Source organism: Pararoseomonas sp. SCSIO 73927, assembly GCF_037040815.1.
Taxonomy (GTDB): Bacteria; Pseudomonadota; Alphaproteobacteria; order Acetobacterales; family Acetobacteraceae; genus Roseomonas.
The window spans coordinates 2,367,689-2,821,071 of the sequence record NZ_CP146232.1 but is presented as its reverse complement, the minus strand read 5'-3'; the positions used below and the strand labels follow the sequence as shown (position 1 = coordinate 2,821,071).

The window sequence follows — 453,383 nt, the reverse complement described above, 5'->3', positions numbered from 1 at the left end:
AACTGGCCTCTCTTCGCCGAGAAGGCGCGCGAACTCCTGGCCGTCTCCAAGTGCGACGTTGTCTTCGGCTGCTGGACCTCGGTCTCCCGCAAGTCCGTGCTGCCCGTGTTCGAGGAGCTGAACGGCCTTCTCTTCTACCCCGTGCAGTACGAGGGCGAGGAGCAGTCCAAGAACGTCTTCTACACCGGCGCCGCCCCGAACCAGCAGGCGATCCCGGCCGTTGAGTACCTGATGGGCAGGGATGGTGGCGAGGCCAAGCGCATCGCGCTGCTGGGCACGGACTACGTCTATCCCCGCACTACGAACCGCATCCTCCGGGCCTACCTCAACAGCAAGGGCATTGCGGATGCCGACATCATGGAGGAGTACACGCCCTTCGGTCACTCCGACTGGCAGGGCATTGTCTCCCGCGTGAAGCGCTTCGCAGGCGAGGGCAAGAAGACCGCCATCGTCTCCACCATCAACGGCGACGCCAACGTCCCCTTCTACCGCGAGCTCGGCAACCAGGGCATCAAGGCCGAGGACATCCCCTGCGTCGCCTTCTCCGTGGGTGAGGAGGAGCTGGCGGGCATCGACACCAAGCCGCTGGTCGGCCACCTGGCCGCCTGGAACTACTTCATGTCGGTGGAGGGCGCGCCGAACACCGCCTTCAAGAGGATGTGGGCGGACTACATCAAGAACGACAAGCGCGTGACCAACGACCCGATGGAGGCCACCTACACCGGCTTCCGCATGTGGACCCAGGCCGTGGAGAAGGCCAAGTCCACGGGCGTGGATGCGGTGCGCGAGGCGATGTACGGCCAGAAGGTGATGGCGCCCTGCGGCTACGAGGAGGTGATGGGCACCAACCACCACCTCTCCAAGCCCGTGATGATCGGTGAGGTGATGGAGAACGGCCAGTTCAACATCGTCCACAAGACGGCGAACGCCATCCCCGCCGAGAACTGGTCCCCCTTCATCCCCGAGAACCGGAACCGCCGGGGCTGACAGGAAAGGAGGGTGGCGGGGCAACCTGCCGCCCGCACGATCATGAGGCGCATCCTCCCCCTTCTCCTGGTCCTGCTGTTCGCTCTTCCGGCGGCCGCGCAGGACGCCTTCCTCGACGCGCTCCCCGGCCTCGCCGGCGGCTTCGGGACCCAGGCGGAGGCGGTGGAGCGCCTGGGCGCCGGGGGCGACCCCCGCGCCCTGCCCGTGCTGCGCGCCCTCTCGGAGAGCACCCTCCGCAAGAGCGGCAGCACGATCATCCTGCCGGACGGCCGGGACGCCGCCACCGGGCAACCGGCCGACACGGCGGGCGCCGAGACGGTCCGCATCAACAACCGCGTCCGCTCCGCCCTGCGCGGCGCCCTGGGGCGCCTGCAGCTCGTCTCCGCCAGCGCGGATGAGCGCTTCGCCGCCGCGGATTCCGTCTTCCGCAGCCGCAGCGCCGACAACATCGCGCCGCTGGAGGCCGCGATCGCGCGGGAATCCGTGCCGCGCGTGAAGGAGCGGCAGGAACTCGCCCTCGCCGCCTCCCGCCTCGTCGCCGCCGATGCCGCCGTGAAGCGCCAGGGCATCGCCACCCTCGGCGAGGCCTCCTCGGAGGACGCCCGTGCCCTGCTGCTGGAGGCCCGCGCCACCAACCCCGACATGACCGCCGAGATCGACAGGGCCGTCGCCGCCATTGACAGCCGCTTGACCTTCAAGCGCGCCGCCGAGACCCTGTTCCAGGGCCTCTCCCTCGGCTCCGTCCTGCTCCTCGCCGCGCTCGGCCTCGCCATTACCTTCGGCGTGATGGGCGTGATCAACATGGCGCATGGCGAGTTCGTCATGCTCGGCGCCTACACCACCTTCGTGGTGCAGGAGGCCTGCCGCGGCATTCCCTGGCTGCTGCCCTGGTCCCTCCCCCTCTCCGTCCCCGCCGCCTTCCTCGTCGCCGGCCTCGCGGGCGCGGCGCTGGAGCGCGGGCTGATCCGCCATCTCTACGGCCGCCCGCTGGAGACCCTGCTGATGACCTTCGGCGTCGGCATGATCCTGCAGCAGGCCGTGCGCCTGGCCTTCGGCGCCCAGAACCGGGAAGTGCTCTCCCCCGCCTGGATGCAGGGCATCCTCTCCCTGCCCGGCGGCATCAACATCACGCAGAACCGCCTCTGGGTGATCGTCTTCTCCCTCCTCGTGCTCGGCGTCACCCTCGCCGCCATCCGCCTCACCCGCTTCGGGCTGGAGATGCGCGCGGTGGTGCAGAACCGCCGCACCGCCGCCACCATGGGCATCCGCACCGGCCGGGTGGACGCCCTCACCTTCGCCTTCGGCTCCGGCCTCGCCGGCATGGCGGGCGTCGCGCTCTCCCAGATCGACAACGTCTCCCCCAACCTCGGCACGGGCTACATCATCGACAGCTTCATGGTCGTGGTCTTCGGCGGCGTCGGCAGCCTCATCGGCACTCTCGTCGGCGCCATGGGGCTGGGCGTGCTGAACAAGGTCATCGAGCCATGGGCCGGCGCCGTGCTGGCCAAGGTGGCCGTGCTGGTGATCATCATGCTCTTCATCCAGCGCCGCCCGCGCGGCCTTTTCGCCCTCAAGGGCCGGGCGGCCGAGGCATGAGCGCCACCACCGCCCCCGCCGGGACCACGCGCGGCATCCCCGCCCGACAGATCCTGCGCGGCGCGATCCTGATCGCGATCCTGCTCCTCGCGCTCCTGCCGCTCCTCAACCACCTGCCCGCCGACAGCGCCTTCCGCGTCTCCGACTTCACGGTCGCCGTCACGGGCAAGTGGATCTGCTACGCCGTGCTGGCGCTGGCGATCGACCTGGCCTGGGGCTACGCCGGCATCCTCTCCCTCGGCCACGGCGCCTTCTTCGCCCTCGGCGGCTACGCCATGGGCATGCACCTGATGCGCCTGATCGGCCCGCGCGGCGTCTACGGCCACCCCGTGCTGCCGGACTTCATGGTCTTCCTCGGCTACCGGGAGCTGCCCTGGTACTGGCTGGGCTTCGACCACTTCCCCTACGCCATCCTCATGGCGATGATGATCCCCGGCCTGCTGGCCTTCGTCGTCGGCTATCTCTCCTTCCGCAGCCGCATCACCGGCGTGTACTTCTCCATCATCACCCAGGCGATGACCTATGCCTTGATGCTCGCCTTCTTCCGCAACGACATGGGCTTCGGCGGCAACAACGGCTTCACCGACTTCAAGGAGTTGCTGGGCGTCCCGCTCAACACGCAGGGCGCGCGCGCCGGCCTCTTCTATGCCGCCCTCGCGCTGCTGGCCGGCTCCCTCCTCCTCTGCCGCCACCTCGTCGGCACGAAGCTCGGCCGCGTCCTCGTCGCGGTGCGGGATGCCGAGAGCCGGGTGCGCTTCCTCGGCTACTCCGTCACCGCCTTCAAGCTCACCGTCTTCGTCCTCTCCGCCGTGCTGGCGGGCCTCGCCGGCGCCCTCTACGTCCCGCTCGTCGGCATCATCAACCCCGGCGAGTTCGCCCCCGGCAACTCGATCGAGGCGGTGATCTGGGTCGCCGTCGGCGGCCGCGGCACCCTCATCGGCGCCCTCCTCGGAGCCTTCTCCGTCAACGCGCTGAAGACCTGGCTCACCTCCGTCGCGCCGGACCTCTGGCTCTTCGTCCTCGGCGGGCTCTTCGTCGCCGTCACGGTCTTCCTCCCCCGCGGCCTCATCGGCCTGTTCCGGAGGCAGGCGAAGTGAGCAGGCCCGGCCTCTACATGGACGGCGTCTCCGTCGTCTTCGACGGCTTCCGAGCCCTCAACAACCTTTCCCTCATCGTCGATCCTGGCGAGCTGCGCGCGATCATCGGCCCCAACGGCGCGGGCAAGACGACGATGATGGACGTCATCACCGGCAAGACCCGCCCCACCGCCGGCACGGTGCGCTTCGGCGACGCCGACCTAACGCGGATGGACGAGGCCCGCATCGCCAATCTCGGCATCGGCCGCAAGTTCCAGAAGCCCACCGTCTTCGACGCGCTGACCGTGTTCGAGAACCTGGAACTGGCGCTCAAGGCCCCGCGCGATCCCTGGTCCTGTCTCCGCTGGGCGCTGGGCGGCGAGGCGCGCAAGCGGATCGAGACCATCGCGGAGGAGATCGGCCTGTCCGCCCGCGCTGGGGATCCCGCCGCCATCCTCTCCCACGGGCAGCGCCAGTGGCTGGAGATCGGCATGCTGCTGATCCAGGACCCCGACCTGCTGCTGGTGGACGAGCCTGTGGCGGGCATGACCGATCAGGAGACGGAGCACACCGCCGCCCTGCTCCGCCGCATCGCGGGCCAGCGCAGCGTCGTGGTGGTGGAGCACGACCTGGAATTCGTCCGCGCCCTGAACAGCAGGGTGACGGTGCTGCACGAGGGGACGCTGCTTTCCGAAGGCAGCATCGACACCGTGCAGAACGACCCGCGCGTGATCGAGGTGTACCTGGGACGATGACCCTGCGCGCGACCGACATCCGCCTCTCCTACGGTGCCAGCCTCTGCCTGCGCGGCGTGGACCTCTCCGCTGATCCCGGCAGGATCACCTGCGTCCTCGGCCGCAACGGCGTCGGCAAGTCCTCCCTCATGCGCTCCATCATGGGAGTGGAGCGCATCGGCGGCGGCCGCATCGAGTGGGAGGGCCGCGACATCGCCGGCCTGTCCCCCGCCGACCGCGCCCGCGCCGGCATCGGCTACGTGCCCCAGGGACGGGAGATCTTCCCCTTCCTCACCGTGCAGGAGAACCTGGAGACGGCGCTCGCCGCCGCCCCGCGCGGCAGCAATGTCTCGACCGAGGTTTTCGACCTCTTTCCCATCCTCCGCCAGTTCCTGCGCCGCCGCGGCGGCGACCTCTCGGGCGGCCAGCAACAGCAGCTCGCCATCGCCCGCGCCCTCACCGCCCGCCCGCGCCTGCTGATCCTCGACGAGCCGACCGAGGGCATCCAGCCCAGCGTCATCAAGGACATCGCCCGCGTCATCCGCCACCTGGCGAAGGACCGCGGCATGGCCGTGGTGCTGGTGGAGCAGTACTTCGAGTTCGCCCGCGACCTGGCCGACCGCATTACCGTCATGGTCCGCGGCGAGGTGGCGCTGGAGGGCGAGGCGGGCGCGCTGGAGGAGGACTCCGTCCGCCGCCTGCTGACGGTGTGATTCAGGAAGGCTTGAGGGTTCCTGGCGCAGCATGGGGGCGCCCGCGGCAATCCCGCCACCGGCGCGGCCTGGACACCCCTCATGCCCCTCCCGCTCAACCGGTTGCGCATCCGCGGCCGCATCCTGCTCTCGATCGGCCTCCTCCTCGCCGTGCTGACCGGCCTGGGCGGCTTCGCCCTGCACCGGATCGACGGGATGAACCGCCTCTCCGCCGATCTCGCGGACAACTGGCTGCCCAGCGCCCAGGCCCTCGGCGACGTGGCGCTGGAATTCGAGAAGCTGCGCGCGCGGGAGACGCAGATGATCCTGCGGGCCGATGACCGGCGCGGCCACTCCATCGGCCTCTCGGTCGAGAGCCACAGGCTGATGGACGATTCGTTGGCCCGCTACCGCGCCCTCGTGAGCGGCGCGGAGGAAGGGGCCCTGCTGCGCGCCATGGAGGCCGCCTGGGCCGGCTACCGGCCGCACAGCGAGGGCATGGTTGCCGCCGCCCGGGCGAACGACAACGCGCGCGCCTCCGAGATCCTCTTCCGCGCCACCACGGAACCCCTGGCCGCGGTGCGGCAATCCATCGGCGCCGCGCGGCGTTTCCAGACCGATGGCGGCAACGGCGTGGCCACCGCCTCGAAGGCCATGGGGGGTTCCGCCTTCGCCTGGATCATCGGCGTCCTCGCCGCCGGCATCCTCGTCAGCCTTGTCGTCGGTCTGGGGCTCGTGCGCGGCATCTCCGGCCCCATCACGGGCATGACGGCCGCGATGCGCCGGCTGGCGGACCACGATCTCGGCGTGGACATCCCCGGCGCCGGCCGCCGGGACGAGATCGGCGAGATGGCCTCCGCCGTCACGGTCTTCCGCGACAACATGAGGGAGGCCGACCGCCTCGCCGCCGAGGCCGAGGCTGCCCGCGCCTTGCGGGAGGCGCGGGCAGCGGGGCTGGAGGCGCTGGTGCGCGGCTTCGAGGGGCGCGCGGGGGAGATGGTCCGCACCCTCTCGGCCGCGAGCACGGAGCTGGAGGCGACGGCGCGCGGCATGACCGGCACGGCCGAGGGCACGAGCGAGCGGGCGGACCGCGTGGTGGCCGCGGCCGGCGAGGCGAGCGGGGGCGTGCAGACCGTGGCCGCCGCCGCCGAGCAGCTGACGGCCTCGATCGGCGAGATCAGCCGGCAGGTGGCCCAGGCCACCGCTGCCGCCGGGCGCGCCGTGGAGGATGCGCGGCGCACCGACGGCACGGTGCAGGCCCTGGCCGAGGGCGCGGCGCGCATCGGCGACGTGGTGCGGCTGATCACCGACATCGCCGGCCAGACGAACCTGCTGGCGCTGAACGCGACGATCGAGGCGGCGCGCGCCGGCGAGGCCGGGCGCGGCTTCGCGGTGGTGGCGAGCGAGGTGAAGACCCTAGCCGCCCAGACCGCGAAGGCCACGGAGGAGATCGGGGCGCAGATCGCCGGGATCCAGGCCGCGACGGACCAGGCGGTGGTGGCGATCGGCGGCATCGGCCGGACGATCGAGGAGGTGAGCGGCATCGCCGTGGCGATCGCCGCGGCGGTGGAGGAGCAGACAGCGGCCACGGGCGAGATCGCGCGCACGGTGCAGGAGACGGCGCGCGCGACCGAGGCGGTGACGCTGAACATCGCCGATGTCAGCCGCGGCTCGACCGAGACGGGGGCGGCAGCCGGCCAGGTGCTCTCGGCCGCCTCCGACCTCGCCGGGCAGGCCGAGCGCCTGAACGGCACCGTCGCCGAGTTCGTGGCCGAGGTCCGCTCGGCATGAACCCGCCCCCGCCCTCCGCGTTGCCCCACGGAAATGGCGGAGGGCGGGTGATGGCGGAAGGGAAGCGCGTCGCGCTGGTCACGGGCGGTTCCAGGGGCATCGGCGAGGGCATTGCGCGGCGCCTCGCTGCCGATGGCTGGCACGTCGTCACCGCCGACACGGAGGCCGGGGGGCCGGACACGGCCGCCCGCCACGTTCAGGCCGACATCTCCGACGAGGCGGCGGTGAACGCGCTGGTGCAAGGGATCGCGGAGGCGGAGGGGCGGCTGGACGGCCTCGTCTGCAACGCCGGCATCATGATCCGCAAGCCGATCCGCGAACTGACGCTGGAGGAGTGGTCCCGTGTCCTCGCCACCAACCTCACCAGCACCTTCCTGCTGGCCCGCGCGGCGGAATCCCTGCTGCGGCAGGCGAAGGGGGCGATCGTGACCGTCGCCTCCACCCGCGCCCACCAGTCGGAACCGGATACGGAGAGCTATTCCGCCACCAAGGGTGGCCTCCTCGCCCTCACCCACGCCCTGGCGGTGAGCCTAGGCCCGGACGTGCGCGCGAACGTCGTCTCCCCCGGCTGGATCAACGTGCGGGACGAGAAGCTGAGCGAGCGCGACCACGCCCAGCACCCCGCCGGCCGGGTTGGCACCCCGGCCGATATTGCGTCGCTCGTCGCCTGGTTGCTGAGCCCGGAGAGCGGTTTCGTCACCGGCGCCGAGTTCGTCAGCGACGGCGGGATGACACGGAAGATGATCTACGAGGACTGATCCGCCAGCCAGGCCGGCGCCCGGCGGGCCTTGAAGGCGGCGATCCCCTCATCCGCCTCGCCGCTCGCGGCGCAGCGGGCGAAGGACTGCGCGCCGGCCTCGGCGTAGCCCTCCGGCACGGCGCTGCCGAGTGCGGCCAGCATGCCCTTCGTCTCGGCCAGCGCCCCGGGCGCGCCCTGCAGGACGTCGGCCACCGTCGCCTCCACCAGCGCGTCCAGCGCCGCCGCATCGGCGGCCACCTGGTGCACCAGCCCGATCCGCCCCGCCTCCGCCGCGTCCAGGACGTGGCCCTGCAGCACCATCCGGGCGGCCTGGCTGCGCCCGGTGCGCCGGACGATCCAGGGCAGGATTTGGGCCGCCACCAGCCCGCGCCGCGCTTCCGGCGCCGCGAAGCGCGCATCCCCGCTGGCAAACGCGATGTCGGCCGCGCAGACGAAGCCCAGGCCACCGGCAAAGGCCGATCCCTGCACGGAAGCGATCACCACCTGGGGCAGCGCCGCGATGGCCGCGAAGCGCGCGCCGATGGACCGGTTCCGCTCCAGCTGCGCGGCCATGCGCTGCTCCGGCGTGCCGGTCTCGCCGCCCACCTCGCCCAGGTCCAGCCCGGCGCAGAAATGCCCGCCCGCGCCGGAGAGCACGAGCACCCGCGCCGCCCGGTCCCCCTTCAGCTCCGACAGCAGCGCATCCAGCGCGGCGGAGAGCGCCCCGTTCAGCGCGTTGCGCCGCGCCGGCCGGTTCAGCACCGCCCGCACCACGCCGCCCTGCCGCGTCACCAGAAGCGGGGTCTCGTCGCTCATCGGCGCCTCTCCTTGCCCGGAACCCGTCTTGCCGCGCAGCCCTCGCCCCCGCAAGCTGCGGCCGCCCTCTCCTGCCCCGCCAGGGAATGGTTCGATATCAAACGATCGTCCAGGTCAGAAGCAACAGGTCCGGAATGTCCCAGCGGAACAACCCACCGAACCCCGCGCGCACCCAGGTCGGCATCGTCGGCTGCGGCCCCGCCGGCCTCTTCCTGGCCCATCTCCTCCACCGCGCGGGCATCGAGAGCGTCATTGTCGAGAACCGGGCGCGGGAGGCGGTGGAGGGCACGATCCGCGCCGGCCTGCTGGAGCACTGGGTGACGGAGCTGATGCGCGAGATGGGCCTGGGCGAGCGCATGGCGCGGGAGGGCCACGCGCATGACGGCATCACCCTGCAGTACGGCGCCACCCGCTTCCACCTGCCGCTGGACGAGCTGACGGGCGGCAAGCGCGTCACCCTCTATCCCCAGCACGAGGTGCTGATCGACCTCATCGCCGCGCGCCTGGCCGATGGCGGCACGATCCATTTCGGCGTCTCCGACACCGCCTTCCACGACGTGAGGACCGACCGCCCCCGCATCACGTTCCGCCACCCGGACGGCACGCCGGGCGAGCTGGCCTGCGACTACGTCGTCGGCGCCGACGGCTTCCACGGCCCCGGGCGCCGCGCCATCCCCGCCGCCGGGCGCCGGGAGTACGACCGCACCTACCCCTTCGGCTGGCTCGGAATCCTCGCCCACGCCCCCCTCTCCTGGCACGAGCTGATCTACGCCCGGCACGAGGAGGGCTTCGCGCTCCTCACCACCCGCACGCCGGAGATCCAGCGCCTCTACATCCAGTGCGACCCGCGCGACGACATCGCCAACTGGCCGGATGACCGCATCTGGGCCGCCCTCCACCGCCGGCTGGAGACGGCCGGGGACTGGAAATTGGCGAATGGCACCATCTTCCAGAAGGGCATCATCCCGCTCCGCAGCTTCGTCTGCGAGACGATGCGCCACGGCCGCCTCTTCCTCGCCGGGGATGCCGCCCACATCGTGCCGCCCACCGGCGCCAAGGGGCTGAATCTGGCGGTGGCCGACGTCCTCGTCCTCTCCCGCGCACTGGAGGTTGCCATCCGCCGCGGCGACGAATCCGGGCTGGACGCCTACCCCGCCACCGCGCTCCGCCGCATCTGGAAGGCCGAGCGGTTCAGCTGGATGATGACCACCATGCTGCACGTGGACGCGGCGGAGAGCCCCTTCGAGCACCGCATCCGCATGGCCGACCTGGACTTCCTCGCCGGCTCCCGGAACGCCCAGGCCGCGCTGGCGGAGAACTACGTGGGCCTGCCCCTGTAGGGCCGGCCCCGGGAGGCCGGATCAGATCACCACCCCGCCGCTGACGTGCAGCGCCTGGCCGGTCATGTAGGCGCCCCCCGGCCCGGCCAGGAAGGCGATCGCCGCGGCCACGTCGGCCGGCTGGCCCAGCCGCCGCAGCGGGATCCGGGCCAGGATCGCCTCCCAGGCCGGGGCCTCCAGCGCCACGTGCGCGCCCGGGTCCTTCTGGGTGAAGCCCGGCACCACCGCGTTCACCGTGACATGAGGTGCCCACTCGATCGCGAGGGAGCGGACCAGCACCTCAACCCCCGCCTTCGCCGCCGCGCTGGCGGGGAAGGTCGCGGCATCGGTGCGGAACAGGTGCGCCACGAAGGAGGAGACGGCGACCAGCCGCGCCGCGCCCCCTGCCTCCCCGGCGCGCAGCAGGTGCGGCCCCGCCGCCCGCGCCAGCCGCAGGAAGCCCCACAGGATCGTGTCGGCGCTGCGGGCGAAGCCCTCATCCGTCATCGCCCCCACCTGCGTCCGGTCGGCGAAGCCGGCATTGGCCACCAGCACCTCCAGCCCGCCGAGGCCAGCCACCGCCTCCTGCACCAGCCGCGCGGGTGTCTCCGGCTCGGTCAGGTCGCCCACCAGCACCAGGGCCTCTGCCCCGGCAGCGCGCAGATCGGCCGCCACGGCCTCCGCGCCGTTCCGGTTTCCCCGGCAGTGCACGGCGATGGCGGTGCCGGGCCCCGCCAGGGCCCGCGCGGTCGCCGCCCCGATCCCACTGGACGCCCCGGTGATGAGGATCCGCCGCATCGTCATTCCCATCCCCTTCCTGGGCCCGCTTTTCGGTGCCCAGTGGTAGGGCCCAGTTGCAGGATGATCCGGGAAGCCCGCCGCGGCCAGGGCTGCCCCGCCACCGGGGCCGCAAGCATTCCGTTCAGCCGGCAAAATGATCACTGAGAAGTGACTTAGGCCACAGAAAGGATCACGGACCGCGGCCTGAATTCTGCCTTCGTCCAGCGTAAGACCCCGGCATGGCCTTTCCCGCGCACTGCTTCGGCATGCGCTTAACGAGAATGGCTGTGGATTTTCGCGCAAAAGTTGCAGTAAGAACATCAACGCACTCTCACAGGACATGCGGTGCCCTACGGCGAGGAAATCTCAGGACCCGAGGTCCGGCCGGCGGGCCAACCGCCCCAGGGAATCTCCCATGGGGTGCCGCACACCGTGCTCGACATCTCCCGCCTGCTCGCCTGCAGCGGAAAGGTCGCGCCCTCCGGGATCGACCGGGTGGAGATGGCCTATGCCCGCCGCTGGGCGGCCATGCCGGAGGGCAGTTGCACCTTCGTCGCCCAGGCCCTGGCAGGGGACTACGTGGCCCTGCCCTGGCGCGCCGTGGTGGGCTATGTCGGCATGCTCGCCCGGGCCTGGGGGAACAGCGATCCGGGCGGGCGTGACGCTGCCCGCGCCCGCCGCCTCGCCGCCAGCCTCCGCTGGCGGGTCATGGGCGGGCTCGGCCAGCGCCAGCTGAACCGGCGCCTGAAGGAGCCGGACCCGAAGGTCTTTCTCCTCGTCTCCCACCGCGCCCTGGAGCGGGACCGCCCGATCCGGCAGATGCGCCAGGCCGGCTGCGCCTTCGTGCCCCTGATCCATGACCTGATCCCGGCCACCCACCCGGAATACGCCCGGCCCGGCCAGGCAGAACGCCACCTGCGGCGGATCGCCACCACCGCGGCGCTCGCGGACGCGATCATCGTCAACTCGGCCGACACCGAGGCGGCGCTGCGCCCGCACCTCGGCGTGCGGGACATCCCGCCGCCCGTCATGGTCGCCCCGCTGGGGATCGAGCCGCCGGCAGCGCCCGTCCCCGCCCTGCCGGCGGAGCCCTACTTCGTCGTGCTAGGCACCATCGAGCCGCGGAAGAACCACCTCCTCCTGCTCCACCTCTGGCGCGACCTGGCCCGGCGCATGGGCCAGCGCACGCCCCACCTCCTCGTCGTCGGCCGCCGCGGCTGGGAGAACGAGAACGTGGTGGACATCCTGGAGCGCTGCGACGCGCTCCGCGGCACGGTGCGGGAGGTCGGGCAGGTGCCGGACCGCGAGGTGTGGGAGATCTTGCGCGGCGCCCGCGCCCTCCTCTTCCCCTCCTTTGCGGAGGGCTACGGCCTGCCGCTCGCCGAGGCGCTGGCCCTCGGCGTGCCCGCCATCTGCTCCGACCTGCCGGCCCTGCGGGAGGTCGGCGGCGCGGTGCCGGACTACCTGGACCCGCTGGACGGCATCGCCTGGCGCGCCGCCATCCTCGACTACATGAGGACCGACAGCCCGGCCCGGGAGGCGCAGCTCGCCCGCCTCGCCGGCTGGCAGGCGCCGCGCTGGGACGAGCACTTCGCCCGGGTGGACGAGGTGCTGGTCCGGTTGGCCCGCCGCTCCGAGCGCACGCGGTTCCTGCGCGCCACCCTGCCATCCTGGCTGCGCCCCCGTGCCCTGCGCGGCCGCATCGGGGAGGGCGGGGCCGCCCTGAACCGCACCAGCACCACGGGCCGCTCGTGACTGCCCGCCCGCCACGCGCCCGGACCGGGACCGGGCCTGGGACCGGCGTGCGCGCGCGGCCGGCCCGCGCGGAGCCGATCGCGGTGGTTGGCGCGGCCTGCCGCTTCCCCGGCGGGCCGGACCTGGATTCGTTCTGGACCCTGCTCGCGGAAGGGCGGGACGCCGTCTCCACCCTGCCGGGGGACCGCTTCAGCCAGGACTGGTTCCACCACCCCAACCGCAGCGAGCCCGGCCGCTCCTACACCTTCGCCGCCGGCCATCTCGGCGACATCGCGGGCTTCGACGCCGCCCATTTCGGCCTTTCCCCGCGCGAGGTGTCGGAGGCGGACCCGCAGCAGCGCGTCCTGCTGGAAGTCGTCTCCGAGGCGCTGGAGGATGCGGGCTGGCCCGCCGCCTCCGTCGCGGGGCGGGAGATCGGCGTCTTCGTCGGCGGCTCCTCCACGGATTACGCAGAGCTCCGCCTCTCGGACCCGGCGAGCCTCGACCGCTACTTCATGACCGGCAACACCCTCTCCATCCTGGGGAACCGGATCACCAACGTCTTCGACCTGCGCGGCGGGGCGCAGACGGTCGACACCGCCTGCTCCTCCTCCCTCGTCGCCCTCTCCCACGCCGTGGACGCGATCCGCGCCGGACGGGTGGAGGCGGCGCTGGTGGGCGGCGTGCAGCTCCTCCTCTCGCCCTATCCCTTCACCGGCTTCTCCCGCGCCTCCATGCTCTCCCCCACGGGGCGCTGCCACGTCTTCTCGGCGGACGCCGACGGCTACGTGCGCGGCGAGGGCGCGGGCGCCGTCGTGCTCAAGCCCCTCGCCGCCGCGCTGGCGGACGGCGATTCCATTCGCGGCGTGATCCTGGCCGCCGGGGTGAACTCGGTCGGCCGCTCCATCGGCCTCTCCCTGCCCGACCCCCAGGCCCAGGCCGCCCTGATCCGCCGGGTCCTGGACGAGGCCGGGCTGGCGCCCTCCCGCGTGGCCTATTTCGAGGCGCACGGCACCGGCACCCAGGCCGGCGACCCGGTGGAGGCCACCGCGATCGGCAGCGTGCTCTCGGCGGGGCCGGAGAGCGGCCGCGCGGCGCCGCTGCCCGTCGGCTCGGTGAAGTCCAACATCGGCCATCTGGAAACCGCCTCCGGCATGGCCGGCCTCATCAAGGCCCTGCTGATGCTGGAGCGGCGGGAGATCCCGCCCAACCTGCATCTCGGCGCCCCGAACCCGCGGATCGACTTCGAGGCGCTGAACATTCGCGTGCCCCTGGCGCGGGAGGCGCTGCCCGGCCGCGCGCCCGTGATCGGGGTGAACTCCTTCGGCTTCGGCGGCACCAACGCCTCCCTCTTCCTCGCCGCGCCGCCGGCCGTGGCCGCAAGGCCCGCCGTGCCTCGGGATGCGCCCGAGACCTCTCCGGAGGCGGCGCTGCCGCCTCTCGTCATCTCCGCCCGCTCCTCCGAGGCGCTGCCCCTGGCGGCGCGCTCCTGGTCCGCCGCCCTGCGCGCCCGGCCGGAGGACGCGCCCGCGATGCTGCGCGGCCTGGCCCGCCACCGCGACCTGCACCCGCACCGCCTCGTCATGCGCGGGGATGCCGCCTCCCTGGCGGCCCAGCTGGACTCCTACGCGGAGGGCGAGCCCGCCGGGGTCCAGGGCGTCGGCCCCACCGTCGCGGGATCGGCCGGCGGCCCGGCCTTCGCCTTCTCCGGCAACGGATCGCAGTTCCCAGGCATGGCGCGGGAGGCGATGGCGAGGTCCCGCCCCTTCCGCGAGGCGGTGGAGGCCGCGGATGCCGAGCTGGCGCCGCGCCTCGGCTGGTCCGTGGCCGGCGCCCTCGCCGACGGCATCACCGCCGAGGCCCTGGCCGCGACGGAGGTCGCCCAGCCCGCCCTCTTCGCCGTGCAGCACGGCCTCGTCACCGCACTCGCCGGGGAGGGGATCACCCCCGCCCTCGTGCTCGGCCACTCGGTCGGCGAGGTGGCCGCGGCGCTGGCCGCCGGCATCCTCGACCTGCCCGGGGCCGCCCGCCTCATCGTCGCCCGCTCGGCCGCCCAGGCGCGCACGCGGGGCAAGGGACGGATGGCCGCCCTCAACACCTGCGAGGAGGAGGCGCTGCCCCTGCTGGCCGAGTGCGGCCCGGGGCTGGAGATCGCCGCCCGCAACGCGCCGCGCGCCCTCACGATCGCCGGCCCGGCGGAGGCGGTGGCCCGCCTCGTTGCCGCCGCGAAGCGGGACCGGCACACGGTCATCCCGCTGGACCTCGATTACGCCTTCCACTCCGCCGCCATGGACGAGGTGGAGGGGGTGCTGCGCGAGTCCCTCGCCGGGCTGCGCCCCGCCGCCCCGCGCCTGCCCTTCCTCTCCACCGTCACCGGCGGGCTCCTGGAGGAGCCGGCGGAGGCCGCCTATTGGTGGCGCAACCTGCGCGCCCCCGTGCGCTTCGCCGACGCCGCGGCCGAGGCCGGGCGGCGCGGCGCGCGGCCGGTGATCGAGATCGGCCCCCACCCCATCCTGCAGTCCTACCTGCGGGAGGCCCTGCGCGCCGCGAAGGCCGAGGCGCCGGTCCTTGCCACCCTCTCCAAGCGCGACGCGCCGGGCGACCCGATCCCCGGCATCGCCGACCGCGCGATCGCCGTGGGCGCCGATCCGCGCGGGGCGCCCGCCTTCGCCGGCCCCGCCCTGCGGCGCGGCCTGCCCCGCACCCCTTACCTCCGCCGGCGGCACTGGTACCCGGATACGCCCGAGGCCTACCGCCTGCACGACCCCGTGCTGGACCACCCGCTGCTGGGCTTCCGGCGCGAGAGCGACCCGGCCGAGGGCTTCGCCCACTGGACGCGGAACGTGGATTCCGCCCTGCTGCCCTGGCTGGCCGACCACCGCCTGGGCGAGGAGGCGGTGATGCCCGCCGCCGGCATGGCGGAGATGGCGCTGGCCGCCGCCGCGCTGCGCTTCCCGGAGGCGGAGGCGCTGGAGCTCTCCGCCTTCCAGATCCTACGCCCCCTGCCCGTCCCGGCCGGGGACAGGGAGGGCGGCAGCCAGGAGGTCCGCTTCCGCCTGGCCGATGACGGCACCTTCCGCCTGGAATCCCGCCGCCGCATGAGCGGCGAGGCCTGGTCCCTGCACGCGCGCGGCCTGCTGCGCCCGGCGACCGCCGAGGCCCTGCCGGAGCTTCCCCCGGCGCCCGAGGGCGGCCGGGGCGTGTCCGAGCCCGCCCTGCACGCCGTGGCCGCCCGCTGCGGCCTGGATTACGGCCCGGCCTTCCGCCCGGTCCAGCACGTCGCGATCGACCCGGCCGGTCGGTCGGCGGAGGTGGCGCTGGACCTGCCGGCGACGGCACCGGGCGACGAGGGCTTCCTCCTCCACCCCGTGCGGCTGGACGGCGCCATGCAGGGCCTGATCGGCCTGCTGACCGACCGTGGCGGCGCGGAGCGCCCCGCCATGGAGCGCCCCGCCATGGAGCGCCTGGGCGAGATCCCGGGCGACGCGCTGGTGCCCGTGCGGTTCGAACGGCTGGTGCTGCGGCGCGGCGCGGCACCCGCCACCCGCGCTGCCCTAGCGCTGACCCATGCCGGCAGCCGCGCGGCGGAGGCCCGGCTCGTCCTTGGCGACGCCGCGGGCCGCGCCGTGGCGCTGGCCGAGGGCGTCTGGTTCCAGCGCGCCCGGCTCGGGCGCACGGAGGCGGCGGAGGCCTCCGCCTTCCGGCTGGAGGACCAGCCCGCCCTGGACCCTTTCCTGCCCGCCCCGGATTCCGGGCGCGCGCTGGACCTCGCCCTGGCCGCCGCCGGGGCGCGGGACGAATCGCTGGACCTTTCCGAGTACGCGCTGCTGCTGGAGGGCTACGTCGCCGCCGCGATGGCCCGCGGCTTCGCGGCCGGCGGGGACGGCCCCATCCAGCCCGCCACCCCCTACGCCGTCTCCATGCTGCGCGCGCTGGAGGAGGACGGCCTTGCCGCCCCCGAGGGCGCGGGCTGGCGCCTGCTGCCCGCCGAGGACCTGCCCTCGCCGGAGGACATCTGGCGCTCCGTCCTCATCGAGCGGCCCGCCCTGGCGCAGGACCTCGCCCTGATCGCCCAGGCGACGGAGCGGCTGCCGGAGGCCCTGGCGGGCCACCTGCCGCCCGATTCCGCCCGCCTCCGGATTCCCGAGGAATCGGGCGCCTTCGACCGTCTGGGTCAGGTGCTGGCCGATGCCGCCGCGGCGGTGGCGGCCGCCTGGCCGGCCGACCGGCCGCTCCGCGTGCTCGACCTCGGCCCCGCCGCCCTCACCCGGCACCTCTCGGCCGGCCTCGCCCGCTCCGGCCGCCGGGTCCTCCACGTCCTGGCCGGCGAGACGCGCCCCGCGCCCCCCGCCCAGCCCATGGCGGAGGTGGTGACGGTGGATTGGAACCCCACCGGCAGCGCCCCGCCGCCCGTGGTCGCGGACCTCGTCGTCGGGCTGCACCCCGGCGCGCGCGGGGGGGTCGCCACCGGCATCCTGCCCGGCCTTGCCGCCGCCCTGGCGGAGGGCGGGACCCTGCTGGCGGTGGAGCCGGTGCCGGGCCGCCTGGTGGATTTCGTGCGCGGGCAGGACCCGCAGAGCTGGTCCCTGCCCACTCCTCCCGGCGCCGCGGCCTGGCGCGACGCCCTGGAGGCGGAGGGCTGGACGGCGCCGCGGGCCGAGCCGCTCCGCTGCACGCCCTGGGCCGCTCTTCTCGTCGCCGCCCAGCGCCCGGCCCCGTCCCCCGCGGTTCCCGCCGCTGCGCCGGGGCGGCGCTTCGTCCTCCTCGCCGATGCGGGCGCGGCTCCTCTGGGCGAGGCGCTGGCCGTCGCCCTCTCGAAGTCCGGCGTCCTGGTGGAGTCCCACCGGCTGGAGGACGCCTCCGCCCTGCCGCCCCGCGCGCTGCGGGGCGCGACGGTGGTGGCGGTTGCCAACCCGGCCGGCCCGGCGGAGGTGGCGCCGCTCGCCACCAGCCTCGCCGGCATCACCAAGATTGCCGCCGCCGCGTCGGGGACCTGCGCGGGCTTCACCCTTGTCGCCCAGGGCGGCGCGATGACGGCGGCGGCCGAGGCCGTGCGCGCCCTCGGCCGGGTGCTGGCGAACGAGATGCCGGAGCTGTCGCCGCGGCGGGTCCTGGTGGACGGCGCCCTCGCCCCCGCTGCGGCCGCCCGCCGGCTGGTGCCGGAGCTGCTGCAGCCCGGGGCGGAGCCGGAGGTTCTGCTGGGCCTTTCCAGCCGCCGCGTGCCCCGCGTCGCGCAGGAGACCCTGTTCCACGGGGCGGCGCACGGACAGCAGCGGGGCCAGCAGCCCGGCCCGGCCGCGCGGCTGGCGGTACGCCAGCCCAGCGCCCTCGCCTCCCTCGCCTGGGAGCCGATGGAGCCGCTGCCCACTCCGGGGCCCGGCGAGGTGCGGCTGCGCGTGGAGGCCGCGGGGCTGAACTTCCGCGACCTGATGTGGGCGCAAGGGCTGCTGCCTGAGGAGACGCTGAAGGACGGCTTCGCGGGCGCGGGCCTGGGCATGGAGTGCGCCGGCGTGGTGGTGGAGGCCGGGCCCGGCGCGCCCTTCCACACCGGCACGCGCGTCTTCGGCTTCGCCCCGCGCGCGCTTGCGGGCCAAGTGCTCACCCGGGCAGATGCCCTGGCGCCGATCCCGGAGGGGCTGACCTCCACCGCAGCCGCCACCATCCCCGTCGCCTTCCTCACGGCCGTCTACGCGCTGGAGACCTGCGCGGGAATCGCGCCCGGGGAGCGCGTGCTGATCCATGGCGGCGCCGGCGCGGTGGGGCTGGCCGCCCTGCAGGTGGCCCAGGCCGCGGGCGCGCAGGTGGCGATGACGGCGGGCACGGAGGCCAAGCGCGCCTTCCTGCGCGCCGCCGGCGCCGACCTCGTGCTGGACAGCCGCGCGGCCGGCTTCGACGACGCGCTCCGCCGGCACTGGGCGGACGGGGTGGACGTGGTGCTGAACTCGCTCGCCGGGGAGGCAATGGAGCGCTCCATCGCCCTGGTGAAGCCCTTCGGCCGCTTCATCGAGCTCGGAAAGCGCGACTACGCGGAGGACCGGCGCATCGCCGTGCGCCCCTTCCGCCGCAACGTCACCTATTTCGGCGTGGACGTGGACCAGCTGCCGAAGGCCCGCCCGGCCGAGGCGGCGCGGCTGCTGGAATCCATCCGCGGCCGCCTCGCCTCCGGCGACTTCCGCCCCCTGCCCTATGCCCGCCGCACGGCGGAGGAGGCGGAGGGCGCCTTCCGGCTGCTGCAGGCCAGCGGCCACATCGGCAAGATCGTCGTCCTGCCCCCGCGCGAGGAGGCGGCGCGCCCCGCCGCCTGGGCGCCCCGCCGCGGCGGGACGGTCCTCGTCACCGGCGGCACCTCCGGCTTCGGGCTGGAATGCGCCAAGTGGCTCGCCGCCCACGGCGCGGAACGCCTCGCCCTCGTCTCCCGCCGCGGCCCGTCCACGCCGGGCGCGGCGGAGGCCGTGACGGCGCTGGCGGCCCTCGGGGCGCGCGCCAGCCTGCACGCGGCGGACGTCTCGCACCGCATGTCCCTCCACGCACTGCTGGCGGAACTGCGGGCGGAGGGGCCGATCACCGGCGTGGTCCACGCCGCCACCGTGCTCGACGACGGCGCGGCGGGCAGCATGGACGCCGCCCGCTTCGCCGCCCTTCTCGGCCCGAAGCTCGTCGCGGCGGAGAACCTGGACCGGCTGACGGCCGAGGACCCGCTGGACCTGTTCCTCCTCTTCTCCTCGGCCACCACGGCCTTCGGGAACCCAGGCCAGGCGAACTACGTGGCCGCCAATGCCGGGCTGGAGGCCCTGGCCCGCCGCCGCCGCGCGCGCGGCCGCCCGGCGCTCGCCGTTGGGTGGGGCCCCATCGCCGATGCCGGCATCCTGGCGCGCGACGCGGAGACGGCCCGCACCCTCGCCCGCCGCCTGGGCGTGGAGCCCATGGCGGCGCGGGACGCGCTGGAGGCGCTGCCCGGCCTCATCGCCGCCGGCCACCCCGTGATTTCCCTCGCCCGCGTGGCCTGGAAGCGCGCGGGCGCGGCCCTGCCCGTGCTGCGGGAACCGGCCTTCGCCGCGCTGCGCGGCCGGGCGGAGGAGACGGACGCCGACATCGCGGACATGCGCGCTCACCTGACCGCCCTGCCCCCCGCCGAGGCCCATGCCCTGCTGGCGCGGATCGGAGCGGAGGAGCTGGGCCGAATCCTGCGCCTGCCGCCGGAGAGCATCGGGGCCGACGTGCCGGTGGCGCGGCTGGGGCTGGACAGCCTCGGCGGGCTGGAGCTGCGCGGGGCGCTGGAGGCGCGGCTCGGCATGGCCGTGCCCCTCGCCGCCGTAACGGAGGACCTGACCGTGGCGGGCCTTGCCGCGCGCATGGTGGAAGGGCTCTCCGGCGGCGCGCGGGAGGCGCAGCTGAACTCGCTGCTCGGGCAGTTCGAGCCTGGCTCGTCCACGCCCGGCCCGGACACGCTGACGCCGGAGCCGACGCCGGCCGACGCGGCGACCCTACCGGAAGGGACCCTACCGGAAGGAACTGGCGCCGCCTAAATTGGCGGGCATGAGGACACGCGCTTGAACCAGGGTCTCGGCCTCTCCGCCACCGCGCGCCTGGCGCTGCTGAACCGCCTGTCCAAGCGCCGTGCGCGGCAGGAGGAGAGCGGCGCCGGCGACGGCCGCTCCTTCAGCGACGTGCCGGGGCTGCGCGACTTCGAGCTGCTGAAGACGGCGATGGAGGCGCTCGACCTTCCCAACCCCTTCTTCCGCCCGCACCAGGGCGTGGCCGGCGCCACCACGACGATCGGGAACGAGGAGTACCTGAACTTCTCCTCCTACAACTATCTCGGGCTGAACGACGATCCGCGCGTGAAGGCCGCGGCCCACGCCGCGATCGAGCGCCACGGCGTCTCCGCCTCCGCTTCCCGCGTCGTCTCGGGGGAGCGGCCGCTGCACGCAGAGCTGGAGGGCGCGCTGGCCGCGCATTACGGGGCGGAGGACGCAATCACCCTCGTCTCCGGCCACGCCACGAACGTGACGGTGATCGGCCACCTGATGGGCCCGCGCGACGTGATCCTGCACGACGCGATGATCCACAATTCCTGCGTGGAGGGCGCCCGCCTCTCCGGCGCCCGCCGCATCGCCTTCGCGCATAACGACGCGGCGGCGGCGGAGCGGGAGCTGGCCGCCGCGCGCCGCGGCGCCGGCCGGGCCCTGATCCTCGTCGAGGGCCACTACTCCATGGACGGGGACGTGCCCGACCTCGCCCGCTTCATCGAGATCGCCCGCCGTCACGACGCCTGGCTGATGGTGGACGAGGCGCACTCCATGGGCGTGCTCGGCGCCACCGGCCACGGCATCGCGGAGCTGCAGGGCGTGGACCCGGCGGGCGTGGACATCTGGATGGGCACGCTCTCCAAGACGCTCTGCTCCTGCGGCGGCTACGTCGCGGCGCGGCGGCAGCTGATCAACTGGCTGCGGCACACGGCGCCGGGCTTCGTCTACTCCGTCGGCCTCGCGCCGGTCCTCGCGGCCTCCGCCCTGCAATCCCTCAGCATCCTGCACGAGGAGCCCTGGCGGGTCGCGAAGCTCAACGCCAACGCCGCCCGCTTCCGGGACGGGTTGCGGGCGCGCGGGCTGGATGCCGGGGCCTCCGCCGGGCACGCCATCGTGCCGCTGATGACCGGCTCCTCCGTCCGCGCCGGCCGCCTCTCCGCCGAGCTGTTCGAGCGCGGGGTGAACGTGCAGCCCATCACCTTCCCCGCCGTGCCGGAGCGCGCCGCGCGGCTGCGCTTCTTCCTCACCGCCGCGCACACCGAGGCGCAGATCGACCGCACCCTCGACATCGTGGCGGAGACGGCAGCGGGCGTCGCACCGGCCGAGGTGGCGGGCTGACGGCCCCTCTCCGCGTTGCCCTTCTCACCCTCGGCAGCGCGGCGAGCAGCGAGGCCGTCGCCAGGTTCCTGGATGCCCATGGCGACGCCGTGGTCCTGCTCGGCCTTTCCAACCCTTATCGGCGCGCGGTCGGCGGCGTGCTGGGCCAGGGCTGGCGGCATCTCCGGCGCTCCGGGCCGCGGCTGCTCGCCTATCTCGTGGTGAACATGGCCCTGCCGCGCTTCGCCACCGCGCTGGCGCGGGGCGCAGGGTCCCTTGCGGCGCGGGCGCGGGCGCGGGGCATCCCCGTGGCCGCCGTGGAGGACGTGAACGGCCCCGCCTTCCACGCCGCGCTGCGCGCCGCCCGGCCGGACCTGATCCTGACCTTCCACTTCGACGGCATCCTCTCCGCCGACACCATCGCCCTGGCCCCGGGGGGCGGGATCAACGTCCATCCCTCCCTGCTGCCCCGGCACCGCGGCCCGATCCCGACCTTCTGGGCGGAAATGGAGGCTGAGCCGGCCCACGGCGTCACGATCCACCGCCTCGTGCCGCGGATCGATGCCGGGGCGGTCCTGGCGCAGCGCGAGGTCGCCCTGCCGGCCGGCATCACCGCCTCCGAGGCCGCGCGGCGGCTGCACCGGGCGGCGGTGCCCCTGGCCGGTGAGGTGCTCGCCGCCCTCGCGGCCGGCACGGCAGCGGAAACGCCCGCCGGGGCGCCCCTGCCCTACCGGCCCTTCCCGGATCGCGCGGCCCTGCGCACCGCGCGGCAGCGCGGGGTGCGCCTGCTGGACCTGTCCGACATCCGCGCGGCCCTGCGGATCAGGGCCTGAGCCTGCCCGCGGAGGTCCCCCGCCCCCGCCGCGCAACCCCGCCTTCCAAACCCATGCCATTGCGCCGCCGGGCGGGGCTGCATATGGATCGGGCGTGCCCGAGGCCATGACGAACACCGGGAATCGGCGGCAGTTCCTGTTCCTGCAGGGCCCGATCAGTCCTTTCTTCCCCATGCTCGGCGCGCGGCTCCGCGCGCTCGGCCACGGCGTGCACCGGATCAACCTCTGCCTCGGCGACAAGCTCTTCTGGCGCGGCGGCGGGGCGCTGGACTACCGGGGGCGGCCGGAGGACTGGCCGGCCTTCATCGCGCGCTTCCTGGAGGAGCGCGGCATCACCGACATCCTCCTCCTCGGGGAGCAGCGCTTCTACCACCGGGAGGCCATCGCGGCGGCCCGGGCGCGCGGCATCGCCGTGGTGGCGACCGATTTCGGCTACCTCCGCCCGGACTGGATCACCTTCGAGGCGGAGGGGATGAACCGGGAGAGTCGCTTCCCCCGCGACCCCGCCGCCATCATCGCCCTGGCGGAGACCCTGCCCCCGCCCGACATCGGCGAGCGCTACCGCGACAGCTTCCGCAACCAGGCCGCGCTGGACGTGGCCTACAACCTCATCTCCCTGCTGCCGGGCTTCTTCCCGCGCTACCGCAGCCACCAGATCTACCACCCCATCCAGGTCTATCTCGGCACCCTGTCCAGGATTCTTACGCGACGCCGCGCGAACCGGGAGGCGAACGGCATCCTGTCGCGGCTGCAGGGGCGCGGGCCGCTCTTCCTCATGGCCATGCAGATGGAGACGGACTTCTCCGTCCGCGCCTACTCCGCCTACCCCGACCTCGACACGGCGATCGAGGAGGTGACGCGGTCCTTCGCCGCCCACGCGCCGCCGGAGGCGCAGCTCCTCGTCAAGGTCCACCCGCTGGACCCCGCGATGAAGAACTGGCGCCGGCGGGTGCGGCGCATCGCGGAGCGGGCGAAGGTGCCGGACCGGGTCCACTACCTCGGCGGCGGCAGCCTCGGCGCCATCACCGAGAGCGTGCAGGGCGTGGTGACGATCAACAGCACCGTCGGCCTGCGCGCCATCCTGGACCACCTACCCACCCACGCGCTGGGCGACGCGATCTACAAGATCCCGGGCCTGGTCCATGGCGGCCCGCTGGACAGCTTCTGGGCCGAGGGGCGCCCGCCGGAGCCGGAGTTGCGGGAGGCCTTCCTGCGGGGCATCGCCCACTGCCTTCACCTGCGGGGCGTGTACTACGCGCGCCCCGGCCTGGACGCGGCCGTGGAGGCCGCGGCGCAGCGGCTGCACCACGGCCTGATCAACCAGCCCGTAGTGGATTCGCCCGCCGTCCTGTTCTGACTTGGACAAGGGCCCGTTCACCCCGGGTGGGCGGGGGAGCATGCTCCCCCGCCCCTGCCGCACGGCGCCGTCAGCCGCGGGGGAAGAGGGCCCGCGGGTGGCGGCGCGTGGAGGGCGGGCTCAGGCCCGCTTCCACCGCCGGATCAGGCCCAGGCCGAGCAGGCCCGTGCCGAGCAGGGTGAGCGACATCGGCTCCGGCACCGCGACGGTGCTGGCGTTGCTCGTGAAGGTGAACTGAACGCTGTTCGCCATGCCGCCCTGCGAGCTCGTCGCCAGCGAGAAGCGCCCGGTGCTGGCGTCGGCGGGAACACCGTTGGTGAAGGCGGCGGAGCCGGAGACCGTCACGCTCGTGCCGAGCGGGGAACGGGTGAAGAGCGCGTCCACGAAGCTGAGGACGATGGAGCTGTTGGAGCCGAAGCTGATGAAGGGGTTGGAGGTGTAGGGGTTCGCGACGTTGTTCGCGCCGAGCGAGAGGTCGGCGATGCTCGCGAGCGTGCCGTCCAGCGACACGAAGCTGCCGGTGGCGTTCCCGACGAGGGCGGTGCCGTTGGTGCCGTAGCCATTCCCGGACGCGCCGAAGGCGGCGCCGAAGTCGAGCCCCGTGGCCGTCGCGGCGGTCTGCGAGCCGCCGACGTAGCTGCCGCTGAAGGACGCGAGGGAGAAGGAGCCGGTGATCGGCGCCGCGGCGGCGATCCCGGTGGTGGCGGCCGCGAGGACGGCCGCGAGGAGCAGGCGCTTGATCATGCTGAACATTCCTGTCGATGGGTTACGGGGTAGCGACAGGATCAACAGCAACGCCCGTGCCATGAAAAATTCCCAATGGAGTCAGTTCTTTACAGTCACACGATGGCGTGACCGCCGGCGGATGTAAAAAGTCACGACTTTTGCCGCGAGCCAATTCGTTTCTTATTTGCATCGTTACACGAGCGCACGATTGACGGCCGGGTAGCGCCCGCAGGAATGTCCAGGGCGGGTGCTCAGCCCCTGCCGGAACGACTTGCGGCAGGGACCCGGGTCGGCAGCGGCGGTGATGCAACCACCGCCGCTTCGCCCCTGGCACCCCTACCGAACAGCGGCCGGCGGCGGTGACGGCGCGGGACCGCCGGGCCGGGCACCCGGGCGTCGCGGGCCGCGCGAGGCCTGCTAGCGCCTGCCGCCGATCCGGGACAGCAACCCGCGGACGAAGCCCTCGATGCCGCGGTGAATGGTCAGGGGGGAGACGCGCCAGGCCTCCGGCTCGTCCAGCCGGTCCAGCATCACCTCCGGGGGGCAGGGCAGCAGCGTCACCGGGTCCAGGTAGCGCGGGTAGAGGATAAGGGCGGCGGCCACCAGCTCGTCCAGGGTGCGCGCCGCGCCGCGCCGCCCGGGTGGCAGGGGGGCACGGTCCTCCGTCAGCCCCCAGCCGGCGTAGAAGGGCTGGCCCCAGCATGTCACGGACACCCCGCGCAGCAGCGCCTCGAAGCCGGAGAGGGAGGTGAGAGTGTGGAGCGCGTCCACCGTCGGCAGCAGCGCGGGCAGGGGCACGCCGCCCACCACGGCGTCCGCCAGCCCGGCCAGGTCCGCCGCCCGCAGGCGCCCCCGGCGGAACCCCGCCTCCAGGTCGGGGTGGGGCTTGTAGAGGATGAACGCCTCCGGCTCCGCCGCCCGCACGGCCCGCAGCAGGTCGAGGTTGGAGCGGATAGCGCCGCCGCCGAGGCGGACGGAGGCGTCGTCCTCCACCTGCCCGGGCACCAGCACCGCGCGCCGGCCCTCCGGGACCGCCGGGAGGGCCGCCTCGGTCCGCAGGTTGTACTTGGAGATGCCGCGCGCCACGACCGCCGCCCGCAGTGCGGCGGCGCGGGCCAGCAGCGCCGGCGGGAAGTCCCCCTCCGCCAGGATCGCCTCCAGGGAGGAGGGCTGGCGCGGGTCGTAATAGGCGCCGCGCGCGTCGAGGCTGTAGGAGGCACCGGGCAGGAAGCGCGCCCCGAGCCCGCGGGAGCGGATGAAGCCGTCCTCCAGCAGTCGCAGTTGCACCCCGCCGCGCCGGATCGCGGCCGCCTCCGCGTCCGGTAGAGAAGCCGCCCAGGCAACCACCGCGCCGCCCTCCGCGAGGGCGCGTTCGGCGGCGCGGGCGGCGCTGGGCTCGAAGGCCGGCGCGCCGCCCTCATGCGCCAGCAGCGCGGCCACCTGCCGCCGCTTCCAGCGCGCGATCCCGGTGCAGGCGGAGACGCCCCGGTTGGACCGTTCGGCCGCCGCCCAGTCCGCCAGCAGCGCCAAGCCCTCCGCCCGGCTCCAGGGGCGGCGGCGGAAGGGGTCGGCGGCGCGCAGCCGGGCTAGCAAGGGCGGCAGCCGCGCCCCGGCCAGGTCGTGCGGCACCCCGGCGGCCTCGGCCAGCGCCGCGGTGTGGGGGTCGGCGCCGTGCAGCCGCGCCGCCGCGTCCAGCAGCGTCCAGGGCGAGAGGGGCTGCGGCAGGGTCCAGGCCCCCGCGATGCCCCCCAGCACGGGCGCGGCGGCGCGGTCCGCGAAGGGGTGGCGCGCGACGAGCAGGGGGAGGCCGGAGGCGCGCGCGGCGGCCAGGGCCGCCCGCGCCGCCCCCGCGCGGGCGGGGTCGCAGGGGTCCAGCACCAGCGCCGCCGCCCGCGCCTCCAGGGCGAAGGCGGCCGCCCCCGGGTCCGGCAGGCCGGGCGGGCCGCCGATCCGCCCGCGCGCGATCAGCGCGGCCAGGGCCTCAGCCTCGCCCTCCGCCAGGGGCGGGGCGCCCTCGGCCAGCAGCAGGGGCGGCGCGCTGCGGCCGGCGAAGCGCGGCGGCGCGAAGGGGGCGAGGGAGAAGGGCAGCGCGGCACCGGCCGTGGCGGCGCCGCCCTCCTCCGCCACGGCGAGGGCGCCGGGCGTGCCGTGCGGCACCGCTTCGCGCTCCGGCCAGAACGCGGGCAGGTGCGGCCAGCGGGCGAGGAGCGCGGGCGGAAAGGCGAGCGGCGGCTCGGCGAATCGGGCCTGGACCATCGTGGGATGTTTTGCCTGCTGCGCCGCGATAGGCTAGACTGAGCTCATGACGCACGCCATGCCCAGCGGGGCAGCCACGGAGCCGTCCGGGGCGACCGCAAGGCCCGTTCCGGCCCGATCCCAGCCGCCGGCCACGCGCCGCGCCACCCTGCTTCTCGCCGTCCTGTCGCCGCTGGCCGCCCCCCTGGCCGCCTGCACGGCGGATCCGGGCCAGGGCAACTGGTGGAACCCCATCGGCCTCGCGCCCGCGCCCACCTCGCCCCCGCCGGCCACGGGGGTGGTGCTGCCGGTGCGGGCGGCCGATCCCATCGCCGCCTTCGCCGCCCGCGCCCAGGAAGGCCAGGCCGAGACCGTCTCCGGCAGCGGGGGCGTCACCACCGCCCGCCTCACCCGCGTGTACAACGCCGCCTCCGGCCGCGAGTGCCGCGAGGTGCAGTTCGGCTCCGCCGGCGTTCCCGGCGGCGCGCCCGGCGCCACCTACTGCAACGACCCGGCCCAGGGCTGGGTCGCGGCGCGCCCCCTCCTGCGCGGCGGAGCGGTCTACCGGCCGTGAGCGACATCGGCTTCGTTCCCACGCCGCCGGCCCGGCGGGAGCGGGGCCACTGGATCATCGAGGGCTTCGCCACCCAGCTCCGCGTGATCGGCGCCCTCGTCATGCGCGAGATGCAGACGCGCTTCGGCCGCAACAACGTCGGTTTCCTCTGGCTGTTCTTCGAGCCGCTCTTCCTCGGCCTCATGGTCGGGCTGCTGCACGCGGCACACGGGCGATCGATCCCGGGCGGGGTCAATCCCTTCCTCTTCAGCCTCGTCGGCTACGTGCCCTTCTTCATGTTCCGCGCCATCATCAACCGGGCGGGCAGCGCGCTGCACGCCAACCTCACTCTCCTTTTCCACCGCCAGGTGACGCCGGCGGACGTGCTGCTGGCCCGCAACCTGCTGGAGGCCGTCTCCGTCACCGGCGTGATCCTCATCGTCCTGACGGGCGGCGCCTGGCTGGCGAGCGTCTGGCCGGCGAACCCCGCCCTCGTCTTCTTCTGCCTTCTCCTCATGTTCATGCTCTGCAACGGTATCGCGATGTGCGTGGCCGCGATGGTGGCGCGCTGGGAGACGACGGACCGGCTGGTCCACCCCCTCACCTATCTCGCGATGCCGCTCTCGGGCGCCTTCTACGCCCTTCACTGGCTGCCCGCGCATTTCCGGGAAATCCTGCTGTGGAACCCGATGGTCAGCCTGCACGAGGGCATCCGCGAGGGCGTGTTCGGGGATGCCTTCCCCTCCTACTACGATCTCAACTACGTCGGCCGGTGCATCCTCGTCGTCAACCTGCTCGGCCTGCTCTCGCTCCGGACCGCCCGGCGCAAGCTTGAGATCTTCTGATCGGGGATGCGCCACCCATGGCCCTGATCCTTGAGAACGTCTGGAAGTCCTACCCTGTCCGCGGCGGGCGCCGGGACATCCTGAAGGGCATCAACGCCGTCGTGGAGCGCGGGGATGCCGTGGGCATCCTCGGCCGCAACGGCGCGGGCAAGTCCACCCTCATGCGGGTGATCTCCGGCGTGGAATCGCCCACCATCGGCCGCGTGCGGCGGGAGATGTCCGTCTCCTGGCCGCTCGGCTCCGGCTTCGGCCTCCAGGCCAGCCTCTCGGGGGCGGACAATGCCCGCTTCATCGCCCGCATCTACGGCCAGGACGTGAAGGAGACGCTCGACTTCGTGCAGGCCTTCTCCGAGATCGGGCAGTACTTCCACGAGCCGGTGAAGACCTACTCCGCCGGCATGATGGGCCGCCTGCTGATGGGCCTGTCCTTCGCCGTGAAGTTCGACTGCTACCTGGTGGACGAGATCATCTCCGCCGGCGACCAGCGCTTCGTCCAGCGGTGCCAGACGATGCTGGAGGACCGCCTGGGCAACGCCTCGCTCCTGATGGTCTCGCATTTCGCCGACCACATCAGGCAATATTGCCGCACCGCCGTCGTGCTCCGGAACGGCCTACTCGAGCTGTATGAGGACATCGATGAAGGTATCGCCGTCTATCAAAGCCTTTGAGGCCGGGCCGCAGGCCACGGCCGGCGTGTCCGTCCCGGCCCGGCGCCCCTCCGCCCTGGGCAAGACGCTGCGGAAGTGGCGCGGCTTCCTGCTGGCCGTGATCCTGCCGACCCTCCTCACCGCCATCTACTTCTACGGCTTCGCGGCCGGGCAGTACGTCAGCGAGGCCCGCTTCCTCGTCCGTGGCTCCGCAAGCGGCAGCCCCGGCTCCATCGGCGCGCTCGGCGCGGCCCTCGGGGGGGCCGGCTTCAAGCCGGCGCAGGAGGAAGCAATGGCGGTGCGCGACTACGTCAACTCGGAGGACGCAGTGCGCGAGGTGCGGAAGACCGTGGACCTCATCGCTATCTGGCGCCGGCCGGAGGCGGACGCCGTCGCGCAGCTCCGTGAGAACCCCAGCATCGAGGCGCTGACCCGCTACTACAAGCGGATGGTCACGGCGGAGTACGACCTCGAGTCCAGCAGCGTGACACTTCATGTCCGGACCTTCCGGGCGGAGGATTCCCAGGCCGTGGCCGAGGGGCTGCTCCGCGCCTCGGAGGATCTGGTGAACCGGCTGAGCGAGCGGCAGCGCGGCAACACGCTGCAGGACGCCCAGCGGGAGGTGGACATCGCGGAGCGCCGCGTGGCCGCCGCCATGGAGGCGGTGACCAGCTTCCGCCAGCAGGGCCGCGCCCTCGACCCGGCCAGCGAGGCGACCGCCAACATGACGACGGTGACCCAGATGGAGGCCGCCCTCGCCCAGGCCCGCGCCGAGCTGCGGGAGAAGAGCGGCTTCATGCGGGCGGACAATCCCCAAGTGGCGGTGGTCCGCAACCGCATCTCCGCGCTCGAGGGGCAGATCGCCAACGAGCGGCAGCGTCTGACCACGGGCAACCAGGCCGCCCCCACCCAGCTGGCCGGCTACGAGCGGCTGATGCTGGAGCGGGAATTCGCCGACAAGCAGTTCGCCTCCGCCGTCGGCAGCCTGGAGACCGCCCGCATCGACGTGGCGCGCCAGCAGCTCTACCTCGCGCGGATCACGCAGCCGCATGTGGCGGAAACCGCCCTCTATCCCAAGGCCGCCTACGCCGTGATCAGCGTTTTCGCCGTGCTCTGCGTGGTCTATGGCATCGCCTCCCTGATCCTCGCCGGATTCCGTGAACATGCAGCCTGAACACCGCGCCATGCGCGGGTGCGTCCTCGCCCTGGCCCTGCTCGGCCTGTTCTCCGGCGCCGCGCCGGCGCAGTCCCCGGGCGGGCCCCTGCAGCAGCCCGTCCCCGGCCGCCTGGGGCCCGTGCTGGCCCAGGCCGCGCCCGTGCAGGCGAACACGCTGCTGCCGGACACGAACTTCACCGCCCGCCAGGGCACGACGACGGCGGCCGAGGGCGGCGCGGTGGTGGCCGGGCCCCTGGGCGAGCCGCAGCGCGCCCCCGGGCCGGCCACCGCCGTCTTCGGCGCGGCCCTCTTCGCCCGCGGCGCCCCGGCGGCGGCCGACACGCCCAACCCCAACTACGTCATCGGCATCGGGGACCGCGTTTCCGTCCGCGTCTGGGGTGCGGTGGAATCCGAGGCGATCGGGCAGGTGGACGCCGACGGCAACCTCTTCCTGCCCTCCATCGGCCCGATCCGGATCGCCGGCACCCGCGCGGGCGACCTGCAGCGGGTGGTCGAGACCGAGGTGCGGCGGATCTACACCCAGCAGGTGCAGGTCTACGCCGTGCTGCTGGGGGTGAACCGCATCGGCGTCTTCGTCACCGGCTACGTGCGGAGCCCCGGCCGGCAGGTCGGCACGGGGATGGAGAGCGTGCTGGACTACCTGCTGCGCGCCGGCGGCGTGGACCCCGCCCGCGGGTCCTTCCGCAACATCGAGATCCAGCGCGGCGGCCGCACGGTGCAGACCGTGGACCTCTACCCCTTCCTGCTCGCCGGCCGCCTCACCCGCTTCCTGTTCCAGGAAGGCGACACCATCGTCGTCAACAAGCAGGGCGCGCTCGTCAGCGTCGACGGCGCGGTGCGCAACAACTACCTCTTCGAGGTACCCGGCCGCGCCATGCAGGGCGAGGAGCTGATCCAGCTCTCCGCCCCGCTGCCCGCCGCCACGAACGTGGTGGTGCGCGGTACCCGCAACGGCGCGCCCTGGTCCCGCTACACCACCGTGACGGAGCTGCGCCGCATCCCCCTGCTGGACCAGGACGTGGTGAGCTTCATCACCGACGCGCCGCCGCAGACCATCCGCGTCAGCATCGAGGGCAGCCGCATCGGCCCCTCCGTCCTCATCGCGGACCGCGACATCGGGCTGTGCCAGCTGCTGGACCACGTGGCGGTGAACCCGACGATGGCGGACACCGCCTCCGTCTTCCTCCTGCGCCCGAGCGTCGCTTCCCAGCAGAAGCGCACCATCGACGAGACGCTGGACCGGCTGGAGCGGCAGCTCTTCACCGCCACCTCCGTCACGACGGGCGTGGCGGAGATCCGCACGGCGGAGGCCGGGCTGGTCACCCAGTACATCTCCCGCGCGCGGCGCATCCAGCCGGAGGGGCGGCTCGTCGTCTCCGACGGCTCCGGCCGCTGCTCCGACACCCGGCTGATGGACGGCGACACCGTCGTCATCCCCGAGCGCAGCGAGGTGGTGCTGGTGGCCGGCGAGGTGACGGCGCCCCAGGCGATCCTGTGGCGCCCCAACCTGACGGTGGAAGACTATGTCGGCCAGGCCGGCGGCTTCACCCAGCGCGGCAATCTCTCCAACATCATGATCCGCCGCCCGAGCGGCGAGCTGGTGCTGGACCCGCAGGTGGGGCCACGCCCGGGCGACGAGCTGATCGCCCTGCCGCGCCTGGACCCGAAGGCCTTCCAGATCGCGCGAGACGTGCTGCAGCTGATCTACCAGACGGCGCTCTCGGCGCGGGTCTTCCGGTAGGGCCGCCGTCGCTCTGCTGGTCGGGAGGGGGGAGAGGCTCTCCCCCCTTTTCCGTCTAGGGCGGTTGCCGTGCGGTATGGCGGCCGACAACCCGGCCCGGGCCGATCAGCGGCGCTGGAATTCCGGTGAGAGCAGCAGGAGCGTGATGGCCTGCCGGCCATCCGCCGCCCGCTCCACCGCCCGCCGGGTCTCCGCGCTGGCGGCGGACCCGAGAGCGGTCTCGAGGACGGCGCGGGCATCGGTGCCCGGCGGCAGGCGGGCGGAGAGCTCCGAGGCCCAGTCCAGCCGGGTCTTGATCGCGTCCGGCGCGGCCCAGGCATCGTTCTCCGCCGGCCATCCCTTCGGGGCCGGCGCCCCCCAGAAGGGCTGCCCCATCGCCTGAAGGGCGCGGCCGGGGTCGGGCTGGCGCGGCAGGCCGCCGAAGAGGCGTGCGGCGGCGAGGAGCAGCTCAACCGGCGGCCGCACCTTGCGCGGCGGGCCCCAGGCCTCGTCGTCCGAGACGAGGGCGCGGGTGACGGCGCGGAGATCGCCGTCCGTGCGCCGGTACACCTCGGCCATCCGCGCCTCCAGGGCCGGAAGCCCTTCTCCGACGAAATGGCGGACCAAGCGGCGCGTGACGTGCCGGGCCGTGGCCGGATGGCGGGCCAGGTCCGAGAGGGCGGCGACGATCTGGCCAGGGCCGTCCGTCTCGTAGGTCTTGCCGAGGAGGGTCTTCGGGCCGGGCTCGTGGCGATCCGGGAAGAAGCCCACCCGCTCCGGGCGCCTCGGCGGCTCGCCCAGGTCGATACTCCAGCCCGTGAGGATCCTGGCGAGGGCGATCACGTCCTCCTGCGTGTAGCCGCCGTCCACGCCGAGCGTGTGCAGCTCCAGCACCTCGCGCCCGAGATTCTCGTTCAGGCCGCGCGGTCGCCGGGAGGCCCGGTTGAGGGCCGAGTTCGGTCCCACCGAGTTCCGGTTGTCGAGGTAGAAGAGCATCGCCGGGTGCAGCGTGACCCCGACCAGCATGTCCCGGAAGTTCCCGAGCATGTGCGGCCGGATGGCCTCGCGCTCCATGCTGCCGGCGAGGAAGCCGGTGAACCCGCCCGAGGTCGTGAAATGGTCCGACCAGTGCAGGGCCAGTCGCTCCGCCAGCGGCGCCCGCGTCTCGGCGGCGGTGGAGAGAAGCAGCGCCAGCTCCTGCGCGGCGACGGCGCCCGGGCGGGTAAAAGGGGTGCCGGGATCGGGCTCGCCGCGCCGCACGAGGGCGTTGCGCTCGTTGAGGATCCGCCGTCGCTCGGTCAGCAGGAAAAGGCCGGCGGCGGTATCGGCGGGGACCGTCTCCGGCAGTGCGGGCGGCGCGGGGGCGGTGGCGATCTGGGCGGCGACGTAGCCGCGGGGATCGGGCCGCGCGCGGGCGAGCTCGCCGGGCGCGGCGCCGAGGCCGAAGCGGTTGACGGCGGACAGCATGTCTGGGGCGGACAAGCGCTCTTCCCGTTCTGCGGTACGGGGCCAGGCACGGCCCATCGCCCCCACCCTATTCGTGGGGGAGAGGATGGGGCGGTTCAAGCACCGGATGCGGGATCGGCAGGAGCATCGGGGTAACGCGGCGAGCAAACGCCCCGCGCAGCGCGGTGCGGGGGGGGGGGGCGCCGGCCGCCGCGGGGCGCTTAGCCGGTGATCACGGCGCCGACCTGCTGCCCCTGCGGGGTCAGGCCGAAATACTCGTAGTTCAGGCCGGCCTCGGCGACGAACTCCTGGAACGCCCTAAACTCGTGATCGCGCCAACCCGGGTAGTTGAAGTACTCGTCGAAGACGATCACGGTGCCCGCCCGGATGCGGTCACGGCACTCATCGAAGATCGTCCTCGTGGAGGAGTAGAGGTCGCAGTCGACATGGAGCAGCCGGATGTCGCCGGGGTGCTCCCGCAGGAAGCCCGGCAGCGTCTCGTTGAACCATCCCACGACGAGCTCGACGTTCTCCGCCACGGCTGGCAGGGCGGTCGCGAAATGTCCCTTGCGGAACCGCCCCCAGTTCTCCGGCAGGCCCTCGAAGCTGTCGAAGCCGTAGACCGGGCCGGGGAAGAGCTCGGCGATGTGGTTGATGGACCGTCCCGAGAAGACCCCGAATTCCAGGACCAGGCCGGGCAGGGTCGCCTTTGCCGCGGCCTCGTTGAGGAGGGCCCGCTTGCTCCGGCAGCGCTTCGCATCGGCCATGTGGGAGGTTGCGTAGTTCGCCGAGTCCAGGCCGGCAGCGAATGCCGCGAGGCGGTCCAGGTCGAAGTCGCCCCGCCTGCGATAGATCGGCGCGAGCAGCGCTTCCAGCTCGGCCGCCGGATCGACCGCCGTCGGTGCGTTGTCGGCCACCATGCCCAGCCTCCCTGTTCCGGAGCCTGAGCCTAACAACCGCCCATCGAACGGCACAACTTTAGGTTGTTTAATCTTCGCCAGGGGCCGGCCGGACGGCCTGGAACCGCAAGAGCAGGTCCGGCCGGCCCCTTGCGCCCTCAGCCCTGGCGCTCCGCCAGGAAGCGCCGCACACCCATCAGCGACTGGTTGATGACCTGATCCATGTCCAGGTACTGGTAGGTGCCGCAGCGGCCGATGAAGCTCATCCGCTCCAGCTTCGCCGCCAGGGCCGCGTACTCCTTGTACTTCTCCTGGTAGCGCCCGTCCGAGGTCTTGACGGGGTAGTACCGCTCCTCGTTGTTGTCGCGGTAGTCGCAAGGCTCCTCCACCGTCACGGTGCGGCGGCCGGTGCTCTCCGCGCGGTGGTGGGGCAGCAGGTCCCAGTGCGTCTCGCGGGTGAAGGGGCCGGTGTCCGTGTAGTTCGTGACGGTCCAGTTCATGCCGGCGGGCGGCTCGCCCTCCACCGTGCGGTTGTGGAAGCGGATGGACCGGTAGGGAAGCTCGCCCAGGGAGCGGTCGAAGTACTCGTCGATCGCCATGCTGTTGAAGCAGTGGGTGTACGCGTCCTCCATCCCCTTCTCGTAGGAGACGCCGGTCTCCACGCGGATGTTCGGGTGGTCGAAGATGGAGCGGAAGATCGCGGTGTAGCCGTCGCGCGGCATGATCTGGTGCCGGTCGCCGGGGAAGTAGCGGTCCTCGCGGTCCGTCCGCAGGGGGATGCGCTTCACGACGGAGGCGTCCATCTCCTCCAGGTCCAGCCCCCACATCTTCTTCGTGTAGGGGCGGAAGAAGAGGTCGGTCAGCTCGCGCCCGATCTTGGAGTTGAGGTGCTCCGCCGCGTTCTGCGGGTTCTCGATCGGCAGCGCCGCCTCGGCCAGGGCCGCCTGCATCGCCGCCTCGTCCGGCAGGTCGCGGTGCAGCACGGCCTCCACCGTCTCCGCGTTCACGGGCAGCGGCACCAGCCGCCCGTCCGGCAGCAGGGCGCGCACCCGGTGCTCGTAGGGCACGAACTCCCCAAACTGCCGGATCCACTCCACCACGGCGTCGTTGTTCGTGTGGAACAGGTGGGGGCCGTAGCGGTGCACCCGCATGCCGTTGCCATCCACTTCGTCATAGGCGTTGCCGGCGATGTGCGTCCGGCGGTCGATCACGCGAACCGTCCAGCCCGCCTCCGCCAGGGTGCGCCCGTAGACGGCACCGGCGAAGCCGGCGCCCACGATCAGCGCGGTCTCTGCCGCCATTGTCTCTGTCTCCTTGATGCCGGATCGGGCGCGGGCCGCCTCAGGCGGCCTTCGTCGCCCGCGCCTCGGCTTGGTCCAGCCTGGCCTCGGTCTCCGCCAGCACGGCGGCGTCGTAGCCATAGCGCCGGAAATAGTCGAGGTCCTCGCGGAAGGCGGGGATGCGCCCGGTCTTGATCGCGATGTGCGCGGTCTTGCGGGCGTATTGCGGGAAGTCGAGCACGGGGTGCAGCAGCGCGGAGGCGATGGGCAGCCGCCCCTCGTGGTGGAGCACGCGGCTCTCCCGCGTGTTGAAGGAGACCTTGTCCACGCTGCCCGGCACCACCTCGTTCAGCGGCAGGCAGCGGAAGCGGCCCGCCGCCTCCATGGCGGAGGGGACGAAGTACTCGCAGTAGACGTTCTGCGACCCGTCGCTCAGCGGCGGCTGCGTCACCTCGCGCAGCCGCTCCGCGTAGAGGTGCCTGATCGCACGGCGCGAGAGGCCGATGATCGGGAAGATGCTCTTCCAGGCCTGCGCGAAGCGGTGCGGCCGCGGGTCGCGGCCCGGCGCCAGGCGGCGGTGGTTCGTCCCGACGAGGTCGAGGTCGGCCATCTCCGGGGAGCGCAGCGCCGCCGCCAGCCGGTGGAAGTAGTCGCCCCCCTTCTCCGCAAGCCCCACGTCGTACTCGATCATCAGGTAGAAGTCGTAGTCGGGGATCGCGGGGAAGGTGGCGTAGAACGGGTAGTCGCCGAGGTAGGCCATGGCGCGCGGCCGGTCCATGAGGAGGCCGATGGCGCGGCAGGCGTCCACGGAGTGCGGCACCTTGCGGTAGGGCGAGACGTCCAGCTCTCCGTTCGTCTCGTCCGCGGCGAAGTACACGTCCCACTCCGGCACGGCGGAGAGCTGGGCCGCCAGCTCCATCGCCTTGGCCGATCCCTTCAGGTGGGAGCGGAGGAGAACGGCGATCCGCCGCGGCTCGCCCGCGGCGCGCCCGGGACGCTCATCGGGTAGTTCGTCGGGTCGCTGAGCCATCATCCGTCCCGGCCCCTGGGGCCAGCCTCCTCTCTCATCCCGACCCGCGCGGGTCAGAGATAGTGGTGCCCCATGAAGGGCGCGTCGCGCCGCGCGCAGAACGTCAGCTCCGGCGCCAGCTTCGCCGTCAGCGCCTGCGCCGTCTCCGGCTTCAGGTCGTGGCGGAAGCGGCCGGGCATCACGTCCGATCCCTTCCAGGTGCCGCCCACCTTCACCCAGTCCGGGTTGTTGAACAGGTTCTCCGGCCGCTCCATCCGCAGGGCCTCCGCCACCTCCGACGGCGCGCGCCCGAAGGCTTGGCAGAGATTGTCCATCATGTAGTCGAAGGCGCAGCAGAGCTGGTTGTAGGAGGTCCAGGTGACCTGATCGCCGTTGGGCCCGTCCGACAGCCCGCGCAGCATGTTGTAGCTGCCCACGTTGTTGCGGCCCATCACGTAGCGATCGATCCCCTCCTCCTCCACCTTGCGGCGCTTGGCTTCCGCCACCTCCGGCGCGTCGTGCGTGTTGGGGTGCTGCAGGGCCCACCAGTACTGGTTGCACGCCAGGTCCCGGGGATCGCGGGAGTGGGCGATGACCTTGAAGGCCGAGACGTCCAGCGCCGTGTCCCAGTGCCGCGGGCCGCGGAACCAGTAGAGGAGGTTCGGCTCCGCCGCATTCAGATAGGTTGCACCGTCGCGCGGCTCCAGCGAGGCCGGGCCGTTCGCCGCCCGCAGCTTCAGGGCCTTGCCCCCGATCGCCTGGAGGATGCGCAGCATGGAGGCGGTGCCCGAGGTGGGCGTGCACACGAAGATATAGGCCATGGTGCTAACCCTCCCCGCCCCGCAGCCGCCACAGCTCGGCGGCGATCGCGAAGTCTTCCTCCCAGTCCACGTCCACGGTCCTGTCCTTCGGGATGATGTGCAGCAGCGGCGCGGCGCCGATGCGGTCGCCGCGCGCGCGGTAGGTCTCGGCGTCGGCGATGAAGATCGCGCTGTTCACCTCGTAGAGCGGCGCCAGCGTCTGCGTGCGCGGCCATTTCTCCGCCGTGCGGTCGTAGTTCACGGAGCCCTTCGCGTCCCAGATGAAGGTCCGCAGCTCCGTCACGCCCATCAGGCTGTCATGCGTGCCCGCCGCCCGCGCGGCGCGGTAGGCGTCGATGGCGGCCGCGTAGTCCGCCGCGCCGAAGAACGGGCTCGTCACATGGGTCCAGAGCACGTCGCCCTCCGGGATGACGGAGGGGAGATAGGCGATCACCTCGTCCGTGCTGGTGGCGGAGGAGCAGAGGTGGTCCGGCCGCCGGTCCATCCGCAGCTTGCCACCCGCGCGCGCCACCACCGGGGCCGCGATCGCCTCCACCTCCGGATCGTTGGTCGAGAGGAGGACGGTATCGATCGCGTCGCAGTTCAGCAGCTGGGCCAGCTTGATGCCGAGCAGCCCGTCCTTCCGGTCGGCGAAGGGGCGCGTGTTCTTGTGCGGCACGCGCTGGCTGCCGGCGCGGCAGGGAAGGAAGGCAGTGACGGGCATGGATTCCCTGTTCAGGCGTCGAGAAGCGCGGGCAGGCCGCGCAGGTCCCGGATCACGGGGAAGCCGCGCTCCGCGGCCAGGGCCCGCATCCGCGGCTTGGCGGTGGAGAAGTGGTCGGCATAGGCGAAGCGCGCGCCCACGGCATCGGCGGCCTTCAGGTCCGCCTCCGCGTCGCCGATGAACCAGACGTTGCCCAGCGGCGGCTCCCGCCCCATTTCCCGCGCGACGAGGTGCAGGTTCTCCGTCTTGGTGGCCGGGGAGCCGTGGATGGAGCGGAACAGCCCGGCCAGCCCCCGCTCCGCGAAGACATCCCGCAGCTCCGCCTCGTCGGAGCCGGAGACGACGAAGAGCGGGATGCCCCGCGTCGTCAGCCCGTCCAGCACGCCGCGCATGCCGGGGGTGGAGGCGCAGCGCGCGTAGCGCCCGCGCAGCAGCCGGGCGTAGGAGCCCACCAGGGCGTCCCGGTCGGCCGACTCCGGGCGGCTCTTCAGGTCCTCCCACCCCAGGAAGGCCTCGAACAGCCGGTAGCGGGAGGTGCCGAAATTCGCGACCTGATAGCGGGAGAAGCGGGCGATGTCCTCGGGGTGGAAGCCGTGCTCCCCCAGCGCCTCCCGGAACACCGCCGCCTTCAGCGTGTTGGAGACGAGGAGGACGCCGTCGCAGTCGAAGACGACGGCGGCGGGTTGCTTCACGGCCACGGGTCTCCCTCGGGCGTCAGGCGACTTCCGCGATCAGCCCGTGGATGGATCCCTGCCTCACCCGGTAGCGCGTGGGGGTGAGGCTGGAGAGCGCCACCCCCGCCGGATGCGCCGCGAAGGAGTCGAGCACGGCCTGCACCTCGCGGGAGAGCTCCTGCTCGGCCGCGGAGGCCGTGTCGTAGCCGTCGAAGCCGACGAGGAAGCAGCGCTTCGCCCCGAGCCCGAGCGCGGTGCCCAGCGCCAGCGCCAGCGGCGAGTTGTCCGAGACGGGGCCGAAATGCCCCTCATCCGTGTCGTAGGACTGGGCCTGCACCACGTGCAGCGCCAGCCCTTCCGGCAGGCAGCCCGGCACGCGCGGCGGGGCGGGGATCACCACGGCCGCCACGCGCTCCAGCGCCTCCGGCGGCGCGCGGAAGGCGTCGTGCCCGGGCAGGCAGAGGAGCTGCCGCCCGCCGATCCGCGAGGCGAGGTCGAGGTGCCGGGCGGAGGAGAAGATCACCGCCGGGTCATGCTGCGAGACCAGCCGCGCGATCGCATCCGCGTGGCGCTTCACGGAGGGGCCGCCGCCCACCAGCAGCACGTCCCCGGCCTTCATGCCGAGGGTGGCGACATCCGGGAAGACGGTCCGGTCCACCTCCTGCCCGCCCTGGCGCTGCAGCGCCTGGACGATGGACATGACGGAGTAGCGGTTCTTCGCCAGCCAATCCATCACGTCCTTCTGCGGCAGGTTGTTCGCGCCGGAGATCATGTAGGGCAGGTTCGTGCCCCAGCCCTGCTCGCGCTGCATCACCTCGAAGGGCGCGACCACGGCGGACAGCGCCTGGTGGTCCAGGGGGGCGTTCAGCCCTTCCCGGGCCAGCTGGATCAACACCGTCTCCGTGCGGGCATTGCCCGCGCCGCGGCCCATGCCGGTGAAGGTGCCGTCCACCACGTCCGCCCCGGCCTCGATCGCGGCCAGGGTGTTGGCGAAGGCGAGGCACATGTTGTCGTGCCCGTGGAAGCCGATGGTGAAGTCCGGCATCCGCGCCCGCAGCTCCTTGAAGAGCCGCGTCACCTCACCCGGTGTCACGCCGCCGTAGGAGTCCACGAGGGAGAGCGCGTCGTAGGCGTCCGGGCTCTCGATCGCCAGGCGGATGTGGTCGAGGTTGTCCTTGAAGGTGGACAGGTACATCACGTTGAAGCCGACCTGCAGCCCGAGCTTCTTCAGCTCCCGCGCGAGCGACAGGCCGTGGGGCAGCTGCGAGGGGGCGCAGGCGATCCGCACCATGTCGAGGATGTCCGCCAGCGGGCCGAACAGCGCCGGCACCCGCTCCGGCTCCACCGCCTTGGCGTCGATCATCACCAGCAGCTTCTGGTCCGGCCGCAGCCGCGCCTTCAGCGCCGTCAGCTTGTCGGCCGTCAGGAAGAAGTACTCGCCGTAGTAGCCGGGCAGGCGGTCGTTCACGTAGCCCACCTCGACATGGTCGATCGGCAGGCGCGAGACGCTGTTCAGATAGGTGTTCACCAGGCCGGGGTCGAAGTCCCACGACGTGTAGTACCCTCCGTCGCGAAACGTGCAGTCCAGAACCTGAACCATCGAGCCGATCCTTCCCGACCTAGTGCGGAACACCCAGGAATCCCTGACAGAGCCTACCGGGGGGCACCCCGTTCAGCAAGCAAGGCGGGCGCCGCGACACGGCAGGATCGGTGGCGGGACGATGACGTTCCGCCCGCAGCTGTTCACGGATTGGTGAGCGCCCGATGCCCTTCCGCCACCCCGCCGTGTCGTGGCGGCCCCGCGATGCGCCCTCCGGCCGGTACGGGGCCGCGCGGCGGGCCGCCACCGGCGCCGCGGCTGGCCCGCCATGCTGCCCCGCCCGCGCTAGATCTCCACCTCCACCCGGCCGTTCACCTCGCGCGCGGGGTAGCTGCGCACGCCCTCGGTGATCGGGGCGGTGCGCGGTTCGCCCGTGCGGATATCGACCAGCCCCTGGTGCAGCGGGCACTCCACGCAGCCATCCTCCACGAAACCGTCCGACAGCTTGGCGTAGCCGTGGGAGCACTGGTCATGGAGGGCGTGGACCTCCCCCTCCAACCGGAACAGCGCCACGGGCTGCCCGGCCACCACGCAGCCCAGAACCTCGTCCTCCACCACCGCCTCCGCCGCGGCGGCATCGTGCCATTCAGCCATGTCAGTCCTCGGGTTGGGCCTCAGATCGGAAAGGCGAGCAGCGTCTGCACCCGCAGCGTGTCGTAGATGCAGCGCTTCTCGCGGAAGCGCAGGCCGCCCTCCGTCCGCACCACGCGGTCCAGGTAGCGCCCGGCCTGGTAGATCGTGCTCTCCCCCTCAATGGAGGTGTTCACCACCACGTAGCTCGTGGTGACGGCGTACTCCCCACCCTCCTCCCGCCACTCCATGCCGGAGAGCATGTGGCGATAGGCCGGCTTCTCGTAGATGTTGGCGTGGCGCAGGGACAACACGCGGTCCCGGATCATGCCCGCGCTGTCGCAATGGATCAGCGGCGCCGGCAGCCCCGCCTCCTCGTTCTCGCGGGAGACGATCTCGTAGAGGCAGTTCTCCGTGAAGAAGCCCGGCCACTCCTCGATGCGGTCATTGTCGATCGCCGCCACGTAGCGGTCCTGCAGCTCCATCAGCTCCAGGCGGATCATCAGCCTCTCGCTCATTCGGCGATCCGCGCCGCCACGTCGAAGCCCATCAGCGTCCGATACCCCTTCCAGAACTCGCGGATCAGCTGCTCGGAGATCAGCGTGTCCCGCCGCTCCGGCGCGTCGCGCGACATGTCGATGACGGAGGTCAGCTCCGGGTCGCGGGCGGTGCCGCGCTGCACCAGCTCCGTCGCCTCCGTGTCCTCCATGGAGATGTAGCCCGCCGGCCCCACCAGGTTCGCCTGCTTGATCCGCAGCTTGCGCATCTCCGGCGTATCGTCCTCGTACCCGAAGAAGTGGAAGACCAGCTCGAAATGGTCCGGCCCCTTGGGCAGGATCTGCCGCGCCACCAGCGTGTTGTGGATCTGCTGGATGACAAGCTGCGGGAAGATCGGCTGGATCTGGTTCGTCGCCACCTCCTCGTACTCCTTTTCCAGCGCCAGGATGCTGTCATCCTCCAGCCGGAACCCCTCGTCGTAGGATCGGATGCCCTGCGCCTTGTAGTCGGCGCCGTTATCCTCCTCGTTCTTCATCACGAAGATCACGCTGTGCATCCCCGCCTTGGCATCCGGGATGCAGCGCGCCCTCATGCCCACGCGGAAGATGTTGAAGGTGGTGTGGAACAGGTGCAGCAGGCTGGCGTGGTAGGGGTCCTTCACGTTCTCGATGTAGAGCTTCCAGTTGCTGTCCGAGAACTGCCGGGTGCAGCCGAGATAGACCACGGGCTTGTGGAACACCCGGTCCACATAGGGCCGCATCTCCGGCCCGATATATGCCTCCAGCGCCTCCACCGTGTCGGAGAAGGTGGCGAAGACCAGGCCGCGATAGCTCTCCACCCGCAGCTGGCGCAGGTTGTGGCGCTTGGGGTCGAAGTCCTTCGGCATCCCCGTCGCGTCCTTCTGGCCGCGCCGGAAGGGCACGCCCTGCAGGTTGCCCTTCGTGCCGAAGCTCCACTGGTGATAGACGCAGGAGTGGGACAGCGCGTTGCCGCGCGGCAGGCGGCACACCACCGCGCCCCGGTGGGCGCAGCGGTTCACCCAGGCGGCCAGTGTCCCGTCCTCCGCCCGCGTCATCACCACGGGGGTGTCGCCGACATAGGTGCTCTTGTAGTCGCCGGGCCTCGGGATCTCCGCCTCCAGCCCCAGGAAGTTCCAGGTGGGGCCGCGATAGATCCGCTCCTGCTCCAGCGCGTAGATCTCGGCGCTGCTGAACACCTTGTAGGGCACGCGGGACCCGTCCTCGCGCGGGAAGCTCGCGAGCGGCGCCCCCTCGGGCGGCGGCGCGGCGTCGTGGGGATGCTGGTCCATCTCGGCTCCTCCGTCCTGCGGCACAACCTGCCGGAACCAGCCTGCCAGAAGCACGCGCCGGGCCACTATCCGCCCGCCGCAATCCCTGTCCGCCGGCCGCAGCGCCCCTTCCGCCCGGCACGCCCCTTGCCCTTCAATCCCGGCATGACGGACCCCGCCCCGCCCCTCGCCGGCCTGCTGGAGATCACGGGCGGGGAGAACGCCCTCGTCCTCGCCCTGCAGCCCGGCGACGAGAGCCTGGACTGCGGCGGCTTCATCGCGGAATCCTGCCGCCGCGGCCGCCCGCCCTTCGTCATGGTGCTGCAGGACGGCAGCGCCTCGCACCCTGGCTCCAACCTCTTCCCGCCGGACCGCATCGCCGCGATCCGGGAGAGGGAGACGCGGGCAGCGGTGCGCCGGCTGGGCCTGCGCGCCGACCGCCTGTTGATGGCCGGGCTGATCGACGGCCCCCTGCCGACGGAGGGCCCGGTCTTCGAGGGAGCAGTGCGCGGCATCGCCCTCGTCATGTGGGCGCGGGACTGCAACCTCATCCTCGCCCCCTGGCCAACCGGCGCCGCCCGCACCGCCGCCCACCGGATCGCGGCGGCAGTGGCCGCGGGCAGCGGCGTCGCCCATCTTTGCTACGCGCCGCCGCCCGGCGCGCCGCAGGATGGCTGGCGCCTGCCCATCCCGCAGGAGACGAAGCGGGAGGCGGTCGCCGCCCATGGAAGCCGGCTCGGCGGCCTCGTCCCCGACGACCCGGCGCCGCGCACCCCGCCCGCCCGCCTCGTCGCCGCCGAGCACGCCTTCGAGACGATCCTGCGCCCGCCGGCCTGACTACCCCCGCCGCCGCGTCTCCGAGGGCCTCTCCCCGAAGCGCGCCGCGTAATCCCCGGCGAAGCGGCCGAGATGGGTGAAGCCCACCGCCATGGCCGCCTCCGTCACCCCCTCCCCGCCCGCGCGCAGCCGCGCCCACGCCCGGTCCAGCCGCAGGTCGCGCAGGTGCCGCAGCGGCGTGGTGCCGAGGTGCCGGCGGAAGGCCTCGTGCAGCGTCCGCTCCGGCACGCCGGCGGCCGCGGCGATGTCGGCGAGGGTGAGCGGTTCCGCCGCGCGCGCCTCCACGCAGGCCAGGGCGCGGCGCAGGGCGGCCGGGCGCACCGCGTCCCGCGCGGGCGCCGCCTCCTCCTGCCCGGCCAGAAGCAGGCGCAGCAGCAATTGCTCGTAATCCGCCGCAACCGCCGGATCCTCTCCGGACAGCCGCACCGCCGCGGCATCCCCCGCCAGCCCGCGCAGCACGGAGAGCCAGGGCCGCAGCCGCGCGCTACGCAGGTCCAGCCGCGCCGCCAGCCGTCCCAACCGCCCGCCCGTGAAGGCGAGCAATCTCTCCCGGTCGATCCGCAGGATCAGCTGCTCGCAATCCGCCGAGAAGCGCCCGCTGAAGGGCTGCCCCGCCGGGCAGAGCGCCCCGGCCTCCGGCCCCACCGACAGCTCCGCCCCGCCCGCCCGCAGCACCGCCCCGCCGGAGAGGCAGAGGAGGACAAGGTGGTAGCCGTCCAGCGGCGGCACCTCGATGCGGGCCGGGCCGAAGGCGATGGTGCCCAGCCCCACCCCGCGCAGCCGCAGGAAATCCATGTGGAAGCGCGGCGCCGCCCTCTCCGCCCCTCTCTCCAGCCGGAGCGCGTGGGGCTGCATGACGCGGGAGATGCGCTCCCGCGCCTCCTCGGCATCGGAGGTCTCGAAGAGCCGGCATGCGCGCAGCGCCAGCCGGTCCGGCGGGGCGGGGTTGTCCAGCATGAGGGATCAAACTGACGGGACGTTCCGCCCGGCGCAAGAACCAAGGCCTGCCGGCGCCCTATCCGGCAACGGTCGCGACCCCGGCGATGCCCAGGAAGAAGAGGAGGATCATCGCGTAGGCGATGCAGAGGGCAACGGCCCAGCCCAGCCCCCGCCCCAGCGCGGCGAGAAGCAGCGCCAGCAGCGAGGGCGCGCCGAGGAGACCCGGTATCCAGAAGATCTCGTAGGCGTAGGGCCCTGACCAGTCCGTCACCTCCCGGAAGGTCTGCACGAGCAGCCACGCCGCCGGGGCGAACTCCAGGCCGGCAACGACGAGGACGGCGAGGCGGAGGCGTGCGCGGGACATGGAGGAGCGCCGGGCCTTGAGGTCGCGCACCATCTAGCCGACGGCGCCCACGCAGCCTAGCTGACGCCGAGATACCGCCCGGGCCTGTGGTTCATCGCGACGATCAGGTTCACCACCACGGCGCCGAGCATGGATAGCCCGACCTGCCGGAGGTCCAGCACCGCGCAGGCCGCCAGCATCACCAGTGCGTCGAAGCTTAGCTGGACGTAGCCGGCCCGCCAGCCCCGCCTCTCCTGCAGGTGCATCGCGACGAGGTTGATGCCCCCCAGCCCCGTGCGGTGCCTCACCAGCGCCAGCGCCCCCATCCCGATGAGGATCCCGCCCATCAACGCCCCGTAGAGCGGCAGGACATGGGCAACGCCGAGGAGCTGCGGCGCGAAGCGCGTGAGCAGCGAGACGGCGGCGATGGCGACGAGCGACCGGAGCAGAACCCGCCACCCCATCCGCCACAGCCCGAAGAGGAGGAAGGGAATGTTGAGGAGGAAGAACAGCGTGCCGGCGTCGAGCGGCGTGACGTAGCCCAGCAGCAGCGCCACCCCCGCCAGCCCGCTCGTCGCCAGCCGCGCCTCGCCGTAGAGCACCAGCCCCAGGGAAACCATGAAGGTGCCGAGGACCAGCGCCGCCGCGTCCTCATGTGTCCGGTGGGGCGAAGGCGGCAGGGACATCGCGCGCTCGGCCAGCCGTGCGGGCAGGAGGACGGGTCGGGCGACCTGGGTCAGGGAAGTGGTCCTCTCGCGGGCCGCCTCCATCCTAGCCTTCCGCTGCGGCGCAGCAAAGGGAAATGGCAGCCTCCCTCACCTATCCATCCGATGCCCGCCGTAGCGCCGGGGCCAGCCGCCCCGCCCAGTCCCCGATCCCTGCCGCGTCGCCCAGAAGGTCCTGCCGCACCTCGATCAGCACGGCCTCCAGCCCCCGCGCATCGCCGTGCACGGGCACGGTGTAATCATGGATCCCGGGCTCGATCCGGTAGGGCTCGTTCTCCCCCACCACCAGCGCCGGGTCCTCCGCGATGGCGGCCGCCAGCACCCGCCCGAAGCGCTCCGCCCCGCCGAAGAGAACCCCCGCGTGCCAGGCCCGGTCCACGCCCTGGTAACGCGGGGTGAAGCTGTGCACCCCCACCACCAGCGCCCGCCGCCCGGCCCGCTGCCGCGCCTCCAGCAGGGCGGAGACGGCCTCGTGGAAGGGGTTGAACCACATCGCCTGCCGCAGCGCGCGCTCCGCCGCGAGAATGCCGATGTTGCCGGGGATGGGTGTGCTCTCGCTCATCTCCGGGATGCTGGTCGGCACGCCCGGCGGTCGGTTCAGGTCGATCAGCAGGCGGGAGGCGCCGGCGAGCAGCAGCGGCGCGTCCAGCCGCGCGGAGAGCTGCCGTGCCAGTTCCGCCGCCCCGATATCCCAGGCGATGTGCCGCCCCAGCTCCGATGCCGGCAGGCCGAGATCCCCGTAGCGCGCGGGGATGTGGTTGGAAGCGTGCTCGCAGAGCAGGACGAAGGGCGAGCCGCCCTCCGCGTTCACCACCTCCACCGGCGCCGGATCACTCACGCCATCACGTCCGGCTTCACCTCGTCCGTCACCACGTGGAAGCCGGCCAGGGTGTTGGAGCCGAAGGTGGTGGTGATCGCCACGTCCGCCGCGTCCCGGCCCCGCGCCATCAGGATGCGCCCGATGCGCGGCCGGTTGTGGCGCGCGTCGAAGGTGTACCAGTGGCCGCCGAGATAGACCTCGAACCAGGCGGAGAAGTCCATCGCCGCGTCCACCGGCGGCACGCCGATGTCGCCGAGATAGCCCGTGCAGTAGCGCGCGGGGATGTTCATGCAGCGGCAGAGCGTGACGGCCAGGTGCGCGAAGTCCCGGCACACGCCCACCCGGTCGCCGTGGCCGCTATGGGCGGTACGGAAGACGTTGGCGTGCTCGTAGCCGAAGGTCAGGCGGCTGTGGGCGTAGTCCACGATGGCCTGCACCCGCGCCCATCCCTCCGGCGTGTGCCCGAAGAGCGACCAGGCGAGGTCGGACATCCGGTCCGTCTCGCAGTAGCGGCTGGGCAGCAGGAAGACGAGCGCCTCGTCCGGCAGCTCCTGCACCGGCAGCTGGCGGGCCTCCGGCGCGTAGACGTCCGGCACGCCGGGATCCAGCACGTCGAAGCGGGTGGAGATGGTGGTGCGGCCCTGCGGCGCGAGGATGCGGTGGCAGATGTTGCCGAACCCGTCCCGGTACTCGGTGGCCCCGATGGCGGGGTCGAAGCGGAGCTCGTGCGGCCCGATCACGTCCGGCATGCGGCTGGGGTGGACGCTGAGCATCAGGATCATGGGCGTCGGCTGGTAGCACTCGTAGGTGATGTCGAAGCCGGCGTGGATCTTCATGGCGGGTGGGGCCTCCGGGAGGTCGGGACGGGAAGGAAACGGGAGAGGACGGGGAAGGGCGTCAGATCGCGGGCAGGACAGGGCTGGGCGACGCCCCCGGCTCCGTATCCACGGGCTGGGTCCCTGCGTGCCGGGCTCCTGCGGGCTGCGCCGGGCCGGACGGCCCCGGCCCGAGCGCGCCCGTATCCGGCATCTCCTCCGGCATCTCCGCCGCAGGTAGGGGGGCGGGCGCGCGGCCTTGCCGCGGTCCCGGAGGGAGCGCCGGCGGCTTCGGCCCGGGCTCGGCCGTGACCTGCACGGAGACCTCCATGCCCAGGCTGTCGTCCGGGAAGCCCTTCCAGCTGCCGTAGAGCGGCACCGCCTGGGCAGGGTCTCGCGCCACCGCCACCCGGATCAGGTCGCGATTGCCGACGATGCCGTTGGTGGGGTCGAACTCCACCCAGCCCGCGCCGGGCAGGTAGACGCGCACCCAGGCATGGGTGGCGCCGCCGCCGACATGCCCCGCGCCATCGGCCCCCGGCGAGTAGAGGTAGCCGGAGACGAAGCGCGCCGCGAGGCCGAGGGACCGCACCGCCTCCATCATCAGCAGCGCGAAGTCCCGGCAGGTGCCGCTGCCCAGCTCCAGCGTGCGCCCCGGCTCCTGGATGCCGCGCATGGTGCGGGGGATGTAGGTGAAGTCCCGCTTCACCGCCTTCGTCATCGCCGTCAGCAGCCCCAGCGTCTCCGTCGGGCCGTCCTTCCGCAGGAAGCCGCGCGCCCAGAGGTCCACCGCGTGGTCGGGGTCCGCGTGGTGCCGCTCGATGGAGCGCGCGAGGTCCGGCATCTCGTCGATGGTGTAGGAGAAGGGCAGACTGCGCGCGTGCCGCTCCAGCCGGAAGTCCAGCGCCTCCACCGGGCGGTGGTCCAGCCGCATCGTGCTCTCGAACCGCAGCTCACGCGCGCGATCCCTGAAGCAGGCCACGCCCACGCTGTTGCCGAACACGTCGTGCATCCACCACAGGTCGGCCGGCTCGGGCGCGATCTCGATCCGTGCCTCGAGCAGCCGCTGGTCGTACCCCTCCCGCGGCCGCAGCATCATCCGGTGCTCCCCGAAGGAGACGGGCTGGCGGTAGCGGTAGGTCGTGACGTGTCGGACGGTGAGGATCGGCATGGGCCACCCTTCCACCCCTGTGGCGGAAACGAGACGAGCAAAAGACGGGCCAGGGCCAGAAGGGAGCGATCCCCGCCGGCCCTGGCCCGTCATCATAGGTTAGCCCGAAACAGCCTTCCCGGCCGGTGGTTGCACGCCCGGCCCGATTTCAGGCGGCGCGGCGCCGCTGCTCCCGCTCCAGCCGCAGCGCGTGATTGATGAGGGCCATGTGGGTGAAGCCCTGGGGGAAGTTGCCGCGCTGCTCCCCCGTTGCCGCGTCGATCTCCTCGGCGAAGAGGCCGAGGTCGTTCCCCCGCGCCAGCAGCCGCTCGAAGATCAGCCGCGCCTCCTCCGTCCTTCCCGCCAGGGCCAGGCAGCCCACGCGCCAGAAGGCGCAGGCGGTGAAGGTGGCCTCCTCGCCCTCCATGCCGTCCGGGGCGCGGTAGCGGTACACCAGGTCGCCTACCTCCAGCTCCCGCGTGATGGCGTCGTAGGTGGAGGCCAAGCGCGGGTCGTGCGGGTCGATGGCGCCGAACAGCACGGGCCGCAGCACCGCCGCGTCCAGCAGGTCCGATCCGTAGGACTGGGTGAAGGCTCCGCGCGCGGGATTCCAGCCCAGCTCGTGGTACTCGGCCCGCACCTCCTCCGCCGCGCGCTCCCACGCCCGGATCAGCCCCTCCTCGATCCGGCCGACGCGGCGGGCCATACGCGCCGCCCGGTCCAGCGCCACCCAAATCAGCGCCTTGGTGTGGAACATCTGCCGCTTCGGCGTGCGCGGCTCCCAGATGCCGTGGTCCTCGGCGTGCCGCACCTCCATGGCGCGGGTGGCCAGGTTCGTCAGCCCTTCCGGCAGGTGGTCGTTCGTCTTCTGCGGCGGGTCGTAATCCACCGCTTCCAGGAAGGTCTCCAGCGCCAGCAGGTGCTCGCCGTAGATGTCGTGCTGGTCCTGGTCCGCGGCGCCGTTGCCGATCCGCACGGGCGCCACGCCCCGCCAGCCCGATAGGTGTTCCAGCACCGCCTCCTCCTCCGGGGCCCCGCCGTCGATGGCGTACATCAGCTTCAGGTTCTTGCCGTGGCTGGGATCGGCCAGCCGCAGGAAGCGCAGGTACTCCGCCGCCTCCCGCACGTAGCCCAGCATGACAAAGGAGGTGACGGTGAAGCTGGCATCGCGCAGCCAGGCGTAGCGGTAGTCGAAGTTGCGGTTCCCCGGTACCGCCTCGGGCAGGCCCAGCGTCGGCGCGGCGATGATCGCCCCGGTAGGGGAGTAGGTCAGCAGCTTCAGCAGCAGCACGGAGCGCAGCACCGCGTCCCGGTAGCCGCCCTGATAGGTGCAGCAGGCACTCCATCGCTCCCAGTAGTGCCGCGTGGCCGCCAGCCTCTCCTCCGCCTCCTCCAAGCTCGCCGGGGGCACCGTCCGCCCGTCCTCCCCGCCGGAGAGCACGAGGGCCATGCCCTCTCCCCGGCCGAGCGCGAAGCCCGCCGAGACCGCCTCCCCCTCTACCGACACGCCGCCGGGCAGCGCGGCCACGCGCATGCACTGCTCCCCCGCCTCGTACAGGGCCGTGCCGTCCGCCTCCATCGCCGGCGCGCAGGGACGGCGCGCGTAGTCGAAGGTCGGCCGAACGAGGAAGCGGCCGGAGACTCGCCCTTCCTCGCAGCGCAGGACGCGGATCACACGTCCTTCCGCGATCCCGTCCGGTCCCTCCGGCGGGATCTCCTCCGGCCGGGAAAGCGGCATGAAGTCCGTCAGCACCGCGCGCCCCGTGGCGGTGGTGAACACCGTCTCCAGGATGTTCGTGCCAGGGAGGTAGCGGCGCGCCGTGCCGATCACCCGCTCGAACGCCACCGTGCAGGCCCCGCCCTTCTCTTCGTCCAGCAGGCGCAGGAACAGGGCGGGGCTGTCGTGCCGCGGCCAGCACAGCCAGTCGATGGACCCGTCGCGGGCGATGAGGGCGTTGGAGTGCGTGTCGCCGATCGGGGCGTAGTCGGCGATGGGGCGTGACATTGGCGTGGTTGGCCTCATGCGATGCTAACGCGAGATGTGGGCGATCGGCCGGGACGCACCCGGCGCCGCGCGCTCGTGATACCGCGGGGCAAACCCGGCCACCGCGCGGCTTTCGCCGAACGGAACAGGGGTCACCGCGGCGCCACCGCCAGGGCGCGGCAGCCGGCGAAGATGAAGGCCGTGACATTTCTTAGCAATCCGGACGGACGGGGCGTTCGGCCCGGCCGAACCGGCTACGGGACGGATGGCAGCAGGCCATCTATTTGTTTCCAAACGTCCTCTCTTCCGTGATCCGCAGCCCCGGCGACCGTGACCATCGTCATCCCGGAATTAAACGCCTCGCCAACCCCCGGTGGCCGGGCGAGTTGCACAGCGGGCACGGCAGGAGCCGCCGCCCGGAGCGACCCCACCCCTCAGGAGTCACCCCCCGTGACCGCGCGACGCAGCCTCCTCTCCGCCGCCACCCTCGGCGCCCTTCTCGCCCCGCACGTGCTGGCCGCCCAGACCCGGTCCGGCGCCACCACGCCCGGCGCCGCCTCCAACACCTCTACCGGCAGCGGCCTGCCGATGAACGCGCCCCGCACGGGCGGCCGCTGGCGCCCGCCGCACCGGCTGGGCCTCGGTGGGCAGCCGCTGTCCAACGGCTTCGGCAAGGTCGTCTCCGACGAGACCGCCATCGACGTGATGAACGCCGCCTGGGATGCCGGCACCCGCCTCTACGACACCTCCCCCTGGTACACGCTCGGCCGGGGCGAGCGGCGCATGGGCCAGGTGCTCAGCAGCAAGCCGCGGGACGAGTTCGTCCTCGCCACCAAGGTCGGCCGCCTGCTGAACCCGGACCGCGAGCTCGGCCTGCGCCGCGTGGCCAACTGGGCCGATGCCCCGCCCTTCCGCCACGTCTTCGACTACACCGCGGACGGCACGCGCCGCTCCATCGAGGACAGCCTGCAGCGCATGGGCCTGTCCCGCATCGACATCGTCTTCGTGCACGACCTCTCGCCCAGCACGCGCGACCTGCCGGGCAACGACTGGCGTGCCCAGTTCGAGATCGCCCGCCGCGGCGCTTTCCCGACCCTGGCGCGGATGAAGGAGGAGGGGATCATCAAGGCGTGGGGCATGGGCGTGAACGACCCCGAGCCCATCACGGCCGCGCTGGAGGTGGCGGAGCCCGACATCTTCCTCGCCGCCACCCAGTACTCCCTCGCGGACCACGCCAAGGCGCTGGACGGCATCATCCCCGCCATCCAGGCGAAAGGCGCCTCCATCATGGTCGGCGCGCCGCTGAACGGCGGCTTCCTCTCCGGCCGGGACCGCTTCAACTACGGCGGAAGCATCCCGGCGGCGATGGCGGAGAAGCGGGAGAAGATGCTGCGCGTGGCCCGCAACCACGGCGTGGACCTGCGGGTGGCGGCGCTGCACTTCCTGAACGCCAGCCCCGTCGTCTCCTGCTTCGTCCCCGGCGCCAGCTCCCCGGAGCAGCCGCGTCAGAACGCGGAGGCCTTCCGCACCACGATCCCCGCCGCCTTCTGGGCGGAGATGAGGGCGGAAGGGCTGGTGGACCAGCGCGCGCCCCTGCCGCAGACCTGACGCACCACCGGGGAGGGGGGCGCTCTCCCCTCCCCGGCCCTGCCGCCGGCGTGCCGGGGGTTCGCCGCCGCGGAACGCGCGCGGAACTTTGATGCGGCGCGGCGGCCGGGGACAGGCAGCATCCCGGCAGAGCATCCGATCAAGGAGCCGCCCATGCGCCTCGCCCGTCGCACCTTCGCCCTTGCCCTGACCGGTTTATCCCTTGCGCCCCTGCGGCCAGCCCGCGCGCAGGCGGCACCGCCTATCCTGCTGGACGGCGCCCGGCTCTTCGACGGCCGCGCGCTGACCGGCCCCTCCCGCCTGATGATGGCCGACGGCGTCATCCGCCTCCTCGGCGCGGACGTGGCGCCGGAGGGCGCGCAGCGCATCGACCTCTCCGGCCGCTACCTCATCCCCGCGATGATCGCGGCCCATTCCCATGTCGGCCACACCGCCGGCGCCACGCTCGGCCGGCAGAACCACACGCGGGAGAACGTGGAGGCCCAGCTGCGCCGGTATCAGGCCTTCGGCTTCGGCGCAGTCGTCTCCCTCGGCCTGAACGCGCCCATCTTCCACGAATTGCGGCGGGAGAGCCGGGCCGGGCGGCTGCCGGGCGCCCTTCTCCTCGGCGCGGGGCCGGGCATCGGCGTTCCCGGCGGCGCGCCGCCCGTCAACGCCATGAACCTCGCCGAGGACCAGGTGGCCCGCCCGCGCGACCCCGCCGCCATGCGCCAGGCCGTGAACGACATGGCCGACAAGGGCATCGACCTCGTGAAGGTCTGGGTGGACGGGCTGGGCGACACGGTGCCGCAGATGGCGCCGGAGATGGTGCGCGCCGCGGCGGAGGCGACCCACGCGCGCGGGCTGAAGATCTCGGCGCACGTCCACGACCTCTCCCAGGCGCGGCTGGCCGTGGAGGCCGGCGTGGACATCCTCGGCCACGGCATCCGCGACAAGGAGATCGACGACGGGTTGCTGCGCCTGATGAGGGAGCGCGGCACTTGGTACATCCCGACGATCCAGATCGACGAGGCCGAGTACCTCTATGCCGACAACCCGGCCATGGTGAACGATCCGTTCTTCAGCGCCGCGCTGAACCCGGAGATGCGCGCCCGCATCGGGGACCCGGCCTGGCGCGAGGCCCAGCTCTCCCGCGCCGCCCCGCGCCGCTCCGACGTGCGCTTCAACAAGATGAACCTGAAGCGCGTGCACGAGGCCGGGATCCCGATCGCCCTCGGCACGGATTCCGGCGGCACGCCGCTCCGCATCCAGGGCTTCGCGGAGCACCGGGAACTGGAGCTGATGGTGGAGGCGGGCCTGAGCACGGCTGACGTGATGGCCATCGCTACCACCCGTCCTGCGGAGCTGCTGGGCCTCACGGACCGCGCCCGCATCGCGAACGGGCTGCGCGCCGATCTCGTCGTGCTGGAGGGCGACCCGCTGGCCGATATCCGCAACACCCGCCGCATCGCCCGCGTCTTCGCGGCGGGCCGGGAGGTGGCCGGCCCGATCGCCTGATGGGACAGGCTGGGGGCGGCTAGAACAGCCCCTCGATCCGCCCTTCCGCGTCCAGCCCGATCGCCTCGGCGGCGGGCACGCGCGGAAGGCCGGGCATGGTCATCACGTCGCCACAGACTGCCACCACGAAGCCCGCCCCGGCGGAGAGCCGGACCTCGCGCACCGGCAACACGTGCCCGCTCGGCGCGCCCAGCAGCGCGGGGTTGGCGGAGAAGGAGTACTGCGTCTTCGCGATACAAACCGGAGCGCGGCCGAACCCCGCCTCCTCGAAGCGCTTCAGTCGCGTCACCAGCGCCGGCGGGATCGCCACCTCCGCCGCGTGGTAGATCTCCCGCGCGACCGTGCCGATCTTGTCGGCCAGCGGCATGTCGTCCGGGTAGAGCGGGGCGAACCGGGCCGTGCCGCCCGCGATCACCCCCTGCACCTCCCGCGCCAGCTCCGCCGCGCCCGCCGCGCCGTCGCCCCAATGGGTGCAGAGCACCGCGCGCGTGCCGAGCGCGGCCATCGCCTCCTGCACCGCCGCGATCTCCGCCTCCGTGTCGCCCGTGAAGCGGTTCAGCGCCACCACCACGGGCAGGCCGAACTTGCGGGTGTTCTCCACATGGCGCTCCAGGTTGGAGAGGCCGCGCCGCACCGCGTCCACGTCCTCCGCCCCCAGCGCCGACTTCGCCACGCCGCCATGCATCTTCAGCGCGCGCACCGTGGCCACGATCACGCAGGCGGAAGGCGCGAGGCCGGCGGAGCGGCACTTGATGTCCAGGAACTTCTCCGCGCCGAGGTCCGCGCCGAACCCGGCCTCCGTCACTACCACGTCCGCCAGCTGCAGCCCGAGCCGCGTCGCGATCACGCTGTTGCAGCCATGCGCGATGTTGGCGAAAGGCCCGCCATGCACCAGCGCCGGGCTCCCCTCCAGCGTCTGCACGAGGTTGGGCATCAGCGCGTCCCGCAGCAGCGCCGCCATGGCGCCGTCCGCCTTCAGCTCATGCGCCGTCACCGCGCGCCCGTCCCGCGTCTGCCCGATGATGATGCGGCCCAGGCGGGCGCGCAGGTCGTCCAGGTCGCGTGCCAGGCAGAAGATCGCCATCACCTCGGACGCCACGGTGATGTCGAACCCGTCCTCCCGCGGGAAGCCGTTCGCCACGCCGCCCAGGCCGAAGGCGCCCAGCCGCAGCGCGCGGTCGTTCATGTCGATGGCGCGCTTCCACGCGATGCGCCGCACGTCCAGGTCCAGCGCGTTGCCCCAGTAGACGTGGTTGTCGATCATCGCCGAGAGCAGGTTGTTCGCGCTCGTGATCGCGTGGAAGTCGCCGGTGAAATGGAGGTTGATCTCCTCCATCGGCGCCACCTGCGCCCGCCCGCCGCCCGTGGCCCCGCCCTTCACCCCGAAGCAGGGCCCGAGGGAGGGCTCGCGCAGCGCGATCATCGTGCGCATGCCCAGCGCGTTCAGCGCGTCGCCCAGCCCGATGGTGGTGGTGGTCTTGCCCTCGCCGGCCGGGGTCGGGCTGATGCCCGTCACCAGCACCAGCGCGCCCTCCGGCCGCCCGGCCTGGGCCCGCACGAAATCGGTGCCGATCTTGGCCTTGAACCGCCCGTGCGGCTCCAACGCCTCCCCGGGGATCCCGGCCCGCGCGGCGATCTCGGCGATGGGGCGCAGCGTGGCCGCCCGCGCGATCTCCAGGTCCGTCGTCATCCCGCTCTCCCCTCGGCCCGTCCGGGTTAGCCGGGCGGGTCGCCCGGCGCAACGCGGGGCGTCCGGGAAAGTCTCGTCTTAACCCCTCGCCTTGTGGGCCGGGCTTGCGGCACCATTCCGGCAACGCGCCGGAAAGGCGCCGCCACCCGGAGGAACACGCCCATGCCCACCCGCCGCGCCCTGCTGGCCCTTGCCGGCGCCGCGCCCCTGGCCCCTGCCCTGGCCCCCTTCCCGGCCCGTGCCCAGGAGGCCTGGCCCGCCCGGCCGGTGACGGTGCTGGTGCCCTTCGTCGCCGGCGGCCCGTCCGACATCGTGGCCCGCGCCGCCGCCAACCGCATGGGCCAGTCCATCGGCCAGCCCGTGGTGGTGGAGAACCGGCCCGGCGCGAACGGGGAGGTGGCGGCCCGCGTCGCCATGCGCGCGGCGCCCGATGGCCACACGCTGATGGTCGGCTCCATCGGCGTCTGGGCCATCAACGCCGCCCTGCGCCCGAATCTCGGCTACGACCCGGTGAAGGACTTCACCCCGCTGGTCCTCGCCGTCACCACGCCGAACGTGCTGGTGGTGAACCGGGACCACCCGGCGCGCGATGTCGCCGGGTTGATCGGGTGGCTGAAGGAATCGGGTGGCCGCGCCTCCTACTCCACCTCCGGCGTCGGCTCCTCCGACCAGCTCACCACGGAGCTGTTCAAGCTGCGCACGGGCACGGAGATCACCCACGTCCCCTATACCGGCGGCGCCGCGGCGGCCACGGACCTCATCGCCGGCAATGTCAGCCTCTCCTTCCAGAACCTCGGCACCGTTGCCGGCCACATCGAGGGCGGGCGGCTGCGCGCCCTGATGGTGACGAGTGAGCGCCCGCACCCCGTGCTGCCGGGCGTGCCGACGGCGGAGCAGGCGGGACTGCGCGACTTCGTCGTCACCTCCTGGCAGTCCTTCATGGCGCCGGCCGGCATGGCGCCCCCGCTGCGCGACCGCGTGGCCGCCGCACTGCGCGATTCCCTGCTGCACGCGGAGACGCGCGCCGCGCTGGAGCGCATCGGCTTCGACGTGGTGCCCACCACGCCGGATGCTTACCGGAGCTTTCAGGAGGCGGAGATCGCGCGCTGGCGCGAGGTGATTCGGGCAGCGCGCATCGTTGCCTGAACCCGCCGGGAACCGGGGCAGCGGGCCTCAGCGCGCCGGCGGCTTCAGGGCCTCCACCAGGTTGCGCTCGATCTCCGCCAGCTGCGCCTCCCGCGCCTCTCGCACCGCGGCGACGTAGGCGTCCAGCGCGCCCCGTATCGCCTCGTGCCGCGCGCGCAGGATCCCCCGCGCCTCCTCCGCCACGGCGGGCAGCGGCTCGGCCCCTCCGGCGCGAAGCCGCAGCAGGCGCTGAACCAGCCCGTTGTTCTCGCGCGAGAGCGCCAGGTTCACGCAGGCCTGCGCGCGCGCCGCGGCCACGTTCGTCACCCGCTGGGTGCGCCCGGCCTGGATGCTCGCGCCGGTCCGCGCCCGGATCGCCGCCATGGCGTTCAGCGTGCCCTCGCGGGACCGCCGCAGCGCCTCCTCCGCATCCCGGCCGGAGACATTGGCGAAGTCGCCGCCGCCCGCCCGCGCGACCTCCGCCAGCGCCGCCCGCTCCCGCTCCGCGATGTCGAAGCCGACGATGTCCACCACCACGCGCAGCTCGCCCCCGTTCAGGCGCCGCGCTACCGCCACGGGATCGCCCCCGCAGGTCTCCACCCCGTCCGAGATCACCAGCAGCAGCTGCTCGCCCTCGCGCCCGGAGGGCCGGAACTGCCGCGCCGCCGCCTCCATGCCCGCCGCCAGCGGGGTCCATCCCACCGGGCGCAGCCGCCCCAGCGCCGCCCCCACCGCGTCGCGCCCGCCGGCTGCCAGCGGCACCACCGCCTCCGCCGAGCCGCAGGAGGCGGCGCGCCCCTCGTTCCGGGCGTTCCCCCGGTGCCCGAACACCACCAGCCCCACCTCTACCTCCTGGCCGAGGCCGTCCAGGAAGCGGCGGGCGGCGCGCAGGGCCGCCTCCATCTTCGTCTCCCGCCCGGAGGCCGCGCCCGTGGCGCCGGCCATGGAGCCCGAGGCGTCCACCGCCACCACCACACGGCTGGCGGGCGCCCGCCGCGGCGCCGGCCCGACAGCACCCTGCCCCGGCAGCGCCTCTGTCGGGGGCATCTCCACGGCCGGCAGGCAGCGCCGGGCGACCTCCGGCTCGATCAGCCCGTCCAGCAGCGCCCGGGCATCGGGCGGCACCGCCTCCGCAGGGGCCGGGCCGGGGCGCGCGGTCTGGGCCGCGGCGGGGAGCGGCGGGGCAGCGACCAGCCAGGCGGCGACGAGCGCGGCCAGGGCGGGGCGGAGCGGGTTCATCGGCGCTTCCCTCTCGGACTCGCCGTCATCAACTCCGGAGGAAACGTGTCGGTTTCGATCCGAGCGCGCCCCCCCTGTCGGCTCACGCGTTCCCGCGATCCTCGCGCCAGAGGTGCAGCGCCTCCTGCACCGGCCGGTCGGAGAAGGAGAACAGCACGCTGTCCTCCGCCGCCTCGTGCCGCACCGGCTTCCAGGAGGGCACGACGAAGACGTCGCGTGGCCCCCACTCCACCACGAAGTCGTCCCCGACGATGCTGCGCCCGCGCCCCTCGATCGGCGCGAAGACCGTGGCGTCGGTGGCGCGGTAGGCCGCGCTGGAGAACCCCTTCGGCAGCAGCTGCACGAAGGTGCCGATGGTGTTCATCGCGTGCCCGCCGGTCACGGGGTTGCTGTAGCGCATCTTCAGCCCGTGACAGGGGTCCCACTCGGCGGCGCGCCGCATCCGCTCCAGCGCCTCCCGCGTGCGCTCATAGGGATAGTTGAACACGGGGGAGGTGTTGCCGCGCCGCCTGTGGTCCACCGGCAGGAGGTTGGCGCCGAAGCGCGCGTCGCTGTCGCCCAGCGGCCGCGTCACGGGCTGCTCGTCCTCGCCGAGGTGCTCCGCGAAGGAGGCGTCGAGGAACTGCACCAGCGGGATGTCCAGCCCGTCCAGCCAGAAGATCGGCGCGTCGCTCTCGTTGCCGTGGTCGTGCCAGGTCATGGGCGGGGTGATGATGAAGTCGCCCTCGCTCATCAGGGTCCGCTCGCCGTCCACGGCGGTGTAGGCGCCGCGCCCTTCCAGCACGAAGCGCAGGGCGGTCTGCGTGTGCCGGTGCGCCGGCGCCACCTCGCCGGGCAGCACGAGCTGCACGCCGGCGTAGAGGTCCGTCGTGATCTTCGATTGCCCGCGCAGGCCGGGATTCTCCAGCACCAGCACGCGCCGCTCCGCCTCCTTGGCGGTGATGAGGCCGCCCGCCTCCATCATCGCGGCGCGGATGTCGGCGAAGCGCCAGCTCGCCGGGCGGCAGAGGCTGCGCGGCTCCGGCGTCACCAGCTCCGCAAGCGAGAGCCAGAGCGGGGTGAGGTTCTGCCCGCCGATGCGGTCGTAGAACTCCTGGCGCCGCGCCTCGATGCCGGCCGCCGCCTGGGTCTCGGGTGCCACCGCGTCCCTCCCTCGTTCTGTTATTAGACAGTGTGCGTATTATCCGTGTAGGGTCAATCAACATCTCGCCGGGTTCACGGCCCGGAACGTCCCGTCGCCGCACAGCATCACCGAGAAGCGGACCGGCAAAGAACCGGCTCAGGAGGAACAGGATGCGCCAGGAAGGACCGGTCCTCGTCGCGGGGGGCGGCATCGGCGGGCTCTCGGCCGCCCTCGGCCTCGCCCGCGCGGGCCACGAGGTGACGGTGCTGGAGCGCTCCGCCCAGCTGGGCGAGATCGGCGCGGGCATCCAGCTCGGCCCCAACGCCTTCCAGGCCTTCGACCACCTCGGCGTCGGCGACGAGGCGCGCGCCATGGCCGTCTACGTGGACCGCCTGCGCCTGATGGACGCCCTCACCGCCGAGGACATCGCCAGCATCGACCTGACGGAGCCCTTCCGCCGCCGCTTCGGCAACCCCTACGCGGTGGTGCACCGGGGCGACCTGCACGGCGTCCTCCTCCGCGCCTGCGGGGCCAGTCCGCGCATCACCCTCCGCACCGGCGCGGGCGTCACGGGCTACGAGCAGGACGGCAGCACCGTCACCGCCCGCCTGTCCTCGGGCGAGGCGGTGCGGGGCACGGTGCTGATCGGGGCGGACGGCCTCTGGTCCCGCATCCGCGCGCGGGTGGTGGGGGATGGCCCGCCGCGCGTCACGGGCCACACCACCTACCGCTCCGTCATCCCAACGGAGGCGATGCCGGAGGACCTGCGCTGGAACGCGGCCACCCTGTGGGCCGGGCCGAAGTGCCACATCGTCCACTACCCGCTCTCCGGCTGGAAGCAGTTCAACCTCGTCGTCACCTACCACAACGACGCGCCGGAGCCCGTGGCGGGCCAGCCCGTGGGGATGGAGGAGGTGATGGCCGGCTTCACCCACGTGCATCCCCGCGCGCAGAGCATCATCCGCCACGGCCGCGACTGGAAGCTGTGGGTGCTGTGCGACCGCGACCCGGTGGAGCGCTGGGTGGACCGCCGCGTGGCGCTGCTGGGCGACGCCGCCCACCCCACGCTGCAATACCTGGCCCAGGGCGCCTGCATGGCGATGGAGGACGCCGTCGTCCTCTCCCAGGAGATGGAGGCGCATCCCGGCGCGCCGGAGGCAGCGCTGGAGGCCTATCGCCGCCGCCGCGTCCTCCGCACCGCCCGCGTGCAGCTGCAGTCCCGGGCGGTGGGGGATCACATCTACCACCCCTCCGGCCCGCACGCAGCGCTGCGCAACGCGGTCATGTCCGCCAAGTCGCGGGAGGCGTGGTACGACGCCATCACCTGGCTCTACGGCGAAACGGGGCTGGACAGGGAGCCGGACGGCGCGCGGACGGCGGGCCGGAGCAGCGTGGCGGCCTGATCCGGCAGCCGCCACCCTTCCGCTCCCTGGTTCGCCACGCCCCGGCGGGTGCATGGCGGCCCCGGCGGCGCTTCAGGCCGGGCCCGCCTCCAGCGCCCGCACGGGGACCGGCCGCTTCCTGAAGGGGATCCTCAGCCAGGTCGGGCGCCACGCCGCGGCGGGCAGGATCGGCCCGCCGGCCTCGCGGCCGAGCCGGCCGGCCCGGGCCCCGAGCTCTGGGCTGACGCGGATGCCCGCCTGCGCCGCCGCCTCCTCCAACCGTTGCTCGATCAACGCCACTGCCCTGTCCAGCCCCGGCTCGGCGGCGAGCCGCGCCGCCAGGCCCGCCGCGGCCGTTGCGTAGGCGGGGTCGGTGGTGATCCGGTGCAGCGTGTCCGAGAGGATGGCAGGGGTCACGCGGCGCAGGGGGACCGGCGCAGGACCGGCGCCGAGGCGGGCGACCTGCGCGCCCCAGAAGCCCTGGTCCCCCATGACGGGAAACACCGCCGTGGGCAGGCCGTGGCGCAGCCCCTCCGCCGTGGTCCCGGCGCCGCCATGGTGGATCGCCGCCGCGAGGTGCGGGAACAGGGCCGCGTGGTCGTGGAAGCCCAGGCGAAGCACGTTGGACGGCGGCTCCTCCTCCGTCCGTGCGATGGCGGGGCCGAGCACCGCGCGCCCCTCGAACAGGCGCAGCGCCTCGAGGACGAGCCGGGCGTTCGCGCGGCTGCGCCAGACCATGGAGCCGAAGCCGATATAGACCGGCGGCGGCCCGGCGCCGAGGAAGCGGCGGACCTCCTCGGGGAGGGGCGGCGGCGGGGCCTTGTCGAACCAGAAGCCGGTCTGGGTCTTGCGGCCGGGCCAGTCGCCGGGATCCGGGACGAGGGCGCTGCTGAAGGCGAGGACCTGGTCCGCGTAGTGCAGGCCGGTCGTCAGGGGATTGGTCCAGGGCCGGAGGCGGGAGCCAGCGCCGGTCTGCTTGCGCCCCTCGCGGATGCCGGACCGGAAGAGGAGCGGCACGGCGCGCATCGCCTGGTGGGAGAGGCGGGTGGAGAGCGCCCCGCCGCCCCGGCCGCCGAGGAGCGGGAGCGGGGCGCGGCGCGAGGGGAGAAGCGGTTGGAGCGCGACGTGGATCGCGGGCTTTCCCTGCTCCCGGGCCAGTTCGGCGCAGAAGAAGGCTGAGGCGTTGTAGACGACGAGGTCCGCGTCCCGGATCAGGCCGTGGCACTGCCGGATGGCGTCGGCCACGAAGGCGTTCGCGTCCCGCAGGAAGCCGGAGAGGCTCTGGCGGGGCGCGCCCGGCGGCTTGGCACCGAGATGCCGGCCGAACGGAGTGGAGATCAGGACCGGCTCCACGCCGAGGTGCCGGCAGTAGTTCCGGAACTCCTCGTTCGTCACCAGCGTGACCTCGTGCCCGCGGGACTGAAGGGTCCGGGCAAGAAGGATGTGGGGGCGTATATCCCCCCGCGAGCCGAAGGTGGCGATCAGGACGCGGGTCGCGGGACCCTCTCTCAGCATCCTGGACCCCAACGCCGGTCGGAGATGCGGTCGGTGGACCGTGCGGGCCCTGGCGCGTGAACCATTCCGGTTCTTCTCCCCCCGGCTAATCCGGCCGGTTGAGCAAACCTAAAGTATAAGGCGATTCACAGAGGGTTATTACAATTTCACGGTTTGTTGTTAAGCGCAAAAACAACCCTTGGTTGTTTCTGGCACGGGATCGGACGCCTCGTTTCTGGCGGGAAGGCAAGGGGCTACCGCATCTGGCCGCCGTGAACGGCCCGCCCTGCCTCGGGCTGCATGAGCGCGCGCTGCCCCGCGTCGTCATCTCCCGGCGCGAAAACTGTCACGCTCCGCGGGTTGGAGGCATCGCCATCCGCACCCACAACCGTGCCAACGCACCGGAGAAGCGCCACCATGAGAACCCCCACGCGTCTCGCCGCCACGCTCCTGGGCATCGGCCTCGCTTCCCTATCCGCCGCGGCACAGCCGGCGCCGCAGACGCAGGGCAACCTGACGCCCCTGCAGCGCTTCCGCGCCCTTCCACCGGACCGTCAGGAGGCGATCCGGAACGAGATCGAGCCGCTCTTCGTCCAGACCCTGGAGGCGAATGCCGGGCTGCTCCGCATGGCGCAGGACTGCAACATGCCCCTGCCCCAGGCGGCCACCGCCGAGGCGGTCCTGGAGCGGGACCTGCAGTCGCCGGAGCACACCAGCGGGCTGCTCTTCGGGCAGGCGCGGCAGGGCGCGCTCCTCGCCCGCTTCCGCGAGACCCGCCAGGCGCCGATCGACTGCGGCGGGGCCGCCGGGATGCGCCCGCAGCTCATCGCGCGGCTCGCGGGCTTTGGCCCGGCCTTCCAGGAGGTCCTGATGCGCTCGCTGGCGGCCGGGGAAGCGCCCGGGGAAGCGCCCGAGGGAAGGCCCGGGCCGGACGCACCGCAGCCCGGCGCCAAGCCGCCGGGCCCGGACGCCGCCCCCCCGGCCTCCGGAACGAAGCCGCCGCCGGCCGATTGAGGCGGGGCCGGTTCCTGGCCCGGAGGACTGTCGGTCAACCTCGCCGGCCATGCTGATGGCCACGCGCCGCCGCTACGGGACACGGGGGTCAAACCGGCTCGGACCAGCCGGTTCAGAGAAGACGGATATTGTTCGGAAGAGGGATGGTGGAGCTGAGGGGAGCGGAATCCCCTAACAACTTCAACTCTCTAGCAGCCATAGACCCTAAGCCGAATCCCGCTAGTTTCCAAGGATTTCCAGGACGTGTGGCTAACTGCCGCTGCCATGGGGGCGCCCGATGAGCGCCGCCGGCTGGCTCCCTGGGCGGGGAATGGGCGGGACCGACGCGCAGGCTGAGGCTTGGGCTGATGACCTGCTGGACGATGAGACCGGCCCCGGCCCGCTGGATCGGGTGCTGACCGTCACCCGATTCGACGGCCACGGCGCTGCCAGGAAGAAAGAGGTGGCGATCAGCCTTCGCAATCTCGCACCGGGCATCCTGAAGCGGACGGCCCCGGAGAAATCCGCCCTTCCCTGGCTAAAGCTGGCCCAATTCGGGGATCAGGCGACGCCCAAGGGCAGCCTGCGGCACGACGCGAACGTGCTGGCCGTTGACGGTGTGGAAGGCGATTACGACGACGGCATTGTGGGCGTGGACGAGGTGCTTGCCCGCCTGAAGTCCGCCCGGCTGGCTGCCCTCGTCTATACCTCACCCAGGCACACGCCCGAGGCGCCCCGCTGGCGCGTCCTGGCGCCCTTCTCCGCATCCCTGCCGCCCGAGAGGCGGAAGCGCATGGCGGAGCGGTTGAACGGCGCCCTGGGCGGCATCCTGGCCGGGGAGTCCTTCGCTCTCTCGCAAGCCTACTACTACGGCTCTGTGGCCGAGAACCCGGCGCATCGCGTGGAACTGCTGGACGGCCGCGCGCTGGACCTCGCCCCCGACCTCGACGCCGGGGCTGTTGGGAAAGGCGCAAAGCCCGCCCCCATGGCTCCCGGCGGGAACGTTGTGCCGCTCCGGCGTCCGAAGGACGAGTCCCGCTCCGGCGTCGCGTTCCGGCTGGCCTGCGACATGGCGCGGGCCGGGAAGGACGAGGCGGAGTGGCGGGACCATCCCGACGTGGCCGCCTGGGCGGCCGAGAAGCCGGATCGCGAGGTGGCCCGGACCTGGGCACGCGCGGCCGAGCGTGTCAGCGGCGACGCCTGGATGGCGGGACTGCTGACGGTAGGCGAGGACGACAAGCGCCGCGTCCTGCCCTGCCTGGACAACGCCGTCCTGTTCTTCAGCCGCTCCCCCGATTGGCTGGGGCTGCTGGCCTATGACGACCTCGCCCAGCGTGTCGTGAGGCGGCGCCCCGTGCCCGTGCATGGGGAGGAGGCGGGGCAGCCCTACGCGGTCCCGGAGCCGTGGAGCGACGACGACACGACGGCCGCACGCCGCTACCTGCAACGCGCCTTCCTTCAGGTCTCGCAAGAGGACGTGGAGCGGGCCGTCCGTCAGGCCGCGTTAGAAGCCCGCTTCCACCCCGTCCGGGACTACCTCGACGGGCTGCAATGGGACGGCAGGCCGCGCCTGTCCGGCCTGCTGCACAGCTACGCGGGCGCGACGCGCGGCGCCTACGCGGAAGGCGTCAGCCGCATGTTCCTTATCTCCATGGTGGCGCGCGTCTATCAGCCTGGATGCGAGGCACACCACATGCCCGTGCTGATCGGCCCCCAGGGTGCGGGAAAGTCATCCTTCGCCAAAGCCCTGCTGCCGCAGGCCGATTGGTTCAGCGACACGCTGCCCCCCGTGGGGGAAGACTCCGTTCGCACGGCTATGGCGCTACGCGGGAAATGGCTGATCGAGGTGGCGGAACTGGACGCCTTCCGCAAAGCCGATTTCCGCAGCCTCAAAGACTTCCTGACGCGCGCCGTGGAGGAGTTCACGCCCAAGTATGGGCGAATGCCCGTCCGGGAGCCGCGCAGTTGCGTCTTCATCGGCAGCACCAACGAGTCCGAGTTCCTGAAGGATGACACCGGGAATCGGCGCTTCTGGCCGGTGACGGTGGGCGTGCTGGACCTCGCCACCCTGCGGCAGGACCGCGATCAGCTATGGGCGGAGGCCGTGGCAGCGTACCGCGCTGGGGAGGCTTGGCACCCGTCGCAGGATTGGCAGGAGCGGCACGCGACGCCCGTGCAGGAGGCCGCGCGGGAAGACGTGGACGCCCGCGTGCCGAAGGTGCGCGCGTGGCTAGACGGCGAAGCGACGCTGTACGGCGAGGCGGGCGAGCCGCGAGACCGCACGACGGCGGCCGAGGTTTGGACGGAGGCGCTGGGCGGCAAGGATAGCGCCTTCCCGAAGGCCGATCAGATGGCCGTGGCGAAGATGCTGAAGGCGCTGGGGTGGGAGCGGAAGCTAGTGCGCGACGGGCAACACGTCGGCCGGCTTTGGCTTCGCCCTGATCCGGCGGCGGACATCTAGCCATGACCCGTAACCAGTTCGCCCAGGTCGTAACCATCTGCCGCGCCCAGGTGGTTACGCGGGAAGCCCCGCAAATCAGGCATTGCAACCACCGTAACCACTGTAACCACCTATTCTGTATTACGGTGAAGGAGAGAGATGGTTATAGGGGTGTGGCGTGCAGCCGTGGTGCGCCAGTCCTATTCGGAAGTAGGTGGTTACTGGTTACAGCGGTTACGGCGCGCCCTCTCCGAGCAGCAATATCAATGAGTTGGCAGCGTAACCGCCGCTTGGGCGTAACCACTCCCCTCACCTGGGCGCCCTCACGCCGGGTGACCCCCACCCCCCGTAGGTACTTCCCAGGGGGTGCCGCCGAGCGGGGCACGCGGAGCCGCGTGGCCTCGCTCTGCGAGACCGAAAATCCATGCAGGCCGATTTCAGGCCCGTGGAGGCGCGCATGACCGCGCCCCCTGCCACGGCACCTCCCGAGCCCGTGGAGGCGTCTAGCGGCCTCCCTGGCGAGGTATCCGTGGACGTGCTGGCCGACCTGCTGGGCGTGTCGCCCCGCACCTTGGGCAAGTGGGTGGATGCCGGGATCATCCGGCGTTCAGCGCGTGGGCGCTTCCCATTGCGGGAGTCCCTGCGCGCCGCGTTCGCCCATGCCCAGGCCCCGAGGGCTGCCACGGGCGACAAGGCCCGCCTGCTGGCCGCCCAGGCTGAGAAGGTGGAACTGGCGAACGCGGCGAAGCGTGCGGAACTGGTGCCGGCCGCCGCCGTGGCCCACGAGTGGGCGTCCATGCTGGCGCAGTTGCGCGCGGCCATGCTGGCCGTCTCGTCCCGCTTCCACGCTCGACGCGCGCACCTGACGCCCGGCGACATCGCGGAACTAGACCGGGTGATCCGGGACGCGTTGGAGGACCAAGCCAATGATGGAATCTGACACCATCTGGGCGGACTCTCTCATGCGTCTGCGCTGGGAGGCGCTGGCGCATCTTCGGCCACCGCCCCGGCTGCGGCTGTCGCAGTGGATGGAGTCCACGCTGAAGCTGCCGGATACCGTTAGCGCCATCCCTGGCCCCGTGCGCCTCTTTCCCTATCAGCGGGAGATCGCGGACGCGCTGACGGACCCGGAGGTAGAGCGCGTGACGCTGGTGAAGTCTGTGCGCCTGGGCTTCACGACCCTCTTATCTGGCCTGATCGCGCACCACGCCGCGAACGACCCCGCCCAGGTTCTCGCCCTGCTGCCCACGGAAGCGGATTGCCGAAGGTATGTAGTTGACGATTTGGAGCCCTTGTTCGCCGCCTCGCCCAAGGTGGCCGGGCTGCTGGCGGCCGACACGGCGGACGGCGGCGGGCGAAACACGCTGTTGGCGCGACGGTATCCCGGCGGATCGCTGAAAGTGGTTCCTGGGCGCGCACCGCGGAATTTGCGCTCCCACAATGTGCGCGTCCTGCTGGTGGACGAGGCGGACGGCGTGGAAATAACTTCCGAGGGTGATCCAGTTGCCCTGGCCGAACGCCGCACCCTCTCTTTTCCTGATCGCAAGATCATCGTCGGCAGCACGCCCACGTTCGAGGCTACCTCTGTCGTTCTTAGAAAGTTCGGGGAATCCGACAAGCGCGTGTTTGAGGTGCCGTGTCCGCGCTGCGGCGGCTTTACTGAGATCCTTTGGGAACACATCCGCTGGCCGGAATCGCAGCCCGAGAAGGCCGCATTCGTCTGTCCACATTGCGACCGCACCACGGAAGAGGCCCGGAAGGCCGACATGGTGGACGCGGCCCGCTGGCGGGCGACGGCGCCCGAGGTGCAGGGGCACGCCGGCTTCCGGCTGAACGCGCTGATTTCGCCGCTGGCAAATGCGCGCTGGGGGCTGCTGGCAAAGGAGTTCATCGCCGCCAAGCGCAGCGGCCCCGATCTCTTACAACCGTTCGTCAACACGATTTTGGCCCAGGGTTGGAAGGACGACGCAGAGGAGATGGACGAGTCTGACCTCGCCGCGCGCGTGGAGCCGTTCGGCCTCGACGCTATCCCGGCCGAGGTACTATTTATCACCCTAGGCGTGGATGTTCAGCCGGACCGCCTTGAATGTACGTTTCTGGGCTGGACGGCCGAGGGCGTGCCGCTGGTGCTGGGGCACTCTGTCATTTATGGCGACGTGCAGCACGATGACGTTTGGGCGGAACTGGATGACGCCCTGAAAACGATGTGGCCCCACGCCCACGGGGGAACGCTGCACGTGGATTGCGCGCTTGTGGACTCTGGCGACGGCAACACGACGGAACGCGTTATGGCGTTCTGCAAGGCACGCCGGCACCTGCGCGCGTATAGCGCAAAAGGAGACGATGGGAAGCGCCCACCCGTGCAGGCGAGCAAGACGCGCGGCACGTCCCTGTTCATTGTGGGCGTGGACACGATCAAGGCGCAGCTACTCGCCCGCGTGGCGTCGCGCTCCATTCGGTTCAGCGCCAGCCTTCAGTCTGTCTGGTTCGAGCAATTCACGGCGGAGCGGCGGCGTACCCGCTACACCCATGGGCGACCTGTCCGCTATTTCGACCGTGTGCCTGGGCGACGTGCCGAGGCGCTGGATTGCGTTGTTTATGCCATCGCAGCGCGCGGACTGGTTCAGGCCGATCCGGCCCGGCGGGCGGAAGAACTAGCGTCACCCGCTGCGCCAAAGCCGACCGCGCCGCCTGCTGTGATCCGCAGCGCGTGGATGGACAGAGGGCGGTAAAAAGCTTCGGCCCTCCTCCGCTATAATCGGCTACTGCTGCCTGCCTGGTTGATCAGTAGTGAGGCGATCACGCCAGAACTTGTCTACACGTTCGTAAACAGAATTAGGGGTCAGCTTGTTAAAAGCTGCCAGTACTGCCTTTCCGACACAAACATTTCCGCTCGCGTCATAGTAGGCAAGCTTTTGATCTTGGAGATGCAGAAGGTGCGAGGCCGCTTCTTCCTGATAGAGGAAGCGCTTAGCCTCGTACTCACGCAACATCCAATTAGCTGCTTCCTCCGGAGTCATGTCTTCGGTGGTGTCCACACCTGGAGAAGGTGTTCCGCAAACTCGCTCTGATCGCGTGTGGCACCCTTGAACCAGACGCATTTGTACTTGGTCGCATTTTCTGCGCGCGACGGAAGGTATTCTCCCGGGGAACTCTCGATCGTCATCGGAGGTCCCCCTGACTTCATCTGGACCACATCACCGTTTTTGAAGGCGTTCGCCATTCGATCTTCCTTACCAGAGCCTCAAGCGTAGCGTCGGCTTTCGAGGAGGAGAAGCCGGGCATTCTGAGGTGGAGCGGTGAAACGGAAGGCCGCCGGGCTGCGCGAGGCAGTCCGGCGGCAGGACGCAACGAGGAGAAAAGGAGTCAACTACCCAACGGCCCAGCCATATCCCACCAACTCCAGCGCGCCCTACGGAATCTGCTTGACGTAATCTGTCAAGCAGGTAAGTCTTCCTTACCGAGGAGGGCAGCCACCTAATGGCCTACACGATCAAAGAGATGGCCGAACGCATCGCGGCCCGACGCGGCTTCTCGGCCGCCGGCGTGGAACTGGCGCACCGCCGTCTCCGGGCGCTGGAAGGGCGAAACGCCTTCCCGGGCAGTCAGCGCAGGGGAGAAGGGCGCACCGCCGCATTTGAGTACGACAATGTGGGGCTGGCTTGCGCCGCGCTTTACACTGAGCTGGAGGCTGCTGGAGTCGCTTCCGCCCACGTCGCCCTGATCGGCCGCGCGCTGTTCGCGCATGATGCTGGCACCGCCGAGAATAAGGCCGACATCCGCGCCAGCTTTCCGGAGGTAGTACGCCGCGTGCAAGCCGGCGAACGGTGGTGGCTGGAAATTCAGCGTATCCGCGTTCCTGGCGTTGAGACGCACCATCGGGCAGTTTTTCACTTCGACGTGCCCGGCGATGGTGCCTTCTTCGCTATCAAGCGCCAGGAAAATCGCCCCGAGGGTGCCGCGCCTATCGCGGGGACCGTAATGCAGACGTTCTTCCAACTCGATACCCTTTGGGCCGGCATTCTCCCTGAGCAGGTGCAGGGCTGATCCGTGAAGCGCGCCCGCATCATTTCCCGCAGCGCCGTCGCGCCTCTTCGGCGCGCGGCTGGCGACCCGTGGAACTACGTCCCGCACCACGGGGGCAGCCCAGCTATTGAGGCCGCTTCCGGTCAGCGGGACGGGGCAATGCCGCGGATTCATGGCATGGGGCCGGCAACGCTGGCGGCCGGGCCGCAGGTGCGCGCTAAGGCGCGCGGAGCATCCGTCAGCAACGCCTATGTACGCGCCGCCGTAGAGGCGAAGGTGACGGCCGCCGTGGGCGCCGGGATTATGGTCGCACCGCAGCACCCGAGCCCGGATGTACGCGCCGCCCTGTCCGCGCGCTTCAACCGCTGGGCGACCTATTGTGACCTCGACGGGGTGACGGATTGGTTCGGCCTTCAGGCTGGCGCGCTGCGCGCGAAGATCGTGGACGGCGAAGCCTTCCTTCACCTGATTGCGGTTTCCGACACGCGCCGCCTGCTGCTGCGGCTGATCCCGGCCGAAATGATCGACCACGCCGACAACCGCGATCTGCCGAATGGCGGGCGCATCGTGGGTGGAATCGAGTTCGACGCCCAGGGCGTGCGCGTGGCGTACCACGTCCGGGAACTGGACCTGTCCTCTGCCTGGGAAGCTTACGGCCCCGCGCGGCGCATCCCGGCTTCCGAGATGATCCATCTGCGCGAAATCCTGGGCGCCGGGCAGGTGCGGGGGCTGTCCGACCTCGCCGCCGTGCTGATCCGCCTGGGCGAACTCGATGAACTTGAGGACGCGTCCCTTGTCGGCGTGAAGACCGCCGCCCTGTTTGCCGGCTTCCTGACCGACGTGAACGGCAACGCCGGGCTGCCCTTCGACGGAACGCAGGTGGGTGGCGTCCTGACCTCCGGCCTGGAACCGGGCACGCTGAAGGTGCTTCCAGCCGGCGTGGACATTCGGTTCAGCACGCCCGCCCAGGTATCGCAAACGGTGGAGTTCCTTCGCGCCCAGGTGCGCGCAATCGCTGTCGGCCTGGGCGTTCCATCCTTCGTCATCACGGGCGACCTGTCGGAAGCGAACTTCTCGTCCCTGCGGGCCGGGCTGGTCTCCTTCCGGCAGAACGTTGAGCGGCTGGTTTACCACACGCTTGTCCCGCAGCTTCTCCGTCCCGTTTGGACGCTGTGGGTCACGCTGTCGTTCCTGGCGGGCGATCTGGACGACCTGGGCGCGCTGACCCTGGACGACCTACTGCCGGCCGAGTTCATCCCACCCGCGCAGCCGTGGGTTGATCCGAAGGCCGACATCGCCGCGATTCGCGAGGCCCTAGCCGCCGGCATCATGTCGCGCCGTCAGGCTGTCCAGGCGCAGGGCTGGAACGTGGAGGCGCTGGACGCGGAGATCGCGGCTGACCGAACGCGCGAGCGCGCCTTGTCCATCGGCCCCTTTCCCCTGCCGCCGAACGGCCAGCCGGCCGCGCAGGACCCGGAAACAATTTCCGACGAAGTGCCCGCCGCCGATCAGGAGCCCCGGACGTGAACACCCCCCGCCTCTCACTCGACATGCTTACGGCGCTGCCGCCGGACTGCCTGAACGACGCGCTGCCGCCCGGCCGTCGCCAGGGAGGTGGCAACAAGCCAAGCGGGCGCAAGCTGCGCCGGATGGCCGCCGCGATGTTGCGCGAGAAGGCCCGCCGCGACGCGAAGAAGGGCGACGTGTGATGCCCGCTGTTGCCCACACCCGATATGTCCCGGACACGAAGTCAGCCCGCCGCGCACAGCGCGGGGATGGGCCGGCCGCGCTGCCGAACGGAAATAGTTTCGACCTGCCGCACGAAGGCGCGGCCATGTCCGCCCGCGCCATGCGCCGGGCTGCGGCCAAAGCCGAGCGCGCGCACAAGCGGTCTATGGAGGCCGGTGCCGTCCTGACCCGTGCCGCCGATCCAGGCGTGCTGACGCGGCGCGCGCCTTCCGGTCTGGCCCTGCGACCGTCAACCATCAATGAAGCCGAGCGGACCGTCATTGCCACTTTGGCGACCGGCGCTGGAGTCAATCGGGGCGCGTACATCGAACGCTTGAGCCTTGGTCCGTCCAATCTGGAACTGCCGCGCAGTCTGCCGCTGCTGGACAACCACAACGGGGCGAGCGTGCAGCATGTGATCGGCTCCGTGGATCAGATTCGCCGCGAGACCGACGCCCAGGGGCGGCACACCATCGTTGGGCGACTCCGCCTCGCGGATGACCACGCCTGGGCGCTGGTGCGGGACGGCCACCTGTCCGGCGTGTCTGTAGGCTACGCCGTCACGACCTGGGCGGATTCGACCGAAGGCGGGCAGCGCGTCCGCACTGCCGGCCGCCTGTCGCTCCGTGAAGTCTCGCTGGTCATCGCACCCGCCGATGATGGCGCGCGCATCCGTTCCACCCCCCAGGAGTCCACCATGCCCGATACCAACCCCGCCCCGGAGAACGTGGCGCCCGACACCACGACCACCACGGCGACACGCGCCGCGCCCGCGCAGCCCGCCGGGACGCAGGGCACGACCGCCGCCCAGCCGGGCGAGGTGCAGACGCGCGCCGCCGTAAATGCCCGCATCCGCTCCCTTGGGCGTGCTGCTGGCCTGCCGGGCGACTTCATCGACGCCCAGATTGACGGCGAGGCGACGGAGGACTCCTTCCGTAGCGCCGCCTTCGATCACATGACGCGCGCCGCCGGCCCCGCGATCCGCGTGCAGGTGGGCGCCAGCCACGACGCGCCGGAGGTGATCCACGCCCGGCAGGTGGAGGCCCTGGCCCATCGGCACGCGCCCGACCTCTGCGCGCTGTCCGACGCGGCCCGTCCCTATGCCGGGATGACCCTGGCCGGAATGGCCCGTGACGCGCTGGCCCGTGAGGGCGTGCGCGGCCTGGGCGCCATGTCGGATGAGGCCGTGCTGACCCGTGCGCAGGACACTGTCAGCGACTTCCCCGGCCTGCTGGACGGTGCAGGCGAGCGCATCCTGCGCGCCTCTTTCGAGGCCGCCGCCTCGCCCGTCCGCACGGCGCTTGCCCGTCAGCGTCTCGCCCGCGACTTCCGCGCGCTCGCCCTGCTGCGCCTGGATGGGCCGGGCACGCTTCAGCGCGTGACGGAGTCTGGCGAGATCAAGGCCGTGACTGCCGGCGAGACGAAGGAGGGCTTCGCGCTTGAGACGTTCGCCGGGATGTTCAACCTATCTCGCAAGGCCCTTATCAACGACGACCTGGGCGCCTTCGCGGACTGGCAGCGCATGATGGGCCGGGCATCCGCCGAGACCGAGGCCGCCGCCATCGTCAACCTGCTGCTGGCGGGCAATGGCGCTGGTGCCAAGCTGTCGGACGGCAAGGCGCTGTTCCACGCGGACCATGGAAACCTGCTGACCAGCGCGGAACTGTCCGTGGCCGCCCTGACGGACGCCCGGACTGCCTTGCGCCGGCAGCGCAACCCGAATGGGAGCCCGTCCAATGTGGTCCCGCGCTTCCTGCTGGTGGCTCCGGAGCAGGAGACGCTTGCGGAACAGGTAGTGGCCGCGCTGACCGCCGCCGCTGTGGGCGAGGTGAACCCGTTCGGGGGCAAGCTGACCGCGCTGGTTGAGCCCAGGCTGCCCGAGGGCGCGTGGTATCTCTTTGCAGCGCCGGAAGCTGCGCCCGTCATCGAGTACGCTTACCTGTCCAGCGCGCCGGGGCCGCAGCTTGCCAGCCGCGACGGCTGGGACGTGCTGGGGCGCAGCTTCCGCGTCGTGCTGGATTTCGGCTGCGGCGTGACCGACTTCCGGGGCGCCCAGCGCAACCCCGGCGACGCGATCTAAGGCGGCCGGACCATGGACGACCTCGCCCAACTCATAAGCTGGCGCGCGAAGCTGCTGGACCTGCGGATGGGCGGGGTTCGCGAAGTCACGGACCCCGGCGGGGATCGGGTTAGATTCGGCAGCGATGCTGAACTAGCCCGTGCAATTGCCTCCGTGGAGGGGGCCATCCGGAACGCCTCCCGCGTCACTCCTCACACCATCACCTTCCGAACCTCGAAAGGACTCTGAAGCCATGCGCAATTTCGTTCAGCCGGGACGGACGCTGACCCTTCCTGCACCCTACGATCTGGCCTCCGGCGCTCCCGCCCAGGTGGGGGCAATCTTCGGCGTTTCCAATGGCGCAGCCCTGGCGGGCCAGCCTGCCGACCTCGACGTGGAAGGCGTGTTCACGCTCGACAAGGTGGCCGCAAACGCCTTCACCGTGGGCGATGCCGTGTTCTTCGCGGCTGGCACGAAGCTGGCGACTTCCGTTGCGTCGGGAAATCAGCGCATCGGCGTGGCGACCGAGCCGGCGGCTGCGGGGACTGCCTCCGTGATCGTCCGTCTCAACGGTACGTTCTGAGCCGGCCGGAAATAATTTCCGATGTCCCGCCGCGCCCAGCCTGGGGAGGCTGCCACCGTAGCCCCCCAGGCGGGCGCGGTGGGCGCCTTCGACGCCCTGCCCCCTGGCGTCCTCCCCTTCGCCGTTAGCCGCACCCAAGCGGCTGCGCTGTTGGGCATCTCCCCTACGTTCTTCGATTCGCTGGTGGCGGATGGCCGGATGCCGCAGCCACGCCAGTTGGGCGGCCGGGTCCTCTGGTATCCGGAAGAACTGCGCGCCGCCTTCCTCGCCATCCCCCCACGTCAAGGGCACATTCCCGCCCCCGCGCTGAACGAATGGGACTGACATGCCGCGAAGGGGCTTTAAGTACGTCCACACCTATGACGACCGGCAGGGCCGGACACGCCGTTACTTCCGTCGTCCAGGCTGCCCGCGCATCCCGCTTCCTGGCGAGGAAGGATCGCCCGAATTCTGCGCCGCCTACGCTCACGCGCTGACAGGCCATCCCACGCCGCCCGAAGCCCCGAAGGCGCGGACAATGGACGCCCTGGTAACGGCCTTCGTGGCCTCGTCACGCTTCACGCGCCTGCGGCCGGAGTCTCAGCGCAGCTATCGCGGCATCATGGATCGACTGCGGACGGAGCATGGTACGAAGACAATTGCTAACCTTCAGCCTCGTCACATCCGCATGATGCTGGACAAGCGCGCCGACACGCCCACCGCCGCCAACGCGCTGCGGAACGTCCTGCGCCAGCTAATGCGCTACGCCGTCGCGCTCGACTGGCGTAGCGACAATCCCGTGGACGGCGTGGAGAAGGTGAGGCATCGCACGGACGGGCACCACGCCTGGACGGAATCGGAGATCCACGCCTTCGAAGGGTTCCATCCCGCCGGAAGCCGCGCGCGCCTTGCCCTCGCCCTCCTCCTCTACACCGGCCAGCGGCGCGGGGACGTGGTGAAGATGGGGCCGGGGAACCTGCGGACCGGAGAGCGCAATGGGAAGCCCGCAACCGTGCTGGACTTGATCCAGGGCAAGACGGGAAAGAACTTGACCCTGCCCGTTCTGCCGCTTCTGGCGGATGCCCTGGCCCTCGCCCCGCCGGGCACGACGTTCATCCAGGGGGCTACCGGGCGCCCGATGACACCCGAGGGCTTCTCGAATTGGTTTGTGGAGGCTGCCCGCGAGGCTGGCCTGCCAAAGGGGTGCAGCCCGCATGGATTGCGAAAGGCGGCCGCGCGCCGTCTCGCCCAGGCGGGGTGTTCTACCCACCAAATTGCCGCCTGGACCGGGCACGCGAGCCTAGGAGAGGTCCAGCGGTATTCTCAAAGCGTGGAGCAGGAGAGTCTTGCCTGGGCCGGCGCTGAACGCCTTGGACTCGCCCGGACGGGAGAGCCCATGCGAGAGTAACTGGCTAACGGGTTGCCGCCCGTTAGCCAGTTTAGTTCTCACACTGTCAGCAAGTGTTTGAAAAGGAACCCAACTAGTGAAGATGATGGTGGAGCTGAGGGGAATCGAACCCCTGGCCTCGTCATTGCGAACGACGCGCTCTCCCAACTGAGCTACAGCCCCTTAACCACCGCGGCCGCAGGCTTGGGGACCGGCGGGCGTGGGGCGGCTTATTCCCCGCCGCAGCCCGCTCGTCAAGCGTCCCGCTGGACGGGCGGGGATGCGGGCCATACACGGGGCCCTCACGGCCCGGCGATGGCGGATCCCAGCGATGGCGGATCACGGGCGCGGGCGGAAGAGGAGTGCGGGATGACGGCTCTGTTCTGGCTGATCGATCAGGTGATCGGCCTCTACGTGTGGGTTCTCATCATCGCGGCGGTGTTCAGCCTGCTCACCGCCTTCAACGTGCTGGACACGCGGAACCGCCTGGTCTGGACGATCGGGGACTTCCTCTGGCGCGTCACGGAGCCCGCGCTGCGCCCGATCCGGCGCATCCTTCCCGATCTCGGCGGGGTGGACCTCTCGCCGCTGGTGCTGATCCTGCTGCTCCAGGCGCTGCGGATCTTCCTCAACGTCACCGTCTTCCCCGCCCTCTGGCGCCTGGCGGCCTGAGGTGGCCGCGAAGATCCTGGACGGGAAGGCCGTCGGCGCCCGTATCCGCGCCGGACTGGCCGACCGGATCGGGGCCCTGCCCTTCCGCCCGGGCCTGCGCGTGGTGCGGGTGGGGGACGACCCCGCCAGCGTCGTCTACGTCCGCTCCAAGGACCGCGCGGCGAAGGAGGCGGGCTACGACAGCGAGACCATCCTCCTGCCGGAGGACGTGGCCGAGGCGGAGCTGCTGCGGACCATCGCCGGGCTGAACGCCGACCCGGCGGTGGACGGCATCCTCGTCCAGCTCCCGCTGCCCCGCCACATCGACGCCCAGAAGGTGCTGGAGGCGGTGGACCCCGCGAAGGACGTGGACGGCTTCCACCCCGTCAATGCCGGCCGGCTCGCCGCCGGCCTGCCCGGGCTCGTGCCCTGCACGCCGAAGGGCGTGATGCACCTGCTGGCGGAGGCCGGGGTGACGCTCTCCGGCGCCCGCGCCGTGGTGCTGGGGCGCAGCGCCATCGTCGGGCGGCCGATGGCGGCGCTCCTGCTGGCGGCCGACGCCACCGTCACGATGCTGCACTCCCGCTCCCGCGACATCGCGGCGGAGTGCCGCCGGGCGGAGGTGCTGGTGGCCGCGGTGGGCCGCGCGAACATGGTGCAGGGGGACTGGATCGCCCCCGGCGCCGTGGTGATCGACGTGGGCATCAACCGCCGCACCGACGGCAAGCTGACCGGCGACGTGGATTTCGAGGCCGCGATCGGGCACGCCGGCTGGATCACCCCCGTCCCCGGCGGTGTCGGTCCCATGACCATCGCCTGCCTGCTGGAGAACACGCTGGAGGCCGCGCTCGCCCGCCGCGCCCGCGTCCCGCTGGAGCCGAATGGCGGCGTGGCGGAGGCGCACGCGACGCCCGAGCAATCCTACGGCCACGGCCCCGGCCTGGCCTGACGCGGTGCTGTTCCGCATTCTTCAGGGCGTCGGCATCCTGGCCCTGATCGGCTGCGGCCTGCTGGCGCTGCAGGGCACGCCGCTGCTGGGGCCGGAATGGTCCCGCGCGCGGATCCTTTACGCCGGGGCGGGGGCCGTCTCCGCCCTCAGCCTGCTCGCCCTCGGCCGACTGGGGATCATGGTGGCGCGGATGGAGCGGGCGCAGGCCGCGCTGTCGGCCCGGCTGGACGCCCAGCGGGACACGCGGGGATGAAGCCCGCCGACCTCCTGCTGGCGGCCGCCTTCGTCGTCATCTGGGGCGCGGCCTTCAACGCGGCGCGCTTCGTGGTGCTGGAATGGCCGCCCTTCTGGGCGCTGGCCATCCGCTTCCTCCTCACCGCCCCGCTGCTGCTCGCCATCGCCCTCGCCACCCGCTCCCGCATGCCGGCGCCCGAGGACCGGGGGCGCGTGGCGCTGCTGGGATTGCTCGGCACGGGCGGCTACCTCGCCCTCTCCTGGTGGGCCACGGCGCTGATCCCGTCCGGGCTCGTCGCCCTCATCAGCGCCGCCACGCCCCTGGTGGTGGCGCTGGGGGAAGCCGCCTTCCTGGGCAAGCGCCCGTCAGGCCTCGCCTGGATCGGGCTAGCACTGGGCTGGGCCGGGGTGGCGCTGCTCGGCGGCGTGCGCCTGGCCGGGCAGTTGCAGGACGGTGCCGGCGGCCACGGCGCCTCGGAGGCGCTGGGGGTCTTCCTCGCGCTTCTCGGCGCCGTCGTGCAGGCGGCGGGGCTGCTCGTCTTCGCCCCGGCGCGCGGTCGCGTGGACCTCTGGTCCGCCAGCACGGGGCAGAGCCTTGTCAGCGTCGCCCTGCTCCTCCCCCTCGCCGCGCTCTTCGGCGGCCCGATGCCCACCTCCGCTAGCACCCAGGCCTGGCTGGCCCTCGCCTTCAGCGTCACGGTGGTCGGGGTGGGCGGCTACGCCCTGCTCTTCGTCATGCTCCGGCGCTTCACGCCCTCCACCGCCGCCGCGCTGCAGCTCCTCGCCCCGCCCGTGGCCGCCGTGATCGGCTGGGCGGTGCTGAACGAGGTGCTGGGCTGGGCGGATCTCGGCGGCGGTCTTCTCACCCTCGCCGGACTTTCCCTGCTCTTCCGGGCCCAGGCCCGGGCACGGCAGGCGGCGGAGGGCTGACCGGAACTGCGGGATCAGGGCTGCGTGGCGGCGCGCCCAGACCGTCCGGGAAACCGGCATCGGCGCCCGGCACCGGGGCCATAGATCGGGGGCAACCGGCCGGGGGCGCACAAAAGCTTGCCCGGTCTGCAGCGAAAGGGCTGCACATCCCGCGCGAAATGCGCCAAGCCGCGCCCAGCATGCCGTCCAACCCCACCCGCTCCGCCGCCTTCTCCCTCGTCACCGCCGTGCTGGAGCGCCGCCGCGGCCTCGACGAGGCGCTGGATTCCCTGCCCGGCCGCCTCCAGCCGCGGGACCGCGCCGCCGCCCACCGCATCGCCGCCGCCGTGCTGCGCCGCCTGGGCAGCCTGGACGCGGTGCTGGAACCCTATCTCCGCCGGGAGCCCTCGCCCCCCGCCATGCAGGCGCTGCGCATCGGCGCGGCCGACCTGCTCCTCCTCGGCACCCCCGCCCACGCGGCGGTGGCGGAGGCGGTGGCCCTGGCGCCGCGCCCCTTCGCCGGGCTGGTGAACGCCGTGCTGCGCAAGGTGGCCACGGAAGGGCCGGCCGCGCTGGAAGGGCTGGACGCCGCGCGCCTGGACACCCCCGCCTGGCTCTGGTCTGCCTGGCACGCCGCTTACGGCCCGAAGGTGCGCGCGGTGGCGGAGGCGCACACCCGCCCCGCCCCGCTGGACCTCTCTCTCGCCCCCGGCTTCGCCGCGCCGGAAGGGGCGGAGATCCTGCCCAACGGCACGGCCCGCATGGCGCCGGGCACGCGCATCACGGAGATCCCCGGCTTCGCCGAGGGCGGCTTCTGGGCACAGGACGCCGCCGCCAGCCTGCCCGCCCGGCTGCTGGCCCCCTCCCCCGAGGGGCGCGTGGCCGATCTCTGCGCCGCGCCCGGCGGGAAGACCGCCCAGCTCGCCGCCGCCGGCGCGCGGGTGACGGCAGTGGAGAAGGACGCCCACCGCGCCGAGCGCCTGCGGGAGAACCTGTCGCGCCTCAAGATGGAGGCGGAGCTGGTGGTGGCGGACGCCATCCCCTGGGCCGCCGAGCACCGCGGCGGCTTCGACTCCGTGCTGCTGGACGCCCCCTGCACCGCCACCGGCACCATCCGCCGCCATCCCGAGGTGCAGCACCTCCGCCGCCCGAAGGACGTGCCGAAACTGGCCGCGACCCAGGCGGCGCTGATCGAGGCCGCCTCCGGCCTGCTCGCCCCCGGCGGGCGGCTGGTGGTCGCCACCTGCTCGCTCCAGCCGGAGGAAGGGGAGGCACACCTCGCCCGCGCCGCCGCCCTCGGGCTGACGCCCGAGCCGATCCGGCCGGAGGAGGTTCCGGGGCTGGAGGAGGCCGTGACGGCCGAGGGGGCGCTGCGGACCCGGCCGGACCTCTGGGCGGACCGGGGCGGCATGGACGGCTTCTTCATCGCCCGCTTCCGCCGGGGCTGACGGCGCCGCGGCCGGACTTCGGCAGGAGGGGCGATCAGGTCGGAGCCCTCCCAAGGCATCCGTTTGATGGATACCAGGCATCCGCCGCATCGAGTGGTGCAGGACGTCCTGGCGGCGCATATCCCTGCCACCAGACGACGACAAGCAGCCGCCGTCATCCATCGAAAGGATGATCCGATGTCCAGCCTTCGCACCCTCGCCCTCGCCACCGCCCTGATCGGCTCCCTCGCCGCCCCGGCCCTCGCCGACCAGGACCGCGTCCCCGAGGGCGCCACCGCCTCGGGCCGCTGGGTCGCCACCGGCAGCCGCACCTCTCTGGCCGGCAATTCCGGGCAGGGCCTGCTCGAGGCGAGCGGCGCCACGGGCGGCGGCGGCCAGCACGGCTGAGCCGCCGCTCCGCCCCCGCGGAGCGCGCGCGGAAGGGGCTGCCGGACCGTCCGGCGGCCCCTTTTTCATGCCGGTCCTCCGCCCGCCGGGCTGCACAGGCCGCCTGAAATGCGCGAAGTCCCCGCCCCATGCGGGTCCTCTTCGTCGCCAACGTCGATTTCGCCCTGTGGCACTTCATCGTGCCGCTGATGCGCGGCGCCCGCGCGCGCGGGCACGAGGTGCTGGCCGCCTGCGCCGAGGGGCCCCTGCTGGAGCTGGCGCGGGCTGAGGGCTTCACCGTGATCCCCGTGCCCATGGCGCGCAGCTTCTCCCCCGCCGCCAACCTGCGGGCCTTCCGCGCCCTGCGCCGGGCGATCCGGGACACGCGGCCGGATCTGGTCCATGGCCACTTCCCCATCTCCGGCCTGCTGGCGCGCGTGGCGGCGCGCATGGAGGGGGTGCCGCGCACCGCCTACACGGTCCACGGATTCCTCTTCAACCAGCCCGGCCGCCCCTGGCGCCGCGCCCTCTCCCTCCTCGTGGAATGGCTCGGCGGACGGCTGACCGACACCTTCCTGACCGTCAGCGAGGAGGAGGCGGGCGACGCGCGCCGGCTGCGCATCCACCCCGCCCCCGTCGCCGTCCGGAACGGCCGCGACCCCGCCCGCTTCCGACCCGATCCGGAGGCCCGCGCCGCCCTGCGCGCGGAGATGGGCGAGGCGCCGGGGGCGGTGGTCATCACCGCCCTCTCCCGCCTGGTGCGCCACAAGGGCTACCCGGAGCTGCTGCGGGCGATGGAGGCTGTCCCAGGTGCCACGCTCTGGGTGGTGGGGGAACGGCTGGTCAGCGATCACGGCGCCGGGCTGGACCCGGACTTCGCCCGCGCCGCCGCGGCGCTGGGCCCGCGCCTGCGCCGCCTCGGCTACCGCCACGACACGGAGCGGGTCCTCGCCGCCTCCGACATCTTCTGCCTGCCCAGCCATTTCGAGGGGCTGCCCATGTCGGTGATCGAGGCGATGCTGACGGGCCTGCCCGTCGTCGCCACCGACATCAGCGGCCCCCGCGAGCAGGTGGTGGAGGGGGAGACGGGCCTTCTCGTCCCGCCCGCCACGGTGGAGCCGCTGGCGGCCGCGCTGAACCGCCTGGCGGAGGATGCCGCCCTGCGCGCGCGGATGGGCGAGGCGGGGCGGGCCCGGGCCCTGGAACTCTACGACGAGCGCGCGGTGGTCGAGCGGACCCTCGACCTTCTGGGGCTCTGAGGCCCCCTCACCGCCCGTCCAGCGCCGCCGCGATGCTGCGCCCGAGCAGCCGGTAGCCCTCCGGCCCGGGGTGCAGCCGGTCCGGCAGCAGCGGGCACCCTTCCTGCCCGGCGCAGGCCTCGTCGAAGGGGGTGAAGGCGTTCACGAAGCGGATCTTCATCGCTGCCTGGCCCTCGGCCAGGGCGCGGTTCACCGCCTCGATCTTCTCCCGGCGTGCCCGCAGCCCGGGGCCGCGCGGCAGGATGGAGACGACCACGATCTCCGCGCCGGGCAGGCGCTGCTGCAGCCGCGCGACGATGGCGGAGATGCCCCCGAGGACCGCGCAGGCCTCGTCGCGGGCCAGGTTGTTCGTGCCGATGAGTAGCACCGCGCGCCGGAAGGCGCCCGGCGGGAAGGCCGCGCGGTCGATCCGGTCCAGCACGTTCTCCGTCCGGTCGCCGCCCACCCCGAAATTCGTCACGGGCCGGCCGAGATCGGCGGCGGCCGAGCGCCAGCCGTCAAAAATGGAATCGCCGACCAGCAGGGTCTCGGCAGGGTCAGCCGCCAGCCCGGCCATCCGGCGTTCTGTGAGGCGCTGGCCGCGCTCATCGCCGCGCGGGGCGGGGCTGATCGCGGCGGCGCCGGCCGGCAAGGGCCCGCAGGGCGCGGCCGCCGCGCCCACGGCCAGAAGCCCTTGCAAGGCGAGGAGGGCGAGCGCGCGAGACATCATGCGCCGAACCTATCCTCTGCCCTTCCCGGCGGGAACGGCCGGCCCGCGCCCTAGAAGTCGCTCACGCGGCCCTTGCGCTCCCAGTCGCCGTAGCGGGTCGGCTCCGGCCCCTTCGGCCCGCCGATCTCGGCGGGCATGGGCGGCGTTTCCGGCCTGGGCGGCGCAACCGGAGGGGTGGGCGGGGTCTTGGTGGTGTCGGTCTCGGCCATGCGCCTCATGTAGGAACGGTCGGGCAGAGGAGGAACGGGTCCCGTGACGGGTTACGCGCGCACCGCCGTGCTGATGGCGGGAATGGTCGCCCTTTTCGCCGGCGTCGGCTTCCTTCTGGGCGGGCGGCAGGGAATGGTGGTCGCCTTCCTCTTCGGGGTGGGCACGAACCTCTTCGCCTGGTGGAACTCGGATTCGATGGTGCTGCGGATGCACAACGCGCAGCCCGTCGGCCCCGCCGAGGAGCCGCGGCTGCACGCCATGGTCGCGGCCCTCGCCGCCCGGGCCGAGGTGCCCGTTCCCGCCCTCTACGTGATCCACGAGGACCAGCCCAACGCCTTCGCCACCGGCCGCTCCCCCGCGCATTCCGCCGTGGCCGTCACCACCGGCCTGCTGGCGATGATGCCGGAGGAGGAGGTGGCGGGAGTGGTTGCGCACGAGCTGGCGCATATCCGCAACCGGGACACGCTGATCATGACGGTGGCCGCCAGCCTGGCGGGCGCCATCGGCGTGCTGGCGCAGTTCGGCGGGATGTTCGGCCACCGGAACCGGAACGGGCCGCTGGGCGGGGTCGGCGTGCTGCTGGCAATCATCGTCGCGCCGCTCGTCGCCATGGTGGTGCAGATGGCCGTCAGCCGGTCCCGCGAGTACGAGGCGGACCGGATGGGCGCGGCCATCGCCGGATCCCCGCTCGGCCTGGCCCGGGCGCTGCAGCGGCTGGAGGCGGGGCGCCACGCCATCCCCAACGGCGCGGCGGAGGCGAATCCCGGCACGGCGCACCTCTTCATCGTCAACCCGCTCTCCGGCACGGGGATGGACAACCTCTTCTCCACCCATCCCAGCACGGAGAACCGGGTGCGCGCGCTGATGGAACTGGCGGGCGGGCCGCCGCCGATGGGCGGCTTCATGAGCGGCCCGGCCGGCGGTCCCTCCGGCAATTTCACGGGCGGTTTCGCGGGCGGTTTCACGGGCGGCCTCACGGGCGGCTTCCAGGGCGGCCCCGCCCGTGGTCCTACGGGCGGCCAGGCACCCGGTCCCTGGGGCGGCGCCCCACGCCGCCCGCGCGGCCCCTGGGGCTGAGCCGCCGGCCGTGGCAGGCTAGCCGGGAGAAGCGGGAGGAAGCCGATGGCCCTGGACGGCGTGCGCGCCCTGGTGTTCGACGTGTTCGGCACGGTGGTGGACTGGCGCAGCGGCGTGGCGCGGGAGGCGGCGCCCTTCCTGGCGCGCCATGCGGCCGACACTGATCCCGCCGCCTTCGCCGATGCCTGGCGCCGCCGCTACCAGCCCGCCATGGAGGCGGTGCGCAGCGGAACCCGCCCCTTCACCCGGCTGGACGTGCTGCACCGGGAGAACCTGGAGGCGGTGCTGCCGGATTTCGGCATCGACCCCGCCCGCGTGCCGGCGGCGGAGCTGGACGAGCTGAACCTCGCCTGGCACCGGCTCGATCCCTGGCCGGACGCCGTGGCGGGCCTGACGCGGCTGCGGGCGCGGTACATCGTCGCGCCGCTCTCCAACGGCAACATCATTCTCATGACGGACATGGCCAAGCGCGCCGGCCTGCCCTGGGATTGCATCCTCGGCGCGGAGGTGGCGCGGGCCTACAAGCCGGCGCCCGAGGCCTATCTCCGCACCGCGGAGGTGCTGGCCATGCGGCCGGAGGAGGTCTGCCTCGTCGCGGCCCATAACGGTGACCTGGCGGCGGCGCGGCGCTGCGGGCTGCGCACCGCCTTCGTGCCCCGCCCGCTGGAGCACGGGCCGGGGCAGGCGACCGACCTGGCCCCGGCGGAGGAATGGGACGCCGTGGCGCCGGACTTCGGCGCCCTGGCCGGGCGGCTCGGGCTCTAGCGCCTCAGGAGGCCGAGGCGGCCTGCTGGATCCGCTCCAGCGCACCGAGCGTGGCCCGCGCCGCCTCCAGCGCGCGGGGCTGGTCCTCCTGGCGCGAGGTGATGTCGGTGTAGCGCGCCCGCATCTCCCGCACGCCGTCCTTGAAGACGTCGTTGCCGGTGAAGCTCTCCGGCGCGCGCTCGGCGGCGCTCCGGGCCTCCTGCATGGCCTGCATCAGCCCGATCAGCGCGGGGGAGACGGCGCCGCCCTGCGTCGTCCGGGCGCTGGACTCCGCGCGCGGAATCTCCCGCCGCAGGTCCTCCGCCGCCTTCTGCAGCATCCCGACATAGGTCCGCATGTCCGGCGCCCTCGGGGTCGGCGTCATGGGGGTCGGGTTGGCGGCGGTGGGCCGGTTGGGCGGCGCCTCCGCGGCTGGGGCCTGGTTCGGCACGGGCGGCTGGTTGGACTGCGCCCCGGCCCCCGGCGGCAGGGCGAGGCAGAGGGCGGGCAGGGCGGCGAGGAAGGGGCTGGCGCGCATCGTGTTTCTCCCGGGCGGCGGCGCGGCCGCAATGGGCGGCGGTTGCTCCGGCCAGAACGCGACAGCACCCCGAGCCGCGCGCCCGCACCGGCCGAAGCGCGATCACGTGAACGCGATTGGGGAGCGAGAGGGCGCCGGCACCTGGCCCTCCTCTGATGGCCGAGGAGAGGAGAAGCCCTCTCGTGCGGTGCCGGCGGGTGGGCCTGGACGGGGGCGGGCTCGCCTTCCGAAGCGCCCGACGAGCCCTCTCGGCCACCGCCGCCGCGGCCTGGCCGCTGTCGATCCAGGGCCGGGATGCCCGTACATTCCGGCGCGAGACCGACGGCAGCGCATGAGGAGGCACGGGCAGCGCAGGATGGAACGAAGATCGCGGATGACATTCCCCGAGGGCAGCCTGCTGGCCTCGATACTCGGCGGCGAGGCGCCGGTGGAAGTCCGGCGCGCGGCGCAGCGCCTGCGCGCCGAGGGCGCGCCCGCCCTGGCCGTCAGCGACGATGTCGCCAGCCTGGCAGGTCAGCTGGCCGCCTCCGAGGTGTCGCGCTCACCCGCCGTGCTGGACGCCCTGCCGCCGCTGTTCTGGATCGAGGCCCGCCCGGTGCACGGTTCCGCGGACGGTCCTGTTGTCCCGGGTATCCACGGATGGCTCGTGGAGAAGAAGCGGGACGGGCTCGCCGCCCGGCGCTTCGGCACCGCCGCCGGTGACGAGGGGGCGCCCGGCCCGGCGGGAGCCACGACCGTGTCGTTCGGTGCGGGAGCGCAGGACGCGGATGAGGAAGCCCGAACCGTGAGAGGCTTGGTCACCGCCGTCTGCCTGCCCGAGATGCTGTCCCAGATGGGCGAGCTCTCTCCCGTCGCGGTGCTGCCGGCCGATGCGCCCGAGGGGGATGCGGGCCGGTTGCGCAACTTCCGGCTGTCCGTGGCCGTCTCGGCGGAGGCGGCGCGGGACTGACCCTCGCCCCCCCGGTCGGGCCGGCGCGGGGGAGCACGCCTCTGTCGCGCGCGGTTCGCGCCGCCGCCGACGGGACATCGCTGCGCTCCACGCAGCCGGGATGAGGGCCGTCTCGCTTCCCTGTCTCGCTCCCCAGTCTCGCTTCCTGGGCCGGGCGGAGCCAACCCCTCGAGGCTGCAGGTTCCGGCTCGGTCCATGCTACTCCCCCACCATGGAAACCAAGCCCCCTGTTCCGCTCGCCGTCCTCGTCGGCATCCAGATGCCGGAGGTGGACGACGTCGCGCACCAGGCCAGCCTCGAGGAGCTGGGACGCCTGGTGAAGACGCTGGGCTACGAGGTTGTGGGCACGGTGTCGCAGAAGCGCGAGGGCACCGGCGCCGGGGCGCTGCTCGGCAGCGGGAAGCTGGCGGAGCTGGCAGCGCTCACGGGCGGCACCGGCGTGGTGGGCTCCATGGCACCTCCGCCGAGGTCTAAGGCAAGGCAGCGCTTCGAGGGGGCCGGGGAGACGACGCCCCCGGCTGAGGCTGGAACGGAGGCGGAGACGGGCACGGCCCGCAAGCCGGAGTTCGTGATCGTTGACCATGAGCTCTCCCCCAGCCAGATCCGCAACCTGGAGCGGGCAACGGGGGCGCAGGTGCTGGACCGTACCGGCATCATCGTCGAGATCTTCCACCGCCACGCCAACACGCGCGAGGCGAAGCTCCAAGTGGAGATGGCGCGCCTGAAATACGTGGCACCGCGGCTGCGGGAGTCCACGGGCGGCGGCGGGCGCCAGCAGGGCCCGGGTGCGGGCGAGAGCAACCTGGACCTCGACCGCCGCAAGATCCGCGACCGGCTGGCGGAGCTGAAGGAGCAGCTGGAGGCGGTGCAGCGCGACAGCGACAACCGCCGGGCGGCCCGGCGGGACCAGCTGCGGGTGGCGCTGGTCGGCTACACGAACGCGGGCAAGTCCTCCCTGATGCGGGCCCTCACGGGCAGCCAGGTGCTGGTGGAGGACAAGCTCTTCGCCACGCTCGACACCACGGTCCGCATCCTGCAGCCGGAGACACGGCCGCGCGTGCTCGTCTCCGACACGGTCGGCTTCATCAAGCAGCTGCCCCACGACCTCGTGGCCTCCTTCCGCTCCACCCTGACGGAGGCGCTGGAGGCCTCGCTGCTGCTCTACGTCGTGGACGCGTCGGACCCGACCTACGAGGCGCAGCTGGAGGTGAGCCGGAGCGTGCTGCGGGAGATCGGGGCGGACGCGGTGCCGTCCCGCCTGGTGCTAAATAAGATGGACCGGGTGGACGCCGCCGGGCGGGCCGCCCTGCTCGCGAAGCACCCGGACGCCATCCCTCTCTCCGCCCATTCACCCGCGGATGTCAGCGCCCTGCGGGACACGGTCATCGCCTTCTTCGAGGCGGAGATGGTGGAGGACGTGCTGGTGCTGCCCTACGCGAAGCAAGGCCTCATCGGCGAGGTGTACGAGAGCGCGCGGGTCCTGTCCGAGGAGTACGACGAGAACGGCCGGGTGCTGAAGATCCGCGGCCTGCCCGGGGCCGTCGCGCGGCTGCAGCGGAGCCTTGCCGCGAGCTGAGCCTGGACGCGCACCGGGGCCTGCGCTCCGGCGGCGGACCTCGGCCCGCAGAGCGCGCCGCGCGGAGGCAGGGGTAGCCGGGCCCTCTCCTCCGCCAGCGCGCATCCTGTGAGCCCTCCCAGACCTTGTCCAGGCAACTTACAACAAGTCTTTGTTTTCGTTGAATACTCACCTTCGGCACGTGCAGGCCGTCATGTCGCCACCTCGTGTCCAGACCTCGATCTTATGTCGCCATCCCGTGTCCATGACTTGATGACATACCCAGGACCCTGACAGGCAGCCGATCGCGATGGCGATGGTCACTGGCTGCGAGGAGAGGGCGGCAGAGACTACGATAGGGGTCGCTACGACCGGGATGATCTCGTCCGGTCCGGGGGTTCCGAACGAGCCTCCCGCCCCTTCTCGACAGCCTGCTGCATGGAGTGTTGGAGGGGGAGAGGCTGACGGCCGGATCTGGCCCATCGGGGACCGGCTGGGCGCGCGACGCCTCCGACAGAACGGTCCAGGCCGTCCGACCGCGTGGTCGATCACCCTCAGGGCCAGTTGGCGTCCTGGCCGCACGGCACCGGCCTTACGGGGAGGCCCGGTCCTGGGTCCATGCGTTCGCCCCGGGACCCTGGGCCAGGGCAAGAGGAGAGAACTCCGCACTGCGTTCTACCCCCACTCGCCGGACCGGAAAGGAGGGCTCCCGCACGACCGCCCCGGGAGCTTCTCGTGCCTGCTCCAGGCCGGTGTCCGCACCGGGTCGATGCCCTGCCGCGTCCCGGCCCGTCCGGGACGCGGCAGGTCCCTGTCACACGTGGTGCAGCGCCGCGTGCGTCCGGATCTCGCTCGCGAGCCTGTCGAGGCCCTCGTCGGAGAGGGGGAAACAGTGCACCTGATTGTCCTGCAGCATCTCCGACACCATCCTCGAGGCGACGGGTTCGTCCGGCAGGCGAGCGACGACGACCAGGCGCCGATCGCCATGCTGCGGGTCCGGCTCCTCGAAGAGAGATCTGCCCCCGAGCGCGTACCAGGCCGTCCGCTCCTGCCGCATGACATCGTCCCTCGTCGAGAAGTCGACCGGCTCGACGAGGTTGTATCGTCCGTTCTGGTAGGCGAAGGCCACCTGCATCGTCGTCCGGAGAGCAGGCACGACGACCTGCACCTTCTCCTCGACGAGAGGAAGGACTGCCCGGTCCCTCAGGGCCTCACGTAGCCGCGTCCCGACGCGGGGGCCGCGCGCGGCCCGCCTGCCGACCGGCCGCCTGTCTGCACCCACCAGCTCGTCGAACAAGGCCTGCGAGTCCGCGACCGGGTCGTGAAGCGACACCTCGCGTGGAGCTGTCAGCCTCAGCTGGTTCGTGCCGGAAGCCTTGAAGGCGGCCAGGTCACCAGGCGTGCGGAACTGCCGAGCCTCATGCTCCAGCCGGTTGCGGAAGGCCTGCTTGGTCGCCTCGAAGAGACCGGGGGCCATGCCGACGTCGAAGCGTGCATTCACCCCGCTGTTCCGTGCCAGCCGCACGACGAAGAGGTGCGGTTCCGGCCGGAACAGCACGAGTCCGACGTTGAACGTCTCCTGACGTCCGATGTCGGGGCAGAACTGGATCAGCGAGTAGAACGCCTTGGTCATGGCACCAACCTATCCCAGAAGGATGCCTAGCGCATCCAAGAACGGCCGAGAGCCCCTCCCGGCAACGTAGCGAGCCCTGGCCACGAGAAATTCCGAGAGCCGCTGCACCCGATCGACGCTCATACCCCACTCTCCTGGGACTGAACCCACGACACCCTGGATGTCGGCAAAGTCGACTATAGCCAGTGCCTCAAGAGCAGACTCTATGTCACTGCCAGAAACAAAGCCCGCGAACTCCGGAAAATGGCCGTAGATCCCATTATCTTGTACGTAAGGAGAAGCCCGCCCCTGTTCCAGGACGGCGTCACCACCAAGGACGTGAGTATGGTCCATGGCGAGGATCTGGGGATGCCTTCCCCGGCGACTTTCCGAGGAAATGAAGACATTCCCCTTGTTCTGATGGATTCTACCTCCCGGTAGTGGAACGTATCTGTCGAGGTTCCTGATCCAGGTGTCGAAGACGACCAGACGGCTGAACGCCGAGCGGTTGCCCACTTGGCCGAGCTGCTCCTGACCGCCCTCCCAGGTGGCTCCCTGTTCCAGGACCGCCGCGAACACGACGTCGTGACGGAGGTGGGTGCCGTCCGAGAGGCTCAGCTCGTCGGCAGGATCGCCGAGGGGCCGAGCCATGAGCCCGTACTGGAACGTGGGAAGGCCGAAATGATCCGCCAGCCGGGTCCCGATCCATTCCCTGAGGAGCATGCCGTCCCCTTCGGGGCCGATCGGTCCCTTCACGTACAGTCGCCCGAAGGTGCTACGGACCAGCAGCACCTTCGCGGAACTGTCGTGTGCGAGATCGACCGAACGTATGCGGGTTCCCGCCGGGATCTCGATGCGGGGCATATACGTCCCTCGTCCTGGAAACGAGCCTGTCATACCCAGCGCACGAACTGCTGACTCATTCGTGTGAGGTGCTGCACGGCATGGTGTGATTCGGTGTTCTCCGAGGTGCCGGAGGGGACGGGATGGGCACGGCGGTGGCGATCCGGACCGATATGGAGGCGGCGGAGTTGCGCCGTCTGGCCCGGCGCGAGCGCGACGGGCGAGTGGCGGCCCGGCTGATGGCCTTGGCGAATGTGCTGGACGGCATGAGCCGGGAGGCGGCGGCCCGGGCTGCGGGGATGGATCGGCAGACGCTCAGGGATTGGGTGATCCGCTTCAATGCCGAGGGTGTGGCGGGCCTCCGTGATCAGCCCCGCTCGGGGCGCCCGACGCGCATGACCGAAGGGCAGCAGGCCGCCTTCAAGGCGGTCGTGCTGCGCGGCCCCGACCGGGAGAGGGATGGTGTGTCGTCCTGGCGCATCGTGGACCTGTGCCGGGTGGCGGAGGAGCGCTTCGGCGTGAGCTACCGCGAGAGCGGGATGCTGCGGCTGGTGAAGTCGCTCGACCTATCCTGGCAAAAGACCCGCCCCAGTCATCCCAGGGCGGACAGCGCGGCGCAGGAGCGGTTCAAAAAAGGGGCCTCGCTGCGGCCCTGAAGGAGATCACCCGTACCCACCCCGACACTGAGGTCCAAATCTGGTGCCAGGACGAGGCACGCGTGGGCCAGAAGGGGCGCGGCGCCCGCATCTGGTACGAGCGTGGCATCCGCCCGAGCGGCATCATCGACCAGCGGCACGCGTCCGCCTGGATCTTCGGCGCCGTTCGCCCTGGCACCGACCAGGCCTTTGCCCTCGTGCTTACCGAGGTGGGCACGGCGGCGATGCAGGCCTTCCTCGACCGGTTCAGCGCCACCCTGCCCGAGAAAGTGCATGCCGCCCTGCTGCTGGATGGTGCGGGCTGGCACATCGCTGGCCACCTCGCCACACCGGCCAACATCAGCCTCGTCTTCCTGCCGCCCTATGCGCCGGAACTAAACCCGGTCGAGCGTGTCTGGCTCTACCTCCGCGAGCGCTTCCTCTCGCTCCGCCTCTTCCCAGACCTCGACAGCATCATCGACGGCTGCTGTCAGGCCTGGAACCAACTCACCGCGGAGACAGGGCGCATCGCATCCCTGACTAACTACCCATACCTGCAGTCAGTCAGAACTTCATGAGCCGGGTATCAGATGATACCACTGCTCTGCCACGGGAGGCCGGGAGTACCGTTCAGGGAACAGCACAACCACAGGAACGGTGTCCAGTCCTCCCGTTCAGGGTTACGCAGGCGAAGGAACCCGGACAAAGAAATCCGGACTGGGCTGAACAGCCATCGCCTGAGCCGGGTTCCGGAGATCGTTCCTCCAGGCCCATTCTGACGCCCGACCGCTGAAGGTGACTCCCCGAGGCCCGCTGGTTGGCTGCCAGGGACGCCGATGTCCAGAATGAAGGGCCAACCTACCGGACTGACCGAGGATCGCCGGAATACATCCGCCTTAGCTTCCGAGATCCTTCAGAACAGCTTCGACTTCGTCCCGGCGAAACACGTGCCGCGTCCGGCCATCCACATTCGGTCCGCTGACGGGCAGGACGCCCAGAGCGGCGAGCCGCCCCGCCATTCCCTGCCAGGGCAAACCTGCCCTGCGAGCGATCTCCGGCGTCAGGGTATAATCCCGCTCGAACTTCTCGATTGCGGCGATCGGGGCAAAATATGCGCCCTGACGGCGACGACCGTCGGGATCGATCCCTTCGAACAACCCTGCCGACATCAATTCCGAGACGGTATTTCTCGGCAGGGCCATCCTTTCCCAGACGTCGCAGTAGCGGATCATGCCCTCGGGGGCAGCGGTGGAACGGGTCGGACCGAAACTGTCGAAACGCAGACGGTGAATGCCCCGCGCCGACCTGTCGATCCCGACAGGGCGCAGGTTCCCGTCCAGGGTTTCCCTGACAAGGGCGACGATGCCGCCGAGCATCTTCGACGCCGCGGAATAACCAGAGTACTGGCCCATTTCACGCGACCGCGGCGGAGCCTTGCCTTCCAGCTCGGCCAGAAGACGCCGTGCATCGCTTGCCCTGAACGGTCTCAGCGGATCCAGGATGTCCGTTTTCGAGAGCCGCTTCAGCAATCCCGCCTTGACCATGGCCTTCAAGATCATGGGCTTGAGACCAAGGATCTCACCGATCCCTTCCAAGTCGACCAAATCGGATTGCAGCGCGATCAGTGTGTCGACACGATCCGAGGGCACGAGAAGCATGCTCCCGGAACCCTGCGCGGGAACGAACTCGATTCCCGACCGTGCAGCAAATCTACGAAACGCGCTGTCCTTGATCCCGAGGCGGGCCGCAGCCTGAGCGGTCGTCAGATATGGTTGATCCGGGTTCTCCTGGCGGCGCCGCAGTACGCCCGCAACGCGGGTCACAAGTCCGGGCTGTTCCGCCGCCCAGCCATCGATCACCTCTCCGAACAGCCGACCGATCTCCGAGCGCCTGTTCTGGATCACCCAGTGCGCGAGCGGTCCGAGTTCCTTCCTGAGGCCGAAGCGGCCCGGGTTCTGCTCCTTGTGCGTCTGAAGGATGGAGAGAACTGCCCGGAACGGACCAGGCCATTCCCCCAGTGCCAGCAGCCCAGCCCTCATCGCCTCGGCCAGCCAGACCTGGTCCGTCCTGGAAGCCTGCCGGACCACCTGGGGACGGCGGCCGAGGAGGAACGTCCCGATGACCGATGCGGCGGTCAGGGTATCGCCTACGGAGAGCGGGGCCGATCCGGCCGGGACGCCGTCCCGCAGGAGGGCCTCTACGAGGCTGGATCCCTCCACCGCATCGTCCCCCATGAGGACGCCTGCCGCCTGCTCCTCGAAGGGAAGGCCGCAGCCCGGGGATGGACAGCATGGGGCGCCGGTGGAGCCCCACCGGAACGAGGTCCCGCACGCGCTGCACGATCCCCTCAGCGCTGTCCGATGCCGCGAGCAGCCGGGAAGGACGATCAGGTCCCACCTGGCCTGGTGGATCGGATTCTCCCGGAAGCAGTCCGGGCAGCAGCGCCGCCCGTGGACACTGACCAGGACGTCCGGGATGTCATGCCCCAGGATTCGGGCGACACGGGGTCCCGCACCCCAGCTCCGGAGCCGGTCGAATGTTGCCGAGTCCAGGCCCAGCAGCTGCCGGAGTTCCTCGCCCGTCTCGCGGTCATGGGTCTCGAGCGCGTTCGCCTCGAGCGGGCGGTCACCCAGCCCGACGCGGTCCAGGACCTTCCCGATGGGCACAAGACCGATGCCGTAGGCGTAGCGGGCGAGATATCCGACGAAGCTCTCGCCCTCCTCGAGGTCGGGAAGACCGCCGAGAGGCCTAATCGAGGGCACCACTACCTGCCCGGTCATCAGGCACCCGCCGGATTACGTGGGTCGAAGGGGTTCACCCCCTTGCTCGTGCTCTCGAGAGCAAGTTCGTTGACCGCCTGATGCAGATGCTCGAGCGTCAGGACAGGCGAATCCCCTCTCGAGGCGATGATTCTTGCCTTGGTCAGAAGCAGTGCAACGTAGCCGATCCGGCCTTCCGAGTACTCCCAGAAGGACTTGGCGACCGACCTGTCGCGGATGCTGAAGTCTGTCGCGATACCCAGCCCCTCCACGATACCCTGGAGCATAGCCCTGAAGGCCAGGCGGCCGTTCTTGTCCTCCCAGTCGGCCCGCCTCACCCATTCCGTGCCGAGACCACGTCCGTCCAGGTAGGACTTCTTCTCCAGGAGGACTGCGAAACCAGGTTCTCCAATCCCGATCGCGGGGCAGATCCTCCTGTTCAGGACGTCGATGATCCAGCTCGCGGCGTTCGTGCCACTTCTCTCCGTGCGGCCATCCACGACGCGATGGATCTCGTCATAGACCACCACGTCATACCGGCCCCGACCGAGCAGTGTCATCGCCCTGCTCGTTCGCGCCTGCGACGAGCCGGTGGCAGGTGACGGATCGCCGAGGGCTTCGAGCATCGCGGTCGCGATCGACAGAACAGTGGGACTCTGCGGCACCTGGACCTCGAGGATCCTGCGAGGCTCGAAGCCGTCCCTGCCACTGTCGCTGATCCGGTCGAAGGCCCGGATGAGCGACGTCTTGCCGCATCGCGGCTCGCCGAGGATGGGAAGGAATCGGCAGTGCTCGGCGTCATGGCCGTATACGATCAGTTCGTTGATCGCGCGAAGGATGCCGTCCGAGACACCTGTCTCGACAAAGATGTTTCCCAGCGCCCGGGGATCCCTGGCAGGTGCCCGCGCGGACACGATCATCGTGGAAGCTCAGCTCCTGTCGTACCGCTTCCGGTAGGCGTCAACATCGTCGTCGTCGCCGGATGCCAGGGGAGCCTCGGGGGCCGGTACCTTGGGGAGGGGCGCCGTGGCAGAGAGCTTCCCCTTCGACCTCGGCGTCCGTCCAGCCGGAGCTGCCGTGGCAGGGCCGGAGAGCTGGGCCGCCTCGGTCACACCGAGGCCGAAGAAGTCGTCGCCCGTGATGGCCTCAGACGAGGCGTAGGTGGCCGCATCGCCGTGCGCGTAGCGGGCGTCATACTGCCTCTTCATCTTCTCCCTGGCCGCAGCCGCCTTCTCGCGGGTCCGGCGGGCAGCCCCCCTCTCCTCGGCCACCTCGTCGGCATCGGCGACGAGTTCGGCCTCCCCCTCCCTTGCCTTCTCGTTATCCGTATCCCGCTCGGCAATCCTGAGCCGCTGGAGGGCAGCAACCTCCTCCTCCGTGCGACCACGAACATCCTCGACCTGGTTCGCGGCGACCGCCACCTCCTTCCACTCGCCATCGCGGGGATCCAGGAAGTGGCACCTCATCAGGTCGGTCGGAGTCCGGTAGACCGGAACCGGGATCGGCTTGCCGTAGTGCTGGAAGAACTCCGCCGTGACAGCGTCGCGGTAGAACACGTTGCGGATCCGGATCCCCTGCTGGTTCAGCATCACGTTGCCGCACCAGCTCAGCGCCGCATCGACCTCCTGATCGGACGGCGGTGGCACCTCCTCGTTGGCCTCCACGCTCTCGAGGTAGGCACGGAGGGGCGAGTTGCCGATGCCCCGGTGGTGGCGGACGTGGTATACGTCCACGATCCACTTGAGGGTGAGGCGCCAGACGTCGTCCAGGGTCAGCGCTGTCGGGCCGCTCGCCAGCTTCTCCACATCCCGCTCGAGGATGTTCGAATTCGTGCTGCCAGGGAGGGTGTTGGAGAACCGCCTGTCCATGGTCAGGAAGAAGCGCTCGACCCGGGCACGGTAGTACGGCCTGAGCACGGGCGTGAATAGCGTGGACACCTTGAGGCGCGCGAGGCGCTCCCGGAGATCTCGTGCCTTGAAGTCCGATCCCTGGTCCGTGCACATCAGGACAGGGAGGCCCTCGCAGGGATACGGGTTGCGCAGGCCGTTCCCGTACTGTGCGATCCACTTGTCCTTGGGCAGGATGGCCATGCGGAGAGCGCGGCAGGTCGTCTCCACCGAAGGGGCCTCGAAGCCGATCCAGAATCCCACGATCATCCTGGTATGGCAGTCGATGACCACGGTGATCCAGGGACGGTCCTGCACCTTCCCGTCCGGGGTCACGCGCACCATGAAGTTGAGACGGGTATGATCCGCCTCCCAGCGCTGGCCATGACGTGTGGTCGCGACACCGCCGGTGATCACGTGGAACTTGCGACGTGCCGCCGCCTCGCCTTTCCGCGTGTACTCGACCTCGAACGGGCACTGCATCTTCACGAACCTGGTGAATGCACGGAGGCCCGGGATGTGGACGGGAGGCTCGCCCTCGACCGCACGCGTCTTGTTCACCGCCTTCATGTACTGGGTGAACAGGTCGTGGGACTGCGCGACCGACCTCCGGGCATCGGTCAGGTAGTACTCGTCGACGCCCTTCTGCATGTAGTCCAGGACGGTGTCGTCGAAGCGCTCGGTGAAGTTGCCGGAGAGTTCGTACTGCGGTAGCAGGCCATCCAGGCCGTGCTGCTGGAAGCCCGAGATCCATCGCCTCACCGTACGCGGCACAGGCTTCCTGGTCACCGATACCGGACGAGGCCTCGACTCCCAGATCTCGTCGATCACGGCCTCCAGGAAGGCGTCCCCCGTCGTACTCGGAAGCTCGTTCCCATCGGCGTCCAGTCCTGGCATGCGCCACCGGTCGACGTAGGCGAGGCGGTAGTTCGCGATCGCCTTGTCCTGCCCGTCAGCGTTCGCCCAGACCACCGACTGCCGAAGCCTCGCCCGGCCGGTCGACGCCCGTCGGCGGAGGTCCGCCAGCTTCTCCGACCTGAGCGTACCCAGTCGCCGGAAGTCGCGCAGTTCCTGGTCGCTGAGAGCCGTGATCGTGCCGAAGTCATCGCGGAACTGGTGGGCGCGGGGTTCCTGTCCCGCACGGCCGACGTAGGAGACCCGGACGCCATGCAGGATCTGGATCTGGCCAGGCTCGAGGCTGTACCGCCGGTTCATGCGCAACGTCCCAGCGAGCTGTCCTGGAACTCGGTTCGTCCAGGCGTCCGGAACCGGCCAGCGCGGGCGAGCTGCCCGATCCTCGCATCAGAAAGCTCGACCACGATCCCGTCCGTCCTCCGCAGCTGATGGATACGCTCGGCGCTGTGGGCGAACCCCACCCAGCGGAGGGCGTCGCCGTCCAGCAGGTATTCCCCGGACCTGTCGAGGCGATAGCGGCGCGGGCTCAATGCGCGCCACCCCGATTCGGATAGGGAAGGATCAGGATTTCTAGGGGCGAAGCAGCCCGGAGGTCGAGGGCCACAGCTTCGGCCCAGGCCATCGAGCAGACCGTGCTGACCGCCCCCCTCACCTGCCCGACCGCGGACTTCATGGCCTGGAGGGACATCGCCCCCCGCTCACGGATGAGGCCATGGACGATAGTGGCGATCGCCTCGTCCACCTGGCCACGCCGGAACGAGGCAACGTAGGCCGCGTTCCGGCAGGGCGCGCTCGCGGCAAACTCGGTGGTGTCGTAGGCCACGTAGGAAATGCCGTGCTGCGCCAGTGCCCCGACCATGGCCTGAACCAGGTTGTGCCTGCGGAAGTACGTCATCTCGCCTGGCGTCAGAAAGTCGAGGACGGCCCGGCGGCCTCCCTCGAGCATGACACCGAGGTCGGGGAACCAGGCATGGGCCGTCCCGTCGATCGCGACGCGGACCTCGAGGGGGAACGTCGTGAAGTCCACGACATCGGTGCGGAGGTCCAGGAAGCGCATGGCGTCCAGCTGTGCCTGCCCGACGTAGAGGGCGTTCCCGATCTTGGTGCTCGGGTAGTAGCCGTGGATCGACTTGCCCAGGCCGGTCTGCAGGTTCTTCAGGACCTCGGGCGTCGTGGGCAGGACAAGGCTGGGGGCTTCGACGGCGTCGAATCCTTTCGGGAAGGAGGGAAGGGAGCGCATGGAAGGAGCCTTCTGGTCAGGGTCGCGAGCAGGGAGCGGAGGAGCGTCACGAGGCGACGCGATATGTCCCCGCCCTCGGCACCGGCCGGGCGCTCGGCCTCCTTCAGCAAGCGAGTGAGACCCGGCCTCCGCGGCGTGATCGGCGAGCGGTAGTCCAGCGGCTGCTGCTCGAGATCGATATGGAAGGCACCCCGGAGGGCACAGGCGCGCGCTTCCGCCTCTCCGATCCCCTTCGTGCAGGGGAGATCCAGCAAGGCCCGCAGGGTGGCCGGGCGGTGCTCCGTGACGGCATCCGCGACCAGGCGGACAGTCTCGTCCGAGATCCGCGCCGACCAGGACCGGTTCAGCGTCTCGATGTTCGCCATCCGGCGCGAGGAGCAGATCGCCTCGTGGCTGATCCGCTGGTAGGTCAGCCCCAGGTCCTTGCAGGCCGCCCCGATCGCGTCGAGGCGAGCCTTCTCCCGGTCGAGCTTCCGCTGCGGCTTGATCTCGTACAGGCCGAATCCGCCGTGGGCGAAGCGCACGAGCACGTCCGGAACCGTGTACCGCTCGCGCCCTTCGAAGCGGTAGTAGACCCGGGCGCACTGGACCCAGTACGCCCAGACGTAGGGGTTGACGTCGCAGGCCCGCATGAAGTCGGCCTCGGCCGGGCAGTCCCAGGGACGCTGCGCCATCATGAGATCGGAGATGAAGTCGCCAGTGGCCCCGTCCGCCCGGTAGTGGGCGGCCGAGCGCACGCAGACAGGGAACTGGTCGGGCAGAACCGCCTTCACGCCCTCCGGCCAGCCATCGAAGTCGGCCACCGCATAGGCGGGGTCATGCTGGCCCGCCCTGGGCACGAACAGGGCATCGGACCGGGACCGACGGGGTCCATCGATGGGGAACAAGACAGCCTCCTTCCTTCCCCCCTCGGGGGTTCCATGAACTCGCTTCCATGGCTGGAGGGACGCAGGACGCGCGAAGGCACAGCCCCTTTCAGAGGGCCATCGTCATCCTTCTCGCGGGTTCCACTCCCGCCACATCGATCAGGGCGCGCAGCCGCAGCTGCGGGTCAGCGCCCCGGTATCGAGTGGCGGTACAGGTCGCGCCCGTCCGCGGCGGGAGTAGCCTTGCGGATCGGAGCGACAGGATGGTCGTCTCGGTGCGTCACGGGGAGTGTGGTCGCACCGTCTTGGAAATCTCTCAATAGAGTTATTTCACGAATAGGGTCGTCATCACTGTTGACAGAAATCCCGATCAGGACTGGGCGGCGCCCGTCGGCCAGCAACATGTCCGCGACCGCCTGGTCGACGACGATCTCCAGGCCCATGGCGGTGACAGCATTGCCACAGGCATGACAGCCCGGCCCGGGTCCGGCCGGGTCAGGCCGGAGAAGCCGCCGGACAATGTCTTGCCATTCCTCGTGCATGGGGCCGATCTCCTGGGTCCGTCATGGACCGGCGGGAAGATCAGTCACGCCCTGGCCAGGAGTCGAAAGCTAATTGCCGCTATTTTTCCGGAGCTGCGACGGCGAGGCCGTCCGTCTGGCATTCGCCATCGGCACCCATGGCCAGGAGATCATGACCGGGTCGCCACCGGAACGGGACACTCCTATCCCAAGGTGATGTTGGCGCGCTGCGCCACGTCCCGCCACTTGGCGATCTCTGCCGCGACGAACGCCTCGAACTGTTCGGGCGTGTCAGTCACCGGCGTCGCTCCCTGTTCCTCAGCCTTCTCCCTGTAGCCCGCATCCCGGGTGATCGACTGCAGCTCGGACGCCAATCTCGCCAGGACGGGCGCCGGTACCTTCCTGGGAACCTGGACTCCCCACCAGGCCATGGCCTGGACGGTCGGGAAGCCTGCCTCGACCGTCGTCTGCGTGTCGGGGAGGCCGGGATGGCGTTCCAGGCTCGTCACGGCGATCGCCCGGACGCGGCCGTCGCGGATCTGCTGGAGCGAGGAGGGAACGTTGTCGATCCCGATCTCGATACGGCCTGCGATCAGCTCGGGAAGCATCTGCGCCGCGCCCCGGAAGGGAACATGGGTCAGCCTCACTCCGGCCTCGACGGCCAGAAGTTCCCCAGTGAGGTGTAGGCTTGAACCGACGCCCGAATGACCGAAGGTAAGTTCACCAGGCCGCCGACGTGCCTCCTCGACCAGGTCCTTCAGCGTGTGGAAGCGAGAGCGGGCTGGAACCATGATGACGTTGGCCACCTCCGCGACACGGGAGACCGAAGCCAGGTCATCCGGCCCGAACGGCAGGTCCTTGTACAGCGCGTAGTTGATGGCACCCGTGCCGACGGTCGCCATCTGCATCGTATAGCCGTCAGGAGCCGCCCGCGCCGTCGCCGCCGCCCCGATGCCGCCGCCTGCTCCCGCCCGGTTCTCGACGACGACAGGGCGGCCAAGCCGCTGCCCGAGCGGCTCGGCAACCAGGCGCGCGAAGATGTCCGTGGAGCCGCCCGCCGGGAAGCCCACGATCATCTGCAGTGAGCGGGTCGGCCATTGCAGCTGGCCCTGTGCGCGTACGGACGACGGGACAATGGCCGATGGCAGCAGCAGAGCTGGTGCGGCAAGCATGCTCCGGCGCGAGATACAGTCAGTCATTGCCGTGTCTTCTCCCCCTCCTGACGGACCGCGATCCGTCGGATTCTTGTTATGATGTTGGCATGATACCAAGGTATGCTCAACAGGTATTCTGAAGACTCGCAGGTGCGATATCATCTTGACCCGGAGCCATCATAGTATCATCATATGTTGCTGATGGGGGTAGCCGCGGAATGGACAGGCCGAAGAATCTGTACGGACAGATACTGGATCGACTGGGGCAGCAGATCGTCTCGGGTGTCCTGCCGACGGGGCCACTCCCGAGCGAACCGCAGCTGGCTGCCCAGCTCGGTGTGAGCCGAGTGGTACTGCGTGAGGCTGTGAAGGCACTTGCTTCGAAGGGCATGGTATCGGTCGGACCGAGTATCGGGATGCGTGTGCTTCCGCGGGAGAGCTGGCGCATGCTCGATCCTGTCCTTCTCGACTGGCACGGGACTGCCGATCTCGATGCGAACCTCATTGCGGACCTCATCGAGCTTCGTCGCATCCTGGAGCCCGAGGCGGCACGGTTGGCGGCGGACCGCGCGACTGCGGGCGACCTGGCAGCCATCGGCGCGGCCTACGAGAGGATGGAGGCGGCTGTCGGCGGCCAAGGTGACTATGTCGAGGCCGACGCAGCCTTCCACACCACTGTGCTCATGGCATCCCACAATGTCTTTCTCATCCAGCTCAAGGATGCGCTGCTGCGGCTGCTCCGCCTCGGCTTCACGACCACCTCACGGCATCCCAATGCCCCGGCCTCGACGCTCCCCTACCACGCTTCCCTTCTCCACCGGCTGGAGGCACGGGACGGAACCGGGGCTGCGGACGCTGTTCACGTCCTGATCGAGCGCAACCTTCATCACCTCCGCGGCGTGCTGGGGAAGGACGCCAGGAAGACTGCGTCTGGTACCGGCATGGCGCTAACGGCAACTCCGAATGGAGCAAAGGCAGACAAGCATGCTCACTGACATCAAGGGTAGCTTCATCATCGCGCAGACGCCGTTCGACGATCGCGGCGCGGTGGACTTCGACAGCATCGACAGCCTGACGGACTTCTACATCGATCATGGTGCCAATGGTTTCGTGGTGCTCGGCGTCAGTGGCGAAGGAGGCAAGCTCACGTCGGAGGAAGCGCAGCAGGTGAGCCGCCGCTTCATTGCTCGAGCGGGTGGCAGGCCGGTGATCGTCGGCGTCAGCAACCCGAGCACTGCCCAGCTCCGGCTGCTGACGGAACAGGCGATGGACGGGGGCGCCTCCGGCGTGATGATCGCTCCTCCAGGTGGCCTGCGGACCGAAGTCGAGCTCCTCGGCTACTTTGCCGCGGTCTTCGACCTGATCGGCGATGTCCCGACGGTGCTGCAGGACTTCCCGGGCTCGACTGGCGTCTGGATGTCTGTTCCCTCCATTCTGAAGCTCATCGATGCCCACCCGCAGATCCAGGTGGTGAAGGAGGAAGACCTTCCGAGCCTGGAGAAGATCACGCAGCTGCGCGCGGGCGGAGGGCGACGGGTAGCGATCCTCACCGGCAACAACGGCATGTACCTCCCTCAGGAGATGGAGCGGGGCATCGATGGCCCCATGGCCGGTTTCTCCCATCCCGAGATGCTGTCCGGTGTCTACCGCCTCTTCACGACGGGACGGGCCGAGGAAGCGCACGATCTCTTCGATCGCTACCTTCCGCTCCTCAACTACGAAGCGCAGGGCTTCTGGGGCGTGGCTGCGCGCAAGGAGGTGATGCGCCGCCGTGGTGCCATCCGGCACGCCACCATGCGCGTGCCCGGCCCCCGTCTCAGCCGCGATCATCTCCGCGAGATCGACCTGCTGATGCAGCGCGTGCAACGTCGCGTGTCCGAACTGGCCTGACGGAGAAGAGCCATGGATCAGGTCCTGCAACGCGACTCAACCGCAGCGGCGGCGATCGAGGCACTTCGCGAGCTGCTTGGTCCACGTGGCTGGATCGAGCAGCACATCGACCAGGAACCCTATCTGACGGAGCCGCGCGGCCTGTTTCCCGGTCGCGCATCCCTGATCGTCCGTCCAGCCGACCGGGACCAGGTCGCCGCCGTCGTGCGGATCTGCCACAACGCTGGCCTGCCGATGATTCCGCTGGGCGGGCGGACAGGTCTCGTGGGCGGGGGAACCTCGCAGGAGGGGCACCCCCCAGTCGTCATCAGCCTCGAGCGGCTGAACCGCATCCTCGACATCGATCCCGCCGGGATGACCATGACCGTCGAGGCCGGATGCGTACTGGAGGTCATCCATCAGGCGGCTGCCGAGCAGGGCCTACTGTTCCCGATCAACCTCGGAGCACGCGGCAGCTGCATGATCGGTGGCAACATCTCCACCAACGCGGGCGGCATCCAGGTGCTGCGGTATGGCACCACGCGCGAGATGGTGCTGGGCCTCGAGGTCGTCCTGCCGGACGGCGAGGTATGGAAAGGTCTGAGCGCAGTTCGCAAGGACAACACCGGCTATGATCTCAAGCAGCTCTTCATCGGCGCGGAGGGAACGCTCGGCATCGTCACGGCCGCCGTCCTGCGCCTCTTCCCGGCGACGCCGGAGACGCAGACCGCACTGGTCGCTGTGCCGGATGTCGCGTCGGCCATCCGGCTCTACGCACTCGCGCAGCGAGAGTCCGGAGGCCTGCTTTCCGCTTTCGAACTGATCCAGCGGTTCGGCATCGAGGTCAGCGTGCGCCATGCAGGAGGTGTCGATCCTCTGAGCGACAGCTACCCCTGGTACGTCCTTCTCGAGATGTCAGCGGGGGGAAGCAAGGGTAGCGCGGAGCTCCAGGCGCGCATGGAAGCCCTGCTCGAGGTGGCACTCGAGGACGGCATGATCCTGGACGGGACCATCGCCGTCAGCCAGGCGCAGGCACAGGCACTGTGGCATCTCCGCGAGGCCCTGTCCGACCACCAGCATTACGAAGGCGAAAGCATCAAGCACGATGTGGCCGTCCCTATCTCCTCGGTCGCCCACTTCGTGGAAGACGCGGTGAAGGCAGCGACGCAAGTCGTGCCAGGGGCACGGTGCCTGGCCTTCGGCCATATCGGAGACGGCAATATCCACTTCAACCTGTCGCAGCCGCTTGACATGGGTACGGACGAGTTCCTGGCGCGGACGAAGGACGTCTATCGTGCAGTCCATGACGTCGTGTTCTCGATGGGCGGCAGCATCAGTGCGGAGCACGGCATCGGCCAGCTCAAGCGGGACGATCTGGCACGGTACAAGACACCGGCCGGAATGCGCCTGCTGAAGGCCATCAAGCAGGCGATCGATCCATCCAATCTGATGAACCCAGGAAAGATCATCTCCTCGTCATAGCTGACCAGGCGGCCCTCCGGTTCCAGCTGGATGTCAGCGAGCTGCAGCGGCTGCTGCGGCTGGCCGACGGGACGAGGTCGTCCAGAACAGTCGGTTCTTTCGAGTCCTTTGGTTGTACGCAGGAGCGACCGTGTCCGAACGCGAGAGCATGGAATTCGACGTGCTGGTGGTGGGCGGCGGCCCCGCCGGACTGGCCACGGCCATCCGGCTGAAGCAGGCCTCGCCGGACACCAGCGTCTGCCTCGTGGAGAAGGGTTCGGAGGTCGGTGCCCACACCCTGTCCGGCGCCGTGCTGGAGCCGCGCGCGCTGGACGAGCTGTTCCCGGACTGGCGCGACGACCCGCCCGCGCTGGCGACGCCCGCGGGCGACGACCGCTTCATGTACCTGACTTCGACGCGGGCTTTTAAGCTCCCCACGCCCCCGGCCATGAACAACCACGGGAACTACGTGGTCTCCCTCGGCAATGTCTGCCGCTGGCTCGGCGCCAAGGCGGAGGCGCTGGGCGTCGAGATCTACCCGGGCTTCGCTGCCTCCGACCTCGTGATTGAGGAAGGCGTGGTGAAGGGCGTGGAGGCCGGTGTGATGGGCATCACGCGCGAGGGCGAGGAAGGCCCGGACTTCCAGCCCGGCATGGAGCTGCGCGCCACCTACACGGTGTTCGCGGAGGGCTGCCGAGGCTCGCTGACCAAGCGGCTCTTCGAAAAGTACGACCTGCGCAAGGACTGCCAGCCGCAGACCTTCGGCCTGGGCATCAAGGAGCTGTGGGAGATCCCGAAGGAGAAGCACACGCCGGGGCTGGTGTGGCACTCCACGGGCTGGCCGCTGAAGAGCGACACCTATGGCGGCTCCTGGCTCTACATGCTCGGCGAGAACCTCGTCTCCATCGGCTTCGTCGTCGGGTTGGACTACCCCAACCCCTGGCTCTCGCCCTTCGACGAGTTCCAGCGCTTCAAGACCCACCCCGAGGTCCGCAAGTTCCTGGAGGGCGGCAAGCGCATCTCCTACGGCGCCCGCGCGCTGAACGAGGGCGGCGCGCAGTCCGTGCCGCGCCTGATCTTCCCGGGCGGGATGCTGGTGGGCGACACGGCGGGTTTCCTCAACGTGCCGAAGATCAAGGGCACGCACACCGCGATGAAGAGCGGCATGGTGGCCGCCGACGCGATCGCGGAGGCCCTGAAGGGCGAGACGCGGCCGGAGGTGCTGGAGACCTACCCGGAGGCCATCCGCAAGTCCTGGGTGTGGGAGGAGCTGCACTCCGTGCGGAACATCCGCCCGGGCTTCTCCAAGTACGGCTTCTTCGGCGGCATGGCGGCCGCGGCGCTGGACACCTACGTCTTCCGCGGCAAGGCGCCCTGGACCTGGGTGCACCACGCTGACAACGAGACGCTGAAACCCGCCGACAAGGCGGAGAGGATCGTCTACCCCAAGCCCGACGGCGTGCTGACCTTCGACCGCCTCTCCTCCGTGTTCCTCTCGAACACGAACCACGAGGAGAACCAGCCCGCCCACCTCGTGCTGAAGGAGCCGGAGCGGTGGAAGGGCGTGAACTGGGACCAGTTCCGTAGCCCCGAGAGCCGCTACTGCCCGGCCGCCGTCTACGAGGCGGTGGGGCCGGAGGCGGAGCGCGAGCTGCGCGGCACGCCGGACGCGGAGGCCACCGGTGAGGGTGCGGCGGTGGAGGCGGGCGATGCCTCAGTGAAGCTGGTGATCAACGCGCAGAACTGCGTGCACTGCAAGACCTGCGACATCAAGGACCCCAGCCAGAACATCGACTGGCGCACGCCCGAGGGCGGTGGGGGACCCAACTACATCGGCGGCATGTGACAGGCACCGCAGCGATCGGGCCAGTGGGTTCACCCCCATGATCGGCACGAACCGCGGCCACTCGTCCAGATGGCGGTCACCCATTCTGGCTGCTGCCAGGCAGCAGAGGCCGGGTAGCCGAGCCGGATTCCGAGTCCAGAAGCACGATGGCCTGGTGCCCTGCCGATACTCAGGTTGCGACGCGCATGCACAGGGCTGCTCGCGATGACGAAGAACCCGTCATCGTTCGCCACAGAGTACAGCCCGATCTGGCGTGGCCCAGCCCCGGAGTCGTGCCGGGAATACGGCGGCGCCGTGCCGTCAGGTCCGCTCCAGCGGTGGCTGGCTGCGATGGCAGCCAGGCCCTGACGGGTCAGTGCTCAAGGACATTCCAGCCGCAGTCCTGCCACCTCCGCTGACAGCGGGCCGAACCCTGTCCATGGACATGGCGGGTTGCCCTCCCGTGATGTCTGGGTCATCCCGGAGTGCGATGACTCCCGATACCTTGCTGAACGACAGCCCGATCGCGACGCCCGCCTCGGACGCCTACGGCTTCGATGATTTCGCCGCCGCCCTGGCGCGTGGCATCGCGCGGATGTCCGCACCCGAAGGATTTGTCATTGCCCTCGATGGTCCTTGGGGGAGCGGCAAGAGCAGCGTGGTCAACCTGCTGCTCCACCACCTCCGGAACGACGCCGCGGAAGGCCGCATGGAGGTTGTCGCCTTCAGCCCATGGTGGTTCGCCGGGGCCGAGGCGATGACTCGGGGCTTCTTCGAGACCCTTGCCGATACGGTCCAGGGATCGCTCAAGGGCCGGACACGCAGGAAGGCGAAGGAGGCGATGCAGGCGGTCTACGACCGTGTCCGCCCGGCCAAGCCATTCGCGAGCGTGGCCGGGGACGCGGTGACAGGCGCGGTGCCTCTCGGTTCCACCGCGGTCGCGCTGGCGGATGCCGCGATGGATCGGCTCGGAGCCAAGCGTCCATTGGCCGAGGAATACGCGCGCCTTGCCGACGCGCTCAGGGGCCAGGACCGCCGGACCCTGGTCGTGGTGGACGACATCGACAGGCTGGATCCCGACGACGCCATGCTCGTTTTCCAGCTCGTGAAGTCGGTGGGCCGCCTGCCGAACGTGCTCTACCTGCTTGCCTTCGATGGGAACGTGGCAGCCCGGCACCTGGAGCGACGCTTCGCCACGGCGGGAGCCGACTACCTCGACAAGGTCGTGCAGGCCACCTACGGGCTGCCCGTCCCCGACCGGAGCCAGCTGCTGGCCGCCCTCCTCGCAGCCGTGGGTCCCATCTTCGGCGACGTCGGGCCGTCGCGGAACGTGACACGGTTCGGCAACCTCATGCACGACTGTGCCGCGCCCTGGCTGAGGACGCCCCGGGATGTCGTCCGGCTGGTCAACGCCGTCCTCGTGGGCTGGCCCGCGATCGCGGGCGAGGCGAACGCCGCCGATTTCCTGGCACTCGAGGCAATCAAGCTGTCCCACCCCGGCGTCCACCGCGCGATCCAGCGCAGTGCCTCTCGGCTCTGCGGGCTCGAGAACCTCGACTCCCGGCAGAGCCGGTCCGACGCGGAGCGCGCGGCCGAGTACGATGCGCTCCTCCTGTCGGAGGCGGCGGAGGCCGACCGTGCGGGCCTCCGGATCGCCCTGAGGCGTCTCTTTCCCCGGCTGGACGGCGTCTATGCGAACACCTTCCACAGTGGGGATCGAGGCTCAGGCTGGCGGCGGGACCGGCTGGTCTGCTCGGCCTCCCACTTCGGCACATACTTCCGGCTATCCCCGTCGCGGGAAATCCTGTCCTCAGGCGAGGTGGCGACGCTCCTCGCCGCAATGACCGACGCTCCCCGGCTCCGCAGCCTTTTCCTGGCGGCGGTCGGGAACAGGCGTGGAAGCAGTGGAGTCACCCAGGCCTCCCTCCTGCTGGAGGAACTCCGCCTCAGGGTCGAGGACATACCCTCTTCAGCACTTCGACCGATGCTGGGTACGCTCTTCGAAGTGGCGGACGACATCGACAGCCGCGACGACGACATCCATGGCTTCCCGGGATGGGGGAACCAGCTCCGCCTCTGGTGGCTGATCCGCGAGCTCCTGCCGCGGCACCTGGACCAGGACGGGCGGACGGCACTCCTCCAGTCGCTCATCCAGCACGCCCAGGTCGGCTGGTCCTGCTACCTGGCCGAGATCGTATGGGAGGAGCACCATGAGGCCGATCCGGCAAAGGAGGTGCCGCTGGGCGATCGCGTCGTGACCCTCGATGGGGCGGTCGGCCTGCGGGCGGCGGCTCTCGAGGCGATCAGGCGGTCAGCCACGACGGGCGAGCTGATCGGGCACCCGAGGCTGCGGCCTCTCCTCTTCGCCTGGAAAAGGCTGGCCGAGGACGAAGGCAGGCAGGTCCGCCGATGGACCTCGGCGCGTCTCGAGGAGGACCGGGGCGTCCTCCGGTTCGCCGAGACGTTCATCTCCTACGGGGAGACGTATGCCCTGGGCGGCCACGGCTCGCTCGGGGACCGGGTCGCTACCAGGATCCCGCAGGTGGACCGGACGGTCCTGGCCCGTGTCTGCGATGTCGCACGTCTCGACGAGAGGGTGGCCACCCTGCTCAGGGAGGACGTCAGTCCGGACGAGGAAGCAGTCCTGCGTCAGTTCCTGGATACGAGGAAGCCAGACCCCCTCGTGCCAGACCAGCCGTGAAACTTGGTACTGCTCGATCCGGCCAGTGGACGTTGCAACGCCGGTGACCACCTCCGATCAGCCTGGCAAGGATGTCCCGCGTGCGGACCTGGGCCGTGGCCGCCGCCGAGGCACCGTGTGCACCTGCTCTGGTCCGATCCGATGCGTCTGCATTAGCCTCCGGCTGCTCCGGACCAGCGGCTCCCACAGGATGCCATCGCCGGGTTCGAGGAGGCACCAAACCTCGTCCGCAGCGCGGATCAGCGCGCGGTCAGGGTGACCCGGTTCGCATCCCGCCCCGGCCCAGTCCTTGGGGGACATGCTGTCCGGATCACGGAATATCTCGACCCACCAAGAGTCGTATTCCGTCCAGCGCCGTGACCAAGCCTCCTCCGCCACTATCCCGGCCAATGCGACCATCCGCTGCCTATGCCGGGAGAACCGGGCGAACTCGGAGGACCGATGCCACATCTGCCCGATCCACGCCTTCTCGAAGGGACCGCACTGACGGCGAGGAGAGATCGAGGCACCGAGATCTCGAAGCCCAAGGTGGGCACCGACGACGAAGTGGCCTGCCTCATGCGCGGCCGTGTACCTGCGGTCATAGGCGAGGTCACGAGCGGCGTTCCAGCCTGGCATGCACTCGATGACTGAGCTGGCCGACCCAGAGCCGGAGCTGCAGCCCTGGCTGTCGTGATCCACACCCGCAACGACCATCCTGTCCTCCGCCAGAAGCGCGGACGACGATATCCGCCTTGCAGGCTACATCCGGCTCGCGAGTTCCGTACCCTTCCTCGTTCATCCCGCGTGGGGAAGAGAAGAAGCGCTCCCGCGGATCAGAGTCGCCGCACCGATCAGGGCCGTGAACACCTGCAAGGATCCATGGACGTGAGGCACGATCCCGGTGTCGTGCAGGCGAGACGATCTCCAGCGCACGAGCAGCCAGGCTGCCCGACGCCATCTCCCAGGGGGGCGCCAGGCCCTGTTAGCTCTAGGCTCTCGCAGGTCTAGTGTCGTGACGTCAGGGTACGGATCGAATAGCCATCCCGAGAGCCAATCGGAGGAGGGCGACGCCCTGCTCCCCGGGCACAGGATCGTAGGTCACGCGCACGATCAGCTGGGCAGACCTCCGAAACCAACCTCATCGATCTCGGGTGGAACGAGGAGGGCAAGACCGGTCTCCAGGGATGCCCAGACCAGCCGGAGGTCGAGGAGATGCTGCGGCTCGAAGGATCTGACATGCACGGAGGCGCCTCGAAGATCGCCACCGCGCCGGATCAGGCGCCGCAGTACCTCCACATTGGGGAAGCCGCTGGAGAAGACGCGGGCATGATGCTCGGGATCGCACATGATCAGGGCGTAGTCGGCCCAGTCCGCCCAGACCAGGGCGTCCCCGGCCGAACCAGCGCGGTCCTTCCACCGCTTCAGCAGGTTCCTGGCCTTGCACCGGGGTAGCCGGACCCTCGCCCAGTCCGGCCCGTACGCGTCGGTCATGAGCACGTCGATCGCCCATCGGAGGGTGGCCTCGGTCTGGTGGACGAACCCGACAGCCTCGATCACGTGCGCCGCAGGCCTGCTGCTCGCGAACTTGACCTGCAGGATGCCGGATCTCTGGTCCTGGGCGTTCCGGGACCGGCTGCCATCACGGGAGCCAGACAGCCTCTCGGCCGCCCAGGGGGGCACCTCCAGCCCCGAGGCATCCAGCAGTACCCGTGCGTCGGCTGACGTCTCGACGTCGTCGAGACCATCCTCGGAGACCTGGCGGACAACCTCCTCGATCCCGAGGTCGATCGTCCTCGCGGATGACAGAAGGCTCCCGACCGACGCTGCCCGGACGAAGGAGTCCAGGTATCCCGCGCTCTCCAGGCGCACTCCGTAATCCGGCATGACGAGGCTGCCGAGGGCGAGCCTCGAGGCCAGCAGTTCGGACGTGGGCCGGAAGGCCTCCAGGTAGGCTGGTACTCGGAACGCCTCCGCACGCTGCGCCGCCTGGATGGCCAGATCGTAGGCAGGAGGAGAGACGAGCGCCTCGGCGACCTTCGGGTAACCGGCACCTGCCAAGTCCCTGACCACCGACAGGCTCTCGGCGAACGCGGTGGCGCCGCGCGGTCCGAAGTTCTGCCACCGTGCGTTCAGTTCCGACAATGCTCCGAAGCGCTTCCGGATGTCCTCGTCGATCGAGAGGCCCAGACGCTTCCTGAAGTCATCTCCTGACGACGATGCGATCCTCCGCTGCAGGTCCGCACCCGTCGCGAGGTCGATCCGCTTCTGCAGGGCCTGTATGTCGTTCAGCCGGGAGATCTCCCCCGGGATGCGCAGTGATTCAGTTAGACGGGACACTGCATGCAGGCGGCTCCACCGGTCTGGATCGCCCGGGATACGCGAGAAGTCATCCGGGTCCATCCTGTACGACCGCCTCGGCAGCTGATTTCCTGGAGGGAGGTACATGGGTAGCGCGGCAGGCCGTTTCAAACGAGGACCCGTGCACCTTCGATGCCTGACGTCCTGTCGGGCGCCTCACGGACCGTAGCGCCGTACGCCAAGGTGAGGCGAGGCCTGCATTCCGCTTCGACCATGTGCCCGCGCCACTCATTCGCAAGGCAGATCTCCACGCAGGCCGGTCATCCGGTTTCCATCAGGGCGGTCTGAGGGGATCTCGACGTACCGGCTGTGATGACGCGGTCGAGGCCGAGTTCATCGCACTCTTCCCACGGCAGGCGCCCATGACCGTCGAGATTGTAGTCGAGAGGCCCCTGCGGCAGCGGGGGCGACGCAAGGGACCACAGGCTGGGTCGAAACCATGACGCACCAGCCATCGAAGGGTACGGTGCCAACTCTTCCTGTCCGGCCGACCTGCTTCTCAGGCTCCCTGGCCCGGTCATCGACGTCGGCGCAGGGAGCGGACGGGACCCCGCCGCCTTGCCGAGGCAGGGCACGAGGTCGTCGCCGTCGAGCCATCGTCAGGCCTGCCCCTGCCCGACGCGGTCGGTGTCGCGAATGCCGAGGACCGCGATTTCGTCAACAGTGCTGTTGGCTTCGCTCCGCCGGGCCGCGCCCAACATGACTGTTGTGCACCTGCCGGATGTGGTTATTGGAGATGCCGGTTCCTGCACAGCGGGACCCGGCGGAAGGATCGATCCTCTCCGTCGTCCATCCAGACGGAGAACCATCATGAGCTTCCCGAGCCACCCGGCCATCCGGGTCCAGCCATCCGACATCCTGACAATCGGGATCATTCTCGGCCCCCAGTGCGCGGATCCGCTCTCCATTCTCGGGCTCGACGGCGAGGGCACTGCCCGGCAGCTCTCCAGGATCGTGAAGGACGCCCGGAACGCCCTGCGCTTCCTTCTGCCCGGCCCCGAGGTGCAGTTCTACAGCATGTTCCCGGCTGAACGGGCCATCACGGTCGTGGTGATGTTCCGCGAAGGGACCGATGTCACGGCGGAGGACATCGACGCCTTCTGCGAGTACTGCAGGGAGGTCGTCAGCTATACGGCGGAACTGGTCGCCAAGGAGGCAATGCACGGGGCTGCGCAGGCGTAGGCTAGCCAGACTTCAGGGCGGCTGATCGCCCAGTGGCGACGCCCGGGCGACACCGTGGTCACGACCGCGGCGACATCGCAGATGGCGAGCACATGGCGGTGGAGGCACATCCCTGTGCGGGACCATCCCAGCGTGACCTCCGGCCCCGTGCCTCTGCTTCGGGCACGAGGTACCTGAACGGTTCGAGGCGCATCTCGACCCTTCGAACCTATCCCGTTCTGCCCCTGGTCTCGGCAGCGCGGGGCAGGACGGGGGTGGCAAAGTCCTTCAGCACCTCGTCCCTGATCCGGACCTGCCTGGGGATACCTGCCCCGGTCTTCCCCTTCCTGAGGGAGTCCTGCACAGCCCCGATGGCGACAGTGGTGAGATGCCCTTCGTCGTTCGCGATCGGTCCTCACGCGGAGTAAGACCAGCGCTGTCCCGACGTCCTCCCGCAGCAGGTACACCGGGAGGATCATGGACGAAGCTGATGCTCTCCCGCTTTCGCTCACTGCCCCCGCGGACTGTAGACGGCGCGACGATGTCCAGAACGGCGAATCCGTCAACAGTGCTGATAGGATCGCCCAACCAGGACCGTCCCCATCATCACTATTGTGCACCCAAGGGATGTGGTTATTGGAGATGCCGGTCCTGCACAGCGGGGCTCGGCGGAAGGGTGGTCCTCTCCGTCGTACAGACGAGGAGATCCACCATGATCCGCATGCTTTCCGCCCCGCCGTCCGATCCGCGCGTCGCCCTCACGCCGCCGGTGCTGCCGACCGCTCCGCGTGCTGGTGCCACGATCCACATGGATGCCAGCGGGATGCGCGCGAGCCGGAAGACGAAGGCCGCCGTGGCCGACATCGCGGAGCACCTGTACCCGGCCATGCGCTGCACCGAGTGGTGGGACGACGGGGCACAGGCCCGCTGCGTGTGGTCCTCGGCGACGGCAGCCGAACTTCTCCGCCGCCGAGGCCTCCATGCTCGCGTCGTGTACGGCGCCTGCCTGGTCGTCCTTCTCGACACCGAGGAACAGCCGATGTGGCGGGCGGGCAGCCTCGGCCTCGGCATGCCGGACCCCCGCATCGATCACCCGGGACTGCATGCCCTGGTGGAGATCGCCGACATGAACGGTCCCCTGCTTCTGGAACTCAACCTGTGGCAGGCGCATAGGCCGCGCTTTCCCGGGCTGCCGGATGGGGCGCTCGTCGGCAAGAACCTCGATCGCCGGATCGACGCCTATCCCCTGCACCGCGTGAGCGGGGTCCTGCCGCGTGACGCCCACGGCCACCGGGTGCACCTGCTGACCGTGCCCAGCCGCCGCTGGATGCGCGGAGACTACGGCGACCTGCAGCACGGCCGTGCCACGAAGGTGGCCGACATCGTGGAGGTGCGCATCCGGGCGACCGGGAATGCCCAGGCGGCGTAGCGGAAGCGATTGCCACATGCCCGGGCCTCCGCCCAAGCGCCGCAACCGACCTTCGATGGGAACCAGGTTACCGTTGGCGGGGATGCGGCAGGCTTGGCGGCACGCGACACGGGCGCCCACGGTTCCCGGCGCGAGTTCCCTCCCATGCCTGCCGAAGGGGTGGCGGCATGACGCGGCGCCGGAGGGTCAGGGACCCCGGCTGGCGAAATAGCGCGCCGGAGTCACGCCCGTGGCCCTCTTGAACATCGTGATGAACGCGGTCACCGATCCGTAGCCCAGGACTTCCGAGACCTGCTGCACGGGCAGGCCCGACGCCAGCCCCCGTAAAGCGACAAGGACCTGGAGTTGCTGGCGCCACCGGCCGAAGGTCATCCCCGTCTCCGCCTCGATCAGCCGGGCGAGCGTCCGCTCGCTTGTCGCGAGGCGATCCGCCCAGTCGGCCAGAGTGCTTCGCTCGGACGGATCCCTGGTGAGCGCGTCGGTGATCCGCCTCAGCTTGGGGTGGCCTGGCACGGGAAGCTGGTAGCTCGTGGTCGTCAGGCGCTCGAGCTCACCAAGGAGCGCCTGCACGACGCGGGAGGTCTGCGCGTCCTCCTCGGCCTGGATACCCTGCGCCGCGAGATGCAGGATCATCTCGCGCACCATCGGCGTGATCGCGAGCGTGCAGGGTGCATCCCTGAGGTGGGTGACCTCGGGCCTTACGAAGAGAAAGCACATGCGTGCGTTGGCTGTCGCCCGGCTGCTGTGCCGGACGCCGCCCGGGATCCAGACTGCACAGTCGGGCGGGACGATCCAGAGGGAGCCGGGAACTTCGCAGGTCACCGCACCATGGAGGGCGAAGATGAGCTGGCCGCTGTGGTGCTCATGCTCCGGCACCTCCTCGGCCTTTGCGGCAACCGTCACGTGGAGAGCGGAGACGACCCCGTGCGGCTCGCCTGCCTGGAGGCTGTAGAACGACGACGCCATTCCCAGGCCTCCTTTGGCCGAAACTAGCGATTGAATGTCGGCTTCGTCGAGATACAGCCAAGCGCCCCCCCTGGTAAACGCCTCCCTACACCCCTGCCCCGCACAGCTGCCGCAGCACCGGCGGGCATGGCCCACACCCTCGACAGGTCCTGGCTGCACCCGAATGACAATCCAATCTCCCGGCCGCCCTCCTGCCGTGCCGGTGGCAGCGTTGGTCCTGCTGGCAGCCAACCTGCGCCCCGCCCTCACGGGCGTTGGCCCGCTGGTGGAACAGATCCGGCAGGCCACCGGCCTGTCGCTGACGGAAGCGGGCCTCCTGAACAGCCTGCCCCTCCTGGCACTCGGCGCATTTGCCCCTCTGGCGCATCTTGGCCGCCGCCTGGGGATGGAGCGCACGCTTGTCGCGGCGCTCCTGCTCCTGTGCGCAGGTCTGCTCATCCGCTCCCACGGCTCCGTCGAGGCCCTGTTCGTCGGGTCTGCCTGCCTTGCGGCCGGGATCGCCATCGGCAACGTCCTGGTGCCCGGCATCATCAAGCGGGACTTCCCGGACCGTGTCAGGGGGATGACCACGGTCTACGCCATCACGCTGGGCCTGACAGCGGCGATCGCCTCCGGCCTGGCGGTGCCCTTGTCCGCGTTGCTGCCTGGCGGATGGAGAGCAGCTCTGGCGGTCTGGGCGATCCCGGCCGCAGTCGCGCTCCTGGTCTGGCTGCCGCCCGCGACGCTATCGGCGAGCGAGCCAGGCACGTCCCGGGGATCGGGTGCGGTCTCGCCATGGCGGTCGCGGCTGGGCTGGCTGGTGACCGCCTTCATGGGCCTCCAGTCGCTCATGTTCTACGTGACCGTCGCCTGGTTCCCCACGATCCTCCAGGGCAACGGGTTCAGCCCCGCCGAGGCCGGTCTCCTCATGACCCTCTTCCAGCTCGTCGGCCTTGCCGTGAGCGCCATGATGCCAGCGCTCCTGAGGCGGGCGAAGGACCAGACGCGGTATGCATCCGCCGGGTCGGCCGCCATGGCGGTGTCGGTCGTCGGCATCCTCGTCCTTCCCCAGGCGGCCTACCTCTGGCTCACGATCATGGGACTGGGCGGCGGAGCCTGCCTCACCCTGGCACTGGCTTTCATCAGCCTGCGGTCCGCGAACCACCATGAAGCCGCCTCGCTGTCGGTCATGTCACAGACGGTGGGCTACATGGTAGCGGCGGCCGGTCCGATCGGCTTCGGCCTGCTGCACGACGCTACCGGGAGCTGGTCGGTGCCGCTGGTCCTTCTCGCCGCCGCCGGACTCCTGCAGGCGTTCGTCGGCTTCGGCGCCGGACAGGATCGGACCCTTGCGGCACGGCCGCAGAGCTGAAGCCAGCGGGGGCCTTGCCGCCCAGTTCCGAAGGCCCGCCTGGGCGACCACCCCCGACCACTTGTGCCAGCGAGTGCGGGCGCGGATCGGGCGCAGGCGCTCTCGCCCGGGTCAGACCGAGACCCCTCCACCCGCAACAAGGGTTGAGGGCGCGCGGGATAGACGTCAGCACCAAGGCTCCGATCTGCCCGGCCATGAGATCCTGGAGCGTGGGCGCGGTTCCTCGGCAAGCGCTGTCCGCCCGCGCGGTCCGCGTGATCTAGTAGGAAATGCCAGTGCCTACGTCCTGAGGGGAGGCCACCAAACCCGCCGTCCCGGTCCCGGGACTACGGCGGTGGGCCCGGGCGTCGTCCCTCCACCACCCGTTTACCTTCAGGCGAATCGCTTGGCACCGATGACGCAGAGGACGACCAGCCCCGTCGTCGCGACCATCGCCCAGGAGACGACCTCGCGCAGCAGCAGGGCCGACAGGATTAGACTGAGGAACGGCTGCAGCAGCTGGAGCTGGCCGACGCGGGCGATCCCGCCGAGCGCGAGGCCGCGGTACCAGAAGACGAAGCCGACGAGCATGCTGAAGACCGAGACGTAGGCGAAGCCGAGCCAGGCGGGCGCACCGATCCCTGTCCAGGAGGCGGGAAGAGTGGCCAGGGCGACGACGGCCATCGGCGGCAGGGAGAGCAGCAGCGCCCAGGAGATGACCTGCCAGCCGCCCAGGCGCCGCGAGAGCACGGCGCCCTCAGCGTAGCCGAGGCCGCAGAGCAGGACGGCCGCGACCATGAGCAGGTCGCCGCCCGCCGACGCCGCGCCACCCCGGGACAGGGCGAAGCCTGCGACCGCCGCCGCCCCCAGTCCGGAGAAGAGCCAGAACGCCGGACGCGGCCGCTCCCCGCCGCGCAGGACGCCGAAGAGCGCCGTCGCCAGCGGCAGGAGGCCGATGAAGACGACGGACCGCGACGCGCTGATCCCCTGGAGCGCGAGGGCGGTCAGCAGGGGGAAGCCGATCACGACGCCCGCCGTGACCAGTGCCAGGGCGGGCAGGTCCGCCCGCGCGGGCCGGGGCGGCCGGATGACAGCCAGGAGACCGGCCGCCAGGATGGCCGCCACCACGGCCCGGCCCGAGGTGAGGAAGAGGGGCGAGAGGTCGGCGACCGCGGCGCGCGTCGCCGGGAGCGATCCGCTGAAGGTCGCCATACCGACGAAGCCGTGCGCCCAGCCCTGGCCGGATCGATCCATGGTGGTACCCCCTGGGCGGGGTTTTGAACGATCCGTCGACCTATGCCAGAGATGCGCCAGTACAATTCGGTCGAACTGTACTGGTGTATCTGGCCGTACAGCGACCGTGCCGGGGAGACGTGGAATGGAGGCCGGACGCACCGGGGCGGTAGTGGCCGCGATCCGGACCAGGCTGGTGAACCAGACCCTCGCACCCGGCGAGCGTCTGCCGTCGATCCGTCGGCTCGCGGCCACCATGGGGGTCGCGCCCTCGACCGTCGTCGAGGCCTATGACCGGCTGACCGCGGAGGGCCTCGTCCGGTCGCGCCGGGGATCGGGCTTCTACGCGACGGGTACGGGCCTGCCGCCCATGGCCCTGGCGGCGGCCGGGGAGATGCGGGACCCCACCGTGGACCCGTTCTGGGTCTCGCGGCAGTCGCTCGACGCCGATCCTGCCGCGCTGAGGCCCGGCTGTGGCTGGCTCCCGGCGGACTGGATGCCCCACGCCCTCCTGCGCCGCGGCCTCCGGTCCCTGGCCCGCGCCGACGAGGCCACGCTGGCCGACTACGGCGCGACCCGCGGATCGCCCGCCCTGCGCCGCCTGCTCGCCGCTCGCTTCGCCGCCGAGGGGCTGGATGTCGCTCCCGGGCAGCTGCTGCTGACGCCCTCCGGCACGCAGGCGGTCGACCTGGTCTGCCGCCTCCTGCTCAGGCCGGGCGACACGGTGCTCGTGGACGACCCCTGCTACTTCAACTTCCGCACCCTGCTCCGGGCGCACCGGGTCCGGGTCGTGGGCGTGCCCTACACCCGGTCCGGACCGGACCTGGACGCCTTCGCGGCCGTGCTCGCGGAGGCGGGGCCGCGCCTCTACCTCACGAACTCCGCGATCCACAATCCGACCAGCGCCACGCCGACCGCGCAGACGGTCCACCGCCTCCTGGCGATGGCCTCGGCGCACGACCTGACGATCGTCGAAGACGACATCTTCGCGGAGTTCGAGCCGGAGGCGTCTCCGCGCCTGGCGGTGATGGACGGCCTTCGGCGGGTCGTCAGGGTTGGCAGCTTCTCCAAGACGGTCTCGGCCTCGGTCCGGTGCGGCTACGTCGCGGCCCGCGCGGACTGGATCGAGGCGCTGGTCGACTTGCAGATTGCCACCGGCTTCGGCGGGCCAAGCCCCGTCGCCGCCGGGATCGTCGCCGACGTCCTGTCGGGCGGAGGCTACCGCAGGCACATGGAGGCGCTCCGGCACAGGCTGACGCGCGCACGGCGCGATACCGCCCGCCGCCTGGAAGCCCTCGGCCTACAGCCCTGGCTGATGCCGCGCGGGGGCTTCTACCTCTGGTGCCAGCTGCCAGACGGCCTGGACTCCACCACCATCGCGCAAGCCGCCCTGGCCGAGGGCGTCATCCTGGCGCCCGGCAACGTGTTCAGCGTCTCCGGCGGTGCTGCCGGGTTCCTCCGCTTCAACGTCGCGCAGACGGAAGACCCCCGGGTCTACGAGGTCCTGGCACGAGCGATGGCGACGGCCCGGCATGTGGGCTGACATCGGGATCGGGTGGACGCTCCGCAGCTTGAGACGCCCGGCGGCTCAGCCTTCCAGACATCATCCCCCTATGCTGCGATGCTTCGCCCTAGAACGAAGCATCCGCGCCACGGTGGTTGTAGGGATCGGAGCGGGACGACCTGCCCCGCATCGCGGAAGGTGTCCGCGCTGATACCGGGACGATGTTCGGAGAGTGACTTCATGGACGGGTCGGTGATTGCGGCGATCGCGGCCGGTGCCGTCATGGCGGGTTTCGTGCAGGGCCTTTCCGGCTTCGCCTTCGGACTCGTGGCGATGTCGGTCTGGGCCTGGACCCTCGAGCCACAGCTGGCCGCCATGCTGGCGCTGTCCGGCGCCCTGACGGGACAGGTCGTCGCGGCCCTGACGGTCCGCCGGGGCTTCGATCTCGCCCGCCTCGCCCCCTTCGTCGTCGGCGGGCTGGTCGGTATCCCGCTCGGCATTGTCGTCCTGCCCTTGCTCGACATCCAGATGTTCCGTGCCTTGCTCGGCATTCTCCTGGTCGTCTGGTGCCCGTTCATGCTCCTCGCCCCCAACCTGCCGCCGGTCACCTTCGGCGGTGGGACGGCCGACGGCGTCGCGGGGCTGCTGGGCGGCGTGCTCAGCGGCCTGGGCGGATTCTCCGGCATGTTCCCGACGCTCTGGTGCACCTTGCGGCGGATGGACAAGGACACCCAGCGCAGCATCATCCAGAACTTCAACCTGACCATGCTAAGCTGCGCCATGGCGGCGCACGTGGCGTCCGGCTCGGTCACGCGGGACATGCTGCCGATGATCGCCCTCGCTGCATCCGCGATGCTCGTCCCGTCGCTGCTCGGCGCGCGCCTCTACATCGGCATCAGCGAGGCGGCCTTCCGCAGGATCGTCCTCTCCCTCCTGACGGTCTCGGGCGTGGCGCTGCTCGCATCCTCTCTCCCGCACCTGCTCTCCGGCGGAGGTGAGCGTCCTCCGACCTGATGGCCTGTCTGCGGTGGTGATTACGGCCTTCCCCCGGCGGGTGCGCGTTCTAGGGTGCAGGTGTCGTCCCCGCAGGTCAGCCACAGGCGATAGGCCGGTTCCCCGCCCTGCGGAGGGAACTCCAGTTCGGCCACGCGGGCCTCTCGCCATCGCAGGAAACGCAGCGGCGTGTCGCCGACGGAGCGGAAGATCCGGCGGGCCTGCCGCGTGTTCGGGGCGGCGAAGACGGTGAGGGTCACGACTTGCCCGACGGCCTCGTCCCGCTCCAGCATGGCCATCAGGCGGCCGTCCGGGGAGAGATGGGCGACGGGCGGGGCGCGCACCGGCAGCCAAGGTGGCGCCAGTGCGGGCGCGTCGGGCAGCCCCGGCGCGAGTACGGCGAGGAGGGCCAGGACGGCAGGGCTGGCGAACATCGGTGCGTCTCCGTCGACCATGGGAGCTGCGTGTCCCTACTCCCGCCTGGGGTGCTCTCGCCACCGCCTCCGCGGTTCCCTCCGACATTCCACGGGTGCCCGTCCCCCTCTTGGACGGACATGGTCTTCCGCCCACGCCCACGGGACGGCGAGGCAGACGTGCCGACACTGCGTATGGCCGTAGGCATCATGCTCGAACTCCCTAGGACCTTCGAATCGATTGTCGAAAATCGGCAATGAGGTCAGAGTGACTCATGCCTTCCTTGTTCCTCGCCGATCTGAACCTGTCCGAAGTCGCTTCGACCCGCTCCTTCCCGGACGCGGTGGCCGCCGCGCTGCGCGAGGGCATCCTGACCGGCCGCCTGCCCGCGGGCACCCAGCTCAAGCAGGACTATCTTGCCCGCCACTTCGGCACCAGTCGCGCCCCGGTGCGCGAGGCGCTGCAGGTCTTGACGGGGGAGGGGCTGCTGGTGGTGAACCGCCATCGCGGCATCGCCGTCGCCCCCACCGACCCCGACGACCTCCAAGAGATCGCAGAACTCCGCACGATGCTGGAGGCCCACGCCCTGCGGCTATCGATCCCGCACCTGTCCCGTGCCGAGCTGGACGAGGCGGCCGCGCTGCTGGACGAGGCGGAGGCCGCGCCGGGCGATCCCATCGGGCAGTCCGACCTGCATTGGCGCTTCCACCGCGCCCTGATACGCCGGGCATCGCGGCCCCGCGTCCTCGCCCAGATCGAGAGCCTGCACGTCGCGGTGTCCCGCTATCTCCTCCCTGCCTGGACGGCCGCGGGTCTCTCGGTCGGATGGGTCGCCTCGCACCGCAAGCTGCTCACTCTCGCCCGGCGCGGGCGCGGGGAGGATGCCGCCGAGCTCAACGCCCGCCAGGTCGAGGAGGCGCGCGCCCGCGTCGCCGCCTGGCTGGCCGAACAGGAGACCCCATGAACTTCGACACCCGGGTGGACGCGACGGGCAAGCGCGTCCTCACCTTCGACTGCTACGGCACCCTGATCGACTGGGAGACGGGGATCCTCGACCTCGTCCGCCCCTGGCTCGCGGCGGCCGGGCGGGCCGACATCCCCGAGGACCTCGTGCTCACCGCCTTCGCCCTGCATCAGGCGCGGCACCAGCAGACCCGCCCGGTCCTCCTCTACCCGGAGGTGCTGTCCCGCACCTGGGGCGACGTAGCGGCCACCTTCGGCCTGCCGGACGACCCGAACCAGCGCGTGGCCTTCGCGGCTTCCGCCGGGGACTGGCCGCCCTTCCCGGACACGGTCGCGGCCCTGCGTCGGCTGTCGTCCCGCTTCGCGCTCGCGATCCTCTCGAACGTGGACGAGGCCTCGCTCGCGCGCAGCCTGCGCCTTCTGGAGGTGCCCTTCCTCCTCACCGTCACGGCGGAGCGCGTCGGTTCCTACAAGCCCGGCGCCCCGCACTTCGAGACGGCGATCGCGGACCTCGCGGCCCAGGGCTATCCGAAGGAGAGCATCCTCCACGTCGCTCAGAGCCGTCACCACGATGTGGACCCGGCCTCCCGCTTCAGCATCCCCACCGTCTGGGTGGACCGGCGGCACGACAAGCGCGGCACCGGCGCGACCATCGCCAACACCGCCGTGCCTCTCGCGCGCGTGCCCTCGCTGACCGCTCTCGCCGATGCGATCGGCCTCTGATTTTCGACAATCGACAAAAATAGGAGAGACTTGGTCATGATCCGACCCCTCGCGGCCCTGGCGGCCGTTCTAGCCTCCCTCCTGGCCAGTCCGGCCGGGGCACAGGCACCGGCTCTCGGCCCGTCACCGACCTTCGACGCGGTTCGCGCACGCGGGCAGGTCGTCTGCGGCACGGCCGCCACCCTTCCCGGCTTCGCCACCGTCGACAGCCGCGGGGAATGGAGCGGCCTCTACGTGGATGTCTGCCGCACGGTTGCCGCGGCGATGTTCGGCGACGCCTCGCGCGTCCGCTACGTCGCGACCACGCTGCAGAACCGCTTGCCCATGCTCCAGTCGGGCGAGATCGACATCCTCGCCTCGAACACGACCTGGACCCTGACGCGGGAGGCAAGCCTCGGCCTGCAGTTCGCGGGCGTCACCTTCTACGACGGCCAGGGCTTCCTCGTCCGTCGCTCGCTCGGAGTCACCTCCGCGCGCCAGCTCGACGGCGCGACGGTCTGCGTCCAGCCCGGCTCCACGACGGAGCTGAACCTCGCCGACTACTTTCGGCGCAACAGCATGCGCCTCACCCCGCTGGTCATCGAGACGGTGGAGGAGGTGCGGAACGCCGTGCTGGCCGGGCGCTGCGATGCCTACACCATCGGCACCGCGGCGCTGACCGCCTTCCGGGCCGGGCTGGGGGCACAGGCGGCCGAGTTCGTCCTGCTGCCGGAGGTAATCAGCAAGGAACCGCTCGGGCCGGTGGTCCGCAAGGGCGATGGGAAATGGTTCGACCTCGTCCGGTGGGCCGGTTACGCGCCGCTCCTGGCCGAGGAGTTCGGCATCACCTCGGCCAACGTCGAGGCACGGATGAGCGATCCCGATCCCGAGGTGCAGCGCTTCCTCGGTCGCACCGGGGGCTTCGGGACCATGCTCGGCGTGCGGGACGACTGGGCGGCGCAGATCGTCCGGCAGGTCGGCAACTACGCCGAGCAGTGGGACCGCAACGTCACTCCGTTGGGCCTCCAGCGCGGCCTCAACCGCCTCTGGACGAACGGTGGGGTCCACTATCCGCCGCCTGCTCGCTGACGTTGCGCCCAAAACAGGTGGCGCCTCACATCCGCATCAAGTTCAGCCCATGGAGGCGGTCACCGCACTTCGAGGGCCGCCGCGTTCAGGGCAAGCGAGGTTCAGCCATGGCAAGGATTCTGGCTCGTTGCGGCCGGGCCTGACCCGCTGGATGGAAAGGAATCTGAAGCAGCCTTGGGATTCGTCCATCATTACTCCGGGAGAGCAGCTTTCCCGAGAGAACGGTATCCTGAGGCTTCCCCCAACGATCCACGGCTGCGCCAGCCGACGGCGGGTGAGCCTCGATGGTGGGCGGCAGGTAGGCGCACGCTTGCTCAAGCTGGCAGGAGCGCAGCAAAATGGCCCGCCTTGAACAGCTTCCGCTTCCTCCACGCCGCCGACCTGCACCTGGACAGCCCGCTGCGTGGGCTGGGCGCCGACGCCCCGGCCTCCCGGATCCGGCAAGCGACCCGCGACGCCCTGACCAACCTCGTCGACCTCGCTATCCGGGAGAAGGTCGACTTCGTGGTGGTGGCGGGCGACCTCTACGACGGTGACTGGCCCGACTTCCGGACAGGACAGGCCCTGGTCGCCGCCTTCGCCCGGCTCACCCGCGCCCGGATCCGCATCGTCGCGATCCGCGGCAACCACGACGCCGAGAGCGTGCTGACCCGCACGCTCAGCCTGCCCGAGGGCGCCACGCTGCTCCGCGCCGACCGGCCGGACACGGTCGAGTGGCCGGAGTTCGAGGTCGTCCTGCACGGGCAGTCCTTCCAGACCCGCGACGTCCAGCAGAACCTCGCCCAGGGCTATCCAACCCCCGCCGCGAACCGCTTCAACATCGGCCTGCTGCACACCGCCGCCACCGGCCGCCCGGGCCACGCCTCCTACGCGCCCTGCACGGTCGAGCAGCTGGCCGCTCACGGCTACGACTACTGGGCGCTCGGCCACATCCACGCCCGCGAGGAGCTGCTGCAGGACCCCTGGATCGTCTTCCCCGGCAATCTCCAGGGCCGCCACGTCAACGAGGCCGGGGCCAAGGGCGCCAGCCTCGTCACCGTGCACCACGGCCGTGTGGTCGGCGTCGAGCACCGGGCGCTGGATGCCGTGCGCTGGGCACGGCTGACGGTGGACTGCGAGGGCGCTACCGATGAGGAGGCCGTGCTGGCACGCTGTCGCCGCGCCATGGGCGAGGCGGTGGACGCCGCCGAGGGCCGCCTCCTGGTCCTGCGCCTTCGGCTGGAGGGCGCCTGCCCTGCCCACCTCGTCCTCGCCCGCGACCCGGCCGTTCTGCGGCAGAAGCTCGTGGCCGCTGCACTGGAGGTGGCAGAGGCCGACGCGGTCTGGATCGAGGACGTCCGCGTCGCGACCCGCCCCATGCAGGACATCGGCGCGCTGCGGGCACGCGAGGACGCCGTCGGGCGGCTCGTGCGCGCGATCGACGCCATGGCCGAGGCACCAGAGGAGGCGACCGGCCCCGCTGCCGCGGCGCAGGGCTATGCCACGGCGCTGCTGGACCGTGGTCTGGGCGGCCTGCGCCAGGCGCTCGGCCCGGACCACCCCGCCGTCCAGGCGGCGGAGGGGCGCCTGCCGCCGGAGCTGCTGCAGCGGGCGCGGGACCTGTTGCTCGCCCGCCTAGCCCAGGGCTGAGGCGTCCATGCGCCTGACCGGCCTCACCCTGCGCCGCTACGGCCCCTTCGAGGAGACGGCACTCACCTTCGACCCTGCCCCGGGGCGCATCAACCTCGTCCTGGCCCCGAACGGGGCGGGCAAGTCCGTCCTCCGCCAGGCCTTCCAGGACCTGCTCTTCGGCATCGGCGGGCAGACGCCCATGGGCTTCCGGCACGGCTACCCGGGCATGCAGATCGCCGCGACCGGCATCGGTCCTGACGGCGCCCCCTTTGCCTTCACCCGCCGCAAGGGGAACCGGAACACACTGACCGGCGAGGGCGACGCCCCGCTCGACCAGACCTGGCTGGACAGACTGCTGGGACGGGCTGACGGCAAGCTGATGTCGCAGCTCTTCGCGCTCGACACCGAGCGGCTACGGCAGGGCGGGCGCGAACTCCTGACCTCGGGCGGCATCCTGGCCGACGCGCTGCTGGCTGCGGCCGGTGGGCTGCGGGAAGCTTCGTCCCTGCACCGTGCGCTGGAGGGGGAGCGCGACGCCTTGGCTCCCCCCCGCAAGACCGCCTCTCGCCCCTTCTATGTCGCCCTCGACCGCTGGTCGGAGAGCCGCCGCCAGCTCAAGGACAGCCTCGTGCGGCCGCAGGAATGGGCGGAGCGCGAGAGGGCGCTGCGGGACGCGGAGGCGCGGCGGAACGAGAGCAACCGCGCCGCGGCAGAGGCGGGCACGCGGCTGCGCCGCCTGGAGCGCGTCCGCCGCACCCGCCCCCTCCTGGCGGCCCACGCCACCGCCGTCGCCTGGCTCGCGGCGCATCCGCACGCGCCGCGGTTCCCGGCGGACCTCGCCGGGCGCCTGCCCGACGCGCGCGGCGCCGTGGCGCGGGCGAGCCACGTCCTGGAGACAGCGCGTGCCTACCTCGCGCGGCTCGATGCCGACATCGCCGGGGTGGTGGTGGACGACACCCTGCTGGCGGTGACGGAAGAGATCCAGACCCTGATGGGGATGGTAGGCCTCGTCGAGGGCGCCGTGGCCGGGCTGCCGGACGCGGAGGCGGCGCTCGCGGAGGCCCGGGACCGGGTGGCGACGCAGGCCCGGATCCTGGGCGGGGCCGATACCACCGATCCGGCCTCCCTCGTGCCACCCTCGTCGCTGGTGGCGCAGCTCCGCCGTCTGAAGGCCGAACGGGAAGCGCAGGAGACGGCGCTGGCCGGTCTTCCCCGGCGGGCCGCGGAGCAGGAAGCGCGCCTTGCCGAGGCTGAGCGGGCAATGGCCACGCTGCCACCACCGGAGGACGTGCAACAGCTGGAGGAGATGCTCGGGCAGGTCCGGCGCGAGGGTGACCCGACGCACAACCTGGCTGCGGCACGGCGTGGGGTGGAGGAGGCAGAGGCACAGCTCGCGGGTGCGCTGGCCCGTCTTCCGGCGCCGCTGCGCGACCCGGAGACACTGGCCGAGCTGGATCCGCCGATGGAGGCCGTGCTGACCCGGCTGGCGGCCGCGCGGGACGCCACCCGGCTGCTGCTGGAGCGACATGACGATGCCGTTCGCCGGGCCGAGGAGGCTCTGGCAGCAGTGAGGGCTGAGAGGGCCGCGCTCGAGGCGGGCGGCGCTCCGCCGACGGAGGCCGACCTTCTCCATGCCCGGCGACATCGTGAGGCAGGATGGGCCCTCGTGTTCCGCCGCCTCTCCGGCGAGGCCGCCGATCGGGATCGGGAGCAGGTCTATGGGGATGGGCGTCCCCTTCCCTTGGCCTACGCCGAGGCCGTGAACACTGCGGACCGAATCGCCGATGACCGCTGGTCCGACGCCGAGCGGGTAGCAAGGGCCGAGCGGCTCGTACGCACGGTGGCCGACCAAGAGGCCGAACTCTCGGCCGTGCAGGAGGAAGCGCGCGTAGCGCGACGGGCGCACGACGCCGCCCAGGCCGACTGGGCCAAGATGGTCAGTCCGCTTGGCCTGGACCGTGGGGCGGGACCGGCCGAAGTGCAGCGGCTGATCGCGGCGCGGGAGGCCGGACTGACGGCACGGCAGGCCTTGACGACTGCCGAGGCTGCCCTGACCGAGATGCGGGCACGCCAGGAGGGGGCCGCGACCCGGCTGCTCCGGTTGCTCGACGATCCTGCGCCGGGCGATCTGCCCGTCATCCTCGATCGAGCGGACTCCACGGTCCGCCGACGGCGCGCTGCCCAGGACCGGCGGCGGGAGCACGAGATGGCCGCAATGGCGGCTCGCGATGCGCTCCGCGATATAGGGCAGGAACGCGAGGCGGCGGCCGAGAACCGGGTGTCTTGGCAGGCCGACTGGGGTGCTGCGCTGGAGCGCCTGGGCCAGGCACCGGACCTTCCGCCGCAATCCCTGGACGAGGTGCTGGACGCCACCGAGAGCCTTGCAGAAGGCCTGCGAAGCGCCGCGGACTTGGAAGGGAAGGTCTCGGCTTGGCGGGGGGCGCTGGAACGGTTCAACACCGGCTACGCAGCGGTCTGCGGGTGGCTCGGCCTCTCCGCCCTGGAAAATGCGCTCGATGGTCTTCGCGACCTGGATCGCCGTCAAAAGGGTGAGGCCGCCCTGGCGGAGCGCCGGGCCGCATTGCTCGGTCAGCGCGAGAGGGAGGCGAACACGCAGCGCCAGCACGAGGCGACCCTCGCCCAGGCCGAGGCCGCGCTGCGGGCGGTGATCGCCGAGGCGGGGGCGACGACGGCGGAGGCGGCCGAGGAGCGCATCCTGCTCGGCGCCGAACGCGCTCGGCAGGAGAGGCTGCGCGACGCTGCCGAGGCCGATCTGCTGGCCGGGGGCGACGGGCTGTCTCTGGACGCCTTGCGGGCCGAGGCGGCGGCTCATGCGGCGGACGATCTGGAAGAGGCCCTGCGAGAGGCCGAGAAGGCCCAGGGCAGCCACGCCGCCACGGCGCAGGAAGGAGTGGCCGTGGTTACGGCCCTCGAACTGGAACTACGGCAGATCGCGGGAGACGACGCCGCCGTCCGGGCGGCTGCGAACGAGGCGTCGGCCGCGGGGGAGATCGGCCAGACGCTCGAGGACGCGCTCGTCATGCAGGTCGCCGCGGGTCTGTTGGAAGCCGCGCTCGAGGCCGTGCAGAAGGGCGGCGACGACGTCCTGCTCCGCCGGATCGGCGACGCCTTCTCCGAGCTGACGGACGGCACCTACACCGGCGTGGCCTCCCGGGAGGACGACCGCGGGACGGCGCGGCTGGCATTGCGCATGCGGGACTTCCCCGAGGAGGACGTCGAGGTCGACCAGCTCTCCGAAGGAACGAGGGACCAGCTGTTCCTTGCCCTCCGTCTTGTCTCCATAGCGGACCAGGCGTCCAGCGGCACCATGCTGCCCTTCGTCGGCGACGACGTCCTGCAGAGCTTCGACGACCGGCGCGCGGCAGCTGCCTTCCGCGCCCTCCTGCGCCTGAGCGAGACGACCCAGGTCATCCTGCTCACCCACCATGAGCACCTATCCCAGGTGCTGCAGGCAACCATGCCCGAATCCAGCTTCAATCTGCAGCGGGTCGACAGGTGACCTCCGCCCGGCGCCGTAGGACATGCTTGCTCCAGCCCCTCAGGCCCTCGAGAACGGCGTCCGTCTGCTCCGGAGCAGATCCAATGCGATCGAGCCATCGAGTATCCTGTACCATGGCCAGGCTCGCGCCTGCACGACGAAGGTCGGGTCCCTTGCTTCGCTCCCAGAGGTCGGCGGTGCGGTATGCCAGCCTAGCGGCTGCAAGGCGTCATTGCACACGAGCCGTCCCGTGGCTGCATCAGCGGCCCAGGGCTCGGCACGGCGACGAGAGCATCTGACGGGTGCCCTGACAGATCACCCCGCCGCCCGGGACGCGGAACGCCCGCCAATATGCCTTCAATCATCCCCCTGACCCGGTCTCCCCATGCCACTCCGGGACCTTTCCACGCGGAGCCGAGGTCAGGATCCTCTTGGTCTGGATGGTTACGGCCAGGGTCGGGATCCAACCCCTCGCGTCCCTGTCTTCCCCCAGCGATCTTCGCCAACGCAAGGCCATGGGAGCGGACTTCCAAAAGCAGCCCATCCACGAGCCGCAAGGGCTTTGATGACACCTACCCGCCAGAAGACGACACCTCGCTTCTCTGCGTCCGGATGATCTGCCCGAGCGTGGAGTAGTTCGGCCCCGCGAGCCGTGCCACCGGCCTGAGGAGTGCCGTGTCGATCCGCGACCCCGATAGGAGACGGTCAGCGACGTGGAACCGCCGGACCTCTCCAACCACGAACTCGGCTCCGGACCGCCCGAAGCTCACTATACGGTCCAGGACACACTCCATGCCGATCGGGCTCGACCCGATCCTTGGGGCTGTCACGAAGTCCGATGACACGATCGGTAGCCCGAGGAGGTCGATTTCGCTCTCGTCCGGCCCGTAGTCTGCGGCGGACCGGTGCATCGCATCGACCAGGTTCTCGTCGACGACGTTGACCACGAAATCACCGGTCGCCACGATGTTGCGGACAGTGTCCTTGCGCTGTCCATCCCGCAGCCCGGCATTGAACCCGATCATGGGTGGTTCCGCAGAGACAAAGGTGAAGCAGCTGAACGGTGCGATGTTTGTCATTCCCGCCGGAGACACGGTCGAGATCCAGGCAATCGGCCGGGGGACGACTACTCCAGTCAGGAGCTTGTACGCAGCCGACTTGTCGAGGTCAGCGGCATCGATCTTCACGACATGGCCCTCCCTCGGGCAGCACTCCCGGAGCTGTCCGGATACGGAGGCTGCCAGCGCCCGTGCAGCGCGATGCTGCTCTTCGGGCGAGTATAGCATTCGACAGCCTCCATCCCGTACTCGGAGCCTAGTCCACTCGCCTTCATTCCACCCAGCGGCAAGCCCGGGTGCAGGAGATGGACGGCGTTGATCCAGACGAGGCCAGCATCCAGTTCGCGGCGGCAGCGCGCTGCCCGGTCGATCGAGGCAGTCCAGACCGACGCCGCCAGGCCATAGCTGCTGTCGTTCGCCAGCTCGATCGCTCCGGCCTCGTCATCGAACGGGAAGACGGAGAGCACAGGCCCGAACACCTCCTCCCGGCCGATCCTGTCCTTGGGATCGAGGTCCGCCAGGATGACAGGTGGATGGAAATAGCCACCCGGAAGGGGATGGTAGTTCGGAAGGTGCATGGTGCGATGTGCTGGCGCATCGGCCAGGAACGCACGGACACGCGCGGACTGTGCTGCCGAGGCGAGCGGACCTACCTGGGTGTCCGGATGCAGTGGATCGCCTATGACGAGCCTTGCTGCTTCCGCCTCGACCATCGCCACGAAGCGGGGCATCAGGCTTCGCGCAACGAGCAGGCGGGTGCAGGCCGTGCAGGTCTGCCCGGCGTTGCCGAAGGCAGAGAACGCCGATGCCCTGGCCGCCGCCTCCAGATCCGCATCCTCGAAGACGATCATGGCAGACTTGCCGCCAAGCTCGAGAACCACAGGTATCAATCGACCGCCCGCCCGGGCCGCGATCAGGCGGCCGGTCTCCGTCGATCCGGTAAAGGAAACCAGCCGGATTCCAGGATGGTCGACGAGCGCGGCTCCTGCATCGGCACCGCCTCCCGTGACGATGTTGAGCACACCGGGCGGGAGCCCGGCCTCGGCCAGTACAGTTGCCAGGCGCAGGGCTGCGAGAGATGTCAGCTCGGCTGGCTTCAGCACCATGGCGTTGCCGCAAGCCAGGATGGGCGCGATCTTGGTGACCACGTTGGACAATGGATAGTTCCACGGAGAGATCGCCCCGACCACGCCATAGGGCTCCCTTTCGACCATCGCCGTGGCATCGGACCGGACCGGGACCGTCGCACCCCGGATCTTGTCCGTCAGTCCCGCATAGAAGTCGAAGAGGCGTGCGACACCCTCCACGGACCGGCCGGAAGTCTCGGCAATCGGGCGACCGGACTCCAGGGTGTCGAGCAGCCCGAGCTCCCTTCCTGCCGCACGGACGCCGTCGGCGCAGCGACGCAGGATGCGGCCGCGCTCGATGCCGTCCAGGGACCGCCACACCGGCGCTGCGGCCTCCGCAGCCCGCACTGCCCGGTCGACGTCCCCCGCGCTGCCGCGGGCGATGGACATGAGTATCTGCCCCGTCGAGGGATTGATGCTGGGCAGGGCGTCTCCGGTTACCGCAGCCTCCCATCTGCCGCCGATCCAGAGCGTCGCTCCCTGCAGGCAGGCATCGGGCAGAAGCCCCGGCAGCCGCGCGTCGACGGCAGGGAGCGCGTCAGCGACGGCGGGCGCGGGCATCGGAGATCAGCCTACGGAACTGGGCTTCCACCATCTCGATGTCGGCAGCGCCGGTGAAGAAGTGGTCGGCGGCGGCTCCGCACTGTGGGGCAGCCTTGTACCCGGCGCCGTTCACCTCGCGCAGTGCGGCCTGGATGAAGCCGACAACATCGAAGGGCAACGGGCTATCGGTCGAGATAACCTTCAGCGGCCCGAACGAAGCCCGCACCGCGGGACTGTCCTTCATGCCTCCGAAGACGGTCTCGTCGACCACCACGGAGAAGCCGGTCTGGTCCTGGATTATGCAGGCGTAGCGGGACGTACTGTCCTCGAGGGCCCTTGCCGCTACAGGCAGCGAGCCTGGCGCGAGGCCCACCAGCCAGTAGTTCTCCGGCCAGATCTTGATGGCCATGTCGGCCCAGACGTCGAATGGATCGTGCGGCATCGAACGGCTCCTATGTATTGCGGCTCAGGACATTTCGCGCAGGGGACGTGGATGGCCCAGCAGCGGCGGATAGTGCTGACCGGGAAGCGCGTGGCGGAAGTGCAGGACTGCTTCCGCCAACAGGGCCGCAACGTCGGCAGGCAGGGCAAGTGCCCCGTCCGACGAGACCGGAGCGTTGGCTACGAAGACCCCCTGCACGACATGCCGGGCGCCCATGAACTGCAGGACCGGGCGCAGCGCATAGTCGAGGGCCAGCACATGTGCGGTGCTCCCACCTGTGGCGAGGGGCAGCACCGCCTTCCCGGCGAGCGCGAACTGCGGGAGCAGGTCCAGGAAAGCCTTGGTGAGGCCGGAATAGGCTGCCTTGAAGACCGGTGTCGCGACGATGACACCGTCCGCCGCCTCGACGGCCGCCGTGGCCGAGGCAATCGATGGATGGGTAGCATCTCCGGCGAGCAGCGCAGCTGGATCGAGCGTCGCCAGGCGCAGGTGCGAGCCTCCTCCCGCTTCCAGCATCGCAAGCACCTGCTCGGCCAGCATGGCGGTACGGGAGTGCGCAGAGGGGCTTCCCGAGATAGCGACGACGCGCATCACCCCTCTCCCTTGACAACGGTGCTGCCGCGCCCACCGGCCCCCTCCCAGAACACCACGCGGCGCTGGACGAAGCGGACGATCGCACTTGCGACGGACCCCATTGCAGCGAGAGTGATGATGCAGGCGAACATCACCGGAACCTCGAAGTTCAGGGAGGATGCCTGGATCAGGCTTCCCAGCCCCTCCTGCGCCGCCACGAACTCACCGACGACGGCACCCAGCAGAGCCAGCACCAGGGCGACCTGCAGCCCCGCGAAGATGGAGCCAGCGGCCGAGGGTAGCCGGACGTCCCAGAAGATCCGCCACCGGGTGGACGAGAAGGCACGGTAGAGGTCCACGAGCTCCGCCCGCGTCGCGCGCAGCCCCGTGAGGACGTTCACGAAGACAGGGAAGAAGCAGATGAGGGCGACGAGTATGATCTTGGAAGTCAAGCCGAAGCCGAACCATACGATCAGCAAAGGTGCCAGCGCGACCTTGGGCATGGATTGCAGGGCTACGATGTAGGGGTAGACGCAACGCTCCACTGCCCGGAACTCGGCAACGACAGCGGCCGCTATCAGGGCGGCGATGCTGCCCAGGATGAAGCCGAACACCATCTCCGAGGCAGTGGCCGCGAGGTGAGGCCAGATGGTGCCCTGGCCATAGACCGTCACGAGTGCATGGCCCACCGCTCCTGGCGAGGGCAGGAGGTAGGCGGGCACGAGCCCTGCGCTGGCGACCGCCTGCCAGAGTCCGAGGAAGATGACGAAGGTCACCAGGGGGCTGAGCCAGTTCTTCAGGCGCTCGCTCATCGACGCACTTCCGTCGGTCCACCACGTAGCGGTCCGTCCACCTGGAAGAAGGCCCGCAGATGCGCACTGAGCTCCGCAAATCGCGGCGAGGCCACCGCATCCGCCAGACGCGGACGCGGCAGGTCCACGTCCAGCACCTCGACGACGCGACCTGGCCTTTCGGAAAGCACGACGATCCGGTCGGCGAGCATGACTGCCTCCTGGATGGAGTGAGTGATGAAGAGTACGGCCTTGCGGGTCTCCATCCAGATCGCCTGCAGTTCGCCCGCCATCCGTTCACGCGTCATGGCATCCAGGGCCGAGAACGGCTCGTCCATCAGGAGCAGCTTCGGGTCGTGGATCAGCCCTCGCACGATGCCGACACGCTGCTGCATGCCTCCCGAGAGCTCATGCGGGTAGGAGTCCGCAAAGACCTCCAGTCCCGCAAGGCGGAGCAGTGCCAGAGCCTTGTCCCGCAACGGGCCGGTCGGCTTGCCCTGGGCGCGGATGGGAACAAGCACGTTGTCCACCACGGTCTTCCAGGGCAGGAGGGTCGGCTGCTGGAAGACGATGCCGACAGAGGGCTGTGGTCCACGCACGGTCCTGCCATCCAGGACAACCTCGCCCTCGGAGGGGGCTATCAGCCCGGAGACGATCCGCAGCAGAGTGGACTTGCCGCACCCCGACGGGCCCAGGACCGCGACGAACTCTCCTTTCCGGATTGTGAGATCGACGCCACCCAGGGCCTGTACGTCGCCCTTGCGGCCGCGGTACACGACCCCCAGCCCTCGGATCTCGAGCTGCGGACGGGCTGCAACAGCATCCTTTCGTGGCATGGCCAAGACCGAGGCGCTCACTGCGCTGCCCTCGCCTCGGCCTCGACGGAAGCAGGATCGAAGCGGTTGTACCCCGGCACCAGAGCGTTGGTGTAGAGCGTTGCAAGTGGGACGTTGGTGTTGGACACCTCCCCACCGACGCGAAGGGCATCGATGAGGATGGTCCAGTCGGCGTCGCTGAATGCACCATGCGGGCGCTCGGTGCCACTTCCCGGCGGCATGAGGTTCCTCATCCGCAGTTCCAGGACCTGGACCTCGCGACGAAGGTTCTCCTCTTCCGTGCCGGTCGTCGGGCGAAGCGCTGGATAGGCCGCCCAGTAGGAGCGGACGCAGGCCGGGAGGTTGGCTCGGCACGCCACGCTTCCCTTGGTAAGGGCGCGGCCGAAGCGTTCGAAAAGGTCAGGGTTGGACCGCAGCGCCGCGTCGGTCACCTCGATCCCATGGCTGGACGAGTTCAGCAGGGCCGAGGGGATCTCCAGCCGCCGGATCGGCGTCCCAGCCTGCTCAAGACGCACGTGGGCGGTGTCAAACAGGTTGAGGACGTCGATCTGCCCGTTCCGGAGTGCCTCGAATGCCGACACTCCGGTGCCCACAGCCTGCAGCTTGACCTCGTTCCAGGGCACCCCGGCAGCCTGCAGCATCGCACGGGTCATGTAGATGTTGCCCGAGCTGAGGGCGAGGACGCCGATCGTCCTGCCCCGCAGGTCGGCAAGGCTCCGGATCGGGCTGCCCTCCAGCACCGCGAACTCCCAGATGGTGCGCGGAAACAAGTTGTAGACGAAGCGTAGCGGGAAGTTCGGCTTGCCCGGCTGCCGGGCGATGACCAAGGGTTCCAGGCTCGCATAGGCCGCGTTGATCTTGCCCGCCATGAGCTGCGGGATGATGACACCTGATCCCGTGAGCACCTGGATCTGGACGTCCAGGTTCTCGGCGTCGAAGTAGCCGAGCTGGCGCGCAAACGTGAGGGGAGCGACACCGGAGTTCACCGCCGAAGGCCATGCAAAGACAAAGGCGTCCTTCGCCTGGGCACCGGAGGTGGCGGCTCCGAGGAGGGCAGCGGCTGCGAAGGCGACGCGTCGCCATCTACGCTTCATATCCGGCATCGACATAGAGGTCTCCAAAGACGGGTTCCACCAGCGTTCCTTGGCCTCGGCTACATCGGCCTCGACCTTCTTGTCCTGGGCTTGCGTGCCTACTGGGTCAGCGCACAGCTCCAGGGAGTCATGGTGTCGGCCACTGCCTCCACGACGTCGCCCTTCCTGGCGAGAAGGCTCGGGCAGGCAAAGTTGAGCGGCACCGGGCCATGCTCCACGACGTCCAGTGCGCCGGGATTTGCATCTGCCAGCGCGGCGAGGGTTGCCCGGGGCAGTCGGCGGTCGGCTGCCACGCGGTCCGGGCCGGAGACATCGATCCGTGGCTGGTGCGCCGCCCCGTCGAGGTCCATCCCGAAGTCGAGCACATGCGCCAGCGTCTGGTAGACGGACGAGAGAATGCGGCGACCACCGGAGGCTCCGGCGGCGAGCACGAGGCCATCCGACCCGACGAACACCACTGGCAACATATTCGTCAGGGGCCGCTTGCCGCCAGACACCGAGTTCGGCTTGCCCGGACGAGGGTCGAACCACATGGCGGCATTGTTCATGAGCACGCCCGTCTCCGGTAGTACGACCCGGCTGCCCATGGTGCCCAGAAGCGTGGTCGTCAGGCTGACCGTCGTGCCCTCCCGGTCGGTCGCGGCGATATGGGTCGTGCACGTGCCGACTGGCTCTGGGGTGTTGATTTGCACTGAGAGCTGACCCGGGAGGGGCCAGAGTTTTCGCCGAGAGATGACCCGTGTCTGTTCACCTCCCTGGCCGGATGGCCGGGGTTATCGGAGTGATCGACATGGAGTTGTTGAGCGTGATCCGCCGGTGGCATTACCGGGATCGGATCCCCATCCGCGAGATCGAGCGACGGTCAGGCCTGTCGCGGAACACGATCCGCAAGTACCTGCGGTCGGACGCGGTCGAGGTGCGGTTCAAGGTCCCCCAGCGCCCGAGCCGCCTGGACCCGTTCGCCGACAAGCTGTCGGAGTGGCTGAGGGTGGAGGCGGGCAAGGGCCGCAAGGGGCGCCGGACGGTGCGGCGGATCCACGCCGACCTGGTCGCCCTGGGGTATGCGGGCTCCTACGCTCGTGTGGCGGCCTTCGTCCGGCGCTGGCAGGCGGGGCGGGAGGTGGCCCAGCGGACCACCGGGCGCGGGGTGTTCGTGCCGCTCGCCTTCCAGCCCGGCGAGGCCTTCCAGTTCGACTGGAGCGAGGACTGGGCGACGGTGGGCGGCAAGCGGCTCAAGCTGCAGGCCGCGCACACCAAGCTGTCGCACAGCCGGGCCTTCGTGGTCCGGGCCTACAAGCTGCAGACCCACGAGATGCTGTTCGACGCCCTGGCCGAGGCCTTCCGCGTGCTGGGCGGCGTGCCGCGCCGCGGGATCTTCGACAACATGCGGACCGCCGTGGATCGCGTGGGCACGGGCAAGATCCGGCAGGTCAACGCGCGTTTCGCGGCCATGGCCAGCCACTACCTGTTCGAGCCGACGTTCTGCAGTCCGGCCTCGGGCTGGGAGAAGGGTCAGGTCGAGAAAAACGTGCAGGACGCGCGGCGGCAGATCTGGCAGGTCATGCCGCCGTTCGGCGACCTGCCCGCCCTCAACACGTGGCTTGAGGCGCGCTGCATCGAGCGCTGGGGCGAGCTCGCCCACGGGGTCCTGCCGGGCAGCGTCGCCGAGGTCCACGCCCGGGAGAGGGCAAGCCTGATGCCGATGGGGCGGGCGTTCGACGGCTTCGTCGAGCACGCCAAGCGGGTGTCGCCGACCTGCCTCGTGCACTTCGAGAGCAACCGCTACAGCGTCCCTGCCTCGTTCGCTAATCGGCCGGTCAGCCTGCGGGTCTATCCCGACCGGCTCGTCGTGGTCGCCGAGGGGCAGGTCCTGTGCGAGCACGCCCGGATCGTCGAGCGCTCGCACGACGTTCCCAGCCGCACCGTCTACGACTGGCGGCACTACCTGGCGGTGATCCAGCGCAAGCCGGGGGCGCTGCGTAACGGCGCACCCTTCGCCGAGATGCCGGAGGCGTTCCGCAGGCTCCAGGCCCAGCTCCTGCGTCGGCCGGGGGGCGAGCGGGAGATGGTGGAGATCCTCGCCCTCGTGCTGCAGCACGACGAGGGAGCGGTGCTCTGTGCCGTGGAGCTGGCCCTCGAGGGCGGCGTCGCCACCAAGACCCACGTCCTCAACCTCCTGCACCGTCTGACCGACAGCCCGAGCACGGCCGCGGCCATCGACGCCCCCCAGGCCCTTGTCCTGACCCAGGAGCCAAGGGCCGACATCGGGCGCTACGACGCGCTCCGGGATCGCGAGGTGCGCTATGCGTCATGATCCGGCGAGCGCCGCCCTCGTGGTCATGCTGCGCGGGCTCAAGATGTTCGGCATGGCCGGGGCGGTCGCCGAACTGGTGGAGCAGGGAGCGCCTGCATTCGAGGCGGCCGTCCCCGTCCTCTCCCAACTGCTCAAGGCCGAGATGGCTGAGCGCGAGGTGCGCTCGATCGCCTACCACACCAAGACGGCCCGGTTCCCGGCCTACAAGGACCTGGCGAGCTTCGATTTCACGGCGAGCGAGGTCAACGAGGCCGCGGTCCGGCAACTGCACCGGGGCGAGTTCACCGAGCGGGCCGACAACGTCGTCCTCATCGGCGGGCCTGGCACCGGCAAGACCCACCTCGCCTCGGCCCTCGGTGTGCAAGCCATCGAGCACGGCCGCAAGAAGGTCCGGTTCTACTCCACGGTCGACCTGGTGAATGCCCTGGAACAGGAGAAGGCCGCCAACAAGGCCGGGCAGCTCGCCGACCGTCTGCTCCGCCTCGACCTCGTCATCCTCGACGAGCTCGGCTACCTGCCGTTCAGCTCCGCGGGCGGGGCGCTGCTGTTCCACCTGCTCAGCAAGCTCTACGAGCACACCAGCGTGGTCATCACCACCAACCTCAGTTTCAGCGAATGGGGCGGCGTGTTCGGCGACGCCAAGATGACGACGGCCTTGCTCGACCGCCTCACCCACCACTGCCACATCCTGGAGACCGGCAACGACAGCTTCCGGTTCAGGAGCAGCTCGGCCGAGCCCAGGAACAGGAGGGCCAAAACACCCGCTTGACCCGCGACCAAAGCCCGCGGGACATATCCCTGCACGGGTCAGTTCTCGATGAAAACCCCGGGTCAGTTCTCAGCGAAACTCAACAGATCGCGATCGGGCTGGCCGATGCCATTGCGCTGTTCGACCGCAGGGAGCGGCGTGCTGTCGCAGACATGCTGGGAGGCAGGGATGCAGTCCGCCTGAGCCGGAAGGCCGCGGACACTCTCGGGACTAGGCTTGGCGTCCCGCCAGCCGAACTCGTGGGTTCCCCATGGCATATGGACTACACCTGGAACTGGCTGGCAGGCGCACTCACGCTCTATGGCGCAGGGTCGCCCGATCCGCGACGTAACCTCGCGAACTCGACAGGACTGGTCGAGCACAACCAGGAGGATGTCGACGCCCTCGTCGTCGCGGGCACCCGCCTAGTCCTGATCGAGGCGAAGTGGCAGGGCAGGTGGAGCAGGGTGCAGCTGGAGAGCAAGGCCAGGCGGATCCAAGCCTTCGCTGCCCTGGCAGAAAGGATCGGGCGCGAGCGGGAACTGCGGTGGCATCTCGCGCTTGCTTCCCGTGACGAAGGCGAGCTGCTCCAGGCGGCGCGCACCCTTGAAGCCCTCCTGGGACCCCTCGCTGCAGACCATCCGGTAGTCAGGCTCCCATTGGCGCAGTTCGTCGAGAAGCTGCCGACCGGCCTGCTCGACGTACCGTATGTGAAGAAGGGGAACCCGTGGTCGATCGCCGCGAGCCGTCGGTGGCGGGCTTCCGGCCGGACCAGGGTCATCAGGACTTGACGTGGCGTGGCCGGACGCAGCCAGGCGACCCGCGGAATTCGGAAGCCAGCGTTCGTCGTGGGAGCGCCACCAGGATCTCGGATGCCATCACCACACCTGCCTGACCTGGCTGTCTGCAGGTTTGGCCGCCTCCTTCCGGGAAGTGGCAGCTTGCGCGACACCGCCAGCACGACTTCAAGGCATGAGGGCTGGCCCCAGCGTCGGATCGTACGATTCGCTGGACATGGCAGTCCGTAACACGAGGCGGGTCGGGAAGATGGACGAGCGTCAGGCCGAGGCATTGGTGCGGGCACCGGGCGAGGCACTGAGGGTTGAAATCAAGAGCTGGCTGGACATCGACGGACCGGAACACAGGGCGAAGCTTGTGCGAGCGCTGCTGGCGCTGCGGAACTTCGGGGGTGGCTTCCTCCTCATCGGATTCGACGACAGGACCGGATCCCCGGCCGAGAACCCTCCCCCGGATCCGCGGTCAAGCTTCCATGTGGACGTCCTGCAGCGTCTCGTCTCGACCTATGCCTCGGAGCCATTCGGGATCGAGGTCACGTTCGTCGAGAGAGCGGGCATCGCCTATCCGGTCATCGAGGTTCCGACGGGAGTGCAAGTTCCAGTCGCCATCAAGGCCGACCTGAGGCACGAGACACGACACCTCCTCCGTCGGGGCGATGTCATGTTCCGGACGCTGGGCGCGAACAACACCGTATCCTCGGCGGCCGCCGGACCGGGCGACTGGCGGCAGATCATGGAGATCTGCTTCGACAACCGGGAGGCGGACCTGGCGAGGTTCGTGAGGCGGCACCTGCGCAGCAGCGATCTGCCCGGTCTGCTCGCCGATCTTGGCCTCGCCATGAACAGGGTCAGTCGACCCGGGCTGCAGGAGATCTGCCGGGAGTTCGCCGACGAGTGCGCAGTTCGTGCCGAACAGAAGGAGCGGGCGAGGGGATTGCTGCCGCTGCCGGAGAGCTTCGGCCAGATGGAAATCGCGGCGGTGCTCGACCCTCCCGCGAGCGGCTTCATCGCCGACCAGGGCTTCAGGGACCGGCTGATGCGGTCGCACCCGAGGTACTCGAACGACCTCTGGATGGATAGCCGAGGTTATCCGAACCGGGGCGACCGGCCCTCGGTGGACGCAGGCGGCTGGGATGCCCTTGTAGATCTGACCGACTGGTGGAAGATGCGGGAGTTCTCGAGGCTCGAGCCGTCGGGCCGCTTCTATCTCCGGCGGCCGCTGCCCGAGGACTCCACCGCCCACTCTCGCGGCGCAGCTCCCGGGGTCATCCTCGACATCGAGGCAACCATCTCCAATGTCACCGAAGCCATGGCGACAGCGCTCGCGTTCGCAGATGCACTCGGGGCTGAGCCGGACCAGGGAAAGCTGGGGTTCCTCGTCAGCTGGGGGGGGCTCCAGGACCGGCGCCTGGTCTCCCTGAACGGAGGCGGCGAGCTGATCGCCTTCGAGCACCGATCGAGCACCAGTGCGTTGGAGCGGTTCGTCGAGCTTCCTGCTGGCACGTCCGCGCTGAACCTAGCCCCCTATGTCTCCCAGCTCGTCCGGGAGCTGTTCGCCCTGTTCAACGGCTATACCTACAGTCCCGATCGAGCCGAGGCCCAGGTTCGTGCGGTCGTGGAACGCCGACGCGGCGCCTGAAGCCATGGGTACCCCGCGGCTTGACGTGACAAGGGTCGAGGGTTTGGCCCGGGTCGAGGATCTCCTTGCCGGACCACCCCCGCCGCGGAACTTCGCTTGTGCCCTCCAGCATCGTCGTCAGACGCGAGAGCGCTGAAGGGCTTATACCCGGCTCATGAAGTTCTGACTGACTGCAGGTATGGGTAGTTAGTCAGGGATGCGATGCGCCCTGTCTCCGCGGTGAGTTGGTTCCAGGCCTGACAGCAGCCGTCGATGATGCTGTCGAGGTCTGGGAAGAGGCGGAGCGAGAGGAAGCGCTCGCGGAGGTAGAGCCAGACACGCTCGACCGGGTTTAGTTCCGGCGCATAGGGCGGCAGGAAGACGAGGCTGATGTTGGCCGGTGTGGCGAGGTGGCCAGCGATGTGCCAGCCCGCACCATCCAGCAGCAGGGCGGCATGCACTTTCTCGGGCAGGGTGGCGCTGAACCGGTCGAGGAAGGCCTGCATCGCCGCCGTGCCCACCTCGGTAAGCACGAGGGCAAAGGCCTGGTCGGTGCCAGGGCGAACGGCGCCGAAGATCCAGGCGGACGCGTGCCGCTGGTCGATGATGCCGCTCGGGCGGATGCCACGCTCGTACCAGATGCGGGCGCCGCGCCCCTTCTGGCCCACGCGTGCCTCGTCCTGGCACCAGATTTGGACCTCAGTGTCGGGGTGGGTACGGGTGATCTCCTTCAGGGCCGCAGCGAGGCCCCTTTTTTGAACCGCTCCTGCGCCGCGCTGTCCGCCCTGGGATGACTGGGGCGGGTCTTTTGCCAGGATAGGTCGAGCGACTTCACCAGCCGCAGCATCCCGCTCTCGCGGTAGCTCACGCCGAAGCGCTCCTCCGCCACCCGGCACAGGTCCACGATGCGCCAGGACGACACACCATCCCTCTCCCGGTCGGGGCCGCGCAGCACGACCGCCTTGAAGGCGGCCTGCTGCCCTTCGGTCATGCGCGTCGGGCGCCCCGAGCGGGGCTGATCACGGAGGCCCGCCACACCCTCGGCATTGAAGCGGATCACCCAATCCCTGAGCGTCTGCCGATCCATCCCCGCAGCCCGGGCCGCCGCCTCCCGGCTCATGCCGTCCAGCACATTCGCCAAGGCCATCAGCCGGGCCGCCACTCGCCCGTCGCGCTCGCGCCGGGCCAGACGGCGCAACTCCGCCGCCTCCATATCGGTCCGGATCGCCACCGCCGTGCCCATCCCGTCCCCTCCGGCACCTCGGAGAACACCGAATCACACCATGCCGTGCAGCACCTCACACGAATGAGTCAGCAGTTCGTGCGCTGGGTATTACACCCGCGTCCGGCAGTCCGTCATGGCCGACCCGGGTGGCCTCCTCCATCCTAGTTGTGGATCGACTTCAAACCCGGGCGGACCTCCCGATCGGTGGGTCCGGGGACCGATGCTTCGCCGAGTAATCGCCTCCAGTCCCGCTCCCCTCCCCAGCGCCCGAGGTTTCCCCGGCGTCATTGATCCTGAGCGGAGAGACGGCGGACCGGACATCCTGGGCGACGCCCTGGATGCCCAGCGCCCAGAACGACTGGAGGACCTTGGGAGCGATCAGGCCGTCGAACTTCCCTGACGCCAGGGCGCCGACGTCCGCAACGACAACCCCCAGGTCGGGAACCCCCTCCGCCTCCAGCCTGGCCAGCTTCCGGGCGAGCGCCTGCACATCGGGCTGCGTCACCACGACGCCGAAGTCATGTGGCCAGCACTTGAAGCCGTCAGCGCCGAGAAGGATGGCCAGGAGGCCGTTGGAGCGGGTACCCCGCCACGTCATGAGATGGACGTCACGACCCGACCGCACGGCCCGCCTGCTGTCCAGGGAAAGGCGACGGAACGCCCGCCTGCCCTCGGCAAGCAGACGGTGCATGGTCTCATCCACCCATCCCGGCTCGCCGTCCTCCATGTAGACGGACAGCATCTCCGCCGACAGGCGGTCATCCACCGCTTCCGGCGATCCTCCGAAGAGAGGCGCCTTGCCGCCCTTGTGGGATTCCACCGTGATGACGTGGGCGGCCTCGTCCACCCCCTTCACGACCCACCGGCGCCCCGCGAAGACCATGAGGTTACCGGGCAGCACGGGGTTGTTCACGGGGAGCGAACCCAGTGTCTTTCCCGAAGTGACAACCTGCCATTCCTGGCTGCTCGCGAAGAGGGCGTAGAAGTCCCGGGAGGAAGACAGCCGCTCCCCCGCCGATGCGAGCATCAGCGTGCCGTCGGACGCCTGCTCGATCAGCCTGGTCTCATGCGACCCCATGCTGCGCAGGAGGTCCAGGAAGAGCTGCGTCCCCACCCCGGAGAAGGGACCGGGGCCGCACAGGATCCGGTGGATCGTCTCGGCCCGCGCGCCGCCCCGTTCGCAGATTACCGAGAGCACCTGGTGGAGGAGCGCCGATCCCAGACCCTCCACGGTGCCAGGGGCCTCGATGAAACCCTGCCCGAGCAGCCGGATGGCCGCGATGGCCCGCACCGTCTCCTGCCGGAGGGTATCCAGCAGGTTCGGATCGGGATCCAGCTCTTCCTCGATGACGTAGATCCGCAGGATGGCTGGCATGCCTGTCCTGCGCCCCGAGCGGCCCAGCCGCTGCCGCAGGGATGCGATCGACCTCGGGGCACCGATCTGGGCCACGGACTTCACGGAACCGATGTCGATTCCGAGTTCCAGGGTGGACGTGCAGACCGCCGTCGTCGGCAGCTTGCCCTCCTTGAGGCGCCCCTCCAGCTCCTCCCGGATCTCCTTCGAGAGGTTGCCGTGATGGGGGAAGAACTCGTTCGGGACCCGGTCCGCCTCGCACCTCCTCCGGAGGAGATCGGCGAGCACCTCCACCCGCTGACGCGAGCCGCCGAACACCAGGGAGTTGTGCCCCCGCATCGTCGTCATCAGGTGTCCGGCCACGGAGGTGATGGCCACCTCCGCAGCCTCCTCGGCTTCTCCTGCCCCGCCCTCCTTCCCGGTCTCCACGGGTCGGGCAGGCTCGATGTAGCCGCGGACCTGCAGCTGGATCTCGTTGCCCGGCTGAGTGGACCGGACCATCCGGACCCGGGCCGGATCGGAGGGACGCAGCCAGGCCGCCGCGGCATCCAGATCGCCCAGGGTCGCCGACAGGCCAATCCGGCGCGCAGGACTGGCAGCAGCGGTGTCGATGCGCCGGAGAAGGGAGGCGAGGTGGATGCCCCGTGGTCCTGCCAGGAAGGCGTGCAGTTCGTCGACGACGATGAAGCGGAGGTTGCCGAACAGCGTCCTGGCGGCCGCGGGCCGACGGCAGAACAGGGCCTCGATGGATTCCGGCGTGATGAGGACAACGCCCCGCGGCCGGGCCAGGAGCCTGGTCTTGGCGGAGGTGGGGGCATCGCCGTGCCACCGCACGACAGGCAGCTCCAGCCGCTCGCAGAGCTGTTCAAGACGCCCGAACTGGTCGTTGATCAGCGCCTTGAGCGGGGCGACGTAGAGAACCGCGAGACCGTTAACCGGGTCGTCCGCGACCTCGGACAGCACGGGGAGGAAGGCGGCCTCCGTCTTTCCGGCCGCCGTGGACGCGGCGACCAGCACGTCCCCCCTTCCCTGCCTGACCTCCAGGATGGACCGGGACTGGATCTCGCGCAGCCCGGTCCACCTCTGGTCATGGACCCAGCGCCTGACCTCGGGGTGGAGGAGGTCGTAGGCGCGCATATCATCCAAGGCGGAAGCCTGTCAGCCCGCTGTCGCGCGGGTCCTTCCCTTCCTCGGCGCCGCCACCTGCACCGATGCCGGTAGTGCCTTCCGGTTCGGGGATGTCGCCGTCGTCCTCGGGGACGTCCGGCGTGACCTCCACGGCCCCGAGCAGGCTGCGCCAGTCGGCCCCGGGGTTCTGCTCCAGCACGGACAGCAGCTGGCAGAAGGCCTTGATCGTGTTCCGCGGTGTCCGGAAGTAGGCCTCGCCGATGCGCTCGCTGCAGTGGACCATGAAGGCCTGGAGGGCCTCGTCCGGCACGAGATGCCGCGACGGATCGCCACCGGCGAAGATGTTCCTGACGTTCATCAGCAGGATCATCAGCTCCTCGGGCGTCAGGCTCTGGAGGCGGAGCACGGGGCCGGACAGGTCCACCAGCCCGTCCCGGGCGAAGGAGTTCTCGGACAGGCGGGACTGGAGGGCCGCGTAGCTGTACAGGCCGCGACGGGTATCCGTGAGGAACTCGGGTGTGCCACCCATGACGAAGCCGATGCCCCCGGTGTTGCCCTGCAGGACATCGTTCAGGATGGCGAGGATCTGCTCGTAGTTCTGCTCGCGCGCCTGCTTGTTCTGGAGCTTGTAGAGGTTGACCATCTCGTCGAACACGACGAGCAGCCCGGCATAGCCCGCGAGCCTCGCCAGCGCGGACATCAGCTTCAGCCCCTCGTAGAGGTCCTGGTCGCCGATGATGTTGCGCACGCCCAGCGCCTGCCGCGCCTCGGTCCTGGTCGAGAACTCGCCGCGGAGCCAGCGCAGGGCGTTGGCCTTCAGCTCCTCGTTGCCATCCTCGCTGCCCCGCCAGTAGGCCTCCACCACGGTGGCGAAGTCGTAGCCCCCGCCGCCCTCCTGGAGGTGGACAAGGCGCTCCTCGAGCACCCGCTTCACGGGGACGCCCCGTTCCCCCGCTGCCTTCACCAGGTCGGCGACGAAGCGCTCCAGGACGCTGGGCAGGGCGCCGCCGTCCGGCTTGGTGCGGGTCGCCATGTTGCGGACGGCCTCGCCGTAGAGGCCGCGCGCCTGGCCGTTCGATGCCTGGAGGCGCCGGTCGGGACCGAGGTCCGCATGGACGGTCAGCAGCCGCTTCTCCAGGGCGACGAGCCGGACGAGGCTCATGAAGAAGCTCTTGCCCGCGCCGTACTCGCCGATGACGAACCGGATGGAGGAGCCACCGTCCGCGATGCGCTCGACGTCCCGGACCAGGGCCTGGAGTTCCCGCGCCCGCCCGACCTGGACGTGCTGCAGGCCGACGCGTGGGACGACGCCCGCCGACAGGGCCTGGATGATGGTGTCGCGGTCGCGGGGACGGATCTTGGCTTGGACGGTCATGCTTTCTTCTTCAGGCAGGCAGGAGTTGGACGCGCAGGTGGTCCACGACGGTCACGAGGTCATCGTCGGCCTCGAGGAGAGGCTCCTCGTAGCGGTCGAAGCCCCAGTCGTTGATGGTCTCGATTGCCCCCTCGGGGAACAGGCGCAGCTCCTTCGCCCTGGCCTCGAACTCGCCCATCGGCAGCTCGCCAGCGGCCAGTAGCGCCTCGAGCAGGGTCCCGTGGGCGCCGTCCAGGCCAGCGAACCGGGCGGCCACCTCGACGGGCTGTCTGGGCAGGGGCACCTCGTCATCCACCGCCGTCTCCGGCTGCGGTTCCTCGGCAAAGATGCCGGAGAGGAGCGAGGAGACCTGCGTGGTCTCCTGGCGGATGCGTGCGAGCCGCTCCGCATCGAGAGCGACGCCAGGCTGGGTCCCACCCGCGGCAGGCGCCTGAACCGCCTTACGGGAGGGCCGCGGCTCGGTACTCGTTCCCTGGTGGAGCGCGGAATGGACGCTCTCGGGCGGCAGTCCGAGGGTGCGGTATAGCCGCTCCAGGAACGCGACCTCGGTCCGGGATGCCTGGCCGTCGGAGAGTACGGCCGCGATGGCCGAGCGTGCGATGGCCTGCCGAGCATCGAAGGGTAGGCCCGCGATGCGTCGTAGGGCGCCGCCGCCCTTGGCGCGATCACGCAGGGACCATACGAAGGCCTCCAGACGCAGGGCCTCCGCGGCGCTCAGTCCGGAGATCGCCCGGGCGTCGCGGATCACCGCGTCGAACTCCTGGTCGGAGACGTCGCCATCGGCCGCCGCGGCAAGGATCGCCACCTCTACCGTCACCTTCGCCTGGACGAAGACCGGTCGCTCGGGATCGACCGGAGCGCCCCCCGGTGCCTCGAAGAGCACCATGTCCGCGGTGGTCGTCACCGCCTCGCCGCCGTAGCGTCGGTCCGGCTCGATGCCGAAGCCGAGCGCGTCGAGCCGCTGGGTGAGCTGGGCAATAGCGGACGCGGTCGGTCGCTTCGCGCCATCGTCGAGAGCGATGCCGAGGGTGCGGAACAGGGTGCGGGGGGCGATGGCCACGATCGACCTGCCTCTGAGGAGAGGCAGGAGTACCCTTCGCGTCTCCTCTGCTGCACTGGCCGTCGCCGCTTCCCGGAGGGGCATGGGCAGCAGGACGGCCGCCTCCAGGGTGCCACGCGCCTCGGGCCTGCGGCCGATGAGGCGGCTGTAGGCATCGAGATCGATCTGGCTGGACTCCAGGAGGTCCCGCAGTTCTCCCAGGGGAGCGCTGGTCCCCGAGATGTCCGGGAGCTTCTCGTGCGGCCCGGGTATGACTGCGGTGAAGGTGCTGCTGGCGGCCCGGTAGGTCGCGGTGATGCGGCGCTTGGGCACACGGACGGCCAGGCCTCGAGGATGGCTCTCGCTGAAGCGGGCCGCGAAGACTTGGCGGAGTTCCGGAAAGCAGCGCTGGCCCGGCGTCCGGAGACGCGCCTCGGGAGTCCCGAGCACCCACAGCAGTGCATCCTCCGCATCCAGCGGCCGTCCCTCCGCCAGCACGGTCCCGAGATGCAGCAGCGTCGCCAGGGGAATCTCGCTCAGCCAGTCCGTCGCCGGGGCTGGCTCGACCCTTCCCGGCGTCTTGCCGGAAAGGAGGGCAGCGGCTGCCAGGAAGTTGGTGGCGTGGTTCCGGAACGACCCGTTGGTTCCGTAGATACCGAGGAGGCGCTCGACCTCGGCGACCAGGACCGGTGCGTCCGACACCTCACGCTCGTGGAAGAGCCTGCGCTCCAGCCCGTAGAAGAACAGGAGGACGAGGCCGATCTCGGCCCTGGGGTCCGCCCGCCCTCCAGCCAGCCAGTCGATGTAGGCCCGGCGTCCCGCGGACGTCAGGGAGTCGTAGTCCGGCAGGTAGTTCAGGCCTGTGGCGTCGCCGGGCTGGTATCTTCGGGCGATCGGAAGGGAGGGATTGATGAGACAGCTGTCCGGCCCCCAGCCCCGGGGATTGGGCAGGCTCTCGCCCACGTAGATCATCCCGCCCGTGATGCGGGTGTGGCGGATCGTGATCTCGGTGCCCGGCGCAATCCAGGCGGCCCTCTCCGCGGCGCTGCGCACCTGCTCGACCGGGCGGACAGGTGCCTCGTGACCAGCGGCTGGTATGCTGGGGGCGGCAGGGTGCCCGGGGGACCGGAGCGAGAAGCTGGCGAGCGCATCGTCGTCGCCTGCGGATCCGGACGTCTGCCCGGGCCGAGGAGCATGCTTCCCGGACGAGGCTGGGTTCTCGGTCTCGCGGATGAAGACTCTCGAGAGGCCGGACGGCTCCTCCCGCTCCTGGGCAGTCTGGTGCCCGGGGGCGGGCGTCGGCCTCTCCGGAGCCTTGGGATCGGCTGGCGGCAGGGCAGCAAAGACCCCGGCGACGATCTCCGCGGTGGTCGGGCCTGATGCACCAGCGGCGGCCTGGCCGCTCTCCGCCGGGAGGGCGCCCTTTTCATGATGCGCCCGAATGGCATCTGCTGCCTCCAGCACGGTCATCTCTCCGTCTGGTCGGTGATCCGGCAGGTGGGGCTTCAGAGTTCCTGTCCTCGCACCTGTCTCGGGCGGTAGGGGCTTGTCGGCTGGGCTGACGGCCTTCTCCGGACGTACGTCGGACGCGGCGGACAAGTCTGGGGAAGCCGGACGGATCGGGCTGCCCGCTGGTGCATCCGTGGCAGGGGCTGCGGTACGGGAGCCAGGAGGACCGACCGGCGGCAGGGATCGTTCCAGCCGGACCAATTGCTCGAGTGCCAGCCTGGCACGCTGCCCGGCATCGCCCTGCCATTGCTCGGCGGAGCGGATGAACGGGGCAGTATCCCCGCGGAGTGCGTCGGTGCGGGATCGGTCCCGTGACCGGATGGCGGATCGGGTGGCCAGGAGGACAGCCCCGGAGAGCAGGACACCGCCGACGATCTGAATGATGACAAGGTCGGTCGGCATCAGGCTTCCGGCAAGGGAGTGCTGAGGGATGGCAGCCTGTCCAGGGCGGTGCCGCACCGGCCAGGATGGTGGCCGGGGCCTGGACCGGCGATCCTCAACGGGCGTTATCCAGAAGGCTCGAGTGAATCCAGCCCCAAGCTTCGGTGTCCCCGACCCGGACCCATCCTGCGGAGCGTCCGAAGACGTTGAGACGCGTACCGCCCGATGTCGTCCGCAGCACGTCGGCTGCCCCGTTCGGCGCCGACCTTATGTTCGCGCCGCTCCTGGTCACGATCTGCTCGCGCGTGGGCGGGACGGCCGCGGGGGTCGGGGGCGTGACCGCGCCGGGAGCTTCGGGCGTCGGCGATGGAGACGCTTCCGGGACCGGAGGAGACGCCTCCGATGGAGGCAGCGTGGTGGGGTGGGCAGGCTCCGGTGGGGCCGGGTGCTGTGCCAGGGCGACCGATGGTCGGATCTCGATGGATGGCGCACCGGCGGTCGACGATGCCGTGCGGTCCGGCAGCTGACGGGACGCCCAGGCCAGGGCTTGGCCGCCCAGGGAAGGATTGGCCAGGACAGCCCAGGCACAGATCGCAGCGACGGCGGCCGCGGCCGTGTACTCGTGCGCCCGGGCCGTCTGCGGCGAAGGCGGGATCGTCACCACGGGGCGGTCGTCGGCGACGAGGCTGGCCACCTCGGCGAGCGATGCCCGTCTCTCGGCGACATCTCCGGGAGCGTGCGCCTCCTCGGTCAGGACCCGCTGGTAGTCGGCGAAGGCCGCCGCGAAGGCCTGGGCGGCCTTGAGGTTGCTGATCAGGTAGCTTCGCGGGGACAGGCCTGCGCCCCGGAGCGTGAGCATGCCGTACCGGACGAAGGAAACGCTCCGGTTGTTGACGTATCGCCTGTCCGGGCTGCCGTCCTTGTTGGCGCGCTCCCAGGCTACGGACTCGATCGTGGCGTCGGCGGCAGGCTGGACCGCCTCGGCGACGGTCCTCTCGGCGTATTCCAGCCGGGTCTCCAGCACGCTCGCGAGCGTCAGGTCGTCGCCCGAGCAGAGCATGACGAAGCCGGGATACAGGTCCATCGAGGAGCCGTTCGGCTTCAGGGCCGCCAGTCCTGGCCATCCGGCGTCCATGAACGGCTGGAAGGCAGGGGCGAACTGTACTGCCTCCCGCTGGACCTGCGGACCTGGCACGGGGTGGGATGGCGGGGTCGGAGGGATCGCCCCGACCTCCCAGGCAGCCCCTGTCCTGGCCAGCCCGTCGAATGCGGCCACCACTGCCAGGTAGGCCCGGGTGGCCCGCCTGCCGAAGGCGAAGCGGACGGTGATCCGGCAGGCGTTCCGCCGGGCAGCCGCTGCCTGGAGTTCGGCTTCGGCTACGGCAGCTGCCGACCGGAGCGAGGGCAGGCGCCAGGAGAGGAATGGCGCGAGTGGTAGGCGCGAGGCCCTGGCCCACCTGCGGGAGGCGCGGTCGCGGCGCTCGAGACATCGTGGGAGCTCAGCCTCGACGCGTCGTGCGGCCTCTTCCGCCAGGCGCAGCAGCGCCCCGACGTCACCAGGGGCGATCCGCCGCGGCGAGGGTCCCGCCGGAAGCTCCCCAGCTCCGGAGACGCCGACGTCCGGAGCGGCTGCCGATACCGCCACTCGTCCGTCGGCCAGGCCGAACTCGATCTCGGGGAACTTGAACCCGTCTTCCTGGGCGCCGGATGCCATCTCGGCACCGTACCAGAGGTATCCCGGGATCGTAAGATTCGTCTGACAGGCCAGGAGGTCGGCCTAGGCGAGGACCGGACAGCCATGGTGCTGGCTGCCGGGACGGCCCCGTCGCGCATGGTCCGACCGTCGAACGGATGCCTTTCGCCCGTCCGGCGCTCGGCTGCTGAGGAGGTAGCCGATTCAGCGATGGCAGTGCGGGGGACCGCCGGGCTGCCGGTGACCGAGAGTGCCGTCCATCCAGCCATACGTCCGCAGCAGCCAGCGGGTGGTGCCGCCCACGCCCGGACCGGTCGCGGCGCGTCCGTGGATGACCTGCCTGTTGTGGATCAGACAGACATCCCCGGGGCCGATCGGCACCTCGACATAGAGGTCGGCCAGCGCCTCCTTGAAACGCCGCAGGGCGATCCCGGCCGCGGCCGGAGCACCGTGTGACGGCGCTACCCTTCCATGGCTGAAGCGCATGGAGAGGCCGTGCCGTGGTTCGCGGCGGCTAAGTATGGGGGCGCCAACACGAACCCGGTCCGTGTCGAAGGTCGCCTGGGGAGCGATGTCGAACCAGGGACCTTCCATGGCCCAGAGTTCCTCGTCAGTCAGGTTCTTCAAGGCCAGCGACACGGGAGCCAGCCTCGTCGGCGTCCCCTCGGGGTTCCGCAGCCCGACAAGTACAAGGAGGTCCGGAGCGGGCGAGTGAACCTCGTCTCCTGCCGCGAACTCGCTGGGAAACGGGAAGGATGCACCATCCGTGTGGCCCCGCATCGCCTTCCTCGAGCGCTCGGCCGGACCTGCACCGACGTCCTCCTCCGGACGTGCGACCAGGTTGACGAAGGCATCCCCCCCGTTCTCGCAGGCATAGGAGACCAGCCTCGCCCCGGCGAGCGCCATCAGCCCGACCGTGAGCCAGCCGAGCGGCCACCAGGCGTCGTTCTGCACCGGAGGGAAGTCCAGCGGGGTCGGGGGCAACCGCGACAGATCCATTCCCGCGCGGACGACCAGCCAGGGTTCCAGTCCATGGGCGAAATGCCGAACCGAGGTCATGTCCTCGCTCGCAAGGGCCGTCCCGGCCATGGCCCTGGCCCGGTCGCGCAACTCGATCGGCCTGATGCAGGGGTCCTCGTCCGGAGCCGTTGCCAGTGCCGCAGCCAGACGCCCGGGTTCCAGAACTATTCCTTGGGGGGTTTCGACGGCAGGCACGGTTGGACTCGCAGAATGCAGATCCTTTCTGAGGCAGCAACGGGAGGATTGCAATCTCACCGCGATGCGGTGAGATTTACCGGAGAGTGGTGAGATTCGCCACCGGCAGCGTGGAGCACTCCGGCTCCTGCGCGGCTCGACGGAGAGTGCGGGACATGGTGGGTCAGGGCGACGTGGGGCAGGATCCCCGGAACGGTGATGCCGTTCGCACCGGGGCAACCCCTGCGTCACGCGGCGAGCTGGAGCGGGCGGCGCGCAGCGTGCTCCGGCATGACTTCCATGAGCCTTCGAGGACCCACATCGTCTGGTGTGCGGGCATCGGGCGGGGCGGCGCAAAAGGTTTCGGCACCGCAGCGGACGAGGCGTTCCGCATGTTCGGTCACCGCCTCAAGGAAATCCTGGACGCCGCTAGGCCTTCGGATCTGGAGCGTTGGTCCCGTGACCTGGCCTACGACCAGACGGAGCGCCTGCGGGAGGCGCAGGTCCGCTCCCTGGCCGCCCGTGACCGGATGGGCGACTACAGCCTCGGCCTCGACCCCTCCCAGATCGGACTGCTCGCCGACGAGCCAGGAGGGGTGCCCTCGAACGACCGTATCGTAGAGGCACTCCGCGACGGCCTGACCATGTTCCATGAAGCCGCGCGCGACCGGACCTTAGACCAGATGCGGGACGCGGTCGCAGAACACGCTCGGGCCCTTCGCGAAGGACGCCGAGATCGATCTGACGCTCCTGCCTACCGGACGGTTCGCATGGGCGCAGAGACCCATGCAAGGCTCCAGCTCCTGGCGCACGAGATCGGCATCAAGCTCCAGGAGCTCTGCCGCTACCTGCTCGGCCTTCACCTAGATCGATGCGGTCTTTCCTCGGCTCATGGCGATGTCGGCACCGCGCCTGTGGCATCCCCCTCCGACCCGTTCGCCAATCTGGATTCGGCCACATTCGCCAGGGTCGCCAAGGCCGCCCACATGTCGAGGATAGTGCTTGGTGCCATCCGAAGCGGCCAGGTCGTGGATCTGCCGTACCTCGTCGCCGGGAGGATCGGTGCCGCATTGCCCGTGCCGGTGCCCGCGAACGACATCGTCCGCCACGCGGCGTCAGGTGTGCGCCTTCCCCCGGCGATGGCGGCCAGGGCGAAAGGAAGGCCTACAGCAGGCAAGCCCGGGCTGACCCTCGAGGAGGTCGCACGCCAGGCAGGCATGTCGGCGGCACAGATCGAGAAGATGCTGGCCGAATAGCAGGGTGCCCGGCGATGAACTCCTTCGACGCCGCGCGGATCGCGGCACGTACCCTCCGCCAGTCAGCATCCGGTGAGGTCACGGAGCCGGGCATTCTGGCCCTCGCCGAAGCAGCAGCCGCGCACCTGGATCTCGAGGTCGCCTGGGTAGAGCCAGGCAGCGACCTTCTCCATGGCACGATGGCTTTCCTAGATGCCCAGGCGGGAGCTGTGATCTGTGCCAGTTCGGGCAGTGATGGCGAGAAGGCGCTGCTCCTTGCCCACGAACTGGGCCACGAGGCCGTCCACCGGCTCATCGCGGGGCATGACACCCTTGCTGCGTCGGGTAGCGCCAGGTCCGCGACCCGTCTTTCCGACTACGGCCCCCGGGAAAGGCGGGAGCTCGAGGCCGAGGTCTTCGCCCGGGAGTTCGTGCTACCACGCTCGGAAGCGCGGCGCCTCCATCTCGACGAGGCCCTGCCCGCTGCGGCCATCGTCGCGGACACGGGCCTGCCCCGCGGGGCGGTCGAGCGGCAGCTCCTCGACTCGCTGCTGCTGCCGGATGTCCCGCCAGATCAACTGGTCGCCGGAACAGCGCCGGGCCTCGACCCTTCGCAGGAAACCGCGGTCCGGCACAGGGGTGGGCCACTGCTGCTGTCGGCTGGGCCGGGCACCGGAAAGACCCGCACACTCGTTGCCCGGGTGCGCCACCTTGTCGAGGAGAGGTCCGTCGATCCCGCCCGGATCCTCGTGCTGACCTTCTCCAACCGTGCGGCCGCCGAGGCATCGGAGCGGATCTGCGCTGCTCTTCCGGATGCAGGACCACGCGTCTGGGTCGGCACCTTCCACCAGTTCGGGATGGACATCATCCGCAGGCATGCCGACCGCCTGGGCCTGCCCCCAGCCCTATCCTGTTCGACAGTGCCGCCGCGGTCGAGGAGCTGGAGGACATGCTCGCGACGCTCGGCCTCGAGCACCACCGGAACCTCTGGGCGCCAGAGAAGCTGCTGAAGGACGTGCTGAAGGCTGTCTCGCGCGCCAAGGACGAGCTGGTCGGACCGGCCCGGTACGAGGAAATGGCCTCTGCCATGCTTGCCGCGGCCGGGGGAGATCCGGAGCGGATCGAGGCTGCCGAGCGGGCAGCGGAGGTCGCCCGGGTCTATGCAGCCTACCAGAACAGGTTGTTGAACATCGGTGCGGTCGACTTCGGCGACCAGGTGATGCTGCCAGCCCTCCTGGTGGAGAGCGACCCGGCCTTGGCTGCCGAACTGAGGGGACGCCATGGCCACGTCCTCGTGGACGAGTACCAGGACGTGAACCGCGCGAGCATCCGGCTCCTGAAGGCGCTGGTCGGTCCAGGCGGAGAGATCTGGGCCGTCGGCGACGCGCGGCAGGCGATCTACCGGTTCCGCGGAGCCTCCTCCGCGAGCATGTCGCGGTTCGCGGAGGACTTCGGCCCGCATGCCGCGTGCAACCTGGCGGTCAACTACCGCTCCTGCGCCGAGGTGGTAGGCACCTTCCTGGACTTCTCCCGCGAGATGGTCTCCGGGACGGACTTGGCCGGATCGGCCCTGGAGGCTCGGAAGGGAAAATTCGGTCAGTCACCAATCCTGACAGTATGTCCTGACGACGATGCCGAGGTGACTGCCGTAGTCTCGTCCGTGGCCGATCTGGCAGGCCGTGGCATCCGTCATGGCCAGCAGGCCATCCTCTGCCGCGGGAATGCACAGGTCGACGAGGTCTCGGGTGCCCTCGAGGCGGTGGGCATCCCGGTGCTACGCCTAGGGAACGTCCTGGAACGGGACGAGGTCAGGGATCTTCTCAGTATCCTCAGTCTGGCGGCCGACACGACCGGGACCGGACTTGCACGCGTCGGATCGCTTCCACGGTACGGGCTGTCCCTGCAGGACGTCCGGATTGCTGCCACGGCCTTGAGGGCGGGCGAGCGGACCGTGCTGGAGGCACTTGCCGACCTTTCCACTCTAGCAGGTCTGTCCGCGTCCGGTGCGGCAGGTCTCGTCCGGCTCGGCGAGGATCTCGCGGGCCACACCCCGTTCTCGTCACCGTGGGCACTCCTGACGACGCTGATGATGGACCGGACCCGCTGGCTGGCGGAGATGGCGGCGGGCAGCACTGTCGAAGGGCAGATGCGCTGCCTGGCCGTATGGAACCTGCTGGAGGCGGTCCGAACCCTGCGACCGAGAGGATCGGGGCCGCCGATCGCGCGTCTCCTGCGGCGGCTGAGACGGACCGCCATGCTCGGCGAGGCGCGCTCGCTGGGGGATGTCCCGGAAGCTGCCCGAAACCTGGATGCGGTCCACGTCATGACCGTGCATGGCAGCAAGGGACTGGAGTTCGAGGCTGTGCACGTCCCCGGCCTGCATGAGCGAGGATTCCCCCTTCCCTACCGCTCTCCGGCATGCCCCCCGCCCCACGGCCTGGTCGATGCGACCGGCGTCACGGCTGCTGCGGATGCTGCGGCCGAGGAGGAGTGCCTCTTCTTCGTCGCGATGTCCCGGGCGAGGACGCACCTCCGGCTCTACCGAAGCGAGTCTGAGTCCGGAAAGAGAAGGCATTCCAGAAAGCCCTCCTCCTACATCGCCAGGATCACCCACTCCCTGGCGCATGCAACTGGCCTGTCTGGCTCACCGGCGTCTCGGCCGACGGAACCGCATGTCGTCGTCTCCTGGCCGACGGGCGGACCCAGCCTGCTGGCGCACCATGTCGAGCAGTTGCGGCGATGCCCGAGACGGCTTCTCCACACGGTACTGCTTGGCATCCGGGCGGCCCGGCAGACAGGGCCCTTCGCCCGGACCCACGACTGCGTCCAGCGGCTGCTCACACGGCTCGCCGACGACGGGGAGCCCGCGACCGGTGCTCTCGCGGAACTGGAGGCCGTGTTCGAGGAACTCTGGCTGGAGCATGGCCCCCATGACCATGGCTACGCGACGCACTACCGCCTTCTCGGTTCGAAACTGCTGGCGGCCCTGCACCGGCGGCTCGAGGGACGGGAGCGTCTTGCTCCCGGGACTCGCACGGTCTCTGTCGGCGGAATCCGCATGGCAGTGCTGGTGGACGACATCATCGTGGCCGAGGGCACACACATCCTGCGCCGCATCCGGACCGGCAGTGACCGTGCCGACGACCAGGACATGAACGAGGTTCTGCTCCATCTGGCAGCTCTGGACGTGTCCGGCGAGAACGTTGGCCGGGCCGAGATAGCGAGCCTGACCGACGCGAGCCTGCGCGCGGTGGCTCTCACCGCACGCAAGCTCGTGACCCGGAGGGAAACGCTGGAAGAACTCGGGAGGCAACTGAAGGCCGGGCAGTTTCCTGCCACGCCGAGCTCGGACACATGCCCACGTTGCCCGCACTGGTTCGCCTGTGGCCGCCTGCCCCCAGGCGACCTCGTCATGGACGACCGGATAGGAGCGGTGTAGGCGGCACGACCGGGCGACCTCGGTCGCCACCAGGCGTACCTGCCACGTGACAGGGATGACTCCACATCGGTCGGCGTTGCCGTCCAGCAGCTAGTCTGACCTCCCTGGCGCATGGAGGGAGACTCCCGAGGGAGCGCCAGACATCATGGAGCGGACTTGCCGACCCGGGGCGATCCTGGACAAGGGCAAGGGTCCGACCCGCCTTCGCAGTAGGCGGAGGCGTGAGTATCGGTCGGTACCTCGGGTGACCCTCGGAAGGCGGTTCTTCGGCATGCCTACCTGGATGATCCGGCGGACGCCGTCGAGTCTGCACATCGCCGAGATACCTGCAGGCGGCGTGCCGCGGAACCCGGACGGGCTCGCGGCGCACCCGGCTTCTCAGGCCTTGGCCTTCTTGCCGCCGAGGGCGCGCCTGGGGACAGCCTTTTCCACCTCCGCAGTCTCCTCGCCCCCATCCTCGTCGTCCCCGGGCCCGTCCAGGCCCTCGGCGATCTGGGTCAGGAGGAGGTCGGTCCTCTTCTCCTCCTCCAGAGTCTCGTCCAGCAGCCTCTCGGCCTCGGCCAGGCCAAGCTTGCGCGCCCAGGTCTTCAGCAGACCGTAGCGGGCGATCTCGTAGTGCTCGATGGCCTGAGCGCAGCCGATCAGCACGTCGTCCGCCGCCTCCGTGTCCCCGAAATCCTCGAGATCCTCCTCCATTTCTGCCGTCAGGCCCTGCATCGCCTCGCAGGTCTTGCCACGGGCGGACTTGCCGAGGATCTCGAACACCTGGACGAGGCGCTCGACCTGCATCGCGCTCTCCTCCGCGTGCCTGGTGAACGCCTCCTTCAGATCCGGCGTCTTCGCTGCCTTGGCGGACTTCTTGAGCGCCTTCACCGACTGCTTCTCTGCGTAGTAGACATCCTTGAGTGTCTCGTGGAACGCGTCCTTCAGCGTCTTCTCAGCCATGTGACAGCCCTCTTTTCCCCCGGCCTCCGGAACTGGCCACCGGGCGCCGGAGCAACGCTGAGGCGGGCGGGTGGCTGCCCCGGGTCATCGTTCGGTCATTCAGGGATCGCTGCCCACCACGGCAACGTCGCGGTCATGCATTCCATTCCATCGGCATCACCAGCCGACCGGATCTATCGCCTTGAGCGACAACCATCTCGAACGGTTGGGCAGCGCCTCGCTCGGCGCGATGCGGAGGAGCGTCAGGACGGTCGCGGTGGCGCTGCTCGTCCTGGGCGGAGGCGTCATGGAAGAGAGCGCCGGGACGCTTCCGCCCAGGAGCATCCGACAGATGGACCAGGGCTGCTGCGGAGTGGGACAGCGACGGCTACGGATTGCCCCATGTCCGGCACTGCACGACCGGTTGGGGGGACGATGCTAGACGATCCACCCCCTGTGCCGGGCATGCTCGGCCAGGAGCATGTCCCGTTCCGCTTGCATCGCGAGGACGGCAGCTTCCAGGACGGCAAGAAGAGACCGTACCTCGGTCTGAAGGCGGCCAGGATCGACAGCGTCCACGTGCTCCACCCCCCAGGCGATGACGTCGCTCGCCCGCTCGACAGCACGGTCGAGGCCGACGAACAACCAGTCGTAATCCGGGTCATGAGGCATCCTGGCTTCCTGTTCTCGGGCGGAAACGATACTGCCCGCCATGACGAATGGGTCCGGCACCATTCGGTGAGGCGTCGGTCGCTGGATCCCTGCTTCTATCAGGACACCCCGTCCATCGCCTCCGGCCCCGTTCAGACGACCTCGATCTCGCGCGGCGCCACCGGGCAGCGTCGAGCTTCCGCAATCCCTATCCCGTGGATCCCGACAGTCGAACCGCACAGGGCAAGCGGTCCAGGGCTATGCGTGACGATCAGGACCCCCTGCCCTGTCCGGCCAAGCCTGAGCCGCAGGCCGTCCAGCACGCGCCGCTCGGTCGCGGCATCCAGGCCTTCGGTCGGCTCGTCCAGCAAGAGCCAGGGTGCGGGGCGGAGGTAGGCACGCGCCAGCACCAGCCGCCTGCGCTCGCCCCCCGAAAGCCGGGCGCCGTTCTCCCCGACCCAGGCGTCCAGTCCCCCGGGCAGGGCGGCCACGCGCTCCGCCAGCGCCGCATCGCGCAGCGCCTGCCACATCGCCGCCTCCGTCGCCTCCGTCGCCTCCGGGCAGGCGAGCAGCAGGTTGTCCCGCACCGTACCCCCCAGCAGGGCCGCGTCCTGCGGTGCATGGGCGAAGCAGCCGCGCACCGTCTCCGGCGGCAGGGCGGCGAGGTCCACGCCGCCAAGGCTGATCCGGCCGGGAACCACTGGCCGCAGGGCAAGCAGGGTCTCCAGCAATGTGGTCTTGCCGCAGCCCGAAGGACCGGTGATCGCCACCACCGCGCCGGGCCGCAGCAGGGCCTCCAGCTCCGCCAGCCGGATCACCGGTGCGCCCGCCATCCCCGGGTGGGCGGGACGGGGTGGTTCGGCAGCGTCGAGCACGGCGTCCAGCCGCGCCTCGGCCTCCCGCGAAGTACCGCGCCGCTCCAGCCCGCGCGCAAAGCCCGCTGTACCGTCCACCGTCATCGCGGCGCCAAGCGCGGCCAGGGCCGCCATGGGCAGCGGCCCATCGGCGGAAAGGGTCAGCGCGGCAACGGCGGCCAGCCCGGTTGCCGCTGCCCCGGCCAGGTCGAACAGGCCCGCGCCCGCGGTCGCGGCGTTCTGGGCCGCGAGAAGATCGCCGCTACGCTCGTCGACCGCCTCGGCCGCCCAGCCCTCCAATCCGTAGGCCCGCAGCTCCGGCGCGGCCGAGGCGAGCGTGGCGTACGTCTCTTTCAGCCGTCCGGCCGCGCGCTGTGCCTCCCGGCCCGGCGCCTGAAGCCGGGTCGCCAGGCGGTTCGCCACGAGCAGGTAGGCGGCGACGACCGCGCCCGTCGCCAGGACCGGTGCGGGACCGGCCAGGAGCAGCAGCGCCACGCCGCTCATGATCGAGGCCACCATGCCCCAGCAGGCGGAAAGGCCGACGAAGCGCGCCTCCACCGCGTTCACGTCCCCCACCAGCCGCGCGGAGGCCTCGCCGGTGGAGAGGCCGAGTGCCACGGCGGGAGGCGCGGCGGCCAGGGCGGAGAACAGGGCCGGGCGAATTCGGGCCAGGGCCCGCAGCGCGGCGTCGTGCCCCACCAGCCGCTCCCCGTAGCGGCTGCCGGTGCGGAGGATGGCGAGAAGCCGGATCCCAGCGCTCGGCAGCAGGTAGTTGAAGGCCTGGGCCGAGGCGATCCCGGCGGCGCCCGCCAGGGCAGAGGCCGTGATGAACCAGCCGGAGAGCCCGAGCAGCAGCACGGAGGAGGCGGAGACCACCGCGGCCGCGATCCCGGCGGCGAGAAGCCGGGGGCGCTGGCGGGCGCGCTCGGCGGCGATGAGTTGGTGCAGGCGCATTGGCGTCATCCGAGCCTCACGACGCGGTCGGCCAGGGCGGCCAGCCGCTCGGAATGGGTGGCGATGACCGTGGTGCGGCCCCTGGCACCCCGGAGGATGACCGGAATGAGGGCCGCCTCCGCCGCGGCGCCCAGGTGCGCGGTCGGTTCGTCCAGCAGCAGGACGGGGGCGTCCTTCAGCAGGGCGCGGGCCAGGGCGATGCGGCGGCGCTCGCCCCCCGAGAGGCCCCCTCCGCGTTCGTCGACCAGGGCGTCCATCCCACCGGGCCGGGAAGCCAACACGAGATCCAGCCCGACCTGCGCTGCCACCCGTACCATCTCGGCTGCGGGCGCATCCCGGCGGGACAGCGCGATGTTGTCGGCGATGCTGCCCGGCATGATCAGTGGCGCCTGTCCCATCCAGGCGATGGAGGGAGCGAAGGACCCGGCCTCGGAGAGGGCGAGCCCGTCCACCAGCACCTCCCCTTCCGTCAGCGGCGCCAGGCCGAGGAGGAGGTTCAGCAGGCTCGTCTTGCCGGAGCCGCTGGGGCCGAGCAGCGCCACCACCTCGCCCGGCGCCACGTCGAGGCCGAAGCCCTCCACCGCCGCGCGGTCGTCGCCGGGGTAGCGGATGGCGACGTCCTGGAAGCGGATGCCAGGGGCATGGGAGATCGGCCGGGCGGCGCCCGCCGGGGTGCGCGCCATGGCTTCCAGCGCCTGCAGCCGGTCCGCGGCGGTCTCGGCGGCCTGTTTGTCGTGGTAGGCGGCGGCCAAGCGGCGCATCGGGGCATAGAATTCGGGCGCCAGGGCCAGCACGAAAAAGGCGCGGAACAGATCCAGCCTCTCCGGCGCCGGGAAGGGCAGCAGGCCCAGCAGGTTGAACCCGGCATAGACAGCGACCAGCGCCACGGAGAGCGCCGCGAAGAATTCCAGCGCGCCGGACGAGAGAAAGGCCACCCGCAGCACGCCCACCGTGCGGCGGCGCAGTTCGTCGGCCGCCCCGGCCAGCCGCACGGTCTCCGGCCCCTCGGCCTGGAAGGCGAGGATCGTGGGAAGGCCCTGTACCCGGTCCGCGAAGAGGGCGGAGAGGCGGGACAGGGCATCGAACTGCCGCCGCGCCCGATCCGCCGCCGCCCCGCCCGCAAGGGCGAGTGCCAGGACGAAGGGAATCAGGGTGAAGGCCAGGATGCCCGCGCTGAAGGGGCTGGCGAGGGCCGTGGCGCCCAGGACCAGGAAGGGCACCAGCGCCGCGGCCCGACGCGCGGGCAGGAACCGGGCGATGTAGCCGTCCAGCGCCTCGACCTCGTCCACGGCGGAAGTCATCAGGCTGCCCACGGGAGGCCTCTCCCCGGCCGGGATGGCCAGGCTCGCCACCACCACGCGGCGGCGCAGCGCGGCCTTGGCCCGACGCGCGGCTTCCCCGCCCACGCGAAGGGACAGCGCCCCGAATGCCCCGCGCCCGGTGGCGGCTATCACGCCGAGCGCCAGCCAGGGCCATGCCGCCCCCACCCCTTGCCCGAGGGAGGTCAGCCCGCCCGCCAGCGCGGCGGCGAAGCCAATGGCGGCCACGCCGTCCAGGCACAGCAGGCCGGTGGCCGCACCGATCCAGCGGCCGCCAGGACGGGTGGCCTCCTTCAGCCAGGCCTGGCGGCTGGCCTTGCGTTGCTTGTCCGACGACGGGTTCGACATGCCCCTTTGTCGCCCGAACGTTCCTTCGCTTCCTTGATCGAGATCAAGGCGGGGCTGCCCCGATCCGTGGCTGTTGAGGGCATCCCCAGGCCGAGCCGCACCCGCGATGTGCGGCGGCCCGGATGGGCGGAGCAAATAGATGGACCCCGGTGTCGTCGACCTGTCGCGGCTGCAATTCGCGCTGACCGCGCTGTACCACTTCCTCTTCGTGCCGCTGACCCTCGGCCTCTCCTTCATGCTGGTCATCATGGAGAGCGTGTACGTGATGACGGGCCGCCAGATCTGGCGCCAGATCACCCAGTTCTGGGGCGTCATCTTCGGCATCAACTTCGTGCTCGGCGTGGCCACCGGGCTGACGATGGAATTCCAGTTCGGCACGAACTGGTCCTACTTCTCCCACTACGTGGGCGACATCTTCGGCGCGCCGCTCGCCATCGAGGGCCTGATGGCCTTCTTCCTGGAGGCGACCTTCGTCGGGCTGATGTTCTTCGGCTGGGAGCGGCTGAGCAAGCTCGGCCACCTCTTCGCGACCTTCATGGTGGCGCTGGGCACGAACCTCTCGGCGCTCTGGATCCTCATCGCCAACGGCTGGATGCAGAATCCCGTGGGCGCCGTGTTCAACCCGGAGACCATGCGGATGGAGGTGAACGACTTCGCCGCCGTGCTGTTCAACCCCATCGCGCAGGCGAAGTTCGTCCACACCGTCTCGGCAGGCTACGTCATCGCCTCCGTGCTGGTGCTCGGCATCTCCGCCATCTACCTGCTGCAGGGCAGGTGGGTGGGCTTTGCGCGCCGCTCGATGGTGGTGGCCTCGGCCTTCGGCCTCGCCGCCTCCCTCTCGGTCGTCGTGCTGGGCGACGAGAGCGGCTACGCCCTGACGGACAACCAGAAGATGAAGCTCGCAGCCATCGAAGCGGCCTGGCACACGGAGGCGGCGCCCGCCGGGCTGACGCTGTTCGGCCTGCCCAACAGCACGACCCGCGAGACCGAGTACGCCGTGAACATCCCCTGGGTGCTCGGCGTCATCGCCACCCGCAGCCTCGACAAGGAGGTAACGGGCATGAGCGAGCTGGTGCTGCTCGCGCAGGAGCGCATCGAGAGCGGCCGGATTGCCTTCGGCGCGGTGGAGGCCCTGAAGGCGAACCCGAACGATGCCGCCGCTCGCGAGGTCTTCGCCCGCCACGGCCGCGACCTCGGCTACGGGCTGCTGCTGACCCGCTACGTCGTCGACCCCCGGAACGCCACGCCGGAGCAGATCCAGCAGGCGGCCTGGGACACCGTGCCGAACGTGCCGCTGATGTTCTGGAGCTTCCGCATCATGGCCTCCATCGGCTTCGCCATGATCGCGCTCTTCTCCACCGCCTTCCTGCTCTGCAGCCTCAGGAAGTTCGACCAGCGCTGGTTCCTGCGCCTGGCCGTCGTCGCCATCCCCCTTCCGTGGATCGCGACGGAACTGGGCTGGGTGCTGGCCGAGATGGGCCGCCAGCCCTGGGCGATCGAGGGCGTGCTGCCGACCTTCCTCGGCGCCTCCTCGCTCAGCCGCACCGAACTCTGGCTGACGCTGGCGGGCTTCACCCTCGTCTACGGCGTGCTCGCGGTGATCGAGGTCGGGCTCATTGTCCGCACGGTGCGGAAGGGCCCCTTCGCCGGGCATGAGGACCCCAGCCCCGCCCCCGGCACGCTTCCCGCCACCCCCGCGATGGTCGGCTAGAGAGGAACAAGGTCATGGACCTGGCATACGACTACGCCACCCTCAGGGTAGTCTGGTGGGGCCTGATGGGCGTGCTGCTCATCGGCTTCGCCCTCACCGACGGATGGGACCTCGGCGTCGCGGCCATGCTGCCCTTCGTCGGCAGGACGGACGTGGAGCGGCGGATGGTGATCAACGCCATCGGCCCGACCTGGGAGGGGAACCAGGTGTGGTTCATCCTCGGCGGCGGCGCCATCTTCGCCGCCTGGCCCTTCGTCTACGCCGTCAGCTTCTCGGGCTTCTACCTCGCCATGTTCGTGGTGCTGGCCTCGCTGATCCTGCGGCCCGTGGGCTTCAAGTACCGCTCCAAGAAGCCCGATCCTGCTTGGCGGACCCGCTGGGACTGGGCCCTGTTCGTGGGCGGCTTCGTGCCCTCGCTCGTCTTCGGCGTGGCCGTGGGCAACGTCCTGCAGGGCGTGCCCTTCCGGCTGGATGGCAACCTGCGCGCCTTCTACGAGGGCAGCTTCTTCGGACTGTTCACGCCCTTCAGCCTGCTCTGCGGCCTGCTCTCGGTCGCGATGATCGTGCTGCACGGCGCGGCCTTCCTCTCCGTCCGCATCGAGCGCGGGCCGGTGCATGACCGCGCGCGGCGCTTCGGGACCTGGGCGGCGGTGGCCTCCCTCGTCCTCTTCGCGCTGGGTTGGGCCTACGTGGCCTGGGGTGGGGTCGGGTTCCGCATCACCAGCCCGATCGATCCAGTGGGCGCCTCCAACCCGCTGCGCACCACCTCGGTGCAGGAGGCCGGGGCCTGGCTGGCGAACTACAGGGCCTATCCCTGGATGACGGTCGCCCCCGCCCTGGGCTTCCTCGGCGCGGCCCTCGCCCTGCTGGGCATCCGGGCGAAGTGGGAGGTCCCGGCCTTCGCTGGCTCCGCCCTCTCCGCCTTCGGCATCATCGCGACCGTCGGGCTGTCGATGTTCCCCTACATCCTGCCCAGCTCGGTGGATGCCACCTCCAGCCTCACGGTCTGGAACGCCTCCTCCTCGCAGAGGACGCTGTTCATCATGGTCGTGGTGACTGTGATCTTCCTGCCCCTCGTCCTCGCCTACACCGCCTGGGTCTACAAGGTGCTCTGGGGCCGGGTGACGACCGAGGAGGTGGGGCGCAACCCCCACTTCTACTGAGAGAAGGATCCCCGCCATGTGGTATTTCGCCTGGGTCCTCGGCCTCGGCCTGGCCGTCGCCTTCGGGGTGCTGAACGGCATCTGGCACGAGTTCCACCTGCCCACCGACGACCGGGACCACCCGGCCGCCTGACCCCCCTCCCCACGCCGCCGGGCATTCCGGCGGCGCAGGCCCCTCATCGAAACAGAGCGGTCCCTTTCCCGACCCGGGCACCCTATGTTCGGGCCCTGGTCACGGGGAGGGTCGCCGCCATCACCCAGGTCTGTTCCGACTGCATGGTCCGCGATCGCACCCTCTGCGGCAGCCTCAGCGACGAGGAGCTGTCCGCGCTCAACACGCTTGGCCGAAAGCGGGAGCTGGCCCGGGGCGAGACCCTCGCCTGGGCGGGGGAAGAGGCCGTGCTCTGCGCCAACCTCCTCTCCGGCGTGCTGAAGCTCAGCGCCTCCACCGCGGACGGGCGAGAGCAGATCGTCGGCCTGCTCTACCCCTCCGACTTCGTCGGCCGCCCCTTCGCGCAGGAGGTGGAGCACAGCGTCACGGCGCTGACCGATGCCGAGCTCTGCGTGTTCCCACGCAAGCCCTTCGAGGAGGTGCTGGAGAACCACGTCCGCATGGAGCGCCTGCTGCTCCGCCGCACCCTGGCCGCGCTCGACGAGGCGCGGGCGCGCATGCTGATGCTTGGGCGGAAGTCAGCCGAGGAGAAGGTGGCGAGCTTCCTGCTCGAGATGGCCGGTCACCTCGCGAAAGGGGGTACCCGGCCTGGGGGCGGGATCACCTTCGACCTGCCCCTGACCCGTGCCCAGATCGCCGACGTGCTGGGCCTGACGATCGAGACGGTCAGCCGCCAGATGACGAAGCTGAAACGGGACGGGCTCATCGACCTGCCCTCCGGCCGCGCCGTGACCATCCGCGACCGCGGGAGCCTGCAGGAGCGCAGCGAGGCGGCCTGAACCACGCCATCGCATCCAGCGGGCCTTGACCTCGATCAAGGCCGGGCGCCCGCCTGCGGGCCAGAGTGGCGGCATGTCGAACCAGGCCACCCTCCCCTGCCGCACCTCTCTCGCGCTCGCCGAGGCCCGGGTACCGCGCTACACCAGCTACCCCACCGCGGCGCAGTTCAGGCCGGTGGACGAGGCCACCTATCGCGGCTGGCTTCGCAAGGGAGTTCGTCCGTCCGACACCCTGTCCCTCTACGTCCACGTCCCCTTCTGCCGCGACCTCTGCTGGTACTGCGCCTGCCACGCCAAGCCGACGCGGTCGGCGGGGCGCATCGGCGCCTATGCTGCCGCCCTGCATGCCGAGGCGGCGCTGCTGGCCGCTGCCCTGTCCGCCCATGCCGGGGTCTCCCACCTCCATCTCGGCGGCGGCACGCCCTCCATCCTTGGCCCGGACGGGCTGCGGGAGCTGATGGGCGTCCTGCGGCGGGAGTTCGGCCTCCGCCCCGGTGCGGAGATCGCGATCGAGCTGGACCCGCGCGTGCTGGACGAGACGACGGCCGAGGCACTCGGCGAGCTCGGCTTCACCCGCGCCAGCCTCGGCGTGCAGGACATCGACCCTGCCGTGCAGGCCCGCATCGGCCGCCCGCAGCCCGCGGCCCTGGTGGAGCTGGCGGTGGAGCGCCTGCGCCGCGCCGGGATCGGCGGCATCAACATCGACCTCATGTACGGGCTGCCCACCCAGACCGCCGCGCATGTGGCGGCGAGCGCGCGCTTTGCCGCCGGGCTCGGCGCCGACCGACTGGCGGTGTTCGGCTACGCCCACGTCGCCTGGATGAAGCCGCACCAGAAAGCCATCGACGCCTCCACCCTGCCTGGTGCCTTGGCACGGCTGGAGCAGGCCGAGGCGGCGGAGGAGGTGCTGACGGGCATGGGATACAAGGCGCTCGGCCTGGACCACTTCGCTCGGCCGGAGGACCCCCTGGCCCAGGCAGCCGCTGCGGGTCGCCTGCGGCGCAACTTCCAGGGCTACACCACGGACGAGGCCCCGGTGCTTCTCGGTCTCGGTGCCTCCTCGATCGGGAGCCTGCCGGGCGGTCACGCCGGGAACGTCGTGGACGAGGGGCGCTACGCCGAGGCCGTGATGGCGAGGCGCCTGCCAGTGGCAAGGGGCATCGCCGTCACCGAGGAGGATAGACTCCGCGCCCGGCTGATCGAACGGCTCATGTGTGACTTCGCGCTGGACCTGGGCGTCACGGACCCGGCGGCACAGCAGGTCCTGGGGCAGGCGCTCGTCCGGATGGCACCCCTCGAACGGGCGGGGCTGGTGCGGCGGGACGCCGGGCGGCTCTGCGTCACTCCGGCGGGGCGGCGCTTCGTGCGGCAGGTCGCGGCCTGCTTCGATGCATACTGGCATCCGGCGGCTGGCCAGCACACCGCCACGGTCTGAACCGGGCCACTGGCGGGCCTGCGAACCGCCACCCCGTCCCGGGAATCCGCCCCGTCTTCCCGGAGTTCGTCGGTGGCGGAAGCAGGGGCATCCACGGTGCCTGCCCTGGTGCCTGTCAGCGGGTGAAGTTGAAGTCCGTGATCCCGCAGGTGTTCACCTGCCGCCGCTCCTGCGAGGCCCCGTTGGCATAGACGACCCGGATGTCGTTCATGCACTGGCCCGCTGGCAGCACTACGCTGAAGCTCTGCCCCGAAGGCAGAGTGTTGTTCCCGAGGAGGTCCTGGCCCCAGCTGCTGCGCGACGAGGAGGAGACGTAGACCTCGTTGATCGTGCTGCCAGTCCGGTTGTTGAGCCGGAAGTCCGGGTTGTTGCTCTGGGCGGCCGCGGGCAGGAAGGCTCCGGCCACGAGATGGCCGACAGCAAGGGCGGGAAGCAGGCGTCGGACGGACATGGATCCTCAGTTGGTTGACGACCCGGTTCGAGCCGTGAGAGCAATGTTCCCATCGTTTGTACAATTTTACCTCGAGGTCAACGAGGTGGCAGCAGGGTGGGACGGCGGATGTTCGGGCGGTCAGGCTTGCTGTGTCTGGCGATAGCGTTGACGGCCATCGGAATGGGAATGCCCCCGGATGCCCGTGCCACTGAGCAGCTGCACCAGTTCCGCCCAGCGGACGCGGAGGCGCTTCGGGCGTGGGACGGCCTGCTGCAGCAGGACAGCTCCCTGCGGCAGGATGCCCGGCGCCATCGCTTCCGGCCACGCCTCGACCTGAGCATGCTGCGGGTTGACCTCGACGGCGACCGACAGCCCGAGTTGGTCCTCTACGCCGATCTGTTGCCCTACTGCGGCAGCGCTGGCTGCGTCGCCCGCATCCTGACCCGCCGGGAGGGCCGGTGGGTCCTTGCCTGCGAGACCCATGTCGAGGGCGACAACGGCTTCATCGTCGACAGCGCCCGCTCCTCCAGCTGGCGCAACCTGCGCGGCACTTACCGGATGACCTGGCGTGCCAACGGAAACAGCCCTGCGGGAGTGGCCTGCGTCGAGGGAGAGACGGTGCCCCGGTCCGAGCAAGCCAAACCCATCAGGCGTCCCCGGTGATGGTACCATCGAGCCTCCTCGTGCGGCGCTTCATGCTCGCTGCTCCTTTGCTGCTCGCCGGGCAGGCCACGGGGCAGCCCAGCGGCGGGAGCGCTCCCGTGCTGACGGCACGCCTTCTTCGTGACGGAGCACCACTCACCGTCCATTCGGTTGTGGAGGACGATCCCGACCGCCTCGTCCGGCTGCGCTTTTCCGGCCCAGGCGCCCCGACTGGCGAGGTGGTCATCCCCACCCGGTATGGTGGAACGGTTCCTTTGAGGGTCCTTTCCCTCCGTGGGCGGGAAGTGTTGCTGGCGGAGATGGACGGGAATGGCGGGACCGGCATCTCCCAGAAGATCGGCGTACTAGTCGGGGTCGATGACAGCGGCCGCCTGCGGGTGATCGGCATCGAGAACCTGGAGATCCTGGACTCCACCACCTGCGAGAGCGAGGCCAGCCTGCGTGGCACGGTCTCGGAGGCCTCGGCTGGACAACTTCGCCTGTCAGCCTCCTTCCACCGGAGGCGCGGCGAATGCGGCTTCCGCTGGCGCGGTCGGCCACATCGCGAGCGATGGCAGGAGGCGCTTTCCTGGGACGGCAGGGGCATCCTGTCGGCCGAACGTCCACCACGGGGCGCCGGTCCTGTTCGTCTCGCCACTTCCGCAGCACGCACACGGGTCCTTGCACTCCTTGCCGCGCCCGTCACCGACCTGCGCCGGGTCCGGCTGGAAAGGACCGGCATCTACGACCTTGCGGCCTATCAGGGACGCTAGCTGATCGGGCTCGGGGCGGGATGGCGCCACGGGCCACCTCCCCTGGTATCCAGTGTCGGTTCGCAGCATCGCCTCTTCGTAGATCAGAAGACGGGAATGACGGCCCTCGATAGCGCTTCCCGGCTCCAGGCCTTACCCACGCCGTCTGCCACCGCGACCTGCAAGGCGAGGCCACCAGGCTACCGGAGACTGACCGGCCCCGGTCAGCTAACCGCGCCAATCGCGTTCGGCCGCCAGGCGGGTGCGCTCGAAGTGGCTGTCCATCGCCTGGAAAGGCCGTGCTCGATGTTCGGGACATAGGAGACGCCGCGAGATACTGGTCACGCCATCTCCTCGGGCAGGGAGGAAAGACCGGTCACACCAGGTCCGATGGCGTCACGCTGACGCGGGTCGGCGTCGTCCTCGTGATGTCTCAGGGCAAGGGGCAGTCAGGACTGTGCGCTCCAGGAGCACCCTGCGTCGGGTCTGACGTGGCATCCCGGAAAGGCCGTCGGATCAGGAGGGGATACCGCGCAGTCTACGGGATCATGGTGCAATGCTGTCCATGTCGGCCACGATCGACGACGGATCGCAGCGGAGCCTGACGATCTCGTTGCCTCGCTTGCTGTTCGTGAAGGCCTCGATCGAGCTGTAGGCCCGGACTTCGGCACCCCTGACATTGCCGGGCCTGCGGCGATCGTCGGTGATGAAGAAGCTGTAGACGTAGGTCCCACGTGGATAGCCGATGCCGCTGGTGATCTCGGAGGAGCGATCGGCCCCCATCTCCTTGGTCGAGAAGATGTAGTGGTCGGCCTCGAAGTACAGCTCCGCAGGTTGGGTCCCCGTCACGAAGGTGTAGTAGACTTCCGTCCGGCCCGCACGCAGCCGCGCATCGGCGATGCGGCAGAATTCCACGCGCGCGTTACGCTCAGGGATGTTGCAAGCGAACTGGGTCTGCCAGGGCGGGATGCAGTTCGCCATGGCCATTGTGGGCATCAATGCGATGGCTAGGGCAGCAAGCAGCTTCATGTTTCCTCCTCCATGGACCTTCACAGCATAGGGCCACGCCGGACCGCCAAGGTGAAGACCACTCCCGCCGGGAATCGGATGGAGGCAGTCCGCCTCACGCGGCAGTGTCGCGGATCCGGTCCGGGTGCAGCTCCGCGGGGTGCCTCAGCCGCAGGCCTTGGACGCGCAGCCGTCCCCGCGACGCGACCGGCGGGGCTGGAGAAGCTCCACCGCGCTGGTCAGCGCCGCCAGGACGGCTCCCTCTTCTCCAGGAAGGCGGAGAGGCCCTCCTGGGCCTCGTCGGTGGTCGCTAGATAGCAGAAGTCCTCGACCGCGCTGGCCACGCTGCGCCGGTAGTCCAGGTCGTTGGCGCGCATGAAGGCGGTCTGGCCCAGGCGCATCGCGACCGGCGGCTTACTGGCGAAGTCGGCGGCCAAGGCACGGGCCGCCTCCAGAGCGTCGTCGGGCACGACCCGGCTGACCAGCCCCATGGCCGCGGCCTCCACTGCCTCGAAGCGCCGTCCCGTGAAGAGGAGGTCGAAGGCCCAGTCGCAACCGATGATGCGCGGCAGGTGAGCGAATTGAACGGCGGGGATCAGGCCCAGCTCGATCTCCGGATAGAGTGGTCGACGGGCGGGAGAATGCTGCTCTGACGCCGTCTGTCTTCGAGGAAGGCATCAAAGTCGTGAGGACGGTTACCCAGGTTCTGGCAGTCCATCCCGCCAGACTGGCTTCAGCGCTCTGGCCGCAGTGACACACCGCCTTTCGGAGGGCTTCCTTGTCGGCCTCCACCCGCGGACGCCCGAACTGCGGTAATTACGATGATCGCCCCTCGTAGGAGCGATCCGTTCGATAAGGGACTACCGCGATGTCCGACCTTCCTTCACAGGACCACGCCGACCACCAGCAGCTCCGGCTGATCCTGGCAGCCCTGCAGGACGGCGTGATCCTGATCGAGCCGGACCAGAGGATCTCCTGGGCCAACAAGGCCGCACTGCGGATGCATGGGGTGCAGGCCATCACGGATCTCGGCGCAACGGTGTCGGAGTACCGCAAGCGCTTCGAGCTGCGCTACCGCAACCGGCACCGCCTGGCCGAAGGCAACTACCCGATGGAACGGGTCCTCGCGGGCGAAGCCTTCGATGAGGTCGTGGTCGAGGTAGCCCCAGCGGGTGAGAACAAGGCGCAGTGGACCCACCGCATCCGCAGCCTCGTCCTCAACGACGCGTCCGGCATTCCGGACTGCCTGGTGCTGATCCTCAACGACGAGAGCGAGCGCTTCGACGCCGAGGAGCGCTTCGAGGCGGCCTTCTCGGCCAACCCGGCGCCCGCGGTGATCCTGCGTCTCTCCGACCACCGCCATGTCAAGGTCAACCGAGGGTTCCTGGAGATGACGGGCTACACGGAGGAGCAGGTGCTCGGCCGCTCCGCATACCAAATCGACGTGCTCGAGGGCGCGGCCCGACGGGAGTTCGCCATCGAGCGCCTCCAGGAGGGGCGGACCATCCCCCAGATGGAGGGTCTTCTCCAGCTCCCGGGTGGGGGCGAGAAGCGGGTCGTCGTCGCCGGACAGCCCATCGAGGTCGGCGACGCCGCCTGCATGCTGTTCAGCTTCGTGGATCTCGAGCACCACAAGCTGACCGAGGAGACTCTCCGCCAGAGCGAGGAGAACTTCGAGGTCGCCTTCCTCCTGTCCCCCGTGCCGACCCTTATCGCACTGCGGGAGGGGGGCCGTATCCTCCGGGCCAACGACGCCTTCGTCCGCGAGAGCGGCTACGCCGAGACGGAGTTGGTTGGACGGGGTGCCGTCGAGATCGGGCTGTGGGCAGACCGAGAGGCGGGACAGGCGCTCGAGCGGCAGTTCCAGCGGACCGGCACGGTTCGCGATGTCGACATGAGGCTGCGGACCAAGGACGGCAGCGTCCTCGACCTTCTTGTCTCCGCCGAGGCCGTGACGCTCGGCAACCGGCCCTGCGTTCTGGTCATGGCCCAGAACGTCGCCGAACGCCGCCGCACGGAGATCGAGATCGTCACGGCAATCGAGGCCGTCATGCAGGACACCGCCTGGTTCAGCAGGGTCGTCCTGGAGAAGCTCGCCAAGCTTCGTCGAGCCGACACCCAGGACAGCGCCGTGGCCGAGCTGGCGGACCTGCCGCATCGGGCACGGGACGTCCTGACAATGGTGTGTCGCGGGATGGAGGACGCGTCCATCGCCAACAAGCTCGGTATCTCCCGCAACACCGTGCGCAACCACGTCACCGGGCTTTACCGCAGGACCGGAGTGAACAGCCGGGCGGCCCTGGTGATCTGGGCCCGGGAGCGCGGCTTCGACGGCGGCCCACCGCCCAAGACACTGCAGCCTCCGCGAAAGCCGAACTGAGCTTCAAGGCAGACACCATCCTGCCACCCCAACCACGGCTTCCCGGACAGTTCGCTGCCCACCCAGTGTCCTACCACCCCATGACTAGTGCAGGTGTACCCCCTTACTGAGCCGCTGGTGGGCAGGAGGTCGGAACTCTCTGTGCCTGCCGCAGTTGTGTGGCCGACGTCATGACCGAGCCGATCTCGGCCCGGGCCAGAGGCGCCCCAGGACAAGTTCAGATGGACAGCGATCGCGTCGCGGCCGCCGCGAAGCAGGTGAAGGGTTCCGTCAAGGAGGCCATCGGCAAGCTCACCGGCGACACCAAGGTGCAGGCCGAGGGCGCTGCCGAGAAGGCAGAGGGCCAGGCCGAAAAGGCCCTCCGGGACACCGAGGACAAGTAGCCCGGGGCGCGCGGGAGCGAGACATCCGGCGCACGCCCGGATCGCCCGACGCGTCACCTGCCAATCCATGGAGTACGGCGCCGGTTGCCGGTGCCCACTCCAGCCTAGCCACCAGAACGAGAGAACCTTGATCATGTCGACTCAGACCCCAACAGGTGGCTACTCCGGGGCGGCCGCGGCAGTCCTGCCGGAAGGTGCCCCCTCGCTGCCCTCACGCGTGTCCTGGGGCGCCGTGATCGCGGGCGCCGTGGTCGCGCTGACCATCGGGCTGATGCTGAACGCCCTCGGCGCCGGGGTCGGTGCCACCACGGTCGATGCCGCCGCCCGCAGCTCGCCCTCCGCCTCGTCCTTCGGCATCGGCGCGGCGATCTGGCTGCTGGTGTCCAACCTGATCGGGCTTGCGGTCGGCGGCTACGTCGCAGCCCGTCTCTCGGGCACTGCGGACAACACCGACGGCACGCTGCACGGTCTGGCAGTGTGGGGCACCACCTTCCTCATCTCCGCTGTGCTGCTGGGCAACCTCGTCTCGGGGATCGCCTCCACCGCGACCTCGGGCGCCTCCAGCCTGCTGGGCGGCGTCGCCTCAGGCGCGGGTTCCGTGGCCTCCGCCGCTGGCCAGCAGGTCGCCGACCGGACCAGCACGGGCACCCTGCAGTCCGCGGCCCAGAGCGTGACCGACCGTGTACAGGGCGCCCTGAGCGGCACCGGTGGCAACCCGGCGGCCATGACCTCCGACCAGCGCAAGGCCGAGATGGGGCAGCTCGTCACCAGGCGGGTGACGGACGGCCAGCTCAGCCAGCAGGATCGTGATCGCCTGAACGGGCTGGTGGCGGCCGAGTACAATATCAGCCCGCAGGACGCGCAGGCCCGCGTTACGCAGGCCGAGCAGCAGGCCACCCAGGCCGCGCGCCAGGCCGAGGAGACTGCCCGCCGCGCCGCGGACACCGCCGCGTCCGGCACGTCGATCGCCTCCTTCTCGATCTTCGGGATCATGCTGCTCGGCGCCATCGCCTCGGTCCTCGGGGCACGTCGCGGCACCCGCGACCTGCTCATGCTCCGGGGCACCCGTGTCGCCTGACCCCTTTCATGGAGGGCGGGGTAAGAGCCCCACCGGGTCCGCAGAAGACCGCCTCGCCGGAGGGGTGATCGAGGAGATCATTCCTCTGGTCGAGGAGACGGTCCGCATCGGCAAGCGGGCCGTCGAGACCGGGCGCCTCCGCGTCTCGATCACGACCGAGGCGGCCGAGGAGACGGTGCGTGCGACCCTGCGCACCCGCCGCGCCGAGGTGGAGCGTGTGACCATGGACCGGGAGGTGGCCGAGGCGCCGTCCACCCGCGAGGAGGATGGCGTCCTCGTCATCCCCGTGGTCGAGGAAATCCTGGTCGTCGAGAAGCGCCTGATCCTCCGCGAGGAGATCCGCCTACGCTTCGTCGATAGCGAGGAGACCGTGGAGCAACCCGTCGAGCGGCGGTTGCAACGTGCCACGGTCGAAAGGCTGCCACCCGGGACCGCGACGCCCCCCGGGGCGGTGGAATGGAACGGTGACAGCATCCGCAACACAGAGGAGCCTACATCATGACGCGCACGATCACCGCGATGTTCGACGACCGCGCTCACGCCGATGCCGCCGTCCGGCAGCTGACACAGGAACTCGGCTTGAGCCAGGACCTCGTCCGGGTCTATGCGGCCGACGCAGCCACCACCACGACCGCCTCGGTCGCCGCCGACGACCGCGGCTTCTGGGGGTCGCTGAAGGACCTCTTCGTTCCCGAGGAGGACCGCACTGCCTATGCCGAGGGCGTGCGCCGCGGCGCCGTCATCGTCTCCGCCCAGGTCGACGAGGGCATGCTCGACCACGCCATGGACATCCTCGAGAACAACGGCGCCGTCGACCTCGACAGCCGTGAGGCCGAGTGACGCCAGTCCGGCTGGACCGGCACCATGCCTGGCCAGTCCGCGGATACGACCGTGGCCAGCTCGACCACTGCGACCGGGCTGGGGGTTGCCACGACCGGGACCGTCCCGACTGCCGGGATGGCGACGGGCATGACTACCGGCGCGGCGGCCAGCACGGCCCGGACGGAGGCCGAGGAGGTCATTCCGATCGTCGAGGAGCAGATCCGGGTCGGCAAGCGCGACGTCGAGCGGGGCCGGGTGCGGGTGCGCTCCTACATCGTCGAGACGCCTGTGACCGAGCAGGTGACGCTGCGCGAGGAGCATGTGGACGTCCAGCGCCGGTCGGTGGACCGCCCCCTGACGGACGCCGACGACGCCTTCCGCGAGCACATCATCGACGCCACCGAGCACACCGAGGAGGCGGTCGTCGCCAAGGAGGCGCGGGTGACGGAGGAGCTGGTCATCCGCAAGGACTCGACCGAGCGCACCGAGACGGTCAACGACACCGTGCGCCGCACCGAGGTGGAGGTCGACGACACCACCCCGGACGCAGCCCGCACCGCGACGGGTACTGCAGCGGCGTCCGGCACCACGGCCAGCAACCCGCCCGGCACGATGGCCAGCCGAGAGGTCGACGAGACGCTGGGCACCAACATCAGCGGCGCCAACCCCCGCAAGCGCTGAGGTATGACGAGTGGCAGGGCCGCTCCAGCAGCCCTGCCGCCCTCACGTCCGTCCTGGCTGAACCTAGTCAGGAGAAGACCATGTCAATCATCGGTTGGCTCATCCTTGGCCTCATCGCGGGCAGGATCCATGCGGGTTCCGGTCAAGGTACCGTTGTAGACAACATCCTCGGCATTATCGGCGCCGTCGTCGGCGGCTTCGTGTTCAACACGTTCGGCGCGGTGGGCGTCACCGGCTTCAACATCTACAGCATGCTCGTCGCCATCGTCGGGGCCGTCGTCGTGCTCTGGATCTACCATGCCATGACCGGCCGCCGGAGCCCCTGAGGCAATAGCACCGCGATCGTATCTCCGAGCCGCGTCGGTCGGCCAGCAGCAGGCGTGCCGAGACATGAAGCGAGGCCTCTGCCCGCAGATACTAAGAGACGTTGCGCCCTGAATGCGCGCGAGTACCAGACGAACTTCCAGAGGTCCAAGATCTGGGCGCCCGCACGCTATGGACGAGCGGGAGGTACTGGCGCTCTCTCCCGCCATCCTGCCTCCGTTGAGTGACGTCTCGTAGATGGTTTCGTGCGCTGTGGGCGCCCGAGTTCAGGTCCGTCGGCGGCTGCGGCGGGGCAGCCCTCCAACACTCGGAGGCGAGGACGAGAAGAGCCGTGTGCGGGTGCGTCCCTGCGTGACCTTGGCCAAGAGGGATGCGGCTGCTCCGGTCGACACGGGCGAACTGGACGATAACCTGTTGCGGCACATCCGGCGGGTGCGGCATCCCGAAGCCTCGTCCATCAGCTTCCCTGTGGCGGGTCTGGGTCTGTGCACGGCGCGCTGGCAGGGACACAAGGTCGAGGAAGTGCTCGTGCCGTACCGCGAGGCAGCGTAGGAGTGGGCAGGACTCAGCCCAATCGGAAGCAGCTTCCCGATCGCGGATCATGGCCCGGACAGTGCCGGACCGTGCGTCGGGCAGTGTGACAAGCATCGCAAGCCCAGGACCACCGAAATGTGGGTCAGTTCAGCGGCCAGCCAAGCCAGGGCCGACGCCGAGCGCATGAAGCTTGCCGAGCAGATCCGATACCCGGAAAGGCTTGGTGAGGAAGTCCTCGCACGGTCCGAGAGGGTGGTCGTTGAAGTGGTAAGGACGGCCGCTGAAATAGAGAACGGGAAGGTTCGGGTAGGACGATCGGACCTTGCTGGCCACCGCGAAACCGTCAAGGCCTTCGACCCCGAGATCGACGTCCGTCGCGAGCATCCGACATGGCGGCGCAGATCCCATGCGACCTAGCGCCCCCTGCGGGGTAGCGAAGGCCGCTACCTCGAAGCCCTCCGTCTCCAGGACCTTGATCAGGAATTCCCGAACTAGGTCATTGTCCTCGAGAACCAGGACGTCGCACATGGCAGCCCTCGAGGGTGGCTGGGTGCGGCCGTGCTCGTGCTGGGGAGTAACCCCAAGGGGAAGCAGGCTTGCGGAGCATACCTCCATGCCCACCGCACCGGAGTCGGTCTAACCCATGAAGGTTCTTGTGGTTGCACCTATGGGAGCAGTGAGGCGTCGGTCGGGGCCGGAAAGTTGCTGGAGGTGAGTGAGGGCGGGCTATGGATGACAGTAAGATCCTGAGTGCCATCGCGCCGGAGAGCACGTCTTGCCGGACCTGGTGAGGCCAGCCCGCCCCTTTGCCTACACCTGCCCCGTCTGCGGCGGATCGATGCGCAATGGTGAGGAAGAACTCGGGCCATGGTTCCAGTGCCACGTCGGGCACGAGTTCTCGGCGGCAGACATGGACGTATGGACGACAGCGGCGATGGACACGGCCCTGAGTGCGGCGCTGCGCGCGCTGGACGAGCGGCTTCTTCTCTGCAGCTAGTTCGCTGACGCCGCTGGCCGGACGGGCGATCCTAGCGGCCAAGCTTACTGGGTCGAGTTGCAGCAGGAGATCGAGGTGAAGGCCAAGGTGGTCGCAGGCCTCATCAACCGGGGCTGGCCGGACCCGCCCAGGGGATAGAGTGCTTTTCCAAAGGAGCCACCCGCGGACCGGTCACAGTCGGCGTGCACTGGCGGGGTTTGCGCGCGCCAGGGCGTGGGCAACGACTGGCCCAGAGGCCGTTCAACCGATCGCCCGGGCCAGCGACCTCTCGCTCAGCCCGCCCGCTCTATCGAACCGGATCTGTCGGTGAGGTTGTGCTCCGTCGCATGACGTTGCAGGTCCTTCGCACGCTGCTCCGCTTCGCGCGCCGACTGGCGGAACCGGGCCGCGTCGTCGGGCTTCCCCGCTTCTTCAAGCTGCTGGGCCATGGAGTCGAGCAGCATCGTCCCCTCCTCCAAGGCCCGGGTCGCGTTCCAGAGCGCCTCCTCGGTCGTCTCGGCGATGCCGGACAGCAGCGCGTCAGCCGTGAAGCCATGACCGGTGTGGCAGCGGAACCGGCTGATCGGTCCTTCCACGATCATCGACAGCGCTCCATGGCATTCGGGGCAGGTGAAGGCCGTCCGCTCACCGAACCTCAGGATCCCCCGCTGGAAGGCGTTCTCGGCGCGAGAGAGGGCGACCTCCGTCTCCATGCGCTCGGAGACCTCCTGCGGCACCTGCACGGCCGCGCTGACCGGCTCCTGAACCAGGCGTGCGACGAGCGATCCGATCTCGGCGGCTGGCAGCACGTAGTCTACCTCGACCTCGTCGAGAGCAGCGCGGGGCATGCTGTCGACGGCTGCCTCAGCCGGATCCTGCACGATGGCGGTCCCGCCGAAGCGCTTGATGCTCCACAGCCCCGAGGTGCCGTCATTGAGCAGGCCCGACAGGATGATGCCGATCGCCATTTCCTTGTGGGTATAGGCGGCCGAACGGAACAGGGCGTCGATGGAAGGGCGGAAGCGGTTTTCCTTGGGACCGCGCTTCACGAGGACACGGCTCCCCTCCACCAGGAGGTGGTGATCGGGCGAGGCGACGTAGATCCGGCCCCGGCGGATCTCCTCGCCGTCCCGCGCGTGCGCGGCCCGCAGCGGGCCGTGGCGCTCCAGGATACGTGCCAGGTTGCTTGTGGAGTATTGACCGATATGGAGCACGACGAACACGGCGGCGTCCAGATCGGCCGGAAGGCCCGCGACCAGCGCCTGCAGGCTCGGCACACCACCCGCGGAGGCGCCGACGACGATGACGCGCGCGCGTGTGCTCATGATCCCTCCGGATTCGGCGCCCAGGGGACGCAGCAGACAGCCCACATTAACCTATGATGCAGGCCACACTACCCCGCTGAGTAGCTTGGGGAAGGCTGGGCAAGGTCGCGTCAGGAGAAAGCAGCGTCTGCCCTGCCGCCTGAACCTTTCCGAACCGGACTGGCAGTTTCCGGCCAGACGTGGCTGCCCGATCGCATGCAGCGAGGCTGCTCGGGCCAAGGTTTGACCGAGATCAAGGCTGGATGCCGCCCAGGGTGCTCCAAAGGCCCTGCCTGAGGGCGGCACCATCATGGGGGTTCCTGGAATGGCGGACATCTCGACCTTGGCGGAGCCTGTGCGCTTCGTCTTCGACGGCCATGCGATCGAGACAGGTGTCAGGACGTCCCTGCTGCAGGCCTGGGTCGGGGCCGGGCTGCCGCTGACGGAGAACGTCGGCTGCATGGGGCAGGGCGTCTGTGGCGCCTGCCGGGTCCTCGTGCGCCGGGCGGGGGAGCGGCTGGCCTGCACAGCCCTGGCCTGCGAGACCCTCGCCGAGCCGGGCATGCAGGTCTCCTTCCTCGACCACTTCCCGGCGAGCCGTCCCCACGCCTACGACCTGCGCGCCCTCACCGACAGCTGGACCGCGATCGACCGGATCGATGCCGTATTCCCCGAGGCGAAGAACTGCCGCCACTGCAGCGGGTGCGACCGCGCCTGTCCCAAGGGCATCGAGGTGCAGCGCATGGTGAACCTCGCCGCGGCAGGCCAGGCCCTCGCGGCGGCGGATCTCTTCGACCACTGCGTGATGTGCAACCTCTGCGTCGCCGCCTGCCCGGAGCACATCGATCCCGCCCATCTCGGGCAGTTCGTGCGGCGCATGACGGCGTCGCTGACGCTACGGCCGTCGGACCTGATCATGCGGCTCCACGAGATCGAGGAGGGGCGGCAGCCCATCGACCCCGACGCGCCCGGCGCAAACCCCCTGGTGGCGCCGTGAGGACCCGTCCGATGGGGATCCCCTACGCCCGGGCGATCGATGCCTGGCGCGCCGCGGCGCCCGCCGCACCGCAGGCCTGCGCGCTGGCCGTTCCCGAACTGCTGCGCGGCTTCCACCCGGACCACCGGCCAGGGGGGATGCGCGTGCTGCGCGCCGGGGCCAGCGCGGGGTCCCCCTGCCCTGCGGAGCTGGCGGACCTCCTTCAGGCAGACTCGCCCCTTGAGGACGTGGACATCGCCGGTGCGCCGATGCTGGAGACCGACGTACTGGTGATCGGCGGCGGCGGCGCGGGCTGCGTGGCGGCGCTGACGGCCGCCCGCGCCGGGGCACGGGTGCTGCTCGCCACGAAGCTGCGGATCGGGGACAGCAACACCGTCATGGCGGAGGGCGGCATCCAGGCCGCCGTGGGAGCGGAGGACAGCCTCCAGCGCCACTTCGAGGACACTCTGCGGGCGGGCCACTTCGCGGCCGACAAGGCGCTCGTCGCCGCCCTCGTCTCGGACGGGCCGGACGCCATACGCTGGCTGATCCAGGAGGGAATGAGCTTCGACCTGGCGGAGGGCGCCCAGCGCATGGGCGGCACGCTGCTGCGCAAGACGCCCGGCGGCGCGAGCGCGGCGCGGCTGCTCTCCTACCGCGACTTCACGGGGCTGGAGCTGATGCGGGCACTGCGGGAGGCCACCCTGCTGCAGCCGGGCATCGTCACCCTGGACCGCCACCCCGCGGTGGAGCTGCTGACGGACGACCGCGGCCGCTGCGCCGGGGCCGCGCTGCAGGACCTCGGCCGCGGCCGCACGGTGCTGGTGCGCTCGGGGGCGACCGTGCTCGCCACCGGTGGGTCCGGACGGCTCCACGTCGCGGGCTTCCCCACCTCCAACCACTACGGTGCCACGGCCGACGGGCTGGTGCTGGCCTACCGCCTCGGCGCGCCGCTGCGGGAGGTGGACAGCTTCCAGTACCACCCCACGGGCATTGCCTGGCCGCGCCACCTGGAAGGGGCGCTGGTGAGCGAGGCCGCACGCTCCTCCGGTGCCGCCCTGGTGAACGCGCTGGGCCATCGCTTCGTGGAGGAGCTGCGGCCGCGCGACGTCGTGGCCGCTGCCATCCTGCGGGAGATCGCCGAGGGACGCGGGGTGGAGCGGGACGGGTGCACGGGCGTCTTCCTCGACACACCCTCGCTGGAGCAGGCCACGCCCGGCATCCTCGGCAGGAGCCTCGTCACGCTCACGCACCTCGCCCGGCGCGCCGGGATCGACGCGGCGGCCGAGCCGCTCCTGGTCCGCCCGACCCTGCACTACCAGAACGGGGGCGTGGCGATCGACCCGGCGTGCCGGACCGTCGTGCCCGGCCTGCTCTGCGCGGGCGAGGTGACGGGCGGGCTGCACGGCCGCAACCGCATGATGGGCAACGCACTGCTGGAGCTGGTCGCCTTCGGGCGCCGCGCCGGGGCAAGCGCCGCCGCCGATGCCAGGGGCGAGCGCCCCCGCAATGTCGGGCTGACCCATCTCGCGGACTGGAGGCGCGCCCTGATCGTCCAGGGACTGCCACTCGGCCGTAAAGCGCCGGTCATCTTCCCCGCATACGGCAACTTCGACATCGCACCGGCGCGAGGGAGGGCAGCGTGACCGTGCTGACCGCCGAGAGGGTCTGCGTCGGCCCCGACCTGGATGCCTGGCTGGCGGCCGGGGGCGGGGACGGGCTGTCCCGTGCCCTGGCCGACCCCGACGCGATCATCCCCGCGATCGAGGCCGCCGGGCTGCGCGGCCTGGGGGGTGCGGGCTTCCCGACCCACCGCAAGTGGTCCGCCGTTGCCGCCCAGCCCCGGCCCGAGGGCGGCAAGTGGGTGGTCTGCAACGGCAACGAGGACGAGCCCGGCACCTTCAAGGACCGCTTCCTGCTGTCCCGGACGCCGCACCAGGTGATCGAAGGCGCGTTGATCGGAGCGCTCGCGGTCGGCGCGACGAACGTCGCGCTGTACGTGAACCCGCGCGAGACGGCCTCCGTGGCTGCGACCCGGGCTGCGGTGGACGCCTGGGGCGGGCATCCGCTGATGACCCGGCTCGCGGGGGCGCTGGGCGGGGCAGTCAGCATCGGGGTCGTCGAGAGCTCCGGTCTCTACGTCGGCGGCGAGGAGACGGCGGCGGTCGCCAGCGTCATGGGCGGCTTCCCCTTCCCGTCGCTCAAGCCGCCCTTCCCGGCCGAGGCCGGGGTGCATGGCGCGCCGACCCTGCTGAACAACGTCGAGACCTTCGCCCACGCGACGCACATCCTGCGCCAGGGGCCGGACTGGTATCGCGGCATGGGTCTCGGCGGGGCGGCGGGCACGAAGCTCTTCTCCCTCTCCGGCGACGTGCTGCGGCCGGGGCTGCACGAGCTGCCGATGGGAACCCCGCTGCGGGACCTCGTCTTCGGCTGCGGGGGCGGCATGCTGGCGGATCGGGCCTTCAAGGCGGTCTTTACCGGAGGGCCGTCCAACACGCTGCTGACCGCCGCCGACCTCGACGTGGCGCTCGACTTCGACAGCCTGCGCGCCCGCGGCTCCCGCCTCGGCACGGGGGCGATGATCGTGGTGGGAGAGGGGACGAGCATCCTCCGCAAGACGGCGGAGTACGTGGCCTTCTTCGCCGCCAGTTCCTGCGGCCAGTGCCCGCCCTGCAAGGTGGGGACCCATCAGGTGTCCCGCATCCTGGAACGGCTGGAGGGGGGCGCCGGGCGGCCCGGCGACCTGGAGGCGCTGGAGAACCTGGCGGAGCTCCTGCCGGGCAGCGGCCGGTGCGGCCTCGTGGACGGCGCGGCGACGGTGCTGGCCAGTTCCCTCCGCACCTTCCGGGGCGAGTACGAGCGGGCGCTCGGGCAGCGCTGACGCCCCCTCCCCGCGACCTTCCGCGACACAGGACACAACGGGCCGCCGCGCGCGGCCAAGCAGCGAGAACAGGCGATGTACGACCGCATCCGGGCGACGCTCCGGTACTTCGAGGGCGCCGTCCCCTTTCGGCTGAAGCCAGCCATCATCACGACCCTGGTGCTCCTCGCGCTGCTGGCGGTCCCGGTCCCGGCGGGGCTGACGCCCAAGGCCTGGGGGCTGGTCGCCATCTTCCTGACGACCATCGTGGCCATCATCCTCAAGGTCATGCCCATCGGCGTGATGGCTATGATGGCGATCGTCATCGTGTCGCTGTCCCAGGTCACCTCCACCTCATCCAAGGGCGCCGTCGCCGACGCGCTTGCCAGCTTCTCCAACCCGCTGATCTGGCTCATCGTGGTGGCCATCCTGATCTCGCGAGGCCTCAAGAAGACAGGGCTCGGCAGCCGCATCGGGCTGCTGTTCATCTCGCTCCTCGGCCGCCGGACCGTCGGGATCGGCTACGGCCTGGCCGTCTGCGAGCTGGTGCTGGCGCCGTTCACCCCCAGCAACACCGCCCGCGGCGGCGGCATCGTGCACCCCATCATGAAGTCGATCGCGACCGCATTCGGCTCGGACCCTGCGGCCGGGACCGAGCGGAAGATGGGCACCTATCTCGCGCTGGTGAACATCCACGCCAACACCATCACCTCGGGCCTGTTCGTCACCGCCACCGCGCCCAACCCCCTCGTCGTCGACTATGTGGCGCGGGTGACCGGCGGGAACTTCCAGCTGTCCTGGACCACCTGGGCGGCCTGCATGTTTGTCCCTGGCCTTGCCTGCCTCGCGCTGATGCCGCTCGCGATCGCCCTCCTGTCCCCGCCCGAGGTGAAGTCCACGCCGGGCGCGGTGGAATACGCACGCGGCGAGCTCGCGCGCATGGGGCCGCTGACGGGAGGCGAGAAGGTGATGATCGGCACCTTCGCGCTGCTCCTGGTCCTCTGGGCCAACGTCCCGGCCATGCTGCTCGGACCCGCCTTCACGCTGGACCCGACCGCCGTGGCCTTCGTGGGGCTCTTCGCCCTCATCATCACCGGCACCATCGATTGGGACGATGTGCTCTCGGAGAAGAGCGCCTGGGACACGCTGGTCTGGTTCGGCGCGCTGGTGATGATGGCGGAGCAGCTGAACAAGGTTGGCGTGATCGGGTGGTTCTCCGAAGCCCTGCGGAGCGGCATCGCCTCGTCGGGCATGGGATGGGAGGCGGCCGCCGCGCTCCTGGTGCTGCTCTTCGTCTTCTCGCACTACCTCTTTGCCAGCACCACGGCACATGTCAGCGCGATGATGCTCGCCTTCCTCACCGTCGGCGTGCAGCTGGTGCCGCCCGAGTACCACGCGCCCTTCCTGCTGATGATGGCGGCCGGGTCGTCCATCATGATGACGCTCACCCATTACGCCACCGGGACGTCGCCGATCATCTTCGGCAGCGGCTACGTCACCCTGGGCAGCTGGTGGCGGGTGGGGTTCCTGATGTGCGTCGGCGAGCTGCTGGTATTCGCCCTGCTCGGAACCCTCTGGTGGCGGCTGCTGGGCTTCTGGTAGGCGGGTCCACTCGACGTGGCGGCATGTGCGGGTGAACGGGCGTGACAGGGACACGGACGAGATCGTGCGGGTTGCCGAGCAGGCACTCCGGAAGACGCTCCGTGCCCTTCCCGCCAGCCAGCGCGACCCCTACCTGCTGCGGCTCCGGGTCCAGCTTGGCCAGGTGCTGTCGAGGGCGCCCTGCACGGGACAGGACACCGTCGGGATGCTGCGCATCCGGGCAGCCCTCGCGGCCGCCCTGCGCGTCACGGTGCCGGGCAGCAAGGACTGATGGCGGCAGGCCTGGGTGGCCGCGGAGGTCACCCTGGGTGGCATCGGGCCGGATGCCTGACGAGGGAACCGGCGCCTTCGAGCCGGTCGAGGCAGCAGCTGCGCTGCCTGAAGGCCATCGGGTGGTGCGGACGCCCCACCTGCTCATCCGCCGGGCGGGCCGCGGGTCTGAAGCTCGTCGACCAACAGCAGGCCGAGCGACCCGTTCCGGTCGTGACGGCGTTGCCGGGCGTTGCGTCGGCGCGGTTGCGGGACACCAGCCAGCCGCTGCTGGCCGGTCCCGGCAGCCCCCTACCAGGGTATCGCGAGATCGATCTCGTCCGGCCCAGGATGTCCTGTCCCCCCTGTCCGGCGGGTTGCCCCGAACGTGACGGCCAGGCCCCGCGAGATGCCCTTGCGGAGCCGCACCTGCTTCTCGCACCGCTTCCACAGGGGCCGGTCGAACAGCCAGACGATGTGGACTGTGCCCTTCCAGGGCGACTGGACGGTCATGAGCGGCATCGGCAGCCCGTGAGGTGCCTGGAACTCGGCCGGGAAATTGCCAGGTGCATCGGGATTCCCGAGGCCAGGAACCGCCGTCCGTGATCACCTCGAGGTCGGCACCATGCCGGAAGCCTCATTCGACAGGGAGGGTCGCCTGGCACGACGCCACACTCTCCAGCAGTGCCCGGCACGTGGTGGCCGTCACTCCATGTCTCGCGAGGTCGACTCGAGCGGCCGCACCTATGCATTCCCTTCTGCGCTGGTCCAGGTGGTCAGCCATGGCTGGAACTGCGATCTGCAAGGAGGCGCCCCGTTGCATGTGGGCACAGACGGCACCGCTCGGCATCCTGCGCAAAAAGAGGCGGCGCCCGAAGGCGCCGCCGAGTCTAGGGAGGAAACGTCCAAGAAAACAGCATCCGGGATCACCGGCTGCCATCGCCACCATGCAGTGCCTCTGCGTGCTCAGCAAGCGTTATTGTGCACTGCAACAATTGGTTAATCAGGCGCCGGTTTGACAGTCGCATGTCCCTGGCGCCGCACGCGAACTGCTGAATGGCTATACCTCGTGCTGGTATCCGGGCAGACCGGGTCGCGGAGTCCGGCCGCTTCTCGATCACTCATCTGCGCCGCCCTGGGATGGTGCAGGCCTCAGCTTCTCGGTGGCATGTCGGTCGGGACAGCCGACGAGGGGACGAGGGAAGCCAGGGAGGTACGTCGGCGTCTGGGTGGGACGAGCGTGAGATGCTTGATCCCGTACGCAGGGTTTCGAGATCCGCACCTGTGAGGTCCCGGCCAGCAAGGCTACGCAGTTCCCTGGAAGGCTGGGCCTGGACAGCCCGAGAAGGCTGCCGGGAACGCGTGGTGGTCCCATCTCCTCGCTCGGCTTCCTGGCACGCTGGAGATGGTACATTGACCCGTCAGAGCGGTCCACGATGCCTACCGGAATTGCGCTCCTCCGCGGGCCAAGGCGCACACGTCCCGTACAGGCGCAAGGCTGATGCTCCCTGCGCCCGTGCAGACGTCACATGCCGGAGGCGACTGCCCTCCTTCGTTCCAGGCACGGCGAAGGCGGGCTACTGTGCCCGGACGGACTGCAGAGCGGCCGTCGACCATGCCGAACACGGCTACGCCTCAGGCGTCTCGGGCGCCTGAGGATCAGGGCCGTCTCCTTGCGCGGACCCGGCCACCGAACAACGGTGATGTCGAGGCCCAGTGGCAGTGACGGTTGCGGGAGCGTTCGCCGTCGGCACGGTGCGTAGCGCCGCGTCGACAAGGGCCAGCGCGTCGGAGAGTTGGCAGAGCCCCATCCAGCCATCGATCGGAAGGCCCGGGAGACCGATGCGGAAAAGGTGCCCCGCTGGGTCGCTGTCGACCGCTGCACTCCGGTAGCGGTAGCTCGGCCCGCGAAGAGGGCCGCAGGCAACGACCACTTCCAGCCCCTCGGGGCTGCCCGAGTTCTCCTCCAAACGTTCTGCTCCAGCCGCATCGATTCTCGACCGCGAAACTGGCGTACAGCGGAACGGTTCGATATGCGAAAACGGTCGTCCGCTGTCTCATGTAGCGAGACGGAAGCTGTGGCCGCAGGCCGGGATGTGGAGTGGGACAGGTGCGCGTCATAGGCCCTCGCGAGGAGCTCCCTCCTGTCGGCGTCGGGAACGTGATCGAGGGAAGTACCGAGGCTGCGTGGACTCCCATGCGCACGCGGATCGGCTTCGCCTCTTTCGAAGCCTATGCCGCTCATGCTCCGGGACTGTCGGCAAACGTCATGCTGCAAGCCCGAGGAACCTTCGGTGCCCAGGTCAGCCGGGTGCGGGGCTGTGGTCTTCTCGCCGTCGCGGCGAAGACCACGCTCGCCCACACGGCGCGCGCTCTCACCCCAGCACGCGAGGTGTTCGCCTTCTGCGATGCAGGACCACGATCCCTGGTCCTGAACGGCGTCGCCTATCCGCACGGCACCATCCTGTGGATCCCGGGCGGGATCGAGATCCATTACCGGGATCCTGGGGAGGTGCGCGCTTGGTCGCTCTCCTTCGCCCGCGAGGACTTCACCACTGCCGTCCATGCTCTTCTGGGGCAGGAAATGACCGCAGCAGGCGACCCTATGCTCCTCTCGCCGGAACCAGGAATCCTGCGGGGGATCATGACCGCACTGCAGCTGGTCATGGACGGAACGACGGAGCTCAGGCCGCCCCTGGTCGGGGCTGTGCTTCAAGGGATCGTCTCCTCCCTTCCTTCAGGACGGCCCCCCGAACCTACCGCGGTCCGACGCCGGAACCTCGCCGCCGGACTCGTCGCACTGGCGGACACCTCGGAAGGACAACCGCTGGCCTTGGCCGACATCTGCAGAGCGCTGGGGGTCTCGTTGCGAACCCTGAACACCTCCGCCCAGGACGTCCTAGGCATGAACGCATCCCGCTATCTCAGGCGGCGCAGGCTTCATGCCGTGCATCGTGCGCTGCGGGAGGGCCTGGCCGCCAGCGTAACCCAGGCTGCGACAGAACACGGCTTCTTCGAACTCGGCCGCTTCGCCGCGGACTACCGCGACGTCTTCGGTGAGCTACCCTCCGCCACACTGCACGCGTGGCAGACAGGGTGGTCCTGACCGGACTGTCCAGACAGGAGGGCATGGAGAGCGCCCCGTGGATGGACAGCTACACGACAGCTGTTCGAGCCGAATGCCCGGCTCCGGACCATTTCGCTTCGCTGGGTAGTGGAGAGGACCTCCGGCTGGATGGTTCGCCGGTGGCAACTGGTCCACGGCTACGAACGACACGCCGACGTTCCCCGAGCCATGGTCCACCTGGCCATTGCTGCCCCCTCCTCTGCAGGGTCGCCCATGGCCGGATCTTCGATGGTCACGAAGACGAGGAACGCGTGCGGGAGGTCCTCGCCGGGGTGCTGGTGGCAGACGGCTTCGAGCTACCGCCTGAGCAGCGTCTCCGGAGGCGCTGGGCCGCTTGAAGAACGTGCCCTCTGCAGGATGCCCGCCAGCGACAGCAACCTGGGATCTCCGGGGCTGGACGGGCCTTCGGTGGCATGCAGGTCCGGCAAGCACATCTCGACCTCCCCCAATTCTGACCGAGCCACAGTCCGTACCACATGACCGGCCTATTTCCTGGACCGTGCAAGGACACCATCGGCGAGCTGATCGAGGCTGCCTCCTGTCTGGAGGACTGCATGCGCCCGGCGTCGTCCGGGACCGCAGCCCCACGGCCGGATCGTATGGCCGTCGAGGCTTGAAGCCTCCTGGTCGGCATCAGGTACGCCTGCAATGCCACGAGCCATGCGGCGGACGCCGTCTGGCACGCTGGAATCGCAACACTTTCCTCCAGGTCCTCCAGGTAGAAGCTCGCGACCCGGCTCTAGGGGGAGCCGGATGGGAGCCATCGTCGGGTCGGCAGCTGCATGTCTGGCGGTGGCTCCTGGTCCTGTCCGGTGGAGCAGCGGAGTACCCGGCGTTATGGGCGAGGCGGTCCACACCGAACTCTTCACCCACTCCGATCAGCTCATGACCGCGGAGGCGCACCGTCATGGCGACAGATGGGAGTTGCTCATCCGTGACGGGCGTGGACAGGTCCACTGCCGCTGGATGCCGGATCCTGCCCTGACGGCCGGGCGGACTCGCCTGGTCCTGCCCAAGATGCTGCAGATGATGATCAGTATGGTCCGCGATGGCCTGCTTACACCCGAGGACGAATGTTCATCAGCCCCGGCGAGAGGCTGAGTACCTGGACGATCGCTGCAGGCCGAACCTGCCGTACGCCCCAAGCCGACAAGGCACTTGCAGTGCGGAGGTGCGGATTTCACACCTGTCGGACACCTGCTAGCCTAGGACATGCCTTCCGGCGATCCCCTGCTCGTCCCGCTCGCGACGGAGCTGCACCGCTTCGTCGGGAGGCAGGCCGCCTTCGGACGCTGCCAAGTCCGGAGCCGGGATCTCCCGGTCGGTCCATCCCTGCTGACCAGGGCCGCTCCGACGAGAGGCGGCTTGGCAGTCCCGGGAGTCCGGCCGTCCTCGAAGGAGCAGGAGCGCCTGACTGCTGTCCATGCCGTGACTGCGAAGCACCAGCGGAGCAACGCAGGGATTGACCTTGGCACCCGCGACATGCCGCGCGGTTTCGCCTGCTGGCCGACGACCGTCCTTGAGCCGGACCGGGGCGGTCTTGATGAGGGTCAACGGGGGATGCCGCCTGGCGGATGTTCGGTCGTGACCGTCTGGCATAGGTGGCCGGGGCGGAGATGCGGAACGTGGTCCAGGATAGCCGTGCCGCCAATGCGACCATCCGCATGTCGGTGACCGAGGTGTCGGGGGAGCCGGGCTACGCGGCTGTCGGGGCGGTCGACGGCGTCCCGCGACCGAATGTCCCCCGGACCGGCCTCGTGGTGACGGATGTCGGCCTTTCCGGTAGCATGAACGAGCGCCAGCTGGCGGACACGGCGCTGGCGCTCCTCGCGGAACTGAGTGACAGGTTCGCCCCGGGTCTTGCGGAGGACACCGTCGTCGGCAGGAGACACCGCAGGCCCGGCATGCACGTGATCTCCAGGCCCTTCGCGGGGGACGCCCTGCCCGGCCGCATCAGGGGGTTCATCTCCTCCTGATGAACTACCAGAGTCTCTTCGAGACCTCGCCGAACCCCTATCTCGTCCTCGATCGACGGTCCCACGTCGTCGGGGCGAACCGCGCCTACCTTGCCAGCTCCGGTCGACAGCTGTCCGACATCACCGGCCGGTGGGTCTGGGACGCCTTCCCGGCCTCCGAGGAGACCAGACGGCAGGTCGACGCCTCCCTCGATCGGGTGGTCCGGACCAGGCAGCCCGACACCATGGCCCTTCTCCGCTTCGATGTGCCCCGACCCGAGATGGAAGTGGGTGGCCTCATCGAGCGGTACTGGAGCATCACCCACGCACCGGTCCTCGACACCGCGGGGGAGGTCGAGTTCATCCTCCAGCATCCGGTGGACGTCACTGGCTTCCGCCACCTCCAGGAAGCGATCGAGCGCTCGGGCCTGTCCTCCGCGCTGGGCATCCCTCCCGTCGGGAGCGAGATCCTTGGCCGCGCCCAGGGCGTCTACGATAGCAACCTGGCCCTCCGGACACAGCGCGACGGCCTCGCCGAGATGTTCGCCCAGGCACCGAGCTTCATGGCCCTGCTCCGTGGACCTGACCACCGGTTCGAGCTGGCGAACGGGAGCTACCTGAAGCTCATCGGGCATCGGGAGGTACTCGGCAGGCCGATCGCCGAGGCTCTCCCGGATGCGGCGGCGCAAGGCTACCTCGAGCTGCTGGACCACGTCTTCGAGACCGGAGAGACCTATTTCGCGTCTGGCGCATCCTACGCCGTGCAGGCAGAGCCGGGGGGAGACGCCGATCAGCGCTACCTGGACTTCGTCTACCAGCCGATCAGGGACCGCCAGGGAGAGGTCACCGGGATCTTCGTCGAGGGCACCGACGTCACAGACCGGAAGGCTGGCGAGGTAGCCCTGGCCGCGAGCGAGGCGCGCTACCGGACGCTCTTCGAGACGGTCGAGAGCGGCTTCTGCATCATCGAGCTTCGGTTCGAGGGCGAGAAGGCCGTCGACTACCGCATCGTGGAGGCTAACCCTGCCTTCGAGCGGCTGACTGGCCAGTCCGGTGTGACAGGACGCTGGGTCAGCGACTTCGCTCCGAACCTGGAGGCACACTGGTTCGAGGCCTATGGATCCGTGGCGCTGACCGGCGAACCTGTCCGCTTCGAGAACGCGGCCGAGCCCTTCCAACGCTGGTACGATGTCCAGGCACTCCGGATCGGCGATCCGGCCGCGCGGCGTGTGGCGATCCTATTCAACGACATCACCGAGCGCAGGAAGGCGGAAGATGCCCTCCTCGACCTGACTGCCTCCCTGGAGGCCCAGGTGGAGGAGCGGACACGCGACCGCGACCGCATCTGGCGCCTCTCGACCGATATCATGCTCGTCGCGGGCTTCGGCGGAACCGTCACGGCGACCAACCCGGCCTGGGAGGCGGTGCTCGGCTGGACCGAGGCCGAGCTTCTCGGGCGCGATCTCCTCGAGCTGGTCCATCCCGACGATCTGGAGCGTTCGATCCAGAGCATCGCTGCGCTGGAGAGCGGCGAGGCGCCCTGGCGTTTCGACAACCGGTTCCGTCACAAGGACGGCAGCCATCGCTGGATTGCCTGGGCGGCCCGGCCCGAAGATGGCCGGATCTTCGCGGTAGGCCGGGACATCCAGCGGGAGAAGGAGCAGGCCGAGGCGCTGCAGAAGACCGAGGACGCCCTGCGGCAGAGCCAGAAGATGGAGACCGTCGGCCAGCTCACGGGTGGCGTGGCCCACGACTTCAACAATCTCCTGACCATCATCCGCTCCTCGGTCGACTTCCTGCGCCGTCCCGGTCTGCCCGAGGAACGCAGGCAGCGCTACGTCGAAGCCGTGTCGGACACGGTCGACCGAGCCGCGAGGCTCACCGGCCAGCTCCTGGCCTTCGCCCGGCGGCAGGCACTGAAGCCGGAGGTGTTCGACGTGGGTGCCCGCCTGCGAGCGGTAGGGGAGATGCTCGACACGGTGACGGGATCCCGCATCCACGTTGCCATCGAGGTGCCGGACGAACCCTGCTTCGCGCGCGCCGACGTAAGCCAGTTCGAGACGGCGCTGGTCAACATGGCGGTGAACGCCCGCGACGCCATGGAGGGCCAAGGCAGGCTGACCCTCGCCCTGGCGGCTCCCGGACCGCTTCCCGGCATCCGGGGGCATGCGGGATCGCAGGACCGCTTCGTCGCGGTGTCGGTCACCGACACCGGTTCCGGCATCGCGCCCGGCCAGATCTCGCGCATCTTCGAGCCATTCTACACCACCAAGGAGGTCGGCAAGGGCACCGGCCTCGGCCTGTCCCAGGTGTTCGGCTTCGCCAAGCAGTCGGGCGGAGACGTGGACGTGCGAAGCGTGGTCGGCGACGGCACGACGTTCACGCTCTACCTGCCGGAGGAGAGGGCCGAGGGTGGGGCGGCAGACAGCGACGACACGGGAAGGGCGCCAGCCCCGGCCGGAACAGGACAGTGCGTGCTGGTCGTCGAGGACAACATCGAGGTCGGGCGGTTCTGCACGCAGATCCTGGAGGACCTTGGTTACCGTACTGCCTGGGCCGCCAATGCCGAAGAGGCGCTGGCGCGCCTGGGCGCGGACGGGCACGGCTTCGACGTGGTCTTCTCCGACGTCGTCATGCCTGGCATGGGCGGCATTGTCCTGGCGCAGACCCTGCGCGAGCGGCTGCCCGGCCTGCCTGTGGTCCTGACTTCAGGCTACAGCCACGTGCTCGCGCAGGAGGCCGACCATGGCTTCGAGCTGCTGCACAAGCCCTACTCGGCAGATCAGGTTGGGCGTGCCCTGCAGCGGGTCATCTCGAAGGCTGCTGCGACAAGGGGTGCGGACGTCCCATCCTGACCCGCGCCTTGCACGCGGCTGCCGAGAGCGATCACGCCATCGTCGGTCAGCCCGGTCCATCAGGCGTCGGGGCGGCAGCCGGGAGCACCTCGTCAGGTGCCCACCCTGTCCCGCTGCCGGAGCACGGGACGGCATCGCTTTCCTGCCCGGCAGAACGGTGTGGCCCCATTCCGAACAGCCAGGCGCCACGAGGACCACGCTCATGACACCATGACGGCCATGTAGTGTGGACCGGTGTCTGCCGCACCTGTCGTCCGATGGCCCACGCTCGTCTCTCGTGACCGGCCATCGAAGTAGAGAGTGACAGCCCGGAGGCCAGGTCGGAAGGCGCCTCGTGAAGGAGGCATTCAGTACTGCAGGATCGAAGGCAGATACGGCAGTCGGGCTGACTTCCAGGACCGAGGATGAACGTGGTCCAGGTAAGGCCTGCACACAGCCGGTACTGCCGCCCTAAAGACCGTGCCGGAGCGCTTCCGTGAAGCGGCCGACGATGGTGTCCCGCCCGCCCCGGCGTGAGGTCAGCCCGACGGACCGGGCGTACCGCTGGCTGGGGATGGTGAGCTTGCGGATGGGCCCTGTGCCCGGCGAGACGATGCCCCAGTCGGGCAGCAGGCTGACCCCCAGGCCCTGAGCGACCAGCATGACGATGGCCTCCTGGGCATCCAGTTCGAAGAGCTCCTGCGGCCGGAGATTGCTGTCGGTCAGAAAGGCGGTGATGAGCCTCCCGGTCCAGGCATCCCGGTCCATCCGGATCAAGGGCAGGAACTGCAGCACCTCCTCGAGCGTGGCGCCCTTGACTGCCGCCGGGGCGACGAGCGTGAGAGGCTCCTTGCGGACCTCCTCCCAGCGTAGCCCCTTGGGCAGGGTGAACGGTGGCTCCACGGCAAGCGCGCAGTCGAGATCGCCGTTCTCCAGCATGCGGTAGAGAAGCGCCGAAGTCCCTGGCACCACCTTGATCTCGACGCCGGGGTGCTGCTCTGCCATGCGACGCAGCGCCGGTGGCATGATGGTGATCAGCGCCGTCGAGATCGAGCCGATCCGCAGCTGGCCGCTCACGCGGCCGACCTGGGCGATGTGCCGGAGGTCATCGACCTGCACCAGGATCTCCTTGGCGCACTGGAGGATCGCCTGTCCCGCCTCCGTCAGCACGATCCCACGTCCCTGCCGAATGACCAGGGGCACGCCGACCTCCTTCTCGAGGCTGCGCATCTGCTCGCTGACCGAAGCCGTGGCGAGATTGAGCTGGCGCGCGGCAGCCGCGACCGACCCGGCCTCGGCCACTGCGCAGAAGGTGGTAAGGAACCGCGTGTTCATCCAAAGGATTATCCTTCTTCTGAAGCAGGGTAATCCAGGGTTCACCCCTTGTCGAACCATCCATGTCGCACCTGCGAGACGGCGAGCGACGACCGCGACGCGACGGCTATAGGCACGGAAAGGATCGAGCATGCATGGACGACGCAGTCTCCTGGTGGCCGGTGCGGGGACGACGGGTGCCCTCGGCCTCGCTCCGGCGCAGGCAGGGATGCCACTCGACAGCACGCCGTCGGTCTCGACATGACACGGCGCGACTTGCAGACAGTCGCCAAGGAGAAACGCCATCGCTGGGAGGCTGCGAAGTCCTTCGACCAGTCGGCGCCGTGTTCGGCCATCATGCCCGTGGCCAGGAGCGGCCATCCCAGGGAAGGCCGCCTGGTTCTGACAGCGAACGGCAATGTAGCCACCGAAGGAGACCTCAAGGACATGAACTGGAGCGTTCCCGAGATCATCAGCCATCTCTCGGCCACCTTCGGCCTGGCTGCGGGGGACCTGATCTGTACGGGTACGCCCAACAGTGTCGGCAGGGTGGGACCGGGCGCCCTGATGGCGGCACGTATCGGCACCCTGCCCGAACTGCGGACCCCGGTGGTCGGCACATGACATCGGGACATACCGGAAAATCCGTCTTCTGAAAGCGGAAAGGGTACGGTTCTCCTCGCTTATGTCGGGACGCTAGCATTCGGGACGACAAGAGCCGGAGGAACCCGATGCCCCTGAATCACAGCGCCCGGGGCGTCTACCCGATCGCGCCGACGCCATTCCACGCGGATGGCCGCGTCGACTTCGCCTCGGTCGACCGCATGACCGACTTCTACCGTGGGGTCGGCGCCACCGGCATGACGGTGCTCGGCGTCATGGGCGAGGCGCCCAAGCTGGACGGGGCGGAGGCGCTCGAGCTCGCAACCCGCTTCGTCCGCAGGGCCGAGGGGCTGCCGGTCATCGTGGGCGTCTCCGCCCCCGGCTTTGCCGCCATGCGCAGCCTGGCGCGAGCCGCCATGGACGCGGGTGCGGCCGGGGTGATGATCGCGCCGCCCAACACGCTGCGCACCGACGACCAGATCGTGACCTACTACCGCCAGGCCTCCGAGGCGATCGGCGAGGACGTGCCCTTCGTCATCCAGGACTTCCCGCAGACCTTCTCGGTCGTCATGACGACGGGCGTGATCCGCCGCATCGTGCAGGACAACGCTGCCTGCGTCATGCTGAAGCATGAGGACTGGCCTGGCCTCGAGAAGATCTCGACACTGCGCGGCTTCCAGGAGGACGGCTCCATGCGGCCCATCTCCATCCTCTGCGGCAACGGTGGCCTGTTCCTCGACTTCGAGGTAGAGCGCGGCGCCGATGGCGCCATGACCGGCTACGCGTTCCCCGACATGCTGGTGGATGTCGTGCGCCTGCAGGCCGATGGGCGCCGCGACGAGGCGCACGACCTCTTCGACGCCCACCTGCCGCTGCTCCGCTACGAGCAGCAGCAGGGGCCGACCGGACTTGCCGTGAGGAAGTACGTCATGGCCAGGCGCGGCATCATCGCCTCCGATGCGCAGCGCAAGCCGGGCGCCTCGCTTACCGTCAAGGCGAAGGCCGAAGTCGAGTACCTGCTCGCCCGCCTCGCGCGCCAGGACCGGCGCGCAGAGAAGCTGGCGGCCTGAGGAAGGACGAACCATGGATCTCGGAATCGAAGGCCGCTCCGCCCTGGTGCTGGGCGGCGGCGGCGGGCTCGGCCGCGCCATCTCCGTCGCGCTGGCACGAGAGGGCGCGAAGGTCACCGCGGCGGACATCAGCGCGGACGCCCTGGAAGGGACACGGCAGGCCGTGTCCGCTGTCGGCGGTACCATACAGACGCTGGTGTGGGACCTAGCCGACCTGTCCGCCGTGGACGGCCACGTCCGCTCGGTCGAGGAACGCCACGGCCCGGTGGGCATCCTCGTAAACAACACGGGCGGCCCGCCTCCCACGCCGGTCTCGGGACAGGAACCAGCCGCCTGGGCCAGGCACTTCAACGCCATGGTGCTCTCGGTGATCGCCATCACTGATCGCGTGCTGCCCGGCATGCGCGATGCGGGCTGGGGCCGCATCGTCACCAGCACCTCCTCCGGCGTGGTGGCGCCGATCCCGAACCTGGGCCTGTCCAACGCCCTGCGCTCCACCCTGGTGGGCTGGTCAAAGACCCTGGCACGCGAGGTGGGGCGCGATGGCATCACCTCCAACATCATCCTGCCCGGCCGTGTCGCCACAGACCGCATCCGCTTCCTGGACGAGCAGAAGGCCAAGCGGGAAGGCCGTCCGGTGGAGGAGGTCACCGCCGAGAGCACGGGGTCGATCCCGGTCGGACGCTACGGCGATCCAGAGGAGTACGGGGACGCCGTCGCCTTCCTGGCCTCCGCGCGAGCCTCGTACATCACAGGTTCCATCATCCGTGTGGATGGTGGCCTGATCGCCAGCGTGTGAGGGAGACCAGCCGATGCCGCAGGTGACGATCCTCGAGCCGGAGGGGCTCTACGAGGGCGACGAGCTCGAGCGCCCGATCTTCGGGCCGGGCGTCGAGCTGGTTCGGGGCGGCGGGATGGGGCGTTACGACACCCTCCCGCCCGAGCTGCGGGCGCGGGCCGAAGGACTCTTCGTGTTCCGCAACTGGCTACGGGCCGAGGACCTCGACCTCTTCCCACGGCTGCGGACGGTGGTGAGACTTGGCGTCGGCTACGACCGGGTGGACCGGGCGGCCTGCGCCGAGCGGGGCGTGCAGGTCTGCAACGTGCCGGACTACGGCACGGCGGAGATCGCCGACCATGCCGTGGCCATGGCGCTGGCGCTGCGGCGCGGCCTGCTGCTGCAGCACGACGTCCAGCGTGCCGAGCCGCCTCCACCCTGGGCCTATATCGACCACCCGGTGATCCGCCGGTCCTCGGTACAGACCTTCGGCATCGTGGGGCTCGGCCGCATCGGCACGGCGGCGGCCCTTCGCGCCAAGGCGTTCGGCTTCAGGGTCGTGTTCTTCGACCCCAAGCTGCCCAACGGGGTAGACCGCGCGATCGGCATAGGGCGAGCACGGACGCTGCCTGAGCTGCTGCGGCAGAGCGACGTCCTCTCCCTCCATTGCCTGCTCACGCCCGAGACGCGCGGGATGATCGGCGAGGCGGAACTGCGCCAGCTTCCGCCTGATGCTGTCGTGGTGAACACCTCACGTGGGCCGGTGCTGGATCTCGGCGCTGTGGAGCGATGTCTCCGGGACGGCCACCTGGCCGGGGCAGGACTGGATGTCCTTCCGATCGAGCCGGTCCCGCAGCCGGAGCCGGACCTCGTGCGTGCCTACCGCGCGCGGGAGGAGTGGCTGCGCGGGCGCCTGGTCATCACCCCCCATAGTGCCTTCCATGCCCCGGAATCCCTGCACGACATCAGGGTCAAGGGCGCCGAGACCATGCGGGACGTCCTGCTCGACGGGCTGACCACCAACGTCATCCCGCCGGAAGCCGACTAGCCCCATCCCGACGTTTCGAGGGCCTCAGACCTACGGCCACCACGACTGCCGACAACAAGAAGACAAGGAGATCCAGGGATGTTCTCACGCCGCCACGTGCTCGGCGCCTCTGCCGGACTTGCTGCCTCCGGCGCCCTTCACCCTGTCGCCGCGAACGCGCAGCCGAGCTGGCCCGTCCAGCCCGTGAGGCTCGTGGTGCCCTACGCCCCAGGCGGCCCGACCGACGTGCCCGCCCGGCTGATCGCCGACGAGCTCTCGAAATCCTTGCCGCAGCGTGTCGTCGTGGAGAACCGCACGGGATCGGGCGTGGTCATCGGCACGGACGCGGTCGCCAAGGCACCCAAGGACGGCCACACGCTCCTCTACACCACCATCTCGCACGCCACGCTCCGGGCCATCTTCAGGAACCTGCCCTTCGACCCGGTCGGCGACTTCACGCCGGTGGCGCTGACCGGCGTCATCCCCATGATCCTGATGACGGGCAGGAACATGCCGGGTGCGAACCTCGGGGAAGTGATCGCGGCCATCCGGGAGAAGCCCGGCGAGTACACCTACGGCAGCTCCGGCGCAGGAGGCGCCCTGCACCTCGCGGCCGAGCTGTTCCTGCTGAAGGCGGGCGGCCTGAAGGCCAGCCACGTTCCCTATCGTGGATCGGCCGCTGCCATGCCGGACCTGCTGAACGGCAATCTCAGCATGATGCTGGACGTCGCCGCGAGCGCGCTGCCCTTCGTGCAGCGGGGCGAGGTGAAGGGCATGGCCGTCTCCTCCGCGGCGAGGATCCCGCAGGCTCCTGACCTGCCGACGTTCCAGGAGGCAGGCCTGCCCGGATACGAGGCCTACACCTGGCACATGGTGCTGACGCCGTCCGGCACGCCGTCGGCTACCGTCCAGACGATCAACAGGGCCATAAACGGCGTGATGGCGAACCCGGCCGTGCGTCAGCGTCTGCAGGACCTTACCATGCAGACCCGTTCGGACAGCACGCCGGAGAGCGCCAGGGCCTGGCTGCAGGAGGAGCTCCAGAAGTGGGAGCCGATCATCCGCGACGCCGGGATCACCGCGAACTGAGAACCTGCCCAGGACGGAGCAGCCTGGCCGGACGGCACGCCACGCCCCGGGACGCTCCGTCCTGGGCGGGATCACCTGCGACAGGGAAGAGGGACGACTTCCTGCCATGATCCCGCGCATCCCCGAGGCACCTCCGCCCGAGGCGCTCACCCGTGCCTTCCTGGACGCGCTGCGAGCGGCCGGGTTCGCAGGCGATATGTCGGCAGGCGACGCGGACCGGATGGTCTTCGCCACCGACAACTCCATATACCGCGTCCCGCCCCAGGCCGTGCTCTTCCCGCACGACACGGCGGACGTGGCGCGCGTGATGCGCCTGCTGGCGGAGGAGCGCTTCCGCAGGGTGGTGCTGGCGCCGCGCGGCGGCGGCACGGGCACGAACGGCCAGTCCCTCACGGCAGGCATCGTGCTCGACCTGTCCCGCCACATGAACCGCGTCCTGGAGATCGACCCGGCGGGACGGCGCGTGCGCGTGCAGGCGGGGGTGGTGAAAGACCAGCTCAACGCCGCCCTCGCGCCGCACGGCCTGTTCTTCGCGCCGGAGCTCTCCACCTCCAACCGCGCCACGATCGGCGGGATGATATCGACCGACGCCTCCGGCCAGGGCTCCTGCCTCTACGGCAAGACGCGGGACCACGTGCTGGGGCTCACCACTGTCCTGACCGACGGGACGGCCTGGGACTCCCGCCCACTGGAGAACGAGGTCCTTCATGCCATCCAGCGTCGCCCTGACCTGGTGGGTGCCGTCCACCGGGCGGTGGACACCATCCAACGCGAGCACGCGGCCGAGATCGAGGCAGGCTTCCCGAAGCTGAACCGCTGCCTGACCGGCTACGACCTCGCCCATATCCGGGACGCCGGGGGCCGCTTCGACCTGAACAGCGTGATCTGCGGCGCCGAGGGCACGCTCGGCGTGGTGACGGAGGCCACGCTCAACATCCTGCCCATCCCCCGGCACGTCGCGCTGGTAAACCTGCGCTACGCCAGCTTCGACGCGGCGCTGCGCGACGCGGGCGCGCTGATGGCCTTCGGGGCCGCCTCGGTCGAGACGGTGGACAGCAAGGTTCTTGCCCTGGCGCAGCAGGACATCGTCTGGGAGGGCGTGCGCGCCTTCTTCCCGGAAGATGCCGGACGGCCGGTGCGGGGCGTGCTGCTGGTGGAGTTCGTGGGCGACGCCCAGGCCGCCGTCGAGGCCTCGGTCGGGCGCCTGACCGCGATGCTGGACACGGAGGGCTTGGCCGGAACCCGACTGGGCTATACGGTTGCCCGCGGCGAGGCGGCGGTGGGCGCCGTCTGGGACATGCGCAAGCGCGCCGTCGGCCTGCTCGGCAACATGGCGGGGGAGCGGCGCCCCATCGCCTTCGTCGAGGACACCGCCGTTCCGCCGGAGCGCCTGGCGGACTACATCGCCGAGTTCCGCGCACTGCTGGACGGCGCCGGGCTGGACTACGGCATGTTCGGGCACGCCGATGCGGGCGTGCTGCATGTCCGCCCGGCCATCGACATGAAGGACCCCGCGCAGGAGCGGCTGATCCGCGAGGTCTCCGACGCCGTCGCGGCTCTCACTCAACGCTACGGCGGCCTGCTCTGGGGCGAGCACGGCAAGGGCGTGCGCTCCGAGTATTCCCCGCGCTTCTTCGGCCCGCTCTACCCGCTGCTGCAGGCGGTGAAGGGCGCCTTCGACCCGCACAACCAGCTCAACCCCGGCAAGATCGCCACACCGCCCGAGGGCGGCGAGCTGCTGCGGGTGGACGGCGTGCCGACCCGCGGTGCGGCGGATCGCGCGATCCCCGAAGCGGTGCGCGCCCCCTACGACACCGCGATGCACTGCAACGGCAACGGCGTCTGCTTCGACTGGGACACGGACACGGCGATGTGCCCCTCCTGGAAGGGCACGCGGGAACGGCGGCACTCCCCCAAGGGCCGGGCGATGCTGGTGCGGGAATGGCTGCGGCGGCTGAGCGAGGCCGGGGTGGACCCGGTGGCGGAGGCCCGCACCCTGCGCGCCGCCCCTCCCCTGCGCGGCTTCCTCGCCCGCCTGCGGAACACGCTGGCGCGGCGGCGTGGCGAGGCCGACTTCTCCCACGGGGTGAAGGAGGCGATGGACGGCTGCCTCGCCTGCAAGTCCTGCACCGGCGGCTGCCCGATCAAGGTGGACGTGCCGGGGTTCCGGGCGAGGTTCCTGGAGCTCTATCACGGCCGTTACCTGCGGCCCCTGCGCCACCACCTCGTCGCCGGGGTGGAGCGCGCCCTGCCCCGCGCGGCGCGGTTCCCTCGCCTCTACAACGCCGCGGTGGGCAGCGCCCCGGGCCGCGCCGCGCTGCGCGCCCTTGGGCTGGTGGACAGCCCGCCCGTCTCCGGCATCGACCTCCCGGCGGCGCTCGCCGCACGCGGCATCGCGCTGGCCGCACCGGGGGCGCTGCGGGACCTGCCGGACGCCGAGCGCGACCGCTCCGTCATCCTCGTCCAGGACGCCTTCACGAGCTTCAACGAGACCCGGCTCCTGCTCGACGTGCTGGACCTGATGCTGGCGCTCGGCGCCCGGCCCTGGGTCGCGCCGTTCCGGCCGAACGGGAAGCCGCTCCACGTTCACGGCTTCCTCGGCGCCTTCGGCCGGGCGGCCGAGGCAAACGCGGCGATGCTGGCGGAGCTGGCGGGCACCGGGGTTCCGCTCGTCGGGATCGATCCCTCGATGACGCTGGCCTACCGTGGCGAGTACCGGGAGGCGGGCGTTGAGGTCCCAGCTGTGCTGCTTTTGCAGGAGTGGCTGGCCCGGAAGAACGGCGATGTGCCGCAGGCACTTGCCCCGGGTGCCTTTCGTCTGCTGTCGCACTGCACCGAGCGCACCAACGCGGCGGCCTCTCCACGCGAGTGGCAGACAGTGTTCGCGCGCCATGGCCTGCAGCTGGACGTCCTTGCGGCGGGCTGCTGCGGCATGGCGGGCACCTACGGCCACGAGGCCGAGCACCGCGCCATGTCCGAGCACCTCTACGGACTGAGTTGGAAGCAGCACGTGGCTCCGGGCCAGGATGGCCTGCTGGTCACCGGCTATTCGTGCCGGTCCCAGGTCAAGCGCCTGGAGAACACGGCCCTGCTGCATCCGGCCCAGGCGCTGCTTGCCGTCCTCAGAGGCCGCGGTTGAAGCGGGAATCCGGGTGGACCTCGTTCATGCCGGTCAGGAGCTTTCCATACCGGCGTCCTGTCGGGAGGTACTGGTCTCGGGCAGGTAGCGGGCGATGCCCGCCTGCGGGAATTCTCGAGATCTCGTCTGGCCGCTGCTGCTGGTGCATGGCCACGATTGCCGAGAGCGGGCACCTGGCCTTGGTCACCCGCTTGACGACCCGGGTAGCAGGCGGCAACTCCGCCCATGCCATTGGTCAGGCATGGCGCTCCCGAAGTGGGCGTCAGCCGAGCTGAAACGCTGGTTCCTGCTCCAGCAGCATCGGTACCCGGAGCCGCTCCACCATGGCCTGTGCGTAGGGCGCCGCCGAGCACAGGTGTCGGAAGGCGCGGTCCGGCAGGCCTAGCCCAGCGGCATGCACGACCCCGCGCAAGGCCTCTTCCTCAGCCGTGGTGAGCGACGACGGCTCAGGATCTGGCACCGCAGGGACGCCCGGTGGCGGAGCCTGCAGATCCAGTCGGGGCCGAAGAGAGCGCCAGTCCGTCGCCCGCTCATAGGCGTGGGCCACCCGCAGCACCGTCGCCTCGGCGAAGGGTCGGGCCGCGACCTGCATGGAGAGGGGAAGGCCCTCGTGGAAGCCGATGCACTGCGCCAGGGCCGGGCCGGTCGGGATATTGAAGGGCGTCACCAGCGAGGTCGTCTTGCGCCAGAACTGGATCGGCCGGTAGGCGTCCAGGCGCGGCGCGAGGCTCGGCGCGGCGGTGATCAGCACGTCGAACCGCTCGTAGAGGCGGCCGAACTCCTCCATCATCATCCGGCGCAGCCGCTGCGCCTGCACGTAGTCCGCGCCGCGGAACAGGATGGCAGGCAGGATGCGCGCCAGGAAATCCTCTCCGAAGTCCCCGGGCCGCTCTCGGAGTGCCTGAGCATGCACGGCGTGGATCTCGCTCTCGCCGATGACGATCTTCACGTCGTTGTAGGCCGTGGAAGGGCGGATGCGGACCTCCTCCAGCCGCGCGCCGAGACCGCGCAGCACGTCGAACGCCTCTTCCAGCGCCTTCGCCGTGGCAGGGGCCGCCCCGCCTTCCTCCTCATACAGATGCCGCAGCACGCCCACGCGCAGGCCGCGGATGTCGCCCGTCAGGGCAGCGCGGTAGTCCGACGGGGCAACGGCGGCGCTCGCCGGGTCGCGCGGGTCGTGCCCGGCCAAGGCCTGGAGGGCGATGGCGCAGTCCTCCACCGTCCAGGTCAGCGGGCCGACGTGGTCGAGGCTGAACGAGTTGGGCATCACCCCGCGCCTGCTGACGAGGCCCGAGGTCGGCTTCAGGCCGACCAGTCCGCAGAACCCCGCAGGATTCCGGATGGACCCGCCCGTGTCGCTGCCGATCGCGAGCGGCATGAGCCCCGCCGCCACCGCCGCGCCGGAGCCCGAGGAGGAGCCGCCCGTGAAGTGCGCGGTGTTCCAGGGATTGCGTGCGGGTGGCCAGGCCAGGTCGAAGGAGGGGCCGCCATGCGCCCCCTCATGCGTGGTGAGCTTGCCGAGCAGGATGGCCCCGGCCGCGCGCAGCCGCGCCGTGACCTCGGCGTCCTCCCGCGCAACGCTATCAGCATAGACACGCGATTGCCCGGTGGTCGGCAGCCCGGCCGCATCCACGACGTCCTTCAGCCCGTAGGGGATGCCGTGCAGCGGGCTTCGGGCACCGCCCGACAGGATCTCCCCCTCGGCACGCCGCGCCTGCTCCAGCGCCGCGTCGAAGGTCGGGCGCAGATAGGCGTGCAACTGCGGCTCCAGCGCTTCGGCCCGCATGGTCAGTGCCTTCACCAGATCGACCGGCGAGAGGGCGCGTCGGGCCATCAGCCGCCCGGCTTCCGCGACCGTGAGGAAGGCGAGTTCGTCGGCACTCATGATGCTTCCTTCCGGCGAACGGGGGCCGAGCAGCGCGGCGCCCGCCTCAGTTCTGGGTAATGCCCGCGGCCTTGATCAGGGCGGCCCACTTGTCACGCTCCGATAGCACGAAGGCGCGGAACGCTTCCGGCGTGTCCGCCTTCTGCTGGGCACCCTGCTGCAGCAGCACCTGCTGGGTCGCCGGTTCGGACAGCGCCCGGACCAGCGCGGCGTTCAGCCGGGCGACGATCGGCCCGGGCGTGCCGGAGGGTGCGAAGAGGCCGTACCACCCCTCGACCGCGTAGCCGGGCAGCCCGGCCTCGGCAATCGGTTTCAGGCCGGGAAGCAGCGGGGACGGATAGGGCGCCGTCACCGCGAGCGCGCGGAGACGCCCACCCTGGACATGGGGCAGGCACGTGGCGATGGAGTCGAACATCACCGGGACACGGCCGCTGAGCAGGTCCGGATAGGCGGCGGCGCTGCCGTTATAGGGCACGTGCACCATGTCCACGCCCGCGAGATTCTTGAACAGCTCGCCCGAGAGATGGATCGTGCCGCCCGCACCGCCGGAGGCGTAGGAGAGGTCCTGCCGCTTCGCGAGGGCGATCAGCTCAGGGACGGTCCTCGCTGGCAGGTCCGGATGGACAACCAGCACGTTCGTCACGGAGGCGACGTGGATGACGGGCGCGAAGTCCCGGATCGGGTCGAAGCGCAGGTTGCTGTAGAGGCTCGGGTTGACGGCGTTGGTGCTCGCCGCCCCGAGGAGGAGCGTGTAGCCGTCCGCCGCGGCGCGCGCCGCGACCTCCGTGCCGATGTTGCCACCCGCTCCCACCCGGTTCTCCACGACGACCGGCTGGCCGAGCTCGTCGGTCAGCTTCTGCGCCACGAGGCGGGCGAGGATGTCGGTAGTGCTGCCCGGACCGAAGGGAACGATCAGGCGGATCGGACGTGTGGGGTAGGCATTCTCCTGCGCCAGGGAAGCTGAGGCGCAGGACAGGAGGGCAGCCGCGCCGAGAAGGCCGCGACGGGACAAGGCTTGCATGGGGACACCCCTGCTGGACGTGGGCTCGTGTGCCGTTTTCCTTGCCGAACACCTACCCGCTTCATTCGGACCCTTCCAATCGCAATTGCGACCCCATTAGGTGGAAGGCGCACTCAATCGGGGCTGGAGGGTGGGGTGATCGAGATGCGGCACATCCAGGCTTTCATGGCCCTTGCGGAAGAACTGCATTTCGGCCGGGCCGCACGGCGCCTGAACATGACCCAGCCGCCGCTGAGCCAGATCATCCGGCAGCTGGAGCACCTCGTCGGGACGCCGTTGCTGAGCCGCACGACCCGGTCCGTCTCGCTGACACCGGCAGGTGGAGCCTTCCTCGAGAAGGTCCGTTCCGTTCCGGAGGTGGTGGACCTCGCCGCGCAGGCGGCCCGCCGGGCGGCCGAGGAGGGGCCATCGCGCCTGTCGATCGGGTTCACCGCCAGCACCGCCTATGACTTCCTGCCCGAGATGATCCGCGCCTTCCGCGCCGCCCATCCCGGCGTCGAGCTTGACCTGCGGGAGATGACGTCCATCCCGCTGCTGGCCGGGCTGCGCTCCGGATCGCTCGACGTCGCCCTGGTCCGGCCGCTGCTGGAGGGGCCCGACATCAGCACATGCGTCGTTCGGCGCGAGGAGCTGATGCTGGTCCTGCCGAGTGACCATCCACTGGCGGCACGGCGCCTGATCGGAATCCCGGATCTGGCGGGCGAGCCGCTCGTCGCCTTCTCCGAGGAGGCCTCGCCATACCTGTCTCGACTGATCCTGTCTGTCCTGCGGAGCGGTGGCGTACAGCCCCGGATCGTGCAGAGGGCTGTCATGCCGACCCTGCTCTCGTTCGTCGTTGCCGGGATCGGGGTGGCGCTCGTTCCCGCCTCCGCCAGGCGCCATGCCATTCAGGGTGTGGCCTTCCGAAGCCTGAGCCACATCGCGGACGACCAATGTGTCGAGTTGCTGGCGGTCTGGCGTGCGGACGACCAATCGCCACTCGTCGCAAGCTGGCGACGCCTGATCCAGACGATGCGCTACCCAGGGATTGCCCCCTCCTGATGCTGCCCTCCCCTGCCACGGAGAATGCTGTCGTGGCTCAAGGACGCTGTGCCATGGAGCAACGGCGAATGGCTCCATGGATTGCCCAAGTGCGGATCAGCGGTCCTCGGCAGGCTCAAACTCCGAGGTCTCGGATGTAGATAGGCGTGGAACAGAGACCACGTTGGAGGGGTGATCGGCGTCCGAACGGGCCCCCTCTGACGGCGGGGTTCACCGTGATTTCCGGGATAGTCGGGGGCCTGGATCGTCATGCTGGTCGTGGAGACGGTGGCGAGGATCCGGCGGCTGCCCTGGCGCGACGCGCCCATGGTGCTCCTGCCTGGCACCGCCCTATATGGTCGAATGGTCTGACACCGGCTTCCTTCCAGGATCCGCGTCAGCCGCTGTCCCGGGAGCGCGTGACGCCTGACGTGAGCAGCGGACGCAGGCGGCCGTACCCGAGCCAGAGGAGGACGGCGACACCGGCCAGGGCGGCCAGGGCCGTCGCGCTGGGCTGCGTTCCGAGCCGCTGAGCGATCCAGCCGCCGACGGTTCCCGGCATCAGCACCACCGGCGCCCAGACGAGGGCGGAGAGGATGTTGGCCGTCTGGAAGGGGAGGTTCCGCATGCCGGTGACCCCGGCCGCGAGCGGCGTCACGGCCCGCATCGGGCCGATGAAGCGCCCGACGACCACCGCCCACCAGCCCCAGCGCCGGAACACCGCGATGGACCAGGCGTAGGCGCGCCAGCACGAGCGCGGCAGGCGGCGCCGGATGGCCTGCGGTCCGATCAGCCGGGCCAGCCAGTACCCCGCCGCGTCGCCCAGGATGCCGCCGACCGCACAGGCGATGAGCACGGACCACGGGTCCACGAGTCCGCTGCCGATTAGGGCGCCCATCGCCAAGAGCAGCGCCGTGGACGGCACGACGATGCTGATGACGGGGAAGGATTCCAGGAACGCGATGAGGAAGGTGGCGGGTGCCGCCCATGCCGTGTTGGCCTGCACCCAGGTCGCGACGGCCGTCGCCAGGTCTTCGAACATGGGCGGGCGCTACCATGCTGCGCCTCCACATGTCACGGAGTTCATGTCCGGCCATCCGGCCGGAAGGGAAGTCCCGGGCCTATCGCACGGGCGATCCGCTTCCGGGCCGGTGCGTGGCCAGCACGGAGGCCGCCTTGACCGGCGCGGCGAGCACCTTGTCGATCCGCCGCCCGTCGAGGTCTACCACCTCGAAGCGCCAGCCATCCACCTCGGCGGCCTCGCCCACCTGCGGCAGGCGCTTCATGGCGTCCAGCAGGAAGCCCGCGACCGTCTGGTAGCCACGCTCCGCCGGGATGGTGAGGCGAAGTGTCTCCACCATCTCGTCGGCGGGCATCCAGCCCGCGAGCAGCCAGGAGCCGTCATCGCGCTGGACCGCCGCCTGCTCATGCTCCTCGTCGGAGCGGAAGCCGCCGACGATGGCCCCCGTCAGGTCCGTCGGCGTCACCAGGCCCTCGAAGTGGCCGTACTCGTCGTGCACGAGGGCCATCGGCACCTCGGCATCCCTCAGGGTCGAGAGGATGTCCAACGCCTCCGCCGTGTCCGGCACGATGGGCGCAGTCCGGGCCAGGGCGCGCGGGTCGAGCGCCTCGCCGCGAAGCATGGCCGCCAACAGCTCGCGCGACTGCACCACGCCGATGACGATGTCCGGGGAGCCGTCGATCACGGGCAGGCGCGAGTGCGCCGTTCGCATCAGCACCTCCTTCATGGCATCGAGGCTCCCGGCCGCGTCGATCCAGTCCACCTCGCCACGCGGCGTCATCACGCCCTTCACCGGACGGTCGCCCAGGCGCAGCACGCCCGCGATCATGTGGCGTTCCACTGTCTCGATGGAGCCGTGCCGTTCCGCTTCCGCAACGAGGGAGCGCACGTCGTCCTCCGTCACCTTCTCCTCCGGCTCATCGCCGCGCCCCATCAGGCGGAAGATGAGGCCCGTAGAGTTGTCCAGCAGCCAGACCAGCGGGGCGGCGACCTTGGACACCACGTTCATCAGGGGTGCCATGGTGCAGGCGAGGCCCTCGGCGTTGCTCAGCGCGAGGCGCTTCGGCACCAGCTCGCCCACCACGATGGAGAGGTAGGTCACCACGGCCACGACGCCGCCGAACCCAGCCGGGTCGGCCACGGACTGGGGCACGCCCAGCCCGACCAGCCAAGCCGCGAGCCGCCCGCCGAGCGCAGAGCCGGAGAATGCACCCGCCAGCACGCCGACCAGGGTGATCCCAATCTGCACAGTGGACAGGAAGCGGCCAGGATCGGAGGCAAGGGCCAGCGCTGTCTTCGCTCCTGGCCGTCCCTCCTCCGCCATCGCCCTGAGCCTGGGGCGGCGGGCCGAGACCACCGCGAGCTCGGAGAGGGAGAACACCCCGTTCAGGACCACGAGAACGAGGACGATGACGATTTCTAGCAGAACAACCTCCAGTTGATGCGAGTGGCCGAGATGCGCATTCCCGACCTGCCCGACAACGAGAACCCACGGTCCTCGACCCGACACATTCGCAATGGGAGCTTACGGCCACCTGACGATAAGATTAACCACTTGCAATGTACGCGGCTGGTCGCCATCTGGCGCCGCTGCGGGCATCCGCCCGCAACAAGGAGCTGCAAGGACCCATGAACGAGGAAGAGCGCCGCATCATCACCGGCTACGTGGAGCGCGTCGCGGGCGTCGCACCACAGCCGGTTGCGACGTCGTCCAGCGCCTGGGGAGGGGGCGCGCCCGGCACGCCGGTAGTCCGCCCCGACCTGCCCCCCGTGGATCCGGAGGCCGACCGGCTGATCTCCGACCTGTTCTCCCGCCACCCGGAGGCGCGCTACCGCATTACCCAGACCGCCTTCGTGCAGGAAGCGGCGCTGGTGCAGGCGCAGAACCGCATCCAGGACCTCGAGTGGCAGCTGGAGAACGCCCAGCGCCAGGCCCAGGCCGCCCAGCAGAGCGGGGGCGGGTTCCTTGGGGGCATGTTCGGCGGCGGCAACCGCCAGCAGGTGCCCTACACGCCCCGGCCTGAGCCGATCCAGCCGCCGCCGGGCGCGATGAACCCGGCCATGATGCAGCAGCAGGGCCGCGGGTCGGGCTTCCTCGGCACGGCGCTGACCACGGCGGCGGGCGTTGCAGGCGGCATGGTGCTCGGCAACGCGCTGATGGGCATGTTCTCCGGCGGTGCAGCCGAGGCTGCCACGGCGGCGACCGGGGCGGCGTCCGATGCTGTCTCGGGCGCTGCGGGTGCCTTCGGCGAGCAGGCGGTCGCGACGCCCACCTCGTCGCCGTGGACGGACCCTGCGGGTGCCGACGCCGGTGGGTACGAGGACGCAGGTTCCTTCGACGAGGAGATCTGAGATGGGGGAGCCGGGCTTCGGCCCGGCTCCCTCACCGGCCCGGCGTGTCGGTCGGCCTGGCCTCCGCCCAGGGCTTCAGGCCAGCCTCAGCGTCACGAGCGCCAGCACGACGTAGCGGCCGACCTTTCCCAGTGCGACCAGGACGACGAAGCGCCAGAAGGGCACCCTGAGCACTCCGGCAACCACCGTCAGGGCACCGCCACCGATCGGGAGCCAGGACAGCAGCAGGGACCAGATGCCGAATCGAGTGAACCACGCCTGCGCGCGGTCGAGGGCCTTGTCAGGAACCGGGAACCATCGCCTCCCCCGGAACCGCTCGACGGCGCGCCCAAGCGTCCAGTTGAGGACCGCGCCGCCGACGTTCCCGACACTCGCCACCAGGACGAGGAGCATCGGGGAGTAGTCGCCCGTGAGAAGCAGGCCGACCATGACGGCCTCCGACTGCGCCGGGAGCAGGGTCGCGGCGATGAAGGCTGCCGCGAAGAGACTCCCGTAGGCGGTCAGCTCGCCCATCGACTCTCCCCCCATCCCACCACTCGGCGTCTAGCAGGCGATGTCCGCTTGCAGAATCTTGACCATGGATCTCTCGAGGACCTCCTTGGGCACCGAACGAGATGAGCAATGCCGCCGGGGCGCCAGCTCCACGCTTCCGAAGTACCATCAGGCAAGATCGGCCTGTACATCCCCTTCCAAGTTTGTGGCTGTTTCTGTGACGTCAGTCGAGCCGCGAGGGTAGGAACACGACGGGTCAAGGTGCGACTTGCGACCGCCTCTGCACGCTGAGGGCCGCCGTTCCTTCGAGCGGCGGCCCCCAACGAATCCGTAGCTGTGTCCGGGATCGGCTGGATCAGGCGACCCAGACGTCCTGGGCCGTCAGCGCCGTACCGGCCACCAGCGTGCCGATGCGGACCGCAGCCGCCCCGCCCAGGCCATCGGCGTCGTAGAGGAAGTCGCCAGAGGCCTGGTCGTAGAGGACGTGCTGCTCGGCGGTGGTCGCCGTGCGGCCCAGGCCGAAGCTCGCCGCGGAGAGCTGGCCCTCGCCGCCCAGCGCCGTGAACACGGTGCCGACCAGCTCGATCCGGTCCTCGCCGGAGACGAAGTCCATCAGGCGGGTCAGGTTGCCGCGGCCGCCCGGGGCGTCGAAGACGAAGGTGTCTGCCCCGTCCTCGCCGAAGAGGCGGTTCGAACCGGTGCCACCGATGAGGGTGTCGTTGCCCGCCCCGCTCAGCAGGGCATCGTCCCCGGCGCCGCCCGAAAGGACGTTGCCGAGCTCGTTGCCGATGATGCGGTTGCCGAGCTCGTTGCCCGTGCCGCGGATGGCCGTCCCGGCCAGCATCAGCTTCTCGACGTTGGCGCCGAGCGTGTAGTCGATGAGAGCCGTGACACGGTCGTAGCCCTCGCCCGCCAGCTCGACCACCACATCACCGGCGTCGTCCACCTCGTAGCCGTCGTCGCCCACACCGCCCGTCATGGTGTCGGCCCCGGCCTTGCCCAGGAGGCGGTCGTTGCCGACGCCGCCGAAGAGCTGGTCGTCGCCGCCGTTCCCGATCAGCGCGTCGTCCCCGGCCAGGCCGTGGATCACGTCACCCGCGTTCGAGCCCAGGGCGCGGTCGCTGCCCTTGGTGCCGCCGCCGCTCACCAGTTCCTGCAGGTAGTTCCCGAGCTCGGCCTGGTCCGTGTAGTTCCGGCCGCTGCCGACCGTCTCGCCCGTGGCGGTGGTCGCGGTGTCCACCTGGTCGGCCAGCTCCAGCACGCCCGTGGATCCGGCCCCGTAGGCGTAGAGCGGGACCAACTGGTTGGAGTGGCCGTTGCCGAACCACTGGTACTCCGGCACCAGGTCGCCGTCCGCGTCGGGCTGGACCGGCTGGTAGGGGACCGTCTCGCCGTCCGGCCCGAAGAGCAGGTGGTCGTGGTCGGCGGTGACGATGAGGAGGGTGTCGTCCCAGGTCGCCAGACTCTCCTCGGAGGAGACCCAGTCCATCACCGACTTCACCGCGTCGTTGAAGGAGATGTACTCCTCGATCATGCGGCCGAAGTAGTTCGAGTGCATGGCGCGGTCGACCTCGCCGCCCTCGATGGTGACGACCAGCCCGTCGGCACCGGCCCCGGCGTTCTGGTTCAGCTTGTTCAGCGCGGCGAGCGACAGCTCGGTCAGCGTGGGCGAGGTCTCGAGGCGCGGGATGGTGAACGGGTCCTCGTTCACCGGGTCCGGGCTGCTGCGGTAGGAGTTGGCGCCGGTGAAGGACTCGATGATCATCGCCAGCCGCTGCTCGGACGGCGCGGCGTCGATGGCGGCCACGATGTCGGCGCGGTCCTGCAGCAGGTTCCAGCTCACCCCGTCCTCGGACTCGAAGGTCCCGGCCTTGAGGGCGTTCCACAGCTCGTTGCCGATCCAGGTGTTGTTCGGCGTGTTCAGCAGCTGGCCGTTGTCGTTGTAGTCGGGGTTACCCGACCCGGCGATGACGTCGAGGATGCCCTTGGCGAACATCTCCTGGGCGATGTCGGTGCGGTTCGCACGCGACGCGTTGTGGGCGCCGCCGCCCGCCGCCGGGGTGGCGTCGCTGATCTGCACCGTGGAGACCACGCCGACCGTCTTGCCGATCTCGTGCGCCAGTTCCGCCAGGGTGAAGAGCGGGTTGCCGTTGCCGTCGACGTTGATGGCGTTGTTGTAGCTCTTCTCGCCGTTGAAGATGGACGAGGCGGTGTTGGCGGAGTCCGGCGCCGTGGCGCGGTTCCACTCGTAGCCGTCGAAGCCGCGCGGGTAGCCGCTGGAGGTGTTCCCGGCCACCGGGTCGAGGTCGTAGTTCTTGGCGGGGTCGTAGACCGTGTTCGGGTCCTGCTGCAGCCCGGCCTCGCCCGCGACCGGGGAGGAGCGCGTGCTCAGCGGATAGGTGGACTGAGCGGTGGAGACGAAGCCCTCGCCGTCCACCACCAGGCCGTCCACAAGGCCGTGGCGCGGATCGCCCTCGGGCAGGTTCGCCAGGTACTGACGGGTGGCCTCCAGGGTGTTGAAGCCTGCGCCGTCCGCGATCATGACGATCACGTTCTTGACCTGCCCGGTCGAGGTCGTGGCGGTGGTGGTCGTGAATTGCGTCATGTCGCTGCCCCGTACTGCGCCCGAGAGCGCGGATCCGGGGCTTGCCTAGGGGCGGCCCGGGACAGGGCCGTGAACCCGGAGTGGCAGTCTGGTGAACATGACCCCTGGCTTAACTCAGGTTTGCCAGGCCCTCCGGGGCGCGCGGGGGATGTTCAGGAACTCCGGCGATCGACTGCGTGCCCGTGGTCAGGGACCTCGCAGTGGCCGTGCCCGAAGTCGGCCAAGGTCTCGATGATGCGGCACTCGCCCGCTTGTCCCCCGGCGCACTGGCTGGCCATCCTCTCCAGCTCCCCCCGCAGTGCTTCCAGGCGGCGCATCCGGGCGTCCACCTCGGCGATGTGGGCCACCGCAATGGCGTGCGCCGCCGAGCAGTCGTCCCCCGGCCGGTCCGCGAGGTTCAGGAGCGAGCGGATGTCCTCCATCGAGAAGCCGAGCTCCCGGGAGTGCCGGATGAAGCCGAGCCGCCGCAGGTGGGCGTCGCCGTAGGAGCGATGCCCGCCCTCGGTCCGCGCCGGGGGAGGCAGCCACCCCTCGGACTCGTACCAGCGGATCGTCGTCGCCTTGACCCCGGTCAGCCCGGACAGCTCGCCGATCGTCATTCCCGCCATTGTGCCTCCTGGTCAGTGCGTGCCCTGCCATATGGGGCTTGCCGGAGCGCCGTGCCGCCCAACGCTCAACGCCCACCCTTCGAGGGCGGCAGGAAGGTCGGACCGTGGATGAGACAAGATGTCCCACCTTCGCCCGATGACATCGCATTACACCCGGGTTAGACTTCGGCCAGCATGCTCGCCCTGACGACATCGCTGGCCGCCCGGTCCTTCCGCCGAATCCTCTCGGTGGTGATGTGCGCGCTCATGCTCATGTCGGCGGCGGGCTTGGGCGAGGCCGCGGCATCGCCGGTGGCCGGACCGGCCGGGCAGCACGAGTTCGTGGTCACGGGGGAAAGGTCCGGCGGTGAGCCAGTTCCCTCCGAATCCCTGCCGTGTCACTCCGCGCACCACCTTTGCGGCAAGGTGACGCCGCTCCCGCCGGTCCTCGCCGCCGTTGTTCCTGCCGTCGTCCACCCGGGGTTCAAGCCGGTTCCGGCGCCTGGCCGGGTGCTGCTGTCCGGCGTGACGGAACTGCCGCCCAGACCACCCCGCGCCTGACGGAACAAGCCTTCCCGTTGGTCCGGCCCGCCTACCCCTGACGGGGGCGGTGCCCGGCCCGCTCGCGGTCCGTCATCCCAGGTGCCTTCATGCCATTCCGCGTTCCCCGGCTCGCGGCGGTTCTCGCCGTCGTCCCGGCCCTGGCCCTCGCGCAGGACGCCCGTCCGCCCGTCGCGCCGCTCACCGTCACCTCGCCCCAGCAGGCCGTCGAGGCAGCCCTCACCGTCTCCCCCGCCCTCCGCGGCGCCGGTGCGGCCCAACAGGCCGTGCAGGCCGACGCGCTCCAGGCGCGGCTGCGGCCGAACCCGGAGCTGAGGGGCAGCTTCGAGAACTTCGGCGGCTTCGGCGGCCGCCAGGAGAGCCGGGGTTTCCGGGCGCCCGAGAGCAACGTTGGCTTGGCCCAGCGCATCGAGCTGGGCGGCAAGCGCTCGGCCCGGATCGGGCTGGCCGCCCGCAGCGGCGAGGTCGCGGCGCTCGACTTCACCGGCGCCCGGCTGGAGATCGCCAGAGAGGTCGTGACCGCCCTGGCCACCGCCGAGGCCGCCCGGCGGCTCGTCGAGGTGGAGCGCGAGCGCGCCCGCCTGGCGGCCGAGACCCTCAGGGCCGCCCGCGCCCGGGTGGAGGCGGGCAGAGATCCCCTGCTGCAGGCCGAGCGGGCCGAGGTGGTGCGCGCCACGGCCGACATCGCGGCCGAGCGCGCCCAGCGCGAGGTGGACATCGCCCTCGCCGACCTCGCCGTGTTCATCGGCGTGCCGCGGGTGGAGCTGGCACCGCGCCAGCCTTGGTTCGACGACATCGGCCCCAATCCCGGCCGTCCGGTCCCGGCGGACCCGCTGGCCCGCCTCTCGGGAAGCCCCGAGCTGGCCCGGTTGGAGGCGGCCATCGCCCAGCAGCGGGCGAACCTCACCCTGCAGCGGGCCACCGCAGTTCCTGACGTGACCATCTCCGGCGACGTGCGCCGATACGGCGAGAGCGGCGAGACCGCCTTCGTCGCTGGCGCCTCCATCCCGCTGCCCTTCTACGACCGCAACCAGGGCGGCATCGCCCGCGCCCAGGCGGAGGTGACCCGCGCGGAGGCCGAGGCCGAGCGCGGGCGCAGCGTCCTGGTCGCCACCCTCGTCGCTGCCGAGCAGCGCCTGGCCCTGGCCTGGCGATCCGTGGAGACGCTGCGCCGGACCGCGCTACCCTCTGCGGAGCAGGCCGCCCGCTTCGCGACCCTCGGATACGGCGAGGGCCGCTTCAGCTTCCTGGAGGTGCTCGACGCCCAGCGGGCGCTCTCCGACACCCGCGCCCAGCTGGTGGAGGCCATCCAGGCCTTCCATGCCCTGCGTGCCCAGGTGCAGCGCCTGCGCGGCGATCTTCCCGCCGTCTCCGCCCAGCCCGTGAACGCCCCCAACGGGAGTGCCCGCTGATGCTCCGCATGACCCTGATGGCGGGCGCCGCCATCGGCGGCCTGGCCCTGGCCGTCGCCTATCCATCCATTCCCGAGACTGCTCGCGGACTGCTTGGCCTTTCCTCCAATTCCGCCGGAGCGGCGCGGGCTGCTGCTCCCGCCACAGCTTTGAAGCCGGGTGGCGACGGCCATGGCCACGCCGAGGGCGAGGAGCACGGCGAGGAAGGCCGCATCAAGATGACGGCCGAGCAGGTCGAGGCCGCTGGCATCCGGCTCGCCGCCGTCCAGGGCGGCACCCTGGTGACCCGGGCCGCCGTCCCCGGCGTCCTCGCCGCGAGTCAGGATCGCCAGGCCCGGGTGACGGCCCGCCTCGGCGGCATCGTGGCCGAGGTTCGCAAGACGCTGGGTGACGAGGTCTCCCGGGGCGACGTGCTGGCTGTCCTCGAGAGCCGCGAGGTTGCGGATGCCAAGGGCGAGTTCCTGGCAGCGACCCGGTCCGCCGCGCTGGCCGAAACCACCCTGGCCCGCGAGGCCCGCCTTTGGCAGCAGCGCATCTCGGCCCAGCAGGAGTTCCTGCAGGCGCGGACCGCGGCCGAGGAGGCCCGCATCAAGGTGGACCTCGGCCGCGCCCGGCTGGCCGCCCTGGGCCTGTCGGACGGCGAAGTCGCAGCCCTCGCCCGCCAGCCTGCGGCAACTCTCCGCCGCCTCGAGCTACGGGCGCCCATGCCCGGGAGGATCACGGCCAGGAACGCGGTGCTGGGAGCATCGGTGGCCGCGGACGCCGAGGTGTTCGCGGTCGCCGACCTCTCTGTTCTCTGGGTGGAGCTGGCTATCCCGCCCCGAGACCTCCCCATGGCCCGGCAGGGCCAGACGGTTCTCGTCACCGGGGAAGGTGACGCCCGAACGGAAGGCAAGATCGTCTTCCTCAGCCCGGTCCTGGACCCCGAGACCCGCTCCGCCCGGGCCGTGGCCGAGATCCCGAACGGGGAAGGCATCTGGCGGGCGGGCGGCTTCGTCACCGCCCACCTCTCCACCGCCGAGCAGCAGGTCGACGTGCTGGTGCCCCGCGACGCCGTGCAGGAGGTCGAGGGCAAGAAGGTCGTCTTCGTCAGGAACGAGGAGGGCTTCGAGTTGAGGGAGGTGGAAACCGGGCGCGAGGACGCGAACGGCTATGAGGTCATCTTCGGGCTGGATGCCGGGACGGAGATCGCGGTGGCCAACGCCTTCTCGCTCCGGGCCGAGCTGAGCAAGTCCGAAGCCGGGCACGCGCACTGAGGCCCGCCCTGACATGATCGGACCCATACTGGACTTCTCAGTCCGCAACCGATGGACCGTGGTGCTGCTGGCCGTCATCGCGGCCTGCATCGGCGCCTTCGCGCTGCTGCGCCTGCCCATCGACGCGACGCCCGACATCACCAACAACCAGGCACAGATCAACACGCTGGCGCCCTCGCTCTCGCCCTACGAGATCGAGAAGCAGGTGACCTTCCCGATCGAGACGGCGCTGGCGGGCATCCCGGGCCTGGAGAGCACGCGCTCCATCAGCCGCAACGGCTTCAGCCAGGTCACGGCGGTGTTCACGGAAAGCACCGACATCTACTTCGCCCGCCAGCAGGTGCTGGAGCGGCTGATCGAGGCGCGGGAGGCCATGCCGGAGGGGGTGGAGCCGCGCCTGGGGCCGGTTTCGACCGGCCTCGGCGAGGTCACCATGTGGACGGTGAACTTCGCCGCCCGCCGCCCGGGCGACACCGTGCCGGACGGGCAGCCGGGTTGGCAGGCCGACGGCAGCTACCTGACGCCCGAGCGCGAGCGGCTGGTGAGCGAGGCGGACCGGGCGACCTACCTCCGCACGGTCCAGGACTGGATCATTCGCCCGCAGGTCCGGAACGTGCCGGGCATCGCGGGGGTGGATGCCATCGGCGGCTACACCAAGCAGTACGTGGTCCAGCCCGACCCGGCCCGCCTCATCGGCCTCGGGCTGAGCTTCGCCGACCTCTCCACCGCCATCGAGCGCAACAACGTCTCCACCGGGGCGGGCTACGTGGAGCGTGGCGGCGAGGGGCTGGTGGTCCGCTCCGGCGGGCGCGTGACGAGTGTCGCCGAGTTGGAGGGAATCGTCGTCGCCACCCGGGAGGGCGTGCCCATCCTGCTCCGTGACGTCGGCCGCGTGACCATCGGCCAGGCGCCCCGGACGGGCAGCGCCAGCGGCAACGGGCAGGAGATGGTGGTCGGCACCGCCCTCATGCTCATCCGCGAGAACAGCCGCATCGTCGCCGAGGCGGTCCACGCCAAGGTGGACGAGCTCCGGCGGACCCTGCCGAGGGGCGTCGAGGCGGTCGTGGTCTTGGACCGCGGCGTGTTGGTGGACGCCACCATTACGACGGTGGCGAAGAACCTCGGCGAGGGCGCGCTCCTCGTCGTGGTCATCCTGTTCCTGATGCTCGGCAACATCCGGGCGGCCATCATCACGGCCATGGTCATCCCGGTGACCATGCTTCTCACCTCGTTCGGCATGGTGCGGGGCGGGATCTCGGCCAACCTGATGTCGCTGGGTGCCCTCGACTTCGGCCTGATCGTCGACGGCGCCGTCATCATCACCGAGAACAGCCTGCGGCACCTGGCCGAGCGCCAGCACGAGAGAGGGCGGCTCCTGACGCTGGAGGAGCGCCTCCGGACCGTGGCGGACAGCGCCCGGGAGATGATCCGACCCTCCCTCTACGGGCAGGCCATCATCATCCTCGTCTACGCCCCGCTCCTGACCTTCACGGGGGTCGAGGGCAAGATGTTCATCCCCATGGCGCTGACCGTCATCATCGCCTTGGCCTGCGCCTTCGTCCTGTCCCTGACGCTGGTCCCGGCGCTCATCGCCATCTGGATCAGCGGACGCGTGCAGGAGAAGGACGTCGCCATCGTCCGCGGCCTCAAGCACGCCTATGCCCCGGCCCTCCGCGGCGCGCTGCGGGCCCCCTTCCCTGTCGTCGCGGCGGGCGCCATCATCTTCGTCGCCTGCCTCGGCCTGTTCTCCCGGCTCGGGCAGGAGTTCATCCCGACGCTGGACGAGGGCAACCTCGCCATGCAGGCCCTGCGAATCCCCAGCACCTCCCTGCAGCAGTCCCAGGCCATGCAGTCGGTGCTGGAGCGCCGCATCTCCCGCCTGCCCGAGGTGCAGGTCATCTACTCCAAGACCGGCACGGCCGAGGTCGCCTCCGACCCGATGCCGCCCAACGCCTCGGACACCTTCATCATCCTCAAGCCGCGCGAGCAGTGGCCGGATCCGTCGCTGTCCAAGGCGGAGCTGGTCCGGCGTATCGAGGCGTCGGTCGCGGGCATTCCCGGCAACGCCATGGAGTTCAGCCAGCCCATCCAGATGCGTTTCAACGAGCTTCTGGCGGGCGTGCGCGGCGACCTCGCCGTGAAGGTCTTCGGCGACGAGTACGGCCCCATGCTCCAGGTGGCCGGGCAGATCTCCAACATCCTGAACGGTATCGAGGGCGCCGAGGACGTGAAGGTGGAGCAGGCGACGGGCCTGCCCTTCCTGGAGATCACGGTGAACCGGGCCGAGGTCGCCCGCCGCGGCTTGAGCATCGCCGACGTGCAGGCCGTGGTGGCGACCGCCATCGGCGGCCGCGAGGCCGGGATGGTCTACGAGGGCGACCGGCGCTTCGCCATCGTGGTGCGGCTGCCCGAGAACCTGCGGGGCAACTTCGAGACGCTGCGGAGCCTGCCCGTGCCGCTGCCGCCCGTAGCTGGGCGTCCTGCGGCATCGGTGCCGCTCCAGCAGCTGGCGAGCCTTCGCGTGGTCGAAGGGCCGAACCAGATCAGCCGCGAGCAGGGGCGGCGCCGTGTCGTCGTCCAGGCGAACGCCCGCGGACGCGACATCGGCTCCATCGTGGCCGAGGCCCAGGCCAAGGTCGCGGAGCAGGTGCAGCTACCGCCCGGCTACACCATCACCTGGGGCGGACAGTTCGAGAACCTGGCCAAGGCGCGCGAGCGGCTGAGCGTCGTGGTTCCTGCGTGCTTCGTCCTTATCCTGGTGCTGCTCTACGCCGCGCTCGGTTCGGTTCGGGACGCGCTGGTGGTGTTCAGCGGCGTGCCGCTGGCGCTCTCTGGTGGCCTGCTCGCCTTGTGGCTGCGGGACATGCCCTTCTCGGTGCCTGCGGCCGTCGGCTTCATTGCGCTCTCCGGCGTGGCGGTGCTGAACGGCCTCGTCATGGCGACCTCCATCAAGGACCTCATCCTCCGCGGGCACCTGTCCCTGCGGGACGCGGTCTACCAGGGCGCCATGACCCGGCTCCGGCCCGTGGCGATGACCGCGCTCGTCGCATCCCTGGGCTTCGTGCCCATGGCCATCGCGACCGGGCCGGGGGCCGAGGTCCAGAAGCCGCTGGCGACCGTCGTCATCGGCGGCCTGATCACCGCGACGCTGCTCACCCTGCTCGTCCTGCCAGCCCTCTACGTGATGTTCGGCCGGGTGCAGGCGCCCGCGTCCGAGGAGGCGCCCGCCGGGGCGGGCCACGCCCCGGCCGAGTGAGCGTGTCGGTGGCCGCCCGGAACGGCGGCCACCGGGTTCGACCAACCCCAGTCAGCAAGGATTCATACGATGCGCAGGACCATCCTCGCGGCCATCGCGGCCGCCGCACTCTCCACCGGCGCAGTCGCCCAGCAGGGCCACAGCCACGGCGACCAGGGACCCCACGGCGGCAAGATGCAGGACGTGGTGGGCATCCACGCCGAGCTGCTGACGGCCGATCGGACCCTGACGGTCCACCTCTACGACGAGGCCGGGAAGCCTGTCCCGGCGGCGGGCTACACGGCCTCGGCCCTGGTTGGCTCGGGCCAGTCGCGCCAGGTGGTCCAGCTGGCACCCGGTGCGGAGAACACGATGACCGGGACCACCGCCAGCGCGGTCGCCCGCGGGACTTCCGTCACGCTGCAGATCAAGAACCCCGCCGGGCGCAGCGGCCAGGCGCGCTTCTGAACCCGCGGCCCGGGCGCCCCGCCGGGCTCCCGCGGGGCGCCCGGGCCCACAACGGTCCATGGGCGTCAGCCGCTCGCATCCGGAGGTCCGAATGGGACAGGGACACGACCACGGAGCGGGCAACGCCAACTCCGCGGCACTGACGAAGGCGCTTGCCCTGACGGGTTCCTTCCTGCTGGTGGAGGTCGCGGGCGCCTACGCCTTCAACAGCCTGGCGCTCCTGTCTGACGCGGCGCACATGCTGACGGACGCGCTGGCGCTGGCCGTGGCCCTCGTCGCCATCCAGGTCGGCCGCCGTCCCGCGGACAGGCGCCGGACCTGGGGCTACCACCGCTTGGAGATCCTCGCGGCCGCCTTCAACGCCTCGCTGCTGTTCCTGGTGGCGATCTACATCCTCTACGAGGCGTACCAGCGCTTCCGCGCGCCTGCCGAAGTCGGCACCGTCGGCATGCTGGCCGTCGCCGCCTTCGGCCTGCTGGTGAACTGGATCTCCATGCGCCTCCTCGCGGGCGGCAGCGAGGGCAGCCTGAACGTGAAGGGCGCCTACCTGGAGGTCTGGAGCGACTTCCTTGGTTCGGTTGCCGTCATCGCCGGGGCGGGGGTCATCTGGACCACGGGCTGGACCTGGGTGGATGCCGTGCTCGGCATCGGCATCGCGCTCTGGGTGCTGCCCCGGACCTGGACCCTCCTGTCCGAGGTCATCGACGTGCTGCTGGAGAGCGTGCCACGCGGATTGGACCTCGACGCCGTCGAGACGGCGATGCGGGAGACGCCGGGGGTGCAGGACATTCACGATCTCCACGTCTGGTCCCTGACCAGCGGCAAGGTGGCCTTGTCGGCCCACGTCGTGGTGGAGGCTTCCCTGGCCCGGGAGGACCGCCTTGAGGATGCCCTGGGCGCCATGCTCGCCGGGCGGTTCGGCATCACCCACGTGACCGTCCAGGCGGAACTGGCAGGTGCCCACGGGGCATCACGACGGACATCTGGGGTGCCGCCGGAGCGGGTCACCGCCACTGACGGGCACCCCTGTCGAGCGTTCCTCCGAGACGCCCGCAAATTCCCCCTTGAACCTCCAGCCACTGGAGGTCCTATCTGACGGGCCGTCAGCAGGAGATCGCTCGGTGGACGGCACACGGAACGGCAGCCAGGGGCAGTCCGTGTCCTGGCGCGTGGAGGGCATGGACTGCGCCTCATGCGTCGCCAAGGTCGAGGGCGCCGTGAAGCGCCTGCCCGGCGTCTCGGACGTCGCGGTGAACCTGATGGCGGAGCGGCTGACCCTGCGTCTGGAGCCGGGCCAGACTGACCCGGCCGCCGTCGAGCGCACCATCTCCGCCATTGGCTACACGCCCCGCCCACTCCCCGCGACCGCCGCCGCGAAGGTCGCCCCGCATGCGGCCAACGACCAAGCTAGCCACGACCACGGCGACGAGGACCACGATCACGCCGGACATGACCACGGCCATGGCGGTGCGTTTGGCCATTCGCATGCCGACCACGACGACCCGGCGGACGCGACCAAGCCCTGGTACGCCACGGGCAAGGCGCGCCTGGTCTGGCTCCTCGGGGCCCTGGTCCTCGGCGCCTACGCCCTGTCGCTGGCCCTCCCGGCCCGGCTGACCTACCCGCTCTTCCTGGCGGCGACCCTCGTGGCCCTGGTGCCGTTCGGCCGCCGCGCCTTTGCCCTGGCCCGGGCCGGGACGCCCTTCTCCATCGAGACCCTGATGGTCACGGCGGCCATCGGCGCCTCCATCATCGGAGCCGCCGAGGAGGCGGCCGTGGTGGTCCTGCTCTTCGCCCTCGGCGAGCTGCTGGAGAACGTGGCGGCCGGGCGCGCTCGCGCGGGCATCAAGGCGCTGGCCACCCTGATGCCTCGGACGGCGCTCCGTGTGCGAGCCGACGGTTCGACCGAGGGGGTTCCCTCCGACCGCCTCTCCGTCGGCGAACTCGTCCTGGTCCGGCCCGGCGACCGCGTGCCCTGCGACGGCACCATCGAGGAGGGGCAGTCCGCCCTCGACGAAAGCCCGGTGACCGGAGAGAGCGTGCCCGTGTCCCGCGGCCCGGGCGAGGCCGTCGTGGCGGGTTCCATCAACGCGGACGGCGCCCTGCGCGTCCGCGTCACCCGGGCGGCGGCCGACAACACCATCGCCCGCATCATCCGCATGGTCGAGGAGGCCACCGCCTCGCGGGCACCGACCCAGCGCTTCATCGAGCGCTTCTCGAACTGGTGGACCCCGGGGGCGATGATCGTCTCCCTCCTGGTCATCCTCGTGCCGCCCTTCCTGCTGGGATGGGACTGGTGGACCAGCGTCTACCGCGGGCTGGCCATCCTCCTGATCGCCTGTCCCTGCGCACTGGTCATCTCGGTGCCCGCCGCCATGGCCTCCGGGCTGTCCGCAGGCGCCCGGCGCGGCCTGCTCATCAAGGGTGGCGCGGCGCTGGAGGAGATCGGCGCCGCGAAGGTCGTGGCCTTGGACAAGACGGGCACGCTGACGGAGGGCCGCCCCAGGGTTACGGACATCCTGCCCGCCCGGGGCATGGCCGAGACCGACCTCCTGGCCCTGGCGGCGGGCGTCGAGCAGGGGTCGTCCCACCCCCTGGCGAAGGCGGTCATGGTCATGGCCGAGAGCCGTGGCATCGCGACCCCGCCCGTCTCCGATCAGGCCGCCGTGCCCGGCAAGGGCGTCACCGCGACCGTCAACGGGCGCCGGGTCAGCGTCGGCAGTCCGAGCCATGCCACGGAGGCCGGAGCCGATCTGGGCGGCCTGGTGGCCGCGATCACCCGCCTGGAGAACGAGGGCAAGACGGCCATCGTGGTCCTGGCCGATGGCGCTGTCGCGGGGGTGCTGGCCCTGCGGGACGAGCCGCGGGGCGATGCCGCCGCCGGGGTTGCGGCCCTGGCAAGGCTGGGCGTCCGCTCGGTCATGCTGACGGGCGACAACGCCCGGACCGGGGCGGCGATCGCCAGGGATCTCGGCCTCGACGTGAAGGCGGAACTCCTGCCGCACGACAAGCTGCGGGAAATCGGCGCCCTCAGGTCGGCGGGGTCCGTCGTCATGGTCGGCGACGGCATCAACGACGCCCCGGCCCTGGCCGCCGCTTCCGTGGGCGTCGCCATGGGCGGCGGCACCGACGTTGCCCTGGAGACGGCGGATGCCGCGGTCCTCAAGGACCGCGTCACGGGCGTGGCGGAGCTGGTCGGCCTGTCGCGCTCCACCATGGCGAACGTGAGGACGAACGTGGCCATCGCGGTCGGCCTCAAGGCGGTCTTCCTGGTCACGACCCTGATCGGCGTCACCGGCCTGTGGCCCGCGATCATGGCGGACACTGGGGCAACCGTCCTGGTCACGCTGAACGCTCTCCGCCTGCTCGCCTGGAAGCCCGCGGCATGACCCGGACCGACGCCAGCACCGGCAGTGGGCACGCGACCGGGATTTTGGGCCTCGGCCTCGTCACGGCGGCGGCCGTCCTCGCGCTGGACCAGGTGACCAAGGCCTGGGCGCTCTCCGCGCTCTGGCCGCCGCACATGCCGCACCCGGTCATGCCTTTTCTGAACTGGCGGCTCGGCTTCAACACCGGCGCCACTTTCGGGATGTTCTCGGGCGGCTCGGCCTCCGGTGTCTGGCTCCTCGTCGGCGTCGCGGTAGTCATCACGGCGTGGCTGCTGGCCTGGATGTGGCGAACCCGGTCGCGTCTGGAGGCCACGTCGCTGGGCCTGGTCATCGGCGGGGCCGTCGGCAACGTGGTGGACCGCCTGCGACGGGGCGCCGTGACGGACTTCATCGACGCCCACTACGCGGGCTGGCATTGGCCGACCTTCAACGTGGCGGACATCGGTATCGTGTGCGGCGTCGCCCTGCTGCTGTTGGGTTCCTTCCGGCCGGAGCGGAAGGCCGCCGCGACGACGGGCGCCGACGGGTGATGGGCCACTGCGGCGGGCGGATAGGGGCCTGAGGGGGATGCGGATCCTGAAGCTGATCAGGCGTGCCGCGTGGGCGGCCGTCGCCGTCCTGGGCTTCCTCGTCGTGGGCACCGCGACGGGATGGCTCGTGACGGACGGCCCGCTCGGCGGGAGGGAGGCCCGCCTGCCCGCCATCGGCGGCCCGTTCTTCCTCACCGACCACCGGGGCCGGGCGGTGACCGAGCGCGACTTCCTGGGCAAGCCGACGGCCGTGTTCTTCGGCTTCACCTTCTGCCCGGACGTCTGCCCGACGACGCTGGCCCGCATGGGGGAGCACATCGATGCCCTCGGGGCGGACGCCGACCGCATCAACTGGCTGCTGATCAGCGTGGACCACGAGCGGGACACGCCGCCGAAGATGGCCGAGTACATGGCACTCTTCGACCACCGCATCGTCGGGCTGTCGGGGACGGAGCGCCAGGTCGCCCGGGCGGCCGAGTCCTTCCAGGTGCAGTACCGCCGGGTTCCCCTGGAGGGAGGCGGCTACACCATGGACCACAGCGCCAGCATCTTCCTGCTCGACGCGGCGGGCCGGTTCGCCGGAACCCTCGACTACGAGGAGCGCCAGGACGTGGCGTTGGCGAAGCTCAGGCTGCTCCTGAGCAGATCAAGCTGAACCCGCCAGCTTCCCGAGCTTGGTTCGGAGGACCCCAGTCCGGGACACGGGCGCCGCAGGGACTGGCGGTCGTCGAAGGCCATCTCGCCTGCTCCCCCACACCTGATTTCGTGACGGCACCCATTCGACGGAGAGGACGTCGAGGCGGCCGAGATGGTCAAGCGCTACACGGCTGCGAGGACCAGTCATTGAGCCATCCGTGGGCTGATGCGGCGCGTCTCAGAGAACCGGCACGCCGCGATGCTGAACCTCGTCTTCAGGCTCCATGTGGATGGTGACCATCATGTCCTCGACCTCGGCCCGGAGCGCCTCCTCGATGCGGTCCGAGATCGCGTGCGCCTGGCGGAGCGGCATGTCGCCCGGCATGACCACGTGGCACTCGAGGAAGGTGGTGTGGCCGACGTGGCGAACCCGCAGCTCGTGCACCTCGAGCGCCCCCTCGGCCGAGGTGGAGATGATCCCGCGCAGCCGCGCCAACGTGACCAGATCAGGCGCGGCGTCCATGAGGCCGCCGACCGACTCCCGCACGAGACCCGCGCCGCTCCAGAGGATGTTCAAGGCGACCAACGCGGCGAGGGCCGGATCAAGCCAGAGCCAGCCGGTCAGGGGAACCAGCGCGAAGCCCAGGAGCACGCCGCCGGAGGTGAAGACGTCGGTGAAGAGGTGCTTGCCGCTGGCGACGAGGGCCGGGGACCGGGCGGCCCGGCCCGACCGGACCAGGATGGCGCCCCAGATGCCGTTAGCAACGGTGGCAGCGGCATTGATCGCCATGCCCAGGAACGGCGCGTCGGGCGGCTGCGGGTTCAGGAACCCGGCATAGGCCTCCCGCAGGATGGAGAGGGCGGCGAGGATGATCAGCACGCCTTCCAGCACCGCCGAGAGGTACTCGGCCTTGCCATGGCCGTAGGGGTGCCCCTGGTCGGCCGGTCGGCTGCTGACCCAGAGGGCCAGGGTCGCCGCGCAGGCCGCGACGACGTTGATGATGCTCTCCAGCGCGTCCGAGTAGAGGGCGACGCTGCCCGTTACCCACCAGGCTGCAAACTTCGTCGCGAGCACGGCCACACCCACGCCGATGCTATAAAGGCCGAAGCGGACCGTGCGGGTCATGGCATCCTCTCCGCGGTGGCGGCTACACGGCCGTCAGGTGCTCGATGAGGATGCTCAGGCCGATCACCATCAGGCACATGCCGCCCAGCCCCTCTGCCCATCGGCCCATCCGGCCACCGACCAGTCGTCCGACCAGCATGCCCGCGGTGGCGAGCAGGAAGGTGGCGAAGCCGATCGCGCCCGCGACCAGCATGATGTTCGTGTCCAGGAAGGCGAGCGAGACGCCGACCGCCATGGCGTCGAGGCTGGTGCCGATGGCGGTGGCAACCAGCACCCACACCCCGTGCTGTCGCGGGCGCGCCGTGGCGCCTTCATCAGCCGAGGGCCGAAGCGCACCGAGCACCATCCGCCCGCCAATGACACCGAGGAGGCCGAAGGCGATCCAGTGGTCCACGGCGGCTATGTAGGCGCTCGCGGCGAAGCCCAGCAGCCAACCGAGGATGGGCGTGATCGTCTCCACCACACCGAAGATGGCGCCGGTGCGGAGCGCCTCCACGACACGCGGGCGCTCGAGGGCCGCACCCTTCGCCAGCGAGGCCGCGAAGGCGTCCGCCGACATGCTCAGGGACAGCAGGGCGATGGTCGACGGGGTCATGGGCTTCTCGGCAGGTCGGCCGCCGCATAGGTCATGGTGGCGGATACAGTCAATATATGAACAGCTGTTTGGTTGTTTGATAGTTCATGACGCCACGTTTCCTCCTTCTTACGGAGGTGCCTTGCCTACGCCAGCCCTGGTCTGGCAGGGTCGCTGTTCCCGGACGGATATAGTGATTGGTGGGACGGGATTGCTGCGAGCGGCGTGTATTCGTGCGGAAGGGTGGCCGGGCGGGTCGTCCCTGCGGGCGCTGGCGGTCTCCCGGGTGCCTGCGCCGCTGCCGATGCGCGCGCAGAACGCCTACTTCTTCGTCCACCGGCGCCGGAAGCTTTGGGAGCTGTCTGGCACCTTCCGCTGGTCCCTTATCGGGACCTGCCTCTCGACGGCTGAACTCAGGAAAATTCTGGTCAAACTGCACCCAGCCCATGCCAGGGAGACCTACCAGGCCCTCCACAGCGTGGGTGTCGGCCTCCTGCCAGAGCATCGCTCGCGTGCCAGGACTGGCATTGGTTCAAGGGTAGGCCTGGATACGAGCCAATCAGTGTTGGCGCGGCGCTCCATCCACAAAGAACGCCAGCTCCACAGGCGTGCGGCTCGCGTGCACCGATAGCTCGATAGCCTCGGCGCATGACCCAAGAAGTCGTGTAGCGGGGGGCTTTCCTGAGAGACATGGCGCGCCGCCGCCCTTCGCCTCACCTGCCCGGAAACCAGCCAAGGCCGTCCAGGGTCCTGCCAGCTGGGCGGTACTCGCAGCCGACGAAGCCGCCATAGCGCAGCTGGTCCAGCTCCGCGAAGAGGAACGGGTAGTTGAGTTCCTCCCCGTCCGGCTCATGGCGGGAGGGAACTGAGGCGACCTGGACATGTCCAATGAGCGGCAGCAGCGCGCGCAGGCGGGTGGTCACGTCGCCGTGGATGATCTGGCAATGGTACATGTCGAACTGCAGGCGCAGGTTCGACAGTGCGAGATCCCCGATCAGGCGGGCCGCGGCATCCACGTCGTTCAGGAAATAGCCGGGCATGTCGCGGCCGTTGATCGGCTCGATGACCAGGTCGACCCCGTGCGGAGCAAGGAAGGCAGCGGCGTGCCTGACAGCGGCCCGATACGCCTCGACGTTCGCCGCAGTCGCCGGGTCTGCCAGCCCGGCCATGAGATGAACGCGGCGGACTCCCGTCGCCTGGATGTAGGGCAGCGCCGTGTCGAGGGAGGCCTCGAACTCTCGGCCGCGTTCCGGAAGCGCGGCCAGGCCCCTGTCGCCCGCCGCCCAGTCGCCGGGCGGCAGGTTGAACAGGGCAAGCTCGAGCCGGTTCCGGCGGAGGCGCTCGGCTACGTCCTCCGGAGAGTGATCATAAGGAAACAGGAACTCGACCGCGGTGAAGCCCGCCTCCGCCGCCGCGTCGAAGCGGTCCAGGAAGTCCCACTCGTTGAACATCATGGTCAGGTTGGCGGCGAAGCGGGGCATGAAGGCTCCTGGGCAGTTCTGGTGACGCCTGGCACGGTGGGCGGGGGTCTTGATCCCTGATCCCCCGTCCGTGACGATCAGTTCGGCTGGATCTTCCGCTCCTCGATGAGCCTGCCCCAGCGGGCGGTCTCGTGGCGAACGAACTCGGTGAACTCGGCCGGGCTGGTGCTCACGGCCGTCGCGCCTAGCTCCTCGAAGCGGGCGATGGTGCTCGGCTGCTTCATGAAGTCGATGATGGTGGCCGAAAGGCGGTTCGCGATCTCCGGCGGGGTGCCCTTGGGCAGGAAGAAGCCGTGCCAGGCGACCGCCTCGAAACCCGGCAGGAACTCGGCGATGGCGGGCAGGTTCCTGTCGAACGCCGGGCGCTCCTTCGTGGCGCTGCCGAGCAGGACGAGCTTCTTGTCCGCGACATAGGGGATGAGCAGCGGGATGTTGTCGAAGGACAGGTCCACGGCGCCGCTCAGCAGGTCCACCACCATCTGGCCCGAGCCGCGATAGGGGACGTGCACCATGGAGGTGCCGGTCATCGCCTGGAAGAGCTCGGCCGCGAGGTGCTGGCTCGTGCCGACGCCGGGCGTGCCGTAGGTCACCTTGCCCGGGTTGGCCTTCAGGTAGGTGATGAGGTCCGGCACGCTGCGGGCCCTGATCGTGTTCGGGTTCACCGCCAGCACGTTGGGGATGGCCGTGACCTGGCCGAGCAGCACCAGGTCCTCGACCTTGTAGGTGATCTGGATGTTCCCGAAGGCGGGGATGATGGACAGGCCGGAGATGGAGCCGAAGCCGATGGTCTGGCCGTCCGGGTTGGCGCGGGCCGCCTGGCCGATGCCGAGCGTGCTGCCAGCGCCGCCCACGTTCTCGCAGACGAAGGGCTTGCCGAAGGTCTTGCCCAGGTGCTCGGCGATCAGGCGACCGAAGACGTCGGCCGATCCGCCCGGCGAGAACGGGATAACGATGCGGACGGGACCGTTCGGATAGGATGCCTGGGCGAAGGCCGGGGTGGCGGCAAGCCCCAGGGCAGCGGCCGCGAGGCCACGGCGAGAGAACATCATCTTCTTGTCTTCCTTCCCTTTGATACGGCCCGTTAAGCCCGGGCACATGTTCAGGCTGGCAGGGCGTCCGGCAGGACCTTCCCGGGGTTCATCAGCCCTTGTGGGTCCAGGACGGCCTTGAAGTGCCGCATCAGCTCCAGCTCGATCGGGTTCGCGACGCGGCGAAGCCTCTCGCGGTTGGAGACACCGATGCCATGTTCGGCGCTGATGGCACCGCCAAGCGGAGCAAGCACACCGTCCACGGCCAGGCTGATCTCCGCCGCTCTCGCCCGCAGAGCCTCCGCCGAGGCGAAACGCGCTGGGTCGAGGATGCCGAGGACATGGATGTTCCCGTCCCCGACATGGCCATGCATCACCACGGTGGCGGAGGGCTCGGCGGCGATGATCGCTGCCTCCACGGCCCGGATGAACTCGGCCTGCTTCTCCAGCGGCACGACGCTGTCGTGGGAGACCACGTAGCCATGGGCCTTGCTGCTCTCCGACACGCTGTGCCGGATGCGCCAGAGGCCCGCCGCCTGCGCCTCGCTGCTGGCCACGATGGCATCTCCGACGAGACCAGCCTCCAGCGCCTCGCCGAGCACGGCTTCCAGCATCGGCGGCAGGGCGTCCCCGGCGAGGGTGTCGGAGATCTCCACCAGCGCGTACCAGCCGCTCTCCAGCCCGAAGGGGATGACGACGTCCGGCATGTGCTGCGCGATCACCTCGACCTGGCGCCTCGACATCACCTCGAAGGAGGAGAGGCGGTCGCCGAGCCGGGTCCGCGCGAGGGCGAGCAGGTCCAGCACCTGCTCCGGCTCCTCCGCCATGGCCATGGCGACCGCCGAGGCGCGCGGGCGCGGGAAGAGCTTGAGAACGGCGCCGGTGATGATGCCGAGGGTGCCCTCGGCGCCGACGAACATCCCCTTGACGTCGTAGCCCGTGCTGTCCTTGCGCAGCGCCGTCATGAGGTCGAGGAGGCGCCCGTCGGGAAGGACGACCTCCAGGCCCAGGCAGAGCTCCCGCATGGTGCCGTAGCGGAGCACGGCGGTGCCCCCGGCGTTGGTGGACAGGTTGCCGCCCACCTGGCAGCTCCCCTCCGCTCCCAGGCTGAGGGGAAAGAGGCGGTCGACCGCCTCGGCCGCCCTCTGGACGTCGGCCAGGATGCAGCCCGCATCGACCGCTATGGCGTCGCCCAGGCGGCTCGTCCAGCGGATGCGGTTGAGCCGGTCCAGGCGCAGCACAACGGATCGCCCGGAGGGCGACGGCGTGGCCGCGCCGCACATGCCGGTGTTGCCGCCCTGCGGGACCACGGCAATGCCGTTCTCCGCACAGAAGCGGACCACGGCCGCGACCTCCTCGGCGTCGGCAGGCTTCACCACGGCCTCGGCCCGCCCGTGGTAGCGGCCGCGCCAGTCCGTGGTGTAGGGTTCCTGGTCATGGCCCGGACCGATGACGTAGCGCGCGCCGACGATCTGGCCGAGCGCCTCGACGACGCCGGGCTGCGGCGCGATGTCAGGCACGGCTAGTAACCGGCTGCGGGCTGCGGGGCGCGCTGCTTGCGGCCCATGGCCTGCATCAGCAGCCCGGCCCCGAAGCCGAACAGGCGGTTGTCGTTCGGCGCAGTGACTATGTCGAAGCCGCGCCCCCACATCTGCACGCAGTAATCGATGGCGGAGCTGTGCATCGCGGCATACTTCCCGTGCCGGTGCGCGGCGTCGCGGATCGCATCGATCCGTGTCAGCATCTCCGGGTGCTCGGGACCGGTCACCGGGTCGTGCCCGTGGGTGAAGCTGAGGTCGGACGGGCCGATGTAGACGCCGTCCAGGCCGGGGACCGCGAGGATCTCGTCCAGGTTCCGCAGCCCATCCGCCGTCTCGATCATGGCGAAGACCAGGACGGTGTCGTTGGCCTCGGCCATGTACCCCGACCCGGCGTAGAGCTGGGCGCGGGTAGGACCGAATGAGCGCCCCCCGACCGGCGGGTAGCGGCAGGCCGAGACGAGGGCCGCGGCCTGCGCGGCGTTGTCGATCAGCGGGCAGATGATCCCCATCGCACCGGCATCGAGCACCTTCATGATGGCGGCAGGATCCAGCGACGCGGTCCGCACCAGCGGGGTGACGTCGGTGGTGGAGATGGCCTGCAGCATTCCGAGGGCGCTGTCGTAGGAGATCAGCCCGTGCTGCATGTCCAGGGTGATGGCGTCGAAGCCCTGGTGGGCCATGGCCTCGGCGAGGAACGGGCTCGGGATCGCCGACCAGCCATTCAGGGCGCGTTCCGACGCGCGCAGCATCCGACGCAGCCGAGTTCCTCGCATGAACATCACCTCCCGCTCCGGATATGGTTATCATAAGACTTCTCTCGATGACAATCCGGGGCCGGGCGGGACGTCCTTACGGCACCTGTGCTAGGCTCTCGGCAGATTTCCGACGTTGGGGGAGCCGTAATCTGAATGGCTGAAACCATCGCGAGGCCCAGCCTCACCGATCATGTGGTCGGCGCCCTGACGCGCAGCATCACCGAGGGACGGCTCGCCCCCGGCACCAGGCTGCCCACGGGCCAGCAGCTCGCCGAGCAGTATGGGGTCAGCCTCGCCGTGATCCGGGAGGCCATCTCGAGCCTGCGGGCCGAGGGCCTGATCGAGACGCGCCAGGGCGCGGGTGCCTTCGTGGCAGCGCCGAACGCCAACCAGCCCTTCAGGATCCAGCCTCTCCTGAGCGCGGGACCGGATTCCGCGCGCAAGATCTTCGAGCTGCGGATGGGCGCGGAAATTTCGGCAGCGGGGCTTGCTGCGGTGCGTGGCACGCGTGGCCAGGTGGCCGAACTGCGGCGGGCCCACCAGGCGATGGAGGCAGCCATCTCGGCAGGAGGCAACGGGGTCGAGGAGGACCTCCAGTTCCACCGCGGGATCGCCCTGGCCACCAACAACGAGCTCTTCGTAAAGTTCTTTGCATTCCTTGGGCACCACATCCGGGACAGCGTCCTGCTGTCGCGCCCGGAGGGCAGCAAGTGGGAGGCGGAGCAGGTCCTGGCCGAGCATGCGGCGATCCTCAAGGCCATCCGTGAGGGCGACCCCGATGCGGCCCGCGAAGCGGCGGAGGCGCACATGGATGCCTGCCTGGGCCGCTGCGCCACGAAATAGCCCTGCCACGGAGCCTTTCGCTCCCCACACTCCTGTGCTTATCAGAAGACTTGGAGCTGGACGGGAGGGCGGTCACCTCCCTGCCCTACCACCCGGTGGTCAAGGAGCGCTTCTGTGCCATTGCTGGGATGCATCGCCGACGACTTCACCGGCGCGACGGACCTCGCCAACACCCTCGTGAAGGGCGGCATGACGGCCGTGCAGGTGATCGGCGTTCCCCAGGGCACCCTTCCGGAAGCCGACGCCGTCATCGTCGCCCTGAAGTCCCGGACGGCGCCTGTCGCGGAGGCTGTCGCCGACAGCCTGGCCGCCTGCGAGGCGCTGCTGGCCGCCGGGTGCCGCCAGATCTTCTTCAAGTACTGCTCGACCTTCGACTCGACGCCGGAGGGCAACATCGGCCCCGTGGCGGACGCGCTGGTGCGGCGCCTGGACACCGGCTTCGCGCTCGCCTGCCCGGCCTTTCCCACGAATGGCCGCACGGTCTTCCAAGGTCACCTCTTCGTCGGTTCAGCGCTGCTGAGCGAGAGCGGGATGGAGAACCATCCACTGACGCCGATGCGCGTCCCGAACCTGCTGCGAGTCCTGGAAGAGCAGACCGATGGCACGGTCGGGCTGGTGCCGTTCGCCGTGGTGGACGAGGGACCTGCCGCGATCCGGCGCGCCATGACCGGACTGAAGGAGAGCGGGCGGCGCTACGCGATCGTGGATGCCATCGTCGACAGACATCTGATGAACATCGGCGAGGCTGCGGCCGCTCACCCCTTGATCACGGGAGGCTCCGGCGTCGCGCTCGGCCTACCTGCCAACTTCCGGGCGGCAGGACTTCTGCCCGAGCGTTCGGATGCCGCGGCCCTGCCCGAGGTGGGTGGCCATGCCGCAGTGCTGGCCGGTTCCTGTTCGCGCGCGACCCTCGGCCAGATCGGTTTCGCGCGCGACCGGATGCCGACGCTGGAACTGGATCCGCTGGAAACCCCGGACGCGTCTGCTCTGACAGCCCAGGCGCTGGCCTGGGCTAGGGACAAGCTCGGCAACGCGCCGATCCTGATCGCCGCCTCGTCCACCCCTGAGCGCGTGACCGCCCTCCAGGCACGGATCGGGCGCGATGCGGCCGGTGCGCTGGTCGAGACCGTGCTGTCCGAGGTTGCCGCGGCCCTGGTCGAGCGCGGTGTGAGACGCCTGGTGGTGGCGGGCGGCGAGACCTCCGGGTCAGTGGTCTCCCGGCTCGGGGTGCAGCAGCTCCGCATCGGTGCCGAGATCGATCCCGGCGTTCCCTGGACCTACGCCGAGGAGGTGGGGCTGAGGCTGGCGCTGAAGTCCGGCAACTTCGGCACCCGCGACTTCTTCCTGAAGGCATTCGAAGCATGAACGAGAACGCGCTGCGCGAGGCCATCTGCGCCCATGGCCGCCTGCTCTTCGGGCGCGGCTACTCCGTCGGCTCGGCCGGGAACATCTCGGTGCGCCTGCCCGGCGGGTTCCTGATGACGCCTACCAACTCCTGCCTGGGCAGGCTGGAGCCGGACCGGATCAGCAAGCTGGACCGGGACTACCGCCATGTCTCCGGCGACAAGCCGTCCAAGGAGGTTTTCATGCACCGCGCCTTCCTGGAAGCGCGGCCCGAGGCCGGGGCGGTGGTCCACCTCCACTCCACCCATGCGACGGCCATCGCATGCCTCGCGGAGCCGGGCGACGCGGCGCCCATCCCGCCGCTCACGCCCTACTTCGTCATGCGGATCGGCCGCAGCCTGCCGGTCGTGCCCTACTACCGGCCCGGGGATGCCGCGATGGAGCCCGCCATCGCCGAGGCGGCGCGGGGCAGCCGCGCGGCCCTGCTGGCCAACCATGGGCCGGTGGTCAGCGGCAAGTCGCTGGACGATGCGGTCTACGCTGCCGAGGAACTGGAGGAGGCGGCGCGTCTGGCGCTCATGCTACGCGGCCAGCAGGCCCGCCAGCTGACGCCCTCCCAGGTCGACGACCTGCTCGAGACCTTCGGGTAGCAGGTTCCGGGGCGGCCGGGCGCCGCCCCGGTTCCTTCAGGCTGCCGCGCTCTTCTCGGCCTGGATGTCCTCCGGCCGGATGTTGTCCACCTGGCCGTAGATGCAGGCGGCATCGATGAAGCCGCCCTCGCCGTACTCGAAGACGTGCCACTCCAGCTCGTCGAAGTGCAGGATGGTGCCCTTCTGGACCGGTACCTTCTCGTTGAGGTCGTCCTTGCTCGGGCCCTTGCGGATCCAGCCGTCCCTGGCGTCGATGATGTAGACGGTCTCCTCCGCGTGGTGGTGCGGCTCCATCGGGCCGCTTTCCCGGGAGTAGCGGCAGAAGGACACGGTCATCTTGCCGCTGGCCGAGGCGGAGTTCTTGCCGATCGCCCGTTGCAGGACCCGGCCGGGCAGAGGCTCCTGCGGGATCTCGTCCCGCTGCAGGACTCTCATGGCTTGTTGCTCCTCTGTTTGCCAAGCGGTGTCGGGCGGGTGACGGATGGACCCGACGCCAGCCTGGCTGCTCCCAGCCCGGCCCGAAGCACAGCTGGATTTGGGAGGTTATCATAAGACTTGGCGTGGGAGGCTGTCCAGCGATCCACCCTATTCGGGCTGGTAGTTGGCCACCCGCAGCAGCTCGGCACCACGCGTGACCTCGGCCGCGACAGCCTGCCGGATCTCGTCGATCGACTCCCGCAGGGGTTCGAGCCCGGTGCTGTTCAGCCGCTGTCGCGTCGCCTCGTCGCCCATCGCCTCGTTCAGCGCGGCGTTCATCCGGGCCGCGATCTCGGGCGGCGTGCCCTTGGGCGCCATCACCGCGTACCATGAGTAGAACTCGAACCCGGGATGGCCTCCCTCTGCGACCGTGGGCAGCTCCGGAGCGAGCTGGCTCCGTTCGGCCGTGGCGATCGCGACGCCCTGGACCTGGTTCGCGCGGCTCTGGGGCAGCAGGGCGAACGCCGAATCGAACAGCAGCTGGACATTGCCCGCGGAGATGTCGGTCAGCGCCGGGGCGGTGCCGCGATAGGGCACGATCTGGATGTCCGTTCCTGCCCTGCGGCAGAGGTCGATGGTCGCCAGGTGCCCCGCCGAGCCGAACGAGGAGGTCGCGAAGCTCCACGCCGCAGGCCTCGCGCGTGCTGCGGCCAGGATCTCGGCGACTGTCTTCTCGCGGCGCCCTGGGTTCGTGACCAGGACCATCGGGCCGCGCGCGGTCCGGGCCAGCGGGATGAAATCGGCCTGCGGGTCGAAGGGCACGTTCCGCAGCACCTGCCGCATGAGCGCGTGGGTGGAGGCTGTGCCCATGATGGTGTAGCCGTCGGCCGGTGCCTGGAGCACCGCCTGGGTGCCAGGAATGCCATTCCCGCCCGTTCGGTTCTCGACCACGACCGACACACCGAGCTTCTCGCCGAGCTTCTGGGCTCCGAGACGCGCCATGGAATCGGTCGCGGCACCCGGGGCGAAGGGCACGATCATGCGGATCGGCCGGTTGGGCCAGGGTTCCTGGGCCCGGACCGATGGCATGGATAGCCCAGCCACTACTCCGGACAGCACGGTGGAATTCAGAAACTCTCGCCTGTGCACGGCTTCCTCCGGACCTCAGATGTGGGCAGGCACTCAGAGTGCGCGCGCCGCCACATTCTTCTGAAAACCAGATTAGGTGGGATCGTCCGCCTCTGTCGAGAGCTGGTTTGGACAGCTCTCCTGAACCTGGACTTCGCCGGTCCCTTGCGTGCCTGTCCCGACCACCTCACCAGAGGAGGTCCGGGCTGGCTCCTGATGGATCATGCTCCCCAAGGACACGTGCCTTGCCGCCCTGCAGGAGCGCTACGGGCTTCTAAAGTCCTGAAGAGGTCGATGCCGACCCCTTGGTGGCCACCGGTCCCGCATCCGGAGACGGACGGATCACTGGCCTGACGGCAGTAGCTTCCGGCAAGGAACTTCACGAAGAGCACGATGGTCCCGACGACGGGGATCAGCAGGAACGCGGTCAGCTGGACGATGTGAAGCAGGACACTGTCTTGATCGTTCAGGGCGAACGGCTTGGGCAGACGACGCCTGATTGCCCTATCGCCGGAAGCCCGGGCGTGGATCATCCCGATCACGCATTGCAGGACGATCCCGACCAGAGCGATAGGTACGGCCACGAGCGGCACAGCGTACGGATCCCAGCCCTCGAACGACAGGCCCGGCAGCTTGAACAGCCACTTGAAGGCGGCCGCCCACGAGTTCAGGACAAAATAGAGGAGGGTGGTAGCGCAGACGAGCCAGAGCTCTGCCGAGATACCGGGGCGATGTCGAAGCGGTACTCGCCGCCGTAGTCATCCTCGATGACATGGGCACCCGGCTCGGCCGGAGTGCGGACGAGGGTCACGAACGTCTGGCATTGGTTATCCTGCAGACTGCCGCTCTGCCAGGACACCTCGCGCGGGACATGCGCCGTGCCGTGCTCGCCCTGCACGGTCACTCCGCCCTCCATGCGGGAGGTCAGCGCCCACCCCGCGAGGGGCGTGGCCTTCGCGCCACGCAGTTCGGGCGTAACCCGGAGACACGGCGCGCGCGGCGGGGAGGTCGGAAATCCCTCCGTGCCGAACAGGGCGGTGACCAGGATGTAGCCGACGGGCCGAGCCAGACCGGGTGTTACCGATGACGTGGTCGCCAGCGGTCCCTGGCACAGGGTGCAGCAGTCGTCCGCCTGCACCGGCTTGAGTGGCTCGCCGTCCTCGTCGAGGAGGACCAGGCGCGTGCCCTCGTGGGTGCAGAGTTCGACGGCCTGTGCCGAGGCCAGCTGCGCCATGCCCCTGGCATGCGGCAGCACGGCTCCGGCCCAATGCAGGAGCAGCAGGACGGCGAGGAGGCGGGCTAGGCCCGTCCGCGGGCGGTGCATGGGGAACATCATATCGCTCCCCCGGATCCGTCATGCTCGTCCGTCGGGCGCATCCCAGGACATTTTGTCCTCGCTTCAGGCTTCGGCGCTAGCCAGGCGAGGTCTGTCGCCAGGGCTTTCCGTCTCGACACGCCTGCGAGGACCTATACCGTGGGAGGCCTTTCGAGAGATCCACATGAAGATGCCTGCCGCCCTGGCCATGACGATGTTGCCCTCACTGGCCATGGCGAACTGCATCCCGCCCTGGCAGACGCAGTTCGCCTGCAACATCCCCGAGCGGAACGCCCGCGTGGAATTCTGCCGCATCGCCGAGCCGCAACGACATCCGCGCCGACAGGAGGTCTACTACACCTTCGTGACGGGGATCGGACCTGCGGAGCTGCATTTCGAGGCGGACGGCTACATCTTCTCTACCAAGGAGGTCGATACGACCCGTCCATCCGAGATAACCAGCGGTATCGGCTATCCTCGCGGAGAATACGTCTACGCCTTCTTTGTCACCGAGCATTCGAGCAGGCCCGGGAGCGTGAGCAACGCGGAGGTCCGGGTCTACAACTCGATCGACGCTTTCACGAACAGCAAGAGAGACAACGAGATCGCCAGGTTTCGTTGTCAGCCATCCTCCGTCATCGCGGATGTCGCGAACATACGCCCATGAACCCCGGCCCTCTCCGGTAGTCTCCTCCACGGTGCACATGCTGATCCGGTCCTGACCGCCAGACCTGGCGCGGTGTTCCGTACAGCGTGTAGCCTGACTGCCCGCCCCCGTTCATGTGGGAAAGCGCGGCGCATTCGGACCGCCCCGCCTCTTTGCGGCGGTGGGCAGGGTCAGCAGGTTGCATGGACGCCATGGTGAATTTTAGATGCGCCGGAGGGTGCCCTGGAGCGTGCAGCTCGGACTGCCGCCCTCGCCCTCGGACATCTCGAGCGTTGGGCCGACCCGCGTCAGCGTGATGCCGTTCGGCAAGATCAGGACGTCGCCCGACCACGTCCCGGCCGACCTCCATTCGATGGTGCACGGGGGCTGACGCGGACTGGACGCCACGACCTGGACGCGGCCCTCGGCGGCGGGCGAGATCGCGAGCGTGATACGGCCGCCATCGAACTGCCCGGAGTACCGCTCCGTGCGGCCGGACGTCGTGGTGGGGCCGGTCCGCTGCCCTTGCACCGGCGCGGGCGCCACCGCCTCAGGCGGCCGTGCCACCGGGTAGGGCCGGGGCATCGGCTGCCCGGGTATGGCACATCCCGCGACGAGCGGAAGCGCTGCCAGGGCCGTCCAGCGGATCATCGACGGTCTCCCGATCATAGGCGGGGTGCGGTCGGGGTGGTGGGTGTCGGGGCCTGGCGGGGGCGTGGATCGACGTAGACGGCGGCCTCCACGGCGAGCACGACGCCCCCGCCCTGGCGCGGCTCGATCTGCGCGACGATCGCGACCGGATCGCTCCCCGGCCGGGTCGGGTCCCGCCCGATCCACTGCAGGACCTTGCCGCCCTCGCGTGTGTAGGTGGGCGTCCCGTATTTTCCGATCAGGGCCTGCCGGACCGCGTCCGGCGTATGCCCGGCCAGGCGCTGGCCGGACGTCACTCGCGTGACGCTGTCGGCGGGCTTCATAGGCGTGCCGATGTCGAAGCCCAGACACGCCTCGGATTCGTCCGCCACCACGGCGCGGCCGTTCCCCTCCCCGGTCAGGACGGCCATCGCCGCGCTGTAGGTTCCGTTCCCCGTCAGTCCGGCATCCAGACCGCACATGGGCACTCGGACACCCTGCATCTGCGTGCCCCGGAACCAGCGACCACTGCCACCGAGCCTCTCCGTGGGGTCCCTTTGGGGGTAGTCCCGGGAAGTGATCCCTGCGGCCTCGGCACGGGGCATCCCGATCCGGAGGCCCTGGACATCGGCTGCCTTCAGGACCGGGACCGTGCCCGGAGCCTGGGAGGGCTGCGGCACCGAACGAGCGGCTGCGGTCGGGCCAAACTCCCAGATGGGCTGACCGTTCCGCGTGATCAGGCGGGCGGCCAGGATGTCGGCCCGGACGATGGTCCGGTCCGCACCGATCGCGGGCGGTGCCTCGACGAGGCGGTAGGCCAGCTCGAGCAGGGCCTCGCCCGCGATGTCGTACTGCGTCGACAGGCGGTGGCGCTGGGCGAAGTTCCGCGCGGTGCCGGTGTCGCCCATGGGCAGGAACGAGATGTCGTCGAGGTTCCGGAACTGCAGGCCGAACGGCCGGTGGTTCACCGGATCCTGCATTGGAATGAAGGCCTCGGGATCGAGGCCAGTCGGGTATCCCTGACGGGCGGCATCGTACTGCCGGATATTGGTGACCAGCCTGAGCGAGTACGTCCTGTGCGGATCGAAGGACGCGAACAGTCCCTCGAGACGGGCGATCTCTCGGGTGAGGACATCTGCCTTGTCGAAGGCCGACGCATTGCGCACCGCCGTGCTCTGCTCGGCTACTGGACGGAAGTCGGGCATCGTCCCGGTCATCTTGTTGTAGGACAGGATGAACGTCGTCGGATCGATCGGCGGCGCGCGGAAGATCATGGGATCGGCGCCACCGGGTCCGGCGGGGACGCCGGTGGCGGCAGGCCCCTGCTGCGCCAGGGCATTCGGAGGGGCAGCGATCGGGATGACCGCGGCAAGGCACAGGGCAAGCGGCAGGGCGGCGAGATATCGCATCGCGGTCCTCGGAAGGTCGGCTTGGAGAGCTGGAAGCCCCGAATCAGGGCGTGGTGGTGCGCCGCCTAGGGCGGAGACGGGCTGCAGACACGGTGATCGGCAGAGACCAGGGCAGTGGTTCGACCCGGACGAGTTCTCGCCGAGTTCCGGCAAGGAGGATGTCTGCGATGGGACACAGGCCGCTCGTCTCCGATGACCCAAACAGGGGTACATACAACGTAACGTTGTGGCAAGGGGGTGCTGTGCCCCGTGTGCCTTCCTCAGAAAGGCGTCCCAGAGCGGGTACTTCGACATCCACCAGACCCGGGCCTACGGGCGATCTACCCACAACGATAAGTAGTTAGCCCGAATCCTTCACGGCTGGGACCTTCCCGGCATGTCCGACGTGGGGTGGAGCGAGCGTCTGCGGGCGCGGGCCAGGGAACTGGACCTGGCGGATGCCGAGGTGGCGAGGCGTCTCGGCATGTCGCAGGGACGCTACCAGAACTACGTCGCCGGACGTCGGGAACCCGACCTTGCGACCCTTCTCAGGATCTGCAGCGTGCTCCAGATCACCCCAAACGACCTCCTCGGCATTGATGGAGAAGTGCCTGCACAAGACACGACATCCCGGTCCATCGCGGCGTCGCTCGCCGCCATGGGGTCGGCGAAGCTGGGTCTGGCAGCAACCCTCCTGCGAGCACTGGCTTCCCACGACCTGCACGACACCGACGGCGAGGCCAGGGGTGGTTTTAATGGCGGAAGCAGGAAGACGGGTACGTCGCCTGCCCGACCGGCATCCATGAAGAAGTCTAGGAGACCCGGCACCACGGCGTAGTCCGTCCTGCGGGGCGGCGACCGGGTATATAAAAACAGTCGAAATTCAGGTTCGACTGCGGCGCTCGACGTTCTCTATCTGTTCGATCCAGCCGCCACTGAGGTTAGGACGAACCAGATGATCGAAGCACTACCAGGATGCGATCTCTCGCGCCTGAACTTGCTGTTCGAGTCGAGACGACTGGAACGGCTCGCGCGTGACATGCGGATCATCGCCGCTGGTTTGGCTCCCACGGAAGCGGTCCTGGAGGCGGCCCCCATCGTCGATGGTTGGCAATTCGGATGCCGGACGCTGACATCGCTGGTGGGCACATCGATCGGCCATCCGAGGTTACCTGATGGTCCCGTGCACACAACCGATGTGTGGATCATCGATTCAAAACGCCGCTGGGCGCGCACGCTGTCCCGATATTACGTCCTAGGTGCCCCGCATGCGGGTGATGATCATGACCGCTGATCGCGACACCGATGAGAATGCAACGCCTGCCCTCCCTGCCAGCATGGACGAAGCCATCGCGACCCTGGCTGGGGACACGTCGGATGGGTGGTCCACCACGTCGGAGCAGCCCCCACGCCGCCGCAGGAAGCAGATGACGGCGACCGCACCGAGCAGCGCGGGTGCTGCTGCCCCGGATCCATGGGGCCCTGTCACACCCGACGACGATCCGGTCGAGTCCGCCCGCAGAAAGGGGCCAGCTACCCTGTGCGCGCTGGTCATGCTCCGGGCCGCTCTCCTCGACGCGCCGGGCTTTCTGGATCGGGCCATGGTGCCAGGCGTCGTGAGCATCATCCACGCCCCGGACAAGGAATGGGGCATGTCCATCGGCCGCGCCTGGCTGTCCGTCGTGGGCGTGATCTATGACAGGATGTACCCGCCCACCGATCCCATCGGCACGGCGGGATCGTCGGTTCGCACACCCGCTGCCAAGATGCCCTCCTGGGCACGCGGCCATCCGAACGGCCCGAGCCATTTCTCCATCTTCGAGCGCCCGCCACCCCGCTCAGCGAGCATCGAGATCGTCCGTGAGTCCCTGGACGATGGGCGGCCCATCCATGTCGTCACGCACCATCCTGCCATCCTCGATCCCGACATCCTGCTCGTCGAGGAACAGAGACTGGTTATCCCGCCAATGGATGGACAGCACATCGCACAGTGCGCCGATGCCATCCAACCATCGGGACCGTGGCCGCCACTGGGCAGGATCGGTATCCCGCCCCTGCTGGCGGAAGCTGCCCCGGAGTTGCTGCCGTTCCACCTCAACGCGGCTTGGAGGGCCGATCAGGACGCTGCGGCCTACATCGGCCGCCTCGCAGAACTGGTAACCCGCCGTACCACCCTGGCGGCGGCGGATAATGTTCGATCCATGCCGACCCTGGAAAACCTCCCTGGCCTGGGGGAGGCCGGTGAGTGGGGACGCCGGGCCGTGGTGGATCTGAAGGCCTACGCCCGGGGCGAGCTGCCGTGGTCGGAACTGGACCGCGGCGTCGTCCTGGAAGGGCCGCCTGGAACGGGCAAGAGCACCTTCGCGAGGGCCTTGGCGGGATCGGCTGGCCTTCCTCTCGTGGCGTCGTCCCTCGCGCAGTGGCAGGGCCACAAGGAGGGACATCTAGGTAACCTCCTCAGCGCCATGCAGGCGACGTTCGCCCATGCCCGGAAGCTGGCACCCTGCATCATGCTCGTCGACGAGATCGATTCCTTCCCCACACGCTCGGCCATCACGCACCGCCACAGGGACTACGTGGTCGAGGTCATCAACGCGCTCCTGGAGCAGCTCGATGGTGCCGTCGACAGGCAGGGCGTCGTGGTCATCGGCACCTGCAACGATGCCACCGGTCTGGATCCGGCGATCCTGCGCCCGGGCAGGCTCGAGCGCGTCATCCGCCTCTCGCGGCCTGATGCCTCGGGCGTGGAGGCCATCCTCCGCATCCATTTGGGCGATGCCCTGAAGGACGAGGACCTGAAGCCGCTCGCGGCCACAGCGGTCGTGCGTCAGGCGGTCGGTGCCGATGTGGAGGCCTGGTGCCGCGGAGCCAGACGGCGTGCGCGGGCGCAGGGGCGTCCGATGATCCTGGCCGACCTCGAGGCGGAGATCGGCCCCGCGCCTCCGGTGCATTCCCCCGCTGCGCTCCTGCGGATGGCGATGCACGAGGCCGGTCATGCCCTGGCGTTCGCCGTCATGGCGCCGGGCGTGCTCAAGGAGGTCGTCGTCGACACCGCGGTCGGCGGCCGGTCCATGACGGCCGTGGACACCTCGGAGATCCTGCGCGAAGCGCCGCACGCGACGCACCGGCAGAGCATGGACCAGCTGAGGGCCATCCTCTCCGGCCGCGCGGCCGAGGAGGTGATCCTCGGCGAGCCGAGCGGTGGCGCCGGTGGATCGCGCGGCTCCGACCTGGCGAGGGCGACGCGCCTGGCCAGTGCCGTCATGGCGTCCTCCGGACTGGACGGGCACTCCGACCGCCTCGTCTTCCTCGGCGCCGCCGACGATCCGGAGAGGCTCGACCAGATCCTGCTCATGCCGGACATCCGATGCCGGGCGTCCGCCATCCTCCGTCAGGCCTACGACGAGGCCCTGGAGCTGATCCGCCAGCACCAGGGCATCGTCGAGCGGATCGCGGAACTCCTGGTGCGCGACGGGCGGATCTCGGGAGAGGAGGTCGAGGCCCTGCTCCAGGGCAGGCCCCGCCCCGATGCTGCCGCGGGAACTCCGTCGTGAACGCCCTGCAAGGGAGACTGCGGAGCGAGTCACTCGAGGAGGGCGGCAGGGTCGGCCGCTACGTCCTGGTCCGGGACGTGGCAGGCCTCCTCCACGCCATCTCTCCCCTGGCGGTCGCGGCTCTCTGCGAGGATGACGGAGGCACCCTCCTGCTCCTTCCCGGCGGCCGTCTCGTCCAGGTGTCCCAGGGGCTGGCGACCGTCCTGTCCTGGTTCGAGGTCCGTGGGTGATTCCAGTCATCCGGCTGTACCGGCGTAGGCAGCCTGGGGCACGGATCGGGGGTCAAGGATTCGATGGACTGGTCGCGGATCCTTGGACCAGGGAAGGAGTCTACACCGCAGCAGGATCCCGGCATCGCTGGACAAGGATCGGGCTGGAATGCAGGGCTGACAGCAGTTCGCGGGGGTTGTTGCGATCGCGCCTGCCCCGAACCATCCTATGAGTGGATCAGTGGTCGACAGGAGATCATGCCCGACATCGGACCATCCGCCGCCGTCGGACAGCGCGCCCTGCTGGAGCAGCTGCTGTCCGACGGCTGCGTGCGGCGGTCGGCGTACCTGCTTGCCGCAGGCGTCAGGGCGCAGGCGCTCGCCGACGCAGTCCGCGCGGGCATCGTCGTCAGAGCGGCGCCGGGTGCCTACCATCTGCCCATGGCTGGCAGACCATCGGCCCGGCTTGCCATCGCGGTTGCCTGCGCCAGGTCGTCCAGGGCGACGGTCTGCATGCTGTCCGCCGCCTATCTCTGTGGTCTGGTCGACGCTCCCCCCGTCCTGACCTGGCTCGCCCTGCCCGTGGGCGCGCACGCTCCCAAGCATGGCGGCCTGCCGGAGCGGATCCTGCGATGGAGCCATGCCGGTGCCTTCGGGGAGGGAGTGGTCACGGACGAGCTCTGCGGCGTTACCCTCCGGCGCACCGATGCCCCCCGCACGGTCGTCGACCTCCTGAGATACGCCCGCTACCTCGGCGAGGACGATGCCGGGCTGCATGCGGGCGCCCGCTACGTCCGGCAGGGTGGCGACCCTGCCGCCCTGCTTAAAGTCGCCGAGCGGCTGGCGACGCCTGCATCGACGATGCGGCGGCTGACGTCGGCCGTACAGGAGTGGCAGGGCATCTACGCCTAGGCAGGCGACGCCTGCTCCCCCTGCCCTCCCCCCGCAGCGCCATGGCTGCTGTCGGCTCCAAGCCAGCGCAGCGTCTGCTTCCCGGACTATCGGCCAGAGGGCTCTCGGCCCCTGGGGCCAGGTCTGCGGCAGTCGTCCAGGCGCGTCCGGCAGCGCTCCTCCGGAAGGTCAGAAAAAACCTCTAATTTTTAGACTCAACCTCCGTACATGCGAAGGGCCACGTTCCGACATCGCAAGAGAAGGGATGGTCCGATGGGGTGGTGCGACAGGGTCGAGGTCTGGAGGGACCCGCTGTTCCTCCGCCCTCGCCAGCTGGAACTCTTCGGGCAGGTCCGGATAGGTCTCGGCACATCGTCAGGGACAGGCCTCCCGCTCCGGCTATTGGAGGACAGCGGCGCGACCGCCAGGCTGCTGAGGGACGTCTATCCCAGGGTCCGTGGTGGCGTGGTCTGCATGACCACGGCCGCCCACCTGCACGACCTGCTGCCGGGCCTGTCTGATCCCCTGTGGCTCGGCGTCCCGCTCCGGGTCCACGTCCCGCAGCGGGATCCGGCCGAACTGCACGTCCTCCGGTGGAGCAACCACCCCGCGTTCGAGGTAGGTGTCGAGCGCACCGTCTTCCAGGACGTCGTCATCATGTGCACGACCAGGGAGCGCACGCTCGTGGATCTGGTGCGCTACAGGCGACGTCTCGGCGGCCCGGCCGTCGCGGCCCGCTGCCTGCGCGCCTACTCCGCCGCCGGTGGGCGCAGGGCCACGGTGCGGAGCATGGCCGATGCCACGCGGATGCCCCACCCGGCCCGGCTAGTCCTGGAGACCCTTCTCGACGGCATGGATGCCGCATCATGAGGAGGGGCACCGCACAGCGCGGACATGCGCCCCTGGGCAGGACTGCCGGGTCCACCGGCGATGACATCGGCCGGACCGCAGAGGAGATCGCGATCGCCGCGCTGGGCGCGTCGCGTGCTGCCACCAGGTACCCCTTGCACGGAGCCTGGGCGGTCGCTGCCTGGACCGGTGGCCTCTCGCGCCGCACGAGAGGCATCGATCTCCTGGATCTCGGGCGCGGACCGGTGGACGCCATCGTGGCCGACCTCGCAGACGTCCTGGGGCGGCACACGGAAGGACTGTGCCTGGACTGGTCCGCTCCCGGGATCCGGACGAAGGGGGAGAGACGCTCTCCTCTGCACCGGCTTTCCATCTCGGCATGGCTGGGGCACCGCAGGCTGAGGCTACGGATCGACGTCACCGCGGCCAGGTATCCCGGGCTGGACATCGAGTTCCGCCCCCTCCCCCCGATTCCAGGGCGCCGGACGGCGACCTGGGCGGCATGCTGCACGGCGGAGGAACTCGTGGCCGAGAAGACCGCGCTCCTGGTGACGTATGGCGCCGACCATACCCGGCTGCAGGACGTCCAGGACCTGTGGCTGCTCTCGAAGCGGGTCCGGTTCGACGGTCAGGCCCTGGCCGATGCCATGGCGGGGGTCTTCGCTGGCCGGGACGCCGCCCGGATGCTGGAGCGGGATGACGGCTACTGGGAGAGCGCGTTCGACCCTCGGCGGGTGACCCCGACCGACCGGCTCCGGTGGGAAGATCTCAGGGCCGGAGCGCAGTGGTCCATCCCCATACCGGCGCCCGATATGGCGCTGCTCGACCTGGGCCGTTTCCTGGTCCCGGTACTGCGCTCGCTTCGCCACGAGAGCGGCATCCCGGCAACGTGGCTGCCCGGGGGCGGACGGCGCATGGACGGCGCCTGGGCGTCATCCGCCCCCAACTCGGGCGCGGGCGCGACACCAGAAAGCCTGAAAGCCGCAGCAGTCATAACAGGTGCCTACGACGTCGTGGTCTACGACGAGGTCACCACCTCACGAGTTTCGGCACCAAGCGCGTCCGGGACAACGGCTCGCACTGGCTGACCGTCCTGATGGACGGCACCCGCTGCCCGGTGATCCTGATCGGCTACGACTGCTTCTCGTCCATCCTCCGGGAGAACGGCTTCCTGGGTGGCCGCCTGGTCCCTGTGGATCCGCTGAAGCCCTACTCTTCGGGTGATCCGCAGAGCTTGGATACCTTCCAGTTCGTGCTCCAGTCCTTCGACGAGGCGCTCGGTATGCCGCTCCCGTCCGGGCTGTCCGAGCTGGACAAGGCGGCGCGCCTGCTCGTCGCGAGCGGAGGCCGTCTCGGCCTGCTGGAGAACCTGCTGACGAACGCCCGCCAGGAAGCCCGCGGGCCAAGGGTTTGCTGCTGACTGTGCAGAATGATCCGATGGTTATCGATCAAGATCGTACCGTCCGGCAGCGGAGGCATGGCACCATTCGAGGGAACGGGGAGGCTTCAGATGGATATTCGGAATCGCGCGGGACACCGGCTCGTCGCCGTAGCGAACCTCAGCGTCCTGCCAGGTATCTTCCTGTACCTGGAATGGAATGGAATGCATGAGGCTTCGAAGGTCGCTGCATCCATCGTGGCGTTCATCGCGATCCTGTTCGTCGTCGTGATGACCGCCCTAGAAGCGCATGAAGGCGACAAGGCTGACAACCGCAACCAGGCCCGGAATGAGGCGGGCTAGAAGAGCATCCGAGGCGGAATCAGACCGGTCCTTCGGAAGGAACGCAACGACGTAGACAGAGCACAGGAATGCCCCCAGGTAGATATATCTGACAGCGCCGCTGGCCGGAGCAGACAACCAATCGACCATCGCCGCGACAAGATAGAGAACCAGGCCGACAAGCAGTACCCAGCCATGATGTGTAGGAGGCATGGATCTTCCAGAAGAATCGTGTCGAGGTGGTGATAGGATCATCCAGCCTTGTCGACCGCAAGACTGCCTGCTGGGCATGCGCCGATCGTGGACGCGTACCCACATGGCATTCCGAGACTGCTACGGTATCCAGGCCGATCAGCGCACAAAAGACTTGAGCGACGCCCTGGGAGCGACGCCCCGAACACTGCCTTCGACAGCTAGTGCGCGGCCGACGTAGCGGGAGCTCGGCCCAGATCCCTCGACGAGGTTCTCGACCCGCTCCACCTTCCGGTAGAGCTGGAGGTACTCCTGACCCACGAATGACCCATGGGTACTCTCGACGAGCGGCAGAATCGCCACCTTCTCCCCGCCCTTGAGACCGTCGAAGTAGCCAAGTTCCCAGGGCATCCACTTCGAGGAAGGAGAGGTCTCCGAAGTTGCAAAGACCAGACTGCTCGAGGCCTTCATCGACTGTCGCAGCATGTCGGCGACCTCCGGCTTCACCTTGCTGCGGTCCAGCTGAGGATGCTCGACCCAGTCGACGAACACCTTGACCCCGCCCTCTTCCTCGAGGATGCGCTTGACCCCGAGCACCACGTCGGCATCCGTCATGCTGTGGGACAGGAAGATGTCCCATTTCTGCGTGGAAGGATGGCTCTTTGCGAGGGCGCTCTCCTCGCTCAGAACGGTGTCCGCACGTCTGGTCATACGCGAGCGGGCCTGGATGCCCTTCGTCCGGGCCTCCTGAAGCGTGATGAATGCCATCTCTACCTTCCGACCTGACGGGCAGCGCTCTCGATCCACGCCCCCATGTTCACGTGTCCGTTCTGGATACCCCAGTCGTAGCGCAGGAAGATCCGGTCCAGCGTCACGACCCGGGTTGCAGCGTCGCCCGGGATGGCGAGCTTGAACTCGTTCCTCGGCAGACTCGGTACATCGGGATTCAGCTGCCAGCTCCCGCCGACCCTCTCGCAGAAACCCACCATCGTCGGCGTCACGATGAAGCCCAGGTTCGCAAGAACAGACACTCCTTGCGCGCAGGCGGTTCCCGTCCTCATGCACCGGATCGAATGGATCGCGATCTCCATGAGGCCACGCCCCTGGCGAAGTCCCTGGAGCATCTCGTAGCGGACCCATCGGCGACTGGCCGTCTCGTACCCTGTCAGGGCACAGACCACGCTGGAGCCTTCCAGCCCCTCGCGAAGAAAGCGTCTCAACACCTCGTCGCTCTCGCGCTTCTTGGATTCGAATACCGAAGCATCGAAGAAGCCTGCCGCCTCCCTGTCCCGGGCCGTCACCCAGGAATTCCGGACGACGAACGCGCGGCTGACGTCGGGCTGGTAGTGGAAACTGAAGAAGGTCTTCCGCGCCATGCCGATCGAGCGCCTCCAGGGTCTTGCCGATTCGGAAGGATCGTAGCAGGGTCTAGAACAAAAGGGGACCGTACATGCAGGCGCGCCAGGACCAGTTCGTCAGGGAATGGGGGGATGCCCTGCGCGGCGGGACGGCTGCGGCCTTCATAGGCTCCGGCGCGAGCCTCGAAGCCAACTACCCTTCCTGGCCGGAGCTGATGAAAGAACGCGCTACGGAGCTTGGCATCACGCTACGGGCGCACGACGATCTGACCGTGGTCGCGCAGCACTACCTGAACCTGGGGGAGAGCAAGCGCAGCGAGATCAAGCGCTGGATCGCCGACCAGTTCCCGGAAGGCAGAAGGACGCCTGCCGCGATACGGGTCCTGGCACGCCTTCCCCTGCGTACCCTCTGGACCACGAACTACGACCGGCTTCTCGAGGCCGCCTGGCGGGAGCGGGGCCTGATCCTGGATGCCAAGAAGAGACAAAGCGATCTCGCCCATCCCAAGGCGAATGCCGATGCCGTCCTGTACAAGATGCACGGGTGCGCATCCGACCCGGACAGCCTAGTCATCGCAAAGGACGACTACGACCTCTACCTGAGGGAGAGGGAAGCCTTCTCCACGGCGCTCGCGGCCGACCTGATGGGACGGCGGATGCTGTTCCTCGGCTTCGGCCACAACGATCCGAACCTTGCCTTTCTCTTCAGCATGCTTCGCCGCCTGTTCCCGAGCCAGGCAGCCCAGCATTTCAGCATCGGACGCCAGCCCAGCCCGGAAGAAGGTGAAAGCGCGGACGAGGCGCGTGCCCGCTACGAGTTATGGTGCCATGACTGGGAGCAGCGGTACCGGGTCCGCCGCGTCGACGTAGCCGAGTGGTCGGATGTCCCGACCCTCCTCGAACGTGTCGAGCGGCGTGTGGTGGCCGACGCCGTCCTCGTGTCGGGCAGCTATCCCGTCGAGACGGCCGGTCCCGACCGGACCCGGATCGAGACCGTGGCGTCCTCGGTCGGATCGGCGCTGGCGGAGAGCGGACGAAGGCTGGTCTCTGGCTTCGGGCTGACCGTTGGTTCGTCGGCGTTGTCGGGCTTCCTGCAGGCGCTCGGGGCCGATGCCCTTGCCCCGGAGCGGCGGCTTCTCCTCCGTCCCTTCCCGCAGCCAACGGGGAGCTTCGATCCCCGCGATCTCTGGCCTGACTACCGGATGGGCCTCGTGAGGTCGGCGGGTGCCGTCGTCTTCGTCGGGGGCGCCAGGACCGGGGATGCAGGCGTCGTCGACGCAAGCGGCGTGATGGCCGAATTCGATGCGTGCCTTGCTCTTGGCCGGGTACCCATCCCCGTCGGCGGCACGGGATATGCCAGCAGGGCGATCTGGTCCCGCATGGGTGCGGACCTGGGCCGCTGGCCCTGGTATCCCAGGGATGCCTTCGATGTCCTAGGGGATCCGGCTGCAGATGCCTCTACCATTGCCCGAGCCGTGACGGGTGTATTGGATGAGATGCGGTCGCGGGGTTCCTAGAGGCAATGGATCCCGGGCAGGGGCATTCAGCGACTGCCTCTGCCCGGGCAAGCGAACCAGATAGCGCCTCCGGGTGACTTGGCCGTCTGTTCGACCAAGGCCTGGGCCCACCCGTGACCGAACTGTTCAGGCCTCGGTCAGCTCACGGACGGTCGTCGTGGCAGGGCGGCCCTGCACACGTCGGACAGTGATCTCCACATCAAGGCCAAGGGCGTTGAGGAAGCCGATCAGCCGACGTTCGGAGAAGCCGGACAGCTTGTAGTTGGCCAGGCGCGACATCTCGGCCTGGTTGGAGCCGAGACGCGCACCTGCCTCGGCCTGACGCAGCCCGAGACGACGGATCTCCCGGTTCACCATCGTGGCGAGCCGTACCTTCTCGTCGGCTTCGGCAGCCCCGGGAAGCCCGAGGTCAGCGAAGACATTGCCGCTCCCCTCCTCGATCGGGGGTAGCGTATCGCGTGGATCGTCAACCATCTGCCTTCTCCTTTGCGTAACGCTTCTTATAGTCTTCCCGGGCACTTCGCATCCCGATGCAGATCGCATCGACGTCCCTCTGGTCGGTCTGAGACCCCCCGTCAGGCGACTTCTTCTGAAAGGCATGGATCACGTAGACCGCCTTCTCGAAGAAGGCCGCATAGACGGTCCTGTAGGCGTCACCGTCGAAAGCCTCGACGATCTCCATCACCCCAGGTGCCTCGCCCTTCCACGGCTTCACGCCCTCCGCCTTCTCTCCGAACTGGGCTGCCCCCAACGCTGCACCGATGTCCCTCATGACCTCAACCGGGAAGGACATCAGGTCCTTCTTGGAGCTGCCGACCCAGTGAAGGGCCTTCTTCTGTCTGGGATCGGGGTTCGCTTGGGGCATCGGCTTCTCTCCCCCACTATATGCGCGTTCACGCATAATAGTTGCAAGGGGATTCTGTCGTTGTTTGTGGTCAAAGGCCTGCTTCGACATCGCCAGGTGTCACAGGGCTCGAAGCGACGGGCTGTCACAAGCGATCTCCGACGTTCGAAGAGACCAGCCCCGGTAGCATGGACAACGTCGTGGCTGGGTTCCAGGCCTGGACTGCCCGGATCAGGTCCAGCATCATGCATGTGCCCTGGCAGCAGACCCATGGGATTCCTTGCATCGAGGCTGCAGGATAGCCCCTCCAAACTGGCATCTCAGGACGGGAGATTGGATGGTCCGCTCAGAAGGTGGCCGACGACGTATACCGGTCGAGAAGGTCGAGGCTTTTCTCGCAGCCACTGCAGCCACCGCACGGCATCTCTGCCCTATGGCATGAGAAGGTTGCGCCCAGCATGCCGGTCGGGAAACCTGACACCTTGAGAAGTTCCTCCGTGGTGTACGGATGTGCCGGTGCCGTGACCCGGACACTGCCCTCCTGCAGGGCCATCGTGCGGTCCATCGCCTCGAGGAAGGCACGGCTTCCGTCCAGGTGCCTGTCGCTCTCTAGCGCTCCGATCATGATCTCCTGCACCCCCTCCGCGACGAAGCGCATCGCGGCAAGCGTGACGAGCATCTGGTTCCGGTAAGGCCACCACTCCGCCGCGTTCCCGACCGGGGATGCCGTCCGGCCTGCCATGAGGCCGGAGCCGAGATGGCCCAGCCCGGCCTCCAGGACCTCGTGCCGGAGGCCTGCTTCCCGGCAGATGCCAGCAGCGGCCTGGATCTCGCCCTGGGCCGGAGCCTGGCCGTAGTCGACCGTGAGGCAGACGTCAGGACGGGTCCACCAGGCGATCGCCGAGGAGTCCACCCCGCCGGACAGCAGGAGCAGCCTCATCCCATGGAGGCCCAGAGCGCCTTGTAGACGGCCGTCGTCACGTCTCCGACGATCTCGACGCCTGGAACGTGTAGCATCGTGAGATCCTCGTGCGGTGTCCGTGACGCGAGGGCGATCACCGGCATGCCGAGGGCGGCCGCATACCCGACCTCGAAGACGGTGCCAGGGTCACCCCCGTCAACGACCGCGAGGACGGCGTCGGCTGAGCGAAGCCCATCGAGATCGGCCCGCGCGATCGCGTCCGGCGCGTGTCCCGTTCCGACATCGTGGTAGGGCGAGAAGACGCGCGCCCCACCCTCGAGAAGCAACTCCCGGAGTTCCTCGATGAACCAGAGCTGCGGGACATCGAAGAACGGCCCCGCCAGGTAGATGCGCCCCGGATCCTTCCAGACCGGCAGCGCCAGCGCCGGGTCCGGCAGCTCAAGGGACGCGACCGGCAACGACTGCGACGCCACATAGCCGGACGTCCCGGCCGAGGCGAAGGTGGCCGCGTCCGCCGGTGCGAGGCCCTGCTCTGCCCAGGCATGCGCGAACACCGCGCTGAAGACGTCGCCTGATCCGATCTTGAAGACCGTGTCCGAACGATAGGCGGGGACGAACGCTGGCTCGGCCCCTGCGGCCAGCACCAGCGCTCCCTTCGCGCCGCCCTTGATCACGACGACCTCCGCCCCCTCGCCTCCGAGGAGTGCCCGTGCGGCATCGGGGCCCTGGAGACCCGTGGCCGCCTCGGCCTCCGCCTCGTTCAGCACGAGCGCAAGGCGGTCAGCGACGGATCCGTTCGCGTGGAACCCCGCATAGGTATCGGCACCCTGGGGGTCGTAGACAACCGATCCGCCCCGGACGACAGCATCGCCCTCGATCATCCCGAACCGGAGCACGTGGCTGCCTGCGACATGCAGGGACGGCTGCAGAGCCGGGCGCGGGGGCGACAGCACGGATGACGACAGGGGGTGGAAGTAGGAGAACGCGATCTCCTCCTCGATCTCCGTGATCCTGGCCCCGACCCCGAATGCCGCCATGGAGGCCAAGAGATCCCGGGCCAGGGACCGGCCAGCGTAGGTGTGCAGTTCCGTTCCGGGCGAGAGGATGCCGAGAGCCGCTGCGGCACGGCCTCCCGATCCGAAGATCTGGTCGACCCGCGGTACCTGACAGATCTCGCGATACGCGCCACCGGCGACGATCACGGTCAGGCCCTCCCGACACGCACGCGGATGTTCGTACCGTTCCGGGCGATGACCACGGCCGAATAGGCCACCCCTGCCTGGAGGCACCGGATGAACTCGTCCATCCTGCCGACGCCTGCGATCGACCCGACGGCTGCTCCGGTGACGGAATGCTTGCAGACCACGACGACATAGCCCCCACGGGGCTGTGCCTCGATCTCGAGGTCCATGCCCACCGCGACCGCCGCCGCGACCGACGGGTTCACGGACATTAACGGGATCTCGAAGGCGTGGGTGCACTGCATGCCGGGATCCCCCACACCTCCCCCGCCGCCACCGGCATCGGGTCCATCCAGGGCAGGAGGAGGCTTGGGGGTCTGGGGCACCGGATCCGGAGCCGCGCCTCCAGGCCGACGGTTCCGGCTGCCGCCACCACCACCGCCCTTGCCCAAGCGCTTCCTCCGTGCATGTCCGGTCGAGGAAGGCGGCCCGTCAGCGTCCGTGGTCGCCCAGGCGCAGATTCCTCATCGCGCGCCACATCACAGCATCCAGGATCGCTGGACAAGCGCCGATGGCGTGCGCGAACTCGAGGAAGCGCAGCTCCATGCGGTGGTAGTCGCGCGGCAGCCGCTCGTGCTCGCCGAACAGACCGATGATCCGCCCGGCGCGGATGACATGCACGTCGAGGATGGCGACCGACTTGGCGCCGAGGTGGTTCCGGGCGATCCAGGAGGCCGTCTTGGGACCGATTCCCTTGATGGCCATCAGGCTGTCGCGGAACTCCCGGCAGTCGCGCGTCGGCGGCGGCTCGGCTTGGAGGGCACGTAGCGCCTCCACGAGACGCCGCGCGCGCTGGCGTGGAAACCGGTAGTGCACGCGACGGCCATGTACCGTGAGGGGCAGGCGCAGCAGTTCCTCGACCCTGGCCACCGCATCGAAGTCGGTGTCGCCAGCGGCCCATTCGTAGACACCCTGGTCCAGCAGGTGGTCATGGGCGGCCTGGTTCACCTCGTAGGTGACTCCGTAGCCGCCCAGGATGCAGAAGCCGACGACCTCGGCAAGCGAGGCCCCGACTTCCTCGAAGCCCTCCTCTGCTTCGTCCGCGGTGGCCGCAAGCGCCGCCCAGAACGCCGCGCTCGGCACCCATTCCGGGCGCCCCCATACGACGCCGGGAATGACGACCCCATCAGGGTCACGGTCCACCAGGGCCAGATCGATGGTCGCTTGCATAATGCATAGGAAAGCATAAACCCTGGTATCTATGGAAGGGTGGCCAGAGGGCACAGGGCCGGACGCGCTCGACAGGGCACGCCGCGAGGACGGCCTCAGTCAGACGGAGCTGGCCGCCCTCCTGGGGATCGGGCAGCCACACCTGAGCAAGCTCCTGACCAGCGTCTCCAGGCCCTCGGCAAAACTCGGTGCCCGCATCTCGGACTACCTGCGGAAACGGGCTGGAAGGGAGATCGGCCTGCCGGGTTGGGTCCACGAGGTCGCGGAGATGGCGGCGACCTCCCCCGCCTTCCAGCAGCTCGTCATCTCGGCCCTGGCGCTTGCCAGGAATAAAAAGGAATAGTCCAGCCCAGAAAGCTGCCCGTAGGGCTCGATCTGCGGCGAGGAGAGCTGCCGGTCCTTCGAGACGACGACGCCCGCACCTGCCTCGAGGGCTGCGGCCACCACGTGACGATCGTTCGGGTTCTGGAGATTGATGCCGGGGATACGCCATTCGTGCCCCGACACCAGTGCACCAGGCACAGCCCTGTCCATTATCCCGCTCGTCCTTTCCAGCTCCGTCCTGGGTGGCTGATTGCTTCCCCGCTGGGACAGGTTGCGGATCCACTCCTCGTGGATCTGGGAACTCCATCTGGCATGGACGATGCGGTCCACCACCAGCTGGACCAGGATGTTTCTGACGTCGGTGCTCCAAGCCGCATCCGGCTCAGCCCGGACCGACGTGGACCCTGGCCAGACGCGCGGTCGTCGTCGGGAGGGCCGGAAGCCACATCGGCCCCGCGAGGCAAGCATGGTGGATGGGCCAGACTGGAAGAGGGCCAGCGTCACGGGTCCGGACGCAGGACGCCGAACATGTCTCTCAGCTCGTTCACGGCCGCCGCCGCGTCGACCGGCGGGCCTGGTGCCCAGGTCGAGGTGGGTCGTTGCTCGTCCGTCTCTGCCTCCTCGTGGAGGCTCTCGATCCGGTGCTGGACCGCGGCCCGCTGCTCATCCAACGCGATCCCGCTCCAGGTCTCGAGTTCGCTCAGGCGGCTCTTCATGAGATCCAGCCCGCCTTCCTCGTCGAGGTCGCCGACCTCGTCTTCGAAGTGGTCCTCGAGGTAGGCATCGAAGGCCTTCTCCAGGGCCGCCGTCCCGGCCTCGTCGAAGGCGGCCTGACCGCGCCCGGCATGCACTGCAAAGGCATGGAAGCCATCCAGGGATTGTGGTCCGTCGACGATCTGGTGGATGAGGGTTGTCCGGAGTGTGCTGGAGAAGGGGGACCAGAACGACCGATCGGCTTCCATTGCATCAAGGGCCGCCAGCATGGCCTCGTAGTCTGGGTAGATCCCCTTCCAGCGCTCCAGGGCGAGTAGGAGGAAGCCCTTGACGATCTCGCGCAGCCTGGAGGAGGAGGTCATGTCGGCCATCCGGACGACTTCCAGGAACCGCTTCTCCCACGACACGAGGACCGACAGGTGAGCGTCGGTGACGGCAGGCCCGCCCCTGTCGGCCAATGTCCAGGTCCGCTCCACGGCATCCTCCAGTAGGACCGGTTGCCGTGCGAGGAAGGCGAGCAGCCGACTTCCGCGCTCCCCTGCCGCCAGGCGCCACACGCCCTGGACCGTCCGGAAGCGCCGTGCAGCGGCCAGGAGATCCCGGGCGTGCTCGGGATGGCTGCAGAGCGTCTCGTCGAAGAAGTCCCGGACGGAGGGGTTCACGAAGGTCACCCTGCCATCGGGGAACGAGAGGAAGCCCCCTTCCAGTTCAGCCATCCCCTTCCGCCAGTCCTCCGCGGAACTGCTGAAGTTGTACCGGGAGGACCGGTGCCGATGCAGCGGCTCCCAGGCATCCTCCAGGTCGGAAAGGAAGACGAAGCTGCCGAGCGCGTACAGGGAGAGGAGGATGCCCCGTCCCGCCTCGGATATCTGGTTCTCGAATGCGGACTGCCAGATGAGGGCGGGCTGATCGAGGATGGCTGTCACTGTCGCCCGGTATCCACCCGGCGGTGAGTGCCTGACATTCTTGAGCCGCGACATCCATTCGATCAGGCGCGGGTTGAAGTTCCGGTGCTGAAGGACATCCAGGTAGAACTCGTCCGCCAGCAGTCCGTCCTTATGTTCCTGCCGCAGATCTCCAAAATAGACGTGATTAAAGAGAATGCGCCCGCGTTCGAGCAGGGGATAGTCACCCACCTCCAGAACGCACCGGAGCAGTTTCAGAAGTTCATTTTCCCTTCCAAAGCGCTCGGATGCCTGCACAGCCTGCTGCAGCAGATGTTCACGGGTCGTCAGCACGAAGCGGGTATTCGGGGTCCGGCCAGCCAGTTCGACGAATTCGAGTATTGCCTCGTCCTGCCGACGTCCCACCAGGTCGGAACGCGGACCAAGCATCGTCTGCCCCAGGAAGTCGTCGAAATAGAATATCTGCTTCTTCCCGCTCGAGAAGAATTTCCGGCCCTCGCTCATGTCGAACCGGATCTCGACAGGCTCGAACCCCTTCTCGATATGGGCGAGCAGGAGCATGTCAGCCAGGGTCGTCTTGCCGACACCGGGGAGACCGGAGATGATGACCGAACCCTCGCTGTCGAGAATGTCCAGCGCACGGCCATAGGCAGCATTCTGGACGTAAAGGGGAAGCTTCCCGTAGATGCTCTCCACCTTCAGCCTGGTCTGCAGGTGCTCGGCGGCGTGGAGTACACGCTCCATGACGGGCGTGCTCGTCAGCCATAGCTTGGGTGTATTCGTCTCCACTCGCGGATGAAGGGCGAGAAGATTCTCGATATCGTCCGCGCCGATTATATCCAGGTCGTCTACGACATAAGGGTGGAGGTCCGAACGGATATCCCGCTTGTTTCCTGGACTGAGCGGGATGGACGTGAAGAGGACATAACGTCCGGGGGCCAGCGCCTTGATCTTGGGAAGCTCGGTCTTGACCAGATCCCTTCGGAGCGTGGCAAGGGTCGATGCCGCGTAGTGCTTGCACTGGATGATCGTCGTGGTGCCCTGCGGTCGGGAATACCGGAGGTCTATCCCCTGGTCCCGGCCTGCCTTGAACACTTCGAGGCGCTGGCCCCACTCGGCCTGGAGGAGATCCCGGGCGAGGGTCTCGAAGTCGATCGGGGACAGCCTGCTGAGGTCGTACACGCCCCGCTCGCTCCAGTTCTGGAAGACCTCGAACCGCACTCATGGCACCCCCATGGAGCCAAGTAAGCCCTTCCGGGGCGACTGTATTCATGCCCCCGATCCAGCAGGCCGCAATCTCATTCCGATGGCCGCGCTCCCAGCGAGAAGTTCATGCCCTCATGGGACGGCAGTAGCCCGGGATTGGCGTCTGCCGAGGACGAAGTCGTCATGGCATGAGGTTATTGCCGGTCCAGTCTTCAATCTGCAGTCACTTACTGGTCGTTTGGCTTTGCTGACGGAGATGGCGCCCGTACTTGCGTAACGGGCGCCAGTTCATGGACAGACTATCGAGAATTTGGACAAACTGTGGTGGACACTAACACATCCCGTCACACGTCGAGGTTCGCCACCTTCAGCGCGTTGCCCACGATGAAGTCGCGGCGCGGCTCCACCACGTCGCCCATCAGGGTGGAGAAGACGCGGCCGGCATCGTCCGCATCCTCCACCGCCACGCGCAGCAGGGTGCGCGCCTCCGGGTCCAGCGTGGTCTTCCAGAGCTGGTCGGGGTTCATCTCGCCCAGCCCCTTGAACCGCTGCACGGTCAGGCCCTTGCGGCCCTGGGCCAGGATACGGTCCAGCGCCGCCATCGGGCCGCGCACCTCCTGGCGCTGCGCATCGAACTGCAGCGTGGCCGGCGCGCCGAAATCGGCCGCCAGCGCCTCGCGCCGCTCCTCCAGCCAGCGCGCCTCGGCGGAGCGCAGCGCCACCGGGTCCAGGTGGTGGCTCTCCCGAACGCCGCGCACGTCGCGGAACACGCGCAGCCCCTCCGCGTCCAGCGTCGCCATCCAGGTGCGCTCTGTCGGGGCCGCCAGGGCGTTCAGCCGCTCCACCAGGAGCGGCGCCGCCTCCGGATGCGCGTCCGCGCCCAGCGCGCCCGCCACCGCCGCCTGCTCCACGATCTCCGCCGGCACGTTGCTCGCCAGGCGGCGGATGCGGCGGGCGGCGTTGCGCTGCTCGTCCACCGCCGCGCGCAGCTCCTCCCCGGCCAGCTCGCGCCCGTCGGCAAGGAGGAGGCGGGCGCCGCTCAGCGCCTTCTCCAGCAGGAACTCCTCCAGCGCGCGGTCGTCCTTCAGGTAGCGCTCCTCGTTGCCGCGCTTGGCGCGGTACAGGGGCGGCTGCGCGATGTAGAGGTAGCCGCGCTCGATCAGCTCCGGCATCTGCCGGAAGAAGAAGGTCAGCAGCAGCGTGCGGATGTGGGAACCGTCCACGTCCGCGTCCGTCATGATGACGATGCGGTGGTAGCGCAGCTTGTCCGGATCGAAGAACGGCATGTTCGGCCGGTCCGGATCCCGCGTGCCGATGCCCGCGCCGAGCGCGGTGATCAGCGTGCCCACCTCGGCGGAGGACAGCATCTTGTCCATCCGCGCGCGCTCCACGTTCAGGATCTTGCCCTTCAGCGGCAGGATGGCCTGGTTCGCGCGGTTGCGGCCCTGCTTCGCGGAGCCACCTGCGGAGTCACCCTCCACCAGGAACAGCTCGGACTTGCCGGGATCCTTCTCCTGACAGTCCGCCAGCTTGCCGGGCAGGGTGGAGATGTCGAGCGCGTTCTTGCGCCCCACCTTCTCGCGCGCCGCCTGGGCCGCCTTCCGCGCGACGGCGGAGAGCACGACCTGGTCGAGGACGAGCCTCGCCTCCTTCGGGTGCGTCTCGAACCAGTGGGACAGCGCGTCAGCCACGGCCACCTGCACCACCGGCTGCACCTCCGAGGAGACGAGCTTGTCCTTCGTCTGGGAGGAGAACTTGGGGTCCGGCACCTTCACGGAGAGGATGCAGGAAAGGCCCTCGCGCATGTCCTCGCCGGAGAGCTCGACCTTCTCCTTCTTCGCGAGGTCGGCCGCGTACTTCGTCACCACGCGCGTCAGCGCCTGGCGGAAGCCCGCCTGGTGCGTGCCGCCGTCGCGCTGCGGGATGTTGTTGGTAAAGCACAGCGTCCGTTCGCGCGGCGAGCGGTTCCACCACATCGCCATCTCCACCTTGATGCCGTTCACCTCCCTGGAGGCGAAGGACACGGGCGGCTTGAAGAGCGGGTCCTCGGCCGCGTCCATCCACTCGACGAAGGCGACGAGGCCGCCCTCGAAGTGGAAGTGCGCCTCCTGCACGGGCGTGTGCCGCTCGTCGCGCAGGTGGATCTTCAGCCCGGAGTTGAGGAAAGCCAGCTCGCGCAGGCGCTTCTCCAGGATGGCGAACTCGAACTCCGTCTTGGTGAATGTCCCGGCGGAGGGCTTGAAGGTCACCTCCGTGCCCGCGTGATGGTCGCTCGGCCCCACCACCTCCAGCGGCGTCACCGTGTCGCCGTGCTCGAAGCGGATGAAGTGCTCCTTGCCGTTCCGCCAGATGCGGACCTGCATCCACTCCGACAGCGCGTTCACCACCGCCGCGCCCACGCCGTGCAGGCCGCCGGAGACCTTGTAGGAGTTCTGGTTGAACTTGCCGCCCGCGTGCAGCCGCGTCAGCACCACCTCGGCGGCAGAGACGCCCTCCTCCGCGTGGATGTCCGTCGGGATGCCGCGGCCATTGTCGGTGACCGTGACGCTGCCGTCGCCGTTCAGCACCACCTCGCAGGTGTCGGCGAAGCCGGCCTGGGCCTCGTCCACCGCGTTGTCGATGATCTCGAAGGCCATGTGGTGCAGGCCGGAGCCGTCGTCGGTGTCGCCGATATACATGCCCGGGCGCTTGCGGACGGCCTCCAGGCCGCGCAGAACGGTGATGGAGGCGCTGTCATAGGCGCCATCGGCGCCGGCGGCGGCAACCTCGGCGTCATGGGCGGCGCGGGCGGATTCGGACATGCGGATCGGGGACCTCTCGGGCCGCGCGGAACCGTTGCGCGGCGTGCGGAATCATCTGTTCGCAATATAAGGATTCCGCGCGCGCGAAGCCATGGGCGAGCCCCTCGCCGCGCACATAAATCGCAGGAAACGGGGGTCGAAGAAGCCTTTCAGTCCGCCGTTACGCCCTCCGGACCGATCGAGAATGATTCCGCCATCCCATCGAGGGAGGCGAAGACGCCGGGCTCCGTCCCCGTCAGGAAGCTCTGGGCCGGAAGGGCCGTCAGCGCGGCGAAGAGTGCCTCCCGCCGCACGGCGTCCAGATGCGCCGCGATCTCGTCCAGCAGCAGCAGCGGCGCGAAGCCGCGGGCCGAGGCGATGAGGGCGGAATGGGCCAGCACGGTCGAGATCAGCAGCGCCTTCTGCTCCCCCGTGGAGCAGAGCTCCGCCGGCACCCCCTTTGGCAGGTGGGAGAGGCGGAGGTCGCAGCGGTGCGGCCCGGACAGGGCGAGCCCTGCCGCCGCGTCCCGCCCCCGGCGGGCCGCCAGGGCCTCCCGCAGCCCGTCCTCCACCGCCAGGGCGGACCCGGTCTCCAGCGCCGCCGCCGTCTCGCACTCCAGGGCGCAGAGGGCAGCCGGGAAGGCCCCCGCCACGCCTTCCGCCAGGGCAGTGTTCAGCCGGGCGATGAGGGACCGCCTGGCAGCCGTCAGCGCCACGCCGTGCCGGGCCATGGCGTCCTCCAGCCCGTCCAGCCAGGCCGGGTCCGGGCGCCGCCCCTCCCGCCCCTCGGAGAGCAGGCGGTTCCGCTGGGACATCGCGTTCTCGTACGCCGAGACCTGCCGGGCATGGTCCGGGTCCAGCGCCCAGACCAGCCGGTCCAGGAAGCGCCGGCGGCCGGAGGCGGCCTCCTGGAACAGCCGGTCCATCTGCGGCGTCAGCCAGACCGCGGCCACCAGCCGGCCCAGCTCCGCCTGGGTCTTCACCGGCTCGTTGTCCAGGCGGAAGGCCCGCTTCTCCGGGGAGCCCCCGTGCGCCGTGCCGGTGCCGAGGTCGAACACCCCCTCCGGCCCCTCGAAGCGCCCGGAGACGGCCCAGGGCAGGCCCTCCTCCCCCACGCGGCGGCCCAGGTCGCTGATCCGCGCGCCCCGCAGCCCGCGGCCGGGGCCGAGGAGGGAGATCGCCTCCAGCAGGTTCGTCTTGCCCGAGCCGTTCTCCCCCGCGATCACCACGATCCCCGAGGAGAAGCGGAGCGAGAGGCGCGCGTGGTTGCGGAAGTCCTGCAACTGCAGGCGCGTGAGGCTGAGGGAGGGGGTCACGCCGGGGGAAGGTCGCTCAGCATCACCACCTGCGCCCCCTCGCCCGCCAGGGCGGCAAGTTTGCGGTCGGCGGTGACGAGCGGAAGGCCCGCCCGCGCCGCGGTTTCCAGGTACAGGCAATCGTAGATCGGATGGGACAGGCGCATGGCCCGGGCCAGGGCGCCGGCAAGCAGCGCCTGGGACGGGCTCATCTCGAGCCGCAGGGCAGAGAGCCTCTGAAGCCGCAGCGCGGCGGCCTCGCCGGACAGTTGGCCGCGCCGGTGCATGCGCCACAGCACGTTGGCGCACTCGACAGGCAGGATATCCGGGGCCAGGAGGCGGGCCCCCAGCAATCCCAGGGCAGCGTCGCTCCCCTGCTCCTCGACGAGCAGCTTCACTGCCACCGAAGCATCCAGGACCCAGCCGGCGGTGCTGATCACCGGCTGTCCCGGTCCTCTCGGATCATCTGCTCGGCCGTTGGCCCATCGCGGTTCGGCGCTTCCGCCTGAAGTCGACGAAACTCCGCCCGCAGCGCCTCCACCTCGCGCCGCCGTGCCGCCTCGTCCGACAGCGCCGCCCGAAGGATCTCCCGGTGCTCGGCCTCGATCGAGCGCCCATGGGCGCTCGCCCGCGCGCGTAGCCGGGCGATTACCTCGTCATCCACGTTGCGAACCAGAAGCTGGCCCATACAATGCGCCCCGAACCCGATGCTATCACAGATAGCACCGGGCGCCGCCGCATCAAGCCGCGCGGGATCAGACCCGCATCGGCATCAGGACGTAGAGCGCCTCCGGCTTCGCCGCGTCCTGCACGATGGTGGGGGCGGAGCCGTCCGCGAAGCGGAACTCCACCTGCCCGTCCACCTGGTCCGTGATGTCCTTCAGGTAGCGGGCCTGGAAGCCGATCTCCAGCGGGGCGGAGTCGTAAGAGACGGTGTCGTTGTCCAGCTCCTCCTGCGCCTGCCCCTGGTCCGGGGAGGCGGCTGTGAGGAGGAGATGGTTCTTCTCCAGCGAGAGCTTCACCGGCCGCGACCGCTCGGAGGAAATCGCGGCCACCCGGTCCACGGCGGCCGCAAAGGCGGTCTTGTCCACGGACATCACGCGGTCGTTCCCCTTCGGGATCACCCGCTCGTAGTCCGGGAAGGTGCCGTCGATGAGCTTGCTGGTCAGGGTCACGGTGCCGACCTTCACCTGCAGCTTCGTGTCGGAGAGCCGCATCTCGATCTCGTCGGAGGCCTCCTCCGCCAGCTTGCGCAGCTCGGCCACGGTCTTGCGGGGCACGATCACGCCCGGCATCCCCTCGGCGCCGTCTGGCAGGGGCTCCTCCACCCGCGCCAGCCGGTGCCCGTCCGTCGCCACGGCGCGCAGCACCTTGGCGCCGTTCGCCTCGGTCGCGTGCAGGTAAATGCCGTTGAGGTAGTAGCGCGTCTCCTCGGTGGAGATGGCGAAGCGGGTGCGGTCCACCAGGTCGCGCAGCAACCCGGCCGGGACGCTGAACTTATGGGGCAGCTTGCCCTCGGTCATGGAGGGGAAGTCGTCCACCGGCAGGGCCGTCAGGCTCGTGACGTAGCGGCCTGCGCGCAGGCCCAGCGGGGCGTCGCCGCCCTTGTGGTCCAGCTCCACCTTCACGCCGTCCGGCAGCTTGCGGACGATCTCGAACAGGGTGGCCGCCGGCGCGGTGCAGCGGCCCTCGCGCCCCACCTCGATGCCCGGCACCTCCTCGACGATCGCGATCTCCATGTCCGTCGCGGTCAGGCGCAGGCGGCCCTCGGCGGCGTCCAGCATCACGTTCGCCAGGATGGGGATGGTGTTGCGCCGCTCCACCACGCTCTGGACGTGGGCGAGGGCCTTCAGGAGCACCGCCCGGTCCGCCGTGAACTTCATCGCCGCCACCCCCGCAACGCCATGGAGGGCGCAAAGCCCCCGAATGATCCTCGTATCACCCTGAAAAGGCGCCGTGAAGGCCAGGACCTACGGCGCGATCGTCTCGCCCCGGTGGTCGATCAGCAGGCCGGTCCGGTCCGGCGCCAGCCCGTCGATGACCGAGAGCAGCCGGGCGGCGGCGGCGGACGGCTCCTGAACCTCCAGCCCCGCCCTGGAGAAGGGGGCGGAGAGCCCGGTCTCCACCGTGCCGGGATGCAGCGCGACGAGGACGGCCTGGCGGTGCGTGCGGGCCAGCTCGACCGAGGCCGTGCGGACGACCTGGTTCAGCGCCGCCTTGGCCGCGCGGTAGCTCACCCAGCCGCCGAGCCGGTTGTCCGAGATGCTGCCGACCCGCGCGGAAAGGGTGGCGAAGACCGCGCGCCGGTCCCGCGCGAGGCGGGGGAGGAAGTGCTTCATCAGCAGGGCGGGGCCAGTGGCGTTGACCGCGAAGCTGAAGGCCATGTGGGCGGGGTCGATCTCGCGGATCGCCTTCTCCGGCCGGTGGCGGGCATCGTGCAGGAAGCCGGTGGCGTCGATCACCAGGGTCAGGCCGGTGCCGGCCGCTTCGGCCGCCGCCGCGATGCTCGCCTCGTCCAGCAGGTCGAGAGAGGGATGGGTGCGGCGCCCCAGCCGCAGGACGGCCTCTCCCCGCGCCTCCAGCGCCGCCGCGAGGGCAGCGCCGATGCCGCCGGCAGCACCGACGACGACCGCGCGCGGGAGAGCGGCGCTCAGGTCTCCAGCATCCGCCGGAGCAGCTCCACGTCCTCCGCGAAGCCGGCATCGCCCTGCATCAGCTCCGCCACGCGGGACACGGCGTGCATCACCGTGGTGTGGTCCCGGTTGCCGAAGCGCCGCCCGATCTCCGGCAGGGAGCGGGAGGTGAGCTGCTTCGACAGGTACATCGCCACCTGCCGCGGACGCGCCACGTTCCGGGCGCGCCGGGCGGAGGACATGTCGGTCAGCCGGATGTTGTAGTGCTCGGCGACCCGCTTCTGGATCTCCTCGATCGTCACCCGGCGGTCATGGGCTCGCAGGATGTCGTGCAGCACCTCCTGGCAGGATTCCAGCGTCACCGGCCGGCCGAAGAGATTGGCATGGGCGATCAGGCGGTTCAGGGCGCCTTCCAGCTCGCGCACGTTGCTGGTGATTTTGTGCGCCAGGAACTCCAGCACCCGCGCCGGCACGTCCACCCCGGCGGTAGCCGCCTTGCTCTCCAGGATGGAGATGCGGAGCTCGTAGGTGGTGGCGTGGATGTCTGCCACCATGCCGCAGCCCAGCCGCGTCCGCAGCCGGTCCTCCAGCCCCGCCAGATCGGAGGGCGGCTTGTCGGAGGAGACGACGATCTGCTTGCCCTGGTCCACCAGCGCGTTGAAGGTGTGGAAGAACTCCTCCTGCGTGTTGTCCTTGCCGATCAGGAACTGCAGGTCGTCGATCATCAGCACGTCGACGGAGCGGAGGCTCTCCTTGAACTCCATGGTGGACTGGGAGCGCAGCGCCGCGATGAAGCGGTACATGAACTTCTCGGCGGACATGTAGGCGACGGAACGGCCGGTGCCGCCCGCCTGGGGCTCGCGGATCGCCCAGGCGATGGAGTGCATCAGGTGCGTCTTGCCCAGCCCAACGCCGCCGTAGAGGAAGAGCGGGTTGAACCCCGGGGAGTTCGGCTTCTCCGCCACGCGGCGGGCGCAGGCATGGGCGAACTCGTTGGGCTTGCCCACGATGAAGCTGTCGAAGGTGAAGCGCGGATCCAGGGGGGCCGCCCAGTCACCACGGGAATCGGCACCACGGGAATCGGTGCCGCGCGGATCGGGCTTCGCAGCCTCCGGCGCCTGGCGGGCGGCCGGCTCGGCGGGCTCCACCGCGGCCGGGGCCGGGGCGGCCTCCGCCTCGCGCGCCGGCGCCCCGGCGGAGGCAACGCGGATGTCCACCCGGCGCACGCCCACCGCCTCGGCCTGCCACAGCGCCCGCAGCCGATCCCCGTACTGCCCGCGCAGCCAGTCCCGCAGGAAGCGGGTGGGGACGTGGACGATCGCCTCCTCGCCCTCGACCCCGGCCAGGGTTAGCTGGCGCAGCCAGGTGCGGTACTCCGCCTCGCCCACCTCCTCGCGCAGGCGGCCGCGGATGCGCGCCCAGGCCGCGTCCAGACCGACGGGGTTGGAGAGACCGGAATCGGAAGCGCTCTGTGCCGAAACGGCGGACGCGGCACTGGCGTGCTGTTCCGGCATGTGATCCACCCCCGAGCCCCCTTCCCGCCGGCGCTGCCGTGCCACGGGACCATCACGAACCGTAACTTGCGAGCCCTCCCCAGGTAAACGCCAAACACGATCCTGGCAGAGGCCCCGCGCGCAAAGGAACACGCAAAGAAAAGCGCCACGGCGCGCAAGCACCGTGACGCCCATGCATCACGACTTTACTGGAATGCCACCGGAAGAGGCGCCGGATCGGCGCCCCGAACCTGCAGATCAGGCCGCGCCGAGCGCCTTGATGCGCGCGGAGAGGCGCGACAGCTTGCGGGCCACGGTGTTGTCGTGCGTCACGCCCTTGTCGGCGGCGCGCTGCAGCTCCGGCTGGGCCAGGCGGAACGCCTCCTGGGCCTTGCCCTTGTCGCCGCCCGTGATCGCGTCCTCGACGGCGCGAAGGAAGGTGCGGACGCGCGAGCGGCGGCTGCGGTTGCGCTCGGTGCGCTTCTCGATCTGACGGATGCGCTTGCGCGCGGAAGCGGTGTTCGCCATGGGCCTTGGGGTTACCAGTCGATATGTTCACGGGACGCGCACCACCGGGGGCGGCCGCGAGAGGGGGGCGTTCTATCCACAGCCCCCCCGGGAGTCAAGGAAGAGTCCGGGGTTCCCCCCGGAACCCGGTCACGCGTTCCGGAAGGCAGGCTTCCGCTTCTCGGCGAAGGCGGCCATCCCCTCCTTCTGGTCCTCGGTCGCGAAGAGGCTGTGGAACAGGCGCCGCTCGAAGCGCACCCCCTCCCGCAGGGAGAGCTCGTAGGCGGCGTTCACCGCCTCCTTCGCCATCACCACGGAGGGCAGGGAGTAGGAGGCCATCGCCTCTCCCATCTTCAGCGCCTCCTCCACCAGGCTCTCCACCGGCACCACGCGGGTGACGAGGTTGCAGCGCTCCGCCTCGGCGGCGTCCATCATCCGGCCGGTCAGGATCATGTCCATCGCCTTGGACTTGCCGACCGCCCGGATCAGCCGCTGGGACCCGCCGGCGCCGGGAATGATGCCGAGCTTGATCTCGGGCTGGCCGAACTTCGCGTTCTCCGCCGCCAGGATGATGTCGCACATCATCGCCAGCTCGCAGCCGCCGCCGAGGGCGAAGCCCGCCACCGCCGCGATGACCGGCTTCTTCACCGTCAGCACCGTCTCCCACTTCGTGCCGATGAAGTCCTCGAAATGGACCGCGGGGTAGGTCCGGTCCTTCATCTCCTTGATGTCGGCCCCGGCGGCGAAGGCCTTCTCGCTGCCCGTGATCACGATCGCGCCCACGCCCGGATCGGCGTCGAAGGCGAGCAAGGCCTGCCCCAGCTCCGTCGTCAGCTGATCGCAGAGCGCATTGAGGGCCGAGGGGCGGTCCAGGGTGATCAGCCCCACCTTGCCGCGCGTCTCCGCCTTGATCATCCCGTACTCGGCCATGCTGCCCTCCCTTGATGGCGGCAGGCTGTGGCGGGGCGGCGGAGCGGTCAACCCGGTGGGGGCAGCCTACGGAGGCCGTGCCGTGGGGGCCTGCCCACGAGGGTCAACCCGGGCGACGGCGCGCCGGCAGGCCCGCGATGATGCCGCCCGCCGTGATTACCCCCGCCCCGAGCAGCATCCACCCATCCGGCATGTCGCCGAAGACGAGGGCGGAGGACAGGGTGGCCCAGATAAGCTGGGTGTAGGTCATCGGCGCCAGGATGCTGGCGGGTGCCCGGGAATAGGCAAGGACGAGGAGGTAGTGGCCGGAGAGGCCGAACACCCCGGCCAGCGCCATCAGCCCCCAGGCCCAGGCGGTCGGGTCCTGCCACACGAAGGGCTGCACGAGGCCGGAGACGGCGCCCGCCGCCAGCCCGGTGTGCAGGATGATGGTGGAGGGGCTGTCCACCTCCGACAGCTTGCGGGTGAGGATCTGGTAGGCCGCGAAGAAGGCCGCCGTTCCCAGCGGCAGGAACAGGGCGGGGTGCGGCATCTCCCCCGTCAGGAAGGGCGGCCGGAGGGCGATCAGCACGCCGACCATCCCGATCCCGATGCCGAGCCAGCGGCGCGGCCCCACCACCTCCCCCAGCAGCAGGGCGGCGAGCCCGGCGGTGAAGATGGGAGAGGCGAAGGTGACGGCCGCCGCGTCGGCCAGGGGGATGTAGGAGAAGGCCAGCACGACGAGGCCGTTCGCGACCAGCAGGCAGAGGCTCCGCACCGCCTCCAGCCCCGGCGCCCGGCTGCGCCAGGGCAGGCGGCCGGTCGCCAGCCGCAGCGCCAGTGCCACCAACAGGGTGTGGAACACGAAGCGCATGAAGACGATCTGCGGGACGGGGTAGTCCACCGTCAGCAGCTTCGTCACCGTGTCCAGCCCGACGAAGAGGGCGATGGCCGTGAACTGGAGCAGCAGGCCGGAGAGGACGGGGGACATGAGCGGCACTTATGCCACGCCCCGCCCGGCCCGTCCCCGCCCCTCCCCGGGCGGCCTCAGTCCGCCGTGACGTTCGCCGCCTTCGCGACTGGCCCCCAAACGGCGTCCTGCGCGCGGATTGTCTCGGCCAGCTCCGCCCGGGTGGAGCCGACGGGGTCGGAGGCCAGCTCCCGCAGCCGGGCGGCCACGGCCGGGTCGCGGGCCAGGGCGATCATCGCCTCCTCCAGCCGCGCCGCTACCGGCTCCGGCAGGCCGCGCGGGCCGACGAGGGCGAGCCAGGTCTCCGCCACGAAGCCCGGCACGCTCTCCGCCACCACGGGCACGTCCGGGGCGAGTGCGGAGCGGGCGGGGGAGGCGATCGCGACCGCCCGCGCCCGCCCGTCCCGCGCCGGCGGCAGGCCGGTGACGACGGTATCGACGTAGAGGCCGATCGTGCCCGTCAGCAGGTCCGGCAGGGCGGGGCCGGTGCCGCGGTAGTGCACGATCGTGCACTCCCGCCCGATCTCCCGCATCAGCAGGGCCAGCGCCAGGTGCTGCGTGGTGCCCGCCCCCGGCGTGCCGCAGGGCAGCGGCCCCTTCTCCAGCGCCGCGCGCAGCCCCGCGATGCCCGTGATCCCCGAGTTCGGCGCGGCCAGGAACACCACGGGGATGGCGGCGAAGCGACTGATGGGGGTGAAGTCCTGCAGCGGGTCGAAGGGCATCGAGCGGTAGATGTGCCGATTGATCACCAGCGGCCCGGCGGGCACGGCGCCGAGCGTGTTGCCGTCCGGCGCCGCCTTCGCCACTGCGTCGGCGGCGATGTTGCCGCCCGCCCCCGCCCGGTTCTCCACCACCACGGTGCGGCCGAGCCGGGCCGAGAGCCCCTCCCCCATCACGCGGGTGAGGAGGTCGATCCCGCCGCCGGGCGGGAAGCCGACGATCAGGCGGATGGGCGGCTGGGCGGGCTGGCCCTGGGCCAGCGCCGCCCGCGTGGTGGGAAGGCCGGGGGCGACGAGAAGGGCGAGCGCGGCGAGGACGGGCGCGAGGCGGGGCAAGGGGCTTCCTCCGTTCGGATCTGTGGGGCCGGACGGTCCCGCCCCGCCCGGCCCTCGTCAATCCGCCCGCTCAGTTCGGCGCCAGCACCACCGCCGCGCTCGCGGAGGCGGTCACCACGATGTCGTCCGCCTGCGCCACGGGCGGCGGCGGCGCGGCGCGGGCAGCCATGGCCTGGGCCATCACCGGGCGCGGGGGGCTCACATCGCTGGCCTCGACGTTCACCTCGGCGATGCGCTCCACCCGCATGCCCATCTGGCCGGCCACCGCCTCCGCCCGGCGCCGCAGGGCATCCAGCGCGATGGAGGCCGCCTCCTGCCGCGCCGCGCGGGCCGAATCCCGGGTCAGGCCGAAGCCGATCCCGCCCACCACCAGGCCGCGGGATTGCAGCGCGCCCACCAGTTCCAGCAGCGCCGCCTGGTCCCTGCCGCGCAGGTTCAGCGTCTGGCTCGCCACCCAGCGGGCCGGGTCCTCCTGCCGCCAGCTGCGATAGGCGCCGGTGGAGGCGGTGATCCCTGCCGCGCCGCGCGCCGTCTCCAGCGCCGCGGCCATGGCGCGGTTCACCGTGGCCTGCACGCCGGAAGCGGAGGTCTCCCGGGCCTCGTAGCGCAGCGTGGCGCTCACCTCGTCCGGCACCCGCACCACCTCGGCGGATTCCGAGAGGCGGAGCAGCGTGCCCGGCCCGGCGAAGACCGCGGGCTGCGCGGCGGCGGCGCCCGCGAGGAGCGGGAGCGCGAGAAGGGAGAGAAGAAGGGTGCGTCTCATGTCGGGATCCTTCATTAGGGATGCGGCGGATATGGGGCGGCGGCCGGGCGTGGGAGTGGTGGGCGCAGGATTGACGGGCGCCGCCGCCGGGCCAACCCTGGTGCGGATGTGACGACGCGCCGCCTCCGGCCGCTCACCCCTGCCCGGACGCGCTGAATGCCCCTCTGGCTCGCCGCCACCCTTTCCGCCGCCCTGTTCCAGTGCTGGCGCACCGCCCTCCAGCAGAAGCTGCGCGGCCGACTCTCGCTCAACGCCGCCGCCGTGGTGCGCTACCTCTACGGCGTGCCGCCGGGCCTGGCCCTGGTCGGCCTTTGGTGGTGGGCCAGCGGCAGCGCCCTGCCCGCCTTCGGGCCCTGGGCGCTGTTCCTCTGCTTCGTCGGCGGGGTGCTGCAGATCTTCGGCACCCTCTTCCTCATCTCCTCCTTCGCGCCGCGGGGCTTCGCCGTCGGCACCGCCTACTCCAAGACGGAGGCGATCCAGGGCGCGGTCTTCGCCGTGATCCTGCTCGGGGAACACCTGCCGCCCCTGGCCTGGGCCGGGGTGGGGCTCGGGGTTCTCGCGGTGCTCTGGCTCTCCATGGCTGGGCAGGTCCGCAGCCTCGGGGAGGCCCTGCGCGCCACCGCCCAGCCCGCCGCGCTCTTCGGCATCGCGGCGGGGTCCTGCTTCGGGCTGACGGGCATCGCCATCCGCGCCGCCAACCAGGACCTCGCCGCGGCGGACACGGTGCTGGGCGCGCTCTGCACCCTCGTCGTCACCAACCTCATGCAGACGGTGATGCAGGGCGGCTGGCTGATGGCGCGGGAACCCGCCTCGGTCGGGCAGGTCTTCCGCAACTGGCGCAACGCCGCCCCGGTCGGCCTCCTCTCGGCCCTCGGCTCGGCCTGCTGGTTCACCGGCTTCGCCCTGGCCCCCGTGGCGCTGGTGCGCTCGGTCGGCCAGGTGGAGATCGTCTTCACCCTCGCCTTCGGCCGCTGGTACCTGAAGGAGCCGCTGAAGCCGCGCGACGTGGTCGGCGCGCTGCTCATCGTGACGAGCGTGGTGCTGGTGGTCCTGGCCTGACCTCGCACGCCGGAATCTACCACCGGAAACGCACCGTTCCGCCCTGGTCCTGACCGGCGCGGGCTGCGACAAGCCTGACTCGATGGAACACGCCACGCCCTTCCTCACCAGCCTCGTGCTGGGCCTGACCTTCGCCTTCGCCTTCGGGCTCATGGCCCGGCTTCTCCGCATGCCGCCGCTGGTGGGCTACCTCGTCGCGGGCGTGGCGATCGGCCCGAACACGCCGGGCATCACGATCGACGGCGAGTTCACCCGCACCCTGGCGGAGGTGGGGGTGGGCCTTCTCCTCTTCGGGGTCGGGCTGCACTTCCGGGCGCGGGACCTGCTGGCGGTGTGGCGCGTCGCGGTGCCCGGTGCCACGGCGCAGGTGGCCGTGGGTGTGCTGCTCGGCGCCGCCCTCGGCATCGCGCTGCCAGGCCTGTCCTTCGGCCACGCCCTCGTCTTCGGCCTCGCCCTCGCCATCGCCTCCACCGCCGTCGCCACGCGGGCGCTGGAGGAGCGCGGGCAGCTCTCGGCGGAGGCCGGGAAGATCGCGCTCGGCTGGCTCGTGCTGCAGGACCTGCTGGTCGTGCTCGGCCTCGTGCTGCTGCCGGCAGCCTCGGGAGAGGGGGATGGCAGCATCGGCCTCAACCTGCTGCTCGCCTTCGCCAAGCTCGGCGCCTTCGCGGCCCTGATGCTGGTGATCGGGCGGCGCGTCCTGCCCTGGGCGCTGGGCCAGGTGGCGCGCTCCGCCTCGCGCGAACTGTTCACCCTCGCGGTCGTGGTCGTCGCGCTCGGCGTGGCCTACGGGGCCTCCACCCTCTTCGGGGTCTCCTTCGCCCTCGGCGCCTTCTTCGCGGGCGTGGTGCTGGGGGAGAGCGACCTGGGCCACCAAGCGGCCGCCGAGACCCTGCCGCTGCAGCGCATCTTCGCGGCCATCTTCTTCGTCTCCGTCGGCATGCTGCTCAACCCGCTGACGGTGCTGGACACCCCCGTCACCTCCCTTCTGGCGCTGGCCGTCGTGCTCCTCGCCAATGGCGTCGCCACCTTTCTCCTGCTCGTCGTCCTGCGCGTGCCGCCGGCCACCGCGGCGCTCGTCGCGGCCGCCCTGGCCCAGATCGGCGAGTTCTCCTTCGTGCTGATGGAGCTGGCGATCGGCGAGGGCCTGCTGCCCGCGGCAATCCGCGGCCCCATCCTACTGGGCAGCTTCGGCGCCATCCTCCTCATGCCGCTGACGCACCGCGCCCTGATGGCACTCGCCGCGCGGATGCCCGGCCGGGCGCTGCGGGGCCGGGAAGCGGCGGGGCGCTTCGCCGCAGGCCTGCCGCGGCTGGAGGACCACGCCGTGCTCGTTGGCCACGGCCGCGTCGGCGTGCTGGTGGCCGCGGCGCTGCGGCGGCACAACCTGCCCTTCATCGTGGTGGAGGACGACCGCCACCGCGTCGATCTTCTGCACAGTCAGGGCGTCCCGGTGCTCTGGGGCAACGGCACCCAGACCGAGATGCTGGAGGCCGCCCATATCGGCCGCGCCCGCCTGCTCATCGTCACCCTTCCCCTGGCCTGGGAAGCGCGGCGCGTGGTGGAGCTGGCCCGCGCCGCCAACCCTGCCATCGCGGTGACCGTGCGCGCCCACCAGGACGCCGAGGTGGAGTGGCTGCGCCTGCAGGACTCCTCCGGCCTCGCCGTGATGGGGGAGCGGGAGGTGGCGCTGGGCATCGCAGACTTCGCCATGCAGCGCATGGGCGTGGCCGCCAGCACCGCCCAGGCCACCATCGACGTGCTGCGCCAGCGCCGCGTGGCGGACGCCGCCGTGGCCGGGCTGGGCGCGTGAGGGTTGCGGACCAAGGGGCTCCGCCCCCTGGACCCCCGCCAGGAGGCTGAGCCTCCTGGACCTGCATCGGGCTGCCGCGGGGCTGACGGGAGGTGTCGGCCCTGTTTGATCGGCAACCGTCCTGACCCGGCAGTCGCCTCGGCTCCATGAGCCGAGGCGCACCGTCAGCCGGGAAATTCCAACTCGAAGAAAAAGATGATGGTGAGGGGTCCGGGGAGAGGAAGAATTCCTTCTTCCTCTCCCTGGCCACGGACCACCGGCGTAGGAACCGCGCCGCCCCTACTCCGCCCGCATTCCCGTGGCCCGCACCACCTCGCCCCAGCGCGGCCGGGCGCGGGCGATCCAGGCGCCCGCCTCCTCCGGCCCGCCAGCGCGGGTGGAGAGGTTCCACATGGCGAAGCGCGCGCGCACCGGCTCTTCCCGCAGCATCGCGACTGCCAGGGCGGCGACCTCGTCCCGCGCCGCGGCCGGGATGCCCTTCGGCGCGATCAGCAGGTTGGCGAACTCCATGTCCAGCCCGGGGAAGCCGAGCTCCGCGACCGTTGGCACGGCCGGCAGCGTCTCCAGCCGCTCCGCGCTGGAGACGGCGATGGCCCGCACCCGCCCGTCGCGCACGAAGTCCGGCGCGCCGGAGATCGCCAGGAAACCCACCGGCACGTTCCCGGCGATCAGGTCCGTCAGCGCCGGGCCGGAGCCGCGATAGGGCACGTGGCTCAGCGCCGTGGCTGGCAGCCCGGCGGCCAGCCGGAACGCCTCCATCGCCAGCTGCCCCGGTGTGCCCACCCCGCCGGAGGCGTAGGCCAGGCCCCGCCCCCGTGCCGCCGCCAGGAACTCCGGAAGGGTGGAGACACCGGAGGATGGATGGGCCAGCAGCACCTGCGCGAAGGTGCCCATCAGCGCCACCGGCTCCAGCGCGTCCGGGTCGTAGCCGAGGTCGGGGTAGAGGTGCGGGTTCACCGTCAGCGTGCTGTCGATGGTCAGCAGGAAGCTGCGCCCGTCCGGCCGCGCGCGGGCGGCCGCGGCGCCGGCGATGTTGCCGCCCGCGCCGGGCCGGCTCTCCGTCAGCACCGCGCTTCCCCAGGTGCCGGCCCGCACCATCCGCTCCGCCAGCAGCCGCGCGATGCCGTCCGAGGCAGCGCCGGGCGGGAAGGGCACGATGATGCGCGCGGGGTCCGTGGACTGCGCCGCTGCCTGCCGCGCCAGTGCCCCCGCGGCGAGCGCCGCGCCCAGGGACCGGCGCGAGATCGCGCGGCCCATCAGCCGATCCGCATTCCGGAATCCCGCGCCACCTTCCCCCAGCGGGCATGGGCGGCCTCGATCCAGGCGGCCGCCTCACGCGGGCCGCCGGCGTCGGGGTCCACGGCCCAGGCGCCCATCCTCTCCCGCGTCAGGGACTCCTGCATCACGGCGGAGACGAGCCCAGCCCATTCCTGCTTCGCCTCCTCCGGCACGCCGCGCGGGGCCATCAGCATGTAGGCGAAGCGCACGTCGAAGCCGGAATGGCCGGATTCCGCCACGGTGGGCGCATCCGGCAGGATCGGCATGCGCCGGGGGCCGGAGACGGCCAGGGCGCGCAGCCGCCCGTCCTTCACGAAGTCGGCGCCGCCGGAGACGGCGATGAAGGCGGCCTGCACGCGGCCCGCCAGAAGATCCGTCATCGCCTCCGCATTGCCGCGGAAGGGCACGTGCTCCAGCGCCCGGTGCCGCAGCCCGAGGCTGGTGCGCAGGAACTCCATCGCCAGGTGGCCCGGGGACCCGTTGCCGGCCGAGGCGTAGAGCATCGGCCGCTCCCGCGCCGCGCGCGCGAAGCCCTCCAGGCTCGTGATCCGGGTGGAGGGGTGGACGAGCAGCACCAGCGGGAAGGTGCCGGCGATCGCCACGGGCTCCAGGTCGCGCGGCTCGTAGCCAAGATGGGGATAGACGAAGGGGTTGAGGGTGAAGGTCGTGTCGATCGCCAGCAGCAGCGTCCGCCCGTCCGGCATGGCGCGGGAGACGAGGCCGGCGGCGATGTTGCCGTTGGCGCCCGCGCGGTTGTCCACCACCGTCGGGCCGCGGGCGCGGCCATCGGCCCCGCGCGCGGCGCCATCGGCCAGCAGCCGCGCCACCCCGTCCAGCGCCGCGCCGGGCGGGAAGGCCGCCACGATCCGCGTCACGTCGCCCTGGGCCAGCACCGGCCCGGGCAGCGCAGCACCGGCCGCGAGCATCCCCATCATCCGCCGCGTGAGCATCGCCATGCCGTCCTGAACCCCTGTTTCCCGCCGGGGCCGGTCTGTCGCCGGCCCTCCTCCTCACCTATCCTGGCGGCAGCAAACGGGGGGAAGCAAGGGCACCATGACGGTTCGCAACGTGCTGTTCGTGATGGCGGACCAGTTCCGCTGGGACCACATGTCCTGCGCGGGCCACCCGCACCTGCACACGCCGAACCTCGATGCCCTGGCCGCGCGCGGCGTGCGCTTCGCCCAGGCCTACGTGCAGTCCGGCATCTGCGGCCCCTCGCGCATGTCCTACTACACCGGCCGCTACGTCTCCTCGCACGGCGCCACGCACAACCGCGTCCCGCTCTCCGTCGGCGAGGTGACGCTGGGCTGGCACCTGCGCGAGGCAGGGCGCACCCTCGCGCTCGCCGGCAAGACCCATGTGCTGCCCGATGCGCGCGGCCAGGCGCGGCTGGAGGTGGACGGCGCGAGCGAGTTGAAGGTGCTGCTGGACGAGGGCTGGTTCACGCTTGTGGACCGGCATGACGGCCATCACGGGGAGCCGGACTCCGCCTACGCCGACTGGCTCCGCGAGAAAGGCTACGACAGCAAGGACCCGTGGACGGACTACGTCATCGCCGTGGACGGACCCGATGGCCCGCTCTCCGGCTGGAAGATGCGGAACGTCCGCTACCCCGCCCGCGTGAAGGAGGAGCACAGCGAGACCGCCTACACCACCGATGTCGCCATCCGCTTCATGGAGGAGCAGGGGGACAAGCCTTGGGTGCTGCACCTCTCCTACGTGAAGCCGCACTGGCCCTACATCGCGCCCGCCCCCTACCACGCCATGTTCGGGCCGGAGGACTGCCTGCCGGTGGTGCGGGGCACGGCGGAGCGCGGGCCGGACGCCCACCCCGTGCTGCGCGAGTTCCAGAACGAGGAGGTGGCGCGGAACTTCGCCCGCGACGAGACGGTGGAGACGGTGCGCCCGGCCTATCAGGGCCTGATCAAGCAGCTCGACGACCATCTCGGCCGGGTGTGGGAGGCGATGGAGCGGCTAGGGCGGTGGGAGGACACGCTCGTCGTCTTCTGCGCCGACCACGGCGACTACCTCGGCGACCACTGGCTCGGCGAGAAGGAGCTGTTCCACGACTGCATCCAGCGCGTGCCCTTCCTTCTCTACGATCCCTCGCCGGAGGCGGACGCCACGCGCGGCACGGTGGAGCACCGCTTCGCCGAGGCGGTCGACGTGGTGCCGACGGTGCTGGACGCGCTGGCCCTGGACCCGGCGGAGCATGTGATCGACGGCCGCTCCCTCCTCCCCCTCACCCGCGGGCGGGAGGTGGCGTGGCGGGACGCCGCGATCTCAGAGCTCGACTGGACCTTCCGCGGCGCTCGCCGCCGCCTGGGCCTGCCCACCGGGCACCACCACGCCTGGATGGTGCGGACGGAGCGCTGGAAGTACGTGCACTGGACCGACGGGCTGCGCCCCATGCTCTTCGACCTTCGGGCCGATCCGGAGGAGCTGAACGACCTCGGCGCCGATCCCGCCACCGCCGCGGTCTGCGCAGAGATGCGGGAGAGGCTGCTGTCCTGGTTTCAGGGCCTGAAGCGCCGCACCACCATCACCTGGGCGGAGGCGGAGCTTCGGACGGACAGCCACAAGCGGGCGGGAGTGTTCCTCGGGGAGTGGTAGGGGTGGCGGGTGGTGCTACGGCGCCACCACCGCCTGCATCTCCCGCCGCCACTCCGCCCGGGCGGCCGCCACGGCGAGCATGGCCCCGATCACCAGCAGCACGACGCCGATCAGCGCCATGACGGCCATGCTGTTCACGCTGGCCAGCATCGGCCGGACATTGCTGAAGGGGTTCCAGCCGATCACCCCGGCGAGCAGAATATAGAGGGCGAAGGCGAGCGCGACGGCCCCGACCACGAAGGCGACGAACCCCAGGGCGTTCAGCAGCCGCGGCATTGAGATCTCCTCTCGGACCCAGGACAGGGAATTGGGGGCGGACCCTGCCACGGCACGAACGCGCCGCGAAGGGGGCGGCTGCGCGGCCCTGGCCGCCTATATCCCGGGAAGAGGAGTACCAGCCATGCCCATCGACGAGACCCGGACCTTCCTGCCCGTGAACATCGCCGTGCTGACGGTGAGCGACACGCGCGACCTCGCCTCCGACCGCTCCGGCGACACCCTGGCCGCCCGGATCGAGGCCGCCGGGCACCGCCTGGCCGACCGCGCCATCTGCCGGGACGACGCCGGGACCATCGAGGACCACCTGCGCCGCTGGATCGCGGACCCGCAGGTGGACTGCGTCATCACCACCGGCGGCACCGGCATCACAGGCCGGGACGTGACGCCCGAGGCCTTCGCCCGCGTGCTGGAGAAGGAGATCAGCGGCTTCGGCGAGCTGTTCCGGATGCTGAGCTACGGGAAGATCGGCCCCTCCACGATCCAGTCCCGCGCCATCGGGGGTGTCTCCGGCGGCACCTACCTCTTCGCCCTTCCCGGCAGCACGGGGGCGGTGAAGGACGGATGGGACGACATCCTCGTCCACCAGCTCGATTCCCGCTTCCGCCCCTGCAACCTGGTGGAGCTGATGCCCCGCCTGCTGGAGCACCTGAAGGCAGCCTGACTCCGCCCCGGTTCGCCCCCCTGGCAACTTCCCGATCCGGCGCCACGTTCGAAACGCTCAGACGGACGGAGGCAGAACATGTCGGACCAAGGGGCGGGCCAGGGCCTGAAGATGGCATCGGCGGGTGAGGCGGTGCCCTTCGAGATCCCGGGCGCCAAGGGCGAGTTCCGGATCCAGATCCTGAACGAGGACCGTTCGAAGGGCGTCGTCACCTCCATCGTCCACCTGCCCGCGGGCGGCGTGATCCCAGCCCACTCCCATGAGGCCGGCGACGAGATGCACTACGTGCTGGAGGGCGACCTCGTCGAGGCCGGGGAGACCCTCGGCGTCGGCGCCTTCCTCACCCATGCCAAGGGCGTGGTCCACGGCCCGCACGAGAGCAAGGGCGGCGCCAAGGTGCTGACCGTGCAGAGCTGGCAGAGCACGGACGGCAGCTTCGACTTCCGCCCCGCCGAGGGCGCTGCCTCCACGGGCACCTCCTCCGGGAACGGCTCGTCGGGAGGCAGCACCGGCACCGCGGGCGGCGCCTCCACCGGCGGGGGCACCTCCGCCGGCAGCTCCCAGGCCGGGGCCGAGACCCAGGAGGAAGCTTCCGAGGATCACCGGAACAAGGGTTATACCTGATCCGGCGCAGCGCCGCCGGGTTCAGGCCATGGCGCGCGTGAAGACGGCGGGATCGACGTTCCCGCCGCTCAGCACCACGCCCACGGTCCGGCCCCTGGCCGGGATATAGCCCGCCAGCACGGCGGCGAGCGCCACGGCACCGCCGGGCTCCACCACGATCTTCAGGTGGTCGAAGGCGAAGCGCATCGCGCGCAGCACCTCGTCCGGCGTCACGGAGACGCCGCCGGCGAGGCGCGGCGCGTTGATGGCGAAGGTCATCTCCCCCGGCGTGGCCGAGAGCAGGGAATCGCAGAAGGTCGATCCTTTCCCGTCCGCCCGCACCCGCTGCCCGGCGGCGAGCGAGCGGGCCGTATCGTCCCACCCCTCCGGCTCTACGGCGAAGATCTCCGTCCCCGGGCTCATTCCCTCCACCGCCAGGGCGCAGCCGCCGGTCAGCCCGCCGCCGCCCGTGCAGACCGCCAGCACGTCCAGGCGCAGCCCGGCGGCTTCGGCGTCCTCGATCAGCTCCACCGCCACCGTGCCCTGGCCCGCGATCACGTCCGGGTGGTCGAAGGGCGGGATGAGGGTGGCGCTGCGCTGCTCCGCCAGGTGCTGCGCCAGGGCATCCCGGTCCGTGCTCAGCCGGTCGAAGAAGAACAGCTCGGCGCCCCAGCGGCGCGTGCTCTCCACCTTGATGAAGGGCGCGTCCTTCGGCATGGCGATCAGCGCGCGAACCCCCTCCGCCACGCAGGCGCAGGCGATGGCCTGGCCGTGATTCCCCGAGGAGTGCGTCACCACCCCGCCCGCCCGCCTCTCCGCCGGCATGCGCAGCACGGCGTTCGTCGCGCCCCGGAACTTGAAGGAGCCGGTGCGCTGCAGCGGCTCCGGCTTCACCAGCACGGTCCCGCCCACGGCCTCGTCCAGCACGGGGTGCCGCAGCATCGGCGTGCGGACCACACGGCCCTTCAGCCGCTCGGCAGCGGCGCGGACGTCATCGAAGCTCGGGAGCGTGCTCATGGGGCGGAATGGTGCGGCGCTCCCGGCCGGGGGACAAGCCGCGCGGCCACGTTGACAGCTTTGCACGATCGTATAGGGTACAATCCGTAAACCACACCATCGAACAGGAGAAAGGCGGTGTGCCTGGCGCGGCAACTTCGCGAAGGGCGCGACGCTTCGATGCCGAACGGCGCAGGGCGGTGTCGGATTCCCCGCATCCCCCATCCGTGGCAGACCCGGCGGGCCTGACCGCCCCCCCTCCCCGCTTCGGGTTCCCCATCATGTCCGACCCTTCCGGCCCCCCGCCGGCCATATCCCTCCAGGCGCTGGTCCGCGAGTATCGCGGCCGCGGCACGCCGCTGCGCGCGCTGGACGGCGTCTCCCTCGATGTTGCGCCCGGCGAGATCTACGGCATCGTCGGCCGGTCAGGTGCCGGCAAGTCCACCCTGCTGCGCTGCGTGAACCTGCTGGAGCGCCCCGATTCGGGCCGCGTGACGGTGCTGGGCCAGGAAGTTACCGCGCTGGACGAGGCGGCGCTGCGGCGTGCCCGGCGCGGGATCGGCATGGTGTTCCAGCACTTCAACCTGCTCTCCTCCCGCACCGTCACCGCGAACATCGCCTTTCCGCTGGAAATCGCCGGCGTGCCCCGGGCGGAGCGCGAGGCGCGGGTGGCAGAGTTGCTGCCCCTGGTGGGGCTGGAGGATCGCAGGAACTACTACCCCGCCCAGCTCTCCGGCGGGCAGAAGCAGCGCGTGGGCATCGCGCGCGCCCTGGCCTCCCGCCCCCGCGTCCTGCTCTGCGACGAGGCGACGAGCGCGCTCGATCCGGAGACGACGGAGGAGATCCTCTCCCTCATTCGCTCCATCCGGGACCGGCTGGACCTGACGGTGCTGCTCATCACCCACGAGATGTCGGTGGTGAAGGCGATCTGCGACCGCGTGGCGGTGATGGAGGCCGGGAAGGTGATCGAGGGGGGGCGCGTCTTCGACGTCTTCACCCGCCCCGCCCACCCCACCACCCGCCGCTTCGTGGCGGAGGTGATCGGCCATGTCGTGCCGCCCGGCACCGTGGCCCGCCTGCCCGAGCCGGGGCCGGACGAGGAGCGGCGGCTGCTGCAGGTGCTCTTCGCCGGCCCCTCCTCCACCCGCGCCGTGGTCAGCGAGGCCTCCCGCCGCTACGGGCTGGACCTGAACATCGTCTCCGGCCGCATCGACGCGATCGGGCGGGAGCCCTACGGCCTCATGGCGCTGGCCGCCTACGGCCCGCCCGCCGCCATCGAGGAGGCCAGCGCCTGGATGCGCGGCCTCGGCCTCGACGTCTCCGAGATCGCGGAGGACCCGGTATGATCCCCTGGCTGCCCCCGGCGCTGACCGACCTGATGATCGAGGCGGCATGGGAAACGCTGCTGATGACCTTCGGCAGCGTGGTCATCGCCGTCGTCGTCGGTCTGCCGCTCGCCCTGCTGCTCTACTCCACCGGTCCGGGCGGGCTCGCCCCCAATGCCTGGGCCAACCGGCCGGTCGGGCTGCTGATCAACGCCGTGCGCTCCACGCCCTTCATCATCCTGATGGTGGCCATCGTGCCCTTTACGCGGCTGGTGGCCGGCACCTCCATTGGCACCACGGCGGCCATGGTGCCGCTGGCCCTCGCCGCCATCGCCTTCATCGCCCGCCTCTTCGAGAACGCGCTGCGCGAGGTGGACCGGGGCGTGATCGAGGCGGCGCGCGCCATGGGCGCCACCCGCACCCAGATCCTCACCCGCGTCCTGGTGCCGGAGGCCATGCCCGGGCTGATCGCGGCCGTCACCGTCACCCTCGTCAGCCTCGTCGGCTACTCCGCCATGGCGGGGGCCATCGGGGGTGGCGGTCTCGGCGATCTCGGCATCCGCTTCGGCTACCAGCGCTTCATGCCGGAGGTGATGGCGACCGTTGTCGTCATCCTCATCCTCTTCGTCCAGGGGCTGCAATCCCTGGGGGACTGGCTCGTCCGGCGCACCAGCCGGCGCTGACATAACAGGGAAGGACAACCATGCCCGTCACACGCCGCCGCCTCGCGGCCCTCGCTGCCCTCTCCCCCCTGGTCCTGCCCGCCGCGGCGCGTGCGCAGGAGGCCGGCACCGCTGCCCGGCCGCTCCGCATCGGCGCCACCGCCGGGCCGCACTCCCAGGTGCTGGAGAGGGTGCGCGACATTGCGGCGCGCGACGGGCTGGTAATCCGGGTGGTCGAGTTCACCGACTACATCCAGCCCAACGCCGCGCTCGCCGCCGGCGACCTGGACGCCAATTCCTACCAGCACCAGCCCTTCTTGGACGCCGCGGTGCGCGACCGCCGCTTGCCGCTGGTGGCCGTGGGCAAGACGCTGATCTTCCCGATGGGCGTCTACTCCCGCCGGCTGAAGTCCGTGCAGGAGGTGCCGAACGGCGCCCGGGTGGCGATCCCGAACGATCCCAGCAACGGCGGCCGTGCCCTGGTCCTGCTGGCGAGGGCCGGCCTGTTCAGCCTGAAGGAGGGCGCCGACCACACGGCGACGGTGGCCGACATCACCGCCAACCCCAAGCGCATCCGCGTGACGGAGCTGGAGGCCGCGCAGATCCCCCGCGCGCTGGAGGATGTGGACCTGGCCGCCATCAACACCAACTTCGCCGTGCCCGCCGGGCTGAACCCCGTGCGCGATTCCCTGGCGGTGGAGAGCGGCGACAGCCCCTACGCCAACCTCATCGCCGTGCGGACGCAGGACAGGGACGCCCCCTGGGTGCGTCGCCTGCTCGCCGCCTACCAGAACGACGAGGTGAAGAGGTTCGTCGAGACCACCTTCCAGGGCGCCGCCATCCCCGCCTTTTGAACCCGCATCAAGGACACGCCGCCATGCTCCGCCGCTCCCTCCTCCTCGCCGCGCCCGCGCTCGTCCTCGCGCGCGGCGCCCTGGCCCAAGGCAGCAATACGGCCGCCGCCTTCGGCACCGCCGCCCGCCCGCTCCGCGTCGGCGTCACCTCCGGGGTCCACGCCCAGGTGCTGGAACAGGTGCGCGACCTCCTCGCCAAGGACGGCTTCGTGGTCCGCATCACGGAGTTCGCCGACTTCATCCAGCCTAACGTCGCCCTGCAGGGCGGCGAGATAGACGCCAACGTCTACCAGCACCAGCCCTTCCTCGACGCCCAGAAGCAGCAGCGCGGCTACGACTTCGTGCCCGTGGGCAAGACGGTGCTGACGGCGATGGCCGTGTTCAGCCGCAAGCACAAAGCGGTGGCCGACCTGCCGAACGGCGCCACCATCGCCATCCCGAACGACCCGACGAATGGCGGCCGCGCCCTGGTGCTGCTGGCCGAGGCGGGGTTCTTCAAGCTGCGCGCCGGCGCGGACTTCCGCGCCACGGTGGCCGACATCACGGAGAACCCGAAGCGCTTCCGCATTCGGGAGCTGGACGCCGCCTCCATCGCCCGGGCGATCGACGACGTGGACGCCGCCGCCATCACCGGCAACTACGCCGTGCCCGCCGGGCTGCAGCCCGGCCGCGACAGCCTGGCCGCGGAATCGGCGGAGGGCGCGAGGACCAACCCCTACACCTGCCTCGCCGTGGTGCGCCGCGCCGATGCGGGCGCGCCCTGGGCCGCGAAGCTCGCCTCCGGCTACGCCGACCCGGCGGTGAGGACCTTCGTGGAGGAAAAGTTCGGCGGCGCCGTCGTCGTTGGGGCCTGAAACGGATAGGGCCGGGGAGATCCTCTCTCCCCGGCCCCCGATCCTGTCCTGAAAGGCCGGCCGCCGCAGCGGCCGGCCTTTCGCGTCTCAGCTCTCGGGCGAGACGATCATGCAGTTCCCGCGGGCCCGCAGCCGGTCGCAGGCGCTCTGCGCCGCGTCGCGGGACAGGCCGGTGACGCGGGCGCGGTAGAGTGTGCTGCGGCCCTGGGCCACCGCCATCACCGTGGCCCGGCCGTTCCCGGCGCCGTTCCGCGCCTGGCCGGCGGCGTCGCGCGCCAGGTTCTCGCTCGCGAAGGCGCCGACCTGAATGCCCCAGCCGCTGGAGGCGGGCGGGGCGGCCATCGGCGCGGCCGTCCCGGCGCGCAGCACGCCCGGCGGCAGGCCGTTCTGCCGGGTCATCGGCGCCGGCAGCGTGCTCGCCTGGGCGGAGGGCACAATGGAGAAGCGGCTCGGCGGAGTCGCCCGCTCGAACGGCATGCTGGTGGGGGCAGGGCTGGGGGGCGCCGCCTCGGCCGAGGCCAGGGCCATGCCGCGCGGGGAGGCCGGCGCGGAGGAGGCGGCGGGCGGGTCAGGGATGGGGTCCATCCGGGCCACCACCACCCGCTCCGGCTCCCGCGCATAGGTGGAGCCGTCCGGGATCGGGTCCATCTGCGCCACCACCACGCGCTCCGGCTGCGTGTAGGTGGAGCCGTCGGGGATGGGATCCATGCGGATCACGTTCGGGCCGAGCGAGGCGAGCTGCGTCTGCACCGGCGCCGCGGCCGGGCGCGAGGCGTAGGTGGAGCCGTCGGGGATCGGCTCCATCCGCGTGACCGGGCCGGGCGCGAGGCGCGCAACCTGGACCTCGGCGGCCGCGTTCCGCCGCTGCTCGCGAATCGCCAGCATGGTGGCCGGGTCGGCTCCGCTGCTGCGGCGGGAGGGCGGGTTGAAGCCGATATCGGCGGCCGCGTAGACCTCCTCCGGCGCGCGGCGACGCGGCTCGCCGCTCAGGCGGGGCCCAATGCGGGCGACGTAGTTCCGCGTCTCCTCCGGCATGCGCCCGCCGGCCCAGAGATAGTTCTCCAGCCGCCGCGGGCCGCCGTTATAGGCCGCCAGGAAGCCCGGCGAGCCGTAGAGGTCGTACATCTCGCGGATGTAGGCCGTGCCGGCCATCATGTTGGACCAGGGGTGGTAGGGGTCGTCCCCCAGCCCGTGCTTGGCGTTCAGTTCGGCGTAGGTGCCGGGCATGAGCTGCAGCAGCCCCATGGCGCCGACGCGGGAGGTGGCGGAGACGCGCCCGCCGCTCTCCTGACGCATCACCTCGCGAATCCAGCGCTCCGGCACGTCGAAGCGCGCGGAGGCCTCCCGGATGTAGGGTCCCCAGGGATCGGAGGGCGGGCCGGGCGGGTCGTAGCTGTCGATCCGGCTGGTGGAGGTGGACCGCATGCTGGTCACGGGCCCCGCGGGCTCCGGCTGGCTGCCGCAGGCCGCCAGCGCGGCCAGGACCGACATCGCCGCCACCGCGCGAGCACCGCGCCGGAAGCCGGACGCGCCCCGCGGTCTCGGCGCCTTCGCGCCGCGAACGATCAGGTTCATCCCCTCAACCCCCTGTGCTTCGGCCGGCCGGTTGCCCGGCGGGCGGGAGACCCCCGGCACCGCGTCCCCACGCGGCGCCGCCGGCTCCCGCCGGCCGCGATTGACTGTCGCAGAGGCAGGGTTAACGGCAGCTTGCGGCCGCGGCAAGGAGACTTTGCGGCCGCAAGGGGGCCAGCCCCCCGATCGCGCCCGCTGCGGGATGGGCCGCGGGATTGGCCGGGCGGCCCGCCGGCGCCATTCTGGGCCTGCCTGGCACCACGCCCCGTCGAGGAAGATCAATGCCCGCCCCTCCCCGCGCTTCCTCCCCGGCCGGTCGCCTCGCCGCCCTCGCGGTTCTCCTCACCCCGCTCGCCGCCTGCGGGCCGGAACCCGCGGCCCCGCCGCCCGCCACCCCTTCCGCGGGCGGGGCCTCGCCGGCCCGCGGAACCGTCCTCGCCACGCGCCCCGCGGTCCTGCGTGAGGGGGGCGGCACGGCGGTGGAGATCACCGTGCGCGCCGAGGCCGGCACGGAGCTGCAGGTGATCCAGGCCGATGACGGGGGGCTGAAGGCCGGGGACCGCGTCACCGTCTTGCCCGGCAGCCCCACGCGGCTGAGCCAGGCGCCCTGAACCTCTGACTTGGCCGTACGCCCCGCCCACTGCTGGCGGGCAGGGCGCCGGGCGGTGTATAGGCCCGGCGCAATGCTCGCAGGCCCCATCCTCGCCCCGGAAACCTACGCCTTCGACGCGGCCTCGCCCCGCCGCGTGGAACTGGCCCGCACAGATCTGCGGGACGGCTTCGCGTCCTGGCGGCTCGCCTGGGCGCTCGCCCGGCTGGACCTGCGGAACCGCTACCGCGGCTCCGTCATCGGCCCCTTCTGGATGACGCTGTCCACGGCGCTGATGATCATGGGGCTGGGCCTGCTCTACTCCCGCCTGCTGGGGCTCAGCCTCACGGACTACCTGCCCCACCTCACCGTCAGCCTCGTGGTCTGGAACGTCATCGCGGCCATGGTGACGGACGCCTGCATCGCCATGACCTATGCGGAGGGGGTGATCCGGCAGCTCCGCGTGCCCTTCACCGTCCACGCGCTGCGCAGCGTGTTCCGCAACGCCCTCACGGCCGCGCACAGCCTGCCGCTCATCCTCGTCATCTTCGCCCTCTTCGGCCACCTGCCGGGGCCGGAGGCGCCGCTGGCGATCCTCGGGCTGGCCCTCCTCCTGGCGAACGCCTTCTTCGCCTCCATCCTCCTCGGCATGATCTGCGCGCGCTTCCGCGACGTCGGGCCGATCGTGGCCAACATCATGCAGCTCTCCTTCTTCCTCACCCCCATCCTGTGGAAGCCGGAGCTGCTGAAGGAGCTGGCGGTGTGGCTGCCGCTCAACCCCTTCTACGCCGTGCTGGAAACGATCCGCGGGCCGCTGGTGGAGGGAGGGGGCGCGCCGCTCGTCTGGCTGGCCGCGGTGATCTACACGGTCGTGCTCGGCGCCGTCTCGATCGCCTTCTTCGCCCGCTTCCGCGGCCGCCTGGCCTTCTGGGTCTGATCCAATGGCCCTGATCGAAGCCGAGGCGCTGCGGGTCGAGTTCCCGCTTTATCACCTCGCCGCCCGCAGCCTGAAGAAGCGCCTCCTCGCCCGCGCCGCCGCGCGGGTCCGGACGGACGAGTCCAACCGCGTGGTCGTCAGCGCGCTCCGCGACCTCAACTTCCGCATCGGGTCCGGGGAGCGCGTGGCGCTGATCGGCCGCAACGGCGCGGGCAAGACCACCCTGCTGCGCTCGCTGGCCGGCATCTACGAGCCCGTGGGCGGCCGCCTGCGGATCGAGGGCTCCCTCGGCTCCATGATCGACCCTGCCGCCGGCATGGACCAGGACAGCACCGGCCGGGAGAACGTGCGCCTGCGCGCGCTGTACCGGAACCTCGGCCCAGAAGACCAGGCGCGGCTGGAGGAGGAAGTCGCGGACTTCGCCGGCCTCGGCGAGTTCATGGACGTGCCGATCAAGGGCTACTCCGCCGGCATGGCCATCCGCCTGGCCTTCGCCATCGCCACCGCTATGCAGCCGCAGATCCTGCTGATGGACGAGTGGTTCCTGGCCGGCGACGCCGTTTTCATGAGCAAGGCCGAGGCCCGTCTCGCCCAGCTCGTCTCCGGCGCCGACATCCTGGTGATCGCGTCGCACGACATGGAGATCGTCCGCCGCTGGTGCACGCGCGCCATCCGCCTCGACTCCGGCCGCATCGTGGCGGATGGCCCGGCCGAACAGGTAATCGCGGACATGCTGGCCGAACCGGGCTGAGGCGCCGGGCCGGGCCCGTGTTCTGATCCTTTCGGAACCAGGGGGCGCTGCCCCCTGGACCCCCGCCAGGAGGCTGAGCCTCCTGGACCTGCATCAGGCTGCCGCGGGACTGATGAGCGGTGGCGGTGCACTGCGATCGGGACCGATCCTGTCCCTGCAGTCGCCTCGGGTCGTGGACCCGAGGCGCACCGTCAGCCGAGAGAGACCAAAGCCTAGAGAAAGATGATGGAGAGGGGTCCGGGGAGAGGAAGAATTCCTTCTTCCTCTCCCCGGGACATCCCGTCAGCGAAGGATCAGGCCTTCCCCTGCCCCCGCAGCGCGTCCGTCAGCGCTTCGCACACACGCCCCAGCTCGTCGTCGGTCAGGGCGGGGAAGCTCGGCAGGGAGATGCCGCGCGCGGCGATCTCCTCGGCCACGGGGAAGTGGGCGTCCCGCTGGTACATCGGCATGTGGTGCGCCGGGTAGAAGACGGGGCGCGTCTCCACCCCGGCCGCGCCCATCTCCGCCATCACGCGGTCCCGGTCCGTGCCGGGCGGCAGCAGCAGGCTGACCAGCCAGTCGGCGCTCTCCACGCCCTCGCCTTTCACCTGGAAGGTCACGGGCAGGTTGGAGAGGTGCTGCCGGTAGAAGTCGGCGAGGCGGCGCTTGGCCGCCAGGATCTGCGGCAGGCGCTCGGTCTGCGCCAGGCCGATGGCCGCGCAGATGTTCGTCATCCGGTAGTTGAAGCCCAGCACCTCGTGCCAGTAGCGGCGCGTGAGGGACTGGCCCTGGCCCTTCACTTGGCGAAGCTGGGCGGCGAAATCGTCGTCATCCGTCACGACCATGCCGCCCTCGCCGGTCGTCACGGTCTTGTTGCCGAAGAAGGAGAAGCTGCCGGCATCCCCGAAGGTGCCGACGTGGCGGCCGTGGATTGTGGTGCCCAGGGCCTCCGCCGCATCCTCCAGCACGCGCACGCCGCGGCGGCGCGCGATCTCCATGATCGCCGGCATGTCGCAGGCGCCGCCGTAGAGGTGGACGGGCATGATCGCCTTCGTCCGCGGCGTGATCTTCCGCTCCACGTCCTTGGGGTCCAGCAGCCAGTCGCCCGCGCGGCTCTCGACGAAGACCGGCGTGGCGCCGGTCTGGGCGATGGTGTTGACCGAGGCGATGTAGGTGAAGGCCGGGACGATCACCTCGTCCCCCGGCCCGATGCCCATGCAGTGCAGCGGCAGGTGCAGGGCGACGGTGCCGTTGCACACGGCGGCCGCGTGCCGCGCCCCGGTGATGCCGGCGATCGCCGCCTCGAACTTGCCGATATAGGCGCCGAGGGAGGAGATCCAGGTGCTCTCCACGCAGTTCAGCACGTAGGCGCGCTCGTTGCCGGAGAGGTCGGGCCGGTACACGGGGATCACGGGCTGCGCCGCGCGAGCCGGCCGTTCGGGCTGCGGGATCGTCGCACCGCTCATTCTTACCGCCATCCTTCGTTACCGCGCCGTGACCGGCCTTGCTTCGCCGCCTCTTACACCGGTTTCGGCCGGGACGAAGAGGGGATTTACCGGCGCTGCCCTCAGCCCCGCCCCGGCAGGGGCCGGGCCGGCGCCCCGCCGACGCGGAGCCCGGCCGGCACGTCCCGCACCACCGCCGAGCCGGCCCCGACGACGGCATCCGCCCCGATGGTGATCCCCGGGCGGACCGCCGAGCCGGCGCCGACCAGCGCCCGGTCGCCCACCGTCACGTTCCCCGCCAGGGCGCAGCCCGGGGCCACGTGGGCGGCCTCGCCCAGCACGTTGTCGTGCTCCACCACCGCGTTCGTGTTCACGATCGCCAGCCGCCCGATCCGGGCCTCCGGCCCGAGGCAGGCCCGGGCCATGATCACCGCCCCCTCGGCGACGAGGGCGCTCGGGGAGACCTGCGCGGCCGGGTGGATCACGGCCGGCAGGGCGTAGCCCATGGCAGCGAGCCCCTTTCCCACCTTCAGGCGCAGCCCGTTGCCGCCGAGCGCCACCACCGCCACGACGGCCCCTTCCGCCCGCAGCCCCTCCAGCCGCTCATCCCCGCCGAGCACGGGCACGCCGAGCACTTCGGGGCCGGGCGGGTGCGGGTCCACCAGGCCCAGGGGCGGCGGGAAGCCCGCGGCCCGCAGCGCCTCGATGATCACCTTGGCATGGCCGCCGGCCCCGACGATCACCACGCGCGGCGCTTCGGGCAAGGCATCTCTCCTGAACCGGTGGGAAGGAACCCAGGATCGCACGGGGGCGCCGGGCTGTCGCCCCGCCCCGCCCCCCCCGCGGGGCCGCGATCCTTGGCACCGCCCGGCGCATCGCGTATCGCAGTTTGATGACCAAGACGCGCCATGTCCGTCCGGACGGGACAGGGCCGCAAGGGCCCGGGGGGTCCGCGTGACCTTCTGGATTGATGTGGAGGACCTGTTCGAGTACGCGCTGGTCAACCGGCGCCCGAGCGGCATCCAGCGCCTGTCCTACGAGCTCTACCGCGCCCTGCTGGCGGAGCGCCCGGGGCAGATCGCCTTCTGCCGGCACGACCGGATTCGCGACACCATGCGCGCCGTGCCCTGGTCCGAGGTGGAGGCTCTGTTCAGGGTCCTCAGCCACGCGGAGGGGCCGAACCCCTCCGGCGGGGTTCCCGCCGCGGCCCGGCCGCCCGGCCGGTCGGGGGCGGTGCGCCGCCTCGCCTCCCGCCTGCCGGCGGATATCCGCCTGCCGCTCGGCGAGGCGGTGCGATCCCAGGGCTCCGCGCTGCGGGCCGGGCTGCGGGCCGGCGGCGGTGCCCTCGCCGCCCTGCGCCGCATCCTGCGGCCCGCCGCGACCCGCCTGCCCGACCAGGCGGTCGCCGAGGGCGGCGACTTGAAGGCCCTCGCCCGCCCCGGCGACACGCTGCTGATCCTCGGCTCGCCCTGGTTCCGCACGGATTACGGGGCGCTGCTGGGGCGGATGAAGGCGGCCTCCGGCATCTCCGTCGCCCTGCTGGTCTACGACCTGATCCCGGTGGCCCGGCCGGAATTCTGCGATCCCGGGCTGGTCCGCACCTTCCGGGCCTGGATGGAATCCACCCTGCCCGCGGTGGACCGGTTCTTCGCCATTTCCCGCGCCAGCGCCGCGGACCTGGAGCGGCTGGCGCCATGCCTGGGCTTCCGCCTGCCCGGCCCGGTGATGGCCCTGCCCGTCGGCAGCGGCTTCGGGCAGGAACAGGCGGGCGGATCCGGCCCCACGCCGCCGCGCGTGGCCGCGCTGCCGCCGGGATACGCGCTCCTCGTCTCCACGGTCGAGGCCCGGAAGAACCACCTCATGGCCTTCCGGGCCTGGCGCCGGCTGCTGGACACGATGCCGGAGGAGGAGGTGCCGACCCTCGTCTTCGCGGGGCGGGTCGGGTGGATGGTGGCCGACCTGATGCAGCAGCTGGAGAATTGCGGCTGGCTGGCGGGCAAGGTGGTGCTGGTGGAGGACCCGAGCGACACGGAGCTGGCCGCCCTCTACGCCGGGTGTCGCTTCACCCTCTTCCCCTCCCACTACGAGGGCTGGGGACTGCCTGTGACGGAGAGCCTAGCCTTCGGGAAGGTCTGCATCGCCTCCTCCGCCACCTCCATCCCGGAGGCCGGGGGGCCGTTCTGCCTCTACCACGACCCGGACGACGTGCCGGAGGCGGTCGCGCTGCTGCGCCGCGCGATCTCACGGCCCGAGGAGATCGCGGGGCTGGAGGCGAGGATCGGCCGGGAGTTCCAGCCCGTGCCCTGGTCCGCCACCGCCCGCGCCCTGCTGGCGGGGATCGAGCCGGCGACCAGCGCCGCGGCCTGAGGGCGGGCCGGGCCTCGTCGGGACGGAGGCCAGCAACGGGTACCCGCCGGGCGTCAGCCGGCTCGCTGCCGCGCCGCCACGCGGGCCCGCCAGTCCTCCAGCACGCCTCGCAGCGTGTCCTCCCAGGGGATCCGGGGAGTCCAGCCGAGGGCCTCGCGGGCGCGGGCATTGTCGCCGAGCACCCGCTCCACGTCGGTCGGGCGCAGACGGGCCGCCTCCTGCTCCACCCGCGCCTCGACGCCGGAGAGGCGGAGAAGGCTGTCCAGCATGTCGCCGATCCGGCGAGGCGTGCCGGAGCAGATGTTGAGGGCGATGCCCGGCGGCAGGGCCTCCGCCCGCTCCAGCGCGGCGACGTAGGCGGCGCAGACGTCCCGCACGTCGAGGAAGTCGCGCCAGCGGTCCAGTGCGCCGGTCCGCAGCACCGGGGCCTGCAGCCCCGCCTCGATCCGGGCGACCTGGTGGGCGAAGGCCGCCACCACGAAGCCGTCCGTCTGCCCCGGGCCGGTATGGGTGAAGGGGCGCAGCCGCACGGCGCGAAGCCCGCGCAGCGCCATCTCGCCCAGCGCCAGGTCGGCCGCCGCCTTGCTCGCGGCGTAGGGGTTGGCGGGCGCGGGCGCCGCGTCCTCCGCCACCGGGCGGCCGGCCTTGAAGGCCAGGCCGTAGACCTCGCCGGAGGAGGCGAGGAGGAAGGGCGCCGCGGGCGCGACCCGCAGCACGGCCTCGGCCAGGGCAACGGTGCCCGTCAGGTTCGTGCGCCAGACCGCCAGCGGGTCCCGGAAGGAGGCGCCGACATCGGCCCGGGCGGCCAGGTGCAGCACCGCGTCCGGCCGCGCCGCGGCCAGGATGTCCGGCATGGAGGCGGGGTCGTCGAGGTCCAGCGCCAGCGTCTCGTCGGCGCCGGCCACCGCCCCCTCGGCGGCCTCCCGGGCCGTCCCGATCAGGGCCGCGTCCGGGAAGGCCGCGCGCAGCGCGGGCAGCAGGTGGCCGCCGACGAAGCCCCCGGCTCCCGTCAGCAGGATCCGGCCGGGACGGAACACCGGGTTCAGCGCATCCGCGCGCGGTGACGGGCGAGGTCGGCCTCGACCATCTCCTTGATCATCTCCTCGAGCGTCGTCTCGGCGGTCCAGCCGAGCTTCGCCTTTGCCTTGGCGGGATCGCCCAGCAGCACGTCCACCTCGGCCGGGCGCATGAAGGCGGGGTCCACCTTCACGAACTCCTGGTAGTCCAGGCCGACATGCTCGAAGGCGATGCGGCACATGTCCCGCACCGTCACGGTGCGGCCGGTGGCCACCACGTAGTCGTCCGGCACGTCCTGCTGCAGCATCAGCCACATGGCGCGCACGTAGTCCCGCGCGTGGCCCCAGTCCCGCTTGGCGTCCAGGTTGCCCATCGGCAGCTCCTGGGCGAGGCCGAGCTTGATGCGGGCGGCACCGTCCGTGACCTTGCGGGTCACGAACTCGATGCCGCGCAGCGGGCTCTCATGGTTGAACAGGATGCCGGAGCTGGCGTGCAGGCCGAAGCTCTCGCGGTAGTTCACCGTCATCCAGTGGGCGTAGAGCTTCGCCACCGCGTAGGGGGAGCGGGGGTAGAAGGGCGTCTTCTCGCTCTGCACCGGCTCCTGGATCAGCCCGTACATCTCGGAGGAGGAGGCCTGATAGAAGCGGGCATTCGGGGCACCGAGGCGGACCGCCTCCAGCATGTTCCCCGCGCCCATCGCGGTGACCTGCCCCGTCAGCAGCGGCTGGTTCCACGAGGTCTTCACGAAGGACTGGGCGCCGAGGTTGTACACCTCGTCCGGCTGAACCTCCTGCAGGATCCGCAGCAGGGCGGAGAGGTCCAGCAGGTTGCCGTCCATCATCCGCACCTGCCCGGCGATGCCGAGCCAGCGCAGCCGCTCATCGATCACGTCGCCCGAGGAGGAGCGGCGCAGGAGGCCGAACACCTCGTAGCCCTTGTCGAGGAGGAGCTGCGACAGGTAGGCCCCGTCCTGTCCGGTCACACCGGTGATGAGCGCGCGCGGCATCTTATCCAGTTTCGTCTGGTGTTTCAGGCCGGCAGCCTTTAGCGACCTTGACCCGGCCTTGCTAGGGCAGAACGGTCACAGGGGTGTCCGGGGGGAGGCCGGAGGGGCGTCCGGGGCCAGCCCGAGTGCCGCCCGGTAGTCGGGCGCGGCGAGCCGGACGGGCGGCGGGTTCCGCAGGGCGGGATCGCCCGCGATCCGGCGCAGCGCCGCGGCCGCCTCGTCAGGGTCCGGCTCCGCCCAGAGGGCGCCGGGCATGTCGTAGGTTCCCTGGGGGTCGCGCGCGGGCACCAGCCGCCAGCCCACCGGGTGGCAGCCCGGGCCCTGCATGAAGTCGGTGTTCCCCGACCAGCCCGTCGCCACCACCGGGCGGCCCAGCTCCATCATCTCCGCGATCGCGAAGCCGAACCCCTCGGACCGGTGCAGGGAGAGCAGGACGTCGGCCGCCGCCATCAGGGCCCAGAGGTCGCCGCGGGAGAGGGAGGAATCCATCACCCGCACGTTCGGCCGCGCGGCCGCGGCGGCGGCCACCTCCGCCCAGCCGGGACCCGCCTCCGCCGTGCCGTGGGTCTTCAGGAGAAGGATGTGGCCGGGATCGCCGCCGAAGGCGCGGGCATGGGCCTCGATCGCGCCCAGCGGGTTCTTGCGGGCAAGCGACGAGGTGGCGTCGAAGACCGCCAGGGTGACGAAGGCCCCGTCCGGCAGCCCGAAATCGGCCCGCCCCAGGGCGGAAGGCGCCGGGCGCGGCAGGGGATAGGGCACCACCTGAACGGGCGGCCCATCGGGGCGGCGGCAGGCGCCGGCCACGAACTCCGTGCCCACCCAGACGGCGTGGCAGGCCGCCAGGCCGCGGTTCCAGTCCGGGGGCAGCACCGGCAGCTCCCAGTTCCAGACCCCGATCACCCGCTTGCCCGCCACCGCGCGGCGCCCGAGCGCGAGCAGCGCCCAGGGCAGCATCGGCCCGTTCACATGGACCAGCAGCGTCCCCGGCCCCGGTGGCACCATGGGCGGCACGGCGGGCGGCGCGCCGGCAGGGCCCTGCCGCAACGGCCCCGTCAGGTCCGCCTCCGACACGGGGATTCCCTGCTCCCGCAGCCCGGCCGCCAGGCGGCGCGTCGCGGCGCCGAGGCCGGTGCGGGCGTTGAAGTAGCCGGCCACCGTCACGGGAAGGGCGGGCGGCGGCGCGGGCCGCGCGATCCGCGGGGCGAGGAGCGCGGTGAGGGAGAAGAGCGCCTCGCGCCGGGCCGATCGCGGCAGCAGGGTCCAGATCCGGCGCAGCGGGCTCATCGGATGGTCCTCTCCAGCCAGGCGACCAGCCGGGCGGCCTGCGCGTCCCAGTCGGTCAGGCGTGCTCCCGCCTCCCGAGCGCCCGCCGAGAGAGTGAGGCGGCGCGCCGGGTCGAGCATCGCCGCCATCGCCTCCGCCAGGGCGGGGGCCGAGGCCTCCCGCGCGAGGAGGCCGCTGACCCCGTGCTCAAGTTGGGCGGAGAGCCCGCCCACGGGCGTGGCCACCACCGGCACGCCGAGCGCGAGCGCGATCGGCAGCACGCCGGACTGGCTGGCCTCCCGGTAGGGCAGCACCACCGCCCGCGCGGAGGCGACGAGGGCCGGCATCTCGGAATCCGGCACCCAGCGCGGCTCCACCGTCACGCCCGGCAGGGTGGCCAGGCCGGGAGCGCAGGATTCCGGATCCCCCTCTCCCACCACGCGCAGGGTCGCGCCGGGGTGGCGGGCGCGCAGGGCGGCGAAGGCGTCCCGCAGCAGGTCCAGGCCCTTGTAGGCCCGGATGCGGCCGAAGAAGAGGAAGTCCGCCGACGGCTCCTGGCGCCCCTCCGCGAGGGCCGGGATATGGGCACCGAGGGGCAGGTTCAGGATCGGCAGCTCCGGGCGCCGGGCGGCCACGGCGCGCGACACGGCCGCCGAGAAGGTCACCGCCCCCGCGGCCGCGTTCAGCTCCCGCCGCAGGCGCCAGTCCCAGGCGAAGGCGGGGTCCCCGGGATGCGGCAGGGCGTCGTGGACGGTGCTGACGAAGGGGATCCCCGCCCGCGGCAGGGCCCCGGCGACGAGCGGCGTCCAGACATGGTTCATGGCGGAGACGACGGCGTCCGCGCCCGTCGCGCGCGCCTGCTGCACGAGCCGGCGGCGAAGGGCTGGGATGCGGAGGGTGCCGAGCGCCGCGCCCGCCGCCCCGGCGAAGGTCTCCACCGCGTCCAGCGGGGCGCCGATCGCGCGCGCCTCGGGCAGCAGCTCGTTGCGGTCGGCGAGGGAGAGGGCGAGGCCCACCCCCGGCCGGCCGGCCAGGCCGCGCGCGAGGCACAGGGTAAACTGGGCCCCGCCGCCGCGCCGCCCCCAGTACCAGAGCAGGATCCGCATCCCCGGCGCGTATCACCCGCGCCCGTCCGGGGAAAGCCGGGGGCCCCGGTTCCAGCTCTTCGGCGCCGGCGCCCGGTGATGGCGATCCGCCTCCCGGGGCGACCTTGGCGCTTCTCGAAACGTGCGGCATAGGCAATGGATGGCCCCGCGCCTCCTGCCCCTCCTGCTCGTCCTTCTCGCGCTGTCCTCCGCCCGGGCGCAGGAGGCGCCGGCCTGCCCGCCGGCGACGCCTCAGCCCCTCGAGCTGCCGCGCCTGGCGGAGGCGCTGCGGGAAGGGCGGGAACCGGTGGTCGTGGCCTTCGGCAGTTCCTCCACCCAGGGCGCCTACGCCTCCTCGCCCGACCGGGCCTACCCGGCGCGGCTGGAGGCGGCGCTGCGGCGGATGGGCATCCCCGCGCGCGTGCTGAACCGCGGCCGCGGCGGGGAGGACGCGCTGGAGATGCGCGCCCGGCTGGAGGCGGACGTGGTGGCGGCCCGCCCCACCGTGGTGATCTGGCAACTCGGCGTGAACGGCGCGATCCGCGAGCAGAGCCTGGCCCGCTTCCGCACCCTGCTGCGCCAGGGGGTGACGATGATGCAGGAGGCCGGCGCCGACGTGGTGCTGATGGACAGCCAGCGCGGCCCCTGGGTGGCCGCCCATGCGGTGCTGCGGGACCTGTTCGACGCGACCCTGGCGGAGGTGGCGCAGGAGCGCGGGGCACAGCTCTTCTCCCGCCGGCGGATGATGGACGAGTGGGCCGGGGCGGGCACGCCGGACGCCGCGGTGATCGCGCCCGACGGGCTGCACCACAATGACCGCGGCTACGCCTGCCTGGCGGAGGCGCTGGCCGAGGCGATGCGGGCGAAAATTTCACTTCCGCGATAAATCTTAAGTATATACAGTCTCAGATTGTAGATATGTCGAACACTGACCTCCTCCGGCCCCTGGCGCCGTCCGGCTCCGAATCGCGCCCCCTGCACACGGTGACTCCCGAGGGGCTGCCGGAGTTGATGGAAGGGCTGGAACCCCCGGCAGCCGCCTTCCTGCGGGACGGCGGATTTGCGGCCGAGGCCGGGCGGATCGTGCTCGTGCCGGGAGCGGAGGGCGTGTCGGCCGCGGTGCTCGGGCTCGGCGCCGCCCCCGCCTCGCCCTGGACATACGGCGCCCTCCCCTACGCCCTGCGGGAGGGCACGGCCTGGCACCTGGCCGGGGAGGCGGATCCGGCCGCGGCGACCTTGGGCTGGATGCTCGGCGCCTACCGCTTCGCCCGGTACAGGACACCCGCCCGCAAGCCCGCCCTGCTCGTGCCGCCACAGGGCACCGCGGAGGCGCAGGTGCTGGCGGAGGCCGTGCTGCGCGCGCGGGAGCTGATCAACCTGCCCGCCGCCGATCTCGGCCCCGCCGAGCTCTCGGACGCGGCGCGCGCGCTGGCGGAGCGCTGCGGGGCGACCTTCGAGGACATCGCCGGGGAGGCGCTGGCGCAGGGCTTCCCCGCCGTGGCCGCGGTGGGCGGCGGCAGCCACCGCGCCCCGCGCGTGGCGGTGATCCGCTGGGAGGGCAGCGCGGAGGGACCGCTGGTCGCGCTCTGCGGCAAGGGCGTGTGCTTCGACACGGGCGGGCTGGACCTGAAATCCGCCGACGGCATGAAGCGCATGAAGAAGGACATGGGCGGCGCCGCGCTGATGCTCGGCCTGGCGGAGGCGCTGATGCGGCTGCGCGCGCCGGTCCGCCTGCTCGTCGCGATCGGCGCGGTGGAGAACGCCGTCTCCTCCAAGGCGATGCGCCCGCTCGATGTGCTGCGCACCCGCAAGGGGCTGACGGTGGAGGTGGGCAACACGGACGCCGAAGGGCGCCTCGTGCTCGCCGATCTTCTCGCCTTCGCGGGCGAGCACAGGCCCCGGCTGATCCTAGACGCCGCGACGCTGACCGGCGCGGCGCGCGTGGCGCTCGGCCCCGATCTGCCCGCGCTCTACACGAATGATGAAAACGTGGCCGCCGCCCTTCTCGCCGCGGGTGATGCGTGTCACGACCCGCTCTGGCGATTGCCGCTGCATGAAGGTTACGCTTCGTGGCTCGACAGTTCGGTAGCCGACATCAACAACGTCGGAAGCCGACCGATGGCAGGTTCCATCGTCGCTGCGCTCTTTCTGCGCCGCTTTGTCCCGGACGACGTTCCGTGGGCCCATCTCGACGTCTACGCATGGAACGATTCGGCGCGGCCCGGACGTCCGGAGGGCGGCGAGGCCATGGGCCTGCGGGCTCTCCTGGCCGGCCTGATGGCGCTCCTCCCTGCATGGGCCGAGTCCTGAGCGGGGCTTCCGCAAGGCCGGCCCGGGCCTATCTCCAACAGGAGGTCGGCCCCGCAGCTGTTTGTAAGCTTGGCGTCCCAAAACGGGCCGCCCATGAGAAGGAAGTTTCTATCGATGCCCGTGCAAGGCACACCGGACCAGTTCGTCGGCATCCTCCGGGACACGGTCGTGGCGCTGGTCCGCCGCGACGGCCCGGACCTCTCCGCGCGGCAGCTGGGCGTGTTCCTGACGGTCTATCTCGGTGAGGGTCCGCACACGGTGCGCGGCCTGGCCGCGTCGCTCAACGTCTCCAAGCCCGCCATCACCCGCGCGCTGGACCGCCTGGGCGAGCTGGACTTCGCCCGCCGCAAGACCGACCCGCAGGACCGCCGCTCCGTGCTCGTCCAGCGCACCGTGAAGGGCGCCGCCCTGCTGCGCGAGATGCGCAGCATCATGGGCGAGGCCGCCGCCGCCGCCGAGGACGTGGACCAGAAGGCCGCGGCCCAGCCGGCCAACACCCAGGTCGCCACGAAGCGCGCGAGCTGAGAGCCAGGGCATCGCTGGAGGCGCGGGACGTACCCGGCTTCCAGCGATCCGCCTCCGTGCCAGTGGAGCGTTGCTCCTGCAACTATTCCTCCGGCAGCGCGCGCACGAAGGCGCGCCAGTCCTGCCGCTTCGCCGCCGCCCTCTCCGTCCCGTCCGGCATGCGCGCGTAGAGGCTGAGCACGCCCTTCGCCCAGAGCGCGTCGAAGGCCGCCTCGCTGGAGAGGGCGAAGGCGGCGCTGCGGTCGAAGACGCCGTCCCTCACCTTCGGCAGCACCTTCAGGATCCACCAGGCCGCGCCCGCGACCAGGATGGCGAAGCCGACCCAGGTGTGGATGAACATCGTCGCCAGCAGGCTTGCGCCGAGCAGGATCGCGGGAACCGTGACGTTCTCCCAGGTCCGGTAGACCGGCGATCCCGGCGCGTTCATCTGCCGGATGTTGATGCCGAGCTTCACCCTCTCCCGGTTCAGCAGGTCGCGCAGGCGCTCGAGTTCGGTCACGTTTCCACCCCGGGTTCGGCGCGCAGCTCGAAGGCGGCCTCCATCAGGGCGCGGGTGTAGGGCTGCTTCGGGTTCGTGACCACCTGCTCCGTCTCCCCCGCCTCCACCAGCCTTCCGTCCTTCATCACGACGATGCGGTGGGCGAGGGCGCGCACCACGCGCAGGTCGTGGGAGATGAAGATGTAGGCGAGGCCGCGGCGCGCCTGCAGGTCGCGCAACAGCTCCACCACCTGCGCCTGCACGGAGACGTCCAGCGCGCTCGTCGGCTCGTCCAGCACCACCAGCTCCGGCCCGAGAACCAGGGCGCGGGCGATCGCGATGCGCTGGCGCTGCCCGCCGGAGAACTCGTGCGGGTAGCGCACGGCGGTGGCGGGATCGAGGCCGACCTCGCGCAGTGCCTCCGCCACGCGCGTATCCCGCTGCACACGGGACAGCGCGGGCTCGTGCACAGCCAGCCCCTCCCCCACGATCTCGCCCACGCTCATCCGCGGGGAGAGGCTGCCGTAGGGATCCTGGAAGACGATCTGCATCTTCCGCCGCAGCGGGCGCAACGCCTTGCGGGAGTGGTCGTGGATGGGCTGCCCGTCCAGCGCCACCTCGCCCTCGGAGTGCTCGAGCTGCAGCAGCGCGAGGCCGAGCGTCGTCTTGCCACTGCCGCTCTCCCCCACCACGCCGAGCGTTTCGCCGCGGCGGAGGGTGATGTCCACGCCGTCCACGGCCTTCACCTGCCCCACCACGCGGCGGAACAGGCCGCGGCGGATGGGGAAGTGCACCTTCATGCCCTCCGCGCGCAGGATCTCCGGCGCACCCAGTGGCAGAGGCGCGGCGCGGCCATGCGGCTGCGTCTCGATCAGCATGCGCGTGTAGGGGTGGGCGGGGTTGGCGAAAACCTCCGCCACCCGGCCCTGCTCCACCGCCGCGCCGTCCTTCATCACCACCACGCGGTCCGCGTGGCGGCGGACGATCGCGAGATCATGGGTGATGAGGAGCATCGCCATGCGAAGCTCCCGCTTCAGCCGCGCGAGGAGGTCCAGCACCTGCGCCTGGATCGTCACGTCCAGCGCGGTGGTGGGCTCGTCCGCGATCAGCAGGCGCGGGTCGTTGGCGAGGGCGATGGCGATCATCACGCGCTGCCGCTGCCCGCCCGAGAGCTGGTGCGGGAAGGCGTTGAGCCGCTCCTCCGCCGCGCGCAGGCCGACGCGGTGCAGCAGCTCGATCACCCGGCCGCGCAGCGCGGCGCCGCGCACCGGCCGGTGCAGCGTGACCGCCTCCCCCACCTGCTGCCCGATGCTGTGCAGCGGGTTGAGCGAGGTCATCGGCTCCTGGAACACCATGCCCGCCACGCCGCCGCGCAGGCGCTGCAGCTCGGCAGGGGGCGCCTTTAGCACCTCCACGCCGTCCAGCGTGACCTGCCCGCCCGGGTTGCTGCCGCCAGGGCCGAGCAGGCGAAGGCAGGACAGGGCCGTCACGCTCTTGCCGCTCCCGCTTTCCCCCACCAGGGCGAGGGTCTCGCCGGGATCGACCGCGAAGGAGACGTCGTGCACCACCTGATGGCCGCGAAAGGCCACGCAGAGGTTCCGGACGTCGAGGATGGGCCCACTCATCGGCCGCCCCCGCCGGGCTGCTTGCGCGGATCGAAGGCGTCGCGCACCGCCTCCCCGACGAAGGCGAGCAGGGTGAGCATCCCGCCGAGCACGACGAAGGCGGTGATGCCCAGCCAGGGCGACTGGATGTTGTTCTTCGCCTGCGAGACCAGCTCCCCGAGCGAGGGCGAGCCGGGCGGCAGGCCGAAGCCCAGGAAGTCGAGGCTGGCGAGCACCGTGACGGAGCCGGCCAGGATGAAGGGCAGCATCGTCAGGGTGGCCACCATGGCGTTGGGCAGGATGTGGCGGGCCATCAGCCGCGTGTCGGAGACGCCCAGCGCCCGCGCGGCGCGCACGTAGTCGAGGTTCCGGCCGCGCAGGAACTCCGCCCGCACCACCCCCGTCAGCGACATCCAGGAGAAGAGGAGGAGGAAGACGAGGAGTGAGGTGAAGCTCGGCTCGATGACGCTGGCGAGGATGATGAGCAGCAGGAGCTGCGGCAGCCCCGACCAGATCTCGATCACCCGCTGGAAGATCAGGTCCACCCAGCCGCCGTAGTAGCCCTGCACCGCCCCCGCCGTGACGCCGACGATGGACGACAGGATCGTCAGGGTGAAGCCGAACAGGACGGAGATGCGGAATCCGTAGATCACCCGCGCCAGCACGTCCCGCGCCTGGTCGTCCGTGCCCAGGAGGTTGCGGGCGGAGGGCGGCGAGGGCGCGGGGCGGCCGAGGTCCCGCACCACGGTGCGGTGGCTGAAGGGAATGGGCGGCCAGATCGCCCAGCCGCGCCGGCTCACCTCCTCCGCCAGCACGGGGTCGGTCCAGTCAGCGGCAGTGGGAAAGCCGTCGCTCAGGATGTCGCTCTCGGCGTACTCCACGGCCACGGGAAAGAACCACTGGCCCTCCACCCGCGCGACGATCGGGCGGTCATTCGCGATCACCTCCGCGAAGAGGGTCACGACGAAGAGGATCGCGAAGATCCAGAGCGACCACCATCCCCGCCGGTTGGCGTGGAAGTTGGCGAGACGGCGGCGGGTAAGGGGCGAGAGGCTCAACGGCGGGCGCTGAAGTCGATTCGGGGGTCCACCAGCATGTAGCTGATGTCGCCGATGATCTGCATGACGAGGCCGAGCAGGGTGAAGATGTAGAGCGTGGCGAACATCACCGTGTAGTCGCGCCGGATGGCGGATTCGAAGCCGAGCAGCCCGAGCCCGTCGAGGCTGAACACGATCTCCACCAGCAGCGCCCCGGTGAAGAGGATGCCGATGAAGGCGGCCGGGAAGCCCGCGATGATCAGCAGCATCGCGTTGCGGAACACGTGGCCATAGAGCACCCGCCCCTCCCCCGCGCCCTTGGCGCGGGCGGTGAGGACGTACTGCTTGTTGATCTCGTCGAGGAAGGCGTTCTTCGTCAGCATCGTCAGCCCGGCGAAGCCGCCGACGACGAGGGCGACCGTGGGCAGCACCATGTGCCAGGCGTAGTCCGCCGCGCGCTGCAGGAAGGGCCAGGTCTCGCTGCCGCTGCTGCCCAGCCCGCGCGAGGGGAACCACTGGAAAAAGGACCCGCCGGCGAAGAGCACCACCAGCATGATCGCGAAAAGGAAGCCGGGAATGGCATAGCCCAGCAGCACCACGCCGGAAGTCCAGGCATCGAAGCGCGTGCCGTCCCGCACCGCCTTGCGGATGCCCAAGGGGATGGAGACGAGATAGATGATGAGGGTGGACCAGAGGCCGAGCGAGATGGAGACGGGCAGCCGCTCCAGGATCAGGTCCAGCACCGGGCGGCCGCGGAACAGGGAATCGCCGAAGTCGAAGCGCAGGTAGCTGGAGATCATCTCCCAGAAGCGGGTGGTGGCGGGCTTATCGAAGCCGAAGCTGCGCTCGATCTCCGCCACCACGGCCGGGTCCAGCCCGCGCGCGCCGCGATAGGTGGAGCGCGGCCCCTCTCCTCCCCCCTGCGACTGCGGCGGGCGGACCTCTGCGCCGCCGCCCTCGCCCGTCAGCCGGCCGAGGCTCGTGTTCCCCTGGCCGCGCAGCTCCGCGATCATCTGCTCCACCGGGCCGCCCGGTGCGAACTGGGTGACGGCGAAGTTGATGAGGATGATGCCGAACAGCGTCGGCACCAGCAGCGCGAGGCGGCGAAGGAGGTAGGCTCCCACGCGCCCCTAGCCCGCGCGCCGGGCTTCGGCCAGGGCGCGTTCCTTCCCGGCATCCACCCACCAGGAATCGAGGCCGATGGCGCGCTTCGGCGCGCGCTCCGGCCGGCCGAACTTGTCCCACCAGGCCATGCGGAAGGTGCGGCTGTGCCATTGCGGGATGGCGTGGAAGCCCCAGAGCAGCACGCGGTCCAGCGCGCGGCAGGCGGCCGTCAGCTCCGGTAGGTCGGGCGCGGCGACGATGGCCTCCACAATCGCGTCCACCACCGGGTCCTTGATGCCGATGGTGTTGCGGCTGCCGTTCTCGTCGGCCTTCGCGCTCGTCCAGAAGTCGCGCTGCTCATTCCCGGGGGAGGAGGACTGGCCGAAGACGTCCACCGTCATGTCGTAGTCGAAGGCGTCCATCCGAACCTGGTACTGCGGCGGGTCCACGGTCCGGACCCGCGCCTCGATACCCAGGCGCTGGAGGGACTGGATGTAGGGCAGGGCCACGCGCTCGAAGGTCGGGCCGTTCAGAAGGATCTCGAACTCGAAGCGCTGGCCCTGCGCGTTGGTCAGCCGCCGATCGCGCACGGTCCAGCCGGCCTCTCGCAGCAGTTCCAGCGCGCGGCGGGCGCCGTCCCGGTTGTTGCCGGAGCCGTCCGTCACGGGAACCTTGAACTCGCGGGTCAGCACCTCCGGCGGCAGCCTGTCCCTGAACCGCTCCAGGATCTCCTTCTCCCGCCCTTCCGGCAGGCCACGGGAGGCAAAGTCGGAGTTGGAGAAGTAGGAGGTGGTGCGCGCGTAGGAACCGTAGAACAGGTTCGCGTTCATCCACTCGAAGTCGAAGACGAGGCCGAGCGCCTCGCGCACGCGGCGGTCCTGGAACAGCGGGCGCCGCTCGTTCATGATGAAGCCCTGCAGCCCCGTCGGCAGCTCGTGGCGCACCTCGTCGCGCTTCACCCAGCCGCGGCGCACGGCGGGGAAGTCGTAGGCCGTCGCCCAGTCCCGGGCCACGTTCTCCGTGCGGAATTCGATGCTGCCGGCCTTGAACGCCTCAAGCGAGACGGTGGCATCACGGTAGTACTCGTAGCGCATGAGGTCGAAGTTGTTCGTGCCCTTCATCGTCGGCAGGTCGCGGCCCCAGTAGTCGGCCACGCGGCGATAGGCGATGGAGCGCCCGGCCTCGAAGCGCTCGACCTTGTAGGGGCCGGAGCCGAGCGGCACGTCCAGCCCCGGGCGGGAGAAGTCGCGCCCTTCCCACCAGTGCTTCGGCAGCACCGCGAGCTGGCCGAGGATCAGGGCGAGCTCCCGGTTCTCATCGGTGGAGAAGCGGAAGGTCACGCGGCGCGGCGTCTCCGCCACCACCTCGGACACGTCGGCCCAATAGGCGCGGTAGAAGGGGCGCCCGTGCTGGCGCAGCGTGTTGAAGGTCCAGACCACGTCATCCGCCGTGATCGGCTTCCCGTCGTGCCAGCGGGCGCCCTCGCGCAGCTCGAAGGTTACGCCGCGGCGGTCGGCGGGGATCTCCACGGTGCCGGCGAGGTGGCCGTACTCGGCGCTCGCCTCGTCCGCACTCTCCTTCAGCAGCGTGTCGTAGAGATTGCCGAGGCCAACGGCCGGGGTGCCGCGCAGGATGTAGGCATTGAAGCTGTCGAAGCTGCCGAGGGCGTAGAGGGTGATCTCACCCCCCTTCGGCGCATCCGGGTTCACCCATGGGAAGTGGGTGAAATCCGCCGGCAGGGCCGGTTCCCCCAGCAGGGAGAGCGCGTGGACCCGCCTCGGGCCTGGCGTGGCGGTTTGGGCCAGGGCCGGAAGGGCCGGGAGGCCGAGGGCAAGGCCCGAGGAGAGAAGGGTGCGGCGGCGCATGGGCTCAGAGTGGGGCCTAAAGCCCGGTCCCTCAACCTGTTGCCGTCAAACGGAAAGCAACGCGGTGCAGGCGGGCAGCAGCGCCGGGTCCCCGACCGCCATCACATCCCCCGCCGATTCAAGGGTGAGCACCCGCCCGGCATGGTCCGTGACGCGCCCGCCGGCGCCCTCCACCACGGGCACGAGCGCGGCCCAGTCCCAGGGCTTCATGGTGGCGTCCACCACCACGTCGATCAGGCCGAGCGCGAGCAGGCCGTAGATGTAGCAGTCCCCGCCCCAGCTCACGCGCCGCACCGACCGGCGCAGGGCCAGGAAGCCCGCGTCCTGTCCCGGCGGAAAAATGTCCGGCGAGGTGCTGGCGAGCTCCGCTGCGCCGATCTCCGGGCAAGGCCGGCAGCCTGCAGTGCCGCCGAAGGGGCCGCGGAACACCGTGCGGCGCCCCTCCACCCCGATCCAGCGCTCCCCCGTCGCGGGCTGGTCGATGATCCCCAGCACGGGGCGGCCCCGGTGCAGCAGGGCGATCAGCGTGCCGAAGAGGGGGCGGCCGGTGACGAAGGCGCGGGTGCCGTCAATCGGGTCCAGCACCCAGACCCACTCGGCGTCCGCGCGGTCGTTCCCGTACTCCTCCCCGATCACGCCGTGGTCGGGGTGGTGGCGGGCGATGTGGTCGCGGATCGCGCGCTCCGCCCCGCGGTCGGCCTCGGTGACGGGGCTGGCATCGCCCTTCGCCTCGACGAGCAGGGCCGAACGGAAAAGGGGGCGGATGACCGCCCCCGCCAGATCCGCCGCGGCCTCGGCCGAGGCGATCAGGGCTTCCATTACTGGGGCAGCGGCTGCGGGCTGCCGGAGAGGGTCCGCATGTAGGCGATCACGTCCGCGCGCTGCTTCGCCTGGTTCAGCCCGGCGAAGGCCATGCGGGTGCCGGGGATGGCACCGGCGGGGCGGTTGAGGAAGGCGTTCATCGCCTCGTAGTCCCAGGGCTTGTCGTGCAGGGCCTTCATCGCCGGGGAGTAGTTGAAATCCTCCCGGTGGGCGTGCGGGCCGCCGATCACGTTGTAGAGGTTGGGGCCCACGGCGTTGCGCCCGCCCTCGGTCCAGGTGTGGCAGGCCGCGCAGACGCGGCCCATGATCGCCTGGCCATTCGCCGCGTCGGCGCTCGCCAGCAGCGGCCCGATCGGCTCCAGCGCGGCGGGCGCGGCCGGGGCGGCGGCGGACACCACCTCGCCCGTCTCGATGGCCGGCTTCTCCAGGCGCTCCGGGTGCACGAGGATGCCGCCGACCAGCCCGGCGACCATGAAGCTGATGCCGGCGGTCAGGACCGCTGCGAAGGCCTTGTTCGCTTCCAGGCTCATCCGACCTGCCCGTTCCCCATATCTGGCCACGTCCAAAGGACCGGCGCGGCACGTTTGCGCGCCCCTGCCGTCACGGCTAGAAGCCCGCGGACCATAATGTTCCCGGACCGCCGCGACAACCCGTGGCGCCCACCGCAACGGCCGTGCCGGCCATCCTCCACCCCGGGCTGGTGGCCCGGACATCCAGGCTGAGAGGCCCCGTGAACCAGAGCATCGCCTTCCAGGGCCTCCCCGGCGCCTATTCCGACCTGGCCTGCCGCGCCGCCTATCCCGGCTGGACCACCCTGCCCTGCCCCTCCTTCGAGGCGGCGATGGCGGCGGTGCGGGAGGAGCGGGCGGAGCTCGCCATGCTCCCCTGCGAGAACTCCCTCGCCGGCCGGGTGCCGGACATTCATCGCCTGCTGCCCGAATCCGGCCTGCACGTGGTGGGGGAGCACTTCGAGCGGGTGGAGCACTGCATCCTCGCCCCGCCCGGCGCGACGATGGAGACGATCCGCCGCGCCCATTCCCATCCGGTGGCGCTGGGCCAGGTGTTGAACCTGTTGCGGAGCACGGGCTGGGCGGCGGTGATCGAGGCCGACACCGCCGGCGCCGCCCACCTCATCGCCGAGCGCGGCGGGGTGGAGGACGCGGCCATCGCCTCGTCCCTCGCGGGCGAGATCTACGGGCTGAACATCCTCCGCCGGAACGTGGAGGACGAGGCCCACAACACCACCCGCTTCTACGTCATGTCGCGGGAGCCGGTCCTGCCGGCCGTCACCGCCACGGACAGCGTCACCACCTTCGTCTTCCGTGTCCGCTCCGTCCCCGCCGCGCTCTACAAGGCGCTCGGCGGCTTCGCGACGAACGGCGTGAACATGACGAAGCTCGAATCCTACATGCTGGACGGCCACTTCACCGCCGTTCAGTTCCTCTGCGACGTGGACGGCCACCCCGACCAGCCGGCACTCCGCCGGGCGCTGGAGGAGCTGCGCTTCTTCTCCCGCGAGGTGCATGTGCTGGGCTGCTACCCCGCCCACCCCTACCGACGGGTCCAGGCCGAAGCCGCGGAGTAATCCGCCCCCGAGCGTGACCGGGCTCCACGAGGCGGCGCGAAGGCCGTCTCCACCCTACCGCTTGCCCGCGCGACCATGGCGAACCTTGCGACGGGCCTGACCTACACCTCCATCCGGGAAGAGCGCTGCCAAGGCGCGAGCGGAAACGCGCGCCCAATACAGTACCGCAAACGTATTCCGCATCGCGGAAATTCAATCCGCTTGACGGCCGAAAAGACAGGTGATCCCCTTCGCACGTTCCTGCCTACGGAAAGCCGAAGCCGCGATGCCGGGCTTCGCGTCCGGGGGCACGGGGCGGCGCACCCGCACAACGCGGGGCGCATGGGGGAGAAACGGACTTGGAACAGCAACCCTTCGCCGGGCGCCGGGGGCGCTCGACCCTCGCGCTCGGGCTCCTCGCGGCCACGGCGCTCACGGCGGCCCCGATCGCGGCCCGGGCCCAGGCGACTTTTGACCGCCTCACCGCCTTCGGCGACAGCTACGCCGACAACGGCAACGTCCAGCGCCTGCTGCGTGGCGAGACCGGCACCTACCCGTCGAGCACGACCGACCCCTCCGTCAGCTACAACACCTTCCCGCTCTACGTGCAGCAGCTCTACGGCATCCCCGACGCCAACGTGCGGAACTACGCGATCGGCGGCGCCACCACGACCTCGGTGAACGCCTCTGCGGGCCGCGGCCTCAGCCTGCCCTTCGAGCTCCAGACCTTCGCCGCGCGGGGCGAGCGCATCGGGCCGCGGGAGATCGTGCTCTTCTCCATCGGCGGCAATGATGGCGGCGCGTCCAGCGGCTCGGTCCCGCTCTCCCTCGCGGCCTCCACGGCGGCGACGGCGAATGCCAACTCCCTAGCCGGGGTGAACCAGCTCGTCGCGGCCGGGGCGCGCAACATCGTCTTCCGCTCCACCAGCGACCTCGGCGCCCTCGCCTCCGTGCGGAACGGGCCGAACCCTGCGGGCAGCATCGAGTACGGGCGCCTCTACTTCGAGGGGCTGCAGCGCGACCTCGCCCCGCTCGGCGACAGGGGCGTCCGGGTCTTCCTCTTCGACACCGGGCGGCTGCTCCGCGCGGTGCAGGCGAACCCGGCGGCCTACGGCTTCACCGACGCGCAGACGCCCTGCAACACCTTCGCCGCCTGCCGCACGCCGAACTCGCCCCTGCAGCAGCAGTACCTGACCTATGACGGGCTGCACCTGACCAGCAAGGGCTTCGAGCTCGTCGCCCGCTACATCGCGGCCCAGGTCGGGGCGCCGGACGCCATCGCGGTGACGCCGGAGATCGGCCTCGCCTCCGTCACCGCCTTCACCAACTCCGTCTTCGAGCGGCTGGACACCTACCGCTTCGCCGGGATGGAGGGGCGGCAGGCGCTGGCGGGCACGGGGATGGGCGGCGGCGGCTCGGCGCCGGTGCCGGTCGCGCCGGGCAGCCCCGTCTCCGTTTTCGTGCAGGGCCACTATGCCGCCGGCGACCGCGACCGCCGCAACGGCGTGGCGGGCTATAGCTACGACCTCGGCGGCATCACCCTGGGCGGCGAGGTGCGGCCGGTGGCCGGGGTGCGGATCGGCCTCGCCTTCAACTACTCCAACACCAACGCCGACATCGACGCCGGGCTGGGCAAGGTGGAGGCGGACAGCTACCGCGCCGCGATTTACGGCTCCGTCACCCGGCCGAACTGGTTCGTGGACGGGGTGGTGACGGCCGGGCGCGACGTCTACGAGACCTCCCGCACCGGCGTCATCTCCGCCGTGCGCGGCGACCCGACGGGCAGCAGCGCGAGCATGGGCCTGCGGGGCGGCTACCTCGTCAACGCCGGGCCGGTCCGGCTCGGCCCGATCGGCGGGCTGACCTACACCTGGTCGCGTTCCGGCAACTACACGGAGAGCGGGGACGGGCTGCTGACCAACGACGTGCGCCGGCAGACGATCGACGCGCTGACCGGCAGCCTCGGCGCCCAGGCCCGGCTGAACGTGACGGTCGCGGGCCGCTCCGTGACGCCCTACGTGAACGTCACGGCGGAGCACGACTTCATCGGCCGCGGCCGGACGCTGATCACCAACGCCACCTTCGCCCAGTCCCTCCCCGTTCGGTCCCAGGTGGAGGAGCGCGGCCGGACCTACGGGCAGGTGGCCGGCGGCATCAGCGCGGAGGTGGTGCCCGGCGTGGCCGTGATGGCGAATGCCGGCACGACCTTCGCGCGGCGCGACGGCAACGACTACGCCTTCTGGGGCGGCGTGCGCCTGACCTTCTGATCAGGTCATGGGCGAGGCGGGACGGGGTGGAGGAAGGTCACCCCTCCTCCATCCCGTCCCGGCTTCGGACCGGTCTCTGAAGTTCGCAGGCGAGGATTGTCAGGCCACTGGTCGCGAGACGGGCCCAAAGGTCTCCGGGTTCGCCTTTTCTGCGGCCACAAGAGCAACGAGGAACTGCCTCACGTTCTCACGCGCTGCTCCCTCATTCGCGATGCGGAGACGCTCCACCCCATAGGCAGCGTCGCTGAAGGTAGCGGTATGGGCGCTCCGGATCTCGGTCGAGAAGACCTCACGGCCGTCCGCTACGCGGACCAGCCGGTACGCGACCCGAGCCTTGACTTCGAAGCTGAACCCAATCGACGGGCGCTCCAACTCAACCAGCTTCGCCTCCAGTCGGAAGGTGCCACCGGCCGAGGCCAACATGGCGTGGGTCGAGAGGCTCTGGCGCAGTGCCGCGGCAAAATCCGCATCGGAGATGTTCGAGGCGAGGATTGGGTTCGTCTCGGTCCCGCCGCTCACGGCGCCCACAGTGACGGAGCCGCGCAAGGAGGAGCCGGGCGCAATCAGTGTGGCCTCCGAAATGGGTGGGACCATTGCGCCTGGTGTGGCACCGCTAGCACAGGCAGAGAGCAACGCGACGAGGGCAAGCGCGGGAAGAGTCGAGAATCTGGGCATCACTCTCTGGTTCCGAAAGGTTACGCTCTGTATCGTGGTTTTTATGCGAGCCATTTACCTTACGCCAGCCCTGCTTCTTCTTGCCTTGGCAGGGTGCGGTGCCCGGCAAGCCGCGCCGGTCGCAGAGACATCTGCCCTGGATGACCGCCTGAGTTGCGCCCACCTCTCTGGAGAACTGGAGGGCAACAAGGCCCGGTTGACGGAGCTGACAGGCGAGAGCGACCGGCGAACTCGCGACAACCTGGGGATGGTCCTGGTTGCAGGACCATTAGCAGGGTTGGCCTTCGCGGACTCCGGCCGGACACAGCAGGTCGAAGCGGAAGCACTGGCCCGACGCAACCTACGCCTCACCGCCTTGCTCTCGCAGCGCGGTTGCCCGACGAGCTGAGGCTACCTCGTCCCAGCCGCAGCTCTCGCCGATAGTGTCGGGCCTCGGCAATCGCATGTCTTCCCGTTGGAAGCGCGCATGACCAGTCGGCACGCCACCTCTCCGCCGCTGGGAGCACTCCCAGGCCGCCGGACAGCCGCCGGAATCGCCGCTTCCGAACTGCCCGGGCATGACGTAAGGAAGCGCCAATCAAAGCCTCTTCAGGGAAAGGAAATGTCCCGCATGTCCTCCAGCGTGAACCGCCGCGCCCTGCTCGGGGCCGCACCGGCCGCCGCGGTGCCGGTAATGCTCGCGGCCCCGGCGGTCGCCCAGACCAACCCGGAGGTGCGCTGGCGCCTCACCTCCTCCTTCCCCAAGAACACCGACATCCTCTGGGGCACGGCCGAGGCGGTGGCCCGCCGCGTGGGCGAGCTGACGGATGGCCGCTTCCGCATCCAGGCCTTCTCCGCCGGTGAGATCGCCCCGGCCCTCTCGGCGCTGGACGCCGTGCAGTCCGGCAGCATCGAGTGCTGCCACACCGCCACCTACTACTATATCGGCAAGGACCCGACGCTGGCCTTCTTCACGGCCGTGCCCTTCGGCCTGAACGCCCGCCAGAACACGGCCTGGCTGCGCCACGGCGGCGGCCAGCAGCTGCTGGACGAGCTCCTGCGGGAGTACAACGCCGTCTCCTTCCCCTGCGGCGACACGGGCGCCCAGATGGGCGGCTGGTTCCGGCGGGAGATCCGGACGGTGGAGGACGTGCGCGGCCTGAAGTTCCGCATCACCGGCCTCGCCGGGCAGGTCTTCGCCAAGATGGGCGCCACCCCCTCCGTGACGCCCGCCTCCGACATCTACTCCTCGCTGGAGCGCGGCACGATCGACGCCGCCGAATTCGTCGGCCCGCACGACGACGAGAAGCTCGGCTTCGCCCGCGTGGCGCCGAACTACTACGCCCCGGGCTTCTGGGAGCCGGGCGCGCGGCTGCACTTCATCGCCAACCAGCGCGCCTACGACGCCCTGCCCGCCGCCTACAAGGCCGCGATCCAGGTCGCCTGCGCCGAGGCGGATGCCGAGATGGTGGCGAAGTACGACGTGGCGAACCCGCAGGCCCTGCGCCGTCTGGTCGCCGCCGGCGCCCAGCTGCGCTTCTGGTCCCGCCCGATCCTGGAGGCCGCCTGGCGCGCCACGAACGAGGTGATGACGGAGCAGGCCGACAAGAGCGAGCGCTTCAAGAAGGTGCTGGAGAGCAATCGCCGGTTCCGGGACGAGGTCTACACCTGGCACCGGGTGAGCGAGAATTCGTTCGACAACTTTGCTTTCACCGCGTCCCAGACGGTGCGCTGAACCGGCCGGGCGCGTAAAGGAAGGGGGCGGGGCCGGGGGGCTCCGCCCCCTTTCCCTTTTCTGGGTCACGACCTTCCATGGATCTCGCCGGCCTGTTGTCCGCCCTGCTGATGGGCGTGGTGGAGGGGCTGACCGAGTTCCTGCCCATCTCCTCCACCGGCCACCTGATCCTGCTGGGGGAGCTGATCGGCTTCCAGGGCCCGCCCGGGAAGGTCTTCGAGATCGCCATCCAGCTCGGCGCCGTCCTGGCGGTGGTCGTCACCTACTGGCGGGAGCTGATGATCCTGGCCCGCGGCATGTGGCGGCCCGCGACGGTGGAGCGGTACACCGCGGTCAACCTCCTCCTCGCCTTCCTGCCGGCCATGGTGATCGGCGCCGCGCTGCACGGGACCATCACGCGGCTGCTGTTCAATCCCTGGGTGGTGGCCTGCGCCCTGGTCCTGGGCGGCGCCGCCATCATCCTGATCGAGCGGGCCCGGCCGAACCCGACCATCCGATCCATGCCGGAGATCGGGCCGGTGGCGGCGGTGATCATCGGCTTCGGGCAGGTGCTCGCCATGATCCCCGGCACCAGCCGGTCGGGGGCCACCATCATCACCGCCCTGCTGCTGGGGGTGGAGCGGCGGGCGGCGGCCGAGTTCTCCTTCCTGCTGGCCATCCCCACCATGCTGGCCGCCACGGCCTACAGCCTGTGGAAGGCACGGGCGGAGCTGGACCTCTCCGGTCTCGGCCAGATCGGCGTGGGCTTCGTCGCCGCCTTCCTGGTCGCGCTTGTGGTGGTGCGGGTGGTTCTGGCCTTCATCTCAAAAATAGGCTTTACGCCCTTCGGTTGGTACAGGATCGTGTTGGGCGGCATCATTCTCCTCTGGCTCGCAATTCGCTAGAGGGCACGCCGAGGCTTCCGCTCCGGGGCCTGTTGGCTTAACGGTTCGACGCCGCGGAGGAGAAGAGGCCGATGCTGATGCCGCGAGTGCACGCGGGAATCCTGGGACTGGTCCTGACCGGGCTGGTCGTCCTGCCTGCGGCCGCCCAGTCCTGGCCCAGCGATTCGGGGCCGACGGGCGATCAGCTCGGCTTCGCGCTCCGTCAGTTCGAGCGGCTCTCCCCCCCGCCGATCGAGAGGAATTTCGGGGAGCGGGTGGTGCCGGACATGCCGGTGACGGACGTCCCCGGCACCGTGGAGGTCGGCACGCCCTCCATCGTGCCGGCCCCCCTGCCCCCGGCCGTGTCGCGGAGCGGCCGCCCCTATCGGACTGAGACGGGCCGGGCCGAGACGGGTCGGGCGGAGCGGCGCCGCGGCAACATCCGGTCGGCCTCCGGGTCCCGCTCCACGGGGCGGTCCGGGGCGGTCACCTGGGACGAGCTGCGGCGGGAGTTGTCGGATCGGGACCAGCAGATCCGCGATCTTCAACGCCAGCTGGACGAGGAGCGCCGCTCGCCGCGCTGAGCGGCGGCGGGCACGATCCGGGGCGCTGCGGCGCCCCGGACCTCGTTCAGGCGGCCTGCAAGGCCACCTCATACCCGGCCTCGGTCTTGGACCGGACCTCCTCCTCCGTGACGCCCGGCGCCAGCTCCACCAGCCGCATCGTGCCGGCGGCCCTGTCGATCGCCATCACGCAGAGCTCCGTCACCACCATGTCCACCACGCCCTGGCCCGTCAGCGGCAGGGTGCAGGACTTCAGCAGCTTCGGCTTGCCGCCGGCGGTGTGCTCCATCAGCACCACCACGCGCTTGACGCCCGCCACCAAGTCCATGGCGCCGCCCATCCCCTTCACCATCTTCCCGGGGATCATCCAGTTCGCCAGGTCGCCGTTCTCCGCCACCTGCAATGCGCCGAGGATGGAGAGGTCGATGTGCCCGCCGCGGATCATCGCGAAGCTGTCGGCGGAGGAGAAGAAGCTGGTGGTCGGCAGTTCCGTCACGGTCTGCTTGCCGGCATTGATCAGGTCCGGATCCTCCTCCCCCTCATAGGGGAAGGGGCCCATGCCGAGCATCCCGTTCTCGCTCTGCAGCTGGACGGAGACGCCCTCCGGGATGTGGTTCGCCACCAGGGTCGGGATGCCGATCCCCAGGTTCACGTAGAAGCCGTCCTCCAGCTCGCGCGCGGCGCGGGCGGCCATCTCGTCGCGGGTCCAGGCCATGTCTGTGCCTCCTCAGCGGGCCGGAAGGGGGTCGGTGCCGGCGGCGGCCGGCGTCGCGGGCTCGGAGCGCTTGCGGACCGTGCGCTGCTCGATGCGCTTCTCCGTGCCGGGGGGCACGAGGATCATGCGCTTGGTGTAGATGCCGGGCGTGTGGATGTGGTCAGGGTCCAGCTCGCCCTGCCCAACCATCTCCTCCACCTGCACCACCGTCACCCGGGCGGCGGTGGCCATCACCGGGTTGAAGTTCCGCGCCGTCTTGCGGAAGACAAGGTTGCCCTCCGGATCGGCCTTCCAGGCGTGGATGATGGCGAGGTCCGCCATGATCCCGCGCTCCATGACGTAGGTGACGCCGTCGAACTCCTGGGTCGGCTTGCCCTCGGCCACGGCGGTGCCCACGCCCGTGCGGGTGAAGAAGGCGGGGATGCCGGCGCCGCCCGCGCGGATGCGCTCGGCCAGCGTGCCCTGCGGGTTGAACTCGATCTCCAGCTCCCCGGCGAGGTACTGGCGGGCGAATTCCGCGTTCTCGCCGACATAGGAGGCGATCATCCGGCGGATCTGGCGGGTCTTCAGCAGCAGCCCGAGCCCCGCATCGTCCACGCCGGCATTGTTGGAGACGAAGGTGAGGTCCTTCACCCCGGAATCCCGGATCGCCTCGATCAGCAGGCTGGGAATGCCGCAGAGACCGAAGCCGCCGGAGTGGATGAGCATGCCGTCCCGCAGCAGCCCGTCCAGCGCCGCCCGCGCATCGGGGTAGAGTTTCCTGCTCATTCCGGCCTTGCTCCTGCGTTTCCGGCGCGGAGGCTAGCCCCGCGATTGCGGGCGAGAAAGAGGGCGAAAAATCCGCCAGGAGGGGATTGCGGCTCCAGGGACCGGCGGCTATATCGCGGCACCCGCACGCTAGGGGGCCATAGCTCAGTTGGGAGAGCGCTTGAATGGCATTCAAGAGGTCGTCGGTTCGATTCCGATTGGCTCCACCAGTTTAGCGGGATGAAGCGGGGCGCCTGGAAACGGGCGCCCCGCTCTCTTTTGGAGCGCTTCGGTTCAGCGCTGCCGGTTCAGCGCCATCGGTTCAGCCCACCCCGACGATGCGCCAAGCGTATTCCTGCCCGTCCGGCTCGGTGATCGTCACGTTCTCGCCCGGCCGGCAGGGCACGCCGCTGCGGATCACGGCCTGGATCGGCGCGTCGATCGGGCTGTCGTCCCGCCGAAAGAAGCGCAGCGCCCAGCCCGTGTCGGGATCGTAAAGCACGTCGCCGTCCATCAGGCCCTGGCCCGGCCAGAAGCGCCGCGCGGGCCAGGGCGCCGCATCCGCCAGCCACGCGTCCGGGTCCGGAAAGCCCTGGGAGTCGAGCATCAGCTGCGCCTCGTACCGGTGCTCGGGGCTGCCCTCCGGCAGGCCGGTGCCGCCGCTCGGCGACAGGACGACGAGCGGCATGCGGAACCTCCTGGTGCTCTGGCGGCAGGGCCGCCCTAGATCGCGACGCGAACGCCCAGCTCGACCACGCGGTCGCTGGGGATACGGAAGAACTCGGTCGCCGGAACCGAGTTGCGGGACATGAGGCCGAAGAGCCACTGCTGCCAGCGCGCCATCTTCGGCATGGCGGAGGCCACCACCGTCTCCCGCCCCAGGAAGTAGGAGGCCTGCATCGGCTCGTAGTCCACGCCGACCTCGCGCAGCCCCTCCAGCTCCCTCGGGATGTTCGGGCTCTCCTGGAAGCCGTAGCAGAGGGTTACGCGGTGGATGTTGGGCGCCAACTCCTCCACGCGCCGCCGGTCCGTCACCTGCGGCACGTCCTCGTTGTTCACGGTCACGAACAGCACGCGCTCGTGCAGCACCTTGTTGTGCTTGAGGTTGTGCAGCAGCGCGTTCGGCACGTAGTCGGCCTGGCTGGTCATGAACACCGCGATCCCCGGCACGCGGACGGTGCGGGACTGCGGCAGCCGGGCCAGGAAGGACTTCAGCGGCAGGCTGTCCTGCCGGAAGCGGCTGAACAGCAGGTCGCGGCCGCGGCGCCAGGTGAGCATCAGGACGAAGAGCGCGCCGCCCAGCAGCAGCGGCACCCAGCCGCCATCCGGGATTTTCAGCACGTTGGAGAAGAAGAAGGCGAAGTCCAGCACGAAGAGCGGCGTGAAGACCGCGACCACCAGGGGCAGCGACCAGCCGAAGCTGCGCCGGAAGACGAGCCCCGCGAGGGTGGAGGTGGCCAGGAAGGTGCCGGTGACGGCCAGCCCGTAGGCGGCCGCCAGGCTGTCCGAGTTGCGGAAGGCGACGACGAGGATCAGCACGCCCAGCAGGAGGGCGAAGTTCACCTGCGGCAGGTAGATCTGCCCCTCCTCGGTCTCGCTGGTGTGGCGCACCACGAGCCGGGGCAGGAGGCCGAGCTGCACGCACTGCCGGGCGATGGAGTAGGCGCCGGAGATCATCGCCTGGCTGGCGATGATGGTCGCGGCGGTGGCGAGGATGACGAGCGGCAGGCGCAGCCAGTCCGGCGCCAGCAGATAAAACGGGTTCTCCAGCGCCGAGCGGTCGGCGAGCATCAGCGCGCCCTGGCCGAGGTAGTTCAGGGCGAGGGAGGGCAGCACGAAGGCGACCCAGGCGATCTGGATGGGCCGGCGGCCGAAATGCCCCATATCGGCGTAGAGGGCTTCCGCCCCCGTGACGGCGAGCACGACGGAGCCGAGGGCGACGAAGGCCGCCAGCTTGTAGGCGATGGCGAACTGCACGGCGTAGTGCGGGGAGAGGGCGACGAGAACGCCGGGCTCCCGGATCACCTCGATGAGGCCGAGCACGCCGATCACGGCGAACCAGAGGACGGTGATGGGCCCGAACACCTTCCCCATGCTGCCGGTACCCCGGTACTGGAAAAGGAAGAGCGCCAGGAGGACGGCGAGTGACAGGGGCACGACCGCGCCCTCGAAGGCGGGGGAGATGATCTTCAGCCCCTCGATCGCCGAGAGGACGGAGATGGCGGGGGTGATCACCCCGTCCCCGAAGAAGAGGGCGGCGCCGGCGATCCCCACCAGGGCGACGGTCCAGCGCCCGCGCTCCGTCCGGGCGACCCGCTGGGCGAGGGCCATGAGGGCGAGGATCCCGCCCTCCCCCCGGTTGTCCGCCCGCATGACGAGCCAGACGTACTTCACCGAGACGACGATGATGAGCGACCAGATAATGAGGCTGAGGATCCCCAGGATCTCCCAGCGCTCCAGCCCGTCCGCCGAGAAGTGCAGCAGCGCCGCGCGCATGGAGTAGAGGGGGCTGGTGCCGATATCGCCGTAGACGATACCCAGAACGCCCAGGAGGACGGCCGCATTCACCGGCCGTCGGTCGCCTGGGGTATCCGCTGCTGTCACGTCCGTTGTCCGCGCCTGTTGGCCGGCAGCGGCATATGACCGCTACCCCGGACCCTGCAACCCCCGGCCCCGCCCCTGAGTTGCAGGCCGGTCATGCTCCCGGTTCCGGAACACCCTCCTCGACGGGTCTCGGGCCGGGTCCCGGGGCTCAGTGCCCGCGCAGGATCTGGGAGAGGAAGCCCCGGAGCCGCTCGGTCTTCGGGTCGTTGAAGAGCGACTCGGGCGCGCCCTGCTCCACGATCTCGCCCCGGTCCATGAACACCACCCGGTCGGCCACCTGGCGGGCGAAGCCCATCTCGTGGGTCACGCAGATCATGGTCATGCCGTCCTCGGCCAGCCCGACCATGGTGTCCAGCACCTCTTTGATCATCTCGGGGTCGAGGGCGGAGGTCGGCTCGTCGAAGAGCATGATCTTCGGCTTCATGCACAGGGCGCGGGCAATGGCCACGCGCTGCTGCTGCCCGCCGGAGAGCTGGCCCGGGTATTTGCGCGCCTGGTCCGGGATCTTCACCCGGGTCAGGTAGTGCATCGCCAGTTCCTCCGCCTCGCGCTTGGGCATGCGGCGGACCCAGATCGGGGCGAGGGTGCAGTTCTCCAGGATGGTCAGGTGCGGGAAGAGGTTGAAGGACTGGAACACCATCCCGACCTCGCGCCGGATCGCGTCCAGCGCCCGCACGTCGTCGGACAGCTCCGTCCCGTCCACGACGATCCGCCCCTCCTGGTGCTGCTCCAGGCGGTTGATGCAGCGGATCATGGTGGACTTGCCGGAGCCCGACGGGCCGCAGACCACCACCCGCTCGCCGGTCGCAACCGAGAGGGACACGTCCCGCAGCACGTGCATGGCGCCATACCACTTGTTGACCTTGTCCAGCAGGATGGCCGGCGGGGCGTCCGTGCGGGCGACGGAGGCGATGGAGGGGCCTTCGGAGAGGGCGGCGCTCATGGCGTGGTCCTTTCGATCCGCGGGGCTCAGCGGACCCGGTGGCGGTTCAGCTCCGCCTCCAGGTTCTGGCTGTAGCGGGACATGGCGAAGCAATAGATGAAGTAGATGACGGAGATGGCGAGGTAGACCTCCACGCCGAAGCCCTGCCAGGCCGGCTCCACCACCGCGGTCTTGCCCGCGGTCAGCAGGTCGAAGATGCCGATGATCAGCACCAGCGACGTGTCCTTGAAGAAGCCGATGAAGGTGTTCACCAGCGGCGGGATCACGAGGCGCAGCGCCTGCGGCAGGATGATGAAGCCGATCTTGTACCAGTAGGGCAGGCCCAGCGCGTCCGCCGCCTCGTACTGGCCCTTCGGCAGGGCCTGCAGCCCGCCGCGCACCACCTCCGCCAGGTAGGCGCCGGCGAAGAGGATGATCGCGACCTGGGCGCGCAGCAGCTTGTCGATGTTGATCCCCTCGGGAAGGAAGAGGGGGAACATGACGCTGGCCATGAAGAGGAGGGAGATCAGCGGCACGCCGCGGATCAGCTCCACATAGGCCACGCAGAGCACGCGGATGGCCGGCATGGAGGAGCGCCGGCCGAGCGCGACGAGGATGGAGAGCGGGAAGGCGAAGGCCAGCCCGAAGGTGGCGAGGATGAGGGTGATCGGCAGCCCGCCCCAGCGCTCCTGCGGGACGTAGCTCAGGCCGAGCACGCCGCCCCACATCAGCACCCCGATCGCGACGAGGGTGACGATCCAGACCAGCGCCAGCTCCTTGCGCCAGAAGCGGCGCATGGCGGAGACGACGTAGAGGGCGGTGAAGAGCACGCAGACCAGGGCGGGCCGCCAGTGCTCCTCATAGGGGTAGGTGCCGAAGAGGATGAAGCGGTGCTTCTCCGTCACCACCGCCCAGCAGGCGCCGGGCGTGGGGGAGGCCTTCAGCGCGCGGCAGGCCTGGGTCTGGTTGTTCTCCACCGACCAGATGGCGTTGACGAAGGCCCAGTCCACGAAGCCCATCGCGTAGCGGACGATAAAGTAGCCGAGCACGAGCGTGAGCGCCGTGTTCAGCCAGGAGGAGAAGAGGTTGGCGCGCAGCCACGCGATCGGCCCGGTGGTCAGGGCCGGCGGCTGGCGTGGCGCCGCCTCCGGAACGCCGGCGACGGAGGTGCCGAGGGAGATCTCGCTCATGCCCGTGCTCCTCTCAGCGCTCAACCAGCGCGATGCGGTTGTTGTACCAGTTCATGAAGAAGCTGATGGACAGGGATATGGTCAGGTAGACGAGCATGATGATGGCGATGCCCTCGATCGCCTGCCCCGTTTGGTTCAGGGTGGTGTTGGCGATGCTCACGATGTCCTGGTAGCCGATGGCGACGGCCAGCGACGAGTTCTTCGTCAGGTTCAGGTACTGGCTCGTCATCGGCGGCACGATCACCCGCAGCGCCTGGGGCAGCACGATCTGGCGCAGCACCACCCCGGGGCGCAGGCCGAGCGCCTGCGCCGCCTCCCACTGGCCCTGCGGCACGGCCAGGATGCCGGCGCGCACGATCTCCGCGATGAAGCCGGCGGTGTAGGTGACGAGGCCGATCAGCAGGGCAAAGTATTCCGGGCTGATCGTGAAGCCGCCCTGGAAGTTGAAGCCGCGCAGCGCCGGCCAGTCCACCGCCGCCGGGGCGCCGCCGGCCAGCCAGACGATCAGCGGAAGGCCGATGATGAACCCGATCGCCGCCGGCCAGACCGGGCGGGGCTTGCCGTCCGCCATCTGCTTGCGCCGCAGCGACCTGGCCGTGAGCCAGGTGGCGAAAAGGCCCGCCACGAAGGCCAGCAGCGCCCAGCTATGCGCCTCCTGCCAGTCCAGGAAGGGCAGGCGCAGGCCGCGGTTCGAGAGGAAGACGCCGGATACGGGGTTCAACGCCTGCCGCGGGCCGGGCAGGCCCTGCAGCATCGTGTACCAGAACAGCAGCTGCAGCAGCAGCGGGACGTCGCGGATCACCTCGACGTAAACGGCCGCAATCTTCGAGAGCAGCCAGTTCTTCGAGAGGCGGGCGATGCCGACGAGGGTGCCGAGGATCGTGGCGAGCACGATGCCGATCACCGCCACCTTCAGCGTGTTCAGCACGCCGACGGTGAGCGCGCGGAGATAGGTGCTGGCCGGGGTGTACTCGATCATGTGCTCGCCGATCGGCAGCCCGGCCTCGCGCTGCAGGAAGCCGAAGCCCGTCGCGATGCGCCGGACCTCCAGGTTGTGCTGGGTGTTCCGCACCAGCCACCAGATGACGCCCGCCACCACGCCGACTACCAGCACCTGCCACACGATGGCGCGCACGCGCTCATCCGCCCAGGAGAGCCTGAGCTGCCGTTTCGGCGGTGCGCGGAGGTGCCTCGGGTCGATGGTGGACTGCGACATCCGGTTGGGCCTCGTCTCTCTGTCCTAGTCTTCAGGCTTAGTCTTCAGGCGTGCCGCGGGGGCCGTGCCCGGCCCCCGCGGCGGTCGGGATCAGCGGAAGGGCATCGCGTACTGCTGGCCGCCCGGCGTGGTCCAGAGGGCGTTCGGGCCGCGCTGGATGCCGATCGGCTGCAGGTGGCGGGCGAAGACCTCGCCGTAGTTGCCGGTCGCCCGGAGGACGTTCACGACCCAGTCGTTGGAGACGCCGAGCATCTGGCCGAGCCCGCCGTTCCGGCCGAGCATGCGCTGCACCTCCGGCCGGGTGTCGTTCGCGGCGGTCTGCGCCACGTTGGCCTGGGTGATCCCCAGCTCCTCGGAGGCGACGAGGGCGAAGTGCACCCAGCGGACGAGGTCGGCGAAACGCTGGTCGCCGTGGCGCACCAGCGGGCCGAGCGGCTCCTTCGAGATCACGTCCGGCAGGATCGTGTGCTCGGCGGGGTTGGGCTGGCTGGAGCGCGTGGCGGCGAGGCCGGAGACGTCCGTGGTGTAGGCGTCGCAGCGGCCGGCGGCGTAGGCGCCCACCAGCTCCTCCAGCCGCTCGATCACCACGGGGGTGAACTGCACGCGGTTGGCGCGGGCCCAGTCCGTCAGGTTCTGCTCGGTGGTGGTGCCGGGCTGCACGCAGATGGTGGCGCCGTTCAGCTCCCTGGCCGTCTTCACGCCGGTGGAGGTCTTCACCATGAAGCCCTGGCCATCGAAGAAGTTCACGCCCGTGAAGTCGAGGCCGAGCGAGGTGTCGCGCGACAGGGTCCAGGTCGTGTTGCGGGCCAGCAGGTCGATCTCGCCGGACTGCAGCGCGGTGAAGCGGCTCTGCGCCGTCGTCGGCACGTAGCGGACCTTGCCCGCATCGCCGAAGATCGCGGCGGCGAGGGCGCGGCAGTACTCCACGTCGAAGCCCTGCCACACGCCCTGGCTGTTCGGCTGGGCGAAGCCCGCGAGGCCGGTGTTCACGCCGCAGACGAGGGTGCCGCGCGCCTTGATCGCGTCCAGTGTCGCGGCGCTGCCGCCGGCCGGGGCCTGTGCGGCGGCCGGAAGGGCACTCACCACGGTCACGGCCAGGGCGCCCAGCAGGCCACCCTTCAGGCCGGACATCACGCGCCGCAAGGGCTGCATGCTCATTCCATTCTCCCAGACTCTTGTTCGGGTCAGGTCGCTTCGGGACTCACCCAGGCGACATGCTGCGCCAGGGTTGTGCCTGGATCAACGCGGGATTGCGCGGACCGCAGGGCAGCCGCCCCTTAGCTCCCGTTTGCCCTAACGTCCATTCCTCGGGGGCTGCCACCCGACCCGGGCCGGGCGGCACGACCGTCGGTCGACGTCGCCCGGTTCGCCCAGCAAGCCGCGTGCCGCCCCCAGCGGGAAGGGGTTCGGAGCGATCAGCCCGCGGGCAGGGCGATCGCCACGCCCTCCCCCTCCGGCTCTACCGCCGCGCCCAGCTCCTCCAGCGCGGACCGGGCCGCGGGCGGCAGGGGCCAGGCCAGGCTCAGCCTCGCGCCGTCCAGGCGGATCGCCGGGCGCGGCCCCGGTGGCAGCGCGGCACCGCCCGAGGCCGCCAGGATCAGCGCCCCTTCCAGCAGGGGGGAGCGCCGCTGGACCACCGCCCCTCCGAGGATGCGAAGCTCCACCGGCCCGCCCGCGGCCAGGGTCAGCAGGGGCATGAGTTCCTGCAGGAGGCGCCCGGCCGGGGCCGGACGGATCCCCTCCTCCCGGCCGAGGGCGAGGAAGCCGCGGGCGAGGGCGTCGTACTCCAGCGCGGCGTCCCGGGCGCGGGTGACCTGGCGCGCCACCACCTCGCCCGGCGGCAGCCGCGGCACGGCGGAATCGAGGTTGGCGGTGAGGACCATGGAGAGGTTGTTCACCGCGTGCCGCACCGGCCGCATCAGCAGCGCCATGGCCTGCTCGGCGGCGGAGGCGCCCTTCCCGTCCGATCCGGGGCTCGCGCCGTCATCCGGCCCTGTCTCCGGCCCTGTCATCGTGGCATTCCCTCCAGGATCTCGTGGAAGAGGCGGGCCGGCAGGGTGCCGCCGCGCACGTCGTCCATGGGCGTCGCGTCGTCGTTGCCGAGCCAGACGCCGATCACCGTCCCCCCCGAGAAGCCGACGAACCAGGCGTCCCGGAAATCCTGCGTCGTGCCCGTCTTGCCCGCCACGTTGCGGCCCGGCACGGCGGCGGCGCGGCCGGAGCCGCGGTTGACCACGGCCTCCATCATGCGCCGCATCGCCCCCGCATCATCGGCCTGCAGCACCCGGATCGGCGGGGGCTCGCCGATCGGCAGCGCCCGGCGCTCCGCCCGGGCGGCGGCGATGCCGTTCGGCACCACGCGCATTCCGCCATTGGCGATGGCGGCGTAGGCGGCGGTCAGCTCCAGCAGGCTCGCCTCCCCGGTGCCGAGGGCGACCGTGGCGTCGTTCGGGAAGGGCCCGGTCAGCCCCAGGCGCCGGGCGACCGCCGCCGCCTCCCTCGGCCCGCCGCCCCGCACCAGCACCCGCACGGCGGAGGTGTTGACGCTGTGGGCCAGCGCCTCCTCCAGCGGCAGGTCGCCGCGCGAGCGCCAGCTCCCGTTGCCGGGGGACCAGCGGCCGAGGGTGATCGGGCCGTCGGAGACGGTGGAATCGGGGGAGAGCCCTTGCTCCAGCGCCGCGAGGTAGACGAAGGGCTTGAAGACGGAACCCGGCTGCCGCCGGGCGGAGACGGCGCGGTTGAAGCTGCTCCGGCGGTAGTCCCGCCCGCCCGCCATGGCGCGCACCCTGCCGGTGGCGGCCTCCATCACCACCACGGCCCCCTGCCCCACATCCGCGGCAGCCCCTTGCCCGGCGAGGAGCGCCTCCAGCCGCGCCTCCACCAGGGCCTGCACGCGAAGGTCCAGCGTGGTGCGGAGCGTGAGGTCGGCCGAGCCGGGGAAGCGGGCCGCCAGGTCGTCGTTGATCCAGTCGGCGAACCAGCCGGCATCGCGGGAGGGGCGCGGGGGGAAGGCGATGCGCTCCGCCTCCGCATTCGCCTGCGCCTCCGTCAGGGCGCCGGTCGCGGCCATGGCGCGCAGCACCTCCGCCCCGCGATCCGCCGCCGCCCGGGGATTGGCGCGCGGGTTGTAGCGGGAGGGCGCCTTGGGCAGCCCCACCAGCACCGCGGACTGCCAGACCGCCAGCCGCCGGGCCGGCACGCCGAAATAGAGCCGCGCCGCCGCATCCACCCCGTAGGCGCCGCCGCCGAGATAGACGCGGTTGAGATAGATCTCCAGCAGCTGGTCCTTCGTGAAGCGGCTCTCCAGCCACAGGGCCAGCATGGCCTCCTGCACCTTGCGGCGGAAGGAGCGCTCGGGGGTGAGGAAGAGGTTCTTCGCCAGCTGCTGCGTCAGCGTCGATCCGCCCTGCGCCACCCGGCCGCTGGTGAGGTTCACCCAGGCGGCGCGGATCAGCCCGATGGGATCCAGGCCGAAATGCTCGCGGAAGCGCCGGTCCTCGATTGCCAGCAGGGCCGTGGGCAGGTGCACGGGCACGTCCCGCAGCCGCACCGTCTCTCCGTAGAGGTCGCCGCTGGTGGAGAGCAGGCGCCCATCGGCGGCCTCCAGCGTCACGGAAGGGCGGCGCGTCGTCTCCAGCGCCTCCTCCGGCCGGGGCAGGTCCCAGGCGAAGACGAGCAGCAGGACGCCGAGGGCGAGGCCGCCCCAGATGGCGGCCACCACCGCCCAGCCGAGGAGGCGCCCGGCCAGGCGCCGCCGGGTCCGCGCCGTGCCCGCCCCCGCAGGCACCACCTTCGCGGGCGGCTCCCCGCCCCGTTTCGGGGCCTCTCTCGCCGCCTCTTTTGCCGCCCTTTTCGCCGCATGGGCGGGCCGCGCCGGCGGGCTGCTCGGAATGGTTGCGGTCGAAGCCCTCGGCATGGCAGACGACGCTTAGCACGAACCCGGGCCGCCTGCACTCACGCCCGCTGCTGGTCCGTGCCGGGGAATGGGGGATGCAAGGGGTGTCGGCGGTGCTGCGGAACGCATCGGGCCTGGTGCTGGCGGTTGTGCTGGGAAGCCTCCCGTACACTGCCCTGGCGCAGGACAGCCCCTTCTGCCGCACCGAGTGCGCCGCCCCCTTCGCCGAGCGCGCGCAGAACACCACGATCATCCAGGCCTGCCTCGTCCGCTGCGCCGCCCGCTCCGCGGCGCTGGGCAGGGCGAACGTCTCCGGCACCACCGCCATGCCGACACCGCAGACGCCCTGGACCCAGCTTCCCAACAACAGCCGCGCGTCCGCGGGCCGTGCCCCCGTGCAGGTGGTGCAGACGCCGCGCCCCGCGGAGGAGAAGCCCGGGCGGCGGGAGACGGCCAGGGGCCGCCGCGCCGGCGCCGGCGGCACGGCCGTGGCGGCCATCCCATCCGGCCCTTCCTCTGGAACCCCCTCTGGCACCCCCTCCGGCGCCTCTCCGGCCACGCGCCCCGCCCCGGCGGCGCCCGCCGCGTCCACCTCCCTCTTCGGCTCCCTCATGGCGGCCCAGGCGGCCGAGCCGGGTGCGGCACCGGTCTCCGCCCCCGCCGTGCCAGCCGGTCGCGGCGGGCGCGGCTCCTACGGCGCGGTCTATCTCGCCGCCGCGCCCTCCCGTGGGTTCGGGCTGGTGGTGGGCGCTGGGGACCGGGTGGCGGCGCACCGGCAGGCGGAAGGGGCGTGCAAGGGCGGCACCGGCGCGGACTGCCGCATGGCCGGGGACTTCACCGCCCGCTGCGGGGCCGTGGCCCACGCGCTCCGCTCCAACAACGCGGCGGTGATGACCTCCCATCCCAGCACCTACACCGTGATGGCCGCGACGAGCGGCACGGGCGCGACCCGCGAGGAGGCGGAGCGCCAGGCCCTCTCCGCCTGCGCCCAGCGCGGCCGGAGCCTGACCTGCACGGTGACCGAGGCGCGCTGCGCGGGCTGAGCGCGGGAATCGGCCCGCAGGCGATGTTGCATCCGCCGATCCCGCTCTAGGCTCCCGGCGCGCCACGCTTCCAGGCGCGCCAGGGAAAGCCGCGATGACCGAACCAGATGCCGTCCGCCAATCCGCGCTGGATTGGATCACGCGGAACGAGGCCCGCCTCTCGGCCTTCAACGAGCGGATCTGGGGCTACGCGGAGCCCGCCTGGCGCGAGTACCGTTCTATGGCCGCCTATGCCGAGATCCTGCGGGAGGAGGGCTTCACGGTGGAGGAGGGCTCCGGCGAGATGCCGACCGCCTTCGCCGCGCGCTGGGGCGACTCCGGGCCGGTGCTGGCCGGCTTCTCCGAGTACGACGCCGTGCCCGGCAACTCGCAGCAGGTCGTCCCCTACCCCGCCCCGCGCGAGGGGCTGCACCCCTACGCCGCCGGCCACACGGACCCGCACTCGGTGCTCGGCACCGCCTCCCTCACCGCCATGCTGGCGACGAAGGCGGCGTTCGCGGAGCACGGGGTGAAGGCCACGCTGAAGCTCTTCGGCGAGCCGGCGGAGAAGGTGTGCGGATCGAAGCCCATTCACGCCGCCAAGGGCTATTTCGACGGGCTGGACGCCGCCGTGGTGTGGCATCCCTGGCCCAGCAACACGGTGACGGGCGACATCCATTTCGGCGCCTACTGGAGCGCCGTGATCACCTTCGAGTGCGACGATCCGGAGGGCTGGGTCGATCCCGCGCTCATGCCCACCCAGGCCGCCCATGCCGTGGCGCGCTGCCCGGGTTCGCTGGACGCGATGTGCCTGATGTACACGACGACGAAGTACACGAAGGAGGCGATGTTCCCGCACAGCGGCTCCTGGACGCTGAACGAGTTCGTCCTCGGCGATGGCGGCGCGACATCGGACAACCTCGCGCCGCGCTTCAGCCAGATCCAGTACTCCTGGCGCTCCTCCTGGCTGGCGATCCAGGAGCAGATCTGGCGCGTGCTGGCGAACAACGCGAAGTCCGCCGCGATGGCGACGGGCTGCAAGGCCCATGTGCGCTGGGTGACGAAGACGCGCGTGGGCCTGCCCAACACAGCGCTGACGGATCTGACCTGGGCGAACCTGCAGGCCGTGGGGGCGCCGACCTACGCCGAGGAGGCGCTGGCCTTCGGGCGGGAGATCCAGAAGAACCTCGGCCTGGAGCCGATGGAGAACCCCTTCATCCCGAGCGTGACGACGCTGACCACGCCCGAGGACAACGACAAGGGCCTGCGCCGCACCCTCGCCGGCTGGCAGACCCATCTCAGCGCCGACGACTACGTGGAGTACTCCTGGCACTGCCCGACGGTGCGGCTGCTGGCCGCGCGCCCGCGCCTGCGCGCCCCCTCCGCCGGCTACGCCTACCCGAACTGGGCCTATCTGGCGCTGGGCGGCCTGCCGGCGGCGGTCGATCCCGGCATGTTCGTCGCGGGCCGGACCATGGCGCTGACGATGGTGGACCTGGCGACGAAGCCCGGCGCCCTGGAGGCCTGCCAGGCCGAGTTCCGGGACCGCACGGGCGGCGGCGTGGGCGGCACGGAATGGGTCGGCCCCCTACTGCCGGCCGACTTCGACCCGCCGGTGGACCTGCGCTGGCCGGAATACGTCTCCACCCCCCGCGGCGAGGAGTGGACCTTTCCCACCCCGCGCCACGGCACCGGCGCGGGCGAGCCCATCTGACGCGCGTCGGCCGGCCCTCCGGGGCCGGCCATTCCCCTCGGGGCGACGCGCCACCGGGAATCGCGCGTCCGTGTCCGCCATCCCGGCCCACCCCGGTTCCGGGAGGCCCGAAAGCTGCCATATTCCCGGGGACTCGCACGGGAGGACAGGAAGCGCATGTCATCGAGGCCGGTCCATTCCGGGCCCCTGGCGCGCCATGCCATGGCCTATGTCCTGGCCGGCGGGCGCGGTTCCCGCCTGATGGAGCTGACGGACCGCCGGGCCAAGCCCGCGGTCTTCTTCGGCGCGAAGTCCCGGATCATCGACTTCGCGCTCTCCAACGCCATCAACTCCGGCATCCGCCGCATCGGCGTGGCCACCCAGTACAAGGCGCACAGCCTGATCCGCCACATGCAGCGCGGCTGGAACTTCCTGCGGCCTGAGCGGAACGAGAGCTTCGACATCCTGCCGGCAAGCCAGCGCGTCTCGGAGACGGAATGGTACGCCGGCACGGCGGACGCCGTGTACCAGAACCTCGACATCATCGAGAGCTACGGCCCCCGCTACATGGTCATCCTGGCCGGGGACCACGTCTACAAGATGGACTACGAGGTGATGCTGCAGCGCCACTGCGAATCCGGCGCCGACGTCACCGTGGCCTGCATCGAGGTGCCGCGCCTGGAGGCCAGCGCCTTCGGCGTGATGCACGTGGACGAGGAGGACCGCATCGTCTCCTTCCTCGAGAAGCCGAAGGACCCGCCCTCCATCCCCGGCCAGCCGGATGTCGCCCTCGCCTCCATGGGCATCTACGTGTTCGAGACCCGGCTCCTGGCGGAGGAGCTGCGCCGCGACGCCGCCACCCCCGGCTCCGACCGGGACTTCGGCAAGGATATCATCCCCGCCCTCGTCGCGCGCGGCACGGCGGTGGCGCACCGCTTCCAGGATTCCTGCGTGCGCAGCAGCGAGCAGGCCGAGGCCTACTGGCGCGACGTCGGCACGGTGGACGCCTACTGGCAGGCGAACATCGACCTGACCGACGTGGTCCCCGCCCTCGACCTCTACGACCGCGACTGGCCGATCTGGACCTACGCGGAGGTGACGCCGCCCGCGAAGTTCGTGCTGGACGATGACGGGCGCCGCGGCATGGCGGTGGATTCGCTCGTCTCCGGCGGCTGCATCATCTCCGGCAGCCGCGTGGGCCGCTCCCTCCTCTTCCCCAACACCCGCGTCCGTTCCTACGGCAGCATCGAGGGCGCGGTCCTGCTGCCCGGCGTACAGGTGGGCCGGCACGTGCGGCTGAAGAACGTGGTGGTGGACAGCGGCGTCGCCCTGCCGGACGGGCTGGTGGTGGGCGAGGACCCGGAGGAGGACGCGCGCCGGTTCCGGCGATCGGCGGGCGGGATCTGCCTCATCACCCAGCCCATGATCGACGCCCTGTCGGGCTGAGATCGGTGTCCGCCCTTCATCAGTTCGTTAGGATCCTCTCCTTAGGCTCCGCCTCCTTCGAAGAAGAGGAGGCCTGCCTTGCTGATGGAGAGCACGGCCCCGTCCGCCGGCACCGTGCCGGCGCAGGGGCTCGTCTTCTACACCCTCGACGGCGTGGAGCACCGGCAGCCCGTTCCCCGCGGCACCGATCGCTGGGACGCGGTGGCCGAGGCGCTGGCCGCGCGCCTGCGCTGCCGCGCCCTGGCCGAGGACCCGCCGAGCTACGACACGGGCACGCGCAGCTGGACCCTGCCGGTGACGCTGCGCCGCCGCCTCGGCGGCACGGAGACACTCCTCGTGCCCGTTCGATGGTAGAGGCGATGGTCAGCGCGATGGCAGGCGCGCCGGCAAGGCGGGCGGGCTGGGCCTTCCCGGGATGACGCTCCCCGTCCTCTCCGTCGCCTCCGAGTGCTACCCGCTCATCAAGACGGGCGGCCTGGCCGATGTCGTCGGCGCGCTGCCCCTGGCCCTGGCGGCCGAATCGGTGGGAATGCGCACCCTCCTGCCCGGCTACCCGGCGGTGCTGGGCCGGCTGGACGGGGCGGAGCCCGTCCACGGCTTCGACGATCTGTTCGGCGGCCCGGCCCGGCTGCTGGCGGCCCGCCACGCCGGGCTGGACCTGCTGGTTCTCGATTCTCCCCACCTGTTCGACCGCCCCGGCGGCCCCTACGCCGATCCGCAGGGGCGGGACTGGCCGGACAACCCGCAGCGCTTCGCCGCGCTCTCCTGGGCGGCGGCGGCGATCGGGCGCGGCGCCCTGCCGGGCTGGGTGCCCGCCGTGGTGCACGCGCATGACTGGCAGGCCGGGCTGGCCGCGGCCTACCTGCACTACGGCGGCGGCCCGCGGCCCGGCACGGTCTTCACCGTCCACAACCTGGCTTTCCAGGGCTGGGCGCCGGCCTACCTGCTGAACGCGCTGCGCCTGCCGCCCGCCGCCTTCGACATCGAGGGGGTGGAATTCTTCGGCGGGATTGGCGCCCTGAAGGCCGGGCTGCGCCTCTCGGACCGGATCACCACCGTCTCCCCCACCTACGCGCGCGAGATCGCGACGCCGGAGGAGGGCATGGGCCTGGACGGGCTGATCCGGGCGCGGGCGGGGGCGATGCACGGCATCCTGAACGGCATCGACGAGGAGGCCTGGAACCCCGCGGCCGATCCCCACCTGCCCGCCGCCTTCGATGCCGCCCGGCCCGAAGGCCGGGAGAGCAGCCGGGCAGCCCTGCGCGTCCGCATGGGCCTGGACGACGATTCGCGCGCCCCCGTGCTCGGCGTGGTCAGCCGCCTCACCGGCCAGAAAGGCATGGACCTCCTCCTGGCCTGCCTGCCCGCCCTGCTCGGGCACGGCATGCGCCTGACGGTGCTGGGCGCCGGGGAGCCGGCGCTGGAGGCCGGGTTCCGCGCGGCCGCGGCAGCCTATCCCGGCCGAATCGCCGTGCGAATCGGCTATGACGAGGCCCTGGCCCACCTGATCCAGGCGGGTTGCGACGCCCTGCTCGTCCCCTCCCGATTCGAGCCCTGCGGCCTGACCCAGCTCTGCGCCCTGCGCTACGGCGCGCTTCCCGTCGTCGCCCGAGTCGGGGGGCTGGCGGACACGGTGATCGACGCGAACGAGGCCGCGCTCGCCATGGGCGTGGGCACCGGGCTGCAATTCGCCCCCACCACGGCCGCCGCCCTGGAGGGGGCCCTCGCCCGCCTCGCAGCTCTCTGGGCTGACCGGGAGGCCTGGAAGGGCTTGCAGGCCAATGCCATGCGCGCACCGGTTGGCTGGGAACATTCCGCGTCCCGTTACGCCGCCCTTTACCTTGGGTTGAGATAATCCGGTCAAACATTCGCGCGCTGCGCGAAACTCCGGAAGGTTTTTCGCCTCTCCCCATCAGTTCTGATACGCTTAAGTTGTTTCCACCGGACCAGGACGGCCGATGAACGACAGCCTTCTCCCTGCCCCCGCCCTGCCGGCCGGGCTCGACGCCCCGGACGAGGCCGCCGTGGAGGCGTTCCGGGACAGCATCCTGGCAAAACTGGTCTATCAGGTGGGGGGGCGCCCGGAGCGGGCCAGCCCGCGCGACTGGTTCATCGCCACGGCCCTGGCCGCGCGCGACCACATCGTGGACGACTGGCGCCGCTCCAACGACCAGACCCGGGCGGAGGACCGCAAGGGCGTCTGCTACCTCTCCATGGAGTTCCTCATCGGCCGCCTCCTCTCGGACGCGCTGGGCAATCTCGGCCTGACCGAGACCGCCCGCCGCGCGCTGGAAGGCCTTGGCGTCGATCTCGACGCGGTGGCGGGGCAGGAGGCCGACGCGGCGCTCGGCAATGGCGGCCTCGGCCGCCTAGCGGCCTGCTTCATGGAGAGCATGGCGAGCGTCGACATCCCCGCCTACGGCTACGGCATCCGCTACGAGAACGGGCTCTTCCGGCAGGTGATCGCCGACGGCATCCAGCACGAGGTGCCGGAGGACTGGCTCGCCCTCGGCAACCCCTGGGAGTTCGAGCGCTCAGGCCTTGTCTACGAGGTGCGATTCGGCGGCCATGTGCGCTCCGAGGTCTCGGTGGACGGCTCCACCCGCATGATCTGGCACGCCGGCGAGATCGTGAACGCCCTGGCCTACGACACCCCGGCGGTGGGCTGGCGCGGCAAGCGGGTGAACACGCTGCGCCTCTGGTCCGCCCGCGCGACGGACCCGCTGCAGCTCGGCGACTTCAACCGCGGCGACCACGTGGGCTCCCAGGCCTCACGCATGCGGGCGGAGGCCATCTCCCGCGTGCTCTACCCCGGCGACGAATCGGAGGCGGGGCAGGAGCTGCGGCTGCGCCAGGAGTACTTCTTCGCCTCGGCCTCGCTGCAGGACATCATCCGGCGCCACCTCTCCAACCACGGCGACCTGTCGCGGCTCGCCGACCACGTCGCCGTCCAGCTGAACGACACGCACCCCGCGATCGGGGTGGCGGAGCTGATGCGGCTGCTGGTGGACGTGCACGGCATGGACTGGGATGCCGCCTGGACAGTCACGCAGGCAGTCTTCTCCTACACCAACCACACGCTGCTGCCCGAGGCGCTGGAGACCTGGGCCGTCCCGATGATGGAGCGGGTGCTGCCCCGGCACATGCAGATCATCTACCTCATCAACGCTCGGCACCTGGATCGCGCCCGCAACGGGGGTGCGGACGACGCCCTGCTCTCCGCCGTCTCCCTCATCGACGAGCAGCACGGGCGGCGCGTGCGGATGGGGCACCTGGCCTTCGTGGGCTCCCACCGGATCAACGGCGTCTCGGCGCTGCACTCCCAGCTGATGAAGGACACGGTCTTCGCCGACCTGAACAAGGTCTGTGGCGACCGCATCACCAACAAGACCAACGGCATCACCTTCCGTCGTTGGTTGCACCGCGCGAACCCCGGGCTGACGCGGTTGCTGGTGGACGCGATCGGCCCCGCCGTGCTGGACGACCCGGACCGGCTGGCCGACCTCGCCCCGCTCGCCGAGGATGCCGGTTTCCAACAGAAGTTCGCCGCCCAGCGCCGCGCCGCGAAGGAGCGCCTCGCCGCCCTTGTCGCTGGCCGGATCGGGCTGCGCCTGGACCCGGACGCCCTGTTCGACGTGCAGATCAAGCGCATCCACGAGTACAAGCGCCAGCTCCTCAACATCGTGCAGACCGTCGCGCTCTACAACGCCATGCGCGCCCGCCCCACCGCGGCCTGGGTGCCGCGGGTAAAGATCTTCGCGGGCAAGGCGGCGCCGAGCTATCACAGGGCGAAGGACATCATCCGCCTGGCGAACGACGTGGCGGCGGTGGTGAACGACGATCCCACGCTGCGAGGGCTGCTGAAGGTCGCCTTCATCCCGAACTATAACGTAAGCCTGGCGGAGGTGATCATCCCTGCCGCTGACCTGTCGGAGCAGATCTCGACCGCCGGCCTCGAGGCCTCCGGCACTGGCAACATGAAGCTGGCGCTCAACGGCGCGCTGACCATCGGCACGCTGGACGGCGCGAACGTGGAGATCGACGAGCGGGTCGGGCGCGACAACATCTTCATCTTCGGCCTGACGGCCGACGAGGTGATGGAGCGCAAGCGGGCCGGCTACGACGCGCGCGCGGCCGCCGCCGCCTCCCCCGAGCTGAGGGGGGCGCTGGATGCCATCGCGTCCGGCGTCTTCTCGCCCGGGGATCCGGGCCGTTACCGCGGCCTGGTGGAAGGGCTGATGCACGACGACCGCTACCTCGTCACGGCGGACTTCGATTCGTACAACACGCGGCAGCGCGACGTGGCGTCGCGCTGGTCGCAGCCAGAAGCCTGGTGGCGCTCGGCCGTGCTGAACACGGCGCATGTCGGCTGGTTCTCGTCCGACCGGACGATCCGCGAGTACGCCGCCGACATCTGGGGTGTCGCCGCGGACGGATCCTAGTGATGGAGCCGGCGGATCATCTCCTGGGCGGCGGCCTCCACCTCGTCCGCCAGGATGGAGCGGATCAGCGCGCCGTCCGTGCGGCCCGCCGACCCCTCCTGCTCGAACAGGTCGACGAGCTGCCGCACCTCCTCCGCGGCCGAGCGAAGGTAGTGGACGGGATCATCCGTCTTGCGCAGCCCTTCCTCGAGGACGGTGCGGATGGCGGCGGCCATGCTCCTCCGCAACGCGGCCTCGTTCATGTTGAAGTCCTGTCCCACGTCATCTCCGGAGTTCAGAGCGCATAACATGCGAAAAGCCGGACGAGAACGTTCCAAATCTCTCAAAGTGCGACGGCTGACGAAACCCTTCTTTCGCAGAAGTCTCGACTTAATCGCGCACGATTGTTTCGAGGCGGGAAGATCGGCCTGGAAGGCCGGGGCTGGCGACCATTTGGTGTGGTCGCGGCTCTTGCACTCGTCATGGTAGCACATCTCGGCCACACTTCCCCCGAGCAGGAACAGCCCCTATCCTTGCCGGAACAGAACGCAGCGGGGGCGCTCCAGCGCGTGGACGAGCCGATCGACCGCCTCCTGCGTGCCTGCGGCCTGAGCAGTTTCCCCTATCTGCACTACCCGGCGGTCCGGATTGATCCGCCCGCTCCTACCCCTGCGCTGCCTGAGTTCGAGGACGAGGTTCCGGAACCCGTCACCCCGGCCCGCGTCGCCGCGGAGGCGCCGCCGGCCACGGAGGAAGTGGCACCGGGCGAGGATCAGGCCACGCGGCCCGCGCCGGCACCGGTCCTGCCGGCCCCCCGCCCCCGGGAACACGCGCCGGTGCCGGCGCGGGCGATGCTCCGCATGTCCCGCCCCCTCCGCCCGGGCGCCCCGCCCAGGGAAATCTCAGGAGACGCCCCGGGCGAGGTCGCCAAGCCCTTGCCGGCGAGCCAAGTCGCGGCACCGGTCACCAGCGCGCCGCCCCCGCCACCCCTCCCGGCAACCCCGCCGCCCGCTCCGGAACCGTCTCCCGCGCTTCCCGCCCCCGCACTCCGGGCCGACGGGGACGTGCCGGTCCTGGCGCGGGCCGCGCGCCCGGTCCGCCCCGTCCGCCCGTCCCTTGTTCGGACGCAGGGAACCAGAACCGCGCCGGCGCCCCCTGCGCCTCTCCCGCCCCCTCCGGCGACGCCGCCCCTGGAACCGCGCCTCGCCCCGCTCCGCCGCCTGCCGGAGGGGCCGCCGCCCCCTCCCGAAGCCACTGCGCCGCAGCCCGCCCGCCGCTTTGCCCTGCTGGACGAGATCACGGCGCAGGTCGCGGGGCCGCACGCGACCCTGGCCGTGGACCGGGAGAGGCCGGCCGCACCGCCTGCTCCATCATCCCCGCCGCGCCTGCGGGTCCGCCGGCGCCCCACCCCCGGAGGAGCCGCCTAGTGCCGCTCATCGCCTTCGTGTCGCCCAAGGGGGGCGTCGGGAAGACCACCATCGCCGCGAACGTCGCCGCCCTCCTCGCGGCGCGAGGGCACGAGGTCATGGGCCTGGACCTCGATCCGCAGAACGCGCTGCGCCTCCACCTCGGCATGCCCGTGCGGGACGAGGCGGGATTCGTGTCGGAGGTCGGCAGCGGCCTCGCCTGGCGCGCCGCGCTCCGCCACACGCCCTACGGGGTCTCCCTGCTGCCGCACGGCGAGGTGGAGCCGCGCCGCGCGCTGGAGCTGACGCGCCTGCTGATGGACCGGCCGGAGGCGCTGGCCGAGCCGGTGCGCGAAATGCTGGCGGACCCGCACCGCCTGCTGATCGTGGACAGCCCGCCCGGCCCATCCCCCGCGCTCTCGGCCATCATGCCGCTGATCGACCTCTCCGCCGTCGTGCTGCTGGCCGATGGCGGCAGCGCCTCCCTCATCCCCCAGATCGCCGATGGCCGCTTCCTCGGCCGCGGCACCCTGGCGGTGCGGGCGGCGGAGCGCGCCCTGCTCGTGCTGAACCAGGTGGAGCTGGACGCGCCGCTCTCCACCGCCGTGCTGGACTGCGCGCAGGCCGTGATGGGCGCGCGGCTCGTCGGCGTGGTCGCCCGCGATCCCGGCGTGGCCGAGGCGCTGGCCGACCGCCGCCTGCCAGTGGAGGTCCCGGGCAGCCGGGCCGCCGAGGACCTCTCTCTCCTGGCCGAGGGCATCCTCGCCCGCCTGGCCCTTCCGCCCGCGGCGCCCGCGGGCGGGCACTCCGTCCTGACCCATTGGGGGTTGCGTCGATGACCGCGATGCGGATGACCGCCACGACCGACCGGCTGCCGCTTCTCGGGCGGGCACTCCGGACGGCCAGCATCGTCGCAGGGGCCCTCGCCGTCCTCGCCGTCATCACGGTGCCGCTGAACGGGGAGCAGCAGGCGGTTCTCACCCTGCTGGGGATCGCGGCCTTCCTGGTGATCAGCCGCTGGAAGTCCCGCCGCGCCACGGTGCTGCTGGTGATGCTCTCCTTCGCCATCACCTCCCGCTACCTCTGGTGGCGGGTGAGCGAGACGATCGAGTTCGACAACCCTTTCCAGGGCTTCCTCTCCCTCGGGCTTTTCGCGGCGGAGTGCTACGCGGGCGCGCTGCTCTTCCTCTCCTACGTGCAGCTCACCTACCCGCTGAACCGCAAGCCCACGCGGCTTCCCGCCGACCCGGCGGAGTGGCCGAGCGTGGACGTCTACGTGCCGAGCTACAACGAGAGCCTGGAAATCGTGCGGCCGACCGTGCTGGCCTGCATGAACATCGACTGGCCGCGGGACAAGCTGAACGTCTACGTGCTGGACGATGGCCGCCGCCCGGAGTTCCGCCAGTTCTGCGAGGAGGTGGGCTGCGGCTACATCATCCGCCCGGACAACAAGGGCGCCAAGGCCGGCAACATCAACCACGCGCTGCGCCACACGGATGGCGAGTACATCGCCATCTTCGACTGCGACCACGCCCCCACCCGCGCCTTCCTGCAGATGACGGCCGGGTGGCTGGTGCGGGACGCGCGCCTGTCGATGGTGCAGACCCCGCACTACTTCTACTCGCCCGACCCCTTCGAGCGGAACCTCGCGCGCAGCCGCCCCGTGCCGAACGAGGGCTTGCTCTTCTACGGCGCCATCCAGCCCGGCAACGACCTGTGGAACGCCGCCTTTTTCTGCGGCTCCTGCGCGCTCATCCGCCGCGAGGCGCTGATGGAGGTGGGCGGCGTGCCGCACCAGACGGTGACGGAGGACTGCCACTGCTCCCTGCTCATGCAGCAGAAGGGCTGGCACACCGCCTATATCCGCCTGCCGCTGGCCGCCGGTCTGGCGACGGAGCGCCTGTCCATCCACATCGGCCAGCGCATGCGCTGGGCGCGCGGCATGATCCAGATCCTCCGGCAGGAGAACACGCCCTTCGCCGCCGGCCTCACCTGGGCGCAGCGGCTCTGCTACTTTACCGCGGGCTTCTCCTTCCTCTTCGCGCTCCCGCGCATCGTCTTCCTCACCTCGCCGCTCGCCTTCCTCTTCTTCGGGCAGAACATCATCGCGGCCTCGCCGCTCGCGATCATCGCCTATGCGGGCAGCCACATGTTCCACGCCTTCGGCACGGCCTCCCGCCTCAACGGGCACAACCGCCACTCCTTCTGGTCCGAGATCTACGAGGCCTGCATGGCGGCGCCGCTCGTCCTCGTCACGCTCGCGACGCTCTGGGACCCGCGCAAGGGCAAGTTCAACGTGACGGACAAGGGCGGGCGGCTGGAGGTGGGCTACCTCGACGTGCGCGCGGTGCTGCCGAACCTCATCCTGCTCGGCTGCCTCGTCGCCGGCGTCGTCATCGGCCTCTACGGCACGCTGACGACGGAGGCGGGATCGCTGGACTTCCAGGCCTACCTGCTGAACACGCTCTGGACCACCCTCTGCCTCGTCCCCGTCTCCGCCGCCGTCGCGGTAGGGCTGGAGCGGGAGCAGATGCGCGACCGCGCCCGCGTGGACGTGAACCTGCCCGCCGAGCTGGTCCTCTCCGACGGGCGCCGCGTCTCCGCCCACTCCTCCGACATCTCCATGTCCGGCGCGCGCCTCCTGCTGGACCGCCCGCTGGGCATCGCGGATGGCGACCAGTGCCAGGTCTGCTTCGACCTCGGCGACGAGAAGGTGCCGGTGCACGCCACCCTCCTGCACTGGGAGGAGGGCCAGGCCTTCCTGCGCTTCCACATCGAGAACGTGGTCGACGAGGCCGCGATGGTCCGCGTGTTCTTCGGCCGCCCGGACGCCTGGGTGCACTGGGACCACTGGCCGAAGGACCAGCCCCTGCGCGCCCTGAAGGACGTGGTGATGGCCACGAAGGACGCCGTGTTCCGCAAGTACCGCTTCAAGATGACGAAAGAGCCCAGCCGCGTGAGCAAGCCCGTGCCGGTCGAACAGATCCGCAAGTCCGACGTGGTGCGGCCGAAGCAGTCGCCGCAGGAAGTCGGCCTGCGCGAGACCACGGCGGCCGCCATCGGCCTCCTGGCGCTGCTGCTGCCGGCGGTGGCGGCCGCCCAACCCGCCGCGCGCACGGCGCCCGCCCCGGCACTCACCCTGACCCCTGCGCAGGCCCGGCCTGACGTGGCGCCGCCGAGCTTCACCCCGCCGCCCATTCCCGCCCCCGCGACGGCCCCGGCCGCCCAGCCGGCGCCTCCGCCCGCCGCGGCACCCCAGCAGGCCGCGCCCGCGGCCCCCCCCGCCGCTTCCCCGGCGCCGCCGGGATCCCGGCGCGAGGCGCGGCTGACCTTCCGCGACCTCGGCCTGACCGGCCCGATGCGCTTCAGCGGCGTCTCCGAGCTCCAGGGCCTCCTCTTCGGTCTCTCGCGGGACGAGGTGGTGACGGCGGCGCGCCTCACCGTGCAGGGCGGGTCCTCGGCCTCCCTCCTCCCCTCGCTCAGTCAGATCGCGATCACGCTGAACGAGCAGTTCGTGGGCAACATCACGCTCGACCCCGCGCGCCAGGCCTTCGGCCCGCTCTCCTTCGACATCGACCCCGTGAACTTCGCGGAGTTGAACCGGCTGAACTTCCGCTTCGCCGGCCGCTACGCGACGGAGTGCAACGACCCGCTCTCCGGCCTGCTCTACGCCAACATCACCGACCTCTCGACGCTGCAGCTGACGATTGAGCGCCTGCAGCCGCAGCGCGACCTGGCCCGCCTGCCCGAGCCGCTCTTCGACCGCCGCGTCCTGCGCCGCGCCCTGACCCTGCCCTTCGTCATCCCGGCCGAGACCGGCGCGCAGGGGCTGCGCGCCGCGGCCGTCGCCGCCTCCTGGTTCGCGGTGCAGGCCGATTACCGCGGCGCCAGCTTCCCCGTGGACCGCGCCGCGCCGCCCACGGGCAACGCCGTGGTGATCGCCGCGGGGCCGGATGCGGTGCCCGGCCTTCCCCTGCCGCGCTTCGAGGGCCCGACCCTCGCCATGGTCGCCAACCCCACCGACCCCTATGGCACGCTGCTCGTCCTCGGCGGCCGGTCGGAGCAGGATGTGGCGCAGGCCGCCCTGGCCCTGGCTGCCGGGCGCGGCGGCGTCGGTGGCGACCTCGCCCTCGTCTCCGCCCCCACCCTGCCGGCCCGCGCGCCCTACGACGCGCCGCGCTGGCTGCCGCCGGACCGCCCCGTGCAGTTCGGCGCCCTCGTCGACCGCGCGGAGCTGCAGGGCTACGGCTACGCCCCCGGCACCATCCGCGTGCCGCTGCGCACCGCACCGGACCTCTACACCTGGGCGGACCGCGGCATCCCCGCCAACATCAACTTCCGCGGGCCGAACGGGCAAGCGGTGGACGTGGCGGCGTCGCGCCTCGACGTGCTCGTCTCCGAGAACTACCTCCGCTCCTTCCCGCTCGGCACCGGGGAGCGGATGTGGCCGCTGAACCTCCTCAGCGGCTGGCTGCTGGGCGACGAGGCCGTGCGCCGCGGCCGGGCGATGGTCCCGACCTACCTACTCTTCGGGCGGGAGGAGCTGCAGATGCGCTTCGACATGCGCCCGCTAAACCGCGGCGAGTGCACGGCCGTGCCCGGCGACATCCGCGCCGCCGTCGATCCCGACAGCACGATCGACGTGTCCAAGGCCTGGCGCTACGCGCGCCTGCCGAGCCTCAACTTCTTCGCCTCCGCGGGCTACCCCTTCACCCGCATGGCCGATCTCTCCGGCACGGCCGCCGTCCTGCCGGAGCGGCCGAACACGCTGGAGGCCGGCGCCTTCCTCGACCTGATCGGGATGCTGGCCGCGAATGTCGGGCTGCCCGCCACCGGGCTGAGCGTCGTCTTCCCCGCCACGCTGCAGACGGTGGCCGGGCAGGACCTGCTGCTGATGGGCACGCTGGGCCGCCAGCCCGCCGCTGCCACCCTGCTGCGGGACAGCGCGGTGTCCGTGCAGAACGACCGGCTGACGATCGCAGCACCCGATGCCCTGGCCGATTTCCGCGCCCTCTTCCTGGACCGCCCGGGCTCCGGCGAGATCACCCGCGCCTCCACCGCCCTCGCCGAACTCGGCGAGGGCACGGCGGTACTGCTGGGCACGGAGAGCCCGCTGGCGGCCGGCAAGTCCGTGGTGGCCGTGCTGGGCGCGACGCCCGCGGCGCTCTCCGGCGTGGTCTCCACGCTCCGCAGCCCGGAGGCCTCCGCGCGGGTGCAGGGCGACCTCGTCGTCATCAACGGGGGCAACGCCGCGGGCTACCGCACCGCGGCCACCTACGGCGTGGGCAGCCCGCCGATCTGGGTTCTTCCCTACCTCTGGCTGGGAAGCAGCCCCTGGCGGGTGGCCGGGCTGATGCTGGCGGCCGCGCTGCTGCTCGGCCTGCCCTTCTACTGGCTGCTGCGCCGCCGGGCCGCGATGCGCCTGCGGGCCCGCACACCGAGGGAGCACTGACCATGGGGGGTTCCATGAGGGGGATGCGCCGCAACGGGGGCCGGGCCGCGCTGGGCGTGGCCCTTGCCCTCTCCGCCTGGGCAGGGCCGGCCCCCGCGCAGGTCACCCCGGTCGCCTCCGGCCAGCCCGGGGCGGTGGACGTGCTCGTCCGGCAGGCCGAGCGCTGGCTGGCCGCGGATCGGCTGGAGCTGGCCGGGCCGGCCGTGGAGCGGGCGCTCGCCGCCGAGCCGAACAACCCGGCCGTCCTCGCGGTCGCGGCGAGGCTGGAGGTGGCACGCGGCAACCGCAGCGCCGCCGACGCCTACCTCGCCCGCCTCCGCACGGCCGGCGCCTCGCCCGAGCAGCAGAGCCAGGCCGAGACCGCGGTGCGCGGCGCGACCGTGGACCGGGGCGCCATCGAGGAGGCGCGCCGCCTGGCACGGGACGGCCGCACGGAGGCCGCCGCGCAGCGCTACCGCCAGGTTTTCGGCGGCCAGGCCCCGACCGATCCCTACGCCCTGGAATACTACCAGACCCTGTCCGGCACGGAGGCCGGGCGCGCCGAAGGGCAGCGCGGGCTGGCACAGCTCGCCGGCCGCTCCGGCGCCACGGACCGCTCCCGCCTCGCCTATGCCCAGTCTCTCACCTACGCCGGCAATACCCGGGCCGACGGCATCCGCCGCCTGGCGGAGCTGGCCGACCGGCCGGAGGTGGCGCAGGAGGCGCGGCAGTCCTGGCGCGCCGCGATCGGCTTCGCGGGCAACGACCCGGCCGCCGCCCCGCAGATCGAGGCCTATCTCCAGCGCTACCCTGACGACGCGGAGCTGCGCCGCCGGCTGGAGGCGCTGCGCGCCCAGCCCGCTGCGGCGCCCGCCGATCCCAACGCCGCCGCGCGCCAATCCGCCTTCGCGCGGCTGGAGGCCGGCGGCAGCGCCGGCAACACCGATGCCGCGCGGGGCTTCGAGGCCGTTCTCGCCACCAACCCGAACGACGCGGACGCGCTGGGCGGGCTCGGCATCGTCCGCCTGCGCCAGGGCAACCAGCCCGAGGCCCGGCGCCTGCTGGAGCGCGCGGTGGCCGCCGCCCCGGACCGGGCGCAGCAGTGGCAGCGCGCGCTGGACGCCGCCTCCTACTCGACCGATCTGGCGGAGGCGCAGTCGCGGCTGCGCCGCAACGACCTGGACGGCGCCGACACCGCCGCCCGCCGCGCCGCCATGCGCCAGGTGGACGACCGCTCCGACGCCGAGGTGGTGCTGGGCGAGCTGGCGCTGCGCCGCGGCGACCCGCAGGGGGCGGAGCAGCGCTTCCGCGCCGCCCTCGCCCGCCGCCCGGGCTTCCAGCCGGCGCAGCAGGGGCTGAATTCCGCGCTCCGTGCCCAGGGCCGCGCCCCCGCCTTCGCCACCCCGCGCCCGGCCGCGCCGAGCGCGCCGCGCGCCCCGGCCGCGCCGCAGACCGCCACGGCGGAGGGCAATTCCTATCGGGCGGAGGCCGCGCGCGTCTCCGACCCCACCGCCGCCGCCGCTATCCTGCGCAACGCGGTGGCCGCCTCACCGGAGGACCCCTGGACGCGGCTCGACCTCGCCCGCGCCCTGCGTCGCGGGGGCCGCAACGCCGAGGCCCGCGCGACGGTGGAGGATCTCGCCGCCCGCAGCACGAACCCCGACGCCGCCTTCGCCGCCGCCCTGCTGGCGGAGGAGGATAACCGCTTCGCCGATGCGGACGCTCTGCTGGCCCGGGTGCCGCCGAACCGCCGCAGCCCGGACATGTCCCGCCTCGCGGCCCGCGTGCGCGGCCAGCGCGAGGTGCAGGCCGCGGCCGCCACCCTCTCGCTCAGCCCCTATGAGGGGCGCGCGCGCCTGCTGGCGCTCGCGGCAAGGCCCGATCCCACCGGCAGCACCGCCGCCGCCGTGATCCGTGCCTTCGGGGACGCGAATGACCGCGCCGGCGCGGTGGAGGCGGCGCGCACGGCGCTTGCCAACCGCGAGGCCTCCGGCACCGCCGCGCGCATCGCCGTCGCGGGCGCGCTTCTCGGCGCCGGGCTGGACGCGGAGGCGACGGCCCTGGCGGCCGAGGCCGACACGAGCGGCGCCACGGCGGAGCAGCGGCGCGACATCGCCTCCATCCGCGCCGGCGCCGCCATTCGCGGCTCCGACCGGCTGAACGAGGCCGGGGACCAGGCGGACGCCTTCGAGCGGCTGCGCCCGGTCCTCGCCAGCGATCCCGGCAACAGCGACGCCAACCTCGCCCTCTCCCGCCTCTACCTCGGCGCCCGGCGGCCGGAGGAGGCGCTGCGCGTGGCCGAGGCCGTGCTGATGCGTGACCCGCGCAACCTGGAAGCCCGGCGCAGCGCCATCGAGGCGTCGCTCGCCATCGGCGACGGGGAGCGCGCCGAGGCGCTGCTGGCCGGCGCCCAGTCCGCCAACCCCCGCGATTCCCGCGTGGCCCTGCTGGAGGCCCGGGTGGCCCGCGCCGCCGGGGACGAGCCCCGCGCCACCGCCGCGCTGGAACGGGCCGCCGCCTTCCGCAGCGCGGAGATCGGCAACGCCCGCGCCACCGCCGCGGCGCCGGCCGCGATGCAGATGCAGGGCTTGGCGAACCCCTTCGCCCGCGCAGGCGCCGGCGCTGGCACCGGCACCGGGGGCACGGCCCTCGCCTCGGCCGGCCCCGCCGACCCCGTGCTGCGCCAGATCCGGGCGGAGGCGGAGGCGCTGCGGAGCGAGACGGCCACGCTGCTCTCCGGCGCCGCCTCAGTCCGGACCCGCTCCGGCGATGACGGGCTGGACGGGCTGACGGAGTTCGGCGCCACCTTCCAGGCGGAGGTCTCGCCGGGCGCGCTGGGCGGCCGGCTCGCGGCCTCGGTCCAGCCCGTGGCCATCGATTCCGGCAGCCCTTCCGCCAGCGTGCAGGCGCTGCGCCGCTACGGCACCAACGTGCTGGACACGAACATCGCCGCCAACGCCGCCGGCGTCGCCTCGCGCCGCGACACCAGCGCCACCGGCGTCGCGCTCGCGCTGAACTACGTGCGGCGGGACTGGCTGAAGCTCGACATCGGCACCACGCCGCTCGGCTTCCGCCGCACCAACGTGGTAGGCGGGATCGAGATCTCGCCCGCGATCACGGACAACCTGCGGGTCCGCGTGGCCGGCGAGCGGCGGGCCGTGACGGACAGCCTGCTCTCCTGGGCGGGCGCGGTGGACGACCGCACGGGCGTCACCATGGGCCCGGTGGTCCGCACCGGCGGCCGGGCGCAGGTGGAGATCCCGATCGGGCGCGGCTACGCCTATGCCGGCGGCGGCTACGCCACCTTCCAGGGCGAGAACGTCGAGAGCAACACGCGGATCGAGGCGGGGGCCGGCGTTTCCCTGCCCCTGTACCGCAGCACGGCGGGCGAGCTGACGGGCGGCGTGGACCTCGTCTACTTCAGCTACGACAAGAACCTCCGCTACTTCACCCTCGGCCATGGCGGCTACTTCAGCCCGCAGGAGTACATGGCCTTCAACGTGCCGGTGGACTGGCGGGGCCGGGTGGGGAACGTGGCCTACCGGCTCGGCGCCACGGCGGGCTACGCCCGGTACCGCGAGGACCGGGCGCCGTTCTTCCCCGGGGATGCCGGGCTGCAGGCCCAGGCGGAGGCGCTAGCCACCTCCAGCGCCGGCACCACCACGCCCGCCACCGCCTTCTACGCCGGCCAGACGCAGAGCGGCTTCGTGGGCGGGCTGCGGGCGGAGGTGGACTGGTCCATCACCCCCGACCTCAGCCTTATCGGCGCCGTGCGCTACGACAAGGCGGCGGATTTCGACGAGACGCGGGTGCTGGTGCGGCTTCAGAACCGGTTCTGAGGCCGCCTTGCACCGCAGCACGCCGGGCATCATATCAATACACGAAGATTAAACGTGGATTGATCACCGATGTCCCGACGTCGCCTTCGCCTGGGCGCCTTCATGCGCCCAGTCAGCATCCACACGGCCGCCTGGCGCTACCCCGGCGCCTTCCCCGACGCGAATTTCAACCTCAGGCACCTCGTCCGCTTCGCGAAGGCGCTTGAGGCGGCCCGCTTCGACGCCTTCTTCATGGCCGATCACCAGGCCGTGCTGAACATGCCGATCCAGGCCCTGAAGCGCAGCGCCACGGTGACGAGCTTCGACCCGATGACGCTGCTGCCGGCCCTGGCCATGGTGACGGAGCATCTCGGCCTCATCGCCACCGCCTCCACCACCTATAACGAGCCCTGGCACATCGCCCGGAAGTTCGCCTCGCTCGACCACATCAGCAACGGCCGCGCCGGCTGGAACGTCGTCACCTCCGGGAACCCCACCGAGGCCCAGAACTTCGGGCGGGAGGAGCACGTGGAGCACGCCGCCCGCTACCGCCGCGCCCACGAGTTCATCGACGTGGTGGAAGGGCTCTGGGACAGCTGGGCCGACGATGCCTTCATCCGGGACGTGGAGGCGGGCACCTACTTCGATCCGGAGAAGATGCACGTCCTCGGCCACAAGGGGGAGCACTTCTCCGTCCGCGGCCCGCTGAACGTGGCGCGCCCGGTCCAGGGCTGGCCGGTGATCGTGCAGGCCGGCGCCTCCGATGACGGCCGGCAGCTGGCGGCGGAGACGGCGGAGGTGATCTTCGCCGCCGGCGGCCCGATCGAGGAGGCGCGCGCCTTCTACTCGGACGTGAAGGCCCGCACGGCGAAGGCCGGGCGGAACCCGGACCACCTCCTCGTCCTGCCCGGCTGCTTCGTGGTGGTGGGCGAGAGCGAGGCGGAGGCGAGGGAGAAGCGCGCCCTGCTGGACAGCCGCGTCCATTATGACAGCGCCATCGCCTCCCTCTCCGTCGCCCTCGGCACGGATGCCAGCCGCTTCGACCCGGACGGCCCCCTGCCGGAGGACATCCCCGAGACAAATGCGAGCAAGAGTGGGCGGGAGCGCGCCATCGGCATCGCCCGGCGGGAGAACCTCACCGTGCGCCAGCTCGCAGGGCGCCTGGGCGGCTACGCCGGCGCCGCCATGGTGGGCACCCCCGCGGGGATCGCCGACCAGATGCAGGAATGGCTGGAGACCGGCGCCTGCGACGGCTTCAACCTGATGTTTCCCTACCTGCCGGAGGGGCTGGACGACTTCTGCCAGAAGGTGGTCCCGGAGCTGCAGCGCCGCGGCCTGCACCGCACGGAGTACGAGGGCCGGACGCTCCGGGAGAATCTCGGCCTGCCCCGCCCGGCCAACCGGTTCTTCTCCTGAGAGGGGCGCCCCATATGTCCGCCATGATCCCGCTCTCCGTCCTCGACCTCTCCCCCATCCCCGAAGGCTCCGACGCCGGCCAGGCGCTGCGGAACTCGGCCGAGCTGGCGCGCCATGCGGAGGCGCTGGGCTACAACCGCTACTGGATGGCCGAGCACCACAACATGCCCGGCATCGCCAGCGCCGCCACCGCCGTGTCCCTGGCCCATGTGGCGCAGGGCACCACCCGCATCCGCTTCGGGGCGGGCGGCATCATGCTGCCCAACCACGCGCCGCTGACGGTGGCGGAGCAGTTCGGGACGCTGGCCGCCCTCTACCCCGGCCGGGTGGACCTCGGCCTCGGCCGCGCGCCGGGCACGGACCAGATCACCGCCCACGCCCTGCGCCGCACCCTGCAGGGCGACGTGGACTCCTTCCCGCAGGACGTGATGGAGCTGATGTCCTACTTCCGCCCAGCCCAGCCCGGCCAGCGCGTGCAGGCCGTGCCCGGGGCGGGGCTGGAGATGGCGTTCTGGATCCTCGGCTCCTCCACCTACGGCGCGCAGCTCGCGGCGGCGCTCGGCCTGCCCTACGCCTTCGCCTCCCACTTCGCGCCCGCCGCGCTGCACGACGCCATCGCCATCTACCGGGAGCGCTTCCGGCCCTCCGAGTATCTGGAGAAGCCGCACGTCATGATCGGCGCCAACCTGCACGCGGCGCCGACGGACGAGGAGGCGCGCTTCCTCTTCTCCTCCCACCAGCAGTCCTTCGTGAACCTCCGCACCGGCCAGCCCGGCAAGCTGCCGCGGCCGAAGGAGGGGTTCTACGAGAGCCTGGACCCCTACGCGCAGCGCATGCTGGACAACAGCCTGTCCTGCACCATCGTCGGCGGACCGGACGCCGTGCGGCGCGGGTTGCACGACCTGATCGAGCGGACAGGCGCGGACGAGCTGATGCTCACCGGGCACATCCATGACCTGGAGGCCCGCAAGCGCTCCTACGCCATCCTGGCGGAGGTCGCGGCGTCCCAGCCGGTCGCGGCCTAGAAACGCGAACGGGCCGGAGTGATCCGGCTCGTTCCTCTACGCACGTCCCAGATCGCGCCTCAGCGGAGCGGCCACGCGTACATCAGCCCGCCCGCCGTCCACAGCGCGTTCGGCCCGCGCTCCATGCCCAGCGGCGTGGACCGGCCGACATTGCGCTCGAACAGCTCGCCGTAGTTCCCCACGGCGCGGATCGCGTCATAGGCCCAGCTCGGCGAGAGCTTCGCGCCCTGCGCCAGCGAAGGGTCCGCGCCGAGAAGCCGGCGCACGGTCGGCGAGCTGTCCTGCGCCCGCCGCGCCTCCGCATTGGCGGCCGTGATCCCCAGCTCCTCCGCCTCGATCAGGGCGTTCAGGGTCCAGCGCACTAGGTCGAACCACTCCTGGTCGTCCCGCCGAACCATCGGGCCGAGCGGCTCCTTGCTGATCCGGTCCGGCAGCACGATGAAGTCGGCCGGATTGGGGAAGGAGGAGCGGACCGCCGCGATCTGGGAGGCGTCGGTCGTCAGCGCGTCGCAGCGGCCGGAGGAGAAGGCGGCCGCGACCTGGTCAATCCGCTCGAACAGCACGGGGGTGACGCGGATGTTCGCGGCCCGGTACCAGTCGGCCAGGTTCCCCTCCGTCGTGCTGCCCTGCTGCACGCAGACCGTGGCGCCGTCCAGCTGCGCGGCGCGGGAAACGCCCGCATCCTTGCGCACCATGAAGCCCTGGCCGTCGTAGAAGTTGATCCCGACGGTGCGGAGCCCGATCGCGGTGTCGCGCCCCATCGTCGCCGTGGTCTGGCGCACCAGCACGTCGATCTCGCCGGATTGCAGGGCCGGGAAGCGCTGCTGGCCGGAGAGCGGCAGGAAGCGAACCTTGTTCGCGTCCCCCAGCGCCGCGGCGGCGATGGCGCGGCAGAGATCCGCGTCCAGCCCGCGCCACACGCCCTGGCTGTCCGGCTGGGAGAAGCCGGCCACCCCCGTGTTCACGCCGCAGGAGAGGGTCCCGCGGCTCCGCACCGCATCCAGCGTGGTGCCGGCCGCGGCCGGGCCGGCCATGGCGACCGCGGCGAGCGAAGCGGCGGCGAGCGCGCGTGCGATAGGGGACATGGGCGGGACCTCCGGCGGATATGGCGGGGCAGCTAATCGGATGGGGGCCCGCCTGTCCAACCGTTGGCCCCCGGCGGTGGCGCGGGCTAGAAGCGCCGCTCACCACCAGGAAGCGACAGGCATGATCGAGGACCGCAAGCCCGGCACGGGCGACGAGGCCGTCTCCGGCAAGGAGGTCACGGTGCACTACACCGGCTGGCTGCACGACCCCTCCAAGCCCGAGAACAAGGGCCGCAAGTTCGACAGCTCCCGCGACCGGGGCGAGCCCTTCTCCTTTCCCCTCGGCGCCGGCCACGTGATCCGCGGCTGGGACGAGGGCGTGAAGGGCATGAAGGTGGGCGGCCAGCGCACCCTCACCCTGCCGCCGGAGATGGGCTACGGCGCGCGCGGCGCCGGCGGGGTGATCCCGCCCAACGCGACCCTCGTCTTCGACGTGGAGCTGCTCGGCGTCGGCTGACGCCCGATGGTGGCGGGAAGGGCTATCAGCCCTCCCCGTCGCCCACCCCGTGCCGCCAGTAGGAGACGGCGCGGAACCGGTTGCGAGACAGCCCGCAGGTCCCGCCCCAGTGGTCGCGGATCGCCCGCGCGGCGGTGTTCTCGCAGGCCGCCCAGCAGGTCACGGCCGCACCTGCGGGCAGGTTCGCGGCCCGCACCGCTTCCAGCAGCCGGGCGCCGTAGCCGGTGCCATCCCGGAACAGCCAGCGCAGCTCCACCCCGGCCGGGTGCTGGATCGCCTGACGCTCACCGGCCTCGGCCACCTCGATCAGTGCCAATCCTTGCGCGTCGGCCGGCATGGCCTCCAGCGCGCGGGCGATGGCCGGCAGCGCCGTCTCGTCCCCGGCGATCAGCCCCCAGCCGGCGCAGGCGATCCCGCCCCCGCCCGGCCCCATGACGCCCATCCAGTCCCCGGCCTCGGCGCGCAGCGCGAAGGCGGAGCCGGGTCCCTCATCCCCGTGCACCACGAAGTCGATCTCCATCCAGCCGGCGGAGGGGTCGATCCGTCGGATGGTGTAGGTGCGCCGCCGCAGGCTGTCCTCCATCAGCGGCTGGCCGCTGGGGCTCACGGTCGGCCAGGCCGGCTCCTCCCCCTTCGGCGGAATCAGGATCTTCACGTGCATCTGCGCCAGGCCGGCGTAGCGGCCGATATCCGGCCCCTCCAGCCGCAGCCGGCGCATCCGGGGCGTCACATCCTCCACCGCCGCCACGCGAAGGGCGCGGAAGTTGTGCGGGCGCGCGCCGGCGCCGACCGCGCCATGGCCGCGCCAGACGATGCCCAGCGCCTCGTCCGGGCAGAAGGAATCGAGATGGCCGGAGACGATGTTCTTCGCGTCCGCCAGCCAGTCCGGCGTGTCCGCCTCGATCCGCAGGGCGACCCCACCCTCTGCCAGCCGCAGCAGCGCGACGCAGCCGGGGAAGGTGACGCGGGATTCCGGGACGGGTCCCGCCACCTCGAGCCCATGGCCGACCATGTGCTCCCGGAACATCTCGATCAGCCGCTCCGGTGCGCGGGCTCGGGCATGGGCCTCGGCGATGAGAGGGGTCATGGCCGGTCTCCTCGGGATTACAGCGCGCCCGGCGGCAGGCTGACCAGGTGCGCCCCCTCCATGGGGATGGAGAGGAAGCGGGCGTTCAGTTCGGCAACCGTGGCGGCCGGATCAAGGTCGCCGCAACGCGCGGGCTGGAACCAGCGGGCCAGGGCCTCCAGCATCACCACATGGGCCGGGGTATCGTTGAAGCCGTGCCAGATGGCGTGCGCCCGGCCGCCCCGCACGGCGGAGAGGCTGTCCATCCGGGAGCGCCGGATCACCTCCGCCAGCGCGCGGCGCGCCTCCGCCTCGTCCACGCCCGGGCCCAGCGGGATGCCGCCGCGCCCGCCATAGGGGCCGCCCGTGGCCACGTAGACCTCCGGCGCCTGGGTGAGCACGTATTCCAGCGCCAGCTGGCCGGTGCTGCCGGGGATCATGCCCGCGCCGATGTTGCGGCCGCCCGCGAAGGACACCATCCCGTCAAACGCCCCGTGCCCGGGGGAGCCGCAGCAGGGCGTGCCCCCGGCATGGGCGTGCACCATCACCTTCGGCCGCTCCGCCGCGCCGAGGCCGGACAGGCGCTCCGCGATCCGCTCCAGCCGCCCCGCGTAGAGCGCGTCGAAGGCGCGCGCCTTCTCCTCCTGCCCGAGGACCTGCCCCAGCACGGCCATGCTGGGCCGGGTGTCGCGCATCGGGTCCGCGAAGAAGTCGATGGTGATGGCCGGCACGCCGAGCGCCGAGATCCGTTCCGCCATCTCGTTCGTCCCGCCACGCGCCCCGGCACGGCTGAGGATGACGAGGTCCGGCCGCGCCGCCAGCACGTTCTCCAGCGAGAGCCCGTCCCCCTGCGCGCGCCCGACCACGGGTACGGCGTCGGCGGCCGGGAAGCGGGCGCGCACGGTCGCGTAGTCCGGCGGGTTCATGCGCCGAAGGTCGTCGCCCCAGCCCACGACCAGCGAGACGGGATCGGGGTGCAGCAGCGCCATGGCCAGCACGTGCCGCGCCTGCACGAGCACGATCCGCTTGGGCAGGCGCGGAAGCACCACCTGCCGCCCGGTGACGTCCGTGATCCGGATCGGCCCGCCCTGTGCCCGCGCCAGGGCAGGCGCCGCGAGGATGGGCAGGGCGGCGAGAAGGTGGCGACGCTTCATGCGGGCGCTCCGGCAGGGGGTGGGGCGGGAGGCAGGGCGAAGGGCACGGCGCGCGAGAGGGCGGCCGGCAGGACGGAGCCGTGGTTCTCGCCGGGGAACTCGGTGAAGTCCACCGAAACCCCGGCATCCCGCAGGGACACGGCAACCTCGCGCGCGCGGCTCACCATCCGCCGGGCCACGCGCAACGGGCCGCGCGGCGTGCCGTCATCCGCCTCCTCCAGGCCCCCCGCCGTCAGCAGCAGCGCCGATCCGGCGGCGGCCGGCGGCGGTTCGGCGGCGAAGCGGCGCGCCACCTCCATGGCCGCCCCTTGGGCGAACCAGAGGGACGGGCTGGCGGCGGCGACGCGGCGGAACAGCCCGGGGCGGGAGAGGAAGGCGTACAGGGCCAGCAGCCCGCCGAAGGAGTGGCCGAACAGCGCCAGCCCGGCCCGGTCCACCGGGAATTGGCGCTCCAGCCCGGGCAGGATCTCCCCCAGGAGGAGGTCGAGGAAGGCGTCCGCGCCGCCGGATCCGGCCGGGGCGGCGGGAAAGGAAGGGGTGTAGTCCCGCGCGCGGGCGGCCCGGTCATAGGGGCCCTCCCCGGCATGGCCAAGACCCACCACCAGCCCCGGCCCGACATCCTTCGCGCCGCGCCCAGTCCGCAGGCGGGCGATCTCGGCCGCGGTCGGAAACGTCGCGGCGCCATCGGCCAGGAACAGCACGGGGTAGCCGCCCGGCGGCGGCGGCGCCTCCGGCCAGGAGAGGAGGATGCGGTGCGCGCCCGCATCCCAGGATGCGGTGCGGGGCAGCGCCACCGGCGCCCCGAAGGGCGGCCCCGGGATCGGGGCCGCGCCGGTCACCAACGCACGCGCACCGAGCCGAGCACCAGCCGCCCCGTGCCGTAGTAGCAGGCCGTGACCGAGGAGCAGCTCGCGATGTAGTCCTTGTCCGCGATGTTCTGCGCGTTCACCGCCAGTTCCAGCCCCTTCACGCTCTCGAACCGCGCGCCGACGTCGTAGCGGATGGCCGCGTCGAACAGCGTCACGTCGTCCACCTTAAAGGTGTTCGTCGTGTTCCCGTAGGTGGAGCCGACGTAACGGACGCCGCCGCCGAGCTGCAGCCCGCGCAGCGGCCCCTCGCGGAAGCTGTAGTTCGCCCAGCCGCTGGCGGCGTGCAGCGGCACCTGCGGCACGCGGCTGCCCGCCTCGCCGGGGGTGTTGGAGCTCCGGATCGTCGCGTCCGTGTAGGAGTAGGCGCCGATCAGGTCGATGTTCTCGTTGATCGTCGCGCGCCCCTCCACCTCGATCCCGCGGGACCGCACGGTGCCGAGCGCGATGCTGGAGGTGGGATACTGCGGATCGCGCGTCAGCACGTTGTCCTGGGTGATCTGGAAGGCCGCCACCTGGACGAAGCTGCTCATCCCCGGCGGCTGATACTTCACGCCCACCTCGTACTGCTCGCCCGTGGTGGCGTCGAAGGTCGGGCTGCCCCGCTGCGGCGCGCCCGTGCCGGAGTTCGGCAGGAAGGAGGTGGAGTAGCTGAAATAGGGCGCGATGCCGTTGTCGAACAGGTACAGCGCGCCGGCGCGCCAGGTCACGTCGTCGTCGAACTGGGAGCGGTGGGCGACGGCGTTCGTGGCCAGCGTCCGCACGTCGGTCCCGAGGCTCGCGCGGTCGTAGCGGATGCCGAAGTTCAGGCGCAGCCGGTCGATTGCGATCTGGTCCTGCGCGTAGAAGCCGATCTGGTCGACCTCCTGGTTCGTGCGGGTCGCGTTCGTCGTCACGCGGCCGGGGGCGATGTAGTAGCTGGGCGAGAAGACATCCAGCGAGGGCACGCCCGTGCCGAGCGCCTGCACGGCGCGGGCGGAGGTGCGCTGCCAATCGATTCCGAACAGCGCGGTGTGGCGCACCATGCCCGTGCTGAAGGTGGCCTGCGCCTGGTTGTCCAGCGCGTAGGCATTGGCGTGGTCGGAAACGTAGGTCTGGTTGCGCGTGCCGATCCGCCCGTTCACCGCGCCGACCGAGAGCACGTTCACATCCGCGTCGATGTGCGAGTAGCGGAAGTTCTGGCGCAGGGTCCAGGTGTCGTCCAGCCGGTGCTCCAGCTGGTAGCCGATGGAGGCTTGGGTGCGGTCGAACCGGTTGTAGTCGGGATCGCCGCCGAAGAAGCGGCGGGGGATACGGCCGAAGGGGCTGGCGATCACGGTGCCGACGGCTGGCACGAAGTTGTAGAACCCGCCCTCCGGGTCGCGCTGGTAGGAGGAAAGGATCGTCACCGTGGTGTTGTCGCTCGGCCGCCAGGTCAGGGCGGGCGCGATGGCGATCCGCTGCTCGCCGACGAAGTCGTACTGGGTGTCGGAGATCCGGCCGATGCCGGTCAGGCGGTAGGCGAAAGTATTGTCCGCCGTCAGCGGCCCGGTGGTGTCGAAGGCGGTCTGCAGCAGGCCGTAGGACCCCGCCTCCAGCCGCACCTCGTTGGAGGGTGTGAAGCTCGGGCGGCGGCTGACGAGGTTCACCAGCCCGCCCGCGCCCGTCTGGCCGTACAGCACGGAGGCCGGGCCGCGCAGCACCTCGATCCGCTCCAGCAGCCAGGGATCGGTGTTCGGCACGCCGAAGAAGACGCCGCGCCCCTGCCGCAGCCCGTCGAGGAAGTTCACGAAGGCGGCGGAGGTGCCCTGCCCGCCGAAGCCGCGCACGAAGACGCTGTCGTAGCGGGCGGAGGGCCGCACCTCCGCCAGCACGCCCGCCGTGTAGCGCAGCGCCTGGGCGACGGAGAGGGCGGACTGGTCGTCGATCTGGTCGCGCGTGACGACGCCCACGGATTGCGGCGCCTCGATCAGCGGCGTGTCGGTCTTGGAGCCCGTGGTGGTGACGGGGGCGACGTAGCCCGGCGTGTGCTCCCAACTGCGCCAAGCCGTGGCCTGCACGTCCACTTCCGGCACGGCCAGCGAGGCGTTGGTCTCGGTTGTAGCAGTCTGGGCCACGGCCGGGGCGGAGAGGGCCACGAGCGCGACACCGGTGAGAAGGAGGCCGCGGAGGGAGGTTGGGGGCATGCCGGTCGTCCACACGAAAACGTCAGAACCCTCTGACACGGATGCAAATCACTCGCAATATCTTCCGATCGCCTTCGCCCCTCCTGTGGCGAGCACGCCGCACCCGCCCTGCGAGAGGCGGATGGCCGCGCCGGGTTTGTGAAGCCGCTTGCGAATGATTATCCTCTGCGAAGTCCCCTGCCCCACCCGGAGCCTTCATGATCCGCCGCAGCCCGCTGCGCCTCGCCGCCCCTCGCCCTGTCACCGGGCCGCGTTCCGGCCGCATCAAGCGGGCCCTGCCGCGTTGAGCACCCTTGCCCTGGCCGAGGGGGCGGCCGCCGGCTATCGCCGCCTCATCCTGCGCCGCTCCCTCCTGCTGGCGCTGCTCACCCTCCTCCTTATAGCCGCCTTCCTGCTGGACGTGGCCACGGGCCCGGCCCGCCTGCCGCTCTCCGCGGTCACGGACGCCCTTCTCGCCGGGCGCGGCGCGGGCGGCCCCATGTCCGTCATCATCTGGGACGTGCGCCTGCCCTACGCCGTCATGGCCGTGCTGGTGGGCGCCGCCCTCGCCTTCGCGGGCGCGGAGATGCAGACCGTGCTGGACAACCCGCTGGCGAGCCCCTTCACCCTCGGCGTCTCCTCCGCCGCCTCGCTCGGCGCGGCGCTGGCGATCGTGCTCGGCACCGGCCTGCCCTTCGTGCCGATGGACTGGCTCATTCCCGCCAACGCCTTCCTCTTCGCCCTCGCCGCCATGCTGCTGCTGCAGTTCATGGCGCGGCTGCGCGGGGCCGGGGTGCAGGCGCTGGTGCTCTTCGGGATCGCCCTCGTCTTCGCCTTCAACGCCCTGGTGGCGCTGATCCAGTTCGTGGCGACGGAACAGGCCCTCCAGCAGCTCGTCTTCTGGTCCATGGGCAGCCTCGCCCGCTCCTCCTGGGACAAGATCGCCATCCTCGCGGCGGCGCTCGCCCTCTGCATCCCCTTCTCCGCCCGCGCTGCCTGGCGCCTCACGGCGCTCCGCCTGGGCGAGGACCGCGCCCGCTCCTTCGGCGTGGACACGGAGGCCACCCGGCGCGGCGCCCTGCTGCGCGTCTCGCTGCTGGCCGGCACCTCCGTCGCCTTCGTCGGCACCATCGGCTTCGTCGGCCTCGTCGGGCCGCATGCCGCGCGGCTGCTGGTGGGGGAGGACCACCGCTTTTTCCTCCCCGCCTCCGCCCTCTGCGGCGCGCTCCTCCTCTCCCTCTCCTCTGTCGCCGGCAAGCTCGTCGTGCCCGGTCTCCTGGTGCCCATCGGCATCGTTACCGCCCTCGTCGGCGTGCCCGTCTTCCTGGCCCTCGTCATGGGAAGGGGGCGCGTGTCGTGAAGGGCGCACCGCTCACCGTCTCGGACCTCCGTGTCGCCTATGGCCGCCGCGTGATCGTGGAGGGGCTGAACCTCGCCCCGCTGAGGCCCGGCACCCTCACCGCCCTCGTCGGCCCGAACGCCGCCGGCAAGTCCACCCTGCTGCGCGGCATCGCCGGCCTCGTCTCCGGCACGCGCGGCACGGTGCGGCTGGGCGAGCGCGACCTCCTCGGCATGTCCATCCCCGAGCGCGCGCGGCACCTCGCCTACATGCCCCAGGGTCTTCCGGGCGGCGTGGCGCTGACCGTAATGGAAACCCTGGTCGGCGCCCTGCGCGCCGTGCCGACCGAGTTGGCGCCGGACGGCGCCGCGGCTGCCAACCACGCCATCGCCGTGCTGCGCCAACTCGGCATCGAGCACCTGGCGCTCCGCTCGCTGGACCGCCTCTCCGGCGGCCAGCGCCAGCTCGTCGGCCTCGCCCAGGCCCTGGCGCGGGAACCGGACGTGCTGCTGCTGGACGAGCCCACCAGCGCCCTCGACCTGCGACACCAGGTCTCCGTCATGGCGCTGGTGCGGGAGACCGTGCTGCGCGCCGGCCTCGTCGGCGTGGTCGTGCTGCACGACCTCGCCCTGGCCGCCCGCTTCTCGGACCGGTTGGTGGCGCTCAGCGCCGGCGCCGTCCAGGCGGACGGCACGCCGGAGGAAACCCTGACGCCGGACCTCCTTGCCCGCGTCTACGAGGTGGAGGCGCGGGTGGAGCGCTGCTCCCTCGGCCATCTCCTCGTGCTGGCGGACGCACCGATCAAGGGCGCGGCCTGACCCATCCGGACCCAGGGGGCTACCCGACCGGTCAGCCCCCTGCCATCGGCACTCATCCCGCCGTCCCTCTCGTCTCCGCTCTTGGGGCCGGAGCGTACAATCGGCCACGCGGCCCTGCCGGTTTCAATTGGCCATCCCGGATCGTCGTCTTGTCGGTAAAGTGCTGCTCGATGGCCATCGAAGCCAGCACCGGCACCCTCATCGGAGCCTGGCAGGAAGCCGACATGAGGGTCCTCGCCATGGACTATCCTCCGGAAGCCTCATCCGATAGGACGCCACATGCCTCTGAACCGACGCATCCTACTCGCCGCAGGAGTGCATGGAATGGCAGGTCCCGTGGCGACTGCCGCACCACCCCCCAGAGTTCTGTACCAGGGCAGTCTGCTGGCCGACTATTTCCAGGTCTACCTCCGGGACGAGGCCCATCCCGACCTGCCCGACGACTACACCGATGAGGCGATCGCCCACCGTCTCTTGGCCGGGCCACACGCCGTCATTCTCCATACGGCACGCAACATGACCGTGCCGATTCGCGTCGAATGGCACGGCGGGCGTCCCACCGTCGACCACGACGCCTACCAGCACATCGTCGAGGCCCGCTTCGATTGTCCCTCGGGCCAACTCGTCCTCGCTGGCCTGACGGATTACGGCCCCAGCGCCCCACGATTCCCAGTGAGGGCGGGGCCACTCGGCGTCCGTGCGGGCTTCTCGGGCCTTGATACCCTCAGCGCGGACGGTCTCGAAGGAAGTGATCGCTACGTGGTGCAGCTTTGGCCGGGACCTGAACCGGATGGCGTGCGCGTGCTGAAGTCCTGGCCGGCCGCATAGCGGTTTCACACCTCCCCCTGAGGCGGACCGCCACCGCAGGATCAGCCCGGCACCAGCATCCAGTCCGCCAGAGTCGCGAAGGTGTTCTTCGCCCCCCGCAGAACCGCCTCCGCGTCGGGCTCCGCCTCGAGCCGGCCGAGGAAGGCGCGCCACATGGCCCCCGTCGCCTCGCCATGCCCCGCGAAATAGGATCGGGCACCCTCCGCGAGGCCGGTCTCGTCCAGCCGCTTCAGGATGAACCGTCCGCCGAGCGTCGATCCTTCCATGACGTAGAGGGATCCAATCGCCTCGCCGCGCCCGCGCAGGGCCGGGGGCGGGCAGACTGGCAGGGTTTCCGGCTCCACGCCCAGCGCGCGCAGGTCGTCCCGCAGCAGGTGCAGCCGCAGGCGCGGCGCGAGAAAGCCGTCATCCCCCAGCGCCGCCGCCACGGCCGGCTCCCACCCCGCCCAGAAGCCGTGGAACCGCTCCAGCACGGCGACGTAGCGCGCCGCCGTCAGCCCGGGATCGGCCAGGCGCAGCCCGTCCTCCAGGCGCTCGTGGTCGGGGCGCGTCTCCGCGCGCAGGCGGTCGCGGATCGGGACATCGGCGGCGATCGACACGCTCAGATCATCGCCCGGATCTTGGAGGTCAGGGCGTCCATGGCGAAGGGCTTCGTCATCACCTGCATGCCCGGTTCCAGCACGCCGTTCCCCAGCGCGGCGTTCTCCGCGTAGCCCGTGATGAACAGCACCTTCAGCCCGGCGCGGCGCGCGCGCAGCGCGTCGGCCAGCTGGCGCCCGTTCATGCCGTTGGGCAGGCCGACATCCGTCACCAGCAGGTCGATCCGCGGCATGGCCTCCGCGGCCCGCAGCCCCTGCACGCCGTCATTCGCCTCCACCACGCCGTAGCCCAGCTCGCGCAGCACCTCGCCCACCAGCATCCGCACCACGGGCTCGTCATCCACCACCAGCACCGTGCCGCCCTCGGGCGCGAGGACGGAGGCAACCTCCTTCACCCCGTCCCGCTCCGCGTCCTCGCCCTCCGTGGAGCGCGGCAGGTACAGGCGCACCGTCGTGCCCTGCCCGGCCTCGGAATAGATACGGACATAGCCGTTGGACTGCTTGGCGAAACCGTAGACCATGGAAAGGCCCAGCCCCGTGCCCTGCCCCAGCGGCTTGGTGGTGAAGAACGGGTCGAAGGCGCGCGCGATCACCTCCGGCGGCATGCCCGTGCCGGTATCGGTGACCGAGACCGCCACGTACTGCCCGGGCGCCACGTCGTGGTGCTGGCGCGCGTAGGACTCGTCCAGCCACCCGTTCACCGCCTCGATCGTCAGGCGCCCCCCGTCGGGCATGGCATCGCGCGCGTTGATGGAGAGGTTGAGCAGCGCATTCTCGAGCTGGTTCGCGTCGCAGAGCGCGGGCCAGAGCCCGCCGGACATGACCGTCTCCACGTGGATGGCCGGCCCCACCGTGCGGCGGATCAGCTCCTCCATCGAGGTGACAAGGCGGTTCACGTCCGTCGGCCGCGGGTCCAGCGTCTGCCGGCGGGAGAAGGCGAGCAGCCGGTGCGTCAGGGCCGCCGCGCGGTTGGCGGAGGTGGTGGCGGCGCCGAGGTAGCGGTCCAGCTCCGTGAAGCGCCCCTGCGCCACGCGGCTCCGAAGCAGCTCCAGGCTGCCGATGATGCCTGCCAGCAGGTTGTTGAAGTCGTGTGCGATCCCGCCCGTGAGCTGGCCCACCGCCTCCATCTTCTGGCTCTGCCGGAGCCGTTCGTTCAGCTCCGCGATGCGGGACAGGCTGCGAATCACCACCTCCGTGATGGCGTGGCGCAGCGTCGCAGCGATCTCCAGCTCCCACTCCGCCCAGGGTCGCGCGTAGCCGTGGCGCTCCTCCACCCAGCGGTCGAAGGACTGGCGGGGCATGACGGAGCCGCTCTCCGGCTCCACCGCCTTGTGCGGGTTGCCGCCCCAGCTGACGAGGTGCGGCTCCTCCGGCCGGAACCAGAGGATCATGTCCTCCCGGTCGGCCAGGAACACGGCCAGCACGCCGCTGGCGGTGGCGGCGTGCGGCGCCCACTCCGGGAAGTCCTCCGGCAGGTGGTCGGCGTGGAAGATCTCCTCCGCGCCCCGGGCGCGCAGCCAGGCGGCCAAGCGCAGCACCTCGGCCTCCGGCGGCGCGACGCCCAGCGTTTCCACCCGCCCCTGCCGCACCACCGCCGCGCCCGTGCAGCCGAAGAGCGAGGCGATGGTGACGGAGCCGGCCGTGAGGGCCGAGGAGACGTCCTCCGCCTCCGCCATGTGCGCCAGCAGTTCGGAGAGCCGGCCGTTGTCGGCCCGCCGCGCCTCCTCCGCCATCATCCGCTCGGCGCCGCCGATCCGGAGCGCGAAGGCGTCCGTCAGCGCGGAGGCCGCGGCGCGCTGCCCGGGCGAAGGCCGGTGCGGCTGCCGGTGGTGGCACACCACCAGCCCCCAGAGCTGCCCCTCGTGCAGGATGGAGAGCGACATGGAGCCGTCCACCCCCATGTTGCGGTGGTACTGCAGATGCACCGGCGAGAGGCTGCGCAGCCGGCAGAAGGACATGTCGATCGGCTTCTCGGGCGCCATCGAGCTGTCCCAGATCGGGTCCCGCAGCAGCGCCATCGGCTCCGCGTCACGGCTGGGAACCCAGCGGATCAGGCTGCGCCGGTACAGCTCCCGCGCCTGGGCGGGGATGTCGGAGGCGGGGAAGTGCAACCCGGCGAGCGACTGGTCCCAGTCCTCCACCATGTCCTCGGCCAGGGTCTCGCCGTGCCAGTCCCGGTCGAAGCGGTAGATCAGCACCCGCTCGTAGCCCGTGAAGAAGCGGATTCCCTCCACCGTCACCCGCGCGAGGTCCTCCAGCCGCCCCCCCGCCCCGCGCAGCCGGGCGATGGCGCGCTGCAGGGCCCGGGTGGCGCTCAGCGCCTCCTGCTCGTCCCGCGGCGCCACCCGCTCCAGCTCGATCAGCACCATCCCGTCCCCGGTGTGGCTGGCCACCTCGAAGGCACCGCCGGGCAGCGTCAGCCCGGTCTCCCACGGCGCCTCGCCCGGCATGTCGCCGGCCGCCGCCAACCCGGCCAGCGTGGCGGCGAACTCCTCGCCGAGCACGGCGCCGACCGAGAGGCCGATCAGGGTGTTGGAGGCGGTTCCCTCCGAGAGGATCCCCGCATTCTCGCTCGCCGCCACGATCGCCATGCCGCGCGCGGGATCGGCCATCAGCAGCACCCCGTGCGGCTGGATGGAGCCGGGTATGTGGATCGGCTCCTGCGCGCAGAGCGCATCCGCCCGGTCCGGCAGTTCCGGCTCGGCCTGGGCCACCACGCCGCGCAGCTTCGGCTGGATCGTCACGCCCGGTGCCATCAGCGCCGCCCGTCCTGCGGTGGGAGCATCCGGTCCAGCAGCCCGTCGCGCCGCACCGCCACGTGCCAGACCGTCCCCGCGAGGTGCAGCAGCACGAGGGCGTAGACGGCGAACTGGGTGTTCACGTGAACCGTGTTGGCCAGCACGCCCAGCGGGTCGTTCTTCGGCAGCCCCGGCAGGGAGAGCAGGCCGAAGAAGGGCACGGGCTGCCCGTTCCCGGCCATCAGGTAGCCGGTCACCGGCATGATGATCAGCACAGCGTAGAGGCCCCAGTGGTTGAGCCGCGCCAGCACCTGCAGCGCGGGCGGGTCCGGATCCGCCGGCGGCGGGTGGCGGAAGCGCCAGGTAATCCGGGCGAGAACGAGCAGGAGAACGCTAATCCCGAAGGATTCGTGCAGCAGATACCAGAAGACCCGCACCTCGCCGGGCGGGAAGTTCTCCGCAACCCACACGAAAGGCAGCAGGAGGAAGAGCAGCGCCGCCGTGATCCAGTGCAGCGCCTGTGCCATGCCGGTGAACCGGGTGGACGGGGGCTGCGTCGTGTCGGTGCCGGTCGCCATGCCCTGTCCAAGAACGCAGTGTCCTATTTAAGGGCCGAACGCGCCGCATCCAACCCGCGCATGCCCCTCCCCGAGACAAATGCGCGTGGCTGGCGGGACGCCCGCCCCCCTGCTATCCCCCGCCGCCCCCTTGGCGGAGTGAGCGATGACGGCGCCGGACCTGAGCGTCCTGACCCTGGTGAAAGGGCGGGACGGGCACCTGGCCAACCTCCTCGCGGGACTCGCGCGCGGCACGCGGATGCCGGCGCGCTGCATCGTGGTGGACATGGGCGAGACCCCCGCGGCGATGCCCCCCACCCCCTTCCCGCTGCTGCACCACCGCCTCCCCTCCCCCGGCCTGCCGCTCGCCAGGGCCCGCAACGCCGCCGCTGCCCTGGCGGAGACGCCCCTGCTCGCCTTCCTCGACGTGGACTGCATCCCCGCCGCCAACCTAGTGGAGGCCCTGGCCGCCGACGTCGCCGCCCACGACGCCCTGATCTGCTGCGAGATCCGCTACCTTCCCCCCGGCGTCACGGACCTTTCCGAGCCGGCCCTGATGGCCGCCGGCCAGCGCCACACCGTCCGCCACTTCCCCGAATCCGGCCTGCGCCCGGAAGCGAACACCGGCCTGTTCTGGTCCCTCGCCTTCGCCGTGCGCCGGGAAAGCTTCCTGCGCCTCGGCGGCTTCGACGAGAGCTTCACCGGCTACGGCGGGGAGGACACGGATTTCGCCTTCCGCGCGCGGGAGGCCGGGCTTCCCCTCCTCTTCACCGCCTCCACCACCGCCTTCCACCAGCACCACACCGTCCACGAGCCGCCCCTGCAGCACTTCGCCGACATCGTGGCGAACGCCGCCCGCTTCCGGGCACGCCACGGCTTCTGGCCCATGGACGGCTGGCTGGACGCCTTCGCCCGGATGGGCCTGATCGAGCCGCTGGATGACGGGATCACGATTCACGTGCGGCGCGCCCCCACGCCCGAGGAGATCCGCGCGGCGCAGCGGCCCGACCGGGCCTACTGATCCTTTGTTGGCGGTTTGTGGCCAGGGAGAGGAAGAGGGAATTCTTCCCCTCCCTGGCCCCCTCACCATCATCTTTTTCTAGGCTTTGGAAGCAACCCGACTAGCGGTGCGCCTCGGGTCGATGACCCGAGGCGACTGCAAGGGCAGGAAAGATGCCAATCGTAGAGGGCTGGCACCTCCCGTCAGTCCCGCGGCAGCCCCATGCAGGTCCGGGAGCCTCAGGCTCCTGGCGGGGGTCCAGGGGGCGGAGCCCCTTGGGGCCACCCGCACCACCCCATCAACGCACCCCGCGGTTCCGGGCCACCAGCCGCGCCAGCTCCTCTACCCCCAGGAAGCGCGGCGCGCTGCCGGCCGCCAGAGCGTCCAGGCTCGGCGCCGGCAGGCCCAGGCGACTGGCGTAGATCCAGGAATAGGCCAGCACGCGCTGCACGTAGGCCCGCGTCTCGTTGAAGGGGATGCTCTCGATGAAGAGGAAGGGGTCCTCCCGGTGGCCGTTGGTGGGCATCCACTTCGTCAGGTTGCCCGGGCCCGCATTGTAGGCGGCCAGCATCCGGATCAGGTCGCCCTTCACGTTCTCCTGCGAGGAAAGGTGCAGCAGGTAGCGCTGGCCCAGTTCCAGGCTGAAGCCCGGATCGTGCAGCCGCCGGCCGCCATCTCGGAGGCTGGCATCCCCGGTGATGTAGGCGGCAGTAGCCGGCATCACCTGCATCAGCCCGCGGGCGCCCGCGGGGGAGACGGCGTCGGGGTCGAAGTTCGATTCCTGCCGGGCAAGGCCGTAGATCAGGGCCGGGTCGGCCCGCCAGCCGCCCTGCGGCTCCAGCCGGGGCACGGGGAAGCGGGCGTAGTCGCGCGGGCGGCCGTCCGCTGCCTGCGCCTGGGAGGCGAGCATCGTCGACAGCTCCGTCATTCCCGCCCCCGTCGCGGCGGCGAGCATGGCGCGGGCCAGGCCGGAATTGCCCCTCGCCACGGTCCAGAGGCGGCGCAGCTCCGCCTCCGCCCGGGCCTTCTGGCCGATCTGGATCAGGGCCAGGGCGCGCCAGCCGCCGGCCGTCTCGGCCAGGGCGGCGCCCTCCGCCTCGCCGGCCACCTCGCCCTCCCAGGCGAAGCCGAAGGGCAGGCCCAGCGCGCGGCGGGCCACCAGCCCGTAGAAGGTGCGCGGCTCCTGCGCGGCCTGGAGCATCCAGGGCACGTAGCCCTGCGGCCGGCGGGCGCGCACGGCGGCGCGGGCGGTCCAGAAGGCGGCGGCGGCGCGCAGCACGGCGGGCGCCGTCTCGTTGCGGGCGGCCCCCTCGAAGAGGGGCAGCGCCGCCTCGTACTGGCCCAGCCCCCAGGCGGCGAGCCCGGCGGTGAACCCGGCCTGGGCCGGGGCGCCCGGGGTGCGCGCGGCGAGGGAGCCGACGCGGAAGGCGTCCGCGTCCCGCCCGGCGGTGAAGAGGACCTGCGCCACTTCCGATTGCAGGGCGGCGGCATAGGCCGGCGTCATGCCGCGGGTGGAGGCGATGTAGCGCAGCGCGTCCTGCACGTCTCCGCGCCCGGCCATCTCGCGCACGGTGCGGTCCAGGGCGGGGTTCCGCGCCAGGGGGCGGGCGGCGGCCGCGGGCGGCTCGCGCTCCTCCGGCGGCACCTCCTGTCCTGGGGGGGGAACCTCCTCCGCGGCGGGGGCGCCGGGCAGGGCGGGCACGGCGGCGCCGCGCGGCAGGCGAGCCACCAGCAGGGCGTGCAGCCGCGGCGCGTCTGGGTGGTCGGAGTTGTCGGAGAGCCAGGCGCGCAGCTCCGCGGCCGTTGGCTCCACCCCGCCCGCACCGGGGCCGCCGGCGCGCCAGCGGTCCGCCAGCACGTGGCCCATCAGCCGGCGGTCGTCCAGGCGCTCGGATTCCCGCATGGCCTGGGCCATCTCGCCGCTCGCCTGCAGCTCGAAGATGCGGCGCAGCCGGGCGGCGTCGGAGGGGGCGAGCGGCTGCGGCATGCCCGGCACGGCGGGGCTGATCCCGGCCAGCGGCGTGCGCGCGAAGGAGAGGGCAATCTCCTGCGGTGTGCTCATCTCGGCTAAGCGCGTGGGCACGCGGGCCAGCACGGGCTCCGGCGAGTGCGCCGACGGTACGGGGCCGGGCTTCAGGCGCGCGGTGCGCCCCGCCGGCTGCCCTACAGGGCGCCGGACAGGAGCGCGTGAGAGGATGCGGACGGCGCCCTGCGGCAGGGCGCGCGACACGTCCTGGCCGAGCCGGCCCCTGACATCCCGGGTCACATCCCGGATCGGGGCACCCGCGCGGGCGGGCAGCCCCGTCCGAAGGGAGGGACGATGGGGAGCGGGGGGCCGCTGCGCGGTCCGCTGGGTCATGGCGCGCGCGGTCTCGCGAAGCGAGGGCTGCTCACGCCGGGAATGGGTCTCTGCACGCTGCGGAGCGGCCTGGGCCATGGACCCGCACAGGGCGAGCGCAAGCGCCAGCGCCACCCGCATCGCGCGCGCTCGCCGGGGGGGACGGCGACCGAGCCCGAGGGGGGAAGCTCGCATGGGCGGCCACCGTTAGGGGGGTCGGCCCCCGGGGGCAAGCAACCCTGACGCGATCCTGCGCCCCGCAGAACGCGAATCAGGGGCTTAGGAGACGTAAGGCCTTCACGTTCCGTTCATGCGCCCGCCGCGCCGGGCGGCGGTGCCCCGTCCAGCGCCCGCCGGAGCAGCCGCAGGTCGGTCCAGGCCTCCCGCTTCGCGGCAGGCTGGCGGAGGAGATAGGCGGGGTGCAGCGTCGCCAGGGTCGGCACCGCGCCCAGCCCCGGCACCTCCAGGCTGTGCCACCGGCCGCGCAGCCGGGTGATGCCCTCGTTGCGCCGAAGCAGCGCCTTCGCCGCGGTACCGCCGAGCAGCACGAGGTGGCGCGGGCGGACCAGCGCCAGGTGGCGCAGGACGAAGGGGGTGAAGACGTTCATTTCCGCGTCGGTCGGGGTGCGGTTCCCCGGCGGGCGCCAGGGCAGGATGTTTGTCAGGTAAGCGTTGCGCGCCCGCTCCACCCCGATGCTGGCGAGCATGCGGTCCAGCAGCCGTCCGGAGACGCCGACGAAGGGCTTGCCCTGCCGGTCCTCATCCGCCCCCGGCGCCTCCCCCACCAGGACAAGGCCGGAATCCGCCACCCCGTCCGAGAGGACGAGGTTCCCCGCCGTCTCCCGCAGCGGGTGGTCCAGGGCGGCAAGTGCGGTCCGCAGCCCCTCCAGGCTGTCGGCGCCGGCCGCCAGCTCACCCGCCCGGGCCGCGGCGGGGGCGAAGGCGGCCGCCGCGGGGGAAGCGGCGCGCGGCGCGGCCGGGAGCGCGGCCGGGAGCGCGGCCGTCTGGGCGGCGGGCGCGACGGGGCGAGGCGCGGACGGCACCGCGGCCGGGCGCGGCCGGGTGCGGTCCAGCGGCGCCTCATCCAGCGCCTCGTCGGCGCCCCAGGCGATCTGCAGCTCCAGCGCGGCGAGCAGGGCGGCTGTCTCGGCCGCGTCCAGGTCCATGGTGGAGGTATCGCGCCTGCGCGCCCCCGCGCGCAATGGCCCTTCACCAGGTCGATGAGCGGCCCCTGTCCGTGCAACGGCGCCCCATGTTCCCGGGCGCTGGAGCGCGACGTTTCCGCACCCCGAAGCGCGACGTTGCGAACCGCTTGCAACGCAAAGCCCCGCAATGCTCCCGGCGCGGCGGCGCGCGCCGAATCCTGCACGGATCGAGGGTTACGCAGAGGAGAAGGCGACGCTACATCCACCGGAGATCGGGAGGAGCGACCGTGTCCGAACGCGAGAGCATGGAATTCGACGTGCTGGTGGTGGGCGGCGGCCCCGCCGGACTGGCCACGGCCATCCGGCTGAAGCAGGCCTCGCCGGACGCCAATGTGTGCCTCGTGGAGAAGGGCTCGGAGATCGGTGCCCACACCCTCTCCGGCGCGGTGCTGGAACCGCGCGCGCTGGACGAGCTCTTCCCGGACTGGCGCGACGACCCGCCCGCCCTGGCGACGCCCGCCGGCGACGACCGCTTCATGTACCTGACGGAGAAGCGCGCCTTTAAGCTCCCCACCCCGCCGTCCATGAACAACCACGGGAACTACGTGGTCTCCCTCGGCAATGTCTGCCGCTGGCTCGGCGCCAAGGCCGAGGCGCTGGGGATCGAGATCTACCCGGGCTTCGCCGCCTCCGACCTCGTGATCGAGGAAGGCGTGGTGAAGGGCGTGGTGGCCGGCGTGATGGGCATCACGCGCGAGGGTGAGGAAGGCCCGGACTTCCAGCCCGGCATGGAGCTGCGCGCCACCTACACCGTCTTCGCGGAGGGCTGCCGGGGATCGCTGACCAAGCGCCTCTTCGAGAAGTACGACCTGCGCAAGGACTGCCAGCCGCAGACCTTCGGCCTGGGCATCAAGGAGCTGTGGGAGATCCCGAAGGAGAAGCACACGCCGGGGCTGGTGTGGCACTCCACGGGCTGGCCGATGAAGAGCGACACCTATGGTGGCTCCTGGCTCTACATGCTCGGCGAGAACCTCGTCTCCATCGGCTTCGTGGTCGGGCTGGACTACCCCAACCCCTGGCTCTCGCCCTTCGACGAGTTCCAGCGCTTCAAGACCCACCCCGAGGTCCGCAAGTTCCTGGAGGGCGGCAAGCGCATCTCCTACGGCGCCCGCGCCCTGAACGAGGGCGGGCTGCAATCCGTCCCGCGCCTGGTCTTCCCGGGCGGGATGCTGGTGGGCGACACGGCGGGCTTCCTCAACGTGCCGAAGATCAAGGGCACGCACACCGCGATGAAGAGCGGCATGGTGGCCGCCGACGCGATCGCGGAGGCCCTGAAGGGCGAGACGCGGCCGGAGGTGCTGGAGAGCTACCCCGAGGCCATCCGCAAGTCCTGGGTGTGGGAGGAGTTGCACTCCGTGCGGAACATCCGCCCGGGCTTCTCCAAGTACGGCTTCTTCGGTGGCATGGCGGCCGCGGCGCTGGACACCTACGTCTTCCGCGGCAAGGCGCCCTGGACCTGGGTGCATCACGCCGACAACGAGACGCTGAAGCCCGCCAGCAAGGCGGAGAGGATCGTCTACCCCAAGCCCGACGGCGTGCTGACCTTCGACCGCCTCTCCTCCGTGTTCCTCTCCAACACGAACCACGAGGAGAACCAGCCCGCCCACCTCGTGCTGAAGGAGCCGGAACGGTGGAAGGGCGTGAACTGGGACCAGTTCCGCAGCCCCGAGAGCCGCTACTGCCCGGCCGCCGTCTACGAGGCGGTGGGGCCGGAGGCGGAGCGCGAGCTGCGCGGCACGCCGGATGCGGAAGCCACCGGCGAGGGTGCGGCGGTGGAGGCGGGCGACGCCTCGGTGAAGCTCGTGATCAACGCGCAGAACTGCGTGCACTGCAAGACCTGCGACATCAAGGACCCCAGCCAGAACATTGACTGGCGCACGCCCGAGGGCGGCGGCGGCCCGAACTACATCGGCGGCATGTAGGGCCGGGAGGGACCGGGTCCGCCCGGTCCCTCTGGCTGATAGGTGAAGTGAGTTAACGACACTTGCGGGCCAGGGGTGACGTTACCCCGGCAGACATCAGCCCGCCCAGAACGGATGCGAGATCGCAAGGGGCTTTCCTGAACAAGGTCAGGCTTCGATGAACAGCGCCGCGCAGAACCAGGATTTCGCCTGGAAAGATATCCCCGAGGCCCTGCAGCTCGCTCTCGCGCAGGAAGCCCTCCGCCACGCCGCCGGCATCCTCGCCGGCCACGCGGAGATCCTGGCCGACGAGATCGAGGCGGGTACCCTGCTGGACCAGGGCGGCCCCGGCGCGCTGCGGCTCTTCCAGGCCGTGATCCGCAGCATGCACGGGGACGGTTTCGCGACCGTCGGCAACGCCTGACGGCGCCCTACTCCGGCTGGTAGTTCACGCTCTTCAGCAGGGCGGTCGCGCGCTCGATCTCTCGGGCGATGAAGGCCCTGCATTCGGCGATGCTCTCCGTCACCGGCTCCAGCACCTGGCCGCGCAGCCGCTCCACCACCGCCGGCTCACGCATCGTCTCCTGCATGAGCGCGTTGATGCGGCCGCAGATCTCGGGCGAGGTGCCCTTGGGCGCCCAGACGCCGTACCAGGACTGGAACTCGTAGCCGGGCAGGCCGGATTCACCCATCGTCGGCACGTCGGAGGCCAGCGAGGAGCGCTCCTTCGTCGCGATGCCCAGCACGTTGATCTTGCCGTCGCCGCGTGCGGGCAGGATGGCGAAGCAGGGGTCGATCAGCATCTGCACGCTGCCGCCCATCATGTCCGTCAGCGCGGGTTGCGTGCCGCGATAGGTCACCATGTCCAGGTCCAGCCCCGTGCGGCGCAGGAACTCGATGGTGGCGAGGTGCCCCGCGGAGCCGAGGGAGGAGATGGCGAAGTTCCAGTCCCGCGGCTTCGCCTTCGCGGCCGCGATCACCTCCGCATAGGTCTTCTCCCGCTTCGTGCCGGTGGAGGCGAGGACGAGGGGGGCGCTGGCCGTGCGGGCGCAGACCTCCAGGTCCTTCTGCGGATCGAAGGTCGCGCCGCGCAGCACCAGCGGCATGACAGCCGTGTTGAAGGCGGAGGCGAGGATCGTGTAGCCGTCCGGCGCTGCCTGCAGCACGGCGTTGGTGCCAACCAGCCCGGCCCCGCCCGTGCGGTTCTCCGCCACCGCCGTCGCGCCCAGCTTCTCCGACAGGCGCTGGGCCAGCAGGCGCCCGAGCGTGTCGTTCGCGGCGCCCGGCGGCCAGGGAATGATCACGCGGATCGGCTTGGCGCGGGGCCAGGACTCCTGCGCCTGGATCGCGGGGGCCGCCAGGGTGCCGGCGGCGGCCAGAAGAAGGCTGCGGCGGTTCATGGTTGTTTCTCCCTTGGTGTCGCAAGGGCCGGCCCCTGTTGCGGGACCGGCCCCTTCCGTTCAGGCCGCCAGAAGCTGCGAGGCCTCGTCCTGCGTCAGCGGCAGCAGCGGCGGGCGCAGCCGCGTCCAGCCCTGGTGCCCCGTCTCCTGCGCCAGCAGCACCTTCAGCGAGGCCATTTGCGCGAACTTCGACGCCAGCGTGCGCTTCGCCACCACCCGCGCCTGCGCCGCATCCACCTCCGCCGTCTTCGAGGGGTCGTTGGCGTTGCGGTAGATGAAGGCGAGGTCGGCGGCGACGAGGTTGGAGGTGGCGGTGATGCAGCCCGCGCCGCCCTCCCGCATCAGCGGTAGCAGCAGAGGGTCCGCGCCGGCCAGCACGGCGAAGCCGGGGAAGGTCTTCACCAGCATCTGCATGTTGGCGAAATCGCCGGCACTGTCCTTGATGCCCGTGAAGGTGCCGGGGTAGCGCTTGAGAAGCGCCTCGATAATCGGGGCGGTGATCGGCACGGCCGACATCTGCGGGATGTGGTAGAGGATCACGCGCAGGCTGGAATCGCCGATCCGCTCCACGATCTCGGAATAGGCGGCGATCACGCCCTTCTCGCTCGGTGCCTTGTAGTAGAAGGGCGGCAGCATCACGACGGTGTTCACGCCCAGCGACAAGGCGTGCTTCGTCAGCGCCACCGTCTCCGGGATCGCCACCACGCCCGTGCCGGGCAGCAGCCGGTGCGTCTCCACCCCGCCCCCCACCGCGGCCTCAAGGATGGCCTTGCGCTCGTCGGTGGAGAAGGAGTTGGCCTCACCGGTCGTGCCGAGCAGGGCGATGCCGTCACAGCCCTGGGCAATCAGGCGCTTCGCGTGCTCGACGAAGACGGGCAGGTCCGGGGAGAGGTCTTCCTTCAGCGGCGTGAGGGCGGCGGAATAGACGCCGGTGGGGTGGACATTGGTCATGCGGGTGCTCCGGTCCAGCTCTCGGCCACGCGGACGTATTTGATGGCCTGTCGGTAGTAGGTGTAGGCGATGTGCAGCGCCCCATCCGGCGACTGCATGATGGTCGGGTAGGAGAACTCGCGGTTCACCTTGTCCCGCGAGTTGTTCGTCATGCAATAGCCGTCGCCCGTTTCCAGGTTCCGGCGGTAGGGCCAGGTGCGGCCGCCATCGGCGGAGATCGCCAGCGTCATCGGCGCGCGGGGCACGCCCCAGAAGGTGCTGCGCACGCCCTCCACCGGCACGGGCTCCGCGCGGTCGTCGCCCTCATCGCCCTCGATATCGTCGTAGAGCGAGGTGCGGCGCTCCTTCGCGTCCGCCGCGCTGCTCTCGTTGTACACCATGCCGATATGGCCATTGGCCAGCCGCACGGCCTGCACGGAGGAGTTGTTGTTCGGCAGCTCCGTCCGCTCCGGCGCCGTCCATGTCCGCCCGAGGTCGGTGGAGCGGGAGACATAGACGTTGTCCGCCCATCGGCTGCGGTAGAAGGCGACAAGGCCTCCGTCCTTCATGTCCAGCACGGACATGTGGACGCAGCCCTCGCTCTCCGGCACTGCCACCTCGGTCCAGGTCCTGCCCTGGTCGGAGGAGATCTTCACCGCGCTGTAGTCCTTGTCCCCCACCCACTTCTTCCCAGGGGTAGTCAGGCAGACCCAGATCGGAAGCAGCCAGTCGCCGTTCTCCAGCACCACCATCGGCTGGCGCATGAAGGTGCCGCCATCCTCGCGCGGGCCGAACAGCGTCTCGATCGGGCCCCAGGAATGGCCGCTGTCGCGGGACTTGCGGCAGTGAACGATGGCCGTGTCCTGATTGCCGCTGATCTGCGCTGTCCAGATCAGCCACAGCGTGCCGTCCGGCGCGGGGAAGAGCAGCGGGTTCTGCTCGGAGCGCGCCGGGTCGTCCGAGAGCTGCTCCGGCTGGGTCCAGGTGTCGCTGCCCTTGGCGAGGCGGGAGAACTGCACGGAAATATCCGGCACCCCCTCCTGCGTCCCGCCGAACCACACGCAGGCGATGTCGCCGTTCGGCAGGTAGGTCAGGTTCGCCGCGTGGCTCTGCACGGTGGCGTGGGGGATGAAGGTCTCCACCCGCGCGGCGTCGCCGGGATGCGGCGCGAGCTTTCCGTTGGCGCTGAAGTCGGGCGGGGGGCTGACGGCGGCGGACATCAGTAGGCGGCCTCGTACATGGCCAGGATCTCGTCCCGGCTCAGGTCGCGGGGGTTGTTGTCCAGCAGGCGTCGGATGGCGTGGGCCTCCGTGGCCATGGTGCCGAGGTCGCCGCGCGGCACGTTGAGGCGGGACAGGCGCATCTCCACGCCCAGCCGCTCACAGAAGGCGTGGGTGCCTTCCAGCACCGCCTTCGGGTCGGTGGAGGCGGGCAGGCCCAGCGCCTCCAGCACCAGCGCCGTCTTCTCCGGCACGGCGGGGGCGTTGTGCGCCAGGGTGTGCGGGAAGATCAGCGCGCAGGCCAGGCCGTGCGGGATGTGGTGGCGCGTACCCAGCGGATAGGCCACGGCATGGCCCGCCGTGGTGTTCACGGGGCCCAGGCAGAAGCCGCCATACATGGAGGCGAGTGCCAGTCCGGCGCGCGCCTCCTTGTCGGACCCGTCCTTCACCGCGCGGCCGAGATACTTCCCGACCAAGCGGATGCCCTCCAGGGCGTAAAGATCGATGATCGGGTGCGCCTTCCTGCTGGTGAAGGCCTCCGTGCAGTGCGCCATGGCGTCCACGCCGGTCGCGGCCGTCACGGCCGGCGGCACGGTCATGGTCAGGTCGGGATCGACCACGGCGAAGTCGGCCAGCATGTGCCGGCTCTGCACCGCCAGCTTGTTCTGCGTGGCCGGGTCGGTCACGAGGGAGCGCGTGCCGCCTTCGCTGCCCGTGCCCGCCGTGGTGGGGATCTGCACCAGGGCAACGCTGCGCCCGCGTACCTTCTCCGGGCCGACCACGTCGTGCAGCGTCTGCCCGCTGCCCGGCAGCACCGCCACCAGCTTCGCCAAGTCCATGGCGCTGCCGCCGCCATAGCCGATGACGAGGTCGGGCTTCACCGCCTCCGCCATCGCCAGCACCTTCTCCAGGTTCGGCAGGTCGGGCTCCGGCTTCACCTCGCCGAAGACGTGCACCTCACCGGGCAGGCCCAGCAGGTCCACGCGCCCGGCATTGAAGGCATCGGCCACCACCAGCACGCGCTTCAGCCCGCGCTCCGCCACCCAGGGGGCCAGGGCGGAAAGGGTGCCGGAGCCGAACTCGATGCGCGGCGGGCGGAGAAGCTCGATGGGGCTGTGGATCTCGGGCATCGCAGGGGTTCCAGTCACTATCCGGCCCGCCGCACGCCGATGGCACCGAGCGAAAGGCGCACGCCCTCCGTCAGCTCGTCGGTCAGGCGGCGGAGATGGGGAAGGGCAGTTTCAACGAAAGCATCGATCGGCTGGCGCGCGGCGCCGATGGTGAGGCTGACGCCCGCCAGCGGCATCCCATCCACCCCCAGCACGGGGGCGGCGATGGTGCGGAGGCCATAGGCGTTCTCGCCGTCGGACACGGCGTAGCCCTGGCGCCGCACGGCCTCCAGCCGGCCGAGCAGGGCGTCCAAGTCGGTCACGGTGCGCTCGGAGAGCATCACGCGCTCCACGCCCTCCAGGTGTTCCACCTGCCGGTGCCGCGGCAGCCAGGCGAGCACGGCGTGACCCAGCGCGGTGGCATAGGCGCCCACCCGCGTGCCGGGGCGGCGCACCAGCCCGCTGCGCTCCAGCCCGTGCTGCACGCGCTGCAGGTAGATCACCTCGCCCCCTTCGATCACGCCCAGCGACCCGGCATCGGCCACGCTCGGCACCAATTCCCGCAGAAGCGGCTCGGCATGGCCGGGCAGGTCGTTGGCGGAAAGGGCGGCGAAGCCGAGTTCCAGGCAGCGCAGCGTCAGGCGGAAGCGCCGCGTGCCCGGCACGGCGCGCAGATAGTTCAGGGCGATGAGCGTGTGGATCAGGCGGAAGGCGGTGCCGCGATCCAGCCCGGCCCGAGCCGCCACCTCGGTGACGGTCAGCTCCGGCAGGTCGGCCCCGAAGGCGCGCAGCACCGCGAAGACCTTGGCGGCGGATTGGACGAGGTTCTTCGGGTTCGCCGCGGGCGAAACCTCCTCCTCTCCGGCCATGCCTCCCTCCCGTCCCACACTCTTATTGATCGGAATGCGAACATTTGTTGTGGTGTTGGGCGGAGTTTCAGCACCTCTCCCGCTCTGCCGTCAAGCAGAAGCGGGGGTGCCGCGCCCTAAAGGGAACTGCCGCCGCAGACCGTGATCCCCTGCCCCGTGATCGCCCCCGCCTCCTCCGAGAGAAGGAAGGCCACCAGCGCCGCCACCTCCTCCGGCCGGATGAAGCGCCCGATCGGCGGCACGCGGGGCGGCACCCCGGCGCGGGCGGGGTCGCGCAGCATCGGCGTCTCGGTGGCCGCCGGCGCCACCACGTTCACGGTGATGCCCCGCGGCGCCAGCTCCGCCGCCCAGGACCGCGCCAGGGCGAGCATGGCGGCCTTGCTGGCGGCGTACTGGCTGCGCCCCGGCGCGCCCGTGGCCGTGCGGCTGCCGATCAGCACCATCCGCCCGCCATCGGGCATGGCGGGCAGAAGCCGGTCCGCCAGGCGCTCCGTCGCCTCCACATGAAGCCGCCACATGGCCTGCCCGTCCCCCGGCTTGAGGGAGCCGAGCGGGTTGGTCCGCAGCAGCCCGGCCGCATGGACCAGGGCGCGCGGCGCCAGCCCGTCCAGCGCCGCCTCAAGCCCCGCCGGATCGGACAGGTCGGCGGCACGATGAGTGAAGCGGGGATCGGTGGCGCCCGGGGCAGAGCGGCTGATTCCCGTCACCTGCCATCCCTCCCGCAGCAGCCGCGCCGCGATGGCGGCCCCGATGCCGGAGGAAACGCCGGTGACGACGGCGTGGCGGGGGGAAGCGGCTTCGGACATAGCGCGGGCTCCGTCAGGGGATGGTGCCGCCCCTTTGCCATGGCCGGCGCCCCGCCGCACTCATCCCCCGCGTGCCGAGACGCGGGACAGGACTTCCGGCGCCCCTTCCTCATCCTCGCCGATCAGCAGGCGCAGCGCGCGCAGGATCAGCGCCCGCTCCTCCTCGCCCAGCGGGGCCAGCCGTTGGTCCTGGTGGGCCCGCGCCGCTTCCAGCACCGGCTTCACGCGCGCGCGCCCCTTGGATGTCAGGTGGATCAGCACCCGCCGCCGGTCCTCGCGCGTGGATCGACGGCGCACGAGCCCGTCGGCCTCCATCCGGTCCAGCACCTTCGTCATGCTGGGCTGCTTCATCAGTGCCATCGCGGCCAGCTGCCCCACGCCCAGGCCATTGATATCGGAAAGGCAGGCCAGCACCCGCCACTCCGGCACGGAAAGGTCCCACCCCTTCAGCGAGGCATGGAACGTAGAGGACACCTCATAGCTGGCCCGGGCGAGAAGATAGGGCAGGTAGTTCTCGGTGAAGGCCACGGGGGCTTCCATCCCTTTTCATATATCTTGACCGGCCCGGCCATTCTGCGCGGGAATGCGAGGGAACGCAGGGGGCCGGCCAAGGATGTTTGCGGACCGCATCGAGCACAAGTGGATCGAGTCCTTCGCCGAAATCCTGGCGAAATGCGCGGTGAAGCCCGGCGAGGCCGTGGCCATTCTCTCCGAGACGCAATCCCGCGCCCTGAACGTTCACCTGGCCGAGCTCGCCCTGCTGCGCCTGGGCGCCCGCCCCTTTCACCTGGTGCTGCCCACCGCCCGCAACCCCTACCCCGTCCCCGTCCGCTCCACCGGCGCCAGCGAGGCGATCGGGGGTCTGGCGCCCGTGGTCGGCGCCCTCTCCGCCAGCCCCTTGGTGGTGGACCTGACCGTGCAGGGCCTGATGCACGCGCGGGAGACGGCGGCGATCCTGAAGGCCGGCTCCCGCATCCTCTCCATCTCCAACGAGCACCCGGAGGCGCTGGAACGGATGCGCCCGGACGATGCGCTGATGACCCGCGTGAAGGCCGCGACGAAGATGATGCGCGGGGCGAAGCAGATGAGCGTGCGCTCCGCCGCCGGCACGGTGCTGGAGATCGACATGGCCGGCGCCTCCACCGTCGGCGTCTGGGGCTGGACGGACCGGCCGGGCACCCTGGCCCACTGGCCCGGCGGCATCGTCGTCAGCTTCCCCGCCGCCGGTACGGTGAACGGGGTGCTGGTGCTGGATACCGGCGACATCAACCTGACCTTCAAGCGCTACCTCGCCGCCCCCATCCGCCTGACGATCGAGAAGGACTACGTCACGGCCATCGAGGGAAGCGGCCCGGATGCCGAGATGATGCGCCAGTCCTTCGCCGCCTGGGGCGACCGGGAGGCCTATTCCGTCTCCCATGTCGGCTTCGGCATGAACCCGGCCGCGCGATACGAGGCGCTGTCCATGTACGATGGGCGCGACACCAACGGCACGGAGCTGCGCGCCGTCTCCGGCAACTTCCTCTTCTCCACCGGCGCCAACGAGTTCGCGGGCCGCTACACCCCCGGCCACTTCGACATCCCGGTGATGGGCACGGACATCCTGCTGGACGGCACCCCCGTGGTGGTGAAGGGCGTGGTGCAGGAATTGTTCGGCTAGGAAATCGACGCTGGACAGAAATATTCCATTTCATATGATCCCCTCATGACAGCAGTCGTGATGCTTCACGGGATCGGCGCCGGCGCGCGGCTTTTCGAGCCGCAGCGCGCCGTCCTCGCCGCCCGCGGCCTGGACCCGGTTCCGCTGGACTTCCCGGGCTACGGCACCCGCCCGCCCGTGGACGCCATGGATTTCGAGGGGCTGGCGGCGGACGTGGAAGCCGCGATCGCGGAGCGCGGCCTGGACCGCCCCGTCCTCCTCGGCCACTCCATGGGCGGCATGGTCGTGCAGACCCTGCTGCGCTGCCGCCCGGATGCCTATGCCGCCGCGATCCTCTGCGCCACCAGCCCGGCCTTTGGGAACCCGTCCGGCGAGTTCCAGCAGAAGTTCGTCGCCGCCCGCATGAAGCCGCTGGATGAGGGCCGGACCATGGCCGACATGGCGCCCGAGACCTTCGCCGCCCTGGTCGGCCCGCGCGGCGCCAGCACGCCCTGGCGCGACCACGCCATCGCCGTCCTCGGCGAGACACCCGCCCCGACCTTCCGCGCCGCCGTGCGCTGCCTCGTCACCTTCGACGAGCGCGCCTCGCTCGGCGCCATCCGCATCCCAACCCTCCTCCTGGCCGGGGAAGCGGACACCAACGCCCCCGCCCCCGTCATGGAGCGCATGGCCGGGAAGATCCCGGGCGCCGAGTACCGCTGCATGGCCGGCATCGGCCACCTGCCGAACATCGAGGCGCCGGAGGAGTTCGACGCCATCATCCTCGATTTCCTCGACCGCAACCTGAAGGGGAGCGCGTGATGGACACCCTGACCGCCGACACCGCGCAGGACGAACCGATCTTCGCGCCGGAGGCCTTCAACCTCACGCCGCAGCAGGCCGAGTTGACCGCACGCGCCCGCCGCTTCGGCAAGGCCGTGCTGGCGCCCCGCGCCCCGATCTGGGATCGCGAGGCGCGTTTCCCGCTCGACAACTTCCGCGACATGCACGGGGAAGGCCTGCTCGGCATCTGCGTCCCGCGCGAGGATGGCGGGGAAGGCGCGGACTTCACCACCTACTGCCTCACCGCCGCGGAGCTCGGCCGCTATTGCGGCGCCACGGCGCTGTCCTGGAACATGCACGTCTGCTCCACCCTCTGGTCCGGCCTGCTGAGCGAGGATCTGGAGATGAGCGAGGCGGACCGCGCCGCCCACCGCGCGCGCCGCTCCGCCCACTACCGCCGCATCATCGAGACAGGTGCCGTCTATTCTCAGCCCTTCTCCGAGGGCGGCGCGGCAGCCGCCGGCGCTGTCGCCTTCGGCACGGAAGCGCGGCCGGTCGAGGGCGGCTACATCGTCAACGGCAAGAAGATCTTCGCCAGCCTCTCCGGCGCCGCCGACTACTACGGCATCCTCTGCACGGAGAAGACCGGCGAGGAGCGGGGCAGTCGCCGCGACACCCTCTACCTCGCCGTGCCCGCGAGCGCGCCCGGCGTCTCCGTGGTGGGGGACTGGGACCCGCTGGGCATGCGCGGCACCGTCTCCCGCACGCTGCTGCTGAAGGATGTCTTCGTCCCCGAGGAATCCATGCTGATGCCGCGCGGCGTCTACTTCCAGGCCGCCGGCCGCTGGCCGCACATGTTCATGACGTTGACGCCCACCTACATGGGCCTCGCCCAGGCCGCCTACGATTTCACCGTCGCCTACCTGCGCGGCGAGGTTCCCGGCACCCCGCCCGTGAAGCGCCGCATGTTCCCCACGAAGCAGATCGCGGTGGCAGAGATGCGCGTGATGCTGGAGCAGACCAAGGCCTTGTGGTTCCAGGCCGTGCGGGAAGCCCGCCCCGATCCCACGCGGGAGCAGGTGATGCGCGCCTACGCCGCCCAACACACGGTGATGGAGAACGCCAATGCCCTGGCCACCAAGGCCATCCGCACCTGCGGCGGGCAGTCCATGCTGAAGTCCCTGCCGCTGGAGCGCATCTACCGCGACAGCCGCTGCGGCTCCCTCATGCTGCCCTGGACCGCCGAGATCTGCATCGACCGCCTGGGCCGCGAAACCCTCTATAAGCCGGGCGAGAAGGACGATTAGGGGCGTGACGAACCTCGCCACCCTCATCGACCGCAACGCCGCCTTCGCCCCCGCCAAGACCGCCCTGCGCTTCGAAGGGGCGGCGATCTCCTACGCCGAGTTCTCCGCCATGATCGCGCGTGCCGCCCACGCGCTGCGCGTGGACCACGGCGTGCGGCCCGGCGACCGCGTGGCGGTGCTGGCCACCAACCATCCCGTCTATCTCGCCCTGCTCTACGCCTGCGCCCGGCTCGGCGCGATCCTGCTGCCGCTGAACTGGCGCCTCGCCGTGCCGGAACTGCGCTACATCCTCGATCATGCCGAAGCCCGCCTCTGCTTCGTGGAGCCCGCCTTCGCGGCGACGCTCGCCGAGGCCGCGCCGGACCTTCCGGCCATCCCGCTGCACATCCCCGCAGGCGACGCGGACGCGGAATGCCCCGGCACGCTCGAAGACCCTCTGCTGCTCGTCTACACCTCCGGCACCACCGGCCGCCCGAAGGGCGCGCTGCTGCGGCAAGAAGCCCTGTTCCACAACGCGGTGATGAGCCACCACCTGCACGGCATGACGGCGGAGGACCACATCCTCTCCGCCCTGCCCTTCTTCCATGTCGGCGGCCTGAACATCCAGACCACGCCCGCCCTGCAGGCCGGCGCCACCGTCACGATCCACGCCCGCTTCGCGCCCGACACGGCGCTGGAGAGCATCGCGAGGGACCGCCCCACCCTCCTCCTCACCGTTCCCGCCGTGATCCGCGCCCTGCTGGCCGCACCAGGCTGGGCGGATGCCGACCTCTCCTCCCTCCGCGCCATCTCCACCGGCTCCGAACCCGTCCACCAGGCGCTGATCGATGCCGTCACCGTCCGCGGCGTGCCGTTGCTGCAAGTGTACGGCGCGACGGAAAGCTGCCCCATCGCCGTCTACACGCGCCTCGGCGGCGATCTCTCCCGCGGCACCTCCACCGGCCTCCCCGGCCTGCTCTGCGAGGCCAAGGTGGCCGACGACAGCGGCCGCGAGCTCCCCCACGGCACCCCCGGCGAAGTCCTTCTGCGCGGCCGCAACCTTTTCACCGGCTACTGGCGTGACGAGGCAGCGACGGCGGCCTGCACCATCGACGGCTGGTACCGCACCGGCGACATCGCCACGCGCGACGCGGACGGCTACTTCACCGTGCACGACCGCAAGAAGAATATGATCATCTCCGGCGGCGAGAACATCTACCCCGCCGAGCTGGAGCGCGTGCTGCTGGAGCACCCGGACGTGGCGGAGGCTGCCGTCCTCGGCGCCCCCGACCCGAAGTGGCAGGAGGTGCCGGTGGCCTTCCTCGTCCTCCGCGCTGGCTGCACGGTAGATGCAGATGGTGTCCGCGCCCACGTCGCCGCCCGCCTCGCCCGCTTCAAGGTGCCGCGGGACGTGATCTTCACCGATGCCCTGCCCCGGACCGCCCTCGGCAAGGTCCGGCACTTCGAGCTGCGCCCCCTGGTCGGAACCCCCGCATGACGCTTCGCATCGCCGTCCTCGGGGGCGGCAACGGCTCCTTCGCCGCCGCCGGCGACATGGCCCTGAACGGCCACGAGGTCCGCCTGTGGCGGCGCGACGCGGAGGCGGTGGCCGCGCACAAGGCGCAGGGCGGCACGATCTCCGTGAAGGACGCCAAGGGAACCCACGAGGCCCGCCTCGCCCTCGTCACCACCGACATTGCGGAAGCGGTGCGCGGCGCAGCCCTGATCCTCTGCCCCGCCCCCGCCACCGCGCAGGCCGACATAGCCCGCCTGCTGGCCCCGGTGCTGGAGGATGGCCAGGTCGTCTTTCTGCCGCCGGGAACCCTCGGCACCGTGCTGATGGCCCGCGCCCTCCACGAAATCGGCCGCAAGCCCCGCGGTGCCTTCGCCGAAACCGGCACCCTGCCCTGGCTGGCCCGCAAGCACGGCCCGCATCAGGTCGCCATCACCACCCGCGCCACGCGCCTGCCCACGGGCGTCTTCCCGCTGGACGCCGCGGGCCACGCCCTGGCCGTGATTGGCCAGGCCTTCCCCGGTGCCATCGAGCCCTGCGGCGACGCCCTGTCCGGCGCGCTGATGAACGCGGGCGCCATCATCCACCCGCCCCTCATCATCATGAACGCCGGCCCGCTCGAGCACTTCGAGAAGTGGGACATCCACAACGAGGGCACCGTCCCCGCCATCCGCCGCACCACGGACGCGCTGGACGCCGAGCGCATCGCGGTTCGCGAGGCCCTGGGCTACGGCGCCCCGCACTTTCCCCTCGCCCACCACTACGCGAAGGAGGGTGAGGAGTGGATGTACGGCCGCGCCAGCCATGACCGACTGACGGAATCCGGCGACTGGCGCGAGAAGATCATCCTCACGCAGCACCGCTACATGATGGAGGACCTGCGCCTCGGCCTCTCCCTCATCATCTCCGCCGCCGAGCTGGCCGGCGTGCCCACCCCGCTGGCCCGCGCTTTCTCCTCCATCGGTGCCGCCATCCGGGGCGACATGCCGGACCATTCCGGCCGCACCCTGGCCGATGCCGGGTTGGGCGGGCTGGATCGCGCCGGGATCGACCGGGTGCTGAAGCATGGCTTCTGACCGCATCCCCGTCGCCTGCCTCGGCGCCGGCCGCATGGGCCGGGGCATCGCCGTGCAATTCGCCTATGCAGGCCACAACGTGGTGCTGCTGGACGCCAAGCCGCGCGATCCCACCGCCTTCGCGAAGCTGGAGACGGAAGCGCTGGCCGAGATCGGCGCAGCCCTCCGCACCCTGGCCGAACTCGGCCTCTTCGATCCCGCGCAGGCCGACGCCATCCTCACCCGCGTGCGCGTCGCACCGGACGAGCAGGCGCCGGAAATCCTCGCCCGCGCCGGCCTCGTCTTCGAGGGCGTGCCGGAAATCCTCGACCTAAAGCGCGACATCCTCGCCCGCGCCTCCGCCCTGATGGCACCCGACGCCATCCTGGCCTCCACCACCTCCACGATCCTGGTGGACGACCTCTCCCCCGCCGTCGCGGACCCCGCGCGCTTCCTGAACGCGCACTGGCTCAACCCCGCCTACATCATTCCCCTCGTCGAGGTCTCACCCGGCCGCCACACCGCGCCGGAGACGGTCGCGCGCCTGCACGCCATTCTCGAATCCGTTGGCAAAGTCCCAGTCACCTGCGCCGCCACCCCCGGCTTCATCGTCCCGCGCCTGCAAACGCTCGCGATGAACGAGGCCGCGCGCATGGTGGAGGAAGGCGTCGCCAGCGCCGAGGAGATCGACAAGGCCGTCAAGTACGGCTTCGGCTTCCGCTTCGGCGTCCTCGGCGTGCTGGAGTTCATCGACTGGGGCGGTGGCGACATCCTCTACCACGCCAGCCGCTATCTCACCGGCGCCCTCGGCCATGAGCGCTACCGCGCCCCGGAGGTGATCGAGCGCAACATGGAGAGGGGCCGGATCGGCCTTCACACCGGCCAGGGTTTCATGGATTATTCCGGCCTGGATCTCGAATCCTATCGCCGCCAACGCCTCGGCGCGCTGGTGGAGAGACTGCGGGCCGAAGGGCTCGCCAAACCGCCCGTGCTGCCGGACTGAACCGGACGGGGAAGAGGGAAGCGCAGCGCGCGGCGGCATAACCATCAGGAGGCTGCTGCATGTTCGGACGAAGGGATCTCACCCGCTTGGCGCTCGGCGCCGGGGCGGGCATGGCGCTGTCGGGCGCGGCGCGCGCACAGGGGCCCTGGCCCGACCGCTCCCTCCGCTGGGTGGTCGGCTACGGCGCGGGCGGTGCCAGCGACATCTTCGCGCGCCTGATCGCCCGACAGATGGGCCCGGCCCTCGGCCAGTCCATCGTGGTGGAGAACCGTCCCGGCGGCGGCGCCATCGTCGCCACGGAGAACGTCATCCGTTCCCCCGCCGACGGCCACACGCTGCTGCACACGGATAACGGCATCCTCGTCTACAACCCCGCCCTCTACGCCCGGCTGCCCTTCGACCCCGACCGGGACCTGGTGAATGTCGGCTTTATCGGCCGCTTTCCCATGCTGGTGCTGGTGCGGCCGGAAAGCCCCTTCCAGGACTTCGCCGGCCTGCTCGCCGAATCGAAGCGCCGCACGGTCACCTACGGCACCCCCGCCGTCGCCTCCCCGCACCAGCTCGCCATGGAGGTGCTGAAGCGTCACTCCGGGCTGGACGCGACGCACGTGCCCTATCGCGGCATGCCGGCCGTGCTGAACGACCTCGTCGCCGGCCAGGTGGACTGCGTCGTCGCCGACATCACCAACGGCCTGCCCTACCTCTCTACCGGCCGCGCCCGCGGGCTGGTGATGATGGGCGACAGCCGCGCTGCCGCCGCACCTTCCGTGCCCATGGCGGTGGAGCTGGGCTACCCCAGGGCCGTCGCCTATGGCTGGCAGGGCATCGCCGTCGCCACAGGCACGCCCGCCCCGGTGGTGGAGCGCCTGAACACCCTTCTCCGCGCCGCCATCGAGAGCCCCGAGGTCTCGAAGCAGATGAAGGATATCGGCGCGGAGCTGGTGCCCCGCACCCCCTCCGGCATGGCCGAGTACGTGCAGGCGGAGAACACGGTCTGGCGCCCCCTCATCCGCGACCTCAACATCCGCCTGGACGGGTAGCACCCAGGAACGAGAAGGGGCCGCCGGATCGCCCGGCGGCCCCTTTCCGTCATCGCTCCGGGGCACTGAAGCCCCGGATCCGCTCAGGCGTGCTGGCCGCCCCCGCCCGTCGCGCCGCTCTCCTGCAGCATGCTCTGCGCGGGGCTGTTCACCTCCGGGGAGGCGAGCGGCGTGCGGGCCGCATCGGCCGGGTTCCAGCTCTTGTAGAGGGAGGGGGCGCCGAAGGCCGGGGCGCCCGTCTCCGCATGGGCCGCACCGGCCATCACCGGGCCCACCAGCGCGGCGGCGAGGGCAAGGGTGCGAATCGTCCTGGAAAACATCAGTCCATGTCCCGAATGGATGGCGGCGGCACCATGTCGTCGTCGTTGGCGACGGTATGGACCGCTAGGCCCGGCAGCTCCACTCGACCAAGCGAATACCTCGTATCCACCGGATGGATGTCACCCTTGCGCGAGGTGAGCTCCTCCTTCAGGTCCCGCAGAAGGTGACATAGGGCTCCTCCGCCCCCTGCGGCAGAACATCCGCGCCCGGCTGGTCCTCGTAGGGCCGGGCCGTGCTCTCCAGCAGCGCCTCGAAGGGCGCGAGGTCGCCGCCCCGGGCCGCCGCCAGGGCCGCCTCGACGAGGTGGTTGCGCGGGATCACCGCGGGGTTCACCGCCCGCATCGCCGCCGCCCGCGCCATCGGATCGCCACCCACCTCCAGCAGCCGTGCCCGCCAGCGCACCGCCCAGGCATCGAAGGCGGCCGGGTCGGCGAAGAGTCCGCGCACGGAGGCATCCCCCTCCACCGCGCGCCCCTCTGCCACATCGCAGAGCCGGCGGAAGGTCAGGGTGAAGTCCGCCCGGTTCTCCGCCATCGCCTTCAGCAGCTCGCCCGCCAGCGCCGCGTCTCCCGCGCTCCCGCCGGGCAGCCCGATCTTGGCGCGCAGGCCTTCCAGATAGGCACCCTCGAAGGCCGGGGCGAAACCCGCCAGCGCCTCGTTGGCGGAGGCGAGCGCGGCCTCCTCCGTCTCGGCCAGCAGCGGCAGCAGCGCCTCCGCCAGCCGCGCCAAGTTCCACTGCATGATCCGCGGCTGGTTGCCGTAGGCGTAGCGCCCGAACTGGTCGATGGAGCTGAACACCGTGGCGGGATCGTAGGCGTCCATGAAGGCGCAGGGCCCGTAGTCGATCGTCTCGCCGGAGATCGAGGTGTTGTCCGTGTTCATCACCCCGTGAATGAAGCCGATCCCCATCCAGCGCGCGACCAGCGCCGCCTGCCGCGCGATCACCCCGTCCAGCAGCGCCCGGTACGGGTTCGCCGCCCCTGCCAGCCCGGGGTAGTGGCGCGCGATGGCGTGGTCCGCCAGCACGCGCAGCGCCTCCACGTCCCCGCGCGCCGCGAAGTAGGCGAAGCTGCCCACCCGGATATGGCTGCTCGCCACCCGCGTCAGCACCGCGCCCGGCAACGCCGTCTCGCGGTAAACCTCCTCCCCCGTGGCCACGGCCGCCAGGGCGCGCGTGGTCGGCACGCCCAGCGCCGCCATCGCCTCGCTGACAAGGTATTCCCGCAGCACCGGCCCCAGCGCCGCCCGCCCATCCCCACGGCGGGAGAAGGGGGTGGGCCCCGAACCCTTCAGCTGCACGTCGAACCGCGCCCCGTCCGGCGCCACCACCTCGCCCAGCAGGATCGCCCGCCCATCCCCGAGCTGCGGCACGAAGTTGCCGAACTGGTGCCCCGCATAGGCGGCCGCCAGCGGCTCCGCCCCTTCCGGCACGCGGTTCCCCGCCAGCACCGCTACGCCCTCCGGCAGGGCCAGCGCCGCCGGATCCAGCCCCAGCCGCCGCGCCAGGGCGTCGTTCAGCCGCAGCAGCCGCGGCGCCGCCACGGGCGTCGGGTCCAGCCGCGCGTGGAAGCGCTCCGGCAGCCGGGCATAGGAATTGTCGAAGGGGAAGCGGACCGCCTGCCCTTCCAGGACCGTGGTGCTCATGGTCCGCAGATCGAAAGCCGAGGCCCCGGAAACAACCCCGGAAACAACCGCGGATCAGCCTACCCCGCGCCCCGCCAGCGCCGCCAGGCGCGCGGCGGCGGCCGCGTTCGCCTCCGCCTCGATGGCGCGGTAGGTCCGCACCACCTCATCCCCCAGCGCCGTCAGCCTCGCCCCGCCCCCGCCCGCACCGCCCGCCGCCGTCTCCGCCACGGGCGCGCCGAAGCCGCGGTTCAGCGCCTCCACCAGTTCCCAGGCCCGGCGATAGGACATGCCCAGCGCCCTCCCGGCCGCCGAGATGGAGCCGGCGCGCCCGATCTCCTCCAGCAGCCGCACCTTGCCCGGCCCGACCCGCAGGCCGCCGCCAAGGTCAAGCCGCAGGTTCAGCCGCGGCTCGTCACTCCTCTCCGGAACGGTCCTGGCGCGGGGCATAGGCACGATCCCATCACGCGTGGCGGCTGGGGACAACAGCACCAGAGGGCTCCGCCCCCTGGACCCCCGCCAAGGGCCTGAGGCCCTTGGATCCCCATCTGGCTGCCGCCGCGCCGTCCTGATGCGGGATCTCTGCGCAACCGGGTCTATCCTGCCCTTACAGTCGCCTCGGGTCGTCGACCCGAGGCGTACCGCCAGCCGAATGACTCCAAAGCCGAGAAGAAGATGATGGAGAGGGGTCCGGGGAGAGGAAGAATTCCTTCTTCCTCTCCCTGGCCACGGACCGAAAACGAAGGGTCAGTCCGCCTGCGCCCCGGACTTCTCGATCGTCTCCCGCCACATCGGCCGCTCCCGCGCCGCGCGCGCCGCGGCGTCGGCCGCCGTCGTCCAGATCGGCTTGGCGCCGACGCGGGCGAAGCGCTCCCGCTGGGTGGCGTCGTCCACCGTCGCCTTCAGCGCGGCGTTGATCCGTTCCACCACCGCGTCCGGCGTGGAGGCCGGGACCACGAAGCCGCCCCACACCGTCACGACGAAGTCGTTCACGCCGGATTCCGCCATGGTCGGAACGGAGGGCACGGTGGGCCAGCGCTCCGCGCTCGTCACCGCCAGCGCGCGGATCTGCCCGGCCTCGACGAGCGCCTGGTAGGAGGCCACGCCGTCGATCGCGAAGTCGATGTCGCCGCTCAGCAGCGCCGGCTGGATCTGCGCTGCGCCGCGGTAGGGCACGTGCACCGCCTCAATCCCCAGCCGGGAGAACAGCATGGCGGAGGAGAGGTGCGTGGTGGTGCCGACGCCAGTGGAGCCGTAGGTGATGCCGCCGCGCTTGGCCTTCGCCCAGGTGATGAACTCCTGCAGGGTCTTCGCCTGCACCTTGCCCGGCGCCACCACGGCGATATTCGGGAACTCCCAGCCCAGCGCGACAGGCTTCAGGTCGCGCTCGATGTCGTAGGGGACGTTCTTGTAGAGGTACTGGTTGATCGAGAAGTTGGAGACAGTGACGCAGCCGATCGTGTGGTTGTCGTTCGCCTTCGCCACCGCGTCGGTGCCGATGTTGCCGCTGGCGCCCGGGCGGTTCTCGATCACCACGGGCTGGCCCAGCGTCTGGCTCATATGGTCGGCATAGACGCGCGCGATCACGTCCGTCGCGCCGCCCGGCGGATAGGGCACGACCATGCGGATCGGCCGCGTCGGCCAGTTGCCGCCAGAGTTGCCCCCTTGGGCACGGGCAAGGGAGGGAAGCAGGGCGGAGCCGAAGGCGGTTCCGAGCAGGGTGCGGCGGTTCACGGCGTTTCCTCTTTGGGAATCTGCGGGAAAGGTGTTCAGGCCTCGGGCGGCAGGACCTTGCCGGGGTTCATCAGCCCGGCAGGGTCCAGCAGCGCCTTCACGCGGCGCATCAGCGCGATCTCGGCCGGGTTCGTCACGCGGCCAAGGCGGCCGCGGTTGCTGATGCCGATGCCGTGCTCGGCGCTGATCACGCCACCCAGGGCCGCGGTCTCGTCGTCCACCACCGCGTTGATCTTCGCGACCATCGGCGCGGCGGCCGCGGCATCCGGGTACTGCTGCGGGTTCAGGATGGCGAGGACGTGAATGTTCCCGTCGCCGATATGGCCGTGCATCACGATGCGCGCCTCCGGCGCCACCTCGGCAATGCGCCGCTCCACGTTGCGCGCGAAGAGCGCCTGGTTCTCCAGCGGCACCACGCTGTCATGGCTCACCACGTAGCCCGCGCGCTTGCTGCCCTCGGAGACGGAGTGGCGGATCTTCCACAGCGCCTCGGCCTGCGCCCCGCTCTCCGCGATCACGGCATCGGTCACCAGCCCTTCCTCGAAGGCGGCGCCGAGCACCTCCTCCAGCGGGGTGCGGAGGTCGGTCGCGGCCAGCGTGTCCGTCAGCTCGATCAGCAGGTACCAGGGCGCCTCCAGCGCGAAGGGGATCGCCACGTCCGGCACGTGCTCCGCGATCACCTCGATCTGCCCGCGCGACATCGCCTCCAGGCTCGCCAGCCGGTCGCCCACGGCGCCGCGCAGCCGCCCCATCAGCGTCAGCACCGCCTCGATCTCCGGCAGCGCCACCATCGCCAGCGCGGAGACGCGCGGGCACGGGAACAGCTTCAGGGAAGCGGCCGTGACGATGCCGAGCGTCCCCTCCGCCCCGATGAAAAGCTGCTTCAGATCGTAGCCGGAGGAGTTCTTCCGCAGCGCGTGGAGGCGATCCAGCACCGTGCCGTCCGGCAGCACCACCTCCAGCCCCAGCACCAGCTCCCGCGTGTTGCCGTAGCGCAGCACGGCCGTGCCGCCGGCATTGGTCGCGATGTTGCCGCCGATCTGGCAGCTTCCCTCCGCCCCGAGGGAGAGCGGGAAGAGGCGGTCCACCTTCGCCGCCTCCTCCTGGATCACCTGCAGGATGCAGCCCGCCTCCACCGTGATGGAGTTCGCCAGCGCGGAGACGGCGCGCACGCGGTTCAGCCGGTCCAGCCGCAGCACCACCGCCTGTCCCGAGGCGTCCGGGGTGGCCGCGCCGCACATGCCGGTGTTCCCGCCCTGCGGCACCACGGTCACGCCCCGCTCAGCGCAGAGGCGCACGACGGCCGCCACCCCCGCAGTATCGGCCGGCTTCACTACCGCGGCGGCGCGCCCGTGATAGCGCCCGCGCCAGTCCACAACGTAGGGTTCCTGGTCCTCGTCGGGCGCGACGACGTGCTGGCGGCCGACGATCGCCGCCAGGGCCTCCAGCAGCGCGGCATCGGCGGTGGCGTCGGGAAGGGCGAGGCTCATCATGTCGGTCGGCTCCGTCCTTGGGGACCGAGAGGCGGCAGCGCGCGGGGCGATGCTCCTCCCAACCGGGGTGGCGAAAGATGCCGCCCCCGCTAGTCCTCTACATGATCAAATTGCGCGGGCCTTTTGCGCGTACCGAGCAGAAATGTCGAGAGCCAACTTCGCGCTCCGATCATCCCCGTGCGGAGCCGTGACTTCGTGTGGTTTCCGGCCCGGTTCTCATGCCGCAACTGCGAAGAAGGCCAGCTTGCCCACCTTCCCGCATTTTTGCGCGTTTCGCGCATAAATGCATTGACTTCGCCCTGCCGGACGCGACATCAGCCCCACCGATCCCGCCTCCCATGCAGCCGGTCGCCCCGCCTCGGGCGCCATCGGAGAACGCCCATGCAGATTCCCATCAAGCGCGCCATCGAGAGCGTGCCCGGCGGCATGATGGTCGTGCCCCTCGCCCTCGGCGCGATCATCGCCACCCTTTTCCCGGCCACGCCGAAGTTCTTCGGCTCCTTCACCGGCGCGCTCTTCACCGGGTCCCTGCCGATCCTGGCGGTGTTCTACGTCTGCATGGGCGCCAGCATCGACTTCAAGGCCACCCCCTATATCCTGAAGAAGGGTGGCACGCTGCTGGCCACGAAGGTCGGCATCGCCGCCCTGCTCGGCATCATCGTCGGCCAGTTCCTCGGCGAGGCCCCGGTGTCCGCCGGCATCTTCGCCGGCCTCTCCACCCTCGCCATCGTCGCCGCGATGAACGACACCAATGGCGGCCTCTACATGGCGCTGATGGGCCAGTACGGCCAGCCGCGCGACGTCGGCGCCTACACCGTGATGACGCTGGAATCCGGCCCCTTCCTCACCATGGTCACCCTCGGCGTTGCCGGGCTCTCGGCCTTTGAGTGGCCGGTGCTGGTGGGCGCCATCCTGCCCCTCCTCGTCGGCATGATCATCGGCAACCTGGACCGCGAGATGCGGGACTTCCTCAGCCGCGCCATCCCCGTGATGATCCCCTTCTTCGCCTTCGCGCTCGGCGCCGGGCTGGACCTGACGAAGGTGTGGCAGGCCGGGATCCTCGGCCTCGGCCTCGGCGTCGCGGTGGTCGTGATCACCGGCCTCGCCCTCTTCCTCGCGGACCGCGCCATCGGCGGGAACGGGGTCGCGGGCGTCGCCGCGGCCTCCACCGCCGGCAACGCGGCGGCGGTGCCCGCCATCGTCGCGGCCAACAACCCCGCCTATGCCGAGGCGGCGCCGGCGGCCACCATCCTCGTCTCCGCCTGCGTCATCGTCACCGCCATCCTCGTGCCGCCGCTCACGGCCTGGGTCGCCCGCCGGGTGGGACCGGGCCGGGACGCCGCGGCGGAGGACGCCATGGCTCAGGGTACCGGGGCCGAAGGGCGGAGGGCGTGACCCGCCGCTGGCTCATCCTGGCGGATGACCTGACCGGCGCCGCCGATTGCGGCATCGCCTTCGCCCGCCGCGGGCTGGAGGCGAGCGTCGGCTGGCACAGCGCGGAGGGCGGGACCGCCGAGGTCCTGGCGATCGACGCCGACAGCCGCCGCCTGGCCCCGGAGGACGCCGCCGCACGCCACGCCGCGCTGCTGCGCGCCCGCCACGCCCCGGGCACCGGCCTGATCAAGAAGATCGACTCCACCCTCCGCGGCCAGCCCGCCGCGGAACTGGCCGCCACCATCCATGCCTTGCGCGAAGCCGGTCGCCCCGCGATGGCGATCGTCGCCCCCGCCTTCCCCGCCACCGGCCGCACCACCGAGGCCGGGCGCGTCCACCTGAACGGCGCCCCGCTGGAGACCACCCCCCTCTGGGCGCGCGACCACAGCTACGAGAGCGCGCACCTGCCGTCCGTGCTGGACTCCGTCGGCCTCTCCAACTGTCACCTGCCGCTGGGGACGATCCGCGACGGGGCGGCCCTCACGGCCGCCCTGCGGGACGCCCTGGCCACGGGCGTCGAGGCCGTGGTCTGCGACGCCACCGCGGCCGGCGACCTCGACAGCCTCGCCCGCGCCAGCCTGCCGATGGTCGGCGACGTCTTCTGGGTCGGCTCCGGCGGCATCGCCGCCGCCCTCGCCGCCGCCCTGCCGGAGACGGGCGCCGCGCCCGCCGCGCCGCCGGCCGTGCGGAACGGCGTGCTCGTCGTCGTCGGCAGCATTGCGGAGGCGTCCCGCGGCGCCGCCGCCCGCCTCGTCGCCGAGGATGCCGCCGTCCTCATCGAGGTGCCGGTCGGCCTGCTGCGCGCCGGCCCCGCCGATGCGGGCTGGGCGCCCATGGCGGGCGCGATCGCGGATTCGCTCGCCGCCGGCCACGACACGCTTGTGCTGATCACCGACGCCTCCGCCGCCGACCTCTCCGGGGGCGCCGCCCTCGCCGCCGCGCTGGGGGTCCTGCTGGAACCCGCTGGCCGCCGCATGGGCGCCCTGTTTGCCACGGGCGGGGAAACGGCCTGCGCCCTGTTGAGCCATCTCGGCGTCCACGGCATCCGCCTGGTGGAGGAGGTCGAGGCCGGCGTGCCCCTCGGCGTTACCCAGGGCGCCATCCAGATCCCCGTCATGACGAAGGCCGGCGCCTTCGGCGACGACGGCACCATCCTCCGCAGCCTGTCCCGGCTGCACAATCTTTCCCGGGAGACCGCGTGATGACTGATACCCGCCCGATCATCGCCATCACCATGGGCGACGCCTCCGGCATCGGCCCGGAGATCATCATGAAGGCCCTGGCGCGGGAGGACGTCTACGCGATGTGCCGCCCCTTCGTGGTGGGCGACGCGACGCGCCTGCGCGAGGCCGATGCCGTCACGAAGACCGGCCTGCAGGTGAACGCCCTGCAGACCCCCGCCGGCGCGGGGTATCAGCGCGGCACGGTGGACGTGATCGACCTCGGCATCATCCCCGCCGGCCATCCCTTCGGCCAGCTCTCCGCCCTCTCCGGCGAGGGCGCCTTCCGCTACATCGAGCGCGCGACGCGGCTGGTGGAGGCCGGTGAGGCCGATGCCATCTGCACCGCCCCGCTCTCCAAGGAGGCGCTGCACGCCGCCGGCCACAAGTACCCCGGCCACACGGAGATGCTGGCGCACCTCACCGGCACGCCGGAGGTCTCGATGATGCTGGTGGCGCCGAAGCTGCGCGTCATCCACGTCACCACGCATATCGGCCTGATCGACGCGATCAAGAAGATCGAGCCCGGCCTGGTGTTCCGCGTGATCGAGCGCGGCCGCGCGACGCTGGTGAAAGCGGGCATTGAGCAGCCCCGCATCGGCGTCTGCGCCATCAACCCCCACGCGGGCGAGAACGGCCTGTTCGGCCAGGGCGAGGAGGAGGAGAAGATCATCCCCGCCATCAGGAAGTGCCAGGCCAATGGCTGGGCCGTGGACGGCCCGCTGCCCGCCGACACGCTGTTCTTCCGCGCCGCCCGCGGCGACTTCGACCTCGTGGTGGCCATGTACCACGACCAGGGCCACGGCCCGGTGAAGGTGATGGGCCTGGAGGCCGGCGTGAACATCACCATCGGCCTGCCCGTGGTCCGCACCAGCGTGGACCACGGCACCGCCTTCGACATCGCCGGCAAGGGCATCGCCGACGAGGGATCGCTGGTGGAAGCGCTGAAGCAGGCGGTGGGCCTCGCCCCGAAGCGGGTGATGCAGGCGGCCTGAACGATAACCGTGCAGGCCGGGGGATCGCCCCCGGCCTGCACCTCACCTAGAATCCGGCCATGCGACGCCGACGAACGCGCCACGACGAGATCCTGGCCGCCCTGGCCGCCGGCGACACGGATGTGGACGCCCTGGCGGCGCGCTTCGGCGTCTCCGCCTCTACCATCCGCCGCGACCTCAACGCCCTGTCGGAGCAGCGGGCGGTCGCGCGCACCTATGGCGGCGCCATCCTCGCCGCCCCGCACATTGAATCCAGCCTGCGCGCCCGCACCGGCCAGCACCGCGCCGCCAAGGCCGCCATCGCCGAGGCCGCGCTGGACCTGATCGGGGAGGGCGAGACGGTCATCCTCGACGGCGGTTCCACCGTGGAGGCGCTCGGGCGCCTCCTGCGCGGCCGCTCGCTGCGCGTTGTCACCACCAACCTGCCCCTGATCCCCGTGCTGGCCGATGCGCCCGGCATGGAGCTGGTGGTGCTGGCCGGCACGGTCCGCCCGATCAGCATGTCCACCGTCGGCCCCCTGGCCGAGCAGGCGCTCCGCCACCTCACCGCCGACCGCGTCTTCATGAGCGCGGACGGCGTGCTGCCCGGCCGCGGCGTGTGCGAGGCGACGCTGGAGCAGGTCTCCCTGAAATCCCTGATGATCCGGCAGGCGCGCGAGGTGGTGGTGCTGGCCGACGCCTCGAAGCTCGGCCGCCACGGCCAGCCCTTCTGGGCGCCCCTGCCCGCCGCGGCGGCCGGCGGCTGGACCCTGGTGACGGACGCACCCCCCGCCGCCTGCGCGCCCTACGCCGAGGAGGGCGCGCGGGTGATCCGGGCGGGCTAGAACGGGGAGGGCCGGGGCGCGACCCGGGTCACGACCGGCCCCCTACCCTCCGATCTCGAAGGTCACACGGTCCGCGCACCAAAGGGCATGGCCGTAGAGGATCGGGCGGCCGTCGGGATCGGCATCCACGCGGGTCATGACGAAGACCGGCGAGGTCCGCGGCTGGTCCAGCAGCGCCGCCTCCTCCTGGGTCGGCATCCGCGCCTCGATCCGCGTGCTCAGCCGCCGGTAGTCCCGCACCCCGTAATGCGCGAAGGCGGCCGTGTAGGTCGTGTGCCGTGCCTTCACCTCGGCCCAGCCGGGGAAGCGGTCGAGCGGCACGTAGACGTCGGCCAGCTCGATCGGGACCCCGTCCGCCTCGCCGATGCCGTGGCGGTGGGAGACGGACTGCCATTCCGGGATCGCCAGCCGATCGCCGACGACGGGACCGGCCGGGACGACCCGCTCGAACAGCAGCCTCCCGCTCGGCTCGAAGCCCTGCTCGATCAGGTTGCGGGAGAAGCGGGTCCGCTCCGAAAGGGCATAGGAGAGGCGGCGCGGGCCGACGAAGGTCCCGCGGCCCTGCTCCGCATGGATCAGGCCGCGGCGCTCCAGGCTGGCCAGCGCCTGCCGCACCGTCGCCCGGCTCACGCCGAAGCGCTGCATCAGGGCGGGCTCGGTCGGGAGGCGATCACCCGACACGATCTGGCCCGTGCCGATCTCCTCCGCCAGCAGCGTCTCGATCCTCGCCCAGAGCGCCTGTCCCGGCTGTCGCGGCAGGCTCACGGGGCGGGGCGGTCCTGGCGGACCATGCGGAAGAGCAGCTTGTCCCGGGTGTAGTAGTCCAGAGCGTCCGTCAGGCGGGGAAAATAGCGCCTGTCCTTGGAGGCGGGGGTGAAGCCGTCAAAGCCGAAGCGCCGCACGGAGACGTCGAAGCCCGCGGCAAGGAAAGCTGCGGCGTAGTCGTCGGGCGAGCGGTCCTGGACTGGCGCGTTGGTCGTGCGGCCGATCTGTTCCCGCAAGGCGGGCCAGAGAGGCCCCTCGTTGTGGCAGCCCGTGACGGCGTAGTAGGTCCCGCCCGGCCGAAGCGCTGCGTGGATCGCGGCCGCGTGGGCGCCGAGGTCAGGCAGCAGGTAGATCACCTCGTAGGAGAAGGCGAGGTCGAAGCGGCCGCGCCAGGGCGAGAGGTCGGTCGCGACCGCGAATTCCAGCGGCGCGGGACCGGCCATAGCCCTGGCCGCGCGGATGGAGTCCTCGGCGATGTCGATGCCCACGCCCGCGCGGAAGGGCTTCAGGGCGTGCAGCAGCCGCAGGAAGCCGCCCCGGTTGCAGCCGAAATCCAGCACGTCGCGGGTGGAGAGGTCCGTCTCCGGCACGGTCTCGATGAAGTGGCGCCAGAGAGGGCGATGGGACTCCTCCATCGCTGGTTCACGGGCCGGGTCCGCGTGCCAGGTCGCGTAGCTGTCCATGCTGTTCCTGCCTCGATCGATCATCGTTGAGCAGGAACTGTCTTAGGCATGTCCGCGTGACAGTGGCGTGAATTCGTACGTACGACTGGACAATTTCGTGCGGCAGCCTCGCCCTGCATTCCCCGCGCAAACCCTCCCACTCCGGCACGCCGCCCTTATCGGTCCGCTCCGGCCTCCAGCACCCGCACCACAGCGTCGCCGGGCCGGATCACCCCGCCATCCAGCACGCGCGCGGTGATGCCGCCGTGCCCGCGCACGGCGTTGTAGCCGCCCTCGCCCAGCTCCTCGTCCATGCGGGAGCAGGGGTGGCAGTCGCCGGACCACTCCAGCAGCGCCTCCCCCACCCGGAAGCGCCGGTTCCGCAGCGCCGTCAGGTTGATCCCCTCCGTAACCAAGTTCCGCCGCAGCCGCTCCGGCGGCACCGCGTCGCGCCCGAGGTAGCTCGCGATTGCCCGCAGCCCTTCCGCCGCCACCAGCGTCACCTGCCGCGCCCCGTTGTTGCGGCTGGCGTAGCGGTCCCCCTCCAGCCCCTGCCCCGTCACGGCGAGCGCGCTCTCCACCACCCGCACCGGCTCCCGCCGCACCGCGCGCAGCCCGATCCACGCCACGCGCCCCGGCGCCACCGGCCCGTCGATCAGCCGCGCCAGCATGGAGCCGGGATTGGGGAAAAGGGATTGCTGCTCGGGTGGCATCCCGCCTTCTACGCCGCCCCGAGGGCGCGTTCCCAGTGGCGCAGGCTCTCCGCGTTCACCGGCCCGCCCGCCGCCGCGACCCGCGCCAGCAGGCCGGCGTGGAACCGCGCCGCCTCCTCCCGCCCCAGCAGGTCCCGCACGGCCGCGATGATCCGGGTGATCCGCAGGTGGTTGTGGTCGAGGCGCACCAGCCAGTGGTCCGTCCCCGCGTAGAACCGCGCCATCCGGTCCAGCGCCGCGCGCAAGCCGTCCTGCGCCCTCGGATCGGCCCGGATCGCCGCCGCCTCCTCCGCCCCCAGCACGGGCGATCCCGGCACGGCCCGGCTCGGCTCCCGCAGCGGGAAGAGCCACTGGATGACGTCGTGCACGGCCTCCAGCCGGTCGTCGCCGAAGGCCAGCACATCGGCCAGGCGGCGCCCCCGGCCATCGCGGCCATCGCCGCGCAGGAAGGCGTGGATGGGGTGTTCCATGCGGCCGGAACGCCGGGCACGCCGGTCCGGTTCGCCCCCCTACCGCCGGAAGACGAGGAGGAGGTTGTTGGCCGGCATCTCATGCGCCTCCGGCGCCCCGAAGCCCCGCGCCGACGCCTCCGCCGCCACCGCTTCCAGGTCCCGCACGCCCCATTCCCGGTTCCGGCGCCGCAGGTCCGCATCGAAATCCGCGTTGCTCGGCGCGGTGTGCTCCCCGCCCCGGCGATACGGCCCGTAGAGCACCAGCGGCGCCCCGGCACGCAGGCAGGCCGCCGCCCCGCGCATCAGGCCGAGCGTCGCCGACCAGGGCGCGATGTGGATCATGTTGCTGCACAGCACCGCATCCGCCGCCACCGCCGGCCACTCCCCCGCCGCGTCCAGCGCCAGGGCCGGGCGGATATTCCCCTGCCCCTCCGCCCAGGCGTCGATGCTGGCCCGCGCGGCGGGATCGGGGTCACTCGGCTGGAAGACCAGGCCCGGGAAGGCCTGAGCGAAATGCAGCGCGTGCTCGCCGGAGCCGCTGGCCACCTCCAGCACCACCCCCTGCAGCGGCAGCACCTCCCGCAGCACGGCCAGGATGGCGTCGCGGTTGCGGGCGGCGGCCGGCGCGCGGCGCCGCAGATCGTCGGAGGGCATGGCGCGCCATGTGCGCCCACCCGCAGGAAAGGCAAAGGGGGACGGCGGAGCGTCCTGTGCCCGCCCCCCAGAGCCGATGGCGGAGACCCTGTCCCGGACCGGGCGCGCCGCGCTCCGGGCGTCGGAGGGGGCGGGCGCCTACCGGGACCCGGCCTTCCGCAGCTCCCGGACGTGGTCGCGGTGCCAGGCCACGTACCCCGTCCCCACATGCGCCAGCCGCTCCCGCAGCAGCGCGTGCGCGTCGCGCAGCCGGTGGAAGGGGATGAAGGGGTAGAGATGGTGCTCCGCGTGGTAGGGCATCTCCCACATCAGCAGCCGCACCGGCGCCACCGTCATCATGGTGCGCGTGTTCGTCAGGCCGTTGGAATCCTCCGTGCAGCCCGTGTGCTCCGTCAGCAGGTACAGCCGCAGCACGGGCTGGCCGAGCAGCTGCGGCCCCACCCAGAACAGCAGCACCGCCCCCCAGCCGATGCCCAGCCCCACCGCGACGGCCAGCGCCACGGTGAGGACCGACCCCGCCCGGATGCTCCGGATCACCCGCGGCGCGGCCGCCGGGTGGATGAACGGGTAGGCCGAGAGGTCGCCGCGCCACCCCCGCGCCCAGACCGTCAGCTGCGCCCGCCAGTAGGGCAGGCCGACCACCCGTGCCGCGTAGGCCGGCAGGTCCCCCGGCGGCGGCGGGGACAGCTCCGGGTCGTTCTCCCGGTCCTGGGTGTGCTTGTGATGGGCCAGGTGGAAGGCCTGGTAGAAGTGCCAGTTCCGCAGCGCCGGCAGCGCCACCAGCCAGCCCACCACCGCGTTCACCCGGCGGGACTTGAAGGCCGTGTAGTGGCAGGTCTCGTGGATCGGCGCGAAAAGGGCCGCCTGCACCACCCCCGCCAGCAGCATGGCCGGCACCGCCAGGACCAGGGGCACCACCGCCACCAGCCACCCGGTCGCCAGGATCAGGGCGAGATGGACCCCCAGCCTCGCCCAGCCCCGCGCGTCGGAGCGGGTGTTGAGGTGCATCATCTCCCGCGGCCTCGGGGCCGCCATCGCCGTCGCGCCCATGCTCCCGATCCCTCTCAAGGCTGCTGCGGAAGCCAAGCAAGTCCTGCGCCGGACCGCCCCCTTCCCGGCGCCCCGCCCCGCTCCCCATCTTGACCGCGCGCCATCCGTCGCGGAAACGGCCGGCGTGCAGGAGGACAGCACCATCGCGGCCAGCGGCCACACCGCCCCGTTGCGAGAGGACAGCACCGGGCCGGCCCCCGTCGTCGCGCTCCGCGGCGTCACCAAGCGCTACGGCAACGGCACGCTGGCGGTGCAGGGGCTGGAGCTGGACATCGCCGCCGGCGCCTTCGTCTCCCTCCTCGGCCCCTCCGGCTGCGGCAAGAGCACCGTACTGCGCATGGTGGCCGGCCTCTCCCCCGTCACCGCGGGGCGCATCGAGTGGCACCGGGGGGCGCGCCCGAAGCTCGGCTTCGTCTTCCAGGAGCCCACGCTGATGCCCTGGAAGTCCGCCCTCGACAACGTCGCCCTCCCCCTCCGGCTGGAGGGCGTGGCGAAGGGGGAACGGCGCCGCCGCGCGCGGGAGATGCTCGCGCTCGTCGGCCTCGCGGAGTTCGCGGAGAGCTACCCGCGCGAGCTCTCCGGCGGCATGCGGATGCGCGTCTCCATCGCCCGCGGGCTGGTGACAGAGCCGGAGGTCCTGCTGCTGGACGAGCCCTTCGCCGCCCTGGACGAGATCACCCGCTTCCGCCTGAACAACGACCTTCTGCGCCTGTGGGAGGAGCGGCGCTTCACCGCCCTCTTCGTCACCCACTCCGTTTTCGAATCCGTCTACCTCTCGCAGCGCGTGGTGGTGATGGCCGCAGGGCCCGGCCGCCTGCACGCCGACCTGGCGCTCGACGCTCCTGCCCGGCGGGACGAGGCCTTCCGCACCTCCCCCGACTACGCCGCCCTCTGCCGCAGGGTCTCCGGCGCGCTCGAACGGGCCATGGCCGAGTGACCCCGCCCATCGACGAAAGGCGCCGCACCCTCGGCCTGCCCTCCGGCACCCTGCCGCGCATCCTCGCCCCGCTAGCGATGGGCCTCCTCCTCCTCGGCGGCTGGGAATGGGCCGTGCGGCACTTCGCCGTGCCCGCCTACCTCGTCCCCGGCCCCGTCCAGATCGCGCGAACCCTGGTGCAGGACTGGCCGGTCCTCTCCGGCTCGCTCGCCGTCACCCTCCAGATCACGGTTCTCGCCCTGCTGGTCGCCACCGTCGCCGGCGTCGCCCTCTCCGTGCTCTTCAGCCAGTCCAAATGGGTGGAGATGACCTTCCTGCCCTACGCGGTGATGCTGCAGGTCACCCCGGTCGTCGCCATTGCCCCGCTCATCATCATTTGGGTGGACAACGTCTCGGCCTCGCTCCTCATCTGCGCCTGGATCGTCGCCTTCTTCCCGATCGTCTCCAACACCACCATCGGGCTGAACAGCACGGACCGGAACCTGCTGGACCTGTTCCGCCTCTACGGCGCCACGCGCTGGCAGACGCTGCTCCACCTCCGCCTGCCCGCCGCCATGCCCTTCTTCCTCGCCGGGCTCCGCATCTCCGGCGGCCTCTCCCTCATCGGCGCCATCGTCGCGGAGTTCGTGGCCGGCACCGGCGGCGCCTCCTCCGGCCTGGCCTACCGGATCCTCGAATCCGGCTACCAGCTCCAGATCCCCCGCATGTTCGCGGCGTTGGCGCTCATCTCCTTCTCGGGCGTCGTCATCTTCCTCGCCCTCTCCCTCGTCTCGCACCTCGTGCTGCGCCGCTGGCACGAGAGCGCGCTGAAGAAGGATCGCTGACCCTGCCCGGCTTTCCCCCGATCCCCGCCGACGGAAGCGGGATGCTCCTCCACCGCGCCTCGGTCCCCGCCGTGCTGGCCGAAGGCGATCTCGGCCCCGCCGACGCGGACGGCCTCGTCCTCGCCGACATCCGCATCGACGCCGGCCGCATCGCCGCCGTGACGCCGGCCGCCCCCACCCCGCCCGAAGGCGCGCTGGACCTCGACCGCAGCCAGGTCTGGCCCGGCCTCGTCGATCCCCACGCGCACCTGGACAAGGCCCACATCCTCCCCCGCGCGCGCAACCCGGACGGCACCCACCCCGGCGCCGTGAAGGCCGTGGGCGAGGACCGCGCGGCGCACTGGACCGCGGAGGACGTTCGCCGCCGCTTCACCTTCGCCCTGCGCTGCGCCGAGGCGAACGGCGTGGTCGCCATCCGCACCCACCTGGACAGCCACGGCCCCCAAGCCGCCCTCACCTGGCCCGTCTTCGCCGAGTTGCGCGAGGAGTGGAGGGACCGCATTACCCTCCAGGCCGCCGCCCTCGTTGCCATCACCGCTTACGCCGGGGAGGAAGGCGAAGCCCTCGCCGCCCGCGTTGCCGCCACCGGCGGCCTCCTCGGCGGCAACACCCGCATCCCCGACGACAAGGACGGGGCAGAGCTGGAAGCCTCCCTCGACGGCCTCTTCCGCCTCGCGATGAAGCACGGCCTCGACATCGACCTCCACGTGGACGAGAGCGGCGACCCGAACGCCGCCACCCTCGGCCCCATCGCCCGCGCCGCCCTCCGCCACCGTTTCCCCGGCCGCCTCACCTGCGGCCACTGCTGCAGCCTCGCCGTGCAGGAACCGGAGGCCGCCGACCGCGTGATGGACCTCGTGGCGCAGGCGGGGATCACCATCATCTCCCTGCCGCCGGTCAATCAGTACCTGCAGGACCGCGTGCCCGGCCGCACCCCGCGCTGGCGCGGCGTCACCCTCCTCCACGAGCTCCGCGCCCGCGGCATCACCGTGCTGATCGGCGGCGACAACTGCCGCGACCCCTTCTACGGCTACGGCGACCACGACCCGATCGAGACCTTCACGGACTCCGTCCGCATCGCCCACCTCGACAAGCCCATCGGCGACTGGCCCGCCGCGATCACCGCCCGCCCCGCAGACCTGATGGGACTGCCCGACCACGGCCGCATCCGCGCCGGTGCGGCCGCCGACCTCGTCCTCTTCCGCGGCCGCACGATGGACGAACTTCTCTCCCGCCGCCGCGGCCCGCGCGTTGTCCTCTGCAACGGGCGCCCAACCCCGGTGGAGTTGCCGGACTACCGGGAGTTGGACGACCTTCTCTGACCTGCCCGGCCCTAAGGGGCTCCGCCCCTTGGATCCCCGCCAGGAGGCTGAGCCTCCTGGACCTGCATTGGGCTGCCGCGGAACTGACTTGAGACGTGGCACTGACGATGGGGCCCGATCCTGCCCCTGCAGTCGCCTCGGCTCCAGGAGCCGAGGCGCACCGTCAGCAATGTCCAGACCAACTCGAGAAAGAAGATGATGGTGAGGGGTCCGGGGAGAGGAAGAATTCCTTCTTCCTCTCCCTGGCCACAGACCGCCCCCACAGAACCGGCACGAACCTTGCGCCCCGCTGCGCCGCAACAAACATGAGGGCGGATCATGACCGTCCTCAAAGCCGCGCTCTTCCTCTTCGTCCTCCTCTACCTCGTCCCGCTCGGAGTCTCCGCCGCCCTCTACAAGGCCAGGGCGTCGGGCACGGATTGGCGGGCGGCGGACCGTTCCAGCGCCGGCCTCCTGCCGCCCGCCGCCCGCAATCCCGGTGCCGTGGTGCGCGTCTACGCCGCGCCCACCGTGCGCTGGCGCGGCGTCTTCGCCGTGCACTGCTGGATCGTTTTCAAGCCGGAGGGCGCGGCCTCCTACACCCGCTACGACTACACGGCCTGGGGCGATCCCATCCGCATGAACGGCTTCGCGCCCGATGGCCGCTGGTTCGGGCAGGTGCCGGAGACCGTCTTCGCCGCCGATGGCCCTGCCGCCGCCGCCATGATCCCGCCGATCCAGGCGGCGATCGCGGACTACGCCTGGAGGAACCAGGGCGACTACCGCGCCTGGCCCGGCCCCAACTCCAACACCTTCGTCGCGGCGATCATGGAGGCGGTGCCGGCCATCGGCCTCACCCTGCCGCCCAACGCCATCGGCAAGGACTACCCGCATGACGGCCGCTGGCTGCGCCCTACCCCGTCCCGCACGGGCCTCCGCCTCTCGCTCGGCGGCTATGCCGGCCTCACCCTCGCCTGGGTGGAGGGGATCGAGGTGAACATCCTCGGCGCCGTCGCCGGACTGGACCTGCGCCGCCCCGCGATCAAGCTGCCCGGCCTCGGCCGCATCGGGATGCGCGGGCCGGAGGGCACGGGCAACCCGCCCCTGCCGGCGGAAGCCGGCTAGACGCTCCCTCGGTGGAGGCGGGCTAGCCGTTCACCCGGCGGGGGCCGGCTGGCCCTCCGCCGCCCGCCGGATCGGCGCCGGCGTCACCTCGTTGTGCAGGTCCGCCAGTTGCGCGATCAGCCGCAGGAAGGTTTCCCGGTCCGCCGGGGGCAGGGGCGCCAGGAGCCTGTCCTGCACCCGCCGCACCGGCTCCTCCACCCGCAGCAGCAGCTCGGCCCCGGCCCCGGTCAGCCGCAACCGCTTCGCCCGCCGATCCGCCGGCGCCGGCTCCCGCAGGATCCAGCCCTTCGCCTCCAGCCGCTCCAGCACGCCGCCGAGGGTGGACCGGTCGAAAGCGATCAGCGCGGAGAGCCGCGTCGCGTCCACCCCGGGATAGGCCCGGATGGCAAACAGCGCGCTAAACTGCACCGAGGTCAGGTCGTGCTCCCCCACCTCCTCGGCGAAGATGGCGCCCGAGATCTGCTGGGCGCGCCGGATCAGGTGCCCGGGCATCCCGTAGATCTCCCGCATCGGGCCGTCATCCCTGCCTCCCCTCAAGCCCCGTGTCCCCTCGCGTGGTGGTGCCGCCGATATTGACGGCATACTGAAAGAACGCATACTGCCTTTCAACGAAACACGTCCAGGGAAGCGGGATGGAAAGGGCCGCGCCCGCCATTCCCCGGGAGTTCGCGGCTTGAGCCAGGACCTGCACGCGCTGCTGGGCGACCTCGTCGTCGCCAACCGGATCCTCGCGCATGAGGGCGTCCTCGACGATTTCGGCCACGTCGCCCTGCGCCACCCCGGCCGCCCGGACCGCTTCTTCATCTCCCGCTCCCGCTCGCCGGAGCTTGTCACGCGCGACGACCTTCTTGAGTTCGCGCTGGACGGCACCCCCGTCGATCCCAAGGGCCTGCGCCCCTACCTGGAGAGCGTGCTGCACGCCCGCATCTTCGCCGCGCGCCCGGACGTGAACGCCACCGTCCACCACCACGCCCCCTCCGTGATGCCCTACACGATCGTGGACGTGCCGCTGCGCCCGGTCATGCACATGGCGTCCGTGATCGGCGGCGAGGTTCCGGTCTGGGACAGCCGGGACGAGTTCGGCGACACCAACATGTTGATAGACGACGCCTCGCGCGCCGACAGCCTCGCCAGGGCGCTCGGCGGCGGCACCTGCGTCCTGCTGAAGAATCACGGCGCCGCCGTCGCCGCGCACTCGCTCCCCGCCGTCGTCTTCATCAGCGTCCGCATGAAGGACAATGCGGAGCTGCAGTCCCGCGCGATGGCGATGGGCACGCCGCGCTTCCTCACGGAAGGCGAGACCCGGCTGACGGCCGAGATGCTGATGGGCGAGCGCCCGCTGGACCGCGCCTGGTCCTACTACCGCGCCCGCGCGGGGTTCAGCGGGATCTGATCGCGTCGGCGCGAGAAGCCGCAAAGGCCCGCGCCAGAACTCCATAACGGAGAACGTCCATGCGCATCCCCCGCCGCGCCCTCGCCGCCTCTCTCATCCCCCTCCTGCCGCGCGCCGCCCGCGCGCAGCGCCGCACCGTCCGCCTCGTCGTTCCCGCCGCCCCTGGCGGCGCCATCGACGTGATCGGCCGCATCTACGCCCCCCGCCTCGGCGATGCGCTGGAGCAGAACTGGGTGGTGGAGAACCGCTCCGGCGCCAACAACACCCTCGGCGCCGCGGAGGTCGCCCGCGCCGCGCCGGACGGCACCACCCTCCTCGTCAACGCCGACATCCACCTCATGGCCCGCCGCGTCATGCGCGCCGTGCCCTACGATCCCGTGGCGGACTTCACCCCCGTCGCGCGCCTGGCCACCGCCCCCATGGTGCTCGTCGGCAATCCCCGCACCACGCCGGAGGGCGGCGTCCCCGCCCTCGTCGCCGCCATGAGGGCGCGGCCGGAGGCCTTCCCCTTCGCCAACTCCGCCCTCGGCGCCATGGGGCACCTGGCGACGGAGAGCTTCAAGCAGAAGGCCGGCGTCGACAGCCTCGTCGTCTCCTACCGCGGCACCGCCCCGGCCATCACCGACGTCCTCTCCGGCAACGCCGCCCTCATGGTCGCCCCGCTCGGCTCCGCCCTGCCCCACATCGAGGCCGGCCGCCTGCGCGCCTTCGCCGTGATGGGCCCCCGGCGCTCCGACCGCGCCCCGGCCATCCCCACCATCGGGGAGGGCGGCATGCCCGGCCTGGACTTCACCCTCTGGTACGCCGTGTGGGGCCCCAGAGGCCTTCCCGCCGCCGAGGCCGACCGCCTTAACGCCGCCATCCAGGCGCTGGCCCGGGACCCCGACATCCGCGCCCGGATCGCCGAAGGGGGCGCCGAGCCCGTGGCCGAGGACCGCGCCGCCTTCGCCCGCTTCATCGAGGCGGAGGCCGAGCGCAACGCACGAATCGCGCAGGTGGCGGGCATTCAGCCGGAGTAGGGCAGGCCTTTGTCCTGATCTTGCGGGACCGGAGAGGGCGCTGCCCTCTCCAGACCTCTCCCGCCAAGGGCCTGAGGCCCTTGGAACCTCATCTGGCTGCCGCGGGACTGAACTGAAGCGGTGCGCCAAACCCCGGCGCACCTGTCCCGCCCTTGCAGTCGCCTCCGCTCACGGAGCCGAGGCGCACCGCCAACGAAGGATCGCTAACTCGAAGAAGAAGATGATGGCGGGAGGTCCGGAGGGAGGAAGAATTCCTTCTTCCTCCCTCTGGCCACGGCGGCACCGCGAAGGCTCAGGACAGCATCTCGCCGCTCTCAGGCCTCACGAGCCACACGCAGCGGCCCCGCTTCACCCCGCCGGCTGCGGCGCCAGCCCCAGGCCCGACGCCTGGACCTGAGCCGAGGCGGGCACGAGCGCGACGCGGGGCACGGAGCGGCGCTCCGCCTCGAGCCGGTCCACGGCCTGGAACACGCGCTCGGCGCTGCCGAGAAGGGCGAGGACCGCGCCACGCTGTCCGGGCGCCACGGAGGCGCCGAGGGCCAGGGTGCGCGCGCGCAGGTCGGCGATCAGCGCGTCGCCCTCGGTCTCCGCTGTACCAGTCGGCCGCGGGGCCTGTCCCGCCGGCATCGCGACCGCGAGCTTGCGGGCGATGCCGTCCAGGATGGCGTCCACCACCGGCTTCGCCTCGGGCGCGAACTCCTCGCGCTGCACGCGACGGGCCACTTGGTGGAGCGCGTCGGAGAGGTTCGCGGCCACGTCCGCCTCCTCGACGAGGCTGGCCACCTGCTCCGCCCGCCCGGTGGGAAGGTCCGGCGTGAAGAGCGAGGCGGCGAAGGCGCGGATGTCGCGGTTCAGGATATCGAGCGCCGTGTGATGCTCCGCCGCAACGTGCGGCGCGGTGGGCGTGCCGCGCGCCGTCTCGACGAACAGGGCGCTGGCCGCGACGTGGCGCGCGATCTCCTGCTGCACCGCGGCCAGCGCCGTGGGCAGCTCGGCGCGGGCGGAGGCGGAGAGGTACTTCGGCGTGGAGTAGTCCTCCACGTCCTCCGAGGCGTCGCGGCCGATGCGCGACAGCACGCGCTCGAACACGCCGATGAAGGGGTAGAGGAGGATGACGTTGAAGATGTTGAAGAAGGTCGAGTAGAGGCCGATCGCGACGGGAACCAGCGGGTAGGTCTCGCGCCCGTTCACCACCACCGGCACGCCGGGGTCGCCGCCGAACCAGCCCATGGCCCAGCGCAGCACCTCCATGGAGACGAAGAAGAGCGGGATCGTCACCAGCACGCCGATGATGTTGAAGGAGATGTGGGCGTAGGCGGCGCGCTTGGCGTTGCGCGAGAGGTTGAGCGAGGCCATCCAGGAGGTGATGGTGGTGCCGAGGTCGGCGCCGAGGGAGAAGGCCACCGCCGTCTGCCAGTCCAGCACGCCGGAGGCGCCCAGCCCCATGACGATGCCGATGGTGGCGGAGGAGGAGTGGATCAGCGCCGTGATCAGCGCGGCGGTCACCACGCAGGTCAGCAGCCCGGTGAAGGTCTGGGCATTGAGGCCGGAGATGGCGGACATCACCTCGGGCATGGCGCGCAGCGGGCGCAGGCCGCCGGTCATCAGGTTCAGCCCGTAGAAGATCAGCGCGAAGCCCATGCAGGCCAGCGCAATGTTCTTCACCTTGTCCGACTTCGCGAAGATGTACACCAGGGCGAAGATGCCGCCGAGCAGCAGCCCCAGCGGCCCGAGCGGCAGGGCGATGAGGCCGTTGCCGAGGGTGGTGCCGATATTGGCGCCCATGATCACGCTGATCGCCGGGCGCAGCCCGACCACGCCCGCATTCACCAGCCCGACGACCATCACCGTCATCGCGGTGGAGGACTGGATCACGCCGGTGATGAGGGTGCCGGCGAGCACGCCCTTGGCCGGGGTGCCGGCCAGCCGCGCGAGCAGGTTGCGCATCTTGGTGACGGCGAGGGACTGGATGCCGTTGGCCATGAACTCGAGGCCGAGCATGAAGATGCCCAACCCCCCGATGACAGGCACGATGACCTGCGTGAAGACGTCAACCTGCATGACGCGTCTGTTCCTTCTCGGTGATCGGCCCGGCGAAGCGCTGGCCGGGCTGCCGGATGCTCAGCGGGCAGCGGCCGGGGCGGCGCGCCAGTAGTCGGAGACCTGGCGCACCACCGCCTCGGGCAGGGGCACGAGGCCCAGGGCGGCCGCGTCCTCCGCCCGCTCGGTCAGCGCCATGCGGAAGAACTCGGCCACGTGGCGGCCGCGGGCGGCGCTGGCGGGCTGGCGCGGGGCGACCACGAAGACGGTCGCGGTGATCGGGTAAGCCTCCTCTCCCACCGGGCCGGCATCGGCCCCGGCGAAGTGCTGCGCGGGATCCCAACGGGTGCTCGCCAGGGCGTCGCGCAGCGCCGGCAGGGTGGGCGCGACGAAGCGGCCCGCGCGGTTCTCCACCAGCGCGACCGCGAGGCCGCGACCGGCGGCCTGCCCCGCCTCCACGTAGCCGATGCTGTTCTCCGTGGCGCCCACGCGGTCCGCCACCGCGCTGCTGCCGCGAAGCCCGGTGCCCACGGGCCAGCGGGGCAGCGTCTCGGCCCCGATGCGGGACCGCCACTCCGGGCTGCCGCCGGAGAGGTAGTTCGTGAAGTGCCAGGTGGTGCCGGAGCGGTCGCTGCGGTGGACCACGGCGATGGTCGCCTCAGGCAGCCGCAGCCCGGGGTTGAGCGCGGCGATCGACGGGTCGGACCAGCGCGTCACCTCGCCGAGATAGATGCGGGCGAGGATGGGGGCGGAGAGGCGGAGCGCGCCGGCCCCGACGCCGCGGATGTTGGTGACCACGGCGACGCCGCCCGTTGCGATCGGGAACTGCGCCAGGCGGTGCCGCTCCACCTCCTCGGCCGGCATCGGCACGTCGGTGGCGCCGAAGTCGACGGCGCCCTGGAGCACCCGCATGATCCCGCCCATGGAGCCCACGGGCTCGTAGTCGAAGCCGCCATCCACCGCGAAGGCGCTGCCGCCCTCACCCTGGAGCGAGCTGTAGACCTGCCCCCAGCGCGCGAGCAGCGGGTGCGCGAAGGTGGAGCCGGCGCCGGCAAGGCCGTCCGCCAGGGCGGGCCGGGCGGATAGGACGAGCATGGCCGCCGCCACGAGAAGGAGAGCGTTGCGCCGCAACATCCGTGCCTGCCGATCGCCAGCGCGCCCTGCGGCCGCTGCCCTGGAGCGATGGCCCGGTCCCCACGACCGGTTCCCGCGCCAGCAGGGCCGGGCTAGCGAAATTGTTATGCCGCGGCAAAAGACAGGTTTGTGACGGTCCGGAAACGGATGTATCGGAACAACCCCTTTCGGCCGCTTTCCGGACCCGTTCACCATGGCCAGGGCCGCGGGACGGCCCTGGCCATGGGAAAGGACGAGGGAACGGGGCTGCAGGCATCGCGAGGGGGCGGAAAGCGGCCCCTACCGGAGAGGGACGGCCCCCGCGCGATGGGTTCCGGGGAAAGGCGGCACGGCTGGCGGCCGCCCCTCCTCCCGGCCCCCCGCCGGTATCAGCGCACGCTGCCCTCCACCGGCGTGTTGAGCAGCTGCTGCTCCCACAGGTAGGCGATGCCGCTGGCGCCGCCGTGCTGCTTCATCACCTCGATCACGCCGGCGACATGATCGGTGCGGGCCCAGTCGCGCTGCCATTCGGCGAGCACGGCGAACCAGGTCATCATGTTCACCCCGGCCGCGATCATGCGCTGGATGGCGACCTCATGCGACTCGACCGACATGCCGCCGGAGGCATCGGTGACCACCGTCACGTCCCAGCCCTCGCCCGCCGCCTGGATCGCCGGCATGGCGACGCAGACCTCGGTCCAGAGGCCGGCGATAATCAGCTGCTTGCGGCCGGTGGCCTTCACGGCGTCCACCGTCGGCTTGTCCTGCCAGGTGTTGACGAAGGTGCGGTCGATCACCTCCTGGCCCGGGAAGACCTCGGTGATCTGCGGGAAGATCCGGCCGCCCTGCCGGGCGATCACGCTGGTCAGGATCGTGGGCACGTCGAAGGCCTTCGCCGCCTTGGCCAGTCCGACGGAGTTGTTGAGCACCGTCTGCGGGTCGTGGCTGTTCAGGTTGGTCATCTGGAAGGGCTGGTGATCGATCATCACGAGCACCGAGTCCTCGGGACGGAGCAGCGAGTCGAGGCCGTTGCGGAAAGTCATGCGGGGATCCTTTGCCGTCTTTTGCCGTCTTTGCGGGTGAGCCGGGTTCGCCGGGCACGCGCGCCGGGAAGGGCGCCGGGAAGGGCGCCGCTTGGGCGCGGGGATCAGGTCATCGCCGCCTGTGGTAGGCTAGCGCCGGATCGTGCCGAGCTGTGTCGCGGAACGGGGAACACCGGATTGAACATCGAGGACCTGCTGACCTTCGTGGAGGTCGCCGATGCCGGGGGGATCACCGCCGCGGCGCGCCGGCTCGGCGTGTCCAAGTCCATCGTCAGCCGGCGGCTCGTCGGGCTCGAGGCGGAGCTCGGCGTCCAGCTCCTCGCGCGGACCACCCGCGGCGCTGCCCTCACGGTGGCGGGGACCACCTTCCGGGACCATGCCGCCCGGATTGGCGCCGAGATCGAGGCGGCCAGGGAGGCCCTCCTGCCGGAGGGCGACCTCCGCGGGCGCCTGCGGATCGCCATGCCGCTCTCCTTCGGGCCGACCCACTTCGCCCCCGTGCTGGCGGAGATGGCGCGGCGCCACCCGCGGCTTCACCTTCACGCCGCCTACAGCGACCGCTTCGTCGACCTCGTCGCGGAGGGGTTCGATTGCGCGATCCGGGTGGGCTACCTGCCGGATTCCAGCCTCGTCACGCGGCGCGTCGGACCGATCCTCGGCAAGCTCGTCGCGAGCCCGGCCTACGTCGAGGCGCACGGGTCACCCGAGACGCCGCAGGAGGTGCTCGCGCACGAGGCCCTCATGCAGGGGACGGAGGCCTGGCAGTTCATGGACGGCGACAGGATCATCACGGTCAAGCCGCAGGGGCGCTTCAAAGCGGACAACGCCCCGGCCCTCGCCGCGGCCGCCGCGGCGGGCCTCGGCGTCGCCTGGCTCCCCGACTGCGTCACCTACCCCTACCTGGCCTCCGGCGCGCTCGTCCCGATCATGCCGCGCTATCCGCCGCCGACGGCGGGCGCCTACGTCGTCCGCCCGCCGGGCCAGCACCCCGCACGGAAGGTGCGGATCCTGACCGAGATGCTCATCGACTACTTCGAGAGCGCCCCCTTCTGATAGGCGCCCTTCAGGCCGCCTCCCGCCGCACCCCCATCTCCGCCAGCACGCCCTCGATCGCCGCCAGCGCCCGCCGCATGTCGTCCGGCGTCACCGCCCCGATGCAGCCGATGCGGATGCTGGGGGTGGGCGTGTTGTAGAAGTTGCTGATCAGCACGCCCCGCCGCTTCAGCGCGTCCACGAAGCCCTGCAGGGTGAAGCCCGGCGCCTCCGGCTGGTGCAGGGTCAGGATGATCGGCCCCTGCTCCTCCGGCGCCAGGTAGGGGCGCAGCCCCAGCCGCTCCGCGCCCGCCCGCAGCACGCGCATATTCTCGGTGTAGCGGGCCAGCCGCGCCTCCCGCCCGCCCTCGGCCTCGTAGAGGTCCATCGCCACCGCGAAGGCGTTCAGCGCCTGCACCGCGGGGGTGAAGCGGAAGGAGCCCCAGCCGGCCGTCTCCGCGGTCCGCAGCACGTCGCCGAGGTCGAAGCTCCAGGATCCCGCCAGCCCCGCCCGCTCCCGCGCCCGCTCCATCGGGCACACCGCGAAGCCGATCCCCGGCATTCCCTCCAGGCACTTGTTGGAGGTGAAGAGCACCGCGTCGCATTCCTGCTGGGCGGAGATGTCGAAGGGCAGCGCGCCGAAGGCGGAGACCGCGTCCAGGATCATCCGCCGCCCCAGCGCCCGCACCGCCTCCCCCACCGGGCGCGGGTCGTTGATCACCCCGCTTCCCGTCTCGGAATAGACGAGGGAGAGGTGGGAGATCTCCGGGTCCGCCTCCAGCGCCGCCGCCACCTCGTCCGCCCGCACGCCGCGGGTGTCCGGCACCTCCAGCACCACGGGCACCCGCCCCGCCTCCCGCGCCAGGCGGATCATGCGGTCGGCATAGGTCCCGTTGCGGGGGATCAGCACCTTGCCCGCGGGGGGTACGAAGGTGCGGATCGCCGCCTCCACGATGAAGTGCCCGGCGCCCTGCAGCGGCAGGGTGGCGTGGATCCCCTCCTTCCCGCCCGCGAGGTCGCGCACCCTCTCCCGGATGCGCGCGTACTCCTGCCGGAAGTCGAGGTCCCAGGGCGCGATGTCCACCGCCATCGCCGCCTTCACCTCCGGGCGGGTCTGGACGGGGCCGGGGATGAGCAGGAGCATGGAAGGGCCTTTAGGGACGGAGGGGCAGGAAACTGCACCCCCGGTCCCGTCCGGACAACCGGGATCAGCAGCCGGTCTGCCGGGGAACCCGCTCCACCTCCAGCCCGAAGAGCGGCCGGATGCGCGTGCCCAGCACGTTCCCGAAGAAGGCCGCCACCATCCACACCCAGCCGTGCAGGCTGCCGGAGGCGATGCCGGAGAAGTAGGCCCCGATGTTGCAGCCATAGGCCAGCCGCGCCCCGTAGCCGAGCACCAGACCGCCCACCACGGCCGCGAGCGCGGAGCGCAGCGGCACGCCGAGCTTCGGCGCGTAGCGCCCGGCCAGCGCCGCCGCCAGCAGCGCGCCGACGATGATGCCGAAATCCATCACCGAGGTGACATCGGCCAGAACGCTCCCCTCCAGCGCCGCCCGCTGCGCCGGCGCCGACCAGAAGGGCCAGGAGGCCGCATCGATCCCCAGCGCCATCGCCGCCTTGGAGCCCCAGAGCGCGAAGGCCGAGGTGATGCCCCATGGCCGGCCGGAGAGCGCGAGGGTGGCGAAGTTCAGCAGCGCCAGCCCCACCGCGCCCGCCAGCACCGGCCAGGGCCCGCGCAGGAAGCGCCCCAGCCCGTGCCGCACGGGCGGGCCGGCATGCACCAGCCGCCCGTGCCGCCGCCGCTCCAGCACCACCGTGACCCCGGCGATGAGCGCGAAGACCGCGAGGTTCGCCGCCAGCGCCGCCCAGGGCCCCCAGAGGCTCACGAGCGAGATCGGCGGCAGCGAAGGCAGTGCCGCCCACCAGTGCAGGTGCGCCGCCCCCAGCGTGGAGCCGACCACGAAGAACAGCAGCGTCAGCACCATCCGCACGGAACCGCCGCCCGCCGTGTAGAGCGTGCCGGACGCGCATCCCCCACCGAGCTGCATCCCGATCCCGAAGATGAAGGCCCCGAACACTACGGAGACCCCCACCGGCGAGACCAGACCCCGCACCGGCTCCCCGAACAGCGTCCCCTGCGCCAGCACGGGGAAGAACAGCAGCGCGGCCAGTGCCAGCATCAGCATCTGCGCCCGCAGCCCCTCCCCCCGCCGGTCCGCGATGAAGACCCGCCAGGCCGAGGTGAAGCCGAAGGAGGCATGGTACAGCACCATCCCCAGCGCCGCCCCCAGCAGGTACAGCACCGCCTGCCGGCCGCTGACCGCCTGGGAAATCCAGGCGGTCCCCACCACCAGCAGCGCGGCCGCCGCCAGCGCCGCCATCGCCTGCACTCCCGGCGGGCGCGGCAGGGATGGGGCTTCGGTGGCAGTTGTGGCGGACATGGCGGCGGCTCCCGGTGCGCGAGGAAGGCCCGGGATATAGGCGCCGCCCGCATTCAACGGCATGTCATCCGTTAATGGCTGCATTTCACGTCATTGGGGCGTGCTGGGATCAGGCGGTCAGCGCTCCGCGCAGCTCCCGCACCAGCTTGCGCCGGATCGCCTCGGCGAAGGCGGCGTAGTCGGCGCACTCCATCACGAAGGCCCCCGGCCCGCCGATTACTTCCGTCGCGTAGTGCGCGGGCAGGTCCGGCTCCTCGTTCACCACGGCCAGCCCGTTCACCGTCACCCCCGCCCCCACCGCCGCGTCCCGCACGGGGCCGGAAGGGATGCCCGCATTCCCGGCCCCGTCACCGGAGACGTCCACCACCTGCCGCGACGCCAGCCCCGGGAACTCCGCCAGCAGCCGCAGCGCCGCCGTCAGCCCCTCCCCCAGCGCCGTCGCCCCGGCGGCCACCAGCCGGGGCGCGTCGTCCACCGCATCCGCCAGGGCCGCCGCGCCCTCCTCGCCGTCCACCAGGGTCCAGGGCACCGCCACGGCCTGCGCCCCCGGCCCGGACCACAGCACCGCCGCCACCGCCGCCGCCCCGCGCGGCCCGCCCGTGGCGGCCGCCCGCACCTCCGGGTCCCGGAAGGCCGCGGCCAGCCCGCCCATCATCAGCCCGAACTCGTCGTGATCGACGGAGGAGGAGGCGTCCACCGCCAGGCACAGCGCGATGTCCACGTCCCGCATGCCCGGTACATGGCCCCGCCCGGCCTGCGATTCTTCCCTTTGCCGCGGTTTTCACCTTGGGTTCTCCTTGGGCGGGGCGCCCGAAGCACCAGATTGTGAGGCCCGAAACCCGGGGGCGCCGGCGCAGGTCCCCTTCACCACCACCCGACTCCTGGGGGGAGCACGACGCGACCTATGGACGGCACCACCCACCTGCCCCTGCCCGTCCCGGGCGGGGCCCCCGCCGGGCACGCCGCCGAGGACGCAGCCCCCATCTCCCGCATCGTCGCCGAGGTGGCCGCCACCTTCCCGGGGGAGCGCATCACGCTCGGCGAGATGGCCGAGGTCTTCGGGGACCGTGCCTTCGGCCTGCTGATCCTGCTGCTCCTGCTCGCCTCCCTCGTGCCGATCATGGCCTCGATCTGCGGCCTGCCGATCCTCATCCTCGGGGCGCAGATGGGCTTCGGGCGGCGCACGCCGCGGCTGCCCGCCTTCGTCGCGCGGCGCTCGATCCGCCGCACGGACCTGCTGCGCCTCGCCGGCACCTCCTCCAAGTGGCTGCGCAAGCTGGAACGCCATGTCCGCCCCCGCCCCGGCCCCTTCACCACCCCCTTCGGGGACCGCCTCTTCGGCTGGCTGACGGTCTACGTCGCCATCATGCTCATCCTGCCCGGCCCAGGCACCAACGGCCCGCCGGCCTTCGGCAACATCGTCATGGCGCTCGGCCTGGTCGAGCACGACAGCCGCACCATGGGCTGGGGCATCGCCCTCACCGTGGTCGGCTGCATCTTCGCCACCGTGGTCCTCGCCTTGCTCTGCTGGCTGGGGATGGAGGCCCTGAACTTCGTGTTCTAGCCGGCCCCGGTTGGCCCCCCCGATCAGCCGGCCCTGAACCGCGCCTGGAACCAGTCGTCCAGCATCGCCTTCTCCGAGAAGAGCCGGTCCCCGGACTGGATCCGCCCCGGCCGCATCTCGAAGGCCTGGTCGCTCAGCCGCTCCTCCCCGCTGCGGATCACCCGCTCCCCCTCGCGCAGCCGGTAGCGCAGCGCGATGCGCGGCCAGGTGGCTCCCGTCACCACCCGCAGGTCGGGATTGTCGATGCGCCAGGGCTCCACCCGCCCGGTCAGGTCCACATCCGTCACCTCGACCTCCAGCGTCTGCCCCGCCGGCAGCCCGCCTCCGGCCAGCCGCCCGATATGCGCCGCCAGTTCCCGCAGCGCGGGGGCGTCCGCATCCACCGCCCGCCGCCCGTTGAGGCTGGCATCGGTGAAGCGCTCCGGCGACACGAAGCGCACGCTCGCCTCCCCGGCCAGCGCGCCCGAGGGCGCGGCGGCCAGCAGGGCGAGCCCCGCACCGGCGAGAAGGGCGGCTATGCGCATGCTGGTCATCCCCTGCGATCCTGCCGGCCGGGCCCGGCCGCGGCACCGGACGCACAACGCCCGCGCGCCCGCCCCCGCCGCCTCACCAGGGCTTCCCGGCAGGGTCACGCCTGCGTTACGGCCCCGGCGGCGAAGTGGCCCACAGGGGCGGGAAACGGGGCCGCACGGTGCTTGCCCCGACGCCGCTGGCGGACAGCCCGCACCCGGCCGCCGCTGCGGCAACCGTCCTTCAGCCCCCAGCGGAGGGCCGGTCCGGCGCCAGCTCCGACGCGCGCAGCCAGCCCGTCACGGGCCGCTGCCCGGCCACGTAGCGCGCCCGCACCCACTCCCCCCGCCGCTCCAGCACCGCCACCGCGTCGCCCTCCACCACATAGGGGGTGCGCGGGGTCGGCGCGCCCGGGGCGGGGCGGAACACCGCCCGCCGCGCGGTGACGAGCGCGACCCCGATCCAACCCTCCCCCGGGCGGTCCAGCCCGGCGCGGTACGGTTCCCGAACCATGTCCCCGGTCGCCATGAGGCAGCCGCCGTGGTTCTCCCGCAGCGTCAGAAGGGCCCGCCCGCCCTCGAAGGAGAGATCGCCAGGGATCGTCTCCTCCCCGGGATACCAGGTCTCCACGCGCCCGCGCCCGTTCTCCAGCCGGCCGCGCAGCAGGAAGATGCAGCTGAACTGCGGCGCCGCCTCCGTGCCGCCGCCCATGCGCGCCTCCGAGAAGACGCCGATGACCTCCTCCCCCGTGACGGCGAGGTTGAGCCCCCCGTAGCGCCCGGAGGCGGGCGGAGCGGCCGCCAGGGCAGGCCCCGCCAGGAGGAGCGGGAGGAGAAGATGCCCCATCCTCATCACGGAGGGGTCGCCCCGGTGGCCACCGCCATGAACTCGGCCCGCCGCGCCTCGAACCCCGCCCGCTCGCCGACGCAGACGGTGGAGGTCCGGCCGCGCGGCGTCTCCTGGATCACGAAGAGCGTCCGGATCTCGCGCGCCCGCGGCGGCAGGTTCTCGCCCTGGAAGTCCCCGACCATGGTGAAGCCCATGCGCCCCTTGCTCTCGAAGACCTTGGCGTCCTGGATGTCGTAGAGAGCCGAAACCGCCTTCCGCGCGAGCTCCTGCCACTCCTCCCCCCGCATCACCGCGTCCAGCTCGGCCTGGGAGAAGCGCCCGTTCTGCGGCGCCGGGGTGAAGGCCACTTGGCAGCCCGTGTCGGTGTCGGAGGCGTTCTTCACCTCGAAGCGCGCCGCCTGCCCGCGGCCCGGCGGCAGGGCGCGGGCCGCGTAGCCGGGCGGCGGCGTCAGGGCCAGCCCGCTCGCCTCGTCCCGCACGGGAGCCTGCGCCAGGGCGGCAGGGGCGGCCAGCGCCGCGACGATGAGAAAGGGGGATATCCGTCCCACGGGCGTCTCCATGCGATGCGCCCGGGGAACGCCCGGCCCCGCCGCGGGTTCATGCCCTGCCCGCCCGGAACGACCGCCGCCTTCCCGCGTTCAGCCACGGCAACCCGAGGGAGCCACTCCATGGCCCAGAAGACCCTGGCCGACATCTCGAAGGACATGGCGAAGATCGACTTCGCCATGCTCATGACCCGCGCCGAGAACGGCCACATCGCCGGCCGCCCGATGAGCAACAACGGCGAGGTGGAGTACAGGGGCGATTCCTACTTTTTCGCCCTGGACAGCACCCACACCGTCGGCGAGATCGCGCGCGACCCGAAGGTGGCTCTCGCCTTCGCGGGGCGGGAAGGCATCGTCGGCCAGCGCCCTGTCTTCATCAACGTGGAGGGCGAGGCCGAGCTGATCCGCGACAAGGGCCAGTTCCAGGCCCACTGGACCCCGGACCTCGACCGCTGGTTCGAGAAGGGCATCGACACCCCCGGCCTCGTGATGATCAAGGTCCACGCGTCCCGCATCCATTACTGGGCGGGCGAGGACGAGGGCGAACTGACCGTCTGATTGGAGGGGCTGACCGGCCGGCCGCGGCCGGGACCTCGCGGTCCCGGCCCTTCGGCGGCCCGACCGGGTCAGAGGGTCTCCAGCAGCCCCACGATCACCTGCCCGCGCGGCGCTAGGTCTCGCCACAGGATGTGCTCGAACGGGGCATGGGCGCCAGCGCCCGTGCAGCCCAGCCCGTCCAGCGTCGGGACCCCCATGGCGGCGGTGAAATTGCCGTCCGACCCGCCGCCGCGGTGCTGCTTCGGCAGCTCGTAACCCGCCTCCCGCGCCAGCGTCCGGGCGCGCTCGTAGAGGTTCAGGATGTCCGCGTTCTCCGCGAAGGAGGGCCGGTTCATCCCGCCCTCCACCGTGATCGTGATCCCGTCCTCGGTTCCGGCGAGCGCCAGGATCTCCCGCTCCATCCGCTCGCCATCTGCCACGGTGGCCACGCGCAGGTCGATCTCGCAGCCGGCCTCCGGCGGGATCACGTTCGGCCGCGTGCCGCCCCAGACCGGCGCGACGTTCGTCGTGGTGCCCCCCGCCAAGTCCACCATGGCGTGGACCTTCCCGATCAGCCCGGCCAGCGCCACCACCGCGCTGCGCCCCTCGGTCCAGTTCCCGCCGGCATGGGCCGAGACACCCTGGATCCGCACGGTGAAGCGCCCCACCCCCTTGCGCGCCGTCACGCAGGCGCCGCCCGGATTGCCCGCGGGCTCGGGGATCAGCACCGCGCTGGACCCCGCCGCCTCCCGCTCGATGATGTCACGGGAGGTGGGGCTGCCCACCTCCTCGTCCGGCGTGAGCAGGAGGGTGATCGGGCTCTTCGTCTGCACGCCCTGGCGCAGGATCTCCCGCAGGGCGTGGAAGGCCAGGAAGGATCCCGCCTTCATGTCGTAGATGCCCGGCCCGAAGGCCTTCTCCCCCTCCACCGTCCACGGCATCGAGGAGGCGAGGGTTCCGTGGTCCCACACCGTGTCCAGGTGGCCGGAGATCAGTACGGGCCGGCGGTTGCCGTGGGCGGGGCTGGCGGGGGTGCGGGCCACCAGCGTGTCGCCGTAGCCGTTGCGGCCGGGGATGCGCTCCACCACCGCGCCCGCCTCGCGCAGCGCGGCCTCCGCCCGGTCCACCAGCGCGTTCACCGCGGCCGGATCGGTCGTCGGCGTCTCCTGCAGCACCCAGCCGCGCAGCTCCTCCAGCAGGTCCTCGCTGGTACCGATCCGGGTAGCGGGCATGGGCGGTCCTCTTCCGTGGCGTGCCCGTGCTTCTCGCGCCGGGGCCCGGCCTTGTCCATGCAGGAGCTTGTCTATGCGGGGCTTATCCAAGCGGGGCCAGGTTCGTGGTAAGGGGCGCCATGGCGACCCGCGAAGACGTCCTGGCCTGCTACCGCTACATCTTCGGCCGCGAGCCGGAGTCCGAGGCCGCCGTGGCCGGCCACGTCATCTCCGACGAGAGCCTGGACGGGCTGCGCGCCCGCTTCTTCGCGTCTGAGGAGTTCCTGAAGAAGACGCGGATCAGCATCCAGCGCCCGCCGCCACTCCTGCCCTCCACCGTGCCGCCGCTGAAGGTGGAGGACAGGGCCTCGCCGGATGTGCTGCGGCGCCTGATGGAGAAGACCGCCGTCTACTGGTCCGCCATCGGCACCGAGGCCCCCCATTGGTCCGTGCTGACGAGCGAGCTCTACCGGCCGGAGCGCATCGAGGGCACGAAGGAGCACTTCTACGAGACGGGGAAAGAGGACCTGAACCTCATCCGCGCCTGCCTCCGCCGCGCTCGCGTGCCGCTGGACCAGGTGGGCACCGTGCTGGAGTACGGCTGCGGCGTGGGGCGGGTCACGCTCCACCTTGCCCGCAAGTTCCCGCGCGTGATCGCCTGCGACATCTCCCGGCCCCACCTGGACCTCGCCGCCGCCTACCTGGCGGAGGCCGGGGCCCCGGCGGCGTCCTACGAGCACCTCGGCCCGGACCGCCCGCACCCCGATGTCAGCTGCGACCTCTGGTTCTCCCGCATCGTCCTGCAGCACAACCCGCCGCCGGTGATCGCGGCGGTCCTGCGCCGCGCCTTCGCCGCCCTGAACCCCGGCGGCGTCGCGATCTTCCAGGTGCCCACCTACCGGCTGGACTACGCCTTCAGCACGGCGGAGTACCTTGCCGGCCCGCTCGGCCAGCATATGGAGATGCACGTCCTGCCCCAACCCGCCGTCTTCGCCCTGGCCGAGGCCGGCGGTTGCCGCCCGGTGGAGGTGCGGGAGGACACGCGGCTGGTGAGCGCGGAGACGGACAAGTGGCTCTCCAACCTCTTCGTGTTCCGGAAAGCCGGGGCCCCGGTATCTGGCCCCGTATCTGGATAGCGGCGTGCTGCGGTGCCACATTCCCCCCATGAGCACGACGATGAGCACTGAGATGAAGCGGGTCTGCGTCTTCTGCGGCGCGAACCCGGGCACCGACCCCGCCTTCACGGAGGCCGCCCGCAGCCTCGGCCACGCCATCGCGGAACGCGGCCTCGGCCTCGTCTATGGCGGCGGCAAGGTGGGGCTGATGGGCGTGGTGGCCGACGCCGCGCTGGAGGCCGGGGCCGAGGTGGACGGGGTGATCCCGGAGCACCTGATGCAGCGGGAGCTCGGCCACGGCTCCGTCACCCGCCTGCACGTCGTGAAGTCCATGCACGAGCGCAAGGCGATGATGGCGAAGCTGTCGGACGGCTTCGTGGTGCTGCCCGGCGGCTTCGGCACGCTGGAGGAGGCCTTCGAGGTCCTCACCTGGTCCCAGCTCGGCCTGCACCGCAAGGGCACGGTCTTCCTCGACGTGAACGGCTACTGGGGCCGGCTGAACGCCATGCTGGACGGCATGGTGGAGGCCGGTTTCGTCCGCGCCGAGCACCGCTTGCTCTCCTTGACCGCGGAGAGCCCCGCCCAGTCCCTGGACATGCTCGCCGCCTTCCGCCCGCCGGAGGTGACGCGCTGGATCGAGCGCGTCTCCCAGGCCTGATCCGGCCCGGCATGTCCTTCGGGATTGGGGCCTGCGAGGTCTGGACCGACTGGCGCGCCCTGCCGGCCCACGCGCGCGGCGGCACCGTGGCGCTGGGGAATCTCGACGGGGTGCATCGCGGCCACCGCGCCGTGCTCGCCGCCGCCCACGCCGCCCGCCCGGACCTGCCCCTGCAGGCGATGACGCTGGAACCCCATCCCCGCGAGTACTTCCGCCCGCAGGACCCGCCCTTCCGCCTGACCCTGCTGCCCGCCAAGGCCGCCGCGCTGGGCGATGCGGGCTGCACCGGCCTGCACGCCGTGCCCTTCGACGCGGCGCTGGCCGCCATGGAGGCCGAGGCCTTCTGCGAGACGATCCTGCACGAGGCCCTGGGCGCGAAACACCTGGCCTGCGGCGCCGACTTCGCCTTCGGCCACCGCCGCGGCGGCGACGTGGCGTTCCTGGCCCGCTGGGCGGAGGGCCGGGGCATCGGCCTCTCCGTCGTCCCCCCCGTCTCCGACGCCGCCGGCCCGGTCAGCAGCACCCGCATCCGCCGCGCCCTGCAGGACGGCTACCCCGAGCGCGCCGCCGACCTGCTGGGCCGGGACTGGGAGGTGCGCGGGGTGGTGTTCCACGGCGACCGGCTGGGCCGGGAGCTCGGCTGGCCCACCGCCAACATCTGGATGGGCCGCCACCTCGAGCCCGCGCGGGGGGTATACGCCGTGCGCGCCGCCCTGCCGGACGGGACCCTGGTGCCGGGCGTCGCGAATATCGGCCGCCGCCCGACCCTCGGCGGGGATCCGGAGACGCGGCTGGAGACGCACCTCTTCGACTGGTCCGGCGACCTCTACGACCGGGAGATCGGGGTGCGGCTGGTCCGCTTCCTGAGGGAGGACATGGCCTTCACCGGGCTGGACGAGCTGAAGGCCGCCATCGCGGCGGACGCGGCGGAGGCCAGGGCGGCGCTGGGGATCGGGTAGGTGCGCTCCGCTCCTCGGAACGGAGCGCACCGGGCCGCCGCCCTACTCCCGCCGCCATCCCTCGCCGGGCGCGTTCAACCCTCCAGCCCTGCAACGAGGAGCCCATGCAGCCGCCCCAAGACCGTCCCCTAACGTCGCTGAACGAGTCCTCGGTCGAGGATCTCAACGCGGCACTTCGCATCTACCGGCGGCTGCCGCTGGAGCTGCTGGGCTTCCTGCTCCTCCTCTTCGCCTCGCTGATCGGCCTCTCCTGGCTGAGCACCGCGATCTCCCCGCCCTACGGCGTCTACATTCTCGGCCAGGGCCTGGTGACCTGGGGCCTCCTCCTCCTGCTCGCCCTGCTGTTCGGGCTCTTCTGGTGGCGGGGCCGGCAGATCGGGCAGCTGCTGGACGATCCCGTCCTCACGGGTTCGCCGGTCACTTTCCTCCTGTCCGGGACGGGCATCATCGCCGAGAGGGCGAAGGCGATGGGGATGGAGTGGAGCGGCTTCTACGGGCCGCTGCGCCCCCGGCGATGAGCGCGGCAGCCGCGGCGGCCGAGAGCCTGCCACGGCGCCACCCGCCGTCGCGCGCCGGGTAGGGGCGGTTCAGGCCCGCCCAGTGACCTCGCCCCGAGGCGGTCCCGCGAAAGGTTGCTCCGGCGGCAGGCGTTCGGCATGCTGGCCCTGCCGGAAATAGAGTTGCAGGTTGGTAGCTCCTGCGCCCGTCCCCGACGGGTTCTTCTCAGCCTCGGCGTCTCGACCCGATCAATCCCGGGAGAGGCGCATCAGGCATGGTCGCGTCTCCCGAAGCGCACCAGAGGAGATTTTAGGTGGTCGCTGGCCTTGTCGCTCTCATCCTCGCAACCCTCTTCGCCGGGGCTGCGCTCTACATCAGCCTGGTGGAACACCCGGTCCGGATGGATCTGGAGGACGCTCCCCAGCTCGCGCAATGGCAGCCCAGCTACAAGCGCGCCCTGCCCATCCAGGCCGGCCTGGCCGTGCTGGGAGGGGCCGCGGGACTGGTAGCCTGGTACCAGCTGCGCGACTGGCAATGGGGGGCGGCAAGCCTGCTGTTGCTCGCGAACTGGCCCTTTACGATGCTGGTCATCATGCCGACGAACAAGCGACTGATGGCGCTGGCGCCGCAGGAAGCCGGGGCGGTAAGCCGCGCCATGTTGCGCCGCTGGGGAGAGCTGCACGGCATCCGGAGCGGACTTGGCTCTGCCGCCTCTCTCCTGTTCGCCTGGGGCGTCCTCGCCATCCGCTAGGCCCGTGGTACGCCCCCATTCTAGCCGCCACCGACGGCGTCAGCCCTCTCGCAGCACCAGCACGCGCGCGGCGCCGTGCTCGCGCTCGGCCAGAACCTCCCATCCTTCGAGGACCGGCACCGCCTCGCCCCGCCCGATCTCCAGGCAGGCCAGCGCGCCGGGCGCGATCCACCCCGCGCCCCGCAGCGCCGCCAGCGCCCGCGCCCCCAGATCCTTCCCATAGGGCGGATCGAGAAAGACCAGTCCGCAGGCCATCTCCGCCCGGGGCGGCCGCAGCACATCCGCCGGCAGCACCCGCGCTACGGCCTCCGCTTTCAGCGCCGCCAGATTAGCCCGCAGCACCGCCAGTGCCACGCGATCCTTCTCCATGAAGAAGCCCTGCGCCGCACCGCGCGAGAGCGCCTCCAGCCCCAACGCCCCCGTACCCGCGAAGGCGTCCAGCACGTTCGCCCCTTCCACCGCCGCCCGCCCTGCCCAGGGCGCGTGCCAAAGGGAATCGAACAGGGCCTGCCGCACCCGGTCCGCCGTCGGCCGCGTGCCCTCCCCGGGCGGCGCCTGAAGGGCGCGGCCGCGCCACTGGCCGGCGACGATCCTCACGACCCGCTCCGGGGAAGGTCGTGCGCTCCCCAGCTCCATAGCCAGGGGGCTGCGTCTTCCGCCCGCCTCTGCGCGAAGCGCCGGCCATCGGCGGGGCCGCGCCCCTTTGCGCGGCCCCGCCGATGGCCCCCTCCCCAGATGGAAGGTCCAGGAAACTCAGTTTCCTGGCGGATGGGGGTCCGGGGGAAGGCTGAGCCTTCCCCCGACGCGAGAGGGCCCGTCATTCCGTCCGCGGCTTCGCCCCCCAGGGCGTCCGGTGCGGGTCGCCCGCGCGGCGGGCGCGGGGCGCGCGCTTGCGGGGCGGCTCGGCCTCGGCCGGGGGCAGGGGCTCGCGCTCCACGCCGCGCTGGATGCGGGGCTTGGCCGTGGCCACGCCCAGCTCGTCGCGGAGCGTCCGGGCGTTCACCTCCTCCACCGCGCCGGGCGGCAGGGCGCCGAGCTGGAAGGGGCCGTAGGCCACGCGGATCAGGCGGGTCACGTGCAGGCCCAGATGCTCCATCACGCGGCGGATCTCGCGATTTCGCCCCTCCTGCAGGGTCACGGTCAGCCAGGCATTGGTGCCCTGTCGGCTGTCCAGCCCGGCGGTGATGGGGCCGTACTTCACGCCCTCCACGGTGATGCCCCGGGCCAGCCAGGCCAGCGCCCCCTCATGCACCTTGCCGTGCACGCGCACGCGGTAGCGGCGGGACCAGCCGTTGGAGGGCAGCTCCAGCCGGCGCGCTAGGGCGCCGTCATTCGTCAGCAGCAGCAGCCCCTCGCTCGTCAGGTCCAGCCGCCCGACGGAGACGAGGCGGGGCAGGCCGGCGGGCAGGCGCTCGAAGACGGTGGGCCGCTTCTGCGGGTCCTTGTGGGTCGTCACCAGCCCGTCGGGCTTGTGGTAGCGGAACAGGCGCGTGACCTCCGCCGCGCCCACGCGCTGCCCGCGGACGAGGACGGCGTCGCCCTCCGCCACGAAGGTGGCGGGCGTCTCCACGGTCCTGCCATTGAGCGTGACCAGCCGCTCGGCGATCAGGGCCTCTGCGTCGCGGCGGCTGGCCACGCCCGCGCGCGCCAGCCACTTGGCGATGCGCTCGCCCCGTGCGGTGTCGTGGGCGGCGTCGTCGGGCGTGTCGTCGCTCATGCGGCGCGCCGGGCGGCGGCACCGCGCGCGGCCTCTACGAAGGCGTCCAGGATGGCCCCGTCCCGCGCATCCACCGCGTATTCCGGGTGCCACTGCACGCCGAGGCAGAAGCGGTAGCCCGGGTGCTCCAGCCCCTCCACCACCCCGTCCGGGGCGCGGGCGTTGACGATGGCGCCCTCCCCCGGCCGGTCCACCGCCTGGTGGTGCGCGGAGTTCACGGCCATGGAGGGCGCGCCGACGATGCGGGAGAGAAGCGTGCCCGGCGTCAGCGCCACCTCGTGCCCCGGCTCCGTGCGGGGATTGGGCTGCTCATGCGCCAGGGCGTCCGGCACGGCATCCGGGATGTGCTGGATCAGCGTGCCGCCCAGCGCCACCGCCAGCAGCTGCTCGCCGCCGCAGATGCCCAGCACCGGCATGTCCCGCCGCAGCGCGCCGCGCAGGATCTCGATCTCGAAGGCCGTGCGGCCCTCCTTCAGCACCACCGTCTCGTGGCGCTCCCCGCCGCCGTAGAGGGCGGGGTCCACGTCGAAGGCACCGCCCGTCACCAGCAGCCCGTCCAGCCGGTCGAGGTAGGCCTCGGCCAGGGCGGGGTCGTGCGGCAGGGCGACAGGCAGCCCGCCCGCCGCGGCCACGGCGCCGAAGTAGTTCCGCCGCAGCGCGTACCAGGGCAGCTTGGAGTAGCCGCCCCCCTCGACGGGAGGCTCCTCGGCATCAAGGGTCAGGCCGATCAGGGGTCGTGCGGTCATGCAGGGGTTGGTAGAGCGTGCGCCCCCCTGCCCACAAGCGCGCATGAAGGAGACGACATGACGGAGGCCGCGCCCATGGCCCCTTCCATGGCCCTTCCCATGGCGCTCGCGCTGGACGAGGCCCGCGCCGCCGCCGACCGGGGCGAGGTGCCGGTGGGCGCCGTGGTGACGGACGCCGCCGGCCGGGTCCTGGCCCGCGCCGGTAACGAGGTGGAGGCCCGCCACGACCCCTCCGCCCACGCGGAGATGCTGGCGCTCCGCGCCGCAGCCGCCGGGCGGGGCGCGAAATGGCTGGCCGACACAACCCTGTGGGTCACGCTGGAGCCCTGCCCCATGTGCGCCCAGGCCAGTTCCTTCTTCCGGGTGCGCCGCGTGATCTTCGGCGCCTACGATCCCAAGGGCGGCGGGGTGGAGCACGGCGCGCGCGTGCTCTCCGCTCCCTCCTGCCACCACGTGCCGGAGGTGGTGGGCGGCGTGCGGGAGAGGGAGGCGGCGGCCCTGCTGCGGGCCTTCTTCCTGGCGAGGCGGTGAGGCGCCCCCCCCCTTCAGCCCTCTCAGATCAGGCTCAGCTCCGTCAGCGTCATGGAGAAGGGCGTCACCGGGCAGAACACGATCACCCGGCAGCCCTGCAGCCCCTCCCCGGCGGAGGCGACGAACTCCACCGCGTGGAAGCCCGGCTGCGGCCCCAGCTCGATCGCCCGGCCCGGCAGGTCCGCGCTGGCGCCCCCCGCCCCCGTGCAGCGGAGAAGGCAGCTCAGCGTCAGGGGCTGCGGGGCGCTGCCGCGCAGCAGGAGGGTCGTCCTCCCCTTCTCGCGCAGGGCGGCGGCGTCCCAGTCCATCTCCAACGTCACCCAGGTGCTGCTCGTGCGCTGTCGCAGCGCGATCTCCAGCCCCCGGCCAGGGTCGGAGCGGAGGTGCAGGTCCGGCCTGGACCCCTGGCGGAAGCCGACCGTCAGCCCCGGGACGATGTCCCCGTACGGCTCGGCCAGGGGCTGTGGCCCCAGCCGCTCCGGCGCGGCGGCAAGGGCGCGCACGTAGTCCGGCGAGGAGGCCGCGACGCGGTTCCCCGCCACCGCCAGTTCCCGCTTCAGGGCAAGAACCGTGTCCAGCAGGTCATCTACCCGCTCGGCGATGCGCTGGGCCATCGTCGTGCTCCGTCTGTGTGCGGTGCAACATTCCGTCCTTCGCCATGAATCACAAGTGAAATTCTCTTCTTTTCCCGATAGATCCGGCAGCGCACGGCATGGCCCGGGTGCCGTCGTCCTGGCACATTCGCGCGGAAGGGGAGAAGGGGAAGGCGATGCAACTCCTGGCACTGGACGCGGCGCTGTCCTGCGCCTCCGCGGCGCTGTGGCGGGACGGCGCGGTGCTGGCGGAAGCGTCGCGAGAGGGATCACGTGGCCAGCCGGCCGCCCTGCCCGCCCTGGCGGACTCGGTCCTGCGCGAGGGGGGGAATGTGCGGCCGGACGCGGTAGCGGTCTCCATCGGCCCCGGCGGCTTCACGGGGCTGCGGGCCGCGATCGCCCTCGGCCGCGGCCTGGCCGATGGCTGGGGCGTACCCCTGCTGGGGGTAACGACCGGCGAAGCCCTGGCCGCCGCCCTGCCCGCGCACCGGACGGAGGGCCGCACCCCCTGGTCGGTCACGCTCGCCGGCCGCGGCGGCCTGGTGCTGGAGCGACCGGACGAGGCACCGGCCCTGCTGGAGGAGGCGGCCCTTCCCGTGCCGCCCGGCCCCGTGGTGCTGATGGGGGATGCCGCGCCCCAGGCGGCCGCCCGCCTGCTGGCGCGCGGCGCGAACGCCCTCCTCTCCGAAGCGCGGCTGCCCCAGGCGCGCCACGTGGCCGCCGCCGCCGCCCGCCGCCTCTCCGAGGGCTCCCCGCCCCGTCCGGCAGCCCCCCTCTACGCCGAGCCCCTGGCCCTGCGCCCGCCGGGCCCGGTGGGGTGACGAACGCCCCCCCGCCTCTCCGGCCGGCCGGGGAGGCCGACATCCCCGTCATGGCCGCCCTGCACGCGGCCGCCTTTCCACCCGCCGAGCGCTGGGGGGGCACCGCCCTCACGGCCATGCTGCGGCTGCAGGGCGGCTTCGGCCTTCTGGCCGGGGAGAGCGGCTTTGTCCTGGCCCGCGCCGTCGCGGGGGAAGCGGAGATCCTCACCCTCGCCGTCCATCCCGGCACCCGACGGCAGGGGCTGGGCGCCCGGCTGCTGGAGGCGGCGGTCGCGGAGGCCGCTCGGCGCGGCGCCGCGGCGCTCTTCCTGGAAGTCTCGGAGAGGAACGGCCCCGCCCGCGCCCTCTATGCCCGGGCCGGGGCGACCGAGGTGGGGCGGCGTCGGCGCTACTACGCGGACGGCACGGACGCGCTGGTGCTGCGGATCGGGCCGGAGAATTGATTCTGGCGGACCGTTGCCCCGGTCCTGCGCGTCCGGTCTGTCCCGGGGAGAGGAAGAAGGAATTCTTCCTCTCCCCGGCCCCCTCTCCATCATCTTCTTCTGGGCTTTGGATTGGCTCGGCTGGCGGTGCGCCTCGGGTCCACGACCCGAGGCGACTGCGAGGGTAGGATCACGCCCTTGAAGCGGCGGCCCCGCGTCAGGACGGCGCGGCGGCAGCGGGAGGGGGATCCAAGGGCCTCAGGCCCTTGGCGGGGGTTCAGGGGGCGGAGCCCCTTGGCTCCGGACGGGGCAAGCTGTTCACCCGCCCTTCCGGATCCAGAGCCGGGCGGTGCCGTCCGTCTCCTCCTCCAGCCCGAGCACGGCATGGCCCTGCTCGGTCGCAGTGCGCGGCACGTTGCGCCGCGGCTCCTCGCCGCGCAGCGTTACCAGCAGCACCTCGCCGGCCGCCATGCGGTCCAGTGCCAGACGGGTGCGGACGAAGGTCATGGGGCAGGTGTCGCGGGTGATGTCGATCCGGCAAGTCTCGGCAGGCATGTCCGCCCCCTCCGTCGCGGTGATTTCTTTGCTCATGGTCGCTGCTTTCAACTCTTCTCTGTCAACGGCATGGAAAAGAAGGTAAATCCTCTCGCGAATCGGGGGCTCTGCTAGTCCCGGCTTTTTAGAACGGATGCGCGCATCCGGCAGAACTCGGGGAAGGCGTTATGGCGGACACCACGGCGGCGGCGCGGGAGAGTGCGGAGGGGACCGTCCTCGGGCTGACGGCGCAGATCGTGGCGGCCCACGTCTCGAACAACCCCGTGCCGGTGGCCGAACTCTCCGGCCTCATCGAGAACGTCCACCGCACGCTTTCCGGCCTCGGCCGCCCCGCCGAGGTGGTCCCGGCCACCCGGCCGGAGCCGGCGGTGGCCGTGAAGAAGAGCATCACGCCCGAGTACCTGGTGTGCCTTGAGGACGGCAAGAAGCTGAAGATGCTGAAGCGCCACCTCAAGACCGCCTACAACATGACCCCCGAGCAGTACCGGGAGCGCTGGGGCCTGCCGCAGGACTACCCCATGGTGGCGCCTGCCTACGCCTCGCACCGCTCCTCGCTCGCCAAGAAGATCGGGCTCGGCACGCGCCCGCGCAGCGTCCGGCGCGGCCGCGGCGCGAAGGAATAGGGGCCGGCCCGCGGAACGGCGGCGCGGGCGGCCCTGAGGGCGGGTTTGGCGCCGGGGCCATCGGCGGGGTAGTAGTCTCCGCCCGAACGGGATGACCATGGACCACGCCACGCACACCCACGCCAAGGCACCGCACGGCAAGGGCGCCGACCCCACGCGGATCGAGCGCCTCTGCATCGAGCGGGGCCTGAAGATGACCGGCCAGCGCCGGCTGATCGCCCGCGTCCTCTCCGAGGCCGAGGACCACCCGGACGTGGAGGAGCTCTACCGCCGCGCCATCGCCCTCGACAGCAAGGTCTCCATCGCCACCGTGTACCGCACGGTGCGCCTGCTGGAGGAGAAGGGCATCCTGGAGCGGCGGGACTTCGGCGGCGGGCGATCGCGCTACGACCCGGCCGACCGCGGCCACCACCACCACCTGATCGACGTGGACACCGGCACGGTCATCGAGTTCGAGGACGAGGAGTTCGAGCGGCTGGTGGAGGGGATCGCCGCCCGCTACGGCTTCACCCTCGTGCAGCAGCGGCTGGAGCTCTTTGGCAAGAAGGCCGACGCCGCCCCGGATGCCAGGCGCCGCCCCGGCCCGCCACTGAAGAAGGACGGGGAATGACCGAGCCGGATCCCGGCTTCGGGGAGATCCGCAGCGGCAGCCTCGGCGTTCGGATCGCCGAGAGCGCGGCGGAGGTCAGGGCGGCCCAGGCGCTGCGCTGGCGCGTCTTCTACGAGGAGATGGGCGCCCAGCCCGACGCCGCCACCGCCGCCAGCCGGCTGGACGCCGACGCCTACGACCCCGTGGCCGACCACCTGCTGGTGCTGGACCATGACAGGGGCGAGGGCGCGGCCGCCGTGGTGGGCACCTACCGCCTCATCCGCCGCCCCGCCGCCGCCCGGGTGGGGGATTTCTACTCCGCCGGGGAGTACGACCTGACGCCGATCCGCACCCTTGGCGACGGGCTGCTGGAGCTCGGCCGCTCCTGCGTCGACGAGGGCTACCGCACCCGCGGCACCCTCCAGCTCCTCTGGCAGGGCATCGCCGCCTACATCTTCCAGCACCGCATCTCCCTCATGTTCGGCTGCGCATCCCTGCCCGGCACGGACCCGGACGCGATGGCGGCCGACCTCACCTATCTCCACGCCTATCACCTGGCCCCGCCGGCGCTTCGGCCCCGCGCCCTGCCGGAGCTCTACGTGCGGATGGACCGGATGGACCCCGCGGGCTTCGACCCCAAGCGCGTGCTGGCGGAGCTGCCGCCCCTGGTGAAGGGCTACCTGCGCCTCGGCGGCTTCGTGGGCGACGGCGCGGTGGTGGACCGGCAGTTCAACACCACCGATGTGTGCGTGCTGGTGAAGACCGAGCTCGTCACGGCCAAGTACCTCAAGCACTACGAGCGCAAAATCGTCGGGACGGGGGAATAAACCCCCGCCTCGCCCACGCCTCGCCCACGTCGCTGGGGGGGGCCGCGGGCCCTACCCCGCCCGCAGCGCCATCCCGTCCCGCTGCGGGTCCGCCCCGCCCTCCAGCACTCCGTCCCCGCGTGCCTGGATCCCGTGCAGGGCCGCGAAGGCGTAGCTCATCGGGCTGCGCTTGATGTCGTAGCCCATCCCCGCCAGCGCCTCCGTCACGTCCCGCCGCACGCGATTGGACACGTCGATGGAATCGGACACGGCCACGACCCGCGGCGCCGCCACGGCGTCCGACATGGACATGCCGAAGTCCAGCACGTTGCTGATGCCCTGCGCGACCGCGGGCGCGATGTAGCTGCCCCCCGGCGCCCCGATCACGATCCGCGGCCGGTCCCCCTGGAACACGATCGTCGGCGCGGAGGAGGAGGCGCGGCGCTTGCCCGGCGCGATGGAGCCCGCCCGCCCCGGCCGCGGGTCGAAGCGGCTCATCGAGCCGTTATACATGAACCCCAGCCCCTCCGTGATCGCGCCCGACGGGCTGCCGAGGGTGTGCGTCATCGTCACGCAGTTCCCCGCCCCGTCCACCACGGAGACGTGGGTGGTGTCGCGCTCCGTTTTCCGCTCCAGCCGCGTCACCCGCAGCCTGTCGCCGCGCCGGATTCCCTCCGCCACCTCTGCCGTGTAGTCGTGCGAGAGGAGTTTTTCCGTCGGCACCGGCACGAAGGCCGGGTCCGACATGTTCCGGTCCTTGTCGATCGTCATGCGCTTCATGGCCTCGGCCAGAATCCGCACGTGCTCCACCCCGCCATGGGTCAGCCCACCCATGTTGAAGTGCTCGAGGATGTGCAGGACCTGGAGCATGGCGAAGCCGCTGCTCGGCGGCGGATTGGTCGCGATGCGGTGGCCGCGGTAGGCGCCCCAGATCGGGTCGGCCAGCGAGGTGCGGTAGGCCCGAAGGTCCTCCATGCCGATCAGCCCGCCCTGCGCCTTGAAGTCGGCGGCGATCTCCTCCGCCATCGCCCCGGTGTAGAACAGCTCAGGCCCGCCCTCGGCCAGCCGCTCCAGGCTGCGGGCCATGTCCGGGTTGTCGATGATGTCGCCCTGGCGCTTCAGGGTCCCGTCCTCGCGGAAGTAGACGCGCCGCCCCGTCGCGGTCATCCGCAGCTTGTCGATCGTGTTCACCTGCCCGCTGGCGGACTGGTCCTGGCTCCAGAACCAGTGCACGTGCGGCCGCACCATCCACCCCTGCCGCGCCTGCGCGATGGCGGGTTGGAACACGTCCCGCCACTCCATCGTGCCCCAGAGCCGCAGCGCCTCCGCATAGCCCGCCACGTTCCCCGGCGTGCAGACCGCCAGGTGCCCCGCCTCGCTGATCCCGCCCTCCAGCAGGAAGGCGAAGCCGTCGCGGGACTGGCCCACCAGCTTCGATTCCCACATGTCCGGCGTCGCGGCCAGCGGCGCGCGGGAGAAGAACTCCAGCACCTTGTGCACGCCGCGCCTGGGCAGGAAGACCTGCATGGAGCCGAAGCCGCCGATGCCCACCATCTGCGGATCGACCACGCCCTGCACCAGCCCGCAGGCGATGGCGGCGTCCACCGCGTTCCCGCCGCGCTCCAGCACCCGCGCACCCGCCTCCACCGCCTCCGGCTGCGGCGCCACGATCATTCCGGCCATGTCAGGCGCCCCGCTTCTGCTTCAGCAGCCCCGCCAGGAAATCCTGCACTCGGTCGATCACCAGCATCCGGCTGTGCGACACGCCCGGCACGAGGTCGAAGCGAACCTTCACCCCCGCCGCCTCGAAGGACCTCCGCAGGGCGTCCATCCGCTCCGGCCGGGTGCGGCCGGCGTCGTTGGCGCCCTCCATCCAGTAGGTGCCGCCGGGCTTGTGGGTGATCTCCCAGGTCTCCAGGTCGGCGTCGCCCACCAGCATCTGCACGGGCACCTCCGCCAGCGCCTCGCGGTCGAAGGCGATCCCGAACACCTTCTCGAGGTTCCGGATCCCCACCCACCAGTCCCGGTCCGCGTCCAGCAGCGTCACGGAGCCGGAAGCCCCGATGCAGGCCGCCCACAACTTCTTCGGGTGCAGGATCGCGAAGCGGTGCGTGAAGTGCCCGCCGCCGGAGAAGCCGAACATCGCGAACCGGTCCCACTGGCGGCCGTACTTCGCTGCCACCTCCTCCACCATGCCGAGCAGCACCCGGTCGTACCGGATGTCGCCCTCCTGCATGTACTTGTACCCGCTGCGCGCCCCGTCCCCGAGCGGCCCGATCGGGAAGACGGGGCACAGGATCACGCAGTCCTGCCACCGCCCGAACTCCGCGAACCCGTCCCGGAAGTCGAGGAAGGAGGTGCGCGACGTGCCGTGCACGCAGACCACGAGCTCCGTCTCCGGCCCGATCTGCGGCGGGACATAAAGACAGTAGTGGAAGCGCGGATCGACCTTCGCGGCGTACATCGCCGTCTTGCCGACATCGTAGGTGGCGCGCAGCAGCCTCGCCTGGCTGTCTTCGGTCGCGGTGCTGGACACGGTGCTCAGGATTCCCTCGTGACGCCGGTGGCGAGCGTGTACTGGTCGGCGCGGGTGACGTAGCCGATGCCCTTCTTCGCGGCCCAGACCGAGACCTCGTGGTGCAGCGGGATCAGCGCCACGTCGCGGAAGGCGATGCCGCTCGCCTCCGCCAGCAGGGCGTTGCGCCCCGCATCGTCCATGGTCCGCAGCGCTTCCTTCAGCCGCCGGTCCACCTCCGGGTTGGAGTAGCGGCCCCCGTTGCTGATCCCCAGCCCGGCCGCCCTGTCCTCCGTGGCGACGAGGGCGGACATCGGGTTGCTCGTCTCCCCCGTGTTCACCCCCCAGGCGCCGAGATGGCAGGAATCCACCGTTCGCTGGCTGTTCCGCCCGGCATAGGTGGACCAGGGCATCGTCTCCGCCCGGCACTCGATCCCGATGCGCGTGAACATCTGCGCCACGGCCTGCACGATCTTCGCGTCGTTGATGTAGCGGTCGTTCGGGCCGGAGACGGTCAGCCGGAAGCCCCGCGGGTATCCCGCCTCCGCCAGCAGGGCGCGCGCGCGGTTCGGATCGAAGGCCGGCACCTCCAGCGCGGGGTCCGTCCCCGGCCCGCCCTTCGGCAGGAACTGGGACGCGGCCACCGCCTGCCCCTCCATCGTGCGCTCCACGATAGCCTGCCGGTTGATCGCCAGCGACAGCGCCTGCCGCACCCGCAGGTCCTTGAACGGGTTCCGCTCCAGCGGCCTGCCGTCCAGTCCCGTGACGAAGGGCGAGACCTCGTTCACCTGGTCCAGCGCGAGATAGACGAAGCGCGAGGAGATGCCGCTGATCGCGTGCAGCCGCGAATCCGCCCTCACCCGCTCGGTGTTGCCCGAGGCCACCGCCTCGATGATATCGAGGTCCCCCGCCAGCAGCGCCGCCAGCCGCGCGGCGTCGTCGGTGACGACCCGCAGCTCCACCCGCGCCCAGGGCGTCGCCCCGCCCCACCACGAAGCATTCCTCTCCAGCACGATCCGGTTGCCCGGCACGTACTCCCGCAGCGCGTAGGGCCCGGTGCCGATCACGGCGCGGCCGGCGTTGAACTCCGCGCTCGATGCCCCCGCCAGCGCCGCCCGGATGATCCGCACCCGCCCGATGGAGTTCAGCAGCAGCGGGTCCGGCGCCCGCGTCTCCACCAGCAGCGTGCGAGGGTCGGGTGCGGACATGGCGCTGATGCTGCGGGTGTAGGTGCGGAAGGAGGCGGCGCTCGGAATATCCGTCGCCCGCCGGATGGAGGCGATGGCGTCCTCGGCCGTGAAGGGCGATCCGTCCGAAAAGCGCGCCTCCCGCAGGCGGAAGGTCCAGTGCGTGTCGTCCTGCCGCGTCCAGGACTCGGCGAGGCCTGGCTGGGAGCGGGAGGCGTGGTCGTTCACGGTCAGGCTGTCGAACAGGTGGGTCGCCACCGCGTTGTTCGGCGCGTTGCTCAGCAGGTGCGGGTCCAGCGTCGTGTTCGGCGCGGCCATGCCGATCCGCAGCGTCCCCCCCTGCCCCGGGGCTCCCCCCTGCGCCCTCGCCGTCCCCAGCCAGCCCGGCGCCACCGGGGCGGCCCCGGCCCCCAGGGCCAGGCCGAGAAGGTCCCGTCGCTGCATCATGGTCCGGCCTCCGTCCGAGAGGCCGGGAGCCTAGAACCCTTCCCGCAGCCATGGAAATCGGCGCGGCGCGCGGAAAACATGACGCCTCCGTCACGCCGCCTTCACGGGCCTGACATGGACGTGCCCTCGTCCCCGCGCTAACCCCGCTGGCATGGACGCCGCCACCCGCGACCCGGCCGAGGCCCTGGCCGCCCCCAGCCGTCTGCGCCGCCGCGCGCCCCTGCGCTACCGCCGCGCCGTCCCCGGCGGCCGCGTCTTCGACGTGATGGGGGACCGCCCCCTCGGCGGCCGCTTCCGCGCCGTGCGCCGGATCGCCACCGCCGCGATCTGGACCCTTCTCGCCATCCCCGTGCAGGCCGTGCTGCTGGCCCTGCCCGGGCGCGGCAAGATCCGGTTCGCCCGCCTCTACTGGCGCACCGTCGCCTTCCTCCTCGGCGTCCGCATCCAGGTGGTGGGGGAGCGGCGCGGCGCCCCGCGCACCCTCTACCTCGGCAACCACTCCTCCTGGCTCGACATCGTCGTCCTCGGCGCCACGCTGGACGCCGCCTTCGTCTCGAAGGCGGAGGTGGGGCGCTGGCCGCTGATCGGCCTCGTCGCCCGCCTCGGCCGCACCGTCTTCGTCTCCCGCTCCCGCGGCCGCACGGGGGACGAGGCGAAGGAGATGCGGGACCGGCTGGCGGGCGGGGGCAGCCTCGTCCTCTTCCCCGAGGGCACCTCCTCGGACGGCACGCGGGTCCTGCCCTTCCGCACCTCCTTCCTCGCGGTGGCGGAGGCGGCGGCGCAGATCCAGCCCCTCTCCGTCGGCTACGACCGCCTCGGCGGGCTACCGGCCTGCCGGCGGGACCGGCCGATCTTCGCCTGGTACGGTGACATGTCCATCGGCCCGCACGCCTGGAACCTCCTTCGCCACGCCGGGCTGCGCGCCACCGTGCTGCTGCACGAGCCCGTGGAGCCCGGCCCGGCCCCCAACCGCAAGGCCCTTTCCGCCGCCATGGAGGCGACGGTGGCGGAAGGCGCGGCGATCCTTCGCCAGAACCGCGCCCCGGCGCCCCTCGCCGCCCGCTGGCCCATCTCCGCTTGACCGGAATCCAGCGGATCCGCGAGGCTCCGGCCATGGACGCGCGCCCCATGCCGCGCCGGGACTTTTCTTGACCTGGAAGGCCCCGCGCCGCACATCCCCCGCCTCCGGGGCACCTTGCCTATGCAAGGGCCCGGGAACGGAAGGGTCTTTTCCAGCATGAGCAGTTCCGCCGGCCCGGCTCGGCCCAATACCCGCAAGCTCCTGATCCGCACCTGGGGCTGCCAGATGAACGTCTACGACAGCGGACGGATGGCCGACATCCTGGCCCCCCTGGGCTACGCGCCGACCGAGAGCGCGGAGGAGGCCGACATGGTCATCCTCAACACCTGCCACATCCGGGAGAAGGCGAGCGAGAAGGTCTTCTCCGACCTCGGCCGCCTGCGCCTGACGAAGAACGAGCGGCAGGCCGAGGGCAAGGACACCATCATCGCGGTGGCCGGCTGCGTCGCCCAGGCCGAGGGCGCGGAGATCACCGCCCGCGCGCCCTGGGTGGACATCGTGCTCGGCCCCCAGACCTATCACCGCCTGCCGGAGATGGTGGCCCGCGCCAGTCGCGCGGCCGGTGCCGTGATCGAGACGGACTTCCCGGCGGAGGCCAAGTTCGACCACCTGCCGGAGGCCCGCGCGCCCCAGGGCCCCGTCGCCTTCCTCACCATCCAGGAGGGCTGCGACAAGTTCTGCTCCTTCTGCGTGGTGCCCTACACCCGCGGCGCCGAGTTCTCCCGCCCCGCCGCCGCCATCCTGGCGGAGGCCCGCCAGCTCGCGGCGAACGGCGCGCGCGAGATCGCCCTCCTCGGGCAGAACGTGAACGCCTGGGCCGGGGAGGCCCCGCGGACCGTGTCGGGGGCGCCCCCGGGGGAGTCTCCCGTCGGCAACACCCATGAAGGCACCTGGGGCCTCGCCCGCCTGCTGCGCGAACTCGCCGAAATCCCCGGCGTTGCCCGTCTGCGCTACACGACGAGCCACCCGCGCGACATGGATGACAACCTCATCGCCGCCCACGGCGAGATCCCGTCCCTGATGCCCTACCTGCACCTTCCCGTGCAGAGCGGATCGGACCGGGTGCTGGCCGCGATGAACCGTGGCCACAAGGCGGACCTCTACCTCCGCCTCGCCGACCGGCTGCGGGAGGCGCGGCCGGACCTCGCCCTGACCTCGGACTTCATCGTCGGCCATCCCGGCGAGACGGCGCGCGACTTCGAGGACACGATGCGCCTCGTGGAGCGCGTGGGCTTCGCCGGCGCCTACTCCTTCAAGTACTCCGCGCGCCCCGGCACCCCCGCCGCCGGCCAGCCCTTCCCCGTGCCGGAGGCGGAGAAGGACTCCCGCCTCCAGGCGCTCCAGGCCCTGCTGCGGCAGCAGCAGGACGGTTTCAACCGCGCCTGCGTCGGGCGCGTGGTCGATGTGCTCGTCACAGGCACCGGGCGCCACCCCGGCCAGGTGGCGGGCCGCTCCCCGTGGCTCCAGCCGGTTCATGCAACCGGTTCGGCCCCGGTGGGTGCCGTGGTCCCGATGCAATTGCGGGCCGCGCACCCCAACTCCCTCTCCGCAACAATGGTGCTGCCCGAGGAGTCCGCCGCCGCTTGACCCAGATCGCCGCCCCCGCCGGGGGGATCACCCTCCGGTCCGATCCCGCCGCCCTGCGCCCCGGCTTCCGGCCGGACACGCAGCGGACCGTGACCCTGAACTTCGACGACAACGCGCTGTTGCCGATGCTCTACGGGGAACACGATCGCCACCTGGCGCGGATCGAGCAGCGGCTGGGTGTCCGCATCGCGTCCCGGGGCGGGCGCGTGACGGTCAGCGGCGGGACGGACGGCACCGGGCTGGCGGAATCGGTGCTGCGCGCCCTGTGGCAGCGCCTTCAGAAAGGAGAGCCGACGGGAATGGCCGATGTGGAGGCCGCGCTGCGCATGGCCGACGGTCCGCAGGAGGACCCGCGCCTGCCGCTGGCCGACATGCCGGCCATCCGCACCCGCAAGGGGGCCATCGCCCCGCGGAGCCGCACCCAGGCCGCCTACATGGACTCGCTCCAGCGGCAGGAGATGGTCTTCGGCGTCGGCCCGGCGGGCACGGGCAAGACCTACCTCGCCGTCGCCCAGGGCGTGGCCCTGCTGATGGCGAACCGGGTGGACCGCATCATCCTCTCCCGCCCCGCGGTGGAGGCGGGGGAGCGGCTGGGCTTCCTGCCCGGTGACATGAAGGAGAAGGTGGACCCCTATCTCCGCCCGCTCTACGACGCGCTGCACGACATGATGCCTGCGGACCAGGTGGCGCGCCGCATCGTCTCCGGCGAGATCGAGATCGCGCCGCTGGCCTTCATGCGCGGCCGCACCCTCGCCCACGCCTATGCCATCCTGGACGAGGCGCAGAACACCACGCCGGCGCAGATGAAGATGTTCCTCACCCGCATGGGCGAGGGCTCGCGCATGGTCGTCACGGGCGACCCCACCCAGGTGGACCTGCCGCCCGGCCAGAAGTCCGGGCTGGTGGAGGCCCTCTCCATCCTCGACGGAGTGGAGGGCATCGGCATCACCCGCTTCGCCGAGGCGGACGTGGTGCGGCACCCCCTGGTCGGGCGCATCGTCTCGGCCTATGGCCGGGCCGAGGCGGCAGGGACCGTGTCCAGCGGGCACAGCAGCCCGGTTCGCGGCAGAACGAGGGAGTAAGGCGGAAGTGGGCAGTCGCCCGCCCGGCGGCGCAGCCGCCGGGCCAGATCATGACGTTCTCGGCGGAGAACCCGCCGGGCTTGAAGATGAGACCCCCGGGGGGTTCTTCCCCGGCCGGGATGATTCCGTCGAGGTGGTGGTCGAGGCCCCCGCCTGGCGGTCCGCCGTGCCGAGGGTGGAGGAGGTGGTGCGCCGCGCCGCCGCCGCCGCCTTCGAGGAGGCCGGCGAGGACGGATCGGCCCCGGGGGGCGTGACCGTGCTCCTCACGGATGACCGCGCGATCAAGCGCCTGAACGGCGACCACCGCGGCAAGGTGAAGCCCACCAACGTGCTCTCCTTCCCCGCGCCCTACCCGGGCATGCCGGGCGACGTCGCCCTGGCCCTGGGCACGGTGCGGCGCGAGGCCCGGGCGGCCGGGCGGAGCGTGATGGCCCATCTCTCCCACCTCGTTGCCCATGGGGTGCTGCACCTGGCGGGGCACGACCACCTGCACGCCGGCGAGGCGCGGCGGATGGAGCGGGCGGAGGCGCGGATCATGCGCCGCCTCGCCCTGCCCAATCCCTGGAGGGGCGTGGCGTGAGTGCCAGACCATGAGTGATCGACAATCGATCGACCGCAAGGGCCTGCTCTGGAAGTTCCAGGGCCTCCTGCTCCGGCGCGAGGCCGAGAGCGTGCGCGACCAGGTGGAGGCGCTGGTCGAGCACGAGGGCGAGGAGGGCGAGGAGCCCGACGCGAACGCGCTGGACGCGAATGAGCGCGTCATCCTCGGCAACGTCCTGAAGCTCCGCAACAAGACCGCCGTGGACGTGATGGTGCCGCGCGCCGACATCATCGGCATGCCCTGCGACCTGACGCTGGACGAGTCCATCCGCCTCATCCAGCGCGAGGGCCATAGCCGCTTTCCCGTCTACAACGGCAACCTCGACGACATCCGGGGCATGGTCCACATCAAGGACGTCTTCGCCGCCGTGGGGCGGGACGAGGAGCCCTTCTCGCTGGACGCGGCGCTGCGCCCCCTCCTCTTCGTCGTGCCGCAGGTGCCCGTGCTGGACCTCCTGCTGCAGATGCGGGAGGCCCGGACCCACATGGCCCTGGTGGTGGACGAGTACGGCGGCATCGACGGGCTGGTGACGATCGAGGACCTCGTCGAGACCATCGTCGGCGACATCTCCGACGAGCATGACGAGGAGGTCCTGCCCCAGGTGGCGGAGCGGCCGGATGGCAGCCTGGACGTGAACGCCCGCATGAAGATCGAGGATTTCGAGGCCCGGATGGGCGGCGAGATCCTGACCCCCGAGGAGCGGCAGCAGGACATCGACACGCTGGGCGGCCTCGTCTTCACCCTTGCCGGCCGGGTGCCGGCGCGCGGCGAACTCGTCTCCCACTCCTCCGGGCTGGAGTTCCGCATCCTGGAGGCGGACCCGCGCCGCATCCGCCGCCTCCGCGTGCGCCGCCCCGCCCCCGCCCCGGCGGCGGACGGCATCGCGGAGGCCGCCGGCGGCCCACCCCTCCTCCTCGAAGCCCCGCGCCCCGGCGCGCCGGGCACCCATCCCACGTCCCGAGCGGCGGAGTAGGCCCAGCCCCGTGCAACGCCTAATCCGATCCCTTCGCGCCCTCTCGGGATGGCGCGCCCTCGCCGCTGCCTTCGGCCTCGGCGCGGCGGCGGCACTCGCCATGCCGCCGGTCTATGCCGTGCCGGTGCTGCTTCTCTCCTTCCCCGGCCTGCTCCTCCTGCTGGAGGGGGCGGGCTCCCGGAAGCGCGCCGCCCTGGTCGGCTGGGCCTTCGGCTGGGGGTATCACGTCGCCGGCCTCTACTGGATCACCCACTCCATCCTGACGGAGGCGGAGCGGCTCTGGTGGTTCGTGCCGCTGGCCGTGCCGCTGCTCGCGCTCTGGATGGGGATCTACACCGTCATCCCCGCAGTGCTGGCCTGGATGGCGCGCCCGGGATGGCCCCGCGCGCTGGTCCTGGCCGGCGGCTGGGTGCTGGCGGAGTTCGTGCGGGGCTGGGCCTTCACGGGCTTTCCCTGGAACCTGCTCGGCACGACCTGGGCCTTCGCCGCCCTGCCCGTGCAGGGCGCCGCCTGGATCGGCACCCACGGCCTCTCCCTCCTTACCGTGATCCTGGCTCTCACCCCGCTGCTCGGGCGCCGCGCCATGGCCGGGGGCGTCGCCACCCTCCTCCTCTTCGCCGGTTTCGGCGCGTGGCGCCTCTCCGGGGAGCGGGCGGCCGACCTGCCCGTCACCCTCGTGCTCGTGCAGGGCAACGTGGCGCAGGAGGCGAAGTGGCGGGCCGAGAGCCGGGTGCCGATCTTCCGCCGCTACCTGGAGCTCGGCCAACAAGGCGCCGCCGAGGCCGCCCGCGTGGCGCCGGGCACCCGACCCGTGATCGTCTGGCCAGAGACGGCCAGCCCCTTCCTGCTGGAGGACGACACGGAGGCGCGCCGCGTGGCCGCCGAGTCCCTGCCCCCCGACGGCCTTCTGCTCGCCGGCACCGTGCGCGGCGAGTGGGGCCCGGATGGGCGGCCGACGAAGCTCTTCAACAGCCTCGTCGCCATCGGCCCCGATGCCCGGATCAGCGCGAGCTACGACAAGTCCCACCTCGTCCCCTTCGGCGAGTACATGCCCCTCGCCGGCCTCATCCCCATCCGGGTGATCCGGGGCGGGGTGGATTTCGGCGCGGGCCCCGGGCCGGTGGCCCTGCCCCTGCCCGGCCTGCCCCCCGTCGGGCCGCTCATCTGCTACGAGGTGATCTTCTCCGGCCGCGTGGTCGGGGCGGAGCGGCCGGGCTGGCTGCTGAACATCACCAACGACGCCTGGTTCGGCATCTCCGCCGGCCCGCACCAGCACCTCGCCACCGCCCGGCTGCGCGCGGTGGAGGAAGGGCTGCCCCTGGCCCGCGCGGCGCAGACCGGGATCTCCGCCAGCTTTGATGCACAAGGGAAATTGATGACGTCGCTGGGACTGGGGCAGACCGGTTACGTGCTCTCGCCTCTCCCCGCCGCGGCCCCGCCTACGCCCTTCGCGCGGCTGGGCCTTGCCATCCCAGCCGTTCTTACCATCCTGACTTTGCTGGCCGGCTGGCTGGGCACCCGGCGCCGTTTCTCCGGTTCGGTGGCAGGCCCCGTTCCTGCCGCGCGGGGCGCCGGAGATGGGAGATCGTCCATTTAATTGGAATTCTCGAAAGAGTTGACATTCAGTAAGTGTGCCCCCAATCTCTTGGGCAGTGTCGCAGGGACGCATCGGCCACGGCGCGAGCCGTTGGCCGTGTCATGGCGTGCAGAATGCGGGCCGCCTGCCTATTGGCGAAGGAGTGGTGCATATGTCGAGTGAGGAGGCGCTGGAGCGCACCGAACGCGGCGAGCATCGCCCCAGCCCGATCGACGTGCATGTGGGCAGCCGCGTCCGTCTGCGCCGTACCCTCCTCGGCATGAGCCAGGAGAAGCTGGGAGAGGCCCTCGGGCTCACCTTCCAGCAGGTGCAGAAGTACGAGCGCGGCGTGAACCGCATCGGCGCCAGCCGACTCTTCGACTTGGCGCGGGTGCTGGACGTGCCCATCGGCTTCTTCTTCGACGACATGCCTGACAGCATGGGCGGCATCGCTTCCGGTTTCCGCTCCCGCCTCGCGGGCTTCGCGGAGACGCAGGAGGGGTTCGAGGATGATACCCTGCACAAGCGAGAGACGCTGGAGCTGGTGCGAGCCTATTACCGGATCACGGAGCCCGCCGTGCGCAAGCGGGTCTTCGACCTGATCAAAAGCCTCGCCCCCACGGACTGAACGGGGCGGGATCGGCAAAACGCCGGGGGCCGGGCCGGGGCAGAACGCCCCGCCCGGCCTTTCTCATATCAGGACCTTTCTCATATCAGGGCCGCAGCTGCGGGTTGTCGAAGACCGGCTCGCGATAGGCCCTCAGCGCCCGGCCCAGCGCCCGCGCCAGGTCCGCCTTGTCCTCCTCGCCCAGGAAGCCGCCGATCTCCACGGAGCGGCCGCGCACCGCCAGCCGCAGCTCGCTCACCCGCCCCGGGCGCGGCGTCAGCACCACCCGTGCCCAGTAGGCGTCCAGCGCCAGCGACCGCCGCCGCCCCCGCCGGTCCGTGCGCTCCACCCGCAGCCGCCCGCCCGAGAGCGTGATCCGCTCCGCCAGCCGGTCGGACCAGCGCCGGTGCGCCCGCAGCAGCCCCACCACCAGCACCACCTCGAGGCCCATGAAGCCCGCCACCGGCCAGGCGCCGAGCGCCCAGAACAGCGCCGTCAGCCCCGCCGAGGCGAGCACGACCAGCCCCACAAGCACCCGCAGCCCCAGCGGCGTGCCGGACTGGTGCGGCGTCGTTACCGCATCGAAGAGGGGCGTCTCGGGCGCCGCCGCGTCCTGGGCGTGGCTCATGCCGGAAAGATAGGGCATCCGGCCGCCGATTTCCCGGGGAATGCACATGGCTTAAGGAAGCCCCCGTGAGCCCCCGCCCCGCCAAGCCCATCCTCCCCCTGCACGGCACCGCCAGCCAGCCCCGCCGCGCCCGTCGCCTCTCCGCCGCCACCGCCGCCCACTTCATCCGCGCCCTCGCCGCCGCCAACCCGGAACCGAGGCCGGAGCTGGACTACGCGGACCCCTTCACCCTCCTCGTCGCCGTCGTCCTCTCCGCCCAGACCACGGACCTCGCGGTGAACAAGGTCACCCGCACCCTCTTCGCGGAGGCGCCCGGCGCGGCCGCCATGGCCGCCCTCGGCGCCGAGGGGGTGGCCCGCCACATCCGCAGCATCGGCCTCTGGCAGGCCAAGGCGAAGAACGTCGCCGCCCTCTCCGGGATCCTCGTGGAGCGGTACGCCGGCCGCGTCCCCGAGGACCGCGAGGCCCTGGAAGCCCTGCCCGGCGTCGGCCGCAAGACCGCGAACGTCGTCCTCAACGTCGCCTTCGGCCAGGACACCATGGCCGTGGACACCCACATCTTCCGCCTGGGCAACCGCACCGGCCTCGCCCCCGGCGACACCCCACGCGCAGTGGAGGACGGCCTGGTGAAGCGCTGCCCGCCCGAGCTCCTGCGCGACGCGCACCACTGGCTGATCCTGCACGGGCGCTACGTCTGCAAGGCGCGGCGGCCGGAGTGCTGGCACTGCGTGGCGCGGGACTTCTGCAACTACCCGGACAAGGTGGCGGGGCCGACCGCCGGGTGACGGTGCCGGGCGGCCTCAGGGGGAGGGAGAAGGAATTCTCCCTCCCCCTGGACCCCCACCCTCATTTTTTTCTAGGTGGCTGCCGCGGAATGCGGCGCTGGCGGTTCGCCGAGGGTCATGGACCCTCGGCGAGCGACACGTCTCCCCGGTGCCAATCGATAGAAGAAGATGATGGGGGTCCAGGGGGAAGAATTCCTTCTTCCCCCTGGTCGGGGCACGGGGGCGAAGCCCCCGAAGCTCACGCCGGCGGCTCGGCCCCCACCTGGTCCACGATCCGGCGGTAGTGCTGCGGCTGCCGGTGGGCGGCGAAGTTGAACATCTTCTCCTTGCCCTGGCGCGTGAGGTCGAGGTCGCAATCCGCCACCAGCACCTCGTCCCCGAGCGTTTTCGCCTGGGCCACGATCACCCCGTTCGGGTCCACAATGACGGAGCCGCCGATGAGGCCGGAGCCGTCCTCGTTCCCCGCCTTGGCCACGGCCACGGCCCAGCTGGCGTTCATGTAGGCGTTGGACTGGGCCGCGAGGATGGAGTGGAAGGTGCGGATCTCCTCGTTCTCCGTGGAGCCGCCATTCGGGTCGTAGGCGGCGGAGTTGTAGCCGACGACCATCAGCTCCATCCCCTGCAGCGCGTAGACACGCCAAGCCTCGGGCCAGCGCCGGTCGTTGCAGACCAGCATGCCCATGATCGGGGAACCCCAGGCGGAGGGGCCGCGGAAGGCGGGGAAACCCATGTCCCCGTACTCGAAGTAGCGCTTCTCCAGCTGCTGGAACCGGTCGCCCGCGCGGGGCTCCACGGAACCGGGCAGGTGCACCTTGCGGTACTTGGCGAGGATGGAGCCGTCCGGCGCGGTGGTGATGGCGGAATTAAAGCGCTTCCCGTCCTCCGTGCGCTCGGCGTAGCCGACGTAGAACCCCACCCCGAGTTCCCGCGCCCGGTCGAAGAGCGGCTGGACCTGCGGGTTGGGCATCGAGGTCTCGTAGTAGCTATCGAGCTCCGCACCCTCCAGCAGCCAGCGCGGGAAGAAGGTGGTGAAGGCGAGCTCGGGGAAGACCACCAGCTTTGCGCCCTTTCCTGCCGCCTCCTCCAGCAGCGCGATCATGCGGGCCAGGATTGCCTCGCGCGTATCGGCGCGCTGGTTCGGCCCCATCTGGGCGGCGGCGAGGCGGAGGATGCGGGGCATGGCGGATGGTCCTGCGCGGTTCGGCGGCCGGGTTCTGCCCCGGCGCGCCGCAAGTCACAACCGCGCAGGCAATCCGCGTGCCCGGCCTAGTGGAGAGGCCGGTTTCCGCCGCCCTCCGCGATGCCGTGAACCACCCCCACCGGATCGCGCCGCCCGATGCCGAGCAGCTGGTACATCCCGATCGCCGCAATGGTCGCCGTGCCGATCCCCGCGATGGAGAAGCCGCCGATCGTCACCGTGAAATTGCCGGCGCCGAGCACGAGGGCGGCGCCCACCGTCAGCAGGTTCCGCGGGTCCGAGAAGTCCACACGGTTGTCCACCCAGAGCCGGATCATCGCCGCCGCGATCAGCCCGAACACCACCACGGCCAGCCCGCCCAGCACCGGGCCGGGGATGGTCCGCAGCAAGGCCCCGAACTTCGGCGAGAAGCCGAGCGCGATGGCGAAGACCGCGGCCACGACGAAGAGCACGGTGGAGAAGACGCGGGTCACGGCCATGACCCCCATGTTCTCCACATAGGTCGTCACCCCCGTGCCGCCGCCGGCGCCGGAGACCATGGTGGCGATGCCGTCGCCGAGGAAGCCGCGCCCGACATAGGGGTCCAGGTTGCGCCCGGTCATCGCCCCGATCGCCTTGATGTGCCCGAGGTTCTCCGCGACGAGGATGAAGGCCACCGGCGCGATCAGCGCCATCGCCCCCACTTCGAAGGTCGGGGCGCGGAAGGCCGGCATCCCGAACCAGGGCGCGGCGGAGAGTTCCGCGAAGGAGATCGCGGGCAGCAGCCCCATCACGTTGCCGACGATCAAGTACAGCACGTAGCCGCAGGCAATGCCCGCCAGGATGGAGACCCGCCGGATCGCCAGCGGCGCGTAGACGGCGATGCAGGCCGTGGCCAGCAGCGTCGCCAGCGCCACGATCACGTGCCAGCCCGGCCCCTCGATCCCCTTCACCGCCACGGGGGCGAGGTTGAGCCCGATCGCTGCGCCCACCGCGCCCGTCACCGCCGGGGGCATCAGCCGCTCCACCCAGCTGGACCCGGTGAACATCACCAGCACGCCGATCGCCGAGTACAGCGCCCCGCAGGCGATGATCCCGCCCAGCGCCGGCCCGATATTCGGGTTCGGCCCCGTACCGGCATAGCCCGTGACGGCGATCACCACCGCGATGAAGGAGAAGGAGGAGCCGAGGTAGCTCGGCACCCGCCCGCCGACGAGGACGAAGAAGATCAGCGTCCCGATGCCGGAGAAGAGGATGGCGAGGTTCGGGTCGAACCCCATCAGCAGCGGCCCGAGGATGGTGGAGCCGGACATCGCCACCAGGTGCTGCACGCCCAGCAGCCCCGTGGTGCCCCAGGGCAGCCGCTCATCCGGCGGAACGGTGGATCCCTGGGCCAGTGGCCAGCGCGGGAAGAACGACATGCTGTGGTGCCTCCATAGATCGGCCGGCAAGGGGCAAGCCCCGTGCCGGACCAGAGGCCATGATGCCGCCGCCGCAACGGGCGGGCGAGGGGCGGCCCCGGGGAGAGAAAGAAGGAACTCTTCCGTTCCCCCGATCCCTCACCGCCATGTCTTCCAGGAGTTGGTCTCCCTCTGCCGCCGTGCGCCTTGGGTCGATGACCCGAGGCGACTGCAAGGGCAGAAAAAGTCCCTCACGCGAAGACACCGCCTCAGGAAAGCGTAGCGGCAGCCAGATGGGGTTCCAGGGGGCAGCGCCCCCTGGGGCCGCCTCACGCCGCCCGCCGCGCCGCCGGCACCCCGCGCATCCGCCCGCCCGGCATGCCGCCAGGAATTGTGGCGGCCAGGTCGGCCGCCTCCAGCAGCCGGTTCCAATCGATCCCCGTCTCCACGCCCATGCGGCGGAACAGCCAGGCCACGTCCTCTGTCGCCACATTCCCCGTCGCGCCGGGCGCGAAGGGGCAGCCGCCGAGCCCGCCGGAGGCCGAATCGAAGATCCGGCAGCCCGCCGCCCAGGCCGCGGAGACGTTGGCCACGCCCATGCCGTAGGTGTCGTGCCCGTGGAAGGCGAAGCGGCTGCCCCAGGAGGCGAAAGCCTTCTCGAACACGCGCCGCACCTGGTCCGGCGCGGCGTTGCCGGTGGTGTCGCACAGCGCGACTTCCATGGCGGGATCGAGCGCGACGATCCGCTCCACCCAGTCCAGCGCCTCCTCGTCCGGCACCACGCCCTCGAAGGGGCAGTGGAACACGGTGGAGAGGTTGAACCGCACCAGCAGCCCCGCCGCCCGCGCATCCGCCACGATGGCGGCGAGGTCGGCGAAGGATTCCTCCCGCGTGCGGTTCAGGTTCGCCTTGTTGTGGCTCTCGGTGGCCGACATGAAGAGGCCGAGCCGCTGCGCGCCCGACCCTGCCGCCAGGTCGAAGCCGCGCCGGTTCGGCACCAGCACCGTGCACTCCAGCCCCGGCAGATCGAGGGCCGCGCGCAGCACCTCGCCCGTATCCGCCATCTGCGGCACGGCCTTCGGCGAGACGAAGGAACCAATCTCCATCCGGCGGATCCCCGCCGCGTGGATGGCGCGCACCAGCGCGATCTTCCTCTCCGTCGGCACGAAGCCGCCGATGGATTGCAGCCCGTCGCGCGGGGCGACGTCGCTGATCGTGGCGCTCTCGCTCATCGCGCATCCTCCTTCAGCAGCATGTCGAAGACGTAGTCGTTGTGCTCCCCCACCGCGGGGCCGGGCCAGCGCACCATGTCGCGCGGCGGAATGCCCTCGAAGCGAAAGGGGGCGGCGGGGTGCGGCACGGTGGCGCCCACCAGCGGGTCCTCCACCTCCAGCATCATGTCGCGCGCCTGGAAGTGCGGGTCCTCCGCGCAGTCCTTCATGTCGTACAGCCGGGAACAGGGCACCTGCACCGCCTCCATCGCTTCCTGCGCCTCCTTGGCCGTCATCCCCCGCGTCCAGGCGGCGATGGCCTCGTCCAGCTCGGCGGCGTGGGCGCAGCGGCCGGAATTGCTCGCCATGCGCGGGTCCGCCGCCAGCTCGGGGCGGCCGATCCGCTCCATCAGGCGGCGGAAGATGAGGTCGGAATTGCCCGCGATCGCCAGCCACTTCCCGTCCGCGCAGGGGTAGGTGTTCGTCGGCGCCGCGCTCGGCAGCGCCGCCCCCATGGGCTGCCTGACACGGCCGAGCATGCCGTACTCCGGCAGCATCCCCTCCATCAGCGAGAAGACCGAGGAGACGAGGTCGAGGTCGATCGTGGTGCCGCGCCTCTCCGGGCTCCGGTCCCGCCCCCAGCAGGCCGAGACGAGCGAGAGCGCCGCATACATCCCCGCCAGGTCGTCGCTGATGGAGACGCCGCAGCGCGGCGGCGGCAGGTCCGTCCTCCCGGGATTGGCCGTCAGGTGCCGCAGCCCTCCCATCGCCTCCCCGATCGCGCCGAAGGCCGGCTTGTCGCGGTAGGGCCCGTCCTGCCCGTAGCCGGAGACCCGCGCAATCACCAGCCGCGGGTTCTCCGCCCGCAGCACCTCCGGCCCCAGCCCGATCCGCTCCAGGTAGCCGGGCCGGAAGTTCTCCACCAGCGCGTCCGCCCGGGCGCACAGGGCACGCACCTTCCGCCGCCCCTCCTCGCTCTTCAGGTTCAGCGCGACGGAGAGCTTGTTGCGCCCGTGGATGGAGAACCACACGGCCTTCCCGTTCACCCGCGCGCCCCAGTCCCGGTGCGGGTCGCCCTCCGGCGGCTCCACCTTGATCACTTCCGCGCCCAGGTCGGCCAGCAGCCGCGTGGCGAAGGGCGCGGCGATGTAGTGGCCGAGCTCCACCACCCGCAGCCCGGAGAGGGGCAGGCGGGAATCCTGCGGCGGCCCGTCCGGGCTGGTCGTCGGGCCGGCTGAATCCGGGCCGCTGTGAGCGTCCGGCATGGGCGTTCCTCCTGCGTCGGCGGGGATGTTCCGCGCCGGCACGGCGCTGGCAAGGGGGCAGGAAGGGGCACGAGGCCGCGCAAGGGGGGCAGTGGCGGGGGCGGGCGGCGGAAACCCGCGGCGGCGCCCCGTGCTTACCGCAGCGCTGCACCGGGCGCGGGTGGACGCCCGGCCGCATCCGGCGCAAGGAGCGGCCCGGCCGCTTCCGCCGGAACGTCAGGGATCAGCTGCGAATGGAGCCCAAGGGGGAGCCCCAGGGGAGGAATGGGGGCGAGCCGGAGCGCGAGGGGCCGGACTTCCTCGCGGGCGGCGGCGCGCTGGGGCAGCTGATCGCGGCCCATGACTGGCCTTCCACCCCCCTCGGCCCCCTGTCCTCCTGGCCCGGCCACCTCCGCACCACCGTCGGCCTCCTCCTCCGCTCCCCCGTGCCCATCGTCACGCTGTGGGGGGAGGACGGCATCATGATCTACAACGACGCCTACTCCGTCTTCGCCGGCGGCCGTCACCCCCGCCTCCTCGGCTCGAAAGTGCGGGAGGGCTGGCCGGAGGTCGCGGACTTCAACGACAACGTGATGAAGGTCGGCCTCGCCGGCGGCACCCTCGCCTACAGGGACCAGGAGCTCACCCTCCACCGCCACGGCCGGCCGGAACAGGTCTGGATGAACCTGGACTACTCGCCCATCCCCGGCGTGGACGGGCGTCCCGCCGGCGTCATCGCCATCGTCGTCGAGACCACGGGCAAGGTGCGGGCGGAGGGCGAGCTCCGCGTGACGGCCGAGGCGCTCGCGACGCTCAATGCGGAGCTGGGCCAGCGGGTGGAGGAGCGCACGCGGGAGCGCGACCGGATGTGGCGCCTCTCCACCGACATCATGCTCGTCGCCGGCTTCGACGCGCGGATCGAGGCGGTGAACCCCGCCTGGACCGCCCTTCTGGGCTGGGGCGAGACGGAGCTGCTGGGCCAGGACTTCATGGCCTTCATCCACCCGGACGACAGCGCGGCCACCCTGGCCGAGGTGGGCAGCCTCTCCTCCGGGCGCACCACGCTGCGCTTCGAGAACCGCTACCGCCGGAAGGACGGCACCTACCGCTGGCTCTCCTGGACCGCCGTGCCGGACAAGCGCTTCATCCACGCCGTCGGCCGCGACATCCAGGCCGAGAAGGAGGCCGCCGAGACCCTGCGGCGGACCGAGGAGGCGCTGCGCCAGAGCCAGAAGATGGAGGCCGTCGGCCAGCTCACCGGCGGCATCGCCCACGACTTCAACAACCTCCTCACCGGCATCACCGGCTCCCTCGAGCTGCTGCGGACCCGCCTCGCCCAGGGGCGGCTGGCCGACCTGGACCGCTACATCGCCACGGCGCACGGCGCTGCCGGGCGCGCCGCCGCCCTCACCCACCGCCTCCTCGCCTTCGCACGGCGCCAGACGCTGGACCCCAGGCCCACCAACGTGAACCGCCTCATCTCCGGCATGGAGGAGCTGATCCGCCGCACGGTGGGGCCGGCGGTCGCCGTGGAGGTGGTGGGCACCGCCGGCCTCTGGCCCGTGCTGGTGGACCCGAACCAGCTGGAGAGCGCGCTCCTCAACCTCTGCATCAACGCGCGCGACGCCATGCCCGATGGCGGCCGCATCACGGTGGAGACGGCGAACCGCTGGATGGACGAGCACATGGCGCGGGAGCGGGACCTGCCGCCCGGCCAGTACCTCTCCCTCTGCGTCACCGACACCGGAACGGGCATGACGCCCGAGGTGATCGAGCGCGCCTTCGACCCCTTCTTCACCACCAAGCCCCTCGGCCAGGGCACCGGCCTCGGCCTTTCCATGATCTACGGCTTCGTGCGCCAGTCCGGCGGCCAGATCCGCATCTACTCGGAGATCGGCCAGGGTACGACGGTGTGCCTCTACCTGCCCCGGCACCACGGCGCGGAGGACGCGGCGGAGAGTGCCGCCGCCCTGGCCGCCGCCCCGCGCGCGGAGCGCGGCGAGACCGTGCTGATCGTGGACGACGAGCCCACGGTGCGGATGCTCGTGACGGAGGTGCTGCAGGAGCTGGGCTATACCGCCCTGGAAGCGGGCGACGGCACCGCCGGCCTGCGCGCGCTGCGCTCCGACGCGCGGATCGACCTGCTGGTGACGGATGTCGGCCTGCCCGGGGGCATGAACGGCCGCCAGCTGGCCGACGCGGCGCGGGTGACGCGCCCCGGGCTGAGGGTCCTCTTCATCACCGGCTATGCCGAGAACGCGGTGCTGGGCAACGGCCATCTGGAGCCGGGCATGCACGTCCTGACCAAGCCCTTCGCCATGGAGGCGCTGGCCGGGCGCATCCGGGACCTGATCGAGGGCGGCGCCTGACCCCGCGCCGGACACCGGGTGCGGAAACGGGGGGCGGAAGGAACTCTTCCCGGGGCCGCCCGCTTGAACCCCGGCCCTTTCTTCCCTCTCTATGACGAGTAAGACCCCGCGCCGCACCCCGGAGAGCCAGAGCACCCCATGCGTTCCCCCCTGCCCCGCCGCGCCGCCCTCCTCGGCTTCGCGGCCCTGGCCGCCGCCCCCGGCTGCACCCCCCTCGACGCCCAGGCCCAAGTCGCAGGGGCCCAGGGAACAGGTTCCCCCCGCCTCACCGTGGTGCCCGATTTCGCGGACCTCGCCGCCGCCGTCCTGCCGGCCGTGGTGAACATCGCCGTCACCGGCGAGCAGACCACCCAGATCCCGCCGGAGCTGCGGGGCACCCCCTTCGAGCGCTATTTCCGGGAACGCCGGCGCGGGCAGCAGCAGCAGGTGCAGGGCGCGGGCTCCGGCTTCATCATCGACGCGGCGGGCTACGTGGTCACGAACAACCACGTCGTCGGCTCCGCAGCCCGTGTCGTCGTCTCCCTCCAGGACGGCTCCGAGCACCCGGCCCGCGTGGTCGGCACGGACGAGCTGACCGACCTCGCCCTGCTGCGGATCGAGAGCCGCACGCCGCTGACCGCCGTGCCCTGGAGCACCAGCCCCGTCCGCGTCGGCCAGTGGGTGCTGGCCTGCGGCAACCCCTTCGGCCTCGGCGGCACCGTCACCTCCGGCATCGTCTCCGCCCGCGGGCGCGAGATCGGCGCGGGCCCCTTCGACGACTTCATCCAGACCGACGCCGCCATCAACCCCGGCAATTCCGGCGGCCCCCTGTTCAACACGGCGGGCGAGGTGATCGGCATCAACACCGCCATCTACTCCCCCTCCGGCGCCAGCGCCGGCATCGGCTTCGCCACCCCGTCGGACCTGGCGAAGGGCGTGATCGACCAGCTGCGGCGCGACGGCCGGGTGGAGCGCGGCTGGCTCGGCGTGGCCGTGCAGGATGTCGGCAACGAGGGCCCGCGCGGCCGCCGCGGCGTGCAGATCCAGGGCGTGGAGCGCAACTCCCCCGCCGCCCGCGCCGGGCTGCGCCAGGGCGACATCGTGAACACCCTGAACGGCGACCGGATCGAGACCTCCCGCGCGCTGATCCGCACCGTGGCCGGCATCGCACCGGGCCAGAGCGTGCGCCTCGCCATCACCCGCGACGGCCGGGCGCAGGACGTGAACGTGCAGGTGGGCCGCCGCCCCGCGGGCACGGGCACGGGCACGGGCACGGCGCCGCAGCAGTAGCCGGCCGGGGCCCGGGTGCCGCGGCACCCGGCCCCTCTCACGCCCCCGCCTCACGATTTCTTGGCCAAGGAAGCTTCACGGAAGCCACACCGACCCTGCGACGCCAGCCGGTTAACCTTTCGTCACATGTGCGGACCCTGCCGGCGGATCGGCCGAAGGCCCGCCGAGGACGGGAGAGGCCAGCATGGCAGGCACTGAGATCCGGGTGGCGACCTTCAACGCCTCGCTCAACCGCAACGCGGAGGGCGAGCTGGTCCGGGACCTCTCCACCCCCGGCAACCTCCAGGCGCAGACCGTCGCCGAGATCGTCCAGCGCGCCGCCCCCGACATCGTCCTCATCAACGAGTTCGACTACGTCTCCGGCGACCGGGCGCTGAACCTGTTCCGGGACAACTACCTCGCCGTCGGCCAGAACACGCTGAACCTCGCCGATGGCGGCGGGCAGGCGATCGACTACGGCTACGCCTTCACCGCCCCCTCCAACACCGGCATCGCCAGCGGCCTGGACCTGAACAACAACGGCGCGGCCGTCACCACCCCCGGCGCCCCGGGCTACGGCGACGACGCCTTCGGCTTCGGCAACTACCCCGGCCAGTACGGCATGGCGATCTACTCGAAGTACGAGATCGTCTACGAGGATATCCGCACCTTCCAGACCTTCCTCTGGAAGGACATGCCCGGCGCCCGCCTGCCGGACGACGCCTCCACCGCCGCCCCCGGCGACTTCTACTCCGCCGAGGAACTGGCCGTGCTGCGCCTCTCCTCCAAGTCCCACTGGGACATCCCCGTGCGGATCAACGGCGAGATCCTGCACGTGATCGCCGCCCACCCGACGCCCCCGACCTTCGACGGCGCCGAGGACCGCAACGGCCTGCGCAACGCCGACGAGATCCGCTTCCTCTCCGACTACGTCACCCCCGGCCAGGGCGGCTACATCTACGACGACGAGGGCAATGCCGGCGGCCTGGAGGCCGGCGCCCGCTTCGTCATCATGGGCGACATGAACGCCGACCCGAACGACGGCGACAGCGTGGACTCCGCCGCCCTGCAGTTGCTGCAGAACCCCGTCATCGACGCCAGCGTCACCCCCATCTCCGCCGGCGCCACCGAGGCCGCCGCCGCCCAGGGCGGGGCCAACAACGCCCACACCGGCAACCCCAACGGGGACACGGCGGACTTCGCGGACGGCGCTCCCGGCAACCTCCGCGCCGACTACGTCCTCCCCTCCGCAGCCGGCCTCACCCCCGTCGCCGGGGGAGTCTTCTGGCCCATGGCGGCGGACCCGCTCTTCCCCCTCGCCGGCAATTACAGCCCCACCCTGCCGCCCAACGGCTTCCCCGCCTCCGACCACCGCCTCGTCTCCATGGACCTGGAGATCGACGCGGTCTTCGACACCCTCTCCGGCGACGCCCCGGAGGTCATCGCCCATCGCGGCGCCAGCGGCACGCGCCCCGAGCACACGCTGGAGGCCTATCGCGAGGCCATCCGCCTCGGCGCCAAGGTGATCGAGCCCGACCTCGTGCTGACGAAGGACGGCGTGCTGGTGGACCGCCACGAGCCGATGCTCGGCGGCACCACGGACGTGGCCGACCGCCCCGAATTCGCCGATCGCCGGACCACGAAGGTGCTGGAGGGCGAGACCGTCACCGATTGGTTCGTGGAGGACTTCACCCTCGCCGAGTTGAAGACCCTCTACGCCCGCGAGCGCATCCCGCAGCTCCGCCCGGACAATGCGGAGTTCAACGACCAGTTCCGCATCCCCACCCTGCAGGAGGTGATCGACCTCGTGAAGCAGGTCGAGGCCGAGACGGGCGTGAAGATCAGCATCATCCCCGAGACGAAGCACCCCACCTACTTCGAGTACAACGGCGTCTACGCCGACGGCACCCGGATCGGCGTGGACACCAGCCAGGTGCTGGTCGACACGCTGGTGGAGAACGGCTTCACCGACCCCACCCGCGTCTCCATCCAGTCCTTCGAGATCGCGAACCTCATCGAGCTGCAGACAGTGATCATGCCCGCCGCCGGCATCGACGTGCCGCTGGTGCAGCTGATGTACAACAACTACTCCCCGGACATCGCCTTCCACCTCAACCCCGCCAACGCCGCGCTGGGCGCCGACCCCTCGCTCTTCGACGGCTTCGACTTCCCGCTCACGGCGACGACGGTGGCCGAGGTCGGCGGCGGCGGCCTCTACTCCGCCGAGGCGATCAAGGCGATGGCCGACCTCTACGCGGACGTCATCAGCCCCTACAAGGAGGACGTCTACGCCTCCACGCCGCTGACGACCCCCGTGGACTATGACGGCGACGGCGTCCCCCTCATCGCGGCCCAACTCACGGGCGCGGAGATGGACATCGTGAAGTGGGCGCACGATGCCGGCGTGGAGGCGGTGATCTACACGCTGCGCGACGAGGAGTACTTCTCCTTCCTCAACCCCGACGGCACGGTGCAGCGCCCGGTGGAGGAGTACCTGAAGGTCATCGCCTCCGGCTTCGACGGCCTCTTCACCGATTTCCCCGGCACCGGCGTCTCGATCGTGGAGCAGCTCCGCGCGGGCGACGGCGCCATCTCCGTCCCCGGCGCGATCTCCACCGCCGGCGGTGCCCCGCGCGGCAACGACATCGTGGTGCTCGACGTGGACGGCCTCACCGCCGCCAAGGGCGGCGCGGGGATCGACACCGCCATCTACGCCGGGGAGGACCGCCTGAACCTCGCCTCCACCGTGGAGAACGCGGAGCTGCGCGGCGCCTCCGATGCCGACGTCATCGGCAACGCGCTCGGCAACCGCCTGCTCGGCGGCAGCGGCGACAACCGCCTCCTCGGCGGCGCCGGGGCCGACACGATGGAGGGCGGCGAGGGCGACGACGCCTACCAGGTGGACGACGCCGGCGACGTGATCATCGAGGGCGCGGGCGCCGGCTACGACCGCGTGACGGCGCTCATCGACTACACCCTCGGCGACAACATCGAGAAGCTGATGGTCGAAGGCGCGGCGCGCACCGGCACGGGCAACGCGCTGAACAACCGCATCCTCGCCAACGCCGTGGACACCACCCTCTACGGCCTGGGCGGGAACGACGCGCTGGTCGGGCGCGGCGGGGACGACCTGCTGGTCGGCGGCACGGGCCTGAACCGCCTCACCGGCGGCGGCGGCGCCGACCGCTTCCGCCTGGACGCGCTGGGCGCCGGGAACGAGAGCCGGATTCTCGACTTCGCCTCCGGCGAGGACCGGATCGAGCTGGACGGCACGGCCTTCGCCCTCGGCACCGCCGGCCCGATCGCGGCGGAGGCCTTCGGGACGGGCCGCACGGCGACCACCGCCGCGCAGCGCGTCCTCTACGACGCGGCGACCGGCGCGCTGTACCACGACGCGGACGGCGCGGGCGGCGCGGCCGCCACCCGGATCGCCGCCCTCGGCGCCGGCACGGCCGTCACGGCGGAGGACATCTGGGCCGCCTGACCGGCCCGGGTTCCCGGGGGCGGCACCTCCTTGCGGGGAGGTGCCGCCCCCATCTGGTCCTGGCCCCGCCTTCGGGCCATTCTAGGCCCGGAAAAAGACTTCCCAAGGACCACCATGCGTATCCTGCTGGTCGAGGACGACCCCGAGGTCGCCCGCTTCGTCCGCCGCGGCCTCACCGAGGCCGGCCACTCCGTGGAGCACCGCGACAACGGCAAGGACGGCCTCTTCGCCGCCGCCGGCGAGACCTTCGACCTGCTGGTGCTGGACCGCATGCTGCCCGGCGGCGTGGACGGCCTGCGCCTGGTGGAAACCCTCCGCGCCCAGGAGAACCGCACCCCCGTCCTCTTCCTCACCGCCCTCTCGGCGGTGGATGAGCGGGTGCGCGGCCTGAAGGCGGGCGGGGACGACTACCTCACCAAGCCCTTCGCCTTCGCCGAGCTCCTCGCCCGCGTGGAGGCCCTGGGCCGCCGCCCCGCCGCCGAGGCCCCCGCCACGAAGCTCCGCGTCGCCGACCTGGAGCTGGACCTCCTCTCCCGCACCGTCACCCGCGGCGGCAAGCGCATCGACGTGCAGCCCCGCGAGTTCCGCCTGCTGGAGCACCTGATGCGCCACGCCGGCCAGGTCGTCACCCGCACCATGCTGCTGGAGAAGGTCTGGGATTACCACTTCGACCCCCAGACCAACGTCATCGACGTCCACGTCTCCCGCCTCCGCCAGAAGCTGGACCGCGGCTTCGAGCGGCCGCTGATCCACACCGTCCGCAACGCCGGCTACATGATCCGGGCGGAGGAGGCCGCCTAGCGGCGGCACCATGCCGACGGAGCAGGTGCGCCGCGCCCCCGTCCCCCGGCTGGTGGACAGCGCCGGCTTCCGCTTCGCCGTCTTCTTCGCCGGCATGTTCCTGCTCGGCGGCGTCGCCTTCGCCGGTATCGTCTGGTACAACACGGCCGGCGGCCTGGACCGGCAGACGGACGCCGCCATCCGCGCCGACGTCTCCTCCCTCCTCGCCCGCTACCGTGAGACCGGCCGCGACGGCGTGCTGCAGGGCATCGCCTACCGCCTGACGCGGGACGGGGACGACCAGGACCTCTACCGCCTCACCGACGCCGCCGGCACGCCCCTCGCCGGCAACCTCGACGCCACGCCCGACGAGCTGGCCGGCCCCCCGCCCGAGAGCGAGGGCCTGCGCTGGCTCCGCGCCGGCATGGTGCGGGACGGGGTGGGAACCGAGGTCCGCCTCTACCGCGCCGACCTGCCGAACGGCGACCGCCTCCTCGTCGGCCGCGACGAGGAGGAGCGGCTGCACCTCCGCCAGCTCCTGGCGCGCGGCCTCGGCTGGGCCGCCAGCGCCTCCGGCCTCATCGCCCTCATCGGCGCCCTGCTGCTGCGCCGCGCCCTGCAATCCATGCTGCGCCCCGCCGCCGACACCGTCTCCGCCATCGCCGGCGGCGACCTCTCCCAGCGCGTCCCCCTCTCCGACCGCGACGACGAGTTCGACCGCCTGGGCCGCACCCTGAACGCCATGCTGGACAAGATCGGCACCCTCATGGCCGGCATCCGCGGCGTGTCGGACGCCATCGCCCACGACCTCCGCACCCCCGTCGCCCGCGCCCGCGGCCGGCTGGAAGAAGCGCAGGACGCGGACCCTGAGGCGATGCGCCGCGCCATCGAGCAGGGCATCACCGACCTGGACGGCATGACCCGCATCTTCCAGGCCGTGCTGCGGATCACGGAGGCCGAGGCGGGCGCCCGCCGCGCCGCCTTCGCCGCCATCGACCTCACCCCCCTGCTGGCCGACGCCGCCGAGCTCTACGAGGCCATCGCCGAATCCCGCGGCGTCACCCTGGAAACATCCCTGCCGGAGAGCCTTCCCCTGACGGGGGACCGCGACCTCCTCCTCCAGGCGGTCGCGAACCTGCTGGACAACGCCGTGAAGTTCTCCCCCGCCGGCGGCCGCATCCGCCTCTCCGCCGAGGCCCGGGGCGAGACCCAGCGCATCACGGTGGCCGACGAAGGCCCCGGCCTCCCCGCCGCCGACCGCGCCCGCGCCGGGGAACGCTTCTTCCGCGCCGACAATGCCCGCACCACCCCGGGCTACGGCCTCGGTCTCTCCCTCGTCCGCGCCGTCGCGGGCCTCCACGGCGGGGCCCTCATCCTGAACGACACCCACCCCGGCCTGCACCCGCCCGGCCTCTCCGCCACGCTCTGCCTGGATGCCGGGCCGACACTGGGGGGCGCGGCCACCCAGGGGGCTCCGCCACCTGGACCCCCGCCAGGAGCCTGAGGCTCCTGGACCTGCATCGGGCTGCCGCAGGACTGACTTGAGGCGTGGCGCTGACTGTCGGGTCCGATCCTGCCCCTGCAGTCGCCTCGGCTCTTGGAGCCGAGGCGCACCGTCCGCGACGCCAAACCCACTCGAAGAAGAAGATGATGGTGAGGGGTCCGGGGAGAGGAAGAATTCCTTCTTCCTCTCCCCGGGACAGACCGCCAGCGAAGAACCGGCCCGCCCCTACCCCCGCGAGGGATCCTCCGGCCAGGCGTGCCGGGGATACCGCCCGCGCATCTCCCGCCGCACCTCCGCCCATCCGCCGCCCCAGAACCCCGAGAGGTCGGAGGTCACGGCGATGGGCCGCCCGGCCGGGGAGAGGAGCGAGACCTGCAGCGGAATCCGCCCCCCCATCAGCGGCGGCGTCCCCGCCAGCCCGAACAGGTGCTGCGCCCGTGCCTCCAGCGCCGGCACCTCGCGGTCGTAGTCGATGGCGGCGCTGCGCCCCTCCGGCAGTTCCACCCGGGCGGGAAGCTCCGCGTCCAGCCGCCGCTGCAGCTCCCACGGCACCAGCCCGCGCAGCATCGCCACCGCGTCCAGCCCCTTCAGTTCCGAGAGCCGGGAGAGCCCGTTCAGGTAGGGCGCCAGCCACTCCCCGGCACCGGCGGCCAGCGCGGCGTCGGACACGTCCGGCCAGGGCGCCCCTTCAGTCGCGCGCGCCCAGCGCAGCCGCGCCCGCAGCTGCACCGCCGCCTTGGACAGGTCCAGGTCGCGGAAGCCGCGCCCCGCCGCCGCCCGCGCCAGCGCCTCCGCCACCTTGGCGGGGTCGGCGTGGGGAAGGTTCACCTCCTCCAGCACCAGCGGCCCGAAGCGCAGGCGGCGGCGGGCGACCACGGCGTTGGCGCGGGCGTCGAACTCCGTCACCTCCTCCCGCACGAAGCGCTCGGGGAAGCGCGCCTCCAGCACGGCGCGGTCCAGCGGGGCGGCCATGCGGATGCGCGCCTCCGTCCCCGCCAGTTCCAGCGCCGCCACGGCCAGCAGCGGCGCCTTGCGGAGCGGATCGTTCGCCGCCAGCCGCGCGCCCTGGCCGGAGGCGAGGCGGAACGCCCCCTCCATGGTCCCGCGCCGGGCCGCGATCCGGTCCGGGAAGCCCGCGGCCAGCAGCGCGGCCGGATCGCCCCCCGGCTCCGTCCGCTCCGGCACGGAAAGCCGCCGGCGGTGCAGCTGCGCCGTGCGGCGGATGCGCTGCACCGTGGCGCGGTCCGCCTCCGGGTGGTCGCCGCCGCGCAGCAGGTCCAGCCGCGTGTTCAGGTCCACATGCGCGTCGCGGTTCCGGATCGGGTCCCGCTCCTCCAGCAGCGCGGCCAGGTCGGCGGCCAGCGCCGCCTCGCCCGGCATCCGCGTCTCCACCATCACCCGCGCCAGCCGGGGATGCGCGCCCAGCCGCGCCATGCGCCGCCCCGTGGCGGTGATGCGCCCCGCCCCGTCCAGCGCGTCCAGTTCCTGCAGCAGGCCCCGCGCGGCCGCCACCGCACCGGCGGGCGGCGGGTCGAGGAAGGCCAGCGCCCCGGGCTCCGCCCCCCAGGCCGCGCAGTCCAGCACCAGCCCCGAAAGCTCCGCCTCCAGCATCTCCGGCCGGTCCGCGATCGGCAGACCCCGGTGCAGCGCCTCCGTCCACAGCCGGATCGCCACCCCCGGCTCCGTGCGCCCCGCGCGCCCCGCCCGCTGCTCGGCGGCGGCGCGGGAGATGCGGACGGTGGCCAGCCGCGTCAGCCCCGTGGCCGCGTCCAGCCGCGGCGCCCGCCGGAACCCGCCATCCACCACGATCCGCACCCCCGGCACCGTCAGCGAGGTCTCCGCGATGGAGGTCGCCAGCACCACCTTGCGGCGCGCGGAAGGGTTCAGCGCCCGGTCCTGCTCGGCGGGCGGCATCTCCCCGTGCAGCGGCAGCACCTCCGCGGCCACGCCCGCCAGCCGCTCGGCGGTGCGCCGGATCTCCCCCCAGCCCGGCAGGAAGGCCAGCACGTCGCCGGGATGCTCCCGCAGCGCCTCCCGAATGGCGCCCGCCATCGCCTCCGGCAGGTCCCGCGGCTCCTTGATGTCGCGCGGCCGGTGGTGGACGACGACGGGATAGGCCCGACCCGCGCTCTCGATCACCGGCGCGTCCCGCACGCCGCCCGGCACGCCGTCTCCGCCCAGCAGCCCCGCGAACCCCGCCGCGTCCAGCGTCGCGGACATCGCCAGCAGCCGCAGCTCCGGCCGCAGCGCCCGCTGCAGGTCCAGGCACAGGGCGAGCCCGAGATCCGTGTCCAGGTGCCGCTCGTGCGCCTCGTCGAACAGCACGGCGGAGACCCCCTCCAGCCCCGGATCGGACTGCAGCCGCCGCACCAGCAGCCCCTCGGTCACCACCTCGATCCGCGTCCGGTCGGACACCGCCCGGTCCAGACGGGTGGAGAGCCCCACCAGCCCGCCCGGCGCCCCCTCCCCCGCCAGGTCGGCCATGCGGCGCGCGGCGGCCCGGGCGGCCACGCGCCGGGGCTCCAGCACCAGGATCTTTCCCGCGACCCAGGGCTCCCCCAGCAGCGCCAGGGGCACGATCGTCGTCTTGCCCGCGCCGGGCGGCGCCACCAGCACGGCGTTCGGCCCCTCCCGCAGAGCCGCCATCAGGGCGGGCAGGGCCTCGGAGACGGGAAGTTCGGGCAGGTCCATCGCGCGCCCCTCTCGGCGGGGCGGGCCGGCTTGTCAAACCGTGGAGCGAAGCCGCCCGCCCGGCGTTCTGCCCCAGCAATGGGCCCGGCAGCGGGCCCAACTCGCCCGCGCCGACAGGAGGACCGCCCATGCCCGCCGCCACCCCGACGGTTCCGTCACCCCGGCCGGAAAGCCTCTCCTCCTCCCTCATGCGCAACATCCAGGTGCTGGAGCAGCGGCGCCGTCAGGAGGCCGCCAACGCGACCCGGCAGGAACAGGTGGCGGAGGCCATCACCCGCTTCACCGGCAGCATGACCTTCGTCTACATCCACCTCGTCCTCTACGGCGCCTGGATCACGATCAACCTCGGCTTCATCCCTGGCGTGCCGAAGTTCGATCCCTCCTTCGTCGTGCTCGCGATGGAAGCTTCCGTCGAGGCCATCTTCCTCTCCACCTTCGTCCTCATCAGCCAGAACCGCATGGCCGCCGCCGCCGACAAGCGCGCCGACCTCGACCTCCAGATCAGCCTGCTGACCGAGCACGAGCTGACGAAGCTCTCCCGCCTCGTCGTCCGGATGGCCGAGCGCCTGGACATCCGCGACGCCGCGGACCCGGAGATGCGGGAGGTGGAGGAGGACGTGGCGCCGGAGGCCGTGCTGGACGAAATCGAGGCGCGGCAGGGGAAGGGCTGAACGATCGCTCCAGGGGCGCTGCCCCGGGAATCCCGCCGGGGTGGCAACGGCCACCCCGGACCCCGCGATCGGGCCGCCGCGGATGCGATGACCAAAGGTGGGCGCTGCAGGCCTCCCGACCTCAGGTCAGCACGATCCTCGATGCCCCGCACCTCGGGTCATGGACCCGAGGAGAAACCCCGGCCCCGCATTCCGCGGCAGCCCCCGAGAGAAAATGAAGAGTGGCATCCAAGGGAGGGGAGAATTCTTTCTCCCCTCCCTAGGGGCCGCGGGGACTACCCCGCCTGGATCGCCGGCCCGTGCCGGTCCACCAGTACCGCGCTCGCCTCGTTCAACCCGATCACCTCCACCGCCGCACCGTGGCGCCGCAGCTTCGCCACCACGCCCTCCAGCGCGGAGACGGCGGTGATGTCCCACAGGTGCGCGCGCGTCAGGTCGATCCGCACGCGGGCGGCGGCGTCGCGCGTGTCGAAGGCGTCGGCCATCATCTCCGCGCTGGCGAAGAACACCTGCCCCGTCACGGTGTAGGTGCGCGTGCCGGACGCTTCGTCATAGGCCGTCGTCACCTCCATCAGCCGCATGACCTTGAAGGCGAAGAACACGCCGCTGAGCAGCACGCCGACCGCGACGCCGAGCGCGAGGTTGTGGGTCAGCACCGTCACGGCCACGGTGGCCAGCATCACCGCGCTGGACACCTTCGGGTGCCGCGCCACGTCGCGCAGCGAGGACCAGGAGAAAGTCTCGACGGAGACCATCACCATGATCGCCACCAGCGCCGCCACCGGCACCTGCGCCACCCAGGGACGCAGCAGCACCATGAGGATCAGCAGGAACACCCCGGCCGTGAGGGTGGAGACGCGCCCGCGCCCGCCGAAGCGCACATTGCCCACGGTCTGCCCGATCATCCCGCAGCCGGCGATGCCGCCGAAGAACCCGGCCGCCAGATTTGCCAGGCCTAGCCCCGTGCACTCCCGCGCCTTGCTGCTCGTGGTGTCCGTCAGCTCGTCCACCACGCTCGCCGTCATCATCGATTCCAGCAGGCCCACCACCGCCATCGCCAGCGCGTAGGGCGCGACGATCACCAGTGTCTCGAGGCTGAACGGCACGTCGGGAATCAGGAAGGAGGGCAGCGAGTCCGGCAGCCGCCCGAGATCCGCCACCGTCCGCACGGGCATCGGCACGGCCATGGTGAAGGCGGTGAGGACGAGGATGCAGATCAGCGGCGAGGGGATCGCCGTGGTGAGCCGCGGCAGCAGGTAGATGATCGCCAGCCCCGCCGCGATCAGCGCGTAGGTGTGCCAGCTCACCCCCAGCATCTGCGGCACCTGGGCGGAGAAGATCAGGATCGCCAGCGCGTTCACGAAGCCCGTGCGCACGGATTTCGAGACGAAGCGCATCAGCACGTCCAGCCGCGCCAGCCCGAAGCCGATCTGGAACAGCCCCGCCAGGATCGTAGCCGCCAGCAGGTACTGCACGCCGTGGCTGACGACGAGCGCGGCCGCCACCAGCGCCACCGATCCCGCCGCGCCGGAGATCATGGCCGGCCGCCCGCCCGCGAAGGCGATCACCACGCCGATGACGAAGGAGGCGAAGAGCCCGACCTCCGGATCCACCCCCGCCACGAAGGAGAAGGCGATTACCTCCGGGATGAGGGCGAAGGTGCCGACCATGCCGGCGAGGATGTCGCGCCGCAGCGCGGCAGGTCCCGCGAACCACTCGGTCCGGTCGCGGGCGATGGGCTGATCTTTCATGAGGGTGCTTCCGCAAGAGGCACGCGACGGCACCGCCGGGCGGTGCTCTGAAGGGTCGCGTCTGATGCGTTGTCCGGCGGATCGGCGGCCGGAAGAGCCACCCGGGGTTTCACCGGGTCCGGGATGAATGGCCCGATGCTAACCACCGCCTTGCTGCATTGCAACACGCGCCGCCCCTGGCGGGCTGCCCTCGGCGCGCCCAACTTCGCCCGGCAACGCGGAGAGGATCACCCCATGCAGAAGCGCCCGCTCGGCCGGTCCGGCCTGGAGATCGCCCCCCTCGTCTTCGGCGGCAACGTCTTCGGCTGGACCACCGACGAGCCCACGGGCTTTCGCCTGCTGGACGGCTTCGTGGATGCCGGGCTGAACGCCATCGACACCGCCGACGTCTATTCCCGCTGGGCGCCCGGCCACCAGGGCGGCGAATCCGAGACGGTGATCGGCAACTGGCTGCGCGCGAACCCCGGCAAGCGGGAGAAGGTGCTGATCCTCACCAAGGTCGGCTCCGACATGGGCCAGGGCCACCGCGACCTCTCGGCGAAGTGGATCGAGACGGCGGTGGAGAACTCGCTCCGCCGCCTGAGCACGGACGTCATCGACCTGTACCAGAGCCACTGGCCCGCCCCCGGCACCCCGCAGGAGGAGACCCTCCGCGCCTATGAGAAGCTCCTGAAGGCCGGGAAGGTCCGCGCCATCGGCACCTCCAACTACGACGCCGCCCTGCTCTCCGAATCCCTGGCCGTCGCGAAGGAGCACGGCCTGCCGCGCTACGAATCCCTGCAGCCGAAGTACAACCTCTACGACCGCGAGGAATTCGACGGCGCGCTCCGCGACCTCTGCGTGAGGGAGGGGATCGGCGTCATCAGCTACTACGGCCTCGCCTCCGGCTTCCTCTCCGGCAAGTACCGCTCGAAGGAGGACCTCTCGAAGAGCAAGCGCGGCGCGGGGATTGAGAAGTACCTGACGGAGCGCGGCTTCCGCATCCTGAACGCGCTGGAGGCGGTGGCCTCCAACCGCGGCGCGAAGCCCGCCGAGGTCGCCCTGGCCTGGGTTATCGCCCGGGAGGGCGTGACGGCCCCCATCGCCAGCGCCACGAGCGCGGAGCAGTTGGAGAGCCTCGTCCGCGCCGTCCATCTCACCCTGGCGCCGGAGGACATCGCGGCGCTGGACGCCGCGAGCGCCGCCTGACGCGCCAGTTGCGGCCGGGCGCGCATCGGGCCTATCCCCGGCCCATGCGCGCCTTCCTCCTCCTGCTGGCGGTCCTCCTCGCCCCCGCTGCCGCGCGGGCGGTGGAGAGCGGCGCGGTGGAATCCCCCCGCGCCCGCGTAACGCTCGCGGCGGAGAACGCGGCCGTCGCCCCGGGCCAGCCCTTCCGCCTCGCCCTGCGGATGGTCCTGGCCCCCGGCTGGCACAGCTACTGGACCAACCCCGGCGATGCCGGGGAGGCCCCCTCCCTCGAGCTCACCCTGCCCGATGGCGGCACCCCCGGCCCCCTGGCCCTGCCCGTCCCCGCCCGCATCCCGACCGGCCCCCTGGTGAGCTTCGGCTATACCGGCGAGGCCCTCTTCCCCCTCACTCTTACCCCGCCCGCGGAACTTCAGCCCGGCCGCCTCTACACGATCGAGGGCACCGCCCGCTGGCTCGTCTGCGCCGAGATCTGCATCCC

The 453,383-nt window shown here is 71.1% G+C and carries 403 protein-coding genes, 2 tRNA genes, 2 pseudogenes and 1 other annotated feature (2 of these 408 running past the window's edge); of the genes and pseudogenes, 214 read left to right on the top strand and 193 right to left on the bottom strand.

Annotation, left to right across the window (positions count from 1 at the left end):
- From urtA to VQH23_RS13180, 7 genes are all read left to right on the top strand, one after another.
- On the top strand, positions 1-987 hold the 3' portion of the coding sequence (gene urtA / locus VQH23_RS13210) for an urea ABC transporter substrate-binding protein (RefSeq protein WP_338661197.1). It extends 249 nt beyond the left edge of the window; 987 of the gene's 1,236 nt are visible here — the last part of the coding sequence; the start codon falls outside the window, past its left edge; its stop codon occupies positions 985-987.
- Positions 988-1,029: 42 nt separating this feature from the next.
- Positions 1,030-2,583 (top strand): urea ABC transporter permease subunit UrtB, encoded by a 1,554-nt coding sequence (gene urtB, locus VQH23_RS13205; RefSeq protein WP_338661196.1) that lies wholly within the window; start codon positions 1,030-1,032, stop codon positions 2,581-2,583.
- Positions 2,580-3,680: an urea ABC transporter permease subunit UrtC gene (gene urtC / locus VQH23_RS13200; RefSeq protein WP_338661195.1), complete on the top strand. Its 1,101-nt coding sequence runs from the start codon at positions 2,580-2,582 to the stop codon at positions 3,678-3,680. Before urtB ends, urtC begins: the two co-directional genes overlap by 4 nt.
- A gap of 17 nt (positions 3,681-3,697) precedes the next feature.
- Positions 3,698-4,414, top strand: coding sequence for an urea ABC transporter ATP-binding protein UrtD (urtD, locus tag VQH23_RS13195; RefSeq protein ID WP_338666099.1), 717 nt, complete (start codon positions 3,698-3,700; stop codon positions 4,412-4,414).
- Positions 4,411-5,106 (top strand): urea ABC transporter ATP-binding subunit UrtE, encoded by a 696-nt coding sequence (urtE, locus tag VQH23_RS13190; protein ID WP_338661194.1) that lies wholly within the window; start codon positions 4,411-4,413, stop codon positions 5,104-5,106. Before urtD ends, urtE begins: the two co-directional genes overlap by 4 nt.
- Before the next feature lie 81 nt (positions 5,107-5,187).
- Complete coding sequence (locus VQH23_RS13185; protein ID WP_338661193.1) at positions 5,188-6,876, top strand: methyl-accepting chemotaxis protein; 1,689 nt, start codon at positions 5,188-5,190, stop codon at positions 6,874-6,876.
- A gap of 50 nt (positions 6,877-6,926) precedes the next feature.
- Complete coding sequence (locus VQH23_RS13180; RefSeq protein WP_338661192.1) at positions 6,927-7,634, top strand: SDR family oxidoreductase; 708 nt, start codon at positions 6,927-6,929, stop codon at positions 7,632-7,634.
- Here the strand turns inward: VQH23_RS13180 and VQH23_RS13175 are convergent.
- Positions 7,622-8,431, bottom strand: coding sequence for an enoyl-CoA hydratase-related protein (locus VQH23_RS13175; protein ID WP_338661191.1), 810 nt, complete (start codon positions 8,429-8,431; stop codon positions 7,622-7,624). The genes VQH23_RS13180 and VQH23_RS13175 overlap by 13 nt on opposite strands.
- A 134-nt stretch (positions 8,432-8,565) precedes the next feature.
- On the opposite strand from VQH23_RS13175, the gene VQH23_RS13170 reads away from it, so the two are divergent.
- Positions 8,566-9,771, top strand: coding sequence for a 4-hydroxybenzoate 3-monooxygenase (locus VQH23_RS13170; RefSeq protein WP_338661190.1), 1,206 nt, complete (start codon positions 8,566-8,568; stop codon positions 9,769-9,771).
- A gap of 21 nt (positions 9,772-9,792) precedes the next feature.
- On the opposite strand, the gene VQH23_RS13165 is transcribed toward VQH23_RS13170, so the two are convergent.
- Entirely contained in the window at positions 9,793-10,554 is a 762-nt protein-coding gene (locus tag VQH23_RS13165) for an SDR family NAD(P)-dependent oxidoreductase (RefSeq protein ID WP_338661189.1), read from the bottom strand.
- A gap of 396 nt (positions 10,555-10,950) precedes the next feature.
- Here VQH23_RS13165 and VQH23_RS13160 point away from each other — a divergent pair, with 396 nt between their 5' ends.
- The 5 genes from VQH23_RS13160 (at position 10,951) to VQH23_RS13140 (ending at position 23,300) form a co-directional block, all read left to right on the top strand.
- On the top strand, positions 10,951-12,285 hold the full coding sequence (locus tag VQH23_RS13160; RefSeq protein WP_338661188.1) for a glycosyltransferase family 1 protein: 1,335 nt from the start codon (positions 10,951-10,953) through the stop codon (positions 12,283-12,285).
- Positions 12,286-12,332: 47 nt separating this feature from the next.
- The gene (locus VQH23_RS13155) at positions 12,333-19,790 is read left to right on the top strand and encodes a type I polyketide synthase (RefSeq protein ID WP_338661187.1); all 7,458 of its coding nucleotides are present in this window, start codon (positions 12,333-12,335) and stop codon (positions 19,788-19,790) included.
- 24 nt (positions 19,791-19,814) lie between these two features.
- Positions 19,815-21,131 (top strand): aminotransferase class I/II-fold pyridoxal phosphate-dependent enzyme, encoded by a 1,317-nt coding sequence (locus VQH23_RS13150; RefSeq protein ID WP_338661186.1) that lies wholly within the window; start codon positions 19,815-19,817, stop codon positions 21,129-21,131.
- A gap of 89 nt (positions 21,132-21,220) precedes the next feature.
- Positions 21,221-21,943, top strand: a complete 723-nt coding sequence (locus tag VQH23_RS13145) for a formyltransferase family protein (RefSeq protein ID WP_338661185.1) — start codon at positions 21,221-21,223, stop codon at positions 21,941-21,943.
- A 94-nt stretch (positions 21,944-22,037) separates the two neighbouring features.
- Complete coding sequence (locus tag VQH23_RS13140) at positions 22,038-23,300, top strand: capsular biosynthesis protein (RefSeq protein WP_338661184.1); 1,263 nt, start codon at positions 22,038-22,040, stop codon at positions 23,298-23,300.
- A 120-nt stretch (positions 23,301-23,420) separates the two neighbouring features.
- Here the strand turns inward: VQH23_RS13140 and VQH23_RS13135 are convergent, their stop codons facing one another.
- A complete protein-coding gene (locus VQH23_RS13135) occupies positions 23,421-24,044 on the bottom strand; it encodes a PEP-CTERM sorting domain-containing protein (RefSeq protein ID WP_338661183.1) in 624 nt (207 codons plus the stop codon).
- 399 nt (positions 24,045-24,443) lie between these two features.
- Entirely contained in the window at positions 24,444-26,282 is a 1,839-nt protein-coding gene (locus tag VQH23_RS13130; RefSeq protein ID WP_338661182.1) for a hypothetical protein, read from the bottom strand.
- A 46-nt stretch (positions 26,283-26,328) separates the two neighbouring features.
- Here VQH23_RS13130 and VQH23_RS13125 point away from each other — a divergent pair, with 46 nt between their 5' ends.
- Genes VQH23_RS13125 through VQH23_RS13105 form a run of 5 tightly spaced genes read left to right on the top strand, consistent with a single transcriptional unit; the run spans position 26,329 to position 31,224 of the window.
- Complete coding sequence (locus VQH23_RS13125; protein ID WP_338661181.1) at positions 26,329-26,835, top strand: hypothetical protein; 507 nt, start codon at positions 26,329-26,331, stop codon at positions 26,833-26,835.
- A complete protein-coding gene (locus VQH23_RS13120) occupies positions 26,832-27,659 on the top strand; it encodes an ABC transporter permease (protein ID WP_338661180.1) in 828 nt (275 codons plus the stop codon). The genes VQH23_RS13125 and VQH23_RS13120 overlap by 4 nt, the downstream gene beginning before the upstream one ends.
- Positions 27,660-27,676: 17 nt before the next feature.
- Entirely contained in the window at positions 27,677-28,327 is a 651-nt protein-coding gene (locus tag VQH23_RS13115) for an ABC transporter ATP-binding protein (protein WP_338661179.1), read from the top strand.
- Complete coding sequence (locus VQH23_RS13110) at positions 28,296-29,480, top strand: capsule biosynthesis protein (RefSeq protein ID WP_338661178.1); 1,185 nt, start codon at positions 28,296-28,298, stop codon at positions 29,478-29,480. Before VQH23_RS13115 ends, VQH23_RS13110 begins: the two co-directional genes overlap by 32 nt.
- The gene (locus VQH23_RS13105; protein ID WP_338661177.1) at positions 29,470-31,224 is read left to right on the top strand and encodes a polysaccharide biosynthesis/export family protein; all 1,755 of its coding nucleotides are present in this window, start codon (positions 29,470-29,472) and stop codon (positions 31,222-31,224) included. The genes VQH23_RS13110 and VQH23_RS13105 overlap by 11 nt, the downstream gene beginning before the upstream one ends.
- A 105-nt stretch (positions 31,225-31,329) precedes the next feature.
- On the opposite strand, the gene VQH23_RS13100 is transcribed toward VQH23_RS13105, so the two are convergent.
- The 11 genes from VQH23_RS13100 to andAc form a co-directional block, all read right to left on the bottom strand.
- The gene (locus tag VQH23_RS13100) at positions 31,330-32,685 is read right to left on the bottom strand and encodes a DUF1800 domain-containing protein (protein ID WP_338661176.1); all 1,356 of its coding nucleotides are present in this window, start codon (positions 32,683-32,685) and stop codon (positions 31,330-31,332) included.
- Positions 32,686-32,870: 185 nt separating this feature from the next.
- Positions 32,871-33,569 carry a class I SAM-dependent methyltransferase gene (locus VQH23_RS13095; protein WP_338661175.1) on the bottom strand — a complete coding sequence of 233 codons (699 nt, stop codon included), beginning with the start codon at positions 33,567-33,569 and terminating at the stop codon, positions 32,871-32,873.
- A 137-nt stretch (positions 33,570-33,706) separates the two neighbouring features.
- Positions 33,707-34,849, bottom strand: coding sequence for a UDP-galactopyranose mutase (locus VQH23_RS13090; RefSeq protein ID WP_338661174.1), 1,143 nt, complete (start codon positions 34,847-34,849; stop codon positions 33,707-33,709).
- 40 nt (positions 34,850-34,889) lie between these two features.
- On the bottom strand, positions 34,890-35,858 hold the full coding sequence (locus VQH23_RS13085; protein WP_338661173.1) for a hypothetical protein: 969 nt from the start codon (positions 35,856-35,858) through the stop codon (positions 34,890-34,892).
- A gap of 53 nt (positions 35,859-35,911) precedes the next feature.
- A complete protein-coding gene (locus tag VQH23_RS13080) occupies positions 35,912-36,658 on the bottom strand; it encodes a hypothetical protein (protein WP_338661172.1) in 747 nt (248 codons plus the stop codon).
- 4 nt (positions 36,659-36,662) lie between these two features.
- The gene (locus VQH23_RS13075; RefSeq protein ID WP_338661171.1) at positions 36,663-37,361 is read right to left on the bottom strand and encodes a cytidylyltransferase domain-containing protein; all 699 of its coding nucleotides are present in this window, start codon (positions 37,359-37,361) and stop codon (positions 36,663-36,665) included.
- 11 nt (positions 37,362-37,372) lie between these two features.
- A complete protein-coding gene (locus tag VQH23_RS13070; protein ID WP_338661170.1) occupies positions 37,373-38,053 on the bottom strand; it encodes an HAD family hydrolase in 681 nt (226 codons plus the stop codon).
- A gap of 22 nt (positions 38,054-38,075) precedes the next feature.
- Positions 38,076-39,635 carry an aldolase catalytic domain-containing protein gene (locus tag VQH23_RS13065; RefSeq protein ID WP_338661169.1) on the bottom strand — a complete coding sequence of 520 codons (1,560 nt, stop codon included), beginning with the start codon at positions 39,633-39,635 and terminating at the stop codon, positions 38,076-38,078.
- Positions 39,636-39,920: 285 nt separating this feature from the next.
- Positions 39,921-40,229 (bottom strand): anthranilate 1,2-dioxygenase ferredoxin subunit AndAb, encoded by a 309-nt coding sequence (gene andAb, locus VQH23_RS13060; protein WP_338661168.1) that lies wholly within the window; start codon positions 40,227-40,229, stop codon positions 39,921-39,923.
- A 20-nt stretch (positions 40,230-40,249) separates the two neighbouring features.
- Positions 40,250-40,723: an anthranilate 1,2-dioxygenase small subunit AndAd gene (gene andAd / locus VQH23_RS13055; protein WP_338661167.1), complete on the bottom strand. Its 474-nt coding sequence runs from the start codon at positions 40,721-40,723 to the stop codon at positions 40,250-40,252.
- Positions 40,720-42,012, bottom strand: coding sequence for an anthranilate 1,2-dioxygenase large subunit AndAc (gene andAc, locus VQH23_RS13050; protein WP_338661166.1), 1,293 nt, complete (start codon positions 42,010-42,012; stop codon positions 40,720-40,722). Before andAc ends, andAd begins: the two co-directional genes overlap by 4 nt.
- Here andAc and VQH23_RS13045 point away from each other — a divergent pair.
- On the top strand, positions 42,001-42,828 hold the full coding sequence (locus VQH23_RS13045; protein ID WP_338661165.1) for a PIG-L family deacetylase: 828 nt from the start codon (positions 42,001-42,003) through the stop codon (positions 42,826-42,828). The two genes, andAc and VQH23_RS13045, sit on opposite strands and share 12 nt — an antisense overlap.
- On the opposite strand, the gene VQH23_RS13040 is transcribed toward VQH23_RS13045, so the two are convergent.
- The 7 genes from VQH23_RS13040 to VQH23_RS13010 form a co-directional block, all read right to left on the bottom strand.
- On the bottom strand, positions 42,829-43,785 hold the full coding sequence (locus VQH23_RS13040; RefSeq protein WP_338661164.1) for an AraC family transcriptional regulator: 957 nt from the start codon (positions 43,783-43,785) through the stop codon (positions 42,829-42,831). It lies immediately after the preceding gene.
- Positions 43,786-43,843: 58 nt separating this feature from the next.
- On the bottom strand, positions 43,844-44,131 hold the full coding sequence (locus VQH23_RS13035) for a hypothetical protein (RefSeq protein ID WP_338661163.1): 288 nt from the start codon (positions 44,129-44,131) through the stop codon (positions 43,844-43,846).
- A 56-nt stretch (positions 44,132-44,187) separates the two neighbouring features.
- Positions 44,188-44,880 (bottom strand): YitT family protein, encoded by a 693-nt coding sequence (locus tag VQH23_RS13030; protein WP_338661162.1) that lies wholly within the window; start codon positions 44,878-44,880, stop codon positions 44,188-44,190.
- A 49-nt stretch (positions 44,881-44,929) separates the two neighbouring features.
- On the bottom strand, positions 44,930-45,673 hold the full coding sequence (locus VQH23_RS13025) for an N-formylglutamate amidohydrolase (protein WP_338661161.1): 744 nt from the start codon (positions 45,671-45,673) through the stop codon (positions 44,930-44,932).
- A complete protein-coding gene (locus VQH23_RS13020) occupies positions 45,670-46,491 on the bottom strand; it encodes a transglutaminase family protein (protein WP_338661160.1) in 822 nt (273 codons plus the stop codon). Before VQH23_RS13020 ends, VQH23_RS13025 begins: the two co-directional genes overlap by 4 nt.
- Positions 46,492-46,552: 61 nt before the next feature.
- On the bottom strand, positions 46,553-47,641 hold the full coding sequence (locus VQH23_RS13015) for a transglutaminase family protein (protein WP_338661159.1): 1,089 nt from the start codon (positions 47,639-47,641) through the stop codon (positions 46,553-46,555).
- Positions 47,642-47,789: 148 nt separating this feature from the next.
- On the bottom strand, positions 47,790-49,625 hold the full coding sequence (locus VQH23_RS13010; RefSeq protein ID WP_338661158.1) for a glycoside hydrolase family 15 protein: 1,836 nt from the start codon (positions 49,623-49,625) through the stop codon (positions 47,790-47,792).
- Between the two features lie 429 nt (positions 49,626-50,054).
- Between VQH23_RS13010 and VQH23_RS13005 the strand changes: the two genes are divergently transcribed.
- Both VQH23_RS13005 and VQH23_RS13000 read left to right on the top strand, forming a co-directional pair.
- Positions 50,055-51,212 (top strand): aldo/keto reductase, encoded by a 1,158-nt coding sequence (locus VQH23_RS13005; RefSeq protein ID WP_338661157.1) that lies wholly within the window; start codon positions 50,055-50,057, stop codon positions 51,210-51,212.
- Positions 51,213-51,365: 153 nt separating this feature from the next.
- Positions 51,366-52,709 carry an amidohydrolase family protein gene (locus tag VQH23_RS13000; protein ID WP_338661156.1) on the top strand — a complete coding sequence of 448 codons (1,344 nt, stop codon included), beginning with the start codon at positions 51,366-51,368 and terminating at the stop codon, positions 52,707-52,709.
- Positions 52,710-52,728: 19 nt separating this feature from the next.
- Here the strand turns inward: VQH23_RS13000 and VQH23_RS12995 are convergent, their stop codons facing one another.
- The gene (locus VQH23_RS12995) at positions 52,729-54,399 is read right to left on the bottom strand and encodes a formate--tetrahydrofolate ligase (protein WP_338661155.1); all 1,671 of its coding nucleotides are present in this window, start codon (positions 54,397-54,399) and stop codon (positions 52,729-52,731) included.
- 162 nt (positions 54,400-54,561) lie between these two features.
- Here VQH23_RS12995 and VQH23_RS12990 point away from each other — a divergent pair, with 162 nt between their 5' ends.
- Positions 54,562-55,545 (top strand): tripartite tricarboxylate transporter substrate binding protein, encoded by a 984-nt coding sequence (locus VQH23_RS12990; protein WP_338661154.1) that lies wholly within the window; start codon positions 54,562-54,564, stop codon positions 55,543-55,545.
- A gap of 27 nt (positions 55,546-55,572) precedes the next feature.
- On the opposite strand, the gene VQH23_RS12985 is transcribed toward VQH23_RS12990, so the two are convergent.
- On the bottom strand, positions 55,573-56,763 hold the full coding sequence (locus tag VQH23_RS12985) for a VWA domain-containing protein (protein WP_338661153.1): 1,191 nt from the start codon (positions 56,761-56,763) through the stop codon (positions 55,573-55,575).
- An 82-nt stretch (positions 56,764-56,845) separates the two neighbouring features.
- Entirely contained in the window at positions 56,846-57,904 is a 1,059-nt protein-coding gene (gene gtdA, locus VQH23_RS12980; RefSeq protein WP_338661152.1) for a gentisate 1,2-dioxygenase, read from the bottom strand.
- A gap of 152 nt (positions 57,905-58,056) precedes the next feature.
- Between gtdA and VQH23_RS12975 the strand changes: the two genes are divergently transcribed.
- The gene (locus tag VQH23_RS12975; RefSeq protein WP_338661151.1) at positions 58,057-59,289 is read left to right on the top strand and encodes a 3-hydroxybenzoate 6-monooxygenase; all 1,233 of its coding nucleotides are present in this window, start codon (positions 58,057-58,059) and stop codon (positions 59,287-59,289) included.
- Between the two features lie 72 nt (positions 59,290-59,361).
- Here VQH23_RS12975 and VQH23_RS12970 read toward each other — a convergent pair whose 3' ends face one another.
- Positions 59,362-60,783, bottom strand: coding sequence for a glycosyltransferase (locus VQH23_RS12970; protein ID WP_338661150.1), 1,422 nt, complete (start codon positions 60,781-60,783; stop codon positions 59,362-59,364).
- Between the two features lie 396 nt (positions 60,784-61,179).
- Between VQH23_RS12970 and VQH23_RS12965 the strand changes: the two genes are divergently transcribed.
- The 4 genes from VQH23_RS12965 (at position 61,180) to VQH23_RS12950 (ending at position 66,927) form a co-directional block, all read left to right on the top strand.
- Positions 61,180-61,776, top strand: coding sequence for a hypothetical protein (locus VQH23_RS12965; RefSeq protein ID WP_338661149.1), 597 nt, complete (start codon positions 61,180-61,182; stop codon positions 61,774-61,776).
- A gap of 277 nt (positions 61,777-62,053) precedes the next feature.
- Positions 62,054-64,216, top strand: a complete 2,163-nt coding sequence (locus tag VQH23_RS12960) for a virulence-associated E family protein (protein WP_338661148.1) — start codon at positions 62,054-62,056, stop codon at positions 64,214-64,216.
- A gap of 436 nt (positions 64,217-64,652) precedes the next feature.
- Positions 64,653-65,135 (top strand): hypothetical protein, encoded by a 483-nt coding sequence (locus tag VQH23_RS12955; RefSeq protein ID WP_338661147.1) that lies wholly within the window; start codon positions 64,653-64,655, stop codon positions 65,133-65,135.
- The gene (locus VQH23_RS12950) at positions 65,125-66,927 is read left to right on the top strand and encodes a terminase gpA endonuclease subunit (RefSeq protein ID WP_338661146.1); all 1,803 of its coding nucleotides are present in this window, start codon (positions 65,125-65,127) and stop codon (positions 66,925-66,927) included. Before VQH23_RS12955 ends, VQH23_RS12950 begins: the two co-directional genes overlap by 11 nt.
- Positions 66,928-66,957: 30 nt before the next feature.
- Here the strand turns inward: VQH23_RS12950 and VQH23_RS12945 are convergent, their stop codons facing one another.
- Together VQH23_RS12945 and VQH23_RS26605 are read right to left on the bottom strand one after the other, a co-directional pair.
- Complete coding sequence (locus tag VQH23_RS12945; RefSeq protein ID WP_338661145.1) at positions 66,958-67,233, bottom strand: DUF6953 family protein; 276 nt, start codon at positions 67,231-67,233, stop codon at positions 66,958-66,960.
- Positions 67,212-67,418 (bottom strand): YodC family protein, encoded by a 207-nt coding sequence (locus tag VQH23_RS26605; RefSeq protein ID WP_408904202.1) that lies wholly within the window; start codon positions 67,416-67,418, stop codon positions 67,212-67,214. The genes VQH23_RS12945 and VQH23_RS26605 overlap by 22 nt, the downstream gene beginning before the upstream one ends.
- 257 nt (positions 67,419-67,675) lie before the next feature.
- Between VQH23_RS26605 and VQH23_RS12940 the strand changes: the two genes are divergently transcribed.
- The 8 genes from VQH23_RS12940 (at position 67,676) to VQH23_RS12905 (ending at position 73,978) form a co-directional block, all read left to right on the top strand.
- A complete protein-coding gene (locus VQH23_RS12940) occupies positions 67,676-68,242 on the top strand; it encodes a hypothetical protein (protein ID WP_338661144.1) in 567 nt (188 codons plus the stop codon).
- Positions 68,243-68,245: 3 nt separating this feature from the next.
- Positions 68,246-69,748: a phage portal protein gene (locus VQH23_RS12935; RefSeq protein ID WP_338661143.1), complete on the top strand. Its 1,503-nt coding sequence runs from the start codon at positions 68,246-68,248 to the stop codon at positions 69,746-69,748.
- Entirely contained in the window at positions 69,745-69,930 is a 186-nt protein-coding gene (locus VQH23_RS12930) for a hypothetical protein (protein ID WP_338661142.1), read from the top strand. Before VQH23_RS12935 ends, VQH23_RS12930 begins: the two co-directional genes overlap by 4 nt.
- On the top strand, positions 69,930-72,029 hold the full coding sequence (locus VQH23_RS12925; RefSeq protein WP_338661141.1) for a prohead protease/major capsid protein fusion protein: 2,100 nt from the start codon (positions 69,930-69,932) through the stop codon (positions 72,027-72,029). The genes VQH23_RS12930 and VQH23_RS12925 overlap by 1 nt, the downstream gene beginning before the upstream one ends.
- A gap of 12 nt (positions 72,030-72,041) precedes the next feature.
- Positions 72,042-72,257: a phage head-tail joining protein gene (locus tag VQH23_RS12920; protein WP_338661140.1), complete on the top strand. Its 216-nt coding sequence runs from the start codon at positions 72,042-72,044 to the stop codon at positions 72,255-72,257.
- 4 nt (positions 72,258-72,261) lie between these two features.
- Positions 72,262-72,591 (top strand): DUF2190 family protein, encoded by a 330-nt coding sequence (locus tag VQH23_RS12915; protein ID WP_338661139.1) that lies wholly within the window; start codon positions 72,262-72,264, stop codon positions 72,589-72,591.
- 21 nt (positions 72,592-72,612) lie between these two features.
- On the top strand, positions 72,613-72,915 hold the full coding sequence (locus tag VQH23_RS12910; RefSeq protein WP_338661138.1) for a hypothetical protein: 303 nt from the start codon (positions 72,613-72,615) through the stop codon (positions 72,913-72,915).
- Between the two features lie 193 nt (positions 72,916-73,108).
- Entirely contained in the window at positions 73,109-73,978 is an 870-nt protein-coding gene (locus VQH23_RS12905) for a tyrosine-type recombinase/integrase (RefSeq protein WP_338661137.1), read from the top strand.
- An 86-nt stretch (positions 73,979-74,064) separates the two neighbouring features.
- Here the strand turns inward: VQH23_RS12905 and VQH23_RS12900 are convergent.
- Positions 74,065-74,140: transfer RNA gene (locus tag VQH23_RS12900), tRNA-Ala, on the bottom strand.
- Positions 74,141-74,326: 186 nt separating this feature from the next.
- On the opposite strand from VQH23_RS12900, the gene VQH23_RS12895 reads away from it, so the two are divergent.
- The 7 genes from VQH23_RS12895 (at position 74,327) to VQH23_RS12865 (ending at position 79,773) form a co-directional block, all read left to right on the top strand.
- Positions 74,327-74,629: a YggT family protein gene (locus VQH23_RS12895; RefSeq protein WP_257715646.1), complete on the top strand. Its 303-nt coding sequence runs from the start codon at positions 74,327-74,329 to the stop codon at positions 74,627-74,629.
- A 1-nt stretch (position 74,630) separates the two neighbouring features.
- Positions 74,631-75,557, top strand: coding sequence for a bifunctional methylenetetrahydrofolate dehydrogenase/methenyltetrahydrofolate cyclohydrolase FolD (gene folD / locus VQH23_RS12890; protein ID WP_338661136.1), 927 nt, complete (start codon positions 74,631-74,633; stop codon positions 75,555-75,557).
- Between the two features lie 4 nt (positions 75,558-75,561).
- Positions 75,562-75,810: a hypothetical protein gene (locus VQH23_RS12885; RefSeq protein WP_338661135.1), complete on the top strand. Its 249-nt coding sequence runs from the start codon at positions 75,562-75,564 to the stop codon at positions 75,808-75,810.
- Complete coding sequence (locus VQH23_RS12880) at positions 75,807-76,721, top strand: DMT family transporter (protein WP_338661134.1); 915 nt, start codon at positions 75,807-75,809, stop codon at positions 76,719-76,721. Before VQH23_RS12885 ends, VQH23_RS12880 begins: the two co-directional genes overlap by 4 nt.
- A gap of 158 nt (positions 76,722-76,879) precedes the next feature.
- On the top strand, positions 76,880-78,148 hold the full coding sequence (locus tag VQH23_RS12875; RefSeq protein ID WP_338661133.1) for an RsmB/NOP family class I SAM-dependent RNA methyltransferase: 1,269 nt from the start codon (positions 76,880-76,882) through the stop codon (positions 78,146-78,148).
- Between the two features lie 177 nt (positions 78,149-78,325).
- Positions 78,326-78,535: a hypothetical protein gene (locus VQH23_RS12870; RefSeq protein WP_338661132.1), complete on the top strand. Its 210-nt coding sequence runs from the start codon at positions 78,326-78,328 to the stop codon at positions 78,533-78,535.
- 128 nt (positions 78,536-78,663) lie between these two features.
- A complete protein-coding gene (locus tag VQH23_RS12865) occupies positions 78,664-79,773 on the top strand; it encodes a glycosyltransferase family 4 protein (RefSeq protein ID WP_338661131.1) in 1,110 nt (369 codons plus the stop codon).
- A 7-nt stretch (positions 79,774-79,780) separates the two neighbouring features.
- On the opposite strand, the gene VQH23_RS12860 is transcribed toward VQH23_RS12865, so the two are convergent.
- Both VQH23_RS12860 and VQH23_RS12855 read right to left on the bottom strand, forming a co-directional pair.
- Positions 79,781-80,482, bottom strand: coding sequence for a GDSL-type esterase/lipase family protein (locus VQH23_RS12860; RefSeq protein WP_338661130.1), 702 nt, complete (start codon positions 80,480-80,482; stop codon positions 79,781-79,783).
- A gap of 50 nt (positions 80,483-80,532) precedes the next feature.
- Positions 80,533-80,691 (bottom strand): succinate dehydrogenase assembly factor 4, encoded by a 159-nt coding sequence (locus tag VQH23_RS12855; protein ID WP_338661129.1) that lies wholly within the window; start codon positions 80,689-80,691, stop codon positions 80,533-80,535.
- A gap of 43 nt (positions 80,692-80,734) precedes the next feature.
- Here VQH23_RS12855 and VQH23_RS12850 point away from each other — a divergent pair, with 43 nt between their 5' ends.
- Together VQH23_RS12850 and VQH23_RS12845 are read left to right on the top strand one after the other, a co-directional pair.
- Positions 80,735-81,769: a M48 family metalloprotease gene (locus tag VQH23_RS12850; RefSeq protein ID WP_338661128.1), complete on the top strand. Its 1,035-nt coding sequence runs from the start codon at positions 80,735-80,737 to the stop codon at positions 81,767-81,769.
- A gap of 45 nt (positions 81,770-81,814) precedes the next feature.
- Positions 81,815-82,534, top strand: coding sequence for a haloacid dehalogenase type II (locus tag VQH23_RS12845; RefSeq protein WP_338661127.1), 720 nt, complete (start codon positions 81,815-81,817; stop codon positions 82,532-82,534).
- A 4-nt stretch (positions 82,535-82,538) separates the two neighbouring features.
- Here the strand turns inward: VQH23_RS12845 and VQH23_RS12840 are convergent, their stop codons facing one another.
- Positions 82,539-83,051 carry a hypothetical protein gene (locus VQH23_RS12840; RefSeq protein ID WP_338661126.1) on the bottom strand — a complete coding sequence of 171 codons (513 nt, stop codon included), beginning with the start codon at positions 83,049-83,051 and terminating at the stop codon, positions 82,539-82,541.
- Between the two features lie 373 nt (positions 83,052-83,424).
- Here VQH23_RS12840 and VQH23_RS12835 point away from each other — a divergent pair, with 373 nt between their 5' ends.
- Together VQH23_RS12835 and hflX are read left to right on the top strand one after the other, a co-directional pair.
- On the top strand, positions 83,425-84,000 hold the full coding sequence (locus tag VQH23_RS12835; protein ID WP_338661125.1) for a hypothetical protein: 576 nt from the start codon (positions 83,425-83,427) through the stop codon (positions 83,998-84,000).
- A 211-nt stretch (positions 84,001-84,211) separates the two neighbouring features.
- Positions 84,212-85,576, top strand: coding sequence for a GTPase HflX (hflX, locus tag VQH23_RS12830; protein ID WP_338661124.1), 1,365 nt, complete (start codon positions 84,212-84,214; stop codon positions 85,574-85,576).
- Between the two features lie 793 nt (positions 85,577-86,369).
- On the opposite strand, the gene VQH23_RS12825 is transcribed toward hflX, so the two are convergent.
- Complete coding sequence (locus tag VQH23_RS12825) at positions 86,370-87,188, bottom strand: DUF3037 domain-containing protein (protein ID WP_338661123.1); 819 nt, start codon at positions 87,186-87,188, stop codon at positions 86,370-86,372.
- Between the two features lie 9 nt (positions 87,189-87,197).
- Positions 87,198-88,031 (bottom strand): HipA family kinase, encoded by an 834-nt coding sequence (locus VQH23_RS12820; protein WP_338661122.1) that lies wholly within the window; start codon positions 88,029-88,031, stop codon positions 87,198-87,200.
- Between the two features lie 122 nt (positions 88,032-88,153).
- On the opposite strand from VQH23_RS12820, the gene VQH23_RS12815 reads away from it, so the two are divergent.
- Positions 88,154-89,223 (top strand): IS630 family transposase gene (locus VQH23_RS12815; protein ID WP_338664127.1). Its coding sequence is split into 2 segments (ribosomal slippage): positions 88,154-88,645 and positions 88,648-89,223, totalling 1,068 coding nucleotides; the frame shifts between segments, so codons are not numbered across the junction.
- 318 nt (positions 89,224-89,541) lie between these two features.
- Here VQH23_RS12815 and VQH23_RS12810 read toward each other — a convergent pair.
- The 7 genes from VQH23_RS12810 to VQH23_RS12780 form a co-directional block, all read right to left on the bottom strand.
- Entirely contained in the window at positions 89,542-91,425 is a 1,884-nt protein-coding gene (locus tag VQH23_RS12810; RefSeq protein WP_338666031.1) for a TniQ family protein, read from the bottom strand.
- Positions 91,425-92,324, bottom strand: coding sequence for a TniB family NTP-binding protein (locus tag VQH23_RS12805; protein WP_338666030.1), 900 nt, complete (start codon positions 92,322-92,324; stop codon positions 91,425-91,427). The genes VQH23_RS12810 and VQH23_RS12805 overlap by 1 nt, the downstream gene beginning before the upstream one ends.
- A gap of 9 nt (positions 92,325-92,333) precedes the next feature.
- Positions 92,334-94,505: a DDE-type integrase/transposase/recombinase gene (locus tag VQH23_RS12800; RefSeq protein ID WP_338666029.1), complete on the bottom strand. Its 2,172-nt coding sequence runs from the start codon at positions 94,503-94,505 to the stop codon at positions 92,334-92,336.
- Positions 94,506-94,731: 226 nt separating this feature from the next.
- Entirely contained in the window at positions 94,732-95,445 is a 714-nt protein-coding gene (locus VQH23_RS12795; protein ID WP_338666028.1) for a hypothetical protein, read from the bottom strand.
- The gene (locus VQH23_RS12790; protein ID WP_338666027.1) at positions 95,361-96,284 is read right to left on the bottom strand and encodes a hypothetical protein; all 924 of its coding nucleotides are present in this window, start codon (positions 96,282-96,284) and stop codon (positions 95,361-95,363) included. The genes VQH23_RS12795 and VQH23_RS12790 overlap by 85 nt, the downstream gene beginning before the upstream one ends.
- A gap of 212 nt (positions 96,285-96,496) precedes the next feature.
- The gene (locus VQH23_RS12785; protein ID WP_338666026.1) at positions 96,497-96,754 is read right to left on the bottom strand and encodes a hypothetical protein; all 258 of its coding nucleotides are present in this window, start codon (positions 96,752-96,754) and stop codon (positions 96,497-96,499) included.
- Positions 96,755-97,035: 281 nt separating this feature from the next.
- Entirely contained in the window at positions 97,036-98,004 is a 969-nt protein-coding gene (locus VQH23_RS12780; protein ID WP_338666025.1) for a tripartite tricarboxylate transporter substrate binding protein, read from the bottom strand.
- A gap of 200 nt (positions 98,005-98,204) precedes the next feature.
- On the opposite strand from VQH23_RS12780, the pseudogene VQH23_RS26600 reads away from it, so the two are divergent.
- The 6 genes and pseudogenes from VQH23_RS26600 to VQH23_RS12755 all read left to right on the top strand — a co-directional run.
- Positions 98,205-98,399: pseudogene (locus VQH23_RS26600) on the top strand (FadR/GntR family transcriptional regulator); the annotation flags it as partial.
- Between the two features lie 33 nt (positions 98,400-98,432).
- Positions 98,433-98,981: an FCD domain-containing protein gene (locus tag VQH23_RS12775; protein WP_338666024.1), complete on the top strand. Its 549-nt coding sequence runs from the start codon at positions 98,433-98,435 to the stop codon at positions 98,979-98,981.
- Positions 98,971-99,876 carry a dihydrodipicolinate synthase family protein gene (locus VQH23_RS12770; RefSeq protein WP_338666023.1) on the top strand — a complete coding sequence of 302 codons (906 nt, stop codon included), beginning with the start codon at positions 98,971-98,973 and terminating at the stop codon, positions 99,874-99,876. The genes VQH23_RS12775 and VQH23_RS12770 overlap by 11 nt, the downstream gene beginning before the upstream one ends.
- Positions 99,877-99,888: 12 nt before the next feature.
- Positions 99,889-101,337: an FAD-binding oxidoreductase gene (locus VQH23_RS12765; protein WP_338666022.1), complete on the top strand. Its 1,449-nt coding sequence runs from the start codon at positions 99,889-99,891 to the stop codon at positions 101,335-101,337.
- Positions 101,338-101,485: 148 nt separating this feature from the next.
- Positions 101,486-103,162 (top strand): electron transfer flavoprotein-ubiquinone oxidoreductase, encoded by a 1,677-nt coding sequence (locus tag VQH23_RS12760; protein WP_338666098.1) that lies wholly within the window; start codon positions 101,486-101,488, stop codon positions 103,160-103,162.
- A gap of 469 nt (positions 103,163-103,631) precedes the next feature.
- A complete protein-coding gene (locus VQH23_RS12755; protein WP_338666021.1) occupies positions 103,632-105,842 on the top strand; it encodes a P-loop NTPase fold protein in 2,211 nt (736 codons plus the stop codon).
- 1,092 nt (positions 105,843-106,934) lie between these two features.
- Here VQH23_RS12755 and VQH23_RS12750 read toward each other — a convergent pair.
- On the bottom strand, positions 106,935-108,224 hold the full coding sequence (locus VQH23_RS12750; RefSeq protein WP_338666020.1) for a hypothetical protein: 1,290 nt from the start codon (positions 108,222-108,224) through the stop codon (positions 106,935-106,937).
- A gap of 768 nt (positions 108,225-108,992) precedes the next feature.
- Between VQH23_RS12750 and VQH23_RS12745 the strand changes: the two genes are divergently transcribed.
- Together VQH23_RS12745 and VQH23_RS12740 are read left to right on the top strand one after the other, a co-directional pair.
- Positions 108,993-109,364 (top strand): hypothetical protein, encoded by a 372-nt coding sequence (locus VQH23_RS12745; protein WP_338666019.1) that lies wholly within the window; start codon positions 108,993-108,995, stop codon positions 109,362-109,364.
- 691 nt (positions 109,365-110,055) lie between these two features.
- Positions 110,056-110,772 (top strand): hypothetical protein, encoded by a 717-nt coding sequence (locus VQH23_RS12740; RefSeq protein WP_338666018.1) that lies wholly within the window; start codon positions 110,056-110,058, stop codon positions 110,770-110,772.
- Between the two features lie 186 nt (positions 110,773-110,958).
- Here VQH23_RS12740 and VQH23_RS12735 read toward each other — a convergent pair whose 3' ends face one another.
- Complete coding sequence (locus VQH23_RS12735; RefSeq protein ID WP_338666017.1) at positions 110,959-111,738, bottom strand: helix-turn-helix transcriptional regulator; 780 nt, start codon at positions 111,736-111,738, stop codon at positions 110,959-110,961.
- Between the two features lie 211 nt (positions 111,739-111,949).
- On the opposite strand from VQH23_RS12735, the gene VQH23_RS12730 reads away from it, so the two are divergent.
- Positions 111,950-113,089 (top strand): MFS transporter, encoded by a 1,140-nt coding sequence (locus VQH23_RS12730; protein WP_338666016.1) that lies wholly within the window; start codon positions 111,950-111,952, stop codon positions 113,087-113,089.
- Between the two features lie 372 nt (positions 113,090-113,461).
- Here the strand turns inward: VQH23_RS12730 and VQH23_RS12725 are convergent, their stop codons facing one another.
- On the bottom strand, positions 113,462-114,322 hold the full coding sequence (locus tag VQH23_RS12725) for a DMT family transporter (protein WP_338666015.1): 861 nt from the start codon (positions 114,320-114,322) through the stop codon (positions 113,462-113,464).
- A 124-nt stretch (positions 114,323-114,446) separates the two neighbouring features.
- Between VQH23_RS12725 and VQH23_RS12720 the strand changes: the two genes are divergently transcribed.
- Together VQH23_RS12720 and VQH23_RS12715 are read left to right on the top strand one after the other, a co-directional pair.
- Positions 114,447-115,844, top strand: coding sequence for a PLP-dependent aminotransferase family protein (locus VQH23_RS12720; protein WP_338666014.1), 1,398 nt, complete (start codon positions 114,447-114,449; stop codon positions 115,842-115,844).
- Positions 115,845-116,045: 201 nt separating this feature from the next.
- Positions 116,046-116,819, top strand: a complete 774-nt coding sequence (locus VQH23_RS12715; protein ID WP_338666013.1) for a sulfite exporter TauE/SafE family protein — start codon at positions 116,046-116,048, stop codon at positions 116,817-116,819.
- 20 nt (positions 116,820-116,839) lie between these two features.
- On the opposite strand, the gene VQH23_RS12710 is transcribed toward VQH23_RS12715, so the two are convergent.
- The gene (locus VQH23_RS12710; protein WP_338666012.1) at positions 116,840-117,232 is read right to left on the bottom strand and encodes a hypothetical protein; all 393 of its coding nucleotides are present in this window, start codon (positions 117,230-117,232) and stop codon (positions 116,840-116,842) included.
- A 254-nt stretch (positions 117,233-117,486) separates the two neighbouring features.
- On the opposite strand from VQH23_RS12710, the gene VQH23_RS12705 reads away from it, so the two are divergent.
- The 5 genes from VQH23_RS12705 to VQH23_RS12685 all read left to right on the top strand — a co-directional run bounded on the left by VQH23_RS12705 (position 117,487) and on the right by VQH23_RS12685 (position 125,097).
- Entirely contained in the window at positions 117,487-118,176 is a 690-nt protein-coding gene (locus tag VQH23_RS12705) for a GntR family transcriptional regulator (protein WP_338666011.1), read from the top strand.
- Positions 118,173-118,898 carry an HAD-IA family hydrolase gene (locus VQH23_RS12700; RefSeq protein ID WP_338666010.1) on the top strand — a complete coding sequence of 242 codons (726 nt, stop codon included), beginning with the start codon at positions 118,173-118,175 and terminating at the stop codon, positions 118,896-118,898. The genes VQH23_RS12705 and VQH23_RS12700 overlap by 4 nt, the downstream gene beginning before the upstream one ends.
- A gap of 36 nt (positions 118,899-118,934) precedes the next feature.
- Positions 118,935-119,966 carry an amino acid ABC transporter substrate-binding protein gene (locus VQH23_RS12695; protein ID WP_338666009.1) on the top strand — a complete coding sequence of 344 codons (1,032 nt, stop codon included), beginning with the start codon at positions 118,935-118,937 and terminating at the stop codon, positions 119,964-119,966.
- A gap of 348 nt (positions 119,967-120,314) precedes the next feature.
- Positions 120,315-121,595 carry a DNA repair exonuclease gene (locus tag VQH23_RS12690; protein WP_338666008.1) on the top strand — a complete coding sequence of 427 codons (1,281 nt, stop codon included), beginning with the start codon at positions 120,315-120,317 and terminating at the stop codon, positions 121,593-121,595.
- 7 nt (positions 121,596-121,602) lie between these two features.
- The gene (locus VQH23_RS12685; protein WP_338666007.1) at positions 121,603-125,097 is read left to right on the top strand and encodes an AAA family ATPase; all 3,495 of its coding nucleotides are present in this window, start codon (positions 121,603-121,605) and stop codon (positions 125,095-125,097) included.
- 551 nt (positions 125,098-125,648) lie between these two features.
- Here VQH23_RS12685 and VQH23_RS12680 read toward each other — a convergent pair.
- From VQH23_RS12680 to VQH23_RS12645, 8 genes are all read right to left on the bottom strand, one after another.
- On the bottom strand, positions 125,649-126,263 hold the full coding sequence (locus VQH23_RS12680) for a flavin reductase family protein (protein WP_338666006.1): 615 nt from the start codon (positions 126,261-126,263) through the stop codon (positions 125,649-125,651).
- Entirely contained in the window at positions 126,260-127,822 is a 1,563-nt protein-coding gene (locus tag VQH23_RS12675) for an aldehyde dehydrogenase family protein (protein ID WP_338666005.1), read from the bottom strand. Before VQH23_RS12675 ends, VQH23_RS12680 begins: the two co-directional genes overlap by 4 nt.
- Positions 127,800-128,246 carry a hypothetical protein gene (locus tag VQH23_RS12670; protein WP_338666004.1) on the bottom strand — a complete coding sequence of 149 codons (447 nt, stop codon included), beginning with the start codon at positions 128,244-128,246 and terminating at the stop codon, positions 127,800-127,802. Before VQH23_RS12670 ends, VQH23_RS12675 begins: the two co-directional genes overlap by 23 nt.
- A 24-nt stretch (positions 128,247-128,270) precedes the next feature.
- Complete coding sequence (ssuE, locus tag VQH23_RS12665) at positions 128,271-128,837, bottom strand: NADPH-dependent FMN reductase (protein ID WP_338666003.1); 567 nt, start codon at positions 128,835-128,837, stop codon at positions 128,271-128,273.
- Complete coding sequence (locus tag VQH23_RS12660) at positions 128,837-129,631, bottom strand: ABC transporter permease (protein WP_338666002.1); 795 nt, start codon at positions 129,629-129,631, stop codon at positions 128,837-128,839. Before VQH23_RS12660 ends, ssuE begins: the two co-directional genes overlap by 1 nt.
- Positions 129,628-130,467, bottom strand: coding sequence for an ABC transporter ATP-binding protein (locus tag VQH23_RS12655; protein WP_338666001.1), 840 nt, complete (start codon positions 130,465-130,467; stop codon positions 129,628-129,630). Before VQH23_RS12655 ends, VQH23_RS12660 begins: the two co-directional genes overlap by 4 nt.
- On the bottom strand, positions 130,464-131,555 hold the full coding sequence (locus VQH23_RS12650; RefSeq protein WP_338666000.1) for an ABC transporter substrate-binding protein: 1,092 nt from the start codon (positions 131,553-131,555) through the stop codon (positions 130,464-130,466). The genes VQH23_RS12655 and VQH23_RS12650 overlap by 4 nt, the downstream gene beginning before the upstream one ends.
- An 83-nt stretch (positions 131,556-131,638) precedes the next feature.
- Entirely contained in the window at positions 131,639-132,232 is a 594-nt protein-coding gene (locus VQH23_RS12645; protein WP_338665999.1) for a gamma-glutamyltransferase, read from the bottom strand.
- A 98-nt stretch (positions 132,233-132,330) separates the two neighbouring features.
- On the opposite strand from VQH23_RS12645, the gene istA reads away from it, so the two are divergent.
- The 4 genes from istA (at position 132,331) to VQH23_RS12625 (ending at position 137,038) form a co-directional block, all read left to right on the top strand.
- The gene (istA, locus tag VQH23_RS12640; RefSeq protein WP_338665998.1) at positions 132,331-133,854 is read left to right on the top strand and encodes an IS21 family transposase; all 1,524 of its coding nucleotides are present in this window, start codon (positions 132,331-132,333) and stop codon (positions 133,852-133,854) included.
- The gene (gene istB, locus VQH23_RS12635; RefSeq protein WP_338665997.1) at positions 133,844-134,623 is read left to right on the top strand and encodes an IS21-like element helper ATPase IstB; all 780 of its coding nucleotides are present in this window, start codon (positions 133,844-133,846) and stop codon (positions 134,621-134,623) included. The genes istA and istB overlap by 11 nt, the downstream gene beginning before the upstream one ends.
- The gene (locus VQH23_RS12630; protein ID WP_338665996.1) at positions 134,620-135,393 is read left to right on the top strand and encodes a hypothetical protein; all 774 of its coding nucleotides are present in this window, start codon (positions 134,620-134,622) and stop codon (positions 135,391-135,393) included. The genes istB and VQH23_RS12630 overlap by 4 nt, the downstream gene beginning before the upstream one ends.
- 256 nt (positions 135,394-135,649) lie before the next feature.
- Complete coding sequence (locus VQH23_RS12625; RefSeq protein WP_338665995.1) at positions 135,650-137,038, top strand: hypothetical protein; 1,389 nt, start codon at positions 135,650-135,652, stop codon at positions 137,036-137,038.
- Positions 137,039-137,190: 152 nt separating this feature from the next.
- Here VQH23_RS12625 and VQH23_RS12620 read toward each other — a convergent pair.
- The 6 genes from VQH23_RS12620 to VQH23_RS12595 all read right to left on the bottom strand — a co-directional run bounded on the left by VQH23_RS12620 (position 137,191) and on the right by VQH23_RS12595 (position 147,936).
- Positions 137,191-138,260 (bottom strand): IS630 family transposase gene (locus tag VQH23_RS12620; RefSeq protein ID WP_338664127.1). Its coding sequence is split into 2 segments (ribosomal slippage): positions 137,191-137,766 and positions 137,769-138,260, totalling 1,068 coding nucleotides; the frame shifts between segments, so codons are not numbered across the junction.
- A gap of 160 nt (positions 138,261-138,420) precedes the next feature.
- On the bottom strand, positions 138,421-140,733 hold the full coding sequence (locus tag VQH23_RS12615; RefSeq protein WP_338666097.1) for a DEAD/DEAH box helicase: 2,313 nt from the start codon (positions 140,731-140,733) through the stop codon (positions 138,421-138,423).
- Between the two features lies 1 nt (position 140,734).
- Positions 140,735-142,099: an ATP-binding protein gene (locus VQH23_RS12610; protein ID WP_338665994.1), complete on the bottom strand. Its 1,365-nt coding sequence runs from the start codon at positions 142,097-142,099 to the stop codon at positions 140,735-140,737.
- Between the two features lie 10 nt (positions 142,100-142,109).
- The gene (locus VQH23_RS12605; RefSeq protein ID WP_338665993.1) at positions 142,110-144,191 is read right to left on the bottom strand and encodes a TerB N-terminal domain-containing protein; all 2,082 of its coding nucleotides are present in this window, start codon (positions 144,189-144,191) and stop codon (positions 142,110-142,112) included.
- Positions 144,192-145,143: 952 nt separating this feature from the next.
- Positions 145,144-146,112 (bottom strand): SH3 domain-containing protein, encoded by a 969-nt coding sequence (locus tag VQH23_RS12600; RefSeq protein ID WP_338665992.1) that lies wholly within the window; start codon positions 146,110-146,112, stop codon positions 145,144-145,146.
- Positions 146,113-146,925: 813 nt separating this feature from the next.
- On the bottom strand, positions 146,926-147,936 hold the full coding sequence (locus VQH23_RS12595; protein WP_338665991.1) for a TauD/TfdA family dioxygenase: 1,011 nt from the start codon (positions 147,934-147,936) through the stop codon (positions 146,926-146,928).
- A gap of 155 nt (positions 147,937-148,091) precedes the next feature.
- Here VQH23_RS12595 and VQH23_RS12590 point away from each other — a divergent pair, with 155 nt between their 5' ends.
- The 3 genes from VQH23_RS12590 to VQH23_RS12580 are packed head-to-tail and all read left to right on the top strand — an operon-like array spanning position 148,092 to position 152,589.
- Positions 148,092-149,171: a hypothetical protein gene (locus tag VQH23_RS12590; RefSeq protein WP_338665990.1), complete on the top strand. Its 1,080-nt coding sequence runs from the start codon at positions 148,092-148,094 to the stop codon at positions 149,169-149,171.
- Between the two features lie 14 nt (positions 149,172-149,185).
- The gene (locus tag VQH23_RS12585; protein WP_338665989.1) at positions 149,186-150,160 is read left to right on the top strand and encodes a UvrD-helicase domain-containing protein; all 975 of its coding nucleotides are present in this window, start codon (positions 149,186-149,188) and stop codon (positions 150,158-150,160) included.
- On the top strand, positions 150,100-152,589 hold the full coding sequence (locus tag VQH23_RS12580) for an ATP-dependent DNA helicase (RefSeq protein ID WP_338665988.1): 2,490 nt from the start codon (positions 150,100-150,102) through the stop codon (positions 152,587-152,589). The genes VQH23_RS12585 and VQH23_RS12580 overlap by 61 nt, the downstream gene beginning before the upstream one ends.
- Before the next feature lie 378 nt (positions 152,590-152,967).
- Here the strand turns inward: VQH23_RS12580 and VQH23_RS12575 are convergent, their stop codons facing one another.
- The 4 genes from VQH23_RS12575 to cydD form a co-directional block, all read right to left on the bottom strand.
- Positions 152,968-153,534 carry a DUF892 family protein gene (locus VQH23_RS12575; protein WP_338665987.1) on the bottom strand — a complete coding sequence of 189 codons (567 nt, stop codon included), beginning with the start codon at positions 153,532-153,534 and terminating at the stop codon, positions 152,968-152,970.
- Between the two features lie 417 nt (positions 153,535-153,951).
- Positions 153,952-154,227: a hypothetical protein gene (locus VQH23_RS12570; protein ID WP_338665986.1), complete on the bottom strand. Its 276-nt coding sequence runs from the start codon at positions 154,225-154,227 to the stop codon at positions 153,952-153,954.
- 89 nt (positions 154,228-154,316) lie between these two features.
- Positions 154,317-155,972, bottom strand: coding sequence for an ATP-binding cassette domain-containing protein (locus tag VQH23_RS12565; RefSeq protein WP_338665985.1), 1,656 nt, complete (start codon positions 155,970-155,972; stop codon positions 154,317-154,319).
- 5 nt (positions 155,973-155,977) lie between these two features.
- Positions 155,978-157,639: a thiol reductant ABC exporter subunit CydD gene (gene cydD / locus VQH23_RS12560; protein ID WP_338665984.1), complete on the bottom strand. Its 1,662-nt coding sequence runs from the start codon at positions 157,637-157,639 to the stop codon at positions 155,978-155,980.
- 139 nt (positions 157,640-157,778) lie between these two features.
- Between cydD and VQH23_RS12555 the strand changes: the two genes are divergently transcribed.
- The 5 genes from VQH23_RS12555 (at position 157,779) to hemN (ending at position 162,899) form a co-directional block, all read left to right on the top strand.
- Positions 157,779-159,350: a cytochrome ubiquinol oxidase subunit I gene (locus tag VQH23_RS12555; RefSeq protein ID WP_338665983.1), complete on the top strand. Its 1,572-nt coding sequence runs from the start codon at positions 157,779-157,781 to the stop codon at positions 159,348-159,350.
- A gap of 14 nt (positions 159,351-159,364) precedes the next feature.
- Entirely contained in the window at positions 159,365-160,513 is a 1,149-nt protein-coding gene (gene cydB, locus VQH23_RS12550) for a cytochrome d ubiquinol oxidase subunit II (RefSeq protein ID WP_338665982.1), read from the top strand.
- A 16-nt stretch (positions 160,514-160,529) separates the two neighbouring features.
- Complete coding sequence (gene cydX / locus VQH23_RS12545) at positions 160,530-160,646, top strand: cytochrome bd-I oxidase subunit CydX (protein WP_257718981.1); 117 nt, start codon at positions 160,530-160,532, stop codon at positions 160,644-160,646.
- A 143-nt stretch (positions 160,647-160,789) separates the two neighbouring features.
- A complete protein-coding gene (locus VQH23_RS12540; protein WP_338665981.1) occupies positions 160,790-161,464 on the top strand; it encodes a Crp/Fnr family transcriptional regulator in 675 nt (224 codons plus the stop codon).
- A gap of 73 nt (positions 161,465-161,537) precedes the next feature.
- Entirely contained in the window at positions 161,538-162,899 is a 1,362-nt protein-coding gene (gene hemN, locus VQH23_RS12535; RefSeq protein WP_338665980.1) for an oxygen-independent coproporphyrinogen III oxidase, read from the top strand.
- Between the two features lie 115 nt (positions 162,900-163,014).
- Here hemN and VQH23_RS12530 read toward each other — a convergent pair whose 3' ends face one another.
- Positions 163,015-163,350: a hypothetical protein gene (locus tag VQH23_RS12530; RefSeq protein ID WP_338665979.1), complete on the bottom strand. Its 336-nt coding sequence runs from the start codon at positions 163,348-163,350 to the stop codon at positions 163,015-163,017.
- Positions 163,351-163,518: 168 nt separating this feature from the next.
- Between VQH23_RS12530 and VQH23_RS12525 the strand changes: the two genes are divergently transcribed.
- Entirely contained in the window at positions 163,519-163,995 is a 477-nt protein-coding gene (locus VQH23_RS12525) for a hypothetical protein (protein ID WP_338665978.1), read from the top strand.
- Positions 163,996-164,093: 98 nt separating this feature from the next.
- The gene (locus VQH23_RS12520) at positions 164,094-164,747 is read left to right on the top strand and encodes a hypothetical protein (protein ID WP_338665977.1); all 654 of its coding nucleotides are present in this window, start codon (positions 164,094-164,096) and stop codon (positions 164,745-164,747) included.
- 525 nt (positions 164,748-165,272) lie between these two features.
- Here VQH23_RS12520 and VQH23_RS12515 read toward each other — a convergent pair.
- Both VQH23_RS12515 and VQH23_RS12510 read right to left on the bottom strand, forming a co-directional pair.
- Positions 165,273-165,755 (bottom strand): hypothetical protein, encoded by a 483-nt coding sequence (locus VQH23_RS12515; protein ID WP_338665976.1) that lies wholly within the window; start codon positions 165,753-165,755, stop codon positions 165,273-165,275.
- Positions 165,756-165,973: 218 nt separating this feature from the next.
- Positions 165,974-166,339 (bottom strand): enoyl-CoA hydratase-related protein, encoded by a 366-nt coding sequence (locus VQH23_RS12510; RefSeq protein ID WP_338666096.1) that lies wholly within the window; start codon positions 166,337-166,339, stop codon positions 165,974-165,976.
- A gap of 263 nt (positions 166,340-166,602) precedes the next feature.
- On the opposite strand from VQH23_RS12510, the gene VQH23_RS12505 reads away from it, so the two are divergent.
- The 8 genes from VQH23_RS12505 (at position 166,603) to VQH23_RS12470 (ending at position 171,954) form a co-directional block, all read left to right on the top strand.
- Complete coding sequence (locus VQH23_RS12505) at positions 166,603-168,114, top strand: helix-turn-helix transcriptional regulator (RefSeq protein WP_338665975.1); 1,512 nt, start codon at positions 166,603-166,605, stop codon at positions 168,112-168,114.
- 221 nt (positions 168,115-168,335) lie between these two features.
- Positions 168,336-168,497 carry a CsbD family protein gene (locus tag VQH23_RS12500; RefSeq protein ID WP_338665974.1) on the top strand — a complete coding sequence of 54 codons (162 nt, stop codon included), beginning with the start codon at positions 168,336-168,338 and terminating at the stop codon, positions 168,495-168,497.
- A gap of 133 nt (positions 168,498-168,630) precedes the next feature.
- Positions 168,631-169,575 carry a hypothetical protein gene (locus VQH23_RS12495; protein WP_338665973.1) on the top strand — a complete coding sequence of 315 codons (945 nt, stop codon included), beginning with the start codon at positions 168,631-168,633 and terminating at the stop codon, positions 169,573-169,575.
- 64 nt (positions 169,576-169,639) lie between these two features.
- Complete coding sequence (locus VQH23_RS12490; protein ID WP_338665972.1) at positions 169,640-170,077, top strand: DUF2382 domain-containing protein; 438 nt, start codon at positions 169,640-169,642, stop codon at positions 170,075-170,077.
- On the top strand, positions 170,074-170,415 hold the full coding sequence (locus tag VQH23_RS12485) for a hypothetical protein (protein ID WP_338665971.1): 342 nt from the start codon (positions 170,074-170,076) through the stop codon (positions 170,413-170,415). The genes VQH23_RS12490 and VQH23_RS12485 overlap by 4 nt, the downstream gene beginning before the upstream one ends.
- 51 nt (positions 170,416-170,466) lie before the next feature.
- The gene (locus VQH23_RS12480) at positions 170,467-171,078 is read left to right on the top strand and encodes a YsnF/AvaK domain-containing protein (protein WP_338665970.1); all 612 of its coding nucleotides are present in this window, start codon (positions 170,467-170,469) and stop codon (positions 171,076-171,078) included.
- 80 nt (positions 171,079-171,158) lie between these two features.
- Positions 171,159-171,404, top strand: a complete 246-nt coding sequence (locus VQH23_RS12475) for a GlsB/YeaQ/YmgE family stress response membrane protein (protein ID WP_338665969.1) — start codon at positions 171,159-171,161, stop codon at positions 171,402-171,404.
- Between the two features lie 349 nt (positions 171,405-171,753).
- The gene (locus tag VQH23_RS12470) at positions 171,754-171,954 is read left to right on the top strand and encodes a hypothetical protein (RefSeq protein WP_338665968.1); all 201 of its coding nucleotides are present in this window, start codon (positions 171,754-171,756) and stop codon (positions 171,952-171,954) included.
- A 129-nt stretch (positions 171,955-172,083) separates the two neighbouring features.
- Here the strand turns inward: VQH23_RS12470 and VQH23_RS12465 are convergent, their stop codons facing one another.
- Complete coding sequence (locus VQH23_RS12465) at positions 172,084-172,464, bottom strand: response regulator (RefSeq protein ID WP_338665967.1); 381 nt, start codon at positions 172,462-172,464, stop codon at positions 172,084-172,086.
- 247 nt (positions 172,465-172,711) lie between these two features.
- Between VQH23_RS12465 and VQH23_RS12460 the strand changes: the two genes are divergently transcribed.
- On the top strand, positions 172,712-172,933 hold the full coding sequence (locus tag VQH23_RS12460) for a hypothetical protein (RefSeq protein ID WP_338665966.1): 222 nt from the start codon (positions 172,712-172,714) through the stop codon (positions 172,931-172,933).
- Positions 172,934-173,205: 272 nt separating this feature from the next.
- Here the strand turns inward: VQH23_RS12460 and VQH23_RS12455 are convergent, their stop codons facing one another.
- A complete protein-coding gene (locus tag VQH23_RS12455) occupies positions 173,206-174,237 on the bottom strand; it encodes a chemotaxis protein CheB (RefSeq protein WP_338665965.1) in 1,032 nt (343 codons plus the stop codon).
- A gap of 304 nt (positions 174,238-174,541) precedes the next feature.
- Between VQH23_RS12455 and VQH23_RS12450 the strand changes: the two genes are divergently transcribed.
- The 9 genes and pseudogenes from VQH23_RS12450 to VQH23_RS12410 all read left to right on the top strand — a co-directional run bounded on the left by VQH23_RS12450 (position 174,542) and on the right by VQH23_RS12410 (position 187,843).
- Positions 174,542-175,213 carry a 4Fe-4S dicluster domain-containing protein gene (locus tag VQH23_RS12450; RefSeq protein ID WP_338665964.1) on the top strand — a complete coding sequence of 224 codons (672 nt, stop codon included), beginning with the start codon at positions 174,542-174,544 and terminating at the stop codon, positions 175,211-175,213.
- Between the two features lie 11 nt (positions 175,214-175,224).
- Positions 175,225-176,838 carry an FAD-binding protein gene (locus tag VQH23_RS12445; protein WP_338665963.1) on the top strand — a complete coding sequence of 538 codons (1,614 nt, stop codon included), beginning with the start codon at positions 175,225-175,227 and terminating at the stop codon, positions 176,836-176,838.
- Positions 176,835-178,076, top strand: coding sequence for an NADH-ubiquinone oxidoreductase-F iron-sulfur binding region domain-containing protein (locus tag VQH23_RS12440; RefSeq protein ID WP_338665962.1), 1,242 nt, complete (start codon positions 176,835-176,837; stop codon positions 178,074-178,076). The genes VQH23_RS12445 and VQH23_RS12440 overlap by 4 nt, the downstream gene beginning before the upstream one ends.
- A gap of 75 nt (positions 178,077-178,151) precedes the next feature.
- Positions 178,152-179,657 carry a DASS family sodium-coupled anion symporter gene (locus VQH23_RS12435; RefSeq protein ID WP_338665961.1) on the top strand — a complete coding sequence of 502 codons (1,506 nt, stop codon included), beginning with the start codon at positions 178,152-178,154 and terminating at the stop codon, positions 179,655-179,657.
- A 31-nt stretch (positions 179,658-179,688) separates the two neighbouring features.
- Positions 179,689-179,928: a hypothetical protein gene (locus VQH23_RS12430; protein ID WP_338665960.1), complete on the top strand. Its 240-nt coding sequence runs from the start codon at positions 179,689-179,691 to the stop codon at positions 179,926-179,928.
- A gap of 2,175 nt (positions 179,929-182,103) precedes the next feature.
- A complete protein-coding gene (locus VQH23_RS12425) occupies positions 182,104-183,012 on the top strand; it encodes a helix-turn-helix domain-containing protein (RefSeq protein WP_338665959.1) in 909 nt (302 codons plus the stop codon).
- Positions 183,013-183,111: 99 nt separating this feature from the next.
- Positions 183,112-183,222, top strand: a pseudogene (locus VQH23_RS12420) (IS5/IS1182 family transposase); the annotation flags it as partial.
- A gap of 1,436 nt (positions 183,223-184,658) precedes the next feature.
- Complete coding sequence (locus VQH23_RS12415; RefSeq protein ID WP_338665958.1) at positions 184,659-185,009, top strand: hypothetical protein; 351 nt, start codon at positions 184,659-184,661, stop codon at positions 185,007-185,009.
- A complete protein-coding gene (locus VQH23_RS12410) occupies positions 185,009-187,843 on the top strand; it encodes a PAS domain-containing protein (RefSeq protein ID WP_338665957.1) in 2,835 nt (944 codons plus the stop codon). Before VQH23_RS12415 ends, VQH23_RS12410 begins: the two co-directional genes overlap by 1 nt.
- Before the next feature lie 450 nt (positions 187,844-188,293).
- Here VQH23_RS12410 and VQH23_RS12405 read toward each other — a convergent pair whose 3' ends face one another.
- On the bottom strand, positions 188,294-189,157 hold the full coding sequence (locus tag VQH23_RS12405) for a LysR family transcriptional regulator (protein WP_338665956.1): 864 nt from the start codon (positions 189,155-189,157) through the stop codon (positions 188,294-188,296).
- A gap of 48 nt (positions 189,158-189,205) precedes the next feature.
- On the opposite strand from VQH23_RS12405, the gene VQH23_RS12400 reads away from it, so the two are divergent.
- From VQH23_RS12400 to VQH23_RS12375, 6 genes are all read left to right on the top strand, one after another.
- A complete protein-coding gene (locus VQH23_RS12400; RefSeq protein ID WP_338665955.1) occupies positions 189,206-189,760 on the top strand; it encodes a fumarylacetoacetate hydrolase family protein in 555 nt (184 codons plus the stop codon).
- A gap of 107 nt (positions 189,761-189,867) precedes the next feature.
- Positions 189,868-190,809, top strand: coding sequence for a dihydrodipicolinate synthase family protein (locus VQH23_RS12395; RefSeq protein ID WP_338665954.1), 942 nt, complete (start codon positions 189,868-189,870; stop codon positions 190,807-190,809).
- A gap of 13 nt (positions 190,810-190,822) precedes the next feature.
- The gene (locus VQH23_RS12390) at positions 190,823-191,608 is read left to right on the top strand and encodes an SDR family oxidoreductase (RefSeq protein ID WP_338665953.1); all 786 of its coding nucleotides are present in this window, start codon (positions 190,823-190,825) and stop codon (positions 191,606-191,608) included.
- Positions 191,609-191,621: 13 nt separating this feature from the next.
- The gene (locus VQH23_RS12385) at positions 191,622-192,635 is read left to right on the top strand and encodes a C-terminal binding protein (protein ID WP_338665952.1); all 1,014 of its coding nucleotides are present in this window, start codon (positions 191,622-191,624) and stop codon (positions 192,633-192,635) included.
- A gap of 78 nt (positions 192,636-192,713) precedes the next feature.
- Positions 192,714-193,703 carry a tripartite tricarboxylate transporter substrate binding protein gene (locus tag VQH23_RS12380; protein ID WP_338665951.1) on the top strand — a complete coding sequence of 330 codons (990 nt, stop codon included), beginning with the start codon at positions 192,714-192,716 and terminating at the stop codon, positions 193,701-193,703.
- A 106-nt stretch (positions 193,704-193,809) separates the two neighbouring features.
- Positions 193,810-196,842, top strand: a complete 3,033-nt coding sequence (locus VQH23_RS12375) for an FAD-binding and (Fe-S)-binding domain-containing protein (RefSeq protein WP_338665950.1) — start codon at positions 193,810-193,812, stop codon at positions 196,840-196,842.
- A 262-nt stretch (positions 196,843-197,104) separates the two neighbouring features.
- On the opposite strand, the gene VQH23_RS12370 is transcribed toward VQH23_RS12375, so the two are convergent.
- Together VQH23_RS12370 and VQH23_RS12365 are read right to left on the bottom strand one after the other, a co-directional pair.
- Positions 197,105-198,727 (bottom strand): amidase, encoded by a 1,623-nt coding sequence (locus VQH23_RS12370; RefSeq protein WP_338665949.1) that lies wholly within the window; start codon positions 198,725-198,727, stop codon positions 197,105-197,107.
- Between the two features lie 46 nt (positions 198,728-198,773).
- Entirely contained in the window at positions 198,774-199,748 is a 975-nt protein-coding gene (locus VQH23_RS12365; protein WP_338665948.1) for a tripartite tricarboxylate transporter substrate binding protein, read from the bottom strand.
- Between the two features lie 144 nt (positions 199,749-199,892).
- On the opposite strand from VQH23_RS12365, the gene VQH23_RS12360 reads away from it, so the two are divergent.
- On the top strand, positions 199,893-200,789 hold the full coding sequence (locus tag VQH23_RS12360) for a LysR family transcriptional regulator (protein WP_338666095.1): 897 nt from the start codon (positions 199,893-199,895) through the stop codon (positions 200,787-200,789).
- A gap of 376 nt (positions 200,790-201,165) precedes the next feature.
- On the opposite strand, the gene VQH23_RS12355 is transcribed toward VQH23_RS12360, so the two are convergent.
- Positions 201,166-201,810: a DedA family protein gene (locus VQH23_RS12355; RefSeq protein ID WP_338665947.1), complete on the bottom strand. Its 645-nt coding sequence runs from the start codon at positions 201,808-201,810 to the stop codon at positions 201,166-201,168.
- 79 nt (positions 201,811-201,889) lie between these two features.
- The gene (locus tag VQH23_RS12350) at positions 201,890-203,299 is read right to left on the bottom strand and encodes a hemolysin family protein (protein WP_338665946.1); all 1,410 of its coding nucleotides are present in this window, start codon (positions 203,297-203,299) and stop codon (positions 201,890-201,892) included.
- Between the two features lie 119 nt (positions 203,300-203,418).
- On the opposite strand from VQH23_RS12350, the gene VQH23_RS12345 reads away from it, so the two are divergent.
- Positions 203,419-204,141 carry a DUF2076 domain-containing protein gene (locus VQH23_RS12345; protein WP_338665945.1) on the top strand — a complete coding sequence of 241 codons (723 nt, stop codon included), beginning with the start codon at positions 203,419-203,421 and terminating at the stop codon, positions 204,139-204,141.
- Between the two features lie 75 nt (positions 204,142-204,216).
- Here the strand turns inward: VQH23_RS12345 and VQH23_RS12340 are convergent, their stop codons facing one another.
- From VQH23_RS12340 to VQH23_RS12330, 3 genes are all read right to left on the bottom strand, one after another.
- Positions 204,217-204,654: a YqaA family protein gene (locus VQH23_RS12340; RefSeq protein WP_338665944.1), complete on the bottom strand. Its 438-nt coding sequence runs from the start codon at positions 204,652-204,654 to the stop codon at positions 204,217-204,219.
- Positions 204,655-204,988: 334 nt separating this feature from the next.
- Positions 204,989-207,238, bottom strand: coding sequence for an alkaline phosphatase (locus VQH23_RS12335; RefSeq protein ID WP_338665943.1), 2,250 nt, complete (start codon positions 207,236-207,238; stop codon positions 204,989-204,991).
- Between the two features lie 152 nt (positions 207,239-207,390).
- Positions 207,391-207,846, bottom strand: coding sequence for a helix-turn-helix domain-containing protein (locus VQH23_RS12330; RefSeq protein ID WP_338665942.1), 456 nt, complete (start codon positions 207,844-207,846; stop codon positions 207,391-207,393).
- Positions 207,847-208,020: 174 nt separating this feature from the next.
- Between VQH23_RS12330 and VQH23_RS12325 the strand changes: the two genes are divergently transcribed.
- The 9 genes from VQH23_RS12325 to VQH23_RS12285 all read left to right on the top strand — a co-directional run bounded on the left by VQH23_RS12325 (position 208,021) and on the right by VQH23_RS12285 (position 219,331).
- The gene (locus VQH23_RS12325; protein WP_338665941.1) at positions 208,021-208,386 is read left to right on the top strand and encodes a hypothetical protein; all 366 of its coding nucleotides are present in this window, start codon (positions 208,021-208,023) and stop codon (positions 208,384-208,386) included.
- Positions 208,387-208,475: 89 nt separating this feature from the next.
- Entirely contained in the window at positions 208,476-209,798 is a 1,323-nt protein-coding gene (locus VQH23_RS12320; RefSeq protein ID WP_338665940.1) for a TolC family protein, read from the top strand.
- Positions 209,798-211,054, top strand: a complete 1,257-nt coding sequence (locus VQH23_RS12315; RefSeq protein WP_338665939.1) for an efflux RND transporter periplasmic adaptor subunit — start codon at positions 209,798-209,800, stop codon at positions 211,052-211,054. The genes VQH23_RS12320 and VQH23_RS12315 overlap by 1 nt, the downstream gene beginning before the upstream one ends.
- Before the next feature lie 13 nt (positions 211,055-211,067).
- Positions 211,068-214,310: a CusA/CzcA family heavy metal efflux RND transporter gene (locus VQH23_RS12310; RefSeq protein WP_338665938.1), complete on the top strand. Its 3,243-nt coding sequence runs from the start codon at positions 211,068-211,070 to the stop codon at positions 214,308-214,310.
- A 69-nt stretch (positions 214,311-214,379) separates the two neighbouring features.
- Complete coding sequence (locus tag VQH23_RS12305; protein WP_338665937.1) at positions 214,380-214,757, top strand: hypothetical protein; 378 nt, start codon at positions 214,380-214,382, stop codon at positions 214,755-214,757.
- A 91-nt stretch (positions 214,758-214,848) separates the two neighbouring features.
- Entirely contained in the window at positions 214,849-215,853 is a 1,005-nt protein-coding gene (locus VQH23_RS12300; RefSeq protein ID WP_338665936.1) for a cation diffusion facilitator family transporter, read from the top strand.
- Positions 215,854-215,935: 82 nt separating this feature from the next.
- The gene (locus tag VQH23_RS12295; protein WP_338666094.1) at positions 215,936-218,146 is read left to right on the top strand and encodes a heavy metal translocating P-type ATPase; all 2,211 of its coding nucleotides are present in this window, start codon (positions 215,936-215,938) and stop codon (positions 218,144-218,146) included.
- A complete protein-coding gene (gene lspA, locus VQH23_RS12290; protein WP_338665935.1) occupies positions 218,143-218,676 on the top strand; it encodes a signal peptidase II in 534 nt (177 codons plus the stop codon). The genes VQH23_RS12295 and lspA overlap by 4 nt, the downstream gene beginning before the upstream one ends.
- Positions 218,677-218,713: 37 nt before the next feature.
- Positions 218,714-219,331: an SCO family protein gene (locus tag VQH23_RS12285; RefSeq protein WP_338665934.1), complete on the top strand. Its 618-nt coding sequence runs from the start codon at positions 218,714-218,716 to the stop codon at positions 219,329-219,331.
- A 219-nt stretch (positions 219,332-219,550) separates the two neighbouring features.
- Here the strand turns inward: VQH23_RS12285 and VQH23_RS12280 are convergent, their stop codons facing one another.
- From VQH23_RS12280 to VQH23_RS12255, 6 genes are all read right to left on the bottom strand, one after another.
- Positions 219,551-220,438 (bottom strand): cation diffusion facilitator family transporter, encoded by an 888-nt coding sequence (locus VQH23_RS12280; RefSeq protein ID WP_338665933.1) that lies wholly within the window; start codon positions 220,436-220,438, stop codon positions 219,551-219,553.
- 22 nt (positions 220,439-220,460) lie between these two features.
- Positions 220,461-221,033 carry a manganese efflux pump MntP family protein gene (locus tag VQH23_RS12275; protein ID WP_338665932.1) on the bottom strand — a complete coding sequence of 191 codons (573 nt, stop codon included), beginning with the start codon at positions 221,031-221,033 and terminating at the stop codon, positions 220,461-220,463.
- Between the two features lie 692 nt (positions 221,034-221,725).
- A complete protein-coding gene (gene otnI, locus VQH23_RS12270; protein ID WP_338665931.1) occupies positions 221,726-222,493 on the bottom strand; it encodes a 2-oxo-tetronate isomerase in 768 nt (255 codons plus the stop codon).
- 77 nt (positions 222,494-222,570) lie between these two features.
- Positions 222,571-223,542, bottom strand: a complete 972-nt coding sequence (locus VQH23_RS12265; RefSeq protein WP_338665930.1) for a tripartite tricarboxylate transporter substrate-binding protein — start codon at positions 223,540-223,542, stop codon at positions 222,571-222,573.
- A gap of 50 nt (positions 223,543-223,592) precedes the next feature.
- Complete coding sequence (locus VQH23_RS12260) at positions 223,593-225,041, bottom strand: FAD-binding oxidoreductase (protein ID WP_338665929.1); 1,449 nt, start codon at positions 225,039-225,041, stop codon at positions 223,593-223,595.
- Positions 225,042-225,043: 2 nt separating this feature from the next.
- Positions 225,044-225,835, bottom strand: coding sequence for an aldolase/citrate lyase family protein (locus VQH23_RS12255; RefSeq protein WP_338665928.1), 792 nt, complete (start codon positions 225,833-225,835; stop codon positions 225,044-225,046).
- 135 nt (positions 225,836-225,970) lie between these two features.
- On the opposite strand from VQH23_RS12255, the gene VQH23_RS12250 reads away from it, so the two are divergent.
- The 3 genes from VQH23_RS12250 to VQH23_RS12240 all read left to right on the top strand — a co-directional run bounded on the left by VQH23_RS12250 (position 225,971) and on the right by VQH23_RS12240 (position 228,654).
- Complete coding sequence (locus VQH23_RS12250) at positions 225,971-226,660, top strand: FadR/GntR family transcriptional regulator (protein WP_338665927.1); 690 nt, start codon at positions 225,971-225,973, stop codon at positions 226,658-226,660.
- Positions 226,661-226,774: 114 nt separating this feature from the next.
- Positions 226,775-228,025, top strand: coding sequence for a 3-oxo-tetronate kinase (otnK, locus tag VQH23_RS12245; RefSeq protein WP_338665926.1), 1,251 nt, complete (start codon positions 226,775-226,777; stop codon positions 228,023-228,025).
- On the top strand, positions 228,022-228,654 hold the full coding sequence (locus tag VQH23_RS12240; RefSeq protein WP_338665925.1) for an aldolase: 633 nt from the start codon (positions 228,022-228,024) through the stop codon (positions 228,652-228,654). The genes otnK and VQH23_RS12240 overlap by 4 nt, the downstream gene beginning before the upstream one ends.
- A 36-nt stretch (positions 228,655-228,690) precedes the next feature.
- Here VQH23_RS12240 and VQH23_RS12235 read toward each other — a convergent pair whose 3' ends face one another.
- The 4 genes from VQH23_RS12235 to VQH23_RS12220 all read right to left on the bottom strand — a co-directional run bounded on the left by VQH23_RS12235 (position 228,691) and on the right by VQH23_RS12220 (position 231,433).
- Positions 228,691-229,089, bottom strand: a complete 399-nt coding sequence (locus tag VQH23_RS12235; protein ID WP_338665924.1) for a hypothetical protein — start codon at positions 229,087-229,089, stop codon at positions 228,691-228,693.
- Positions 229,090-229,239: 150 nt separating this feature from the next.
- Positions 229,240-230,112 (bottom strand): tripartite tricarboxylate transporter substrate-binding protein, encoded by an 873-nt coding sequence (locus tag VQH23_RS12230; protein ID WP_338665923.1) that lies wholly within the window; start codon positions 230,110-230,112, stop codon positions 229,240-229,242.
- A gap of 308 nt (positions 230,113-230,420) precedes the next feature.
- Positions 230,421-230,792, bottom strand: coding sequence for a hypothetical protein (locus VQH23_RS12225; RefSeq protein WP_338665922.1), 372 nt, complete (start codon positions 230,790-230,792; stop codon positions 230,421-230,423).
- Positions 230,793-230,866: 74 nt separating this feature from the next.
- Complete coding sequence (locus VQH23_RS12220) at positions 230,867-231,433, bottom strand: hypothetical protein (protein WP_338665921.1); 567 nt, start codon at positions 231,431-231,433, stop codon at positions 230,867-230,869.
- A 265-nt stretch (positions 231,434-231,698) separates the two neighbouring features.
- Here VQH23_RS12220 and VQH23_RS12215 point away from each other — a divergent pair, with 265 nt between their 5' ends.
- Positions 231,699-232,181, top strand: coding sequence for a hypothetical protein (locus VQH23_RS12215; RefSeq protein ID WP_338665920.1), 483 nt, complete (start codon positions 231,699-231,701; stop codon positions 232,179-232,181).
- Between the two features lie 201 nt (positions 232,182-232,382).
- On the opposite strand, the gene VQH23_RS12210 is transcribed toward VQH23_RS12215, so the two are convergent.
- A complete protein-coding gene (locus VQH23_RS12210; protein WP_338665919.1) occupies positions 232,383-232,811 on the bottom strand; it encodes a hypothetical protein in 429 nt (142 codons plus the stop codon).
- A 14-nt stretch (positions 232,812-232,825) separates the two neighbouring features.
- On the bottom strand, positions 232,826-234,199 hold the full coding sequence (locus VQH23_RS12205; RefSeq protein WP_338665918.1) for a hypothetical protein: 1,374 nt from the start codon (positions 234,197-234,199) through the stop codon (positions 232,826-232,828).
- A 376-nt stretch (positions 234,200-234,575) separates the two neighbouring features.
- Here VQH23_RS12205 and VQH23_RS12200 point away from each other — a divergent pair, with 376 nt between their 5' ends.
- From VQH23_RS12200 to VQH23_RS12160, 9 genes are all read left to right on the top strand, one after another.
- The gene (locus VQH23_RS12200; RefSeq protein WP_338665917.1) at positions 234,576-235,016 is read left to right on the top strand and encodes a helix-turn-helix transcriptional regulator; all 441 of its coding nucleotides are present in this window, start codon (positions 234,576-234,578) and stop codon (positions 235,014-235,016) included.
- 117 nt (positions 235,017-235,133) lie between these two features.
- Positions 235,134-235,472, top strand: coding sequence for a DUF6634 family protein (locus VQH23_RS12195; protein ID WP_338665916.1), 339 nt, complete (start codon positions 235,134-235,136; stop codon positions 235,470-235,472).
- Positions 235,447-237,732, top strand: coding sequence for an AAA family ATPase (locus tag VQH23_RS12190; protein ID WP_338665915.1), 2,286 nt, complete (start codon positions 235,447-235,449; stop codon positions 237,730-237,732). The genes VQH23_RS12195 and VQH23_RS12190 overlap by 26 nt, the downstream gene beginning before the upstream one ends.
- Complete coding sequence (locus VQH23_RS12185; RefSeq protein ID WP_338665914.1) at positions 237,729-237,962, top strand: hypothetical protein; 234 nt, start codon at positions 237,729-237,731, stop codon at positions 237,960-237,962. The genes VQH23_RS12190 and VQH23_RS12185 overlap by 4 nt, the downstream gene beginning before the upstream one ends.
- A gap of 237 nt (positions 237,963-238,199) precedes the next feature.
- Positions 238,200-238,853: a hypothetical protein gene (locus VQH23_RS12180; RefSeq protein WP_338665913.1), complete on the top strand. Its 654-nt coding sequence runs from the start codon at positions 238,200-238,202 to the stop codon at positions 238,851-238,853.
- Positions 238,854-239,306: 453 nt separating this feature from the next.
- The gene (locus VQH23_RS12175; protein WP_338665912.1) at positions 239,307-239,702 is read left to right on the top strand and encodes a hypothetical protein; all 396 of its coding nucleotides are present in this window, start codon (positions 239,307-239,309) and stop codon (positions 239,700-239,702) included.
- On the top strand, positions 239,699-240,769 hold the full coding sequence (locus tag VQH23_RS12170; RefSeq protein ID WP_338665911.1) for a nucleotidyl transferase AbiEii/AbiGii toxin family protein: 1,071 nt from the start codon (positions 239,699-239,701) through the stop codon (positions 240,767-240,769). The genes VQH23_RS12175 and VQH23_RS12170 overlap by 4 nt, the downstream gene beginning before the upstream one ends.
- Positions 240,770-240,777: 8 nt before the next feature.
- Positions 240,778-241,101, top strand: a complete 324-nt coding sequence (locus VQH23_RS12165) for a hypothetical protein (protein ID WP_338665910.1) — start codon at positions 240,778-240,780, stop codon at positions 241,099-241,101.
- A 90-nt stretch (positions 241,102-241,191) separates the two neighbouring features.
- Positions 241,192-241,422, top strand: a complete 231-nt coding sequence (locus tag VQH23_RS12160; protein ID WP_338665909.1) for a hypothetical protein — start codon at positions 241,192-241,194, stop codon at positions 241,420-241,422.
- Between the two features lie 330 nt (positions 241,423-241,752).
- Here VQH23_RS12160 and VQH23_RS12155 read toward each other — a convergent pair whose 3' ends face one another.
- Both VQH23_RS12155 and VQH23_RS12150 read right to left on the bottom strand, forming a co-directional pair.
- Positions 241,753-242,361: a TIR domain-containing protein gene (locus tag VQH23_RS12155; protein WP_338665908.1), complete on the bottom strand. Its 609-nt coding sequence runs from the start codon at positions 242,359-242,361 to the stop codon at positions 241,753-241,755.
- 2 nt (positions 242,362-242,363) lie between these two features.
- Entirely contained in the window at positions 242,364-242,969 is a 606-nt protein-coding gene (locus VQH23_RS12150) for a TIR domain-containing protein (protein WP_338665907.1), read from the bottom strand.
- Positions 242,970-243,043: 74 nt separating this feature from the next.
- Between VQH23_RS12150 and VQH23_RS12145 the strand changes: the two genes are divergently transcribed.
- Complete coding sequence (locus VQH23_RS12145; RefSeq protein WP_338665906.1) at positions 243,044-244,468, top strand: SIR2 family protein; 1,425 nt, start codon at positions 243,044-243,046, stop codon at positions 244,466-244,468.
- 126 nt (positions 244,469-244,594) lie between these two features.
- Here the strand turns inward: VQH23_RS12145 and VQH23_RS12140 are convergent, their stop codons facing one another.
- The 6 genes from VQH23_RS12140 to VQH23_RS12115 form a co-directional block, all read right to left on the bottom strand.
- Entirely contained in the window at positions 244,595-244,942 is a 348-nt protein-coding gene (locus tag VQH23_RS12140) for a helix-turn-helix transcriptional regulator (protein WP_338665905.1), read from the bottom strand.
- Positions 244,935-245,423, bottom strand: a complete 489-nt coding sequence (locus VQH23_RS12135; RefSeq protein ID WP_338665904.1) for a type II toxin-antitoxin system RelE/ParE family toxin — start codon at positions 245,421-245,423, stop codon at positions 244,935-244,937. The genes VQH23_RS12140 and VQH23_RS12135 overlap by 8 nt, the downstream gene beginning before the upstream one ends.
- 235 nt (positions 245,424-245,658) lie before the next feature.
- The gene (locus VQH23_RS12130) at positions 245,659-246,252 is read right to left on the bottom strand and encodes a 7-cyano-7-deazaguanine synthase (protein WP_338665903.1); all 594 of its coding nucleotides are present in this window, start codon (positions 246,250-246,252) and stop codon (positions 245,659-245,661) included.
- Positions 246,249-247,436, bottom strand: coding sequence for a PfkB family carbohydrate kinase (locus VQH23_RS12125; RefSeq protein WP_338665902.1), 1,188 nt, complete (start codon positions 247,434-247,436; stop codon positions 246,249-246,251). Before VQH23_RS12125 ends, VQH23_RS12130 begins: the two co-directional genes overlap by 4 nt.
- A 2-nt stretch (positions 247,437-247,438) precedes the next feature.
- Positions 247,439-247,720 carry a hypothetical protein gene (locus VQH23_RS12120; protein ID WP_338665901.1) on the bottom strand — a complete coding sequence of 94 codons (282 nt, stop codon included), beginning with the start codon at positions 247,718-247,720 and terminating at the stop codon, positions 247,439-247,441.
- Positions 247,721-247,907: 187 nt separating this feature from the next.
- On the bottom strand, positions 247,908-248,645 hold the full coding sequence (locus VQH23_RS12115) for a hypothetical protein (protein WP_338665900.1): 738 nt from the start codon (positions 248,643-248,645) through the stop codon (positions 247,908-247,910).
- Between the two features lie 31 nt (positions 248,646-248,676).
- Between VQH23_RS12115 and VQH23_RS12110 the strand changes: the two genes are divergently transcribed.
- Entirely contained in the window at positions 248,677-248,988 is a 312-nt protein-coding gene (locus tag VQH23_RS12110; RefSeq protein WP_338665899.1) for a helix-turn-helix transcriptional regulator, read from the top strand.
- Between the two features lie 481 nt (positions 248,989-249,469).
- Here the strand turns inward: VQH23_RS12110 and VQH23_RS12105 are convergent, their stop codons facing one another.
- From VQH23_RS12105 to VQH23_RS12045, 13 genes are all read right to left on the bottom strand, one after another.
- Positions 249,470-251,809 carry a restriction endonuclease gene (locus VQH23_RS12105; RefSeq protein WP_338665898.1) on the bottom strand — a complete coding sequence of 780 codons (2,340 nt, stop codon included), beginning with the start codon at positions 251,807-251,809 and terminating at the stop codon, positions 249,470-249,472.
- A gap of 329 nt (positions 251,810-252,138) precedes the next feature.
- The gene (gene gyrB, locus VQH23_RS12100; protein ID WP_338665897.1) at positions 252,139-254,595 is read right to left on the bottom strand and encodes a DNA topoisomerase (ATP-hydrolyzing) subunit B; all 2,457 of its coding nucleotides are present in this window, start codon (positions 254,593-254,595) and stop codon (positions 252,139-252,141) included.
- A 149-nt stretch (positions 254,596-254,744) separates the two neighbouring features.
- Entirely contained in the window at positions 254,745-255,890 is a 1,146-nt protein-coding gene (recF, locus tag VQH23_RS12095; protein ID WP_338665896.1) for a DNA replication/repair protein RecF, read from the bottom strand.
- A complete protein-coding gene (locus VQH23_RS12090) occupies positions 255,887-256,309 on the bottom strand; it encodes a type II toxin-antitoxin system VapC family toxin (protein ID WP_338665895.1) in 423 nt (140 codons plus the stop codon). The genes recF and VQH23_RS12090 overlap by 4 nt, the downstream gene beginning before the upstream one ends.
- A complete protein-coding gene (locus tag VQH23_RS12085) occupies positions 256,306-256,557 on the bottom strand; it encodes a FitA-like ribbon-helix-helix domain-containing protein (protein ID WP_338665894.1) in 252 nt (83 codons plus the stop codon). The genes VQH23_RS12090 and VQH23_RS12085 overlap by 4 nt, the downstream gene beginning before the upstream one ends.
- A 67-nt stretch (positions 256,558-256,624) precedes the next feature.
- Positions 256,625-257,752 (bottom strand): DNA polymerase III subunit beta, encoded by a 1,128-nt coding sequence (gene dnaN / locus VQH23_RS12080; RefSeq protein ID WP_338665893.1) that lies wholly within the window; start codon positions 257,750-257,752, stop codon positions 256,625-256,627.
- Positions 257,753-257,839: 87 nt separating this feature from the next.
- Complete coding sequence (locus VQH23_RS12075; protein WP_408904336.1) at positions 257,840-258,421, bottom strand: SDR family oxidoreductase; 582 nt, start codon at positions 258,419-258,421, stop codon at positions 257,840-257,842.
- Positions 258,422-258,519: 98 nt separating this feature from the next.
- Positions 258,520-260,016, bottom strand: a complete 1,497-nt coding sequence (gene dnaA / locus VQH23_RS12070) for a chromosomal replication initiator protein DnaA (protein WP_338665892.1) — start codon at positions 260,014-260,016, stop codon at positions 258,520-258,522.
- Positions 260,017-260,253: 237 nt separating this feature from the next.
- Positions 260,254-260,523, bottom strand: a complete 270-nt coding sequence (gene rpsT / locus VQH23_RS12065; RefSeq protein WP_338665891.1) for a 30S ribosomal protein S20 — start codon at positions 260,521-260,523, stop codon at positions 260,254-260,256.
- A gap of 129 nt (positions 260,524-260,652) precedes the next feature.
- Complete coding sequence (locus tag VQH23_RS12060; protein ID WP_338665890.1) at positions 260,653-261,432, bottom strand: enoyl-CoA hydratase; 780 nt, start codon at positions 261,430-261,432, stop codon at positions 260,653-260,655.
- A 103-nt stretch (positions 261,433-261,535) separates the two neighbouring features.
- On the bottom strand, positions 261,536-262,402 hold the full coding sequence (locus VQH23_RS12055; RefSeq protein ID WP_338665889.1) for a DMT family transporter: 867 nt from the start codon (positions 262,400-262,402) through the stop codon (positions 261,536-261,538).
- Positions 262,403-262,458: 56 nt separating this feature from the next.
- Positions 262,459-263,436, bottom strand: coding sequence for a tripartite tricarboxylate transporter substrate binding protein (locus VQH23_RS12050; RefSeq protein ID WP_338665888.1), 978 nt, complete (start codon positions 263,434-263,436; stop codon positions 262,459-262,461).
- Positions 263,437-263,506: 70 nt separating this feature from the next.
- A complete protein-coding gene (locus VQH23_RS12045) occupies positions 263,507-264,199 on the bottom strand; it encodes an SIMPL domain-containing protein (RefSeq protein WP_338665887.1) in 693 nt (230 codons plus the stop codon).
- Between the two features lie 156 nt (positions 264,200-264,355).
- Between VQH23_RS12045 and VQH23_RS12040 the strand changes: the two genes are divergently transcribed.
- Both VQH23_RS12040 and VQH23_RS12035 read left to right on the top strand, forming a co-directional pair.
- Positions 264,356-265,258 (top strand): DMT family transporter, encoded by a 903-nt coding sequence (locus VQH23_RS12040; protein WP_338665886.1) that lies wholly within the window; start codon positions 264,356-264,358, stop codon positions 265,256-265,258.
- Positions 265,259-265,340: 82 nt separating this feature from the next.
- Positions 265,341-267,068, top strand: a complete 1,728-nt coding sequence (locus VQH23_RS12035) for a cation:proton antiporter (protein WP_338665885.1) — start codon at positions 265,341-265,343, stop codon at positions 267,066-267,068.
- A gap of 279 nt (positions 267,069-267,347) precedes the next feature.
- Here VQH23_RS12035 and VQH23_RS12030 read toward each other — a convergent pair whose 3' ends face one another.
- On the bottom strand, positions 267,348-268,325 hold the full coding sequence (locus VQH23_RS12030; protein WP_338665884.1) for a tripartite tricarboxylate transporter substrate-binding protein: 978 nt from the start codon (positions 268,323-268,325) through the stop codon (positions 267,348-267,350).
- The gene (locus tag VQH23_RS12025; RefSeq protein WP_338665883.1) at positions 268,325-269,302 is read right to left on the bottom strand and encodes a tripartite tricarboxylate transporter substrate binding protein; all 978 of its coding nucleotides are present in this window, start codon (positions 269,300-269,302) and stop codon (positions 268,325-268,327) included. The genes VQH23_RS12030 and VQH23_RS12025 overlap by 1 nt, the downstream gene beginning before the upstream one ends.
- A 97-nt stretch (positions 269,303-269,399) precedes the next feature.
- Here VQH23_RS12025 and VQH23_RS12020 point away from each other — a divergent pair, with 97 nt between their 5' ends.
- The gene (locus VQH23_RS12020; RefSeq protein ID WP_338665882.1) at positions 269,400-270,959 is read left to right on the top strand and encodes a sulfatase-like hydrolase/transferase; all 1,560 of its coding nucleotides are present in this window, start codon (positions 269,400-269,402) and stop codon (positions 270,957-270,959) included.
- Between the two features lie 15 nt (positions 270,960-270,974).
- On the opposite strand, the gene VQH23_RS12015 is transcribed toward VQH23_RS12020, so the two are convergent.
- On the bottom strand, positions 270,975-271,235 hold the full coding sequence (locus VQH23_RS12015; protein ID WP_338665881.1) for a hypothetical protein: 261 nt from the start codon (positions 271,233-271,235) through the stop codon (positions 270,975-270,977).
- Between the two features lie 124 nt (positions 271,236-271,359).
- On the opposite strand from VQH23_RS12015, the gene moaB reads away from it, so the two are divergent.
- Positions 271,360-271,899, top strand: a complete 540-nt coding sequence (gene moaB / locus VQH23_RS12010; protein ID WP_338665880.1) for a molybdenum cofactor biosynthesis protein B — start codon at positions 271,360-271,362, stop codon at positions 271,897-271,899.
- A 78-nt stretch (positions 271,900-271,977) separates the two neighbouring features.
- Positions 271,978-272,523, top strand: coding sequence for a cupin domain-containing protein (locus tag VQH23_RS12005; RefSeq protein ID WP_338665879.1), 546 nt, complete (start codon positions 271,978-271,980; stop codon positions 272,521-272,523).
- Positions 272,524-272,544: 21 nt separating this feature from the next.
- Here VQH23_RS12005 and VQH23_RS12000 read toward each other — a convergent pair whose 3' ends face one another.
- The gene (locus tag VQH23_RS12000) at positions 272,545-273,519 is read right to left on the bottom strand and encodes a threonine/serine dehydratase (protein WP_338665878.1); all 975 of its coding nucleotides are present in this window, start codon (positions 273,517-273,519) and stop codon (positions 272,545-272,547) included.
- A 260-nt stretch (positions 273,520-273,779) separates the two neighbouring features.
- Here VQH23_RS12000 and VQH23_RS11995 point away from each other — a divergent pair, with 260 nt between their 5' ends.
- Genes VQH23_RS11995 through VQH23_RS11980 form a run of 4 tightly spaced genes read left to right on the top strand, consistent with a single transcriptional unit; the run spans position 273,780 to position 277,193 of the window.
- Positions 273,780-274,844 carry a methionine ABC transporter ATP-binding protein gene (locus tag VQH23_RS11995; protein WP_408904335.1) on the top strand — a complete coding sequence of 355 codons (1,065 nt, stop codon included), beginning with the start codon at positions 273,780-273,782 and terminating at the stop codon, positions 274,842-274,844.
- Positions 274,841-275,506 carry a methionine ABC transporter permease gene (locus VQH23_RS11990; RefSeq protein ID WP_338665876.1) on the top strand — a complete coding sequence of 222 codons (666 nt, stop codon included), beginning with the start codon at positions 274,841-274,843 and terminating at the stop codon, positions 275,504-275,506. Before VQH23_RS11995 ends, VQH23_RS11990 begins: the two co-directional genes overlap by 4 nt.
- A 20-nt stretch (positions 275,507-275,526) precedes the next feature.
- Positions 275,527-276,339, top strand: a complete 813-nt coding sequence (locus VQH23_RS11985) for a MetQ/NlpA family ABC transporter substrate-binding protein (protein ID WP_338665875.1) — start codon at positions 275,527-275,529, stop codon at positions 276,337-276,339.
- 23 nt (positions 276,340-276,362) lie between these two features.
- Complete coding sequence (locus tag VQH23_RS11980) at positions 276,363-277,193, top strand: MetQ/NlpA family ABC transporter substrate-binding protein (RefSeq protein WP_338665874.1); 831 nt, start codon at positions 276,363-276,365, stop codon at positions 277,191-277,193.
- 87 nt (positions 277,194-277,280) lie between these two features.
- On the opposite strand, the gene VQH23_RS11975 is transcribed toward VQH23_RS11980, so the two are convergent.
- Positions 277,281-278,768, bottom strand: coding sequence for a transglycosylase SLT domain-containing protein (locus VQH23_RS11975; protein ID WP_338665873.1), 1,488 nt, complete (start codon positions 278,766-278,768; stop codon positions 277,281-277,283).
- 278 nt (positions 278,769-279,046) lie between these two features.
- Between VQH23_RS11975 and VQH23_RS11970 the strand changes: the two genes are divergently transcribed.
- The 3 genes from VQH23_RS11970 (at position 279,047) to VQH23_RS11960 (ending at position 281,042) form a co-directional block, all read left to right on the top strand.
- On the top strand, positions 279,047-279,376 hold the full coding sequence (locus tag VQH23_RS11970) for a hypothetical protein (RefSeq protein ID WP_338665872.1): 330 nt from the start codon (positions 279,047-279,049) through the stop codon (positions 279,374-279,376).
- 72 nt (positions 279,377-279,448) lie between these two features.
- Entirely contained in the window at positions 279,449-280,291 is an 843-nt protein-coding gene (locus tag VQH23_RS11965) for an ABC transporter permease (protein ID WP_338665871.1), read from the top strand.
- 4 nt (positions 280,292-280,295) lie between these two features.
- The gene (locus VQH23_RS11960; RefSeq protein WP_338665870.1) at positions 280,296-281,042 is read left to right on the top strand and encodes an ABC transporter ATP-binding protein; all 747 of its coding nucleotides are present in this window, start codon (positions 280,296-280,298) and stop codon (positions 281,040-281,042) included.
- Positions 281,043-281,335: 293 nt separating this feature from the next.
- Here the strand turns inward: VQH23_RS11960 and VQH23_RS11955 are convergent, their stop codons facing one another.
- Both VQH23_RS11955 and VQH23_RS11950 read right to left on the bottom strand, forming a co-directional pair.
- Positions 281,336-282,487, bottom strand: coding sequence for a DegT/DnrJ/EryC1/StrS family aminotransferase (locus VQH23_RS11955; protein ID WP_338665869.1), 1,152 nt, complete (start codon positions 282,485-282,487; stop codon positions 281,336-281,338).
- Positions 282,488-282,588: 101 nt separating this feature from the next.
- Positions 282,589-283,230 carry an acetyltransferase gene (locus tag VQH23_RS11950; RefSeq protein WP_338665868.1) on the bottom strand — a complete coding sequence of 214 codons (642 nt, stop codon included), beginning with the start codon at positions 283,228-283,230 and terminating at the stop codon, positions 282,589-282,591.
- Between the two features lie 190 nt (positions 283,231-283,420).
- On the opposite strand from VQH23_RS11950, the gene VQH23_RS11945 reads away from it, so the two are divergent.
- Positions 283,421-284,833 carry a glycosyltransferase family 1 protein gene (locus tag VQH23_RS11945; protein WP_338665867.1) on the top strand — a complete coding sequence of 471 codons (1,413 nt, stop codon included), beginning with the start codon at positions 283,421-283,423 and terminating at the stop codon, positions 284,831-284,833.
- Between the two features lie 53 nt (positions 284,834-284,886).
- Here VQH23_RS11945 and VQH23_RS11940 read toward each other — a convergent pair whose 3' ends face one another.
- The 4 genes from VQH23_RS11940 to VQH23_RS11925 form a co-directional block, all read right to left on the bottom strand.
- Positions 284,887-285,870, bottom strand: coding sequence for an NAD-dependent epimerase/dehydratase family protein (locus VQH23_RS11940; RefSeq protein ID WP_338665866.1), 984 nt, complete (start codon positions 285,868-285,870; stop codon positions 284,887-284,889).
- Between the two features lie 5 nt (positions 285,871-285,875).
- Positions 285,876-286,856 (bottom strand): GDP-mannose 4,6-dehydratase, encoded by a 981-nt coding sequence (gene gmd, locus VQH23_RS11935; RefSeq protein WP_338665865.1) that lies wholly within the window; start codon positions 286,854-286,856, stop codon positions 285,876-285,878.
- 75 nt (positions 286,857-286,931) lie between these two features.
- A complete protein-coding gene (locus VQH23_RS11930) occupies positions 286,932-288,140 on the bottom strand; it encodes a glycosyltransferase (RefSeq protein WP_338665864.1) in 1,209 nt (402 codons plus the stop codon).
- Positions 288,137-289,225 (bottom strand): glycosyltransferase, encoded by a 1,089-nt coding sequence (locus tag VQH23_RS11925; RefSeq protein WP_338665863.1) that lies wholly within the window; start codon positions 289,223-289,225, stop codon positions 288,137-288,139. The genes VQH23_RS11930 and VQH23_RS11925 overlap by 4 nt, the downstream gene beginning before the upstream one ends.
- Before the next feature lie 139 nt (positions 289,226-289,364).
- On the opposite strand from VQH23_RS11925, the gene VQH23_RS11920 reads away from it, so the two are divergent.
- From VQH23_RS11920 to VQH23_RS11910, 3 genes are all read left to right on the top strand, one after another.
- Positions 289,365-290,090, top strand: coding sequence for a GDSL-type esterase/lipase family protein (locus VQH23_RS11920; protein ID WP_338665862.1), 726 nt, complete (start codon positions 289,365-289,367; stop codon positions 290,088-290,090).
- Positions 290,091-290,122: 32 nt separating this feature from the next.
- Entirely contained in the window at positions 290,123-291,514 is a 1,392-nt protein-coding gene (locus VQH23_RS11915; RefSeq protein WP_338665861.1) for a leucyl aminopeptidase family protein, read from the top strand.
- A gap of 114 nt (positions 291,515-291,628) precedes the next feature.
- Positions 291,629-292,039 carry a MarR family transcriptional regulator gene (locus tag VQH23_RS11910; protein ID WP_338665860.1) on the top strand — a complete coding sequence of 137 codons (411 nt, stop codon included), beginning with the start codon at positions 291,629-291,631 and terminating at the stop codon, positions 292,037-292,039.
- Between the two features lie 82 nt (positions 292,040-292,121).
- Here the strand turns inward: VQH23_RS11910 and VQH23_RS11905 are convergent, their stop codons facing one another.
- Genes VQH23_RS11905 through VQH23_RS11875 form a run of 7 tightly spaced genes read right to left on the bottom strand, consistent with a single transcriptional unit; the run spans position 292,122 to position 299,479 of the window.
- Positions 292,122-292,538 (bottom strand): hypothetical protein, encoded by a 417-nt coding sequence (locus VQH23_RS11905; protein WP_338665859.1) that lies wholly within the window; start codon positions 292,536-292,538, stop codon positions 292,122-292,124.
- On the bottom strand, positions 292,535-294,142 hold the full coding sequence (locus tag VQH23_RS11900; protein WP_338665858.1) for an ABC transporter ATP-binding protein: 1,608 nt from the start codon (positions 294,140-294,142) through the stop codon (positions 292,535-292,537). Before VQH23_RS11900 ends, VQH23_RS11905 begins: the two co-directional genes overlap by 4 nt.
- Positions 294,139-295,179, bottom strand: a complete 1,041-nt coding sequence (locus tag VQH23_RS11895) for an ABC transporter permease (RefSeq protein ID WP_338665857.1) — start codon at positions 295,177-295,179, stop codon at positions 294,139-294,141. The genes VQH23_RS11900 and VQH23_RS11895 overlap by 4 nt, the downstream gene beginning before the upstream one ends.
- Positions 295,176-296,282: a microcin C ABC transporter permease YejB gene (locus VQH23_RS11890; protein WP_338665856.1), complete on the bottom strand. Its 1,107-nt coding sequence runs from the start codon at positions 296,280-296,282 to the stop codon at positions 295,176-295,178. Before VQH23_RS11890 ends, VQH23_RS11895 begins: the two co-directional genes overlap by 4 nt.
- 6 nt (positions 296,283-296,288) lie before the next feature.
- A complete protein-coding gene (locus tag VQH23_RS11885; protein WP_338665855.1) occupies positions 296,289-298,127 on the bottom strand; it encodes an extracellular solute-binding protein in 1,839 nt (612 codons plus the stop codon).
- Positions 298,128-298,172: 45 nt separating this feature from the next.
- A complete protein-coding gene (locus VQH23_RS11880; protein ID WP_338665854.1) occupies positions 298,173-298,946 on the bottom strand; it encodes an inositol monophosphatase family protein in 774 nt (257 codons plus the stop codon).
- Positions 298,946-299,479 carry a cytochrome c family protein gene (locus VQH23_RS11875; protein WP_338665853.1) on the bottom strand — a complete coding sequence of 178 codons (534 nt, stop codon included), beginning with the start codon at positions 299,477-299,479 and terminating at the stop codon, positions 298,946-298,948. Before VQH23_RS11875 ends, VQH23_RS11880 begins: the two co-directional genes overlap by 1 nt.
- 200 nt (positions 299,480-299,679) lie before the next feature.
- Between VQH23_RS11875 and VQH23_RS11870 the strand changes: the two genes are divergently transcribed.
- Together VQH23_RS11870 and VQH23_RS11865 are read left to right on the top strand one after the other, a co-directional pair.
- Positions 299,680-300,534: a prephenate dehydratase gene (locus VQH23_RS11870; RefSeq protein ID WP_338665852.1), complete on the top strand. Its 855-nt coding sequence runs from the start codon at positions 299,680-299,682 to the stop codon at positions 300,532-300,534.
- Positions 300,535-300,872: 338 nt separating this feature from the next.
- On the top strand, positions 300,873-302,780 hold the full coding sequence (locus VQH23_RS11865) for an autotransporter domain-containing protein (RefSeq protein ID WP_338665851.1): 1,908 nt from the start codon (positions 300,873-300,875) through the stop codon (positions 302,778-302,780).
- Positions 302,781-302,879: 99 nt separating this feature from the next.
- Here the strand turns inward: VQH23_RS11865 and VQH23_RS11860 are convergent, their stop codons facing one another.
- On the bottom strand, positions 302,880-303,299 hold the full coding sequence (locus tag VQH23_RS11860; RefSeq protein ID WP_338665850.1) for a hypothetical protein: 420 nt from the start codon (positions 303,297-303,299) through the stop codon (positions 302,880-302,882).
- A 766-nt stretch (positions 303,300-304,065) separates the two neighbouring features.
- Between VQH23_RS11860 and VQH23_RS11855 the strand changes: the two genes are divergently transcribed.
- From VQH23_RS11855 to VQH23_RS11845, 3 genes are all read left to right on the top strand, one after another.
- Positions 304,066-305,169, top strand: a complete 1,104-nt coding sequence (locus VQH23_RS11855; protein ID WP_338665849.1) for a TRAP transporter substrate-binding protein DctP — start codon at positions 304,066-304,068, stop codon at positions 305,167-305,169.
- Between the two features lie 77 nt (positions 305,170-305,246).
- Complete coding sequence (locus tag VQH23_RS11850; RefSeq protein WP_338665848.1) at positions 305,247-306,053, top strand: undecaprenyl-diphosphate phosphatase; 807 nt, start codon at positions 305,247-305,249, stop codon at positions 306,051-306,053.
- Between the two features lie 71 nt (positions 306,054-306,124).
- Positions 306,125-306,616: a hypothetical protein gene (locus VQH23_RS11845; RefSeq protein WP_338665847.1), complete on the top strand. Its 492-nt coding sequence runs from the start codon at positions 306,125-306,127 to the stop codon at positions 306,614-306,616.
- A 46-nt stretch (positions 306,617-306,662) separates the two neighbouring features.
- Here VQH23_RS11845 and VQH23_RS11840 read toward each other — a convergent pair whose 3' ends face one another.
- Together VQH23_RS11840 and VQH23_RS11835 are read right to left on the bottom strand one after the other, a co-directional pair.
- Complete coding sequence (locus tag VQH23_RS11840) at positions 306,663-307,310, bottom strand: CoA transferase subunit B (protein ID WP_338665846.1); 648 nt, start codon at positions 307,308-307,310, stop codon at positions 306,663-306,665.
- 12 nt (positions 307,311-307,322) lie between these two features.
- Positions 307,323-308,078 carry a CoA transferase subunit A gene (locus VQH23_RS11835; RefSeq protein WP_338665845.1) on the bottom strand — a complete coding sequence of 252 codons (756 nt, stop codon included), beginning with the start codon at positions 308,076-308,078 and terminating at the stop codon, positions 307,323-307,325.
- 133 nt (positions 308,079-308,211) lie between these two features.
- On the opposite strand from VQH23_RS11835, the gene VQH23_RS11830 reads away from it, so the two are divergent.
- Positions 308,212-308,287, top strand: a tRNA-Ala gene (locus tag VQH23_RS11830).
- A gap of 92 nt (positions 308,288-308,379) precedes the next feature.
- On the opposite strand, the gene VQH23_RS11825 is transcribed toward VQH23_RS11830, so the two are convergent.
- From VQH23_RS11825 to VQH23_RS11790, 8 genes are all read right to left on the bottom strand, one after another.
- A complete protein-coding gene (locus VQH23_RS11825) occupies positions 308,380-308,745 on the bottom strand; it encodes a hypothetical protein (RefSeq protein ID WP_338665844.1) in 366 nt (121 codons plus the stop codon).
- 35 nt (positions 308,746-308,780) lie between these two features.
- Positions 308,781-310,661 (bottom strand): potassium transporter Kup, encoded by a 1,881-nt coding sequence (locus VQH23_RS11820; RefSeq protein ID WP_408904320.1) that lies wholly within the window; start codon positions 310,659-310,661, stop codon positions 308,781-308,783.
- Between the two features lie 148 nt (positions 310,662-310,809).
- A complete protein-coding gene (locus tag VQH23_RS11815; RefSeq protein ID WP_338665842.1) occupies positions 310,810-311,604 on the bottom strand; it encodes an amino acid ABC transporter ATP-binding protein in 795 nt (264 codons plus the stop codon).
- A gap of 26 nt (positions 311,605-311,630) precedes the next feature.
- On the bottom strand, positions 311,631-312,773 hold the full coding sequence (locus tag VQH23_RS11810) for an amino acid ABC transporter permease (protein WP_338665841.1): 1,143 nt from the start codon (positions 312,771-312,773) through the stop codon (positions 311,631-311,633).
- 13 nt (positions 312,774-312,786) lie between these two features.
- Entirely contained in the window at positions 312,787-313,989 is a 1,203-nt protein-coding gene (locus tag VQH23_RS11805) for an amino acid ABC transporter permease (protein WP_338665840.1), read from the bottom strand.
- Between the two features lie 90 nt (positions 313,990-314,079).
- Positions 314,080-315,147 carry an amino acid ABC transporter substrate-binding protein gene (locus VQH23_RS11800; RefSeq protein WP_408904318.1) on the bottom strand — a complete coding sequence of 356 codons (1,068 nt, stop codon included), beginning with the start codon at positions 315,145-315,147 and terminating at the stop codon, positions 314,080-314,082.
- 257 nt (positions 315,148-315,404) lie between these two features.
- Complete coding sequence (locus tag VQH23_RS11795; protein ID WP_338665839.1) at positions 315,405-316,001, bottom strand: hypothetical protein; 597 nt, start codon at positions 315,999-316,001, stop codon at positions 315,405-315,407.
- A complete protein-coding gene (locus tag VQH23_RS11790) occupies positions 315,998-317,779 on the bottom strand; it encodes a PBP1A family penicillin-binding protein (RefSeq protein WP_338665838.1) in 1,782 nt (593 codons plus the stop codon). Before VQH23_RS11790 ends, VQH23_RS11795 begins: the two co-directional genes overlap by 4 nt.
- Positions 317,780-317,979: 200 nt before the next feature.
- Between VQH23_RS11790 and VQH23_RS11785 the strand changes: the two genes are divergently transcribed.
- The 6 genes from VQH23_RS11785 to VQH23_RS11760 all read left to right on the top strand — a co-directional run bounded on the left by VQH23_RS11785 (position 317,980) and on the right by VQH23_RS11760 (position 326,487).
- Positions 317,980-318,927 carry a DUF4189 domain-containing protein gene (locus tag VQH23_RS11785; RefSeq protein WP_338665837.1) on the top strand — a complete coding sequence of 316 codons (948 nt, stop codon included), beginning with the start codon at positions 317,980-317,982 and terminating at the stop codon, positions 318,925-318,927.
- Positions 318,928-319,021: 94 nt separating this feature from the next.
- Entirely contained in the window at positions 319,022-320,620 is a 1,599-nt protein-coding gene (locus tag VQH23_RS11780) for an amidohydrolase (RefSeq protein WP_338665836.1), read from the top strand.
- Between the two features lie 156 nt (positions 320,621-320,776).
- Entirely contained in the window at positions 320,777-322,045 is a 1,269-nt protein-coding gene (gene glgC, locus VQH23_RS11775; RefSeq protein WP_338665835.1) for a glucose-1-phosphate adenylyltransferase, read from the top strand.
- A 78-nt stretch (positions 322,046-322,123) separates the two neighbouring features.
- The gene (locus VQH23_RS11770; protein WP_338665834.1) at positions 322,124-322,399 is read left to right on the top strand and encodes a hypothetical protein; all 276 of its coding nucleotides are present in this window, start codon (positions 322,124-322,126) and stop codon (positions 322,397-322,399) included.
- 61 nt (positions 322,400-322,460) lie between these two features.
- Complete coding sequence (gene glgA, locus VQH23_RS11765) at positions 322,461-323,900, top strand: glycogen synthase GlgA (protein ID WP_338665833.1); 1,440 nt, start codon at positions 322,461-322,463, stop codon at positions 323,898-323,900.
- A 103-nt stretch (positions 323,901-324,003) separates the two neighbouring features.
- Positions 324,004-326,487 carry a glycogen/starch/alpha-glucan phosphorylase gene (locus VQH23_RS11760; protein ID WP_338665832.1) on the top strand — a complete coding sequence of 828 codons (2,484 nt, stop codon included), beginning with the start codon at positions 324,004-324,006 and terminating at the stop codon, positions 326,485-326,487.
- Here VQH23_RS11760 and VQH23_RS11755 read toward each other — a convergent pair.
- Entirely contained in the window at positions 326,484-326,747 is a 264-nt protein-coding gene (locus VQH23_RS11755; protein WP_338665831.1) for a hypothetical protein, read from the bottom strand. The two genes, VQH23_RS11760 and VQH23_RS11755, sit on opposite strands and share 4 nt — an antisense overlap.
- A gap of 1,145 nt (positions 326,748-327,892) precedes the next feature.
- Between VQH23_RS11755 and VQH23_RS11750 the strand changes: the two genes are divergently transcribed.
- From VQH23_RS11750 to VQH23_RS11730, 5 genes are all read left to right on the top strand, one after another.
- Entirely contained in the window at positions 327,893-328,711 is an 819-nt protein-coding gene (locus VQH23_RS11750) for a cellulose synthase operon protein YhjQ/BcsQ (protein ID WP_338665830.1), read from the top strand.
- 11 nt (positions 328,712-328,722) lie between these two features.
- A complete protein-coding gene (gene bcsA, locus VQH23_RS11745; RefSeq protein ID WP_338665829.1) occupies positions 328,723-333,324 on the top strand; it encodes a UDP-forming cellulose synthase catalytic subunit in 4,602 nt (1,533 codons plus the stop codon).
- 14 nt (positions 333,325-333,338) lie between these two features.
- Positions 333,339-337,142, top strand: coding sequence for a cellulose synthase subunit BcsC-related outer membrane protein (locus tag VQH23_RS11740; protein ID WP_338665828.1), 3,804 nt, complete (start codon positions 333,339-333,341; stop codon positions 337,140-337,142).
- A 69-nt stretch (positions 337,143-337,211) separates the two neighbouring features.
- Positions 337,212-338,537, top strand: coding sequence for an LLM class flavin-dependent oxidoreductase (locus tag VQH23_RS11735; RefSeq protein ID WP_338665827.1), 1,326 nt, complete (start codon positions 337,212-337,214; stop codon positions 338,535-338,537).
- Positions 338,538-338,560: 23 nt separating this feature from the next.
- On the top strand, positions 338,561-339,562 hold the full coding sequence (locus VQH23_RS11730) for an LLM class flavin-dependent oxidoreductase (protein ID WP_338665826.1): 1,002 nt from the start codon (positions 338,561-338,563) through the stop codon (positions 339,560-339,562).
- Positions 339,563-339,621: 59 nt separating this feature from the next.
- Here VQH23_RS11730 and VQH23_RS11725 read toward each other — a convergent pair whose 3' ends face one another.
- Positions 339,622-340,647: an amino acid ABC transporter substrate-binding protein gene (locus tag VQH23_RS11725; protein WP_338665825.1), complete on the bottom strand. Its 1,026-nt coding sequence runs from the start codon at positions 340,645-340,647 to the stop codon at positions 339,622-339,624.
- Positions 340,648-340,768: 121 nt separating this feature from the next.
- On the opposite strand from VQH23_RS11725, the gene VQH23_RS11720 reads away from it, so the two are divergent.
- On the top strand, positions 340,769-341,104 hold the full coding sequence (locus VQH23_RS11720) for an FKBP-type peptidyl-prolyl cis-trans isomerase (protein ID WP_338665824.1): 336 nt from the start codon (positions 340,769-340,771) through the stop codon (positions 341,102-341,104).
- A gap of 25 nt (positions 341,105-341,129) precedes the next feature.
- Here VQH23_RS11720 and VQH23_RS11715 read toward each other — a convergent pair whose 3' ends face one another.
- From VQH23_RS11715 to VQH23_RS11700, 4 genes are read right to left on the bottom strand one after another with little or no spacing between them, the layout of a single operon-like run.
- Positions 341,130-342,191, bottom strand: coding sequence for a siderophore-interacting protein (locus VQH23_RS11715; RefSeq protein ID WP_338665823.1), 1,062 nt, complete (start codon positions 342,189-342,191; stop codon positions 341,130-341,132).
- A 17-nt stretch (positions 342,192-342,208) separates the two neighbouring features.
- A complete protein-coding gene (locus VQH23_RS11710) occupies positions 342,209-343,324 on the bottom strand; it encodes an ABC transporter substrate-binding protein (protein ID WP_338665822.1) in 1,116 nt (371 codons plus the stop codon).
- Complete coding sequence (locus VQH23_RS11705; RefSeq protein WP_338665821.1) at positions 343,321-344,163, bottom strand: alpha/beta hydrolase-fold protein; 843 nt, start codon at positions 344,161-344,163, stop codon at positions 343,321-343,323. The genes VQH23_RS11710 and VQH23_RS11705 overlap by 4 nt, the downstream gene beginning before the upstream one ends.
- The gene (locus VQH23_RS11700) at positions 344,160-346,355 is read right to left on the bottom strand and encodes a TonB-dependent siderophore receptor (RefSeq protein WP_338665820.1); all 2,196 of its coding nucleotides are present in this window, start codon (positions 346,353-346,355) and stop codon (positions 344,160-344,162) included. Before VQH23_RS11700 ends, VQH23_RS11705 begins: the two co-directional genes overlap by 4 nt.
- A gap of 283 nt (positions 346,356-346,638) precedes the next feature.
- Between VQH23_RS11700 and VQH23_RS11695 the strand changes: the two genes are divergently transcribed.
- The 3 genes from VQH23_RS11695 to VQH23_RS11685 all read left to right on the top strand — a co-directional run bounded on the left by VQH23_RS11695 (position 346,639) and on the right by VQH23_RS11685 (position 349,319).
- Entirely contained in the window at positions 346,639-347,694 is a 1,056-nt protein-coding gene (locus VQH23_RS11695; protein ID WP_338665819.1) for an iron ABC transporter permease, read from the top strand.
- Positions 347,691-348,491: an ABC transporter ATP-binding protein gene (locus tag VQH23_RS11690; RefSeq protein WP_338665818.1), complete on the top strand. Its 801-nt coding sequence runs from the start codon at positions 347,691-347,693 to the stop codon at positions 348,489-348,491. Before VQH23_RS11695 ends, VQH23_RS11690 begins: the two co-directional genes overlap by 4 nt.
- Before the next feature lie 324 nt (positions 348,492-348,815).
- Positions 348,816-349,319, top strand: a complete 504-nt coding sequence (locus tag VQH23_RS11685; RefSeq protein WP_338665817.1) for a hypothetical protein — start codon at positions 348,816-348,818, stop codon at positions 349,317-349,319.
- Positions 349,320-349,360: 41 nt separating this feature from the next.
- On the opposite strand, the gene VQH23_RS11680 is transcribed toward VQH23_RS11685, so the two are convergent.
- Genes VQH23_RS11680 through VQH23_RS11670 form a run of 3 tightly spaced genes read right to left on the bottom strand, consistent with a single transcriptional unit; the run spans position 349,361 to position 353,234 of the window.
- A complete protein-coding gene (locus tag VQH23_RS11680; protein ID WP_338665816.1) occupies positions 349,361-349,918 on the bottom strand; it encodes a biliverdin-producing heme oxygenase in 558 nt (185 codons plus the stop codon).
- A 2-nt stretch (positions 349,919-349,920) separates the two neighbouring features.
- Positions 349,921-352,674, bottom strand: coding sequence for an ATP-binding protein (locus tag VQH23_RS11675; protein WP_338665815.1), 2,754 nt, complete (start codon positions 352,672-352,674; stop codon positions 349,921-349,923).
- Positions 352,674-353,234 carry a cytochrome b/b6 domain-containing protein gene (locus VQH23_RS11670; protein WP_338665814.1) on the bottom strand — a complete coding sequence of 187 codons (561 nt, stop codon included), beginning with the start codon at positions 353,232-353,234 and terminating at the stop codon, positions 352,674-352,676. The genes VQH23_RS11675 and VQH23_RS11670 overlap by 1 nt, the downstream gene beginning before the upstream one ends.
- A 145-nt stretch (positions 353,235-353,379) precedes the next feature.
- Between VQH23_RS11670 and VQH23_RS11665 the strand changes: the two genes are divergently transcribed.
- On the top strand, positions 353,380-354,234 hold the full coding sequence (locus VQH23_RS11665) for a galactosyltransferase-related protein (protein ID WP_338665813.1): 855 nt from the start codon (positions 353,380-353,382) through the stop codon (positions 354,232-354,234).
- 277 nt (positions 354,235-354,511) lie between these two features.
- On the opposite strand, the gene VQH23_RS11660 is transcribed toward VQH23_RS11665, so the two are convergent.
- Both VQH23_RS11660 and VQH23_RS11655 read right to left on the bottom strand, forming a co-directional pair.
- Positions 354,512-356,275, bottom strand: coding sequence for a lytic transglycosylase domain-containing protein (locus tag VQH23_RS11660; protein ID WP_338665812.1), 1,764 nt, complete (start codon positions 356,273-356,275; stop codon positions 354,512-354,514).
- Positions 356,276-356,859: 584 nt separating this feature from the next.
- The gene (locus VQH23_RS11655; RefSeq protein WP_338665811.1) at positions 356,860-357,717 is read right to left on the bottom strand and encodes a uracil-DNA glycosylase; all 858 of its coding nucleotides are present in this window, start codon (positions 357,715-357,717) and stop codon (positions 356,860-356,862) included.
- Positions 357,718-357,983: 266 nt separating this feature from the next.
- Here VQH23_RS11655 and VQH23_RS11650 point away from each other — a divergent pair, with 266 nt between their 5' ends.
- Entirely contained in the window at positions 357,984-359,678 is a 1,695-nt protein-coding gene (locus tag VQH23_RS11650) for an electron transfer flavoprotein-ubiquinone oxidoreductase (protein ID WP_338665810.1), read from the top strand.
- 157 nt (positions 359,679-359,835) lie between these two features.
- Positions 359,836-360,081 (top strand): hypothetical protein, encoded by a 246-nt coding sequence (locus VQH23_RS11645; RefSeq protein WP_338665809.1) that lies wholly within the window; start codon positions 359,836-359,838, stop codon positions 360,079-360,081.
- A 7-nt stretch (positions 360,082-360,088) separates the two neighbouring features.
- On the opposite strand, the gene VQH23_RS11640 is transcribed toward VQH23_RS11645, so the two are convergent.
- The 7 genes from VQH23_RS11640 to VQH23_RS11610 all read right to left on the bottom strand — a co-directional run bounded on the left by VQH23_RS11640 (position 360,089) and on the right by VQH23_RS11610 (position 366,531).
- Positions 360,089-361,057 carry a tripartite tricarboxylate transporter substrate binding protein gene (locus tag VQH23_RS11640; protein ID WP_338665808.1) on the bottom strand — a complete coding sequence of 323 codons (969 nt, stop codon included), beginning with the start codon at positions 361,055-361,057 and terminating at the stop codon, positions 360,089-360,091.
- A gap of 60 nt (positions 361,058-361,117) precedes the next feature.
- Positions 361,118-362,008, bottom strand: coding sequence for a dihydrodipicolinate synthase family protein (locus VQH23_RS11635; protein WP_338665807.1), 891 nt, complete (start codon positions 362,006-362,008; stop codon positions 361,118-361,120).
- Positions 362,005-363,207, bottom strand: coding sequence for an exo-alpha-sialidase (locus VQH23_RS11630; protein WP_338665806.1), 1,203 nt, complete (start codon positions 363,205-363,207; stop codon positions 362,005-362,007). Before VQH23_RS11630 ends, VQH23_RS11635 begins: the two co-directional genes overlap by 4 nt.
- Positions 363,207-364,337 (bottom strand): iron-containing alcohol dehydrogenase, encoded by a 1,131-nt coding sequence (locus VQH23_RS11625; protein ID WP_338665805.1) that lies wholly within the window; start codon positions 364,335-364,337, stop codon positions 363,207-363,209. Before VQH23_RS11625 ends, VQH23_RS11630 begins: the two co-directional genes overlap by 1 nt.
- A 17-nt stretch (positions 364,338-364,354) precedes the next feature.
- A complete protein-coding gene (locus tag VQH23_RS11620) occupies positions 364,355-365,185 on the bottom strand; it encodes an IclR family transcriptional regulator C-terminal domain-containing protein (RefSeq protein ID WP_338665804.1) in 831 nt (276 codons plus the stop codon).
- A gap of 116 nt (positions 365,186-365,301) precedes the next feature.
- The gene (locus VQH23_RS11615; protein ID WP_338665803.1) at positions 365,302-365,991 is read right to left on the bottom strand and encodes an SDR family oxidoreductase; all 690 of its coding nucleotides are present in this window, start codon (positions 365,989-365,991) and stop codon (positions 365,302-365,304) included.
- A gap of 60 nt (positions 365,992-366,051) precedes the next feature.
- Entirely contained in the window at positions 366,052-366,531 is a 480-nt protein-coding gene (locus VQH23_RS11610; RefSeq protein ID WP_338665802.1) for a MarR family transcriptional regulator, read from the bottom strand.
- Positions 366,532-366,604: 73 nt separating this feature from the next.
- Here VQH23_RS11610 and VQH23_RS11605 point away from each other — a divergent pair, with 73 nt between their 5' ends.
- Genes VQH23_RS11605 through VQH23_RS11575 form a run of 7 tightly spaced genes read left to right on the top strand, consistent with a single transcriptional unit; the run spans position 366,605 to position 374,310 of the window.
- A complete protein-coding gene (locus tag VQH23_RS11605; protein WP_338665801.1) occupies positions 366,605-367,651 on the top strand; it encodes a hypothetical protein in 1,047 nt (348 codons plus the stop codon).
- 45 nt (positions 367,652-367,696) lie between these two features.
- Entirely contained in the window at positions 367,697-368,452 is a 756-nt protein-coding gene (locus tag VQH23_RS11600; RefSeq protein WP_338665800.1) for an alpha/beta hydrolase, read from the top strand.
- Positions 368,452-369,720 carry an acyl-CoA dehydrogenase family protein gene (locus VQH23_RS11595; protein WP_338665799.1) on the top strand — a complete coding sequence of 423 codons (1,269 nt, stop codon included), beginning with the start codon at positions 368,452-368,454 and terminating at the stop codon, positions 369,718-369,720. Before VQH23_RS11600 ends, VQH23_RS11595 begins: the two co-directional genes overlap by 1 nt.
- Positions 369,721-369,724: 4 nt before the next feature.
- Positions 369,725-371,197, top strand: coding sequence for an AMP-binding protein (locus VQH23_RS11590; RefSeq protein WP_338665798.1), 1,473 nt, complete (start codon positions 369,725-369,727; stop codon positions 371,195-371,197).
- Positions 371,194-372,288, top strand: coding sequence for an NAD/NADP octopine/nopaline dehydrogenase family protein (locus VQH23_RS11585; protein WP_338665797.1), 1,095 nt, complete (start codon positions 371,194-371,196; stop codon positions 372,286-372,288). Before VQH23_RS11590 ends, VQH23_RS11585 begins: the two co-directional genes overlap by 4 nt.
- Positions 372,278-373,270, top strand: coding sequence for a 3-hydroxybutyryl-CoA dehydrogenase (locus tag VQH23_RS11580; protein ID WP_338665796.1), 993 nt, complete (start codon positions 372,278-372,280; stop codon positions 373,268-373,270). Before VQH23_RS11585 ends, VQH23_RS11580 begins: the two co-directional genes overlap by 11 nt.
- A gap of 59 nt (positions 373,271-373,329) precedes the next feature.
- Entirely contained in the window at positions 373,330-374,310 is a 981-nt protein-coding gene (locus VQH23_RS11575) for a tripartite tricarboxylate transporter substrate binding protein (protein WP_338665795.1), read from the top strand.
- Positions 374,311-374,393: 83 nt separating this feature from the next.
- Here VQH23_RS11575 and VQH23_RS11570 read toward each other — a convergent pair whose 3' ends face one another.
- From VQH23_RS11570 to VQH23_RS11550, 5 genes are all read right to left on the bottom strand, one after another.
- The gene (locus tag VQH23_RS11570) at positions 374,394-374,630 is read right to left on the bottom strand and encodes a hypothetical protein (protein ID WP_338665794.1); all 237 of its coding nucleotides are present in this window, start codon (positions 374,628-374,630) and stop codon (positions 374,394-374,396) included.
- Between the two features lie 148 nt (positions 374,631-374,778).
- Complete coding sequence (locus VQH23_RS11565; RefSeq protein WP_338665793.1) at positions 374,779-376,275, bottom strand: protein adenylyltransferase SelO family protein; 1,497 nt, start codon at positions 376,273-376,275, stop codon at positions 374,779-374,781.
- A gap of 54 nt (positions 376,276-376,329) precedes the next feature.
- Positions 376,330-376,704 carry a LysR family transcriptional regulator gene (locus VQH23_RS11560; RefSeq protein WP_338665792.1) on the bottom strand — a complete coding sequence of 125 codons (375 nt, stop codon included), beginning with the start codon at positions 376,702-376,704 and terminating at the stop codon, positions 376,330-376,332.
- Between the two features lie 297 nt (positions 376,705-377,001).
- Positions 377,002-377,988: a tripartite tricarboxylate transporter substrate binding protein gene (locus VQH23_RS11555; RefSeq protein WP_338665791.1), complete on the bottom strand. Its 987-nt coding sequence runs from the start codon at positions 377,986-377,988 to the stop codon at positions 377,002-377,004.
- 35 nt (positions 377,989-378,023) lie between these two features.
- The gene (locus VQH23_RS11550; RefSeq protein ID WP_338665790.1) at positions 378,024-379,481 is read right to left on the bottom strand and encodes an FAD-binding oxidoreductase; all 1,458 of its coding nucleotides are present in this window, start codon (positions 379,479-379,481) and stop codon (positions 378,024-378,026) included.
- 381 nt (positions 379,482-379,862) lie between these two features.
- On the opposite strand from VQH23_RS11550, the gene VQH23_RS11545 reads away from it, so the two are divergent.
- Genes VQH23_RS11545 through VQH23_RS11530 form a run of 4 tightly spaced genes read left to right on the top strand, consistent with a single transcriptional unit; the run spans position 379,863 to position 383,954 of the window.
- Complete coding sequence (locus VQH23_RS11545) at positions 379,863-380,876, top strand: 2-keto-3-deoxygluconate permease (protein WP_338665789.1); 1,014 nt, start codon at positions 379,863-379,865, stop codon at positions 380,874-380,876.
- Positions 380,873-382,117: a four-carbon acid sugar kinase family protein gene (locus VQH23_RS11540; RefSeq protein WP_338665788.1), complete on the top strand. Its 1,245-nt coding sequence runs from the start codon at positions 380,873-380,875 to the stop codon at positions 382,115-382,117. The genes VQH23_RS11545 and VQH23_RS11540 overlap by 4 nt, the downstream gene beginning before the upstream one ends.
- Positions 382,117-383,130, top strand: coding sequence for a 4-hydroxythreonine-4-phosphate dehydrogenase PdxA (gene pdxA / locus VQH23_RS11535; RefSeq protein ID WP_338665787.1), 1,014 nt, complete (start codon positions 382,117-382,119; stop codon positions 383,128-383,130). The genes VQH23_RS11540 and pdxA overlap by 1 nt, the downstream gene beginning before the upstream one ends.
- A 59-nt stretch (positions 383,131-383,189) precedes the next feature.
- The gene (locus tag VQH23_RS11530) at positions 383,190-383,954 is read left to right on the top strand and encodes a DeoR/GlpR family DNA-binding transcription regulator (protein WP_338665786.1); all 765 of its coding nucleotides are present in this window, start codon (positions 383,190-383,192) and stop codon (positions 383,952-383,954) included.
- A 42-nt stretch (positions 383,955-383,996) separates the two neighbouring features.
- Here VQH23_RS11530 and phnF read toward each other — a convergent pair whose 3' ends face one another.
- The 6 genes from phnF to VQH23_RS11500 all read right to left on the bottom strand — a co-directional run bounded on the left by phnF (position 383,997) and on the right by VQH23_RS11500 (position 388,250).
- On the bottom strand, positions 383,997-384,719 hold the full coding sequence (phnF, locus tag VQH23_RS11525; protein WP_338665785.1) for a phosphonate metabolism transcriptional regulator PhnF: 723 nt from the start codon (positions 384,717-384,719) through the stop codon (positions 383,997-383,999).
- Positions 384,716-385,402: a methyltransferase domain-containing protein gene (locus VQH23_RS11520; RefSeq protein ID WP_338665784.1), complete on the bottom strand. Its 687-nt coding sequence runs from the start codon at positions 385,400-385,402 to the stop codon at positions 384,716-384,718. The genes phnF and VQH23_RS11520 overlap by 4 nt, the downstream gene beginning before the upstream one ends.
- A gap of 155 nt (positions 385,403-385,557) precedes the next feature.
- Entirely contained in the window at positions 385,558-386,094 is a 537-nt protein-coding gene (locus VQH23_RS11515; RefSeq protein ID WP_338665783.1) for an MOSC domain-containing protein, read from the bottom strand.
- Positions 386,095-386,102: 8 nt separating this feature from the next.
- Positions 386,103-386,564: an opioid growth factor receptor-related protein gene (locus tag VQH23_RS11510; RefSeq protein WP_338665782.1), complete on the bottom strand. Its 462-nt coding sequence runs from the start codon at positions 386,562-386,564 to the stop codon at positions 386,103-386,105.
- Positions 386,565-386,603: 39 nt separating this feature from the next.
- Positions 386,604-387,200: a DUF938 domain-containing protein gene (locus VQH23_RS11505; RefSeq protein WP_338665781.1), complete on the bottom strand. Its 597-nt coding sequence runs from the start codon at positions 387,198-387,200 to the stop codon at positions 386,604-386,606.
- 138 nt (positions 387,201-387,338) lie between these two features.
- Positions 387,339-388,250 carry a fatty acid desaturase gene (locus VQH23_RS11500; RefSeq protein WP_338665780.1) on the bottom strand — a complete coding sequence of 304 codons (912 nt, stop codon included), beginning with the start codon at positions 388,248-388,250 and terminating at the stop codon, positions 387,339-387,341.
- 124 nt (positions 388,251-388,374) lie between these two features.
- Here VQH23_RS11500 and VQH23_RS11495 point away from each other — a divergent pair, with 124 nt between their 5' ends.
- The 4 genes from VQH23_RS11495 (at position 388,375) to VQH23_RS11480 (ending at position 392,437) form a co-directional block, all read left to right on the top strand.
- Entirely contained in the window at positions 388,375-389,187 is an 813-nt protein-coding gene (locus tag VQH23_RS11495; protein ID WP_338665779.1) for an ABC transporter ATP-binding protein, read from the top strand.
- Positions 389,184-390,011 (top strand): ABC transporter permease, encoded by an 828-nt coding sequence (locus tag VQH23_RS11490; protein ID WP_338665778.1) that lies wholly within the window; start codon positions 389,184-389,186, stop codon positions 390,009-390,011. The genes VQH23_RS11495 and VQH23_RS11490 overlap by 4 nt, the downstream gene beginning before the upstream one ends.
- A 41-nt stretch (positions 390,012-390,052) precedes the next feature.
- Entirely contained in the window at positions 390,053-391,333 is a 1,281-nt protein-coding gene (locus tag VQH23_RS11485) for a cytosine deaminase (protein WP_338665777.1), read from the top strand.
- A gap of 318 nt (positions 391,334-391,651) precedes the next feature.
- Positions 391,652-392,437: a DUF3750 domain-containing protein gene (locus tag VQH23_RS11480; RefSeq protein ID WP_338665776.1), complete on the top strand. Its 786-nt coding sequence runs from the start codon at positions 391,652-391,654 to the stop codon at positions 392,435-392,437.
- Between the two features lie 30 nt (positions 392,438-392,467).
- Here the strand turns inward: VQH23_RS11480 and VQH23_RS11475 are convergent, their stop codons facing one another.
- Positions 392,468-392,947 (bottom strand): MarR family winged helix-turn-helix transcriptional regulator, encoded by a 480-nt coding sequence (locus VQH23_RS11475; protein WP_338665775.1) that lies wholly within the window; start codon positions 392,945-392,947, stop codon positions 392,468-392,470.
- Positions 392,948-393,110: 163 nt separating this feature from the next.
- On the opposite strand from VQH23_RS11475, the gene VQH23_RS11470 reads away from it, so the two are divergent.
- Positions 393,111-393,830 (top strand): class II aldolase/adducin family protein, encoded by a 720-nt coding sequence (locus tag VQH23_RS11470; RefSeq protein WP_338665774.1) that lies wholly within the window; start codon positions 393,111-393,113, stop codon positions 393,828-393,830.
- Between the two features lie 59 nt (positions 393,831-393,889).
- Positions 393,890-394,849 (top strand): tripartite tricarboxylate transporter substrate binding protein, encoded by a 960-nt coding sequence (locus VQH23_RS11465; RefSeq protein WP_338665773.1) that lies wholly within the window; start codon positions 393,890-393,892, stop codon positions 394,847-394,849.
- Positions 394,850-395,197: 348 nt separating this feature from the next.
- On the opposite strand, the gene VQH23_RS11460 is transcribed toward VQH23_RS11465, so the two are convergent.
- The 3 genes from VQH23_RS11460 to VQH23_RS11450 all read right to left on the bottom strand — a co-directional run bounded on the left by VQH23_RS11460 (position 395,198) and on the right by VQH23_RS11450 (position 399,045).
- Entirely contained in the window at positions 395,198-396,910 is a 1,713-nt protein-coding gene (locus VQH23_RS11460) for a Na/Pi symporter (protein WP_338665772.1), read from the bottom strand.
- A 60-nt stretch (positions 396,911-396,970) separates the two neighbouring features.
- Positions 396,971-397,984, bottom strand: a complete 1,014-nt coding sequence (gene pstS, locus VQH23_RS11455; protein ID WP_338665771.1) for a phosphate ABC transporter substrate-binding protein PstS — start codon at positions 397,982-397,984, stop codon at positions 396,971-396,973.
- 407 nt (positions 397,985-398,391) lie between these two features.
- Positions 398,392-399,045, bottom strand: a complete 654-nt coding sequence (locus tag VQH23_RS11450) for a hydrolase (RefSeq protein WP_338665770.1) — start codon at positions 399,043-399,045, stop codon at positions 398,392-398,394.
- A gap of 177 nt (positions 399,046-399,222) precedes the next feature.
- Between VQH23_RS11450 and VQH23_RS11445 the strand changes: the two genes are divergently transcribed.
- Complete coding sequence (locus VQH23_RS11445; RefSeq protein WP_338665769.1) at positions 399,223-400,098, top strand: LysR family transcriptional regulator; 876 nt, start codon at positions 399,223-399,225, stop codon at positions 400,096-400,098.
- A 10-nt stretch (positions 400,099-400,108) separates the two neighbouring features.
- Here VQH23_RS11445 and VQH23_RS11440 read toward each other — a convergent pair whose 3' ends face one another.
- From VQH23_RS11440 to VQH23_RS11430, 3 genes are all read right to left on the bottom strand, one after another.
- On the bottom strand, positions 400,109-401,221 hold the full coding sequence (locus VQH23_RS11440) for a 2-aminoethylphosphonate--pyruvate transaminase (RefSeq protein ID WP_338665768.1): 1,113 nt from the start codon (positions 401,219-401,221) through the stop codon (positions 400,109-400,111).
- Positions 401,222-401,285: 64 nt separating this feature from the next.
- Complete coding sequence (locus tag VQH23_RS11435; RefSeq protein ID WP_338665767.1) at positions 401,286-402,518, bottom strand: YeeE/YedE family protein; 1,233 nt, start codon at positions 402,516-402,518, stop codon at positions 401,286-401,288.
- Positions 402,519-402,627: 109 nt separating this feature from the next.
- Positions 402,628-403,248: a DUF1194 domain-containing protein gene (locus tag VQH23_RS11430; protein WP_338665766.1), complete on the bottom strand. Its 621-nt coding sequence runs from the start codon at positions 403,246-403,248 to the stop codon at positions 402,628-402,630.
- A 174-nt stretch (positions 403,249-403,422) separates the two neighbouring features.
- On the opposite strand from VQH23_RS11430, the gene VQH23_RS11425 reads away from it, so the two are divergent.
- Positions 403,423-404,082: an exopolysaccharide biosynthesis protein gene (locus VQH23_RS11425; protein WP_338665765.1), complete on the top strand. Its 660-nt coding sequence runs from the start codon at positions 403,423-403,425 to the stop codon at positions 404,080-404,082.
- A gap of 23 nt (positions 404,083-404,105) precedes the next feature.
- Here VQH23_RS11425 and VQH23_RS11420 read toward each other — a convergent pair whose 3' ends face one another.
- The 3 genes from VQH23_RS11420 to VQH23_RS11410 all read right to left on the bottom strand — a co-directional run bounded on the left by VQH23_RS11420 (position 404,106) and on the right by VQH23_RS11410 (position 405,989).
- Positions 404,106-404,615 carry a DUF3016 domain-containing protein gene (locus tag VQH23_RS11420; RefSeq protein WP_338665764.1) on the bottom strand — a complete coding sequence of 170 codons (510 nt, stop codon included), beginning with the start codon at positions 404,613-404,615 and terminating at the stop codon, positions 404,106-404,108.
- A gap of 220 nt (positions 404,616-404,835) precedes the next feature.
- Complete coding sequence (locus VQH23_RS11415; protein ID WP_338665763.1) at positions 404,836-405,444, bottom strand: hypothetical protein; 609 nt, start codon at positions 405,442-405,444, stop codon at positions 404,836-404,838.
- Complete coding sequence (locus VQH23_RS11410) at positions 405,444-405,989, bottom strand: hypothetical protein (RefSeq protein WP_338665762.1); 546 nt, start codon at positions 405,987-405,989, stop codon at positions 405,444-405,446. The genes VQH23_RS11415 and VQH23_RS11410 overlap by 1 nt, the downstream gene beginning before the upstream one ends.
- 120 nt (positions 405,990-406,109) lie before the next feature.
- On the opposite strand from VQH23_RS11410, the gene VQH23_RS11405 reads away from it, so the two are divergent.
- Positions 406,110-406,544, top strand: coding sequence for a pyridoxamine 5'-phosphate oxidase family protein (locus tag VQH23_RS11405; RefSeq protein WP_338665761.1), 435 nt, complete (start codon positions 406,110-406,112; stop codon positions 406,542-406,544).
- Between the two features lie 68 nt (positions 406,545-406,612).
- On the opposite strand, the gene VQH23_RS11400 is transcribed toward VQH23_RS11405, so the two are convergent.
- The gene (locus tag VQH23_RS11400) at positions 406,613-407,755 is read right to left on the bottom strand and encodes a M20 family metallopeptidase (RefSeq protein WP_338665760.1); all 1,143 of its coding nucleotides are present in this window, start codon (positions 407,753-407,755) and stop codon (positions 406,613-406,615) included.
- A gap of 119 nt (positions 407,756-407,874) precedes the next feature.
- Between VQH23_RS11400 and VQH23_RS11395 the strand changes: the two genes are divergently transcribed.
- From VQH23_RS11395 to VQH23_RS11375, 5 genes are all read left to right on the top strand, one after another.
- The gene (locus tag VQH23_RS11395) at positions 407,875-408,870 is read left to right on the top strand and encodes a methyltransferase domain-containing protein (RefSeq protein WP_338665759.1); all 996 of its coding nucleotides are present in this window, start codon (positions 407,875-407,877) and stop codon (positions 408,868-408,870) included.
- Between the two features lie 28 nt (positions 408,871-408,898).
- Positions 408,899-409,507 (top strand): TIGR00730 family Rossman fold protein, encoded by a 609-nt coding sequence (locus VQH23_RS11390; protein WP_338665758.1) that lies wholly within the window; start codon positions 408,899-408,901, stop codon positions 409,505-409,507.
- A gap of 11 nt (positions 409,508-409,518) precedes the next feature.
- Complete coding sequence (gene ribF, locus VQH23_RS11385; RefSeq protein ID WP_338665757.1) at positions 409,519-410,466, top strand: riboflavin biosynthesis protein RibF; 948 nt, start codon at positions 409,519-409,521, stop codon at positions 410,464-410,466.
- Between the two features lie 104 nt (positions 410,467-410,570).
- A complete protein-coding gene (locus VQH23_RS11380) occupies positions 410,571-410,984 on the top strand; it encodes a hypothetical protein (protein ID WP_338665756.1) in 414 nt (137 codons plus the stop codon).
- Positions 410,985-411,277: 293 nt separating this feature from the next.
- On the top strand, positions 411,278-411,715 hold the full coding sequence (locus tag VQH23_RS11375; RefSeq protein ID WP_338665755.1) for a DUF1772 domain-containing protein: 438 nt from the start codon (positions 411,278-411,280) through the stop codon (positions 411,713-411,715).
- A gap of 39 nt (positions 411,716-411,754) precedes the next feature.
- Here VQH23_RS11375 and rsmD read toward each other — a convergent pair whose 3' ends face one another.
- The 3 genes from rsmD to VQH23_RS11360 form a co-directional block, all read right to left on the bottom strand.
- Complete coding sequence (gene rsmD, locus VQH23_RS11370; RefSeq protein WP_338665754.1) at positions 411,755-412,312, bottom strand: 16S rRNA (guanine(966)-N(2))-methyltransferase RsmD; 558 nt, start codon at positions 412,310-412,312, stop codon at positions 411,755-411,757.
- 220 nt (positions 412,313-412,532) lie between these two features.
- Positions 412,533-413,432: a pseudouridine synthase gene (locus VQH23_RS11365; RefSeq protein ID WP_338665753.1), complete on the bottom strand. Its 900-nt coding sequence runs from the start codon at positions 413,430-413,432 to the stop codon at positions 412,533-412,535.
- Complete coding sequence (locus tag VQH23_RS11360) at positions 413,429-414,178, bottom strand: gamma-glutamyl-gamma-aminobutyrate hydrolase family protein (RefSeq protein ID WP_338665752.1); 750 nt, start codon at positions 414,176-414,178, stop codon at positions 413,429-413,431. Before VQH23_RS11360 ends, VQH23_RS11365 begins: the two co-directional genes overlap by 4 nt.
- Before the next feature lie 57 nt (positions 414,179-414,235).
- On the opposite strand from VQH23_RS11360, the gene VQH23_RS11355 reads away from it, so the two are divergent.
- A complete protein-coding gene (locus tag VQH23_RS11355; RefSeq protein ID WP_338665751.1) occupies positions 414,236-414,709 on the top strand; it encodes a nucleoside deaminase in 474 nt (157 codons plus the stop codon).
- 23 nt (positions 414,710-414,732) lie between these two features.
- On the opposite strand, the gene VQH23_RS11350 is transcribed toward VQH23_RS11355, so the two are convergent.
- On the bottom strand, positions 414,733-415,323 hold the full coding sequence (locus VQH23_RS11350; RefSeq protein WP_338665750.1) for a hypothetical protein: 591 nt from the start codon (positions 415,321-415,323) through the stop codon (positions 414,733-414,735).
- Between the two features lie 155 nt (positions 415,324-415,478).
- On the opposite strand from VQH23_RS11350, the gene tsaB reads away from it, so the two are divergent.
- Together tsaB and VQH23_RS11340 are read left to right on the top strand one after the other, a co-directional pair.
- Entirely contained in the window at positions 415,479-416,123 is a 645-nt protein-coding gene (gene tsaB, locus VQH23_RS11345; RefSeq protein WP_338665749.1) for a tRNA (adenosine(37)-N6)-threonylcarbamoyltransferase complex dimerization subunit type 1 TsaB, read from the top strand.
- Entirely contained in the window at positions 416,120-416,566 is a 447-nt protein-coding gene (locus VQH23_RS11340; RefSeq protein WP_338665748.1) for a GNAT family N-acetyltransferase, read from the top strand. The genes tsaB and VQH23_RS11340 overlap by 4 nt, the downstream gene beginning before the upstream one ends.
- 297 nt (positions 416,567-416,863) lie before the next feature.
- Here VQH23_RS11340 and VQH23_RS11335 read toward each other — a convergent pair whose 3' ends face one another.
- Entirely contained in the window at positions 416,864-417,136 is a 273-nt protein-coding gene (locus VQH23_RS11335) for a sulfurtransferase TusA family protein (protein ID WP_338665747.1), read from the bottom strand.
- 131 nt (positions 417,137-417,267) lie between these two features.
- Between VQH23_RS11335 and VQH23_RS11330 the strand changes: the two genes are divergently transcribed.
- The 3 genes from VQH23_RS11330 to VQH23_RS11320 all read left to right on the top strand — a co-directional run bounded on the left by VQH23_RS11330 (position 417,268) and on the right by VQH23_RS11320 (position 419,139).
- Positions 417,268-417,723: a MucR family transcriptional regulator gene (locus VQH23_RS11330; RefSeq protein WP_338665746.1), complete on the top strand. Its 456-nt coding sequence runs from the start codon at positions 417,268-417,270 to the stop codon at positions 417,721-417,723.
- Positions 417,724-417,820: 97 nt separating this feature from the next.
- On the top strand, positions 417,821-418,333 hold the full coding sequence (locus VQH23_RS11325) for a transcriptional repressor (RefSeq protein WP_338665745.1): 513 nt from the start codon (positions 417,821-417,823) through the stop codon (positions 418,331-418,333).
- Positions 418,330-419,139, top strand: a complete 810-nt coding sequence (locus tag VQH23_RS11320) for a GNAT family N-acyltransferase (protein ID WP_338665744.1) — start codon at positions 418,330-418,332, stop codon at positions 419,137-419,139. Before VQH23_RS11325 ends, VQH23_RS11320 begins: the two co-directional genes overlap by 4 nt.
- Before the next feature lie 51 nt (positions 419,140-419,190).
- Here the strand turns inward: VQH23_RS11320 and ggt are convergent, their stop codons facing one another.
- From ggt to VQH23_RS11305, 3 genes are read right to left on the bottom strand one after another with little or no spacing between them, the layout of a single operon-like run.
- A complete protein-coding gene (ggt, locus tag VQH23_RS11315) occupies positions 419,191-420,801 on the bottom strand; it encodes a gamma-glutamyltransferase (protein WP_338665743.1) in 1,611 nt (536 codons plus the stop codon).
- Position 420,802: 1 nt separating this feature from the next.
- Positions 420,803-421,654: an alpha/beta hydrolase gene (locus tag VQH23_RS11310; RefSeq protein WP_338665742.1), complete on the bottom strand. Its 852-nt coding sequence runs from the start codon at positions 421,652-421,654 to the stop codon at positions 420,803-420,805.
- A 5-nt stretch (positions 421,655-421,659) separates the two neighbouring features.
- Positions 421,660-423,267 (bottom strand): ABC transporter substrate-binding protein, encoded by a 1,608-nt coding sequence (locus VQH23_RS11305; protein ID WP_338665741.1) that lies wholly within the window; start codon positions 423,265-423,267, stop codon positions 421,660-421,662.
- 151 nt (positions 423,268-423,418) lie between these two features.
- Between VQH23_RS11305 and VQH23_RS11300 the strand changes: the two genes are divergently transcribed.
- The 7 genes from VQH23_RS11300 (at position 423,419) to VQH23_RS11270 (ending at position 430,795) form a co-directional block, all read left to right on the top strand.
- Complete coding sequence (locus tag VQH23_RS11300; RefSeq protein ID WP_338665740.1) at positions 423,419-424,348, top strand: lysophospholipid acyltransferase family protein; 930 nt, start codon at positions 423,419-423,421, stop codon at positions 424,346-424,348.
- Positions 424,349-424,504: 156 nt separating this feature from the next.
- On the top strand, positions 424,505-425,935 hold the full coding sequence (miaB, locus tag VQH23_RS11295; RefSeq protein ID WP_338665739.1) for a tRNA (N6-isopentenyl adenosine(37)-C2)-methylthiotransferase MiaB: 1,431 nt from the start codon (positions 424,505-424,507) through the stop codon (positions 425,933-425,935).
- A gap of 5 nt (positions 425,936-425,940) precedes the next feature.
- Positions 425,941-427,017: a PhoH family protein gene (locus tag VQH23_RS11290; RefSeq protein WP_338666091.1), complete on the top strand. Its 1,077-nt coding sequence runs from the start codon at positions 425,941-425,943 to the stop codon at positions 427,015-427,017.
- A gap of 136 nt (positions 427,018-427,153) precedes the next feature.
- Positions 427,154-427,597, top strand: a complete 444-nt coding sequence (gene ybeY, locus VQH23_RS11285; RefSeq protein ID WP_338665738.1) for an rRNA maturation RNase YbeY — start codon at positions 427,154-427,156, stop codon at positions 427,595-427,597.
- Between the two features lie 10 nt (positions 427,598-427,607).
- The gene (locus VQH23_RS11280; RefSeq protein ID WP_338665737.1) at positions 427,608-428,591 is read left to right on the top strand and encodes a hemolysin family protein; all 984 of its coding nucleotides are present in this window, start codon (positions 427,608-427,610) and stop codon (positions 428,589-428,591) included.
- A 10-nt stretch (positions 428,592-428,601) separates the two neighbouring features.
- On the top strand, positions 428,602-430,188 hold the full coding sequence (lnt, locus tag VQH23_RS11275) for an apolipoprotein N-acyltransferase (RefSeq protein ID WP_338665736.1): 1,587 nt from the start codon (positions 428,602-428,604) through the stop codon (positions 430,186-430,188).
- Between the two features lie 151 nt (positions 430,189-430,339).
- A complete protein-coding gene (locus VQH23_RS11270; protein WP_338665735.1) occupies positions 430,340-430,795 on the top strand; it encodes a helix-turn-helix transcriptional regulator in 456 nt (151 codons plus the stop codon).
- 85 nt (positions 430,796-430,880) lie between these two features.
- Here the strand turns inward: VQH23_RS11270 and VQH23_RS11265 are convergent, their stop codons facing one another.
- On the bottom strand, positions 430,881-431,402 hold the full coding sequence (locus VQH23_RS11265) for a DUF2244 domain-containing protein (RefSeq protein ID WP_338665734.1): 522 nt from the start codon (positions 431,400-431,402) through the stop codon (positions 430,881-430,883).
- 164 nt (positions 431,403-431,566) lie between these two features.
- Between VQH23_RS11265 and nth the strand changes: the two genes are divergently transcribed.
- Positions 431,567-432,187, top strand: coding sequence for an endonuclease III (nth, locus tag VQH23_RS11260; protein WP_338666090.1), 621 nt, complete (start codon positions 431,567-431,569; stop codon positions 432,185-432,187).
- A gap of 238 nt (positions 432,188-432,425) precedes the next feature.
- Here nth and VQH23_RS11255 read toward each other — a convergent pair whose 3' ends face one another.
- The 4 genes from VQH23_RS11255 to VQH23_RS11240 all read right to left on the bottom strand — a co-directional run bounded on the left by VQH23_RS11255 (position 432,426) and on the right by VQH23_RS11240 (position 437,240).
- Positions 432,426-433,367 carry an N-carbamoyl-D-amino-acid hydrolase gene (locus VQH23_RS11255; protein WP_338665733.1) on the bottom strand — a complete coding sequence of 314 codons (942 nt, stop codon included), beginning with the start codon at positions 433,365-433,367 and terminating at the stop codon, positions 432,426-432,428.
- A gap of 86 nt (positions 433,368-433,453) precedes the next feature.
- Positions 433,454-434,785, bottom strand: coding sequence for a solute carrier family 23 protein (locus VQH23_RS11250; RefSeq protein ID WP_338665732.1), 1,332 nt, complete (start codon positions 434,783-434,785; stop codon positions 433,454-433,456).
- 308 nt (positions 434,786-435,093) lie between these two features.
- Positions 435,094-435,996 (bottom strand): hydroxymethylglutaryl-CoA lyase, encoded by a 903-nt coding sequence (locus tag VQH23_RS11245; protein WP_338665731.1) that lies wholly within the window; start codon positions 435,994-435,996, stop codon positions 435,094-435,096.
- Positions 435,993-437,240: a CoA transferase gene (locus VQH23_RS11240; RefSeq protein ID WP_338665730.1), complete on the bottom strand. Its 1,248-nt coding sequence runs from the start codon at positions 437,238-437,240 to the stop codon at positions 435,993-435,995. The genes VQH23_RS11245 and VQH23_RS11240 overlap by 4 nt, the downstream gene beginning before the upstream one ends.
- A gap of 233 nt (positions 437,241-437,473) precedes the next feature.
- On the opposite strand from VQH23_RS11240, the gene VQH23_RS11235 reads away from it, so the two are divergent.
- The 5 genes from VQH23_RS11235 to VQH23_RS11215 all read left to right on the top strand — a co-directional run bounded on the left by VQH23_RS11235 (position 437,474) and on the right by VQH23_RS11215 (position 446,604).
- Positions 437,474-439,588, top strand: a complete 2,115-nt coding sequence (locus VQH23_RS11235) for a PAS domain S-box protein (RefSeq protein WP_338665729.1) — start codon at positions 437,474-437,476, stop codon at positions 439,586-439,588.
- A gap of 138 nt (positions 439,589-439,726) precedes the next feature.
- Entirely contained in the window at positions 439,727-440,857 is a 1,131-nt protein-coding gene (locus tag VQH23_RS11230) for a trypsin-like peptidase domain-containing protein (RefSeq protein ID WP_338665728.1), read from the top strand.
- A gap of 184 nt (positions 440,858-441,041) precedes the next feature.
- On the top strand, positions 441,042-444,320 hold the full coding sequence (locus VQH23_RS11225; RefSeq protein WP_338665727.1) for a glycerophosphodiester phosphodiesterase family protein: 3,279 nt from the start codon (positions 441,042-441,044) through the stop codon (positions 444,318-444,320).
- 114 nt (positions 444,321-444,434) lie between these two features.
- A complete protein-coding gene (locus VQH23_RS11220) occupies positions 444,435-445,121 on the top strand; it encodes a response regulator transcription factor (protein WP_338665726.1) in 687 nt (228 codons plus the stop codon).
- Positions 445,122-445,131: 10 nt separating this feature from the next.
- On the top strand, positions 445,132-446,604 hold the full coding sequence (locus VQH23_RS11215; RefSeq protein WP_338665725.1) for a HAMP domain-containing sensor histidine kinase: 1,473 nt from the start codon (positions 445,132-445,134) through the stop codon (positions 446,602-446,604).
- Positions 446,605-446,829: 225 nt separating this feature from the next.
- On the opposite strand, the gene hrpB is transcribed toward VQH23_RS11215, so the two are convergent.
- Positions 446,830-449,295, bottom strand: a complete 2,466-nt coding sequence (gene hrpB, locus VQH23_RS11210; protein ID WP_338665724.1) for an ATP-dependent helicase HrpB — start codon at positions 449,293-449,295, stop codon at positions 446,830-446,832.
- A gap of 128 nt (positions 449,296-449,423) precedes the next feature.
- Here hrpB and VQH23_RS11205 point away from each other — a divergent pair, with 128 nt between their 5' ends.
- The gene (locus VQH23_RS11205) at positions 449,424-449,966 is read left to right on the top strand and encodes a DUF1003 domain-containing protein (RefSeq protein ID WP_338665723.1); all 543 of its coding nucleotides are present in this window, start codon (positions 449,424-449,426) and stop codon (positions 449,964-449,966) included.
- 275 nt (positions 449,967-450,241) lie between these two features.
- Here VQH23_RS11205 and VQH23_RS11200 read toward each other — a convergent pair whose 3' ends face one another.
- Complete coding sequence (locus VQH23_RS11200) at positions 450,242-451,717, bottom strand: SulP family inorganic anion transporter (protein WP_338665722.1); 1,476 nt, start codon at positions 451,715-451,717, stop codon at positions 450,242-450,244.
- Between the two features lie 67 nt (positions 451,718-451,784).
- Positions 451,785-451,840, bottom strand: a sequence feature (sul1 is cis-regulatory element that is thought to sense ions involved in sulfur or methionine metabolism; They are found in Alphaproteobacteria).
- Between the two features lie 111 nt (positions 451,841-451,951).
- On the opposite strand from VQH23_RS11200, the gene VQH23_RS11195 reads away from it, so the two are divergent.
- Both VQH23_RS11195 and VQH23_RS11190 read left to right on the top strand, forming a co-directional pair.
- On the top strand, positions 451,952-452,905 hold the full coding sequence (locus VQH23_RS11195) for an aldo/keto reductase (protein ID WP_338665721.1): 954 nt from the start codon (positions 451,952-451,954) through the stop codon (positions 452,903-452,905).
- A 44-nt stretch (positions 452,906-452,949) separates the two neighbouring features.
- On the top strand, positions 452,950-453,383 hold the 5' end (the start) of the coding sequence (locus tag VQH23_RS11190; RefSeq protein WP_338665720.1) for a protein-disulfide reductase DsbD domain-containing protein. The gene runs 1,699 nt beyond the window's last position; 434 of the gene's 2,133 nt are visible here — the first part of the coding sequence; it begins with the start codon at positions 452,950-452,952; the stop codon falls past the right edge of the window.

Excerpts from the sequence above, each read along its gene's own strand:
- VQH23_RS12365 (WP_338665948.1), bottom strand. The coding sequence starts at position 199,748 with ATGCAAGCCTTGTCCCGTCGCGGCCTTCTCGGCGCGGCTGCCCTCCTG.
- VQH23_RS12335 (WP_338665943.1), bottom strand. The coding sequence starts at position 207,238 with ATGACGCAATTCACGACCACCACCGCCACGACCTCGACCGGGCAGGTC.
- VQH23_RS11700 (WP_338665820.1), bottom strand. The coding sequence starts at position 346,355 with ATGCCCCCAACCTCCCTCCGCGGCCTCCTTCTCACCGGTGTCGCGCTC.
- VQH23_RS11725 (WP_338665825.1), bottom strand. The coding sequence starts at position 340,647 with ATGTCCCCTATCGCACGCGCGCTCGCCGCCGCTTCGCTCGCCGCGGTC.
- VQH23_RS12915 (WP_338661139.1), top strand. The coding sequence starts at position 72,262 with ATGCGCAATTTCGTTCAGCCGGGACGGACGCTGACCCTTCCTGCACCC.
- VQH23_RS11925 (WP_338665863.1), bottom strand. The coding sequence starts at position 289,225 with ATGCGGATCCTGCTCTGGTACTGGGGGCGGCGCGGCGGCGGGGCCCAG.
- VQH23_RS12025 (WP_338665883.1), bottom strand. The coding sequence starts at position 269,302 with ATGGCGATGCTCACGCGGCGGATGATGGGGATGCTCGCGGCCGGTGCT.
- lspA (WP_338665935.1), top strand. The coding sequence starts at position 218,143 with ATGACCCGGACCGACGCCAGCACCGGCAGTGGGCACGCGACCGGGATT.
- gyrB (WP_338665897.1), bottom strand. The coding sequence starts at position 254,595 with ATGTCCGAATCCGCCCGCGCCGCCCATGACGCCGAGGTTGCCGCCGCC.
- VQH23_RS12700 (WP_338666010.1), top strand. The coding sequence starts at position 118,173 with ATGAACTTCGACACCCGGGTGGACGCGACGGGCAAGCGCGTCCTCACC.
- VQH23_RS11845 (WP_338665847.1), top strand. The coding sequence starts at position 306,125 with ATGCTGATGCCGCGAGTGCACGCGGGAATCCTGGGACTGGTCCTGACC.
- andAc (WP_338661166.1), bottom strand. The coding sequence starts at position 42,012 with ATGGACCAGCATCCCCACGACGCCGCGCCGCCGCCCGAGGGGGCGCCG.
- VQH23_RS11400 (WP_338665760.1), bottom strand. The coding sequence starts at position 407,755 with ATGCCCGCTACCCGGATCGGTACCAGCGAGGACCTGCTGGAGGAGCTG.
- ggt (WP_338665743.1), bottom strand. The coding sequence starts at position 420,801 with ATGGCCGGAATGATCGTGGCGCCGCAGCCGGAGGCGGTGGAGGCGGGT.
- VQH23_RS12685 (WP_338666007.1), top strand. The coding sequence starts at position 121,603 with ATGCGCCTGACCGGCCTCACCCTGCGCCGCTACGGCCCCTTCGAGGAG.
- VQH23_RS12500 (WP_338665974.1), top strand. The coding sequence starts at position 168,336 with ATGGACAGCGATCGCGTCGCGGCCGCCGCGAAGCAGGTGAAGGGTTCC.
- VQH23_RS11810 (WP_338665841.1), bottom strand. The coding sequence starts at position 312,773 with ATGAGCGAGATCTCCCTCGGCACCTCCGTCGCCGGCGTTCCGGAGGCG.
- VQH23_RS12600 (WP_338665992.1), bottom strand. The coding sequence starts at position 146,112 with ATGGACCTGTATCCCGGCTTCGTCATGCTCTGCTCGGGCGACGACCTG.
- VQH23_RS11965 (WP_338665871.1), top strand. The coding sequence starts at position 279,449 with ATGCTCGCAGGCCCCATCCTCGCCCCGGAAACCTACGCCTTCGACGCG.
- VQH23_RS12720 (WP_338666014.1), top strand. The coding sequence starts at position 114,447 with ATGGAGGCCGGACGCACCGGGGCGGTAGTGGCCGCGATCCGGACCAGG.
- VQH23_RS12110 (WP_338665899.1), top strand. The coding sequence starts at position 248,677 with ATGGAAGGGTGGCCAGAGGGCACAGGGCCGGACGCGCTCGACAGGGCA.
- VQH23_RS11970 (WP_338665872.1), top strand. The coding sequence starts at position 279,047 with ATGCCCGCCCCTCCCCGCGCTTCCTCCCCGGCCGGTCGCCTCGCCGCC.
- VQH23_RS11515 (WP_338665783.1), bottom strand. The coding sequence starts at position 386,094 with ATGCCACCCGAGCAGCAATCCCTTTTCCCCAATCCCGGCTCCATGCTG.
- VQH23_RS12195 (WP_338665916.1), top strand. The coding sequence starts at position 235,134 with ATGATCGAAGCACTACCAGGATGCGATCTCTCGCGCCTGAACTTGCTG.
- VQH23_RS12220 (WP_338665921.1), bottom strand. The coding sequence starts at position 231,433 with ATGGCGCAGCTGGCCTCGGCACAGGCCGTCGAACTCTGCACCCACGAG.
- VQH23_RS12925 (WP_338661141.1), top strand. The coding sequence starts at position 69,930 with ATGCCCGCTGTTGCCCACACCCGATATGTCCCGGACACGAAGTCAGCC.
- VQH23_RS11665 (WP_338665813.1), top strand. The coding sequence starts at position 353,380 with ATGACGGCGCCGGACCTGAGCGTCCTGACCCTGGTGAAAGGGCGGGAC.
- VQH23_RS12570 (WP_338665986.1), bottom strand. The coding sequence starts at position 154,227 with ATGGCGGGCAGTATCGTTTCCGCCCGAGAACAGGAAGCCAGGATGCCT.
- VQH23_RS12745 (WP_338666019.1), top strand. The coding sequence starts at position 108,993 with ATGAGCTTCCCGAGCCACCCGGCCATCCGGGTCCAGCCATCCGACATC.
- VQH23_RS11240 (WP_338665730.1), bottom strand. The coding sequence starts at position 437,240 with ATGCCGGACGCTCACAGCGGCCCGGATTCAGCCGGCCCGACGACCAGC.
- VQH23_RS11510 (WP_338665782.1), bottom strand. The coding sequence starts at position 386,564 with ATGGAACACCCCATCCACGCCTTCCTGCGCGGCGATGGCCGCGATGGC.
- VQH23_RS11440 (WP_338665768.1), bottom strand. The coding sequence starts at position 401,221 with ATGCTCCTGCTCATCCCCGGCCCCGTCCAGACCCGCCCGGAGGTGAAG.
- andAb (WP_338661168.1), bottom strand. The coding sequence starts at position 40,229 with ATGGCTGAATGGCACGATGCCGCCGCGGCGGAGGCGGTGGTGGAGGAC.
- VQH23_RS11220 (WP_338665726.1), top strand. The coding sequence starts at position 444,435 with ATGCGTATCCTGCTGGTCGAGGACGACCCCGAGGTCGCCCGCTTCGTC.
- VQH23_RS11595 (WP_338665799.1), top strand. The coding sequence starts at position 368,452 with ATGGACACCCTGACCGCCGACACCGCGCAGGACGAACCGATCTTCGCG.
- VQH23_RS11465 (WP_338665773.1), top strand. The coding sequence starts at position 393,890 with ATGCGCATCCCCCGCCGCGCCCTCGCCGCCTCTCTCATCCCCCTCCTG.
- VQH23_RS12005 (WP_338665879.1), top strand. The coding sequence starts at position 271,978 with ATGTCGGACCAAGGGGCGGGCCAGGGCCTGAAGATGGCATCGGCGGGT.
- VQH23_RS11900 (WP_338665858.1), bottom strand. The coding sequence starts at position 294,142 with ATGAGTGGGCCCATCCTCGACGTCCGGAACCTCTGCGTGGCCTTTCGC.
- VQH23_RS11800 (WP_408904318.1), bottom strand. The coding sequence starts at position 315,147 with ATGAGCATGCAGCCCTTGCGGCGCGTGATGTCCGGCCTGAAGGGTGGC.
- VQH23_RS12475 (WP_338665969.1), top strand. The coding sequence starts at position 171,159 with ATGTCAATCATCGGTTGGCTCATCCTTGGCCTCATCGCGGGCAGGATC.
- VQH23_RS11610 (WP_338665802.1), bottom strand. The coding sequence starts at position 366,531 with ATGGAAGCCCCCGTGGCCTTCACCGAGAACTACCTGCCCTATCTTCTC.
- VQH23_RS11630 (WP_338665806.1), bottom strand. The coding sequence starts at position 363,207 with ATGTCCGCCGCCGTCAGCCCCCCGCCCGACTTCAGCGCCAACGGAAAG.
- VQH23_RS13165 (WP_338661189.1), bottom strand. The coding sequence starts at position 10,554 with ATGACGATGCGGCGGATCCTCATCACCGGGGCGTCCAGTGGGATCGGG.
- VQH23_RS11645 (WP_338665809.1), top strand. The coding sequence starts at position 359,836 with ATGAACAGCGCCGCGCAGAACCAGGATTTCGCCTGGAAAGATATCCCC.
- VQH23_RS11720 (WP_338665824.1), top strand. The coding sequence starts at position 340,769 with ATGATCGAGGACCGCAAGCCCGGCACGGGCGACGAGGCCGTCTCCGGC.
- VQH23_RS11250 (WP_338665732.1), bottom strand. The coding sequence starts at position 434,785 with ATGTCGTTCTTCCCGCGCTGGCCACTGGCCCAGGGATCCACCGTTCCG.
- VQH23_RS13090 (WP_338661174.1), bottom strand. The coding sequence starts at position 34,849 with ATGGCGGCAGAGACCGCGCTGATCGTGGGCGCCGGCTTCGCCGGTGCC.
- VQH23_RS11875 (WP_338665853.1), bottom strand. The coding sequence starts at position 299,479 with ATGAGCCTGGAAGCGAACAAGGCCTTCGCAGCGGTCCTGACCGCCGGC.
- VQH23_RS11265 (WP_338665734.1), bottom strand. The coding sequence starts at position 431,402 with ATGAGCCACGCCCAGGACGCGGCGGCGCCCGAGACGCCCCTCTTCGAT.
- VQH23_RS11915 (WP_338665861.1), top strand. The coding sequence starts at position 290,123 with ATGTCGAACACTGACCTCCTCCGGCCCCTGGCGCCGTCCGGCTCCGAA.
- VQH23_RS12235 (WP_338665924.1), bottom strand. The coding sequence starts at position 229,089 with ATGAGAGTCCTGCAGCGGGACGAGATCCCGCAGGAGCCTCTGCCCGGC.
- miaB (WP_338665739.1), top strand. The coding sequence starts at position 424,505 with ATGAGCAGTTCCGCCGGCCCGGCTCGGCCCAATACCCGCAAGCTCCTG.
- dnaN (WP_338665893.1), bottom strand. The coding sequence starts at position 257,752 with ATGAAGTTCACGGCGGACCGGGCGGTGCTCCTGAAGGCCCTCGCCCAC.
- VQH23_RS12145 (WP_338665906.1), top strand. The coding sequence starts at position 243,044 with ATGCAGGCGCGCCAGGACCAGTTCGTCAGGGAATGGGGGGATGCCCTG.
- VQH23_RS12875 (WP_338661133.1), top strand. The coding sequence starts at position 76,880 with ATGCGCCAAGCCGCGCCCAGCATGCCGTCCAACCCCACCCGCTCCGCC.
- urtE (WP_338661194.1), top strand. The coding sequence starts at position 4,411 with ATGACCCTGCGCGCGACCGACATCCGCCTCTCCTACGGTGCCAGCCTC.
- VQH23_RS11195 (WP_338665721.1), top strand. The coding sequence starts at position 451,952 with ATGCAGAAGCGCCCGCTCGGCCGGTCCGGCCTGGAGATCGCCCCCCTC.
- VQH23_RS12425 (WP_338665959.1), top strand. The coding sequence starts at position 182,104 with ATGCGCACGCGGATCGGCTTCGCCTCTTTCGAAGCCTATGCCGCTCAT.
- VQH23_RS11435 (WP_338665767.1), bottom strand. The coding sequence starts at position 402,518 with ATGTCCGCCACAACTGCCACCGAAGCCCCATCCCTGCCGCGCCCGCCG.
- VQH23_RS12275 (WP_338665932.1), bottom strand. The coding sequence starts at position 221,033 with ATGACCCCGTCGACCATCGCCCTGCTGTCCCTGAGCATGTCGGCGGAC.
- VQH23_RS11760 (WP_338665832.1), top strand. The coding sequence starts at position 324,004 with ATGAACGACAGCCTTCTCCCTGCCCCCGCCCTGCCGGCCGGGCTCGAC.
- VQH23_RS12670 (WP_338666004.1), bottom strand. The coding sequence starts at position 128,246 with ATGCCGCACGATCCATTCGACGTCTGGGCCGACATGGCCATCAAGATC.
- VQH23_RS13075 (WP_338661171.1), bottom strand. The coding sequence starts at position 37,361 with ATGCCCGTCACTGCCTTCCTTCCCTGCCGCGCCGGCAGCCAGCGCGTG.
- VQH23_RS11300 (WP_338665740.1), top strand. The coding sequence starts at position 423,419 with ATGGACGCCGCCACCCGCGACCCGGCCGAGGCCCTGGCCGCCCCCAGC.
- VQH23_RS13125 (WP_338661181.1), top strand. The coding sequence starts at position 26,329 with ATGACGCACGCCATGCCCAGCGGGGCAGCCACGGAGCCGTCCGGGGCG.
- VQH23_RS11740 (WP_338665828.1), top strand. The coding sequence starts at position 333,339 with ATGAGGGGGATGCGCCGCAACGGGGGCCGGGCCGCGCTGGGCGTGGCC.
- VQH23_RS11600 (WP_338665800.1), top strand. The coding sequence starts at position 367,697 with ATGACAGCAGTCGTGATGCTTCACGGGATCGGCGCCGGCGCGCGGCTT.
- VQH23_RS12835 (WP_338661125.1), top strand. The coding sequence starts at position 83,425 with ATGACATTCCCCGAGGGCAGCCTGCTGGCCTCGATACTCGGCGGCGAG.
- VQH23_RS12775 (WP_338666024.1), top strand. The coding sequence starts at position 98,433 with ATGCTCGATCCTGTCCTTCTCGACTGGCACGGGACTGCCGATCTCGAT.
- tsaB (WP_338665749.1), top strand. The coding sequence starts at position 415,479 with ATGCAACTCCTGGCACTGGACGCGGCGCTGTCCTGCGCCTCCGCGGCG.
- VQH23_RS11585 (WP_338665797.1), top strand. The coding sequence starts at position 371,194 with ATGACGCTTCGCATCGCCGTCCTCGGGGGCGGCAACGGCTCCTTCGCC.
- VQH23_RS12785 (WP_338666026.1), bottom strand. The coding sequence starts at position 96,754 with ATGGGCCTGGAGATCGTCGTCGACCAGGCGGTCGCGGACATGTTGCTG.
- VQH23_RS12250 (WP_338665927.1), top strand. The coding sequence starts at position 225,971 with ATGGCTGAAACCATCGCGAGGCCCAGCCTCACCGATCATGTGGTCGGC.
- VQH23_RS11500 (WP_338665780.1), bottom strand. The coding sequence starts at position 388,250 with ATGGGCGCGACGGCGATGGCGGCCCCGAGGCCGCGGGAGATGATGCAC.
- VQH23_RS13170 (WP_338661190.1), top strand. The coding sequence starts at position 8,566 with ATGTCCCAGCGGAACAACCCACCGAACCCCGCGCGCACCCAGGTCGGC.
- VQH23_RS12725 (WP_338666015.1), bottom strand. The coding sequence starts at position 114,322 with ATGGATCGATCCGGCCAGGGCTGGGCGCACGGCTTCGTCGGTATGGCG.
- VQH23_RS11280 (WP_338665737.1), top strand. The coding sequence starts at position 427,608 with ATGAGTGATCGACAATCGATCGACCGCAAGGGCCTGCTCTGGAAGTTC.
- gmd (WP_338665865.1), bottom strand. The coding sequence starts at position 286,856 with ATGCCGCGCGCGCTCATCACCGGTGTGACCGGACAGGACGGGGCCTAC.
- hrpB (WP_338665724.1), bottom strand. The coding sequence starts at position 449,295 with ATGGACCTGCCCGAACTTCCCGTCTCCGAGGCCCTGCCCGCCCTGATG.
- VQH23_RS12240 (WP_338665925.1), top strand. The coding sequence starts at position 228,022 with ATGAACGAGAACGCGCTGCGCGAGGCCATCTGCGCCCATGGCCGCCTG.
- VQH23_RS11620 (WP_338665804.1), bottom strand. The coding sequence starts at position 365,185 with ATGGCCGGAGAGGAGGAGGTTTCGCCCGCGGCGAACCCGAAGAACCTC.
- VQH23_RS11710 (WP_338665822.1), bottom strand. The coding sequence starts at position 343,324 with ATGAAGCGTCGCCACCTTCTCGCCGCCCTGCCCATCCTCGCGGCGCCT.
- VQH23_RS12650 (WP_338666000.1), bottom strand. The coding sequence starts at position 131,555 with ATGTCGATGCCGGATATGAAGCGTAGATGGCGACGCGTCGCCTTCGCA.
- VQH23_RS12155 (WP_338665908.1), bottom strand. The coding sequence starts at position 242,361 with ATGGCATTCATCACGCTTCAGGAGGCCCGGACGAAGGGCATCCAGGCC.
- VQH23_RS12735 (WP_338666017.1), bottom strand. The coding sequence starts at position 111,738 with ATGGCGTCGTCGTTCTACAGCCTCCAGGCAGGCGAGCCGCACGGGGTC.
- VQH23_RS11670 (WP_338665814.1), bottom strand. The coding sequence starts at position 353,234 with ATGGCGACCGGCACCGACACGACGCAGCCCCCGTCCACCCGGTTCACC.
- VQH23_RS11850 (WP_338665848.1), top strand. The coding sequence starts at position 305,247 with ATGGATCTCGCCGGCCTGTTGTCCGCCCTGCTGATGGGCGTGGTGGAG.
- VQH23_RS12960 (WP_338661148.1), top strand. The coding sequence starts at position 62,054 with ATGAGCGCCGCCGGCTGGCTCCCTGGGCGGGGAATGGGCGGGACCGAC.
- VQH23_RS12975 (WP_338661151.1), top strand. The coding sequence starts at position 58,057 with ATGCGCCAGGAAGGACCGGTCCTCGTCGCGGGGGGCGGCATCGGCGGG.
- VQH23_RS11675 (WP_338665815.1), bottom strand. The coding sequence starts at position 352,674 with ATGGCACCGGGCGTGACGATCCAGCCGAAGCTGCGCGGCGTGGTGGCC.
- otnI (WP_338665931.1), bottom strand. The coding sequence starts at position 222,493 with ATGCCCCGCTTCGCCGCCAACCTGACCATGATGTTCAACGAGTGGGAC.
- VQH23_RS11975 (WP_338665873.1), bottom strand. The coding sequence starts at position 278,768 with ATGAACCTGATCGTTCGCGGCGCGAAGGCGCCGAGACCGCGGGGCGCG.
- bcsA (WP_338665829.1), top strand. The coding sequence starts at position 328,723 with ATGACCGCCACGACCGACCGGCTGCCGCTTCTCGGGCGGGCACTCCGG.
- VQH23_RS12060 (WP_338665890.1), bottom strand. The coding sequence starts at position 261,432 with ATGGCCGAGTACGGGATGATCAAGGCGGAGACGCGCGGCAAGGTGGGG.
- VQH23_RS11980 (WP_338665874.1), top strand. The coding sequence starts at position 276,363 with ATGCTCCGCCGCTCCCTCCTCCTCGCCGCGCCCGCGCTCGTCCTCGCG.
- VQH23_RS12860 (WP_338661130.1), bottom strand. The coding sequence starts at position 80,482 with ATGATGTCTCGCGCGCTCGCCCTCCTCGCCTTGCAAGGGCTTCTGGCC.
- VQH23_RS12870 (WP_338661132.1), top strand. The coding sequence starts at position 78,326 with ATGTCCAGCCTTCGCACCCTCGCCCTCGCCACCGCCCTGATCGGCTCC.
- urtD (WP_338666099.1), top strand. The coding sequence starts at position 3,698 with ATGGACGGCGTCTCCGTCGTCTTCGACGGCTTCCGAGCCCTCAACAAC.
- cydB (WP_338665982.1), top strand. The coding sequence starts at position 159,365 with ATGGACCTGGCATACGACTACGCCACCCTCAGGGTAGTCTGGTGGGGC.
- VQH23_RS12800 (WP_338666029.1), bottom strand. The coding sequence starts at position 94,505 with ATGAACCGGCGGTACAGCCTCGAGCCTGGCCAGATCCAGATCCTGCAT.
- VQH23_RS13130 (WP_338661182.1), bottom strand. The coding sequence starts at position 26,282 with ATGGTCCAGGCCCGATTCGCCGAGCCGCCGCTCGCCTTTCCGCCCGCG.
- VQH23_RS12585 (WP_338665989.1), top strand. The coding sequence starts at position 149,186 with ATGAACTCCTTCGACGCCGCGCGGATCGCGGCACGTACCCTCCGCCAG.
- ssuE (WP_338666003.1), bottom strand. The coding sequence starts at position 128,837 with ATGCGCGTCGTCGCTATCTCGGGAAGCCCCTCTGCGCACTCCCGTACC.
- VQH23_RS12325 (WP_338665941.1), top strand. The coding sequence starts at position 208,021 with ATGCTCGCCCTGACGACATCGCTGGCCGCCCGGTCCTTCCGCCGAATC.
- VQH23_RS11785 (WP_338665837.1), top strand. The coding sequence starts at position 317,980 with ATGCAAGGGGTGTCGGCGGTGCTGCGGAACGCATCGGGCCTGGTGCTG.
- VQH23_RS12285 (WP_338665934.1), top strand. The coding sequence starts at position 218,714 with ATGCGGATCCTGAAGCTGATCAGGCGTGCCGCGTGGGCGGCCGTCGCC.
- hflX (WP_338661124.1), top strand. The coding sequence starts at position 84,212 with ATGGAAACCAAGCCCCCTGTTCCGCTCGCCGTCCTCGTCGGCATCCAG.
- VQH23_RS12515 (WP_338665976.1), bottom strand. The coding sequence starts at position 165,755 with ATGAAGCTGCTTGCTGCCCTAGCCATCGCATTGATGCCCACAATGGCC.
- VQH23_RS12610 (WP_338665994.1), bottom strand. The coding sequence starts at position 142,099 with ATGACCGTCCAAGCCAAGATCCGTCCCCGCGACCGCGACACCATCATC.
- VQH23_RS11815 (WP_338665842.1), bottom strand. The coding sequence starts at position 311,604 with ATGAGCGCCGCCCTCTCCGAAGGCCCCTCCATCGCCTCCGTCGCCCGC.
- VQH23_RS12695 (WP_338666009.1), top strand. The coding sequence starts at position 118,935 with ATGATCCGACCCCTCGCGGCCCTGGCGGCCGTTCTAGCCTCCCTCCTG.
- VQH23_RS13030 (WP_338661162.1), bottom strand. The coding sequence starts at position 44,880 with ATGGAGGCGGCCCGCGAGAGGACCACTTCCCTGACCCAGGTCGCCCGA.
- VQH23_RS12905 (WP_338661137.1), top strand. The coding sequence starts at position 73,109 with ATGGACGCCCTGGTAACGGCCTTCGTGGCCTCGTCACGCTTCACGCGC.
- VQH23_RS11425 (WP_338665765.1), top strand. The coding sequence starts at position 403,423 with ATGGACGGCACCACCCACCTGCCCCTGCCCGTCCCGGGCGGGGCCCCC.
- VQH23_RS11420 (WP_338665764.1), bottom strand. The coding sequence starts at position 404,615 with ATGACCAGCATGCGCATAGCCGCCCTTCTCGCCGGTGCGGGGCTCGCC.
- VQH23_RS11530 (WP_338665786.1), top strand. The coding sequence starts at position 383,190 with ATGCGACGCCGACGAACGCGCCACGACGAGATCCTGGCCGCCCTGGCC.
- VQH23_RS12135 (WP_338665904.1), bottom strand. The coding sequence starts at position 245,423 with ATGTCGAAGCAGGCCTTTGACCACAAACAACGACAGAATCCCCTTGCA.
- VQH23_RS13105 (WP_338661177.1), top strand. The coding sequence starts at position 29,470 with ATGCAGCCTGAACACCGCGCCATGCGCGGGTGCGTCCTCGCCCTGGCC.
- VQH23_RS12990 (WP_338661154.1), top strand. The coding sequence starts at position 54,562 with ATGCCCACCCGCCGCGCCCTGCTGGCCCTTGCCGGCGCCGCGCCCCTG.
- VQH23_RS12865 (WP_338661131.1), top strand. The coding sequence starts at position 78,664 with ATGCGGGTCCTCTTCGTCGCCAACGTCGATTTCGCCCTGTGGCACTTC.
- VQH23_RS11215 (WP_338665725.1), top strand. The coding sequence starts at position 445,132 with ATGCCGACGGAGCAGGTGCGCCGCGCCCCCGTCCCCCGGCTGGTGGAC.
- VQH23_RS12525 (WP_338665978.1), top strand. The coding sequence starts at position 163,519 with ATGCCCCCGGATGCCCGTGCCACTGAGCAGCTGCACCAGTTCCGCCCA.
- VQH23_RS11910 (WP_338665860.1), top strand. The coding sequence starts at position 291,629 with ATGCCCGTGCAAGGCACACCGGACCAGTTCGTCGGCATCCTCCGGGAC.
- VQH23_RS12540 (WP_338665981.1), top strand. The coding sequence starts at position 160,790 with ATGGTCCGCGATCGCACCCTCTGCGGCAGCCTCAGCGACGAGGAGCTG.
- VQH23_RS12315 (WP_338665939.1), top strand. The coding sequence starts at position 209,798 with ATGCTCCGCATGACCCTGATGGCGGGCGCCGCCATCGGCGGCCTGGCC.
- VQH23_RS11355 (WP_338665751.1), top strand. The coding sequence starts at position 414,236 with ATGACGGAGGCCGCGCCCATGGCCCCTTCCATGGCCCTTCCCATGGCG.
- VQH23_RS12230 (WP_338665923.1), bottom strand. The coding sequence starts at position 230,112 with ATGATCGTGCCCTTCGCCCCGGGTGCCGCGACCGATTCCATGGCGCGT.
- VQH23_RS11780 (WP_338665836.1), top strand. The coding sequence starts at position 319,022 with ATGACCGAACCAGATGCCGTCCGCCAATCCGCGCTGGATTGGATCACG.
- VQH23_RS11640 (WP_338665808.1), bottom strand. The coding sequence starts at position 361,057 with ATGAACCGCCGCAGCCTTCTTCTGGCCGCCGCCGGCACCCTGGCGGCC.
- VQH23_RS12625 (WP_338665995.1), top strand. The coding sequence starts at position 135,650 with ATGGACGAGCGTCAGGCCGAGGCATTGGTGCGGGCACCGGGCGAGGCA.
- VQH23_RS12825 (WP_338661123.1), bottom strand. The coding sequence starts at position 87,188 with ATGACCAAGGCGTTCTACTCGCTGATCCAGTTCTGCCCCGACATCGGA.
- VQH23_RS12045 (WP_338665887.1), bottom strand. The coding sequence starts at position 264,199 with ATGAGACGCACCCTTCTTCTCTCCCTTCTCGCGCTCCCGCTCCTCGCG.
- VQH23_RS12210 (WP_338665919.1), bottom strand. The coding sequence starts at position 232,811 with ATGATCCGCTGGACGGCCCTGGCAGCGCTTCCGCTCGTCGCGGGATGT.
- VQH23_RS12575 (WP_338665987.1), bottom strand. The coding sequence starts at position 153,534 with ATGGCTGAGAAGACGCTGAAGGACGCGTTCCACGAGACACTCAAGGAT.
- VQH23_RS12405 (WP_338665956.1), bottom strand. The coding sequence starts at position 189,157 with ATGAACACGCGGTTCCTTACCACCTTCTGCGCAGTGGCCGAGGCCGGG.
- VQH23_RS11460 (WP_338665772.1), bottom strand. The coding sequence starts at position 396,910 with ATGCAGGTTGACGTCTTCACGCAGGTCATCGTGCCTGTCATCGGGGGG.
- VQH23_RS12035 (WP_338665885.1), top strand. The coding sequence starts at position 265,341 with ATGGAACACGCCACGCCCTTCCTCACCAGCCTCGTGCTGGGCCTGACC.
- VQH23_RS13110 (WP_338661178.1), top strand. The coding sequence starts at position 28,296 with ATGAAGGTATCGCCGTCTATCAAAGCCTTTGAGGCCGGGCCGCAGGCC.
- VQH23_RS12465 (WP_338665967.1), bottom strand. The coding sequence starts at position 172,464 with ATGTGCGACGTCCTGGTTCTCGAGGACAATGACCTAGTTCGGGAATTC.
- VQH23_RS12190 (WP_338665915.1), top strand. The coding sequence starts at position 235,447 with ATGCGGGTGATGATCATGACCGCTGATCGCGACACCGATGAGAATGCA.
- VQH23_RS12910 (WP_338661138.1), top strand. The coding sequence starts at position 72,613 with ATGTCCCGCCGCGCCCAGCCTGGGGAGGCTGCCACCGTAGCCCCCCAG.
- VQH23_RS12895 (WP_257715646.1), top strand. The coding sequence starts at position 74,327 with ATGACGGCTCTGTTCTGGCTGATCGATCAGGTGATCGGCCTCTACGTG.
- VQH23_RS11880 (WP_338665854.1), bottom strand. The coding sequence starts at position 298,946 with ATGGAAGCCCTGATCGCCTCGGCCGAGGCCGCGGCGGATCTGGCGGGG.
- VQH23_RS12355 (WP_338665947.1), bottom strand. The coding sequence starts at position 201,810 with ATGTTCGAAGACCTGGCGACGGCCGTCGCGACCTGGGTGCAGGCCAAC.
- VQH23_RS11245 (WP_338665731.1), bottom strand. The coding sequence starts at position 435,996 with ATGAGCGAGAGCGCCACGATCAGCGACGTCGCCCCGCGCGACGGGCTG.
- VQH23_RS12485 (WP_338665971.1), top strand. The coding sequence starts at position 170,074 with ATGACGCGCACGATCACCGCGATGTTCGACGACCGCGCTCACGCCGAT.
- VQH23_RS11415 (WP_338665763.1), bottom strand. The coding sequence starts at position 405,444 with ATGAGGATGGGGCATCTTCTCCTCCCGCTCCTCCTGGCGGGGCCTGCC.
- VQH23_RS11985 (WP_338665875.1), top strand. The coding sequence starts at position 275,527 with ATGCCCGTCACACGCCGCCGCCTCGCGGCCCTCGCTGCCCTCTCCCCC.
- VQH23_RS12295 (WP_338666094.1), top strand. The coding sequence starts at position 215,936 with ATGGACTGCGCCTCATGCGTCGCCAAGGTCGAGGGCGCCGTGAAGCGC.
- VQH23_RS11855 (WP_338665849.1), top strand. The coding sequence starts at position 304,066 with ATGTCCTCCAGCGTGAACCGCCGCGCCCTGCTCGGGGCCGCACCGGCC.
- VQH23_RS11325 (WP_338665745.1), top strand. The coding sequence starts at position 417,821 with ATGGACCACGCCACGCACACCCACGCCAAGGCACCGCACGGCAAGGGC.
- VQH23_RS11485 (WP_338665777.1), top strand. The coding sequence starts at position 390,053 with ATGCTCCTCCACCGCGCCTCGGTCCCCGCCGTGCTGGCCGAAGGCGAT.
- rpsT (WP_338665891.1), bottom strand. The coding sequence starts at position 260,523 with ATGGCGAACACCGCTTCCGCGCGCAAGCGCATCCGTCAGATCGAGAAG.
- VQH23_RS11660 (WP_338665812.1), bottom strand. The coding sequence starts at position 356,275 with ATGAGCACACCGCAGGAGATTGCCCTCTCCTTCGCGCGCACGCCGCTG.
- VQH23_RS12015 (WP_338665881.1), bottom strand. The coding sequence starts at position 271,235 with ATGCCGCGGCTGCTGAACGCCCTGGGGTTCGTCGCCTTCGTGGTCGGG.
- VQH23_RS13115 (WP_338661179.1), top strand. The coding sequence starts at position 27,677 with ATGGCCCTGATCCTTGAGAACGTCTGGAAGTCCTACCCTGTCCGCGGC.
- VQH23_RS11930 (WP_338665864.1), bottom strand. The coding sequence starts at position 288,140 with ATGAGCCCGCTGCGCCGGATCTGGACCCTGCTGCCGCGATCGGCCCGG.
- VQH23_RS11840 (WP_338665846.1), bottom strand. The coding sequence starts at position 307,310 with ATGGCCTGGACCCGCGACGAGATGGCCGCCCGCGCCGCGCGCGAGCTG.
- VQH23_RS13045 (WP_338661165.1), top strand. The coding sequence starts at position 42,001 with ATGCTGGTCCATCTCGGCTCCTCCGTCCTGCGGCACAACCTGCCGGAA.
- VQH23_RS12300 (WP_338665936.1), top strand. The coding sequence starts at position 214,849 with ATGGGACAGGGACACGACCACGGAGCGGGCAACGCCAACTCCGCGGCA.
- VQH23_RS11505 (WP_338665781.1), bottom strand. The coding sequence starts at position 387,200 with ATGCCCTCCGACGATCTGCGGCGCCGCGCGCCGGCCGCCGCCCGCAAC.
- VQH23_RS12385 (WP_338665952.1), top strand. The coding sequence starts at position 191,622 with ATGCCGCAGGTGACGATCCTCGAGCCGGAGGGGCTCTACGAGGGCGAC.
- VQH23_RS11960 (WP_338665870.1), top strand. The coding sequence starts at position 280,296 with ATGGCCCTGATCGAAGCCGAGGCGCTGCGGGTCGAGTTCCCGCTTTAT.
- VQH23_RS11330 (WP_338665746.1), top strand. The coding sequence starts at position 417,268 with ATGGCGGACACCACGGCGGCGGCGCGGGAGAGTGCGGAGGGGACCGTC.
- VQH23_RS12175 (WP_338665912.1), top strand. The coding sequence starts at position 239,307 with ATGACCACGGCCGCCCACCTGCACGACCTGCTGCCGGGCCTGTCTGAT.
- VQH23_RS11735 (WP_338665827.1), top strand. The coding sequence starts at position 337,212 with ATGTCCCGACGTCGCCTTCGCCTGGGCGCCTTCATGCGCCCAGTCAGC.
- VQH23_RS12840 (WP_338661126.1), bottom strand. The coding sequence starts at position 83,051 with ATGCGCGCCAGCCCCTTCCTCGCCGCCCTGCCCGCCCTCTGCCTCGCC.
- VQH23_RS11450 (WP_338665770.1), bottom strand. The coding sequence starts at position 399,045 with ATGACTTTCCGCAACGGCCTCGACTCGCTGCTCCGTCCCGAGGACTCG.
- VQH23_RS12160 (WP_338665909.1), top strand. The coding sequence starts at position 241,192 with ATGGATATTCGGAATCGCGCGGGACACCGGCTCGTCGCCGTAGCGAAC.
- VQH23_RS11885 (WP_338665855.1), bottom strand. The coding sequence starts at position 298,127 with ATGCGCCGCCGCACCCTTCTCTCCTCGGGCCTTGCCCTCGGCCTCCCG.
- hemN (WP_338665980.1), top strand. The coding sequence starts at position 161,538 with ATGTCGAACCAGGCCACCCTCCCCTGCCGCACCTCTCTCGCGCTCGCC.
- glgC (WP_338665835.1), top strand. The coding sequence starts at position 320,777 with ATGTCATCGAGGCCGGTCCATTCCGGGCCCCTGGCGCGCCATGCCATG.
- VQH23_RS11605 (WP_338665801.1), top strand. The coding sequence starts at position 366,605 with ATGTTTGCGGACCGCATCGAGCACAAGTGGATCGAGTCCTTCGCCGAA.
- VQH23_RS12855 (WP_338661129.1), bottom strand. The coding sequence starts at position 80,691 with ATGGCCGAGACCGACACCACCAAGACCCCGCCCACCCCTCCGGTTGCG.
- VQH23_RS11305 (WP_338665741.1), bottom strand. The coding sequence starts at position 423,267 with ATGATGCAGCGACGGGACCTTCTCGGCCTGGCCCTGGGGGCCGGGGCC.
- VQH23_RS12750 (WP_338666020.1), bottom strand. The coding sequence starts at position 108,224 with ATGGACCCGGATGACTTCTCGCGTATCCCGGGCGATCCAGACCGGTGG.
- VQH23_RS12380 (WP_338665951.1), top strand. The coding sequence starts at position 192,714 with ATGTTCTCACGCCGCCACGTGCTCGGCGCCTCTGCCGGACTTGCTGCC.
- VQH23_RS12130 (WP_338665903.1), bottom strand. The coding sequence starts at position 246,252 with ATGAGGCTGCTCCTGCTGTCCGGCGGGGTGGACTCCTCGGCGATCGCC.
- VQH23_RS12555 (WP_338665983.1), top strand. The coding sequence starts at position 157,779 with ATGGACCCCGGTGTCGTCGACCTGTCGCGGCTGCAATTCGCGCTGACC.
- VQH23_RS11795 (WP_338665839.1), bottom strand. The coding sequence starts at position 316,001 with ATGACAGGGCCGGAGACAGGGCCGGATGACGGCGCGAGCCCCGGATCG.
- VQH23_RS12265 (WP_338665930.1), bottom strand. The coding sequence starts at position 223,542 with ATGATGTTCTCTCGCCGTGGCCTCGCGGCCGCTGCCCTGGGGCTTGCC.
- VQH23_RS12445 (WP_338665963.1), top strand. The coding sequence starts at position 175,225 with ATGGGGATCCCCTACGCCCGGGCGATCGATGCCTGGCGCGCCGCGGCG.
- VQH23_RS12375 (WP_338665950.1), top strand. The coding sequence starts at position 193,810 with ATGATCCCGCGCATCCCCGAGGCACCTCCGCCCGAGGCGCTCACCCGT.
- VQH23_RS12765 (WP_338666022.1), top strand. The coding sequence starts at position 99,889 with ATGGATCAGGTCCTGCAACGCGACTCAACCGCAGCGGCGGCGATCGAG.
- VQH23_RS12970 (WP_338661150.1), bottom strand. The coding sequence starts at position 60,783 with ATGCTGAGAGAGGGTCCCGCGACCCGCGTCCTGATCGCCACCTTCGGC.
- VQH23_RS12740 (WP_338666018.1), top strand. The coding sequence starts at position 110,056 with ATGATCCGCATGCTTTCCGCCCCGCCGTCCGATCCGCGCGTCGCCCTC.
- VQH23_RS12565 (WP_338665985.1), bottom strand. The coding sequence starts at position 155,972 with ATGCGCCTGCACCAACTCATCGCCGCCGAGCGCGCCCGCCAGCGCCCC.
- urtB (WP_338661196.1), top strand. The coding sequence starts at position 1,030 with ATGAGGCGCATCCTCCCCCTTCTCCTGGTCCTGCTGTTCGCTCTTCCG.
- VQH23_RS12715 (WP_338666013.1), top strand. The coding sequence starts at position 116,046 with ATGGACGGGTCGGTGATTGCGGCGATCGCGGCCGGTGCCGTCATGGCG.
- VQH23_RS12845 (WP_338661127.1), top strand. The coding sequence starts at position 81,815 with ATGGCCCTGGACGGCGTGCGCGCCCTGGTGTTCGACGTGTTCGGCACG.
- VQH23_RS12055 (WP_338665889.1), bottom strand. The coding sequence starts at position 262,402 with ATGTCCCCCGTCCTCTCCGGCCTGCTGCTCCAGTTCACGGCCATCGCC.
- VQH23_RS12085 (WP_338665894.1), bottom strand. The coding sequence starts at position 256,557 with ATGGGCCAGCTTCTGGTTCGCAACGTGGATGACGAGGTAATCGCCCGG.
- VQH23_RS11235 (WP_338665729.1), top strand. The coding sequence starts at position 437,474 with ATGGAGCCCAAGGGGGAGCCCCAGGGGAGGAATGGGGGCGAGCCGGAG.
- VQH23_RS12390 (WP_338665953.1), top strand. The coding sequence starts at position 190,823 with ATGGATCTCGGAATCGAAGGCCGCTCCGCCCTGGTGCTGGGCGGCGGC.
- VQH23_RS11405 (WP_338665761.1), top strand. The coding sequence starts at position 406,110 with ATGGCCCAGAAGACCCTGGCCGACATCTCGAAGGACATGGCGAAGATC.
- VQH23_RS12755 (WP_338666021.1), top strand. The coding sequence starts at position 103,632 with ATGACTCCCGATACCTTGCTGAACGACAGCCCGATCGCGACGCCCGCC.
- VQH23_RS13080 (WP_338661172.1), bottom strand. The coding sequence starts at position 36,658 with ATGGCCTATATCTTCGTGTGCACGCCCACCTCGGGCACCGCCTCCATG.
- VQH23_RS12455 (WP_338665965.1), bottom strand. The coding sequence starts at position 174,237 with ATGAGCACACGCGCGCGCGTCATCGTCGTCGGCGCCTCCGCGGGTGGT.
- VQH23_RS11475 (WP_338665775.1), bottom strand. The coding sequence starts at position 392,947 with ATGCGGGAGATCTACGGGATGCCCGGGCACCTGATCCGGCGCGCCCAG.
- moaB (WP_338665880.1), top strand. The coding sequence starts at position 271,360 with ATGCCCATCGACGAGACCCGGACCTTCCTGCCCGTGAACATCGCCGTG.
- VQH23_RS12955 (WP_338661147.1), top strand. The coding sequence starts at position 64,653 with ATGACCGCGCCCCCTGCCACGGCACCTCCCGAGCCCGTGGAGGCGTCT.
- VQH23_RS11580 (WP_338665796.1), top strand. The coding sequence starts at position 372,278 with ATGGCTTCTGACCGCATCCCCGTCGCCTGCCTCGGCGCCGGCCGCATG.
- istA (WP_338665998.1), top strand. The coding sequence starts at position 132,331 with ATGGAGTTGTTGAGCGTGATCCGCCGGTGGCATTACCGGGATCGGATC.
- VQH23_RS12180 (WP_338665913.1), top strand. The coding sequence starts at position 238,200 with ATGCCCGACATCGGACCATCCGCCGCCGTCGGACAGCGCGCCCTGCTG.
- VQH23_RS11430 (WP_338665766.1), bottom strand. The coding sequence starts at position 403,248 with ATGCGGGACGTGGACATCGCGCTGTGCCTGGCGGTGGACGCCTCCTCC.
- pstS (WP_338665771.1), bottom strand. The coding sequence starts at position 397,984 with ATGCTCGTCCTATCCGCCCGGCCCGCCCTGGCGGACGGCCTTGCCGGC.
- VQH23_RS13000 (WP_338661156.1), top strand. The coding sequence starts at position 51,366 with ATGCGCCTCGCCCGTCGCACCTTCGCCCTTGCCCTGACCGGTTTATCC.
- VQH23_RS12150 (WP_338665907.1), bottom strand. The coding sequence starts at position 242,969 with ATGGCGCGGAAGACCTTCTTCAGTTTCCACTACCAGCCCGACGTCAGC.
- VQH23_RS11715 (WP_338665823.1), bottom strand. The coding sequence starts at position 342,191 with ATGACCCCTCTCATCGCCGAGGCCCATGCCCGAGCCCGCGCACCGGAG.
- VQH23_RS12255 (WP_338665928.1), bottom strand. The coding sequence starts at position 225,835 with ATGCGAGGAACTCGGCTGCGTCGGATGCTGCGCGCGTCGGAACGCGCC.
- VQH23_RS13175 (WP_338661191.1), bottom strand. The coding sequence starts at position 8,431 with ATGAGCGACGAGACCCCGCTTCTGGTGACGCGGCAGGGCGGCGTGGTG.
- VQH23_RS12395 (WP_338665954.1), top strand. The coding sequence starts at position 189,868 with ATGCCCCTGAATCACAGCGCCCGGGGCGTCTACCCGATCGCGCCGACG.
- VQH23_RS12920 (WP_338661140.1), top strand. The coding sequence starts at position 72,042 with ATGGACGACCTCGCCCAACTCATAAGCTGGCGCGCGAAGCTGCTGGAC.
- VQH23_RS11360 (WP_338665752.1), bottom strand. The coding sequence starts at position 414,178 with ATGACCGCACGACCCCTGATCGGCCTGACCCTTGATGCCGAGGAGCCT.
- VQH23_RS11805 (WP_338665840.1), bottom strand. The coding sequence starts at position 313,989 with ATGTCGCAGTCCACCATCGACCCGAGGCACCTCCGCGCACCGCCGAAA.
- VQH23_RS11545 (WP_338665789.1), top strand. The coding sequence starts at position 379,863 with ATGCAGATTCCCATCAAGCGCGCCATCGAGAGCGTGCCCGGCGGCATG.
- VQH23_RS11730 (WP_338665826.1), top strand. The coding sequence starts at position 338,561 with ATGATCCCGCTCTCCGTCCTCGACCTCTCCCCCATCCCCGAAGGCTCC.
- VQH23_RS11200 (WP_338665722.1), bottom strand. The coding sequence starts at position 451,717 with ATGAAAGATCAGCCCATCGCCCGCGACCGGACCGAGTGGTTCGCGGGA.
- VQH23_RS11990 (WP_338665876.1), top strand. The coding sequence starts at position 274,841 with ATGATCCCCTGGCTGCCCCCGGCGCTGACCGACCTGATGATCGAGGCG.
- VQH23_RS12040 (WP_338665886.1), top strand. The coding sequence starts at position 264,356 with ATGCCCCTCTGGCTCGCCGCCACCCTTTCCGCCGCCCTGTTCCAGTGC.
- VQH23_RS12360 (WP_338666095.1), top strand. The coding sequence starts at position 199,893 with ATGCGGCACATCCAGGCTTTCATGGCCCTTGCGGAAGAACTGCATTTC.
- VQH23_RS11995 (WP_408904335.1), top strand. The coding sequence starts at position 273,780 with ATGTCCGACCCTTCCGGCCCCCCGCCGGCCATATCCCTCCAGGCGCTG.
- VQH23_RS11205 (WP_338665723.1), top strand. The coding sequence starts at position 449,424 with ATGCCCGCCGCCACCCCGACGGTTCCGTCACCCCGGCCGGAAAGCCTC.
- VQH23_RS11685 (WP_338665817.1), top strand. The coding sequence starts at position 348,816 with ATGGCAGGTCCCGTGGCGACTGCCGCACCACCCCCCAGAGTTCTGTAC.
- VQH23_RS12950 (WP_338661146.1), top strand. The coding sequence starts at position 65,125 with ATGGAATCTGACACCATCTGGGCGGACTCTCTCATGCGTCTGCGCTGG.
- VQH23_RS11655 (WP_338665811.1), bottom strand. The coding sequence starts at position 357,717 with ATGGACCTGGACGCGGCCGAGACAGCCGCCCTGCTCGCCGCGCTGGAG.
- VQH23_RS12330 (WP_338665942.1), bottom strand. The coding sequence starts at position 207,846 with ATGGCGGGAATGACGATCGGCGAGCTGTCCGGGCTGACCGGGGTCAAG.
- VQH23_RS12810 (WP_338666031.1), bottom strand. The coding sequence starts at position 91,425 with ATGACCGGGCAGGTAGTGGTGCCCTCGATTAGGCCTCTCGGCGGTCTT.
- VQH23_RS12820 (WP_338661122.1), bottom strand. The coding sequence starts at position 88,031 with ATGCCCCGCATCGAGATCCCGGCGGGAACCCGCATACGTTCGGTCGAT.
- VQH23_RS12780 (WP_338666025.1), bottom strand. The coding sequence starts at position 98,004 with ATGCTTGCCGCACCAGCTCTGCTGCTGCCATCGGCCATTGTCCCGTCG.
- VQH23_RS12615 (WP_338666097.1), bottom strand. The coding sequence starts at position 140,733 with ATGCGCGCCTACGACCTCCTCCACCCCGAGGTCAGGCGCTGGGTCCAT.
- VQH23_RS12435 (WP_338665961.1), top strand. The coding sequence starts at position 178,152 with ATGTACGACCGCATCCGGGCGACGCTCCGGTACTTCGAGGGCGCCGTC.
- VQH23_RS13185 (WP_338661193.1), top strand. The coding sequence starts at position 5,188 with ATGCCCCTCCCGCTCAACCGGTTGCGCATCCGCGGCCGCATCCTGCTC.
- VQH23_RS11270 (WP_338665735.1), top strand. The coding sequence starts at position 430,340 with ATGTCGAGTGAGGAGGCGCTGGAGCGCACCGAACGCGGCGAGCATCGC.
- VQH23_RS11320 (WP_338665744.1), top strand. The coding sequence starts at position 418,330 with ATGACCGAGCCGGATCCCGGCTTCGGGGAGATCCGCAGCGGCAGCCTC.
- urtC (WP_338661195.1), top strand. The coding sequence starts at position 2,580 with ATGAGCGCCACCACCGCCCCCGCCGGGACCACGCGCGGCATCCCCGCC.
- VQH23_RS12410 (WP_338665957.1), top strand. The coding sequence starts at position 185,009 with ATGAACTACCAGAGTCTCTTCGAGACCTCGCCGAACCCCTATCTCGTC.
- VQH23_RS13015 (WP_338661159.1), bottom strand. The coding sequence starts at position 47,641 with ATGCCGATCCTCACCGTCCGACACGTCACGACCTACCGCTACCGCCAG.
- VQH23_RS13020 (WP_338661160.1), bottom strand. The coding sequence starts at position 46,491 with ATGAAGATCCACGCCGGCTTCGACATCACCTACGAGTGCTACCAGCCG.
- VQH23_RS11575 (WP_338665795.1), top strand. The coding sequence starts at position 373,330 with ATGTTCGGACGAAGGGATCTCACCCGCTTGGCGCTCGGCGCCGGGGCG.
- VQH23_RS13040 (WP_338661164.1), bottom strand. The coding sequence starts at position 43,785 with ATGCTGGACAACCCCGCCCCGCCGGACCGGCTGGCGCTGCGCGCATGC.
- VQH23_RS12310 (WP_338665938.1), top strand. The coding sequence starts at position 211,068 with ATGATCGGACCCATACTGGACTTCTCAGTCCGCAACCGATGGACCGTG.
- VQH23_RS11335 (WP_338665747.1), bottom strand. The coding sequence starts at position 417,136 with ATGAGCAAAGAAATCACCGCGACGGAGGGGGCGGACATGCCTGCCGAG.
- VQH23_RS11955 (WP_338665869.1), bottom strand. The coding sequence starts at position 282,487 with ATGAGCGGTGCGACGATCCCGCAGCCCGAACGGCCGGCTCGCGCGGCG.
- VQH23_RS13035 (WP_338661163.1), bottom strand. The coding sequence starts at position 44,131 with ATGTCCCGCGCACGCCTCCGCCTCGCCGTCCTCGTCGTTGCCGGCCTG.
- VQH23_RS12165 (WP_338665910.1), top strand. The coding sequence starts at position 240,778 with ATGGACGGCACCCGCTGCCCGGTGATCCTGATCGGCTACGACTGCTTC.
- dnaA (WP_338665892.1), bottom strand. The coding sequence starts at position 260,016 with ATGCCGGAACAGCACGCCAGTGCCGCGTCCGCCGTTTCGGCACAGAGC.
- VQH23_RS12140 (WP_338665905.1), bottom strand. The coding sequence starts at position 244,942 with ATGGTTGACGATCCACGCGATACGCTACCCCCGATCGAGGAGGGGAGC.
- ribF (WP_338665757.1), top strand. The coding sequence starts at position 409,519 with ATGTCCTTCGGGATTGGGGCCTGCGAGGTCTGGACCGACTGGCGCGCC.
- VQH23_RS11365 (WP_338665753.1), bottom strand. The coding sequence starts at position 413,432 with ATGAGCGACGACACGCCCGACGACGCCGCCCACGACACCGCACGGGGC.
- VQH23_RS12985 (WP_338661153.1), bottom strand. The coding sequence starts at position 56,763 with ATGAACCCGCTCCGCCCCGCCCTGGCCGCGCTCGTCGCCGCCTGGCTG.
- cydX (WP_257718981.1), top strand. The coding sequence starts at position 160,530 with ATGTGGTATTTCGCCTGGGTCCTCGGCCTCGGCCTGGCCGTCGCCTTC.
- VQH23_RS12530 (WP_338665979.1), bottom strand. The coding sequence starts at position 163,350 with ATGTCCGTCCGACGCCTGCTTCCCGCCCTTGCTGTCGGCCATCTCGTG.
- VQH23_RS11255 (WP_338665733.1), bottom strand. The coding sequence starts at position 433,367 with ATGCCCCGCATCCTCCGCCTCGCCGCCGCCCAGATGGGGCCGAACCAG.
- VQH23_RS11920 (WP_338665862.1), top strand. The coding sequence starts at position 289,365 with ATGGCCCCGCGCCTCCTGCCCCTCCTGCTCGTCCTTCTCGCGCTGTCC.
- VQH23_RS13095 (WP_338661175.1), bottom strand. The coding sequence starts at position 33,569 with ATGGTGGCCGACAACGCACCGACGGCGGTCGATCCGGCGGCCGAGCTG.
- VQH23_RS11565 (WP_338665793.1), bottom strand. The coding sequence starts at position 376,275 with ATGAGCACCACGGTCCTGGAAGGGCAGGCGGTCCGCTTCCCCTTCGAC.
- VQH23_RS12280 (WP_338665933.1), bottom strand. The coding sequence starts at position 220,438 with ATGACCCGCACGGTCCGCTTCGGCCTTTATAGCATCGGCGTGGGTGTG.
- VQH23_RS11550 (WP_338665790.1), bottom strand. The coding sequence starts at position 379,481 with ATGATGAGCCTCGCCCTTCCCGACGCCACCGCCGATGCCGCGCTGCTG.
- glgA (WP_338665833.1), top strand. The coding sequence starts at position 322,461 with ATGACGCTCCCCGTCCTCTCCGTCGCCTCCGAGTGCTACCCGCTCATC.
- VQH23_RS11615 (WP_338665803.1), bottom strand. The coding sequence starts at position 365,991 with ATGTCCGAAGCCGCTTCCCCCCGCCACGCCGTCGTCACCGGCGTTTCC.
- VQH23_RS12675 (WP_338666005.1), bottom strand. The coding sequence starts at position 127,822 with ATGCCCGCGCCCGCCGTCGCTGACGCGCTCCCTGCCGTCGACGCGCGG.
- VQH23_RS12200 (WP_338665917.1), top strand. The coding sequence starts at position 234,576 with ATGTCCGACGTGGGGTGGAGCGAGCGTCTGCGGGCGCGGGCCAGGGAA.
- VQH23_RS12120 (WP_338665901.1), bottom strand. The coding sequence starts at position 247,720 with ATGCAGTGCACCCACGCCTTCGAGATCCCGTTAATGTCCGTGAACCCG.
- VQH23_RS12705 (WP_338666011.1), top strand. The coding sequence starts at position 117,487 with ATGCCTTCCTTGTTCCTCGCCGATCTGAACCTGTCCGAAGTCGCTTCG.
- VQH23_RS13010 (WP_338661158.1), bottom strand. The coding sequence starts at position 49,625 with ATGTCACGCCCCATCGCCGACTACGCCCCGATCGGCGACACGCACTCC.
- VQH23_RS11520 (WP_338665784.1), bottom strand. The coding sequence starts at position 385,402 with ATGGACAGCTACGCGACCTGGCACGCGGACCCGGCCCGTGAACCAGCG.
- VQH23_RS12660 (WP_338666002.1), bottom strand. The coding sequence starts at position 129,631 with ATGAGCGAGCGCCTGAAGAACTGGCTCAGCCCCCTGGTGACCTTCGTC.
- VQH23_RS12305 (WP_338665937.1), top strand. The coding sequence starts at position 214,380 with ATGCGCAGGACCATCCTCGCGGCCATCGCGGCCGCCGCACTCTCCACC.
- VQH23_RS12320 (WP_338665940.1), top strand. The coding sequence starts at position 208,476 with ATGCCATTCCGCGTTCCCCGGCTCGCGGCGGTTCTCGCCGTCGTCCCG.
- VQH23_RS12965 (WP_338661149.1), top strand. The coding sequence starts at position 61,180 with ATGAGAACCCCCACGCGTCTCGCCGCCACGCTCCTGGGCATCGGCCTC.
- pdxA (WP_338665787.1), top strand. The coding sequence starts at position 382,117 with ATGACTGATACCCGCCCGATCATCGCCATCACCATGGGCGACGCCTCC.
- VQH23_RS12940 (WP_338661144.1), top strand. The coding sequence starts at position 67,676 with ATGGCCTACACGATCAAAGAGATGGCCGAACGCATCGCGGCCCGACGC.
- cydD (WP_338665984.1), bottom strand. The coding sequence starts at position 157,639 with ATGTCGAACCCGTCGTCGGACAAGCAACGCAAGGCCAGCCGCCAGGCC.
- VQH23_RS12770 (WP_338666023.1), top strand. The coding sequence starts at position 98,971 with ATGCTCACTGACATCAAGGGTAGCTTCATCATCGCGCAGACGCCGTTC.
- VQH23_RS13065 (WP_338661169.1), bottom strand. The coding sequence starts at position 39,635 with ATGGTTCAGGTTCTGGACTGCACGTTTCGCGACGGAGGGTACTACACG.
- VQH23_RS11380 (WP_338665756.1), top strand. The coding sequence starts at position 410,571 with ATGCAGCCGCCCCAAGACCGTCCCCTAACGTCGCTGAACGAGTCCTCG.
- VQH23_RS11480 (WP_338665776.1), top strand. The coding sequence starts at position 391,652 with ATGACCGTCCTCAAAGCCGCGCTCTTCCTCTTCGTCCTCCTCTACCTC.
- VQH23_RS12580 (WP_338665988.1), top strand. The coding sequence starts at position 150,100 with ATGCTCGCGACGCTCGGCCTCGAGCACCACCGGAACCTCTGGGCGCCA.
- VQH23_RS11225 (WP_338665727.1), top strand. The coding sequence starts at position 441,042 with ATGGCAGGCACTGAGATCCGGGTGGCGACCTTCAACGCCTCGCTCAAC.
- VQH23_RS12030 (WP_338665884.1), bottom strand. The coding sequence starts at position 268,325 with ATGGGCCGCGCGATCTCGCGCCGGTCCCTGGGCGCGGCGCTCGCCGCG.
- VQH23_RS11835 (WP_338665845.1), bottom strand. The coding sequence starts at position 308,078 with ATGAGCAGGAAACTCTACCCCGATGCGCGGGCGGCGCTGGACGGGCTG.
- VQH23_RS26605 (WP_408904202.1), bottom strand. The coding sequence starts at position 67,418 with ATGGCGAACGCCTTCAAAAACGGTGATGTGGTCCAGATGAAGTCAGGG.
- andAd (WP_338661167.1), bottom strand. The coding sequence starts at position 40,723 with ATGAGCGAGAGGCTGATGATCCGCCTGGAGCTGATGGAGCTGCAGGAC.
- VQH23_RS12115 (WP_338665900.1), bottom strand. The coding sequence starts at position 248,645 with ATGCAAGCGACCATCGATCTGGCCCTGGTGGACCGTGACCCTGATGGG.
- VQH23_RS12805 (WP_338666030.1), bottom strand. The coding sequence starts at position 92,324 with ATGATCGTGTCCGCGCGGGCACCTGCCAGGGATCCCCGGGCGCTGGGA.
- VQH23_RS12345 (WP_338665945.1), top strand. The coding sequence starts at position 203,419 with ATGAACGAGGAAGAGCGCCGCATCATCACCGGCTACGTGGAGCGCGTC.
- VQH23_RS11395 (WP_338665759.1), top strand. The coding sequence starts at position 407,875 with ATGGCGACCCGCGAAGACGTCCTGGCCTGCTACCGCTACATCTTCGGC.
- VQH23_RS12370 (WP_338665949.1), bottom strand. The coding sequence starts at position 198,727 with ATGAGTGCCGACGAACTCGCCTTCCTCACGGTCGCGGAAGCCGGGCGG.
- VQH23_RS12505 (WP_338665975.1), top strand. The coding sequence starts at position 166,603 with ATGTCCGACCTTCCTTCACAGGACCACGCCGACCACCAGCAGCTCCGG.
- VQH23_RS11825 (WP_338665844.1), bottom strand. The coding sequence starts at position 308,745 with ATGCCGCTCGTCGTCCTGTCGCCGAGCGGCGGCACCGGCCTGCCGGAG.
- VQH23_RS12450 (WP_338665964.1), top strand. The coding sequence starts at position 174,542 with ATGGCGGACATCTCGACCTTGGCGGAGCCTGTGCGCTTCGTCTTCGAC.
- VQH23_RS11570 (WP_338665794.1), bottom strand. The coding sequence starts at position 374,630 with ATGTTTTCCAGGACGATTCGCACCCTTGCCCTCGCCGCCGCGCTGGTG.
- VQH23_RS12760 (WP_338666098.1), top strand. The coding sequence starts at position 101,486 with ATGGAATTCGACGTGCTGGTGGTGGGCGGCGGCCCCGCCGGACTGGCC.
- VQH23_RS12795 (WP_338666028.1), bottom strand. The coding sequence starts at position 95,445 with ATGCGCTCCCTTCCCTCCTTCCCGAAAGGATTCGACGCCGTCGAAGCC.
- VQH23_RS12495 (WP_338665973.1), top strand. The coding sequence starts at position 168,631 with ATGTCGACTCAGACCCCAACAGGTGGCTACTCCGGGGCGGCCGCGGCA.
- VQH23_RS12215 (WP_338665920.1), top strand. The coding sequence starts at position 231,699 with ATGAAGATGCCTGCCGCCCTGGCCATGACGATGTTGCCCTCACTGGCC.
- VQH23_RS11350 (WP_338665750.1), bottom strand. The coding sequence starts at position 415,323 with ATGGCCCAGCGCATCGCCGAGCGGGTAGATGACCTGCTGGACACGGTT.
- VQH23_RS11635 (WP_338665807.1), bottom strand. The coding sequence starts at position 362,008 with ATGACCAATGTCCACCCCACCGGCGTCTATTCCGCCGCCCTCACGCCG.
- VQH23_RS12340 (WP_338665944.1), bottom strand. The coding sequence starts at position 204,654 with ATGGGCGAGCTGACCGCCTACGGGAGTCTCTTCGCGGCAGCCTTCATC.
- VQH23_RS12995 (WP_338661155.1), bottom strand. The coding sequence starts at position 54,399 with ATGACGACGGACCTGGAGATCGCGCGGGCGGCCACGCTGCGCCCCATC.
- VQH23_RS13085 (WP_338661173.1), bottom strand. The coding sequence starts at position 35,858 with ATGGCTCAGCGACCCGACGAACTACCCGATGAGCGTCCCGGGCGCGCC.
- VQH23_RS12205 (WP_338665918.1), bottom strand. The coding sequence starts at position 234,199 with ATGCGATATCTCGCCGCCCTGCCGCTTGCCCTGTGCCTTGCCGCGGTC.
- VQH23_RS12000 (WP_338665878.1), bottom strand. The coding sequence starts at position 273,519 with ATGAGCACGCTCCCGAGCTTCGATGACGTCCGCGCCGCTGCCGAGCGG.
- VQH23_RS12170 (WP_338665911.1), top strand. The coding sequence starts at position 239,699 with ATGAGGAGGGGCACCGCACAGCGCGGACATGCGCCCCTGGGCAGGACT.
- istB (WP_338665997.1), top strand. The coding sequence starts at position 133,844 with ATGCGTCATGATCCGGCGAGCGCCGCCCTCGTGGTCATGCTGCGCGGG.
- VQH23_RS12710 (WP_338666012.1), bottom strand. The coding sequence starts at position 117,232 with ATGTTCGCCAGCCCTGCCGTCCTGGCCCTCCTCGCCGTACTCGCGCCG.
- VQH23_RS12590 (WP_338665990.1), top strand. The coding sequence starts at position 148,092 with ATGGTGGGTCAGGGCGACGTGGGGCAGGATCCCCGGAACGGTGATGCC.
- VQH23_RS12020 (WP_338665882.1), top strand. The coding sequence starts at position 269,400 with ATGACGGTTCGCAACGTGCTGTTCGTGATGGCGGACCAGTTCCGCTGG.
- VQH23_RS12880 (WP_338661134.1), top strand. The coding sequence starts at position 75,807 with ATGAAGCCCGCCGACCTCCTGCTGGCGGCCGCCTTCGTCGTCATCTGG.
- VQH23_RS11560 (WP_338665792.1), bottom strand. The coding sequence starts at position 376,704 with ATGCCCCGCGCCAGGACCGTTCCGGAGAGGAGTGACGAGCCGCGGCTG.
- VQH23_RS11230 (WP_338665728.1), top strand. The coding sequence starts at position 439,727 with ATGCGTTCCCCCCTGCCCCGCCGCGCCGCCCTCCTCGGCTTCGCGGCC.
- VQH23_RS11390 (WP_338665758.1), top strand. The coding sequence starts at position 408,899 with ATGAGCACGACGATGAGCACTGAGATGAAGCGGGTCTGCGTCTTCTGC.
- VQH23_RS11625 (WP_338665805.1), bottom strand. The coding sequence starts at position 364,337 with ATGCCCGAGATCCACAGCCCCATCGAGCTTCTCCGCCCGCCGCGCATC.
- VQH23_RS13180 (WP_338661192.1), top strand. The coding sequence starts at position 6,927 with ATGGCGGAAGGGAAGCGCGTCGCGCTGGTCACGGGCGGTTCCAGGGGC.
- VQH23_RS13135 (WP_338661183.1), bottom strand. The coding sequence starts at position 24,044 with ATGATCAAGCGCCTGCTCCTCGCGGCCGTCCTCGCGGCCGCCACCACC.